We start from the raw sequence: 455,569 nt of genomic DNA, 5'->3' as shown, positions 1-455,569 counted from the left end.
CGGGCGCGGCCCCGGGTGCTGTCCTTCTCCTCGCGGGTGGCCGGCCACGACGGGCACATCACCCCGCCGCTGGACTGCAGGTCGGCGCGGCACTTACCGACACCGGTGCACCGGTGAACGGCGGCGGAGAGGTCGCCGCCGTCGTGCCGGTAGGCCAGCGCCAGCCCCTCCCGCTTCCGGGGCGCGGCGGTCGCGCGGATGTCCTCGTCGAGGGGCAGCGGCCGCACGAGGACGCCCGGGTTCAGCACGTCGTCGGGGTCGAACACCGCTTTGACCTGCGCGAAGAGCGACAGTGCGGCGGGGGAGTACATCAGCGGGAGCAGCTCGCTGCGGGCGCGGCCGTCGCCGTGCTCGCCCGACAGCGACCCGCCGTAGCCGGCGACCAGCCCGGCGGCGTCGCGGACGAACGCGCGGTACCGGCCGCGGCCGCCGTCGGCGGAGTCCGGGCCGAACGGGAAGTCGATGCGGCCGTGCACGCACCCGTCGCCGAAGTGGCCGTACGGGACGCACTGGAGGCCGTGCTGGTCCAGCAGCGCGTCGAAGTCGCGGAGGTAGCTGCCCAGCTCCTGGACGGGGACGGCGGCGTCCTCCCATCCGGCATGCGCCGGGTGCCCGTCGGACGTGCGACCGGCCAGCCCCGCGCCGTCCTCGCGGATCCGCCAGATCGCCGCCGCCTCGGCCGGATCGGTGACCACCGACGAGTCCAGGGCGCCGGCGTCGGCCAGCACCCCGTGCGCCTTGGCCACGACCTCGGCCTCGCTGTCCCCGGTCAGCTCCACGACCAGCCAGGCATCGCCGCGCGGCAGGTCCGGCACGACCGCGGCGGGGACGTCCCGCAGCCGCTGCACCATGCGCGAGTCCAGCCCCTCCACGGCGGTCGGCTCGTGGGGGAGCAGTGCCGGGGTGGCGTCCGCGGCCTCCGGCATCGTCGGGTAGCCGAGGACGACGAGACCCCGCACGGGGGCGTCGGCGACGAGCCGGACCGTGGCGCCGAGGACGACGGCCAGCGTCCCCTCGCTGCCCACGAGCGCCCGGGCGACGTCGAAGCCGCGCTCGGGGAGCAGGTGCTCCAGCGAGTAGCCCGACACCTGGCGGCCGAAGCGGCCGAACTCGGTGCGCAGCGTGGCCAGCCCACCGCTGACGACGTCCTGGAGCGCGCCGAGCACGGGGGAGCCCTCGGACCCACCACCGGGCCCGACGCGCAGGCGCTCGCCGGTTCCGGTGACGACGTCGAGCGCCACCACGTTGTCCGACGTCCGGCCGTAGCCCAGGGCCCGCGAGCCGCAGGCGTTGTTGCCGATCATCCCGCCGACCGTGCAGCGGTTGTGCGTGCTCGGGTCGGGCCCGAAGCGCAGCCCGTGCGGGCGGGCGGCCGTCTGGAGGGCGGCCTGGACTATCCCCGGGTCGATGGTGGCGGTGCGCGCCTCCGCGTCGATCGCGTGCACCCGGCACAGGTGGCGGCTGGTGTCCAGGACGACGCCGGTGCCGACCGCGTTGCCCGCGATCGAGGTGCCCGCTCCTCGCGGGGTGAGCGGCACACCGAGGCGCCGGCACACCTCGAGGGTGGCGACGATCTCGTCGGCGTGGCGCGGGCGCACCACGGCCTGGGGGAGGACGCGGTACAGCGAGCCGTCGGAGGAGTACAGGGCGCGTGCCAGGCCGGAGTCGTCGACCTCCAGGCCGGCGCGGCGCAGCTCCTCACCTACGGCGCGCCCGGCCTCGACCGCAGCGGTGGAGACGGGGGCCGAGGGTGCGCTCATGCCGCCGAGTGTGGTCTGCGTCGCCTGGGAGCTCGCGACCGGACCCCGGACCCGCGTGTGGCCGGGCACCGACGTGCCCGGCCACACCCGTCGATCTCAGCGCCTCACTCGGTCGGAGGCTCGTCCTTGCCCTCTTCCTCGAGGCGGTCGGCCTCCTCCTTGGTCTTGTGCACGGCGCCGTCGGCGTGCTCCGGCGGGCCGTAGACCGTGTAGAGGATCAGCGGGTTCTCACCGGTGTTGACGAAGTTGTGCTTCGAGCCGGCGGGCACGACGACGAGGTCGCCCTGGGCCACGTTCTTCTCCGAGCCGGAGACGATCGCCTTCCCGGTCCCGCTCACGAAGGTGAGGATCTGGTCGATGTCCTCGTGGACCTCTTCGCCGATCTCACCGCCGGCGGGGATGGTCATGATGACCAGCTGCGTCTTCTTGCCGGTCCAGAGCACCCGACGGAAGTCGGGGCTCTTCTCGGCTTCGGTGGCGATCGTGTAGTGGATGACGGACGCCATGGGCGGGCGCTCCTCTCGTCTCGGGGCCGAGGATGCCGCCCGGTCGCGCGGACGCGTGCCGGGCGGGCGACACGGTCCTCCTGCCCTCATCGCGCGCCGGCTACTCCTGCGTCACCCGCGTTGTTGATCACGGACCGGTCGCGGGCACGATCCCGTCGGCGGTCATCGCCGGCACGGACCGGACCCGGCGGGAGCGGACCAGCCCGCAGGCGACGAGCGCGGCCGCGCTCAGCAGCGCGGTGCAGGCGAGGGAGAGCAGGGACAGCCGGCCCGTGGCCGCCAGCACCTCGACCACGACGGCCTCCACGGCGGCGGCCGACCAGACCGCGGCGGTGGCCAGCCGGTCCGACGCCGCGATCCCGGAGAAGAGCAGCAGCTGGGCCAGGGCGAGCAGCGTGCCCAGGGCGGCGAAGACCCAGGTCGCCGAGCCCAGGGTGTCGCCGTACGCGGAACCGCCGACGAGCGGCAGCGCGGCCTCCCCGACCAGCGCCGTGCCGAGGGTCAGCACGCCGCCGAGTCCGCCCACGGCGGCCAGCGCCGCAGGCAGGGCCCGCTGCCGGCCCGCGGCGTCGGCGAGCTTCGGCAGCAGGACCACGCCGACACCCTGCGGCAGCCAGAAGGCCACCTTGGTGAGGATGGCCGCCACCGCGTACTCCCCGCTGACCGCGGCCGGCAGGTGGTGGCGGGCCAGCAGCACGTCGAGGTTGAGCAGCACGGTGAAGCCGAGCAGCGCGCCGGCGGCGTGCAGGGCCGCGACCGAGACCGACCTCGTCCCCCGGGCGAGGCCCGGCCGGCCGGCGGTGAGCCAGCCGGCTCCTGCGGCCACCACCGCCGCCAGCGTCATCCCGGCCAGCGCGGCCGTGGTGGTCCCCCCGAGGAGCAGGCCCGCGACGCCGCCCAGGAGCTTGCCCACGCCGAACACCACCGTCACGAACGCCAGCCGGCGGTAGCGGCCGGCGCCCTGGAGGAGCCCCTGGTAGCCCTGCACCATGGTCTGCGGCAGCAGCAGGACCGCGAGCCACACCGCGGCGGTGGCCGCCGGCAGGTGCAGCCCCTCGACCAGCAGGGGCACGAGGACCAGCCCGAGCAGGGCCACCGCCAGGCCCAGCTGCGCGGTAGCGGCGTGCAGCCGGGCGACCGTGCGCTCGTCGCCGGCTCGCCCGCCGAGGTGCAGCGCGGCGGCGGTCTGCGCGCCGGATGCCGGGACCGAGCCGACCAGCAGGACGCTCAGCAGAGCGGCGAGCTCGCCGTACGCGGCCGGCGCCAGCAACCGCGCCGCGGCCACCGTGAAGACGTAGGCCAGCGCGTTGGCGCCCAGGAAGGCCACCGAGACGACCGCGGTGGCGCCCAGCAACCGGGACGGGGCGCGGTCGGCCGGACGCGGTCCGCGTCGGGTGCTCGATCGCAGTGCCCTCACCCCCTTACTCTGCGCAGGTCGGCCGGGACTCCCGGCATCGGGGTGTCGCGACGGGAGAACCGCAGCAGGTGGACGAACGCTGGACCCGCGCCGACGCGCGGCCGTGGCCGGCGCGGGTCCTGGCCCTGGTCGTCGCCCTGCTGGTCACCGGACCCGCGCTGGCGCCCGGTTTCGTGCTGCTCCGGGACATGGTGTTCGTCCCGCGCCAGGACCTCGACCTCGACGCGCTGGGGCTGGGCGGATCGCTGCCGCGCGCCGTCCCCGTCGATGCCGTCATGGGACTGGTCACCGGCGTGCTGCCCGGGGACTGGCTGCAGAAGCTGGTGCTGGTCGCGACCGTGTACTGCGCGGTGCTCGGCGCCGCACGGCTGGTCCCGCCGGGGCCGGACGGTCGACGGGGCGCGGCGGGGCTGGTGGCCGGCCTGGTCTACGGCTGGAGCCCCTACGTCGCCGAGCGGCTGCTGATCGGCCACTGGACCCTGCTCGTGGCCTACGCCGCGCTGCCGTGGATCGCGCGGGCCGCGCTGCGCGTGCGCGCCGGCGCACCGGGAGCGCTCCCGCGGCTGCTCGTGGCCTGCGCCCCGGCGGCGCTGTCGCCGACGGGGTCGCTGCTGGCCGGGGGCCTGGTCCTGGTGCTCGTCGGCCGGTCCCGCCTCCTGCTCGCCGGCGGTGGCGTCCTGGTGCTGTCGCTGCCCTGGATCGTCGCCGGCGTCCTCCATCCGGGGGGTGGGACGTCGGACCCCGCAGGCGTGGCCGCCTTCGCCACCCGCGGCGAGAACTGGGCCGGGCCGGTGCTCTCGGTACTGGGAACCGGTGGACTCTGGAACTCCGGCGCAGTGCCCGGCAGCCGCGCCTCGGTGCTCGCCCCGGTGCTGACCCTGGTGCTGGTGGCGGTCGCCGTCGCCGGCTGGGCTCCCCGCGAGGTCCGCACCGCGCCCGCCCGGGGACTCCTCGCCCTGGGTGGGGCAGGGGTGCTGCTCGCCTGTGCCGGAGTGCTCCCGGGGGCGACCGAGCTGGTCGAGGCGGCCGTGCGGTGGGTACCCGGCGCCGGGCTGCTGCGCGACGGCCAGAAGTGGGCCGCCTGGTGGGCGCTGCCCCTGGCCGCGGGTGCCGGGCTCGGCGCCCGCCGCATCGCCGCGGTGGTCGCCGCGCGTGGGGGCGCCCGCGTGCTCGGCGGCGTGGTGCTCGCCGGACTCGTCGCGGTACCGGTCGTGGCGCTGCCCGACCTGGCCTGGGGCGTCGGCGGACGGCTCCGGCCGGTCGACTACCCGCAGGACTGGCAACGGGTGCGCGAGGCGCTCGCCGATCGGGACGGGGACGTCCTCGTCCTGCCGTTCGGCGCGTACCGGGCGTTCGGCTGGAACGACGACCGCCCGCAGCTGGACCCGGCGTCGCGCTGGCTGCCCCGCCCCGTGGTGACCGACGACGCGCTCTTCGTCGGCGGGGTCGCCGTCGAGGGGGAGGACCCCCGGGCCCGACGGGCGGCCGCGGCCGCCGACGACCCGGCCCAGCTGGCCCGCCTGGGCATCGGCTGGGTGCTGGTCGAGCGGGGAACGCCCGGCCGGGCGGTGCCGGACGCCGTGGACGACCTGCCGGTGGTCGTGGACGGGGAGGAGCTGCGGCTGCACCGGGTTCCGGGAGCGGCTCCCTCGCCCTCGCCCTCGCCCGTTCGGGTTACCGCCGTAGGAGGGGCTCACGCGCTCGCGCTGGGAGTTTGCGGGGTGGCGGTGTTGTGGATCACCGCAACGGCCTCTACCGTGACGGGCCGTCGTCCTCCCTCATGGAAGCGAGTTCCTCGATGAAGACCCTGATCGCCGTTCTGCTGACCCTCGGGGGCGGTTCCGGTCTCGCCGTGGCCGCCGTCGCCGGTGTCCAGTCCGCTGTGAACCCGGACAACTCGATCCAGGAGACCGGTCAGGGGACGCCGAACGTCCTCGACTACGGCAAGCGCTGATCCCTCGGCCGCGGCGCGCAGCACGACGGCGAAGGCGGAGACGCTCGCCGGCCAGCTGAACGACGCCGCGTGCCGGGCGGCGGCGCGCCCCATCGCGTGGCGCGTCGCCTCCTCGGCCACCAGCCGCTCGACCGCGGCGGCGAACTCCTCCAGGTCCTCGACGAGCAGCCCCGTGCTGCCGTCGAGGACCGACTCGCACAGACCCCCGGCGGAGCGGTAGCCCACCGTCGGGACCTCGTGGTGCCCGGCCTCGCTGACCACCAGCCCCCACCCCTCCTTCACAGAGGGGCACAGGTGCACCCAGGCGCGGGCCAGCTCCTCGTGCTTGGCCTGCTCGTCGAGGAAGCCCTGGAACTCGACCAGGTCGGTGACGCCGAGCCGGTCCACCTCGGCACGCAGCTCCTCGCCCCACCAGCCCTCGCCGACGATCGAGAGGCGGATGTCGGGCCAGCGGTGCCGCAGCCGGGCCACGACCTCGACGGCGTGCTCCACCCGCTTGTGCGGGACCAGCCGCCCGAGCACCACCAGCCGCGGCGTCGGCGAGCGCTGCGCGTGCACCGCAGGTGCCGGCTCGATGCCGTTCGGCACGATCGTGAGGCGGTCGGCGTCGACGCCGAGGCCGATCAGCTCGTCGGCCGTGGCACGCGAGACCGTGACGTACCGCGACCGCCGGTAGAGCCAGGGGGCGACGCGCGACTCCAGCCACCAGCCGATCGCCCCACCGAACCGGCCGAAGACGATCGGCCACTGCTCGCGGTGCACGTGGTGCACCAGGTCGACGACGGGGGTGCGGCTCACCAGCGGGCTCAGGAAGGGCAGGCCGTTCTGGACGTCGACGACCAACCGCGGGCGGTGGCGGCGGACGAAGGCGGCCGCCTGCAGGTACACGGTGAACCGCCCGCCGCGGCGGACCACCCGGACGCCGTTCACGTCCTCCTCGGCCGGCGCCCGGTCGTGCGCGGCGCACAGCAACGTGACACGCAGCCCCGCCGCCGAGAGCCCCTCGGCCATGCGGTGCACGTACCGTTCGGAGCCCCCGCCCTCCGGGTGGCTGGAGTCCCGCCAGTTCACGAACAGGACGTCGATCTCCGCTGATCCACTGGGCACCGCGGGAGAGTACCTACCGGTACCAGCAATTCATCAGCACATTCACCATCTGGAAGGAGTGCCCGGAAATGGCACGCACGGCCACGTTGGGGCGGTCGATCGCCCTGTTCCGGGTGTTCCTGAGCGAGCAGACCGACCCGGACCTCTTCTACGGGGCCCTGGCGGAGGACTCGGTGGCGCAGCTCTCCGAGCACGTGCCGCTGGCCGGGACGACGGTGCTCGACGTCGGCGGGGGCCCGGGCTACTTCGCCGAGGAGTTCCGCCGCGCGGGGGCGCGCTACGTCGGGCTCGAACCGGACGCCGGGGAGATGGTGGCCCGCGGCGCTCCGGAACCGGGCACGCTGCGGGGCAGTGGTGAGGCCCTCCCGGTCCGCACGGCGGCGGTCGACGTCTGCTACTCGTCCAACGTCCTCGAGCACGTGGGACGGCCGTGGGTGATGGCCGAGGAGATGGTGCGGGTGACCCGTCCGGGCGGGACGGTCTACCTCTCCTACACGCCCTGGTGGTCCCCCCACGGCGGGCACGAGACCGGCCCGTGGCACTACCTGGGCGGCCGCTACGCGCGCCGGCGCTACCGCCGGCGCACCGGGCACGAACCGAAGAACAAGTTCGGCGAGAGCCTCTTCGCGGTCTCCGTGGGGGCCGGCCTGCGGTGGGCGCGGCGGTGCCCCGACGTCGACGTCGTCGCCACCTATCCGCGCTACCACCCCTGGTGGGCCCGCTGGGTGATCGCCGTCCCGCTGCTGCGCGAGCTGGTCAGCTGGAACGTCGTCCTGGTGCTCCGGCGGCGCGGTGCCGCCGCCCCGTCGACGCCCGTCGCTCACCCGCACGGGTGACGTCGAGGGGCCGGTACCCCGCCGTATCAGGCGTAATCCGCCCCACTGGTACGCGTTCGTACCAACCGCTATTGGTGCCGCAGCTACCGGCCAGTAGTGTTGCCGCGCCGTGACGGCGATGGGGCCGTCACGCACGACTGGAGGAGCCAACCGCATGCGAGGACGCGCCATCGGGCTGGGCTTGCTGGGGCTGGGAGCGTTCCTGCTCGCCGGTGCCCTCGCGGTCCGGCTGATCCTGGTCCCCACCCTGGTCACGCTGCCGCTGGACCAGAAGGCCGAGCCGACCGCCGTCGGCACGGACGTGAGCTTCTTCGACCTCGGGGCCATGCGTCAGCTGCGCGGGCTCGAGGCGGAGGTGCGCCAGCGGGTCGAGGGTGACCCGTCGGCCGCCGAGGCCAGCGACGACGTCGCCGTCTGGAACTTCGGGTCCACGATCACCGCCACTGACGGGACCCTGCTGAACGCGGGCACCTACCGGGTCTGCATCGACCGGCACGAGGCCGTGGCCGTGTCCTGCGACGCCGACCACGTCGACTACGACCGCAAGGTGGACGTCGAGGGTCTGACCCTCACGTTCCCCTTCGGCACCGAGAAGCGTGACTACGACATCTTCAACTCCAACATCCGCAAGGCCGTGCCGGCCCGCTTCGAGGGCGTCGAGGAGCTCAAGGGCCTCGAGGTCTACAAGTTCGTGGTGGACGTCCCGGAGACCGTGATCCGGAAGACGACGGTCCCCGGCGCGCTGGCCGGTGCCCCCGACCAGGCGACGGTCGAGGCCGAGGCGGTCTACACGAACAAGCGGACCCTCTGGGTGGAGCCCACCAGCGGCGTCATCGTCACCGCGCAGGAGGAGCCCAACACGGTCCTCCGCGGGCCCGACGGCACCACCGGCGTGACCCTGCTGGCCGGTAAGTTCGCCGGTACCGACAAGACGATCTCCGACGGCGTGAAGCGGGCGGAGGACACCGCGGGCAAGATCACGACGATCAAGACCGTCGTGCCCCTGACCATGCTGGTGCTGGGGCTCCTGGCGATCGCCGGTGGCCTGTTCCTCGTGCTGCGCGCCCGGCGCACCAGCGCACCGGCGCACGCTGCGGCGAGCCCGCAGCTCCAGGACGCCACGCGCTGATTCGCGGCGGGGAGCACTCCCCGCAGTAGGGACCCATGGCAACGAGCATCACGGCGGAGCCCACCGGACCACGTCCGGTGGGCTCCGCGGTTCCTCAGGGGGGCTCCGCGCCCGTTCCCCCCGCCCCGGAGAGCCGGCTGCTCTGGCGGGCGCGGCTCGCCGTGGTGTGCGTGGGTCTGACCGCGCTGGCGCTCTCGCAGGCTCCCGGCCGGCTGGTCGCGGACACCAAGCTCGACCTCGCCGTGGACCCGCTGGCGTTCCTGGGCCGGGCGCTCGGGCTGTGGGACGCGGAGGGCTTCGCGGGCCAGGTGCAGAACCAGGCCTACGGATACCTGTTCCCCATGGGGCCGTTCTTCGCCCTGGGGCATGCCCTCGGGATGCCGATGTGGCTGGTCCAGCGGCTCTGGTGGGCCTTCCTCCTCTGCGCGGCGTTCCTCGGGGCCGTCCTCCTGGTGCGGCGGCTGCGGATCGGCACCCCGGCCGCGGCCGTCGTCGCGGGGCTCGCCTACGCGCTCGCTCCTCGGATGATCGGCGTCCTCGGGGCGGTGAGCATCGAGGTGCTGCCGATGGCGCTGGCACCCTGGGTTCTCCTGCCGCTCGTGGGGGCCGATCGGTCCGGCTCGGCACGGCGAGCTGCTCTGCTCTCGGGCGTCGCGGTGTTCTGCGTCGGCGGGGTCAACGCGGTCGCGACCGCTGCCGTCCTGCCGCTGCCCGCCCTCTACCTGCTGACCAGGTCGCCCGGGCCCGTCCGGCGGCGGCTGATCGCCTGGTGGGTCGCGGGCGTGGCGCTGGCGACCAGCTGGTGGGCGGTTCCCCTGCTGTTGCTCGCCCGGTACAGCCCGCCGTTCCTCGACTTCATCGAGACGGCCGGGACGACGACGACGCTGACCGACCTGACCACCGTGCTGAGGGGCGCCTCGCACTGGGTGACCTACCTGGCGACGCCGTCCGGTCCGCAGTGGCCCGCGGGCTGGTCGCTGGCGCGGGACACCCTCCCCGTCGCGGCGACGGTCGTCCTGGCCGTCGCCGGCCTCGTCGCCCTGACCAGACGCGGTCTGCCGGAGCGGACGTGGCTGGTCCTCGGGACGCTGACCGGCCTGGTGCTGGTCACGCTGGGCCACCTCGCCACCGTCCAGGGGCTGCTGGCCGCGCCGCTGCACGAGGCACTCGACGGGGTCCTGGCCCCGCTGCGCAACGTGCACAAGTTCGAGCCGGTGGTCCGTCTGCCGCTGGCGATCGGGCTCGCGCACCTCGTCTCGCTGCTGCTGCGCGATGCCCGGGGGGAGGCTCCGCGGCCCGCGCGTCGGCCGGCGTGGTGGGCGGACGCGGTCCGCGGGAGCTCGCGCGCCGTCCTGGTCCTGCTGGCGGTGGCCCTCGTGGCCACGGTGTCCCCGGCACTGCGCGGCCGGATGGTGCCGCCCAGCACCTTCGCCGACATCCCGGCCTACTGGCGGGAGGCGGCGGACTTCCTCTCCGGCGCCCAGCCGAGCGGTCGGGCGCTGCTGGTCCCGGCCTCCTCCTTCGCCACGTACGTGTGGGGGAGCACGAGCGACGAGCCGCTGCAGCCGCTGGCCGAGTCGCCGTGGGAGGTCCGCAATGCCATTCCGCTGACCCCGTCGGCCCACATCCGGGTGCTCGACGCCGTCGAGGAGCGGCTGGCCCGCGGCGAGGGGTCGGCCGGGCTCACCCGGTACCTCGCACGGGCCGGCATCTCGCACCTGGTGCTCCGCAACGACCTGAGCACGAGCGAGGCCGGTTCCACCCGGCCGCAGCTGGTCCGGCAGGCACTGCTGGGGTCCCCGGGCATCCGGCGGGCCGCCGGTTTCGGTCCCCTGTACCCGTCGCCGATCCCGACGGAGGGACTGCTGAACGACGCCGGGCTGGAGGAGCCGAGCGCGGCGGTGGAGGTCTTCGCGGTCGAGGACCCCGCCCCGCGGGCCTGGACGGCACCGCTCTCCCGGGCCGTGACGGTGCAGGGCGGCCCGGACGCGCTGCTCGACCTCGAGGACCGCGGTCTGCTCACCGACCGCCCCACGGTGCTCGCGGGGGACGCGGACATCGCCACCGGTTCGACGATGGTCAGCGACGCCCTCGTGCGGAGGGAGCGGAACTTCGGCCGGGTGGGGGCGGCCACCTCCGCGGGGCTGACCGCGGACGACCCGCTACGGTTGGCCGGAACGGTGCCGGACTACCCGGTCCCGGGCGGTGCGGCGGCCGAGAGCGTGGTGCGCTACATCGGCGGTACGCCCAGTGCGGCGAGCTCGGCCTCGGACCCCGACAGCATCGGAGGGGCCGACCCGGGGGCCTCGCCGTGGGCCGCAGTCGACGGCGACCCCACCACGGCCTGGCGCCCGGCGCTGCGGGCCGACGACGACGCGCCGGTCTGGTGGCGGCTCCAGACCCGGCGGGAGTTCCCTGCCTCCACGGTCACGGTGACGTTGGGCCGTACCGAGGAGGACCCTCCGCGGCGGGTGCGGGTCACCACCGACGCGGGGGCCTTCGACGTGGCGCTGGCCGACACCGATCAGCCCCAGCGGCTGCCGCTGCCGGCCGGCCGCACCCGCAGCGTCACCCTCGCGCCGGCGGCGACCCCCCAGGACGCCGACGGGCCGCCGTCGGTCCTCGCCCTCGCCGAGGTGCAGCTCCCCGGCGTCACCGTGAGCCGCACGGTGGTCACCCCCACGCCGGAGGGGGCCGTCGACGTCTACGCCTTCGACGCTGCCCGGCCGGGGAGCGCCGGCTGCCTGATCCGCGAGGGCGCCGCTCGCTGCGCGCGGACCCTCGTCACGGGTTCGGAGGAGCCGCAGGGCGTGGACCGCACGTTCACCGTCGACCGGCCGGCGGCCTACGACCTCGGGCTGACGGCGGTACCGCGCCCGGGACCGGCGCTCGACGCACTCCTCGCGCGGACCCGGGGCGACGCGGCCACGGTCACGGCCAGCAGCAGTGCCGTCGACGACCCGCGCGCCAGCGCGCAGGCGGTGCAGGACGGCGATCCCGCGACGTCCTGGCTCGCCGCCCCCGACGACGACGTCCCGACGCTGGAGCTGAGCTGGCCCGAGCCCCGCACCGTCGACTCCCTGCGGGTCGTGACCACCGCCGACGTCCCCGCAGCCATCCCCACGGCGGTGACCATCGAGATCGACGGGCTCCCGCAACTGCTGCAGCTGGACGACGACGGCGTCGTCCGGTTCCCGGCCGTCACGACCGACCGGCTGGTGGTCGGGCTGGCCATGCCCCTGCAGGTGCGGTCCTACGACCCGTACAGCTTCCGGACGCAGCAGCTCGGCGTGGGTGTGGCCGAGGTGGAGGTGGGCACCGAGAACCGCGCACCCGATCCCGCTGCGGAGGTCGTCCTGCCCTGCGGATCGGGGCCGTCCGTGACGATCGACGGCGAGCGGACCGACACCACGGTCCGGACGACGCTGGGCGCGCTGACCGCGCTCCAGCCGGTGCGGGTCGAGGCCTGCGGTTCCTCGGCCGCCCGACTCGCCGCCGGAGAGCACCGGCTCGTCGCAGCGAGCACCGACGTGCTGACCGTCGACTCCGCGACGCTGACCCGCCGGGGCAGCGGCGTGGAGGCAGCGGACGGCGGACGCCGTGCGGCCGACGTGCTGCGCTGGGACGACGAGCACCGCCGGGTGGAGGTGGCGGCGCGGGACGAGCCGACAGTGCTGGTGGTGCCCGAGAACACCAACGCCGGATGGACGGCGACGCTCGACGGCCGGCGGCTGGAGACGGTGGCCGTCGACGGCTGGCAGCAGGGCTACGTCCTGCCGCCCGGTCCGCGCGCCACGGTCGACCTGGACTTCGGACCCGGCAGCGCCTACCGAGCTGGGCTCGCCGCCGGCGCCGGCGCGGTGCTCGTGCTGCTCGTGCTCGCGGTGGCCCCGGCGCGGACCCCGCTGCCGACCCCCCGTCCCCGGACGGGGCGTCGCAGCCGGTTCGGTGCGGCCGCCGTGGTGCTCGCCGCCGCGGCCGGTGCCGCCCTCGTGGGCGGGGTGACGGCGCTGCTCGCACTGGCCGCCCTGTACGCGCTGGCCCGCCTCAGCGGCGGGCGCCGCACGGAACTGCTCGGCTGGACGGCCGGCCTGTCGCTGACGACGGCGGGGCTCCTGCTGCTGGTCGTGCCCTCCGGCACGGGCACGGCGCGTCAGGTGCTCGCGGTCGTCGCGGTGGCCGCGGTCGTCGCCGGCGTGCTGCCCGGGGTCGAGCGGCGCCTGCGGGTGCCGCGCCGGCGGACGAACGGCTGACGGGTCGAGGTCAGGCCGGGGCCGCGGTTCCGGACCCGGCGGGAACGCCTCCGGCGTGCCCGCCGGCGCCCGTGCCGCTGTCGACCGCGCCGGGGCGCTCGCGGACGACGTCGCGGAAGCGCAGCACCAGCGGTCGCTCGACCACCCGGTAGACCACGGCGGCGACGAGCACGGCCGCCGCCCAGGTGACCGGGAGGACGAGCAGCAGGGGGCGGGTGAACAGGTCCCACATGATGATCAGCAGGGGCATGTGGAACAGGAAGATCCCGTAGGACCGCTCGCCCAGCCAGTCCATCGGGCGGGAGGCGAGGAGGCGGCGTCCCCATCCGGCCGTCTGGTCCCCGAACACCAGCGGCCAGACGGCCAGGGCGGCGATCAGGGTGTAGAGCAGGTGCTTGGTGATGCCCTCTCCGGCGGTGAGCGCGCGGGAGAGGTCGTTGGCCCCGGTGTACGGACCGGATGCGGCCCAGAAGAGCACCGCCGCCCCGGCCCAGCAGGTGCCCGGGCTGGCGGCGAGCTCCCGGGCGCGGCGGACCGGCGCCCACCGTGGGTCGGCGACCGACAGCACGGCGATCGCCATGCCGGCACCGAACCAGGAGAGGTAGGCGGGCAGCCACAGCGTCAGGGAACCGAGCAGGAAGGGGTCCGAGGCGACCCAGGCGAACCAGCCGAAGCCGAGCAGGGAGGCGGCTCCCAGCGCGAGGAGGATCCGGCCCGGACGCCAGACGCCGCCGCAGAGCCGGAGCAGACCGGCGACGACGAGCGGGAGCAGGACGTAGAAGGAGACCTCGGTGCACAGGCTCCACGCGTGGACGAGCCCCTCGCCGTGCCAGTTCCGCGAGTAGATCTGGGTCAGGGTGAGGAAGCGCAGCCAGTCGCCGGTGCCCATCTCCCGGTTCTCCGGGAGGAACAGCATGGCGAAGACGACGCACAGCCAGTAGGCGGGCAGGATCCGCAGCGCTCGCCGCCACAGGAACGCGGCCGTCCGGGGTGCGGGCCTGCCCTCGGCCGCGGCGCGGAACAGGGGCTGGGAGAGCAGGAAGCCCGAGAGCGCGAAGAACACCGCCACGCCGACGTCCAGACGGGCGAAGGCGTAGCCCAGCGTGTCGTCGGAGTACGCGGCGGTCCAGAACGCCGCGTGGGTCGTGACGACGGCGGTCGCCGCCAGCGCGCGCAGACCGTTGAGGGCGGGGTACCTCACCGTGTCAGCTCCCGCCCAGGGGGGCGGCCTGGCCGACCGAGACCGCGGTGACGCACAAGGGCGACCCGGTGTCGGTGATCGCGAGCTCGACCTCGCGCACCTGCCCGCTCACCTGCACGAAGAGATTGTGGGCACCCTCCTCCGCCGCGCCGGCGCCCAGGGTGTCCCCGGCCGTCACCCGGACGCCGTTCCGGGCGCCGGAGAAGTAGGAGATCTGCACCAGCCAGCGACCGGCCCCGGTCGCGCGGGGGAGCCGGATCCGGGCCGGACCGTCCGCCGCGAGCCAGCCGCAGCCCGGGTCCGGCCCGGTCGCGGAGGAGGTCACCGGGTCGACGACGGCGAGCTGCGGGTTCCCCAGCCCGTCCAGGGTCACCAGTTCGCCGACGACCTGGCCCTCGACCAGGAACGGTGGCAGCCGTGGAAGGCCCGCGAGGACGACCGAGGTCCGGTTCGCCGGCTCCAGGGCCGACGGGACGACGTCCTCCGGGACGGGAGCGTCGGCCACGACGAGGTCGGTGCGGCCGACGAGCGCGGCGGCCGCGTTGTCGACGTACCGGTCGGCGGTGTTCACCGACCAGAACTCGCGGAACTCCGCGGCGGACAGGACCGAGCCGACGAGGAGCGCAGCCGCCACCGCGACCGCGCCACCGGTCCGGGGAAGACGGCCCACGAGCCGGGACCCGGCCCCGCGGACGGTCCAGGCACGGCGGCGCAGGACGGGCGGCGCGGACCGCACCGGCAGGTAGGCCAGCGCCAGCGCGAGGGCGGCGACGACGGCCACCGTGGCCGGCGGCACCAGCCCGGCCGGCACCTCGGCGGGGCCGGAGTCCGTCGCGGCAGCGCCCGCGAGCAGCAGGACCGCGCACGCGGCGACGGCCACCAGCCAGGCCCGCAGCGCCCCACGGCGCAGCGCCACGGCGGCGAGGACGACGACGGCGGCCACCACGCCGGCGCCCCAGACCAGCCCGGCGCGTGGATCGGCGGTCGCCAGCGGCGTGAGGGCGGGGGCCCAGTTCCACGGACCACCGACCAGGCCGGGCAGCACGGTCCTGGTGAGCGTCCCGGGCAGCTCACGGAGAGCCGGCGCCAGCGCGTCGGCGTCCAGGAGGGAGCCGCCGGCCAGGAGACGCAGGCCGACGCCGCCGACCGCCGCGGCGACCAGGGCCGCCCAGGCCGGCCACCACCGGGCGAGGGGCCGCACCCGGTCGCGGGCCGGCCCGGCCGTGGCCCACAGCGCCGTTCCGGCCAGCAGCAGCAGCGGGACGAGGGCGAACTCCACCGCGAACAGCACACCGACGGCGACGGCGACGGCGCTGGTGACCAGCTTCGCGCGGGCTCCGGTGCGCAGGTGCTGGACGTGCGCGTCGAGCGCCGTGAGCAGCGCCAGCTGCACCGGGATCTGGACGAGTGCGGCACTCCACCACACCCCGCCCACCAGGGTCAGCGAGCTGGCCACGTAGACGGTGAGCGGCAGGAGGACGGCGGGGCGACGGCCGAAGAGCCCGACCAGGAGCCGGTAGAGGGCGAGGTCCACCAGGAGCTGCCCGAGGAGCTCCAGGCCGATCAGCGCCGGCCAGGACAGCGGCGCGATGGCGGCCACGCCGTGGGCCAGCGCCGCTGCGCCCGGTGGCCCGGCGATGTCGACCCGTTGCCCGGCGGCGACCGCGGCCGCGAGGAAGTCCGGGCCGGTCAGCCACCCCCCGGCGGCGGTCCAGCCGCGGAGCACCAGGTGCACGACCACCAGGACCGTCGCGAGCGCGGGCAGGACGGTGTCCCGGTCGATGCGCACCTGCAGGACGGCCGCCCCGCTGCGCGACGGGGGCTGCGCGGGGACGTCGACGTCGACGTCCGAGGGTGCGCTCATGGGGCTCCGTTCCGCTTCCAGCCGGACCGGCTCAGCGTAGTGAGCCGGGTTACCCCGGGGTAGTACCGGCCGGTACCGACACCCGTCAGGGCGAGGGGCGTCGCTCCAGCAGGCCGACGACGGCCGCGGTCGCGGCGTCGACGTCGTCACCGATCCGCTCGGTCTGACCGCTCTCGACCCGCGCCAGCATCAGCTCGTTGACGCCGCCGACGGCGGCGAGCACCAGCTGCCGGTCGATGGGGCGCACCTCGTCGGGGTGCTCGGCCGCCAGGCCGTCGGCGACCTCGGCGATGAGGTCGACGTACCGGTCGAACACCTGGCGGCGCAGCGCCCGGGCGCGCGGGCCCGCCGCCTGGACCTCGATCAGCGCGGCCCACGCGACCGTGGGCCCGCTGGCAAGGGCGTGCAGGTAGGCGCCGATGCCCGCGCGGAGCCGGGCCCGCCACGGCAGGCCTTCGGCGTGCGCCTCCTCCTGGGCGCGGCGGACGGTGGCGAGCATCTTGTCGTTGGCCCGGGTGTAGAGCTCGAGGAGGCACTCCTCCTTGTCGCGGAAGTGCGCGTAGACGACGGTCTTCGACACGCGGCCCTCCCGGGCGATGTCGGAGATCGTGGTGGCCTGGTACCCCTTCTCGGCCATGCAGGTGGCCAGCGCCCAGAGGATGCGGCCGCGACGCTGCCCGTCGTCCACGGCGGGGTCGTCGGTGGGGTCGACAAGCTCGTCCATCGTCGGCGGAGTCTAGTGGTCACGCAGCGTCGGGTGACCCATCTCATGCCCGGCGCGGGAAGGGGGAGGCGGGGTGGAGCGTCGTCCCCAGGTGACCTCCGCCGCGCCCGTCCGTCCGCCGGCCCGCGCGTACGCGATGTGGTCGGTCGGCCTGCTGGCCTACGCCGTCGCCGTGTTCCACCGGTCCTCCCTCGGGGTGGCGGCGGTCGAGGCGCAGGAACGGTTCTCTGCCGGGGCCTCCGCGGTCTCCCTCTTCCTGGTGCTGCAGCTCGCCGTCTACGCGGGGCTGCAGGTGCCCGTCGGGGTGGCCCTGGACCGGTTCGGCTCCCGGCGCATGATCCTCGCGGGTGCCGTGACGATGGCGATCGGCCAGCTGGTGCTCGGTCTGGCCGGGAACGTGCCGACCGCGGTCGCGGCCCGGGTCCTCGTGGGCGCGGGCGACGCGATGACGTTCATCAGCGTGCTCCGGGTCGTCTCCGCGTGGTTCCCGGGGTCGGCGGCGCCGCTGATCACCCAGCTCACCGGGATCCTCGGCCAGATCGGCTCGATCGTGGCCGCCTACCCACTGGTCACGCTCCTGCACGCGACGTCCTGGACCTCGACGTTCCTCGGCGCCGCGGCGACCGGGGTGCTCGTCGGGGTGCTCGTCCTGGTGGCCCTGCGCGACGCGCCGGACGGGGCGCCCCGTCCGGTGCCGGCGGGCCTGGCCGAGCTGCGCCAGGGGCTTCGGGACACCTGGCGCGAGCCGGGAACGCGCATCGGGCTCTACACCCACCTGGTCACCCAGTTCTCCGGCACGGTCTTCGCGCTGCTGTGGGGGTACCCGTTCCTGGTGGTGGGGGAGGGGCTGACCTCCGGGACGGCGGCTGCGCTGCTGACGCTGCTGGTCCTCGTCGGCATGGGCGTGGGGCCGGCCCTGGGCCGGCTCTGCGCGCGGTGGCCGCTGCGCCGATCCGTGCTGGTGTTCGGCATCCTCGTCGCGACCGCCTCGACCTGGACCGTCGTGCTGCTCTGGCCGGGTCGGGCGCCGCTGTGGCTGCTGGTCGTGCTCGTCGTCGTCCTGGGCACCAACGGCCCGGGCTCGATGATCGGGTTCGACTACGCCCGCACCGAGAACCCCGCCGAGCGGCAGGGCAGCGCGAGCGGGGTGGTGAACGTCGGCGGGTTCGTGGCCTCGCTGCTCACGATCCTGGCCGTGGGCGCGGTCCTCGACGTCATGACGCCCGGAGCCTCCACCGACTACCGGCTCGACGCCTTCCGGGCGGCCTTCTCCGTGCAGTACCTGTTCTGGGCGGTCGGCCTGGCCGGGGTGCTGCGGCACCGCCGGCAGCTGCGCGCCCGGCTGGCGCGCGACGGCGTGGTGCTGGCACCGCTGCACGCGGCGGTGCGCGCCCGGCTGCGCGGGGGCTCCGCGTACCGGTGAATTCCGGCCCGACCGCGGGTTCGCCGGGACGCCGGCAGGTACGTTCCGCGCTCGACGGTCCACGACGAGCGACGAGGTGCGATGACTTTCGAACAGGTGCGCAAGGACTGGACCACGCTCGGGGCGGAGGACCCGCTGTGGGCGGTCCACGTCGCCGCGGACAAGCGTGGCGGCCGGTGGGAGACCGACGCCTTCCTCGACCTGGGGCGACGCGACGTCGAGGTGGCTCGCGCGCAGCTGCGCCGTCTCGGGCTGCCGACGTCGTGGGGGCGGGTGCTCGACTTCGGGTGCGGCGCGGGCCGGCTGAGCCAAGCGCTGGCCGAGCACGCGCAGGAGGTGGTGGGGGTCGACGTCTCCGCACCCATGCTGGAGACGGCGCGCGCGCTCGACCGCAGCGGTGGGCGGGTCTCGTTCGTGCTCAACGAGGCTCCCGACCTCCGCGCCTTCCCGGACTCCGCCTTCGACCTGGTCTACACCGAGCGGGTCCTGCAGCACCTTCCCAGGCCGCTGCTCGAGACGTACCTGACGGAGTTCGCGCGGGTGCTCCGACCGGGCGGTGTCGCGGTGGTGCACTGCACGACGCGTCCGGCGTGGACGGCGCGCGGCCTGGTGTGGCGGCTGGCGCCCCCGCCGGTCATCCGCTGGGCCCAGCGCCGGCTGCTGGGCTACCCGGCGCCGATGCGCATGACCGGGATCTCGGAGAAGCGCGTGGCCGAGCGGGTCGCGGTGCACGGGGCCGAGGTCCTGGACGCTGCCGTGGTCGACGAGCCGGAGACGCACTGGCAGGCCCGCCGCTACGTCATCCGGCGTCGCCCCGACGCGCTGGTCTGAGGCTCAGGCCCCGGGACCGCGCAGGAGGTCCTCGAAGGACGTCGTCGGGTCGGCGAACGGGTCGGCCGGGGCCGCCGGAGGCCGGCCGGCGACCAGGCCGGCCAGTTCCCCGGCGGCGCGGTGGATGCGCCCGGTGAGGGCCGGGGTGCCGGCGTCGCCACCGGCCCAGTCCTCGCTCGCGGCGAAGACGCCGGTCGGGGCGACGGTGGCCCGCAGGTAGGCGAACAGCGGTCGCAGCGCGTGCTCGAGCACCAGGGAGTGCCGGGCGGTGCCGGCCGTGGCACCCATGAGGACCGGCTTGCCGGTGAGGGCGTCCTTCTCCAGCACGTCGAAGAAGGTCTTGAACAGACCGCTGTAGGAGGCGGAGAACACCGGGGTGACGGCGATCAGGCCGTCCGCTCCGACGACGGTCTCCACCGCCCGGCGCAGCGCCTCGTTCGCGAACCCGGTGGTCAGGTTGTCGGCCAGGTCGCGGGCGTGCTGGCGGAGCTCCACGACCTCGACGGTGGCGGTGACGCCCCGCTCGCGCAGGGCGTCGACCGTCGCCGTCGTCAGGCGGTCGGCCAGCAGCCGGGTGGACGAGGGGACGCCCAGCCCGGCGCTGACCACTGCGAGGGTGCGCGTGCTCATCGGGTCGCCGCCTCCGCCGTCCGCCCGGTCACGTCGTCGCCGCCGGTGTAGACGGTCGCGTCCTTGGTGCCCCCGGCCGCCGCCACCCGCGAGGCGTGCGTCGGGGCGTCGGGCACGTGCGCCGGCTTGAGCGCGGCGAACTCCCGGCGCAGCACCGGCACGACCTCCTCGCCGAGGATGTCCAGCTGCTCCAGCACGGTCTTCAGCGGCAGCCCCGCGTGGTCGATGAGGAACAGCTGGCGCTGGTAGTCACCGACGTAGTCGCGGAAGCCCAGGGTGCGCTCGATGACCTGCTGCGGCGAGCCGACGGTCAGCGGGGTCTCGCGGCTGAAGTCCTCCAGGGACGGGCCGTGGCCGTAGACCGGGGCGTTGTCGAAGTAGGGCCGGAACTCGCTCACGGCGTCCTGGCTGTTCTTCCGCATGAACACCTGGCCGCCGAGGCCGACGATGGCCTGGTCGGCGGCGCCGTGGCCGTAGTGCTCGTAGCGGCGGCGGTAGAACTCCACCATCCGCTGGGTGTGCTCCTTCGGCCAGAAGATGTGGTTGTGGAAGAAGCCGTCGCCGTAGTAGGCGGCCTGCTCGGCGATCTGCGGGCTGCGGATCGAGCCGTGCCACACGAACGGCGGGACGCCGTCCAGCGGGCGGGGGGTCGAGGTGAAGCCCTGCAACGGGGTGCGGAACCTCCCCTGCCAGTCGACGACGTCCTCGGTCCACAGCCGGCGGAGCAGGGCGTAGTTCTCCACGGCCAGCTCGATGCCGTTGCGGATGTCCTGCCCGAACCACGGGTAGACCGGCCCGGTGTTCCCCCGGCCCATCATCAGGTCGACGCGGCCCTCGGCGAGGTGCTGCAGCATCGCGTAGTCCTCGGCGATCTTCACCGGGTCGTTGGTGGTGATCAGCGTCGTGGACGTCGAGAGCTGGAGCTTCTCGGTCCTCGCGGCGATCCAGGCGAGGGTCGTCGTGGGGGAGGAGGAGAAGAACGGCGGGTTGTGGTGCTCGCCGAGGGCGAAGACGTCGAGGCCGACCTCCTCGGCCTTCTGCGCGATGGCCAGCACCGCCTTGACGCGCTCGGCCTCCGTCGGCGTGCGGCCGGTGGTCGGGTCGGTCGTGATGTCGCTGACCGTGAAGATGCCGAACTGCATGTCCGCCTCCAGGCTAGTTGAGAGTGCAACTATCTCATCCGGGCCAACAATCGCACCCCCGGTCCTATGCCCGTCTCGTCCGACGGGGGTGGAACCCGGCCGGACGGAACGGCGTGTAACGGATCTTGCACGCCCCGCCGTGGCGCGGCCGGGCGGCGTCCGCCGGCGGTCACGGACTCGTCACGGCGCTCCGATCCCGACAGGGGCCTCTGGCACATTCCGGTGCATCTACTTCCCAGGGGGGCGCATGCGGTCGGTCCGGCGTGTCGAGTTCGTCGAGAACCGGGTGATGGACGGCGAGGCGGCGGCAGGCCTGCCGCCGGAGGCCGACGCACCCCGGCCGCCGCGGCTGACCGGCGACCTGGACACCCTGCTCGACCACCGTCCGGCGTTCCGGGGGTCGGTCCGGGGCTACGACCGTCTCGAGGTGGACAACTACGTCGCCTGGGCCGAGGGGGAGCTCGCCGCCGCCCAGCGCGAGCGCGAGCACCTGCTGGACCGCATCGTCGCCGGCGCGACCGAGCTGGAGATCTCCCGGCGGCTGCTCGCCGAGCGGCCCCAGGGTCGTGCGGTGGTGAGCGACCGGGTGGGGGAGGTGCTGCGGCTCGCCGAGGACCAGGCGGCCCAGGTGATGGCCGCGGCGGACGCCGACGCCGCCCGCGTGCTCGCCGACGCCCGGCTGGAGGCCGATGCCCGGCTGCGCAAGGCGCACGAGATCAAGGAGCTCGCCGCCGACGTCGCCGACCAGCTGCGGGCCGACGCGCAGCGCGACCGCGCCGAGGCCGCGGCCGTGCTCGCCCAGGCGCACCGGGGTGCCGAGGTGCTGCTGCAGGAGGCGGCCGAGGAGCGGGAGCGGCTGGCCGCGCAGGCGGTCGCCGACCGGGAACGGATCGCCGCCGAGGTGGCCGACCTGCACCGTCAGCGCGACGCCGCGCGCGCCGCGCTCCGGGAGCTCACCGACCGGATCGGTGAGGCGTTGCGGGCGGTCGGGGTGGCCGATCCCGACGAGCTGGTCCTCGCGGCCGGCCCCGGGGAGCCCGTGTCGGCCTGACCGCCGCTGATGAGAGTCTTGGTCCGCCGGTGGTCACCGGCGCGAGGATCAGGAGGTCAGCGGTGGACGAGGTCAACGAGGCCGTTCGGATCGACGGCGGCGTGGTCGTGGGGCACGACGGCTCCAAGTGCGCGCAGGAGGCGCTGCAGTGGGCCGGCCGGCTGGCGCAGCGGGCCGACGTCGACCTGCACGTCGTCCGCGGCTGGTCGATGACGACGGCACCGCAGCCCAGCACCTGGGAGCCCGGGTACGTGCCGCCGCTGGCCGACTGGGAGAAGGCGGTGCACGACCAGCTGACCGCCCACGTCGCCGCCGCCGGCCTGGACCCCTCCGTGCGCGTGACCTGCCACGTCGTCCACCGCTCCCCGGTGCAGGCGCTGCTCGGTGCCGCCGAGGGTGCCAGCCTCCTGGTCGTCGGCGCGCGCGGGCAGGGCGGGTTCGCCGGTCTGCTGCTCGGTTCGGTCAGCGACCAGCTGGTCCACCACGCGCCGTGCCCCGTGACCGTGGTGCGCAGCGGCCACGGTGGCCGCGAGTTCACCGCCGGCGAGGGCGAGCCGGCCACCGTCGAGGGATGACCCTGCCGACGTCCGCGTGGCGTGGGGCACACTGCCGCTGACCTGCGGACCTGCCGCGGGCCGGAGCGGAGGATCGGCGTGCGGGACTTCAGCGGTACCACGGTGGTGACGGTCGGCGACGGGCCGGAGGACGTCCTCGTCGATCCGCAGGGCCGGGTGTACACCGGGCTGGCCGACGGTCGCATCGTGCGGGTCGCGGGCCCGGAGGGCCCGGTCGAGACGGTCGCCCGGGTGCCCGGCCGTCCGCTCGGGGTGGAGTTCCTGGGCGCCGACGAGCTGCTGGTGTGCGCGTCGGAGGCGGGGCTGCTGGCGGTCTCGCTCGCCGACGGCGCGGTCCGGACCCTGGTCGACCGGGTCGGCGGGCGCTCGTTGGAGGCGGTCAACAACGCCGCCGTCGCCGCCGACGGCACCATCTACTTCACCGACTCCTCCCAGCGGTTCCGCATCCCGGAGTGGCGAGCCGACCTGGTCCGGCGCACCGCGACCGGCCGGCTGTTCCGGCGGTCGCCCGACGACGCGGTCACCGAGCTCCTCGGCGGCCTGGAGTTCGCCAACGGCGTCGCCCTCGCCCCGGACGAGTCCTGGGTCGCCGTCGCCGAGACCGGCTCGGCGCGGGTGCGCCGGGTCTGGCTGACCGGCGAGCGGGCCGGCCGGTCGGAGGTGTTCGTCGACGACCTCCCCGGTCACCCGGACAACATCGCCCTGGGCTCCGACGGCCTGGTCTGGATCACCCTGCCCAGCCCGCGCGTGGCGGCGCTCGCGGCGATCCACCGCCTCCCGGCGCCCCTGCGGGCGCTGCTCAGCAAGCTGCCGGAGAGCCTGCAGCCGAGCCCCGGCCGGACCCTCGGCGTTCTCGCCGTGGACCGCGACGGGCGGGTGGTGCACCGGCTGAGCGGGGAGATCCCCGGCTTCGAGATGCTCACCGGTGTCCGGGAGGCGCAGGGCCGCCTCTGGTTCGGCAGCCTCACCGGCAGCACGCTGGCCACCGTGCAGCTGTGAGTCAGACGCTGCCGACGGTGCCGTAGATCGCCGACAGCCAGATGCCGAGCAGCACCTCCACGACGTCGGCCTCGGCCACCGACGGTCCGTCGCCGCTGAAGGTCGCGTAGAGGACCCGCTCGTTCATCGAGGTCAGCGCGATCGCGAGGTCCCGCGCCGGCAGCCCTGCGGGGGCTGCGCCGCGGGACCTCTCGGCCTCGATGGCGTCGGCGCACTGCTGCACCCACCGTTCGAAGACCGCCGACCAGAGGCTGCGCACCTCGTCGTTGACCGACCGTGCCTCCGCCCACGCGACGGTGAGCGCCCGGTGGTCGCGGAAGGTCTCGTAGTAGGCGCCGATCGCCCGTGCCCAGCCCTCGCGGGCGGTGCGGGCCGGGCGGCCGAAGACCTCCTGCATCGCGGTGTCGGCCTCGGCGACCACCCGGTCGAGCAGCGAGAGCAGGACCGCGTCCTTGGAGGCGAAGTAGAAGTAGAAGGTCGGGCGGGAGATGCCGGCGCCGCGAGCCAGGTCGTCGACCGAGATGGCGCCCAGCGGGCGCTCGGCCAGCAGGCGCTCGGCGGTCGCCAGGATGGCCAGCTCGCGGTCGTCGCCGGAGGCCCGGGCGGGCCGACGGCCGCGCCCGGCGCTGGGAACCTCACCCGGAGCAGCCGACACAGCGCGAAGGATAGCCGCGCAGGCGCGTAACTCGACACCTCGTTGACTCGTTCGACAGTGCGTCGATAGCGTCGTCGGCGCAGAGTCCTGCGACAGGCGACGACCCAGCCCGGCGCCGCCGGACGAGCCAACCGTGGAGAGCGCACATGACGAGCGAGCACCTCGACGTCCTGGTGGTCGGAGCCGGCCTGTCCGGCATCGGAGCCGCCTGCCACCTCGAGACCGAGCGACCCGGCACCACGTACGCCGTGCTGGAGTCCCGGGCTGCGATGGGCGGCACGTGGGACCTGTTCCGCTACCCGGGCATCCGGTCGGACTCCGACATGTTCACGCTGGGCTACTCCTTCCGGCCGTGGAAGGAGTCGAAGTCCATCGCCGACGGCGCCGACATCCGCCGCTACATCGAGGACACCGCCCGCGAGTTCGGCGTCACCGACAAGATCCGCTACCACCGCCGCGTCGTGTCCGCGGACTGGTCGAGCGACGAGAGCCGGTGGACGGTCACCGTCGAGCGCACCGACACCGGCGGCACCGAGACGCTCACCTGCTCCTGGCTGCACACCTGCGCCGGCTACTACCGCTACGACGAGGGCTTCCGCCCGACCTTCGAGGGCGAGGAGCGCTTCGGCGGTCAGCTCATCCACCCGCAGCACTGGCCGGAGGACCTCGACCTCACGGGCAAGAAGGTGGTCGTCATCGGCAGCGGCGCCACCGCCGTCACGCTCGTGCCCAACCTGGCCGACCAGGCCGAGAAGGTCACGATGCTCCAGCGAACCCCCAGCTACATCCTGTCGCTGCCCGGTCGCGACCCCCTGGCCAAGGCGCTCAAGAAGCGGCTGCCGGACAAGGTCACCTATCCGATCGTGCGCTGGAAGAACGTGCTCACCTCCACGGCGCTCTACCAGCTCAGCCGGCGTCGTCCCGCCATGGTGCGGTCGCTGATCCGCCGGCTGACCGAGAAGCAGCTGCCCGGCTTCGACGTCGACACGCACTTCAACCCGCCGTACAACCCGTGGGACCAGCGGCTGTGCCTGGTGCCCGACGGCGACCTGTTCCGGACCCTGCGCAATGGCAAGGCCGACATCGTCACCGACCGGATCGCGTCGTTCACCGAGAACGGGATCCAGCTCGAGTCCGGTGCGCACCTCGACGCCGACGTGATCGTCACGGCGACCGGGCTGAACCTGCTGCCCGCCGGCGGGATGACGTTGTTCCTGGACGGCGAGCAGGTCGACCTGGCCGAGACCGTCTCCTACAAGGGCATGATGCTCTCCGGGGTTCCCAACTTCTCGATGGTCATCGGTTACACCAACGCCTCCTGGACGCTCAAGGCCGACCTGGTCAACCGGTACGTCTGCCGGCTCCTGGACCACCTCGACCGGAACGGCTACGTCTCCGCGACGCCGGTGGCCCCGCCGGAGGGCGCCGACGCGCCGTTCCTCGATCTCGCCTCGGGGTACGTCCAGCGCAGTCTGAGCGGTCTGCCCAAGCAGGGTGGGCGCACCCCGTGGCGGCTGCACCAGAACTACATCCTCGACGTGCGCATGATGAAGCGCGGATCGCTGGAGGACGAGGGCATGACCTTCCAGAAGCGGACCTCGGTCCCCGCCGGCGCCGGGGCGGTGGCCTGATGGAGGAGTACCGGTTCGCGGGCGGCACCGCCGTCGTCACCGGGGCGGCCAGCGGCATCGGGGAGGCGCTCGCGATCGACCTGGCCCGGCGGGGGAGCCACCTGGTGCTGGTCGACCGGGACGCCGAGCGGCTCGACGCCGTGGCGGGCCGGATCCGTGGTCAGCACCCGGCGCTGCGGGTCGCCACGCACGTCGTCGACCTCTCCGACGAGAAGGCCACCTCGGTGCTCGCCGAGACCCTGGTCGCCGAGCACCCGGAGACGACGCTGCTGGTGAACAACGCCGGCGTGGCGCTGGGCGGGCGCTTCGACCAGGTCACCCTCGAGGAGTTCGACTGGGTGATGGCGATCAACTTCTCCGCCGTCGTCCGGCTCACCCACGCGATGCTCCCGGTGCTCAAGAAGAACCGGGGCTCGCACGTCGTCAACGTCTCCAGCGTCTTCGGCATCTTCGCGCCGGCCGGGCAGGCGGCGTACTCGGCGAGCAAGTTCGCCGTCCGCGGGTTCAGCGAGTCGCTGCGGCACGAGCTCGCCCAGGACGGCGTCGGCGTCACCGTGGTCCACCCGGGCGGCATCCGCACCCGTATCGCCGAGACCGCACGCACCGGCTCCGGGGTGTCGGTCGAGGAGTACGAGGAGGGGCGCAAGCAGTTCGCCAAGCTGCTGCGGATGCCCCCGGCGGACGCCGCGGCGCAGATCGTCGAGGCGATCCAGAAGCGCCGGCCGCGCCTGCTCATCGGCTGGAGCGCCAAGGTGCCCGACGTGCTCGTGCGGCTGATGCCCGGCCGGTACTGGGGGCTGATCGCCCGGGGTGCCGGCGGCTCGGCGGCGGGTCGCCGCGCAGACTGACCGCGTGCCCGCCGTCCCCCCGGAGTTCATCCGCGCCCACACCCGCCCGGTCCGCCCGGAGCTGGTGCCCGAGGTGGAGCTGCTGATCGCGGCCGACGTCGTCGCCCTGTGGGAGGCGATGGAGACCGAGCAGGGGCGCACCTCGACCGATCCGCCGTTCTGGGCCGCGGCATGGCCGGGCGGGCAGGCGCTCGCCCGCTACCTGCTGGACAACCGGGAGCTGGTGGCGGGCAAGCAGGTGCTCGATCTCGGTGCCGGCAGCGGACTGGTCGCCGTGGCCGCGGTGCTCGCCGGGGCGTCCGGCGTGCTGGCCAGCGACATCGACCCGTTCGCGCTGACCGCGATCACGGTGAACGCCGAGCGCAACGGCGCCGAGGGGATCACGCCGGTCGGGGACGTCCTGGGCGGGGAACCGCCCGCGGTGGCGCTCGTCGTGGCCGGCGACGTCTGCTACGACCGGGAGATGACCGGGCGCGTGCTGCCCTTCCTCGAGGCCGCCCGCGCCCGCGGGGCGGAGGTGCTGATCGGGGACCCGGGGCGGGTCTACCTGCCCGAGGACCGGCTGCGGTCACTGGCCGCCTACGACGTGCGCGACACCGAGGGTCCCGACGTCCGGCGCACCACTGTCTGGACGCTGCCCTGAACCCGACGCGACTCGTCTCACAGTCCGGTAGTTCTGCCCGGGGGATTGTCACGAACGGATAACGGTGGTTACCGTGGCTGGGCCCGGCCGGTCCACCACTCCCCATCCCGGGGAGGTCCACCGGGCGCCGCCGAATCGCCCGCTGCCGTCGTGCCGCGGGGGAGCCGGGGACCCACCGCAGTACTGGGGTGAATCCTGTGCCGGGCGCCAGCCGGGCACGGGTAGGGCTACTTCTGAGCCCGAATCCGTCAGCTAACTCGGTAGGCGGCCGGACAGGAGAAACGGAGTACCGCCGCATGGCGAGCCTGCGGGCCCACCTTGCACGGAACCGCAGCCGGTACGGAGCCTCGCGCGCGCCTTCCCCGCGCTGAGCGCCCGGGCGCACCGCCGCCCGCCCCCGCTGCCACTCGACCACTTCGCAGCCGTCCCGCCGCATCGGCCGGACCGCCGCGCCTGCACCTGGAGCAGTTCCCCTCTCATGAACCTTCGTCACACCTCCCTGACCCGTGCCGTGCGCCCGACCACCGGCAACCGCCGGTCCCGGCTGCAGGCCCGCCGCCCGGCGCTCCTGCTCGCGGTCGCCGCGGCCGGCGGTCTCATGGTCAACGTCATCACGGCCAACGAGCCGGCCGCCCAGGCGGAGCCGCAGCTGGCCTCGGTCAGCGTCGCCGAGCAGCTGGGCATCACCGAGCAGGCCCCCGCCGCGGAGGACCCCGCGACCGCCGTCGACTCGCTGGGCCAGTTGGCCGCCAGCCGCAGCGAGCGGCAGGCCGACCAGGACGCCGCCGCTCAGGCGCAGGCCGCCGCCGACCAGGCCGAGCTGGACCGCCGCGCCGCCGAGGAGGCCGCCCGCAAGGCCGCCGAGGAGGAGGCCGCCCGAGCCGAGGCTGCGAAGGCCGCCGAGGCCGCCGAGGCCGCCGCCGCCGCCCGGCCGGGGCGCGGCACGAGCGCTCCGGTCGCCGCCGCCGGTTCCTACCAGGACTACGCGATGAGCAAGCTCGGCGGGAGCGGCTCGGAGTTCCGCTGCCTCGAGAACCTCTGGGGCAAGGAGAGCGGCTGGAACCCCAACGCGCAGAACCCGTCGAGCACCGCCTACGGCATCCCGCAGTTCCTCGACTCGACGTGGAAGAGCACCGGGATCGCCAAGACCTCCGACGGCTACCGGCAGATCGACGCCGGGCTGATCTACATCGACAGCCGCTACGGCTCCCCGTGCGGCGCGTGGTCGCACAGCCAGTCCACCGGCTGGTACTAGAAGGACCCCGTCCTCCTCACCCTTCGCACGCTCAGGGTGAGCCTCTGGACGGGGCCGTTCCATCTGGTCACCGGGGGCCGATTCCATCCGGTTACCGGCGGCCGTTCCATCCGGTTACCGGGGGCCGGTTCCGTCCCGTCACCAGGGGGCCGTTCCAGCATGTCGTCCGGGGTGCACGTCGGGACGTCGGGGTGGAGCTACGACCACTGGGACGGCGTGCTGTTCCCGGCCGGTACGCCGGCTCGGAACCGGCTCGAGCACTACGTGCGGCGCTTCGGCACCGTCGAGCTCAACGCGAGCTTCTACCGCTGGCCCCGGGACGCCTCGTTCGCGAGCTGGCGGCGGCGCCTGCCGCAGGGGTTCCAGCTGTCTGTGAAGGCGCCCCGCGGGCTCACGCACGCCAAGAAGCTGTACGCGCCGGAGGCGTGGATCGCCCGCATGGCCTCGGCCTGGCACGAGCTCGGTGACCGCCGCGCGGTCCTGCTCCTGCAACTGCACCCCGCGCACCAGCGGGACGACGTCCGGCTGGCCTACGTGCTGGACCGGCTGCCGTCCTGGATGCGGGTGGCGGTCGAGTTCCGCCATCCCAGCTGGCACCACGACGACGTCTTCGCCCTCCTCGAACGCCACGGTGCGGCGTACTGCGTCATGAGCGGCGCCGGCCTGCCGTGCGTGCTGCGCGCGACCGCACCGTTGGTCTACGTCCGCCTGCACGGGCCGGATGACCAGCACCTCTACGCCGGCTCCTACTCCGAGGACGACCTGCGCTGGTGGGCCGACCGGGTGGGGGAGTGGCGGGCGGACGGGCGCGAGGTCTTCGTGTACTTCAACAACGACGGCCACGGCCACGCCGTCCGCAACGCCGAGCGGCTGCGCGAGCTCACCGGCGGCTGAGTCAGTCGAGGAGGCCGGCCTCGGCCTTCGCCGTGAGGGTGGTCCGCACGGCGTCGTCGACGACGCCTGCGAAGGCCGGGTCCTGCTCGGCGCGGGTCGCCACCGCATCGATCATCTCCGGCACCGGCTCCCCGTCCACGGTGAGGACCAGCGTGCCCCCGGCCTCCAGGAAGCGGACGGCCCGCTCGCCCGGCGGGACGTCCTCGACGGCATCGGCGTTGGCCAGGTCGTCGGAGATGACGACACCGTCGAAGCCCAGCCGCTCCCGGAGCAGCCCGGTGACGACCGGACGGGAGAAGGCGGCCTGGTTGGCCGGGTCGAGCTGCGGATAGACCGCGCTGGACATCATGACGAACGGCTCGGCGGAACTGCGGCCCAACGCCCCGGCGAACGCACCGACCTGCTCGTCCTCCGGGCCGGTCACCGGGTCGACCACGGTCGTGCTGGTGTCGGTGTTGGCCTGCACGCGACCCAGCCCCGGGAAGTGCTTGAGGGTGGGGACGACGCCCCGGCTGGCCAGCCCGTCGGCGAGGGAGGTGACCGCGTCGGCGACGTCGGTCCCGGTGCTGCCGTACTGCCGGTCCACCGACCCGATCGGTTCGTTGCCCGACTCGGTGCCGGCCGGGACCACGTCGGCCACCGGTGCCAGGTTGACGTTGAGCCCTGCTGCATGCAGCTGCTCGCCGAGCCGCTCGCCCAGCGCCCGGAGTGCGGGGTCGGGCAGCCGGCCCTGCTCGACGGCGGTCGGCAGCCGTTCGAAGCCGGGGCCCTTGAAGGTCTGCACCAGACCGCCCTCCTGGTCGGCGGCGACCCAGAGCCCCGGCCCGGACGCGGCCTCCTGCCAGGCGGTCGTGCGGGCGGCCAGCTCGTCGGCCGGGGCGGTGGTCCGCCCGTGCAGGAAGACGCCGCCCACCCCCTCGCGGACGACGGCGTCGCCGCTGTCGAGGTCCTCCAGCGGAACGCCGGCGACGAACAGCTGCGCGACGCGCTCGCGCAACGCCATGCCGCGCAGGGCGGCGTCGACCCGGTCGCCGGACGTCGGCGTCGCCTGCGGGGACGACGGCTCCGAGGCCGCCGACGCCGTGGCCGAGGCGGTCCGGGTCTGCGTGGAACCGCATCCGGCGAGGGTGACGGCCAGCGTCAGGGACGCGAGGGCGGGCAGCAGCGGACCGCGGATGTGCACGGCTCTCCCAGGGGCAGGTCGGAGGGGGTCCGCTCCCGATGTTCCCGGCGTCCGGCGATGGCATGCGTGGGTCGCCCTGCCTAAGGTCGGGGCAGCGACGGACGAAGGGGGAAGCATGACCGAGGGCGACAACGGTGACCGCTCCGCCGCGCACGGTGGTCTGGTGGGCCGGTCCATCGACGAGTTCGTCAACCAGCTCCGCGGGTTCAGCGATCGCGCCCGGTCGCTGGCCGGGGCGGTCCCGCAGAAGCTGAACCTGCCGGCCCTGCCGAGCCCGCCAGGGGCCATGTCGGCGGCGCAGCTGCGGGCGGTGAAGGACATGGTGACGGCTCAGCGCAGCTCCATGGCCGCCGTGCGCGCCCAGCTGGACGCCTTCGACCAGCAGCTGGCGGTGTTCGAGCGGGTCCTCGACCCGCTGGTGGAGTGGAGCTCCACGTGGGCCCGGCTGGAGGAGGCGGTGGGCGACTTCGTGCGCACCGGCGAGCGGCGGCCCGACGGCGCGGGGGACCAGCCGCCCGCCTGAACGCGGCCGGTCGTCGCTGGGAGCGGTTCAGCTCGGGTCCCGGTGCACCACCTGCGCCGACACCTGGTCGCGGGCCAGCACCAGCATCGAGTCGACGTTCACGTGCGCCGGCATCGAGGCCACCCAGCGCACGCATTCGGCCACGTCGTCGGCGGTCAGCGGCGTCATCCCCCGGTAGACGGCGTCGGCGCGCTCGGCGTCGCCGTCGAAGCGCACCAGCGAGAACTCGGTGCGCACCAGGCCGGGATCGATCTCGGTGACGCGCACCGGCCGGCCGAGCAGCTCGATCCGCAGCACCCGGGTCAGCGCCGCCACCGCGTGCTTCGCGGCGTTGTAGCCGGCGCCACCGGCGTAGGGCTCGCGTGCGGCGATCGAGCCGACGTTGAGCACCAGCCCGTCGCCGGAGGCCACCAGCTTCGGCAGCAGCGCCTTGGTCACCCGCAGCGTGCCCAGCACGTTGGTCTCGTGCATCCAGCGCCAGGCGTCCTCGTCGGCGTCGGCGACCGGGTCGGCGCCCTTCGCTCCGCCCGCGTTGTTGACCAGGACGTCGCAGCGCGGCACCTGCGCCGCGAAGGCGGTGACCGACCGCGGATCGGTGACGTCCAGGGGCAGCGCCTCGCCGCCGCACGAGGCGGCCACCTCCTCCAGCGCGTCCAGCCGACGGGCACCGAGCACGACGCGGTACCCGTCGCCGGCGAGCGCTCGCGCCGTGGCCGCCCCGATCCCGCTGGACGCCCCGGTGACGACGGCGACGCGGCGGTCGGTCACGCCTGGCCGCCGTGCCGCCGCAGGATGCCGCGGGCGAGGCGGGCACCGGCGAAGTCCCCGGCCGCCACCCGCTGGGCGACCGTCCTCGTCACCATCCGGTCGGCCAGTGCCGGCGCGTGCCGGGCCACCGCCATCTCCAGACGCCCTCGCCGCGTCGTCGCGAGGTCGCGGGGAGCCTTCGCCGCGGTCAGCGCCCTCTCCACCGCGTCGACGACCCCGGCCAGGGGCTCGGGCCGCGAGACCTTGTCCAGCGAGAGCCCTGCCCGCCGGGTGCTGTCGTGGATGGGGCTGCGCACCATGCTCGGGTAGACCGTGGTGACGCCGACGTGCGTGCCCACCTCCAGCCGCAGCGCGTCCGCGTAGGCCGCCAGCGCCCGCTTCGAGACCCCGTAGGCGGCCGCCAGCGGGAGCGGCAGCACGGCCATGCGTGAGGCGATGAACACGACCCGGCCGCGGGCGGCCTCCAGGTGCGGCATGGCCGCGGCGGTCACCCGCCAGGCTCCGAGCAGGTTGAGCTCCAGCTGGGCGTGCACCTCCTCGTCCGGCGCGAACTCCGCCGGCGCCGGGCCACCACGGCCGGCGTTGTTCACCAGCGCGTCGATGCCGCCCAGCAGTTCCACGGCCTGCTCCACCGATGCCGCCACCGACCCGGCCGAGGTGAGGTCGCAGGCGAGGACCGGGAAGGGGAGGTCGTCCCGGGCCACCAGGTCCAGCCCCAGGACCGAGGCCCCGTGTGCGGTGAACCGCGCGCCCAGCGCGCGGCCGAACGTACCGGCACCTCCGGTGACGACGATCCGCCGTCCGGCCAGGGCCTCGCTGCCCGCCTCCTCCAGCTCCCTGCCGACCAGACGCAGGTAGGCGTCGATGTCCAGCCGCATGTGCGGGCGCCGGTCGCCCCAGCGCGCACGTACCGCGGCCAGCTCGGCCTCTGCGGCGACCCGCGCCTCGGCAGGCTCCGGCACCGGGTGGCGGCCGGTCAGGTGCGCGGCCAGGAGCCTGGACTGGGCCTCGACCACGGGCAGTGCCGAGCCGGTCGACTGCATGAGCCCGATGAAGCTGTGCGAGCGGTCCTCGATCGGGAAGACGTGCCGGTACAGCAGCAGGCAGGACGGGTCGCCGACGACGTCGTCGTCGAGGAAGGGGACGACGGCGCGGTAGCCGGTTGCCCAGATGATCACGTCGACCTCGTCGGAGGTGCCGTCGGAGAACTCCACCCGCTCGCCGGCGAACCGGCTGATCCCGGGCCGGGCGAGGATCTTCCCCTGGGCGACCAGCGCCGGCACCCGGTCGCTGAGCGTCGGGTGGTCCTGCAGCAGGCCCTGCGCGGGGGGCGGCAGCGACGGCCCGGCGGGCAGCGGGGCGGCGAACCGCAGCATCGTCTGCGACACGGCCTGCCGCACCTTCCACGGCAGCAGTGCGGCGAGCGCGCCGTTGAGCTGGTCCGAGGGCTTGCCCAGCAGCCGCTTCGGCACGATCCACACGCCCCGCCGGGCCGACAGGAGCACGCGGTCGGCGACGCCGACCAGCTCGGCGGAGATGTCCATCGCCGAGTTGCCGGTGCCGACCACGAGCACCCGCTTGCCCGCGTAGGGGGCGGGGGAGAGGTAGTCGTGCGCGTGCTCCTGCACCCCGGCGAACTGCCCCGGGTAGGGCGGCGAGGGCAGCTTCGGCTCGGTGTTGTGCCCGTTGGCGACGACGAGGTGGTCGAAGCGCTCCGTCGTCGTCCCGTCGGGGCCGGTGGCGGTGATCGTCCAGCCCGCGCCGTCGCGGCGGGCGGCGTCGACCGTCGTCCCGAAGCGGTAGGCGCCGGTCACGCCGAACCGGTCGGCGTAGCCCTGCAGGTAGGAGACCAGCTGAGCGCGGCTCGGGTAGTCCGGCCACTCCGCAGGCATGGGGAAGTCGGCGAACTGGGTGCGCGGCTTGCTGGTGTTGAGGGTCAGCCCCTCGTAGGCCGCGGTGCCCTCGTCGATCCGCCAGAGCCCGCCGAGCTCGGCCGCCCGCTCGAAGCCGACGACGGGGACGTCCGCCTCCAGCAGTGCCTTGACCGCGGCGATGCCCGCGGCGCCACCGCCGACGACGGCGGTGCGGGGGAGCGGGCGCTCGGGAACGGGACGGGCCATCGTTCGTCTCCTTCAATCCAACGGACGATGGATAAAACCACGTCGAGTCACGAAGGGGAAGCCGGTCGGTCCGGATACAGGCGGTCGATGAAGCGGTGCGCGAAGGCCCGGAACTCCCGGCGCTCGCGCCCTGCGGCGACCGGATCGCGGGCGATGGCCGACAGGCTGGTCACGTGACCGTGCGCGGCCCAGACCAGGCTGCGCACCGTGACGTGCGGGGTCGGCTCGACGATCAGCCCGCGGCCGGCCGCGGTCAGCAGCGCGTCCTCGATGCGGGAGTAGATCGGCAGCGCGTACGCCTCGTCCAGCGCCGTGGCCGCAGCCGGGTCCAGCCAGCGGCGCAGCCAGAGGAACGTGGTCTCGGGGTGCTCCTCGAGGAAGGTGGCGAAGGCGTCGATGAGGGCGTGCAGCGCACCGACGAACTGGTCGCGGTCCCCGGTGGCCAGCGCGGTGGCCAGGCGCTCGACCTCGGCGTCCAGCGCGTCCCGCTCGGCCGAGAACACCGCGGCGAAGCAGGCCTCGTAGAGCGCCGTCTTCGTCGGGAAGTGGTGGTGCACGCTCGAGACGTCGATGCCCACCCGCTCCGCGATGTCGCGGACGGCGACGCCCTCCACCCCCCGCTCGGCGAACAGCGCGGTCGCCGCCTCCAGCACGCGCTCGCGGGTCGGCCGGGCGCCGGCGTCGCGCCGCGGGCGGCCCGGGCCCCGGCGGGCCGGCGGGGTCTTCTCGCTCTCGGTCTTCCTCACGCCGTCCAGTGTGGCTACCATCACGCCCCACAATCAAGCGAGGAGAGGATTGATGAGCGTGCTCACCACCCCGGCCGGGGCAGGCGCGGCCGACGGGCCGGTCGCCCGGTCCACGCTGGTCCGGTACGCCCTGGGCTCGGCCGGCATGGGCGTCTACGTGACGGTGCCCGGGCTGCTGCTGCTCTACTTCCTCACCGACACCCTCGGCGTCTCCCCGTGGCTGGCCGGGCTCACCCTGCTGGTGCCCAAGATCGTCGACGTCGTACTGCACCCGTTCGTGGGCACCCTGTCCGACACCGACCGACGCCGGCGCGGCACCCGGGTGCGGCTGCTGCTCGTGGGCTGCCTGCTCGGTCCGGCGTTCCTCGCGACCTTCGCCGTGCCCGGGGCGGTCGCGGACTCCGAGTACCTCGCCGCGCTGTGGGTGGGCGGCTGGTTCGTCCTCGGCAACACGCTGTTCGCCGGCTACCAGGTGCCCTACCTGGCCACGCCCACGGACGTGGCGGTGGGCTACGACGAGCGCACCCGGATCATGAGCTTCCGGATGATCGTGCTGACCGTCGGCATCCTGGTCTCCGGTGCCCTCGCCCCGTTGCTGGCCGACGAGGACAGCGGCGTGGGCGGCTACGTGGTCATGGCCGCCGCGCTCGGCGCGTTCATGCTGGTCTTCCAGGTGGTCGGCGTCGGCGGCGTGCGCCGGCTCGCCCCCGCCACCGCGCCCGTGACCGCCCCGGAGGCGCACCGGCCCGCCCGCGCGGCGCTCACCGAGTCGGTCAGCGTGCTGAGGGCCAACCCGTCGTTCCGGATCCTCGTCACGAGCTACCTGCTGATGTCCACCACGACGCACCTCGTCCTGGCCGGGCTGCCGTACTTCGCCGAGTACGAGCTGGACCGGCCGGCCTTCACGACCGTGCTCATGGCCGCCTTCATGGCGCCTGCCCTGCTCACCACCCCGCTGTGGTTCCGGCTCTCCCGGTCCCGGGGCAAGCAGCGGTGCCTGCTCGCGGCGCAGGCGCTGTTCGTGGCCGGCTCGCTGGTGCTGCTGGTCGGCGCGCGGCTCGGGCTGGTCGTCGTGGTGCTGGCGACGCTCGCCCTCGGCGTCGCCTTCGCCGGGCTGCAGCTGTTCCCCTTCTCCATGGTGCCCGACACCGTGCGCGCGGGCGGCGAGACCGAGCTGGCCCGCGCCGGCGCCTACACCGGCGTCTGGACCGCCACCGAGGCGGTCGGGGCGGCGGCCGGGCCCTACCTCTACTCGGCAGCGCTCGCGCTCGGCGGCTTCGTCGCCAGCACCGCCGGCGAGGACGTCGTGCAGACCGAAGGAGCCCGGCTGGCCGTACTCCTGGGCTTCACCGTGATCTCCGCCGTCGTCATGGGGCTGGCTCTGCTCTCGCAGCGGCGCTACCGCCTCGACGGCGCGGCGCAGCGAGAGCCCGCCCCCGTGGCCTGACGGGGTCGGTCACCAGCCGTCGTCCTCCTCGCCGTCCCGGGGGCGGCGGCGGAGCAGGCCGGTCACGGAGCCGACCCGGGTCTGGGCCTGCCGCAGCCCGTGGATCAGCGGCATGAGGTCGTCGTGGATCCGGCGCAGCGTCTCCGGCACGGTGTCGACGGCGGGGTCGTCGAGCACCCGACCGACGCGCTCCAGGCCCGGCTTCAGGGCGCGCACCGGCTCCTCCAGCTCGTCGACCAGCGACTCCAGCCGCTCGGCCATGCGCTGGGCCGAGGTGATCGTCTCGCGTGCAGAGGTGACCGCCTCGGTGAGCTGCCGGACGGCGCCGTTGAGGTCCGAGAGCGTGCGCGGCAGCTGGGCGAGCGCCTCGGTCTGGGTCTGCAGGAGGGTAAGCAGCTCCCCGAACCCGGGGATGCGGGGCAGCCCGAGGCCGCGGAAGGGGTCCACGGAGCCACCGTCGGCCGCCGGGGTCCGGGACGCAACCCGGCGTACCCGTCGGGGCGATCCAGCGGCCGCTGCTTCGACCGCTGGATCTGGGTCCCCCGGACCGCCGGCGCTCCGGGGGCCGTGGCAGGGGGGGTGCCCACCGCCCGGTGGGTGCACGCCTCCCGGCCGGACCGGGTTCAGGTGAGGTCGAGGTCTCCGGTGTGGACGACCTGGGTGGCCACGTCGCGCAGCTTGACGTTGCGCTCCATCGACAGCCGGGCGAGCACCTGGAAGGCCTGGTCGGCCGTGACCTTGAAGCGCTCCATGAGGATGCCCTTGGCCTGGTCGATGACCGCGCGCGACCGGAGCGCCGCCTCCAGGTGGTCGGCGCGCTCCACGGCGGTCTCGTACAGGTACACGTTGGACACCGGGCCGACCGCGTAGGCGGCCAACCGGGACACGAGGCTGCGGGTGCGCTCGTCGGCGGCGCCCGCGTGCCGGGAGTAGACGTTCAACCCGCCGGACACGAGCTCCTGGGCGGGCAGGGGGTAGGAGAACACGCTCCCCACCCCGCGGCTCGCCGCCGCTGCCGCGAACTCCGGCCAGTCCGGGTCGGTGCCGGTGTCGGGGATGCCTGCCGGCCTCCCGGTGGAGGCAGCCTGGAGGCAGGGGCCCGCCCCCAGCCGGTACTGGAGCTCGTCCAGCTCGACGGCGAGCTGCTCGCTGCCGGCCACGGTGGCGGGCCGGCCCTCGGTCAGGATGGTGACCGAGGCCAGCGGCCGGCCGGGCAGCACCCGCGTGGCCAGCTCGGTCACCTTGCCCAGCACCGACTCCAGCGAGTGCTCGGCGAAGGAGAGCTGCCCGAGCTCGTCGAGAGCCGGGTGGACGACGTCGGATCCGTCGTCGGGCGGTGTCACGCGTCTTCTCCGTCTGGTCGTGCACCGGACAGCACTGCCGGCGGGAGCGGACGACCACGGTGGTTCCAGGGTCGCTCCGGTCGCGGGCCCGAGGGACCCGCCGCGCGCCGGCTGTGTGACGCGCTCGTCGTGGTCGAGCATAGTCACCCGGATCCGGTGGCTGTGTCGTGACCTGCGACGGCGTGCCGGTGCCGCGGAGCGGACCGCGCCCTGGCGTCGGCGCGCTACCGTGGCGGTAGCTCGCGTGGGCACACGTCACGAGGGACCGGTCGGACGCGCCGCCCGCTCGTGCCGGTCCGTCGGACACCACGACCTGAGCCGGGGGTGCCTCCGGGTCGCAACCGATCCCGGAGGCCGGCGTGGCCCACGACCCTTCCCCCCTGCTCCCCGGAGCCGCTCTCGACCAGCTCGGCCGGATGCGGCTCGGTGAGCACTCGATGAGCTCGGTCCTCGATGCCGTGGTCTCCCTGGTGCAGCAGAGCCTCCCGGGCGACACCGAGGCGTCGGTGACCCTGCTGCGGAACGGCACGGCGGTCACCGCCGCGTACAGCGGCGACCTGGCCCGCGGGCTGGACGAGAACCAGTACGAACGGGGCGAGGGGCCGTGCCTGCTCGCCGCGGCGGAGGGCCGTCCGGTCGAAGTCCCCGACACCGCCGCGGACGACCGCTGGCCGGACTACCTCGCGCTCGTCCGGGAGAGCGGCTGCCGAGGCCTGATGTCGCTGCCCTTCCCGGTGCACGAGCAGCTCGGCGGTGGGCTCAACGTCTACGCCCGCGAGGCCGGGGCGATCGACGAGGCGGCCCGCGGGTTCGCGGAGCGCTTCGCGGAGTACGCGGCCGTGGTGGCCGGCAACATGCTCGCCTACGAGCAGGCCCGCGACCACGCCAGGAACCTGGAGCTGGCGCTGGAGTCCCGCGCCGTCATCGACCAGGCCAAGGGGATCCTCATGGAGCGGTTCAGGCTGACCGCCGACCAGGCCTTCCAGGCGCTGGCACGGCTGTCGATGGAGACGAACACCAAGGTGCGGGCGGTGGCCCAGCGGGTCGTGGAGTCGGGCGAGCTGCCGCGACGCTGAGGCCGGCTCAGGCGGCGGCGGCGAACTGCACCGGAGCCCACGCGTCCAGGCCCATGGCCGGCCACATGCGCCGCAGGAGCGCGGTGGCGTTCCACAGCTGCACCCGACCGCCGTCCTGGGCGGCGGCACGGGCCCACGCGGCGAGCACGCGGCAGGCGGCGACGTCGGCGAAGTCCAGTTCCGAGAGGTCCAGGGAGCGGGTGCCCGCCGGGATCGGGGAGACGTCCAGGATGCGGGCCAGCCGGTCCGCGCCCAGCGTGTCGACGTCACCGGACAGCGCCAGCCGGCCGCGGTCGAAGAAGACGCGGAAGGGCACGGCCCCGTCGGGGGCGTGCACCGCGGGGTGCACGGCGGCGATGTCGGTCACGGCCGCCGGCGAGGCGTCCGCGCGGTAGGCGCACATGGCCGACATGCCGGCGTCGGAGCCGATGAACTGGTCGGCGTGGTGCTCCCAGCGGGCCAGCTCGCGAGCGTGCCCGGGGTCCCCGGCCAGCGAGCTCAGCTCGGCGAGGACCCGCAGCCCGGTGTACCCGTCGGTGCGGGCGCGGCGGCTGGCCGTGTCGTAGAACGCTCGCTGCTTCTCGGCGGTGAAGCCACCGGCCCCCACGTACGCCTCGTCGGGGGTGAGCACGACCAGCGTCCCGGCCGCGACCAGGCGGTCGACGTCGTCCAGACCGAGGTGCTCCACGAGATCCACGCCGACGCACAGCAGGCGCTCACCGCGGGCCAGACCGCCGGCGAGGAAGCGGGTGCCGACGGCATGCAGCTCGGCATCGTCCCGGTACACCCAGCACACGTGGTCGTGTGCCTCCGCTCCGGCAACCTCGCCCACCAGTCCGTGACCGCGCACGCACCGAGCGTAGCGTCTCCTGCCGTACCGGAACAGGGCCGTTCGGCCCGGATCCGGATCAGAGCGCGCGGAGGATGTCCTCCACCCGCTCGCGGGCGTCGCCGAAGAGCATCCGGCTGTTCTCGCGGAAGAACAGCGGGTTCTGGACCCCGGCGTACCCGGTGTTCATCGACCGCTTGAACACCACGACCCGCTCGGCCTCCCACACCCGCAGCACCGGCATCCCGGCGATCGGGCTGCCCGGGTCCTCGGCGGCCGCGGGGTTCACCGTGTCGTTCGCCCCGATGACCAGGACGACGGAGGTCTCGGCGAGGTCGTCGTTGATCTCGTCCATCTCGAGGACGACGTCGTAGGGCACCTTCGCCTCCGCCAGCAGCACGTTCATGTGCCCGGGGAGGCGCCCGGCGACCGGGTGGATGCCGAAGCGCACCTCCACCCCGCGCTCGGTGAGCCTGCGGGTGAGGTCGGCGACCGCGCCCTGCGCCTGGGCGACGGCCATGCCGTAGCCCGGGGTGATGACGACGGACTTCGCGTCGCGGAGCAGCTCGGCGGTCTCCTCCGCGCTGATCTCCGTGTGCTCGCCGTAGTCGACGTCGGAGGAGGCCGCGCTGCCCTCGTTGCCGAACCCTCCGGCGATGACCGACAGGAAGGAGCGGTTCATCGCCTTGCACATGATGTAGGAGAGGTAGGCACCCGAGGAGCCCACGAGGGCGCCGGTGATGATCAGCAGGTCGTTGCCCAGCAGGAAGCCCGAGGCGGCCGCCGCCCAGCCGGAGTAGCTGTTGAGCATCGAGACCACGACCGGCATGTCACCACCGCCGATGGAGGCGACCAGGTGCCAGCCCAGCGCCAGGGCCAGCACGGTCACCACCGAGAGCACCAGCAGGTTCGGCTCGACGACGAAGACGACGGTGAGGACGGCGAACAGCGCCAGCGCGCCCAGGTTCAGCCTGTTGCGCCCGGGCAGCATGAGCGGGTTGCTCTTGATCCGCGCCGACAGCTTCAGGAAGGCGACGATCGACCCGGTGAAGGTGACCGCGCCGATGAAGACGCCGATGACGACCTCGGCCGAGTGGATGCCGATCAGGTCCGAGGAGACCTCGGTCTGGGCGTCGAGGTCGGCCTCCACCGAGAGGTAGCCGTTCCAGCCGACCAGCACGGCGGCCAGGCCCACGAAGCTGTGCAGCAGGGCGATCAGCTCGGGCATTCCGGTCATCTCGACCACCCGTGCCCGCCAGATGCCGATCGCCGCGCCGATGACGACGGCGACCACCAGCAGGGCGGCTCCGGTCCCGGAGATGCCGTGGTCGGCGGCCAGGCCGATGGTGGCCAGCAGGGCGACGGCCATGCCGGCCATGCCGTAGGCGTTGCCCGTCTTCGCCGTCTCGTGCTTGGAGAGGCCGGCCAGGCTGAGGATGAACAGCAGCCCGGCGACGACGTAGGCCGCGGCGGCGGCGCTGGTGGCGGTCATCGGGCGGCACCCTTCTGGCCGGGGCCGCGGGTGAACATGGCGAGCATCCGCCGGGTCACCGCGAAGCCGCCGAAGACGTTGATGCTGGCCAGCAGGATCGCGACGAAGGCCAGCGCGGTCACCACGGCGTCGTCGTGACCGATCTGCAGCAGCGCGCCGACCACGATGATCCCGGAGATCGCGTTGGTGACGCTCATCAGCGGGGTGTGCAGTGCGTGGTGCACGTGCCCGATGACGTAGAAGCCGATGACGACGGCGAGCGCGAACACCGTGAGGTGCTGGATCAGCTCGTCGGGCGAGAGCGCCGTGACGAGGAACAGCACCGCCGCGCCCACCCCGACCAGGGCGAACCGGCGCCCGGGCCTGGGCGGCTCCGGTGGGGGAGCGGGCTCCTTCGCGGCCGGGGGAGCCGCGGCCGGAGCCGGCGCGGCCGAGACCTGCACCGGCGGCGGGGGCCAGGTCTTCTCGCCCTCGTGCACGACGGTGATCGACCGCTGGACGACGTCCTCGAGGTCGAGGACCAGCCGGCCGTCCTTCTCGGGGGTCAGCAGCTTCAGCAGGTTGACCAGGTTCGTGCCGTAGAGCTGGGAGGCCTGGGCCGGCAGCCGGGCGGGCAGGTCGGTGTACCCGATGATCGAGACGCCGTTGTCGGTCACCACGACCTCGTCGGGCACCGAGCCGGTCACGTTCCCGCCCTGTGCCGCCGCCATGTCGACGATCACGCTGCCCGACCGCATCGAGGCCACCATCTCCTCGGTGATCAGCCGCGGTGCCGGCTTCCCGGGGATGAGGGCAGTGGTGATGATGATGTCGACGTCACCCGCCTGCTCGGCGTACATCTCCGCCGCGCGCCGGTTGAAGTCCTCGCCCATCTCGCGCGCGTAGCCGTCGGCGCTGGCCTCCTGCTCGCCGGCCGGCACCGCGACGTACTCACCACCCAGGGAGCGCACCTGCTCGGCGACCTCGGGCCGGACGTCGGTGGCGCGCACGATCGCGCCCAGGCTGCTGGCCGCGCCGATGGCCGCGAGCCCTGCGACACCGGCGCCGGCGACGAGCACCTTCGCCGGGGGGACCTTGCCGGCGGCGGTCACCTGCCCGGTGAAGAAGCGGCCGAAGACGTGCGCGGCCTCCACGACGGCGCGGTAGCCGGCGATGTTGGCCATCGAGCTGAGCACGTCCATCGACTGGGCGCGGGAGATGCGGGGCACGGCGTCCATGGCCAGCGCGGTGATCGGCCGCTGGGCCAGTGCCTCGACCAGCTCCGGGTTGAACGCCGGGCTCAGCAGCCCGATGAGCGTGGCGCCGTCCCGGAGCCGTGGCAGCTCCTCGACCGCGGGTGCGTTCACCCGCAGCACGACGTCGGCCCCCCACGCCTCCTCGGCGGTACCGACCCGCGCGCCCGCAGCCGCGTACGCGTCGTCGGGGAAGCTGCTCGCCGCCCCCGCGCCGCTCTCCACCACGACGTCGTAGCCCAGACCGACCAGCTTCTCGACCGTGGCCGGCGTGGCCGCCACCCGTGTCTCGCGGGCGCGCGTCTCGCGCGGGACTCCGATGTGCATCGTGGCGCTCCATTCCTCGGCGGTCAGGCCTCGTCGCCTGCTGCCAGTGGTGGGGTCGTGCGCGGTGCTCGGTGGATCGATGGGATCTTGCCCCGTCGCGGGCCGTGACGACGGGTGTCGGGCCGAATGTGAGGGACCCCACGCCCCATGGGGTGTCCGCCGTTCGAGGGGTCACGGCTCGTGCTCCCGCCCTCCCCCCAAGGGGGGAACCGGCGCGCGCTCGGGTGAAAGGGGCGGGGAGACCCGGCCGAAGACACCCGTGCAGACGTCGAACAGCCGGCGTCGACCGAGCGAAGCGAGGGGAGGACCGTGAGCGTCACCATCAGCGTGCCCGACGGCGAGCGCGTGCCGCCGGAGATCGTCTCGTCGGTCTTCTACAGCGCCACCGTGAGCGACAGCCTCGCGCTGGTCGTGGCCGAGACCGTGGGCAGCCGCTCCCGCATCACGTGGGGCAACGTCGGCGCCGTCGAGCTGCTCGGCTACGGCCTGGACGACCTGCGCGCCCTGCCCGTGGACCACCTCTTCCCGACCCTCGGCGGCGGGGAGCTCAAGCTGCTGCTCCGGCGGGAGCGCGCCGCCCGGATGACCCTGCCGGTGCGCACCGCCAGCGGGGCGACGGTCGAGGCCCAGGTGACCACCACCCCCTCGCCGTCCGGCCGCATGTGGACCATCCGCATGGTCTCCACGACCAGCGAGCAGGAACGTGCCCTGCGGGCCACCGCCGACGCGCACGAGCGCCGCTTCTCCACCCTGACCGAGCGCTCGCCGGTGCCGACGCTCCTCTCCGAGCAGGGCATGCGCCTGGCGCACGTCAACGACGCCTTCTGCACCCTCGTGGGCCGGCGCGCCGAGCAGCTGCTCGGCACCGGCTGGATCGACACCGTCCACCCCGACGACCTCGACACGGTGATCGAGCAGGTCTCCGCGGCGCTGGACGGCGAGGAGGTCGAGACGCAGGCCCGCCTCATGCGCGAGGACGGGACGGTGCGGACGACGATCATCCGGTTCGCCCACCTGTTCACGCCCGGCGTCGGCGCCGGCTTCGTCGGCACGATCGAGGACATCACCGACCGGCTGGCCTTCGAGGCCAAGCTCGCCCACCAGGCCAACCACGACCCGCTGACCGGCCTGCCCAACCGCACCCTGCTGGCCCAGTACGTGGCCGGGCGGTTCACGCCCGGTTCCAGCGGGCTGGCCTGCCTCTTCCTCGACCTGGACAACTTCAAGGTCGTCAACGACTCCCTCGGGCACACCGCCGGCGACGAGCTGCTCACCGAGGTCGCCTACCGGCTGCGCGCCGTCGTGCGCCCCGGTGACCTCGTGGCCCGGTTCGGCGGCGACGAGTTCGTCGTGGTCTGCGAGAGCGTGGACCAGGGAGCGGCGGTCGCACTCGCCGAGCGCATCTCCGTCGAGCTCGCCCGCCCGGTGCGGCTGGGCGGGGTGGACGTGCGGCCCTACGCCAGCGTCGGCGTCACCGTCCAGACCGACGAGCACGCCAGCGCGGAGGAACTGATCCGCGACTGCGACATCGCCATGTACCAGGCCAAGGCCGGCGGCAAGGGGCGGATCACCGTCCTGGACCAGCGCGCCCGCGAGCAGGCGCGCGACAAGCTGCGGCTGGTGGCGGAGCTGCGCGACGCCATCGAGCGCCGCGACATCACGCTGATGTACCAGCCGATCTTCAGCACGGCCGACGGCAGCCCCGTCGCCGTCGAGTCGCTGGCCCGCTGGGAGCACGCCGAGCGCGGCATGATCAGCCCCGCCGTCTTCGTCCCGCTCGCGGAGGAGAGCGGCCTGATCGCCGGTCTCGGTCTGCTGGTCCTGGACGAGACCTGCCGGCAGCTCGCCGAGTGGGACCGGCTCATGGGCTGGGCCGCGCCGGCCCGGGCGAACGTCAACGTCTCGGCGCTCCAGCTCGACGCCAACCTGCCGCCCCAGGTCGGCGCGGCGCTCGAGCGGCACGGCCTGAGCCCGTCGCGGATCTCCATCGAGATCACCGAGTCGGCGCTGATGAAGGACCCCGACTCCGCGCGCGAGATCCTCCACCAGCTGCGCGAGATCGGCGTCGAGCTGGCGATCGACGACTTCGGCACCGGCTACTCGTCGCTGGCCTACCTGCGGCACCTCCCGGTGAACTGCCTCAAGGTGGACCGCTCCTTCGTGGCCGAGCTCGCCCACGGGCACACCGAGATCGCCTCCGCCGTCATCGCACTCGCCCGGAGCCTGAACCTCAGCACCGTGGCCGAGGGCGTCGAGACCCCCGAGCAGGCTGCGGAGCTCACCCGCATGGGAGTCACCTACCTGCAGGGCTTCAGCCTCAGCCAGCCCCTCACCGGGGGGCACGCCGCCGCCTGGTTCGCCGCCCATGGAGACCGCACCCGATGACCGTCACCCCGCTGCCGGCCCGCACCGAGCCGGCACCCGTGTTCGACCTGGAGAAGGTGCTCGCCAGCATCGACACCATGGCCGCCCAGCGGCCGGTCGCCGCGCAGATCGTCTCCGTGGCCAACCAGGACGACACCAGCGCCAAGGTGCTGTCGCGGATCCTCGCCTCCGACGTCGCCCTGGCCAGCCGGGTGATGAAGCTGGCCAACTCCGCCTACTTCGGCATGCGCGGCCGGGTCACCTCGCTGCAGTTCGCCGTCACCGTCGTCGGGTTCACCACGGTGCGCACGATGGCCACGGTGGCGCTCACCGAGCTGGACGACGAGTCGCGCCTGCCGGAGAACTTCTGGGACGTCACGACCAGCCTGGCGCTCGCTTCCTCCGCCCTGGCCCCGCGCTTCGGCGAGCGGCCCCAGGACGCGCTCTGCCTGGGACTGCTCGCGCAGATGGGCACGGCGCTGCTGCACCACAACGACCCCGAGGGCTACGCCGAGCTGAGCGCCGAGCACCCCGACCTCTCCGAGCGCCGGGTCGCCGAGCTGCGCCGCTACGGCATCAACAGCCTGCGGCTGACCGCCGTGGCGCTGGAGCAGTGGGGCTTCCCGCACAGCATGACCGGCCGGCTCAACCAGGTCGACGACCTCACCTCGATGGAGGGCGGTCTGCTCCGCTCGGCGTTCGAGGTCGCGGCCCGGCTCAACGTCGAGGACTACGACACCGTCCCGATCGTGCGGCTCAGCTGCGGCCAGCTGCGGGAGGACGACCTGGTGCCGGTGCTGGACCAGGTGCGGGCCGACGCCGACGAGCTGCGCCGCGCCATGCTCGGCGACTGAAGAAGGACCCCTTCCCGGGCGGTGTGTGCACTGTTCGCCCGGGTCTCCGGTAGAAGTTTCCCGGTGAACCCACGTCGACGGCGGAGCGGAAGCATCCTGGTGACCGGAGCGGGGCGGGGGATCGGCCGCGCGATCGCGGAGCGGTTCCTCGACGCCGGCTGGCGGGTCGGGCTGTTCGACGTCGACGCCGCCGCGGTCGCCGCTGTCGCGGGCGACCGGCCGAACGCGGTGCACGGGCCGCTCGACGTCCGGGACGCCGGGCAGTGGGGGAGTGCCCTCGAGCGGTTCTGCCCCGACGGCACGCTCGACGTCCTGGTGAACAACGCCGGCGTGCTCGCGTCCGGGCCGTTCGCCGGGATCGACGTCGGCACGCACCGCCGTCAGGTCGACGTCAACGTCATCGGCGTGGTGCTCGGTGCGCACAGCGGACACGACTACCTGCGGCGGGCGCGGCGCGGTCTGCTGCTCAACCTGTGCTCGGCCTCGGCCCTGTACGGCCAGCCGACACTGGCCACCTACGGCGCGACGAAGGCGGCGGTCAAGTCGCTGACCGAGGCACTGGACCTGGAGTGGCGCACCGACGGCGTGCGGGTGCGCAGCCTGGTGCCGCTGTTCGTCGACACCGAGATGGTCACCCGCGACGGGGTCGGGATGGCGCCGGTCGCAGCGCTCGGGGTGCGCCTGACGCCGGCCGACGTCGCGGCCGCGGCGTGGAAGGTCGTGCACGAGCGGGTGCGGCTGCCCCGGTCGCCGCACCGCACCGTCGGCCGGCAGACCCGCGTGCTGGCCGCCGCGTCCTCCATCAGCCCGGACTGGGTCAACCGCCTCGTCGTCGGCCGCATCGGCTCCTGACCCCAGCGGCGGATAGTGCACGAACCGCCCGGGCGGAAAGTGCACGAACCGCCCGGGCGGAAAGTGCACAAAACGCCCGGGAGCCCCGCCCCCCTCACGGGGGGACGGGGCTCCGTCGTGCGTCGGGTCAGCAGGGACCGTCGGCGATGTCCTCGCCCATGCCGTCGGGGGACGGCGTCAGGCAGACGGTCTCACCGCCCGTGCTCACCTGCACCTGCGCACCCACGGCGGTGATCACCAGGTCCGGCGTCGCGCCCTCGTAGTAGGACATGACCTCCGGCAGGTACTCGACGGAGGGCTCCCCGCCCTCGTCGGACGCCACGGTGGTGAGGTCCATGTCCACCCACGCGGCGATCGTGTAGGCGTCCAGCTCCTCCTCGGTGCCCGGCGGAACGGCCATCGCGCCCTCCATGAGCGCGGCGACGTCGACCGGCACCGCGTCCTTCGGGGCCTTCACCGGCTCGGCGTCCAGGGCGTCGGCGCGCAGCACCAGGTGCCCGGCGGGCTCGTCCAGGAACTGGGCGACGTCGAACTCGGCGCGGGTGAGCTCACCGTCGCGGACCCAGACCGACGCGTCGACGTCCTTGTCCGGGACCTCGGAGACCGGCGGGAGCTCCTCCAGGGTCGCCGGGTCCTCGGACTCGGGGAGGATGCCGGGCAGGCCCTCGCGGATCGTGGCGTAGCCCTTGCGCAGGTTCAGCTTCACGACCAGGTGGTCGCCCAGGTCGTCGTCCTCGCCCTTGCGCTCCACCGACACCACGGCGTCCTTGAGGGCCTTGCCGCCCAGCTCCTGCAGGTCCGACTGGAGCTTCTTGTCGTCCTCGGGGGTGCTCCCGCCGCCCATCGCCTCGATCTGCTCGAGCAGCTCCGTGGCGTCCAGGGACACCCAGTCGCCGTCGACGAGGGCGCGAGCGGGCGCGAGCAGGGCCTCCGGCACGTCGGTGGGCGCGCCGTCGAGCTCGGCGCGGAAGGAGTCGACGTCCTCGGCCATGTCGGGGAACTCCTCGACCAGGCCGTCCAGGTCGACCCGCGCGTACCCGGTCTCCCCGATCGCGCGCACCTCACCGGCGGTCAGGTCGCCGATGCGGACCTGGGCGCTGACCGCGTCGTCGGCCGGGTCGTCGGCCTTCTCGCCCTTGTCGTAGCCGTAGACGATGGACGAGGAGAGCAGGGTGTCGAGGTCCTCGTCGGCGATGTCCTCGCTCTCGACGGACTCGTCGGTCGCCTCGGCGAAGGCGCGCACGTCGTCCGCGGAGCTCGGGACCGACAGCCGCACGGCGACCGACTGCTGGTCGCCGAAGGCCTGGAGCGCGTCGCGCAGCTGGATCTTCGGTTCGATGGTCTGCAGGCCGCAGGCGGCGGTGCCGCTCAGCAGAGCGAGGACCGAACCTCCCACGAGCAGTCGGGTCAGGCGCACGGGGTCCTCCGGGGGCACGGCCCGGGCTCTCCGCCCGGGTCTCGATCACGAACGGCGGAAGCCTGACCGCCGGGCGACCCCGGGACCGGCAGGGCGACGGGTGCGTCGGTGCAGGTGGGGCGCGTGCGGCGATTGCGGTTCGACCGTTACCGGAGCGTGCCGGAAATGCGGCCGCGGCGCCATCCCCCTGATCGGGGGACGACGCCGCGGCCGGTGGAACCGAGGGTCAGGCCACGCCTGCCCCGGGGGCGTACGGCGCGCCCAGCGGGTCGACCGTCTCGTGCGCCGCGACGTCGGCGGCCAGCCGGTCGGCAGCCCAGTCGCCGTCGCCCAGCAGGTGGTCGATGGCGGTGAGCCGGCTGGTGTAGTGACCGACCTTGTACTCCGCGGTCACGCCGATACCACCGTGCAGCTGGATGGCCTCCTTGCCGATGTGCCGGCCGGCGCGGCTGGTCTGCAGCCGGGCGCGGTCCGCGGCGGCGACGACGTCGCCGCCGGCGTCGGTCACCATCGACGCCCACAGCGCGGTGCTGCGGGCCAGCTCCAGGGACACGTACATGTCCGCGGCGCGGAAGGTGAGCGCCTGGAACCGGTTGAGGGTCACGCCGAACTGCTTGCGGGTCTTCAGGTACTCCGCGGTGGTGCGCAGCGCGGTGTCCATCGCCCCGATCGACTCGTGGCTGTAGGCGATGCGCGCCTCGGCCAGGGCCCGCTCGATGGCGGCGGTCTGGTCGCCGCCGGCACCGAGCGCCACCGCGGGGGTGCCGTCGAAGGCGACGCGAGCGGCGCGGCCGCCGTCGTGGGTGCGGTAGCCGGTGCGGGTGAGCCCTGCGGCGTCGCCCTGCACGAGGAAGAGGCCCGTGCCGCCGTCGACGACGGCCGAGACGACGAGGACGTCGGCCCGCGCCCCGCCCGGCACCGGCTCCTTGACACCGCTCAGGGTCCAGCCGTCGCCGGACTGCGTGGCGGTGACCGCGGACGCCGACGGAACCCACCGGGTGCCGATCTCGGCGTGCGCGAACGCGGGGATGGTGGTGCCCTCGGCGATGGCACCGTGGAGCTCGCCCTTCTGCTCGTCGGTGCCGGCGGCGGCGATCAGGCCACCGGCGAGCACGACCGCCTCGATGAACGGCTCGGGCGCGATGACCCGGCCCATCTCCTCGGCCACGATCGCGACCTCGATGGGGCCGGCGCCCATGCCGCCGTGCTCCTCGGCGAAGGGCAGGCCCAGCAGGCCCATCTCGGCCAGGCGCGACCAGGTCTTCTCGTCGAAGCCCGGGTCGCTCGAGACGACCTTGCGGCGCACCTCGCTGTCCCCGTAGGCGCGCTCGAGGAGACCGCGGACGGCCTCGCGCAGGTCGTTCTGCTCGCTGTCGAAGGTGAAGTCCATCTAGATCACAGCCCCAGGATCGTGCCGGCGATGATGGTGCGCTGAACCTCGTTCGAGCCTCCGTAGATGGAGACCTTCCGGTAGTTCAGGTACGTCGGGGCGGAGACCCGTGCGAAGTCGGGCACGTCCGAGCCCTCCTCGGCGAAGGACGCCAGCGAGAGCGGGCCGGCGATGTCGACCAGCAGCTCCATGGCGGCCTGCTGCAGCTCCGAGCCGCGGAGCTTGAGCACCGAGGACGCCGGGTGCGGCTTGCCGTCGGCGGAGTTGGCGACGACGCGCAGCGCGGTGAGCTCCAGCGCGAGCAGCTCGTTCTCCAGCTCGGCGATGCGGGTGGCCATGCGCGGGGTCTCCAGCAGCGGGCGGCCGCCCTCGGAGATCTCCTGCGCGTACTCCTTGGCCTGGGCGATGAGCCGCTTGGTGGCCCCGACCCGGGCGATGCCGACGCGCTCGTTGCCGAGCAGGAACTTGGCGTAGTCCCAGCCGCGGTTCTCCTCGCCGATCAGGTTCTCGGCGGGGACGCGCACGTCCTCGAAGAAGACCTCGTTGACCTCGAAGCCACCGTCGATGAGCTCGATCGGGCGGAGGGTGACGCCGGGGGTGTCCATCGGGAAGACCAGCAGCGAGATGCCGCGCTGCTTCTTCTCCGCGGTCGGGTCGGTGCGGCACAGGCAGAAGATCCAGTCGGCGTACTGGCCGAGCGTGGTCCAGGTCTTCTGGCCGTTGACGACCCAGTCGTCGCCGTCGCGCACGGCGGTGGTGCGCAGCGACGCGAGGTCGGAGCCGGCGTCGGGCTCGGAGAAGCCCTGGCACCACCAGATGTCGAGGTTCGCCGTCTTGGCCAGGAAGCGCTCCTTCTGCTCCTGGTTGCCGAAGGCGGCCAGCACCGGGCCGATCATGCTGGCGTTGAACGCCAGGGGCTCGGGCACGTTGGCCAGCTGCATCTCCTCGCGCCAGATGTGGCGCTGCAGCGGCGTCCAGTCCTTGCCGCCCCACTCGACCGGCCAGTGCGGCACGGCCAGGCCGGCGGCGTTGAGCGCGCGCTGGGCCGAGACGTACTCGTCCTTGGTCAGGTGCCGGTGGGCCGCGACCTTGTCGCGGATCTCCTGCGGAACCTGGGTGGTGAAGAAGGTGCGCATCTCCTCCCGGAAGGCCTCGAGCTCCGGGGACAGCTGCAACCGCATCGGTCCTCTTTCCCGACGCCGCCTGCTGCGGCGTCTCGACGTGTATCTCGGACGATCCCACACGAGGTACTGGCGGGTAGCCGCGGGCCGGGTGTGGCGGCATTTCCGCGTCGTCCCGTTGCCGCGGGCCAGGAGTGGGCATGGTGGGCGGGTGACGCCTCTCGCCGCGCGGACCCTGCCGGACCTGGATGCCTCGGTCTCGACGCCGTCCTACGACCGGAGCCGGGTGCGCACCGGCATCGTGCACCTGGGCGTGGGCGGGTTCCACCGCTCCCACCAGGCGATGTACCTCGACCGGCTCATGGAGCAGGGGCAGGCGCTGGACTGGGGCATCTGCGGCGTCGGCGTGCTCCCGCACGACCGGCGCATGGCCGAGGTGATGGCAGCGCAGGACTGCCTCTACACCCTCCTCGTGCGCCATCCCGACGGCTCGGAGGAGGCGCGGGTCATCGGCTCGCTCGTGGAGTACCTCTTCGCTCCCGACGACCCGGACGCGGTCGTGGAGAAGATGGCCGACCCCGCCACCCGCGTCGTCACCCTCACGGTCACCGAGGGTGGCTACAACGCCTCCGCCGTCACCGGCGAGTTCGACGGCACGAACCCCGGCGTCGTCCACGACCTCCAGCCCGGCGCCGCGCTCCGGACGTCGTTCGGGCTCGTGGTGGAGGCGCTCGCGCGCCGGCGTGAGCGCGGCCTGCCGCCGTTCACCGTCGTCTCCTGCGACAACATCCCCGGCAACGGCCGGCTGGCGCGGGCCAGCTTCGGTGCCTTCGCCCGCCTGCGCGACGCCGAGCTGGGGGAGTGGGTGGAGCGCGAGGTGCCCTTCCCCGACTCGATGGTCGACCGGATCACGCCGGTGACCACGGATGCCGACCGGGCCGACCTGGCCGAGCGCTTCGGTGTCGAGGACCGGTGGCCGGTCGTGTGCGAGCCGTGGACGCAGTGGGTGCAGGAGGACTCCTTCTCCTGCGGCCGGCCGCCGCTGGAGGACGTCGGCGTCCAGCTGGTGGACGACGTCGCGCCCTACGAGCTCATGAAGCTGCGGCTGCTCAACGCCGGGCACCAGGTGCTCGCCCAGACCGGCCGGCTGGCCGGGCTCGAGTACGTGCACGAGGCCTGCGCCGACCCCGCGTTCCGCGGGCTGCTGCGCGGCTACCTCGACGAGGAGGCGAAGCCGACGCTGCGCCCGGTACCGGGCATCGACCTGGGCCGCTACGAGGACGGCCTGCTGGAGCGCTTCGGCAGCCCGGCGATCGCGGACACCCTGGACCGGATCGCCGCGGAGGCCTCCGACCGGATCCCGCAGTTCCTCCTGCCGGTGCTGCGGGGCAACCTGGCCTCCGGCGGGGAGATCAGCCGGGCGGTCCTGGTCCTCGCCGCGTGGGCGCGCTCGCTGGAGGGCGCCGACGACGACGGTCGTCCGCTGGAGGTGGTGGACTCCCGCCGCGACCGGCTCGTGGCCGCCGCCCGCGCCGAGGACCCGCTGGCGCTCGTCGCCGACCGGGAGCTCTTCGGCGACCTGGTCGACGTCGCACGGTTCACCGAGGCCTTCGCGGCGGCGCGGGCCTCGCTGCGCGAGCGGGGGGTTCGCGCGACGATCGCCGACCTCGGCTGACCCGCCCTCAGCGGGCGGGCGGTGTCCCGTCGATCATGCGGTCGATCACCCGCACCCAGGCGGTCCTGATCGCCGGCGACCGGTCCTCGACGAGGTCCAGCAGGCGCGCGGGTCCGACGCCGTCGGACACCACCGTCTCGAAGCACAACCGGGTCACGAGCGTCCGGATCTCGGCCGGGCGCAGCCCCGCCTCCACCAGGGGCTGCACCATCCACTCGGCCTGCGGGCGCGGGGCGGGAGAGTCCACGACCGTTGTTCGCGCCGGACCGCCGATCCGGATGCCCGGGCGCTCAGCCGTCGATCGGGAGACCGGTGTAGTTCTCCGCCAGCTCGCGGGCCGCCGCCTCCGACGAGCAGACCCGGCGCAGCTGGGAGAGCTGGAGCTGGGCGTCGAAGTCGTCCCCCGAGGTGTGCAGCATCGAGGTCATCCACCAGGAGAAGTGCGTGCAGCGCCAGACCCGGCGCAGCGCGGTGTCCGAGTAGGCGTCCACCAGGTCGGTGCGGCCCTCGTTGAGCAGCCGGTCGAGCGCGGTGGCCAGCAGGGTCACGTCGGCGACGGCGAGGTTGAGGCCCTTGGCGCCGGTGGGCGGCACGATGTGCGCGGCGTCGCCGGCCAGGAAGAGCCGGCCGCGGCGCATCGGTGCGCTGACGAAGGACCGCATGGGCAGGATCGACTTCTCGGTGATCGGCCCGGTGGAGACCTCCCAGCCGTCGATGCCCAGCCGTCGCGAGAGGTTCTCCCAGATGCGGTCGTCGGACCAGTTGTCGATGGAGTCGCCCGGGTCCACCTGCAGGTAGAGCCGCGAGACGCTGGGCGAGCGCATCGAGTACAGCGAGAAGCCCTCGGGGTGCCAGGCGTAGATGAGCTCGTCGGTGGAGGGTGCGGCGTCGGCCAGGATGCCCAGCCAGGCGTAGGGATAGGTCCGCTCCCACAGCCGGCCGGCGGTGCCTGCGGTGACCACCGGTCGGGAGACGCCGTGGAAGCCGTCGGTACCGGCGACGACGTCGCACTCCAGCACCTGCGGGGTGCCGTCGGCGTCGGTGAACCGGATGCGGGGGGAGTCGCCGTCGACGTCCTCGGGCGTGACGTCGGAGACCTCGAACAGCAGCGGCGGACCGCCGGCGAGCTGGGCCCTGATGAGGTCCTTGGTCACCTCGGTCTGCCCGTAGACCCACACGGTGCGGCCGCACAGCTCGGGGAAGTCCAGCGTGTGCCGGGTGCCCGGGTACTGGAGGTGGATGCCGCGGTGCTCCATCCCCTCGCGGCGGAGCCGGTCGCCCAGCCCGGCGTCGGTCAGCGTGTCGACGGTGTGCTGCTCGAGGATGCCGGCGCGGATGCGGGCCTCGACGTACTCCCGGCTGCGGTTCTCCAGCACGACGGAGTCGATGCCGCGCTGCGCCAGCAGGCGGGAGAGCAGGAGGCCGGCCGGGCCGGCGCCGATGATGCCTACCTGGGTGCGCACCCGGTCGAGTCTGGCCGCGGAGCGCCGTCGCCGGAACGGCGTCTTTCGCTCAGTGGAACTCGTGCGACCGGGCCAGCTCCCGGCCGATGCCCCGGGCGGCCATCTCCAGCACCGGGACCAGGCGGGCGAGGTCGCGCCGCTGCGGCGGGACGACGATGCCCAGGGCGGCCACGGCCAGCGGTCCGGACGGCCGCTCGACCTGCACCGGGACGGCGATCGAGGCCGCGCCCGGCGACATCTCCTCGCAGGTGCGGGCGTAGCGGCGACGTCGGATCTCGGTGAGCTCCTCGGTCAGCCGCCGGGGGTCGACGACGGTGTGCCGGGTGACCGGGTGGAGCGAGCGCATCACCTGCGCGACGACGTCGTCCGGGGCCGAAAACAGGAGCACCTTGCCGACGCCGGTCGCGTGCAGCGGCAGGCGACTGCCCACCTGGCTGACGATCGGCACCGACTCCCGGCCGGAGATCCGCTCGACGTAGAGCGCGTGCAGGCCCTCGCGGACGGCCAGGTGCACGGTGTCGCGGATGGTGGTGTGCAGGTCGAGCAGGAACGGAGCCGCGACCTGGCGCAGCTCCAGCTGCACCGGTGCCAGCAGGCCGAGGTCCCACAGCTTGCGGCCGATCTCGTACCGGCCGTCGGGCCGCCGGACGAGGGCCCCCCAGCCGGTGAGCTCGGCCAGCAGCCGGTGCGCCGTGGTCAGCGGTGTGCCGGACCGCTCGGCGATCTCGGAGAGGGACAGCCGGGGGCAGTCGCTGCCGAAGGCGTCGAGGATGCCCAGCGCGCGGGAGGTGACCGAGCGGCCGGGCGCGGCGCTGTGACCAGCCATGCGACCTCTCCTCTCCCGGCCAGTGGAAGCTGCGGCTTGGGCAGCCTAGCCGGACGGCCGTACCGTCCTGCCCTATGACCGGGACCACATCCGACAGCGGGCTGCACCTGCCGCGCTACCTGCGGGAGGACGCGGCCACGCGGACCCCCGTCGGCTTCCCCGACTACCGGAGCACGGGCCTGCGGGCCCCGCTGCGCACCCCGGTGGACCTCCCGCACCGGCTGACCGAGGTGACCGGTCCGGTGCTCGGCGAGGACCGCGTTCTCCCGCACGACGCCGACCTCACCTGGCGCAACGGCGGCGAGGCGCTGGGGCAGCGGATCCTCGTGCACGGTCGGGTGCTCGACAGCGACGGACGGCCCGTCCCGGGTGCGCTGGTCGAGGTGTGGCAGGCCAACTCCTCGGGTCGCTACCGCCACGTCGTGGACAACTGGCCCGCGCCCCTGGACCCGCACTTCGACGGGCTGGGCCGGGTGGTCACCGACAGCCTGGGCCGCTACGAGTTCCTGACGATCAAGCCGGGCGCCTACCCGTGGGGCAACCACCACAACGCGTGGCGCCCCGCGCACATCCACTTCAGCCTGTTCGGCCGGGCGTTCACCCAGCGGCTGGTGACCCAGATGTACTTCCCGGACGACCCGCTGTTCGGGCAGGACCCGATCTACAACGCCATCCCGGCCGCCGCGCGGCACCGGGCGGTCAGCCGGTACTCGCTCGAGCGCACCCAGGACAACTGGGCGCTGGCCTTCGAGTGGGACATCGTGCTGCGCGGTGTCGACCAGACCCCGTTCGAGACCGACGACGACGGAGACGTGGCGTGATGACAGCCGAGCGAGCATCGCAGCGAGGTACGAGCGAGGAGCGGAACGAGGCGCGGAATCGCGCTGGGGGTGTGGCGTGATGACAGCCGAGCGAGCATCGCAGCGAGGTACGAGCGAGGAGCGGAACGAGGCGCGGAATCGCGCTGGGGGTGTGGCGTGATGACTGTCGATCCCCTGGACGTGCCGCCGAACCCGAGCGAGCCCTTCCAGCCGCGCTCCGGCCAGCGGGGCAGCGGCTTCCTGACCGGTCCGCTCCGGCTCGGCACCACGCCGAGCGCGACGGTGGGCCCGTACCTGGCGATCGGCCTCACCTGGCCCGACGGCGTCTACGCAGCCGAGGAGGGCACCGCGGGCGGGTTCTGGATCCGTGGCCGGGTGACCGACGGCAACGGCGACGTCGTGCCCGACGCGTTGATCGAGACGTGGCAGGCCGACCCCGACGGGCGCTTCGCCTCGCCGGAGGACCCTCGCGGCGCCTCGACCTACCCGGGCTTCCGCGGCTACGCCCGCGCGCAGACGCTCTCCGGTGAGTTCGAGGTCTTCACCCTCAAGCCCGGCCGGGTGCCCGACGGCGAGGGCGGCCTGCAGGCGCCGCACATCGACGTCTCCGTCTTCGCCCGCGGCCTGCTCGACCGGGTCGTCACGCGGATCTACTTCGCCGACGAGGCCGACGCCAACGCCGAGGACGCCGTCCTGCGCGGGCTCTCGGAGGACCAGCGGGCCACGCTGCTCGCCACGCCGGGCGAGGACGGCTACCGCTTCGACGTCTCCCTCCAGGGTGAGCGCGAGACGGTCTTCTTCGCGGTATGAACGACCGCGTGACGGGAACTGCCGCGTGAGCGGACTCTTCAGCGGGACCTTCGCCCGGGGAGGTGCGGCGAGCGCCGTGTCCGACCCGGCCTGGTTCGACGCACTGCTCGACGTCGAGGCCGCCCTCGCCCGGGCGGCGGCGGCGACCGGCCTGGTGCCCACCACGGCGGCCGACGCCGTCACGCGGGCCTGCGCCGAGCCGGCCGCGCTGGACCTGGCGAGCGTCGTCGCGCACGCCGCCGACGCCGGCAACCCGGTACCTCCGCTGGTGCGGGTGCTGCGAGCGGCGGTGGGGGAGCGGGACGCCGTCGCCGTGCACGTCGGGGCGACCAGCCAGGACGTCGTCGACACCGCGCTGGTGCTGCTGGCCCGTCGGGCGATCGCCGCGATCGACCGGGACCTGGCGCTGGCCGCCGAGGCCGCGGCCGGGCTGGCCCGCACCCACCGCGACGACGTCGTCATGGGGCGCACGCTGATGCAGCAGGCGCTGCCGACGACGTTCGGCCTCAAGGCGGCCGGCTGGCTGAGCGGTCTGGACGGCGCCCGGTTGCGGCTGGCCGAGGTGGTGGCCTCGCTACCGGTGCAGTACGGCGGCGCGGTCGGCACGCTCGCGGCCAGCGAGGGCTCCGGCACGGCGCTGCGCGCGCGGCTCGCCGCCGAGCTCGGGCTCGTCGCCCCGGCGGCGCCCTGGTTCACGATGCGGCTGCCGATCGCCGACCTCGCCGGGGCGCTCGGTGCGACGGCCGGCGTGCTCGCCACCGTCGCCGTGGACGTCGTCCTCCTCGCGCAGACCGAGGTCGCCGAGGCGGCCGAGAGCGGCGCCGGTCGGGGTGGGTCCTCCGCGATGCCGCACAAGCGGAACCCGGTCGCGGCGATCTCCGCGCGGGCCTGTGCCCGTCGTGCCCCGGGGCTGGTGGCCACGCTGCTCGGCGCCATGGAGCAGGAGCACGAGCGGGCCGCGGGTGCCTGGCACAGCGAGTGGCCGGCCATGACCGATCTGCTCACCGCGGTCGGCTCGGCCGCGGCCTGGGTGGTGGAGAGCCTGGAGGGGCTGCGCCCGGACGTCGAGCGCATGGCCGACACGGTGGGTGCCGCGCGTGACCCCGAGCTCGCCGGTGCACTGGCCGACGCCCTCACCCCGCGGCTGGGCCGGGGCGCGGCGCACGACGAGGCGGCCGCCGCGGTGCGCGAGGCGGCGGCGACCGGGCGCCCGCTGGCCGACGTGATCGCCGGCCGTGACGACATCGACGTCACCGAGCTGCTCGCCGGCGGGCCCGACGTGGGCGAGGCAGCCGAGCAGGTCGACGCCGTCCTGGCCGAGCACGCCCGGCTGACCGAGGGGGAGCGATGAGCGCGGTCGAGGTCTCCTGCACGATCGACGGGGCGGCCGACGCGCCGGTCGTCGTCCTGTCCAACTCCCTCGGCGCCACCCGCGCCATGTGGGACCCGCAGGTGCCGGCGCTGGCCGAGCGCTACCGGGTGGTGACCTACGACGGTCGCGGGCACGGCGAGTCCCCCGCACCGGCCGGCCCGTACACGATCGACGACCTGGTCGACGACGTCCTGGCCGTGCTGGACCGGATCGGGGCCGAGCGGGCGCACGTCGCCGGGGTGTCCCTGGGCGGCATGGTCGGCCTGCGGATGGCGGCGCGCGAGCCGTCGCGCGTGCACCGGCTCGCGGTGATGTTCAGCTCGGCGAAGGTGGACCCGGCCGGCTTCCTCGACCGGGCGGCGCAGGCGCGATCCGGCGGCACCGCGCAGTTCGCCCCGACGGTGGTGCAGCGCTGGCTGACGCCTGCCTTCGCCGCGCAGCACCCGGACCTGGTGGCCCGGCTCGAGGCGATGATCGCCGGCGCCGACGACGAGGGGTACGCCGCCTGCTGCGAGGTCGTCGGCGGCATCGACCTGCGCGAGGACCTGGCCCGCATCACCGCGCCGACGCTCGTGGTGTCCGGCGCCCAGGACCCGGCGCTGCCGCCGCCGCACCAGGAGGCGATCGCCGCCGGTGTCCCGGGTGCCGCGCTGCTCACCGTGCCCGGGGCGCACCTGGCCAACCTGGAGCGGACGCTGGAGGTCACCGGCGCGCTGCTCGCCCACTTCGACCAGGACGGGAGCGCCCGATGAGCGAGCTGCCGAACACCGATGACGCCCGCCGCGAGGCAGGCATGCGCACCCGCCGCGAGGTGCTGGGCGACGCGCACGTCGACCGCGCCGTCGCGAACACCACCCCGTTCACCGAGGGGTTCCAGGACTTCATCACCCGGGTCGCGTGGGGCGACGTCTGGCAGCGGCCCGAGCTGTCCCGCCGGGACCGGAGCCTGATGACACTGTCGATCACCATCGCGCTGCGGCACTGGGACGAGTTCGCCCTGCACGTGCGCGCGGCGAAGAACAACGGGCTCACCGACGAGGAGATCGGCGCCGCCATCCAGCACGCGGCCGTCTACGCCGGCGTTCCCGCGGCCAACCACGCCTACAAGGTCGCCGGCCCGATCCTGGACGAGCTCCGCGGCGGCTGAGGCGACGGCGTCCCGAGTGTGGGGTCGTCGTCGGGCCGCGAGCCCTGAGGCGACCACCACGGCACACTCGACCGGCTCATCGCGGCGGGGTGGACCGTCGTCTTCGTGACCGGGTGGGACCTGCCCGGTCCCACCCGGTGATCGCGCGCATCGGCGCTGCGCTGAGCCGGAGTTCGTCGGGTCGCCGTCGTCCGGACGGGCTCGAGACGCCCACGACCCGGCACTCGGCCGGGGGGAGGGCTAGACGCCGGCGGGGAGCGCCATCTCGCGGACGTCGGTGACCGCCAGCGGCGCGCCGGTCGCGGCCACGACCTCGTCGACGCTCACGCCCGGGGCGGTCTCCCGCAGGACCAGACCCTCGGGCGTCACGTCGACGACGGCGAGGTCGGTGATGATCCGGTCGACGCACGCCTTGCCGGTCAGCGGGAGCGTGCACTCCTGGACGATCTTGGGCGACCCGTCGCGGGCGACGTGCTCCATCATCAGGATCACCCGCTTGGCGCCGTGGACGAGGTCCATCGCCCCGCCCATGCCGTTGACCATCTTGCCCGGGATCAGCCAGTTGGCCAGGTCGCCGCGGACGTTGACCTGCATCGCGCCCAGGACGGCGACGTCGAGGTGCTTGCCGCGGATCATCCCGAACGACAGCGCGGAGTCGAAGTAGCTCGCGCCGGCCAGGACGGTCACCGTCTCCTTGCCCGCGTTGATGAGGTCGGGGTCCTCCTCGCCCTCGAACGGGTAGGGCCCGACGCCGAGCACCCCGTTCTCCGAGTGCAGGACGACGTGCACGTCCTCGGGCACGTAGTTCGGGACCAGCGTCGGCATGCCGATGCCCAGGTTCACGTACTGGCCGTCCTCCAGCTCGAGCGCCACCCGGGCGGCGAGCTGCTCACGGTTCAGGGCCATCAAGCTGCTCCCTCGGTGGCTTCCTCGCCGGCCGCGGCAGGGACGCCGGCGGACGGGCGGGGGCGGCTGGTGCGCTTCTCGATCGGCTTGCGCTCGGACCCCACGACGACGACGCGGTCCACGTACACCCCGGGCAGGTGCACGTCCTCGGGGCGGAGGTCGCCGGGTTCGACGAGCTCCTCGACCTCGGCGACGGTGATCCGTCCGGCCATGCCCGCCAGCGGGTTGAAGTTGCGCGCCGACTCGTGGAAGTAGAGGTTCCCGTGCCGGTCGCCCTTGAGCGCGTGCACCAGCCCGAAGTCGGCGGTCAGCGCCGTCTCCAGCACGTACTGCTGGCCGTCGAACTCGCGCACCTCCTTGGGCCGGCTGGTCTGCACGACGTTCCCGTCCGCGTCGTAGCGGATCGGGATGCCGCCGTCGGCGACGAGCGTGCCGACGCCGGTGGGCGTGTAGAAGGCGGGGATCCCGGCGCCACCGGCGCGCAGCCGCTCGGCCAGCGTGCCCTGCGGGGTCAGCTCGACCTCCAGCTGCCCGGAGAGGTACAGCCGCGCGAGCTCCTTGTTGCCGCCGACGAAGGAGCTGATCGTCTTGCGGATCCGGCCGGCGTAGAGCAGGACGCCGAGCGCCTGGTCGTCGACCCCGCAGTTGTTGGAGATCGTCGTCAGCTCGTCGGTGCCCTGCTCGAGCAGTGCGTCGATGAGCGCGAAGGGGACGCCGCAGAGCCCGAAACCGCCGACGGCGAGGACGGAACCGGAGGCGACGTCCGCGACGGCCTCCTGGACCGAGGCCACGACCTTGTCCACGTCAGGCCTCCCGCTTCCGAGGAACGTGCGTACGCGTCCGGTCCACCAGGTGCTCCCATCGGTCAGGGTTGCTCAGGGGTCAGTATCGCCACGGCCACCGCCGTGCTCGACCCCCGCCCACCACTGGACGGAATGCGGCGTCGGCTCGCTCAGGGCAGGCGCACGGTGAGGCGGACGCTGATGCCGCCCTCGCCGGGATGGTGCGCGCCGCCGCGGATGTCGACGTGGTCGCACAGCTGGCGGGCCAGCCACAGCCCCATGCCACCGCGGGACAGGTCGTCGCCGTGAGCCGGGCCGTAGCCCGCGAACGGGTCGTCCCAGCCGGGGCCGCCGTCGGTGATGGAGCAGACGATGCGGTCGGGTGCGGTCCACAGCCGCAGCCCAACCGGAGGGAGCCCGTGCCGGAGCGCGTTGCTGGTCATCTCGTCGACGGCGAGCAGGAAGTCCTCGATCAGGTCGTCAGGTGCGGCCAGATCGGCCAGCTCGGAGGCGACGGCGTGCCGCAGCCCGATGAAGTCCGCGACGTCGCCGGCGGCGAAGCGCGGGGGAGTGCTCTCCAGCGGCTCGTCGGGCACCGGGAGGCCGCGGAGGTACTCGGCCGGATCGGTGAACTGCGGGTTGGGGGTGCGACTGGAGGGCGTCACCAGCTGCCGGTGGGTGCGGTGGGCTGCGTCGAGGACCGGGCCGGGGAGCCGGGCGGTGTCGAACAGGCACACCCCCCACAGGCCGAACCCCCGCAGTGCCTCGTTGATGACCGCCTCGTAGCGTTCCCACTCCAGCCAGTCCCGTGCGGTCCGGCCGAAGTCGATCTCGCCGACCACGCGCACCCGGTGCGCGCCCCCGGGAGCGTTCTCCTTCGCCAGCCTCCGGAAGGTCGTGATGGCGGCGGGCGTGCGGTGGCCGTACACGGCGTCCTCGTCGACGACGAGGACGCGCGGATCCCTGCCGAGGGCCTCGCGGAGCAGGGCGGCCGTGCGGGGCTGCACCGCGACCACGGCGGCGTCGCCCTCGGCCAGCCCGTCGTGCAGGAACGGCAGCACCGTGTCGATGAGCGCGTCGGTCGAGTCGTGGAAGAGGGCGTCGTGCGGAAAGCCCCCGGGCGCGGGGTACCCGACCCCGCCCGTTGCCGTCCAGTTCACCCGTGCCCCCGACGTCTCCGGTCCCGGCCCTGCGGAGCCGTCCCCCCACCGTAGGCGACGGTGCCGGGTCGGACAGCTCGGGCGACCGGCGGACCGGGGGGACGAGGAGCTGCCCCGGCCCTGCCCGGTTTCGGCGCGGCGCGTCCGGGCAGGTGAGGGGGCGTAGCAGCGGGAGGGAGAACACCATGGCCATCGCCACGATCAACCCGGCCACCGGGGAGACGCTCAAGACCTACGAGCCGCTCACCGACGACGCGCTGGAGGAGAAGCTCGCGCGCGCCGCGGCGGCATTCGAGAGCTACCGCCTGACCAGCCCCGAGCAGCGGGTCGGCTGGCTGCGGGCCGCCGCCGACGCCCTGGAGGCCGACACCGACTCCGTCGCCGAGCTGATGACCACCGAGATGGGCAAGACGCTGGCCTCGGCCAAGGCGGAGGCGACCAAGTGCGTCGCCGCCCTGCGCTGGTACGCCGACCACGGGCCGGCGCTCCTGGAGCCGGTCGAGAAGGACGCCGCCGCCGTCAAGGCCGAGCGCGCCTACGTCACCTACCAGCCGCTGGGCGTCGTGCTGGCGATCATGCCGTGGAACTTCCCGCTCTGGCAGGCGATGCGGTTCGCCGCGCCCGCCCTCATGGCAGGCAACGTCGGCCTGCTGAAGCACGCCAGCAACGTGCCGCAGACCGCGCTGTACATGGAGGAGCTGTTCCGCCGGGCCGGCTTCCCCGACGACGTGTTCCAGACCCTCCTGGTCGGCTCCTCGACGATCGAGAAGGTCCTGCGCGACGACCGGGTCATGGCCGCCACGCTGACCGGCAGCGGACCGGCCGGCCAGTCGGTCGCCGCGATCGCGGGTGACGCGCTGAAGAAGACCGTGCTCGAGCTGGGTGGCTCCGACCCGTTCATCGTCATGCCGTCGGCCCACCTGGACCGGGCCGCCGAGGTCGCCACCACCGCCCGCAACCAGAACAACGGGCAGAGCTGCATCGCGGCCAAGCGGTTCTTCGTGCACCGGGACGTCGCCGAGGAGTTCACCCGGTTGTTCGCCGAGAAGATCGGCGCGCTGACCGTGGGTGACCCGATGGATCCCGACACCCAGATCGGCCCGCTGGCGACCGAGTCCGGGCTGCAGGACGTCGAGGACTACGTGGAGGACGCACGGAGCAAGGGCGCGCGCATCGTCGTCGGCGGCGAGCGGGTCGACCGTCCCGGCTGGTTCTACGAGCCGACGCTGGTCGCCGACGTGACCCCCGACATGAAGATGCACTCCGAGGAGGTGTTCGGACCGGTCGCGGCGCTCTACGTCGTCGACAGCCTCGACGAGGCGATTCGGATCGCGAACTCCCACGACTACGGGCTCGGCTCGAACCTGTGGAGCGAGGACGAGGAGGAGCGCACCCGGTTCGTGCGCGACATCCAGTCGGGCATGGCCTTCATCAACGGCATGACCGCCAGCTACCCGGACCTGCCCTTCGGCGGGATCAAGCAGAGCGGTTACGGCCGGGAGCTCACCGAGCTCGGCATGCGCGAGTTCATGAACGCCAAGACCGTCTGGGTCGGCCCGCCGAGCAGCGAGCAGAGCGAGGGCAACACCGCCGGAGCCGCCGCCGAGTGACGGTTGCGGGGCACAGTGGAGCCGTGTTCGACATCGACTGGATGGGGCTGCTGACCCGCGAGGTGCTCCGCGAGCGCGGGGCCGCCCTGATCGCGGAGAGCTGCGCGTGGGCGGTCGGCCTGTCCGACCAGCCGCACTACGAGCGGCGGGCCGGGCGGCTGGTGCGGACCGGCCTCACGGTGGGGGAGCGGGCGGCGCACGGCCGCTCCCTCGCCGGCGAGGAGGACGGACGGCTGGAGCTCGGTGATGCGCGGCCGGGGACCTTCCAGGACGCGCTCAACATGGTCGACTCCGCCGGACGCGTGCAGGCCGAGCGGTTCGACGACGAGGTGCTGGTGCCCTTCGTGCGCGACACCTGCCTGCAGGCGGCCGAGCGCGCCCGCGCCACCCGCCGGGCCGACTGGGCCGAGCTGGCCGACGACCTCGGGGAGAGCCCGCGGGACCTGCTGGACGTGGTGCGCGCCGGGGGGTGGGAGGCGCCGCTGCGGATCGACGCCGAGCACCTGGTGCTGGCCGCGCTGGGCACCGTTCCGCTGATCGAGGTCGAGGCCGAGGGGCTGCCTCTGTCGCTGGTTCGGGCGGCCGAGGCGGTGACCCGCACGGCCGTCGTCGCCGAGCCGGCCCCGGTGCCCGACGACGGTCTGGCCGGCGCGCTGTTCCTCGCCCGAGCGGCGCTGGAGGGGTGCGGGTGCACCGTTCCGGTGCCGCCCGAGGAGGCGGACCTGCTGCTGGCGGCGTTGGGCGACCTCGGCCTGGAGCCCGACGAGGTGGCCTCGGTGCTGCCGCACCTGCCGGTCGAGGAGTCGACGATCGCCCGGATCGCGGCCACCCTGGCCGAGCGCTGAGGGTCAGACCTCGTCGACCTCGAAGGTGCGGCTGGGGGACACGAACTCCTCCTGCGCGCTGACCAGCAGGATCTCCCGCGACCCGGCATCCTCGGTGCGCTGGAGGAGCCCGAACACCGACGCCGCAGCCCGGCCCAGCGCCTCCGCGGCCGAGCGGGTGTCCAGCCAGTGGGCGAGGAACAGTGCGGCGATCGCGTCACCCGCGCCGTTGACCGAGACCCCCAGTCGCGGCGTGCGCACCCGGAAGTGCCGGCCGCCCTCGGAGGCGAGCAGGTCGATCGCGTCCTCGGGGGTGTCCTCGGCGACCAGCGACGTGGTGAGCACGACGCGCGGGCCCAGTGCCTGCACCGCGGCGACGGCGTCCTTCACCTCGGTCAGCGAGCGGGTCTGCGCGCCCGACAGGAGGTCGAGCTCGTAGTGGTTCGGGGTGACGAGGTCTGCTGCGGGAACGGCGACCTCGCGCATGAACTCCTCGATGCCGGGCCGGACGAAGACGCCGCGTCCGACGTCGCCGATCACCGGGTCGCAGCAGTAGACCGCCGCCGGGTTCGCCTCGCGGACGCGCGCCACAGCGCCCACCACCGCGTGGCCGATGTCGGCCGAGCCCAGGTACCCGGACAGGACGGCGTCGCAGCTGCCGAGCACGCCGCGGTCGGCCACACCCTGGACCAGCTCGTCGATCGACTGGCCGTCGTAGACCCGGCCGGTCCACTCCCCGTAGCCGGTGTGGTTGGAGAACTGCACCGTGTGCACGGGCCACACCTCGACGCCGAGGCGCTGCAGCGGGAACACCGCGGAGCTGTTGCCCACGTGGCCGTAGGTGACGTGCGACTGGATGGAGAGGACGGCGGTCACGCGCAGACCGTAGCCAGCAGGTCAGGGCGTGCCGCGGGTGGGCAGCCCGGCCGCCGCCCACGCCCGGAAGCCCCCGACGACGTCGGTGGCCCGGGCCAGGCCCAGGGATCGCAGCGCGTCGGCGGCGAGACTGGAGGTGTACCCCTCCGAGCAGAGGACGACGACCTCGACGTCGTAGCCGGTGGCCTCGGGCAGCCGGGCGTCGCTGGCCGGGTCGAACCGCCACTCCAGGACGTTGCGCTCCACGACGAGCGCGCCGGGGACCTCGCCCTCGCGTGCGCGCTGTGCGGCGGGCCGGATGTCGACCAGCAGCGCGCCGCGTGCCACCCGGACGGCGGCCTGCCGGGGGCCGAGCCGGTCGATGCGGGACCGGGCCTCGGCGAGCAGCTGGTCGACGCTGCGTGCGCCGGCGGGACGGGTGAGGGCGGGGGCGCTCACCAGTCCACCCCCGCGCGCTCGGTGCCGGTGCGCAGCAGCGTGCCGCCGTCGACGGCGTAGGTGTTCATCCAGGCCAGCCCGGGCGTGTAGACGTGCACGCTGACCGCCGGCTCGGTGTCGCGGTTGGTGACCTGGTGGACGTAGTGCGCGCCGAAGTGCCGGACCCGGCCGCTGGTGAGCTCGGCGGCGGACTCGCGGACGCCGTTCCGGCCTGCGGCGACCACCCGCTCGGTCAGGGTTCCCCGCACGACCGCGAAAGCGCCGGCGGACGTGCCGTGGTCGTGCAGCGGTGTGCCCTGCGCGGGCAGCCAGGAGAGCAGCCAGACCTGGGCGCCGGCGAGATCGGCGTGCAGGGAGGCGTCGAGGAGGTCGGCGGCCGCGTCGGGGGGCAGCAGGTGGGTCCACCGGCCCTCGGGCCGGTACTCGACCAGGTCGAGCCAGTGGGCGGCAGCAGCGGCGAGCGCGGCGGCCAGACCGGCGGCACCGGTGCGCCGGCTCACGGCGTCGTGGGCAGGAGGGGAGGACAGGACGGTGCTGAGGGTCATCGGGAGTCCAGGTGTGCGGGGCGGCTCGGCAACGGGAGGGCCCGGGGAGCGCGCGAGGTGTGGGGGGCGGGGCGGGCGCGTCAGCGCGCCGGACACAGCGCGCTGGCGGTGCGCAGCAGGTCCACGGCGCACCGGCGGTGGAGCTCGGTGTTTCCCACGCGGCTGATGTCACCAGACGACGCATTCCCGGTCAAGTCCATCGGTTTGATGGACAAACGTGTCGCTCGGTTCCCGGAGGGCGGCCGCGACCCGGTGCGGACGTCCTGGGAGGTCCCTTGGTCCCGGTGGGGAACAGCGTGCGGGGCTCCGTGTCCGACGTCGCCTGCGGCCGGCTCGTCGCGGTGCGCCGGGTTCGGACTCAGGCGGTGGCGGACCCGCTCCCCGGGAAGACCTCGACCTGCGGCCGGGACTGCCACAGCGCCCACTCGGCGCTCACCTCGCCGGCCGTGCGCAGCAGGTGCGGCAGGTGCTCGCCCAGCAGCGACTCGGTCGAGGTCTCCGCGGCGTGCACGGTGACGTTCATGGCTGCCCGCACCGTGCCCGTGCCGTCCCGCACGGGGACGGCGACCGAGCGGACACCGGGGGCGAGCTCCTCGTCGGCCAGCGCCCAGCCGCGGGCGCGCACCTCGGTGAGCTCCTCCCGCAGCTGTTCCGGCGTCCGGCGCAACGGGGTCGGCAGGCCCGAGCGGGTCGGCTGGGCCACGGTGCGGGCCAGCTCCTCGGGGGAGAGGGCGGCCAGCAGCACCTTGCCCTGGGAGGTCTGCACCGCCGGGAACCGTGTGCCGATGTCCACCCGCAGCGCGATCAGCTTCGGGACGGCGACGCGGGCCACGTAGACGATGTCGGCTCCGTCCAGCTGGGCCATCGACGACGACTCCCCGGTGCGCCCGACCAGTGCGGTCATGTGGGGACGGGCGATGTCCCACAGTCCCAGCGAGGCCACGTAGGCCGTGCCCAGCTCCAGGACCTTGGGGGTCAGGGAGAACGCCCCGTCGGCCGACCGCACGTAGCCCAGCTCCTCCAGCGTGAGGAGGAGCCGGCGGGCGGTCGGCCGGGCCAGGCCGGCCGCCGTCGCGACCTCGCTGAGCGACATGCTCCGTCGGCCGGCGTCGAAGCAGGTGAGGACGTCGAGTCCCCGGGCCAGGGCCTCGACGAAGTCCGGCCCCTCGCCACGTCCTGCCATGTCCGGTCCTCCTTCAGCGCCCGAGGACGCGGTCCTCGCCGCCGGCCCGCTTGGACTCGTCGACGAAGTCCGTGTACTGGTACGGGTTGTCGAGGACCGACGCCTCGGCCTCCGGCACCTCGGGGAACATGCCGGCCTGCCACGTCTCCTCGCCGATCTCGGCCTTGAGGTGGTCGATGGTGTTCTCGACCTCCGTGCGGAGCGCGGCGAGGTCCACGCCGACCAGCTCGCCGTCGAACTTCACCACCCGGCCGTCCACGATCACCGTGTGCACGTCGCCGCGCTGGGCCTGGAAGGCCACGTGGCCGATCGGGTTCAGCAGCGGGAAGGACACCGGCGAGCGGTCGTTCTTGATCAGCACGACGTCGGCCTTCTTGCCCACCTCGAGGCTGCCGAGGTCGGCGTCGCGGCCGATGGTGTGCGCGCCGCCCTTGGTGCACCACTCCACGACCTGCTTGGCGCGCAGGCGCAGGTGGGTGATCGTGTCGCCCTCCAGGTGGGCCGCGAGGTGCTCGGACATGCGGTCGGCGTTGAGCGTCGAGCGCATCGCGGAGAACATGTCGCCGCTCCACCAGACGCTGGTGTCCATCGACAGCGACACCGGGATGCCGTACTGCAGCACCTGCTCGGTGGGGGCGTGGCCCTGCCCGGCGCTGCACTCGGACTCCGTGGCGATGGAGATCGACCCGCCGGTGGCGGCGATCCGCTGGTAGCTGTCGCGGGTCAGGGTCGACGCGTGCACGTAGGTCGTCTCCGGCGTCATGAAGCCGCCGTCGTACATCTGCTGGATGCCGGTGTCGCTCGTCGCGCCCCACACCCCGGCGTGGGTGGTGACCGGGATGCCGAGCTCCCGGGCCACCTCGAAGGCGGCCTTCTCCGGGAAGGTGGGGTCACCGGTGACGTCGAAGGCGATCTGGACGCCCATCATGTCGTCGCGCTCGTCGCGCAGCCGCTCCAGGAAGGAGCGGACGGCCGGATCGGCGGTCCACTCCCACGGACCGGCCTGGATGTTGCCGTAGGCGAGGACGAACCGCCCCGGCACCGTGCGCAGCGCGTCCAGCGCCGCCTCGCCGTGGTCGACGGAGTGCAGGTTGTGCGACCAGTCGACGGTCGTGGTCACGCCGGCGTCGAGCGACTCGATCGCGGCCAGGCGGTTGCCCGCGGCGATGTCCTGCGGGCGGAACTTCTTGCCGTGCTCGAGGTAGTACCAGACGAAGTACTGGGTCAGCGTCCAGTCGGCGCCGTAGCCGCGCATCGCCGTCTGCCACATGTGCCGGTGCGTGTCGATCATCCCGGGCATCACGATCCCGCCCCGCGCATCGATCTCCTCGGTGCCCTCGGGCACCTCGAGGGCGGGGCCCACGCCGGCGATCCGGTCGTCGACGACCAGCACGTCCGCGTCGTCCAGGACGGTGCACGCGCCGTCCATCGTCAGGACGGTGCCGCCGCGCAGGACGAGGGGCCGGCCGGGCTGGGGAGCGGGTGCGGAGTGGGTCATCGTCGCCTCCTCGGACGTCGTGGTCGCGCACCCGGACACCTGTCCGCCAGACGGTCGATGGATGCGATGCAGGTCACCTTCTCGGTGGTCGAGCGGCGTGTCAAGGGGAGCCGCCGCGCAGGATCCAGCGGTTGACAGCCCGTGGCCGCGGTCACAACACTCTCGTCGAGTCGGGCGGACATGCGTCCGCGAACCAGGGGAGTTGGCGCGCAACGATGACCTCAGGACCCCGTCCGTCCGGGCCGCTGGCCGGCCTGCTCGTCGCGGACTTCTCCCGGATCCTGGCCGGTCCGTACAGCACCATGCTGCTGGCCGACCTCGGCGCCGAGGTGGTCAAGGTGGAGGGCCCCGGGGGCGACGACACGCGCACCTGGGCCCCGCCCGTGCGCGAGACCGACGGGCAGGGCGTCTCGACCTACTACCTCGGCGTCAACCGCAACAAGCGCTCGGTCGCCCTGGACCTCAAGGACCCGGACGACCTCGCCGCCGCGCGTGAACTGGCCCGCCGGGCGGACGTGCTGGTGGAGAACTTCAAGCCGGGCGGGCTGGGCCGGTTCGGGCTGGACTACGAGACCGTGTCCGCGACCAACCCCCGGATCGTCTACGCCTCGATCAGCGGGTTCGGCAGTGCCCCGGGTGGACGGTCGCTGCCCGGCTACGACCTGATCGTGCAGGCCATCTCCGGGCTGATGAGCCTCACCGGTGACCCCGACGGCGACCCGTACCGGGCCGGGGTGGCGGTCTTCGACGTCATGGCCGGGCTGCACGCCACCATCGGGGTGCTCTCCGCGCTCAACCACCGGCACGAGACCGGCCGCGGGCAGCACGTCGAGGTCAGCCTGCTGGCCTCGGCGATGTCGGGTCTGGTGAACCAGACCAGCGCGTTCGTCGCCGGCGGGGTGGTGCCCTTCCGCATGGGCAACAGCCACCCGAGCCTCTTCCCCTACGAGCCGCTGCCCTGCTCCGACGGTGACCTGATCATCACGGCCGGGAACGACGGGCAGTTCCGGAAGCTGTGCGAGGTGCTCGGGCTGCCGGAGCTGGTCGAGGACCCGCGGTTCCTCCGCAACGAGGACCGCACCGCCCACCGCGACGCGCTGCGCCCGCTGCTCGTCGCGCGGCTGGCGACGCGCACGAAGATGGAGTGGTTCCGCGAGATCATCGCCGCAGGCGTGCCCTGCGGGCCGATCAACACCGTGGACCAGGGCGTCGCCTTCGCCGAGGAGGTGGGCCTGGACCCGGTCGTGACCGTCGGGGACGGGGCCGCGGCGGTGCCGTCGGTGCGCCACCCCATCACCTTCTCCGAGACGGCGCCCTCCTACCGCCTCCCGCCGCCGGCGGTCGACCAGCACGGCGAGGAGATCCGGCGCTGGCTGGCCGCGCCGGCCGAGGGAGGTCCGCGATGACCGAGCAGCAGCCCGGCTACCCGACGGCGCTCGGCGCCTCGAGCCTCGAGCGGATCACGCTGCTCGGGCACGACCTCGCCGAGGACGTCATGGGCAGCGTCGGGTTCGGCGAGCTCGCCTTCTGGCTGGCCACCCAGCGCCGGCCGAGCAGGGGGGAGACCCGGGTCTTCGAGGCGGTGCTCGCCGCGCTCGCCGACCACGGGTTCACGCCGACGGCGATCGTCACCCGGCTGACCTACCTCTCGGCGCCGGACTCGATCCAGGGCGCGCTGGCCGCAGGCCTGCTCGGAGGGGGCTCGCGCTTCCTGGGGGTGACCGAGGACTGCGGGAAGTTCCTGCACTCGGTGCTCACCGCCCTCGAGGGCCCGTTGCCCACCGACGACGCCGGGTGGGACGCCCTCGCCCTGGAGACGGTGACCGCCCAGCGCGCCGCGGGCCGATTCGTCCCCGGCCTGGGGCACCACGTGCACAAGCAGGGCGACCCCCGCACCCCGCGGCTGTTCGCGATCGCGGGGGAGGAGGGGCTCCACGGCCCGCACCTTTCGCTGTTCGCCGCCATCGGCCGGGTGCACGCGCAGGTGCTGGGCAAGCAGCTGCCGCTCAACGGCGCCGGCGTCTGCGGCGCGGCGCTCGCCGACCTCGGCCTTCCGATGGAGCTGCTGCGCGGCTTCGCGCTGCTCGCCCGCACCGCGGGTCTCATCGGCCAGCTGGCGGAGGAGCTCCGCTCCCCGGTGGCCAACCAGGTCTTCCTCTCCGTCGACCTGAACAACCGGCCGGTCGATCCCGATCCGTTCGTCCCCGAACCGCTGCCGGGCGAGAGAGGCTGAGCCGGTGCGCGCCGTCGTCGTCCGGACGCCGGGGGAGCCCCCTGTCGTCACCGAGCACCCGTCGCCCGCCGCGGCGGGCAGCGTCGTCCGCGTGACCGCCGCGCCCGTCGTGCCGCTGGACCTGCTGTGCGCCTCGGGTACCTCCTACTTCGGGCGCCCCGAGGTGCCGTACGTGCCCGGGGTGCAGGGTGTCGGCGTGGTCGAGGAGTCAGCGGTCCTGCCCCCCGGGACGCGGGTCTGGTTCGCCACCTCCGCCGGGATGGCCTCCGGGGACGGGAGCCTGGCCGAGCTGTGCGCCGTGCGGGACGACGACCTCGTACCCGTGACCGCCGACGTCCCCGACGCGGCCCTGGCCGCCCTCGGGCTCTCGGCGGTGGCCGCATGGATGGCGCTCACCTGGCGCGGCGGCCTCACCGCAGGTGAGCACGTGCTGGTCCTCGGGGCCGGCGGCGCGGTCGGGCAGGCCGCCGTGGGCGCGGCGACGCTCCTGGGCGCCGGCCGCGTCGTGGCCGTCGCGCGGTCGGAGGTCGCGCGCGCGAGGGCGCTGGCGGCCGGTGCGGACGAGGCCCTCGCCCCCGATCCCGACGTCGACGCCTTCGCCGCCCGGCTCGCCGAGGCCACCGGGGGCCGGCTCGACGTCGTCGTCGATCCGGTGTTCGGCACCACCGCCACGGCTGCGTCCCGCGTGTTGTCGCCCGGCGGGCGGCTGGTCAACCTGGGTGGGGCGTCCGGGGACGTCGCCGAGTTCTCCTCGGCGGTGCTCCGGGGGCGCAGCGCCTCGGTGCTGGGCTACACGAACAACGCGCTCACGCCGGAGCAGCGCCGCACGGCACTGACCACCGTCGCGGAGCACGCCGCCGCGGGCGCGCTCGCGGTGGCCACCGAGCAGGTCGCCCTGGCCGACGCCGCGGACGCGTGGCGGCGGCAGGCGACCGGGGATCCCGGTGTGCGCCTGGTGGTCACGCCCTAGACGAGCAGCCCGGACGAGCGGGCCCCGGACGAGCGGGCCCCAGACGAGCAAGGCCTCCGCGGTCGGCGCGGAGGAGGCAGCGCGACCGGCCCCCGGCGCGCGGACGGCAGGAGGAAGCCGTGCAGCTGGTCACCGAGGAGAACATCACCGAGCTCGCCGTGGAGCGGTGGGCCACCGCCGGCGATCCGCGGCTGGCCGAGCTCATGACGGCGCTGGTCCGGCACCTGCACGACTTCGCCCGCGAGGTGCGGCTGACCGAGGACGAGTGGATGGCCGCGATGCAGTGGCTGACCCGGACCGGCCAGATCAGCGACGAGAAGCGCGAGGAGTTCATCCTCGCCTCCGACGTGCTGGGCCTGTCGATGCTGGTCGTGCAGATGAACCACCGGCTCGACCCGCGGGCGACGCCGGCGACCGTGCTCGGCCCCTTCCACATCGAGGGCTCGCCGGAGCTGGGGTACGCCGACGACATGTCCGACGGCCTGCCCGGCACGCCCCTGTACCTCCACGGCACGGTGCGCGACCTCGAGGGCAACCCGGTGCCGCACGCCGTCCTCGACGTCTGGCAGGCCGACACCGAGGGCGCCTACGAGTCGCAGATCCCGGACATCGACGAGGCGCGGCTGCGGGCCAAGTACACGACCCGCGAGGACGGCAGCTACTGCGTGCGCACGATCGCGCCGCTGGGGTACGCCATCCCGATGGACGGCCCGGTCGGTGACCTGATCAGCCGCACCGGGATCAGCTACTTCCGGCCCGCGCACATCCACTTCCTGATCAACGTGCCCGGTTACGAGCCGCTGATCACCCACCTTTTCCAGGAGGGCTCGGACTACCTCGACAGCGACGTCGTCTTCGGCACCAAGCAGGAGCTGGTGACCCCCTTCGAACCGCGTGCGGCCGGCCCGACCCCCGGCGGCGGGAGCAGCGACGTGCCGTGGCTGGAGTCCCGGTACGACTTCGTGCTGCAGCGACGGGACTGAGCGGCGCGCCCCTTCCGTCGGCTGCGGGGCGGGGGCGCCCTCCGCCGATAGGTTGACCGGCACCGTCGCTGTCGTGGGGCCCGAGCGATCCTCGGGCCTGGAGGAACTCCGTGTCGCGTCTCGCCGTCCTGTCCCTGCGCAACCGTGCCCTGGTGGCGCTGGCGACCATCGCCGTCCTGGTCTTCGGGCTGGTGTCGGCCGGGTCGCTCAAGCAGGAGCTCATCCCGTCGCTCCAGTTCCCCGCCGCGGTGGTCGTGGCCGCCCAGCCGGGGGCCTCACCCGACGTGGTGGAGCGGCAGGTGGTCGTGCCGCTGGAGCAGGCGATCGGGTCCGTCGACGGTGTCGTGTCGGTGACCTCGACGGCGAGCACGGGACTGGCCGCGATCACCGTGGAGCTGGAGTACGGCTCCGACCTCGACGACGTGACGAACTCGTTGCAGACGGCGGTCGGTCGGGTCCGGGCGCAGCTGCCCGACGACGTCGAGCCGCAGGTGCTGGCCGGATCGCTGGCGGACTTCCCCGTGGTGCAGCTCGCCGTCGCCGCTCCCGGGGACCCCGCCGCGCTCGCGGACCGGATCGACTCCGCCGTCGTCCCGCTGTTCGAGGACATCGACGGCGTGCGCGACGTGACGGTGACCGGGGCCGCTGAGCCCCGGGTCACGGTCACCGCGGACCCCGCGGCACTCGGCGCGGCCGGACTCACCGTGGCCGACCTGACCACCGTCCTCCAGGACAACGGGCTGGTGCTGCCCGCCGGGACGGTCGACCAGGGGGAGCAGACGCTGTCGGTGCAGGCCGGGAGCCGGCTCACGACGGTCGAGGACCTGCGCGCGGTGCCGCTGATCGGCGCGCGCGGCCAGGTGACCACGCTCGGCACCGTCGCACGGGTCGAGGCGGGCCAGGCGCCGGCGACCAGCTACTCGCGGGTGGACGGGCAGCCCGCCCTGGGCGTCGGGCTCACCCAGGCGCCCGACGGCAACACCGTCGACATCTCGCACGCGGTGCGGGACCTCCTGCCGCAGGTGCGCGAGGCGCTGGGCGAGGGCAGCACGGTCTCCGTCGTCTTCGACCAGGCGCCCTTCATCGAGGAGTCGATCAGCGGCCTGGCCACCGAGGGCGGCCTCGGCCTGCTCTTCGCGCTGGTCGTGATCCTGGTGTTCCTCGCCTCCGTCCGCTCCACGCTGGTCTCGGCGATCTCCATCCCGGTCTCGCTGTGCGTCACCTTCATCGGGCTGCAGGTGGCCGGCTTCTCGCTCAACATCCTCACGCTCGGGGCGATGACGGTGGCGATCGGCCGCGTGGTCGACGACTCGATCGTCGTGATCGAGAACATCAAGCGGCACCTGTCCTACGGGGAGCCGCGGACGGCGGCGATCGTCGGCGCCGTCCGCGAGGTCGCCGGCGCGGTCACCGCCTCCACGATCACCACGGTCGCGGTGTTCCTGCCCATCGCGCTGGTCGGTGGCCTCGTCGGCGAGCTGTTCCGGCCGTTCGCCCTCACCGTCGCGATCGCCATGCTGGCCTCGCTGGTGGTGTCGCTGACCATCGTCCCGGTCGTGGCCTCGGCGTTCCTCCGGGCGCCCGACGGCGAGCGCGATCCCGCCGAGCTGGCCGCCGAGCGCGAGCAGGCCGAGGCCGCCGAGCGCCGCACGTCGTTGCAGCGGCTGTACCTCCCGGCCCTGAACGGCGTGCTGGCGCACCGGCGCTGGACGGTCGCCGGGGCGATCGTGATCTTCATCGGGACGATCGCCCTCACCCCGCTGCTGAAGACCAACTTCATCGGCGACTCCGGGCAGAACACGCTGCAGGTCACCGCGACCTACCCGGCGGGCACGAGCCTGGCCGCCCAGGACGAGCGCGCCCGCACCCTCGAGGACGCGCTGGCCGACCTCGACGGGGTGGCGACCGTGCAGACCTCGGTCGGCACGGACAGCCTGCGGGCCGCCTTCACCGGCGCCGGCGGCACCCCGTCGGCCTCCTTCTCGCTCACCCTCGACGAGGACGCCGACGCCGAGGCGACCCGCGACCGGATCCGCCGGACCGCCGCGGACCTCGGCGACGTCGGGGCAGTGACCGTGGCCGCGGCCGGCTCCGGCTTCGGCAGCTCCAGCGTCGACGTGCTGGTCCAGGCCCGGGACGACGACAGCCTCGCCGAGGCCGCCCGCCAGGTGCAGGCCGCCGTCGAGGACGTGCCGGGTGCCACCGACGTCACCAACGACCTGTCGGCCGCACTCCCGCTGGTGCAGGTGACCGTCGACCCGGCCGCGGCCGCGGCGGCCGGGCTCACCGAGGCCGACGTGACCCGCACGCTGGCCGGCCTCTCCTCGGCGGTGCCGCTGGGCTCGGTGGACATCGACGAGGTCGCCACCCCGGTATACCTCGACCCGCTGCAGCGGCCGGCCACGGTCGACCAGCTGCGCGCCGTCGTGCTCCCCACGCCGACCGGGCTCGTGCCGCTGACCCGGGTGGCCGCCGTGGAGCAGGTGGAGACGCCCACGTCGGTGGGCCGGGTCGACGGCGAGCGCAGCGCCACGGTGTCGGCGACCCCGGAGGACGCCGACCTCGGCAGCTTCACCGCGCAGCTGACGACCGCCGTCGACGCGCTGGACCTGCCCGACGCGGTGGAGGTCTCCGTCGGCGGGGCGGCGCAGGACCAGAGCGACGCCTTCGCCGACCTCGGCCTGGCCCTGGCGATCGCCGTGGTCATCGTCTACCTGGTGATGGTGGCGACCTTCCGCAGCCTCGCCCAGCCGTTGATCCTGCTGGTGTCGGTGCCGTTCGCCGCCACGGGGGCGCTGCTGATGCTGCTGGCCACCGGCGTCCCGCTGGGTGTGCCGGCCCTCATCGGGGTGCTGATGCTGATCGGCATCGTCGTCACCAACGCCATCGTGCTCATCGACCTGGTCAACCAGTACCGCGAGCAGGGCCGCCCGCTGGCCGAGGCGGTCACCGAGGGTGCGCGCAAGCGGCTGCGACCGATCGTCATGACGGCGGCGGCGACCGTGCTGGCGCTCGTGCCGATGGCCTTCGGGCTCACCGGCGGCGGGGTGTTCATCTCCCAGCCCCTGGCGCTCGTGGTCATCGGCGGGCTGATCAGCTCGACGCTGCTCACCCTGCTGCTGGTCCCGGTGCTCTACACGGCCCTGGAGACCCGCCGCGAGCGACGCCGGGAGAAGCGCGCCGCCCGCCGGGCGGGCGGCGCGCCGGCCGCAGCCTGACCGCCGCGGTCAGACGACGGGCGTCGGCCCGCCGTCCGGCGGCGGCGCGTCCGGCAGGGGATCGGGCAGCGGCGAGGGCTCCGGAGCGCCCGGCGTGTCCGGGTCCGACGGCGCGGGGTCCGGGGACGGCGGCTGGGGATCGGTAGGGCTGGTCATGCCCCGACGCTAGCGCCGGGCGGCGGCCCCGGCTCCCCGGCGACGGGGTTTGCCCCGGCGCCGGCGAGGGGACCGGGGGCGCGTGGACGCCGAGATCTCGCTGACCGTGGACGGCGTGCCGCGCCGGCTCACCGTGGACACCCGCACGACGCTGCTGGACCTGCTGCGCGAGCGGCTGGGCAACACCAGCCCGAAGAAGGGCTGCGACCACGGTCAGTGCGGTGCCTGCACGGTGCTGCTCGACGGGGAGCGGGCGCTGAGCTGCCTGGCCCTCGCCGTCGCCCACGACGGCGCCGAGGTCACCACGGCCGATGGGCTGGCGACCGAGGGGGAGCTGCACCCGGTGCAGCAGGCGTTCCTCGACCGGGACGCCTTCCAGTGCGGCTACTGCACCCCGGGGCAGATCTGCTCCGCCGTCGGGCTGCTGCGAGAGGTGGACCGGGGGTGGCCCAGCCACGCGAGCGCCGACCTCACCGCCGACCCCCAGCTGACCGCCGCCGAGGTCGCCGAGCGGATGAGCGGGAACCTCTGCCGGTGCGCCGCCTACGCCCACATCGTTCCCGCGGTGCAGCAGGCCGGGGGAGTGCAGCCGTGAAGCCCTTCGCCTACACCCGCCCCGGCAGCGCCGCCGAGGCCGTCCGCGAGGTGGCCGTCGAGCCGGGCGCGGTCTTCCTGGCCGGGGGCACCAACCTGGTCGACCACCTCAAGCTGGGCGTGGCCCGGCCCGACCTCGTCGTGGACGTCCGCACCCTCACCTCCCGGGAGATCACCGACCTCCCCGACGGCGGGCTGCGGCTGGGCGCGGCGAGCACCAACAGCGAGGTGACCGCCGACCGCCGGGTGCGGGAGCGCTACCCGGTCCTCGCCCAGGCCCTGCTGGCCGGGGCGACCGGGCAGCTGCGCAACGCCGCGACCACGGGAGGCAACCCGTTGCAGCGCACCCGCTGCGTGTACTTCCAGGACGTCACCACCCGTTGCAACAAGCGCGAGCCCGGCAGCGGCTGCTCCGCCGTCGGTGGCTACACCCGGTACCACGCGGTGCTCGGCGTCGGGTCGGCGATGCCCGACCCGACGGCGCCGGAGACCTGCATCGCCACGCACCCGTCGGACATGGCGGTGGCGCTCACCGCGCTCGACGCGCAGGTGCAGGTCCTCGGCCCGGCGGGGGAGCGGACCATCCCGTTCGGCGAGCTGCACCGGCTCCCGGGCGACCACCCGTCGCGGGACACCGTGCTCGAGCACGGCGAGCTGATCACCGCCGTCGACCTGCCACCGCTGCCCTCCGGCGCCCGCTCGGCCTACCGCAAGGTGCGCGACCGGGCCTCCTACGCCTTCGCCCTGGTGTCCGTGGCCGCGGTGGTGGCCGGCGAGGACGTGCGCATCGCCCTCGGCGGGATGGCCCACAGGCCCTGGCGGGCCACCCGCGCCGAGGCGCTGCTGACGGGCGGGCCGCTGACCGAGCACGCCGTCGCGCACGCGATGGAGGTCGAGCTGACCGCAGCCCAGCCGCAGCCCGGCCTCGAGGGTGGCAACGGCTTCAAAATCCCGCTGGCCACGCGCACCGTCGTGGCCACCCTGCGCGACCTGACCGCGGAGGCCCTGAGATGACCGACCTGCTGCAGCCGCGCGCGATCGGCCAGGGCCTCGTGCGCCGGGACGGCGAGGCCAAGGTGCGGGGCACCGCCACCTACGCCTACGAGACACCGGTGGACCACCCCGCGTACGCGCATCCCGTGCAGGCCGCGATCGCCCGCGGGCGGGTCACCCGCATCGACACCTCGGCCGCCGAGGCGCTCGACGGCGTCCTCGCCGTGCTCACCCACGAGAACGCCGAGCGGCTGGCCTCCACCGAGGACCGCGAGCTCGCCGTCCTGCAGTCGCCCGAGGTCGCCTTCCGCGGACAGCTGGTCGGCGTCGTCCTCGCCGAGACCTCGGAACTGGCCCGCCAGGGTGCGGACCTCGTTCGCGTGAGCTTCGCCGAGGAAGAGCACGACAGCGAGCTGACCGTCGACCACCCGGCGCTGTACAAGCCGGACAAGGTCAACCCCTCGTTCGAGACCGACACCGCCGAGGGCGACGTCGCCGCCGCCATGGCCACGGCGCACGCGACGGTGGAGCAGACGTACTCGACGGCGATGGTCCACAACAACCCGCTGGAGCCGCACGCCTCGACCGCGCTGTGGGAGCCGGGCGCGCAGGTCCCCCTCACGCTGTGGGACTCCACCCAGGGCGTGCACCCCGACCGCGCCGCCGTCTGCGAGGTGTTCGGGCTGGATGAGGAGCAGGTCCGCGTGATCTGCCCGTACGTGGGCGGCGGCTTCGGATCGAAGGGCACCCCGCACGCCAACGTGATGCTCGTCGTCCTGGCCGCACGGGCACTGCCCGGCCGGCCGGTCAAGCTCGCCCTCACCCGGCAGCAGATGTTCTTCCTCGCCGGGTACCGCACACCGACCATCCAGAGGATGCAGGTCGCCGCCGACCGCACCGGCCGGCTCCAGGCCATCGCGATCGACGTCGTGGAGCAGACCTCGCGGATCAAGGAGTTCGCGGAGCAGACCGGCACGCCCACCCGGATGATGTACGCCGCGCCGAACCGGCGGACGACGCACCGGCTGGCCCCGCTCGACGTGCCGGTGCCGTCCTGGTTCCGGGCACCGGGGGAGTGCCCCGGCATGTTCGGCCCCGAGGTGGCCCTCGACGAGCTGGCCGAGGCGCTGGGGCTGGACCCGGTCGAGCTGCGGATCCGCAACGACCCCGAGGTCGACCCCGAGACCGGCAAGCCCTGGTCGAGCCGGCACCTGGTGGAGTGCCTGCGCGAGGGCGCGGAGCGGTTCGGCTGGGCCGACCGGCCGCCTGCCCGCCACCGCGACGGCGACTGGTTCGTGGGCACCGGCGTCGCCTCGTCGGTCTACCCGACGATGCGCCAGGCGACCTCGGACGCGCTGGTCCGATTCGAGGAGGGCCGCTACGTCGTCGAGATCGGCGCCGCCGACCTCGGCACGGGCGCCTGGACCGTGCTCCCGCAGATCGCCGCTGATGCCCTGGACGTGCCGGTGGACGACGTCGAGGTGCGGATCGGTGACACCCGGCTGCCGCAGGCCTCGGTGGCCGGCGGGTCGTCGGGCACCAACACCTGGGGATCGGCGATCACCGTGGCCGCCCGGGAGTTCCGCGGGAAGTTCGGCGCCGAGCCGCGGGACGGCGACGAGGTCACCGGCTCGGTCGACCAGGCCGCGAAGGACACCGAGCACGCCGCCTACGCCTTCGGCGCCCAGTTCGCCGAGGTGCGGGTGCACGCCGACACCGGGGAGCTGCGGGTGCCGCGCCTCTACGGGGTGTTCGCGGCCGGCCGGATCATCAACCCCCGCACCGCCCGTTCGCAGTTCATCGGTGGCATGACGATGGGCCTGTCGATGGCGCTGCACGAGAACAGCGTCTGGGACCCGCGCATCGGGCAGGTCGCCAACCACGACCTCGCCGAGTACCACATCACCGTCAACGCCGACGTCGGCGACGTGCAGGCGTACTGGCTCGACGAACACGACCCATACGTGAATGCGATGGGCAGCAAGGGGATCGGCGAGATCGGCATCACCGGCACCGCGGCGGCCGTCGTCAACGCCGTGCACCGGGCGACCGGCATCCGGGTCCGCGATCTGCCGGTGACCCTCGACAAGGTCCTCGGAGGTCTTCCGTGACGCAGCAGGTGGTGGCGGTGCTGGGCACCGGGACGATGGGTGCCGGGATGGTGGGCTCGCTGCGCCGGGCCGGCTTCCCGGTCCGGATGTGGAACCGCGACGGTGCCAAGGCGCAGGCCCTGGCCGGTACGGGCGCGGAGGCGTTCGACTCCCCGGACGAGGCCGTCCGCGGGGCCGACGTCGTCCTCACCATGCTGCTGGACGCCGACGCGGTGGCCGACGTGATCCGCCGCGCCGCACCCGGGGCCGGGACGGTGTGGCTGCAGACCGCCACGGTCGGCCTCGAGGGCTCCGACCGGCTGGTCGAGCTCGCGCGGGAGCTGGACCTGGTGCTGGTCGACTGCCCGGTGCTGGGCACCAAGAAGCCGGCGGAGCAGGGAAAGCTCGTCATGCTCGCGTCGGGTCCCGACGACGTGCGGGAGCGGATCACCCCGCTGCTGGACGCCCTGGGCGGCAGGACCCTCTGGCTCGGTGCCGCCGGTGCGGGCAGCCGGTTGAAGATGGCGGCCAACGCGTGGTTGTTCATGGTGACCGCCGGGGTGGCCCAGTCGATCGCGCTCGCCCGCGGCCTGGGGCTGGACCCGGAGCAGTTCCTCGCCGCCATCGAGGGCGGACCGTTGGACACGCCGTACGCGCACCTCAAGGGCGGGATGATGATCGCCGGCGACTTCCCGGTCAGCTTCGGCCTGACCGGGGCCGCCAAGGACGCCCGGCTGATCCGCGAGGCACTGCGGTCGGCCGGGCTCTCCGACCGGCTCGACGCCGCGGTGCTGGCGACCATGGACGCCGCGGCCGTGGCGCTCCCCGACCCGGCGGCGGCGGACCTCAGCGCGATCGTGCTCGGGCTGGCGGACGAGCCGGGCTGAGCACCGGCCCGGTTTGCTGCCGCGGACGCCCGGCGGGAGGGTGGCCGCAGCAGCAGTCCGGCACCGGGAGGCCACCATGACCGCACGCGAGCCGCAGGAGATGGCCGAGGTCGCGGCCGCCACCGGGGCGAAGAAGGTGCACCGGAGCTGGGACCGGGTGCTGGTGAGCTCCTTCCTCGCGGGGGCCTACATCGCCTTCGGCGGCCTGGTGGCCATCACCGTGTCCTCGGGGCTGGACCCGGAGACCTGGGGGACGCTGCCCACGCTGTTCATGGGTGCGGCGTTCACCCTCGGGCTGGTGCTCGTGCTCATCGCGGGCTCGGACCTGGCCACCGGCAACATGATGCTGGTCCCGCTGGGGGCGATGAACGGGAAGCTCGGCGTCCCCGACGTCGTGCGGAACCTGACGCTGGTGCTGCTGGGGAACCTGCTCGGCGCGGTGTTCGTGGCGTTCTTCCTGGCCGTGCAGACCGGCGTCATCGGCCACGCCGACTCCGCCGGCAGCTCGGGGCTCACCTACGAGCGGCTGGCGGCGATCGCCGAGGGCAAGGCGCTGGGGGAGTCGCCCTGGCAGACGTTCCTGCGCGGCGTCGGCTGCAACTGGCTGGTCTGCCTGGGCGTCTGGATGTCGCTGGCCGCGAAGAACGTGTCGGGCAAGGTGCTGGCCATCTTCTTCCCGATCATGGCCTTCGTCGCCATGGGCTTCGACCACGTGGTCGCCAACATGTTCTTCCTGCCCGCCGCGATCTTCGCCGGGGTGCCCGACCTCGGGTGGGACGACACGCTGCTGAACTGGCTGCTGGCGGGTGCGGGCAACCTCGTCGGCGCCGTCGTCTTCGTGGCGACCTCCTACTGGTACCTGTTCCTGCGGGACCGGCCCGACGTCCATCCGGCCGCGGACACCGCCGAGCCGGCCGAGCGCGGGTGACCGCTCAGCGGAACGCGCGCGCGGGCAGCCGGCCCTCCTCGTGGTCCAGCTCGCGGGTGAGCGAGCGCAGGCCCTCGTCGGGCAGCCGCCCGGCGTCCCGCCAGCGCAGCAGCTCCTCGCGCTGGGCGTCGAGGGCCGCCCGGCGGAACCGCAGCGCCGCCTCGTACTGCGGTGCCATCGGCACCTCGCCGGGCTCGGCGCCGGCCAGCATGTCCATCCGCTTGCGGTAGCCCGCCAGCCGGGTCCGCAGCTGGGAGCGGAGCACGTCGAGCGCCTCGCCGTCGACCTCGTCGCACTCCTCGGCGGCCAGCTCGTCGAGCCGGCCCAGCGCCGCCTCCACCGAGGCGATGCGGGCCTGGTTGCGCAGCCGCGCCTGGTCGCCCCGGTCGGCGCGCAGCCCGAGCGCGCGCACGAGCGGGGCGAAGGTGATGCCCTGGCCCACCAGCGTCGCCAGGACGGCCAGGAAGGCGCAGAACAGCAGCAGCGAGCGGTCGGGGAAGGGCTCGCCGTCGCCGGTCACCTCGGGCAGCGTGAAGATCGCGGCCAGGCTGATGACACCGCGCGTACCGGCCCAGCTGAGGACGACGATCTCGCGGCCGCTGAGCCGCCGGTGGGCCGGTCCGCCCTCGTCGTCGGCACCGCCGAGCCGGGCGTGCAGGGACTGCGGCAGCGACTCGGTGAGCAGCAGCCAGAGCGGCCGGACCAGCAGCATGCCCCCCACGGTGATCAGCGAGGCGGTGACCACGGTGCCCGTGGCGTAGTCGCCCAACCCTCGGATGACGGCGGGCAGCTGCTGGCCGATGAGCAGGAAGACGAACCCCTCGAGCAGGAAGTTGACCAGGCGCCACACCGCATTGGTCTGCAGCCGGCTCGCGCCCGAGGCCCAGCTGGGGTTGTTGTGCCCGATGACCAGCCCGGCGACCACGACGGCGAGCACTCCGGAGACGTGCAGGGTCTCGCCGAGCAGATAGGCCACGAACGGCGTGGCCAGGCTGATCGCGTTGGAGGTGAGCGGGTCGCGGCGCAGCCGGCGCAGCGGCCGGACCCCGAAGGCGACCAGCAGGCCCGCGAGGACCCCTCCGACGGCGGCGAGCAGGAACTGGCCGACGGCCGCCGGCGTGGAGAAGCCGTCGCCTTGGGCGGCGGAGACCGCCACGGTGAGGATGGTGAGCGCCGTGGCGTCGTTGAGCAGGCCCTCGCCCTGGATGAGGGTGATCAGCCGCGGGGGGAGGCCCACCTTGCGGCCGACCGCCAGCGCGGCGACGGGGTCCGGCGGGGCCACGGCCGCGCCCAGCGCGATCCCGGCGGCCAGCGTGGCGCCGGTGACGAACAGCGCGAAGCCGGTGCCGATCACCAGAGCGGTCACCAGGACCAGCAGCACCGAGAGGCTGACGACGGTGCGGAGGTTCCGCCGGATCGCCACCAGGGAGGACTCCAGCGCCGCGCTGTACAGCAGCGGTGGCAGCACGAGGGTGAGGACCAGCTCCGGGTCCAGCTCGATCTCCGCCGCCGGGAGCAAGGCGTAGCCGAGGCCGACGACGGTCAGCAGGGCGGCGGCCGGCAGACCCGACCGCTCGGCCAGGGCCTGCACGGCGACGATGACCGCGACGGAGGCCAGCACGAGCAGCAGCACGGTCTCCACACCCACCCCGGCATCCTCTCCCGCCCGATGCCGCACCGCCGGGCAGACTGTGTGCCGGCGCGCGGGCCCCGCACATGCGAGGTGCCGACCGGCGCACAGGGGGGATGGGCAGATGGACGTCGCGGAGAGCCGGCGGGAGGGGCCGCGCCGGGAGCTGGTCCCGGGAGTGACCCGGAGGGCGGCGCTGCTGGTCGTCGGCGTGCTGCTGCTGCAGCTGGGCTTCGTGGTCAGCTACGTCGGCGCGTTCCACGCCCCGCGTCCCCGGGAGGTCCCGCTGGCCGTCGTGGCCCCGCCGGGCGCGCCGCAGGGGACGGCCGAGCAGCAGGCCGGCCGGCTCGACGACCTCGACGGCGATCCCCTCGACGCCCGTGCCGTGGGGTCCGAGGCGGCGGGCCGGCGGCTGCTGGCCGATCGTGAGGTCGACGGCGTGCTGCTGCTCGGGGCCCAGGGACAGGACCGGCTGCTCACCGCGGGTGCCGCGGGTGGCGCGGTCAGCAGCGCGCTTCAGGCCGTGCTCGGGCGGGTGGTGGCCGCCCAGCAGCGCGCGCTCACGACCGAGGACGTGATCCCTGCGGCGGCTGGTGACGCGCGCGGTCTGTCGGCGTTCTACCTGGCCGTCGGCTGGGTCGTCGGCGGCTACCTGGTGGCGGCGATCATCGGGGTGACCAGCGGCCCCGTCCCGGGCAGCCGCGGCCGGGGCGTCACGCGGCTGGGAGCGCTGGCCCTGTACGCGGTCGTCTCCGGGGTCGGCGGAGCCGTCATCGCCGGACCGGTGCTGGGCGCGCTCTCCGGGCACCTGCTCGCGCTCTCGGCGTTCGGAGCCGTGCTGGTGTTCGCCGTCGGCGCCTTCACGATGGGGCTGCAGGTCTGGACCGGCCTGCTCGGCATCGGTCTGGCGATCCTGCTCTTCGTGATCCTCGGCAACCCCAGCGCAGGCGGGGCGTACCCCGCGCCGCTGCTGCCGCCGTTCTGGGCGGCCATCGGCCCGTGGCTGCCCCCGGGGGCCGGCACCGACGCGGTGCGGGGGATCGTCTACTTCGCGGGGGCCGGCGTGGGCCGCGACCTCCTGGTGCTGGCGGCCTACGCGCTGGTGGGCACGGTGGCCACGCTCCTCGGCAGCGGCCGGGGCGCGGCCCGCGGCGTCAGCGGCGGGAGCTGAGCGCGGCGATCTCGTGCGCCGACTCGACGGTGGGTGCCGCGGCGAAGGCGAGAGCGAGGGCGCGCTCCTGGCGGAGCTGCACGCGGGCGGCGTGCCGGCGGGCGAGAGTGGTGCGCAGGCTGGACATGCTGGTCCTCCATGGTGCGGATCGGGTCGCGACCCCGGCCGACGGATCCGCCAGCTCTGGGTTCGCTACCTGAACCATGCTCCTCCGAACCTGGTTCGTCAAGCGAACCCAGCATGGGGACGATCACACCCGTGATCCCGCCCACCGCGACGTCCTCCGCTCCGCGGGAACTGTCGGACGGGCTCGGCACACTGCGCCGCGCGGAACCGGCTGGCGGGTCGGGCCGCACCCGAGGACGCTGGCACGGCCGGCGTCACCGAGCCGAGGGGGAACCGTGATCGATCCGAGGCGCCCGGGCATCCCGGGCCAGATCCCGGGCCGAGGGGCACCGCAGCCGCGGACCACCGGCCGTCAGATCGTCGTCTTCGCCGGCACCGGCGACGACGCACGGGTGGACTGGGGCCGGGTGGGCGTCCACCAGGTGGCGGACTCCCGCGACTTCGCCGAGGGTGACGTGCCGCCCCAGGCGCTGGAGGACGCCGAGGCGACCGTGTTCAGCGCGCTGGGGATCGCCGTCGTGTCGGCCGACCCCGGTCAGGTGAGCATGCTGCAGAGCGCCGAGGCGGCCGGCGCGCCCGTGCTGTCGGTGTCTCCCGAGCTGGTGCACCACGTGCTCGCCGAGCCGAGCGGGTCCTACACCGCCGGGTACCGCGACGGCGTCGCCGACCTGGCCGGCCGGCTGCTGAGCGACGGCGGCCCGGGAACGGCCGCGACGCCGCCGGCGACGGTGCCGCCCCGGTTCCAGGACACCGCCCAGGCGACCTGGGGGGTGCAGGCCGTGCGCGCCGACGCCTCGGCGCGGTCCGGTCGCGGCATCCGGGTCGCGGTCCTCGACACCGGGTTCGACGCGGCCCACCCGGACTTCGCGGGCCGCTCGGTCACGGCCCGCTCCTTCGTGGCCGGCGAGGACGCCCAGGACGGGCACGGTCACGGCACGCACTGCATCGGCACGTCGTGCGGGCCGCGGACGCCCTCGACCGGGCCGCGGTACGGCATCGCCCACGAGGCCGAGATCTACGCCGGGAAGGTCCTCGGCTCCGACGGCAGCGGGACCGATGCCCAGATCCTGGCCGGCATCAACTGGGCGGTCACCAGTCGCTGCCCGGTCATCTCCATGTCCCTGGGTGCCGACGTGACACAGGCCCACCCGCCGTACTCGGCGGCCGGGCGGCGGGCGCTCCAGCAGGGCTCCCTGATCATCGCGGCCGCCGGCAACAACGCCGACCGGCGCGCGGGCGACTTCGGATTCGTCGGCGCGCCGGCCAACAGCGTGGAGATCGTGGCGGTCGGGGCGCTGGACCAGGCCCTGGAGATGGCCTGGTTCTCCGCCCGGAGCCTGCCCGCCCGGGGCGGTCAGGTCGACATCGCCGCCCCCGGCTTCCAGGTGTACTCGTCGTGGCCGATGCCCACCCGCTACAACACGATCAGCGGCACGAGCATGGCCACGCCGCACGTCGCCGGGGTGGCCGCGCTGTGGGCCGAGGCGACCGGCCGGCGCGGGCTGGAGCTGTGGGCGACCCTGGTGCAGGAGAGCGAGCGGATCCTGCAGCCCTCCGTCGACGCGGGCAGCGGGCTGGCGACGGCACCGCAGTGAGGCCGTGCCGCGTAGCCTGCGCGGCATGACCCACGTCAGCGTCACCGTCGACGACGGTCACCTGGCCGCCCTGGACGGCGTCGTCCAGGAGCTGCGTGCCCGCGGCATGCAGGTCGACCAGGTCCTCGACGGCCTCGGCATCATCACCGGCTCGGTCCCGCACGGCACCCTCGGCGCGCTCACCGGCGTCGACGGTGTCGTCTCCGTCGACGAGCAGCGCGGGTTCCAGTTGCCCCCGCCGGAGTCACCCGTCCAGTAGCGGCGGGACCGTCACTCCTCCGCCGGACCCGATGGCGCGGGCACTGCCTGGATCCGTCGGGGGGAGCGCAGCGCCCCTCCGTGCGGCAGTGGGCGCCGGCCCCCGGCCGCGGGGGGCGGTACCGGCTGGTCGGTCCGGACGGTGAGCACGGTGTCGAGACCGACCAGGCGGATGAGCCGGTGCACGCACCGGCTGGGCCGGTCCAGGACCAGTGCGCTGCCGTGCCGGCGGGCGAGGTGGTGGCCGGTCAGCAGCAGGCGGAGACCCGCCGCGTCGCAGAACGTCACCGCTCCGACGTCGATCGCCCACAGCCGGTGACCGGTGGCGGTGAGGGCGCTCAGCCCGTCGAGCACGTGGTGGGCCGTCTGCTGGTCGAGCTCCCCGGCGACGGTCACCGTGGCCGCGACGAGGTCGACCGACACTGGAAGGGGATCGGTCGGACATCGAGGGGCAGTTCGACCGGACTGCTCACTGGTAGTGCCATGGCATGTCTCCTGCCGTGGCCGAGGATCCTCGAGGATCCGCCCGGCCGGTCACGTCGTACGTGACGAGTGGCCGGGGGTTCGACCTGTCGGCAGGTTACTGCCGCGCGCGTCGATCCGGGGGAATCCGAGACCGGCCGGTCTGTCGTCCCGGCGGGGGCACCGGGGTGGCGGCACGGGCTGCGACGGCGCACTGACGGCCCGCCACCCTGCCGCGCGCCGCCGCGGCAGCGAGGGAGGCGGCGCGCTCCCGGACGGCTCGTGGTGGGATGAGCCCGATGAGCGAGAACCGACTCCGCGAGGTCCGCCCCGAGGACGCCTTCGACGTCGAGGCCGTGCACACCTGGCTCGCGCCGCGGGTGCCCGCCCTCGAGGGCCGTGGCGCACCGCAGGTCCGTCAGTTCTCCGGCGGCGCGAGCAACCTGACCTACCTGCTCGACTACGGCGATCTCGAGCTGGTGCTGCGCCGCCCGCCGCACGGGCACAAGGCCGCCTCCGCGCACGACATGGGTCGCGAGGTGCGCGTGCAGCAGCGGCTGCGCCCGCACCTCGACGTCGTCGCGGAGATCTTCGGCTTCTGCGAGGACCCGTCGGTCATCGGCAGCGACTTCTACGTGATGGAGCGGCTGCGCGGCGTCGTCCTGGGGCGGAAGCTGCCCGAGGACGTGGAGCTCTCGCCCGAGCAGGCTCGGGTCCTGGGGGAGACGGCCTACGACACGTTGGCCGACCTGCACTCGATCGACGTCGAGGCGGCCGGGCTGGGCGACCTGGGCAAGGGGCCGGGCTACGTGCGCCGCCAGGTCGAGGGCTGGTCGCGCCGCTTCCGCGACGCGCTCACCGACGACGTCCCCCCGGCCGAGGAGCTCATGGGCTGGCTGGCCGCCAACCAGCCGGCCGACGTGCGCGCCAGCCTGCTGCACGGCGACTGGAAGCTCGACAACCTCGTCCTGGACCTCTCCGGCACGCCGCGGATCACCGGTGTCCTCGACTGGGAGATGGCCACGGTCGGCGACCCGCTGATGGACCTCGGTGCGTCGCTGGCCTACTGGGTGACCGCCGACGACGACGAGGAGTTCGGCCTGGTCTCCACCCAGCCGAGCACGCTGCCGGGCATGCCGACCCGCGAGCAGCTCGTCGAGCGGTACCTCGCCCGCACCGGCCTCCGGGCGGAGAACTGGACCTTCTACGAGGTGTTCGGTCTCTTCCGGCTGGCCGTGATCATCCAGCAGATCTGGGCGCGGTTCCGTTCCGGGCACACGACCAACCCCCGCTTCGCCCACTTCGGGATCGCGGCCGCAGTCCTGCTTCAGCGCGCCGAGCGGCTGGCCGGATGCCGCTGATCTGCCTGGTCCGGCACGGGCAGGCCTCGTTCGGGGCCGAGGACTACGACGTGCTGAGCGATCTCGGCCGGGAGCAGGCGCGGTGCGTGGGGGAGGAGCTGCGCCGGCGCGAGCTGCGCGAGCCCCTGGTCGTCTCCGGCTCGCTGCTGCGTCAGCGGGACACCGCGACGCTGCTGGCCGAGGCCGCCGGCTTCTCGGCGCCGGCCCGGCCGGATCCCCGGCTGGACGAGTACGACCACGTCGATCTGCTGGAGCGCTACCCGGGTGGCGCCCCGGACGGGGAGCCGGGGACGAAGCATGTCCAGCAGCTGCTCGACGGCGCGCTGCGGTCCTGGATCGCCGCGGGCGACGCCGACGGGTGGCCGGCGTTCTCCTCCGGCGCGCTGGCGGCGGTGCGCGACCTGGCCGCGGGGCTGGGGCCGGGGCGTGACGCGGTCGTGGTGAGCTCCGGCGGGGTGATCGCCGCGGTCGCCGCCGCTCTGCTGGGTGCCGGAGCCGACGCCGTGGTGGCGCTGAACCGGGCGGCGGTGAACGTCGGGGTCACCTCCGTGCTGGCAGGGGGTGCCGGGTTGACCCTGCTCGCGTTCAACGACCACGCGCACGTCACCGGCCCGCGCCGGGAGCTGCTCAGCTACCGGTAGCCCCCGGACGGGCCCAGCGCGTCGCGCCGCAGGAACGCCGCCGTGGGTCACGATGACCCCGTGCCCCGGTCGTCCCTGCTGCTGTCGGCCGCTGTCCTGCTCCTGGTGGCCGGCTGTGTGCCCTCGGCCGCGCGTGACCTCGACCCCGCCCCGCAGCCGGCCGGGAACGCGCTGTCCCCGCAGTGCCCGACGGTGAGCGAGCGGCCGGTGGTCAGCGCCGACCTGGTCAACCAGGTGGTCGCCCGGGCCGACCTGCCGGGGTGGCAGGCCGCCGACATCGGGGCCAGCGCTCGCCTCGCGGACGGCCGGCTCGTGTGGGTCTTCGGCGACACCGTCCGGAGCGCCGGTACCGAGCCGCGCATCGTGGCCAACTCGATGCTGCTGTCCGCCGGTACCTGCATCACCCAGCTGGTCACCCCCGACGGCGGCCCGGTCGTGCCCGACGTCACCGAGGGGGAGGTCCGCTGGCCCATGTCGGTGGTCGTGCTGCCGCCTCGTCCCGAGCTGGCCCGCGCCGGAGTGCGCGACGTGGTCGTGGTCCTCTGCGGCCGGACCGACCGGGGGGACGGCGGCCCCTTCGACTTCGAGTTCCGGGGCACGTCGGCGGCGGTGTTCGTCGTCGGCGACAACGGGGTGCCGCAGCTGCGCGAGATCGTGGAGGTCACGCCGGACAGCGGCGACCTCACCCAGGTGAACTGGGGAGCGGCAGCCACGGTCCAGGACGACTGGTTCTACGTGTACGGCACCCGGCTCACCGGCCGGCCGGGGGAGTTCGGTCGTCAGCTCTTCGTGGCGCGCGTGCCGGTGGGAACCCCGAGCGACCGGAGCACCTGGCGCTTCTGGGACGGCCGGACCTGGCAGCCCGACCAGGCGCGGGCCACGCCGGTGCTCGGAGCGGTCGGCGGGGTCTCCCAGACCCTCTCGGTCGACCAGGTCGACGGGGAGTGGGTGGCGGTCTCCAAGCGCGACGGCGACATCAGCGACTTCGTCTACACCTGGACGGCGCCGGCCCCCACCGGTCCGTGGACCCCCAGGCGTGCCCTGGAGTCACCCGCGGGCTTCGACACCGGCGAGCTCACCTACGCCCCGCTGGCGCACCCCGAGGTCGCGCTCACCTCCGGCCGCCTCCTGGTGTCGGTGTCCCGCAACACCACCGACCTTGGCCGCCTGCTCGCCGACCCGGAGGTGGGACGCCCGCTGTTCGCCGAGATCGACCGCCCGTAGCCGGTCGGGGATCATGGCGGGGTGCCCGCCAAGCCCCTGCCCGACATCGTGGCGCCGGGGCTGGACGTGCTGTTCTGCGGGATCAACCCGTCGCTGATGTCGGCGGAGCGGGGGCACCACTTCGCGCGGCCGGGCAACCGGTTCTGGCCGGCGCTGCACCTGGCCGGCCTCACCCCGCGGCGGCTGCGGCCGGAGGAGGACCGCGAGCTGCTGGCCCACGGTCTGGGCGTGACTAACCTGGTGGACCGGCCCACCCGCGCCGCGGCCGAGCTGACCGCGGACGAGCTGATCGCAGGGGCCGCGGCGCTGGAGCGCCTGGTCAGCACCTACCGGCCCCGCGTGCTCGCCGTCCTCGGCATCACCGCGTGGCGGACGGCGTTCGGTCGCCCCCGGGCGACCGCCGGCCTGCAGGAGGAGCGGCTCGGGGGCGCGCAGACCTGGGTGGTGCCGAACCCGAGCGGGCTCAACGCGCACGCCCAGCTGCCCGACCTGGCCCGCAGCTACGCCCAGCTGCGGCCGGTCACCCGATGACCACGCTCCACGGGCGGATCGCCCACGAGGTCACGAGCCCCTCGCGCACGTAGGGGTCGGCGGCGACGAACCGCTCCACGACCTCGTGCGGCGCCGTCCAGACCAGCAGTGCCCGGTCGTAGGGGTCGGGCAGGGCGCCGGCGAGCAGCAGCTCACCGCGGTCGTGAGCCGCGCGCGCCAGCGCGAGGTGCTCCTCCCGCAGGGCGGCCCGCCGGGCCAGGTAGTCGTCGGCCAGCGCGTACTCGAGGACCAGGTGCATGCCCGCATGATCCGCGCCGCGCCGGCCGTGCGCGATGATGCGGGCGTGCCGCGCCTGCTCGTCGTCCACCACACGCCCTCGCCCGCGCCGCAGGCGGTGCTCGAGGCGGTCAAGGAGGGGGTGGCGATGGTGGAGGGCGTGGAGCTCGTCCTGCGCCCGGCGCTGTCCGCCGGCCCCGCCGACCTGCTGGCGGCCGACGGCGTGCTGCTCGGGACACCGGCGAACATCGGGTACATGTCGGGAGCGCTGAAGCACTTCTTCGACACGGTCTACTACCCGTGCCTGGACGCGACGCCGGGGTTGCCCTACGGCGTCTACGTGCACGGCAACGACGACACGGCGGGTGCCCTGACCGCGGTCGAGCGGATCACCGGGGCGCTGCGCTGGAAGCGGGTCGCCGCGCCGCTGAGCCTCACCGGCGCGCCGTCGGCGGCGGACCTGGAGGCGGTCCGCGAGCTGGCGGCCACGGTGGCCGTCGGCCTCTGACCCGGTCCGCCGGGCGGTGCGGCGCCGCCCCGGCTAGCGTCGGTCGGACCCCGGCGGAAGGACTGCTCGTGCCCATGACCTCGATCCCCGGTGCGGCGAGCGCGCCGGAACTCCGGGCGTACGTGAGCCGGCCGCCGGTCGGCGAGGGGCCGTGGCCGGGCGTCGTGGTGCTGCACGAGGCCTTCGGGCTCACCGACGACATCCGCCAGCAGGCCGATCGGCTGGCCGCGGCCGGATATCTCGCCGTGGCGCCGGACCTGTTCACCGCCGGGGGAGCGCTCCGCTGCCTGCAAGGGACCTTCCGCTCGTTGCTGCGCCGCTCGGGACCGGCCTTCGGCGACATCGACGCGGCCCGCCGCTGGACGGCGGACCTCCCCGACTGCACGGGACGCGTCGGCGTGGTCGGCTTCTGCATGGGTGGTGGGTTCGCGCTCCTGGCTGCGACCCGCGGCTTCGACGCGGCCTCGCCGAACTACGGCTTCGTACCCGCGGACGCCGAGCGGGTGCTCGAGGGCGCCTGCCCGGTGGTGGCCAGCTACGGCCGCCGGGACCCGGTGCTGCGCGGCGCCGCGGACCGGTTGCGGGGAGCGCTCGACGCGCTGGACGTGCCCCACGACGTCGTCGAGTACCCCGACGCCGGGCACTCCTTCCTCAACCGGCACAACAGCGGGCCGTTCGCCATCATCGAGCGGGTCACCGGCTTCAGCTACCACCAGCCCTCGGCCGAGGACGCCTGGGCGCGGATCCTGCGCTTCTTCGGCACCCACCTCCTGGCGGGCGGGGACCGCTAGGCGGTCACGCGGAGGACCAGCAGCGCGACGTCGTCGGTGAAGTCGGGCTCGAGCCGGTCGAGCAGCGCGTCGCAGGTCTCCTCCGCCGAGAGGGCGTGCAGGTCGGTGGCCGCGGCGAGCAGGCGCTCGAACCCGTCGTCGAGGGTGGCGTCGCGCCGTTCCACCAGGCCGTCGGTGTAGAGGACGACGGTCGACCCCGGCTCCAGCGGCAGCGCGTGGGCCTGCCGGCCGGTCCACGGGGCCACGCCGAGCAGCAGGTTGCGGGGCCGTTCGAGCAGCACGGCCTCACCCCGCGGCCCCACCACCAGCGGCGGTGGGTGGCCGGCGTTGGACCAGCGCAGGACGGGCGCGCCGCCGGGAGCCTCCGGCGGTTCGACGTGGGCGAGCGCCGCCGTGGCGAGGGTGGTCACGCCCAGGTCGACCACCGCGCGGTCGAGGGCGGTCAGCACCTGCGCCGGGTCCCCGGCCACCGCGTGGGCGACGCCGCGCAGCATGTTGCGCAGCTGACCCATCACCGCGGCGGCCGTGCGGTCGTGCCCGGTGACGTCGCCGACCACGAGGGTGGTCGCCCCGGAGGGTGCGGTGAAGGCGTCGTACCAGTCGCCCCCTACCTCGGCCTCACGTGCGGCGGGCCGGTAGCGGACGGCGATGCGCAGCCCGGGCGGCTGCGGCGGCTCGGTGAGCATCGAGCGCTGGAGCGCCTCGGCCAGGTTGCGGGTGGCGGCGGCCTGCCGGCGTTCGCGTTCCAGCCGCGCCACGCGGTCCAGGGCCTGCGCGCACTGCGCCGCGAACGCCTCGAGCACGCGGACGTCGTCGTCCTCGAGGGGGTGGGGTCCGTGCCAGCCGACGGCCAGCGAGCCCAGGACGCGGTCGCCGGTCCGCATGGGCAGGACCGCCCACGCGCGCAGCCCGGCCGCGGGGGCCGGGGCGGTCGAGTGGTGGTCGGCGTCCGGGACCAGGACCGGCCGGCCGCGGGCGGCGACCGCCAGGGGGGAGTCGGAACCGGCGGGGATGCGCCGGCCACTGCCGCGCCCGTCGACGACGCGCAGCTCGCTGCTGCCCGGCTGCGCGACGGCCACGGCGAGCAGGTCGGCGGAGAGGCCCGGGCCGCCGTGGTCGGCCAGCAGCCGGAAGAGGTCGGCGCGGCTCTCTGCCGCGGCCAGCGCCGAGACGGTGCGGGCCAGCCCGGCCAGCGCCCGGGCCGTGCGCCGCTCCCGCTCGGTGAGGGCCAGCAGGCGGGCGTTCAGCTGCTCCAGCTCCCGGGTGCGCGCGTACAGGTCGCCCTCGACCCGCGCGGCGCGGTCCCGCCACTCCTGACCCCGGGCTGCCTCGTCGCGGGCGTCGTCCCGGTCGCGGATGTACTCGGTGATGTCGTCGGAGCGGTGCAGGATCAGCGCCACCTCGCCGTCGTCGTGGAGGATCGGCACGTTGCGCGGACTCCAGAAGCGCTCCTCGAACCGGCCGTCGGGCATGGCGATGTCGTACTTCTGGATCGCCATGGTGTGCGGTCGGCGGGTGTCCCGGGCCCGCTCCAGGGAGGCCTTGAGGTTGACCAGGCCGTCGGCCGCCGGGTCGTCGGGGTTCATCGGGAAGACGTCGAACAGGTTCCGTCCGACGGTGTCCTCGAGCGTGGTGGCGGTGGCCCGGAGGCGCGCCTCGTTGGCGTGCACGATGTCGAAGTCGGGCGTGAGCAGGATGAACGGCGTCGGAGCCGCGTCGAAGACCCGTCGGTAGTCGGGCTCGGGCAGGCGGTCGGTCACGGGTCTCCGCTGTCGTTGCATCGTCGCTGGGGGACCGGCCCATTGTGACCGATCGTCACCACCGCAGCGGATGGGTGGAGCGGGAGTGCGCGGTGCGGCACGCGCGGCAGTTGCCCCAGGTGGCGATGGAGACCGGCGTGGTGGCCGCGCCGCACTCGGGGCACTCGACCGGTTCGGCAGCGGCCGCCCGCGCCTCGGCCAGGGCCCGCGAGCGGTCCTCGTGGATCGCGGCGTCCCCCCGGCAGGGGCAGCCCAGCGGCGCGTCCGCGCAGAGTCCGACGTGTTCGGCCATGGGTGCTCCTCGGGTGGGGGTGCCGGATACGACGACGGGGCCACGGCGCAGTGCGCCGTGACCCCGTCGAGTGCTCACATCAGAGCGGGCGGACGTTCTCCGCCTGCGGGCCCTTCTGGCCCTGCGTCACGTCGAACTCGACCTGCTGGCCCTCGTCGAGGGAGCGGTAGCCGTCGCTGACGATGGCGGAGTAGTGGCAGAAGACGTCGGCGCCGCCGCCGTCCTGGGCGATGAACCCGAAGCCCTTCTCCGCGTTGAACCACTTCACAGTGCCCTGAGCCATGTTCGTTCTTCTTCCGTGCTGGGAGGTGTCCACCGCCGGCACGCGCCGGTGGTGGGGCCGCCGCACCGACCGGCAGGACCGAGAGGAACGTCAGGCAGAGACGACTGCGGACGTCCAAGAACGAAAGCAGAGGCGCAACAGCGACCGGGACGGACTCTACCCGCACCCACCTGCGACGACGGCGCCGCGGTGGCGGCGAGTCCCTCGGGCGGGTGGCGCCGGCGGTCGTAGGGCAGCATCGCCGCCATGGCGAGCGGAGGCGCGGGCGGCCGCGTGAACGGACCGGAGTGGGTGCGGGACGCCGTCTGGTGGCACGTCTACCCACTGGGCTTCGTGGGGGCGGAGCGGAGCCGGGAGACCGACCGGCCGGTGGCCCACCGGCTGGACCACCTGGGCGCCTGGCTGGACCACGCGCTCGAGCTGGGCGCCTCCGGGCTGGCCCTCGGCCCGGTGTTCGACTCGGAGACCCACGGCTACGACACCGTCGACCACCTGCGCATCGACCCTCGGCTCGGCGACGACGCCGACTTCGACCGGCTGCTCGCCGCCTGCCGGGAGCGCGGCCTGCGGCTGCTGCTCGACGGCGTCTTCAACCACGTCGGCCGCGGGCACCCGGCGTTCCGTGCGGTGCTGGAGCAGGGGCCGTCGGCGCCGACCGCGTCGTGGTTCCGGCTGCGGTGGCCCGACGGCCCCTGGGCACCGGGCACCGAGCCGGGCTACGACGACTTCGAGGGCCATGCCGCCCTGGTGGCGCTGGACCACTCGGCGCCGGAGGTGGAGGACCTCGTCGTCGAGGCCATGACGCACTGGCTGGACCGCGGCGCCGACGGCTGGCGGCTGGACGCCGCCTACGCGGTGCCGACGACCTTCTGGTCGCGGGTGGCCGACCGTGTGCGGGCCCGCCACCCCCGGGCCTACCTGATGGGCGAGGTCATCCACGGGGACTACGCGCAGGTGGTCACCGAGGGGCACCTGGACTCGGTCACGCAGTACGAGCTGTGGAAGGCGGTCTGGAGTTCGCTCAACGACGGCAACTTCTACGAGCTCGACGCGGCGCTCACCCGGCACGGGCAGTTCCTCGACCGGTTCACCCCGTACACGTTCCTCGGCAACCACGACGTCACCCGCATCGCCAGCCGGCTGGACGACGAGCGGCACCTGGCGCACGCGCTGGTCGTCCTCCTCACCACCGGTGGCACGCCTGCGGTCTACGCGGGGGACGAGCACGCGTTCCGCGGCGTCAAGGAGGACCGGGCCGGTGGTGACGACGCCGTCCGCCCACCCTTCCCGGCCACGCCGGCGGAGCTCTCGGCGCTGGGACTGCCGACCTACCGGCTGCACCAGGAGCTGATCGGGCTGCGCCGCCGGCACCGGTGGCTGCACACCGCCCGCACCCGCACGCTCCACCTGGACAACCGGCAGCTGGCCTACGAGGTGGCCGGCGACGGTGAGCGGCTCGTCGTCGTCCTCAACCTGGACGACAGCGGTGCCGACGTCCCGGTCCGGGGGACCGGGGCGACGCTCGCCGGAGCGGCGCAGGTCAGCGGCGACCGGGTACGGCTGGCCGCCCACGGCTGGGCGGTGCTGGCCGGCTGACGGTCACCAGGGGATGGTCGCCTGCAGCACGGCCTCGCTGAGCGCGCGGGTGCGCAGCTCGGTGACCTGCTGGTACTCGGGGTCGGCGACCATCGCGCTGAACGCCGCGCGGGAGGGGTAGCGGACCAGCAGCACGGCGTCCCAGGCCTGACCGTCCTCGGCCACCAGCGAGGTCGACCCGTCGCCGGCGTAGAGGACCTCGCCGCCGTGACGCGCCAGGAAGGTGTCGCGCAGTGCCGCGGCGTACTGCGCGTAGAGCTCGCGGCCGCCCTCGGCGAAACGCAGCAGGTTCAGCATCACCACGGGCCCGCCCGGGTCCTCCTGCAGATAGCGCTTCAGGTCCGCGCCGCGGGGGTCGACAGCCATGGCGCGCACGCTATCGGGGTAGAGGGGGCGCATGCACGCAGGACCACGGGAAGGCAGCATCCGGCTGGGCGACGGCCGGACGCTGGCGTACGCCGAGTACGGCGACCCCGACGGCGAGCCGGTCCTCGGCTGCCACGGCTCGCCCAGCTCGCGGCTGGAGCGGCACGTCGAGGACCCGGAGGACTACCGGCGCTGGGGCGTGCGGCTGATCGTCCCCGACCGGCCCGGGTTCGGGCGGTCCGACCCGATGCCGGGCCGTCGCGTCGTGGACTGGCCCGACGACGTGCGGCAGCTGCTCCGCTCCCTCGCGGTGGACCGCTTCGCGGTGCTGAGCCTCTCCGGCGGAGCGGCGTACGCGCTGGCCTGCGCGCACGCGTTCGGGGACCGCGTGCGGACCGTCGGCATCCTGGGCGGGGCGCCGCCGCCCGACGTCCCGTGGCCCTGGCCACGCTGGATCCCGTCCCGGGTGCGGTCGGGGCTGCACCGGCCGGCGCAGCTGGCGACGGTGCTGCGGCCGGTCTTCGCGCCCCTGGGGCTGCGTCCGGCGCTGATCCCGCGCTACCTGCAGCTCCGCCTGAACGCCGCCGACCGGCGGGTCATCGGCCGGCCGGTGGTCCGGCAGGTGCTGGCCACCACCTTCACCGAGGGTCTGCGCGCCGGCACAGCCGCCCTGGCCGAGGACCGGGCACTGCTGTTCCGCCCCTGGGGGTTCCCGCTGGGCGAGGTGCGCCAGCGGGTGCACATCTGGCACGGGACGCAGGACTGGCAGGTGCCCGTCGTCCTCGGGCAGCTGCTCAGCACGATGCTCCCGAACTGCTCGGCGCACTGGATGGCCGGCGAGGGGCACTTCCTCGTCTTCGACCACGCCCGGGACGTCTACCGGACGCTGCTGCCCTGAGGATCAGGCCAGCTGCGCGGCGACCAGTGGCTCGAGCGTGATGGTCGAGTGCCGCTGCTGCAGCATCCGCAGCGCCCACTTGTCGGTGAACAGCGCCAGCAGCTCGCCGTTGGAGCGCTGGACCACCTCGGTGCCGCCCGAGGCGGCCACCAGGGGCACGGACTCCTCGTCGGTGCGCATCGCCAGGCTGTAGGGCAGCCGGTCCAGGTGCACCGCGGCGTTGAACTCGTGCTCCATCCGGTGGGTGGCCACCTCGAACTGCATCGGTCCGACGACGGCGAGCACGGGGGAGCCGTCGCCCCGGCGCTCGGAGCGCAGCACCTGCACCACGCCCTCGGAGTCCAACTGCTCGATGCCCTTGCGGAACTGCTTGTGCTTCGCGGTGTCCTTGCTGCGCACCACGGCGAAGTGCTCGGGTGCGAAGGTGGTCAGCGGGGGATAGGTGACCGGCTTGTCGCTGTAGAGGCTGTCGCCCACGCCGAGCGCGTTGGCGTTGACCAGGCCGACGACGTCACCGGGGTAGGCGAGGTCGACGACCTCGCGGTCGCGGCCGAACACCTGCTGGGCGTACTTGGTGGCGAACGGTCGCTTCGTGCGGCCGTGGGTGACGACCATGCCCCGCTCGAAGACGCCCGAGCAGATCCGGATGTAGGCCAGCCGGTCGCGGTGGGCGGCGTCCATGCCGGACTGCACCTTGAACACGAACGCGCTGAACGGGGCGGCCAGGTCCCGGACCGCGCCCTCGGCGTCGGGCCGCCCGACCGGGGCGGGGGCGAGGTCGACGAGGGTGTCCAGCAGGGCGCCGACGCCGAAGTTGGACACGGCCGAGGCGAACAGGACCGGCGTGCTGACCCCGCCGAGGAAGGACTCCTGGTCGTGGTTCTGGCCGGACTCGGTGAGCAGCTCGGCCTCCTCCTCGGCCGTCGTCCACACATCGCCCTCCTGGGCGGTGGCCTCGGCGGCGGAGAGCAGTTCCTCGGGGGCGATCGTGGCGCCGCCGGCGGTGCGGGTGAACCGGCGGAAGTCGCCGGTGCGCCGGTCGAGCACGCCGCGGAAGTCGCCGGCGATGCCCACCGGCCAGGTGAGCGGGGTCGGGGTCAGGCCGGTGCGCTCGGTGATCTCGTCCATGAGCTCGAGGGCGTCCTTGCCCGGCCGGTCCCACTTGTTGATCACGGTGACGATCGGGATGCCGCGGTGCTTGCAGACGGCGAAGAGCTTCATGGTCTGCGCTTCGAGGCCCTTGGCGGCGTCGACCAGCATCACCGCGGCGTCGACGGCGGTGAGGACCCGGTAGGTGTCCTCGGAGAAGTCGGCGTGGCCGGGGGTGTCGAGCAGGTTGATGACGGCGTCGCGGTAGCCGAACTGCAGGGCCGCGGAGGTGATGGAGATGCCGCGGTCGCGCTCCATCTCCATCCAGTCGCTCACCGTGCCGCGGCGGCCGGCCTTGCCGTGGACCGCGCCGGCCTGGCCGATCACGCGGGCGTGCAGCGCGAGGGCCTCGGTCAGGGTGGACTTGCCGGCGTCGGGGTGGCTGATGACGGCGAAGGTGCGCCGGCGGGCGGCCTCCTCGACCGCCGAGCGGGCAGCATCGGTGGGGGAGCTGACGGCACTCACGGGTGGTTCTCCTCGAGCGGGGGGACACCGCATCCGTGGCGTCGGCCTACCCGTCCGCCCGGGACGGCCGGGCGCGGGGCCGGGGGTGTCCGGTTCCTGCCAGGCTACAGAGGCGGGCGCCGGCGGCCGGAAATCGTTCGCCTCGCGGCAGGTCGTGCGGCAGCATCGCGCGGCGTACCGACGTACCACCCGAGGAGCACAGCACCGTGGAGATCCTGACCGAGCAGCGACTGCGCCGGTCGTTCGTGAACTGTTCCCGGGGTGAGGCCGCCGGTCTGGCGCTGCCCCGGGACTTCGCCGACCTGCCGTGGGCGGAGCTGGAGCTGCTGGGCTGGCGCGACCCGAAGGCGCCGTTGCGCGGATACCTCGTGGTCGAGCGCGACGGCGGGCCGGTGGGGATCGCTCTCCGGGCGGCCGACACCCGGATGTCGGCCCGCACCCCGGCCATGTGCCTGATGTGCCGCACCGCGCAGTCGGGGGACGCGATCTCGCTGTTCACCGCCCGCCGCACCGGTGAGGCCGGCCGGAACGGGAACACGGTGGGCACCTACATGTGCGCTGATCTCCGCTGCGCCGTGCGGGCCCGCACCGAGATCCCACCGTGGCTGCGCGACCGGGACCCCGAGGAGGTCGCCGACGAGCGCGCGGCGGAACTGCGGGAGCGGGTGGACGCCTTCCTCGACGCGGTCCAGCGGGGCTGAGGCCGCGGCGGGCGTCAGGCGGCCAGCGCGCCGGAGTCGTCGGGGGCGGCGGCCGCGCGGCCCCGGCGGCGGAGCCGGACACCGGCCACCGCCCCGGCCGCGAGCAGGACGAGCACCGCCGCGTAGATCTCGGTGACCGTCTCCAGGCCGACCGAGGCGGACACCGCGCCGGCGAGGATCGCCGGCAGGCTGAAGCTCAGGTAGCCGACCACGAAGATGCTCGACATCAGGCCGGCGCGCTCGGCCGGAGCCACGCCGGCACTCGCCGTGGCAACCGCGCCGAGGAAGGCAAGGCCGAAGCCGAGCCCCGAGACGACGGCCGAGACGAAGAGCACGGGCGTCTGCACGGTCACGAGGGCGGCGATCGTGCCGGAGACGCCGACCGCGAAGAGGATGGCGCCGAGGACCATGGCGCGCTCGTGCAGGAGGTCGCGGCCCAGCACCGCGCCGACCGCCGCCGAGCCCTGCATGGCCAGGACGAGCAGGCTGCCGACGAGGTGGTCGTCGATGCCGAACACCGAGGCGGCGAGCGAGGGCCCGAGGGACAGGTACAGCCCGCCCAGGGCCCACGCCGCGACGAGGACCGGGAGGACGGCGAGGAACGCGGGGCGCTGGGACCGGGGGACGCGCACGGTGGGCCGCAGCGAGCCGACCGCACCCGGCGCGCGGGGCGAGGTCTCCGGCAGGAGCGGGACCGCGAGGGCGCCGAGCACCAGCGCGAGGGCGAGGGCCGCGAACACCCAGCGGGTCGGGCTCGCCACGTACTCGACCACGAGGCCGGCGCCGACGACGCCGGTCGACAGCCCGAAACCGGGGGCTGCGCTGTTGACCAGGGCCCCGAGCGGGCGGTCGGTGCGCTGGGTGTCGAGCAGCACCGCGCCGAGGGTTCCGGTGAGCGCGCCCATGGACAGGCCCTGCAGCACGCGTGCGGCCAGCAGCCAGCCCACCCCGCCGGCGGCGAGGAAGACGACCATCGCGACGGCCTGCAGGAGCAGCCCGCCGATGAGGACCGGCCTGCGCCCCACGTGGTCGGACAGCCCGCCGACGACGAGCAGGGCCACGAGCAGCGCCATGGCGTAGATGCCGAAGACGGTGGTGAGCGTCGCCGGGCCGAAGTCGAACTGCTCCTGGTAGACGCGGTAGAGGGGAGTGGGCACACCCGAGGCGGCGAGCACCAGCAGCAGGAGCCCGGCCGTCGTCCAGAAAGCCGGGGTCCGGGTGAGCGTCGGGGCAGGCACGATGGTGAGCAAGGGCAACGAGCGGTGCGCCATTCCCGGCCCGGGCGTGTCCCCGCCCCAGCGGCCGGTTCAGCCGGCGCGGGTGGTGACCGGTTCGGTGGTGATGCGGGGCAGGACGTGGATCTCGGTGCCGTCGGGGCGGTGGGTGTGCCATCGGCCGGCGGGATCTCGTTCGATCCGGAACCCGTGGTGGACCTTGCCGTGGTGGCGTTCGCAGAGGAGTGCTGCGTTGCCGAGGCTGGTGTCGCCGCCGTCGGCCCAGTGGACGAGGTGGTGGACGTCGCACCAGTGGGCGGGGGCGTCGCAGCCGGCGAAGACGCAGCCACCGTCGCGGGCCTCCACGGCCCGCCGGAGGTGGTGGGTGAACAGCCGGTGGGAGCGACCGAGGTCCAGGGGCGCGCCGTCGGGGCCGATGACGATGCGTGCGACGGTGCCGTCGCAGGCCAGCCAGCGGGCCCGTGCTGCGGAGATGGTGGCCCCGAATCCCAGCCGTGCCGCCCCAGGGCCCGTCGACGGGTCGACCAGGTCGTCGAGGTCGACACGGACCACCACGTGCGGCTTGAAGGTGCGCAGCGTGGGCAGGGTGCCGGCGGCGAGCTGGTTGTCGCAGAGCTGGACGAGGGCGTCGGCGGACTGCTGGGCGCGGGTGCGAGTGTCTCCGGCGGGGCGGCTGGCCTGCAGGATCGACTCGATCGCTGCCTGGAACTTCTCCCCACCCACGGCGTCGAGCTCGAACCGGCCGCTGACCGACCCGTCGGCGTGCGTGGCCATCGTCAGCGATCGCTGCTCGGTGGGGTCCGGTTCGGTTCCGTCGGGGTCGAGGCGGTCCAGGTAGTGGGCGACGGCCTGGCGCAGCACCGGGTGGAACTGGGTGCGGGCGACCTCGGCCAGCGCCTCGTCGACCCCGGCCAGGTCCACACCGGCGTCCTGCGCGGCGGCCAGGTTCTTCGGTTCGGCGACCGGCGCGATCACCGACACCGCCTCGGCGGAGATGTCACCGGCGGCGAACGCCGCGGCCACCGCGGGCAGGTGCTCCACCGCTCGCCCGGTGCGCACCAGCGAGGACGCGGCACGGGCGGAGAACCGGGCGTGCCGACGCAGCCAGGACTGCATCGAGGCCTTGCCGTCGAACTCCGCGGCGTCGGCCAGCTCGCACTGGCGCACCGTGCGCGCGACCTCGGCGGCCAGCCGGTTCTGCAGGGTCAGCAGCTCCCCGAACCGCTCCAGCAGAGCCGGCCCGAACGACCCGTCCAGCCGCTCGGACGACAGCTCGTCGAGAGCCGCCTCCAGGGCCGCCGAACCATTCGAACACATGTACGAATACTAGCCGGTCCGACCAACGTCCGCACGATGAATCCCCAGGTCAGAAGCCTGTGCACAGACGGACCGGAGGTCTTGCGCGGAGGTGGCAGCGCGCTCGGCTGCGGTCTCAGGCGTAGGTCGCGGAGAGGCCTTCGAGCACCTCTCGGGAGAGGAAGGCCAGCTGTGCCTTCTTCTCGGGCAGGTCGATCAGCGGTCCCAGCTCGAACCCCAGCCGGGTGATGCGGGCGACCGCCGCCGCGTTGCCCGCGTCCGGCTCCGCGACGATGCGCTGCACCGCGGGGTCCCGCAGGAGCACCGGCCCCAGCGCGCCGAAGAGCCGGGGGGTGAAGTTCCGTTCCGGGGTGCCGGCCGGTGCGAGGAGCAGGTGGATGCCGAGGTCACCCGGCTGCACCGCGTAGGTCTCGCCGACCGGGTCCTCCGCCGGCTCGTAGGTCTGCAGCAGTGCGACGGGGACGCCCTCGACCGACAGGAGGTACGCGTGGTGGGTGTCCAGGGAGTCGACGAACCCGTAGATCTCCCGCACCTGCTCCTCGGTGTGGTCGGTCATGCCCCAGAACCGGGCGCGCTCCTCCCGCACCCAGGAGTGCACGAGCGGCGCGTCCCCCTCCGGGTCGAGCACGCGCACGGTCATCGTGCGATCGGACCCGAACGGAACGGGCCCCTCGACGAGGCGGGCATCGGTCACGGGAGCTCCTCCGGGGATGCGGGAACGGGGACGAGGTCGCCGCGGACCCACAGCGGGGTCTGGTCCTCGGCGTGCGGGCCGGGTGCGCCGTCGGCACCCAGCGGGACCACCCAGCGGCTGGCGCCGCGGTCGGCGAGGTCCCAGACGTAGCGGGCGACCGGCCCGCGGAAGGACAGGTCGGTCACCCCGGGCACGCTGGCGGTGGCCAGCACGCAGTCGGTGTCGCCCGACAGCGGGGTCCCGTCGGCGGGGCGGACGACGGCGTCCTCCCAGCCGGTGCCGTCCAGCGAGTGCACGGTGTGCAGGCGATGACTCCCGCCCCACTCCGCAGGCCCGGCCGCGGCGGCGTCGTCCAGTGCCTGGCGGGCCAGCTCCGCCACGTCCACCCCGACCTCGGGGAGCACGCCGAGCAGTCGCGAGAGCGAGGTCCCGATCCGCTCGACGGGGTCGAGCCACGGCGCCAGGACCTCCGGCAGCCCCGCCGGCACGTGCGCCGGAGCGAGCAGCGGCAGGGCAGCGATCCGCCGGACGAGAGCCGAGCGCCAGGCGGCGAGGGCGCCGGCTCCTTCGCTGCCGGCGTCCATCCGCCGGTCCCAGGTCCTGACCGCGGCGAGCAGGTGGGCCGCCGGCGTGCCCTCCGCCGGGAACGCCGAGTCCAGGAGCAGGTCGACCGCTCCGGTGGGCGGTGCGCTGGTGTCGACCAGCACGGCCGCGAGGTCGTCGACGGTCAGCCCGGTGCGGCCGGTCAGCAGGGCGCGCAGCCGGGCGGCCCGGTGCGGCGGGGCGAAGACGGTGCCGAACCGCGCGACGTCGGGCCGCGCGTCGTTGGCGGTCACCGCGACGCCGTCCCAGGGCGCGTGGTCGGTCACCCGCTGCCCGGCCGGCACGGGATGGGTGCCCCGCCACGCGGACGCCGCCTCCCACGCAGGAACCGGGTACCAGCCGTTGGCGGTCGCGCGGTCCGGCACCCGGCCGGCCACGAGCTGGCGGACGTCACCGGTGGTGTCGGCGACGAGGTAGGCGTTCACCGGCTCGATCCAGGAGGCGAGCGCCGCCTCGACGTCACCCGCGGTGCGCGCCCGCAGCAGCGCCGGCAGCGCCTCGAACCCGAGCGCGGCATCGACCCGGCTCGGCGTGCGCAGCGACAGGGCCTCGTCGGGCCCCCACGAGGGCACCACCACGGGGCCCCGTGCCGTCTCCACCGTCTCGACGTCCACCGGTTCGCCGTCGCGCACGGCCAGCCGCACCGTGCTGACCTCCGCCGGCTCCCAGCCCTCGGGCCCGTGCGCCTGCACCGAGTCGTCGTCGCGGCGCAGCCGTTCCCGGTAGAGGTCCTGGTAGTCGGCCATCGCGTTGGTCACCGCCCAGGCGACCGTGCCGGTGTGCCCGAAGTGAGCCACTCCGGGTACCCCGGGGAACGCCAGCCCGACGACGTCGACCTCGTCGCAGACCAGCCGCACCTGCTGGTAGACGCCGGGGCGCTCCAGGACCCGGTGCGGGTCGCCCGCCACCAGCGGCAGCCCCGATGCCGTGCGGGTGCCGGTGACCGCCACCGCGTTGCTGCCCTCCGGCGGCCCCAACCCCAGGGCGACGGCGAGCTCCGGGCCCAGCCCGGGCCCGAAGGAGCGCAGCAGGTGGCCGCGCCACAGCTTCGATCCGACCGTCCCGAACAGGACGTGCTGGACGAGGAAGATCCCGAGCGGCGTCCACGGCTGCCAGCGGCCGGCGCCGAGACCGAGGGCGCGCAGCTCCGGTGACCGCGCCGCCCCCTCGGCCAGCCCGTCCCGCACGCCCTCGACGTACGCCTCGACCCACGCCCGCGTGGCCGGGTCGAGCGCCGCGTGGCACCGGCGGGCGGTGTCGTCGAGCCGCGCCCGGGCGGCGAAGGTGTCCCACGGGAGCCCGGCCGCGCCGACGTGCGCCGCCAGTGTCGCCTCGCTGCGCCACCGCTCGACCTCGAGCTGCCAGGCACGGTCGACGGCGGTGACCCGTCCCTGTTCCCGGGCCAGCTCGTCGAACGATCCCGCGCGCACCGTCGGCACGCCCCAGGCGTCGCGCTCCACGCTCATCGGCGGGGGCCGAAGGGCGCGACCGGGTTGGCCAGCGTTCCGGCGTACTGCAGCGAGGAGGTCTGGTCGGCGAGGTCCACCATCTGCAGAGTGTTGCGCAGCTGCAGCCGGTTGAGGCACGAGTGCGCGAACTCCGGCGCGAACAGGTCGAACCGCTCGTGCAGCTCCGGGTGCGCCGCCCGGTGCGCCAGCAGGCACTCGGCCACGACCGGCCAGAACTCGTCCGCGGGCAGCAGACCGTCCCCGTCCAGCACGGCGGACAGGTAGCGGAGGAAGCCGTCGAAGACGTCGGTGAACACCGACAGCAGCCGGACGTCGTCGGGCTCGTCGACCCGGATGCGCTCGATCTCCGCCGGCAGGGGTCGGTCGCCGAAGACCGCGACCTCCTCGCCGACGTCCTTCATGAACACCCGCGCCGGCGTCGAGCCGCTCAGCACGACGATGACGTTCTCCCCGTGCGGCATGAACGCGAGGTCGTGGGCGAGCAGGCAGTGGACGACGGGCCGCAGGTAGGCGTCCAGGTAGCGGCGCACCCAGGCCCGCGCACCCAGGCCGGAGTCCGCGACCAGTCCGCCCACCAGAGAGCGCCCCTCGGCGTCGCGGTGCAGCAGTGCGGCCATGGTCATCGCCCGCTCGTCGGCAGCCAGCCGGGGCACCGGGCTCTCCCGCCACAGCGCGGCGATCATCCGCTGGTAGGGCGAGCGGATCCCGCGCGCCGCCATCCGGTGGTAGGCGTCGCCGGTGTAGCCGATCGCGGCCAGCTCGCGCAGCACGTCGAACCCGGCGCCGGCGAGCTCGGCGTCGGACCGGACCACCGAGGCCACCCAGTCGTTGATGGCGGGGGTGGGGCGCATGTAGGCCGGGGAGAGGCCCCGCAGGAACCCCATGTTCTGGATCGCGAGCGCCGTCTTCACGTAGTGCCGGTCGGGGCGGTCCAGGTCGAAGAAGGTCCGGATCGACTGCTGCGCCTGGTAGCGGTCCTCGCTCCGGCCCACCGGGACCAGGTCGCGCCGGCCGACGTCCGCCGCGAAGGTGACCGCCAGCCGGTGCTCCCACTGCCACGGGTGCACGGGGAGGTAGCGGTAGTCGGCCGGGTCCAGGCCGAGTTCCCGCAGCCGCCGCGCGAAGCGCTCGAGCTGCTCCTCGCCGAGCTGCCCGGAGTACAGCAGCCCCTCGTCGACGCCGTCCCCGCACGCCAGGTGGGTGTGCTCGCGGCGCGCCGCCACCCACACCAACCGGACGGGTTCCCCGGCCTCGGGCGCGTAGGCGGCGGTGTCGGCCAGTCCGAAGCCGATCCGCCCGTTGTTGGCCACGAACGCCGGATGGCCCTCGGTCATCGACCGCTCGACGGTCTGCAGGTCGGCGCGGGCCAGCTCTCGGGCGTCGGCACGGCGGTGGTGCAGCTTCCAGGCCACCCCGGCGAGGGTCGCGCTGACCTCCTCGAGGTAGGTGGCCAGCAGTGCGTCGGGGATGCCGAGGTCGGGCTGCAGCTCGTCGATCAGCGCGAGGGCGTCCAGGGGCGCCTCGGCACCGTCGACGGTCCGGGTCACCGAGGCGGGGTCGACGTCCCAGTGCTCCAGCGGCAGCACCCGGGCGGCGAACCGGTAGCACACGCCGTCGCCCGTCGGCAGCTTCCACCAGGTCCGCCCGGAGGCGCCGGCCGGCCCCTCGGCCGGACCGGGCGTCACCAGCCGCTCGTGCGCGAACTCCGACAGCGCCTTGGTGACGACGTGCCGGTGTGCCCGGGCCATCGCGGCCGGCTCGAGGTGTGCCGCCGCGGCGAACCTCTGCTCGGTCGGGGTCGCGGTCATCGCAGCATCGCCCCCAGCTCGCTGGCCGCGAAGGCCTCGGGCGTGCAGGTGCTCAGCATCGCCGTCTTGTGGCCGAGATCCAGCGGCCCGTGCTCGACGAACCCGGCCGCCCGGTTCTTCGCCCGGATCGCCTCGTTGCGCGCGTCGGGCTCGACCACGACCCGGCGGGCGCCGGGCCGGTCCAGGCAGAACTGCACGACCGCCGCCATGACCGCCGACGTCAGGCCCGGGACCCGGTCACCGGTCGGCGGCGCGACCAGCAGGTGCATGCCGACGTCGCCGGGGGAGGCCTCCCACACCCCGGCGAGCTCGCGGTGCTGCGGGTCGTAGGTCTCGGCGAGGAACGTCGGCACGCCCTCGACCCGGCCCAGCCACGCGTCGTGGTGCGGATCGGCGGCGATCGCCGCGTAGGCATCGTGCACCTCGTCGCGCCCGCACTCCTGCATCAGCCAGTAGGCCGACCGGGGGGAGGTGACCCAGGTGTGCAGCAGGTCGAGGTCGCGGTCGACGTCGAGCGGTTCGAGCGTGAGCAGCCCGACCGGCGTGCCGGCGTTCACCGGGCGGCCCCGAGGGCCACCAGCGGGTCGGCGCCCACCTCGGCGGCGTCCTCGACGCCGAAGGACTGGTAGGCGATGTGCTCCTCCACGACGTAGACCTCGCGGCCGCACATGGCGTTGATGATCACCGAGTTCCGGTAGGGCCCCATCCCGAGGTCCGGGCTGAGCAGGCTGTGGGTGTGCTCCTCGGCGTTCTGCACGTAGATCTCCCGCCCGTCGACGTCGATCGAGTGGTCGAAGGCGACGTCGTAGCGGCCGCGGGCGTCCCACCGGATGCGGTCGCGCACCGGGTCGAGGAACATCGGCACCTCCGCGCGGTAGCCGGTGGCCAGCACCAGGCCCCGCGTGGTGCGCGCGACCGTGCGGCCCTGCTCCTCGTGGTGCAGCTCCAGGACGTACTCGCGCCGCAGGGCGTCCCAGCGGGCACCGGTCACCTCGGCGCCGGTGAGCAGCGACGTCGGCACCTCGCCGCGCCGGCCCTTCCGGTACAGCGTGTCGTAGATGGCGTCGACCAGGTCGCCGCTGATGCCCTTGAACAGGTGCCGTTGCTCGCGGGCGAGGGCGTCGCGGCGCGCCATCGGCAGGGCGTGGTGGTAGCGCGCGTACTCCGGCGAGGTCATCTCCAGGGTCAGCTTGGTGACCTCCATGGGGAAGAACCGGGGGGCGCGGGTCACCCAGTCGACGCGGTAGCCGAACCGGTCGGCGTCCTCGAGCAGGTCGAGGTAGACCTCCGCCGCGCTCTGCCCGCTGCCCACGACGGTGACGTGCCCGAGGGTCTGCAGCTCCTCCTTGTGCTGGAGGTACTGCGCGGTGTGCCAGGCCGGGCCCGGCAGGTCGCGCAGCGGGGCGGGGACCGACGGCACCGTCCCGGCGCCGAGCACCAGTCGCCGCCCGAGGTGGACCTCCTCGGCACCGGTCGCGACGACGCGGGCGGTCACCCGGTACACGCCGTCGGCGTGCTCGACGCGCTCGACGCGGCGGCCCCAGCGCAGGCCGGGGACCCGCTCGGCGACCCAGCGGCAGTAGGCGTCGTACTCGGCCCGCAGCGGCTGGAAGTCCTCGCGGATGAAGAACGGGTACAGCCGGCCGGTCGCCTTGAGGTAGGCGAGGTAGGAGTACGGCGACGTCGGGTCGGCCATCGTGACCAGGTCGGCGAGGAACGGCACCTGGAGCGTCGTGCCCTCGATGAGCATCCCCGGGTGCCAGGAGAACTCCTCGGAGTCGTCCAGGAACACCCCGGAGAGGTCGGGCACGGGGGCGCAGAGCGCGGCGAGCCCCAGGTTGAACGGCCCGATCCCGACGGCGACGAAGTCGTGCACCTGCGCGTCGTTCACGCCGGCACCCCCTCGAGGACGCGGGCCCGCGCCAGCAGGTCGTCGCCGGCCTCGCGGACCAGGCCGACGACGGCACGCACGTCCGCCCGGGTGGTCCCGGGGTTGAGGAGGGTGAACTTCAGCCAGGGCCGGCCGTCGACGACGGTGCGGGCGACGACGGCCTCGCCCTCGTCGAACAGCCGCTCGCGGATGCCGGCGACGAGCCGGTCCGCCTCGACCGGGTCGAGGGCGCCGTCGGGTCCGGCCGGACGGTAGCGGAACAGCACGGTGCTGAGGGTCGGCGCGCTGTGCACCTCGAAGTCGGCGTCCCCGGCCAGCTCCGCGTGCACGCCCGCGGCGAGGTCGAGGCAGGCGTCGAACGCCTCGCCGATGGCGTCGGCGCCCATGGCGCGCAACGTCACCCACAGCTTGAGCGCGTCGAAGCGCCGCGTCGTCTGCAGGCTGCGGTCGACCTGGTTGGGTGCCCGCTCGCCACGGGGGTTGAGGTAGTCGGCGTGGTGCGTGCCGTGCCGCAGCGTCGCGCCGTCGCGCACCAGCACCGCCGAGGAGGCCACGGGCTGGAAGAAGGTCTTGTGGAAGTCGACGGTCACCGAGTCGGCGCGCTCGATCCCGTCGACGAGGTGCCGGTTGCGGCGCGAGACGAGCAGGCCCCCGCCGTAGGCGGCGTCGACGTGCAGCCAGACGCCGGCCTCGGCGCAGACGTCGGCGACGGCGGGCAGCGGGTCGATCCGGCCGAGGTCGGTCGTCCCGGCGGTGGTGGAGACCGCCATGACGACGTCGCCGGCGGCCCGGACCGCGGCCACCGTGCGGCGCAGCCCGGCCAGGTCCATCCGGTGGTGACCGTCTGTCGGGACGGTCACGACCGCGTCGCCGCCGAGGCCGAGCAGGCGGGCGGCCTTGACGACGCTGAAGTGCGCCTGGTCGGTGGCGAGGATGCGCAGGCGGGCGCCTCCGGGCAGCCGGCCGCCGGGGAGCGCGGCGAGCGTCTCGTCGCGGGCGAGCAGCAGGGCGTGCAGGTTGGACTGGGTGCCGCCGCTGGTGAACACCCCGTCGGCGAGCGGGCCGAGCCCGGCGCGGCCGGCGGCCCAGGCGATGAGGCGGCGCTCCATGAGCGTCGCGGTCGTCGACTGGTCGTAGGTGTCCACCGACGTGTTGACCGCCGAGGCCAGCAGGTCGGCCGCGAGGGCCGGGATGGCGACCGGGCAGTTGAGGTGGGCGACGTAGCCGGGCTCGTGGAACCACACGGCGTGCTCCAGGTAGAGGCGCGAGGTCTCCTTGAGCGCGGAGAACGTGTCGCCGAGCGGGGCGTCGAGGTCGATGCCGTCGACCAGCTCCGCGAGGTCCTCCTGGGGGGCGCCCGAGCGGGGCCGGCGGACCACGCGCACCCGGTCGGTCAGCGCGCCGAGCGCGGCGGTCACGACGGCGGCATAGTGGTCGACCGTCGCGCCCGAGAAGAGGTGGGTGGTCGGCTGGTGCTCTGTCACGGATGGCCCTCTCACGTAGGTTAGCCTCACCTAACCAGGCGGACACTACACACGTCCGGGCCGTCGTCTCCGGGGGTGTGCGAGAGGGATCGAGAGGATGCCGGCGGTGCGGCGAGGCCGCCCGACGGCACCCTCGGGATGCCCGTGGGCGGGTCAGCGACCGGCGGCGGCGCGGCGGCTGCGGGCGGCCAGCGCACCGCTCGCGACGACCATGACCACGCCGGCGGCGACCACGGTCAGCAGCCCCACGCGCAGGCCGCTGGCGTCGGCGACCACCCCGACCAGCGGCGGGGACGCGAGCAGCCCGACCCGCAGCAGCCAGTTGATCATCGACAGCCCCGCACCGGGCGGCAGCCCCGGCAGCCGGTCGGCCGCGGCATAGGCCGCCGGAACCACGGTCGCCGCCCCCAGCCCGGCCAGGGCGAAGCCGGCCAGGGTTCCCGGCACGGAGGGGAAGGCCAGGGCGGCCCCCATGCCCACGGCGATCAGGACGCCGCCGGACCGGGTCACGGCGCGCTGGCCGACGCGGTCCACCACCCGGTCGCCGGTCAGCCGGCCCAGCGTCATCGTCGTCTGGAGCGCGACCAGACCGAGCCCGGCCGTCGCCGGCGCGGCATCGAGGTCCTCGCGCAGGTAGAGCGCGCTCCACGATGCGCCGGCGTCCTCCACGAACACCCCGGCAGCGGCCAGCAGCCCCAGGGCGCCGAGCAGCAGTGCGGTGCGCGAGCGCGGGACCAGGGGCACGCCCGCGCCGGCGGACCCGGGCGCGCGATCGTCCTCGTCCGCCCCGGGCAGCATCGCCCGCGCCGCCAGCACGGCGGTGAGGGAGGCGAGCACGCCGACGGCGCCCAGGTGCCAGGGCAGCGGCACGGCCAGCCCGGCGGCAGCCGAGCCGACGAGCGCGCCGGCGACGGCGCCGAGGCTCCAGAGGCCGTGGAAGGCGTGGAAGATCGACCGCCCGTAGCGCCGCTCCACCCGCAGCCCGTGCGCGTTCTGCGCGACGTCGACCAGGGCGTCCACCGCGCCGGCCAGGAAGAGCACGCCGGCCAGGGCCGGCCACGTGGGCACCGCCGCCACCGCGGTCATGGCCGCGGCCAGCACCACCAGCCCGTAGGCGGCGACCCGCCCCGATCCGAGGCGCCGGATCAGCGGGGCGGACCAGAGCGCGGCGGTCAGCGCGCCGAGCGGACCGGCCGCCAGGGCCGTGCCGAGAGCGGCGTTGCTCAGCTGCAGGGCGTCCTTGAGCTCCGGCAGCCGCGGCAGCAGGTTCGTGTACAGCACCGCGTTGAGGAAGAACCAGGTGCCGACGGCGGTGCGGGCGGCCCGCGGCGGGGCCGGGAGCGGGGGAGCGGACGGCACGGGCCGATCCTCCCAAACGCGTGCGATGCCCGGTTCCGCCCGCAGCCGATGACGGAACGCAGTCACATCCTCGCAGTCCGCTCACGCTCCGTACTCCTTGCGAGCGATATCGACCCATTTCGCGACACAGGGTCACGACACGGGCCCACCATGGACGCTGCTTGGGGGAAGCGGTGGCTCTCGGTCATCGCTGAGCAACGGGGGAAACACGCATGATCGACAGCACGCGCACGGCCGTCCTGGACCGGCCCGCCGCAGGAGCGGCACCGGTTCCGACGGCGCCGCGGGCCGATGACCGCCGCGGTCCGGCCGACCGCCGGCCGCTCATCACGGTGCTGGTGCCCGCGCACGACGAGGGCGACCGCATCACCGCCACCCTCACTGGCCTCGCCGGCCAGACGCTGCCGCCGTCGCGCGTCGTCGTCGTCGCCGACAACTGCACCGACGACACCGTCGCCCGGGCGCTGGCCGCCGGCGCCGAGGTGCTGGAGACCGTCGGCAACCGGGACAAGAAGGCCGGCGCGCTGAACCAGGCGTGGCGGCTGCGGTTCCGCCGGCAGACCGTCGGTGACCGCCGGGACGCCGATCGTCGCCGCGCCGACCGTCGGTCCGCGGCACCCGCCGCCGTGGGTTCGGCCTACGCCGGCTCCGAACGGCGGAACCCCGCCGGTGGGCGCCGCGGTGCAGCGCTGCGCCGGACCCTGGCCGAGCGCCGTGCCGCGTCGAGCGGGCGACCGGACGCCGTCGACTCCGACCTGGTCCTCGTCCAGGACGCCGACTCGCAGCTCGACCCCGGCTTCCTCGCCGGCGCCGCCCGCCACGTGCTCGCCGACGACCGCATGGGCGCGGTCGGCGGCACGTTCCGCGGCGACGAGGGTGGCGGCTTCGTCGGGCACCTCCAGCGCAACGAGTACGCCCGCTACGCCCGCGACGTCCGGCGGCTGAAGGGCAAGTGCCTGGTCGTCACCGGCACCGCGGCGATGTTCCGGGCCGCGACGCTGCGCGAGATCTCCGCCGCCCGCCTCGAGGGCCGCCTCCCGGCCGGCGACGGCCAGGGCGGCATCTACGACACGACGGTGCTGACGGAGGACAACGAGCTCACCTTCGCGATCCTCCACCTGGGGTACCGCGTGCTCAGCCCGATGGAGTGCACGCTGGTGACCGAGGTCATGCCGACCTGGCGGGACCTGTGGAACCAGCGGCTGCGCTGGAAGCGCGGCGCCATCGAGAACTGCTTCCAGTACGGCCTGACGGGGATCACCTGGCGGTACTGGGGCCGGCAGCTGCTCACGCTGCTCGGGGTGCTCGTCACCTTCCTCTACCTGGGCTCCATCGGCATCTCGCTGGCCACCGAGGGCGCGCTGCACGTCCAGCCCTTCTGGCTGGCCGTCACCGGGCTCTTCGTCGTCGAGCGCGTGGTCACCGTCCGGTACCGCGGGTGGAAGCGGATGCTCGCCGCGGGGCTGATGTACGAGCTCCTCTACGACCTCTTCCTGCAGGCCGTCCACGCCAAGGCGTACCTGGACGCCGCCCTGAACCGCGAGAGGAGGTGGTAACGATGTACGACAACCCGTCCGCCCCTCTGGCAGCCGGTGGCACCGGTGGCGCTCTGGCCTACACGGGCTTCGGCAGCGTCTGGCTGGCGCTCGCGGCCTTCGCGATGCTCGCCGTCGGCACCGCGCTCATGCGCATCGTCCCTCGCAGCGAGGGCTGAACCACCCGGGGCGGGTGAGCCGTAGGGCTCACCCGCCCCGTTCGCGTCCGCCCGCGCCCGGTTCAGTCCTCGGCGATCCAGACCGCGGTGTCCGGCGGCAGCGCCAGCGTGCGCCGCGACGTGTGTGCCACCTGCGGCGCCGAGCACAGCAGCAGAGTCCCCGCGGTCCGCACGAGCACCGTGTGCTCGCCCATGTTGATCACGCACCGCACCGCGCGTCCCTCGGCGGTGCTCCGCACGGTGAGCAGGTCACCGCGGCGGCTGACGGTCGCCACGCCCGAGCCCAGCGCCGGGTGCTCCGCCCGCACGGCGAGCGCCTGCCGGTAGAGGTTCAGCATCGAGCGGTCGTCACGGGCCTGCCGGGAGACGGCGTACCGGCGCCACTCGGCGGGGATCGGCAGCCACGGCTGCGCCGAACCGCGGGGGGAGAAGCCCACACCGGGCGTGGCGTTCCACGGCATCGGGACGCGGCAGCCGTCTCGACCGCTGCGCTGCCCGCCGCTGCGGAAGAAGATCGGGTCGCGCTTGTGCTCGTCGGGCACGTGCGCCTGGGGCAGGCCGAGCTCGTCGCCGGCGTAGATGTAGGCCGAGCCCGGCAGGGCGAGCTTCAGCAGCGCGGCCGCGCGGGCCCGGGCGTCGCCGACCTCGCCACCACCGAAGCGGGTGACCTGCCGGTCCTTGTCGTGGTTGCCGAGCACCCACGAGACCGGCGCGCCGACCGTGCCGAACGCGTCCAGCGCGCTCTGCACACCGTCGGCGAACGCCTCGGCCGACCAGCCGGACTTCAGCAGCCGGAACGAGAAGGCCTGGTGCATCTCGTCGGGCCGCGAGTAGAGCGCGATCTCCCGCGGGTCGGCCAGGCAGACCTCGCCGACGAGCATCGTGTCCGGGTACTCGTCGCAGACGGAGCGCCAGCGGCGCCACACGTCGTGCACCTCGGGCTGGTTCCACGTCATGGCCTGCTCCGGGCCGTGGCCGAACAGGGTGGGGGAGTACTCGCCCGGGTTGTCGCGCAGCCCGGCGTCCTTGAACAGCCCGTAGGCGACGTCGACGCGGAAGCCGTCGACCCCACGGTCCAGCCAGAAGCGCAGCGTCCGCTCGAAGTCCTCGGCGACCGCCGGGTCGCGCCAGTTGAGGTCGGGCTGCTCGGGAGCGAACAGGTGCAGGTACCAGCGGCCGTCGGGCGTCCGCGACCAGGCCGGGCCGCCGAACAGCGAGCGCCAGTTGTTCGGTGGCTCCTCCGACGGCGGCGCGAAGTGGTAGCGAGCGGCCTCGGGGGAGTCCGGATCGGCCAGCGCGGCCTGGAACCACGGGTGCTGGTCGGAGGTGTGGTTCGGGACGATGTCCAGCAGCACCCGCAGGCCGAGGGAGCGGGCGTCCTGGACGAGCGCCTCGAGGTCGGCGACGTCCCCGTACTCGGGGTCCACCGCGCGGTAGTCGCTGATGTCGTAGCCGCCGTCGGCGCCGCCGGAGGGGTAGTGCGGGTTGATCCACAGCGCGTCGACGCCCAGCCAGTTCAGGTAGGGCAGGCGGGCGCGCAGGCCGGCCAGGTCACCGATGCCGTCGCCGTTCCCGTCGGCGAACGAGCGCAGGTAGACCTGGTAGACGACCGCGTCGCGCCACCAGGGGGACGTCTTCTGCTCGGTCGCGGCCTGACGTCGAGCCGAGGACCGCACCGTTGCGAGCCGAGCTGCCATGTGCCCTGAATCGGCAGTCCGACCCCCCGGCTTGTCCGTGGAAACCGACGAACAGTCGTTCCGCCATGGGCGAATCCCCACAAGGGGGGAGGTGGCGCCACTCAGCGCGGCAGCATCGAGCCGGTCTCCAGGAACCGGATGTGCCAGCTCAGCGCCTCGGTGAGCAGGTGCGGGGTGTGCCGGCCGTAGGCGCCCCGGTCGGCCCGCTCCAGGTAGTCCTCGAGCAGGGGTCGGTAGTCCGGGTGGGCGCAGGAGGCGATGACCGCGCGGGCCCGCCGGCGGGGCGAGAGCCCCCGCAGGTCGGCCAGCCCCTGCTCGGTCACCAGGACCTGGACGTCGTGCTCGGTGTGGTCGACGTGCGACACCATCGGCAGGATGCTCGAGATCGCCCCGCCCTTGGCCGTCGACGGGCTGAGGAAGAACGACAGGTAGGCGTTCCGCGCGAAGTCACCGGAGCCGCCGATGCCGTTCTGGATCCGGCTGCCCATCAGGTGCGTGGAGTTCACGTTGCCGTAGATGTCGGCCTCGATCATCCCGTTCATCGCGAGCACGCCCAGCCTCCGGATGAGTTCCGGGTGGTTGCTCATCTCCTGCGGGCGCAGCACGATCCGGTCGCGGTACTCCCGAGCGGTGCGCAGGAACTCCTCCTGCGCCTCCGGTCCGAGCGCGAACGCGGTGGCCGAGGCCACCGACATCGTGCCCGAGCGCAGCAGGTCCAGCATGCCGTCCTGGATGACCTCGGTGTAGGCCGACAGCCCCTCGAAGCGGGAGGTGCCCAGTCCCGCGAGGACGGCGTTGGCCACGTTCCCCACGCCGGACTGCAGCGGCAGCAGGGTCGCCGGCAGCCGCCCCCGCTCGACCTCGTGCTCCAGGAACTCGACCAGGTGCCCCGCGATGCGCCGGGACGTCTCGTCCGGCACGGCCAGCGGGCTGTTGCGGTCGGGAGCGGCGGTCTCGACGACGGCGACGATCTTCTCGGGGGCGCAGCGCAGGTAGGGGGTGCCGATGCGGTCGGCCGGGCGGGTGAGCGGGATGGGCAGCCGATCCGGCGGCAGCGCCGTGCCGTAGTAGATGTCGTGCATGCCCTCCAGGTCGGGGCTCTGCCACGAGTTGACCTCCAGGACCACGCGGTCCGCGCGGTCCAGCCAGGTCTTGTTGTTGCCGACCGAGGAGGAGGGGACCAGGTCGCCGTCGGCGGTGATCCCGCTGACCTCGACGACGGCGACGTCCAGCGGGCCGAGGAAGCCCTCCCAGGCCAGCTGGGCGACATGGGAGAGGTGGACGTCGAGGTAGTCCATCTCGCCGGCGTTGATCTTGGCGCGGGTGACCGGGTCGGACTGGTAGGGCAACCGCAGGTCGACGCCGTCGGCCGCGGCGAGGACGCCGTCGAGCTCGGGAGCTGTCGAGGCGCCGGTCCAGACGTTGACCCGGAACGGCTCGCCGGCCGCGTGCGCGCCGCTGATCCGGCGCGCCAGGGCCTCCGGAACGGCCTTGGGGTAGCCGGCGCCGGTGAACCCGCTCATGCCGACGGTGTCGCCCGGCTCGATCAGGGCTGCGGCGGCGTCCGCCGGGACGACCTTGCGGGCCAGGCCTGGGTGGTCGATCCGGGCCATGGCGCTGGTCCTCCTCGCGGGGGTCGGTGCGGTCCCCCCGATCCTGCCCTGCGTCGGCGGGTGCGGCCCCTCGGCGCCGGCTGATTGACTGGGCGCCATGCATCTGGGTGTCGACAGCTTCGTCTCGGCCGTGACCGACCCCGGTTCGGGCCGCCTGATCGGCCCCGAGGAGCGCATGGCCGACCTGCTGGAGGAGATCGAGCTCGCCGACCGCGTCGGTCTGCACTCCTTCGGCATCGGCGAGCACCACCGCCCCGAGTACTACGACTCCGCGCCGCCGGTGATCCTCGCGGCGGCCGCCGCCCGCACCTCGCGGATCAGGCTGGGCAGCGCCGTCGCCGTGCTGAGCGCCGCGGACCCGGTGCGGGTCTTCCAGCAGTTCGCCACCCTCGACCTCATCTCCCGGGGCCGGATCGACCTGGTCGTCGGCCGCGGGTCGTTCACCGAGGCCTTCCCGCTGTTCGGCCTGAGCCTCGCCGACTACGACGAGCTGTTCGCCGAGAAGCTCGACCTGCTGCTGCGCATCCGGGAGTCCGAGCACGTGACGTGGTCCGGGCGGCACCGCCCGCCGCTCACCGGTCAGGGCGTGTACCCGCGGCCCCTGCAGGACCCGCTGCCGATCTGGGTCGGCGTGGGCGGCACCCCGGAGTCCTTCGCCCGGGCCGGCCTGCTCGGCCTGCCGCTCATGGTGGCGATCATCGGCGGGCAGCCACGCCAGTTCGCGCCGCTGATCGACCTCTACCGCCGGGCCGGCGAGCACGCCGGGCACGCGAAGGAGTTGCTCCAGGTCGGCCTGCACGTGTTCGGCTTCGTCGCCGAGAGCACGCAGGCGGCCGCCGACACGATCTACCCCGGCTGGCACGAGATGTTCACCAAGGTCTCGCGCGAGCGCGGCTTCGCGGCCCCGGACCGGGCGCAGTTCGACGCCACCAGCGGCCCCGACGGCGCCTTCTTCATGGGCGACCCGGAGACCGTGGCGGAGAAGCTGGTGCGGATCTCCGACCAGCTGGGCGGGGTGGACCGGGTGTCGCTGCAGATGACCAACCCGCGGCTGGCGCACGCGGACCTGCTGCGCGGCATCGAGCTGCTGGGCACCGAGGTCGCGCCCCGGGTCGCCGCCGCCTGAACCGGTGCGGGGCCGGTCGGCGGCCGCCGCTCCCGCTGACCGGAAGGCCCGGCCCGCGAACGGCGGACCTCCGGGCACCGGGCGCCGAACCGGGCGAGGATGGGTCCGTGGCGAGAAGGAGAACGGTCGGGCCCGACGACGCCCGGTCCTGGTTGCTGGTCAACGGTGCGCGCACCGAGCTGTTCGACGTCGCGCACTCCTCGCGGGCCGACCAGGTCGTGCTGGACATCGAGGACGCCGTCGACCCGGCGCACAAGGACGAGGCCCGCGAGGGCGTCCTGCGCTGGCTGGCCGACGGCGAGAGGACGGCGTGGGTCCGGATCAACGACCACGCCAGCCCGTTCTGGGCCGACGACGTCGCCGGTCTGGCGGGATCGCCCGGGCTGCTCGGTGTGATGCTGGCCAAGACCGAGGCCGCCGAGCACGTGACCGAGACCTTCGACCGGCTCGGCGGGGCCACTCCGGTGCTGGCGCTGGTGGAGTCGGCCCTGGGCATCGAGGAGTCGGTCAACATCGCCCGCGCCCGCGGCGCCTTCCGGCTCGCCTTCGGCAGCGGCGACTACCGGCGGGACACCGGCACCAGCGCCGACGACCTGGCCATGGCCTACCCGCGGTCCCGGCTGGTCGTCGCCAGCCGGATCGGCGGTCTGCCCGGGCCGATCGACGGCCCGACGGTGAGCAGCAGCCACCCGGTGCTGCGCGAGCAGACCGCCGTCACCGTCTCCCTCGGGCTCACCGGGAAGCTGTGCCTGGACATGGACCAGCTGCCGGTGATCAACGAGGTGATCAGCCCGACGCCGTCCGACGTCGCCTGGGCACGGGACTTCCTCGCCGACTTCGACGCCCGCGGCCAGGTGATCCGCGACGGCAGCGACCTGCCCCGGCTGGGTCGCGCCCGGAAGATCGAGCGGCTCGCGACCGTCTTCGGCGTCGAGCCGGCCTGACCGCCGCCGACCGTCAGCCGGTCTCGCTGACCAGCCGGTCGCGCCCCTGGCGCTTGGCGGTGTAGAGCCGCGCGTCGGCCCGGGCGAGCATGTCGGAGGGAGTCGGTGCGAGCAGGCCGTCGGTGCTCGCGGAACCGATGCTGACCGTCACGGGCAGCCCGCCGGTCACCGCGTCCCACGGATGGGCGCTCACCGCCTGCCGCACCGCGTCGAGGTGGGCGGCGGCGGCCGCGACCGACAGCCCGACGAGCACCAGGAGGAACTCCTCGCCGCCCAGGCGGGCGACGAACGAGCCGCAGTCCTCGCCGACGCCGGTCCGCAGACCGACGTCCTCCAGCAGGTCGGCGACGGTCCGCAGCACGCGGTCGCCGGTCTCGTGCGAGCACTCGTCGTTGATCCGTTTGAAGTGGTCGAGGTCCAGCAGCCCGACGGTCACCGCGCCGTCGGCGGCGGCCGGCAGCGCCAGGACGCGGGGCAGCTCGTCGTCGACGAAGCGGCGGTTGTAGAGGCCGGTCAGCGGGTCGCGCAGCGACAGCTCGCGGTACCGGCGGCTCTGCTGCCGGGCCTCGGTGGTCTCGTACATGGCCTGCAGGGCGCGGGCGCGCGCGTCGCGTTCGGTGGACTGCAGCTCGGCCAGCTCGTCGGCGTAGAGCTTGTGCTCCTCGAACGCCTCCCGGTAGCGCTCGCCGGCCGCGTACAGCTCGGCCTGCTCGCGGCGGGCGCGGACCCGGATGGAGGTCAGGCCGTACCGCTCGCACCGGCGCACGCACTCGTCGAGGGTCTCCTGCGCCGCCGGGAGGTGGCCGCGCAGGCGGCGCAGCTCGGCCAGGGTGAGCAGGAAGTCCGCTCCGCCGTCGCCGTCCAGGGACGCCTCGAGCACCTCCGGGTGGAGGCCGGGCAGCATCGCCGCCTCCGCCTCCTCGAAGCGGCCGAGCTCCATGAGCACGCGGCCCAGGGTGTCCAGCCGGCCGACCCGGACGGGGACGTCGTGGCGGGCGGCGAGCTCCTGCAGACGGGTGATCCAGACGAGGGCCTCGTCGTAGTGGCCGCAGATCGTCTCGCAGTAGGCGCGGTTGTTGAGGATCAGCACCTGGCGGTCGACGTCGCCGAGCTCCTCGGCCAGGGCCAGCACGTGCTCGTACCGGTCGCGCGCCGTCATGTCGCCGTTGAGGCCGAGGCAGTCGGCCAGCCGCGCCTGGTGGTCGACCCGGAGCTCGGCAGGGGCGTCGTCGCCGAGCAGCTCGGCGGAGCGGACGGCGTGCTCCAGGGCGAGCGAGAGGTCGCCCAGCTCCTGGAGGGCACCGGCGAGCAGGAAGTGGGCGCGGGCCTGCAGGTGCCTGGCCTCGTTCTCGGTGGCCCAGCGGAGCACGTCCTGGGCGCGCCGGCCGGCCTCGGCGACGTGGCCGCGCTTGCGCTCCAGATCGGCCTGCACGAGGGTCGCGCGGAGCTCGAGCTCGACCAGCCCGAGGTCGCGCGCAGCGGCCGCGGCGTGCTCGGCGAGCGGCTCGACGTCGTCCCGCTCGAACCGGGAGAGGACCTCCAGCTCGACGACGGAGGCCGAGAGGTCGGCGACCGCGGTCCAGAGGTCCCCGGGAGCGGGGTCGCCGAGGGCGGACGGGGGAGTGGCGTACTCCTCGTCCGGTCGCTCGGACACACTGGTCACAGGACCTTCATCGGGCCGCCGGCGTCGGAGCTTGAGCACCCCGTAGGGGTGAGCCGAGCCGCGGCGGCTCCCTGACCTGGACTTCCGGGACGCTCGTGGCTGCTGCGCAGAGCGATCGGGTCCATACACGGAGTGCATCCCGCGGCCCGTGCGCGACACGCATCACGGCGCAGGTTTTCTCGCTCCGGATTGTCACGACTGCGTAACGGCGGCTACGGTGGCCCGGTCCGGTCGGTCGTGTCGTCCCCACCCGGGGAGTCCGCCCGGACGCCGCCGAGTCGCCGCCGGTCACGAGCCGGAGGCGAGCCGGGGACCCACCGCAGTACTGGGGTGAATCGCGCCGCGGGCAGCCGTCCGCGGCGGGTAGGGCACTTCTGAGCCCGAATCCGTCAGCTAACTCGGTAGGCGGCATCGGAAGAAACGGAGAGCCGCCGGATGGCGTGCCCCTGCACGGATGCCCGACCTCGCGTGACCCCGCGCCCGACCCGGGTGTGCGCCCGGACCTGATCCCGCGCGGCCGTCCCTGACGCCCCGTCGCAGCGATGCACCACCTCGAGCACCTCCGCTCGACCGGCTCCCCGCCGCTTCCCAGGTGCCCCGCTGCGGCCCGGCCCGGCCGCCGATGCCCGCACACCCGCTGCGCCTCCGCCCGTCGGGCGAGGAGCGCTCGCACACTCCGGAGCACCCGCACCCATGAACCCCCGCACCACCACGTCCGGCCGCGCGGCCCGCGCGCGCACCACCCCGCCCACCGCCGTCCGGCGACCGGGCCTGTACCTCGGCGTCGCCGCCGCGGGTGCCGTCCTGGTGAACGTCCTGATCGGCGTCGAGCCGGCCGCGCAGGCCGAGGCGGGCTCGTCCCCGTCGCTGAGCGTGGCGCAGGAGCTCGGCCTCACCGCCGACGCGGCACCGGTCGACGTCACCGACGACCTGGCGCCCCTCGAGCAGCTCGCCGCCAGCCGCAGCACCCGTCAGGCCGCCGAGACCCAGGCCCAGCAGGCCCAGGCCGCCGCCGACCAGGCCGAGCTCGACCGCCGCAAGGCGGAGGAGGAGGCGCGGATCCGGGCCGAGGAGGAGGCCAAGGCCGCCGCCGCCGCCCAGGCGACGGCCCGAGGCGCCGCCGTGGCCGCCGCCTCGACCGCGGTCGACGTCATCGCGAAGATCAGCAACAGCGCCGGACCGGTGTCCTCCCGGGTCCAGGCGGCCGCCAACGCCGTCGTCAGCAACGTCCCGGGCGCCGACGACATCACCCTCGGCGGGACGCGGGCCAGCGCCACCGACCCGCACGGGCACCCGTCGGGCAACGCCCTGGACTACATGGTGCTGACCGACGAGGCCCTCGGTGACGCCATCGTCGAGTACCACCGGGCGCACTGGTCGGAGCTCGGCGTCGAGTACCTCATCTGGCAGCAGCGGATGCTGTCCTCGCCGAACGGCTCGTGGACGCGGATGGAGGACCGTGGCGACGCGACGGCCAACCACTACGACCACGTGCACGTGAACTACCGCTGACCTCCGGCGCTCACAGCAGCCGGTCGAGGTCGTCGGGCCCCGGGCCGGTGCCTCCGGAGTCGCGCAGCGGAGAGGTCTCGGGCAGGTCGTCGTCCGGCGGCTCGGCGGCGACCGGCCCCTCCGCGTAGAGGGTGTCGGGGTCGGTGGGATCGAGCTCGCGGGTCACCGCACCGCCCTACCCCGCGCCGCGCACGGAGTAATCAGCCGCGCGCCGCGGCGACGACCTCGGCCAGGGTCTCCCCGTCACGGGCGACCCAGGCGCGCCCGTCGTCGCCGAGCACGATCGGGCGCTGGATCAGCCGCGGGTGCTCGAGCAGGAGGCGGATCCAGGTCGCCCGGTCCCGGGGCAGGTCGCGCAGGCCGAGCTCCCGGGCGACCGGTTCGGACATCCGGGTGATGTCCCACGGCTCCAGTCCCAGCGCCGCCAGCGCCGATCGCAGCTCCGCCTCGCTCGGCGGCGCATCCAGGTAGCGGCGCAGCGTGACCTCGACGCCCGCGCCGCTCAGCTCGTCGCGGGCGATCCGGCACTTCGAGCACGACGGGTTGAACCAGACCTCCACGGCGTCAGCCTAGGAGGGCCTGGCGGTCAGTGGCCGGCGGGGAGGACGTCGTCCTGCGGCTCGGGCAGCCGCCACGGCCGCACGGCGAGCAGGACGCCGACGGCGAGGGCCAGCGAGCCCACGATCGCCACGCCCATGGCGAGGGCGTCGTTGCTCAGCACCCCGACCAGTGGCGACACCGCGGCACCGACCCCGAACTGGACGGCGCCGAGCAGCGCCGCGGCCGACCCGGCCGAGTCGCCGTAACCGGAGAGGGCGAGGGCCGGGCCGTTGGGGAGGGCGAGACCGGTGGCGAACAGGACCAGCCACAGCGGTACCGCGACGCCCAACAGGCCGCCGAGGTCCGCTCCGGCGAGGACCAGCAGGCCCGCCCCGGCCAGGGTGCCGCACACGGTGGCGGTGACCAGGATCCGTGCGGGGGAGAACCACCGGAGCAGCACCGGGTTGAGCTGCGTGGCCGCGATCAGCCACACCGCCCCGGCGCCGAACAGGAGACCGAACTGCTGCTCGTCGAGGCCGAACTCGCGCTGGTAGACGAACGAGGAGCCGGACACGTAGGCGAACAGGGCCGCCATCGTGAGCCCCGAGGAGATGATCAGGCCGACGTAGATGCGGTCGCGCAGCAGCATCCGGTAGGTGCGCAGCGTCCCGCGGACGCCGCCGCTGCGCCGCCGCCCCGTCGGCAGGGTCTCGCGCAGCGCGAGCGCCCCGACCGCGAGGACCGCGATGCCGTAGCCGGCGAGGATCGCGAAGACCCCGCGCCAGGAGGTGAACCGCAGCACCTCCCCGCCGACGGTCGGGGCCAGCACCGGCGCGACGCCCATGACGAGGAACAGCCGGGAGAGCATCGTGGCCGCGGCCCGGCCCGCGTAGAGGTCCCGCACGATGGCGATCGCCACCACGCTGGCCGCCGCGCAGCCCACGCCCTGCAGGGTCCGCAGCGCACCCAGGGTGGCCACGTCCGGCGCGACCAGCACCAGCAGCGAGGCCAGCACGTGCAGGGCGGCGCCGGCCAGCAGCGGGCGCCGCCGCCCGAACGCATCCGACAGCGGGCCGATCACCAGCTGGCCGAGGGCGAGCCCGGCCAGGGTGCCGGTCAGGGTGAGCTGCACGGTGGCCGACGACGTCGCCAGCTCCCGGCGGATGTCGGGCAGCGCGGGCAGGTACATGTCGATGGTCAGCGGGCCGAGCGCGACGAAGGCGCCGAGCATCAGGGCCAGCGGCGCGGTGCGGGCCGGCTGCGGGGCGGCGTCGACGGACGCGGAACGCGGTGCGGTGGCTGTCACGGGGGCCCTTCGGGGAGGACGGCGGCGCGAGCGACCGCCGTGGGCCCTCTCACTGGTTGCCAATACCACCGAGGTGCCGGTTCATTCCGGCTCGCCCGCGTGCCGCGTCAGCCGAGGAGCGCCCAGGGGTCCTCGCGCCGCCACACGGTGGGCAGGTGGAGCCCCACGCCCTGCGCCGCGGCGAGCTCGCCGAGCACCCGCAGCGTCACGTCGAGGTCGTCGCCGGCGTAGGGGAGGGCGCGCAGCGGCCGGTCGAGCGGGCGGAAGAAGTCGTCCCAGTGGATCAGGACGACCTCGCGCGCGCCGACGGCCTGCACGGTCTCGGCCCAGTAGTCGCGGAGGTAGGTCTCCTCCTGGACGCCCAGCTGGCCCACGCCCAGGTAGGCGACGTCGGCCCGCCGGCCGGCCAGCGCCCCCGGTACGAAGCCGGCGCTGCCCTGCACGAGCGCGGTGCGACCGCCGCGGTGGGCGACCAGCAGCGACCAGGCCTCCCCGCAGCGGTAGGCACGCGCCCGCGCCGGTGGGACGACCGGCGCGGCGATCGTCCCCGGATAGCGGTCCGGCGGGCAGTGCTCGGACGCGAGGAAGGTGAGGGAGAACGAGCCGAGGGCCACCGGCGCGCCCGGTGCCACGACGTGGATGCGGTCCTCGGGCAGGCCTCCGCCTCGCCCGATCCGGGCGGCCGACTCCCCGCCGAGCAGGTCCGCGCCGGTGCGCAGGGCGACCGCGGCGGAGTCCAGGGCGTGGTCGAAGTGCGTGTGCACCGGCACGACGGCCCGCAGTCGCGAGCGCGGGTCGTCCAGCCCCCACCGGCCGAGCGCGGCGCCGATGCGCGCGGCGTCGGGGGTGATGCGGCCCAGCCCCACCCGCAGCAGCGACGGGCGGGAGAAGAAGCCGTCGGTCAGGACCGCGTGCTCGCCGTCGTCGAACAGCAGGCTGGAGACGCCGAGGAAGGTGACCGTCGGCCCGTCCGTGGCCGGGGGGACGTCGAACAGGCCCGCGCGGGCGGCGAGATCGGGACGGCCGGGCTTCATGCGCACCCGCGCACGCTAGCGGTCGGCGCGCTCCAGCAACCGTTCCACGGGCGGGGAGCGGCGTACGCGCACCGCACGGCCGGCGCGCTCGGCGGCGTCCAGGTGGTCGAGCACCAGGTCCAGCCCGGGCATCGAGAGGCCGGTCACCGACCCGGCGTCGATGCCCTCGACCGGCATCGGCTCGCGGCCGTAGCGGCGGAGGAAGGAGTCGACGGTCGCCGCGTCGACGTCACCGGCGAGGCAGAGCACCCGGCCGCCGGCGGTGTTGAGCAGGCGGACGACGCCGCGCGGTGCCGGGGTCACACCGCCCAGTGTGGACGCCCGTCCGTCGGTGGGCAGCGCGGGTGTCGGTGGCGTCGGCGAGACTGCGGAGGTGAACCGGATCGTCCTCGTGCGCCGGGGGGACGACGTCGAGGCGCACATGCCGGCCGGCGTGCTCCGCGTGCCCGCGACCACGCTCGCCGGGTTCGTCCGCCGGCACGAGGCCGGCCCGGTCCGCTGGATCTGGGACGACACCACCCGGTGGTACCCGCAACTCCTGGCGCAGGGGGTCCGCGTGGCCCGCTGCACCGACCTGCGGCTCGCCCACGCGATCCTGCGCCGCACCCCCTTCGCCGACCAGCGGCTGCTCACCGGCGAGGAGACGGCCGGCTGGGACGCCCTGCAGCCGGTCACCGGGACCGACCCCGCGCTCTTCCCCCTCGCCGATCCCGCCGACCTGCTCGACCCGGCAGCCGAGGACGCGCGCCAGCAGGCGGTGCTGGCCGCGTCCCCGGAACGGCGCCGGCTCGAGCTGCTGCTGGCGGCGGAGTCCTCCGGGGCGCTGGTCGCCGCGGAGATGACCCACGCCGGGCTGCCCTGGCGCACCGACGTGCACGAACGGCTGCTCACCGAACTCCTCGGCCCCCGGCCCGTGGCGGGGCACCGTCCGGCGCAGCTCGAGCGGCTGGCATCGCAGATCCGCGGCGCGCTCGGCGCACCCGCCCTGAACCCGGACTCGCCGGCCGACGTGCTCCGGGCGCTGCAGGCGGCCGGGCTGCCGGTGGAGGACACCCGCTCCTGGACGCTGGCCCAGCTGGAGCACCCCGTCGTCCCGCCGCTGCTGGAGTACAAGAAGCTCGCCCGGCTGCTCACCGCCAACGGCTGGTCGTGGCTGGACACCTGGGTGCGCGACGGCCGGTTCCGCTCCTGGTTCCTCCCCGGCGGGGTGGTCACCGGCCGGTGGGCGTCCAACGGCGGCGGGGCGCTGTCGGTGCCGGTGCAGATCCGGCCGGCCGCGGTCGCCGACGAGGGGTGGCGGCTGGTGGTCGCCGACGTCGCGCAGCTGGAGCCCCGCGTGCTCGCGGCCGTGAGCGGGGACCTGGCGATGGCCGAGGCCGCGCGGGCGCGCGACCTCTACCAGGGGATGGTCGACGCCGGCACGGTCGCCACCCGGGCCGAGGCGAAGGTCGGGATCCTCGGTGCGATGTACGGCGGCACCCGCGGGGAGAGCGGCCGGATGATGCCGCGACTGACCCGCCGGTACCCGCAGGCCATCGCGCTGGTCGAGGAGGCGGCGCGCGCGGGGGAGCGGGGCGAGGTGGTGCGCACGGTGCTGGGGCGGGGCTCCCCGGTGCCGGGTGGTGAGCGCCTCGTGGACCTCGGGGAGCCGCCGGAGCCGGGCGGATCGCGGCAGGAGGACGACCGGCGGCGCAGGGCGTGGGGCCGGTTCACCCGCAACTTCGTCGTCCAGGGCACCGCGGCGGAGTGGGCGCTGTGCTGGCTGGCCGACCTGCGCAACCGGCTCTGGCGCCTCGGCGAGGAGCAGCTCGGGGAGGGGCGGCTGGAGGAGAGGCCGCACCTGGTCTTCTTCCTGCACGACGAGGTGCTGGTGCACACCCCGGAGCACCTCGCCGACCGGGTCGCCGACGAGGTGCGGTCGGCCGCGGCCGCGGCCGGGCGGCTGCTGTTCGGGGGCTTCCCGGTCGACTTCCCGCTCGACGTCGCCGTCGTCCGGTCCTGGGCGGACGCCGCATGAGCGGGTGGGAGAGGATCGGTGGCGTGCCTGCCCTCGTCCGTCCCCCGTTCCGCGGATGACGGAGCTGCTCCCCGAGGGGCTGGCGACGGCGACGCTGCTGCTGGTCCTGCTCGCCGCCCTGACCGCCGGGTTCGTCGACGCCGTGGTCGGTGGTGGCGGGCTGATCCAGCTGCCGGCGCTGCTGCTCGTGCCCGGCATCAGCCCGGTCCAGGCGCTGGCGACGAACAAGCTCGGCTCGGTGTTCGGCACGAGCACCAGCGCGCTCACGTACCACCGGCGGGTGCGCCCGGACCTGCGCACCGCGCTGCCCATGGCGGCGGTCGCCCTGGCCAGCAGCTACGCCGGCGCCTCCGTGGCGGCGCTGCTGCCCGCGAGCGTCTTCAAACCGGTCATCGTGGTGGCGCTGGTCGGCATCGGCGCGTTCACCGTGCTGCGCCCGGCGCTGGGCGACGTGACGGCGCTGCGGCACACCGGCCGCCGGCACCACGGCACCGCGGCGGGGCTCGGCCTCGTCATCGGGTTCTACGACGGCGTCCTCGGTCCGGGCACCGGGTCGTTCCTGGTCTTCGCCATGGTGTCGCTGCTGGGCTACGACTTCCTCAACGCCAGCGCCAAGGCCAAGATCGTGAACTGCGCGACCAACCTCGGCGCGCTGCTGTTCTTCGTGCCGCACGGCTCGGTGTTCTGGGGCCTGGGGCTGATGCTGGGCGCGGCGAACATGCTCGGCGGGTACCTGGGTGCGCGGACGGCCACCAGCCGCGGCAGCCGGTTCATCCGGATCGCGTTCCTCGTCGTCGTGACGGCGCTGATCCTCCGGCTGGGGGCCGACGTCTGGACCGGGACCGTGCGCCCGCGGCTGGGCTGACCACCGGCGGCGCTCCGTTTCCGTACGTACGCTCGCAACCGTGAGCGTCGCACCCGGCCCGACCCTGGTCCTCGGGGACCGATTCGCCAGCGAGCTGCCCGAGCTGGCGATCCGCTGGCGGGCCGAGGACGCCCCCGAGCCGCGGCTGCTCGTGCTCAACGACGCCCTCGCCCTCGAGCTCGGGCTGGACCCGGCCGCGCTGCGCACCGACGAGGGCGTCCGGCTGCTGACCGGCAACGCCGTGCCGGACGGCGCGACGCCGGTGGCCCAGGTCTACTCCGGGCACCAGTTCGGCGGGTACAGCCCGCGGCTGGGCGACGGCCGGGCGCTGCTGCTCGGCGAGCTCACCGGCCCGGACGGGCGGCTGCGCGACCTGCACCTCAAGGGATCCGGGCGCACGCCGGTCGCGCGCGGCGGCGACGGGCTGGCCGCCGTCGGGCCGATGCTGCGCGAGTACGTCGTCAGCGAGGCGATGCACGCCCTCGGCATCCCCTCCACCCGCTCCCTCGCGGTGGTCGTGACCGGCCGCGGGGTGCGCCGCGAGACGGTGCTGCCTGGCGCGGTGCTGGCGCGGGTGGCGAGCAGCCACCTGCGGGTGGGGAGCTTCCAGTACGCCGCCTCGACCGGCGACCTCGACCTCCTCCGCCGGCTCGCCGACCACGCGATCGCCCGGCACCACCCCGCCGCGGCCGGGGCGGAGCAGCCCTACCTGGCGCTGTACGAGGCGGTGCTCCAGGTGCAGGCGGAGCTGGTGGCCCGCTGGATGCTGGTCGGCTTCGTGCACGGCGTCATGAACACCGACAACGTGACGATCTCCGGCGAGACCATCGACTACGGCCCGTGCGCGTTCCTCGACGTCTTCGACCCGACAACGGTCTACAGCTCCATCGACACCGGCGGTCGCTACGCCTACGGCAACCAGCCGGTGGTGGCCGAGTGGAACCTGGCGCGGCTGGCCGAGGCGATGCTGCCGCTGTTCGCCGAGGACTCCGACGCCGCCGTCGCGATGGCCACCGAGGCGCTCGGCACCTTCCGGCGCCGGTACAACACGGCGTGGACGGCGGGCATGCGGGCGAAGCTGGGCCTGCCCGAGGGGCTGGACGATGCGGTGGCCACGGCCCTGGTCGAGGACCTGCAGACCCTGATGCGCGACAACCGGGTCGACCTCACCACCTTCTTCCGCCGGCTCGGCGACGCGGCGCGGGGGGACGCCGAGCCCGCACGGCTGCTCGTGCTCGACCTCGCCGGGTTCGACGCCTGGCTGGAGCGCTGGCGCGCCGTCGGCCCGGACGCCTCGGGAATGGACCGGGTCAACCCGGTCTACATCCCGCGCAACCACCTCGTGGAGCAGGCCCTCACCGCCGCGACCGAGGACGACCTCGCGCCGCTGCAGCAGCTGCTCGAGGTGCTGGCCCGGCCGTTCGACGAGCGCCCCGGTCTGGAGCGGTACGCCCAGCCCGCGCCGGAGGCGTTCGGCAGCTACGTGACCTTCTGCGGGACCTGAGTCAGCCGAGCTCGGCCCGCAGCAGTTCCGCCGCCTGGGCCAGCGAGCGCATCTTGCCCGCGGCCGATGCCCGGGGGAGGTACTTCAGGCCGCAGTCGCTGGAGAGCACGAGCTTCTCCACGTCGACGTCGTCCAGCGCGCGGCGCACCCGGTCGGCGATGACCTCGGGCGTCTCCACCTCGGGGGTGGAGAGGTCGAGCACGCCCAGCGCGATCCCCTTGCCGCGCAGCGGCCGCAGCGACGCCGGGTCCAGGTGCGACTGCGCCGTCTCCACCGAGATCGCCGTCGCCGGGGTGTCGGCGAGCTCCGGCAGGAACGAGTAGCCCTCGGGGCGATCGGCGACCATGGCCGCGTAGCCGAAGCAGAGGTGCACGTGCACCGGCCCGGCCGCACCCTCGATGGCGCGGGTGAGCGCCTCGGCACCGTACTTCCGGGCGACCTCGGGGCGGGCCTGCAGCCACGGCTCGTCGACCTGCACGATGTCGGCGCCCGCGGCGAACAGGTCGGCGATCTCCTCCCGGACGACGTCGGCGTAGGCCAGCGCCAGGGCGCGGTCGTCGGGGTAGTGGTCGTTCTGCGCCTGCTGGGCCATCGTGAACGGGCCGGGCACGGTGATCTTCACGGCACGGTCGGTGTGCGCCCGCAGGAAGCGCACGTCGTCGACCTGGACGGGGTGGGGACGCCGGATCTCGCCGGTCACCCGGGGCACCGGGATGTCCAGTCCCGACCGGTTGCGCACGGTGCCCGGGTGGTCGAGGTCCAGCCCTTCGAGCGCGGTCGCGAAGTGGTTGGAGTAGGACTCGCGGCGGATCTCGCCGTCGGTGAGGACGTCGAGCCCGGCCTCCTCCTGGGCACGGATCGTGACCAGCGTGGCGTCGTCCTGCGCCTCGGCGAGCAGCTCCGCCGGGACCCGCCACAGCTCTGCCGCGCGCACGCGGGGCGGGAACTGGTGGCTCAGCCGGTCGCGGTCGATCAGCCAGTCCGGCTGCGGCAGGCTCCCGACGACCATCGTGGGCAGCGGCGGGAGCTGGACGGGCATCGGGGCCTCCGGGGATCGGACGGGAGTCGCGCCCGATCCTTCCCCACCCCCGGGCGCGGCGCGGCTCAGCCCCGGCGGCTGCGACCCCGGGGCCCGCCCTGGCGCCCGCCGAGCGCGCGGCCTGCGGCCCGGCCCGCGGTGCGGCGACCACCCGACGACGGACGACGGTCACGCTCGCCGCCACCGCGCCCGGCCGGGGCGCTGCACGGGCGGCAGGTGGTGAACCACGGGGCGATGGGACGGCCGCAGTCCGAGCACTTCCCGGACCGGCCCAGCGCGATGGCGTCGGGGAGCAGCTCGGTGATCATCTCGGCGCACTCCTCCTCGACCCACGCGGCGTCGTCGCCGGAGAGTCCGGCGACGCCCGGGAACTGGCGCAGCAGGGTCTGGGCGTCGCGAGCGGCCGCCGCGGCCTGCTCGTAGTCCTCCACGGTGCCGCCCCGCGGCACGTCGGGCAGCACGGTCTCCGGCGGCACGGGCAGCCCGACGGCGTGCTGCAGCGCGGCCTTGGCCAGCACCAGCCAGCGGGTGCGCCGGGGCGGGTTGTAGTCGATGGCCAGGTTGACCAGCCGCCAGATCGTGTCCAGGTCGCCGGCCGCGCCGAGCGGACCGCGGAGCAGCGGCAGCAGGGCGTGCACCCGCAGCACGAGGCTGGTCACGTCGTCGGCGGTCATCGCCTGGTCGCGGGTGGCGGCGCGCGCCCACGCCATCCATCGGATCAGCGCCTCGGGCAGGTCGACCGGCTCGAAGGCGCCGAGGTCCTCGAGCTCCGGGCGCAGCCGCGGGGCGCGCTTGGGCAGGTCGCTCATCTCGTCGCCGCGGGCGACGGCGGCACCGGCGGCGACGAGGGCCGAGATCGGCTTCAGCCCGCTAACGCCGATGAGGATGCCCGCCGTGCCGTGCCCGGTGAGGCCGTAGCGACCGGCGCGGCCGGCGATCTGGGCGGCCTCCCAGGTGCGCAGCGGGCGCATCTCCTGACCGTCGAACTTCGTCGTCTCGGCGAAGAGGACGGTGGTGGCCGGAACGTTGATGCCGTGGCCGATGACATCGGTGGTGACCAGGACGTCGAACTCGCCGCTGGTGAACTTCTCGATGACCTCGCGGCGGGTGGCCGGCGGCAGCGCACCGTAGAGGACGCCGACCTTGCCGGGGCGGTGCTGGTCGAGCTCGGCGGCCACGGCGTAGACGGCCTTGCGGGAGAAGGCGACCACCAGGGTCTGCGGCCGGACGCCCTCGGGCCGAACGGGCGCACGCAGCACGTCGAGGCGGGAGAGCCGCTTGTGGTTGACGACCTCCACGTGCTCGGCGTCGGAGACCAGCGGCTTGAGCACGAGGTAGGCCTCGGCGGCGGAGATCAGGTGCATCTCGCGGTACTCGCCGGTGAGCAGCAGGCGGGCCCAGTGGTGGCCGCGGTCGGGGTCGGTGACCCAGTGCGCCTCGTCCAGCACCAGCATCTCCCCGCGCGGCGGAGCCTTCTCGACCGTGCAGCAGACGATGGGTGCGAAGGGGTCGATCTCCTCCTCGCCCGTGGACAGGCCGACGGTGCCCTCGGGCAGCTGTGCCGAGAGCTTGGCGTAGGCCTCGTGGGCGAGCTGGCGCAGCGGCGCGGCGTAGACCCCGGAGCCGGTGGCGGCCAGCGCCTGCAACGACTCGTAGGTCTTGCCGGAGTTCGTGGGCCCGAGGTGGAAGACGACGTTCTCGGGGCGGGTGGTGCGGGCCGGGAGCTCGGGGGCGGCGCCCTCCACCCAGCTCTGCTGGGCCAGCTTCTCCTCGCGGGCGGCGGCGCGGTCGGCCTGCGAGGCCGCGGCCCGGCGGGAGGCGGAACGCTCCCGGCGTCGGGCGGTGGTGGGCTGGGGCTGGGTCTCGGGCAGGAGGGGTCCTTCGCTGGTTCCGGATGCGGGGGTCGACGCGCGCGGGAGCTCCCGGGCGGACCGTACGTCGCCCATGACAACACGGACCGTGGGCGTTCCATGCCGGCAGGGAGTGTGACGTGACCCGTCAGAGGTCCTCGGCGTAGGGCGGTGCGCTGTCGGCGACGACGGCACCGCGGTCGCCGAGGGGCTGCTCGGGGCCGACGGTCGAGTCCCGCGCGGTCTGCCGCTCGGCCTCGGCGTTGACCGCCGCGCCCACGATCACGAGGAAGACGGTGAGCCACAGCCAGAACATGCTGATCGCCACGCCGGCCAGGGAACCGTAGGTCGACCGGTAGCCACCGAGGTGCTGCACGTAGAAGAACAGCCCCGCCGTCGCGACGAGCCACAGCAGGGTGGCCAGGGTGGCGCCGCCGCTGATCCAGCGCCAGCGGGCGTCCCGGCGGTCCGGTGCGAACCGGTAGAGGACGCCGAGCGCGGTCGACACCAGCACGGCGAGCAGCGGCCACGCCAGCACCCGGGCGGCGCCCCGGACGACGGCCGGAGCGTGGGCGACCGGCTCGTCGAGCAGGCCGGCCGCGGTGAGGGTGCCGCCGACGAGGAGTGCTCCGCCGACGACCACGAGCAGCCCGATGCCGCTGCGACGCAGCCAGGAGCGGGTCTCCTCCTCGTGGTAGGCCACGGTGAGCGCGTCGACGAGGTAGGTCGCCGCCGTCGTCGCCGTCCAGAGCGACACGAGCAGCCCGACCAGGCTGCGCACGGTCACCACGTCGGCGGCCCGGGTGATCGTCTCCAGCTGGTCGCCGACGACGGGCTCGAGGTCGTCGGGCAGCAGTCCGGTCAGCTCTGAGAGCTGGCGCAGGGCGGCCTCGGGACTGTTCACCGCTCCGTACACGGAGAGGGCGGCGACCAGCATCGGGGCGAGGGAGAGCAGGGCGAAGAACGCGATCCCCGCACTGAGCACCTGCAGCCGGTCGCCGAGGACCTGGGCGGTGGCGCGGCGGACGATGCTCAGCCAGCCGCGCACCGGGATCCGGTGCGGTGAGGTCGCGTCGGCGCCGGCGTGGGACGAGCGGGCCCGTGATCCCTCCGGCATGCCCCGCTCCGTTCCCCGGGGAGGTCCCGGGGAAAAGCGGTCAGGCGCTGATCGAGTCGTTGCGCTGCACACGCAGGCGACGCCGCTCGCGCTCGGACAGGCCGCCCCAGATGCCGAAGCGCTCGTCGTTGGCCAGCGCGAACTCCAGGCACTGGGCGCGGACCGGGCAGCCGGTGCACACCTTCTTGGCGTCGCGGGTGGAGCCACCCTTCTCCGGGAAGAAGGCCTCCGGGTCGGTCTCGGCGCAGAGCGCGTCCAGGCGCCACTCCTCGGCCGAGACCGGCGTCGCCTCCGGCCACACCGTGTCGGCCTGCGGGGCGTCGTCCCACTCCTCGGCGGCGTCCCACTCGGCGGCCGGCTCCCACGCGGGAGCGGCGTCCCAGGCGCGGGTCTCCCAGGTGCGGGACTCCCAGGCGGGCGCGGCGTCCCAGCCGGTCTCGGCGTAGGCCAGCCGGGGGGTGGAGGAGTCGTGGACCAGGGTCAGTGCGGGGCGGGAGAAGGAAGGCATGGGAAGCTCCTCGGTCGACGGCTGAGAGTGACGGACCGGTACGGCCCGGCTGCTGTCAGTAACGTACGGAGCGGTTCCGCGGGTCCGCACTGGCAAGAAGCGGACGAAACCGGCGCGTCCAGTTGGAGACTTCTGTTGCCGCCCTGATCAGGGGCGCGCGCCCCGGGCGCGGAGGGCGTCGACGACCATCCGGTGGTCCGCCAGCTGCGGCAGCCCGGAGACCGCGACGACCCCGACCGGACCGACGTCCCGCACCAGGAGCGGGAACGCGCCGCCGTGGGCGGCGTAGCGAGCCGGGTCCAGGCCGAACTCCGCCTCGAACGACGTGCCGCGCTCCCGACTGGCCTGGCCCACCAGCAGGGAGCTGTGCCCGAAGCGGTGCACCACCCGCGACTTGCGCTCGATCCAGGAGACGTTGTCCGGGGTCGCCCCCGGCAGCGCTGCCGAGAACAACCGGTGCCCGTTGCGGGCGATCTCGATCTGGACCGGGGCGTTCTCCGCGCGTCCGGCCGCGACGAGGGCCGACCCCAGCTCCCAGGCGTCGTCGTTGGTGAAGGAGCCGAACTGCAGTTCGGATTCCTCGGCGGCGAGCTCGGCGACGGAGGGAAAGGGGTCGGCCACGTGGCCGACCCTAGGGCCGGTCACCCAGCTCGGCGAACGTGTCGGCCACCCAGTCGGCGACGAAGACGCTCACGTGCGGCAGGTGGTCCAGGCCGATGTGCTCGGTCGCGCCCTCCTCCGGGGTGAACACCCGAAGCTCGCGCTTGGGGGAGTTGACGGCCTGGTCGTAGGAGCGGTGCGCCATCTCCAGCGGGATCTGCCGGTCGTTGGCGCCGTGCGCGATCAGGAACGGCACGGTGATCTGCTCGACGACGCCGTTCAGGTGGATGCCGTCGGCGAAGTCGAGGAACGTGTCGAGGTGGTGCTCGTCGCCCGGTTGCCCCCACACCCACAGCACGTGCGACCAGTAGTGGGGAACCGGGCGCTCGCCCTCCCGCTCCTTGCGCCGCCGCTGCACCGAGCCCCAGTCGTGGTTGGCGCCCCAGGCGACGCAGAGCGCGAACCGCTTCTCGAAGGCTGCCGCCCGTGGCGCGTAGTAGCCCCCCAGCGACCAGCCGACGATCCCGATGCGCGAGGTGTCCACGTCGTCCCGCGTCTCCAGGTAGTCCACCGCCGCGCCGGCCCACACCTCGGCGTCGATGCGGGCGGTCAGCCCCTGCAGCCGGAGCGACTCGCCGGTGCCGGGCTGGTCGAGCATCAGGCAGGAGATCCCACGCGCGGCGAGCTCCTCCCAGTGGCCCGAGGAGTACATGTGCTCCTTGGTGGAGTCCAGGCCGTTGACCAGGACGACCACCGGCCGCGGCCCGTTCCCCGGTGCCTGGCTGAAGTACGCCGGCAGCGTCGTCCCCTCGTACGGGACGGTGAGCCGGCTGACCCGCGGGCTGTGGGTGTCGAACGCCTTCTGCGCGATCTCCAGCATCCGCCGGTAGGTGGGCACCCGGTCGGGGTTGGAGTGCGCCAGCATCCGCTCGGCCTGGGAGAGGTAGTTGCTCGCCCGGAAGTACAGCTGCCCCGCGGTGCGGACGTGCCCGGCCTTCTCGGCGTCCTCGGCCTGGGCGACCAGCTGGTCGGTCAGGGCCGTCCACGCGCGCAGGAAGTCCTCGGTGCCCGCGTCCTCGCCGGCGTTCGCGGCGTCCTTGATCGGCCGGCAGGCACGGTCCACCTCGTCGATGAGCCCACCGGAGTTCAGCGTCGCGACGACGCCGAGGTTCCAGGTGTAGGGGCCGGTGGGGAAGTACTCGAACACGGTGGTTCCTCTCTCAGGGGGTGCGCGTGCGGGTGCGCGGCCGGGGCCGTGCGGGGGCGACGGGTGGCAGCTCGAGGCCGGGGACGACGCGGTTGCGGATGGTCCCGATGCCCTCGACGGTCATCTCGACGACGTCGCCGGGCTGCAGCGGTGGGGGAGCGGCCCCGCCCCGGATGCCCCACAGCTCGGCGAGGCAGCCGCCGTTGCCGCAGGTGCCCGAGCCGAGCACGTCTCCGGCCCGCACCTCCGTGCCGCGGGAGGCGTAGGAGATGAGCTCCTCGAACGGCCAGCCCATGTTCGACAGCAGGTCGGAGCCGATCCCGTTGCCGTTGACCGACACCCGCAGCTCCAGGGCCAGGAACCCGTCCGCGTCCCGGTAGGGCTCCAGCTCGTCGGCGGTGACCAGCCAGGGGCCGAGCGTGGTGGCGGAGTCCTTGCCCTTGGCCGGCCCGAGCTTGACGGCCATCTCCCGGCCCTGAAGGTCGCGGGCGGACCAGTCGTTGAGGATCGTGTAGCCGAAGACGTGGTCCCGGGCCTGCTCGGGGGTGAGCGAGGCGCCGTCCCGGCCCACCACGACGGCCACCTCCAGCTCGAAGTCGAACCGCTGCGACCCCGGGGGGACCGCGACGTCGTCGTGCGCGCCGATCAGGGCGTAGGGGTTGGTGAAGTAGAAGGTCGGCGCCTCGTACCACTGCGGTGGCACCTTCTCCCCGCTCGGCGCGACCATCCCCTCGACGTGCTCCTCGAAGGCGACGAAGTCGCGCACGGTGGGGGCGGCCAGCGGCGGCAGCAGCCGGACCGACTCCACCGGCACCGCCGGCCCCTCGAGCGCGGCGGCGCCCGCCTCGAGGGCGGCGGGCAGCCCCGCCCGGACGAGGTCGAGGACGGTGCGGTCGTCCCGGAGTGCGTGCAGGCCGGCGGCTGATGCCACACCGGCCTGCACGCGGCCTCCGCTCTCCCAGGTCGCGAAGCGCATCAGACCGGGGGCGCCACGAACAGACCCTTGTCCGGGTCGTTGAACGACTTCTGCGCGACGAACTCGTTCATGGCGTTCGCCGTGCCCCACTGGTCGGAGACCTCGGGGTTGCTGATGTCGTAGAGGTGCGGGTGCCAGGTGTCCTCGTCGAGGATCTCCAGCTCGGTCGTGTACTCGACGGTGTTGCCCTGCGGGTCGAGGAAGTAGCTGAAGGTGTTGTTCCCGGCCAGGTGCCGGCCGGGGCCCCAGATCTTCTCGACGCCGGCGCGCAGCAGCCGCCCGGTACCGCGCATGTACTCGTCGAGCCCGCGCATCTCGAACGAGGCGTGGTGCAGCGAGGCGTGCGGGCCCTTCGCGATGGCCATGCTGTGGTGCCAGGCGTTGGTGCGCAGGAACCACATCATGTTGCCCATCCGGGGGTGCATGAGCGTGTCCGACAGCGAGAAGCCCAGGTGCTTGTCGTAGAACGCGACCGTGCCCTCGGGGTCGGCGGAGTTCAGCACCACGTGCGAGAGCCGGACGGGGATCGACTCGCCCTCCTCGATGGCGCGGTGCTGCCGCACGGCCACGTCGGAGCTGATCTCGATGGTGCGGCCCTCGTTGTCGAAGAACCGGAACCCGTAGCCGCCACCGGGGGTCTGGAGGGCGGCCGGCTCGCCGACGAGCTGGACGCCGTCCCGGGCGAGCTGCAGGGCGAGGGTGTCGACGTCGGCGGCGTTCGCGGCACCGAAGGAGATGAGGTCGATGCGCTTGTCGGTCGCCTGGCGCAGCCGGACGATGTACTGCTCCGGCGACCCCTCGGCGGCCAGGAAGGCCAGCCCGGAGTCGGTGTGCTCGGTCTTCAGGCCCCAGGTGCCGGAGTAGAAGTCGAGCTGGGTGGCGAAGTCGGGCACGGCGAGGTCGACGTGCCGCAGGTGGGTGATCAGGCGCTGCTGGGTCATGACGGTCTCTCCGGTCAAGCGGGCTGGGCGGTGAGCTGGGCGATCGAGCGCATGAGGCTCGGGATGTCGCCCTGGACGTGGTCCAGCTGCCACTGGGCGAGCTGGTTGGACGCGTCGACGACGGTCTTCGCGCGGCCGTAGCGGCGGGCGGTGAAGGCGTCCCACAGACCCTGGTCGAGGGCGTCGCGCCGGATGAGCAGCTCGGCCAGGACGACGGCGTCCTCCAGGGCCATGGCGCCGCCCTGGGCGATGGTCGGCGGACAGGTGTGCGCGGCGTCGCCGATGAGCACCACCCGGCCGCGGTTCCACGGCTCGTCGAGGACGTGGGTCTCGAACCAGGTGTAGTTCACCCGGGACGGGTCGGTGAGCGACTCGCGGATCTCGTCCCACGGGCCGTGGTAGGCCTGGGAGAGCTCCTTCATCGTGGCCAGCTGCTGCTCCGGGGAGAGGCCGCTGCGGTCCTGCGCGTCCTCGACGATGTAGGCGTAGAGCGAGTCCTCGCCGGTGGGGCAGTAGCCGGCGATGTAGGAGGGACCGCCGTAGTAGAGGTCCGTGCGGGTGACGCTGGCCGGCCGGGGGCCGAAGGCCCGCCAGATCCCCATGCCGACCGACGTCGTCTCCAGGTTCACGCCGAGGGCCCGGCGGGTCCACGAGCGGATCCCGTCGGCGCCGACCACGACGTCGTACCGGCCGGTGGAGCCGTCGGAGAAGGTGACGTCGACGCCCGCTCCGTCAGCGGAGCCGTCCTGGCGCAGGTCGTTGTGCGTGGTCCCGAAGCGGACCTTGACGCCGACCTCGGTCGCGCGGTCGACCAGGATGCGCGCCAGGTCGCGCCGGGGCATGCCCATGGCGGCGGGCAAGTCCGGGCCGCCGGTCTTGGCGTCCGGGACCTCGGCGACGACGGTGCCGAACGGGTCGGGGGCCCGGATGCCGGTGACGTCGAAGGGGTAGCCGGCCGCCTGCACCTGGTCCCACACGCCGAGGGAGCGCAGCTCGCGCAGCGCGTTGCCCTGGAGGGTGATCCCCGAGCCGAGGGCGGCGACGTCGGGGGAGATCTCCACCAGGTCGACCGACACCCCGGCCGACGCCAGGTGGATCGCGGTGGCGGTGCCGGCGAGACCGGCGCCCACCACGAGGGCGGTGTTCACAGCGGGCATCGATGCCTCCTACTTGACGGCGATGGGGTTGATCGGGGAGCCGACGGCGCCGGTGATCGGCAAGGGGGCGGCGGTGAGCCAGAAGTCGTAGACGCCGTCCTGGGCGCAGTCGGCGGCCAGCGCGTCGGGGTCCCACATCTCGCCGATGAACAGGCCCATGTTGGGGATGGCCACCTGGTGCAGCGGCTGGAAGGCGACGTCGAACTCGTTGGGGCGGACCTCGAAGCCCCAGGTGTCGGTGGCGACGGCGGCGATCTCGCTGGCGTGCAGCCAGTCCGCGGTGGTGAAGGAGAGGCCGGGGGCCGGGCCGCCGGCGTAGTCGCCCCAACCGCGCCCCTCGGCGATGTCGCGGCGGGCCCGGGTCAGCCGGCCGGTGCGCACCACCACGATGTCGCCGCGGCCGACGCGGGAGGACTCGCCCTGCGCCTCGATCGTCGCCTCGAGGTGCTCGGCGGTGATCGCGAAGCCGTCGGGCAGCTCGCCGTCGGTGCCGATCGCCCGGCCCACGTCGAGCAGGACTCCGCGGCCGGCGACCAGCGAGGCGACCGTCTGGATGCCGGTCACCTGGTCGCCGAAGCTGTTCACGACGTCGCCGGCGCGACGGCCGTTCCAGGCGTTCCCGCGGTCGAAGATGTGCCCGAGGCCGTCCCACTGGGTCGAGCACTGGAGCGGCATGACGATGTAGTCGTCGGCGCCGCCGATGCCGTGCGGGAAGCCCTGCACGCCGCGCTCGGCGTCGACCCCCGTGTCGGTCATCGTGTGCACCGGGTTGTTGCGCCGCCGCCAGCCCTTCTGCGGCCCGTCCTCGTCGAAGGACTGCGACAGCGAGAAGCTCAGGCCCCGGCGGACCAGGGCCGCGCCCTCCCGGCGCTTCTCCTCGTCGAGGAAGTTCATGGTGCCGAGGACGTCGTCGTCGCCCCAGCGGCCCCAGTTCGAGCAGCGCTCCGCCGCGGCGGCGATCGCGCCCTCGGGATCGGTGCGGTCGAGCGGGGCGGGCGTGGCGGACATGCCTCCGACAGTGGCCCGGCCCACAGGAGTGAGGGAAGACGCAATGTCTGATGACGGGCATAACCCCCGTCGATAGGGTGCCGCGCATGAACCTCGCGAGCCTGGACCTCAACCTCCTGGTGTCGCTCGATGCTCTCCTCCAGCAGCGGAGCGTCACGCGGGCCGCCGCGCAGATGGGCCTCAGCCAGCCCGCGCTGTCGGCGTCCCTGGCGCGCCTCCGCCGCCACTTCGACGACGAGCTGCTCACCCGGGTCGGCAACGAGTACCGCCTGACCCCGCTGGCCGTGCAGCTGCGCGAGCTCGCCCGGATCGCCCTCTCCGGCGTCGAGCGCGTCTTCACCTCGCAGCCGGAGTTCGACCCGGCCTCCTCGCAGCGGGAGTACACCCTGCTGACCAGCGACTACGTGGTCGCGATCCTCGGCGACACGGTGGCCGCACTGCTGGCCGAGGAGGCGCCGCACACCCGGCTGCGGCTCGCCACGCACTCGCCGGCGATCGTGGACCGCGCCGAGCAGGCGCTGCTCTCGGCCGACCTCATCTTCATGCCGCCGGGCTTCCTCACCGGGCTGTCCCGGCAGGACCTCTACCGCGACGAGTGGGTGTGCGTCGTGGCCGCCGACAGCCCGGTCGCCGGCGCCGGGGTGGGCGTGGAGGACCTGGAGTCGCTGCCCTGGGTGGTCACCTACCACGGGCCGACCGCCTCCACGCCGGCCATCCGCCACATGCGGATGCTGGGGATCGAGCCCCGCGTCCAGGTGGTCGTGGAGAACTTCCTGACCGTGCCGGGGCTGGTCGCCGGCAGCGACCGGATCGCGCTGCTCCAGCGCCGGCTGGTGGAGCTGCTGCCGCTCAACGTGGGGGTCCGCGCCCTGCCGTGCCCTTTCGACGCCGGGCCGCTCATCGAGGCGATGTGGTGGCACCCGGTCTACGACGGCGACCCCGAGCACGAGTACCTCCGGGACGTCGTCGCGCGGGCGGCGCAGCTGGCCGTCGGCGATGCGTCGGTCGGCATCGACGGTGGTGATACCCGCTAGCAGAAGAAGTGATTTCCGCTGGCGGGCGCGCGTCCCGACACTTCTGCGCCAGTGACGCCGATCACCGTGACCGGCCACCGTCCATCGGAGACGCCCATGTCGGAGAACGTCCTGAGCCCTGACCGGACGGCGAGGGAGCCCCTCGCCGGCGAGGTCGCCGTCGACCCCGCCACCGGCCGTCCTGCCGGCCGCCCCCAGGCGCTGGTCCTGCTGCTCTCCAGCTGCCTGGCGGTCCTGGGTGCGGTGCTCCTCGCACCGGTGCTCCCGACCATCGAGGACGCGTTCGCCGACACCGCGGGCGTCGAGGCGTTGGCCCCGATGGTGCTCACCGCGCCCGCCCTCGTCATCGGCCTCACGGCGATGGTCGCCGGCCGCATCGTCGACCGCGTCGGCCGCAAGCGCCTGCTGGTGTCGGCTCTGGTGGTCTACGGCGTCGTCGGGACCGCTCCGCTGTGGCTCCCGTCGCTGGAGCTGGTCGTGGCCAGCCGGGTGCTGCTCGGGCTGACCGAGGCCGCGATCATGACGTGCTGCACCACGCTGCTCGCCGACTACTTCCACGGCTCCACGCGGGAGCGGTACTTCGGGCTCCAGGTCGTCTTCACGACCGTCGCCGCGACGATCTTCTTCGCCGTCGGTGGCGCCCTCGGGTCCGCGGACTGGCGCACCCCGTTCTGGCTCTACGCGGTCAGCCTGCCCCTGGCGCTCGCCGCCGCGAAGGTGATCTGGCAGCCCGCGCCGCAGGCGCAGGCGGCCGCCCGGACCGGGAAGCTCGAGCCGCTGCCCTGGCGCCGGCTCGCCGCCCCGGTGGGGGTGTCGCTGCTCGGCGGTCTGATCTTCTACGTCCTGATCGTGCAGCTGTCCTTCAAGCTCGACAGCATCGGCGTGGAGTCCACCGCCACCATCGGCGCGGCCAGCGCCATCGCCTCGGTGGGCACGGCCGTCGGTGGCCTGCTCTTCGGCCGCATGGCGCAGCACGGTCCCGTGGTCCTGGTGCCGCTGGCGTTCGGGCTCTCCGGGGTGGGCATTCTCGGGCTGGGGCTGGCGAACTCCGTTCCCCTCGTCATCGCCGCCGCCGTGGTGACCGGGCTCGGCAACGGCCTCATCCTGCCGTCTCTGCTCACCTGGGCCCTGGGCTCGCTGGCGTTCGAGCAGCGCGGCCGCGGCACCGGCGTCTGGACCTCGGCGTTCTTCATCGGTCAGTTCTTCTGCCCGCTGGTCGTGCTCGCCCTCAGCGGCGCCATCGACGGTCTCGGCTCGGCGCTGGTGGTGCTGGGTGCGCTCTCCGTCGTCGCCGCGGTGGCCGTGCGGCTGGCCCGTCCGACGGCGGTGGCCGCCGGCTGACCGACCCGGTCCGGTACTGACGCCGGTCGTCCTCCGGGACGGCCGGCGTCAGGCGTTCCGCACCGCGGCGGCCGACTGCAGGCCGAGCTCCTCGACCGATCGCTGCCGCATCTCCACCTTGCGGACCTTGCCGGTCACCGTCATGGGGAACTCCTCGACGACCTTCACGTACCGGGGCACCTTGTAGCGGGCCAGCCGGCCGGCGCAGAACTCCCGCAGCGCCTCGGCCGTCAGCGGCTCGGCGCCCTCCCGGAGCCGCACCCACGCCATGAGCTCCTCGCCGTAGCGCTCGTCGGGGACGCCGATCACCTGGGCGTCGAGCACGTCGGGGTGGGTGTACAGGAACTCCTCGATCTCGCGGGGGTACACGTTCTCGCCGCCGCGGATGACCATGTCCTTGATCCGGCCGACGATGTTCAGGTAGCCCTCGTCGTCCATCACGGCCAGGTCGCCGGTGTGCATCCACCGCGCGGCGTCCACCACCTCCGCCGTCTTCTCCGGTTCGTCCCAGTAGCCCAGCATCACCGAGTAGCCGCGGGTGCAGAACTCCCCGGGCGTGCCACGCGGGACGGTGAGACCGGTGGCGGGGTCCACGACCTTGACCTCGAGGTGCGGGTGCACACGGCCGACGGTGGACGTGCGCCGGTCGAGGTCGTCGGCGGCGCCGGTCTGGGTGGACACCGGCGAGGTCTCGGTCATGCCGTAGCAGATGGTCACCTCCGTCATGCCCATCTCGTCGACCACCCGCTTCATCACCTCCACCGGGCACGGCGAGCCGGCCATGATGCCGGTGCGCAGCGTCGAGAGGTCGTAGTCGGCGAGGTCCGGCAGGGCCAGCTCGGCGATGAACATCGTCGGGACGCCGTAGAGCGACGTGCAACGCTCGTCCTGCACGGCCTGCAGCGTCAGCGCGGGGTCGAAGGCGGGCGCGGGGATCACCATCGTCGCGCCGTGCGAGGTGGCGCCCAGGTTGCCCATGCCCATGCCGAAGCAGTGGTAGTAGGGGACCGGGATGCAGATGCGGTCGGCCTCGGTGTAGCCGCAGCCCTCACCGACGAAGAAGCCGTTGTTGAGCAGGTTGTGGTGGGTGAGCGTGGCGCCCTTCGGGAAACCCGTCGTGCCGGAGGTGTACTGGATGTTGATCGGGTCGTCGGCCGACAGCTCCGCCTCGCGGCGCACCAGCAGCTCGCGGTCCCCGGCGCGTCCGCCGGCCATCAGGGAGTCCCACTCGGAGGAGCCGAGGAGGACGACGTCGCGCAGCGCCGGGCACTCGGCGCGGACCTCGGCGACCATCGCCCGGTAGTCGCTGGTGCGGAACTCGGGTGCGCTCACCAGCACCGAGATGCCGGCCTGCCGCAGCACGTAGGCCAGCTCGTGGGTGCGGTAGGCCGGGTTGATGGTCACCAGGATCGCGCCGAGCTTCGCCGTCGCGTACTGGACGAACACCCACTCCGCGCAGTTGGGCGACCAGATGCCGACCCGGTCACCCTTCCGCACGCCGAGGGTGTCCAGGCCCAGGGCGCAGGCGTCGACCTCGGCGACGAGCTCGGGGTAGCTCCACCGGCGGCCGCTCGCGCACTCGACGAGCGCCTCGCGGTGGCCCACCCGCGCCGCGGTCCGGTCCAGGTTGGCGCCGATCGTGTCGCCGAGGAGCGGCACGGTGGAGGGGCCGTTCGCGTACGACGGCAGCGTGGTCGCGGTCACACCCGCGAGCCTAGGGAGTCCGTGCCTCCCGCGGCAGCCCCCGGCTACGGTGCGACCGTGCCCGAGCTCGTCCCGCCCACCGTGGCCCTCGAGGCCGCGTGGCGGACCGCGTCCGAGGAGTGGTGGCCGGGTCGGCACGAGGACGGTTTCGGGCTGCTGCCGTCGGACGACGTGGCCTCGCCCCGGGGCTTCGCCGCGTGGGTCGCCCGGCTCCTCGCGGAGGAGGACCCGGCCGGCGCGGGGCCGCGCTGCACCTACCGGTGGGTGGTCGAGGGCGGCGAGGTGCTCGGCGGGATCGCGCTGCGGCACTCGCCACCCGCCGACCAGGACCACCTCGGGCACGTCGGCTACGGCATCCGCCCTTCTGCGCGCGGGCGCGGGCTGGCCGGCTGGGCGCTGGGCCGGATGCTGGGGGAGGCGCGCCGGCTGGGGCTGGAGCAGGTCCTCGTGGTCTGCTCGGAGGAGAACCTCGCCTCGGCCCGGACCGTGGAGCGGCTCGGCGGCCGGCTGCTCGAGGTGGTGGAGACGCCGCTGGGCCGGGCGCGGCGGTACTCCGTGGGGATCAGCTGACCCGGCGCCCCTTGTGGCGCAGGTCACTCCGCCCCTACGCTGCCGTCCGGCTACGCGGGGTCACGACGGAGTGGCCCGCACCGGCGTCCCGGCTCCGGCCGGGCGGTGAGGAGATCCATGTCGGTCGTCCCGCACTCGTCCGAGACCGTGACCGCCGTGGTGCCCGGCCCCCGGCTCAGCCCCGAGGGTCACGACCCCCAGAGCACGGTGCGCATCCGGGTCGACGGTCGCCTCCGGCGGCTCCTGGTCTGGTACGGCATCGCGAGCCTGGGGGTCTACCTCGCCCTCGGCGCGGTCAACAGCGTGCTGCTGCCGCTGCAGGTGGAGGACGTCGACCCGGCTCGCAAGGCGGCGAACCTGGCGATCGTCAGCGTGGTCGGTGCGGTCGGCGGGATGATCGCCCAGCCGATCGCCGGTCTGCTGTCGGACCGCACACGCAGCCGCTGGGGGCGCCGGGCGCCGTGGATCTTCGCCGGTGCGCTGACGGCGGCCGGGGCCATGGTGGTGCTCGGCGGCATGACCGGTCTGGTGGGGATCGGCGCCCTCTACCTGCTGGTCATGGTCGCGCTGAACGTGTACTTCGCCCCCAAGGCCGCGGTCATGCCCGACCGGGTGCCTCGCGGCGTGCGAGGCCTGTTCTCCGCCTCCGGCGGTCTCGGCGTCCTCGTCGGGATCACCGGCGGCATGGGTCTCGGCTCGGTCCTCGCCGACACCCCGGCGGTCGGGTACGCCGTGCTCGCCGTCGTCATCGTGGTGGCCGCCTGCGGGTTCGCGCTGTTCAACCCCGACCACGACAACCGCGAGGAGGCCCGCCCGCCGCTGCAGTGGACGGCGTTCCTCAGGTCCTTCTGGGTCAGCCCCAGGGCGCACCCGGACTTCGCGTTCGGCTTCCTCGGCCGGCTGCTCACCCTGACCGGCTACTACATCACGACGACGTTCCAGCTCTACGTGCTGCAGGACTACGTCGGGCTGGGGGACGACGCGGTCGACGCCGTCCTGCCGTTGTCCGGGGTCAGCCTGGTCGCCACGCTGGTCAGCACCCTGGTCGGTGGACCGCTCAGCGACCGGATGGGCCGCCGCAAGCCGGTCGCCGTCGCCGCCGGGCTGCTCATCGCCGCAGGCCTGGTCGCGCCATGGGTGGTGCCGACGATGACCGGCATGTACGCGTTCGCCGTCCTGGCCGGGCTGGGCTTCGGCTCCTACCTCGCCGTCGACCAGGCGCTGCTCACCGAGGTGCTGCCGACCACCGAGGACAACGGCCGCCACCTCGGCGTGCTGAACATCGCCGTCACGCTGCCCCAGGCGCTCGCGCCGGCGATCGCCGGCGCGATCGTCAGCGTGCTCGACTACAGCGCGCTCTTCCCGATCGGGATGGTCGTCGCCGTGGCCGGCGCGCTCGCGGTCCTGCCGATCAGGTCGGTGCGCTGACCGGTCAGGTCAGCTTCCGGACGACCGAGAGCGGCAGCGCCCGCATGGCGAACCCGATGGGCACCCACGGCCACGCGGGCACGTAGGCCCTGGTCCGGCGGGCCTCGATGGCCGCCACCATCGCGCGGACGCCGGTCGGGGTGTCGACCATGAAGCGGGTCTTCTGCGTGACGTGCTCGTTCATCTCCGAGCGGATGTAGCCGGGGTAGATCACCGAGACGTCGAGGCCCGGGATGCGCTCGGAGCGCAGGCCCTCGGCGATCGCGGCGACGCCGGCCTTCGTGGCGGCGTAGGTGGTCATCGACTTCCGCATGCCACGCAGCGCCGACATCGAGGAGATGAGCACCAGGTGCCCGCGCTGCTGCCGGCGGAAGATCTCCAGCGCCGCCTCGGTCTGCGCGAGCGCCCCGACGAAGTTGGTCATCGCCGTCTCCCGGTTGGCGTCGGCCCGGCCGGTGCCCAGCGGCGCGCCCTTGCCCAGCCCGGCGTTCACGACGACCCGGTCGATCGAGCCGAAGGCATCGGCGAACCGGGCGAAGACGGCGGGCACGGCCGCGGCGTCGGTGACGTCGAGGGCCGCGGTCTCGACCCGCCGTCCCGTGCTCGTGCGGATCTCCTCGGCGAGGGCGTCGAGCCGCTCCGTGCGGCGGGCGCACAGCGCCAGGTCGTGCCCGAGGGCGGCGAACTGCCGGGCCATCTCCGCGCCCAGCCCAGCGCTCGCCCCGGTGATGAGGACGGTGCTCACGAGGCCGCGCCGTCCTGCTCGGCCCGGTGGATGCGCGCACCCATGCCGAGCATCTGCCGGTCGTAGAGCGGGCGGGCCAGCCGCTTGCTCCAGAAGGCGATGCGGGCGTTCCGGTCGGGCACCACCAGGAACTTCCGGGCGTCGACGGCGCGGACGACCCGGGCCGCGATCTCCTCGGCCCCGAGCTTCGAGCGCTCGATCAGCCGGGTGGCCACGGAGTCCATCAGCGGGTCGTCGCCGCCCAGGGAGGCGGCCAGGTTGGTGCGGAAGAACGACGGGCAGACCACCGAGACGTCGATGCCCCAGGGGGCGAGCTCCCAGCGCAGGCTCTCCGACAGCGCGACCACGGCGGCCTTGCCGGCGTCGTAGGAGGTCATCGCCGGCGGGTGCACCAGGCCGGCGGCCGAGGCGACGTTCACCAGGTGGCCGGAGCCCTGCTCCTTGAGCAGCGGCACGAAGGTGCGGCAGCCGGTCACCGCCCCGAGCACGTTGACGTCGAGCACCCGGCGCCAGTGGTCGGCACCCAGCCGGTCGATCCGCCCGCCGGCGGCGATGCCCGCGTTGTTGACCAGCACGTCGAGGCCGCCGAACTCGGCGGACACGCGGTCGCGCGCGGCGGCCCAGTCGGCCTCGGCGGTGATGTCGAGCCGCTGGTAGACGGCCCCGGCGGGGACCTCGGCGGTCTCGGCGAGGTCGGTGACGAGCACGCGGTCGCCGCGGCCGGCGTACCGGGCGGCGAGTGCCGCGCCGAGGCCGGAGGCGCCACCGGTGACGAGCACGCGGCGGGGGGTGCCGGCCGGGGAGGGGCTGGAGGACATGCGGGCACGGTACGGAAGGCCGGCGCCGGTCACCGCAGGGGGAGGAAGGAGCAGGCCCCGGCGACGGCTGCGCGCACCGGGTGCGCGGTGGGTGCGTCCGGGGACGACTAGCGTCGGGGCCATGCCGACGAAGTCGTCCGGGACCGGATCTCCCCAGCACGTCAGCGAGCTCGGCCTGCCCACGCGAGCGGTGACGGCCCTGACCCGCGCGGGGATCAGCGCCGTGGACGAGCTGGCGACGATGACACGGGCCGACCTCGGTGCGATCCCGGGTCTGGGGGCCGGAACGGTCGCCGCGATCCGGGCCGTCGTCCCGGAGCCGGTCGCCACCCTCGGCAGGACCGCCCGCCCGCTCGACGAGGAGGAGTCCCCGGCGACGCCGTCGATCCCGTCGTTCGCCTCCCTGCGCGACACCCGGCGGCGCACCCCGATCGACCTGCTCGTGCCCGAGCAGCTCGAGCTGCCGCCGGAGCTGGAGCCCACGTCGGCGGCGGTGCAGCGACCCGCACAGCGACCCGCACAGCGACCCGCACAGCGGCCCGCGGAGTGGGCCGACCTCTGGCACCTCGGCGTGCGCGTCGTGCGGTGGTGGGTGGAGCAGCCCGCGCGGACGGTGCGCCGGCTGCTGGGCTGAGGTCCTCGGGTCCTCGGGTCCTCGGGACCTGGCGGCCTCAGGAAGGGACGCCGGACTCCTCGGCCTCGATGGCGGCGTTCCACTCCTTCTTCGTCGCCTGCCAGCGGTCCTCGGTGTCGCCCCGGCGCCAGTACCCGGAGATCGACGTCCACTCCGGGTCCAGCCCGCGGGTGGTCCGCAGGTGCCCCCGCAGCGCCCGGACGGCGAACGCCTCGCCGTGCACGAAGACGTGGCCGGCGCCGGAAGGCAGCTCCGTCGCGGTGACGGCGGCGACCAGGGCCTCGCCGGGAGCCGCGTCCCCGCGGTGCACCCAGTGCAGCTCGACGCCGGGCCCGCCGACGACCTCGGCCTGCTCCTCCTCGGGCCCGGCAACCTCGACGAAGACCAGTGCCCGGGCTCCGGCAGGCAGCTTCTCCAGGGTCACGGCGATGGCCGGGAGCGCCGCCTCGTCCCCGGCCAGCAGGTGCCAGTCGGCGTCCGGCCGGGGTGCGTAGCCGCCGCCGGGACCCATGAACTGGATGAGGTCACCGGGGCGCGCCGCGGCTGCCCAGGGGCCGGCCAGCCCCTGGTCGCCGTGGTGCACGAAGTCGATGGTGAGCTCGCCGGCGACCGGGTCCCACCCGCGGACGGTGTAGGTCCGGGTGACCGGCCACTGGTCGGGCGGGAGCTCGGCCCGGACCTGTTCCACGTCGTAGGGGGCCGCATAGGGCGCTCCCGCCGGCGGGCAGCAGCAGCTTCACGTAGCGGTCGGTCAGGTCGGCCGACGGGAAGCCGGCCAGGCCCTCGCCCCCCAGGACGACGCGGACCATGTGCGGCGTGATCCACGAGGTGCGGACCACCTCGCCCACCCGGGGGGTCCGCTTCCGTGGCGGTCGTCCGCTCTCGTCGCCGCGTGGCTCGCTCATGGCTGCTCCCGTCCCGTTGCCCGTGGTGAGGCAACCCTTACCTGCTCCGACGCTACAACCCCGGTCCGGGCGGACAGCCCCTAGGCTCCGGGTGTGACCGACCCCGCGGACCCGACCGCCGCCAAGCGCGTCCTCCGCGAGCGGCTGCTGGCCCGCAGGCTGGCCCGCCCGGCGGGTGAGCGCGCGGCCGCCGCCGACGCGGTCGCGGCGGCCCTGCTCACCGGCCTGGCCGGGGTGGGCACGCTCGCCGCCTTCGTGCCCGATCCCGAGGAGCCGGGGCACGGCCGCCTGCCCGACGCCTACGCGGAGCTCGGCGCGCGGGTCCTGCTCCCGGTCATCCCGCCCACGGGACGGGTCCTGGACTGGGGCGAGCACACCGGTGAGCTGGAGACCGGGCGCTACGGGCTGTCCCAGCCGGTCGGCCCCCGGCTGGGCGCCACCGCGCTCAGCAGCGCCGACGCGGTCGTGGTCCCGGCGCTGGCGGTGGACCGCGACGGCATCCGGCTCGGCCGCGGTGGCGGCTACTACGACCGGGCGCTGGCCTACGCCCGCCCCGACGCCGTGCTGGTCACGGTGGTCTTCGACGACGAGCGCCTGGATGCGGTGCCCCGGGAGGTGCACGACCGACCGGTCACCGCCGTCGTCACGCCCACGGGCGGCTGGGAGCCGCTCGCCCGCGCAGGCGGGTGACCCCCGGGGCCGGGCCGGCGGGATGCCCCCGCCGGCCCGGCTCCGTCGATCAGTGCGCGGAGGCCGCCAGCGCGGCGGCATCCAGGTGGGCGATGGAGCGGGTGTCCTGGAACGCCCGGATCCCCTCGATGCCCTGCTCGCGGCCCATCCCGGACTGCTTCATCCCGCCGAAGGGCGCCCGCAGGTCCAGCCGGGTCGCGCCGTGGTCGTTGACCCAGACGTAACCGCAGGCCAGCTGCCCGCCGATCCGGTTGGCCGCCTCGGTGTCCGCCGTCCACACCGAGCCGCACAGGCCGCCCCACGTGTCGTTGGCGAGACGCACTGCCTCGGCGTCGTCGTCGTAGGGCAGCACCGGGATCACCGGGCCGAACTGCTCCTGGGTCACCACCCGCAGCGACGGGTCGGGGTCGACCACGATGGCCGGGCGCAGGAAGTTGCCCTCGGCGAACTCCCCGCCCGGCAGCTCGCCGAACTCCAGCACCGTCGCGCCGGCGGCCTTCGCCTCCTCGACGATCTCGGAGACGAACGCCTTCTGGGCGCTCTGGTGCAGGGGGCCCATCGTGGTGCCCTCGGCCAGGCCGTGACCGAGCACGACCTTCTCCAGCCGCGCCGACAGCCCGGCGACCAGCTCGTCCATGCGCGACCGGTGCACGTAGAGCCGCTTGGCCGCCATGCAGATCTGGCCGGTGGTGTCGAAGATGCCGGCGAACAGACGGTCGAGGTGCTCGTCGTCGAGGATCGCGTCCTCGCGGATGATCGCCGCGTCGTTGCCGCCCAGCTCCAGGGTCACCCGGGTGAGGTTGCGCGAGGCCATCTCCATCATCCGCTTGCCGCCGTTGACGCTGCCGGTGAAGCAGATCTTGGCCACGTCCGGGTTGTCGATCAGGGCGGACATCTCGCTGTCCACGCCGGTCACGATGTTGAGGACGCCCGGCGGGAGCTTCTCGGCGACGCGCTGGACGAGCCGGGTGGTGGCCAGCGGGGTGGTCGGCGGCGGCTTGACGACGGCGGTGTTGCCGGCCAGCAGCGCGTGCGGCAGCGCCGCGCCGAGGATCGCGATGGGCCAGTTGAACGGCACGATCAGCGTGACGACGCCGAGCGGCTGGTGGGCGACGGTGGTCTCGACCGGGATGCCGGGGGCAGGCGGCAGGACCTTCGGCCGGTCCACCTCGTCGGCCAGGGAGAGCGCGAGCTGCCACCGGATGTCGAAGACCAGGGCGTCGACCCACGCCTCCATCCGGATCTTGCCGTTCTCCAGCGACAGGATCCGTGCGTCCTCGTCGCGGTCGTCGGCGATGCCCTCGATCGCGGCGGCCATCCGGGCCGCGCGCTCCGTCGCCGACAGCGCCGCCCAGGCCGGGAAGGCGCCCTTCGCCGCCGCCACCGCGTCCGCGACGTCCTGCTCGGTCGCCGCCGCCGCGTGCCCCACCACCACGCCGGGGCGGGCCGGGTCGATGACGTCGAGGACGCCCTCGGTGGAGCGCACCTCCCCACCGATGTAGAGGCCCGTCGTCACCGGTGCTGCCGTGCTGACCGTGCTGGTCATGCCGTTCGCCACCTCTCTGAGTGCTGTCGTTGCTGGCGGATGCCCATCGGCATCCCGTCCGGCGCCGCGGGCGCCGGAGTCCCAGTTCCGGGGCCGTCCCGGAACGCCCTGGTCCGGGGTGCCGGGCCCCCGGGATGCCTGCTCCCGTCAGTCACGGAGCGCCCGTCGCACGGCCGCCTCGACCGACTCCGCGCGCCGCGCGACGTCCGCGGCGGTGTCGGTCGCGGCCCGCAGCCCCTCCCGGGCGGCGTCGCCGTCCAGTCCGGCGAGGTTGGTCTCCACGGCGAGCAGCGCCGTGGTGGCTGCCGCGCGGGCCGCGGCGGTCGCGGCGGCGACGTCGCTGACGAGGTTGCGGTTGGCGACCGGCAGGATGCGCTCGGCCAGCGTCACGAGCGCGGCGGCGATGCCGAGGATGTCCTGCGGCGGCCCGGCGGCGCCCTCCTGCGCCTCCGCCATGGCCCGGCGTCGCCGTGCCCCCTGCTCCTCGGTGTCGCGCGGCAGCTTCATCGCCTCGGCGACGGCGGTGAACGCCGTCTCGTCGTCGGCGGCGGCGCGCAGTGCGGCGTCGCGTCGCTCGTCGGCCTCGGCGACGACCGACCCGACCAGCTCGGCGTGCTCCTCCTCCGGGGTGAACCGGCCGACCATGGCGACCAGGGAGGCGGCGAGCGCCGCCTCGATCGCGGCGACCGCGCCGGCGCCGGGGGCGGGCAGTCGGGCGGCGAGCTCGCCGAGGAAGTCGCCGAGGGTCTGGCGCGGCAGGTCGGGGTCGGGGTCCATGGCTCCGGTTCCGGTCGTGGGTGGGGTCATTCAGGCGGAGGGTTGCAACGCCGGCCCTGGCGGCGGGTGGACGACCAGCCCGGCCGGACGCCACCCGCGCAGCGAGCTGAGGACGGCGAGCTCCTCGGCGCCGAGCAGGTCGGTGGGGGTCAGCACCCGCTCGTGCAGCCGGCCGGCCTCGAGCAGCCGCCCGCGCTCGACGCCGGGCAGGCAGCCGGAGGAGAGCGGGGGAGTCCACCACCGGCCTCCGGTGCGCACCGCCAGGGTGGCGATCGTGGTCTCGGTGAGCTCCCCGCGCTCGTTGACCAGCACGACGTCGTCGGCCTCGGGGTGCCGCAGCGCGGCGGCCTCGTAGACGTCGCGGCGGGTGCTCTTGTGGCGCAGCCACGGATCGGCGGAGTCGACCGGCCGGTCGTCCAGGGCCAGGCGCACCGGGGCCCCCGTCGAGGGCGGCAGGGGCAGCAGCTCGACCTTGACCCCGCCGTCCCGCGCGAGCAGCACGCGCACCCGCGCCGGTCCGGAGCCGGCACCGGCAGCCCGGCGGACCGCTCGCTCGACCTCGGCGCGATCGCAGCGGAAGCCGGCCCACTCCGCGGAGTCGGCCAGCCGGGCCAGGTGCCGCTCCAGGTGGCGTGGTCCGGTTACCGGATCGCAGGCCAGGGTCTCCAGCAGCCGGTGCTCCGTGACGTCGTGCCCCAGGACCGCCGCCTTGGCGCGCAGCTCGGCGCGCTCCCGGCCGGCGTCGGAGTCCCAGGTGATGCCGCCGCCGGCCCCGTAGACCGCCCGTCCGGTCGTCCGGTCCAGCACGACCGTGCGGATGGCGACGGAGAAGCGGGCCCGCACGGCTGCCGTCGGAGGCCCGACGAGGCCCACGGCGCCGCAGTAGACGCCGCGCGGGCTCGGCTCGAGCGCCCCGATGATCTCCATGGTCCGCTGCTTGGGCGCCCCGGTCACCGAGCCGCAGGGGAACAGCGCGCCGAACAGCTCGACCAGGCCGGTGCCGGGGCGCAGCCGGGCCGAGATCTGCGAGGTCAGCTGCCACACGGTCGGATAGCGCTCCAGGGCGAACAGCTCCTCCACCCGCACGCTCCCGACCTCGGCGACCCGCCCCAGGTCGTTGCGCAGCAGGTCGACGATCATCAGGTTCTCGGCGCGCTCCTTGGGGCTGGCCAGCAGGTCGGCGGCTCGTCCCCGGTCCTCGCCGGTCGTGCGGCCGCGCGCGGCCGTCCCCTTCATCGGGCGGGTGCGCACCACGTCGCCGGCCCACTCGAGGAAGAGCTCCGGGCTGGCGCTGGCGACCACGTGCCGGCCCAGGTCGAGATAGGCGTTGTGCGCGCCCCGCTGGGCGAGTGCCAGCCGGGCGTAGAGGTCCTCCGGATCGTCGGTGACGGTCGCCCGCAGCCGGTCGGTGAGGTTGCACTGGTAGGTCTCGCCGGCCGCGATGTGCGCCCGGACCGTGGCCACGGCCGCGGCGTGCTCGCCGTCGGTCGCGTCCGGCAGCCAGGCGGTCGGCGCCGGGGGAGTGGCGGGGACGGACACCGGGGCGACCGGCGTCGGCTCGTCGCAGAGGGCGAACCAGATCAGCGGCAGGTCCCGGGGGCCGGCGTCGCGCCCCGGGAGGGCCGGGTCCAGGCCGCTCGCCGCCTCGTAGGCCACGTACCCGTACGCCCAGCTGCCGCGCTCGGTGGCCTGCTCGACCGCCTCGAGCACGGCGGCGACCTCGGCGGTGCGGCGGGTGCTCAGCACCTCGCGCGGCGGCGGGCACAGCAGCGCCGTCCCCGCCCGCAGGTCGTCGAACCGGGCCCAGGGCCGGTGCATCAGCCGTCGTGGCCCTGCTGGGTGCGCGCCGCGGCCAGTGTGTTGGCCAGCAGCATCGCGATCGTCATGGGCCCCACGCCGCCGGGCACCGGGGTGAGCAGTCCGGCGACCTCCGCCACCTCGTCGTACCGCACGTCGCCGTGGAGCCCGTCCTCCCCGCGGTGGATACCGACGTCGACCACCGTGGCGCCCGGCTTCACCGCGTCGGCCCCGATCAGGTTCGGGATGCCGGCGGCGACGACGAGCACATCGGCCCGGCGGCAGACCGCGGCGAGGTCCCGGGTGCGCGAGTGGGCGGTGGTGACCGTCGCGTGCTGCCCCAGCAGCAGCTGTGCCATCGGCTTGCCGACCAGCGGCGAGCGGCCGACCACCACGGCCTCGGCGCCGGCGAGGTCGACGTCGTGCTCGGCGAGCAGCCGCATCACGCCGGCCGGGGTGCACGGCCGCAGTCCGGGTCGGCCCTGGGCGAGCAGCCCGGCGTTGAGCGTGCTCAGCCCGTCGACGTCCTTCTCGGCCGGGATGCGCGCCACGAGGGCGTCGGAGTCCAGGTGCCGCGGCGTGGGCAGCTGCAGCAGGATGCCGGAGACCGCCGGGTCGGCGGCCAGGTCGTCCAGGAGCGCCTCGGCCTCGGCCTGCCCGACGTCGCCGGGCAGGTGGCGGTGGTGGTCGACCATCCCCGCCTCGGTGCTCAGCCGGCGCTTGTTGCGGACGTAGACCTCCGAGGCCGGGTCGTCGCCGACCAGCACCGTGGCCAGCCCCGGGGCGGTACCGCCGGCCGCCACCAGCTCGGCCACCCCCCGGGCGACGTCGTCGCGCACCCGCCGCGCGACGGCGGAGCCGTCGATCCGCCGCGCCGTCATCAGGCCAGGTTCCGCAACGTCCGGGTCCGCCATTCCTCGGTCGGTTCGAGGTCGTTGAAGGTGAACACGTGGAAGCCTGCCAGCCCGTTGTCCGGCTTGCCCAGGTGGGGGGCCAGCCCCCGGATGATCTTCGACGGGTCGTAGCCGCCGGGCACGAAGAACCGCCAGAGCAGGGTCTGCTGCTTCTTGAGGAACTTCGCCGACTCGCCGATGCCCAGCCCGCCGGAGACACGGAGCAGCTTCTGCCTGCTGACCGCGCCGGGTACGCCGACGTGCACCGGGAGGTCGATGCCGCGGCGCTTCAGCTCGCGGGCCCAGCGCAGGATGACCGCCGGGTCGAAGACGATCTGGGTGGTGATGTGGTGGGCGAGGGCGGCCTTGGCCTCGAGCGCCTGGAAGAGCACGTCCTCGCCGACGCTCGGGTGCCCCTCGGGGTGGCCGCCGATGCCGATGTCGGTGAAGCCGTGGTCCAGCTCGTGCAGGGCCACCAGGAGCGCGTGCGCGTCCTTGAACTCGGTCGGGGTCTCGGTGGGGTCACCGCCGATGACGAAGACGTCGGTCACGCCGGCCTCGCGGCAGCGGGCGACGATGTCGGCCAGGTGCGAGCGGTCGCGGACCTGTTGCGCCGACAGGTGCGGGGCGACCGTGTAGCCGTGCCCGGCCAGCGCGACGGTGAGGTCGATCGTGGCGTCCTGGCCCTTGGCCGGGGAGGCGGTCACGGTCAGCCGGACGTCGGTCGGCACGTGCTGGAGGACCTGCTCCTGGGTCTTCTTGAACGGGATGACCTCGTACCCGAGGGTCTGGAAGGTCTGCCGCAGCGAGGCGCGGGTGCTCGGGTCGCGGACGGTGAGAGCGCGGTTCACGGTGGCCTTCTCTCGTGCGGAGGGGGAGGAACGCGTGCGCCGGCGCTCAGCCGGGCCGGTTGTCGAGGAGCGCGATCCCGGCCGCGGTGTTCGACGCCGGGAGGAAGTAGTGCTTGTGCACCGTGCTGACCCGCGGGTTCATCGCGCCGCGCATGATCAGCCACATGATCAGCTCGATGCCCTCGGAGCCGGCCTGGCGGATGAGCTCCTCGCGGCTGAGCGAGGCGAGCGCCGACGGGTCGGTCTCGATCTTCTCCAGCCACATGGCGTCGAACTCGGGGTTGATGAACCCGGCGCGCGACCCCGCCAGCTGGTGGGACATCCCGCCGGTGCCGAGGATGCCGACGGTGACGTCCTCCCGGTAGGAGGCGATCGCCCGGCCCAGCGCCTGCCCCAGCGCGTAGCAGCGCGCCGCCGTGGGCTGCGGGTACTGGATGACGTTGACCAGGATCGGCACCACGGGGCAGGGCCAGGCGTCGCCGGGGTCCGGCGTCCAGACCGAGAGCGGCACGGTCAGGCCGTGGTCGACCTCCAGCTCCTGGAACACGGTGAGGTCGAAGCCCTCGTCGATCAGGCTCTCCAGCAGGTGCAGGGAGAGGTCGGGGTCCCCGATCACGTCGGGCACCTGGCGGGGGCCGTAGCCCTCGTCGGCCACGCGGTATGAGTCGGCGGTGCCGATGCCGAACGTCGGCACGATGTCGAGGTCCAGCCCGTTGGCGTGGTCGTTGTAGACGACGATCGCCACGTCCGGCCTGTGCTCCGCCAGCCACGCGCGCGCCGGGGCGTACCCGTCGAAGAGGTCCTTCCAGGCCGGGTCCTCGGTCTTGCCGCGGTCCATCGCCGCGCCGATCGAGGGCACGTGCGACGTCGCCAGTCCCCACAGCACCTCAGCCATGCCGGCGACCTCCCGCTCGCAGCTCCGCCTGGAACTCCTCCTCGGTCATGCCGGTGAACACGCCACCGAGGTACTGCATCGAGCGGCCGTCCATCATGGCCAGCTTGTAGACGTAGAAGATGCTGCCGCCGAGGTCGATCATCGCCGTCCAGTCCCGGTCGAGGACGGCCTGCGTCTGCTCGGGCGCCAGCCCGAACTCGGCGCAGTAGGCGGCCTCGTCGGCGGTGAAGCGCTCGCGGTTGTCCGCCGAGCGGAAGCTCATGAGCATCTTGTTCAGGCGCAGTCCGCGCCGGCTGGTCTGCCCGTCGAAGATCGGCGTGCCTGGCACGTCGATCCGGCCGCCGGCCTCGGAGCTGCTCATCGGGGTCCCCTCGGTCAGGGTGGGGGCGGCCGTCACGACGTCCGCTCCTGGTCGGAGATGGCTCGTTCCTGGGGGTGCAGAGCCAGCGCCTCGACGTGCACGTCGAGCCACGGGGCCATGGGCAGCGACATCAGCGCGTCGTGCAGCGCGGCCGGGTCCTCGGCCTCGTAGAGCCCGATGGTGGCGTTGCGGCCGGGCACCCGCCACAGCCGCTTGAGGACGCCCTCGGCGCGCAGCTCCATGGCGCGCGTGCGCTCACCGGCGCGCAGCTCCTCGCGGCGCTCGGCGGGGGTGTCGGCGGGCAGCCGGTTCTCCGACCGGACCAGGAACTCCATCTCAGGCACCCCACTCCTTCGTCAGGCGGTCCAGGAGCTCGGCGAGCTCCGGCGCCGCGGTGACCATGGCCTCGTGGCCGGTCTCCAGCTCGTGCACCGGCCATCCCCGCTCGCGGGCGCGGTCGGCCTGGCCCGCGAAGACCCGCATCCAGCTGACGCACTCGACGAACGCCGCGGGCACCCGGTCGGCCGCGCCGGTCAGCCGCAGGGGGTCGGTGTAGGTCTTCCACGGGTGCGGGGTGAGCTTCGGGGTCAGCCAGTCGACGTCGGCCTGGTCGGTCACGCCGAGGACCGACAGCTTGCGCACCGGTACCAGCCAGCCGAAGCCCTGCTCGGCGGCGGACTGGGCCCAGTGGTGCTCGACGGTCTCGGGCAGCAGGTCCCGGGCGGCCTCGCCGTCGTCGCCGACGAACGCGTCGAGGTGGACCCGCCGCGCCACCGCGTCGGGCCGGCGGTCGGCGACGGCGGTGACCACCTGGCCGGCGTAGCTGTGCCCGACGAGGACCACGTCGGTGAGCCCGAGGACGTCGACGAGCCGGACCACGTCCTCCACGTGGGTGTCCAGCCCGACCAGGGGCGTCAGCAGGTGCGCGCGCTCGGAGAGACCGGTCAGCGTGGGGGTGTGGACGTCGTGGCCGGCGGCCCGGAGGAGGGGGGCCACACGGTCCCAGCACCACCCGCCGTGCCACGCACCGTGCACGAGGACGAACGTGCTCATGCGCTCGGGGCCTCCCGGGGAAGAGTGTGCTGGCTCACGTCCACGCTAGAGAGAGGGGTGGGTCGGTGGAACGGACCGATGTCACCGCCGCCTCGCCGAACGCGCGCGGCCGGCCTACGTCATTCGTCGTGGCGTGCCGCGCCGCCGGGGGCGACCACGTCCTGGTCCGGGCTACAGGTCGAGCACCAGCCGGGTCGTGGCCCGAGAGACGCAGATGAGCATCGTCTCGCCGCTGGCCCGCTCCTCGGCGCTGAGCAGGGAGTCGCGGTGGTCGGGCCGGCCCTCGAGCACCCAGGTCTCGCAGGCCCCGCACAGACCGTCGGCGCAGGGGGCGGTGACGGCGAGACCGGCGGCCCGGACCGCGTCCAGGATCGAGGTGCCGGGGGGCACCACGAGCCGGGTGCCGGCGGTCTCGCAGACGATCTCGAGGCAGTCCGGCGCGAGCTCCTGCTCCGGGGCGCTCACGTGCTGCTCCCTCCGCCGACGGGGACGGCGGCCGGGGGGACGGCCCGTCTCCTGGCCGGAACGCTAGGAGCTGCCGGAGCCGCGAGGATCACGCGGTTGACCGTCCCCGGGGCGGTCGGATGCCGCAGCGGCGGCGCGACATCCGACGCGGGGTCCGCCGCGGCGGCGGGTCACCGGGGCTGGACGAGGCCCTCCTTGACGGCGAGCAGCGCAGCCTGGGTGCGCGAGGTGAGCCCCATCTTGGTGAGCAGGTGGCTCACGTGGGTGCGGGCCGTCCGCTCGCTGATCACCAGGTGCCGGGCGATGTCCTTGTTCGACCGGCCCTCGGCGATGAGGACGAGCACTTCCTTCTCGCGGGCGGTGAGCACGCCCAGGCCGGTCCGCGGTGCCCGGATCTCCTGGGTGAGCCGGCGGGTCACCGCGGCGTCGAGGAACACCTCGTCGCGCACGGCGGCCCGCAGCGCGGAGTGCACCTCGGCGGGGCCGGCATCCTTGAGCAGGTATCCGGAGGCGCCCCGCTCCAGTGCGGCGTGCACGCGCTCCACCTCGCCGAAGCTGGTGAGGATGACCACCCGCACCTCCGGGAAGCGGCGCACGATCTCCTGGGTCGCCGTGACGCCGTCCATCGTCGGCATCTGCAGGTCCATCAGGGCGACGTCGGGGAGCTCGCCCAGCGATGACGCGCGGGCGAGGAAGTCCACGGCGGCCTGCCCGTCGCCCGCCTCGCCGGCCACGTCGACGTCCTCCAGGGCCTCGAGGTAGGCCACCACCCCGCGCCGCACGACCGCGTGGTCGTCGACCACCAGGACGCGGATCGGGTGCGGAACGGTCACGGGCTGGTCTCCTCGGGGTCGGGCAGGGGATTGGTGGGCAGGGGATCGGTGGGCAGGGCAGTGGTGGGCAGGGGAGCGGTGGGCAGGGGAGCGGTGGGCAGGGGAGCGGTGGGCAGGGAGCCGGTGGGCAGGGACGGGAGCAGCGGGAGGGTGAGCTGCACCCTCGTGCCGCCCGGTTCGCGGTCCCGCACCCGGACGACGCCGCCCCAGCGGGCCGCACGCTCGCGCATCGCGGTCATGCCGAAGCCCCCGGCCGGGGGGCCGTCCCCGGGCGGCCCGGACCGGTGCCCGACACCGCATCCGTCGTCGGTGACCTCGGCGACGAGCCGGCGCCGGCTGCCGTGCGAGGTGACCGCCACCCGGACCCGCATCGTGCTGGCCCCCGCGTGCTTCACGCTGTTGTGCACCGCCTCGGCGATGATCCGGTACACGTCCTCGAGCAGGTCGGCGTCCAGCCCGGGCAGCTCGCCGGCCGGGTCGTCGACGTCGAGGCTGGTGTCCAGGCCGGTCCGCGCACCGGTCGTGTCCAGCAGGCTCCGCAGGGCCGAGGGGAGACCCCGGCCCGTGCCGGTCGCCGGCCGGAGCTCCACGACCATGCCGCGGAGGTCGGCGAGGACGTCCTCGGCGCTGGTGCTCAGGTCGTCGGCGACCTGCGCGAGCTTCTCCGGCGCCGGCGGCAACCCGCGTTCCACGAGGACCCCGAGCGACCGGGCCTGCATCATCATCGAGAAGACCTGCTGGACGACGGAGTCGTGCAGGTCGCGGGCCAGCCGCTGGCGCTCCTCGCGGCTGGCGACGTCCCGTTCCCGCTCGAGGAGCTCGGCGTGGTCCACGGCCATCGCGGCCTGCTCGGCCATCGCGAGCAGGAACTCCAGCTCGGCCTCGCCCACCGTCTGCCCCGGGGCGAAGTAGGCGTTGAGCACACCGACCGGCTCGCCGCGGGCCAGCAGCGGGACGCTGGCGAACCAGCCCCAGCGGGGCCGGCCCATGAGCTCGTGCAGCGGGGCCCAGGCCGGGTCGCCCATGACCGCCTCGTAGCGGTCGGGGACGACGACCGGCGTCCGGGTCTCGAGCGCCTCCAGCATGACCAGCCGTGCGTCGCGGGCGCGGCACTCCATGAGCTTGTCGAAGAAGTCCGGGGCCCGCACGAAACCGGCCGACCCCATGACGTGCAGCCGGTCGCCGGCGGAGTTGACGGTGAGCACCTGGACGGCGGCCAGGGAGTCGGCGCGCGCCACCTCGCGGGCGAGGGCCTCCAGGGTGCCGACCAGCGAGCGCTTGGTCGCCACGCTGGCGGCCGCGGTGGCGATCGCGGCCAGGCGGCGCTGCTGGCGGCGGCTGACCGTCACGTCGCGGAAGGAGACGACCCACTGCTCGCGCCCGGGCACGCGGTTGAGGAGGTAGGCGAACTCCCGCCGGCCGTCCGGTGCCCCGGTCCACTCGACCGAGGCCTCCACCGACGTGCCCGGGGAGGCAGGGGGTGGGAAGGGCGAGGCCGACCCGGCCACCGGGCCCGCCGGCAGGCCGCACAGGGCGCGGGCGGCGGGGTTCGCCTCGACGAAGCGAGCCGCGGCGTCGATGACGGCCAGGCCTTCCGGGGCGTGCTGGAACACGTCGTCCGGGAGGCCGCCGTCGGGCAGGGGAGCGGGAGGCCGCACGTCCAGCTGCACGGGCCGTCTCCTCTCATCCGGCGCGGGTCCGACCGGCGTCATTGTGACCCACGCCCCAGCGTCCGCGGCCCGGCGTCCCCCGGACGGAGGGGCCCGCACAGGACGAGACCGGGCCCGCGCGCGCAGGACTCCTGCGCGCGCGGGCCCGGCCCGGTGCTTCCTTGATCCCGTGCTGCCCGGGGTCAGGCCTTGCCGGCGGTGCGCCAGCCGCCCTGGTAGGTCTCCCGAGCCATCTTGGCGTAGGGGACCGGGCTGACGATGGCGCGGACCTCGAACTGCTCGTGCGGTTCCACGGTGGTCTTCTTGCTGCCGCCGTCGGGCTCGCCCCACACCACGCGCACCTCGGCGCCGTGCGGCACGTCGGGGCTGATGGTGGCCAGGGAGAGGCCCTTCTTCTCGTTCGCGGAGATGCCGGTGAACATCGAGACGCCGAGGACGGTGCCGTCGGCGTCGACGACGCTGTCGAAGTTCGACGAGCCGTAGTTGGAGTTCGGCAGGTCGAAGAACTGGTACTTCGCGCCCTCGACCGGCGAGGACAGCAGCGTCGCCAGGTCGTCGGAGTTCCACTCGAGGGTGACCTTGCGGCGCTGGGCGTCCTTGTCGATCGCCTCGAGGGCGTCGCGGCCGATGAAGTCGTGGTCGAACTTCACGAACGAGCCGTACCCCAGCTCCCAGGGGTTGGTGTAGTAGTCCTCGATGTCCCCGGACACGAAGCTGCCGGCGATGGCGTTGGTGGCCTCGTAGCTGTCGGCGCCGAGCCACTCGCGGTAGGGGCGCAGCTCCTCGCCGGTGTAGATGGCCGGCAGCGGCGAGGGGATCCAGCCGGACTCGAGGGTGTTGGTCGAGTAGGCGCGCGAGCCCACCGGCTCCATGCCGAACTCGCGGCCGGCCTCGAGGATGGCCTCGCGGATCCGGTCGTAGCTCTCGTACGGGCCCCAGATCTCCAGGCCCGGGGCGCCGGCCATGCCGTGCCGGAGGGTGCGGACCCGCTCGCCGGCGATGGTCATCTCGCCCATGCGGAAGAACTTCAGCTGCTCGACGGTGCCGCCGTTGAGCTTCTCGATGATCGGCCAGGCGTTCGGGCCCTGGATCTGGAAGCGCCACAGGTCGCGGGTGACCGGCTTGCCGTAGGGCCGCGACGGCGAACGGGGGTCGTTGCGGATCTCGACGTCGTAACCGCCGGTCTCGCCCTGGAACTGCAGCCAGTTCGCGCCGGGGGCGCGGCCGACGTAGACGAACTCGTCCTCGTCGAGGTGGAAGAGGATGCCGTCACCGATCACGTTGCCGGCGTGGGTCACCGGGACGAACTGCTTGGCCATGTTCACCGGGAAGTTGGCGACGCTGTTGATGCCGGTGTCGGAGATCAGCTTGAGGGCGTCGGGGCCCTTCATGAACAGGTTGAACATGTGGTGGGACTGGTCGAACAGGACGGCGGTCTCCTGCCAGGCCTTCTGCTCGCGCCGCCAGTTGGTGAACTCCGAGGGGACCACCGGGTAGATGTAGGCGCCCAGCTGGGAGTTGCGCAGCAGGCCGACCGTGTCGCCGCTCTGGTCGAGGAGCTCCTGCAGGTTCTTCGCGGTCATGTCCGTCCATTCGTCGGTGGAACGTGCGCGGACCGGCGATGCCGGCCCGTGGCCCGGTGGCCGGTGGTCGGCTCGCGGAGCTCGCCGCGAACGAGTGGGTGATCATCCGGTCGCCTGCAGCCTAGGACCGTCGATGTGGTCCGGCACACAGCCATCCGTCACCTCGTGGCGGCCGATCCGGCCGTCCCGCGTGCGTCGGTTGACCGCGTCCGCAGGTCATTTGACGTACTTCTCCGGGCGTCCCGGCCGCGCGGACGACGCCCGGGCGGGGATCGGCGACAGTGGCCCCGTGCGCACGAGCGAAGGAGCCGGCGAGCCCACGACGCCGTCGACGACCCGGACCGCCTGGACGGCGGTCGCCGCCCTCATGGGCGCGGGGGTGGTCGCTGCCGCGCAGATCGGCGGTGCCTCGGCCGCGCTGCCGGTGCTGCGGGAGGAGTTCGGGCTGAGCCCGGCCACGGCGGCCTGGTACCTGTCCACGGTGAGCGCCCTGGGCGCCGTCGGCGGTGTCCTGCTCGGCTGGCTGGGGCAGACCCTGGGCTTCGGTCGCCAGGTGCGCCTCGGCCTGCTCGCCATCGTCGCGGCCGACCTCGGCGGCGCGGCGGTGGACTCCCTGGCCGGTCTGCTCGTGGCGCGGGTCGGCGAGGGGCTCGGGCTGGTGATGGTCATCCTCGCCGCGCCACCGCTGCTCTCGGAGGTGGCCGCCCCGGTGCACCGGCGGCTCGTGGCCGGCGTCTGGGGCGCCTACCTGCCGGTGGGATCGGGGCTGGCGGCACTGCTGGTACCCCCCGCGATCGGGCTGTGGGGCTGGCGCGGTGCGTCGGTGGCCGATGCCTGCCTGGCCGCGCTCGTGTGCGCCGCGGTGCTCCGCTGGGTGCCGTCGGTCGGGGCAGGAGGCCGGGCGCCGGCGGGCGGGCTGGCCGCCGCCTTCCGCTCCCGCCCGGTGCTGCTGATCGCCGCGGCCTTCGGGCTGTACTCGGCCCAGTTCCTGGCCGTCGTCGGGCTGCTGCCCGCGTCCCTGGTCGCCGACGCGGGCCTCTCGGTGGCGACCGCCGGCCTGCTCGGCGCCGTCGTCTTCCTCGTCAGCGCGCCCGGGAACTTCCTGGGGGCCTACCTGCTGCACCGGGGGGTGGCCCTGCGGCGGGTGATCCCGGTCGGCTCCGCGGGGATGGTGGCCGGCGCCTGGGCCGTGCTCGACCCGGACCTCCCGGCGGGGGTGCGGGTCGCTGCCGCGATCACCTTCTCCTTCCTCGGGGGCCTGGTGCCCTCGAGCCTGTTCGCCGCACTGGCCGCCGTGTCGGCGGGCACCCGATCGGCCGGCGCGGCGATCGGCCTGCTGACCCAGGGGTCGGCGCTGGGCCAGCTGCTGGGACCCCCGCTGGTCGTCTCGGTGGGAACGGCGCTCGCGGCCGGGGTGACCGGCCAGGCGGTGCTGCTGGCGTGCTTCGCCGGTCTCGTCGCGATGGCCGCGGTGCTCCTGCGGCCGGGGGAGCGCATCGGGTGATCCGTGCCGGGGCGCCCGGGATCCGGTCCGGCCACGGCTCGGATGACGGCTCGACAACTTTCCCGCCAGGATTGTTGTCAATCTCACCGGCGGTCCGTAGGTTCCCTCCGCGAGCGGCGCCTGTGACGCGCACCACCCGGCAGCAGCACCGAAGCGAACACCCGACGGCGGGAGAGACGGTCCATGGCGGCTGAGCTGGCCCTGCAGGACATGAGTCTGCAGTTCGGCGGCATCAAGGTGCTGCAGGAGGTGAGCTTCACCGTCGAGCCGGGGCAGATCTTCGGCCTCGTCGGGCCCAACGGCGCAGGCAAGACCTCGTTGTTCAACTGCATCAGCGGGCACTACCGGCCCACCTCCGGCAGCGTGCGGATCGACGGCACGCAGGTGCAGGGAGCCCGCCCGGCGACCCTGGCCCGCCACGGCCTGGCCCGCACCTTCCAGCACCCCGCGCTGCAGCTGCACGAGACCGTGCTCGAGAACGTGCTGCTGGGTGCGCACTCCCGGCTCCCGGGCGGGCCGCTGGAGTGGTCGCTGCGGCTGCCCCGCACCCGGCGGGCCGAGAAGGAGCTGCGCGCCGAGGCGCTCGAGCTCCTGGAGCGCAACGGCCTCGGCTGGGCCGCGCACCTGCCGGCCGACGAGCTCTCGCACGGTCTGCACAAGGGCGTGGAGCTCTGCCGGGCGCTGCTGATGAAGCCGGAGCTGCTGCTCCTGGACGAACCGGCCGCCGGGCTGCCGCACAGCGAGGTGGAGCAGCTGATCGCCACGGTCCGGCGGTTGCGGGCCGACGACGGCATCACCGTCGTCGTCGTCGAGCACCACATGGGCCTCATCGCTGCCCTGACCGACCGGGTCGTGGTGCTCGACCACGGCGCCAAGCTCATGGAGGGCACCGCCGCCGAGGCGCAGTCCGACCCCCGGGTCATCGAGGCCTACATCGGGAAGGACGCCGCCGATGACGTTGCTTGAGCTCGAGGGCGTCACCGCGTCCTACGGACCCGTGCAGGTGCTGGACGGGGTGTCGCTGAGCGTCCCGGAGAACGGGGCCTTCGGCATCCTCGGTGCCAACGGCGCCGGCAAGACGACCACCCTGCGCGCGATCTCCGGCGCCGTCCGCACCGGGGGCCGCATCGTCTTCGACGGCAAGGACATCAGCGGGCTGCGCCCCGACCAGGTCGCCGCGCTGGGCATCGCGCACGTTCCCGAGGGGCGCGGCTCCTTCGGTGACCTGACCGTGCGGGAGAACCTGCGGGTCGGCGCCTACCTCCGCAAGGACCGCAAGGGCATCGACCAGGACATCGACTACTGCCTGGACCTCTTCCCGAACCTGCAGGACCGGATCAGGTCCAACGCCTCGGCGCTGTCGGGCGGCGAGCAGCAGATGCTCGCGGTGGCCCGGGCGATCATGTCCAAGCCGCGGATGCTGCTGCTGGACGAGGCCTCGCTCGGCCTGGCGCCGAGCACCGCGAAGAACGTGTACGAGGCGATCCGGCGGCTGCGGCTGGAGTCCGGCATCGCCATGGTCGTGGTCGAGCAGAACGCCAACCTCGCCTTCACGCTCGTCGACAGCGCGACGGTCCTGGAGACCGGGCGGAACGTGCTCACCGGCACCTCCGCCGAGCTCCGGGGCATGGACGAGATCCGTCGCGCCTACCTGGGAGGTTGAGATGGGAACCTTCGTCCAGCTCGTGGTCGACGGCCTGTCGACCGGTTCGGTCTACGCCGCGATCGCGCTCGCCATCGTCCTGGTCAACCAGGCCACCGGGCTGATCAACTTCGCGCAGGGCGGCATGGCCGTGCTCGCCGCCTACGTCGCGTGGGCGCTGACCAACCGGGGGGTGCCCCTGGTCCTGGCCATCCTGCTGTCGATCGTCTTCTCGTTCGTGCTCGGTGCCGTGGTGGAGCGCTACCTGATGCGCCGGTTCGAGCGGGGGGACCCCGACACCGCCGTGGTGGTCACCATTGGGCTGCTCACCCTGATCACCGGGGTCGCCGGCTGGCTGTGGACCTACAACAACCAGTCGTTCCCCTCGCTCTTCCCCCTCGACACCGTGTCGTTCCTGGGGGTGTCGGTCAGCATCCGCTCGATCGGGACCACGCTGGTGATCGTCGTGGTCATGGCACTGCTGCAGGCGCTCTTCGTCGGCACGAAGCTGGGGCTGGCCCTGCGGGCGGTGGCGATCAACCCGCAGTCGGCGTCCTACTCGGGGCTCCCCGTCGGGCGACTGCTCATGGTCGGCTGGGGTCTCGCTGCGGCGCTCGGCGCGGTCGCTGGGGCACTCGTCGCCCCGCAGCTCACGCTGACCCCGGGCATGCTCGACAACGCCCTCGTCTACGCGCTCGCCGCGGTCATCCTCGGCGGTCTCACCAGCCCGGTCGGCGTGGTCGTGGCCGCCTGGATCATCGGCGTGCTGGAGAACCTGGCCGCGGTGTACGTGCCGTTCATCGGCTACGACCTCAAGGTCGCGGTGCCCTTCATCCTCATCTTCGTCGTGCTCATCGTCCGACCCCAGGGCCTCTTCGGCCGGAAGACCGTGGTGCGTGTGTGATGGCCTCCGCCTCGGCCGTGCAGGCCACCCCGTCCCCGTCCGCAGCGTCCCCGGCGCCCTCCTTCACCGAGCGCCCGTGGGTGCGCCGGGCCGGCGCGCTGCTGCTCCTCGTCGTCCTCGTGGTCGCGCCACTGGTGCTGCCGCAGTTCGCCAACGAGACGCTCGCCCGCGTCGGCGTCTTCGCCGTCGCGGTGCTGGGCCTCAACGTGGTGATGGGCTACACCGGGCAGGTCTCGCTGGGCCAGATCTTCTTCCTCGGCCTGGGCGCCTACGTCACCGCGTACGGCGTCCAGCACGACTGGAACGTGGTCGTGGTCTTCCTGCTCGCCTGCGTCGTCCCCGCCGTCGCGGGGCTGGTCGTGGCGCTGGCCGCCGCGCGGCTGGGCGGGCTCGCGATCGCGATGGTGACGATCGCCCTGCCGATCGTCGGCGTCCCCCTCGCGAAACGGCTCGGCGACGTCACCGGCGGGTCGCAGGGCATCTCCGCCCGCATGGGGGGAGCCCCGGAGGGGAGCGGCCTCTACAACGACCAGTGGACGCTCTACGTGGTCCTGGTCATCGGGGGCATCGTCTTCCTGCTGACCCGTAGCCTCGTCCGCGGCAAGTTCGGCCGGGCGTTCGCCATCGTGAAGGGCAACGAGCACGTGGCGTCGTCCATGGGCATCTCGCCCTACCGGTACAAGGTGCTCGCCTTCACCATCGCCTCGCTGATCGGCGGGGTGAGCGGCTTCCTCTACATGTACGTCATCCAGTACACGTCGCCGGAGACGATGAGCTTCGGGCACTCGATCCAGCTGCTCGCCGCCATGGTGATCGGCGGCGCCGGGAGCATCGTCGGATCGATCCTGGGCGGCGCCTACTACGTGCTCGTCCCGCAGTTGACGAACGAGATCGACGCGAGCCTCACGGCCCTGCTGCAGGGCGCGATCCTGCTCGCCGTCCTGTTCGTCCTCCCCGGCGGCCTCGCGTCGCTGCTCCGCGCGGTGACCCGCGGCCGCCGGCGCTCCGGCGCCGGGAACGGCGCCGCCGCGCCATCGACCACTCCGCCGTCGACCGCTGGGTCGGCTCCCGCGGCGGGGGAACCAGAGACAGAGAGGCATGGTCACGCATGAACACGCATCTTCGATCGCGGAGGGCGCTCGGGCTCGCCGTCGCGTCCGCGCTCGCGCTCGCGCTCCCCGCCTGTGCCGAAGGGGGCGGGGGCGGCTCGCGCTCCAGCGGCGAGGCCAGCCCGGGCATCACGGACGACTCGGTCACCCTGGGCATCACCACCCCGCTCAGCGGGACCACCGCCGGCCCCGGCACCTGCACCGTCGCCGGCGTCAAGGCCTACTTCGGCAAGAAGAACGCCGACGGTGGCATCGAGTTCGGCGACGGGAAGACCCGCAAGGTCGAGATCGAGGCGCTGGACGACACGTACGACCCGCAGAAGGCCAAGGCCAACTACGACCAGCTGAAGAACGACGTCTTCGCGATGACCGCCGGACTCGGCACGCCGACCAACCGGGCCTGGCGCGAGGCCGCGATCGCCGACGAGGTGCCGCAGGCGCTGATCATGACCGGTGACCCGCTGTTCAGCGACACCGACGAGAGCCCCATGCAGCTGGGCTTCGTGCCCATCTACCAGAACGAGGGCGAGGCCTTCGGCAAGCTGCTGGCCGGCTCCAGCCAGGACCACAAGGTCGCGATCCTGTCGCAGAACGACGACTTCGGCGAGGGCTACGTCGAGGGCTTCAAGTCCGCCGTCGAGGACGCCGACAACATCGAGATCGTCAAGGAGCTCACCTACGAGGCGACCGACACCTCGGTCGACGCGCAGATCACCGAGCTCTCCTCCACCGGCGCCGATGTCATCTTCAACGCGATGTCGGTGACCCCGCTGACGATCGCCGCCCTGCAGAAGGCGCAGCAGCTGAACTGGAAGCCGAGCTGGTTCCTGCCCTCGAACACGTCGAGCCCGGGGGCGATCCTCCAGCCCGGCGGCGCGACGGCCTACCCCGGCGTCTACTCGGTGTCCTTCGCGAAGGCGCCGGCGAGCCCGGCGTTCGCCCAGGACGAGGACGTCGTCGAGTACCTGGCGGCGCTCAAGCAGTACGGGGACTACCCGGAGCCGCCGGCGTTCCCGCACTGCCAGTGGAGCTGGATGGTCGGCGCCACCCTCGAGCAGGTCTTCATGAAGATGGAGGAGCCGACCCGCGCGAGCTTCATGGAGGCCCTGCGCTCCGTGAAGGACTTCGAGGCGCCGCTCATGCTGCCCGACACCTCGGTGAACACGACCGAGGACGGTCAGCCCGCGGTCTCCACCGTGGTCGTGCAGAAGTACAACGGCAAGGGCTACGACACGGTCGAGTCCTTCCAGTGATCCGCGCGTGACCCTGCGGGGCGGCCCGTCCCCGGACCGGCCGCCCCGCAGGCGTCGCCCGCTGCCGTGCGCCGGTACGCCGTGGTGCCGGAACATGCCGAGATTGTCGTCAGGATTGTTGGCAATGTGCGCGGGCTGAGCTAGCGTTCGCCCATGCCATCCCCGGACCAGGCAACGGCGGAGCACGTGCTGCGGCAAGCCATCTCCCGTGGCGACATGCCGCCGGGATACCGGCTGGTCGAAGCCGAGATGGTCGAGCTGATCGGGGTCAGCCGCAGCGCGGTCCGGCTGGCCATCGACGCGCTCGTGGCCGAGGGGCTCGTCGAGCGGATCCGGAACAAGGGTGCCCGCGTCCGGGTGGTCTCCACCGAGGAGGCGATCGCCATCACCGAGTGCCGGGTGCCGCTGGAGGGCCTGCTGGCCCGCAAGGCGGCCGAGCGGATCACCGACGACGAGGCCGCGCGGCTGCGCACCCACGTGGACGCCATGGCCGCCGCCGTCGACTCCGGTGACCTGCAGAAGTACTCCGAGCTCATCCGCCAGCTCTACGGCCTGGTCGCCGAGGCGGCCCGCCACCCGATCGCGGCGGACCTGGTCGGGCGGCTCCAGGCGCAGCTCGTCCGCCACCAGTTCCAGCTCTCGCTGCGGCCCGGCCGTCCCCGGGTGAGCCTCGGCGGGCTGACCGACCTGGTGCACGCCATCGTCGATCGGGACCCCGAGCGGGCCGAGGCCGCGGCCAGCAACCACCTCCGCGGCGTCATCACCGCGTTGTCGGAGTCCAGCCCTTCCGGAGGAGCAGCATGAGGAACGTCGTCGTCACCGATCCGCCGCGCGCCGACGCCGCGGACGCCGAGAAGCTGGGTGGGTTCGGCGTCGCCACCGTGCACGAGGCGCTGGGGCGGGTCGGTTACCTCGGCCCGGAGCTCCGACCCGCGTGGCCGGGCGCGCGCATCGGCGGCACCGCGGTCACCGTTCTCTGCTGGCCCGGCGACAACCTGATGATCCACGTCGCGGTGGAGCAGTGCCGGCCCGGCGACGTGCTGGTGGTGGCCACGAACTCGCCCTCGACCGACGGCCTCTTCGGGGAACTGTTCGCCACCGCCCTGGCCCACCGCGGGGTCCGCGGCGTCGTCCTGGGCTGCGGCGTCCGCGACGTCGCGGAGCTCCAGGAGATGGGCTTCCCGGCCTGGTCGCGCGCCGTGAGCGCGCAGGGCTCGGTCAAGGCGACCGCCGGAGCCGTGAACGTGCCGGTCGTGCTCGGCGGGCAGACGATCCACCCCGGCGACGTCGTCCTGGCCGACGACGACGGCGTGATGGTGGTGCCGCGCGCCGACGTGTCCCGGGCGCTGACCGCGGGCCAGGCCCGGATCGACAAGGAGGCCGCCAGCCGCGCGGCCTTCCAGCGAGGAGAGCTGGGCCTGGACCGCTACGGCCTGCGGGACCGGCTGGCCGACTTCGGCATCGAGTACGTCACCTACGAGGAGCACGTCGGGGAGCAGTGATGGACTACGACGGCACCGGCGTCCGCGCCACGATGATGCGCGGCGGCACCTCGCGGGGGTTGTTCTTCGAGGCGCGCGACCTGCCGGCCGACCCGGCCGAGCGCGACGACCTGCTGCTGCGGCTGATGGGCACCCCCGACCCGCGGCAGATCGACGGGCTCGGCGGCTCCACCACGCTCACCAGCAAGGTCGCGATCGTCTCGCCGTCGCCGGACCCCGAGGTGGACGTCGACTACCTGTTCCTGCAGCTGGGCGTGGACGAGGCGACGGTCAGCGACCGGCAGAACTGCGGCAACATGCTCTCGGGCATCGGCCCCTTCGCCGTCGAGCGCGGACTGGTACCCGCCGGCGACGGCGAGACCAGCGTGCGCATCGGGATGGTCAACTCCGACAGCGTCGCCGTCGCCACGTTCCCGACGCCGGGCGGCCGGGTCGAGTACCGCGGGGACGTCGGGATCGCCGGCGTACCCGGCACGGCGGCCCCCGTGGTCCTCGCCTTCACCGACACCGAGGGTTCGGCGACCGGCGCCCTGCTGCCGACCGGCCACGTGCGCGACACGGTCGAGGGCATCGAGGTCACCTGCGTCGACAACGGCATGCCGGTCGTCCTGGCCGACGCCGCCTCCTTCGGCCTGACCGGGGACGAGCGGCACGAGGAGCTCGCCGCCGACGTGCCGCTGCTCGAGCGGATCGACGCCTTCCGCCGCAAGGCCGCCGAGCTCATGGGCATGGGCGACGTCTCGGGCGCCTCGGTGCCCAAGACCGTGCTCCTCTCCGCGCCGCGGGACGGCGGTCAGGTGTGCACCCGCTCGTTCATCCCCGTCCAGCCGCACAGCTCGATCGGCGTGCTGGGCGCGGTCAGCGTCGTCACCGGGATGCTGCTGCCGGGCGCCGTCGGGCACGAGCTCACCGCCGACTGGCCCACCGACACCTCGCGGGTCGACGTCGAGCACCCGACCGGCCACCTGATGGTCGACGTGGTGGTCGACGGCTCCGCCACCCCGCCGCGGGTGCTCCGCTCCGGGGTGGTCCGCACCGCCCGCAAGCTCTTCGACGGCCTCGCCTTCCCGCGGGCCTGAGCCCGCCCCGCCGACCCGACCAGAGGAGACCCCCGTGCCGCCGCTGCACGACATCGCGCACCTCGCCCACGTCGAGCTGCTGACCGACCAGCCCGAGGAGTGCCTCGACTTCTACGTCCGCTACCTCGGCATGACCGAGAACGGCCGCCAGGGTGACTCGGTCTTCCTGCGCGCGTGGGACGACTACGAGAACACCACGATCAAGCTGACCGCGGCGCCCCGCCCCGGGGTCGGACGCACGAACTTCCGGGCCAGCAGCCCCGAGGCGCTGCAGCGCCGGGTGGCGGCCATCGAGGCCACCGGTCTGGGCCGGGGATGGCAGGACGGCGATCCCGGGTACGGCCCGGTGTACGTCTTCACCGATCCCGACGGCCACGAGATGGGCGTCTACTACGAGTGCGAGTGGTACCGGCCCGAGGGCGACCTCAGGCCGGCGCTCAAGAACCAGGCGCAGGCCTATCCGGGCCGGGGCGTGAGCGTCCGCCGCATCGACCACATCAACTACCTGGCCGTGGACCCGGTCGCCAACCGCGACTTCGCCGTCGACGTGCTCGGCGGGATGATCACCGAGCAGATCGTGCTGGACGACGGCGTGGCCGGCAGCTGGACGACGTTCACCAACAAGGGCTACGACGCGGTGTGGACCCGGGACAACACCGGGACCGCCGGGCGGCTGCACCACCTGTCCTTCGCCGTCGACAGCCGCGACGACGTCATCCGCGCCGCCGACCTGGCGCTGGAGCACGGGATCCACATCGAGACCGGCCCGCACAAGCACACCATCCAGCAGAGCTTCTTCCTCTACGTCTGGGACCCGGCGGGCAACCGGATCGAGCTGGACAACCCGGGCGCCCGGCTGGTGTTCGCGCCGGACTGGCAGCCCATCGACTGGAACGCCGCCGAGCGGGCCAAGGGCCAGGCCTGGGGGCTGCAGACGATCTCGACGTTCCACACCCACGGCACGCCGCCGGTCGAGCAGCCGGGCGCTGCCGGGTGAGCGCCCGCATAGCCCTGCTGGGGCTCGGCGAGGCCGGTGCCCTGATCGCCGCCGACCTCGTCGCCGCCGGGGCCGACGTCCGCGGCTACGACCCGAAGGGCGTCGCCGTCGAGGGGGTGCAGGCGCGCGGCAGCGAGGCCGAGGCGGTCGCCGATGCCGAGCTCGTGCTCAGCGTGAACAGCTCGCACGACGCGCTGACCGCCCTGACCAACGCGCTCCCGGGGCTCCGCCCGGGCACGGTGTGGGGCGAGCTGAACACCGCCTCACCCGGCGTCAAGGCGGCCGTGGCGGAGGCGGCGGGGGAGGGGGTCGACGTCGTCGACGTCGCCCTGATGGCGCCCGTGCCGGGCAAGGGCCTGCGCACGCCGATGCTCGTCTCGGGTCCTGCGGCGCAGCGGTACGCCGACCTCCTGTCGCCGCTGGGAGCCGAGGTCACGGTGCAGCCCGGCCCGGTGGGGGAGGCGATCTCCCGCAAGCTCCTGCGCAGCGTGTTCTACAAGGGCCTGGCCGCCGCCGTGGTGGAGGCGCTGGCCGCCGGCGAGGCGGCGGGCTGCGCGGACTGGCTGCGCGGCAACATCAGCGCCGAGCTGGCCGGTTTCGACGACCGCACCATCGACCGGCTGGTCGAGGGGACCCACCGGCACGCCCGACGGCGGGCCGACGAGATGGCCGCGGCGACCGAGCAGCTGGGCGAGCTGGGGGTCACCCCGCGGGTGGCCGCCGCGGCCCGTGACCTGCTCGCCGAGCTGCGCGACGCCCAGGAGGGGACGGCGTGATCATCGACTGCCACGGCCACTACACCACCGCCCCGGCGGCGCACACCGCCTGGCGCGAGGAGCAGGTGTCGGCCTGGAAGGCGGGCACCACGCCGCCGGCCTATCCCTCGATCAGCGACGACGAGATCCGGGAGACCATCGAGGGCAGCCAGCTGCGCCTGATGGACGAGCGCGGCATCGACGTCACGCTGTTCTCCCCGCGCGCCTCGGCCATGGCGCACCACGTCGGCGACGAGGCCGTCAGCCTGGAGTGGGCCCGCCGCAGCAACGACCTGGTCCACCGGGTGACGACGCTCTACCCCGACCGGTTCATCGGCGTCTGCCAGCTGCCGCAGTCGCCCGGGGCGCCGATCGAGGGGGCGATCGCCGAGCTGCGGCGCTGCGTGGAGGAGCTCGGGTTCGTCGGCTGCAACCTCAACCCCGACCCCAGCGGCGGTCACTGGACCTCGCCGGCGCTGACCGACCGCAGCTGGTACCCGTTCTACGAGGCGATGGTGGAGCTCGACGTGCCGGCGATGGTGCACGTCTCGGGTTCGGCGACGCCGTTCTTCCACGCCACCGGTGCCTACTACATCAGCGCCGACACCACGGCGTTCATGCAGCTGATCCAGGGGGAGCTGTTCACCGACCTCCCCGAGCTGCGGCTGGTGATCCCGCACGGCGGGGGAGCGGTGCCCTACCACTGGGGCCGGTACCGCGGGCTGGCCGACATGCTCGGGCAGCCGCCGGTGGAGACCAACGTGATGGGCAACGTCTTCTTCGACACCTGCGTCTACCACCAGCCCGGGATCGACCTCCTGCTCGAGGTGATCGACACCCCGAACGTCCTGTTCGGCTCGGAGATGGTCGGCGCCGTGCGCGGCATCGACGAGCGCACCGGCCACCACTACGACGACACCCGCCGCTACATCGACGCCGCCTTCGACAAGGGCGCGCTGGACGAGCAGGCCCGCGCGGACGTGTTCGAGCACAACGTGCGGCGGGTCTACCCGCGGCTGGCCGCGCGGCTGGGCTGACCGGGCGGGTGCCCGGGACGGCTCAGATCGTCTCGGGCACCCGCAGGTGGGCGATGGCCACCTCGAAGTCGGCGGTGTCCACGGCCTCGATGCCCATCGTGGGCGCGAACTCCTCCCGGAACTCCCGGGCGCCCTCGGCAGCCTGCTCGAGGTCCGCGCGGGTGTCGTAGGAGACCGACGCGACGGCGAGGCCGTCGGCCCGGCGCGTCAGGACGCTGACGCCGCAGAACCCCGGCAGGTCGTCGAGCTTGGGCATGAGGGAGAGCCGGACGGCGTCGACGGCGCGGTCGACGCCGTCGGGGTCGGTGCGCAGCCAGGTCACCCGGCCGGCTGCCGCCGGGTGCGGCTCGTGCACGCGGTGCATGGCGGCCACCTCCCACTCCTCCAGCACAGGGGCGCCCCCGAGGGAGGCCACCGTCCGCTCGGCCAGGGACCGGACGCGCTCCTCGCTGGCCCGCAGCGCCGTCTCGTCGGCCCAGGAGGTGGTGACGATGCACCGCCCCGTGGCCCGGTCGGCGAGCATCGACAACCCCACGTAGCCGGCCACGGTGCCCAGTTCGCTCATCACCTCGTCGCGCACGTAGGCGATGCCGGCCTCCACCGCGCCGGGCTCACCGTAGATCGTCGTGGAGCGGGCGTGCATGCGGGCCATCGGTCCTCCGGGTGCGCGGCGTCGGTGCCCGGGCGGGCAGTGCGGCCAGGGTGCGCGCCCGCCGTCGGCCCGACAAGCGCCCGCGCGGCGCCCGCGCCTACGTCGATTGTCGCGGGCGGGGCGGCAGGACCCGCCGTCCACGAGACGTCATCTGCGGCATCCGTCACACTCGCCGCCCTGCATAGGTTCAGCGCAGACCCGGACGCGGCCGGTGGGCCGGCCGCGGCGGCCCGACCTGAGGGAGGCGCGATGACGCGGCTCGCCGGCGCCCAGCACGGTGTCCTGGTGCTCTCCTGCCAGGACTCGCCCGGCATCGTCTACGCGGTGTCGGGGTTCCTGATGGAGCAGCACTGCACGATCCTGGAGAGCCACCAGTTCGACAGCCCGACCAGCGGCATGTTCTACATGCGGGTCGAGTTCGCCCACCTCGAGGGCGGTCCGCTGGACTTCCCGGCGCTGTGCGCGGCCTTCGAGGAGACCGCCGCACGGTTCGCGATGAACTGGCGGCTGGCCGACGCCGCGGAGCGCCAGCGGGTGCTGATCATGGTGAGCAGGTACGCCCACTGCCTGATCGACCTGCTGTTCCGCAACTCCATCGGCGAGCTCAACCTCGACGTGGTCGCGGTCGTCTCCAACCACCCGGATCTGGCCAACATCGCGGACTTCTACGGCGTCCCCTTCCGGCACATCCCCGTGACCCGCGAGACCAAGGCCGAGGCCGAGGCGGCGCTGCTGGACATCGTCCGCGAGGAGGGCGTCCAGCTGGTGGTCCTGGCCCGGTACATGCAGATCCTCAGCGACGACCTGTGCCGCCACCTCGAGGGCCGGGCGATCAACATCCACCACTCGATGCTGCCGAGCTTCAAGGGCGCCCGGCCCTACCACCAGGCGCACGCCCGCGGGGTGAAGTTCATCGGGGCGACCGCGCACTACGTGACGGCCGACCTCGACGAGGGGCCGATCATCGAGCAGGAGATGCTGCGGGTCGACCACGCCCTGGACCCCGACGAGCTCGCCGCCCGGGGCCGGGAGGCCGAGACCCGGGCACTCGCGCACGCGGTGCGGTGGCACACCGAGAACCGGGTCGTGATCCACGGGAACCGGACCGTCGTCTTCGAGTGACGGCCGGGGCCGTCAGGCCGAGCGGGACCGCCACCGGAGGGCCGCCGAGGTCCACCAGCCACCGGTCGCGGCGGGCGTGGGGGAGCTGAGGGCCGCGGCCTCGGCGCGCAGGGCGACCAGCCGGGCCTCCAGAGCCTCGGTCTCGGCCAGGAGCGCGGACCGGCGCGCGGCTGCCGCGTCGTCCAGCCGGCGGCGCTCCCCGGCGGCCTCCTCGTCGGCGCGCCGGCGCTCCTCGCGGCCGACGGCGAGCATCCGCACGATCTCCTGCCTGGCCTGCTCGTGGGACGCCAGCGCGTGCTCGGCCGCGCGCTGCCGGAGCCGGTCGGCGTCCTCCTCGGCCAGCCGTCCGGTGAGCCGGGCCTCGGCCAGGTAGCGCTCGGCCTCGGCGCGGAGCTCGGCGCCGGTGCGCTCCGCATCCTCGACGGTGGCCCGGGCATCGGCGAGCAGACCTGCCGCCTGCTCGGCGGCCAGGGCCAGCCGGCGCGCCGCCTCGTCGTCGGCCGCGGCCAGCGCCTGCGCCGCCTCGGCGGAGAGGCGGGCGGCCGCCTCCGCAGCGGCGGCGCGCTCGGCCTGCGCGTCGGCCCGGATGCCGTCGGCCTCGTCGGCGGCCGCGGCCAGCAACGTGCCGATGCGCTGGGAGGTGCCGAGCAGCTCACGGCCACTGCTGGAGTGGTCGAGCAGCCGGCGGGCGTCGTCGAGCGCGGCGACGGTGTTCAGGTGGCGCACCATCAGGTGCTCGCGCTCGCGTTCGGCCGTGGCCAGCTCCTCCTCGGCCCAGCGGACGTAGGTGTCGACCTCGAAGCGGTCGTAGCCGGCGACGGCACGGCGGAACATCGGGGCCGAGCCCAGCACGTCGGCGAGATCGCCGGACACCTTCGGCCGGTCCCGCTCGACCGCGGTGGGCACCTCGTCGGTGGCGTCGGCCCCGACCGGCGCTGCCGTGTGGTCCACGACGTGGGTCTGCGTGCTCATCCTCTGCCTCCCGGCGTCGTGACGTAGATCGCCTCGGAACGCTACGGCGGGTCACGACGCCTGGCGTTCCGAGACCGGAGCGGGTCACCCGGACGGGGTGACCCGCCCTCCGGCCGAGCCTTGCGCCTGCCCCGTCGGGGTGAGCCGGGCGGCACAGCGGTTTCCCGTCCGCCGCGGTCGCGCACCCTGGTGCCATGGATCCCGCCACGACCACGCCGCCTCCGGGCAGCATGACGGTCCCGCCGCTGTTCGAGTGGCAGACCGTCGCGGTCGTCGTGGGGCTGGCCGCGGTGGTCGCACTCGTCGTCGCCGTGGCCCTGGTGGCCGGGCTGAGCCGCCGCGGACGCTCGGACTGGGAGTCCTGGCTGGCGTCGCGGTCGCCGCGCGGCGGCGACCGCAGCTCGTAGCCCGGCGCGCGCTCAGGCCGCGGCGACGGGCTCCGCGGCCCGCGGCTCGCCCTGCGCCCGGCCGCGGTCGCGGGGCATGAGCAGCACGGCGGCCAGCATGGCGACCGCGAGCACCGCCGTCGCCAGGAAGACCAGGTGCACCGCGGAGGTCAGCGCGTCGGGGGAGACCCCGCCGCCCTCGACGTCGGCTCCTCCGAGACGCGCGTTGACCAGCGCGCCGAACACCGCGACCCCGACGGCGCTGCCCGCGGAGCGGAAGAACATGTTCGCCCCGGTGACCACGCCCCGCTCCTGCCACTGTGCGGCGGACTGCGCGGCGATCAGCGTGGGGGCGGCCGTGAAGCCCATGCCGAGACCGATGACGAACGACGTGACGCCCACCTGCACCACGCTCGCCCCCTCGTCCAGCGCGAGGAGGAGCCCCGCGCCGGCGACGACGACGGCGCTGCCCAGGAGGGCGGTCGCCCGGATGCCGATGCGCAGGTACACCCGGCCGGCCAGCGACGCGGAGATGGGCCAGCCCATGGTGAGCGCGGCGAGCGCGAAGCCCGCGACCAGCGGCCCGGTCCCCAGCACCTCCTGCACGAAGGTCGGCACGTAGGAGGTGAGCCCCAGCAGGATCGCGCCGACGCAGGCGGCCACCAGGTTGGTGGCGACCAGCAGCCGGCGGCGCAGCAGGTGCAGCGGGACCACCGGGTCCGCCGCCCGCCGCTCGACGAGCACGAAGACCGCCAGCAGCGCCGCGCCGCCGGCCAGCACCGCGATGCTCGGGGCGGAGGACCACGCCCAGGCCTCGCCGCCCTCCAGCAGACCGAGGATCAGCAGGGTCAGCGCGGTGGTGAGCGTGGCGGCGCCGATGTAGTCGACGCGCGGGCGCCGCCGCTCGACCCGCTCGTCGAACCGCAGCCCGATCATGGCCGCGGCGACCAGGCACAGGGGCACGTTGACGAAGAAGATCCATCGCCAGCTCACGTACTCGGAGAAGACGCCGCCCAGCGTCGGGCCGACGACCGAGGAGATCGCCCAGACGCTGGCGATGTACCCCTGGACCTTCGCCCGCTCCTCCAGGGAGTAGAGGTCACCGACGATCGTCATCGACATCGGCTGGACCGCGCCGGCGCCGAGGCCCTGGACCGCCCGGAAGGCGATCAGCGCCGTCATGTTCCAGGCCAGGCCGCACAGGACGGAGCCGAGCAGGAACAGGCCGATGCCGAAGAGCATCACCGGCTTGCGGCCGAAGACGTCGGCCAGCTTGCCGTAGACGGGGACGGTCACCGCCTGGGCGAGCAGGTAGACCGAGAAGAGCCACGGGAACTCGGCGAAGCCGCCCAGGCTGTCGACGATCGACGGGACGGCGGTGGCGATGATCGTCGAGTCGATGGCCACCAGGCCGGTCGAGAGCATGACGCCGATGAGGACCGGGCCCCGTTCCGACCGGAACCCGACACCCGACGCCCCACCCTGACCACCGCTCACCCGACCGAGGTTAGAACGGCTAAGCAACTCGTCGGTGACCGGCCCGTCCGGTCAGCCAGGTCCGGGCGAGGTGACCGACCGGGGCAGGGACAGCGCGGCCAGGAGGCCCGCCCCGACCACGACCGCGGTGGCGGCGAAGGCCCACTGGAACGAGGCGACGTCGGCGAGCCAGCCGGCCACGAGCGGACCGGCGACGGCACCGAGGTCGGCCGACATCTGGAACACCGCGACGAGGCGCCCGCCCCGCGCGGGGCTGATGTCGGCGACCAGCGCCGCCGGTGCGCTCGACAACAGCGACGCCGCCAGGCCGAACAGGGCCATCGCGGCGAGGAAGACCAGCAGCTGCGGCGGGAGCACCAGCGCGCCCACGGAGGCGGTGGCCAGTGCCGAGCCCAGCACCAGGGAGGGCCGCCGCCCCCACTGGTCGACCAGCCGGCCGGAGCGGAGCAGCCCCAGCGCCTGGGCCAGGGAGCCGGCGAGCAGCCCCGCGCCCGCCCAGGCCACGGTGCGGCCGAGCTCCTCGGTGACGTACAGCGGGACCATCGAGTTGCGCACGCCGAAGAGGAACCACCCGGTGCCGAGGTTGGCGACCAGTGCGGCGACGTAGGCGCGCGAGCGCAGCGCCGTGGTCAGCCGCACCGGCCCGGGTTCCAGGTCCGGCCCGGGGGAGGGGGCACCGTCGCCCTGCTCGGGAGCCGCCCTGAGCAGGACCAGCGCGACGGCGCCGGCGACGAGCAGGAAGCCCGCGTAGAGGAAGAACGGCAGCCGCGGCGAGAGCTCGGCCAGCAGCCCGCCGGCCGCGGGCCCCGCGATGCCGCCGAGGATGAAGCCGCCCTGCCAGGTCGCCGCGGCGCGCCCGCGGTGGGTGGGGGGCGCGACCCGGAACAGCAGCGAGAGCGCGGACACCGTGAACATCGCGCTGCCGATCCCACCGGCCGCGCGCAGGGTGAGGAACAGCGGGAAGGAGCCGGCCAGCCCGGCCAGACCGGTCGTCACGGCGACCAGCCCGAGGCCGGTGGCGAGCACGATCCGTTCGCCGAACCGCTCGACCAGCGTGCCGCCGCCGAAGGCCGAGACGAATCGGAAGAACGCGAACGCGCTGACCGCGAGGCCCACCGCCGTGCGGCCGACGCCGAAGTCGCGCGCGAAGAGGGGGATCGCCGGTGCCACGATGCCGAAGCCGAGGGCGACGACGAAGGCGACGACGGCGAGGATCCGGACCTCACGGGGAAGGCCGTCCGGCCGCACTGAGCGCACGACGGTGGATCGTGCCCGTTCCTGCCCGCTGCCTCGTCGGCGGGTCGGCAGCCGCGCAGGAGGCTGCGGCGCCTGTGACGCGAGGGGCGCAGGGGGTTGGTCGGATCAACCCGGCGGCGGCCCCCGCCGATGGATGGATCGGGTCCAACCATGCGGCCCGGTCGAACCTGTCTGCTCCGAGGTGCCTCCATGCCGTCCAGCTCGTCCGCCACGCCCTCCGGGGAACTGTTCGAGCTCCGGAGCATCGTCGACGTCCTCCGGCGGGCCGTGGCGATCGCCGAGTACGCGCCGGACGGCACGCTGCTCACCGCCAACCAGGGCTTCCTGGGCCTGGTGGGCTATTCGCTCGGGGAGGTCGAGGGCAGGCACCACCGCATGTTCTGCGACCCGGCGACGACCGAGGATGCCGCCTACACCGAGTGCTGGGAGCGGCTGGCCGCCGGCACGCTCGAGCCCAGTGCGGTGAGCAAGCGGGTGGCCAAGGGTGGTCGCCAGCTGTGGCTGCGCTCGACCTACCTCCCGGTGACCGGCGGGGACGACGCGACGGTCAGGGTGCTCGAGATCGCCGACGACATCACCGAGGCCAAGCAGGCCGAGACCGACCACCGCGGCAAGGTCGCCGCGATCGACCGGGCGCAGGCGGTGATCGAGTTCCGGCTCGACGGCACCGTCATCACCGCCAACCAGAACTTCTGCGACGCCACGGGCTACGCCCTGCACGAGATCCAGGGCAAGCACCACCGCATGTTCTGTGAGCCGTCCCTGGCGTCGAGCCCGGGGTACGCCGACTTCTGGGCGCGGCTCGGTGCCGGAGCCTACGAGTCCGGTGAGTTCAAGCGGGTGGCCAAGGACGGGTCCGAGATCTGGCTGCAGGCGACCTACAACCCGGTCCTCGACGACACCGGCGTCCCGACCAAGATCGTGAAGTTCGCCAGTGACATCACCGAGGCCAAGCTCGCCGAGGCCGAGTTCCGCGGCAAGGTCGCGGCGATGGACCGGGCACAGGCGGTCATCGAGTTCGACCTGACCGGTCGGGTGCTGCACGCCAACCAGAACTTCTGCGACACGACGGGCTACAGCCTGGAGGAGGTCCGGGGGAGGCACCACCGGATGTTCTGCGAGCCCGGGTACGCGGCCTCGGAGGAGTACGCCCAGTTCTGGCAGCGCCTGGGCCAGGGCCAGTACGAGTCGGGAGAGTTCCGCCGCCGCCACAAGGACGGGTCCGAGATCTGGCTGCAGGCGACCTACAACCCGATCCTCGACGCCGCGGGCGAGCCCATCAAGATCGTGAAGTTCGCCAGCGACATCACCCTCGCCAAGCGGCAGACCAACGAGTTCACCGGCAAGGTCACCGCGATCGAGCGGGCGCAGGCGGTCATCGAGTTCGACCTCGAGGGGCGGGTGCTGTCGGCGAACGCCAACTTCCTCGACGTGATGGGCTACACGCTCGCCGAGGTCCAGGGCAAGCACCACCGCATCTTCTGCGACCCGGCCTACACGGCCACCGAGGAGTACCGGAAGTTCTGGGAGAAGCTCGCCTCCGGTGACTTCCACACCGGTGAGTACCGCCGCGTCGGCAAGGGCGACAAGGAGGTCTGGATCCAGGCCACCTACAACCCCATCCTCGACGAGGCGGGCCGGCCGTTCAAGGTCGTCAAGTTCGCCAGCGACGTCACCGAGGCCAAGCGCCGGGCCGCCGAGGTGGAGGCACGGATCGCCGCCCTGGACCGCGCGCAGGCGGTCATCGAGTTCGACCTCGAGGGCAACGTGCTCTCCGCCAACGAGAACTTCCTGCGGACCATGGGCTACTCGCTGCGCGAGATCGTCGGTCACCACCACAGCGAGTTCTGCGACGACGACTACATCCGCTCCCAGGAGTACCGCGACTTCTGGATCCGGCTGGGCAAGGGCGAGGTGCTCGCCGGCCGGTTCCACCGCAAGGGCAAGTTCGGGCGCGACGTGCACATCCAGGCCACCTACAACCCGATCCTCGACCTCTCCGGGCAGCCGTACAAGGTCGTCAAGTTCGCCTACGACGTGACCGCCGACGTCCAGCGGGAGAACCGCGTCTCCACCGGCACCCGCGCGATGGCCGCGTCGGTGCGGGAGCTGGCCGTCTCCATCGACGACATCGCCCGGAGCTCGCAGACCGCCACGAGCCTGGCCGGGGAGACCCAGGAGAACGCGCAGCAGGGTGTCGAGGCGCTGCGGGCCTCGCTGGAGGCGATCGCGCTGATCCAGAAGTCGTCCAACTCCATCACCGAGATCGTCCGGGTGATGGGGGAGATCGCCAACCAGACCAACCTGCTGGCCTTCAACGCCTCGATCGAGGCGGCCCGCGCCGGCGAGCACGGCATCGGCTTCTCGATCGTGGCCGGCGAGGTCCGCAAGCTCGCCGAGCGGTCCTTCGAGGCCTCGCAGCAGATCGGCAGGCTCATCGAGGAGTCCGCGGAACGGGTCGCCCAGGGGTCCGAGGTGTCCAAGCGGGCCGAGAGCGCCTTCGAGCGCATCGTCGACAGCGTCACCCGCACCAACGACACCATCCGCGGCATCTCCGCCTCGACCCAGCAGCAGCAGGCGGCCTCCCGGGAGGTCGACGAGCTCATCGCCCAGCTGGCCTCGGCCGAGCCGGCGTGACCGCCGCGGACGCCGAGGGGCCCGCGGAGGTCGTCTACGGGCTGCTCCGCATGGCCGGCTCGGAGGTCGCGCTGCCGTTGTCGGCCTTGCGGGAGGTGGTGCCCTGCCCCGCCGAGCTGGCCGCGATCCCGGCTGCCGCCCCCGGGCTCCTCGGCGCCCTCGAGCTGCGCCGGACGGTGCTGCCGGTGCTCGACCTCGGTGCCGTCCTCGGCCGGCCGGTCGAGCGTCGTCCCGACCAGGTGGTCGTGGTCGTCGCCTCGGGGGGCCAGGTGCTGGGGCTGCTCGCCGACGAGGTCCGCGGCATCTGCAAGGTTCCCGCCGGCGACCTGGTGGGCGCCCGGACCGAGGGCGGCGGGCTGCTGTTCTCCTCGACCTTCCGCCACCCCGAGACCGGGCAGGCGCACAGCATCCTGGATGCCGGGGCGATCCTGGCGCTGCCCGGCGTCCCCACGGTCACCGACGTGACCCGGGACGCCGCCTCCGTCGGCGCCGCCGGCCCCGGCGGGGCGCGCCGGATGCTCACCGTCCTGCGTTGCGGTCCGTACCGCCTCGCGGTCGACGCCGCCCACGTGCACACCACGCTGCCGACGCCGGAGATCCTGCCGTCGGTGCTGACCAGTGGGACCTGCCGCGGCATCGTGCACTTCTCCGACCGCGAGGTCCCGGTCGTGGACCCGCTGGTCCTGCTGGGACTGGGCGAGCTCGGCAGCGGGGACACCGGCGCCGGGCTCGTCCTCGACCTCGGGCCGGGATACGTCGTCCTGGGGCTCAGTGAGCTGCTGGAGCTCGCGGAGGTCGCGGACGAGGACGTGCTGCCGACCCCGCCGTACGCGCTCCCGCGGCCGGACCTGCTCGCCGGCATGGTCGACGTCGAGGGCCTCGGCGACTGCCTCGTCCTCGACGGCGCGGCGCTCCGGGCCGACGCCGAGCTCACCGGCTTCGCCTCGGTGAACACCGCCCTGGACACCGCGCCCGCCCGCGGCGACGACGTCGCCGCCGTGGCCGCCGCGGCGGCCACCGGCGCGCCGTCGTACCTGATCTTCTCCATCGGCGTGGACATCGCCACCCCGCTGGACCACGTCGCCGAGATCGTGCCCTTCCCCGCCAGCGTGACCAGCACCGCGGTGCCCGGGCTGCTGGGGTTGATCACCCACCGGCGTGCCGCCGTCCCGGTCCTCTGCCTCGCCACCCTGCTGGGCCGGCGGGAGCAGCCCGCGGGGGAGTCCGCGTGCCTGCCGCTGGTCGACGTCGACGGCAGTCCGGTGGCCTTCGCGGTGGACGCCCTGCGCACCATCGCCCCGCGTACCTGGGCCGATCCGGAGCAGACGGTGCGCGGTGCGGCGGCCGACCACGGCGCGACCCTCCGGTCGGCACCGCTGGTGCGGGTCGGCGAGGACAGCAGGCTGCTCCCGGACCTCGACCTGCGCGCGGTCGCCCGCCGGCTGCAGCACGGGGCGGAACCGCTCCGGCCGGCCGTGCCCGTGGAAGCCCGGCTGAGCCGCTAGCGTCGACGGCGTGATCGAGGACGTCGTCGCGCGCTGGCACCGGTACATGACGGGGGAGCTCCCCGGGGGTCTCGGCGAGCTGCTCGCCGACGACGTCGTCTTCTACTCACCGGTGGTCTTCACCCCGCAGCGCGGCAAGGAGATCACGACCGCGTACCTGGAGGCGGCCGCCGTCAGCCTGTCCGGGGACGCCGCGGGCGGGACCTTCCGCTACACGAAGGAGCTCCTCGCCGGCGACACCGCGGTGCTCGAGTTCGGGACCAGCGTGGACGGGAAGTACGTCAACGGCGTCGACATCGTCCGGTGCGACGCCGCGGGCCGGATCGTCGAGTTCCGGGTGATGATCCGCCCGCTGCAGGCGATCCAGGCCGTGCACGAGCAGATGGGCCGGCGGCTGGCCGCCCTCGCCGAGCAGGTCAGGCGCCCCGCGAACGGATGAGCTGATCGACGTGCGCCAGCGCCGTCGCCAGCTCCGCGAAGCTCGTGCTCAGCGGGGACAGCCCGATCCGCAGGCCGCGGGGGCGGCGGAAGTCGGGGATGACCCCGCGGCGCCAGAGCTCGGCGACGACCGCCTCCATCGCGTCGTGCTCCAGGAGGACGTGCCCCGCCCGGGAGGCGGGATCGCGGGGGGAGGCGACGGTCACGCCGAGCGGGGCGAGCACCGCGTCGGCGACCTCCAGGACGTACCCGGTCAGGAGCACGGACTTCTCCCGGACAGCAGGCATGCCGGCGCGGGCGACCAGGGTCAGCATGTCCTCGACCGGGATCATCGACAGGATCGGCGGGGTGCCGCTGAGGAAGCGCCGGATGCCGCTCGCCGGTGCGTAGTCCGGGCCCATCGCGAACGGTTCGGCGTGCCCCATCCACCCCGGGATGGGCTGCACCAGCTCGTCCTGGAGCCGCGCGGCCACGTAGCCGAACGCGGGCGCGCCCGGACCGCCGTTCAGGAACTTGTAGCTGCAGCCCACCGCGAGGTCGACGTCGGCCTCGTCCAGCCGCACGTCGACGACGCCGGCGGAGTGGCAGAGGTCCCACAGCACGAGTGCGCCGGCCCGGTGGGCGGCGGCGGTGATGCCGGGCAGGTCGGCGAGGTAGGCCGACTTGTAGGCGACGTGGCTCAGGAGGACCACCGCCGTCCGCTCGCCCACCACTCCCTCCACCTCGGTGAGCGACACTCCGGCCGCCGGATCCGGTGCGATCCACCGGACGGTGCGGCCGGTCTCGGCGGCCACCTGGGTGACGACGAAGCGGTCGGTCGGGAAGTTCTCGGTGTCCGCGACGATCTCGGTCCGGTCGGGACGGGCGTCCACCGCCGCGCGCAGCAGCTTGTAGAGGAGCACCGTCGTCGAGTCACCGACGACGGTCTGGCCGGCTGCGGCCCCGAGCACGGTGCGGCCGATCAGGTCGCCGACGACGGTGGGGCGCTCCAGCCACCGCTCGTCCCACGCGCGGATCAGCCGCTCGCCCCACTCCTCCTCGACGAAACGGGCCAGCCGTCCGGCGGTGACGGCGAGCGGGCGGCCCAGGGAGTTGCCGTCGAGGTAGGCCAGCACGCCCTCGGGCAGCACGAACTCCTCGCGGAAGCCGGCCAGCGGGTCACGCGCATCGAGCTCGGCGGCGCGCTCGAGCAGCTCACGGGGGAGCCGGGGGTCCTCGGTCACGGGGCTGGACGCTAGCGCTGCCGGGTCGGGCGGGTACTACTGGCGCCGAACACGTGGTGGATCGACGGAGGGTGACCGAGTGACCGAGGACCGTTCCGTGCTGGACCGCGAGGCGTCGCCGCCCGACGTCGTCCTCTCCTACGGGAGCGATCCCGACCAGGTGGCCGACGTCCGGTTCGCGGAGGGATCGCCGCCCGAGCGACCGGTCGTCGTCCTGCTGCACGGCGGGTTCTGGCGGCCGCAGTTCGACCGGCTGCACCTGCGGGCGACCACCGGAGCGCTCGCCGCGGCCGGATGGCCCTCGGCGGCGCCGGAGTACCGGCGGGTGCCCGGCAGCCCCGACCTGATGGTGGACGACGTCCTGACCGCGATCCGCGCGGTCGGAGGCGTGCCGGAGTTCTCCGGACGGCGGATCGTGCTGGCCGGGCACTCCGCCGGCGGCCACCTGGCCCTGCTGGCCGCGGCGGTGCTGGAGCCCGCGTCCGCCGCGGCGGGCGTCGTGGCACTGGCGCCGGTCGCCGACCTGGGGCTGGCCGAGGCGCTCGGGCTGGGCGGTGGCGCGGTCGCCGCCTTCCTCGGCGGGGCCGCCGCGGAGCGCCCCGACCTGGACCCGGTGCGGCTGCCGACCCCTCGGGGGGCCGTGCGGATCGTGCACGGGACGGCGGACGAGATCGTCCCGATCGAGGTGGCGGAGTCCTACGTGCGGGCGCACCCGGCGGCCGGGCTCGTCCGGGTCGACGGCGGGCACTTCGCGGTGATCGACCCGGCGAGCGGCGCGTGGTCCTCGGTGCTGGACGCCCTGGCGCGCGTCGGCTGACCCGCCTTCCCGGCTGACCCGCCTTCCCGGCTGACCCGCCTTCCCGGCTGACCCGCCTTCCCGGCTGACCCGCCTTCCCGGCTGACGCCGCCTGCCCGGCTGACGCCGGATCGGGTGCGTCCGGTCGGGTCGCGCACGACCGGTTGCACCCGGCAACGGCGGGTACGTGCGACCCCGTCTGTCAGCGGGAGGGGTGCGCGGTGTCGGGAACGCAGCAGGAGGCCGTGCGGCCGGGGTCGGGGGAGGAGCCGGACCCGCGGCGGTGGAAGGCGCTGGCGGTGTGCCTCGTGGGCGGCTTCATGGTGCTGCTCGACGTCTCGATCGTGAACGTGGCGCTGCCCTCGATCCGCGACGGGCTGCAGGCCTCGGAGAGCGAGCTGCAGTGGGTCGTCTCCGGCTACGCGCTGACCTTCGGCCTGCTGCTGGTCCCGGCCGGTCGGGTCGGCGACGTGCGCGGACGCCGGACCATGTTCTGCGTCGCCCTGGCGCTGTTCAGCCTGGCCTCGCTGGCCTGCGGACTCGCGCCCACCAGCCTGTTCCTGGTCATCGCCCGCCTCGTGCAGGGCCTGGCGGGCGGTCTGCTCACGCCCCAGATCAGCGCCCTCATCCAGCAGCTGTTCCGGGGGCGCGAGCGCGGCACGGCGTTCGGCCTCTTCGGCACCGTCATCGGCGTCTCCACCGCCGTGGGCCCGCTGCTGGGCGGCACCCTGATCGCCGCGTTCGGCGCCGACGCCGGCTGGCGCTGGGTGTTCTTCATCAACCTCCCCATCGGGCTCGCCGCGATCCCGCTGGCCTGGAAGCTGCTGCCCCCACCGGACGAGCGGCAGCGCACCCGGCACGACTACGACCCGGTCGGCGTCGGACTGCTGGGCTCGGGGATCGTCGTCCTGCTGCTGCCCCTGGTGCAGGAGCGGCAGTGGCAGGGCAGCGCGAAGTGGCTGCTGATCCCCGCGGCCCTGCTGCTCCTCGGGGCCTTCGTGCTCTGGGAGCGGCGGTACACCCGGCAGGGCCGCGAGCCGCTGGTGGACCTGGTGCTGTTCCGCCTGCGTTCCTGGTCCTTCGGTGCCGGGATGATCACGCTCTTCTTCGCCGGCTTCACGCCGCTGTTCTTCGTCTTCACGCTCTACCTGCAGACGGGGCTCGGCTACACCGCGCTGGAGGCCGGGCTGGCCATCACGCCGTTCGCCGTCGGATCCGCCGTCGCGGCCGCCGTGGGCGGGCGGGTCGTGCACCGCTTCGGCCGGCTGCTGATCGCCGTGGGGCTGGCGCTGACCGTCGTCGGCTTCCTCGGCGCGCTGCTCGCCGTGCACCTCGCGCCGACCGACGGCACCGGGTGGGCCACGCTGGCGCCGCTGCTGGTCAGCGGCCTCGGCGGAGGGCTGGTGATCTCGCCCAACCAGGCGGTGACGCTGTCGGAGGTGCCGGTGGAGCGGGCCGGGACCGCGGGCGGGCTGCTGCAGGTGGGTCAGCGGATCGGGGCCGCCGTGGGCATCGCGGCGGTCGGGTCGGTCTTCTTCGCACGGGTCGCCGCCACTCGCGGCGACTTCGCCGACGCGTTCACGCACGGCCTGCTGGTCGCGACCGCCTTCGTCGTCGCCGCGCTGGTGCTGGCGATCGTCGACGTGGTCGTCGACCGGCGGATCTCCCGCCGGTCGGCGGAGTCGCACCCGGCGGAGCCGGCTGCGGCGAGCTGACCCGTCGGCCGCCCTCCCGGAACTGTCGGAGGTCGAACGTATGTTCGCCCCATGGACCCGGCGGGCGGCACGTCACTCCTCGAGGAGTCGTTGCGCGATCTGCTGGCTGCTGCACCCGAGCGGGGCAGCCTCGCGCCGGCATCCCGGCTCGGCGCTGGCGAGGTCGCCGCCGAACTGGCCAGGATCCAGCGCAACCGCGCGCGCGAGGCCGCGCGCGAGGCGGAGCTGATCCTGCGGCTGGCCGAGCTGTGTCCCGACGCCGACGATCCTCGACCGGGAACGCCCGGAGCCCGGCGGACGTGGCGGCGGACGGAGCCGGAGTTCGCCGGGGTCAGCGAGTTCTTCCCCGACGAGCTGGCGCACGCGATCAACCTCGGCCGGGGCACGGCCGCCTTCCGTGCCCGCCGGGCCTTCACCTGGCGGGAGAACCTGCCGGCCACGTTCGCGGCGCTCCGCTCCGGGCGCCTCGACGAGCGGCGTGCCGGCGTCCTGGCCGACTCCCTCCAGCACGCCGACCCCGACCTCGCCCGGGCCGTCGAGGCCGCACTGCTCGACGAGGCATCGACGACCGCGCCGGCCGCGCTCCGCACCCGGGCGCTCGCCCTCCTGGCCGAGCTGGATGCCGCCGCCGTCGAGCGGCGCCACCGGGAGGCGAAGAAGGCCGCCGACGTGCGCACCTACGAGACGGGCGACGGGATGGCCGCCCTCACCACCGATCTGCCGGCGGACGAGGCGGCGGCCTGCTACGCGATGATCGACCAGCTGGCCCGCATGGCCAAGGCCGACGGGGACGAGCGGCCCATCGGCGAGATCCGGTCGTCCATCCACTCCCTGCTGATCCGCCGGCCGGCCGACTCGGGTCTGCCCGGGGTCGGCGTGCAGCTCGCCGTCACCGCCACGCTCGAGACCCTGGAGGGCTCCTCCGGGCGCCCCGGGGAGGTGAACGGTTCGGTGATCACCGCGGCGCAACTGCGCGACCTGCTGCGCCGGGTGGGAGCGCTGGCCCTGACCGCTCCCGACGGCGGAACCCTCACCTTCGCCCTCACCGACGAGCGCGGCCGCCTGCTCGCCGGCCTCACCGCGGCCGAGCTCGCCCGGCTGGCGGCGCGTGGCTGCCCCGACCACCCGGACGCGGGGGAGGCAGGCGCTGGGTGCGAGTGCCCGGTGAGCGGTCCACCGCCGGACACCGACGCCTACACACCCACGACCGCGCAGCACCGCTTCGTCGACACGCGCGACCGGCGCTGCCGCATGCCCAACTGCGGCCAGCGTGCGGGCTGGGCCGACCACGACCACGTCGTCCCGCACGCCCGGGGCGGCACGACGACCTGCTCGAACCTCTGCTGCCTGTGCCGCTCCCACCACCGGCTCAAGACCTTCGCCCCCGGCTGGGTCTTCCGCATGGACGACGACGGAACGCTGCACGTGACCAGCCCGTCCGGCGTCACCCGCACCACCCGGCCACCCGGTCTCCGACCACGCGCGCCGGACCCGGCGTCGGCGGACCAGGCGCACGTCGGAGCTGTCGATCCTCCGCCGTTCTGACCTATCGCGCCGGCCGTCGCGGGCACTTCTCAGCCGGCGGAGCCGCCCGAGGGGAGCAGGTGGTGACGCAGGAACGCGGCGACCGCGGCCAGCGAGGCCGGGGAGTCGAACGCCGGGTCCTCGTGGTTGGCGCCGTGCAGCAGCCACAGGGTCGCGTCCACGCCCTCGGCCCGCAGGGCGCGGTAGAGGTCACGGCTGTGCTCGGAGGGGATCAGCCCGTCGCGGTCGCCGTGCACGAGGAGGAACGGCGGGGCGTCGGGGTGCACCTGCGCCACCGGGCTGGCGGCGAGCGCCGCCGGGCGGTCGTCCCGCACGTCGTCGACGCCCAGCAGCCGCGCCTCGAACGAGGGCTCCGGCATTGGCCCGGTGAGGAAGGGCGGCGGCGGACCCTCGGGGAGGTCGGAGTCCCGCCGGAGGAGATCGGTGGGCGGGAACCAGGCGACGACGGCCTGCACCGAGGCGTCGCCGCGCTCGGCGTCGGCGCCGTCGTCGGTGAGACCCAGCAACGACGCGAGGTGGCCGCCCGCGGACGCTCCCCACACCCCGATGCGGGTGCCGTCGAGCCCGTGCTCGGCGGCGTGCGCCCGCAGCCAGCGCACGGCCGCCCGCGCATCGTCCAGCGGGGCCGGGAACGTGGCCTCCCCGCTCAGCCGGTACCGGACGGCGGCGACGGCCACGCCGTGGTCGGCCAGCGGCGCGAGTCGCTGCTCCGCGCCCACGCCGCGCGAACCGCGCAGCCAGCCGCCGCCGTGCAGCCAGACCACCAGCGGCGCCGGCCGGACGTCGGGCACGTACAGGTCCAGCTGCAGGTCGGTGCCGTCGACGCTCGCGTAGACGAGGTCGCGGTGCACCGTCGTGCCCATCAGCGCGCCACCGCGGACCGGACCGAGGGCACGACCTGGTCGCGGAAGAGCCGCACCGAACGAAGCACCGTCTCCACGTCCAGCGAGCCCCAGGCGAAGGCGCCGGCGAAGTAGTTGATCTCGCCGACCTCCCGCGCCCGGGCCACCTGCGCCGCGACCGTCTCCGGCGACCCGACGAACAGCTTGTGCCCCGCGACCAGGGCGTCGAAGTCGGCGGGCCCGGTGAAGCGGTCGCTGCCGTGCGCCCGCCACAGGTGGGTGAAGCTCTCGTAGTGCGCCCCGAACGCGGGGCGGGCCAGCGCCACCGCCTCCTCGTCGGTCTCCGCGACCAGGACGTGGCGCAGCATGCCGAACCGCGGCGGGGTGCCCGGGAGGCTGTAGCGCACGCCGCCCGCGGCGGCGGAGCGGTGGAAGTGCTCGAAGAAGATCCGGCTCTGCTCGCGCACGGCCTCCAGCGGGGGAGAGGCGAAGCCGAAGCCGAAGAGCACGTTGTAGCCCTCGTCGCCCAGCCGCGGGATCGAGGTGGCGTTCGACGTCGGGTACCACAGCGGCGGGTGCGGGCGCTGGTACACCGGAACGTGCAGCGGCACCTCCTCCGCCGTCCCTCCGCCGTCCGCCGGACGACGGAACCTGCCGGTCTCCAGCGCCTCGACGATCGCGGGGAAGGACGACTCGAAGCGCGCCGCGGTATCGGCCGGGCCGAGGCCGTACATGGCCGCCTCGATGGGGGAGGAGCCCTTGCCGACGCCGATGTCCAGCCGCCCGTGGCTGAGCTGGTCGAGCATGCAGATCTCCTGCACCAGCCGCAGCGGGTCGTAGAGCGGGACGATGAAGGTCGTCGGTGCCAGCCGGATGCGCTCGGTCACCCGCGCGGCCGCGGCGAGGAAGACGGCCGGCGACGGGGAGAGTCCCAGCGGCGTGCCGTGGTGCTCGGCCAGGTGGTAGGTGGTGAACCCGCCCCGGTCGGCCTCGGCGAGGACGCGCAGCCGGGCGTCGTACACCTCGGCCGGGGACAGCCCGGGAACGGCGTCCACCCAGTCGAACAGGCCGAACTCGAACTCGCCCCGCACGTCCTGCTGTGCTGACATCGCGTCCCCTCCGTCGGCCGCCCGAGAGCGCGGTGCACCGGAACCTACCCATCGGCGGCTGCGGTGGCGCCGCGCGGCCGGCGGGTGTGCGATCGGAGCCGGTCGGTCGCACCAGCGGAGGGGGACGGGCATGCGGATCACCGCCGCCGTCGTCGAGGAGCTGCACGGTCCCTTCGTCGTGCGCGAGGTCGAGCTCGACGAGCCCGGTCCCGGAGACGTGCTGGTGAAGGTGGCCGCGACCGGGTTCTGCCACACCGACGGCATCGCCCGCGACGGCGACCTGCCCTTCCCGCTCCCCGGCGTGCTCGGTCACGAGGGCGCGGGCACCGTGGTCGCGGTCGGCGACGGTGTCACGGGGGTCCGCGAGGGGCAGGACGTCGTCCTCGGCTGGCCGTCGTGCGGTGCCTGCCGGAACTGCCTGGCCGGGGAACCCCGCTACTGCCTCCGGCTGGGTGAGCTGGTCGGGGGAGGGCACCGGCTCGACGGCGCCTCGGCCCTTCACGGCACCGACGGGTCGCCGCTGGCCAGCCACTTCTTCGGGCAGTCCTCGTTCGGCACCCACGCGCTGACCACGGCGTCCTCGCTCGTGCCCGTGCCGGCCGGGCTGCCGGTGGAGCTGATGGGCCCGCTGGCCTGCGGGCTGGCCACCGGCGCCGGCGCCGTGTTCAACACGCTCAAGCCGGCACCCGGCAGTTCGATCGTCGTCTACGGCGCGGGCACCGTCGGCCTGGCGGCGGTCATGGCGGCCCGCAACTCCGCGGCCACGACGATCATCGCCGTCGACCGGCACGCCGGCCGGCTGCGGCTGGCCGAGGGGCTCGGCGCGACGCACGTCGTCGACACCACCGAGACCGATCCGGTGGCGGCGGTGCTGGACATCTGCGGCGGTCCGGCCGACGCGTCGCTGGACTGCACCGGCAATCTCGCGGTCATCCGGCAGGCGATCGACTCGGTGGGGATGCTCGGGACGGCGCTGCTCATCGGCGGGGCGCCCGCCGGGGCGGAGTTCACCGCCGATCACCTGACCACGCTGTGGGGCAAGACGATCCGCGGAACCCTCGGCGGCAGCGGTTCGGGCCAGCAGCTGATCGCGGCCCTCATGGACCTCCACGCCCAGGGACGCTTCCCGTTCGACCGGTTGGTGCAGTACTTCCCGCTGGACCGCATCGCGGACGCCGTCGAGGCGTCGTACAGCGGCGCCGTCGTGAAGCCGATCCTGACCATGCCGCACTGATGGTGGCGCCGGCCCCGGGTGGGGCAGCATGAACCTGGAGAAGGTGGTCTTCGGCTTCTTCGTCGTCCTGGCCGCCACCCTCAACTTCGGGTTCTTCATCGGTGACATCTCCGACCCCGACCTGCACAACCCCTACGAGCTGTTCGCGGCAGTCGTGGTCAACCTCGTCGCGACGGTGCTGAAGTTCGGCGACCGCACCCAGATCGGGGCGGTGCACCTCGCGACGAGCCTGGTGGCCGACCTGCAGCTGATCGGGGCGACGCTGCTGTTCGGCTACGCGACCCACGTGTCCTCGGCGGGGATGGACGAGTCGTGGACCGCGAGCGTCGTGTCGCTGTCCGGCGGTGCCCTCCTCGCCAACGTCGTCTCGGTCGTCCTGCTCGTCGTGGAGACGGTCTCCTTCCACCGCGACTGAGAGGGCCGATCCGGTGCGGGACCTCGTGAAGCAGCTCCTCGGCCGTCCCGACGACGACCGGCGGGTGCGCCGGGCGACCTTCCGCGTCGCTCGCGCCTCGGCCGCCCAGGCGTCGGCCACGATCTTCCTGATCCTGCGTCGGATGAGGGCGCCGCTGATCGTCCTCATCACCATCTTCGCCGTCGGCGTGCTCGGGCTGACCCTCATCCCCGGGCAGGACGCCGACGGCGGGCCCCTCCGGTTGAGCTTCTTCGACGCCTTCTACGTCATGAGCTACACCGCGACGACCATCGGTTTCGGGGAGATCCCGGTGCCCTTCACGTACAGCCAGCGGATGTGGGTGACGGTCTCCATCTACCTGAGCGTGGTCGGCTGGGCGTACGCGATCGGATCGCTGCTGGCGCTGCTCCAGGACCGCTCCTTCCGCTCGGCGCTGGCGCTGCAGCACTTCAGCAGGAAGGTGTCCCGGCTGCGGGAGCCCTTTCTGCTCATCGCCGGACACGGCCGCACCGGCGAGCTGGTCGGGAGGTCCTTCGACCGGCTGGGACGGCGCTGCGTCGTGCTGGACCTGGACCAGGAGCGGATCGACCGCCTGGAGCTGGGCTCCTACGTCTCCGACGTCCCGGGTCTGGCCGCGGACGCCCGCGACGCCGGGCACCTGGCGGTCGCGGGGTTGGGGCATCCCTGCTGCGAGGCGGTCGTCGCGTTGACGAACGACGAGGAGGCCAACCTGACGATCGTGATGGCGGCGGCGCTGCTGCGGCCGGAGCTGCCGGTCATCGCCCGGGTCACCTCCCGCACCATCGCCGAGCGGATGCAGGCCTTCGGGAGCCCGAGCACCGTCAACGCGTTCGACCGGTTCGGCGACCACCTGCGCCTCGCGCTGCGCGCGCCGGCCGCCTACCAGTTGAAGACCTGGCTGGAGAGCGGTCCGGGAGCCGAGCTGCCCGAGCGGGGGGCGCCGCCGGCCACGGGGCGCTGGGTGGTCTTCGGGTACGGGCGGCTGGGCCGGGAGCTGGTCACCGATCTGCGGGCCGAGGGCCTGGAGGTGACCGTGGTCGAGGTGCGGCCCACCGACGCCGACGGCGCCGACGTGCTGGTCGGTGACGGCTCGGACCCCTGGGTGCTGGCGCAGGCCGACCTCGACCGCGCGGTGGGAGTGGTGGCGGGCACGGACAACGACACCACCAACCTCTCCCTGGTCGCCGCCGCGCGCCGGAGCAACCCGACGGTGTTCGTCGCCGTCCGCCAGAACCGGCCCGCCAACGCGCCGCTGTTCGCCGCCATGGAGATCGACGCGCTGCTGGTGCCGACCGAGGTGGTCGCGCACGAGGTGTACGCGCAGCTGTCGACGCCGCTGCTGTGGCGGTTCCTGCGCGAGATGCCGGGGCTGGGGGAGGAGTGGGCCGAGCGCATGGTCCACCGCCTCACGGAGGTCTGCGGCACGCGGCTGCAGACGTTGTGGAAGGTGCGGCTGACAGCACGGGAGGCTCCGGCGCTGGGTACGTGGCTGGTGTCGGGCGGGGCCACGCTCGGCGCGCTGCTGCGCAGCCCCGAGGACCGCGACGAAGCACTGCACGCCGTGGCGCTGGTCGTGCTGCGGCAGGGGATCGCGACGCTGGCGCCGGACGAGGACTTCGCGCTCCGGCCAGGGGACGAGATCCTGTTCGCCGGCCGGGCGGCGACCCGCCGTGCGCTCTCGACGACCCTCGTCGTGCACGGTGCCCTGGAGTACGTGCTGACCGGCCGTCGGGTTCCGTCGAGCTGGGCCTGGCGGAAGCTGTCGCAGAACCGGCGGCCGTCCCCGGATGCTGCCGCCGGCGGCAGCAGCTGACCTGCGGCTCGTCCGCGAGGAGGACGCCTGACTGCCGCGGGAGCAGGTGAGGGGCGCGGCGCCGAGGCGAGCGGGGTCCGCCCGCCGCTGGCAGGGTGGGCGGCATGGCCGAGATCTCTCCCGTCGTCGTGGTGACCGGTGCGAACGGGCTGGTGGGCGCTGCGGTGTGCCGGGCCCTGGCCGAACGGGGGGCGACCGTGCGCGCCGTCGTCCGCCGCGGCGGGAGCGCGCCCGCGCTCGAGGGCGTCACCGAGCACGTGGGCGACTTCGCCGACGAGGTGTTCGCCCGGGAGGTCACCGAGGGCGCCGACGCCGCCGTCACCACGGTCCATCCGATGGGCTCGTCGAGGGAGGTCCAGCAGCGCGTGGGCGCCGAGGGCACGGCGACTTTCGCCCGCGCTGCCCGGGACTCCGGCGTCACCCGCCTCGTGCACGTGTCCACGGCCGGGGTCTACGACCGGTCGGCGGGTGTCGGCGACATCGCCGAGGACGGCGCGCTGCTCCCCGACGGCAGCGGCGACTACCCCGACACGAAGAACGCCGCGGACGTGGCGCTCGCGCAGGTCGGTGGGCTCACCCGGGTGCTGGTCCGCCCGCCGGCGATCCTGGGCGCGGGGGAGACGTCGGTCTGGAACACGCTGCGGCCGCGCAGCATCCGCGGCGGCGACCGGAGGTCCAACCCGGCGCAGACCTTCGCCTGGGTGCACGTCGAGGACCTGGCGGCCTTCCTCGCCGACGTCGCCACCGGCGCTGTCGCGACCTCCGACGACCCGGAGAGCGGACCTGTCCCCGGGGGCACCACGCCGGTTCTCGTCGCGGGCGAGCCGGCGACGCTGCGGGACTACGTCGGCACGGTGACCGGCGCGTTCGGCATCGAGCCGGAGTGGACCGACGAGCCGGTCTGGACCGGGCAGCTGCTCGGTGACCGTGCCCGCGGGTGGGGCTGGACGCCGCGGGTGACGCTCGCGCAGGCGATGGACGAGCTTCGGCACGGCCTGACCGCGGGGGCCTGACACCGCTGGTCACCGGTTCGGGTCGCCGGCCGGCGCGCGGTGTGGTCGGATCCGGATCGGGATCCGAGCGCCGAGGGGGCGCGGTGAGCGAAGAAGAGCGCAGCGTCGCGGTGATCGGCGCCGGCACGATCGGCCTGTCCTGGGCGGCGCTGTTCGCGGCGCACGGCATGTCCGTGCGGGTGCAGGACCCGCGCCCGGACGTCGGCCCGGAGGTCGAGCGGGCGGTGCGGCACCTGGCCGCCCTCCAGCCGCAGCTCGCCGGCGACGCCGAGCGCGTGCTGGCGGCCATCGAGGTGGTCGACGACGTCGAGACCGCGGTCGCCGACGTCGACGTCGTACAGGAGAACGCCCTGGAGCGGTTGCAGCTCAAGCAGGAGCTGTTCGCCCGCATCGAGGCGGCGGCTCCCGAGCAGGCCCTGATCGCGTCGTCGACGTCGGCGCTGATGCCCAGCGACCTGGCGCGGGAGATGCGGACGCCGGAGCGTCTGGTCGTCGGGCACCCGTTCAACCCGCCGGAGGTCCTGCCGCTGGTGGAGGTCGTGCCCGGCGAGCGGACCTCGCCGGAGACGGTCGAGCGCGCCGTCGCCTTCTACCGGTCGGTCGGCAAGAAGCCCGTGGTCCTGCACAAGGAGCTGAACGGGTTCGTCGCCAACCGGCTGCAGTCCACGCTCTTCCGCGAGTGCGTGTGGCTGGTCAGCCAGGGCGTGGTGAGCGCCGCCGAGCTCGACGAGATCGTCACCGGGTCGATCGGCGTCCGGTGGGCGACCGCCGGGCCGTTCGAGAGCTTCCACCTGGGCGGCGGACCGGGCGGCATGCGGCACTTCCTCGAGCACCTGGGCCCGGGGATGGCCCGGCGGTGGAAGAAGGTCGAGCAGCCGGAGCTGGACGAGGAGACCGTGGAGCTGATCAGCAGCCAGGTCGAGAGCCGGTTCGGTGACCGCGGGTACGACCAGCTCACCGAGGCCCGCGACCGTGCCCAGCTGGCCGTGATCGAGGCGCGCGACGCGGCCCGGGCGGAGGAGCCGCGGTGAACATCGAGGAGGTCCGGCGCCAGTCGACGACGCCGCTGGGCGCTCCTGCCTACCCGTCGGGGCGGTTCCGGTTCACCGACCGCGAGTACCTGAACATCCTCTACCGGACCGACGTCGAGGCGATGCGGCGCGTCGTCCCGGAACCGCTGCAGGTGACCGACCCCCTGGTGCGGTTCGAGGTGATGCGGATGCCCGACGTCACCGGCCTGGGCTCCTTCACCGAGTCCGGACAGGTGCTGCAGGTCGAGCACGACGGCGAGCCCGCCGACTACCTGCACGCCATGTACGTCGACAGCCTCGCCTCCATCGCCAGCGGGCGGGAGATCAGCGCCTTCCCGAAGAAGATGGGGGCGCCCCGGCTCTACGTGGACACCGACACCCTCGTCGGCACCCTGGACTACGGCACGCTGCGGGTGGCCACCGCGACCATGGGCTACAAGCACGCGCCGCTGTCGGAGGAGGAGGCGCGCGCGGAGATCGGGCGCCCCACCTACGGGCTCAAGATGCTGCCCGGCTACGACCGCCGTCCCCGTGTGCTGGAGCTGGCCCGCAGCCAGATCACCGACATGACGATCAAGGGCGCCTGGACCGGCCCGGCCCGGCTCCAGCTCTTCGAGCACGCGCTGGCGCCGCTGGCCGACCTGCCCGTCCGGGAGATCGTGTCGGCCAGCCACATCCTGGTCGACCTCACCCTCGGCCGGGCGAGCTGCGTCTTCGACTACCTGGCGGACTGACGAGGGGAGCGGGCCGTGGTCGCACCGCTGGACGGCGTCCGCGTCGTGGAGGTGGCCAACTGGATGGCCGCTCCGGGCGCTGCCGCGCTGATGGCCGACCTGGGCGCCGACGTCGTGAAGGTGGAACCGCTGCGCGGTGACGCGATGCGCGGGGCCACGCGGCAGCCGTCCGTGCCCGAGGGCGAGGCGCCCCTCGACGCGGCCTTCGCGATGGACAACCGGGGCAAGCGGAGCATCGCCGTCGCGCTCAACCGCCCCGAGGGCACCGACCTGGTGCGCCGGCTGGCCGGCGGCGCCGACGTCTTCCTGTGCAACCTGCTGCCCGCGCGCCAGGCGAAGTACGGGCTGGATGCCGCCACCCTGCTGGGTGCCAACCCGCGGTTGGTGCACGCCACGCTCACCGGCTACGGCACCGTCGGCCCGGACGTGGCACGGCCCGGGTACGACCTCACCGCGTTCTTCGGGCGCGGGGCGGTCCTCGACGCGATGAGCGAGCCGGTCAATCCCGCCCCGCCACGGCTCCGGCCGGCACAGGGCGACCACACCGCGGCGCTGGCGCTGTTCGGCTCGATCCTCGCCGCGCTCCGGCTGGTCGAGGCGACGGGGGAGGGGCAGGTGGTCGACGTCAGCCTGCTCGGCGCGGCCGCCTGGACGATGTCGAGCGACCTGTCCGCCACCCTGGTCGACGGGGTGACCCCGACGCCGCAGGGCCGGATCGCCCGGCCGCACGCCCTGCACGGCGGGTTCCGCTGCGCCGACTCCCGCTGGATCCTGCTGTTCATGCCGGAGCCGCACTGGTGGCCGGCGTTCTGCACCGCGGTGGGCCGGCCGGAGTGGGTCGAGGACGAGCGGTTCGCCGACCGGGCCGCACGCTCGGCGAACATGCCGGAGCTCACCCGGCTCCTGGACGAGCTGTTCGCGAGCCGGCCGCTCAAGGAGTGGTGCGCGCTGTTCGACCAGCACGGCTTCATCTGGGGCCCGGCGTCCACGGTGTCGGAGTTCGCGGACGACGAGCAGGCCGCCGCGGACGGGCTCTTCCCGGAGATCAACGAGCCGTCGGGGCGCCGTTACCGGACCGTGCGCGCCCCGTTCCGGGTGCAGGGCGCCGACATCGGCCCGCGCGGCCCCGCGCCGTCCGTCGGGGAGCACACGACCGCGGTGCTGACCGAACTCGGCGTGCCCGACGAGGAGCTCGGCCGGCTGGCCGAGGAGGGGATCATCGGCGGGTAGTCCGGCCCCGACGCAGCGCCATCCGTCGTCCTGGGGACGCCGGTGGGGAGGCGCGCCCGTGGGCGGTCGGGGGCTCCAGCTCGATCAGCGGTGGATCACCGGCCCGTGGTAGCAGGTCCGGCGAGTTCGGTGAGGCCGAGGGCGCGGTCGAGCAGACGGAACCGATAAGCGGTGGTCAGCACGAGGAACCACACGACGAGCGCGGGGAGCACCGTCGTGAACACCGGTTGCGCGGCTTCGGTGAGTCCGAAGTAGCTCGTGAACCAGGGCATGAGCAGCCCTGCGGTGAAGATCGCGACGAGCACGGCGACCAGCAGGGCTGGTCGCCGGTCGCCGTCCGGCCGGGTCCAGGAGGCGAAGAGCCGGGACGGTGGCTTGAGGAAGAGGATGAGGAGGAAGGCGGCGTAGGAGACGAAGGTCGACAAGGCCGTCTGCGCGCCGATGGTCGCGACCGCCTCGGAGAAGCCGGCATCGTCGGCCGACAGACCGGTCCAGTCCTCGAAACGGGCCACGAAGTCGGCCGGGACCTCACCGCCGGGCGGGCCGGCGAGCAGGGTCGTGTAGTGGTAGGCGTACACCGCGACGCCGGCAGCTGCCGTGACGAGCGCGGCGGGGACGACGAACCGCCCGAGGTTCGCGAGCAGGTGCGGATCGGGCGGTTCCGGGCGGGCCCACATGGTCAGGGACAGGGTGGGTACGCCGACCGTCAGCAGGGTCAGTCCCACTTGGGCGGGCGAGTACGGAAACCCCAGGCCGAGCATGGTGACGGCGAGGATGACCAGCCCCTGAGTGGCCACCCGGGCGAGGAAGACCTGCATGGAGGTCGCGATGCCGCTGATGATCCGGCGGCCTTCCTGGCGTGCGGGCACGAGAGCGGCCAGCGAGTCCTCGGTGAGCACGATGTCGGCGACGTCGCGGGTGACGGCGCGCCGCTGCGCATGGCGACGCCGACCTGCGCGGCCTTGAGCGCGCGGGCGTCGTTGACGCCGTCGCCGAGCATGGCGACGTAGCGGCCCTGCCGCCGCAGGGAGCCGACGAGGCGTTCCTTCTGCTCCGGTGCGATGCGGCCGAACACTGTGCTGCGCGCGACCACCGCGTCCAGCTCGGCGTCGGACAGCGCGTCGAGGGCGGTGCCGGGGATGGGGTCCGTGGTGTCCAGCCCCGCTTGCCGGGCCAGTGCGGCCACGGTCCGCGGGTCGTCGCCGGACACCACCTTCACGGTGACGCCGTCCGCGAGGAAGCGGCCGATGGTGTCGCGCACCTGCGGCCTCAGCTCGTCGGCCAGGGCTACCACGGCCAGCGGCTCGAGGGCAGGCAACCGCGGGCGGCCGCTCTCGCGCAGCAGGGCTGGCTCGTCGGCCGCGCGGGCGACGACCAGCACCCGCAACCCCCGTTCCGTCCGCTCGCCCACGGGGCCGTCGAGCGGTGCTCCGGACAGGTGCGGAGCGAGGGCGTCGGGGGCGCCGAGGACATAGACGCCGTCGTCGGTGCGCAGGGCGCTCCACCGGAGCGACGAGGAGAACGGGATCTCCTCGCGCACGGGAAAGGGGTCCCCGGGCAGCGCGGCGGCCAGCGCGCTGGTGGTGAGGTTCGCCGCGGTGCTGCTGCGTGCCATCGAGCCGACCAGCCGCTCGACGTCGGCGGCCGCCTGCCCTCCGAGCGGCACCACCTCGGCCAGGCTCAGCCGGCCGGTGGTGAGCGTGCCGGTCTTGTCGGTGCAGACGACGTCGACGTTGCTCATCGACTCCACCGCGTTCACCTGCTGCACCAGGGCGCCGCGACCGCCGCTCTTCGCCGCGCCCACGGTGTAGGCGACGGCGATGAGGAAGAACAGGCCGTAGGGCACCAGCCCGGAGAGCACCGCGGTGGTCTGCACGACCCGGACCAGCGTGAGGCCCTCGAGCGCCGCCTGGGCCAGGATGGCGCCGCTCATCAGCACGACCAGGCAGATGACGAGGCGGACGACGAAGGCGATGCGGCGCTGCAGCGGCGTGGTGTCGGTCGACACCCGGCGGGCGTCGGCGGTCAGCCGGCTGGCGTAGCTGTCCGCGCCCACGTCACGGGCCAGCTGACGCCCCTCGCCGCCGACGCAGAAACTGCCCGACAGCAGGTCGTCCCCCGGTCTCTTGACCTGGGCGTCGGACTCGCCGGTGAGCAGCGACTCGTCGGCCTCGATGCGGCCGCCGTCGAGCACCGGACCGTCGACGACGACCTGGTGCCCGGGGCGCAGGTGCAGCACGTCGCCGCGCACGACCTCCTCCGGAGGCACCTCGACGTCTCGTCCGTCGCGGACGACGGTCACGGTGCTCCGACCCAGGAGCTGGAGCCGGTCGAGCTTGCGCTTGGCGCGGATCTCCTGAACCGCGCTGATCGCCGCGTTGACCAGGCCCAGGCCCACGCTGACGACCGCGTCGTTGACCCGCCCCAGCGCGAGCAGCGCGACACCGATGCTGAAGAGGATGAGGTTGAAGGAGGAGAAGACGTTGGTGCGCAGGATCTGCGTGTAACTGCGTGCGGATCGGCTGTGCGCGGTGTTCCCCTCACCGGCCCGGCGTCGCGCGTCCGCCTCCCGCTGGGAGAGACCATGCGGTGCGGCCGCGATCGTGTCGCTGTTCTGCTGCTGCACGTCCATGCGCCCCGCTTCCCTCGCGCGCCCCCGTGCGCCGGAGCCGCGGAGACAGGTCGCGCGCGGTTCGCCGTTCCGTGGTCGCGGGACGCCCGACCGTCCCCGATGAGTGTCTCCCGCGGTCGCCGGCAACGCTCACCGGCGGCCCCGTGGACCGGGGGCTCCGGAGCGGGATCGAACGCGCCGGCGGTCCCCAGCAGACCGGCGCGCACCGCACGGCGCTCCACAGCCACGGAAGGGCCCGGTCACTGCCGTGACCGGGCCCTTCCGGGTGTGCTCGGGGTGATCCGCTCGGACCCCGTGGCTCAGGGGCCGGCGAAGACTCCTTCGCCGCGGGCCTCGGAGCGACCGGGGGCCGGCTCGTCGTAGCGACCGGCCTCGTGGCGGGCGACGACGAAGTGGTGCACCTCGTCGGGGCCGTCGGCCAGGCGGAGGGTGCGCTGGGCGGTGTACATGTCGGCCAGCGGGGTCCACTGCGAGACCCCGGTGGCGCCGTGGATCTGGATGGCCTGGTCGATGATCTGGCAGACCTTCTCCGGCACCATCGCCTTCACCGCCGAGACGTAGACCCGGGCCTGGGAGTTGCCGAGCACGTCCATCGCCTTGGCGGCCTTGAGCACCATGAGCCGGCAGGCGTCGAGCTCGATGCGCGCCCGTGACACCGTCTCCATGTTCTTGCCGAGGTTCAGGATCGGCTTGCCGAACGCCTCGCGGAACTTGCCGCGGCGGATCATGAGCTCGAGCGCCTTCTCGCCCTGGCCGATGGCGCGCATGCAGTGGTGGATGCGTCCGGGCCCCAGACGCACCTGGCTGATCTCGAAGCCACGGCCCTCGCCGAGGAGCATGTTGGCGGCGGGCACCCGCACGTCGGTGAACCGGATGTGCATGTGACCGTGGGGGGCGTCGTCGCGGCCGAACACGTGCATCGGGCCGAGCACGTCGACGCCGGGGGTGTCCATCGGCACGAGGATCTGCGACTGCTGGGCGTGCGCCGGTGCCTCAGGGTTCGTCTGGCACATGACGATCATGATCTTGCAGCGCGGGTCGCCGGCGCCCGAGATGTAGTACTTCTCGCCGTTGAGGACGTACTCGTCTCCCTCGCGCACCGCCCGGAGCCGGATGTTCTTGGCATCGGAGCTGCCGACGTCGGGCTCGGTCATCGCGTAGGCGGAGCGGATCTCGCCGTTGAGGAGCGGCTCGAGCCACTGCGCCTTCTGCTCGGGGGTCCCGACCCGCTCCAGCACCTCCATGTTCCCGGTGTCGGGGGCGGAGCAGTTGAGCGACTCGGAGCCGAGCGGGTACTTGCCGAGCTCGACGGCGATGTAGGCGTAGTCGAGGTTGGTCAGGCCGCCGACCTCGGAGTTGGGGAGGAAGAAGTTCCAGAGGCCGGCCTCCTTGGCCGTCGTCTTGGCTCCCTCGAGCGCCTCCAGCTGACCCGGCGCGTACGACCAGCGGTCGGCCCGGCCCTCGCCGAGCCGGAAGAACTCCTCCTGCATCGGCGCCACCACGTCCTCGAGGAACCGGACGACGCGGTCGTAGAGGGGCCGGGCTCCCTCGCTCATGCGCAGGTCGAACAGCTCCGGTGGCTCGGCGGTCTGCATCCGGTCTCCCTCTCAGCTGGCCCGTGCGGTGACGGTCGTCACCGCAGTCTGCACAGCGGACGTCGACGTGCTTCGACCGGGTCGGCCCTCGAGGGGGAGGCGGCAGGGGCGGCGGGACGACGGGAGCGCGACATCGACTCCTGGACGAGCGAACGGCCCCGCGGTCATCCACCGCGGAGCCTCCGTTCTGCGTCCGTCAGGCCCATCCGAGCCGGAACCCGCCTGCCGTGGCCACGGTCGTGGCAGGTCGCCCGTGGCGGAACGACCGCGCCAGGATCAGGTTGCGGCAAGCACCGCGAGGGACCCCGCCGCGGGCAGCATGAAGATCATCGGGAAGGGCAGGTGGGAGTAGGCCCGGGAGCGGGCCACGGTGCTGATCGCGCCGATGAAGTAGAGGACCAGCCCGATGCCGGCAGCCGCGCCGAGCGCCGGCACGACGAGGCCCGCGAGCAGGCCGACCGCTCCGGCGCCCTTCGCCGCTCCGAGCAGCGGCAGCCAGGACAGCGGCACCCCGTAGATCCGCAGGTTGTCGAGGATCCACTGCGGACGGGCGAAGTCGACGTAGGCGGCGTAGGCGTAGGTCAGCGCGGCAAGGACCAGGACGGCGGCGGGTGCGAACGGCATGTTCGGCTCCTCGATCGTGGTGGACGCTTCCGCGCATACGACGGCGCCCGGACGGCGGATGTGACGCCGACGGGGTCTGCCCGCGACGAGGGGACGCCGGCCCCGACCCGCGTACCGGCGACCTGCCCCGCCCGGCCCGGGTACCCGCCGACCCGGCGGAAGCCGCGTTCGACGACGGTGGCTGGGGCTTCGCGGGACCCGTGCCTCACCACGTGGAAGGCGCGGGAGACCGGGGACTGGCTCATCAACGTCGAAAGGGCGCCCACGATGTGGGCGCCCTGCACGTTCGTGCCTGACCTGAGCCAGTGACTGGTGTCCGAGGGGGGACTTGAACTCCTGTCCGTGGCTAGGTTTCTGGATGCTCTGAGGCGCCTTGAGCTGCGTCTTCGCAATCCGTCAGAGACGCCGACGGGCCTCGAATCACACCCAGATACCCCCGAATGCGTCGGCGGCAGTATCACGCGGAGTATCACGAGCCGGCTCCGCACGTGAGGGGGACTTGGGCGGGGACCACTCTGTTCAGGGCCTCCGGGCCGCCCAGAGGTCACGCGACCACGACGGGTCCTGCTGACGTGCTCGTTGTTGCCGCAGACGCTGGCCGGACGCGGCCGATCAGTCCCTTTGCGAGTCGCGCGCCTACCGGTCGTACCGGTCGTCAGAGCCGGCGTCGTGAGCTTCGGTAAGGGTGTCTTCGACCCTGACACCCAGGGCAGCCAGCAGGGGTAGCCGGGGGATCAACACCCGTCGACCGAGACGGAGGGCCGGCAACTCGCCGTTATCGATGGCGCGGGTCACTGTGCGCACGTCGACACCAAAGACTGAGGCGGCCTGGGCGACCGTCACGACGGCGGCGCGGCTGATTCGCAGCTCGTCGAGATCCACGCGAACTCCTGAGGTCTAGCGGCGAGCCCGCCAGTACGCGGCACGCTGTCTCCGCCGACGATGGGGGATAGGTCTCCAGGGCTCCTCCAGTCTGGCTGCGATCGACGGCCGACCTCCGGGCACAGCGCGGAGTGCCAACCTCCAGCGATCCTCCAGTCCTCCCTGGCGCTGACTAGGCCGCGGCAGCTGCGGTTGCGCCGGGGCGGCGGGCCCGAGGGCATAACCGATGAGGGCATCCGTTACCCGCTCGTGACAACTATGCAGCTTCGTACTACCGTCCCCTCCGGCCCGCCCGGCTGCAGTTCCTCGACTCGAGGTCTCCGGGTGGCCCGCTGAGCCGTCCACCTGCGGACGGACCGGGGACCCACCGATTCACCGGGTGAATCCGGGGCGCAGTTGAGTGCTCCCGGTAGGGCATCTTCCAGCCCGAACCCGTCAGCTAACCCGGTAGGCGTTCAGGAAGAACGGAGAGCCGCCGAGTTGGCGACCCCGCACTGCGCACACGTATCTGCCCGCCGGATGCGTAGACGATTTCGCCTCCCTGTGACATTGGCAGGCTCGGTGGCCTTGCTGCTTGTCGGAGTTACGGCCCCGGTCGCCTCGGCTGCGCCAGTCGGCACGAGCTCAACGGCCACGACAGACGGCGAACGCATCGACCAGCAGCTCGCCGCCGCCGAGGAGGCCATGGCGCGGGCGACCGGCTCGGCGCACTCGAGGAAGCAGAAGAGGAACAGGAGGCGGCCGACCGCGCGGCGTGGCTGACGGTTCGCGACCGGGAGGCGGCTGCCCGGGCCGCCGTCGAGGCCGAGGCTGCCGCACAGAACCAGCTGCAGGCATCCCGGGAGACCTACGATCGCGCCGCCGCCGATTTGGCCGAGCTGGAGCGGCAGCTGAGCACGGCCGGGGCCGCGACCCCCTCGCCGCAGCTGCGCACGACAGGCGAGGGTCTCGTGGCGGGGCGGGTGACGTCGTGCTACGGCAGCCGCTCCGGCGCCCAGCACAACGGCGTGGACATCGCCGCACCGATCGGCACGCCGATCTATGCCCCGGACGGCGGCGTGGTGCTGCACGCCGGCACCGCCAATGGCTTCGGCTACGCGATCTACCTGCAGCACCCCGACGGCACCATCACCGTCTACGGCCACATCAACCACTACTTCGTGTCGACAGGACAGGTCGTGAACGCCGGCGAGCAGATCGCCGAGGTCGGCAACCGTGGGCAGTCCACCGGGCCGCACCTGCACTTCGAGACGCACACCGGCGGTCTCTTCGCGAACCGGGTGAACCCGGTGCCGTGGCTCGCGGCGCGCGGGATCAGCCTCGGTTGCGGATGATCGCGCGTAGCCGAGATCAGGCGACGTCGAGTTGCTGCCGGTCACCGACTATCCCGCCCGGCCACCCGTCGGTCACCGCCGGCGTCAGGGTCCACGTTCACGGCTCCGGGCGCTGGTACGGAGCCTCCTGGGGTGGGCCCCGACTTGTTGCTCGGGTGGCCACGCGATGCTATCTCGGGCCTCAGCGCCTGCCCGCCTGTTCGCCAGCACGATCTGGCATTGCTCAGGGCGGCCACCTTCAGGCTGGGCATGAATCCGGCCGTGCTGTCCAGCGCGGCTTCACGCAGGACGCGGGCTATCGGGCGGCTCGGTCTCCGGGGACGTCGGCCCGCTGGCCACCCTCGAGGTGACCGGTGACGAAGCTGCCCCCGTGGCGCCCGTGCCGCCGTTGCGGAAGCCCCGTGACCTGCGCGGCGCCGAGGTGACCGAGCGACGTCGGCTCACGTTCGGCATGGGCACGGGCATGGGCGGCGGGCTGGGGGGTGGGATGGGGCCCGGCGGGATGACCTTCACCATCGACGGCCGCCCGTTCGATCCCGACCGGGTCGACCAGGCGGTGTCGCTCGGGGCGGTGGAGGAGTGGACGATCGCCAACACCTCCCCGATGGACCATCCGATGCACCTGCACGTGTGGCCGATGCAGATCGTCGCCGAGGGCGGCCGGCAACTGGACGACGTCCGCTGGCAGGACGTCGTCAACATCCCCGCTGGCGGCGAGGTCACCGTCCGGGTCGCCTTCGACGACTTCGGCGGCCGGACCGTCTACCACTGCCACATCCTCGACCACGAGGACAACGGCATGATGGGCATGTCCGAGGCCGGCTGACGTCGAGGCTGGTCGGCCGACCGGCCGGTCAGCCGGTCTGTCAGCGCAGTGCTTCGTGCTTCCACAGGCGGACCGGAGGTCCTCGCGCCGCTTGGAGCGCCGCCATGCGGGCGGCGGCCTCATCTGCAGATTCGTACGGCCATGGCACCCGGCCGGCCCATAGGCGGCGGCCGGGCGCGTGGTGGGCCGGTCCAATCGGGTCCGAGCCTCGGTAGGCAGGAAAGGATGCTTATGGACTGGCTTCTGACGGCCGCGGGCGCAGTACTAGTGCTGATCGTCCTGCGGGACATGTTCCACACCATCTGGCATCCCAGTGGGCAAGGCTCATTGAGCCGGCGGGTCATCCAACTGGTCTGGCGAGCTTCCCGCGTCGTCAGGAGCCGCAGGCAGCAGACCTCCGTGGTCGGTCCCGTAGCGGTCCTGTGCGTGATCCTGGCGTGGCTCGCCATCATCATCACCGGGTGGACCTTGATCTACTGGCCCCACATGTCGGACGGCTTCTCCTTCGGCTCGGGCCTGCAACCATCCGAACGCGTCGACCTCCTCGATTCGCTGTACCTGTCCCTGGTGACCGTGGCGACGCTCGGCTACGGCGACATCGTCCCGACCTATGCGTGGCTGCGACTGGCCTCGCCGCTGGAGGCCCTCATCGGCTTCTCGCTGGTGACCGCGGCGGTGACCTGGATCCTGCAGATCTATCCCACGCTGGCCCGCCGCCGGACGCTGGCGATCCGCCTGTCCCTGCTGAGGAAGGCCGACGCCGCTCAGGCACTGTCTGCGATGGACTCCGCGGCCGCGGCCACGCTGCTGGAGACGCTGGCCGGCGAACTGGTCCAGGTCCGGGTGGACCTCACCCAGTACGCCGAGACCTACTACTTCCGCGAGACCGACGAGGTCGCCTCCCTGCCCGCGCAGCTCCCGTACGCCCGAGAACTGGCCGCCCGTGCTGACTCTTCTCGCCGCGACGACGTCCGGCTGTCCGGACTCCTCCTGAGAGGAGCGGTCGAGGATTACGCGTATCTGCTCACCCAGCAGTTTCTGCCAGCGGGCGGGGGTCTCGGGACCACTCTCCAGCGCTACTCGGACGACCACGGCTACCGGACTTCCTGAAGCCACGCCGCATCTCCGATACCGGGAGAACCGAGCGCTCACCCACAAAGGGTGCATGATCACGCCCGCACCTGACGAAGCCGTCGTTCGTGGCCGCAGCGGCGGGAGCAAAGGTGAGCGCCATCCTCGCCCCGGAGCGACAGTGACCTGCGACGGCCGAGCAGGACTGGCCGATGGGCGGCCTGACTCCGGCCGGCGGCTCGCGCCGCGGCCGGGCCTCCGCCGCTGCGAGCTGCTCGTCAGCCGGTCGGACAGGTGAATCCGGCCGACACATCGAACCGGGGCGCGGATCGGGAGTCCGCCTCCTCGGGCGTCGACGCCTCGCCGTTCTGCTCGATGTCCTCGATCAGCCAGTCCATCTCGAGGATCTCCCGCCGCTGGGCCTCGCTGATCGAGCGGGCCAGCTCGCAGACGCGGACATCGGTGATCTCCGCGCGCTCGGACCGGGTGATGGCCAGCGAGTGGTGCGGGATCATGGCCTTCATCCAGGCGGAGTCCTGCACGGTGGTCTGGCTGCGGTCCAGGAACACCCCGACACCGAGCAGCAGCAGGCTCGCCACGACGATGCCGATGTTGGCCTTGACGTTCTTGTACATGTTCAGCATCCAGCCGAGCATGACCAGACCCATCGTCCCGCCCATGGTCAGCGCCATGAACACCCGGCTCTGACTGAAGCGGACATGGCTCCACTCCCAGGTGCCGGCGAACATGGCCCAGTACATGACGACCATCGCCGTCAGGATCATGGCGCCGAAGCGCAAGTACATCCCCCGGTTCATCTTGGCCTCGTGCGACTGCTCGGCGCCGTGACCCTGATGCGTCGACTCGTCCGTCTTCTTCATCGCCATGATGGAGTCCTTTCTCGCTGATCGCGGGGGAGTCTTTGGTCCTCACACGTGCTCATGCCTGATCCGGCACCTGCTTGGCCGGGAGCACTCGCTCGGCCGGGCGTCGTCTCGCCCCGTCTCGAGGTGCGCTTCGTCGGAGGCGCGGCGGCCGCGCGGCAGCCCTCCCGCAAGGGCGCGCATGCCCGGACAGTCGTACGGATAAACGGAGGATCCTGCCGCACTGTCCAGGGTCACAGTGCCCCGCATGCGCGTACAGAGCTCACTGCGCTGTCAATGGCGGCCCAAGCTGGCCCCCTCCCAACGAGCGGGTTCGACGGCGTGGCACAACGCTCCAGAGAGGAGAGCGGGACGACGGGGCCGGAAGCGTCAACATCATCCTGAGCCCAAGCACTGGAAGCAGCTGCAGTCCGAAGTCGGCACCGTCGCTGTCGGCAGGCTGCCTGGGCATCGGTCGCAGGCCGGTTATCGGCGGCGGGGCGAGACTGCATGCTCGGGCGCTGTACCTGCGGTCGCTGTGCCGGAGCGGGCAGGGACCGCGAGACCGCGCCGTGCGGGCGCCCACGTGGCCTCTGGCTCGTGGGCGCCCGGACGGTCGGCCTGCCGGGACCGGCCTCGGTCAGCCCAGCGAGGTGATGAGGTCGCGGCAGGCCTGCTCGCAGCGTCGGCAGGCGTCGGCGCAGATCCGGCAGTGCTCGTGCATCTCCGCGTGCTGCGCACACTCGTCGCCGCAGGCTTTGCAGGCGGCGGCGCAGGCCTCGAGCATCGCGCGGGTGAGGTTGGCGTCGTAGCCAGTGTCGGGACAGCACCCGTCCGGTGGTGTCGCACATGTCGGCGCAGTCGAGGTTGGTGCGGATGCACTTGGTCAGCTCCGCAACCATGTCCTCGCTGAGGCAGGCATCGGCGCAGGCGGTGCATGCCTGTGCGCACTCGACGCAGGCCTCGATGCAGGCGCGGAGTTTCTCCTTATCCACCCCGCCCAGGTCCTCGGGATAGGTGTCGAGCATCTGGGCTGCCACCGTCATGACTACCTCCTCGGGTTCCCGGCGCCGGAGGCTCGGATGCCGTCCGGGACTGTCGCCGACGGACCCCGCTTACCCGCGGATCCGTACGGGTATTAGGGATGCGGAGGTGCTTTCCGGATGCTCGACGCCAACCACTTGCACCCGGTCGATCCCGACCGCGTCGCTCGTGCTCGCGCCCGGCTGCCGAGCCGCGACGAGGCCGCTCAGCTGACCAGCGTGCTGAGCCTCATGGCCGACCCCACCCGTGCCCGCGTGCTCTTCGCACTCGACCTGGTCGAGGAGCTCTGCGTCGGCGATCTCGCCCTGGCGCTGGAGAGCAACGAGGACGCCGTCGGATATGCCCTGCGGTTGCTGCGGACGGCCGGCCTGGTCGTCAATCGCAAGCAGGGGCGGGTGGTCTACTACCGCCTGGCCGACGGCTTCCCCGAGCCGCTGCGGGAGCACTGCCTCCGCCAGCTCGTGGTGCTCTCCGAAGCGCCAGGTCCGGAGGACGGGTGACGCTGCGGGGCTCGTGAGCGGTCGATCGTCAGCTCGTTCTGCGAGCCCTCCCGTTCGCCCTTACAGTCGGCAACATCCGCACGATCGTCCGGATGTGACGGATCCGCCCGGCCCAGCCTCGGCCGTTCCAATCCAGACCTCGCAGTCGAGGAGGGGCGACATGGTTGCCGTGTTGTCGCTGCTGGCCCTCGTGGCGGCGGGCGTCATCGGGCTCTACGCCCTGTCGTCCGTGGTCCGCAGCACCCGCGGGGCCGCATCCGTCCTGCCGTACGAGTCGGGGTTACTCCCACAGCAGCACGCGGTCTCCCGCTACCACGCGCGCTGGTACGCGATCACGGTCCTCTTCCTGGCCTTCGACATGGAAATGATCTTCATGTACCCGTGGGCGGTCGTCGTCGCGGACATGGGCGCCACGGCCGTTCTCGAGATGTTCGGCTTCCTGACGGTCCTGCTCGTCGGGGTGACGTACGTCTGGCGTGAAGGTGCCCTGCGATGGACCTGATCTCCCGGCTCGGCGCGTGGGCCCTGGCTCGGCCGCGCGTCCTCGTGGCGGACGCCCCGGGGAGCGACGGACTCCGGTGGCGAGTGGAGGCAGAGCTGGACCGTCGCGGCTGGCCTCTCGCCGTGGGTCCTGCCGACACCGACCTGCTCCTCGTCCTGGGCGCGCCGGGGCCCGAGCTGGCTGCCGCGGTCGACGTGATCTGGAGCCAGATCCCCGCACCGCGAGGGCGCGTCGGCCTGTGCGCCGACGACGTCGCGGCAGCACTCGACGACGGGCGCACCGCACTGCGGGAGCGCACCCGCCCCGGGGCCGCCGATGACCGCCCGGACCCGAGCTCGCTGCTCGGCAAGGAGGACGAGCAGTCGCACGAGGGCATGGACCACGGGAGTGGTCACGAGGGCATGGACCACGGGGGTGGTCACGAGGGCATGGACCACGGGGGTGGTCACGAGGGCATGGACCACGGCGGTGGCTCCGAGGGCCACCACATGCACCACGGTGGGGAGGTCTCCGGCCTTCCCATGGCGTCGACCGGGCCGGACCGGGACGGGCTCGAACTCGACGTCCTGAAGGTGTCGCTGGGCCCTGTGCTGCCGGGCTGGCCGACCGGCCTCGTGCTCCGGGCCGAGCTGCAAGGGGATGTGCTCAGCAGGCCGGCGCTGTCATGGCTGGATGCCGAGTCCCTGCCGGCGTGCCGGCCCGATCTCGACCAACGGCAGGTCGCGCTGGATCACCTGGCCCGGGTGCTGGTCGTGGCCGGCTGGTCCACGGCCGCCCGCGACGCCCGGCGCGCCCGAGACGGGCTCCGGTCGGAGAACCGTGCTGATCGAAAGGCCTCCGAGGAGCTCGCCGAGCGGGTGACCAGGAGGGTCGGCCGCTCCCGGGCGCTGGCGTGGGCAGTCGCCGGAACGCCGGTCGTCGACCGGCTTCGGTACTGGTGCGACGTCGCGGGGGTCGTGACCGGCGACGACCTGCAGGTGCCGGCGCTGGAGGACGTCGCCGACATGGTCGACGGCGCCGAGATCGGCACCGCGAGGCTGATCGTATCGGCTCTTGGCCTCGAGCCAGTTCCCGCGCAGCGTTCGACGGAGTCCGCCCGTGCCTGACGCCGACACGCTGCCGGAGATGTGGGGGGTGGTGCCGGCCGCCCTGGCCGTCGCCCTGATCGGCGTCGCCCTGGGGCTGGTGGTGGCCGCCACCGACCGTGCCGTGCTTACCGGCCGGGCGGCCGGGGCGGCGGTCGAGCCGCTGCGGGCGAGCGCCCGCCTCCTGCTGGAGCAGCGGCGCACCACCTTGGCGCCGGACCGCCTGCTGTGGCGGCTGGGATGCGTGGCACTGCCGACGCTGGCCCTGCTGTCGCTGGCCGTCGTCCCGGTGGACGGGCGCACCCTGTTGTTGACCAGCGCGGACCTGGTGTGGTTCAACGCGATGGAGGCACTGCTGTGGGCGGCGCTGTGGCTGGTCGGGTGGGGTCCCAACTCGTTCCACGCGCTGACCGGCGGCTACCGGTTCCTCGCTCAGGGGCTGGCCTACGAGCTGCCGTTGATGTTCGCGCTGGTCACGGTTGGTGTGGGTGCCGGATCGCTGCGGACGACGGATGTCCTGGCCGCCCAGGAGGGCCTGTGGTTCGCCGTGACCATGCCGGTGGCGTTCGTCGTCTTCGTGGCCAGTGCCGCCGCCTTCGCCTTCTGGGGTCCGTTCGCCGCGCCCACCGCGGCCGACATCGCCGGCGGGGTGACCGCCGAGCTCTCGGGCGTGGACCGGCTGCTGGTCGAGGCCGGCCGGGCGATCTTCCTGGGGGCCACCGCCGCCATGGCCGCCGCCCTGTTCCTCGGCGGCGACTCCGGCCCGTGGCTCCCCGGGCCGGTGTGGCACCTGCTCAAGACCCTCGCCGTCGTCGCGGCTCTCGTGTGGATCGGCCGGCGGCTGCCGGTGCTGCGCCCCGACCGGACCGTCGAGATCGGCTGGATGGTGCTGGTGCCGCTGACCCTGCTGCAGGCGCTGGTCGTCGCGGTGCTCGTGCTGACCGGGTTCTACGCATGAGGAGGACACGCGTGAGGGGGGCCCGGTGCTGAGCGACCTATCCGGCTGGGCCATCGCCGCGGTCGCGGTGCTGGGCGTGCTGTCGGTGGCGTCGGGGATCGCGGTGTTCGTCGTGGACTCGATGGCCCGGGCGACGTTCGCGCTGCTCGGCTCGTTCCTGGCCGTCGCGGGGATCCTGCTCGCCCTCGACCTGGTCTACCTGGCCGTGGTGACGGCGCTGATGATGACGATCGAGATGGCGATCATGGCCGTCTTCATGATCATGTTCATGATGAACCCGGCCGGGCTCATGCCGATGACCATGGTGCACAACGCCAAGGGTTCGGCCGTCGTCGGCGCCGGCGCGTTCGCCGTCCTGGCCGTCGGCATCTGGACGATCGACTGGCCCACCCGCTCCGGCGAGCAGCCCCCGGACAGCACTCGGCAGCTCGGCGAGGCGATCATGGGCAGCCACATGCTGGTCATGCTGACCATCGGCATCGCGCTGTTCGCCACGATCCTGGCCGGCACGGTGCTGGCGACCGCCCGCGGGCGCTACGACCGGTTCGGTGCCGACCTGACCGCCCGGAGGCCCGACGACCCGGTGCCCGGGGGGCTGCCCCGGTGACCGCCGAACTCGTGCTCCAGATCCTGCTGACCGTGGCCGCCGGGCTGGTCGGCGTCGGGCTGTTCGGCGCGCTGTCCCAGCAGTCGATCGTCATGGTGATGATGGGCCTGGAGCTCGTGCTCAACGGCGTGCTGCTGGCCGGCGGAGCGGCCTGGTTCTTCCTCGCCCCGGAACTGCCCGACGCCCAGGTGCTGGTCGTCGTCGCCCTGGTCGTCATGGCGGTGGAGATGGCGATGGGCTTCGCCGTCACCGTCGCCATCTACCGTGCCCGCCAGGTGGACATGGTGGACATGGCCGCGGACCTGCGCGGATGAGCACCGCCCTGGCCGCCCTGGTCGCGCTGCCCGCCGCCGGCGGGGCGGGCCTGCTGGTCACCGGACGGCGGGCCGACCGCGTCGCAGGGTCGCTCGCTCTCGGGCTCACTGCGGCGGCGCTGGTGCTCGCCGCGGTCGTGGCCGCCGGCCGACCGCGACTGTCCCTACCCTTCCTCGGCATCGTCGACGGCGGCGACCTGCGGCTGGCCGTCGACGGGTTGTCCGCCGTCCTCGTGGTCCTCGTCGCCGGGATTGCGCTGCTGGTGACGGTGTTCGCCGTGGCGGACCTGCGCGCTGACGCCGCCCGGGCCCGTTTCTTCGGGTTCGTGCTGCTGTTCGTCGCGGCCATGCTGGCCACCGTCACGGCCGCGACCCTGCCGGCGCTGCTGCTGGCGTGGGAGGTGATGGGGGCGACCTCTTACGCGCTGATCGGCTTCCGCTGGGAGGAACCGGGCAAGCTCGCCGCCGGGACGCGGGCATTCGTCACCACCCGGGCCGGCGACCTCGGGCTGTACGTGGCGGCCGGCGCCGCCTTGGCGGCGACCGGCAGCCTGGTGCTCGCCGACCTGGACGCCGCCGAGGGGGGCTGGGCGGACCTCGCCGCGGCCGGGGTGCTGATCGCCGCGCTGGGCAAGTCGGCGCAGCTGCCCTTCTCGGCCTGGCTGTCGGCGGCCATGCAGGGCCCGAGTCCGGTGAGCGCCCTGCTGCACTCGGCGACCATGGTCGCGGCCGGCGGTTACCTGCTGATCCGCATGCAGCCGCTGCTGGCGGCAACCGGCTGGGCGGCGACGGCGGCGGCGTGGGTCGGGGCGCTGACCGCGCTGGTCCTCGGGGCGGTCGCCGTCGCGCAGTCCGACCTCAAGCAGCTGCTGGCCGCCAGCACCGCCGCGCAGATCGGTTTCGTGGTGCTCGCTGCCGGGGTGGGTGCGACCGCCGGCGGCACCGCCCAGCTGGTGGCCCACGCCGCGGTGAAGGCCGGGCTGTTCGTTGCCGCGGGCGCCTGGCTGACCGCGCTGGGCACCAAGCAGCTGGCCGGGCTCCGCGGCGCCGCCCGGCGGTATCCGGGGGTCGGAGCGGCGGCCACCGTGGCGGCGCTGGCCCTGGCCGGCGTGCCACCGCTGTCGCTGTGGGCGACCAAGGACGAGGTCCTGGCCGGGGTCGAGGGGACTGCGCTGACCGTCGTGGGGCTGGCCGCCGCGGTCGTCAGCGCCGTCTACGCCGGGCGCATCCTCGCCGTCGTCCTGGCCCGACCCACGGGCGAGGAGTCGTTCGACGTCGAGGAGCCGGGCACGCGCCGCGTCCCGCTGCCGTCCCTGGCGGTGGCCGGGAGCCTCGCGGCGTTCGCCGCGGGGCTGGGGATCCTCGCCCTGCCCGCGGTGGCCGAGGCGCTGAAGTCGGTGCTGGGCGCGGAGGGCGAGCCGTCCCCGGGGCTCGGCGATCTGCTGCTCTCCGGTGCGCTGGCCCTGGTCGCACTGGCGCTGACCGTCGCCGGGAGCCGGGCCCGGCCGGAGCTCGCCGCTGCGCTCGAGCGGAGTCCGCTGGCGTCCTGGGCGGGGCTGGGCCACCTGCTCTCGCCCCGCCCGGCGCTGGCGGTGGCCCGCGTGCTGGCCGCCGTCGACGACCGCGGGATCGACCGGGCCGTCCGGAGCGTCGGCCGAGCCGGACCCCGGGTCGCCGGGCTGGCCGCCCGGGCCGACGACGGCGCCATCGACCGCGCGATCACCGCCGTGGCCACCGGCACCCGCCGGACCGCGGCGGGCGCGGCCCGGACCGACGACAGCCTGGTCGACGGCGCCGTTCGTGGCCTGGCCGGGGCCGTCCGCCGCGCCGGTTCGGCCGCCCGGCGGCCGCAGACCGGGCTGCTGCACCAGTACTACGCCCAGGCCGTCGCCGGCCTCGGGGTCCTGCTCGTCCTCCTGCTCCTGGTGAGGTGACCGGTGCTGACCGTCGTGATCTTCCTGCCGCTCCTGGCGGCCGCCGTGCTGCTGGCCGCCCCCCGGCTGGGTGGGCGCGCGGCGATCGGGGTCTGGGTCGCCGCCTCGGCCGCGGACCTGGCGCTGATCGGCTGGATGTGGTGGCGGTTCGACCCCGGCGAGGGCGCCTCCGGAGTCGTCGACGGCCTGGCCTACGAGGTCGACCTGCAGTGGATCCCCACGGTTGACGCCGGCTACCACGTCGGCGTGGACGGGCTGTCGCTGCCGCTGCTGGCGCTGACCGGCGTCCTCTTCCTGGCCTGCGCGATCTACTCGCTGCGCGAGCCGGACCGGCCGCGGACCTACGCGGCCCTGTTCCTCTTCCTCCAGACGGCGTGCCTGGGCACGTTCGCCTCGCTGGACCTGATCCTGTTCTTCGTCTTCTTCGACCTGACCATCGTCGGGATGTACTTCGTCATCTCCGGGTGGGGGCACGGCAACGCCCGCGCCAGCGCGCTGAAGTTCTTCCTCTACACGTTCATCGGGTCGCTGGCCCTGCTGGTGGGATTCATCGGTCTGTTCCTCGGCAGCGACGAGCGAACCTTCGACATGGTGGCGCTGGCCGCGAACCCACCGCTCGCGGACTCGCCGGTCGCCCGCGGTCTGGTGCTGCTCGCGATCGGCCTCGGCTTGGCGGTCAAGACCCCGCTGTTCCCTTTCCACACCTGGCTGCCCGACGCGCACACCGACGCCCCGGCCGCCGGGTCCGCCGTCCTCGCCGGGATCCTGCTGAAGCTGGGCACCTACGGGTTCGTGCGGATCGCGATGCCGATCCTTCCGGAGGCGTGGCAGCGCTGGGCGATGGTCGCCGTCGTCGTCGGCGTGATCAGCGTGCTCTGGGGCGCGTTCGTCGCGTTGGCGCAGACCGACGTCAAGCGGATGATCGCCTACACCTCGGTCAACCACATGGGCTACGTGCTCCTCGGCCTGGGCGCGGCAGGCCTGGTGGCCTCCGCCGACGAGGGCGCCCGCACCGTGGCCACAGTCGGGGCGATGTACCAGATGGTCAGCCACGGCCTGCTCACCGGCGCGCTGTTCCTGCTCAGCGGCTGGCTGTGGTCGCGCGGGCACACCTACGCCTTCGACCGCTGGGGCGGCCTCGCCCGGCCCGCGCCGGTCTTCGCCGCCTGCCTCGCCGTCGCCGCGTTCGGCTCCCTGGGGCTGCCCGGCTTCTCCGGGTTCGTCGCCGAGTTCCAGGTCTTCACCGGCGCCCTGCAGGCCACGCCGGTCGCCACCCTGATCGCCGTGGTCGGGATCCTGGTGACCGCCGGGCTGTTCCTGCTCGCCCTGCAACGGTTGCTGACCGGAGACACGACCGTCCCGTCCCACGGGCCGGCCGACGGTGGCGAGCCGGTGGCCCCGGCCGGGGGGACGGTCACCGCCGTCCGCGCGGAGCCGATGACCGGGGTCCGGGATCTCCGGGGGCACGAGACGGCGTCGATCGTGCCGTTGCTCGTCCTGGCGCTGCTCCTCGGCATCTTGCCCGGCGTCCTGCTCGAGGTCATCGAACCCGCTGCCGCGGCCGTGGTGGAGCTGGTCGGCCGGTGACCGGCATGTCCGGCGGTGGGGAGGCGTGGCCGGCGCTCCTCCCGGAGGCACTGCTGCTGCTCGGCGCCGTCGGCGGGCTGCTGCTCGGCCTGTGGAGCCCGCAGCACCGGCAGTGGCGCGTCCGGCTCCTCGCCACCGTGGCCTGTCTGGGCAGCGCGGGCGCGGCCGCGGTGGCACTGCCGGATCCGGCGCAGCGGATCTTCGAGGGCACGTGGGTCGTCGACACCGCCACCGGGGTGGTGCGGATCGTTGTGGCCCTCGGCGTCGCCGTCCTTCTCTGGCTGGCCGCGCCGTCGCTGGCCGGCCACCCCCGGGAGACCGAGGCCTACGTCCTCATGCTGCTCGGCGGCCTCGGCGCGGTCGCGCTGGCGGCCAGTGGCGATCTGTTGCTCCTCGTCGCGGCGTACCTGCTGGCCAGCGTCCCGCTCTACGCCCTGGCCGGCTTCGCTAAGGAATCCACCGGCACCGAGGCGACGATGAAGTATTACCTCATGGGCGCCTTCGTCGGCGTCCTGCTGCTGGTGGGGGTCGCCGCCCTGGTGCTCGCCTCGGGCACGACCGGCTACTCCGAGCTCGCCGCGCTGCTCCCCGGGTCGTCACCGGCGCTGCTGGCCGTCGGGGCCGTGGGCGTGCTGGCCGGTGTCGCCTTCAAGGCCGGTTCCGTTCCCGTGCACTTCTGGGTTCCCGACGTGACGGCCGGGACGACGCCGCCGGTGGCCGCATACCTCACCACGATCCCCAAGATCGGCGCCGTCGCTGCCGCGTTCCGCCTGCTCGCCGAACCGTTCGCGGCGCTGCCCGTCGACGTCCCGCTGCTCGTCGCCGTCGTCGCCGCGGCCAGCATGACCCTGGGCAACCTGGCCGCGTTCGCCCAGACCGACGTGCTGCGCCTGCTGGCCTACTCGACCGTGAGCCAGGTGGGCTACCTGTTCATGGTCGTCGCCGTCGCGGCCCGCACCGATCTCGCCGTCCCTGCCCTCACCATCTACCTGGCCGGCTACGCGGTGACCAACATCGGGGCCTTCGCCGCCGTCGTCGCCGCACCGGCTGCTCGCACGATCACCGACTGGGCCACGGCCGCAGCGCGGCACAAGTGGCTGGTGGTCAGCCTCGTGGTCTGCCTGCTCGGTCTGGTCGGGACGCCGCCGACGGCGGTCTTCGTCGGCAAGCTCGCCGTCTTCGCCGCGACCTGGGACGGCGCCATGGTGTGGCTGGTCGTCGTGGCCGCGGTGAACACAGTCGCCAGCCTCTTCTACTACCTACGCTGGATCGCCCCGGCGTTCGTTGGCGTTCCTGCTGCGCCGGCGTCCGCGGAGGGCCCCGTCGGGACTGGTCCCCGCACCGCGGCCGGTACGGCGCAGGAGGTCCGCCGCGTGCCAGCCGTGGTCCTCCACGCCGCTGCGGTTGCATCGCTCGTACTGGGCGCGTGGGCGGGGGTGTGGATGGGTGTGACGTCCGGATCGGTCTGACCTGGTTGCGCCTCGGCCGAGAACGACGATGGCGTCATGTGCCTCGGGCAACGACAGAAGATCCGTCGGGCGAGGTCGTGCCTTTCGACCCCACCAGCGCTGCGCTCATGGCGGCGGCAAGGGCGGCATCACGTTCCTGTTCGGCGCGGGCAGCGCAGGGCCGCGGCCGGGAAGGCGTGTCCGAGCCGGTGCATCAGCTCCTCGGTCGTGGCTCCATGCCGGGCCGCCATGGTGGCCCCTCAGCCGCGCAGGTCATGCAGGCGAGAGCCAACCGGGGGGCCGGCGGCCTCCGTGCAGGTGCCCAGACTGGCGAGGCGAAGTTGTTTCGCCGGATCGGTCCGCCCTTCGGCCACTAGTCCGTTTCGGAGGCAACTGCGCAGTCTTTCGGAATCTCTGCAGAAGTCCTCCAGTTGGACGAGAGCCGCGTTGGACAACGGGAGGATCCGACGCCGGGTCTCCGACCGCGGCTGCTGCACATCCCGCTCCGGGTCTGGGTCGCACAGCGACGCACGGCCGCGCCGCGCCGGTGACGAGGCGCTTGTCGCATCGAGGCGAGCACCGGGCATTAGGGTTCGGCGCCACGGGGCGGGTGTCCACCGATCGGGTGATGGGGAGCTGCCGTGGCGCGGCCGCTGCTTCGAGGCGACCGCCTGCAGGCTGCCCGTGAGGCCGTCGGCCTCACCAGAGAAGAACTGGCCACGAAACTGGAGCTCTCCAGTCCGGTGCGCATCCGGGTCTGGGAGACGGGACTCGAGCGTCCGCGACCCCGCTTCGTACCGCGGCTGGCGGCCGCGCTGGGCGTCGACCCCTTGTATCTCCTCGACGTCGACCGCGACGACCCGCCGTTGGCGGCTCTGCGCTTGGCGGCCGGACTCGCCACGAACGAGGTGACTGGCCCCGGGTTGTCGGTCATGACATATGTACGTCTGGAGGACGGCCGCCCCGGGGCGGATCCCTCGACCAAAGTGGTCGCCGCCATCAGCCAGGTTCTGGGGGTGGATATCCCGCGTCTGGAGGCGGCCGTCCGCCGCTCTCGCAGAGACCACGCGGCCACGGCGACTTTCCAGGGCTGAACTGGAGAATTACTGGAGAAAGAGGCTGCCTCCACGGACGATCCCGGTGGTAATTTCCCGCGCACATTGCCCGGGGGAGGTGCCCATGGCCCGCACGACGAAGTCGAGCGCGGCTCTGGACGGCGTGCTCCGGAGCCGCGTCCCCCGACCGCTGGCAATCATCCTCGTGCCGAAGCGTGATCTGCCGATTCTGCGAGGACAGTCGCGATGACCAGGCGGCGATGGGCGGCTGGGGCTCTCCTTGCGCTGCTGCCCCTCGTCGGTTGCACGGCGGGCGAGGCCGGTTCCGAGGGCTCGACGCCGAGCGCGACGTCGTCCTCTTCTGCGCGCAATTCGACGACCGCTCCTGCCACGAGCAACGCACCGACGCCCGAAGACGAGGCGGCAACAGCTGCCACCGTGGTCGTCAACGAGATGCTGCGCGTCACGGACGCGGCCAAGAAGGACCCAGGCGCCAGGGACTGGGAGCCGGAGATCCGGCAGTTCTCGGGTGACCCCGCCGCGCTGCTCGCCGTCACGGCGGTACGGGACTACGCAGCCCTCGGACTCCGTCAGGAAGGCGACACCGCGGTCGACCTGGAGGTCACCGACGTCGACCTGACGGCTCCCGAGGGGCCCACCGTCAGGATCACCGGCTGCTACGACAGCGAGAGCACGCGCGTGGTGAGGGTCGAGACCGGGGAGGTCGTGCCGCCCGGAACTCCGCCGCGGTACGCGTGGGACATCACCGTCACGCGCTACGAGGCGGAACCGGGAGCCCCTTGGCTGGTCAACGAGTTGAATCCGCACACGGATCGACCATGCTGACGTCGCGCCGCGTGGTCCTGCTCGCGGTCGCGATCTTCACCGTCTGCGGCGGGCTGGACACTGCAATCGCAGCTCCACCCGTGGAGTGCGCGCAGAGGGACGCACAGACCGGTATCTGTCTGGTCCAGGTAACTGCCCCCGGACAAGGCGCGGGTGGGGACAACGACGTCAACGCCGGCGTGGAGCAGCCGGCAGTCGGAGAGGCGTCCCCGCCTCCGCCCACTTGCACGAGAGCCGTTGCCGATCCTCAGCCTTCGATCGGGCACCCGGTATGGGCCGGACATCGTCCGGAAGACGGGATGATCTGGGTCTTCACATGTCCGGACCCGGCGGGTTTGGGATCCGGCCTGTGGACCGGCCTGATCTTTCTGTCGAATGGTGCCGGAGCACCCGGCGCACCGACGGTGGACCCTCGCCTCCTCGCTCAGCAGGCGATCGCATCCATGGCCCTGAAAGCGCCGGACATCGGGATGGCACCACCGCCGGCGTCCCGCAGCGGACTGGTGGGGCTACCCGTGTGGATGTGGGTCGGACGCACAACAGAGACGACTGGCCCTGTCCAGGCCTCTGCCTCCGCTGGAGGCGTGACGGTGACCGCCGAGGCTCGGGTCAGCCAGGTCCTCTGGAACATGGGCGACGGGCACATCGTCACCTGCGGCCTCGGGACGCCGTACGTGCAGGGCACCGAAGGCGCGTCTCCGGACTGCGGCCATGTGTATGCGCAGGCGTCGAGCCGACACGTACCGGGCGGTGGCCCGTGGCCCATCACCGCGACGAGCACGTGGACGATCACCTGGTCCGGTGGTGGGCTGTCGGGCACCGAGACGCTGGAGTTGTCCTCTTCGGCGGAGTTGTTCGTCGGTGAGCTGCACGTCCTCAATCAGGACGGAAGCCGATGACCCGGACCCAGCCGGCGACGACCGGCGCAGCGCCCTCTCCGGCGGAGGTGCATGGCCTGCCTCGCGCGCCGGTGCTGCCGCCACCTCGTCGCCGGCGCCGTCCCGCCCTCCTCGCATTGGCCATGAGCATGGTGGTGCTCGGTGCCCTTGGGGCGACCTATCTGGCGACCTCGCTGGGCCAGACGACCGCCGTGATCGCGATCGCACGCGAGGTGCCCTGGGGGCAGGCCCTCACCGCTGCCGACCTCGTAGAAGCGAGGATCTCGGCCGATCCGGCGTTGGAGCCCATTCCGTACGTCGACCGTCACGAAGTGATCGGCCTGGTCGCGACGACCACCCTGAAGCCGGGTTCGTTGCTCACGCGCGACGCCCTGACCGATGAGCGCCTCCCGGCTCCCGGACAGCAGCTGATCGGGGTCGGTGTGTCTCTCGTGCAACTACCGACGACCCCGCTGCGGCCGGGCGACGACGTCCTCCTGGTGCCCGTGGCCGCGGGCAGCGCTCCAGCCCCGACCGAAGGAGCCCCCAGCGTGGTGCAAGCGACCGTGGTCAAGGCTGGCCCTCCGGGAACCGACGGGCTGCGGGTTGTCGACGTGCTGGTCGACGCAGCCGACGGGCCGGACGTCGCCGCCCGCGCCGCTGCCGGCCTCATCGCCATCGTCGTGGTGGCCGGCGAGTAGGCGGCCGCCGTGTTGATCGCGCTGTGCTCGGCCAAGGGTGCACCCGGGGTGACCACCAGCGGCCTGGCGCTGGCGTTGTCCTGGCCTCGTCCGGTGGTCCTGGCCGAGCTGGATCCGGCCGGCGGGGACGTGCTGGCGGGATACGGCCGAGGTGAGCCGTTCGCGGGCGGGCTCGCAGACTTGGAGCTCGCGGCGCGGCGGGGCGGGCTGGCCCGGCACCTGGACAGTCAGATGTTGCGGCTCGACTCCGAGGGGCGTGCGCGGCTCCTACCCGGCCTGGCCGACCCCGCCGGCGCCCGACACGTGGACTGGAACCGCCTGGCCGCCGTGCTGGCGGCGGTGGAGGACGGCGCCGTGGACGTGGTAGCGGACTGCGGGCGGCTGCGCGCTCAGCACTTCCCGGCCGCCGTGGTCCAGCGGGCTGCCGTCGTCGTGGTGGCCGCCGGCTCCACGCTTCGCGCCGTGCGTGCGGCGACGCAGGCGATCGCCGAACTGCGAGAGCCGGCAGCGTGCCCGGGCATGCTGGTCACCCTGGTGATCGGGCCGGGGGAGCCGTACGGCGAGCGAGAGATCAGTGAGGCACTCGGCGTTCCATCGGTCGGTTCGCTGCCGCGGGATCTGAAGGCGGCGGCAGTGCTCAGCGACGGCGCGCCGGCGGGCCGGCTGTTCGCCCAGTCGCCGCTGCTACGAGCCGCCCGGACGGTCGCGACCCGGTTGGTCGAGTTGGCCGCGGCGCACGAATCCAGGTTGACACCACCGTTCGCGCCCGTGCCTGCGCCCGCAACCATGTTCGGGGGCAGCCATGCCCGCTGACCACACCACCGACCTGCTCAGCGCTGGCACCGTGCCTCGACGAGCGGACGCATCACCGGTGGGGGTGGACTGGACGCTGGTGCGTCGGCTGCACGAGGCGACCGCGACGGCACTGGCCGAGGAGCTCAAGCGCCGCCCGACGCTCAGCACGGTGGCGCAACAGGAGCTGGCCCGCACGCTCGTCCAGGACGGCGTCGACGAGTTGGTCCGACAGCGGATGCGCGGCGGGCAGGTGGTTCCCACGCCGGCCGAGGAGAGGGTGATCGCCGAGGCGGTGTTCGCCGCCCAGTTCGGGCTCGGCCGGCTGCAGCCCTACGTGGACGACCCGCAGGTGGAGAACATCGAGGCACACGGGCACGACAACGTGTGGATCGGCTACGCCGACGGCCGGGACGTGCGCGTCGACCCGATCGCCGACTCCGACGAAGAGCTGGTGCGGCAGCTGCAGCACATCGCCGCTCGGCTGGGTCGCGCGGAGCGGACGCTGACCACGGCCAGCCCGCTGCTCACCATGCGCCTGCCCGACGGGTCCCGGTTGGCCGCAGTCATCGAGACGGTTCCGCGGCCGCAGCTGGTGATCCGCCGACACCGGATCCGCAACGTCGACCTCGACGACATGGTGGGTCTGCGGGCGATCGACCGGCCGCTGGCCGAGTTCCTGCGGGCGGCGGTGCGGGCGCGCAAGAACATCGTCGTCACCGGTGCCCAGGCTGCTGGCAAGACGCTGATGCTGCGGGCGCTGGCCAACGAGCTGCCGGTCGAGGAGCACCTGGCCACGATCGAGAAGCATTTCGAGCTGCTGCTGCACGAGCTGCCCGACCGGCATCCGAGGGTGGTGCCGTTCGAGGCCCGGGAGGGCACCGGCGAGCGCGGCCCCGACGGCCGCCGCCTCGGCGAGGTGACGCTGACCGAGCTGGTCGAGCAGGCGCTGGTCATGAACGTCAGTCGCGTGTGGCTCGGCGAGGTGCGCGGCGAGGAGGCGTGGCCGCTGATCGAGGTGATGGAGGCGGGGGAGGGCGGCTCGGCCTGCACCCTGCACGCCCGCTCAGCCCACCACGCCCTCGAGCGGCTGGCCAACCTGTGCATGCGGGGCCGCGCCGCGGTCACCCCGGAGCATGCCTACCGGTCCTGTGCGTCGGCGATCGACCTGATCGTGCACATCACCACGGTGGACGAACGGTGGGTCGGGGGCGAGCGGCACCGGTTCGTCAGCCAGGTCCTCGAGTGCAACGGCATCGGGGAGGGCGGGCGCCCGGCCGTCACCGACGTCTTCGCCCCGGGGCCCGACGGACGGGCAGTACCCGAGCACGATCCGGTGGACCTGGCCGACTACGTCCGGGTGGGCTTCGATCCCGACTGGCTCCGGCCAGGCCACGGTCGCTGGGCCGGCGCCGTCGGGGGACGACGATGAGCGGCACGGGGTTGCTTGCCGGCGTCTGCGGGGCGCTGCTCGTGGGCGGCCTGCTGCTGGCCGCCCACGCCCTCACCGCCCCCGAACCGCCGGCTCGGCCGCGGCGCCGCCAGCCGCGTCCGACGGCGCGGGCGGACCGCCCGGCGGTGCGGCGGCAGCGGGCGCTGTGGGTGGCCGCCGCCGCCGCGGCGGCGGTGGTGTGGCTGGCCTCGGGCTGGCCGGTCGCTGGCGTGCTGACCGGGTTGGCGGTGATCGGTGTGCCGTGGCTGCTGGCGCAGTTCTCCGGCGGTAACGCCACGGTGGAGCGGCTGGAGGCGCTGCAGGAGTGGGTGCGCCGCACCTCCGACGTACTGGCTGCGGGCGGCGGGCTGGAGCAGACGCTGATTCGTTCGGCCCGCACCGCCCCCGAGCCGATCGCGGCGGAGGTGGCGGCACTGGCCGCGCGGCTTCAGGCGCGCTGGCCGACGTCCCGGGCGCTGCTGGCCTTCGCCGACGAGCTCGACGACGCCGCCGGGGACCTGGTCGTCGCCGCCCTGTTGCTGGGTGCGGAGCTGCGCGGGCCGGGGCTGGCGCGGGTGCTGACCGAGCTGGCGGGAAGCCTTACCGAGGACGTAACCATGCGGCGCAAGGTCGAGGCCGACCGCGCCAAGCCCCGCGCGAACGCCCGGTGGCTGCTGCTGATCACCGTCGCCGCTTCCGGGCTGGCCGCGCTCAACGGCGACTACCTGGCTCCCTACGGCACGGGAGTCGGGCAACTGGTGCTGGCCGCTATCGCCGGGCTGATCGTCGCCTGCCTGCTGTGGATGCGCCGGCTCACCGCCCCTGCGCCGTCCCCACGCTTCCTGGTCGATCCCGACCGCAGCCTGCGGGTTCCCGGTCTCGAGCCGAACGAGCTGGCGGTCCCATGAGCGGCACCCAGGCGCTGCTGATCGGCTCCGGCGCGCTCGTCGGTCTCGGAGCGTTCCTGCTGCTGCGGGCCGTTCTCGTGGTCGAGCAGCCGCGGTTGGCCGACGCGCTGGCCCGCCTCGACGGGAGCGCGGCTCCGGTCCCGGTCGGGCCGATGCCGGAGGGAGGCGACCGGTGGGCACGGGCCACCGGCCGCGCCGGTGCCTGGGCCGCCGCCCGGCTGCCCGCCGCCGGGAGGAGTGCGCCGTCGCAGGCGCTGGCGTTGATCGGCTGGACGCCGGAGGGTTACGCCGCCCGCAAGGTCGGTCTGGCCGCCTTCGGCGCGGTGTTCGTTCCACTGGTGACCGCCGTGCTCGGCGTGACCGGCGTCCGGCTGCCGGTGGCGGTGCCGGTGGCCGGGTCGCTGGCGCTGGCTGGCGTGTTGTTCCTCGTCGTCGACCTGGTCGTACGCGACCAGGCCGCCGAGGCCCGCGGTCAGATGCGGCGGGCGCTGGCGTCCTATCTGGATCTGGTCAGCCTGCGCCGCGACGCCAGCGAAGGCCCCACCATCGCCTTGGAGCGGGCCGCCGGCGTGGGGGAGGGCTGGGTGTTCCGGCGGATCACCGACGCCCTGGTCGCCGCACGGCTGGCCGGCGATCCGCCGTGGGACGGCCTGCGCCGGATGGCCGCCGACACCGGTGTTGGCGAGCTGGCCGACGTGGCTGACATCGCCGAGGTCGCCGCCTCGGAGGGCGCGTCGATCGCGCCGACGCTGCGGGCCCGCGCGCAGTCGCTGCGGGTCCAGTTGCTGGCCGAGGAGGAGGCGGCGGCCAACACCGCCAGCGAGAAGCTCACCGCTCCCGTCGCCCTGCTGTCGATCGCCTTTCTGCTGCTCTTCCTCTATCCCGCACTGGCCCGCCTGATGGCCACCTGACCCGGTGACCCCGACCCGAGAGGAACCCCGATGACCTCGCTGCTCACTCACCTGACCGTCGTCGGCGCGCAGCTGCGTGACCGGCTGCGCGACCTCCGCGACGAGCCGGAGCGCGGCTCGCTGTCGGTCGAGCAGGTGATCATCACCGTGGCGCTGATCGGCATCGCCGTCGCCCTGGTGGCCGTGATCGCCAACGCCGTCACCTCTCGGTCGGCCCAGATCCAGTAGCCCGGCCCCATGGCTCACCCCGCCAGCCCGAAGGGCCCTGCGGCCCTGTCCCCCCGATGCCCTGCCGAGGGCAGCCGGGCCGGCGGCATGGTGCGCCGACGGATGTCGGGCGAGCGCGGTGCGGCGTCGGTGGAACTGGCGGTCGCCTTCCCCGTGGTGCTGCTGCTGGTGATGACGCTGATCCAGGCGGCCTTGTGGTTCTACGCCCGCTCCATCGCGTTGGGCGCCGCCCAGGAGGGCGCTCGCGAGGGCCGCGTGCAGCCCGCCTCGACTGCGCGCGCCCAGTCGGCCGCCGAGGGCTTCCTCGACCAGACCGCGCAGGACCTGCTCACCGGCCGGCACGTGACCGTGGCCGGCTCACCGAGCAGCATCGAGGTCACCGTCACCGGCACCTCCCTCAGCCTCTTTCCGGGGCTGTCTGGCTGGTCGGTCACCCAGACCGCCATCGGTCCAGTGGAACGGCCCACACCATGAAGGCCCAGGCCACGGAGCGAGGGTCGGTGTCGGTCGAGCTGGCGCTGCTGGCCCCGGCGCTTCTCCTGTTGCTGGCCTTCGCCGTCGTCGCCGGACGCACTCAGATCGCCGAGGGTGCCGTCCAAGAGGCCGCACGGGCCGCCGCCCGGGAGGCCTCGCTGGCCCGCGACGCTGCCACCGCCGCGACATTGGCCGGCGCCCAGGCGGAGCGCACGCTGACCGCTCAGGATCTGCGCTGCGAGGACACCACGGTCGACGTCGACACCGCCGGCTTCCAGGCCCCGCTCGGCCAGCCCGGCGACGTCTCGGTGTCGATCACCTGCGTGGTCGGCATGGCCGATTTGCTGGCCCCGGGCCTGCCCGGATCCGTCACCGTCGAGGCCTTGTTCATCAGCCCCATCGACGCCTACCGCGAACGATGACCGGCTACCAACGCCGCCGACGGCCGGACGGAGACCGCGGCGCCATCAGCGTCTTCCTCGCCGTTCTCGTTCCAGGGCTGCTGCTCATCATCGGGCTGGCCGTCGACGGCGGCGCCAAGGTGGCCGCCACTCAGCGCGCCAACGCCATAGCCGACGAGGCCGCCCGCGCGGGCGGACAGGCCCTCGACATCTCCGCGGCCCTCGCCGGACAGGTGCAGGTCGACCCGACCGCCGCGGTCGCCGCTGCGCAGGACTACCTCGACCGCAACGACGTGCAGGGCGCGGTGACGGTCGTCGACGGCGACACCCTGTACGTGACCACCACGATCACCCAGTCCACGACCTTCCTGGGCCTGATCGGCATCTCCACCCTCACGGTGGAGGGCTCGGGCACCGCCGACCTGATTACAGGCACCGGCCAGAACGGGGGAGCGGGCCCATGACCACGCCACCGCGGGCACTCAACCTGCTGCGCCGGCTGCTCGCTCTTCTGGTGTTGGCGGCCGCCGTCGTCGGCGTCCCGATTGCGCTATCGCAGCTCGGGGACGCTTACCTGCCCGACGAGCTGCCCTCCTGGGTGGAGGTGACCACTGCGCTGAGCGGACCGGACACCGGCGCCGTCTTTCTCGGACTGCTCGTGGTGATCGGCTGGAGTGCCTGGGCGTGCTTCGCCCTGTCGGTGGCCGTCGAGCTCGTCAGTCAGTTGCGTGGCCTGCCACCTCTGCGGCTGCCCGGCCTCGCGGTCCCACAGCAGCTCGCCGGCCTGCTGGTGGCCGCCGTCCTAGGTGTCGCCAGCGCACCGCTGTTGGCGGCTCCGGCCGCGGCCGGCCCGCCCGTCGTCGCCGAACAGCCGGTGGGCCACGAGGAGCCCCCGCCCGCACCCGCCTCGCCGGCGGACACTCCGCCCACCGCCCCCTCAGCGGCCGGTCCGACGTACACGGTGCAGCCACGCGACACCCTCGGCCGCATCGCCGCCCGTTACCTGGGCGACTGGACCCGGTTCGAGGAAATCCTCGATCTCAACCGCGGCCGGCCCCAGCCCGACGGCGCGATTCTCACCGACCCGGGGCTGATCCGTCCCGGCTGGGTATTGGCCCTTCCCCCCGACGCCAGCCTCCCCGTGGTCGACAGGACCGCCGGGGAGGTGACCGTGCGGCCCGGCGACACCCTCACCGACATCGCCGAGGAACACGGCCTGGACGGCTGGCAGCCGATCTACGCCCTCAATGCCGGCGAACCGCTTCCCGGCGGCGGCCGATTCACCGATCCCGACCTGATCCTTCCCGGGCAGGTCCTCGACCTCCCACCCGTAAATCCAGCAGCGCCTGGCTCTCATCCGCCGGCCACCCCCGAACCACCGACGGAGGAGGCGCCGCCGCCACGCCCGCCGCATGAGGACGGGCCAGCCGTGCCGGCGGAGCCCACATCGAGCCCCGCCGCCTCACCGACATCGCAGGGTGCACCCGAGGAACCGGTGCAGTCGGCAGCCGACGCTGATGCCCTCGACGCCGACGGGGACCAGTTCCCGGCGGAACTGGCAGCCGTTCTCGCCGGCAGCGGGGCACTGCTCGCCGCAGGTGTGGGCGCGGCGTGGCTGGCGCACCGCCGCCAGCGGCTGCGCCGCCGCCGCCCTGGCCGACGGCTGATCCCCCTCTCGAAGGGGCTTTCGGCCACCCAGACGGTCGTCACCTCGGCGGCCGACGCGGGTAGGGCCGACTACGCTGCGCTCGACCTGGCGCTGCGCGGACTCGCCGTCCGGATCTCCGAGCACCCCGACGGGACGCTGCCCGACGTCCACGCCGCCCGACTGCACGGCGGCCGGCTCGAGCTGCGGCTGCACGCCCCGGCCGACCGTCCGCCGCCGGAACCGTGGACCGCGGACGACACCGGCCTGTGGTGGTTCGTGCGGCTGGACCGGGACGCCGGCGTGGCCACCGAAGTGGCCCGGGCTCGCCTGGCGCCATATCCGACCCTGGTCACCATCGGCACCGACGGCGGCGACCGTTGGCTGCTCGACCTGGAACGCCTCGGCGCCGTGTACGTGACCGGACCGGCCGACCGTCGCACGGACTTCGCCCGGCACCTGGCCGCCGAGCTGGCCATCAACAGCTGGTCGGACCACCTCACCGTCACCACCGTCGGTTTCGGCGAGGAACTGCTCGACCTGGCACCGCACCGGGTCCACCCGACCGACACCGCCAACGACCCCGCTCTGCACGCCGCGCTGCGGGAAGCGGCCGAGCGCGACACCGACGACGTGCTGGACGGGCGGTTGCGGGCCGGAGCGGGGGACGGCTGGATGCCGCAGGTCGTCCTCAACCCACGCTCGCCGGATCAGGGCGGCGCGCTGGCCGAAGTCGCCGCTGCTCTGCTCGCCCGCGCGCGACGCGCCGCGGTCGCACTCGTGCTCGGCGTCGAGCCGGGGGAGGCTAGCGACGAATGGCTGCTGACGCTGACAGACGACGGGTCGCTGCTCGTTCCGGCACTGGGGCTGCGGCTACCGGCTCCACAGCTGACCGCCGAGCAGGCTCGCGACATCGCCACGCTGCTGGCCTTCGAACGTGACTCCGATGACGACCCGATCCCCGTCGCCGCCGGCGACCGCCCCTGGCAGGTGCACACCGACGCCGCCGGCGCCCTCCGCAACGACGCATCCGATTCGGGTACCACCGAGCCACCGGTCCAACTGCCTGCCCCGCAGACGGCCGGACGCCGGTCCACCACTGCCGCAGCAGGCGATGCGACGCCGCGCTCGCCGACTGACATTCCCGCCCGAACGACGTCGTCGGCGAGCGATGCCGCCGAGGCGCTGGGGCGTGCGGCGCCGGCCGACGTGCGCAGCCGGATCGAGGACGACCTCGCCCAACTCGACCGCGATCTCGCCGACTGGTGGTCGCCAGACTGCGCCCGGCCCCGGCTGACGCTGCTCGGACCGGTCACCCTGCGCGCGCACGGTGATGAGGCGGCCGTCGCCAGGTCCGGGCTGCGGCGCCGCTACGAGGAGACGGTCGCCTATCTCGTCACCCGCCCGCACGGCGCCACTGCCGACGAGGCCGCCACCGCGCTGCAGCCTGCCCGCGGCGGCAGGGCCGACCCGGTCAGCGCCCGCGCCTACGTGCACCGGGTCACCGCCGGCGCCCGCGCCTGGTTGGGCACCGACCCCGCCACTGGCCAGAAGCACCTCAGCTCCGGCCACCGCGGCCGCTACACGCTGACCGGCGTGCTCGTGGACGCCGACCTCTTCCGCCAACTGCGCGCCCGCGCCGCTGTCCCCGGGAACGCCGGCCTCCCCGACCTGCTGGCCGCCCTTCAGCTGGTGTCCGGGCCGCCGTTCGCGCAGCGTCCGGCCGGCTACGAGTGGCTGGACGGTCTCGACCTCACGCTTACCGCGGCCGTCTGCGACGTCGCCCACCAGGTCGTCACGGCCACCCTCGCCGACGGCGACCTGGCCGCCGCCGCGACCGCCTCGGCCGCCGCCCTTCTCGTTGCGTCGGACGACGAGCAAGTGCTGCTGGATGCGATGTGGGTGGCCTTCCACCAGGGCAACCGCGCCGAAGCCGAGACGTACGTCGCACGCATCGTGGCCATCCACGACGGTGAGGACGAGATGGACCTCCCCATGAGCACCGCGGAGACCATCAACCGCGCCCGCCGGCAGCGCCTCGACCGTGCCTCATGAGGGCCCGCCGCCCGCATCCGACAAGGAGGAGACGTGCCGGCCCGCACCGCCGCACGACTGGCGTTACTGCGGCGTCGGCCGTGCGGCTTTCTCGCTATTCCGGCGGGAAGATGCGAACTGCTAGCTGGTGAAGAAGGTGCAGTCCAGGGCGCACGCCGATATCTGGATCCACGGTTGGACAGGGCGTGGGTGTCAGGAAGGCGCCCCTTACCGATGCCAGCATCGCACTCTGGACGGGCGGGTGGCCCACAGGACAAACGCCTCCCGGAGGGAGGTGCGTCGATGCGTCCGGTGCTGTCAGGTGCTTCGGTCAGCGACAGCGCGCAGTGCCTCTTGGAGCCGGGCCTTGGCATCGGCGGCGATCGGTTCCAGTTCGGGCCGGCCGGGCACGGTCACCATCAGTTCCGGGTTGAGGGCGGAGACGAGTGTCTGTCCGTCGTCATCGGTGCGGACGACAACGTTGCAGGGCAGAAGCAGCCCGAGGTCCGGTTCGATTTGCAGGCCTTGTCGCGCGAGCGGGGCGTTGCAGGCACCGAGGATGATCTGCGGGGGGACATCGACGTCGAGCTTGGCTTTGAGGGTGGCGGCGACGTCGATTTCGCTGAGGATGCCGAAGCCCTGATCGGCGAGGGCCGCGCGGGTTCGTTCCAGAGCTTCGTCGAGCGGGGCGTTGACGTGCACGCTCATGCCGAAGTCGGCCAAGGGGTGCTCCTGGTGGAGTGGATGACGTGGTGGGTGGGTGGGTGCCCGCGGTGGCGGGCGGTTATCCGCTGAGTGGGTTGATCAGCGCCTGGACCACGACGAACGCCGCGACGGCGAACACGAGGTATGCGAACCAGCGGCGCAGCCGCTCGGCCCGCAGCCGGGAGGCCACCCTCGCCGAGGCCAGCGAGCCGACGACCGCGGCCGCGGTGAAGGCCAGCGCGATCCGGTAGTCCAGCGCGGCGTCCCCGGCGTGGGCGGCGAACCCGGCGACGGAGTTGAGCACGATGATGACCAGCGAGGTGCCGACCGCGACGGTCATGGGCAGCCCGAGCAGCAGAACCAGCGCGGGAATGATCAGGAAGCCGCCACCGACGCCGAAGAGGCCGGTGAGGAAGCCAACGACGACACCGGATCCGATGGCCTTGGGCAGGCAGCCACGCCAGTTCACCCCGCCGCCGGGGAGGGCGCAGTCCCCGCCGATCGGGAGCTGCTCGCGGAGCATCCGCACCCCAGCGGTGACCATGAGCGCGGCGAACCCGACCAGTACGACCCTCGGGTCGAGGAGCCGGTTGACCGCGGCCCCGGCGAACGCCGCCCCGGCGCCGGCAGCTCCGAACACCCCGGCGATCCGCCACGCCACCTGCCCCTGCCACAGCCGCGGGAGGACGGCGGTGGCCGAGGAGACGCCGACGACGAGCAGGGACGTCGGGACGGCGACGGCCAGCGGAGCGCCCACGCCGTAGACCAGCGCGGGGACGGCGAGAATCGACCCGCCCCCGCCGAGCAGCCCGAGCAGGATGCCGATGGCCAGGCCCAAGCCCAGCGCCGCGGCCATCACTCCGTCCGCGCTCGGGCGCAGAGCCGCTTCGCGTCGACGGTCACGCCGCCTGCCTGCGTTCGGGCAATTGGTCGATGACCTCTTCGACGCTCCGCTCGCGGGGACCGCGGTTGTGCGGCAGCGCGGCCAGGATCCGGCCCATCGTGTAGGTGTCGGTGAGCGCCGACAGGGTCAGCCCGGCGCCGACGCCACCGGCCAGGAGGGCCGCCTTGGGCATGCGTAGGCCCGCACCCACCCCGGCGACCACCAACGATCCGGCGACGAGGCGGACCCGCCGCTCCAGTGACCACCGCGCGGGGCCGCGGATCACCTGACTGCCGGCCGCCGCGTAGGTGGGAATCCTCCCGGCGAGCACGTGGAGGTTGGCCGCGCCAACACCGACGAGGCGCCGCTGGGCCTCGGCCGCCCGCGTCCCGGACTGGCAGACCAGGACGACGTTGCGGTCCAGCCGGGCGGCGAGCTGGGCGGTGTGTTCGCCGAGCAGGTTCAGCGGCACGTTGTAGGAGCCGGCGATGTGCGCCGTCTCGTACTCCGCCGGGCTGCGGACGTCGATGACGGTGACCGCGTCGGGGTCGCGCAGCCAGTCCATCACGGTGAGCGCGTCGATGCGGTCAGGGCTGAGGCTGTGCATGGATGTCCTTCTCGGATGGTCCGGCGTTTGCGGGTGTCGTGGGTCCAGCCGCCGGTCAGGCTGAGTCGGCGGGGTTGTCCCCTTCGGCCGGCCGTTCCTCCACGCCCGCCTTGCCGGCGTTGTCGTAGGAGTCGTTGATGAGCACGACTTCTCGTCCCGGGGTGTCCAGGACCGAGGCGGCGATGGAGGCGCGGTAGCCCGAGCCGCAGTAGACCCACACCTGCCCGGTGGGGACCTCCTCGAGGCGGTCGTGCAGCTCATGCAGGGGGATGTGCTGCGACCCGCGTACGTATCCCTGGGCGCGTTCGTCGTTGCGGCGGGCGTCGAGCACCTGCACCGGGGCCTGTTGCAGGGCGGCGGCGAGGCCGGCGAAGTTGGTGACTCGGTAGGAGCGCAGCGCCTGCCCGTCGGTGAGGGCGTCGATGTTCCCGACGGCGGCGCCGGCCAGGTCGTCGACGCCGATGCGGACCAGCTCGCGGCGGGCCTGGGCGACCTGCTCTTCGCTCTCCCCGATGAGCGTCAGGGGTTCGCCGTAGGTGTAGAGCCAGCCGAGGTAGGTGACAAAGTTGCTGCCGAGCTCGAAGTTCAGGCTGCGGGGCAGGTGCCCGGCGGCGAACGCGGTCCGCTGCCGCAGGTCCACCACCCACTCGCCGGCCTCCAGCCGCCGGCGCAGCTCGGCCGGGTCCACCGGCTCGGGCAGCGACAGGTCCACCGGGGCCGGGCCCGAGCGGTTGATCGGGCCCATGTGCGCGTAGTAGGCGGGGTAGGCGTCCAGCCCGGCGAGGAGGGTGTCGACGTACTGCTGCTCCTCCATGGTCAGCGCCGGGTTGGCCCGCAGCTGCTCCCCGACGGTGGAGGCGGTGCCGCTGGTCGGCGTCGCGGAGCAGAAGCTGCCGAACCCGTGGGTGGGGAACACCTCGGTCTGCGCGGGGAGCTCGCGGGCGATGCGGCGCACGGAGTGGAACTGCGCGTGGGTCAGCTCGTCGGTGTCTGCCGGGCTGACCAGGTCGGTGCGCCCGGTCGCGCCGTAGAGCATCGACCCGCCGGTGAAGACCGCGCGGATGACTCCTTCCCCGTCCCCCTGGGCAGCCTCGAGGACGTAGCTGACGTGGTGGTGGGTGTGGCCCGGGGTGTGCAGGACCCGCAGCCGGATCGCCCCGGCCTCCAGCACGTCCCCGTCTTCGACCGCGTGGTGCTCAAAGCGGGCGTCGCTTCCGGCGGGCAGGACGTAGGTGGCGCCGGTGCGCGCGGCCAACTCCAGCCCGCCGGTGACGTAGTCGTTGTGCACGTGGGTCTCGAGGACGTGGGTGAGGCTCAGGCCGCGCTGCTCGACGAGGTCGAGGACCCGGTCGATGTCGCGCTGCGGATCGACGACGACGGCGAGCTGCCCGTCGGTGGCCAGATAGCTGCGGTCACCCAGGCTGGAGGTCTCGATGGTCTCGATCTGGATCACGGATAGGTCTCCTGCGAAGTAGGCCCACGATCGCGGGCGGGTGTGGCCAGGTGTGGTCGGGTGGCGTTCAGGCGACGGTTCCGGGGCTGGCGCCGTCGGCGGCGCTGAAAGGCAGGCCCTCGCGCGCCCAGCGCTGCATCCCGCCGTCCATCACGACGGCCCGTCGGCCGGAGGAGGTCAGCAGGTCCGCGGCCCGTCCGGCGCGCCCGCCGCTGCGGCAGACCGTGATGACGGGACATTGCGGGCCGAGCTCGCCGATGCGCTGCGGGAGTTGGCCGAGGGGGATGTGCACCGCGCCGTCGATGTGGCCGGCCGCCCATTCCTCGTCCTCGCGGACGTCGAGGATCTGCAGCTCGCGGCGGCGGTCGTGCACCGTGCGGGGGTCCATGTCGTGCTCCTTGCTTGTCGACCTACGAGGCAGGTGCTTCCAGGTCACCGGACGGCCGGCGATTGGTAATCACCGCTGGTCCAGCCAGCCCTGCATCAGCAAGATCTCGTCGGTCTGGACGCGGACCATCTCCGCGGCCATGGCGGCGATCTCCTGATCACTGCCGGCTCGCTGGACCATCTGGGACATGTGCACGCCCATCCGGTGGTGCGGGATCATGGCCTCCAGGAATGCGCGGTCGAACTGGTTGTCCGGCACTCCGGCCAGGTCGGTCTCCGAGCCCATCCCGGCCATCCCTGAGCCCATGCCGCCGGTCGGCCCGTCCGCGGCGGTGCCCAGCCGCGTGGCCGCGGCGCGCAGCTGGGCAATCTCCGCGGTCTGGGTTCGCTCGATGTCCTGGGCCAACTGCCGGACCTCGGGCGCTGCGCCCGCTGCTCGGCCAGCTGGGCCATCTGCACCGCCGACTCGTGGTGCACCGCCATCTGCACCGCGAACATCGAATCGGCCGACCCAGCGATCCCCGGCATCGTGGAAGCCATGCCCATGCCCATGCCGGCGGTCGGCCGGTCGACCGCCGCCGCGCCGGGCAGCAGCTGCGCGCCGGTCACCACGCCACCGCCCACAAGCAGCAGCACTGCGGCGGTCCCCGCGATCAGTCGCCTACGTGTCGTCCGCATCAGAATGTGCCTCCCTCGTCTCACAGCTGTACAACCAAGCAGTTGTAAGTAGGATGCGGATGTGTCCATTCCCAGCCCGCTGCCCGACCCACTGGTGGAGCTGGTCGCCGAGCGCTTCCGCGTGCTGAGCGAACCGGCCCGCATCAAGCTGCTGGACGCGCTGCGCGCCGGGCCGGCCAGCGTGGGCGAACTGGCCGCCCGTGCCGGGCTCAGCCAGCAGAACGCCTCCAAGCACCTCGGCGTGCTGCACAGCGCCGGGCTGCTCGAACGCGCCCGCACGGGGAACACCGCTCAGTACGCCATCGCTGATCCCAGCGTCTTCACCCTGTGCGAGTTGGTCTGCGACGCCCTGCGGGACCGGTACAGCGCACTCCAGGCCGTCATTCCGCCGCCACAGGCACCAATCGGACGCTGAGACACCAGCCCGCGCCGTCCTGCAGCGGCCGGCCATGCAGTCCCTCGTGTGGATCTGCCGGCGGTCCCTTGGCGGTCGAAGACGGCTCGACGTGCCACCGACACACACGAGGGGCGTAGCCCTCCGGAACCGGAACAGCGCAGCATCGGCCTGCACGCGCGTTTGTTCTCCGGTGACCCTGTAGTAGTTCACCAGTGCGGGGGGTCCGTCTCCGGCCCTATGCCGGCACAGACCTGCCTCGGCAGGCGACGTGCGAGAAGAAGCCGACTGGAGGACTACCGGAGGTCGGGGCGTCACGGTCGGCGCATGCAGACCCCAGCCCGACCTGGGCGACCGCGGCGCGGTCGGATGAGCAGTGACGCGCCGCCGTCCGGATCGGTGGCGACCGCGAACCCCCTGACTTCCCGTCAGGCACGCCCGATGACAGTCGGCGCAATGCGCGCGGCCGTGATCGCGATCCGCGCGGGGATCTTCGACGACGTCGACGATCTCGGCGTCCTCTGGAGAGACCAGGCGTCGCGTGCTGCGGTTCCCGCCACTGCCTCCGGGCCGGAAGCCGATTCCGTCCCCTGGGCGGCATGTGACGTCGCTGCCCCTGTCGTCCTTGTCGTGGCCGCTCACGCCGGCGCCGGCGCTTCCATAGTTGCGTTGGCACTTGCCGAAGGGCTGGCGGAAACCCGGCGGGCGCAGTTGGTCGACTACGCCGATCCGGTCCGGTCGGGGCTCGCGGCGGCCCCCGCCATCGAGATGGGCGGTGACGGCGTCTGGCGCCGCGGTCGCCGCGGTCGACTCGACATCGTCCGCCTCACTCGGCATCCGGCCGACGGGGGTCTTCCGCCGCCACCCGAGACCGACGACGCGGAACCCCTGAGGGTGGTCGATGCCGGCTGGTCGCTCACCTGCGCGCTGCTCGACCCACCCGGTTCGGTCGTCCGCGGCGCGAGGGTCGTCGTCGTCACCCGGGCGACGGTGTCGGCGGTCCGGCAGACCGAGCGGATGCTGGCCGCCTTCGACGGCGAAGCGGCGGTCGCCGCGGTGGGTCCCGCTCGCTGGCCCCGGCTCGTGGAGGCCAGCTGCGGTCCGCGGCTTGGTGAATTGCGGTCGCGGGGACAGGTGGTTCCCGTGCCGATCGACCGGCGACTGCAGATCGCCGGGCTGACCGGCGACCGGCTCCCGAAGCCAGTGGCGGCCGCCGGCCGGTCGTTGGCCGCGCTCCTGGCCCCGGCGCGGGAGACCCCGTGACCACCGGACGCAGGAGCGCCGCCGGGGCTGTACGGGCAGCTTCGACCGTCGGGTTCGTTCTTGCCGGGTTCCTCCTGCTGGGTGCCGGGCCGGCAACTGCGACGCCGGCCGAGATCAGCGTGGCGGTCTGCCCTGCCGCACCGCCCGGAATGCAGGGCTTCGCCGACGACGTGACCGCCTGGGTGAAGTGGGGCGTGCTGGCGCTGATCGGCATCGGCGCGGTCGTGTCCCTCGGGTCGATCCTCGTCGGGCGGATCTTCTCCCATCCGCATGCCTCCCGGTACGGGGCCATGGGGGTCGCGGTGGTGGTGATGGTGGCCATCGCCTACACGGTCATCCTCGTCATCCTGGACTCGATCACCGGCAGCGGGTGCACGTGATGCACCGCCGCCGGGACGTCCGGGGAAGCGCTATCCCGGAGTGGGGATCTGGTCGACTTCTCACGCTGGTCGTGGTCGCGGCCCTCGTGGCGCTGGCGGTGTTGGCCGGCGTGGTTCTCGCGGTCGTCGGGGTGCTGAGCGAGGAGGAGCCGGGTTCAGCGGACGCTGCGCGACAGCGAGATGGGCTCTTCACGGATACGTCGTCCCGAGATGCCCTGGCCGCGACGCCGATGCCGACCGCCCATCCCGACGACGCCCTGCCAGGTCCGGTGTCGAGGCTGGCCGCGGCTGTGCTCGAGTTGCCGCGCGCAACGGCCGGCGGCCCGGCTGACGTGCCCACCGGCTTTCCCCGCACTGCCGAGGGTGCCCTGGCGCAGCTGGCTGCGATCGACGTGACGGCGATGCAGACCGGCTCGATGGACGGCGTGCGGCGTGTCATCACGGAGTGGGCCGCACCGGGCGGCCCCACCCCGCAGACGTGGTCCGGGGTGGCTGGCATGGCGAGCCTGTTGTCGGCGGCTGGGTTGCCCGGCGCCGGTTCGCCGCAGCTGGCCATCGTCGTCCGCCCAGTGATGGGGCTGATCAAGGGAACGGTGGGCCCGGAGTTCGCGGTGGTGTGCGTGAACCTCGAGTTCACCGTCACCGTGGAGCAGACCTCGCGGATCGCGATCGCCGATTGCCAGCGCATGGCGTGGGCGGGGGATCGGTGGGTGATCGGCGCCGGGCTTGAGCCGGCGCCGGCGCCGTCGGTCTGGCCGGGTACCGACGCCGCGATCGCAGCTGGTTGGCGGGATCTGCGCCATGTCTAGGCCGCAGCCGCGACGGCGGATTCGATCGGCCCGCTCGAGAGCTCTGGTCGTCCTGGTGCTGGTGGGGGTGGGTTGGCTGGCAAGCGCCGCTCCGGCCGTGGCCGACACGGCGGTGCTGGCGTTCCCCGCGGCTCCGGCCGCGGAGGACGGCTCGCTGCCGTGTCTGCCGACCAACCCGTTCTGCGTCATCGGCGAGGCGGCGGGGGCCGTGGTGGCAGACGTGTGGATCAGCGCCATGTTGTCGCTGTGGGAGGCCGGGCTGTGGCTGCTGGGCCTGGCCTTCTCGGTGATCGACGCCCTGGCCACCCCGGACCTGTCTGCCGGCGGCCCGCTGGTCGGGGTCTATCCGGTGACCTTCGGCATCGGCGCCACGGTCGCGGCGATGATGGCCATGGTCCAGCTCGGTGTCGCAGCGATGCGCCGGGACGGGCAGACCCTCGGCCGGCTACTCGTCGGCCTGGCGCAGTTCGGGCTGGTCTGGGTCAGCTACGTGGGCGTCGCGGCGCTGTTGGTGACCGGCGTCTCCGGGCTGACCACCGCCTTGCTGCGCAGCCTGCTCGACATCGACACCCTGGCCGCCTTCGACCCGTCGATCAGCGTGGGACGCGACGTGGTCGACGGGACGGTCGCCACGGTTCTCGGAGTCAGCTCCATCTTCCTCCTCGTGCCGGCCAGCGTCGGCTACCTGATGCTGATGCTGGTCCGCGAGGCCGCGCTGATCGTGCTGGCGGCAACCTCGGCCATCTCAGCCGGCGGCCTGCTGGCACAGTCCTCGAGCGCCTGGTTCTGGCGCAGCCTGCGCTGGTTCCTCGCCGCACTGCTGGTTTCGCCGGTCGCCGTCCTTGTTCTGGGTGTCGGCGTCACCATCACCGAGGGCATCGTGACCGGAGCCGAGGAGACGAGCACTGAGGCTGCGGTCGGCATGGCCGTGGTCGGCTGCCTGCTGATTCTGCTCGGTGCGATCTGCCCGCTGGCGCTTTTCCGGCTGCTGGCCTTCGTGGACCCAGGTACCTCCAGCGGCGCAGCTCTGCGTTCCTCCCTGGCCGCTTCCGGCGGAGTCATGGGCGCCCTGAGCGAGTTCGGCGGCGGAGGCGGTCGCGCTGCCGGAGCCGCCGCTGTTGCCGCCTCGGGTGGGGTGGCGGCCTCGGGCGCCGCGGCACAGCTGGCCGGGGACCGTGCGCAGGGCGAGTCGACGGCCGACGCCGCGACCAGCGGGCGCTTCGCGGGCGCGCTGCGCGCGCTGACAACCGGGACCTCCACGGCCGGCCGGCTGGCCGCTGGGGTGACTGCATCGGCCGCCGACGTGCTGTCCGGAGCCGGTATCGGACACACCGCCCCCTACTACGGGCAGTCGGTTCGGGGCCGGGCCCCCGCCGCAGAAAACGGACACGCTCGCGCAAGGTGGCTCTCGCGACAGGACAGCGGGTCGCCGCGTCTTCTCGGGGACGCCCCAGACGCTCTGACGCCTGATCCGCTGTGGTCGTCCGTCGTCGACGACACAGCAACTGTGGGCTGGCCCGCTGAGCGGGCCAACGGCGCCGCACGGGGCGGGTCTCCGCAATCCAACTCCTCCGCTCCGCAGGGGCGGGCCGGTTCGCCTGCCGACGACGGTGCTGCATGAGCGCGCACCGCTACGACGAGTACGCCAAGGACGTCTCCGGCTGGTTCCTCGGGATGACCGGCACTCAGTTGGCCCTGCTGACGCTCGCCGGGGTCCCGGCGCTGCTCGCCCTGAATGGTCAGGCCTGGGGACTGTTCGTCGGCTGGCTGCCGGTGTGGGCGCTGCTGGCCGCCGTGCTGCTGGCGCCCATCCGGGGACGTGCCGCCGGCCGCTGGTGCGGCGACCTCTGTCTGCACGCGATCGGGGGAGCGATGCGCTGGACGGTGTTCGGCTCACGAGCCGGAGCGGGAACGGCCGACGACCTGTCCGAGGCTGACCTGCCGGGGGTGCTCGCCGGCATCCGCACTCACGACGGGCCGCCCTTCGGGCAACTGTTCACCCGGCCGGTGATCGTGCAGAACTGCGCGGCGCGCACATGGGCGGCGGTGGCGTCGATTGCCCATCCCGGCATCGGGCTCGCCGAGGTGGGTGAGCGGGACCGGATGGGCGCCGGGCTGGCCGAGTTGTGCGAGCTCGCGGCCCGCACCGAGCTGGTCGACGTCCTCGTGCTGCAGGTGCGCACCGTGCCCGACGACGGCGCGGAGCGCGCCGCCTGGGAGCGCGCGCACGCCCACCCCGACGCGCCGACGATCGCCGCGCGGGTCAATGCGCTGCTGGGCGCGACGCTGACGCCGGCCGCGGTGCGCACCGAGGCCTTCCTGACCCTCGTCGTCGGTGAGGGACGGATCGCCCGGGCGGCGAGGGAGTCCGGCGGGGGCGTGGACGGCCGGGCTCGGGTCTTGCACTCGGTGATGGCCGAGGTCGAGGCCGCGCTGCGTGGACCGGTCGGCTGCACGATGGTGTCCTGGCTCGACTCCGCACAGTTGGCCGCCGCGGTGCGCACCAGCTTCGCCCCGGGTGACCGCGGGGAGCTGGTCGCCGCCGATCTAGCGGTCGCCTCGGGCCAGCAGTTGGCCACCGGGGTGCCGATGGCCGCCGCCGGCCCGACGGTGGCGCGCGCCGAGGTGCGGCACTACGTGCACGACGCGTGGGCGTCGGTGACCGACACGATCCTGCTGCCCGACTCCGGTGCGGTGCTCGGTGCGCTGTCCCCGGTGCTCGTGCCGACGGTGGCTGGGGAGCGGCGATGCCTGACCGTGTTCCTCGACCCGCTGCCGCTGATTCGGGCGACCCGGCTGGTCAGTCGCGAGCAGATGAGCGCCACCACCGGCAACGAGATGCGCGTCCGGATGGGTTTCCGGCAGCGGGCTCGGCAACGGCGGGACACCGAGCGGGTCGGCGCCGCCGAGGAGAAACTCACCGCGGGCCGCGCACTGGTGCGCGTCTCCGCTGCGGCCTGCGTCACCGTGCCGGCGACGTGGCCGGTGGTGGAGCACGGCCGGCGGCTGTCGGCGTCGGTCCGGGCCGCCGGCTTCGTGCCGCTGCGGTTGGACCTGGCGCAGGATTCCGCGTTCGCCGCCGCCGCGATTCCCCTCGGTGTTGGGCTGCCCGACCGCAGGGGCCGAAGGTGAGCCGCCGCCGTCCCTTCCGCCGTGGCCGGGACGTCGCCGTTCTGCTCGACGACTTCGGTCACCGGCTGCCCGCGGTCCCCGCGGTGGAGACGGCGGCACGGGAACGTGGGCCCTTTCCCGTGCTGGTTCCTCGCCGCGGCCCCCGCGGCCGCGGCCGAGGCTGGGCGGCCGCACTGCCGCCGCTGTCGGTGTGGCGGATGACCTCGGAGCAGACGCCGGTGGTGTGGCCGCTGATCGCCACCTCCGGCCTGCCGCCCACCGGCGCGCAGATGGGCCTCGACCTGCTGTCGGGCGGGGCGTTCTACTGCGACCCGGTCGGCTGGGTCACTGACGACGACATCCCGGTCACCAACCCGAACGTCGTCGTCTTCGGCAAGCCCGGCCGCGGCAAGTCCGCCACGGTCAAGGCCTTCGCGCTGCGGATGCTCGGCTACGGCTACCGCACCCTCGTCCTCGGGGACACCAAGGACGAGTACGAGCCCCTCTGCAGGGCGCTCGGCGTGGAGCCATTCGTCGTCGGCCACGGCCTGCCGACCCGGGTGAACCCACTCGCCTTCGGTCCGCTCGGGCATGGGTGGGACCGAATCGACGCCGCCGAGGCCCGCCGCCGCGAGGCGCTCCTGTTCGCCCGCTGGCTGGTGCTGCTGCGCGGCCTGGTCGGCTCGCAGGCGGTGCCGTTCGGTCCCGTGGAGGAGACCGCGGTCGGTGAGTCGCTGCGGCTGCTCACCGGCTACCGCTCGGGCGCCACCCGGCTGACCGAGCCCACCATCCCGCAGCTGTGGCGGACGCTGGACGAGCCTCCCGACGAGCTCGTTGCCGGCTGCCGCTACGCCGACCGGCGGCACTTCCTCGACGCCACCCGCACCCTCCGCGACGCCGTCGGCGCCCTGGTGAAGGGGTCCCTGGCCGGGCTGTTCGACGATCACACCACCATCGCGGTCGACTGGCGCGCCCCGATCCAGTCGTTGTCCCTGTCCCGGCTCGAGCCGCTCGGCGACCAGGCCGTCGGCATCGCGCTGACCTGTCTCAACTCGTGGGGCCAGGCGATGCGCGAGATCGCCGAGCCCGGTGACCTGCGCATCGTCATCCGCGACGAGACGTGGCGGCAGATGCGCCTGGGCGCTGAGGCGATGAAGAGCCTGGACGCCAACCTGCGGCTGTCCCGCCGCGACGCGGACGTGCAGATCCTGTTGGCGCACAAGCCCTCCGACATGCTCACCGCCGGGGACGCGACCTCGCAGGCGGTCGCCATCGCCCGCGACCTGCTGCACCTGTGCGACGTCAAGGTGCTGCACGGCCAGGACCAGGCCGTCGGCGACGAGCTCGGCAGCCTGCTCGGCCTGGCCCCGATCGCCCAGCGGGTGGTCACCGGCTGGGCGGTCGCGGGCAAGGGCCGCGCCCTGTGGCTGGTCGGGAACCGGGCGTTCAAGGTGCAGACCGTCCTGACCGAGCCCGAGCTGCGGCTGACCTACACCAATGAGGCCCTCACCGCCGGCGGCCCGCGATGAGCGGGACGGCGGAGCGCGCGGTGCGGGCGTGGCTGTGGAAGGCCGCCGCTCCCGTCACGCTCCCGGTGCTCGCCGCGCTCACCCTGCTGCTGATCCCACTCGGACTCATGGCCGCGTCGGACTCGCAACGGGTGACGTCCTCGGCGTGCTCGATCGGCGGCACCGGGGGCACCGTTGCCGGTATCGAGCTGGACGCCGTCCAGATGGGTCACGCGCAGACCATCGTCGCCGTCGCCGCGGCGCAGGGGCTGGATATCTACGCGGCCACCGTGGCGTTGGCCACCGCCTACCAGGAGTCTCGGATCCGGATGCTGGCCAACGACGGCAGCAGCCCCGAGCTCACCGCCGAGCAGGCCGCGGTGACCGCCACCAGCCTGCAGTACGCGCACGACGGCCTGGGCTCCGACCACGACAGCGTCAACACCTTCCAGCAGCGCTGGATCGCCGGCTGGGGCACCGTCGCCCAGCTCATGGACCCCGTCTACGCCGCTGCGGCCTTCTACGACCGGCTGGTCGAGGTGCCGAACTGGCGGACCATCCCGCTCACCGAGGCGGCCCAGGCAGTGCAGGTCTCGGCCGCCGGCGCCGCCTACGCCCGCTGGGGGCCGCTGGCCCGCGAGCTGGCCGGCATGCTGTGGCCGGTCGCCCAAGAGGCCGCGGCCAATCCCGCCGGCGCCGCGTCCGGCGTCTGCCCGAACCTGCCGGTGCCCGCCGGATCCTGGATCCGTCCCGCCGCCGGTCCGGTCACCTCCGGCTACGGGCTGCGCTGGGGCACCCTGCACGCCGGCGTGGACATCGCCGGCCCCCGCGACAGCCCCGTCTACGCGGCCGCCGCCGGCACCGTGATCACAGCCGCCTGCACCAGCTCCTACTGCGATCGGGACGGCGGCCTGGGGCTGGCCGGCTACGGCAACCTCGTCGAGCTCGACCACGGCGGCGGGGTGAGCACCCGCTACGGGCACCTCTCGGCCTACACGGTCAGCACGGGCCAGCACGTCAACGCCGGGACGCTGGTCGGCTTCCAGGGATCCACCGGCAACAGCACCGGTGTCCACCTGCACTTCGAGGTCCGCCAGGACGGCGCCCCGCTCGACCCGGTTCCGTGGCTGGCCGATCGCGGGGTCGACCTGAATGCGCCCGACCCGGGCTGACCTGCTCGTGCCCCCTTTCCGCCCCACAGGAGGAGCCATGCAAAGGACGACGTTCGGACGGCGGCGATGACGAGCGTCGGCTCCCGCGCTGACGTCGGCCCGGCGAGCTGGGAAGTCCCGGCCGCAGCCGCGCTCGCCTGGCTGGCCGTGCTCGCGCTGCTGCTTCCTGCGGGCCGTGGAGTGGCCGCCATGATCGCCGGCGGCGGCTGGGTGTGGCCGACCGACGGCGCCGCCCTGGCCGCCTCGGTCGGTGGCCTGCTGGTCGGCGATCCGGACACCGGCCTCGACGCGGCTCATGCGGCGGCGCTGCCCGGCACTCCCGCCGTCTACGCCGTCATCGCCGTCCTGCTCGTCGCCTTCCTCGTCGCCAGCGGAGCTGCCCTCTGGGCCGGACGGCGGGTGCTCGGGGCGCCGACCGGAATGGCCGACCGCAGCCAGGTCGAGCAGGTACTCGGCCGCTCCCGGCTGCGTCGCGCCGCTGCCGTGGTCCGGCCCGACCTGCCCGCTCGCGCTGGTCCAGCCGAGCGGTGGTCTGTGGAGCCGCACGCCGTGGGCTGGCAGCTGGGCGCCTGCGCCGTCCCCGCCGGGAGAGAGCTGTGGGTGCCGTTCGACCGGACCACCGGCGTCTACGGCCCGCAGGGCTCGGGCAAGACCCTGGACCTGCTCGCTCCGGCGCTACTGGACGCGCCGGGCGCGGCCCTCGTGACGCTGACCAAGGCCGAGGACCTGCTGCTCACCCTGGACGCCCGCGCCGACGGCGGGCGCCCGGTCGCCGTGTGCGACCCGTTCGGCTCGGTCCCGGGAGTGCCCGAGTTGCTGTGGGACCCGGTCGCCGGTTGCGGAGATCCGATGGTCGCCGAGCGACGGGCCAAGGCGTTCACCGCCGGCACCGTCGCCGGCGCGGTCACCGGGGGGATCTCCGACGGAGCGGCCCGCTTCTACGCCTTCGAGGCGGCCAAGGTCTTGCAGGCCTACTTCCACGCCGCCGCGCTGACCGGTGGCACGGTCGAGCAGGTCCTCGAGTGGGCGGCCCATCCGCAGGCCGCGACCGCACCGGCCGACATCCTGCGGGGCCACCCGCACGCCGCGCCGTTGTGGGACGGGCTGCTGCACGGCGCGCTGCAGGGCGACCCGCGCACCGCCGGGAACACCGCCACGACCGTGCAGCAGGCGCTGGCCCTGTTCTTCCAGGCCGACATCCGCCGCCGGTGCACCCCTGGGCCCGGCCGACCGGCCACCGAGGTCGCCGGGTTGCTGGCTTCCGGCGGCACCGTCTACCTGCTCGGCCGCGACGATCCCTACGCCTCGGCGTCCCCGCTGCTGACCGCGCTGGCCGAGCACGTGCTCGACACCGCCCTGCAACTCGCCGCCGGCTCGCGGACCGGCCGGCTGTGCCCGCCGCTGCTGGCCTGCCTGGACGAGCTGCCCTCCACCGCGCCGCTGCCCACGCTGCGCACCCGCATGGCCAACGACCGGGCCCTGGGCGTCAGCTACGTCTACGCCGCCCAGACCTGGCGGCAGCTGGTGCTGCTCTACGGCGAGGACGAGGCCCGGGCCCTGTTCGGCCTCACCAACGTCGTGATCGCCTTCGGCGGCGGCAAGGACGGCGGCTTCTACCGTGAGCTGTCCGACCTGATCGGCCGGACCCGCGTGCGCCGCACCTCCTACAGCTACCGGGGAGCCGGCTGGTCGCGGTCCACGCACGGCGAGGACACCGCGGTGCTGCGCCCGGAGGAGCTCCGCCTGTTGCCGCTCGGCCGGGCGCTGGTGCTCGCGGAGAACGCCCCGCCCCTGATCGCCCGTCTGACCCGGTGCCTCACCGGGCGCCGCGGCGCGGCGTTGTTGGCCGCGCAGACCGCCGCGCGCGACCGGGTCGCGGCCGCCCGCGACGTCGGCACCGGGGGAGGGGAGCGCACCCGCCGCGCATACGAGGCGACGGTCGGCGCCGCACCGACCGCGCCCGCGAGGTTGGAGTCGCCGTGACCGCCGTCCTCCTGGCGTCCCCGTTTCCGCGACCGCCGCGCTGGGTCCGACACGCCCTGGAGATGCTGCGGCAGGCCGAGCTGTCCGGACTTGAGCCGTCCGCCTACGGGCTGCTGGACCGGCCGTGGGACCCGGCGACCTGCTCTCCCCAGGTGCGCCGGGAGCTGTGGTCGTGGCTCGACGACGTCGCCGGCTGGCTCAACCGCACCTACGCCTGGCAGACAGCGCACGTCGTCCCCGCGTGCTGGCCGGCCCACCCGGCACTGGTCCGCGAGCTTGCCGTTCTCGCCTGCCTGCGCGTCGCGGCGGCCGACGCCACGGTTCCCCATCCGATGGAGGAGTGGCACCGCTACGCCCTGCCCGGCTTTCACGCCCGGATGACCGAGCGCCACGGCCTCGGCTGCCCGCCCGGTCGACATGTCGACTGGCCGGCCCGCTCCTGGGACGCCGACTACCGCACGCCGTCCGCCGTCGCGGAGCGGCGTCGCCGCTTCGACGCCGACACCGCGGATCAGTCGTCTGACAGCGCAGCGGGCGCAGTCACTCCGGACGGCCACGAAAGAGGTGTCCCGTGAGCGATGCTCCCCGCACTGGCCGGTCGGACCGTGACTGGGTCACGCTGCTCGGCGGTGTGCGGGTCAGCTGGCAGTGGATGACCCGACACACTCCCGAGCTGCTGGCCGCGTGGCTCGATGCCGCAACCGCGGCCCGGCGGCGGTCGATCGCGGCAGAGATCGTGCACATCGCGGCCGAACTCGAGAGCGAGCCGGTCGGTGCCGAGGTGCCCGGGAGCCCGGCGTGGGAGGCCGTCGCCGAACGGATCGACCCGCGCCTTCTGCTCGGTCCGGACTGGTGGCCGCTGTCCGCCGCCCTCGCCCGCGCCGCAGTCGCTGGCTACGACGTCTCCACCCGGCTGCCCGTACTCGGTGCAGCCGCGCCGCTGCCCGACCGGCACCCGGCGCGGGAGCTGCACTGGCGACTGCTCGACGACTGCCCGGCCGCACTGCCCGTTCCCGAGGCGGACGGCGGACCAGCCACGCCGCCGCCCAGATGACAGTCGTGCACAGCCAGGCCCGGATCCACAAGTTTGTCGCCATATCCACACTCACCGACCGCGGCGACCCAGCCTCGGCGCAGTCCATCAAGTGAAGGAGAGCCATCGTGACCGTCGACGCGAGCATCGACCCGCTCAGCTACGCCGCTTCACTGCTCGACGCCGTCGGCGCCGACCGAGAGCACATCCCTGCAGACATCGCCCTGGAGTGCTTGCAGGCCGCCGAGCTCCTCGAGCTGGCCGGCGGACAGGCCCAACCGATCCCGCTCGTCGAAGATGACCCCCGCGCCAGCATCCGCGCCGCCATGGGCGCTCTCGGCCTGCTCGACCAGGACACCTTCACCATCGGTTACGTCCTCGACGCGGCCCGCGCAGCCCGCCGCGCCCTGCGACGCCTGGGCTGACCGTGGCCACCAGCCTTCAGCAGCTGCTCGACGCGCTGGCCGAGCGCACCGCGGCGCCGACCGCCGTCGCCGCGATCGAGGACGTCGCCGGAGCGCTGGGCCACCTCGGCCGCGCCGTCGCTGGCTTGACCGACGACGGTCTCAGCCCCGGCCTCAGCGCTCGGCAGCAGACCGCCGCCCACCTGGCCGTGGCCTGCACGACCGTGGGCCGGCTGTGGCTGCCCACCGGCGGACCGCTGACCGACCTCGCCGGCGCCGCCGCCGACCTCACCGGCCGCACGCGCGCCGTCATGGGCCGGGCCCATCGGTGGGCGGTGACCGTCGAGCTTGCCGAAGCCGCCGACCACTGCGCCCGGCTGGCGCACCGACTGCTGCCGCGGGCTGCGGTCGCCGAATTGGCCGCCGTCCGGCGGCTGGCCGCAGCCGTCGAGCGTGACGCCCAAGCCGACCCGCCGACGGCCAGCGGCGCGGCCGTTCTGGATCGTCTGGTGGCGGTGTCCGGCCTCCCACGAGCCGGCGAAGAGCTGAGCGCCGGCGATGGCGCAGCTGCGCTCATCGGGGCGCTCGATCGAGCTCTGCGCACCGACGGCCTTGCCCTGCGCGATTTCCGTGCTGCCGTCGCCGCCGCCGAGATCGCCAGCGACTGCGCCTCATCCGTCTTCGCCACGGCGGTGGGCGACGAAGGTATGCGGCCCCTGCTGTCAGCGGTCGCCTGGGAACTCGTCGGCCGGGTCAGCATGACGTTTGACGACGGTCGCCGAGCGAGGCCCACTGACCCCCGGGGCGTCGTTCCTTGGGCACGCGCCCTCGCTGACGCACTTCGCAACGACCTCGGCTCCCACGCCGACCTCACCGCGCTCCGCGATGGGGACGACTTCGCGCGCCTGACCCGCACGGTCCAGCAGGTGACCAACCAGCTTCCGGTGCTCGCCGATCGACTCACCGCGGCTGTCGACCGCTGGTCGAGGAACGGGCAGATCTACGCCGCCGCGCGGGACCTGCCGCCCATGGACAACATGCCCGAAGACCGGATCCGGGAGGTCATCGCTGGCCGCCGCGTGCAGGCCCGTGGCGCCGACCTCGACCGTCTCCGGCGCGCCCTCACCTCGGCCTCTGCGCTGTCGAGCAGCCTGGCCGACGCGGTCAACCGCGCCGCGTCGCCGGCCGCTCCGAGTCAGCGCCACCTCGCTGGTCTCTACGCCGAGCGGGCTCGAGCGCCCGGCGCAGGCGAGCGATTGCTCAGCCATGCCGACAACGTGAACGAGGCCATCGCAGGATCCCGGTTTGCGCAGGGGATCAACAGCCCGGGGCTAGGTGCAGGCGGCCCTGCCCGCTAGTGACCGCCCGCCAGGGCGCCTCTAATGCGTTCCCAGAACTTCCTGCGGGGCGGCTCGGGTGTGGAGCGCCCGTCGATGTCCGGGCGCTGCGTCGCGGCGTTGTGGCTTGCTTCTTCACCCTGTGCCGCCGAGGGCAGGAGCGGCAGCCTGACCGCCAGGCGTGCTGCGCTCTCCTGACTCCGACGGTCAGGAGCAGGAGGCTCGACCACCTTGATGCCGGCGTTCGTCAGCATGCCGAGGTCGAGCCGCCACTCATGAGTCGACCGCCTCTCCCACAGTGCGAAGGCCCGCTCGATGTGGGCCTCAGCCTCGCCGGCTGACCAGCCGTTGACCGCCCGCAGGTGGGCGGTCGCCTCGGCTGAGGTGCCGGTGACCTCGGCGAAGCCGAAGTGCGTCGCCCGGTGGCAGGACCAGCACAGCGCGATCAGGCGCCGCAGCGTCTGGGTGTAGGTGGCCTCGTCGTACTCCCAGCGCTCATGGGCCTCCAGGCGCTGTCGGTCACGGCCCCGCGGAGCGCCGCAGGCCTCGCAGTGGTGACCGGCCCGCCGGTAGACCATGGACCGAAGCGCGTCCCACTGGCCTTCGTCGACGCAGCTGCGGACGTTGGTGAACCAGCAGGTCGACGGCACGAGGTCGACGAACAGGCCTTGGCCGAATCTACGGTCCTCTCCAGGCAGGAGCTCCGGTACGCGGGACTCCCATCGCGCGAGCTCCGGGAGCAGCGCCACCCGGGGCGCGTACCAGCGGCGAACGTCGGGATCCCATCGGGCGCCGGCCGACTTGGCGGCGTCCTTCTCGCCGAATGGCACGTCGAGCCACAAGCGCTCGGGCATCGGTACTCCGTACTACTCGGGAGCGATGACTATGCAGCGGGGCACCGACATCACGGTGCGCCGGCATGCGCGCGGTGGCGTCACCTCGGGGAGGGGCTCCGAGAGCTTGGCTTCCCGGATCGCGACGAGACGTTAGGCACCGCCTGTAGGCACAGTGGTCGCATGCCCGAACTCCGAGCTGAAGAGAAGGTAGCTGCGGCGACCATCGCGACGACGCTTGGCTTGAAGGTGAAGCAGTACGACGACGGCAAGCAGCCCGGTATGCATGACCTCAACATCATCACTGCCGACGGAGCTTTCGCTGCCGTGGAGGTCACGGCCGCTGCCGACCCCGACAGCATTCAGCTTTGGAAGCTTGTGAACGGGCGCGACGAGCGGTGGACCATGCCGGACCTTGACGGCGGCTGGCTGCTGCAATTGGAGCCCACTGCCCCAGCCAAGCGCCTCCTAAGGGAGCTGCCGGGCTTCCTTCGAGAGTTGGAGGGCCACGGGGTCACCCAGATTGGGCGGCACCGGCGACGGCAGGAGGTCCCGGGGTCCCTCGAAGAGGGAGCTCGCTCCCTCGGCATTGTCAGCGGTAACCAGTCCGGCACGGACTTCCCCGGCTCGATTTATCTGACCATCGAGCAACCACACGAGCGGACCGGTGGTGTGGTTGACAGCACCGGCAGCGCCGTACCGGGCTGGGTGGGCGATTTCCTCTCGAACCGAGCCAACGCGACGTCCTAGCCAAGCTTGCTCGGTCTGGGGCGAGCGAGCGGCACGCCTTCATCCTGGTGCCTGGGTTTACCACCGCGCCCTTCGGCGTTGTCGACATGCTTCGGAGGGAAAAGAACGACGTAGTACCTACGACCCCACCTGACCTGCCGGACGAGGTGACGCATATCTGGCTCATGGCGTTCTGGACCATAGGAAGTGGTCTGCGATGGTCCCCACGGAGCGGTTGGGAGCGCTTCGAGCGCCAGTTCGCCGTTGATGATTAGCGCCGAAGCTCCCTGTCGGGCGTCAACTCGCTCGCTCGCTGCGCAGGATCGCAGCGGATCCCGTCCTGGTCACTCTCCCTCTGACGTTCGACCGGTGATAAGCGGCCGACCTAACGTGGCCGTCATGGCCCTCGCGTACGACGACGTTCGGCACCTGCCGTTGCCCGACCTCGGCCTGCGGTTGCTCCAGTCGCTCGGTGCCGAGCCGAACTTCAACAACATCATCCAAGGGTTCAGACAACGGTAGGGGTACGGGAGCCCCCAACCCCCTGACATGAACGTCATGCTGGCCCGTCTCTCCGACGCTTGGGCGTGGTTGGAGTCGCACGCCCTCGTCGGTCCGTCGGCGCAGAATCCACCGGGCGGTTGGCATCGTGTCACCGCTGCGGGCGCAGAGGTTGTGAACGATCCCAATGCCGTCGCGAAGGTGTGGGCCGCCGACCGACTGGCTGGTGATTTGCATCCGGCGTTGTCCTCGGCTCGATCTAACTTCGCGCTCGGGGACTATGAGACGGCGTCGTTCGCGGCCATGAAGGCCGTTGAGGTCGAGGTACGGCGGGTCGCCGGGCTGCCGAACGAGTTGCTGGCGGTCAACCTGATGCGGAAGGCCTTCAGTCCCAAAGATGGCGCGCTCCGCGACCCGGAGGCAGAAGGCGGCGAACAGCAGGCAACCGCTGATCTTTTCGCCGGCGCCATCGGCGCCTACAAGAACCCCGCCAGCCACAGAGCCGTCCAATTCGATGACCCGGTCGAAGCCGGGGAAGTGATTCAGTTGGCCGATCTGCTGCTGCGCATCGTCCAAAGGGCCGAGGGCCGCCTTCAGCCGTAGTGCCCGAACCTCACCGCGAGCGGTCGCCTTCGTTGAGGTCTGCCTGTCGACCGTGGGGAGATCCTCCTAACACGAGTCCGTTCCTAGAAGGCGAAATGGCTGCCGGGCCCCCAGTCCACAGAGGAACGTCTACCGGGAGGGGTGGAGGTCAGGTGGGGTGCTACGCGACGGCCCTTCCGTTTGACCGGTTTGGTGACGATCCTGGTTTGAGGGAGTCGAGCGAATCGCCTGTCGCGGACTGGCCGTGGTCCTGCGAGCGGACGCAGTGATGGGTTCGGTGTCGAGCACGGCCCTGTGGACAGTGCCGGGCGGAAAATCGAAGGCCTCCGTGACGCGGTCAATGTGCGCCAGCCACCGGCTGGGCGGTAGGGCCACGATGATCGCGCCTACGTCCCGCAATGCCGCGCGGACGCCCGCGGGGCTCGTGTCGGACAGCGCGGCGGTGAGGCGACCGTCGAGAAGACTGTCAGCGAGGCTGCTCGCCGCGTCGATGGCCGTCCGCAGCGCGGTCGGTCCCTCGCGGTGGAAGACATCGGCGGGATCCAGCCCGTCGGGGAGGGCGAGCCGGCGCGGGTCATCGCCACGGGTCGTGAGTTGCCAGAAGACGCGCTCGGCGGCCTGCTGTCCGGCGGGGTCGTTGTCGGTGGCCACCAGGATGCCTGGACCGCCAAGACTGATGCACGCTCCTAAGAGGTCCGCTTGCCGGTCGGTGAGGGCCGTACCGAGGGTGGCGACGCCAACGGTTTGCCCGCCACCGGCCAGGGTGAGGGCGATCGCGTCCAGCGGTCCCTCGACGAGAGCTGGGGTGGCCCCCGCGGCCAGTGCGGCCCCCGCCTCGTGGAGCCCAAACAGGTGCTCGCCTTTGCGGTACAGGTCAGTGCCAGGAGTGTTTAGGTACTTCGGCCCGGCGGGTCCGTCGGCGGGTGCCGTGGGGTTGCGCCGGGCGACGAAGCCGACGATGGCGCCGTCGAGGTCGTGAATTGGGAAGGTGAGCCGGTCACGGAAACGGTCGATCAGCGCCCCGGTGCGAGCGCGCTGAGCCAGCCCGGCGGCGAGCAGTTCGTCCTCGGTGGCGCCGAGGCCGCGCAGGTGCCCGACGAGCGCGGTCCAGCCGCCTGGTGCGTAACCGGGGCTGAACCGCGGATCGACGAAGAGGTCGGTGCCCAGCCGGTCCTGCAGGTAGCCGCGAGCCCAGGAGTCGGGGTAGCGAGCGGTGAAGAAGGCGGCGGCTTGGGCGTTGAGCTCGATGAGTCGGGTTCGGCCAACGACGGCGGTGGCCCAGAAGTGCTGCTCGAGCAAGTAGTCGGCGTCGTCGGCTGTGTCCCTCACGTCGGTGACCGAAAACGGGTCCGGTGTGAACCACCGGGGCGAGGACGCCGGGGGAGGGGTGTCGTAGTCGGGGTTGAACGGCGCCTCCTCCTCGACGGGTAGCACGTCCGTCGCCAAGAAGGCAGCGGACACAGGGACGTCCATGGGGGGCAGGAGGTGCGCGTCGTCGGGCGGTTGCAGATCGGCCGGCAGCGGTTCGGGATCGTCGACGTGGGCCGGGGCGGGGTCGGTGAGGGCGGCGACCCGGAATACCAGTGCCTCCACCAGGCCAGTGCGGTCGCCGGTCACTGCGGGCGGGAGGCCGGCCACTGCGGCGCTGAGCAGGTCGGCGGGGGACCAGCCTGCCCTTATGCCGTTGGCGACCCCGGCGACCAGGGCCGGCCACGCTGGGTCGGCCAGTACACCCTGCGCCTCCTCGTGGGGCAGCAGGGCCGACAGGGTGGCGCACCAGTCCGGGCGTGGCGCGGCCGTGCCCGGGGCAGCGGCAACCGTCGCCGGAGCGAGATGGGGGGCCAGCCGCCACCACAGGGCCGCGGCAGGCACGTCATCGGGCAGCGGCCGCTGGGCAGCCACGGCGGCGAGCATGCCGGCCGCATCTAGACCGGCGCGAGTGGCGGCGGCCAGCCGGTCGGCAAGGACCGGCCAGTGTTCGTCTCGTCGGATGCGCGGATCGATGCCGTCGGCGAGTGCGACCCACACCGAGCTGTCGCGGGTGGGGCCGGTGGCAACCACCGCCTGTTCCAGTCGTGCCTGATGGCGGCGTTCCGTGGCTGGTTCTCGGGATGGCCCGGTGGGGCGCCGGTCGTTGTCAGGAACCGCGAGCGCGGCCCGCCAGATGGCGAGCTCCGCCCGGAGCGGAGCATGGTTCGGGCCTAGCAGGTACCGCGCCCAGGCGGGTGCGGTGGCCGCTGTCATCTCAGCTGTTGCCGCGGCTACCCGCGCCGCGCAGGCGGCGAGGTGACCCGCGCGGGCGGTGAGGTAGGGACCCCAATGCGGATCGGCGGCTAGCGCGGCCGGTATGCCGGGCAGCCAGGGGAGCGGGCCGACCGGCCCGGGAACGTGCAACCGCCAGTCGATGACGGCGGCGGGGTCGCCTGCCGTCTGCAATTCTCGGGCCTCGAGCGCGGTTCTCAGAACGGCGAGGGGGTTCGCGCCGGTGAGGGCGAGCAATGCCAGGTGACCGCGGAGCGCCGGCCACGCCGCGGCACTGGTCAGCCCTGCGCACAAGCGTTCGGCAGCGTTCTCCAGTATTTCTGCGGTCTCAGCACCGAGGCGGTAGCTAGCGGCGAAGCGCAGCGCGTCGACGTACCGGTTCACGGCGCAGTTCAGCTGCCCCGCGGGGTCGACCGACGTCCTATGTGCGCCGGTGGCCGAGATCTGCGCGCCGTCCCGGGCCAGGATGCCGACCAGCAGGTCGGTGGCGCAGGGCGGAGACACGGCGGCAGGGGTGACGATGCTGTGTGGATCGCCGTCGCCGACGGTGGCCAGGTACACGTGGTTGGCGTTGCGGCCGCGGGACAGCGCCACGTAAAGCAGCTGTCGGGACTCGGTGCCGCCCAGCACGGTGTGACAGGCCTCGGCGGTGACCCCCTGGGCGCCGTGCACCGTGGTGGCATAGCCGAGCTGCACGTGATCGCGCACGTAAGCCCCGGGCAGGGTGACCCGTCGACGGGTAGGGGTCTGGATGACAGCCAGGCTGCCGTCGGCGTGGACGGCGGCGACCGTCCAGCGGTCACCGTTCTTCACCCAGTCGCCTTCGGTGATCGGCAGAGCCCGGTCGTTCGCACGGGTGATGATCATGTCCCCGGCGCTGGCGCGGGTGCCGTCCGCGAGTATCACCTCCAGTCCCACCGGCTCCCGCAGCTGGGTGAGGCGGTCGGCCCGGGCCCGCTGGTTGAGCGCAAGGACGGTGTCACGGGTGGCGGCCAGCAGCAGGGCGTCGACCTCCCGTTCGCGATCGGCGGCCCAGGCCAGGTACGCCTGCTCGGCGCAGGTCGCCGGATCGCCGACGTGCACCCGGCCGGAGTCGAGATAGAAGCCAAGCCCGATCGTGTCCCCGTCCCGGATGGCGACGGTCGCGGCCGCCTCCGCCCCGTCGGTGAACCGCACCAGCTCGGTCAGCGTCACCGCGCCGTGCGTCGCGGCGATCTCCCGCAGGACACCGCCGGCGGCGACCGAGGCCAGCTGCCGGTCGTCGCCGACCAGCCGCACCGACCCGCCCCGGCCGAGCACGAACTCGACGATGCGAGAGAGCTCGAGCGTGCCGGCCATGCCGGCCTCGTCGACGATGACCAGGGTGCCCGGCCCGACGTCGGCAACCCAGTCGGGCAGCTGGTCGCCGTCGATGGCCCAGACGAGTTTCGCGACGGTGTCGCTGTAGGCGGCGACGGCTTCCCGCAGCCCGGCAGCCGCTACCGCCGACGGCGCTAGACCCAGCACGTGGCCGCCGCCCGCCGTCCAGGCTCGGGAGAGGACGGCCAGGGAGGTGGTCTTGCCGGTGCCCGCCGGGGCGACGGCCAGCTGCACCCGGGCGCCGCTGCCCGCCAGTTCCCGCACCATCTGGGCCTGGCCCGGATTGAGCTGTCCGCCGTTGGCGGCGGTCTCGAGCAGCGCCAGCTCGGCCACGATGGGATCCACCCGGCGCCCGTCGGTACGGCTCGCGGCTGTCAGCAATCGGGCCTCGGCGTCCAGCACCGCCCGGGACGTGTAGAGCTGGTCGCCGGCGACGCTGTACACGCTGCTCCCGTCGGATCGGTACAGCTCCGGCGGCTCGACCACCGAATCAGCGCCGCCTATCGGGATGGACAGAGCGGGGGATAACGCGGCCTCTGTCACCCGGTGCACGGCGGCGTCCACGTCGCCCGGCACGAGGGCTGCAGCGCGCACCACTCGTTCGGCCTCGGCACGGACGTGCCAGAACTGCCAGGTCGCCCGCTGATCCGCAACAGTGGCCAGCACCCGGCCAGCGGTCGACTGCACCCATCCATCGGTGACGTCCGGTGCCGGGGCCCTCTTGGGCCGCAGGACGTCGGCGAGCATGCGGGTCAGCCGCGCCGTTCCGCCGAGCACGCCGAGGGCCTCCTGTCGCCAGGCGGCCCGTTGCTCGGCGAGGGAGCGGGGTTCGTGCTTGGCCTCCCGCGTCTCCAGGGTGGCCTGCTGGGCCAAGGCGATCGCCTCAATCGCCGTCGGCGTCCGGCCGTGGTCTCGTTGGAAGGCGGCGGCGAGGTCACCGCGCCGGACATCGATGGCTCGCCGCCGCGACGACCAAGCGGCGAGCAGCCGTGGATCGATGCCGACGATCTCACGCACTGCTCGCTTTCCAGCTTTCCGGCCGGGGCGGTCGGCGAAGCGGACCCCGAGGCGCTCCACCAGTCCGGCTTCCAGGACGGTGTTGTACCTCTCCGACGCCGCGACGTTGGCCTTGTACAGGACTCGGCCGTCCAGCGCGCGCCACTGGCCGTCGGTCGTCTGCACCTTGTTGCTCACGGCAACGTGCGTGTGCAGATCTGGATCACCGGCTCGTGAGTCGCGGTGGGTGAACACTGCAGCGACCAGCCCAGTCGTCTCCACCTGGCGAACTCCGTCGTGGCCGAGCCGCGTGAAGCAGGCGTGCCGCTCCAGCCACCTCAGCGTGTCAGCGACTGCGGCGGCATGGGCGGCCTCTATCTGCTCGGCTACCGCTCGCGGCGCCAGAGCCCACAGCGTCGAGACAGACTTCACCGGCGAGAACGTCAGATCGAAGCCGGCCACCGCGGTCGTCGCCGGGCGGGACGCCCGGGCGATGAACCCGGACAGCTCCCGCGCATCGGACGGTGGCCGGCCATAAGTCTCGGCGAACATGGCCCGCGCCAGATCGCCGCGTATACGAGCTCGATCCTCTGCCGGAAGGGCGGCCCCAGTTGGCGAGCCGCGAGCCGCATTGACCGCGGCGTACTCCTGCGCGCAGCGTGCCTGAAGACCGTCCGCGGGCGCGGGGAAGGTGCGGAACGGTACGCCGAGGGCACCTACGGCGCGCGCCTCCTCCGAAGAGCGTCCTGCGGCCAGGCTCTCGCGCTCGAGACGCGTTGCATCCGGGTGGCGGCCCTGCCCGAACAGCGACTTCATCTGCTGCTCCTCGACCGGCTCCCCGGCGACCACCCCGACCAGTCCAGCCAGTCCTGCGCCGGCCCACATGCCCGGCGACTCACCGCGCTGTGAGTAGTAGTCGCCCAAGCCGACGTGGCCGCGTTCGGTGGCATCCAGCGCTGCCACCTGCCGGGTCAGATACGTGTAGCCGTCGCCGGCAGTCAGCTTGTGCAACGACATCACGGCCGGACCGTAGGAAGGAGATCTCCAGTTCAGCTGCAGTCGTTGCCTTTCGATCAGGGTGGGGATCCCAAGGAGCCGCGTTATACCCGGACCCGAGGGCGCGGGGTGGGTCGCACGCGATGACAGACCTGCCGCGGTTCACTCCACTGATGCGGACAAGAGGTTCGGCTGCCTGAGAAGAGACGGGGGACGCGGCACCTACGGCTCAAGCCACTTGAGGCCCCGGGGTCAAACCCCGCAACGCATCCATCGCGGGACGGTCCCAAGCGGGTACAGCTCTAGAGCACGGGACACGGGACGTGTCGGCTCTCCCGCAGGATGCCGCCAACTCCCGCCTGGATGCATGAGGTGTAACGGCTCGCGATCTTGAATCGCTGGCCCTGGGGATGAGAATTCTCCAGTCGTCCGGCGACGTCGGATCACATTGGTGCGGGCGAGCCCGTTGAGGTGTATGGCGCGGGGTTCTCGGGTGCCCCTGATTGCTGCTGCGAGCGCGTGGGTCTGTGTCCTGGCAGAGGGCCCTCCGGACGACGCCCTGAAGGTCGTCGACCGGAGGAGGGATCTCCATGGAGGTGCTGTTCGAGCGGGTCGCCGGGCTGGACATCGGCAAGGCATCCCTGAGCGTCTGCGTGCGCACGCCCGGCCCGGGTGGCCGGCGCAGCAGTCAGACGCGGACGTTCAAGTCCACGACCCGGGCGCTGCAGGTGATGCGCGATTGGCTGCTTGCGGAGGGCGTGACGATCGCGGCGATGGAGTCGACCTCGACGTACTGGAAGGGCGCGTTCTACTGCCTGGAGGAGGTGCTGGAGGTCTGGCTGCTCAACGCCGCGCACATGAAGGCCGTCCCGGGCCGCAAGACCGACGTCAAGGACGCCGAGTGGATCGCCCAGCTGCTCGAGCACGGGCTGCTGCGCCCGTCGTTCGTGCCACCGCCCGATATCCGCCGGCTGCGGATGCTGACCCGCTACCGGGTGCAGCTGATGGGCGACCGCACCCGGGAGGCGACCCGGCTGGAAGGCATGCTGGAGGACGCCTCGATCAAGCTCTCGGTCGTCGCCTCGAGCCTGACCACGGTCTCGGCGCGGGCGATGCTCGCCGCGCTGATCGACGGCGAGCGTGACGCGCGGGTGCTGGCGGAGCTGGCCAAGGGCAAGATGCGCGCCAAGATCCCGGAGCTGACCGAGGCGCTGATCGGGCACTTCGACGCCGGCCACGCCGAGCTGACCCGCTCCATCCTCGGGCGGCTGGACGCGGTCGAGGCCGACCTCGCCGACCTCGACGCCGTGATCGCCACCGCCTGCCGGCCGTGGGCGCACCAGATCCAGCTCCTGCAGACCATTCCCGGGGTGGGGGAGAAGGTCGCCCAGGTGATCCTCGCCGAGACCGGCGGGGACATGTCCCGCTTTCCCTCCGCGGCCCATCTGGCCGCGTGGGCCGGAGTGGCGCCGGCGGTCTACGAGTCGGCCGGCAAACGCAGCCCCACCGGCGCGCGGCACGGCAACAAGTGGCTGACCACGATGCTGGTCGAGGCGGCCGCGGCGACTGCCCGGATGAAGGGCGTCAACTACCTCTCCGCCCAGCACGCCCGGCTGACCGCCCGCCGTGGCACGGGCCGGGCGCAGGTCGCGGTTGCGCACTCGATCCTGGTCTCGGCCTGCTGGATGCTCACCCGCGACGAGCCCTTCCAGGAACTCGGCGCGGACTGGCTGGCCCGCCGCAACGAGAGGCGCACACTCGCCGGCTGGTCGCCCAGCTCGAACGCCTGGGGCACACCGTGGTCCTCGACCCCGCCGCCTGACCGGACTGGAGAAGAACTGGAGGACGGGCTCCGCCCGCCCCGCGCTGACGCGCGCCCGCAGCACCCCTATTCACGGGTCTGTGATGTCTCGTGATCTTGAGAACTCCGGTAGAGCCTGGAGGAGCTGCGAGAGCCGACGTCGGGGTTCACGGATGGACTCGGTAGTCCAGTAGCGAAGATGTCGGTCGTCGCCGTCAATATCGTGACGCCATCGCAGACCATCCTCGTGGGGCCGGTTTGCCGATGAAGGCGCCCGCGAGCGCAACCTCGAGGAGGTCGATGCCGCCGACTAAAGAGCTCCGTCTCTGTTGCCTGGTAGATAGGGCTCACGCGGCAGCTCATTGACTGCAGGCGCTGGCTGGTCGCCAGGGGGTCAGCTGACGTGCGCTTGGCCGATGGTTGGGAAGCGGGGAGACGATGAGTCGGTGGTGGAAGTGCGACCTGCAGGTCGCCACGCCGGGGGAGCCGCGGTTTCGCGGCCCCGATAGTGCCTGGCAGATTCAGACACCCGAACAGCGCATCGCCGCTGCGGACCGGTACATGGCCACGGCTGCCGCAGTCGGGCTCGAGGTCCTGGTACTCGCCGACCACAACAGCGTGGACTGGGTGGACACGATGCTCGCCGCCGGCCAGCGCCACGGGATCGTCGTCTTTCCCGGGCTCGAGATCACCACTGCCACCGGCTCCGACGGTGCGCACCTCATCTTGTTCATGGGCCCGGAGCGCTCGGCCGAGGACCTGAGGCCACTTCTCTACAGCGCCTGCGGCTTCGGGCCCGATCACCCACCGTTCAACCCGTCCCGGGCTGGGGAGCCGGCGCCAGCGCCGAACACGGTGCCGCAGATCCTCGACAAGCTGCCCGACGACGTTCTAGCAATTGCGCCGCACGCCTTCGGTGAGAACGGCCTCGTACGTCAAGACACCGTCACCAGCCAGCTGCGGTGGAAGGCGCTGCACCACGATCGCCTCGGGGCTATTGACATTGGTGACGGAGCCGAACACCAGCAGGCCGACACCTGGCGCGGCCGGTTCACCCGTCGGGAGCTGACCGACTTTCCCTGCCTGCCGCGGCTACCGTTCGTTTGGACCAGCGACGCCTACCGGCTGGAGGACCTGGGCTCCCGCTATACGTGGATTCGCATGCAGGAACCGAGCCTGGAGGGTATGCGGCAGGCGTTCCTTGATCACGAAGCTCGCATCATCTGCGGCTGGGATAGCCGCTACCGGGGCACCGCCCAGACCCCAAACGACGTCGGGCACGCCTACATCAGTGAGATCACCCTCGCCGGACTGGCCACAAGCGAGCAGCCGCTCAAGGTGACTTTCGATCCCCGGTTAACGGTTCTGGTTGGCGGGCGGGGAGCGGGCAAGTCCACCGTCGTCGCAGGACTGCGCTGTCTCTACGGCGAAACCGCCGGGTTGCCGACGCAGGCTAGGGACGAGGCCGAGCGGTTCCTCGAGGCGGTCTTCGGTGATGCGTCAATAACCGCGGTTCACCACCTTCCTCACACCGGTGAGCATCAACGGACGACTTGGACGCTCGCGGACGGCAGCCAAACGCTGCGGGCCGCCGATCACCTCACCTCGACAGACTTTAGGGTTCGGGTGATCGGCCAGAAGGAGCTCTTTGAGCGCTCGGCGGGGAGTTCCCATGACCCACACTCCACGTCTCGCAACTTGCTAGCCCTCGTCGACGATGCGCTGGCCGCAGGAGCGCCGGGAGCGGGTGGGGCCGCCGCGTTCGATCGAGCCCTGGACGAGGCCCGCACAACCTGGGTTGGCGCGATCCGCCGCCTCGAGACGGAGCAGACCGCCATCGCTGAGCGGGGCCTGGTCCGCGAGCGCGTCGATGAGCTCACCCGGCAGGTTGAGGCCTTCGACAATGAGGCCAGCAGGGCGCGGCGCGCCCGCAACGACCGGATCTTGTCGCAAGACCGGGAGCTGGATCGTCGGCTGGAGGAGACCGCGCAAGCTCTCACTGACCTGGCCGATGCCGCTCAGCGACGGCTTCCGCGACCCTCCGTCGAGGTTGTGGTGCCGGACCTGAGTGAAGCCGGTGAGGATGCAGAGGCACAGACCGAGTACACCGGCCTCCGCGGGGGCTCGACGTCATCACTGACCGTGCTCGAGGCGCCGTGCTCGACGCGATCACCCGCGCTCGACAGGAGATACACGGGCTGGGCGAGCGCCGCGATAGTGGGCCGTGGCCGCAAGCCGTGTCCGCGGCCAAAGAGGACAGCGCCGCGTACCTCGGCGAGCTCGCTGCTCTCGGCCTGGACCCAAAGGCCTACGAACAAGTCCGCGCTCAGTTGGAAGACCAAACCACGCACCTACACCAGCTTGAAGCGCGCGCTCAGAAACTGCCTGAGTTTGCTCAGGACGCCACCCGGGCCTGGCAAGCCATCCATGACCTCTACGAGGACCGCCGAGATCGACGTCGGGCACTGCTCGACCAGATCCAAGACCGCAGTGGCATGCTGCGCTTCACTTTCCAGGACAACGCCGACACCAGTGCTTGGGTTGCACGGGTCCGAGACCTGCTTAACCTTCGCGCCGACGGCTTCCTTACCGACCTACCTGCCCTAGCCAGTTGGCTGTGGGCTGACGCAGAGACAAGAGCAGCCCGAACCGCGCAATGGCGCCACGCCCTCATCGCCGGTGACCTCGACGCCTTGGCCCGAGACGCCTCGCTCCGCTCGGCCTTCGCCCGCAGACTCGCTGAACTCGACCCGCTGGTACGCACGCGACTGGCGGCAGAGATCGCCGAGGAGGTCATTGACATGGACTTCCTGCGCGACGGCGGCGACCCCGCCCGCCACCGGGACTGGCAACCGCTCACGGCCGGCAGTCCCGGCCAGCGAAGCGCCGCGATGCTTAGCTTCGTTCTTCACCACGGCAACGATCCGCTGGTCCTGGATCAACCCGAAGACGACCTCGATACCGAGTGGATCACCCAACTCGTGGTCCGCCAACTACGGGCCAGCCGATGGAACCGACAGGTCATCGTCATCACCCACAACGCCAACATCCCCGTCAACGCCGACGCGGAGCGCGTCGTAGTCCTAGAGAACACCGGTCGCGGCATCACCGTTCGTCACGACGTCGATGAGGCGACCGGCACTTGCGTGGAGCACTGTGGACCGCTGGAGGACCAGCGCGTACGAGCCGACATCCAACAGATACTCGAAGGTGGTGTCGAAGCATTCATCCGCCGCGAACGCCGCTACAACAATGAACTCAGCAGTTACCGTGCTGCCCTGCGGCAGGCCAGCGTCGAGATGCGGCCGGCCGACAAATGACGGCCCCCGACCTTTGGCAAAAGAGTATGCCGAATGCTAGGGGGTGGATTGAAGTGTTGAAAGGTGTGAGGACGTCGCCGCCGGCCCGCGAACTGCCCCCGAGTGTCGGTGCGCGTCGTTAGGCTGCCGGTGTATCAAGCTTGTGGTTCAAGAGAAGGGAAGCAGCGTGCGGGGGATCGCAACCATCGACAGGCAGCCCGACACCGACGCCATCGCCGTGTGGATCACCAACAGATTGGCGACGGAGGTCTCGAACACCAACGCGGTCGTGATCGACGCTGCTAACGATCCGGACGCCATGGATAAGGTTCGCTCTTTGACGCATTCCTGCGTGGTCCTGGTCACCGATGGCTCCGTGCTCGATGGGCTACCGGTCAAAGGCGAACCGCTGACGCGTGCCGACATAGAGCTCCTCGTGGCGTCGACGCACGAGCACCAACAAGCGATCCTCGACGCCATCGCCGCCTTCAAGCGGCGGGGCGGTTCGAAGGCCCACAAGGAACCGACGTTCCCCGTCGCCCCCGACCCCGCCGACTTCGTGCCTGCTGAGGACACGCCCAGTCAGCGAGCGTTGACGACCGCGAACCATTTCGGCCACGCATGGCGGATGTGGCTCAGGACCGACGAGGAACGCCGACGCCGCACCGCTCGACCGGGGACAGGCCAGACGCCGTGGATCATGCCGACCGACCTAAACGCCCCTGAGCTCGCGGAGTTCCCCGAGGCGTTTGCCGCACGGGTCCACGAGCAAGCGTTGGTGTGACCGATGCTCGACTTCACCGCCATCGACTTCGAGACCGCCAACTCCTACCGAGGATCGCCCTGCGCCGTCGGGCTCGTTCGGGTGCGCGACGGCCACCCCGTTGATGAGCGCCGCTGGCTCATCAGGCCACCGGCCAGGGCGGACTTCTTCGAACCGTTCCACACGATGCTCCACGGCATCGACGCCGACCAGGTGCGCGACGCCCCGCGTTGGGACGTCGTCTTGCCCGCCATCGTGGACTACATCGGGGGCGACGTGGTGGTCACCCACAACGCAGGCTTCGACATCGGCGTAATCCGCTACGCCTGCGCGGTGGACAACATCGAGTGGCCCGAGATGCGCTTCCTGTGCTCGATGGTCATGTCCCGCAGAGCCATCAGCCTGCCGTCGTACCGGTTGCCCTTCGTCGCGGAGTCCTTGGGGTGCGCGATGGGAGAGCATCACGACCCTCTGGCCGATGCGCACGGCGTCGTCGGTGTTGTGAGGGCGCTGGCAGCCGAAGCGGGAGTCACCGACCTCGCGGGCCTCGCAGCTGCTCACCACATGTCCATCGGGCGCATGAGCAGCGGGCTCTACGCGGGCAGCGTGGCGGTCGGTACGGGCAGCCGAAACTTCACTCCCATCGAGGTCAACGCTGACGCCGACCCGGACGGCTACCTCTACGGCCGAGTTGTGGTGTTTACCGGAACCCTGATGTCCATGACTCGTGACGTCGCCCGGCAGGAGTGTGCCCGCGTCGGAGCCACGCCCGAGCAGAACACGACAAAGCGCACCAACGTCCTCGTAGTGGGCGATATCAATCCTGCGGTTCTGCGCCCGGGGTCCAACGTCACCGGGAAGGCCCGCAAGGCTTTCGAACTGCAGGACAACGGTCAGGCGATCGAGGTCATGACCGAGGATGACTTTCTGAGATGCCTCGACGGCAAGGCGCTCACCGTGGTCGAAGATCTCATCAGCGAGGACGCCGTTCCAAGCAAACCCCCGAGGCGAGACCCCTACAGGTCGGTCCTGCTAGACCAGCGGCCCGTCCCAAAGCCGCCCAAGCCACCGAGACCGCTGCGCCGCGAGCCCGTGAGCACCGATCAGGTCTGCTCGGTCCAGTTCTGCACGACCGCCGCGGCCTTCAGGACGCGAAGCAAGCCGGCCTACTGTCACGACCACATCGCAGTGATCCTGCGCCAAGGCGGCTTAGAGGCGTTGGAGTCCTTCACGCGGCCCGACGACTGGCTGCTCACCCGCTGCCTGCAGTGCGGGAACGTGGCGCACTACCGATTCGTGTACGTACAGGACAAGAACGCCGAGGGTGAAGCGACTTGCCGCGCTTGCTTTTGGCGGGACTGGGGAGCGCGCCAGCGCGCGCTGCTCGGCGCATACGGCGCCAACGAGCCAGTGTCGTACGAGCAGGCCCAGGCCACCGCCGAGGAGCACGGCTACATCTACCTCGGGCCCGTCACGGACCCATCGCTGCCGCACGACCCGCACCGTGTCGAGTGCCGTCGCTGCGGAAAGGTCAGCGCAGAGCGGCTGGGCGATATCGCCTTCGGCTGCACCTGCCAGCCTCGCTGATGGTGCGAAGTTAGGTGGATGAATAGGTATTCGCCAAGGTCAGCAGGTCTCGCAGCTGCTCTGACTCTAGGCCGATTCCGAGGCAGCTAGGTGCTGGGAGAGAGACAGCAAGTCAAGCCCTGCCGTCGCCGCCGACGTGGTTGCAGTTGCTGGCGTTCACGGCCATTCGTAGACGTGTGCGGCCGTATTTCTCCGCTGGTCACACCGCTTGTGGACTGTGGCGAACCGCCTAGAACGCGATCATGACGGCCTGGCAGTGCGAGAGCCCCGCGTTCGAGCGTGGGCCGGTCGTCCGGGCGGGCCCCGGTGGCCGCGTTTGTCGCCTGGCCGCCGATCGGGTCGCTCTCCTGCCCCCGCGCCGCTCAACTGGGCTTGCGGGCGGCGAACCGGACGACTTGATACCAGCCGTCGTAGCGCACGCTGGTTGTCTCGAGCCCGGCGTCCGCCAGTGCTCCCTCGAGCTGTCCGCGTCGCATCAAGCGGTGCGGCGACCCGTCGGCCCAGTGCAACCACTCCGTAAGACGTGTTTCCACCAGGTCGTAGCCAACGAGCAGGCCCCCAGGCCGCAGCACGCGGCCGGCCTCCGCGACCGCCGCTTCCCAGTCTATGACGTGGTGCAGCATCAGGTAGCTGGTTACGACGTCGAACGAGCCGTCCACGAACGGAAGTGCTGTGGCGTCGGCGGTCACGAGCGGCGCTCCCTGCACGCGCCCGAGTCGTCGAGAGAGGGCGGCGAGCATGGCGGGGTCGACGTCCGTCAGGGTCAGCCGCGCAGCCGGGAATTGTCGCATCGTCTCCTTGGCCATCGCGCCGCCGCCGGCGCCGAGCTCGAGGACATCCCCTCGCAGCGGGCGTCCCTGCAAGGCCCAGCGGAGGACGAGCCGTCCCGCGAACCAACCCCAGGCGGAACTCTGGCAGAACAGCCGCTCGACGGCGGACATCGCCGGCATCCGGGCACCTCCAACGGTCGACGCTGCCGGAATCCACCGACGATCCTGCTCGACCACCTGGCCCTCCGGGGACTCTCACCCCGTTCGGCGGTCAGAGCAGCACGAGGCGCTGATCTCCGCCCCCGCTACAGCGGGCAGACGCTCAAGCCCGTCCCCCCAAGACGGGGCTCTGTCCATCCGGGCGCGAGCCAGTCTCTCGAGCGAGCTGAGAGGGCTGAGTGTCTGGTTGCAGTCGTGGCTGCAGGAGACGTTGGCGGCCTGTCGGCACAGAGGTCGCCCCAGGTGACACCTATGCCGTCACGGTCGCGGACTGGTTCCGCTGTCGCCGTTGTTCCTGCTGCTTCCGCCACCCGTATCGGGTAAGCCCTCGGGGCTTGTAGACGGACAGGATGACGATGAGCAGCAGGACCACCAGGCCGCCGATGGAATGGGGCAGGGAGCCGGGCAGGTGCCGTGGGTCGGCAGCGGCCGCCGCCGCGTCGGCCAGGGAACGGATCGTTCGTGCCTCCACCAACAGGACCCCGGTCGCCACGAGCGTCAGCAGCAGCTTCACCAGGACCCAGTAGTGCTGGAGCAGTCCCCAGGACGTGCCCAGCGCGTTGACGATTCCGACGACCACCGAGGCCAGGGCCAGCGGCACGATCGTGTACCCGACGATCAATTCCATGGCCACGTAGGCAGCCCGAACCAGCTCGATGTCACGGCTGGTTACGGCGGTGACGTCGAGCGCGATGTAGGCGACCACGGCACCGAGCCAGCCCACCGATGTGGCCACATGCGTCGTCAGGACCGCCTTGCGAAGGCGTGGCGGCATGGTCATTTGTTGATGGGCACGGCTGCGATCGAGGCCCCCGCGACGCCAACCGGTGACGGACCCAGTCCCGAGAAGTGACGCCCGGGGCCGTGCTGGCCGGCGACGCCCGTGATCTGGAGCACGAGGAACACGAGGAGGAGGACGCCGACGACGATCGCAGCGATCTTGACCCACCGGGGCATGCGGGGCGGGGTCTCCGGAGCAGCGTCGGAACGAGGGCCCGGCTCGGCCATAGGAGGTCCTTTCTGAAGGGGCGCGCGTGTCGCAGGTCCGACTGGGACGTTATCGATACACGATGTCTTGGGCGAACCCATGGTGTATCGACTAGGACGACCCGTAGACTTCCCGCGTGCCGAAGCTGTGGACCGACACGATCGAGGCGCATCGGCGCACCGTTCACGACGCGATCCTGGACGCCGCGTGGCATCTGGTCGCCGAACATGGACTGCTCGCGGTGACCATGTCGATGATCGCCGAGAAGGCCGGGATCGGGCGCGCGACCCTGTACAAGTACTTCCCGGATGTCGAAGCCGTCCTATTCGCCGCTCACCAGCGTCATGTCGCTGGCCACCTCCACCACCTGGCCCAACTCCGCGACGGAGGGGGCGACCCGGTCGAGCGGCTCGAGGCGGTGCTGCAGGCGTACGCGATGATCGCGTACCGCCGGGAACAGCACGGCACCGAGGAGTTGGCCGCACTCCTTCATCGGGGAGATCACGTCAGTCGAGCGCAGCAGCAGTTGGTCGATCTGATTGAGGACGTGCTGCGCGAGGTGGCCGCGGTGGGACATCTACGTGACGATGTCGCGCCTGACGAGCTCGCGAGCTACTGCCTGCACGCGTTGGGGGCCGCGGGAAGCCTCCCGTCCGAGGCTGCGGTCCAGCGGCTCGTCACCGTCACCCTGGCCGGCCTGCATCCGGGCTGATTGCACTCCGCGTGCATGGCTCGGCGTCGCCAGTGCCCGAAGTTCCCCTCGCAGTGCGACTAGTTGGATCGCTGTGCACAGGGTCGCGTACCGCGTCGCGGTGACGGCGCCGCCAGGCCAACGTCACTCCGGCAACAATCACGGCGACGACGACCACGAATGCGCTCGTGACCGATGGCGTCGACCAGTCGACCAGCGCGGTGGATGAGCCGATCGCCACGTAGAGGATCGATCCCGGCAGTAGACCCACCACGGTCCCGGCCGTGTACGGGGCCAGCCGAACACCGGTCAGACCGGCGGCGAAACTGACCGCCATGAACGGCATCATCGGCATGACCCTGGCGGTGACCACGGCCAGGAATCCCCGGCGTCGCAGGAGCTCCTCCATGGGCCCGAGCCGCCTGCCGGCCACCTGAACGAGCGCAGCCCGCCCAAGGCAACGGCTCGCGGCATAGCCCACCAAGCCGCCGAGCGCGCTGCCGACGACGACGATCGCGAGGCCGAGCGGGAAGCCGGCCACCGCGCCGACCAGCACCGAGAGCACAGACCGGGGGAGGGGCGTCGCGAGGGCCAGCCCAAGCCCGACGATCATCAACAACCACGCGGCGGGGCCGGTGGCGTCCAGCCACGTTCGCACTGCGCTGATGTCCGGCACGGAGGTCGTCGCGGCGAAGGCACCGCCGAGACCGATCAGCGCTACGAGGGCACCCGCTCGCACCCAGATGTCGCGCCGTCCAGCGCTCACCGGCTGGTCCTCCGGCGCGAGCGGCCGCGCGCGCGGAGACCCAGCGCGACGACCACCCCGGCGAGCCCCAGAGCACTGAGGGACCACTCCGGCAGCGAGCCCAGCCGGGTGGCCACCGTGAGCTCCCCTCGTTGGGCGATGTCGCGAACGAACGTGTCCGCCGTGAAGAGTGCTGAGCGGTCGACGAGCCGGCCGTCCGGTCCGATGATCGCGCTGATCCCGCTCGTGGCCGCCACGACGACGGACCGCCCGTGCTCGACGGCGCGCAGGCGCCCCATGGCGAGCTGCTGCTCGCTCTCGGCGGTGTAACCGAACGTCGCATTGTTGGTCTGGACGACGAGCATGCCGGCGCCGCCCCGGACGACGTCGGTGACGAGTTCGTCGTACGCGACCTCGAAGCAGATGAGGTCTCCGAGCGTGGCGCCGCCGAGGGTCAGCACACCGGGTTCCGCGCCGGCGATGAAGTCCCGGCGGACCAGGTCCACCTTGTCGCTGAACAGCCGGAAGAAGCTGCGGGCGGGGATGTACTCCCCGAACGGGACCGGGTGTCGTTTGACGTACGAGTCGCCCGGCCCCTCCTTCGGGTCCCACACGATTCCGGCATTCCGTACGTTGTCTCCGGGGCCCTCGAGGACCGCGCCCACGAGGATCGGCGCGTCGATCGCTCGCGCCGCCTCCGTGATCGCCCGGTCGGCATCACGGTTCACCAAGGGGTCGATGTCGGAGGCGTTCTCCGGCCAGATGACCAGATCCGGCGCCGGTTGCTCGCCGGTGTCGACGCTGTCGGCGAGGGCCAGCGTCTCTTGGACGTGGTTGTCCAGCACCGCGCGCCGCTGGGCGTTGAAGTCCAACCCCGCGCGGGGGACGTTCCCCTGGATCACTGCCACGGTCACCCGGCGCCCCCCGTCGTCGACGTCACCGGATGGCGCAGCTGCCTGTGCCAACGTGCCGATGAGGGGAATGCTCACTGCCGCGAGAGCCGCCAGGGTCGAAGCCCGGGCCCGACCGCCCGTGGACGGACCAGACCCCGCCCCGTCGATCAGCAGCAGCAGGGCACGCGCCAGGAGGCAGCCGGTCAGGGCGACCGCGAAGGACACCAGGGCAACGCCGCCGAAGGCCGCCAGAGCCGTGAAGGGTCCTTCCGGCTGGCTGAAGCCGAGCCGGGCCCACGGAAAGCCGCCGAAGAGCCATCGACTGCGAACCGCCTCCATGGCCACCCATAGGGAGGCCGACCACAGCGGCCACAGTGGGAGCCGGCTGACCAGTGCCGTGGCGGCGCCCAGGGCGCCGTAGTGCAGCGCCTGGTAGACGGCGAGCGCGAGCCAGGGGCCGGAGCCGACGTACTCGCCGGTCCACGACAGCAGGGGCACGAGGAACGCCAGGCCGAGGAGCAATCCGTACAGCGCCCCGGTCCGCGCCTGCCGCCGATGAGCCGCCAGAGCGAGCGCGGCAGGCCCCGCGATGACCAGCGCTCGGAGGTCGTGGGGCGGGAAGGCCAGCCACAGCGCGAGTCCGCCGGCCACCGAGAGCGCGACACCGCGTGAAAACCGGCCGACTCGTCCGGACCGGTACGCCGTGACGCCGTGGTGCTGCGGAGCCTTCTCGCGTGACAGGACTGTGGTGCTGGGGCGCGCCATGGTGATTGGTGGTGACCCGTCTGGTGTGTGCTTCGAAGGGAGGTCTGGCTCGCCCGGCCGTCCGCGGTGGGCCGGATCGCCCGCGGAGCCCAGGGCTCCCGCCGAGCAATCAACTACTGGGCATCGTAGCGGCGTTGCCGCCGCCGCCTTCGGAGGCTGGACTCAAGGCCGGCGTAGCCAGCGTCATGAGCTGGGACTGTCACTCGCCCGGAACCGCGGCGGCAGCAGTGCTTCCACGCGCGGGATCTGGGACGGAGCGCACGCCCGCAGTTCCTCCTGGAGAACCAGCAGGAGCGAGAGGGACGTCGCGTCCTCGTCGTCGATCCGGAATCCCCCGGCCGGGTGCCGGCGGACGAACTCCAGGAGGACGTCGAGGTGCCCGTCGATGGCGTCGGCGGAGCGAGACGAAGCCTCGGGCGCGCAGGCATCGCCAAGGCCGTGCAGAGCGCGGTGCACCTCGTCGACGTCGGCCTGAGGGACAGATGTGTACGTCCGGGAGGGGGGCGCGGTCAGCAGGGTGGCGGGAGGCCCGCTTTCGTTCGCGGAGCGCTCCTCCCGTGTCCTGGAGATCCAGGCGTACGAGGCCACGATGACGACGGCGAGGGCTGTCGCCACGATCGCGAGCCCCGTGCGCCGCCGGGCTGGCGCCCGGTCAGCCCGTCTGCGCACCGAACTCGATCGCCATCACGGCGACGAGGACAAGCGCGGCGGCGATGAGCGTCGTCACCCGTCCCCAGGTGGTCAGCCGCGGCAGTCCGCGCAACGGGAAGAGGAACTGGCGGCCGAGGATGTAGGCGGCCAGTCCCGCCACCAGGAGGAGCCCGTCGATGGGGACGTCGACGGTGAGCGCCGCGAACAGCGTTGCCGTGGCGACCGTGGCCGCCATGCCGGACTCCATCAGCTGGACGGGGATCCGCCGGACCCCCACGCGCCTGTCCGACGACCACACCCCCCAACGCGAGGCGGTGGGACGGCCCGCGCAGCAGCCGCCGAGGAGGCAGCCCAGCCGCCCGATGGCCATGCCGAACAGCAGCCCCGGACCCGTGACGTCCAGCATCGGACCGACGGATATCCCGGTCAGCCAGGCGCCCGAGAGGAGGGTCGCGAGAGCTGCGATCACGAAGCCCTGCACGGACATCCCAGCCCTCAGCAGAGGGCTTTTCTCGGTGCGGTGGGTCAGCAGGTAGTAGACCTTCGCCCCGACCACGCCGATCAGCGACGCGAGCACGGAGACGAGGAAGAGGCGTCCGACCGGCAGGTCGCGTTGGTCGGCGAGCAGCCCTTGGAGGATGAACGCCACGAGTGCACCGGCGCCCACCAGCGACGGCCAGGCTGTCAGCCGAACTCCTGGCCCGAGAGCACCGAGGGCCGGGAAGTACGTGGTCGCGCCCGTGCTCGTCGCCGTCGGCAGGAGGGCCGGGCGCGTGGCTCGCGTTCCCGTCGTGCGGGGCGGTTCGGGGCCGCGCACGGGTTCTGCGGCGACCTTCCACTCCCCGCGAGAGACACCCGGGATGCGGGCGGTCAGGGCGATCCGGCCGCTGCCGGGGATCACCCGGTCCACGGTGTGCACGACGTCGAAGGCATCGCCCATGCCTGGGTCGTCCGAGGAGATGCGCCGCCCCGTGAAGCGGACGGCGATCGAATAGGGCTCGCCGGAGGGTGCTGCGTCGAACCAGTAGGTCAGTCCCAGCCCCTGAGGTTCGAGGTCCCGGGCCGGCTCGCAACCCATTGCCACCACCTCGAGCGGACCGCGGGGCGTCGTGCTGACCAGCGCCGGTCGGACGGGCGTCTGCTGCGCCGCCGGATGGGCCGCCGCGTCCGCGGCCGAAGTGCCCGTCGGGCGGGCAACGGCCTTCCTGACCGTCGCCGAGGGGAGTGAGGTGGTCGTGCCCATCGCCGGGCCGCGGGGCTCCGTAAGGCTCGGCTGCCGGAATGCGCCCAGTGGTGGGCCGGGGGAGGAGGGTGCTGTCTGTCTGGGCGAAGGGATTGGATCAGGCAGCGAAGCCGGAGAGGGACGTTCCCGGTGCGGGGCCCGCTGTGCTCGCCGCGCAGCCGCTGGTTTCGGCTGGCGAGTGGACTTCTTGGAAATTGGACTCACCCCATGGCGGCTGGTGTCTGAGGGCGGTGACGCCCGGATGAGGCGGCATCCGCGAGACTACTATGTCCTTTAGTAGATACCGGCGCGCGTCCTCGCCGCCATTGCCACCGCTGGGAGTGCTCGTGTCGTCTGCCGCCTTGTCTTCGCTCTCCGACGCGTTGTTCTCGGTGGGCATCGCGGTGTACTCGCTGGCCCTCGTCGGCTTCTGTGCCGAGCTCGCCTTCAACCATGGCCATCAATCGCCCGCGCTCGTCGGGACCGAGGGGAGCGTGGACCGGTGGGGGGTCGCTGGGTCGCCCGAAGGTGATGCCTCGGCACCTCGCGGCGTCGAGCGCGCTTCAGGCCGCGCGGCGCTTCTGGGGCGTGTCGGTGTTGCGCTGACCGTCCTCGCGGCGGTCGCCCAGGCGGGCGTCCTCGTCACGCGGGGGATGGCCACTGGGCGTCTGCCCTGGGGGAATGTCTACGAGTTCGGTACCGCGGTGGTCCTCGTGGCGGTCCTCGCGTTCCTGGTCACGGTGCATCGGGTGCCGGAGGCTCGGCGCCTCGGGATCTTCGTCGTCGGACCCGCCGCCCTGGCGCTGGTGCTCATCGGTCTCTTCCTCTACACCCAGGCGGGCCCATTGGTCGCCGCGCTCCGATCCGCGTGGCTCGCGGTTCATGTGACAGCAGCGGTCGTGGGCTTCGGCACGTTCATGGTCAGCGGTATTGCGAACGTCCTCTATCTCGTCCGGCTCCGTCGCGACTCGGCGCGCGGAAGCGACAGTTGCGGGGAGGGCGGGCGGTCATCCCGCCTTCCCAGTGCCGCGACGCTGGATGTCGTCGGCCACCGGACGGCCGTCTTCGGCTTCCCGATCTGGACCTTCGCCGTGATCGCCGGGGCAATCTGGGCGGAAAGCGCATGGGGTCGCTTCTGGGGCTGGGATCCGAAGGAGACCTGGGCTTTCATCGCCTGGGTCATCTACGCGGCCTATCTGCACGCGCGATCCACCGCCGGCTGGCGCGGTCGGCCCGCGGCGTGGATCAACGTCCTTGGCCTCGCCGCCATGGTGTTCAACCTGCTGTACGTGAACTACGTCTCTACCGGCCTGCACTCATACGCGGGCTGAGCAATGGCGGCGGTGCACCGCGATCGCGGTAGCGGTAGCCCGATCGATAGGTGCGATGTCCGGGCGGTGCGCAAGAGCAAGTGTCAACTAGGCAGCATCGTAGTAGTGTCGACTGCTGTCCGCCGGGCCCTGCTCCTCGACCGAGGACCTCGGCTGGACACCGCCGAACCGGTCACGGTGCACCCGTGGCCGGACCGGGGACCCATGGTTCCTCTGGGGTGAATCCTGCGCGCTCATGGGCGCGAGGTAGGGCGACTTCCGGCCCGAACCCGTCAGCTAACTCGGTAGGCGGAGAGGAAGAATGGAGAGCCGCCCGCCGTGGCGACCCTGAACCAATCCACACCCTCCAACGCTCGCTCCTCCCAACCAGCGCGTCGCAGCCCTTTCCGAGTCGGTCCGGAGCGGGAGCGCGGCAGCGACCGGCCACGTAGACGGGCAGAAACACCGTCCAGGCCAGCGGTTCTGTTGGCCGGCGCGACGGCCGGGGCGCTGGTCATGACTGTGCTGATTGCTGGCGAGCCGCCCGCGGCGGCGCAGGGCACGACCCCGTCGTCCCAATCGACGAGCGTTGCCGCTGCCCTCGGTCTCGAGTCGCAGGCGAGTATCGCGACCAGTGCGACACACGCCCGTTCATTGCTCGAGCAGCTGAGCGCCAGCCGTGCGCAGCGTGACGCGGACCAGGCGGCCGCGGCGCAGGCGCAGGCGCAGGCCGAGCAAGCTGCGATCGCTGCCAGAGCTGAGGCGGAAGCTCGAGCGGCCGAGGAGGCCGCTCGGGCGGTCGCCGAAGCGGAGGCGGCGAGGCTCGCGGCCGAGCGGGCCGCCGCTGCAGATGCGGTCATGCCCATCGAGGGAGCACGTCTGACCAGTCCCTTCGGGCCACGCTGGGGCACCCTGCATGCGGGGGTCGATCTTGCGGCGCCGATGCGGACACCCGAGTACGCCGCGATGGACGGTGTCGTGATCGAAGCAGGCCCAGCCTCAGGTTTCGGTCTGGCGGTCTACATCCAGCATGACAACGGTGATGTGTCGGTCTACGGCCACATGGACGAAATCCTCGTCTCGGCCGGACAGGTCGTTCAGGCGGGGGAGACGATCGCGCTCGTCGGCAACCGCGGCCAGTCGACAGGGCCGCATCTCCACTTCGAGATTCGCATCGGGGGCGCTAGCGGCCAGCCGGTCGATCCCCTGGCTTACCTGCGCCAGCGGGGGGTTGACGCATGACTGCTCACTGCAGCAATCAGAGGCTGATTCCCTGCTCGGCAAGCCACTCGAGCGGATCCACCCGCTCTCCGTCCAAGCCGCCTGCCCAGACCTCGAAGTGCAGGTGAGGACCGGTTGAGAACCCGCGTGAGCCGACCCGCGCGATCAACTCCCCGCTCGCAACTTCCTGCCCGGCGACCACGAGAACCTGCTCCATGTGCCCGTAAACGGTGACGTCGCCGTTGAGATGCTGGATGTAGATGACATTGCCGTAGCCGCTGGCAGGTCCTGCGCGGAGAACCGTTCCTGCGGCAGCGGCGAATTCCGGGGTCATCATCGGGGCAGCGATGTCGATACCCCAGTGCATCTCCCCCCAGCGCCTGGTGAACGCCGTCGTGAGTCTGCCCTGCAGTGGCAGGCTGCGTCGCTGCGCCGCCTGCTCTTCTCGTGCCGCTCTGCTGCTGCGCACGGACTCCAGCCGCGCGGCGGCCTCCATCAGGGCCAGGTCTCGCCGCGGATCCGTCTCCTCCGCGAAGCCGGCACTTCCTAGACCGAGAGCCGTCTCGGCGGCGATGACGGACTCCGTAGCTTGCGGGGAAGGGATCCCCCCGATGACGCCCATGAGGAGGGCGCCGACGACGGCGGCCGTCAGGAGCGCGGGGCTCTTGTGGACGGGCGGGGACGAAAGCCGGCCACCGTTGCGTCGGGGAGCCGACGTGCGCCATCGCACGCGCCAACGCGCCACACCCACCCCTATCTACTATCGGACCTCGTAGAGGTTAGACGTGCGCAGCGATGACGATGGAGAGGCGCGCTGATCAAGGGGCGGCGGATGTTGCCGGCGTCCCCCGGCCGGCCATCTCTGCAGCATCGAGGAGTTCCGCAGCACGCACCGGCCCGTTCGGGCCACCGCGGGTGAGAACCGCGAGGGAAACGATCGACCCCTTTTGGCCTTCCAGGCTTGCCTCGCCGGGTGCCGCCGTCACGCGGACGAAGACGCGGTGTTGGCGCACGAGGAAATTGGCGAGCAATCCCGTCAGCATGACGATCGCACTGATCAGTACAGCGAGCTGGGCTGGGTCGTGTGAGACCTGCATGGCCGCGAACTCGCGGTAACCGTCGAACCGGACGGTCGTCCCGTCGTCCAGCACGACGCTCTCGCCCTGCGCGAGATTTGCAGTGCCGATGCGCTCAAGGGCTCCGACGTCGACCTGGCGCTGGTCGAGCCTGAACACCGACTGAGGGACTCCGCTGTCGAGCCCCAGGTACCCGCGGTAGGCGATCACGGCCACCATCGGGTTCATCGGCCGTGCGTCGGCGGACATGAGGACGCCGTCCGTGACCACGCCGGTGGGGGCGAAGAATCCCTCGATGGCGAAGCCGTCACCTGACCCGTCTCCAAGGTCCCCAACCTTCACGACGCCCTGGCTGCCGAACGTCCGGTTGTCCTCTGGAAGGAACGGGGCGGACAGCTGATCGAAGGTGCGGCCGTCCGGCAGTCTGATGCTGAAGACCGGGCTGAAGCCATGGCCCGTGACGTAGACGCGGTCCCCGGCGAGCCGGAGGGGATCGTTGACGCCGATCGTCGTGCGACGCGTTGGGGCGCCCGGCTCCTCCTGGTATGAGATGTCGGCGGTGTAGGAAGCCGCCGTCCCGTTGGGCTCGTACCTGGCCTGGAAGTCCTCGACGTCAACGCAGAGCGGATTGAGGGACTCCTGGTCGACCAGGGGTCCGGCGCCGTAGCGGTCGTACTGCTGGAACGAGTTGCAGAAGCCGCCGCCCTCCGTGACGAGGATGTTGCCCTCGTATCCCCACATCTTGCCGGCCGCCAGGGCGAGCAGCAGGGCCAGCAGGGAGAGGTGGAAGACGAGGTTGCCGGTCTCCTTCAGTCGTCCTCGATCGGCGGAGATCGTGTACCCGCCGTCTGTCCGATCTTGGCGCAGACGGAACCGCCGGCGCCGCAACTCGCGCGACAAATGCTCGGTCGCCGCGGAGAGGTCGGCCTGGATTGCTCGACTTTCGTGGTCCGGCAGGCGGTGCAGATGTCTCGGTGTGGGGGGTGGGCCTTTTCGGAGGCGCCCCACGTGCTCGACGGTGCGGGGCAGGAGGCAGCCGACGAGTGAGCTGAACAGAAGTAGATAGACCGCGGCGAACCAGGGGCTGGAGAAGACCTCGAACATGCCGAGGCGATCGAGGAAGGGTCCAGCTGCGGATGGTCGCGGTAGTACGTCGAGACCGCGCTCGGCGTGAGGGATCGCTGAGGCAGCAGTGACCCGGGTACGGCGGCCAGGGCCAGGAGGAAGAGGAGGACGATCGCCGTGCGCATGCTGGTGAGCGCCCGCCACCAGCGCCGAGCGCGCCGACCGAGACGCGTCGGAAGAGCTGCTGGGGTGCGGGAGGCGGCCGAACTGCGTGGCTCCAGCAGATCGGTCACCGAGCGAGGCTCGCAGCGCCACCGCAGCACCGGGTCGCCCTTCGGCGGTCGGGAATGGGTGGCCTTCTGCTCCGAATCTGCCAACCCGTCGGTTCTGCCGGCCGTGCCACGAGCGGGGACTTGTGAACCACAGGGCCACCCTACTAGGGGACTTAGTAGAGGACCTCTGCAGTGGCGCAGCACGCCGTCATCGGCAGCGGCCTCCCATGTCGACGCCGCGCGCCGCCAGCCAAGGAATCGGGTTGGTTCGGCCCTGGTACATGCCGTCGGTGTGCACCTCGAAGTGCAGGTGGGGGCCCGTGGACTGCCCCGTGTTGCCGACCTCGGCAATGACCTCGCCGGCCGACACCCGCTGTCCGGCCCGAACGAAGTAGTCGTTGATGTGGCCGTAGACGGTGACCGACCCGTCGTCGTGCTGGACATAGACGGCCAGGCCGAAGCCGGTCGCGGGACCAGCGCGGAGAACCCGGCCGGCGAGCGGTGAGTAGATCGGGGTGCCGATGGGGGCGGCGATGTCGACCCCGTAGTGCATCGTTCCCCATCGCATCTCGTAGCAGGTGGTGAATCGTCCGCTCGTCGGCGCGACAGCCGTGCCTGTGCCCGTGTTCGGGCGGGGGGTGGGGTTGCCGGTGTCCTGCTCCGCCCGGGCGCGAGCGGCAGCATCGGCAGCAGCACGAGCCGCCGCTTCGGCGCCGGCTGCCTCCGCTGCGGCGCGCGCCGCCTGCTCCTGGCGCCAGGCCTCGTAGGCGTCGCGGGCGCCCTGTAGGCCGAGCAGGGTCACCTGCGCCTGCTGAAGTTGCTGGTCGTACGTCGTCTTCTGAGCCGCGGCCGCGTCGAAGGCCGACTGTGATGACGCCATGCGCCTCTCGGCGGTCGCCCGCGCTTCGGAGGCCGCCTGCTCAGCATGATCGCGGGCGGTCACGCTCTCTCGCGCGGCCGAGTCCGCATTGGCCTGACGAACCTGAGCCACCTCGAGACCCTGGAGGGTCTCGGTGCGCTGATCTCCCAGGAGCTCGAGCGTCGCTGCCTGCTGGAGCATCTGGGCGGGTCCCTCGGCGCTCACCATCGCGGCCACTGCGGTCAGGGTGGACCCGCGCATGTAGCTCTCGCGTCCGAGCGTCGCGACGTCCGAGCGGGCTTGGCCGACGGCGACCCGAGCGGCCTCGAGCTCGGCGGCCGCGGAGGCGGCCACCGCCTGCGCACGCTCGAGCTCCGCCTCGGCTACCAGCTCCGCATCGGCCGCGGCTCGCGCCTCCAGGGCGACCCGCTCCAGGTCGGCTTGGGCGGCTGCGACGAGCCCGGCGATTCGACCCACCTCCGCCGCAGTCGCCTCCTGTGCGGACTGCGCGGCGGCCAGCTCTGCGTCGCTCGGATTCCGCGGCGCCGCGACCGCGGGCTGCCCGACGAGCGTGACGAGTGCGGCCGTGACGGCACCGAGAGTGGCCAGCCTCGCGGAGAGCGGCCGACGGAGAAGAGGGCCAGTGCGTGCCGGACGCATCGCCGGTCGGGGGAGCGCACGGTGCTGAACGCCGGTGACGAGGAGCCTCGCCTGCATGGTGACGCGAGAGCTGTTTCCGGTCCGTGGCCGCACAGCACGCTCCGAGACGTCGAGGAGCGCTTGAACACTCCAGCTACTAGGTTCGCTAGTAGCTTCGGCGCGAGCGGGGTGGGACTTGAGTGGAAACTGGGGTGAGCGGGATTCGTGTGAATGCGATCCTCGCCGGTGAGCTCGGTGCTCAGTCGGTCCGCAACGCGTCGTGCGCGTGAGAACCCACCGCGTGCGACGCCTCCGGGGCCCAGGCGGCAATGGGCGCGTTCGAGGCAGCCGAGCGCGGGGCGCCCTCGGAAGGCGCTTTGTCGCGTTGCCGTGCGCCGGCCACCGAGCAGGCGTACTCGTTCCTCAGTCGTCGGCGCAGTACCCACAGGAGTCCGCCGACCGACAGGATCGCGAGAACCGGTTGGAGAGGCGCCCAGATCGTCATGGCGCCCGACACGCCCAGCGTGGCCACCACCAGCTTGTTGCACACAGGGCACCCGACCGCGAACGCCGTCAGCAGGCCGCCACCTGAGGCGGCAGCGGCGCCGTTCCGGGGCACTGTGTCGCCCGGTCGGCGGATGTACGTGGCCGCCACCAGGCCGCCCAGGAGTGACGTCGCGGCCCAGGCCGGGTAGTTCCACCACAGCACCGGCGTCATGCGGGTATAGAGCGGCGTCGCCACTACTCCGGTGGGGATGCCGACGGCCAGGGCGAAGACCGTTGCCGCCAGAAGGGCGACACCGACTCGGCGCCACGGCCACTGGTCGCGGTATGCGGCGGCGAGCCCGGGGCGCCCGAGCGGAGTCGTGCTGGCCTTGCTGGTCATCCGTCCGCTCCCCTCGCGACGCGCTCGCCGGGTCGGGAGGGCGGACCGATCTGGACCGCGCCTGGGCGACAGACTGCCGGGGCACTACCGGCCATAGTAGATCGCGACCCCTTGGCTTGACGAGGCCACCCACGACGCGCTCCGCGCAATGGGGGCCGGTGGGCCAGCGGGGCCACGTGCTGCCGGCGCAGCACTACTAAGGTGCTTAGTGCATACCGGCGCATCTGGGCCGTCTGACGTGAAGGAACGGGATGGCGACTGCCACGGGCTCACGCGAGATCCCCTACGGTCGGCAGCTCGTGTGGCGCTCGCTCACCGATGTGACCAGCTACTGCCCGGTGTGCGACGTCTCCTACGTGTTCGACGATGACACGACCGCTGGTGCGCGCGCGATTGGACCGGGGAGCCGGTTCGTCTGTGTTGCCGGCCGGCTGGAGGGCGGAGAGCCGCCCCCGAACGCAGTGGCCGGGGAAGTCGCCGAATGGGCCGAAGAGCGATGCCTCGGAACCCGACTGACTCTGGCGTCGGAGACCTGGCAGACCCATATCGAGCTGGACGACGGGCAGCCGGGCTCCACCCGCGTCACCGTCACGGTCGCCTGCGAGCCCAAGGGTGGCAGTCGTCTTCGGCGCAGTCTGCGGAGAAGAGCGTTGCAGCGGCTGGCCCAGCACACGGTCGACTCGGAGCTGGCCAAGCTGCCGGCGCACATGGGCCTGGCTCCCGTCGAGGAGGCGGTCGAGGCTCCGGGCGAAGCCATCGTCATGCAGCAGGAGGCGGACGGCTGGGTGCTGCACCTGCGAGGCGAGGTGGACGCGCCGGCGGTCCGCCGGCTCAACCTCCAGCAACGGCTGGAAGGGGTGACGGTCGTAGCTGTCGACGTCTCGGGGCTGACCTACCTGGACGCTGTTGCGCTACCGCCGCTCTTGCGATGGGCGCGGGCGGCCTCGCGTGCAGGTCGCCCGGCTCGTGTTCGTGGTGCCAATCCGGAATTCGACCGGGTGATCGGCGTCATGGGGATGAGCTCGGTCTTCCTACGGGAGAGGTGAGCCCCCGCGACACGCGACCGGGTCGGGCAGAGAGCGCAACTGGGCGCCTCTCGCGCGACAGGCTGCCGGGGGCAACTAACGGCCGTACCAGGTCGCGACGCGTCAGGTGACGACGCAGCCAACGACGTTCAAGGCCAGCCACGCGGCGGCCGTGGGCAGCAGGAGGGCGCTGGCAGCCACCGCGATGCACCCGGCGGTGCGGGCGGTGCGCCGTCCGCGGACGTTCTCCTCCGCGAGCCGGGACAAGCGGGTGTGAGTCAGCCTGCCTGCCATACCGAGTCCGAATGACGGCGCGGGCTGCTCGGTCAGCCGAGACAGCGCCTCGCGCACGGCCGAGGATCCGCAGCGACGGGCTGCCTCGGCGTCCGCCGCCAGTTCGACCAGGTCCCTGATGGCAGCGGGCGCGACCCGCAGCAGGGTGCAGAACGGCAGTGCCGCGGCCAGCACCTCGACGACCGCGATCAGGGCGTGATGACGCCCTCGTAGATGCGCCCGCTCGTGTTCCAGCGCAGCGTTCACGGCCACCGGTGGCAGCTGTTGACGAAGCGCGTCACTCATGACGATGAGGCCAGGCCGGCCGCCGATGGAGAGCGCTAGGGGTCGGTTGTCCCGGACCCAGAGGGGCTCGTGCGGGCTGGAGCCCGCAGCCAGCAGGCGGAGCTGGGCCACGTGTGGCGCCCGCCGTTGGCGATGACGGAGCCGCTGATGGACGGCCCACCCCAGCCGCACGAGGATCCCCATGGTCCCGAGGACGCTGACTGCCCCGATCCACTCCCGCCATTCGGGTACGGAACCCGACGAGATCGCCGTCCAACAGCCGCCGGCCAGCCGGAAGAGGCCCGAGGCGGGATGGTCGTCGGCCGGCAGTGCGATGACAACGGTCGTTGCGAGGAGCGAGACAACGAGGCCCACCGTGCTGAGAAGCCACCCGGTCAGCAGGACTGTCGGGTCCACGCGTCGATCCGCGAGCCACATCAGGGGCCGGTGCCCATGCAGGCTCAGCGCCAGGGCGCCGGTCAGCAGCGCCAAGAGGCCGGTCACGAGCGGGCGTCTCGCCGTGCCAGTGCGTCGCGGAGGACCGTCGACTCCTCTTCGGAAGCGGTCTCAGCGAAGTGCAGCAGAACCGACCGCGGGTCCTCCGACGCATCGAGGATCTCGCGAAGGGACGCGGCTGCGGCGCCCTCCCGAGTGAGGGTCGGTCGGTAGCTGTATGCCCGGCCTGACGGCTCCCGGTCGACCATGCCCTTTCGGTGAAGGTTGCTCAGGACCGTCATGACCGTCGTGTAGGCGAGGTTGCGCTGGGCGGGCATTTTGTCGAGGACCTCGCGGACGGTGAGAGGGCCATCGGACGACCAGAGGACCTCCATCACGGCTGCCTCGAGCGTGCCCAACCGTGGCATGACTGCTCCTTCTTGTTCGGCCGGGACCCGGCCCTCGTGGCTACCAGCGCCGGGCTAGCACCCTACTTCCCTCTACGTGCGGCGCCCCGTGTCCTCGCTTAGGGACCTTGTCGTCGCCGGCGGAGTGTCCGTTCAGCCTCCGGCGACGGAGCGCTGCAATTCGGCAATGAGTGACGAGAGTTCGCTCTCGTCCATCTGGCCCACCTGTCGAGCGACGACACGCCCCGTGGGATCGATGCCAAGGGTCACGGGGAGGCCCGGAACACCTACGGAGTCGAGCAGGGTGCCCTCTGCGTCCACCGCGTGGGGATAGGCCGCCCCGATGGCGGAGGCGAAATCCGCGGCGACAGCCGGGTCATCCCGCGTCACGACACCAAGGAACCGGATCTCGTCTCCGTATTCTTTGGAGGCGTTCTCGATCAACGGCATCTCTTCGCGGCAAGGCCCGCACCAGCTCGCCCAGAGATTCACAAGCGTTGGGGGCCCGGTGAGCCGGGAAAGGTCGACGTCAGGCCCTTCGCCCAAGCACGGCAGCAGCAGGGCTGGAAGTCCACCCTCGTCCGGGGCGGCGCCCTCCGAGGCCAGGGGTTGACAAGGACCGACTTCAGGCGTGGCCTCCGCTGTCGCTTGCGAGCCCTCAGGGCTTGATCGGCCGTTCGAGCCACAGCTCGTGGACGCGACCGTGATCAGCACCAGGACCGCCGGCAGGCGTCGTCCCGCCTTGAGGCTGTGACCCAACCGGAGCTCCTTCCCTGGAAGCCTCGCAAATGTACTATGCGACATAGGAGGTCCGTGCTGAGCCTTGGGTCTCCATCCGCGCACTGCGCAGCGCGGAGGTGGCCACCGAGAGGCGGCCGCCGAGCTCCGCGGGCCCGGGCCGCTCGGACGGATGGGTGGGTGACGAGCGGCCCGGGGTTCCCGCCCCGAGGAACTCGGCTCGAGAGGGCCGCGTAGTCGACGAGCTCTGCATCGGCGATCTCGCCCTTGCGCTGGACGTCCGCGAGAACTCGGTCAGCCACGCCCTCCGCCTCCGGCGGACGGCAGGCTTCGTCGAGAGTCGCAAGGACGGTCGCGTCGTCTTCTATCGCTTGGCTGAGGGCTTTCCCGAGCCTCCCGACAGCACTGCCTCAAGCATCAGATCGAGCTCTCGCGACACCTCAGCGAGGGGGACTAGCGCCAGGTCTGCCGGCTGCCGCGGCTCGTGGCCGCTGCTCGCCTCGGCAGGTAGCGTGCGCCGCGATATCATCAACTATGCGACACGCCTAGCACTCATTGTCACGGAACGGTTACACGGCTATGTTCGGTGAGCCCGGGCGGGCAACTGGTCCCTGACAGGGACCGCCGGCCGGGCGCCGCCGAGCCATGGACGCATCACGTCCTGGGCCGGGGACCCACCGCAACACTGGGGTGAATCGTGCACGCCGGCTCTCCGGCGCGCAGGTAGGGCGACTTCCCGCCCGAACCCGTCAGCTAACTCGGTAGGCGGCTTCAGGAAGACAGGAGAGCCGCCTCCGTGGCGACTGTGCACCCGAAGACATCCGTCCACCAGCCGCTCTTCCGGCCGTCTCGACGACCCGAACGCCTCGTGCTGCTCGGCCTCGCCGGCATGCTGAGCCTCGCCGTTCTGCCGAGTACCGCCGCTGCCGCGCCGGGTGACCCGACGACCACGGACGAGGCGGCCTCGCTCGTCGCCGAGCGAGGACACCAGCTCGAGGTCCTCACCGAGTCCTACAACGAGGCCCGGGAGATCTTGTCCACCCAACAGGCCGCTGTCGTCGCTGCCGAAGCCGAGGTTGCTGCCGCCGACGCGCAGCTGACGTCTCTCAGCGAGCAGCTCGCGGGTATCGCCCAGACCGCCTACACCGGCGACGGGATGTCCTCTCTCCAGGCCTTCATGACCAGCAGCTCCCCGGAGGAGTTCCTGGACCGCGTGACGATCCTGGAGAGCGTGGCCGACCACCACAACGACCTGCTCGAGCGCGTGACGGCCGCGCGGGCCGCAGCCAGCGACGCACGCGAGGCCGCCGACCGTGCCGCCGCGGACGCGCAACAGCAGGTGAACGCCGTCGCATCACAGCAGGGTGAACTCGAGGCCGAGATCGCCGGCTTCAGGGCGCAGTACGAGACGCTCAGCGCCCAGGAGCAACAGGCGGCGGACGCAGCGCACGGCGGGCCGTCGCTCCAGGCTCCTGCACCGGCCGCAGTGGTCGCCAACAGCGAGGCGGCTCAGATCGCGGTGGACACCGCCATGGCACAGCTCGGTGATCCCTATGTCTGGGCGGCTGCGGGTCCCGATTCTTTCGACTGCTCCGGTCTGACGCAGTACGCGTTCGCCGCCGCCGGCATCAACCTGCCGCATTCCAGCAAGATCCAGTCGTCGATGGGCAAGCCAGTGGCACGAGCGGACCTGCAGCCGGGCGATCTCGTCTACTTCTACAACCCCGTGAGCCACATCGGGATCTACATCGGCGGCGGAAAGATGGTGCACGCGTCCACGTTCGGCGAGCCCGTCAAGGTGGGCAGCGTCGACATGGCGGGCTATGTCGGAGCGCGACGGGTCGTCTAGGAAGGGGTCGGGACCGCGTACTACAGGGGGTAGTACCGTGATTCACGTGAGGGGGATTGGGACGCGGGGACTGTGCGCGCTGCTACTCATCGCAGGCGTCCTGTCCATGCACGGGATCCCGTCCACGGGTACGGCCCATGCCGGTGAGAGCGATAGCTCCGCGCCGATGTTGCATGGGGTGACAGCCATCTCGCTGGACGAATCCGTCGGCCTGCTCTCGGGGGTTGCCGTGGCCTCGGCGGTCGCCCTGGAGCCCTTCGCCGCGGGGCGCCCCTCGGACCTGCCCCATGAAGGGACGTCTCACCTCTGGGCTGCGTGCCTCGCGGTCCTCCTCGCCGGCATGCTGCTGATCGGAGCGGCGGTGCTCGTCCGGCGCCGAGTGCGAGAACGCGAGGCAGCCGCAATATGGCCGGTGGTGGGGTGGGGTCTGACTCGGTATCGCCTTCCCAGACCCCCTGATCTCTTCGCGCTCTGCGTGATGCGGACGTAAGCCGAACGACCAGCAATCGAGGCCCGCACGGGCCCGACGTCGTATCGGCACGCCCCAATTCGCATTGACAGGAGATTTTTCGATGACTCGCACCACCACTCGTCTCGGCCGCCTGACCGTCGGCTTGGTCGCCGGCGCCCTGGTGCTTACCGGCTGCTCCGGCGGAAGCGACAGCTCCGACACCGCGAGCAGCGCATCCAGTGCCTCGGCGACCGACTCGGCGGAACCCAACGAGGCCTTCAACAATGCCGACGTGACGTTCGTGCAGGGCATGATCCCTCACCACCGCGGCGCCCTCGCGATGGCCCAGCTCGCCGACGGGCGCGCCGAGGACCCGCGCGTGATCGATCTGGCAGGCCGCATCGAGGCCGCCCAGGAGCCGGAGATCGAAACCATGACCAGCTGGCTGGAGGAGTGGGGAGAGCCGGTTCCCGAGGAGTCCGACAGCTCCATGGGCGGAATGGACCACGGCGACATGGGCGGCGGAATGGACATGGGGGGCATGTCCGAGGAGGACATGGCCGCCTTGGAGGCCGCTTCCGGAGCGGAGTTCGACCGCATGTTCCTCGAGATGATGATCGAGCACCACCGCGGCGCGGTCGAGATGGCCGAGACCGAGGTCGCGGACGGGGCCTACCCAGATGCGGTGGCCATGGCTCAGGAGATCGCCGAGTCGCAGACGGCGGAGATCCAGGAGATGGAGACGCTGCTGAGCGAGCTGGGCGGCTGATTCGTGGGGTGGCGCTGTCGCTTGGTCGGCAGCGCCACCCCCCTTCCGTCCGGATTTTCTCGCCGGCGGTTGGAAGGCTCCTTGTTGTTCTCACGCAGGACGAAAGGCAACCCATGCACGCTCACGTGCCGTGCGCTGCTCGTCGTTCCGGATCGTCGCGGCTCACGGTCATGCTGGCGGTCTCGCTGCTCACGGCGCTTCTCGCCGGGTGCTCGTCGAGCGATGGCGACCGTGCGACCTCCGGCGGTCAGTACGAGTTCGACGAGGCGAACCGGCCCGGCGAGCTCATCCCGTCGTCGAACCGGGCGGACGCCCCGGACTTCTCCGGTGAGCTGCTCGACGGCAGCCCATTCCATTCCGCCGAGCTCGCTGGCGACATCGCGGTCATCAACTTCTGGGGCGCGTGGTGCGCTCCCTGCCGGGTCGAGACTCCCGACTTCCAATCGGTCTACGCCGAGCTGCGGGACCAGGGGGTTCAGTTCCTGGGCGTCGACGTCAAGGACGAGCGCCAGCTCGGGTCCGCGTTCTTCGAGCAGGTCGGCGTCGAGTACCCGTCCCTGTTCGATCCTCGCGGGGAAGTCGCTCTCGCGTTCCGGGGCTTCCCGGCCAACGCCGTTCCGTCCACGATCCTCCTCGATCGCGACGGCCGGGTCGCGGCTGTCTACACCGGCGCGGTCGCGCGTGATGATCTGCGCACCTCCTTGACCACGCTGCTCGAGGAGGGTGGGTCGTGAGCGGTCTTGCGGAGACCTTCGCCGGGATCATCACCGACGGCTCGCTCCTGGTCGCCATGGCCGTCGCGGCCCTGGTGGGGCTGATCAGCTTCGCGTCGCCGTGCTGCCTTCCACTCGTGCCGGGCTACGTCAGTTACATCGCGGGGCTGGCGGGATCCGAGGCCGAAACGGACAACCCACGGCCGCGGCAGCCGGTCGGCGCGTCAGCGGCCGCCGGGGAGGCTGCCTCTGCGGCCGTTCCGAACTCCAATGTCGAACGGTCGCCGGCGAAGGTTGCCGGCAGAACCCGCTTGCTGCTCGGAGCTCTGCTCTTCGTCGCGGGCTTCAGTGCGGTGTTCGTCTCGTTCGGCGCCCTGTTCGGAGGGCTGGGACGACTCCTGCTGGAGTGGTCCCCGGTTCTCACCCGCGTGGCAGGCGTAGTCACCGTCGTCATGGGACTGGCGTTCCTCGGATGGCTGCCCTGGCTCCAGCGCGAGAAGCGGCTGCACCACCGCCCCGCAGGAGGCCTCGCCGGCGCACCCGTCCTCGGGGTCGTCTTCGGGCTGGGCTGGACCCCCTGCCTGGGGCCCACGCTGGCCGCCGTCAACACGCTCGCCTACACCGAGGCGTCGGCCGCGCGCGGGGCGGCCCTCGGCCTGGCCTACTGCCTGGGACTCGGCATCCCGTTCGTCGCCATGGCGCTCGGCGCTCGCCGGGCGATCGGGATGTCCGCGTGGGCCCGGCGCCACGCGCGAACCGTCATGCGCGTCGGGGGTGCTCTGCTCGTCATCCTCGGCCTGCTACTGCTCACCGGCCTCTGGGACAGCCTCATGATCTGGCTGCGCGCCTGGCTCGCTGCGACAGGATTCGGAAGCTTCTACCTATGACTCGACCAGTGACCGGAATGTCGGTCCGAGGCGTCAGTTCGGCTGCCGTACTTGCCCTCTTGCTGGCCGGCTGCGGCTCGCAAGCGGAGGTGGCCGCCCCGTCGGCGACCGTGCCGTCCGGTTCTCTTCCGGCGGCCCACATACACGGTGTCGCAGTGGATCCCCAGGACGGTGCGCGTCTGCTGGCCACGCACGACGGGCTCTTCCGCATCGGGTCGGACGGCGCGTCCACCCGCGTCGGCCCCGTGATCGACCTGATGGGCTTTGCCGTCGCAGGGCCGGGGCACTTCCTCGCCTCGGGACATCCAGGGGCCGAGGTGGACCTGCCGCAGCCGGTCGGACTCATCGAGAGCACCGACGGTGGTCAGACGTGGGAAGCCCTGTCCCGCCAGGGGACATCGGATTTCCACGCGCTGACCACGAGCGAATCCGGCGTGCTCGCCTACGACGGCGGATTGATGCGCAGTACCGACGGGCAGACCTGGGAGCCCCTCGAGATCCCGGCCCCACCAGCCACCCTGGCCGCGTCTCCGGACGGCAGTCAAGTGCTGGCCACGACACCTCAGGGCCTTCTCCGCTCGACCGACGCAGGAACGTCGTGGTCCCCGGTGGAGGGTGCCCCACTCCTGCAGGTGGTCGACTGGACGGACCGCGGCAGCGATGTCGTCGGGGTCGACCCGGCCGGTCAGGTGTGGCGGAGCGCCGATAGCGGCGCCACCTGGGAGCAGGGCATGGCTCTGGACTCTGCCCCGCAGGCGGTGAGCGTCACGGCGACGGATGAGGGTGGGCAGGTCCTGGTGGTGACCACGGCGGCCCTCCTCGAGTCCCGAGACGGCGGACGGACCTTCGACGTCGTGCTCGAACACTGAGCCGTCGCAGCGCCGCCCCGCATGACGGTGGTTGTCCGGGTGACCCAGTCAGGCCGGCGTAACCCGGCCCGTCGTCCGTGGGCTCATGGCCGCGAGAAGCGCGAGGAGCGAGCCAAAGACCGTCGAGAGAACAACCACGCCGACGACCAGCTCCGGAGGCCACTCCACTCCCGTCGTCAGGCCGAGTGAAGCCAGCTGTGCCACCCACAGAAGCAACGGGACGACCGCGCCCAGAAGGGTCAGCTGGACAGGTTGCGCAAGGCTCCGACCAGCCACCACGACGAGGTCCGCGATCAGGCCGGCGACGAGCGCGGCTACCGGTGCCAGCGGCTGCTCGAACTGGTTCACCGCCGACGACAGCGTCGCCACGACGGTCACGAGCACAGTGACACCACCGAAAGGCAGCAGCCCGCGGATTCGGAGGATAAGCAGCGGGATCACGACGACGGCAGTGGTGATGAGGTATCCGGCGAGGCCGGCCACCGCTGGAAGCTCAGCCGCCTCGTGCCCCGGTGCGCCCTCGGGGATCTTGGTCAGCGCCATGGACGGTGCGTCGCTCGTGTACGGCGATGCGTACAGGAGGAAGAAGGCGCTGAGTGCCGCCGCCAGGGCCAGTGAAGCAAGGACAGGCAGCGCTGCCTTGAAGCCCTCCAGCCGCTGATCGCGGCTTTCACGGAGTGGCGCGGTCAATCCGATCAAGCCACCCATCATCAGCAGGAGGTGCGTCGGGCTGACCAGCGCATCGACTCCGGTCTCCACCCCGAAGAACTCGTGCCACAGCAGATCCCCGGCGCCTCCCACCGCGAAGGCGGCCGCGGCGGCGATTACCCACGGCCGATCCGGTGAACGGGCCTCGCGCGTCCGAAGAATCAGCCAACCGAAGAGTGCCGCGGCGCCGCTGTAGAGGATCGCGTGCCAGGGCGTGAAGAAGGTTTCAAGTCCCGGGCGATTGAGGTGCGCCCATCCGTCGACGAAGACGCCGAGCACCACCCACGTACCGGCGGCGACCGTGATGGCCTGCTGCCGACCGGAGTAATACCGTTCCATCTCCTTGCCCGTGGTGTGGACGGCCATGACAACCTCCTCTTCGAGATTGCATCGTTGTACCCCTGGGGGGTATGACCGTCAAGTCCGCGGTGTCGCTGATCGTTAGCCGGATCCTTCCGGAACGACGCGCCGGATGACTGTCGGTTGGCCGGCGGACTGCACCTTGACGACGTCGCCGGGCTGTGGCGCGGCGATCATCTTCCCGTTGCCGACGTATATGCCGACGTGATCGATCCCCGGTCGAGTGGGGGAGTAGTCGAAGAACAGGAGGTCGCCCGGGCGCGCTTCGTTCAGCGACGCGACAGCTCGGCCCGCGGTTGCCTGCTGGGCGGACACGCGGGGGAGGTCAATGCCCTGGCTCTTGTAGACCAGCTGGGTGAAGCCCGAGCAATCGAGCCCCTTCGTCGGGTCCGTCCCACCCCACAGATAGGGCACGCCGAGGTACTCAGCGGCCTTTGCGGCCGCTGCCCGGCCTGCCGGGGAGCCGTCGGTAGCGGCACCCAGCCCGCTGAGGGGGTCCGTCGCCAGGGATGGTGCCGACGCTCCGTTCGCTTGCCCGTCGGTGGTCGTCAGGCCCGCGTCCGCGGCTGCGGACGACCAGGCGGAAGCGGACCTGGTAGCGGTCGGCTGAACTGTTGCAGGGAACTGCGCGCGAATCTCCGCGATCCGCGAGAGGACCTGGGTCATCCCCTCCATCGGACCGTCCTCCGAGTCGCGTGGGGCGTCGGGTGCTGGTATTCGCCCGCGTCTTGGTGACGCTGGTTCACCTGGCTCAGTCGCACGACTAAGCACGCTAGTAGCTATGGTGCGTCAACCGGGAAAGGCGCGCGGGCCTCACCTGTGGCGATGTCGGCCCGCGTCGCGGCCGTCTTCGACCGTGCCGCAGTGCGGTGAAAGGAAGACCTCATGGGTGTGGTGGGGCGCCAATTCGGCTCTCCGACCGGGTCGCTCGGGCGCCTTCCCGGCCTCGTCATGGCCCGCAGGAACGCTGCCTTGAACCGGCTGCTCGTCGCGCAGGTCGCACATCGCGTCGGTTCGCCGCGGGTGCTCGCGGAACTCGGCTTCGGCCCTGGCGTCGGACTGGCCGCGCTGCTGGCGACGTTTCCCGACGCCGAGGTCTTGGGAGCGGACCCGTCCGCGGCGCTGGTTGGTCAGGCTGCTGCGCGCAACCGCATGGCAGTCCACGCAGGTCGACTACGGCTCATGCAGGGTGACGTCACGGTCCTCGCGCCGTTTGCCCCGATCGACTTGATCCTGGCCGTCCACGTTCTGTACTTCTGGAGCCACCCGGTGGCAGAGCTGATGGCGATCGCATCCCTGTTGCGTTCCGGAGGCCATCTGGCCCTCGGCTATCAGCTGCGACAGCACATGCCGCCGGTCGCCCAACAGGACTTCCCGAGAGAGGGGCACCGGCTGTACGAATCCGACCGGGAGGTCATCGCCCTGCTCGAGGCGGCCGGACTGGCCGTCCGGCATCAGGCAGTACTCGGCCGGACTGACTCTCCCGCCAGCCGCCTGTTGCTGGCGACCGGGGCCTGACCGAGTCGCGGGCCTGCCGGCGCCGGGCTGCGAGCAGCGTCGGGCGCCAGGTTCAGCCGAGGGAGCCGATGAGCTCCCGGCAGGCCGCCTCGCAGCGGCGGCACGACTCCGCGCAGACCCGGCAGTGCTCGTGCATCTCGGCGTGCCGCTCGCACTCGTCACCGCAGGCCTTGCAGGCGGCGGCGCAGGCCTCGAGCACCGCCCGCGTGAGATTGGCGTCGTAGCCGGTGTGTCGGGAAAGCACCCGTCCCGTGGCGTCGCAGACGTCGGCGCAGTCCAGGTTGGTGCGGATGCACTTGGTCAGCTCGGCCACCATGTCCTCGCTCAAACAGGCGTCCGCGCAAGCGGTGCATGCCTGAGAGCACTCGAGGCAGGCCTCGATGCAGTCCTGGAGCTTCTGGCGGTCGACTCCTCCGAGGTCCTTGGGGTAGGTCTGCAGCATCTGCCCGGCAACGGTCACGACTGCTCCTCTCGGCGCTGACGCGGCGCCGCCTGCGCCCGGGACGTCAGCTGTGAGCCCGTTACCCGCGCATCCGTACGGATAACTTCGAACAGGTTCCGCGCGGCTTGACGAAATACCACACGGGGGTATGGTGCTAAGGAGATCGAGCGAACGCGGGAGGGTCGACATGGACAGCGCGGAACACAACGGCGGCCACGGCTACATCCACCGCAAGGACGACTACCTCAAGCGCCTGCGCCGCATCGAGGGCCAGATCCGCGGCCTGCAGCGGATGGTCGAGGACGAGAAGTACTGCATCGACATCCTCACGCAGGTGTCTGCCAGCACCAAGGCGCTGCAGTCGGTGGCCCTGGGGCTGCTCGAAGAACACATGAGCCACTGTGTCGTCCAGGCGGCCGCCGCCGGCGGTCGCGAAGCAGACGACAAGGTGCGCGAGGCGTCCGAAGCGATCGCCCGCCTGGTCCGCTCCTGATCGACCGAGTCGCGTCAGGAGCAGCGAGCCACCGGGGCCCGACCCCCGGTAGATCCGAACACCGGAATTCCCAACCGAAGATCCGAGAGGACAACCTGATGAGCACCGCCACCTACACCGTCGTCGGCATGACCTGCGGCCACTGCGTCAACTCCGTCACCGAGGAGGTCACCCAGGTGCCCGGTGTCTCCCATGTGGACGTGGACCTTGCCAGCGGCGGCCTCACGGTCACCGGTGAGGGCGACATCGACGACGCGGCCGTGCGTGCCGCCGTCGAAGAGGCCGGCTACCAGGTCGCCTGACGACAACCGTCCGGGTGTCGCGCGCATCGTGCGTGGCACCCGGACGACCGGCAGTCACCACAGGAAGGACGCGTTCGTGAGCACCGCGCAAAAGCTCGCCGCCTACATGGGCGCCCTCGCCGTCGTCTTCGCCGTCGCGGCGGGCGTGGGCAACGTCGTGGGACCTGTCGGCCCAGCAGCCGATCAGAGCCCCGCCGTGCAGACCGAGAACGGGCACGGCGGCATGGACATGGACGGCGACAGCTGAGCGGTCCGCCGAGCGGTCCCGCAACACCCGAGCAGCCGACAGGAGAACCGATGAGCTCCGCAACGAACGCCACGACACCGGCCCACGGTGGCGACCAGGTCGAACTCGCCATCACCGGCATGACCTGCGCGTCGTGCGCTGCGCGGATCGAGAAGCGGCTCAACAAGCTCGACGGCGTCACGGCCACGGTCAACTACGCCACCGAGAAGGCGAAGGTCACCTACGGCGGTGACGTCACGCCCGACGACCTGGTGGCTGCCGTCGAGAAGGCCGGCTACTCCGCACGTCTGCCCGAGCCGCCCCGTCCCCAGACCGCCGATGTCTCCGACGCCGAGGACGACCGCGAACCCGTCCGGGCGCTACGCCAGCGTCTGCTCGTCTCGACGGCCCTCACCGTGCCGGTGATCGCGCTCGCGATGATCCCCGCCCTGCAGTTCACCTACTGGCAGTGGCTGTCCCTGACCCTCGCTGCGCCCGTCGTCGTGTGGGGCGCCCTGCCGTTCCACCGCGCGGCCTGGACGAACCTCCGGCACGGCAGTTCCACCATGGACACCCTCGTGTCGATGGGCACCCTCGCCGCCTTCGGCTGGTCCCTGTACGCGCTCTTCCTCGGCACCGCCGGGGAGCCGGGCATGACGCACCCCTTCGAGCTCACCATCGGGGCGAGCGACGGCGCGGCCAACATCTATCTCGAGGTGGGGGCCGGCGTCACCACGGCCATCCTGGCCGGGCGGTACTTCGAGGCGCGGTCGAAGAGGCGGGCCGGGGCGGCGCTGCGTGCGCTGCTTGAGATGGGCGCCAAGGAGGTGTCCGTCCTCCGCGGCGGCCGGGAGGAACGGATCAGTGTCGACCAGTTGGCGGTCGACGACGTGTTCGTCGTCCGGCCGGGGGAGAAGATCGCCACGGACGGGGTCATCGTCGAGGGGTCCTCCGCTGTCGACGCCTCGATGCTCACCGGGGAGAGCGTTCCGGTCGAGGTCGGCCCGGGCGACGCCGTCGTCGGCGCGACCGTGAACGCCGGTGGGCGCCTCGTCGTGCGGGCCACCCGCATCGGGTCGGACACGCAGCTGGCTCAGATGGCGCGGCTGGTCGAGGACGCGCAGAACGGCAAGGCCGAGGTCCAGCGCCTCGCTGACCGCGTCTCGGGGATCTTCGTCCCGATCGTCATCGCCCTGGCGGTGGCCACGCTCGGATTCTGGATCGGTACCGGAGCCGGAGTCTCGCTGGCGTTCACCGCCACCGTCGCCGTCCTGATCATCGCCTGCCCCTGCGCGCTCGGATTGGCAACTCCGACCGCGCTCATGGTCGGCACCGGACGTGGCGCCCAGCTGGGCATCCTGATCAAGGGCCCGGAGGTCCTCGAGTCCACGCGCAAGGTCGACACGGTCGTCCTCGACAAGACCGGCACCGTCACCACCGGTCGGATGACGCTGCTCGACGTCGTCCCCGCCGCCGGGGAGGACGACGAGGAGCTGCTGCGGCTGGCAGGAGCGCTGGAGGACGCGTCCGAGCACCCGATCGCCCAGGCGATCGCCAGGGGAGCCACGGAGCGCGTCGGCACGCTGCCGCCGGTAGAGGGCTTCACCAATGTGGAGGGTCTCGGTGTCCAGGGCGTCGTCGACGGCCGGTCCGTGATCGTCGGGCGGACGCGACTGCTGGCCGACTGGTCGCTGCAGCTGCCGGCCGAGCTCGAGCGTGTCAAGTCGGCGGCCGAGGCCGAGGGCAGGACTGCGGTCGTCGCGGCCTGGGACGGCGCGGCGCGGGGCGTGCTCGTGGTGGCCGACGCGATCAAGCCGACCTCCGCGGAGGCTATCCGGCAGCTGCGCGACCTCGGGCTCACCCCGGTCCTGCTGACCGGTGACAACGAGACGGTCGCCCGCTCGGTGGCCGCGCAGGTGGGGATCGACGAGGTCGTCGCCGAGGTGCTGCCGCAGGACAAGGTCGACGTCGTCAAGCGCCTGCAGGCCGACGGGAAGGTCGTCGCCATGGTCGGCGACGGCGTCAACGACGCCGCTGCGCTGGCGCAGGCGGACCTGGGGCTCGCCATGGGCACCGGGACCGACGTCGCGATCGAGGCCAGCGACCTGACCCTGGTGCGCGGCGATCTCCGTGCCGCCGCGGACGCCATCCGGCTGTCCCGGAAGACGCTGAGCACGATCAAGGGCAACCTGTTCTGGGCGTTCGCCTACAACATCGCGGCACTGCCCCTGGCCGCTGCGGGCCTGCTCAACCCGCTGCTCGCGGGCGCGGCCATGGCGTTCTCCTCCGTGTTCGTCGTCTCCAACAGCCTGCGCCTCCGGCGGTTCAAGGCGCTGGCCTCGGCACAGGCGGACGGCGGCGTCGCCGCCGTTCATGGACCGGAAAGTGGCCGCCCGATGGACGGAGCAGTGACAGCGAACCAGCGGTGAGACGCGTCGGCACTGCTATGCCGGGTAGTAGCGTCGCCGGAGCCCGTGGCCGTACGGGCCGACGCCTCGCGCGACAGATAGGCCGTTCACACGCACAGGAGGGAAGGCGTCATGCCCAGTCACCCAGGACATGCCCACGCGACCGGAGCGACCGCCGTCATCGAGGTCTCCGGCGTGCTGAGGGGATCGTCCAAGGCGGTGGCCGAGTCCGCGCTGTCGCGGCGGCCCGGAGTCCTCGCGGTGGAGGTCAACCCGGTCGCGCAGACCGCCAACGTCACCTACGACCCCGCCCGGACCTCGGTCGCCCAGCTATCCGACTGGGTGCGGGACTGCGGCTACCACTGCGCCGGGCAGTCGGTGCCCACGCACGTCTGCGACCCGATGAGGGAACCGGCCGGCGGTGACGGCGACCACGCCGCGCACGACGGTCACGCTCCGCAACCTCCGTCGCCGGCGATGCACGACGGTCACGACGCGCACGCGGGCCACGCGACGTCGGAGGGGCGTACTCCGCAGGACGTGATGGGCCATGGAGGTCACCACGCCGGCATGTCCATGGACGACATGACCCGCGACATGCGCAACCGTTTCCTGGTCGCGGCGCTGCTGTCCATCCCCATCCTGCTGTGGTCGCCGATCGGCCGGGAGGTGCTCGGCTTTGAGGTCGCGGCTCCGTTCGGTCTCCGGGACGACGTCTTCTCGCTGATCCTCTCGCTGCCGGTGATCTTCTACTCGGCCTGGATCTTCTTCGACGGCGCCTACCGAGCCCTGCGGAACCGGACGCTGGACATGATGGTCCTGGTCGCGGTGGGCGTCGGGACGGGCTGGCTGTACAGCCTCGGCGTCACCCTCACCGGCGGGGGAGAGGTCTTCTACGAGGCCGCGACGGTGCTGACGGCCTTCGTGCTGCTGGGGCACTGGTTCGAGATGCGGGCCCGTGGCGGCGCGAACGACGCCGTCCGGACCCTGCTGGAGCTTGCTCCGGCGATGGCCGTGGTCCTGCGCGACGGTGAGCCGGTCGAGGTGCCCACCGCCGAGGTCCAGGTGGGCGACCTGCTGCTGGTCCGCCCCGGTGCGCGCGTCCCCGTCGACGGCAAGGTGGAGGAGGGCGAGTCCGAGGTCGACGAGTCCATGGTCACCGGCGAGAGCCTGCCGGTGGCCAAGACGCCCGGCTCGGAGGTCATCGGCGCCTCGATCAACACCACCGGGACACTGCGGGTGCGGGCCACGAAGGTCGGAGCCGACACCGCGCTGGCCCAGATCGTCGCGATGGTGCAAGAGGCGCAGAACTCGAAGGCCCCCGGCCAGCGGCTCGCCGACCGGGCGGCGTTCTGGCTGGTCCTCGTCGCCCTCATCGGTGGGGCCGCGACCTTCCTCGCCTGGATGCTCGCCGGGGCAAGCGTGCAGGAGGCGATGCTGTTTGCCATCACGGTCGTGGTCATCACGTGCCCCGACGCTCTGGGTCTCGCTACGCCGACGGCGATCATGGTGGGCACCGGTCTGGGGGCGCAGCGGGGCGTGCTGTTCAAGAACGCGACGGCACTGGAGACCTCCGCGCGGATCGACACCGTGGTCATGGACAAGACCGGCACGCTCACGAAGGGCGAGCCCGAGGTCACCGACGTCGTCGCCCGCGGCATGGCCGAGGACGAGATGCTGGCGCTCGCCGCGGCCGTCGAGCACGAATCGGAGCACCCGCTGGCCCAGGCGGTCGCCCAGCATGCGGCAGCTAGGGGCATCCAGCGCCTGGTTGCGACGGACTTCCGCAACGTTCCCGGCCACGGCGCCACCGCCGTCGTGGAGGGGCGCCGGGTCCTGGTCGGCAACCGCCGATTGATGGACGCGGAGGGCGTCGATCTCGGAGACCTCGGCGACCGCCGGAACGAGCTGGCCGCTGCGGGGCGCACGGCCGTGCTGGTCGCCGTGGACGGGCGGGGTGTCGGCGTGATCGCCCTCGCCGACGCCGCGCGGGAGACCGCTGCGGCGGCCGTGGCCGCGCTGCACGAGGCCGGGATCGAGGTCGTCATGCTCAGCGGCGACAACCAGGCCACGGCGGAGCGCATCGCGGGTCAGCTTGGCATCGACACCGTCATCGCAGAGGTGCTGCCGGGCGACAAGGCCGACAAGATCGCCGAGTTGCAGTCGTCGGGCAAGAGGGTCGCCATGGTCGGCGACGGGGTCAACGACGCGCCGGCGCTCGCGAAGGCCGACCTGGGCATCGCCATCGGCGCGGGGACCGACGTGGCCATCGAGACCGCTGATGTCGTCCTCATGCGGTCGGACCCGCTGGACGTGCCGGTGGCGCTGCGCATCGGCAAGGGAACGCTGAACAAGATGCGGCAGAACCTGGCCTGGGCGATCGGCTACAACGCGATCGCGCTGCCCATCGCCGCCGGTGTTTTCGAGCCGGCCTTCGGGCTGGTCCTCCGGCCCGAGATCGCGGCGCTCTCCATGTCCGGTTCGTCGCTCATCGTCGCGGTGAACGCCCTCCTGCTCAAGCGGCTCACGCTCCCTGCGCCGGCCGCTCCCGTGGGTAGGCGGACACCGCAGCCGGAGCCGACGCCCGTCAGCGGCCGATGACGGGCAGGGGTTGACCAGCGAGCAACGTGCCCGCCAGCCGAGGGAGAAGCCGACATGTGCGACCGCACCCGTGGTGGCCGGCGTCCGGCAAGGCGCCCCAATCTCCTGTTGGGGCTGAACGGCCTCGCTGCACGGGACCTCTGGACGCTTTCGCGGGTGTTCATCGGCCGTGAGGGTGTGTGCACGCGGGCGCCACGGAGCTCAGCGTGACGAAGGACGGGGATGCCGATGATGTTCTCGACCGACCACGACCGGTTCGGCGGGGGCTGGGTGGCGATGGCCGCCGACCTGGTCCTGACGGCGGCAGGGCGATCGGTCGACAGGCCATGACCCGCTCTCTGCAGCGCCGCGAGCAAAGCGAGCCCGAGCCCCCGGCCACTCCAGCGGCTCCCAGCGGGCCGCGTTCAGCAGGGGACGCGCCGCTCCTCGAGGCGGTCGGCATCGAGAAGGCCTACCGGCGAGGGCTCTGGCCGGCGCGCCGGCAGACGCCGGTACTACGCGGCGCGGACCTCACCTTGCACCCGGGCGAGGTGGTCGGGCTGGTGGGGGAGAACGGATCGGGCAAGAGCACGCTGATGAAGATCCTCGTCGGGACCCTGAGCGCCGACGCGGGCACCGTCACCATCGACGGGCGACTGGGCTATTGCCCGCAGGAGCCGATCGTCTACGACCGGCTGACCTGCGATGAGCACTTCGAGCTGTTCGGCCACGCTTACGGGCTGCCTACTGGGGTTGAGCAGCGGGCGCGCCGGGAGATCTACGCCGGGCTGGGCTTCGAGCGCTTCGCGGGTGCCCGGGCCGACCGGCTCTCCGGTGGAACGCTGTCGAAGCTGAACCTGGGGCTGGCGCTGCTCGCCGATCCGGACGTCCTGCTGCTCGACGAGCCCTACGCCGGCTTCGACTTCGACACCTACCTCCGCTTCTGGGACCTCGTCGCCGACCGCCGTCGAGCGGGCCGGTCGGTGCTGGTGATCAGCCACTTCGTGACCGACGAGGAGCGTTTCGACCGCGTGGTGGAGCTCAAGGACGGGCTGGCGGTCCCGCGATGAGCGCACTGCCGTTCGCACGGCGGTTCCTGTTCGAGGCGGCTCGGACGCCGGTCAATTTCCTGGTGCTGGTCGTGGTGCCCGTGACGTTCGTCGTCGTCGCGGCCGCACCTCTGGCGGACGCCGCGAAGCTGCTCGGCGGCCCGGGCGGCCCGGCGGTGCAGACGGCGACCGCCGGCTGGGCGGCGGGGTTCATCGCGGCGATCGCCATGTACTTCCAGATCCGCGGTGCCCGTGCCCCCGACCGTCGCCTGGTCCTGGCGGGCCTGTCCCCGGCCCGCCTGCTCGTCGCACGGGGGCTCACCGGCCTGGCGCTGGCACTGGTCGCGGCCGCCGGAGCACTGGTGGCCCTGGCCGTACGGACCGGGCTGGGCGACGAGCCCGCCCGCGTGATCGCGGGCACGCTCATGTTCGCGGTCGTCTACCTCGCGATCGGGGCTCTCGTCGGCGCGCTGGTGAGCGACCCGGTCAACGGCACCGTGCTGGTGCTGTTCGTGTGGATCCTCGACGTCTTCTTCGGCCCCGTGCTGGGCGCCGCAGACCTGGCCCTGACTCGAGGTCTCCCCACTCACTTCGTCACCCTGTGGGCGGTGGACCTCCCCTCTCGCCACGGTGGGCAGCTCGGCGACCTCGGCTGGGCGCTCGCCTGGGTCGCTGCGGCCCTCGCAGTCGGTTCCGCGGTCATCGTGAGGACCAGTCGCCTCGTCCGGCCACGGCCCACGGCGCGCAATTCCATGCCGGGGCAACTGGTGGCCGGGATCGGCATGGGCCTACGGGAGGCTGCCCGCAACCGCGTGCTCTGGCCCCTGCTCGTGGCCGTGCCCATGGTGTTCGTCCTCCTCGCGGTGGCCACCACCCCCGGCGAGTTCGCGATCATGAAGGCGTGGGAGGGAGGCAGGCTCATCGACATCCGCGTGTGGCTTCCGGATGTGCACGGCGGCACGATGGCGCCGATCGCGATCGGCTCGCTGGCTGCGCTCACCGGGCTCTTCACCGTTCTCGATTCCCGCCGGCCGGACCAGCGTCTGGCGCTGGCCGGATTCCGTCCGGCCAGCCTGCTCGGCGCTCGATTGGTCGTCGTGGCGGCCGGTGCGCTGCTGGCGACCGCGGCCTCCCTGGCGGTCACCGCGCTGGTCTTCGACCCGGCTCGATGGGACGTCTATGTCCTCGGGAACGTCCTGATCGCGCTGACCTATGCCATGATCGGTGCGCTGCTCGGCCCGGTGTTCGGCCGGGTCGGCGGAGTCCTGATCGCATTCCTTCTGCCCTTCATCGACCTGGGCATCGAGCAGAGCGCGATGCTGCATCCCGTTCCACCGGACTGGGCGCGGACCCTGCCCGGGTACGGAGCCAGTCGGCTCCTCATCGACGGTGCACTGACCCCGTCGTTCGACGAGATGTGGCCGCTGGCGCTGGCCCTGGGCTGGCTCGTCGGCCTTCTCGCCGCCGTGGGGTGGGTCTTCGGCCGGGCCACACGCACCAGCCGGCAGGCGGCGCCTTACCCCGCCGGCGGAGCCGGTCCGTCGGGACCGTGGGGGCGCCGGCGCGTCCAGTGGCGTGACGGCTTACCAGCTCAGGCGGACGGCGCGGTCCGACGGGGGACGTCAGCGGGTTCGTCTGCCGCCGCCCTGTGAACACCGGCAAGGATCACCACGGCAGCCGGGCAGCCAGGGCCGTCAGCCCACCGCCGGCACGTGAGACTTCGGACCGATTAGCCGCTGAAGAGATCAGGAGGCCCGCACGCATGGACGTCGTCACCGAAGCACCGGAGGAGACCGCTGCCGAACCGCTGACGGAGGAGGAGCTGGCCGCGATCCACGCCTGGTGGCGGGCGGCGAACTACCTGTCCGTCGGCCAGATCTACCTCATGGGCAACCCATTGCTCCGAGAGCCGCTACGACCGGAGCACGTCAAGCCGCGGTTGCTGGGGCACTGGGGGACCACGCCCGGCCTTAACTTCATCTACGCGCACCTCAACCGCGTCATCGCCGGCCGCGACCTGAACGCCATGTACGTGATGGGGCCGGGGCACGGCGGCCCCGGGCCGGTCGCCTCGGCATGGCTCGAGGGGACCTACTCCGAGGTCTACCCGGAGGTGTCGCGGGACGAGGCGGGGATGCAGCGGCTCTTCACCCAGTTCTCCTTCCCCGGCGGCATTCCGTCGCACGTGGCGCCGGAGACGCCCGGGTCGATCCACGAGGGCGGGGAGCTGGGCTACGCGCTGTTCCACGCGTATGGCGCCGCGTTCGACAACCCGGACCTGATCGTGACGGCGGTGGTGGGCGACGGGGAGGCCGAGACCGGCCCCCTGGCCACCAGTTGGCACGGCAACAAGTTCCTCGACCCGGCCCGGGACGGCGCGGTGTTGCCGATCCTGCACCTGAATGGCTACAAGATCGCTAGCCCCACCGTGCTGGCCCGCATCCCGCGGGAGGAACTGCTGGAGCTGCTGCGTGGGTACGGGTACGACCCGCATGTCGTGGAGGGCGCGGAGCCGGCGCGGATGCATCAGCAGTTCGCCGCCACCCTCGACCGGTGCCTCGACGAGATTGCGGCGATCCACCGGCGGGCTCGCGAGGACGGCGACGTCAGCCGGCCGCGCTGGCCGATGATCGTGCTGGTCTCCCCGAAGGGCTGGACCGGGCCGAAGGAGGTCGACGGCCTGCCGGTGGAGGGGTCGTTCCGGTCTCACCAGGTCCCGTTCGCCAACGCCCGTGGCGACGATAGGCACCGTCAGGTGCTGGAGGAGTGGCTGCGCAGCTACCGCCCGGAGGAGCTGTTCGACGAGGACGGCGCGCCGGTCGCGTTGATCCGGGACCTCCATCCCGTCGGCACGCGACGGATGAGCGCCAGTCCGCACGCGAACGGCGGACTGCTGCTGCGTCCGCTGCGGATGCCGGACTTCCGCGACTACGCCGTCCCGGTCGAACACCCCGGGACCGGGGCCGTGGAGGCCACCCGGGTCCTGGGCACCTTCCTGCGCGACGTCATGCGGAACAACATGACGAGCTTCCGGGTCTTCGCCCCCGACGAGAACAACTCCAACAGGCTGAGCGCGATCCTGGATGCCACCGACCGCACCTGGGCCGCGGAGCGGCGGTCCACCGACGATCATCTGGCCCCGGACGGGCGGGTGATGGAGGTCCTCTCCGAGCACAGCTGTCAGGGGTGGCTGGAGGGCTACCTGCTGACCGGCCGCCACGGGTTCTTCTCCTGCTACGAGGCGTTCATCCACATCGTCGACTCGATGGTCAACCAGCACGCCAAGTGGCTGAAGGTCACGAACGGCATCCCGTGGCGGCGGCCGATCGCCTCGCTGAACTACCTGCTGACGTCGCACGTGTGGCGGCAGGACCACAACGGCTTCTCGCACCAGGACCCGAGCTTCATCGATCACGTCGTGAACAAGAAGGCCGACGTCATCCGGGTCTACCTGCCCCCGGACGCCAACACGCTGCTGTCGGTGGCCGACCACTGTCTGCGCAGCCGGCAGTACGTCAACGTGATCGTGGCGGGCAAGCAGCCGGCCCTGCAGTACCTCGACATGGACGCCGCGATCAGGCACTGCACCAAGGGGATCGGCATCTGGCAATGGGCGAGCAGCGACGACGGCAAGGAACCGGACGTCGTCCTGGGCTGCGCCGGTGATGTGCCGACCATGGAGACCCTGGCGGCGGTGGAGATCCTCCGGGGGCTGTTCCCGGAGCTGCGGGTGCGCGTGGTCAACGTGGTCGACCTGATGCGGCTGCAGGACGACCGGGAGCACCCGCACGGGCTGTCGGATGCCGAGTTCGATTCGCTGTTCACCACCGACAAGCCTGTCGTGTTCGCCTATCACGGGTATCCGTGGCTGATCCACCGGCTGACCTACCGGCGGACGAACCACAAGAACTTCGCCGTGCGCGGCTACGTGGAGGAGGGCACCACCACCACGCCGTTCGACATGTGCGTGCTGAACCGAATCGACCGGTTCAACCTGGCCATCGACGTCATCGACAGGGTCCCGCGGCTGGGGAACGTCGCCGCGCACGCCCGGGACCGGTTACGCGACAGGATCATCGAGCACCGGCAGTACATCCGGACCCACGGCGAGGACCTGCCGGACATCCGGGACTGGTCGTGGTCCGGGCACCCCGGTCCGGTCACCGAGGCTCCCGGGCCGCTGGTGGAGCCGCAGTCGGCATGAGGGTCCTGGTGGTCAACGCCGGCTCCAGCAGCCTCAAGCTCGCCCGGCTGGACGGCGGCGGCGCCGTCACGGCCGCGGTCAGCATCGAGCGCTGGCAGGGTGAGGGAGATCTCGAGCCGCTGGCGGACTTCCTCGTGACCTGCGGGCCGGTCGACGCGGTGGGCCACCGGGTGGTGCACGGCGGCCCCCACCACACTGGCCCGGCGCGGATCGATCCGAGGCTGGTCGCGGGACTGCAGTCGATCAACTCCCTGGCGCCGCTGCACAACCCGCGGGCGCTGGCAGGCATCCGGGCAGTGGAGGAGCTGCTGCCCGACGTCCCGGCGGTGGCCTGCTTCGACACCACGTTCCACACCACCCTGCCGCCGGCCGCGCACACCTATGCGCTGCCGCGGGAGTGGAACCAGCGGTGGGGGCTGCGTCGCTACGGCTTCCATGGGCTCTCGCACGCATACGCGGTGCGCCGGGCGGCCGAGATCGTCGGCAGTCCGCCCGACGCGCTGCGGATCGTGTCGGCCCACCTCGGCGCGGGGGCGTCGCTGGCCGCTGTCCGAAACGGCGTCTCGGTGGATACGACGATGGGCTTCACCCCGCTGGCCGGGCTCGTGATGAACACCCGGCCGGGCACAGTGGACCCGGGGCTGCTGCTGTGGCTGCTGGAGCACGGGGACGTTCCGGTGCCCGAACTGGCCGACGTCTTGGAGCACGACTCCGGGCTGCGTGGGCTCACCGGCACGTCCGGCGACCTGCGGGACGTGCTGACAGGGCGGGATGCCGGGGACGCCGACTGCGCGCTCGCTCTCGACGTCTACCTGCACCGGCTGTGCCGGGAGATCGCGGCCATGACCTCAGCGACCGGTGGGCTGGACCTGCTCGTGTTCACCGGCGGCGTGGGCGAGCACGCTTGGTCCGTGCGGGAGGCCGCCGCCGAGCGGCTGACCCACCTCGGCCTCGCCGTCGATCCGGACGTCAATCGGGTGGCCGCCGGGGACGCTGACATCACCGCGCCCGGCGCGGCCGCCGGCAGCGTCGTCGTCACCGCCCGCGAGGACCTCGAGATCCGCCGCCAGGTCACCGAGGTGCTCGGCGAGCAGAGGCCGTCGGCGGCCCCGGCGGGCTACCCGTGAGGCTGCCGACCCGGTCGCGCACACCCGGGCCGGCAGCCGCCGGAACGCTACCTGTACGACCGGCCGGCGCTGCGCCTCCGTTCGACGCCGTCGTCTTCGCTATGGACACGATTCTGGCGAACGCGCCGGGGCAGCTACGGTTCTCGGCCTCTGCCGCCGACCTCCTCACCAGACTCCGGACCGGAGGGGTGCCGGTCGCCCTGATGATCGCCGGCAGCCCGGGTTCTCCGTCGGAGGAGGCCGCGCTGGCACAGGACTTCGAGGTAGTGGTGCGCAGTTCCCGCGGATCGGAAGGCCCCGCTGCGACCGCTCTGCGGGCTGCCGCCTCGAAGTTGGACGCCTCGGCGGCGCGGATCGCCGTCGTGGACACCGCACCGTTCGGCGTGGCCGCCGCCCGGGAGGGCGGGTTCGGCCTGGTCGTGGGCATCACGCGGGCGAGTACCCGGGCTGACCTCGAGGCCGCCGGCGCTGACCTGGTTCTGGACGACGTCGGCGAACTCGACCTCGGGGTGCTGCGAACCGACCCGTGGGTGTTGGCCTACGAGGGGTTCGACGCGGCGCACGAGGGCCACCGGGAGGCGCTCACCACCCTCGGCAACGGCTATCAAGGCACCCGCGGCGCGGCGCCGGAACGCGCCGCCGACGGCGTGCACTACCCGGGCACGTACCTGGCGGGCGTCTACAACCGGCTCACCAGCACTGTGCAGGGCCGGGAGGTCGAGGACGAGCACCTGGTCAACGCCCCCAACTGGCTGCCGGTGGACCTGCGCACCGATGCGGGGGCGTGGTGGTCGGAAGGCGGGCTGACCCCGGTGCGCGAGCGGCGCGAGCTGGATCTGCGCCGCGGCCTGCTCACCCGGCAGGTGGAGCTCACCGACTCCGCCGGCCGCGGGCTGCAGATCACACAGCGGCGGCTGGTGTCGATGCAGCACCAGCACCTCGCCGCCCTGGAGACCACGGTCGTCCCCCTCGGCTGGAACGGCCGGATGGAGGTTCGATCCGGCATCGACGCGACGGTGCGCAATAGGAACGTCGCCGAGTACGCCGGCCTGGCCGACCGGCACCTCGGCGAGGTCACCGGCCGGCAGGTGGAGCCCGACGTGCTGCTCGTCGAGGCGGTCACCACCACCAGCCGGATCACCATCGCCACCGCGGCGCGGACGACCGTCACCGGCGTGGGGAGGTCGAAGGAACACCGGCTGGAATCAGTCGTCGAGGGTAGATATGCGCACCGACTCGAGGTCGACGTCCGAAGCGGAGTGCCGCTCCGTATCGACAAGACCGTCGCCGTCGTGTCCTCACGGGACCCGGCCGTGGCCACGGCGGGCTCCGGTGCGCTGGCCGAGCTCGCTCGCGCCCCCGCCGGTGTCAGCGGCCTACTGCCAGGCCACGCCGCGGCGTGGGAGCGGCTGTGGCAGCAGTTCCACGTCACGCTCGACGCAGACCGAGAGACCCACCTGGTGTTGAACCTGCACCAGTTCCACCTGCTGCAGTCGGTCTCCCCGCACACCGCGGAGCTCGACGCCGGAGTCCCAGCGCGCGGGCTGCACGGCGAGGGCTACCGCGGGCACGTCTTCTGGGACGAGCTCTTCGTCCTCCCAGTGATCACGATGCACCTCCCCGACGTCACTCGAGCGCTGCTGGACTACCGGTGGCACCGGCTCGGCGCAGCCCGCCAGGCGGCCGCCGACGCGGGCCTGGCTGGGGCGCTGTTCCCCTGGCAGAGCGGAAGCGACGGTCGGGAGGAGACCCCCGCCCAGCTGTTCAACCTGCGCTCGGGCCGCTGGATGCCCGACAACTCTCGCCGCCAGCGGCACGTCGGCCTCGCCGTGGCCTACAACGCCTGGCTGTACTACCAGGCCACCGGGGATACCGCCTGGCTTGCCGAGCGGGGCGCCGAGCTCATCATCGAGGTGACGCGGCTGTTCGCCGCCATGGCCACGCACGACTCGGTCGACGACCGGTTCCACCTCAGCGGGGTCATGGGTCCCGACGAGTACCACGACGGCTACCCCGGCACGCCCGGCAGCGGCCTGCGCGACAACGCCTACACCAACGTGCTGACCGCCTGGATCTGCGCACGCGCCGGTGACGCCCTCGAGATCCTCGGCGGCCACGACTGCGACGACCTTCGCGAAAGGCTCGGGGTCGGTCCCGCCGAGGAACACCGGTGGGAGCACATGAGCCGCCGGATGGCCGTTCCCTTCCACATCGACGGCGTCATCAGCCAGTTCGACGGCTACGAGCAGTTGGCCGAGCTGGACTGGAACCGGTACCGGGACACCTACGGAAACATCGGGCGGCTCGACCTGATCCTCGAGGCGGAGGGGGACAGCACCAACCGCTACCAGCTCGCCAAGCAGGCCGACGTTCTCATGCTGGTCTACCTGCTCGGTGGCGACCAGCTGCGTGACCTGCTCGGGCGGTTGGGCTATGCGATGGAGCCGACGGCGCTCGTGCGCACGGTGGACTTCTACCTCGCCCGCACGGCCCACGGCTCCACCCTCAGCCGGGTGGTCCACGCCTCCGTGCTGGCCGGGATAGATCCGAAACGTGCCTGGGGAACCTTTCGAGACGCCCTGGTCGCCGACCTGGACGACACCCAGGGTGGCACCACCAAGGAGGGTGTGCACCTGGGTGCCATGGCCGGGACCGTGGATATCGTTATGCGGTCCTTCGCCGGCCTGCACATCCGCGGCGACGTCCTTGCGTTCGACCCGTGCCCACCCCCAGAGCTGCGCCGGGTGCGGTTCCAGGCCCGCTTCCGCGGCCAGCGGATCGACGTGGATCTCGACCACGGGCAACTACGGGTATCGGCGCATCCCTGCGCTTCGGCCCCGCCGGTGCGCATACGGGTGGGCGGTGCCGAGTTGAGCCTGCGCGGGGGAGAGACCATCGACGTCGACCTCCCCGCGCGCGCCGACTCGACTCGTGCGGCGATCCCCGGGGGCGCCGCCACGACGATCACAGGGTAGGGACCATGGGAACCGACATCGAGGCGCTGCTGGGCGAAGAGGCCGAATCGCTGCTCCGGTATCGCTCGCTGACTGGCGTGGGGGACGTGCTGACCCGGCGCGGGCCGGGCTACGTCGACGAGGTCCTGGCCAGCAGCGACCGACCGCCGCGGGTGCTCGTCAACTTTCAGCGGATGCTCGGCGCCGGGCGCCTGGGCGGCACCGGCTACGTGTCCATTCTGCCGGTCGACCAGGGGGTAGAGCACTCGGCGGCGGCCTCGTTCGCACCCACCCTCGCTACTTCGATCCGCTGGAGATCGTCCGCCTCGCCGTCGAGGGCGGCTGCAACGCCGTCGCCACCACACTGGGCGTGCTCGGCCTCGCCTCCCGCCGCTACGCCCACCACATCCCTTTCATCGTCAAGCTGAACCACAACGAACTGCTGACGTACCCCCCCACTACGACCAGATCCGGTTCGCCTCCGTCCGCCAAGCCCTCGACCTGGGGGCTGCGGGGGTAGGCGCAACCATCTACTTCGGCTCGGCGGAGTGGGATCGGCAGATCCAGGAGGTCGGTGAGGCCTTCGCCGAGGCCCACCGGCACGGCATGTTCACCGTGCTGTGGTGCTACCTGCGTAACGCGGCCTTTGCACCCGAGGGCGGTCCGGATTACGGCCTGGCCGCCGACCTGACCGGCCAGGCCAACCACATCGGCGTGACCCTGGAGGCAGATCTGATCAAGCAGAAGCTGGCGGAGAACAACGGCGGCTACCCGGCACTCGGCGTCGGCCAGACCAGCCCCCGCGTCTACGCCGAGCTCACGACTGACCATCCCGTCGACCTGTGCCGGTGGCAGGTTCTCAACTGCTTCGCCGGACGAATCGGACTGGTCAACTCCGGGGGCGGATCGGCTGGCGTCGGTGACCTCGCCGTCGCCGTCCGCACCGCGGTGATCAACAAGCGCGCCGGTGGCATGGGGCTCATCACCGGGCGCAAGGCTTTCTCCCGGCCCTTCGACGAAGGGGTCGCGCTGCTGAACGCTGTCCAGGACGTCTATCTGGACGAGCGGGTCACCCTCGCCTGAACGCGCCGGCCTGGTTCATCCGCGGTCGCGGAGCAGTGTCTCGAGTTGCCGGAGGAGCCCGACGGTCATCCGACCGAATCGGCCGCTGTCGGCAGCCGTTACGCCGTCCGGGGACGCGTCCCCCAAGGGGACTTCGGCGAGCGTGTCGACCTCCGCCAGGTTCGTCCCGCGAGGGAAAGCCGGATCGGCCGACCATGCCAGGACGGGGGTCACGAGGAATCCGCTCTCGACGAGTGCCTGTCGCGGCAGCATCCCGAGAACCTGCACGCTGGACGGATTCAGGCCGGTCTCCTCAGTCGCCTCGCGCAGCGCGGTGCCCACGGGACCGTCGTCGCCGGAGTCGGCCGCACCGCCGGGAAAGACCATCTCTCCCGGATAGTCGACGAGGTCCCGCGTCCGCCGGGTCATCAGCACGCGGAGCCCGTCGGGGCGGTCGATGACGAGCACGAGGACCGCGGCGTTACGCAGGTGCACCGTCGGGGACCACTGCTCGTCGAACGGAACCCGCGCCACCTGCCGGGCGATGACGTGCGCCCAGGCGGGTGTGGCGCGTGCCCGCAGCTCGTCGCCAGGTAGTTGGAGATCGCCGTGCTCGGTTGCCGACGCCTCGACGGGCAGCCACCGCAGATCCCCGGAGTGCACCTGCAGAACCACCACTCCGGACTTGGAGTCGTCGGCGGACACGGACCGGGTCAGCTGGCCGTACCCCGGGTGGCCGAAGAGCGCCCGCGCGGGCCGGTGAACGACCGGATGTCCTGGCCACGGCCACTGGGCCGGGTTGTTTGCCACCACGACGAGTGCCTGATCGTCACCGACCAACTGTCCGACTGGCCCGCCGAAGGGAACGAGGGTCTCGCTCATCGCGGGGACGAGGACCAGGTTGGCACCCGCTTCGGTCAGCGCCTGCAGCGCGTGTGGGTTGAGCAAGTCGCGGCAGATGGCCAGGGCGAGATGCCATCCATCCGCCGTGACGTGGATGCGCAGCTCCGGCCAGCCGTCGGGTTGTAGGTCCTCGTCCACCGGCTGATCGGCGGGGGAGTGCTTGTCGTGCAGGAGCGGACGGTCGAGGCCACGCACCCACGCCACCGCCGTGTTGCGGCGCCGTGCCGGTTGGGCGCTCGCCCCCGGGGGTGGGTCCTCGTGGTGGTAGCTGCCGGCTACGAGCACCCGCGGTCCGTCAGCCCTCCGGACCCACCCGGACAGTTCCCATGCCAGAGCCTCGGTGACGCACAGCTCCGGGAGGACGACGATCGACGCCCCCGCTGCGACCGCCGCGGAGATGACCGAGTCGATCCGGCTCCGTTGCGCGTCAAGATCTGCTGGTCCGACGGGGAAGGAGCGCCCTCGCTGATCCTGCGGGAGTCGGATTTCGTCCATTCGTACGTTGGGATGGCAGGTGGCCACCACGGTGTCAGTGGTGACCAGGTCGTTCAGAAGATGCATCGCTGAGTAGTCGAAAATCACGCGGAACTGGGTCGCCCATTCTCCGGCGAGCCGCAGTCGTCTGGTTCCGTCGAGTCGGTTGGCCAGCCGCCAGGGTGGGGGCGTGGGTGGCAACGCGGTCACGACGCGGAGGTCAGGGCTGTCGAGCGGCAGGGGGTCACCGACACGCGGCTGGTAGGGGCTACGTCGGGCGAAGGAAGCCGAGAACGTGTGGCCGTATCGCTCGTCGATCATCTCCGCCAGCGCGCGGGCCACGACCACCACCGGGGTGTCGTCGACCGGCTCGAGTGCATCGGCCAAGGCTGCTCGGACTTCCGGTGCGAGGTCTGCTGCCATGCCCGGCGCCGGCAGCACTCTGGACAACTCGGTCAGCAGGTGGTCGACGCGTGCGCAGCAGACGGGATCATCGGTCCTCGACCACAGCACGGAATGCTCGTCGCGGCACAGCCGCAGTAGGTGGGTGACGGTGACCAGAGGTTCCGTCTCGTCGGCGACGGCCTGGCGCAACGTGGCCAGTCGGTCTTCCGGCGTGGTCAAGTCGGCGACACAGGCGGAACGGGGATGGATGGGGCAATTCGGTCGGGCTCCGGCCACAACGGTCTCGCCGACGGCGCAGGCACACGATGCCCGAGCCGCAGGCTCAGCGTTGGCCTGGCGACCGCCGAGGTCGTCCATCACGACCCGGACATCGCACTGGCGCCCTGGCCCCGGTCCGGTCCCGTACCAGGATTGATCGGATCCGTCCCAGGGCGCAGCACGAACCACAACGCGATCAGCACCATGGCGAGCCCGGCGAGGGTCCAGCCGCTCGGCCGCTCACCGAGCAGCAGCACGCCGAACCCGATGCCGAACACGGGGGTCAGGAACGTCCAGGCGGAGAGCAGACTCAGCCGGTACCGCTGCGCCTCTCGGAACCAGACAAGGAAGGTCCATGCGGTACCGGCCAGCGACAACAGACCAAGCACGGCCACGAAGCGCGGGGTCCAGGTGATCTGCGGGCTGCCTTCCACGGCGGCCGCGGCCACGCTCAGACCCATCCCTCCAAGCAAGAAGTGCCAGCCGCTGACCATCACCACGTCCAGGTGGCCGGTGAGCCGAACGAGCAGCGTGCCCGTGGTGATGGCGGCGGCGGCTAGCAACGACAACGCCGCCCCGGTGCCTCCTCCGCCCGGACCGGCCACCACGACCAGACCGACGAAGCCGGCAGCGAGCGCTACCACGGTGCGGGGGGAAACCGGCTCCCTGTACAGCCACCAGGCCGGCAGCAGGATGAGCAGCGGCTGGGCGTTGGCCAGTACCGCGGCCGCCCCGGTAGTCAGCCCGGCCACGCCAGCGAACATCGCCGCGAAGGCGAGCCCCGCGTTGGTCGCAGCCAGAGCGCCGACCAACCCCCAGTCACCCCGGGACCGGGGAGTGGGTCGTCGTTTCCAGCTCCCGTAGGCCAAGAGAGCCACCCCGGCCACGCCGGATCGTAGCGCGGCGAACCACAGCACGGGCGCGTCGCGCAACCCCCAGGAGATCAGGACGAAGCACAAGCCCCACGTGGCTGTAACCGCCACCATCCGCATCGCCGACGGGTGCCCGTCGATGGCCGCTCCTGAGGACATCAGCCGGCGCTAACCGACGCGACGACTGGGACCTCCATGACGTTCTTCTCTCACAATCCGTGGAAGGCGGCGTCGGCGGTCGTCTCCCTCACGGGCTGCTTCCGTGCAGGGTGTAGCTGTCATGGGTCCGTCGCGCGTGCCGGTCTAGAGCGGGGCCGTGGGCAACCGGTGATGGCGCAAGGTCTCAAGCCGCTGTCGGTACTCGGGCTCGTCGATCTCGCCTCGGGCGAACCTCTCGGCCAGCAGGTCTTCTGGTGTCGGCTTCCGCGCCTCCGGTGCGTCATCTCGACCGCTATAGCGCAAGAGCCAGACAACCCCGTAGATGATGAGGCCCCAGAACAGGATCATGCTGAGGGTCATCAACGCATAGGTCCAGCCGCTGGGCGAGCCCTCGCCGTACCACCACATCACCGGGCGTCACCGCCCGAGCGGTCGCCGGACGGGCCAACGTTGTCATGCCGATGCACACCGTCGTCGTCGCCGCCGTGGCCCATGCTGCCGCCGCGCATGCCGCCCATCATGAAGATCATCATGGCGGGACACAGGACGAGGAAAGCGAGAGCGAAGAGCGTGCCTGGTGCGACACCGAACGCCGCCGCGCCGATGACCAGGACCGCCGCAGCGGCCCCGTAGAGCACCAGATGCTGTCGTTTCATCGTTGGTCCCTTCGTAGTCGTTACGGCGATCAGCATGCGCGGCGGCTTGAGACCCGGAGAACCATCCTAAGTCGGATAGTAGAGAGCCTAAGGTCCCACGCATCGGTGCTGTCCGACAAGGCACCGGACGGCGAAAGTGGCCAACCGACGTCGACCTCGGCGACCTGCGCGACCGCCGCGAAGTTTGCGCCGACTGATGTGACCGAGGCCCCGCCTCATCGTCTCCTCAGGGCTTGCCCACCGACGCCCCTCGGGTCACCGCCAACGAGACCGGCCTACACCGGTCGGGGAAGTCCCCGAGCAGCCGTGAGGCCGGCTCCGCGGAGCGGAACCGGCCTCACGGACTCAGGTCAGGGCGCGTACTTCAGGATGTAGAGCCCGTAATCCCGGTCGGACAGGGCCACGTACTCGACGCCGTCCTGGACGAAGGTCTCCACCCCCCAGAAGTTGTTGCCTCCCTGGTCGATGAAGGCTCCGACCTCCTCGATCTCCCCGCTGCTCACGTCGATGACCCGGAGGCCGCCGGCGTAGTACGACAGGTAGGCGAGGTTCGGGTCGAGCTTCGAGGTGGCGACCTCGTGAACGGACAGGTCACCGAAGCCGGTCGCGAAGGCGGGGTCGTGTGCCTCCGGGATGGCGTAGGTGTCCAGCTCGCTCATGGACGTGGAGTCGAACAGGTGCACGTAGCCCCAGCCGTCGAAGTAGGACGAGAAGGCCAGCGTGTCCCCGGTCGTCCCCACCGGGATGGGCGCGAGCTGGGTGCCGTCCCCGGCCAGGCAGGCCGCGTCGTCGTACTGGTTCTCCACGTCGAAGATCGCGAAGCCCTGTTCACGCGGCGCGACGCCGAACGTGGGGATCCCGCCCTCGACGGTCATGCCCAGGGAGCCGTTGCAGCCGTCCGATGCGGTCCGGTTGAACACGAGGATCGCGGAGTAGCCGCCGGCCGCCTCCACTGCGGCCACCTTCACGGTGAAGTCGCAGACGCCACGCTCGACGACCGCGATCTGCGTGCCGTCACCAGCAGGGACGGCAGGATCGCCCGGGCACGCACGACCGACGAACACGGATTCACCGGTGATCGTGTCGCCCTCCTCGAGCGGAGTGGTCCCGCTGCCCTGGCTGGCCTCGATGTCCGTGCCGTCGTCGACGTTCCGCGCCGTGAGTGCGTAGGGGCCGAAGTCCTCGTCCGCGCCGATGACGTACCGGTTGTCCAGCGTGAACTCGCCCTGGTGACCGTTGCCCTCCGGCGGAACCGTGAGGCCGCTCTCAGCGGCCTCCGGGTCCGGGTTGGTGAAGTCGCTGTCGGACAGGTAGATCGGGTGCAGGGGGTCTGTCACGTCCAGTTGCACGTAGCCGGCGTCCCAGTAGGAGGCCAGCATGATGAACCGGCCGTTGATCTCCTTGACGATCATGTCGTGCAGGAAGACCTCGTCGAGGCCTTGCTCCGGCTGCAGGATCTGCGGGAACTGAGTCGCCAGGTCGTACTCAGCGATGAGGACCGGCTTCTTGGGGTTCGTGATGTCGACGATGTCGACATCGGCGGCCTCTTCGTTGTCGACCATGACCGCATAGGCCTTGTTGCCCGCGTCCCAGGCGAAGACGCTGTGGATCTCGTTGGCGGTCTTCTTCTGGTTGTTGCCACCGGCACTGGTGTCACCGAATCCCACGGCAAGCGGCTTCGGACGCGCCGGGTTGGTGACGTCGTAGATGTTCATGCCGCCGAAGCCGGCCGTGTCCTTGCAGATCTCGTTGTTGGTCACCAGCACATCGCCGGTGAACGACGGGGTGCTGATGTGCGTGACCTGCATGCCCTCGCCGGGGTAGCTGCCCTCCTTGGAGGGGACGAACGCGACCTCCCGCGGGTTGGTCACGTCGGAGATGTCCACGACGTGGATGCCGTTGGCCTTGCAGGTCTCCCCGCCCCAGGCGGCCAGGTAGGCGTAGTCCCCGTAAACCGCGACGTCGGCGATTCCTCCGGGTTCGACCGATTCCTCCGGGTTCGACATTGCTCAGCTGCAGCTTGCTGATCAGCTCGACGTTCTCCGATACGGGCGCCAAGTGGCCGTCGGTGCCGCCGTGCTGGTCGTGCAGGTCGTGGCCATGGGTGGCCTGCGCATTGTCGATGGCTCCGTCATCGCTGTGCGCGAAGGCGGGTCCCGCCGTCGCGAGCAATCCGACGGCGGCCAACGCCGTCACCTTGCCGATTCGTGTGAGCAAGTGTGCGCTCCATTAAGGCAGGCGCCGGACGATCTGCCGACGCGTCCATCGACTCCCTGTGGGGCGCCGAGTGGCGCAACCCAACCGTGACTCACAGCAACCGTCAAGGTTTCGAGATGAGTCAGTCCGAGCGTCCCGCGCCGTGGCCCTGTGGAGTTGGGGAGAGGCGCGCTCGAGGCGGGCCCGGAACCTCGCCCTCCAGTGGTCTACCGGAGAAGAACTGGAGAATCAGCGTCATGCTCCGGTGACGGGTGTCTGCGGTGCCGCTCGAGGCTAGACACCCGAATCCACAGGCCGCGTGCTGTCCACGGATGGGCGATTCGTCACCTGGAGGTCTCCTTTCGGGAGTACGCCGGACGTGCCCTACTCGCGACAGCGGGAGTCCAGGGCGGCGACCTAACCGGTCTCCGGTGGACCCGTGCGTCGTGACGTCGGATCACTCGACGGGACCGGAGACAGGAGGTCGGTGTGGCCAAGCCACGGCGGCGACAGGCAGGTGAGGGCGGAATCAGCGAGTACCAGACCAAGGCGGGTCCGCGTTTCCTCATCAAGTTCACGGCCCAGCGCGAGGACGGGTCGAAGCGCGTAGTTCTCAAACGGGGGTTCACGACTCGCAAGGAGGCAGCGAGGGCGCTGCGGACAGAGATCCGCAAGGCTGAAGTGGGGGAGTGGGTCGAGCCGTCGAAGCAGCGACTCGACGCCTACCTCGCCGAGTGGATCCAGGGGCAACGGCTGAGCCCCTCGACGCTGTCGTCCTACCGGAAGAACATCAGACTGCACATAGACCCATACCTCGGTGAGCACATGGTTGCCCGTCTCACCGGCTCGGCGGTCGACGCCTGGATGCGGAAGCTCGAGGAGTCCGGTCGAGCTGACGGCCAGGGTGGACTGTCGGCCCGCACCGTGCGCTACGTCTACACGATCCTGCGGTCAGCCCTGAGCGATGCGGTCAGACAGGGGCGGCTCGCGGTCAACCCGACTGACCGTGCGACACCACCCAGTCCGTCAGAGGCTCGGCCCCCGGAGATGCAGGCCTGGACCGCGGCCGAGCTCAACCGCTTCCTGGCCTGGGCCGAGGCCGATGACCGGGACCTGGCGATGGGCTGGCGACTGCTCGCGGCCACCGGCATGCGCCGCGGTGAGGCGCTGGCCCTCCGGTGGCGGGACGTCGACCTGGACGCCGGCAGGCTTGCGGTGCGTCGCAGCGTCGGCGTGGTGAAGGTCAAGAGCGCCGGCGAGCAGCTGGTCGAGGGCCCGACCAAGACCGGACAGTCCCGGGTCGTCGACCTCGACGCGGGCACGGTGGCCGCGCTTCGCAACTACCGGGCGGCCCGCGGCCTGTTAACCCTCGAGCTGGTCCGGGATTCCGCGCTCGTGCTGAGCGGGCTCGACGGCAGCCACCGGCATCCGGAGCGGTTCTCCCGCCGCTTCGCCGGTCAGCTGGCACGTGCGCGCAAGGCGCTGGGCGAGGACCACCTGCCGGCGATCCGGCTGCACGATCTGCGCCACACCCACGCCACGCTGCTGCTCGCCGACGGCGTTCCCGTGAAGGTCGTCTCCGAGCGCCTCGGTCACGCGAGCGCCATGATCACGCTCACCGTCTACCAGCACGTACACCCCGGGATGGGCCGCGAGGCGGCCGAGCGGTTCGCCGCGCTGCTCGACGGCTGACGGAAAGTGCACGAAGTATCAAAGCGGTATCACGAGGGCCTCGCAGGCCCGGACATGGAAACGCCCCGGGCTCCTGACCTGCAGGAACGCCGGGGCGGTCGAGTGTCCGAGGGGGGACTTGAACCCCCACGCCCGATAAAGGGCACTAGCACCTCAAGCTAGCGCGTCTGCCATTCCGCCACCCGGACAAGGTGCGGCGCCCCAGAGGGCGTCAGGGAGAAGCATAACGGAGGCGTCCCCGGCGTTCACGCACCCCCGGTGGCACGATCACCGGCATGTCCGAGCCGACCGTGCAGCCCCCCGTCGAACCCCTCGTCGGGGCGCAGGCCGAGGTGGCCGAGCTGCTCTCCGAACTGATCCGGATCGACAGCACCAACACCGGGGAGACGGCCACCAGCGCAGGCGAGCGGAAGGCCGCCGAGTGGGTGGCGGCCAAGCTCGACGAGGTCGGCATCGACTCGCAGATCTTCGAGTCCGAGCGCGGTCGGGCGAGCCTGGTGGCCCGCATCCCGGGGCGGGACCGGTCGAGGCCCGCGCTGCTGGTGCACGGGCACCTCGACGTCGTCCCCGCCGATCCGGCCGAGTGGAGCGTGCACCCGTTCTCCGGCGAGGAGCGGGACGGCTACATCTGGGGCCGCGGCGCGGTCGACATGAAGGACATGGACTGCATGGTCCTGGCACTGGTCCGGGACTGGGCCCGCACCGGCGTGCAGCCCGAGCGGGACATCGTGCTGGCCTTCCTCGCCGACGAGGAGGCCGGCGGCGGGCTCGGCGCGCACTTCATGGTCGACGAGCACCCCGACCTGTTCGCCGACTGCACCGAGGCGATCAGCGAGGTCGGCGGCTTCAGCATCACCGTCCGCGACGACCTGCGCCTCTACCTCGTGCAGACCGCGGAGAAGGGCATGGGCTGGATGCGGCTGACCGTCGGCGGCAAGCCCGGTCACGGCTCCTTCGTGCACGACGACAACGCCGTCACCCGGTTGGCCGAGGCCGTCGCGCGCGTCGGCAACCACCGGTTCCCGCTCACCCTCACACCGCCAATGCGCGAGTTCATCGCCGCGGTCGAGGACGCCTACGGCATCGAGATCGACCCCGCCGAGCCGGAGGTCGCCCTGGCCCGCCTCGGCAGCCTCAGCCGGATGATCGGCGCGGCGCTGCGCAACACCGCCAACCCCACGATGCTCCAGGCCGGCTACAAGGCCAACGTCGTCCCCGGCACCGCGAGCGCGACCGTCGACGGCCGCTTCCTCTACGGCCAGGAGGAGGAGTACGAGCGGCAGCTCGACGCCCTGCTGGGCGAGGGCGTGCGGCGCGAGTGGCTGGTGCACAACCCCGCGGTGGAGACGACGTTCGACGGCCCGCTGGTCGACCAGATGGTCGCCGCGCTCAAGGAGGAGGACGCCGGCGCACGTCCGGTGCCGTTCACGATGAGCGGCGGCACCGACGCCAAGAGCTTCCAGCGCCTGGGCATGCGGTGCTTCGGGTTCTCGCCGCTGCGCCTGCCACCGGACCTGGACTTCGCCGCGCTGTTCCACGGCATCGACGAACGGGTGCCGGTCGAGTCGCTGACGTTCGGCATCCGGGTGCTCGACCGCTTCCTGCGCTCGGCATGATGGCGGGGTGACCCAGAACACTCCCGGCCCCGGTTCCGTCGCGCTGATCACCGGAGGGTGCGGTGGCTTCGGCCGCGCCCTGGCCAAGAAGCTGCGCGAGCGCGAGGTCACCGTCGTCCTCGCCGACCTCGACAGCGAACGCAACCGTCAGGTCGCCGCCGACCTGGGCTGCGAGTTCGCCGTCCTCGACGTCACCGACCGCGCCGCGAACGAGGCACTCGTGGCGCGGATCGAGGCCGATCACGGCCGGCTCGACGCCGCCTACCTCAACGCCGGTATCTCTGCCGCGAAGAGCGACGACGTCCTCGACCTCGAGGAGTTCATGCGCGTGGTCGAGATCGACCTGTTCGGCGTGGTCTACGGCGTGGCGGCGGCCCGCCCGGCGATCCAGCGGGCCGGGGGAGGGGCCATCGTGGTGACGGCGTCGCTCGCCGGGCTCTCGCCGATGGCGACCGACCCCGGCTACAGCGTCGCCAAGGGCGGCGCCATCGCGTTCGTGCGGTCCATGGCGCCTCGCCTGACCGCCGAGGGGACGACGATCACCGCGATCTGCCCCGGGTTCGCCGACACGGCGATCATCGACCGGATCCGCGACCAGTTCACCGCCGCTGGCTTCCCGGTGCTCACCGCCGAGGAGGTCGCCGACGCGATGATCATGGCCTGGGAGTCCGGTGAGCCCGGTGCGGCCTACGTGATCCAGCCCGGCGTGGGCACCGTGCCGTACAAGTTCAAGGGCGTGCCCGCCGCGCGCACCGAGGCCGGCGAGACCGCCGTCGTCCCGGAGGCGCTGCGCCCGCCGTCGATGCGCTGACGCGGCTCAGCCGGAGATCGGCCCGCGGCAGGCGAAGAGGAAGGCCGGCGGCACGTTCCACGGGGTGACCCGCCAGTGCACCGCGCGGAACCGCTTGCGGAAGTCGGCGAGCATCAGCGGCGAGTACTGGATGACGACGACGGTGCCGTCCGGTGCCAGCGCCCCGGGCAGCACGTCGAGGATCCGTTGCCGCAGCCGCTGGTCCAGCGAGGTGTAGGGGAGCGCGGAGACGATCACGTCCGCCGCAGCCCCGCCCAGGTGGTCGGCGAGGTTCTCCGCGGAGTCGCACACGACCTGCACCCGCGGGTCGTGGAAGCGCTCGGTGAGCAGCTGGGCCAGGCGCGGGTCGATCTCGAAGCCCACCAGGCGGGCGCCCGGCTTCATGCGCGCGAGGATCTCCTGCGTCTGCGCGCCGGTCCCCGCACCCAGCTCCACGACCAGCTCCGCGCCGGACACGTCGGCCGGGTCGAGCATGGCGCGGACCGCCGTCGCCGACGTCGGCAGGACGGCGCCCACCTGCCGCGGGTGGGCGAGGAACGCACCGAGGAAGCGCAGCCGGTCGGTCAGGTGGTCGAGCATCGGGTCCCCTCCCCGGGGTCACCGCGCGGGGGGCGACCGTCCGCTGCGCACCCTGACACGTCCCGCGCCCCACGGCGAGGCGAGCGGGCAACCCCGGTGACGGCGGTCACGGCACGTCTGGCAAGGTCGCGGGCATGCGCGCATGGCGGGTCCACGAGCTCGGCGACCCCTCCCAGGTCATGTCCTTCGACGAGGTCGACCGGCCCACGCCCGGCGAGGGGCAGGTGCTGGTCAAGGTGCGGGCGGCCGCCCTGAACTTCCCCGACGTGCTCATGGCGATGGGCATGTACCAGGAGAAGCCGCCGCTGCCCTACACCCCGGGTGTCGAGCTGTGCGGCGAGATCGTGGAGACCGGCCAGCGGGTCATCGGCTCGCCTGCCGGCGGCCCGGGAGCGTTCGCCGAGTACGCGCTCATGGACGCGGCGGCCGCCTTCCCGGTGCCCGACTCGATGTCCGACGAGAAGGCCGCCTCGCTGTACCTCACCTACCAGACCGGCTACGTCGGCCTGCACCGTCGCGCGCACCTGCAGGCGGGGGAGACCCTGCTGGTCCACGCCGGTGCCGGGGGCGTGGGAACGGCGGCGATCCAGCTGGGCAAGGCCGCCGGCGCCACCGTCATCGCCACGGCGGGCGGGTCGCGCAAGACCGAGGTGTGCACGCAGCTCGGCGCCGACCACGTCATCGACTACACGACCGAGGACTTCGTCCCGATCGTCAAGGAGGTGACCGGCGGCCGCGGCGCCGACGTCGTCTACGACCCGGTCGGCGGGGACGTCTTCGACAAGTCGCGCAAGTGCATCGCGTTCGAGGGCCGCCTCGTCGTCGTCGGATTCACCAGCGGCCGCATCCCCGAGGCGCCGGCCAACCACCTGCTGGTCAAGAACTACAGCGTCGTGGGCCTGCACTGGGGTCTGTACCGCAAGTACGACCCGTCGGTGTTCACCGAGACCCACGAGCGGCTCGTCGAGCTGGTCGAGCAGGGGAAGGTCGACCCGCTCGTCGGCGAGGTGCTGCCGCTGGGCCAGGCCCCGCAGGCGCTGCTCAAGCTGGCCTCGCGCGACACGGTCGGCAAGGTCGTCCTCGTTCCCTGAGCCGGACGGCGGGGGCCGGCGCCTAACCTGGTCCCCGCCATGCCGTCCGATCCGCTGCCGTTGCTCGACGACCGCGCCCATCTGCGGGCGGACTGCTCGCGCTGCGCGGGGCTGTGCTGCGTGGCCCCGGCCTTCGCCGCGTCCGCCGACTTCGCGATCGACAAGCCGGCCGGCACGGCGTGCGTCCACCTGGCCGGCGACTTCCGGTGCGGCATCCACGCGGAACTCCGCGAGCGGGGATTCCCCGGGTGCACCGTCTTCGACTGCTTCGGCGCCGGCCAGCACATCACCCAGACCACCTCCGGCGGGCGGAGCTGGCGGGAGTCCCCGGTGCTGGCCCGGCAGCAGTTCGCCGTCCTGCCGGTCGTGCGGCAGCTGCACGAGGCGCTGTGGTACCTGGCCGAGGTGCTGGCGCTTCCGGACGCGGCGCCGCTGCACGCTGAGGCCGCGACCCACCGCCGCGTGATCGAGGAGCTGACCGGGTGCGGGGCCGACGAGCTGGCCGCCCTCGACGTCGGTGCCCACCGGGCTCCGGTGGGGGAGTTGCTGGGCCGGGTGAGCCGGCTCGTGCGCGGCCGCGGAGCCCCCGATCGCCGCGGTGCCGATCTGATGGGCCGGGACCTCCGCCGGACCGCACTGCGCGACGCCGACCTGCGGGGCGCCTACCTGATCGGCGTGGACCTGCGGGGCGTCGACCTGGGGTCGGCCGACCTGCTCGGCGCCGACCTGCGAGCGGCCGACGTCCGGGGCGCGGACCTGAGCCGCTGCCTCTTCCTCACCCGGCCGCAGGTGACCGCCGCCCGGGGGGACGTGGGCACGCGCCTCCCGGCCGTCCTGGAGCGGCCACCGCACTGGCGGTGAGCGGTCCGCCTCGCGGCTAGACGACCGGCTTGGGCAGGTAGGAGAGGCGGGCGCGGCGGCGCAGGATCACCTTGCGCGTGCCGTCGGCGTGCAGCTGCAGGCGGGCGAGTTCCCAGCCGCCGATGTCGGACTGCAGGCTCAGCATGGTCGCGGCCGCGGACCGGGACGTACCCGGAGGGATCCGCAGCGGCGCGAACTCGTAGTCCCCGGGCGTGTCCATCACCGTCGATTGTGCCCGGATTTCGCCGGGTGGTCACGGGATCGTCGCCTCGGTCACACGATCCCGTCCTGCCGGCCGGCCGGGGGACCGGCACGATGGAGACGACCTGACCTGCACTCCGAGGGGAGACGACGTGACCGACCCCGGCATCTCCAGCGACGTGCCCGACGCCGACCGTGCGGAGCAGGAGGCACTCCTGGACCCACCGGCGGTGACCAGCGCCGCCGAGGCCAGCGCTCCCGCCGCGGGCGTACCCGAGGCCGACGCGCTGGAGCAGCAGCTGTCCGCGCGCCCCGGGGAGGCCGGCACCCCGCCCGGCCCGGTGGGGGACCGGGAGGCGGACGACGCCGACGTGCTCGAGCAGGCGGCCGATGTCCCGGTGGACGAGGACGACGTCCGGGCCTGAGCGCCCAGCCGGGTGAATCTCCCGCTCCGAGCTGCCCCCGTGCTCACTCTCGGTCATCGTGGGGCCGGTGAGATCCGGGACGACGCCGCCGACCGCGGCCGACGCCGCCGTCGCCCGCTGGGCCGCGGCCGCCGGGGTGCCTGCGTCCGTCGTCGAGGGGTACGAGTCCCGCGCGCCGGCATGGCTGCGGCTCCTGCGGGGCCTGCTCCTGGGCCTGGTCGCCGGCGCTCCGGTGCTGGCCCTCGCCTGGGTGGCGCGGCACGGGGGCGGGCTCACCGTGCTGCTCGTCGGTGCGGGACTGGTCGTGGCGCTGCGGATCGTCGTCCACCGGAGGGCGTCCGCACCCTGACCCCGCCGGCCGGGGGTCAGGGCCGGATCGTCTGGAGCTCCCCGGTCGTCCGGCCGGCCACGAACACCCGGCCGTCGCGAGGATCGACCGCCACGCTGTTGGGCTGCCGAACGGTGGGGAAGCGGGCGACCTCCCGGAGCCGCGGCCCGTCGGTCGCGAGGCCGACGACCTCGTTGCGGGCGGTCAGGCTCACCCAGAGCACGTGTCGGACCGGATCGAAGGCCAGCCCGTAGGGCGTACCGGGCAGCCGGTGGGCGTCCACCTTCTCGAGGGGGTCGGCGGCGAACACCAGCACGCCGTCGCCCCGGGTGTCGGCGACCAGGAGGCGGTCCCGGTCGTCGGCGACCACGTGCGTGGGACCGGCTCCGGCGTCGACCGACGACAGCCGCTCGGCCTCCGGGACGTCGTAGGTGGTGAGGGTGAAGGCGCCGACGTCGACCACTCCGGCGAGATCCCCGACGGCGGCGATGCCACCGGGCTGGGTCTGGTCGGTCAGCGTGGCGAGGACCTCGCCGTCCCGGACGACGGAGAGCGTGCCACCCAGCTCGTCGGCCACCAGCGTCTCGCCCGACGCCACGCGAGCCGCGTCGTGCGGGTACTCGCCGACCTGGGTGCAGCGCACCTCGCCGCCGGGCAGCGCCACCTCCAGGTAGCTGTCGGAGTCCTCCGCCGGCACCAGCACCGGGCCACCGGGAGCGGCGAGCTGCAGGTGCCGGGCGTGCCCGGGCAAGGGCACCTCGCGGACGACGGCCTGCGTCGCGGCGTCGACCAGCAGCAGCCGGTTCGGCTCGCGCACGGCGACCGCGAGCAGGCCGGTGGCCGCGTCGAGCACCATGCCCTCGGGCCCGGGCGCCAGCTCGCTGACCGTGCCCGCGGGGGAGCGGTCGGGGACGGGCGAGTCGCCCGGCTCGGCGGCGCCGGGACGCGCGCCCTCCTCCGGCGAGGTGCCGGCCGAGCACCCCGCGACCAGGAGGACGGCGAGCGCCGCGAGCGCGGCGCGGCGAGAGGGCACCCGCCGATCCTGGCGCGCTGGGCGGCGACCGGCGATCCGGCGTCAGCCGGCGATCTCGCGCAGCAGCTCCGCCAGTCGTGTGCGGCGTGGGCGGGCCTGGACGTCGCGCACCGCGCGCGCCAGGGCGGCACCGCTGGCCGGCACGATCGACAGGTGCTTCTGCGCCCGCGTCAGCGCGGTGTAGACCAGCGGACGGGACAGCATGCCGCCGGCCTCCGGGGGCAGCACGACGACGACGCCGGGCCACTCCGAGCCCTGCGCGCGGTGCACCGTGATCGCCCAGCCGTGCCGCAGGTCGAACAGCGCCTGCCCGGTGCAGGTGACCGGGCCGGAGCTGAAGTCCACCGTCAGCGAGCCGTCGCCGGTGCCGGTGACCACGCCGACCTCGCCGTTGGCGAAGCCGATCGGGTCCAGGTCGAGGTGGTTGGCGGTGGCCACCACGCGGTCGCCCGGGTCGAAGCCGAAGACGGCGCCCTCGCCCGGGTTGAGCTTCTCCTTGAGCGCCTTGTTGAGCTCGATCGTGCCGGCCGGACCACGGTGCACCGGCGTGACCACCTGCACCGAGCCGGGGTCGATGCCGAGTGCCCGAGGGATGGAGTCGGTGACCAGCTGGACCACCCGGCGGGCGGCCTCGGCACTGCCCGCGGCCGGCACCACGACGACCTCGCGGTCGGGGGAGTCCACCGGGGGCAGCTCGCCCTGCCGCACGGCCGAGGCGAGCCGGGCGATCGCCCCGCCCTCGGCCTGGCGGTACAGGGTCCTCAGCTCGGTCACCGGGACCGCGCCGGAGTCGATGAGGTCACCGAGGACGTGTCCCGGGCCGATCGAGGGCAGCTGGGCCGGATCGCCGACCAGCAGCAGGTGGGTGCCGTCGGGGCAGGCCTCCAGCAGCGCGGCGGTCAGCTCCACGTCGAGCATCGACGCCTCGTCGACGACGATCACGTCGGCGTCCAGCGGCCACTCCTCGTTGCGGGAGAAGCCGCCGGAGGCGCCCTGCGCGCCGAGCAGCCGGTGCACCGTGGTCGCCGGGTGGTCGGTGAGCTCCTCCAGGCGCTTGGCGGCCCGGCCCGTGGGCGCGGCCAGCGCGATGTCGGTGCCCTTGGCGCGCAGCAGCTTCACGATGGCCGCCACCGTGCGGCTCTTGCCCGTACCCGGACCGCCGGTGAGGAGGCTGACCCCGGCGGAGAGCACCTGGGCCACGGCTTGCTTCTGCGCCTCGTCCAGGCCCTTCGCCACCGAGCGCACCGAGGCGGGGTCCGCGATCCGCTCCGCCGCCGCGGCCAGCCGGGCGACGTTCTCCGCCACGGCCTCCTCGGCCATGCCGAACCGGGCCAGCGAGAGCGTCCTCAGCGCGGGGTCGGGCTCCGGGGGCTCCTCGTCGGAGTCCTCGTCGAAGTCCGGCTCCGGCGGCTCGTGCTCGAGCACCTCGCCGCCGTCGACCGCCGCCACGATCGCGGCCACCGGATCGCTGATGCCCTCGGCCTGCAGCGCGGCGACCACCAGGTCCGCCGGCAGCACGGTGTGCCCGTCGCGGGTCGCCGTCCGCAGGGTGAGGACGACGATCGCGCGGCCGCGCCGCGAGTCCTGCCGGTCGGCGCCCTTGAGGACGGCGATGGCCAGCCGGTCGGCGTCGCCCAGCGTGACGCCCGGCAGACCGAGCAGGGCCCAGGGGTCGTCGCGCAGCCGCCGGGCGGCGTCCGGTCCGAGCCCGTCGGCGACACCCGCCGCCAGCTTGGCCGGCAGGCCGGCGCCGACCAGCAGCTCCACCACCTCGTAGGTCGAGGCGGCGGACAGGAAGCTGGAGAAGAGCCGCTCGGCGCGCTGGCGGCCCACGCGCGGCAGCTTCATCAACCGGTCGGCGGTGACGTCGTCAGGGCTGGTGATGCCCACGCCGGGGAGCTCCGCGGCCGCGCGCTTGCCCAGGCCGGGCCAGAGACCGGCGGCGCAGAACGCGGCGAAGACCTGGCCGGCGCCGGGGGAGGGGAGTGCCGCGGTCACCGGTCCGACCGGCGCTCGGGATAGCTGAACGGCGGGGCGGAGACGTCCTCCAGCGCGGTGCGGATCGCCGCGGGCAGCCGGACCGCGTCGGCGTCCAGCGACGCCTGCAGCTGCTGCGCGGTCCGGGCGCCGACCACCGGGGCGACCACGCCCGGCCGGTCGCGCACCCACGCCAGGGCCACCGCCAGCGGCGTGGTGCCCAGCCCCTGGGCCGCGGTGATCACGGCCTCGACGATGCGGTCGGACTTCTCCGAGCGGAGGCCGTCGATGAACGCCGCCCACTGCTGCGACGCACCGCGGGACTCCGACGGCGTGCTGTGCCGGTACTTGCCGGTGAGCAGGCCGCGGCCCAGCGGGGACCAGGCGAGCACGCCGAGCCCCAGTGCCTCCGCGGCGGGCACGACCTCCCGTTCGACCCCGCGCTGGAGCAGCGAGTACTCGACCTGGGTGCTGACCACCGGCGTCCGTCCCGGCCAGGCCTTCTGCCAGGTGGCGGCCTGTGCGGTCTGCCAGCCGGTGAAGTTGCTGATGCCGATGTAGCGCGCCCGGCCCGAGGAGACGGCCAGGTCGCAGGCGGCGAGCGTCTCCTCCAGCGGCGTCGTGTCGTCCCAGGCGTGCAGCTGCCACAGGTCGACGTGGTCCAGGCCCAGCCGCTCCAGCGACGCGTCGAGGGCGGAGATCAGGTGGCCGCGCGAGGCGCCCCGCCCCATCGGCCCCTTGCCGGTGCGGCCCACAGCCTTGGTGGCGACCAGCACGTCGTCGCGAGGGACCACGTCGGCCAGCAGGTGCCCGAGGGTCCGCTCGCTCTCGCCGTCGCAGTACACGTCGGCGGTGTCGACGAGCGTGCCTCCGGCGTCGACGAAGGCCGTCAGCTGCATGGCGGCCTCGTCCTCGTCGGTGTCGCCGCCCCACGTCATCGTGCCCAGCGCGAGCCGGGAGACGACCAGTCCGCTGCGACCCAGCGCCCGTTGCTCCACGACCGGCCAACCTACCGTCGCCGGCGGACACGAGGCCGCAGGCACCGGACCGCCCGGGGCGCCGCGCCGCGGCTGCACGCGCGGCCGCCTAGGGTTCCCAGACGTGCCCGAGCGATCCCTCTGCCCTCCGGCCGCCGCGACCTCTCTCGGGAGGCGATGACATGGGGTGGCTGGAAGCCGTCGTCCTGGGGATCGTGCAGGGGCTCACGGAGTTCCTGCCGGTCTCCTCCAGCGCCCACCTGCGCGTCGTCGGCGAGGCCTTCGGCTGGGACGACCCGGGCGCGGCCTTCACCGCCATCACCCAGATCGGCACGGAGGCCGCCGTCCTGCTGTACTTCCGGCACGACATCTGGCGGATCATCACCGCCTGGGTGGCCTCGCTGGGCGGCCGGCGGACGGGCGACCCCGACGCCCGGATGGGCTGGCTGATCATCATCGGCAGCCTGCCCATCGTCGTCCTCGGCCTGCTGTTCCAGGACGACATCGAGACGACGTTCCGCGACCTGCGGATCGTGGCCACCGCCCTGATCGTGTTCTCGCTGATCCTCTTCGCCGCCGACCGGATCGGTGCCAAGCGGCGGGAGCTGGACCAGCTGACCGTGCCGCACGGCATCGGCTACGGGCTGGCGCAGGCCATGGCGCTGATCCCCGGTGTCTCGCGTTCCGGCGGCACGATCACCGCCGGGCTCTTCCTCGGCTACTCCCGCGCCGCAGCCGCCCGCTACTCGTTCCTGCTCGCCGTCCCCGCCGTGCTGGGGTCGGGGTTCTTCCAGACGGCCGAGGCCCTCGGTGGCGACGTCGCCGGACCGGGGATCTCGTGGGGCCCGACGATCCTGGCCACGGTGCTGGCGTTCGGGGTGGGGCTGAGCGTGATCGCCTGGCTGCTGCGCTACCTCGACCGCGGCAGCTTCACGCCGTTCGTCGTCTACCGGATCCTGCTCGGCCTGCTGATCCTCGGCCTGGTGTTCGGCGGCGTCCTGGACCCGGCCGCCGGGGCCTGACGCCGGTTCGCCCGCATAGGCTGCGCCGCGTGACGACGGTCATCCTCCTGCGGCACGGCCGCACCACCGCCAACGCCGGCGGCGTGCTCGCCGGATGGACGCCGGGTGTGCAGCTCGACGAGACCGGTGAGGCACAGGTGCAGGCGGTGGGCGAACGCCTCGCGAAGGTGCCGCTCGCCGCCGTCGTGAGCAGCCCGCTGGAGCGCTGCCGGCAGACCGCGGCCGCGGTCGTCGCCGGCCGGGACGTGGAGCTGCAGTCCGACGACCGGCTCGGCGAAGCGCGCTACGGCGACTGGACGGGGCGCGCGATCAAGGAGCTGGCCAAGGAGCCGCTCTGGAAGGTCGTGCAGCAGCACCCCTCGGCCGCGGTCTTCCCCGGCCCCGAGGGCGAGGGGCTGGCCCAGACGCAGGCGCGGGCGGTGGCTGCGGTGCGGGAGTGGAACGCCCGCCTGGGCCCGGACGCCGTGTGGCTGGCGTGCAGCCACGGCGACGTCATCAAGGCGATCCTGGCCGACGCGCTGGGCCTGCACCTGGACCAGTTCCAGCGGATCGTCGTCGACCCGGCGTCCATCTCGGTGGTCACCTACACCGACACCCGGCCCTTCGTCGCGCGGATCAACGACACCGGCGGCGACGTGTCCGCGCTGATCCCGCCGCCGCGCAAGGGGCGGCGGCGCAAGCCGTCGTCGGACGCCGTCGTGGGTGGCGGCGCCGGGGCGCCTGCCTGACCCGCTGACGTCGGCTTTCGGACGGCGTCGCGGACGGCGGGGCGTCGCGGTCGCCGCGTAACCTGGGCGCGTGCCCCGCCAGGTCCATCTCTTCGATCGCCCCACCCGGTTCGTCGCCGGGACGGTGGGCCAGCCAGGGGACCGGACGTTCTACCTGCAGGCCACCGACGACACCGGTCGGACCGTGAGCGTGGCGCTGGAGAAGACGCAGGTGCAGGTCCTCGCCGACCGGATGAACGAGCTGCTCGACGAGGTCAGCAGCCGGGCGAACGCGGTCATCCCGCCCGACGCCGACGTCGACGACCTCGAGCCGCTCACCGCGCCGGTCGACGAGGAGTTCCGGGTCGCGGCCATGGGGCTGGCCTGGGACTCGGCCGCCGAGGCCGTGGTGGTCGAGGCGGTCGCGGCCGGGGACGAGCCGATCGAGGAGGACGCGATCCTCTCCGACAGCGACGAGGGCCCCGACGCGCTGCGGGTGACGATCAGCCCCATGGCCGCCCGCGCCTTCATCGCCCGCGCCCGCCGCGTGGTCGCCGCCGGCCGGCCCTCCTGCCCGCTGTGCTCGCTGCCGCTGGACCCGGTCGGTCACGTGTGCCCCCGGCAGAACGGCTACCGCCGCTGAGCGGCGGCCCCTCGATGAGCGAGCAGCCGGTCGAACCCGACCTGCGGCCACCGGCCGACGACGCCGAGGCGCTGGAGCTGCTGCGCACCGGGGAGATCGACCTCGAGGGCCGGATGCTCGACGCCTCCAACGTGACGCTGGTGGGGACGATCCGCACCGGGTCGCTGGCCGCGGAGTGCGTGTACAAGCCGGTGGCCGGTGAACGGCCGCTGTGGGACTTCCCCGACGGCACCCTCGCGGGCCGCGAGATCTCCGCGTACCTGGTCTCGGAGGCCACGGGCTGGCGGGTCGTGCCGCCGACGGTGCTGCGCGAGGGGCCGTTCGGCCCCGGCATGGTGCAGCTGTGGATGGACGGCGACGGGTCGGTGGACCTGGCGGAGTTCGTGCGCCGCGACGACCCGGCGCTGCGCCGGATGGCGGTCTTCGACGCGGTGGTGAACAACGCCGACCGCAAGGGCGGGCACATCATCCCGATGCCCGACGGCCACGTGTACGGCGTGGACCACGGCATCTGCTTCTCGGTGGACCCGAAGCTGCGCACGCTCCTGTGGCGCTGGGCGGGCCGGCCGCTGCCCCTGGCCGCGCTCGAGGTGCTGGAGCGGATCGCCGACGAGCTGCGGGGCGATCTGGGTGATCAGCTGCACGAGCACCTGACCCGGACCGAGGTGCGCTGCACCCAGCGGCGGGTGGCCGACCTGCTGCGCACCAAGCTGCACCCCGAGCCCAGTGGGGAGTGGCCGGCCCTGCCCTGGCCGCCCTTCTGAAGCGGCCAGATCGCCGATCTCGTCGGTGGTGTGGGCCAGGATGATCTCCGTGCCGCATCGGAGCCGTCTGTCGATCCTGCTGCTCGACCTGCCACCGGAGCACCACGCCGCCGGAAGCACCTTCTGGGCCGGTGCCACCGGTCGACCCGCCGCGCCCGACGCCGACGACGAGAACTGGGCCTCTCTCGGCTCCTTCGCCGACGGCTGGCACGTGGAGATCCAGCGGACCGGAGACGGGACGCCGCCGCGCTGGCACGTGGACATCGAGACCGATGACGTCGAGGCGGAGGTGACCCGGCTCGAGGCGCTCGGCGCGACCCGCCACCGGTTCATGGCCGGCCGCTTCTGGCAGATGCTCGACCCGGCCGGGCTGGTCTTCTGCGTCGTTGGCGTCCAGACGGGTGAGGAGTTCGACCGCCATGCGGTGAGCTGGCCGTGAGCGTTGTAGCTTGCCGCCCATGCCTCGGGTCACGACGTGGAAGGTCCCGGTGGGCCTGTGGTTGTCCGGGCTCGTCGCGAAGATCGTCCTGAGTCTCGCCGTGAGCGAGACCGTCGGGAGCTGGGTCGGGGGCACGCTGGGTCTCCTGGCGCTGGTGAGCGGGCTGCTGCTGGCCCGCGAGCGGTCGCGGAAGTACGGCACGGAGCGCGAGTAGCTACTCCAGGTCGACCAGGGCGAGCATCGCCGCGGCCTGGAGACCGTCGCCGTCGACGGTGAGCGCCGTCAGGGGCACCCGCCGCCACACCGCGAGCAGCAGGTCGCCGGCGGTACCGGTCAGCGTGGCGGCGGGGAAGGGGCGGGACCCCGGGAAAAGGGTCCGCTCGGCGTCGGCGTCCACCGCGTGGAGGACGACGGGGTGCGCGTCCTCGGGCGGGCCGGCGGGCAGCGAGCCCGGGACCATGACCTCCAGCCACTCGTCGAGGCCGTCCAGCCCGACGTCGGCGGGGACCGGCCGGACGTCGCCGAGCACCTGCTCGACGTCGGCGGTGTGCACCGTCGCCTCCTGCAGCTGCCGGCGCAGGACGAACCCGACGTCCTTCCGGTCGGCCCACGTCCACACGCGCTCGGCGGCGTCGGTCCCGCTCAGCGCCGTCTCCAGCTCGGCGCTCCGTGCCGTCGCGTACCCGAGCAGCTCGTCGTCGGGGTGCCGCGCCGGCGCTTGGTAGGCCGACGGGTCCTGCGCGCGGGTGCGCACCACCCACGCCCAGAAGTGCTGCACCTCGGCGAGGTGCCACACCAGATCGGCCAGCGACCAGTCCGGGCAACCGGGCACCGGAGCCGCCCATCCGCGGGCGAGCACCGCCTCGGACGCCGCGTCGGCGAACCGCGCGTTCGTCCGCCGGAGGGCGGGCAGGTAGTCGTCGATGTCCATGGTGCCCCCTCCGACCGGATGACCCGCACGGACGTGCGGCCAGACGGCGTCGGACCTCGCCTCTAGGCTCGTGCCGTGCTCTCCTGGCCCGCTCCGCTGCTGCCGACCCTGCCCGGGACCGGCCCCGTCCTCAAGGTCTACGACACCGCCCGCGGCGAGGTCGTCGCGACGACGCCCGACCGGACGGCGCGCATGTACGTCTGCGGCATCACCCCGTACGACGCGACGCACCTGGGGCACGCCGCTACCTACCTGGCCTTCGACCTGGTCAACCGCATGTGGCGCGACGCCGGCCACGCGGTGCACTACGTGCAGAACGTCACCGACATCGACGACCCGCTCCTGGAGCGCGCCGAGCGGGATGGCGAGGAATGGGTGGTCCTCGCCATGCGGGAGACGGCGCTGTTCCGCGAGGACATGACGGCGCTGCGCGTCCTGCCGCCGGAGGACTACGTCGGGGCGGTCGAGGCGATCCCCGGGATCGTGGCGCAGATCGAGAAGCTGCTCGAGGCGGGCCTGGCCTACGTGCTGGACGACGGCACCGGCGACGTCTACCACGACGTCGCGCAGGCGCCCGGCTTCGGCGGCGAGTCCCGGTACGACGAGGAGACGATGCTGCGCTTCTTCGCCGAGCGCGGGGGAGACCCCGACCGCGCGGGCAAGCGCAACCGCCTGGACCCGCTGCTGTGGCGCGGCCGCCGCGAGGGCGAGCCCTCCTGGCCCGGCCCGCGCGGGGCCGAGGGCCGCCCCGGCTGGCACATCGAGTGCGCCTGCATCGCGCTGGACACGATCGGCATGGGCTTCGACGTGCAGGGCGGCGGGAGCGACCTGGTCTTCCCGCACCACGAGTTCTCCGCCGTGCACGCCGAGGCGCTGACCGCCACCAAGCCCTTCGCGCGGGCCTACGTGCACGCGGCGATGATCGGGCTCGACGGCGAGAAGATGAGCAAGAGCCGCGGCAACCTGGTCTTCGTCTCCAAGCTGCGCGGCGAGGGCGTGGACCCGATGGCCATCCGCCTAGCGCTGCTGTCGGGCCACTACCGCACCGACCGGGCATGGACGCCCGCCCTGCTGACCGCGGCCGAGGAGCGGCTGGCCACCTGGCGGCGGGCCGTGGCCCTGGACGCCGGCGCACCGGCGGGCCCGGTCCTGCACGGGCTGCGCGAGCGGCTGGCCGACGACCTGGACAGCCCGGGGGCGATCGCACTGGTCGACGAGTGGGCGCAGCGCACCCTGGCCGGGGGGGCGGAGCTGGAAGAGGAGGCGCCGCGGGTCATCTGCGACGCCGTCGACGCGCTCCTCGGCGTGGACCTGGGCGACTGCGGATGACCGGTGCGCCCACCGGTCCGTTCCGGTTGACCGACCGCGCCGCCCGGGAGCGGGCGGAGGCGGAGCTGGCGCCTGCCGCCACCCGAGCGGCCGACTCGCGCGGCCGGGCACGACCGGAGACCGAGGACCCGCTGCGCACCGCGTTCGAGCGCGACCGCGACCGCATCCTGCACGCCAAGGCCTTCCGGCGGCTCAAGCACAAGACCCAGGTCTTCCTGAACCCCGACGGCGACCACTTCGTCACCCGGCTGACCCACACGCTGCAGGTCACCCAGGTGGCCCGGTCGCTGGCCCGCGCCCTGGGCCTCAACGAGTCGCTGGCCGAGGCCATCGCCCTGGGGCACGACGTCGGGCACTCACCGTTCGGGCACATCGGCGAGGAGGCGTTCGACCCCTACGTCGAGGGCGGCTGGCACCACGCCGCGCAGGGAGTGCGGATCGTCGAGGTGCTCGAGGACCTCAACCTCACGTGGGAGGTCCGCGACGGCATCCGCGCGCACAGCTGGAAGATCGATCCGCCGCCGGCCACCCGCGAGGCCGAGTGCGTGCGGTACGCCGACCGGATCGGCTACCTCTCCCACGACGCGCTGGACGCCGCCCGCGCCGGAGTCATCCGCGCCGCCGACCTGCCCCGCCGGGCCGTCGCCGTCTTCGGGCAGCCCGGCAGCGAGATGGTCGGTCGCATGATCGACGCCGTGGTCGAGGGGTCGCTGGCCGGCCCCGGTGCGGTGGTGATGGAGCCCGAGGCGCTGGAGGCCATGCACGAGCTGCGCGACTTCATGTTCGCCCGCGTCTACGCCTCCGACGTCGCGGCCGGGCAGAAGCACGTGGCGGTCGACGTCATCCGCCGGCTGGTCGACCACCACCTCGCGCACCCGGAGCTGATCCCCGCGACCTACCGCGACACCGAGGCCGACCTGCTCACCCAGGTCGTCGACCACGTGTCCGGCATGACCGACCGCTTCGCGCTGGCCACCCACGACCGGCTCTTCGACGCCGACGCCTCCGCGCAGATGCGACCGCTGCTCCGGTAGGCCGCGCTCACGCTCCGCCGGCGGAGCCGCCGCGGCGGCGCAGATACCTCTCGAACTCGCGGGCGATGGTGTCGCCGTTGGCCTGGGAGAGGTCGACCTCGGTCGCGCGCTCCTCCAGCGAGCGCACGTACTCGACGACCTCGGCGTCCTCGTTGGCCATCTCGTCGACGGTCTTCACCCAGTCGTCGGCCTGCTGGGGGAGGGCGCCGAGCGGCACGGTGGTCTCCAGGACCTCCTCGAGCCGCTGCAGGAGCGCGACCGTGGCCCGCGGCGACGGAGGCTGCGACACGTAGTGCGGCACGGCCGCCCAGAAGCTGATCGCCGGCAGCCCGGCCTGGACGCAGGCGTCCTGGAAGACGCCGAGGATGCCGGTGGGGCCCTCGTAGCGGCTGGCCTCCAGGCCGTAGGTGCGGGCGGACTCGCTGTCGTAGGCCGACCCTGTCACCGGCGTGGGGCGGGTGTGCGGGGTGTCGGCGAGCAGGGCGCCGAGCGCGACGACGATGCTCGCGTCGAGCTCCTCGATGATCTCGATGAGCTCCTCGCAGAAGCCGCGCCAGCGCATGTTCGGCTCGATGCCACGGATGAGGACGACGTCCCGGCCGAGCCCCTCGGGGCGGGCGACGGAGATGCGGGTGGTCGGCCACTCGATCCGCCGGCTCACCCCGCCGACCAGCGACACCGTGGGGCGGTTGACCTGGAAGTCGTAGTAGTCCTCCGGGTCCAGCGCGGCCAGCGGCTTGGCGTCCCAGATCAGCTCGAGGTGCTCCACCGCGCCCGTCGCGGCGTCGCCCGCGTCGTTCCAGCCCTCGAAGGCGACGACCACCACCGGGTCGGTGAGCTGCGGCAGGTCATCAGCACTGGACATCGGGTCGGTCACCCCTGCCAGCCTACGTCGATCCGGTGGTCGGCCCCCGCTGACGGCCGTGGCTGCTGCGCTCGGGCGCGCCGAGGTGAGACCATGGCCGGGACATCGGGAACGCCCAGGCCTGGGCCAGCCCGCCGGGGTGACGGAGCGCCCGCTTCCGGGGACACCGCCCGCACGCCCACCTGATCAGTCACTGGGGAACCGACGTGTCCGATTCACCCGACCTCCGGCCCGACGCCACCGCCGAGCTCACGGCCGCCCTGCAGCAGCGCATCCTCGTCCTCGACGGCGCGATGGGGACGGCGATCCAGCGGGACCGTCCGGACGAGGCCGGCTACCGCGGCGAGCGGTTCGCCGACTGGCCGACCGACGTCCAGGGCAACAACGACCTGCTCAGCCTCACCCAGCCGCAGATCATCGCCGGCATCCACCGCGAGTACCTCGAGGCCGGCGCCGACCTGATCGAGACCAACACCTTCAACGCGACGACGATCTCGCTGTCGGACTACGGCATGCAGGAGCTCGCCTACGAGCTGAACGTCGCCTCGGCCCGGCTGGCCCGCGCCGAGGCCGACGCCATGACCGCCCGGACCCCGGACAAGCCGCGCTACGTGGTCGGCGCCCTCGGCCCCACCAGCCGGACGGCGTCCATCTCGCCCGACGTCAACGACCCGGGCGCCCGCAACATCTCCTTCGACGAGCTCGTCGCGGCCTACCTCGAGCAGGCCAACGGCCTGGTCGACGGCGGCTCCGACGCGCTGCTCGTCGAGACGATCTTCGACACGCTCAACGCCAAGGCGGCGATCTTCGCGCTGGAGACCCTGTTCGAGGAGCGCGGGCGCCGCTGGCCGGTGCTGATCTCCGGCACGATCACCGACGCCTCCGGCCGCACCCTCTCCGGCCAGGTGACCGAGGCCTTCTGGCACTCGGTCCGGCACGTGAAGCCGCTGCTGGTGGGGCTGAACTGCGCGCTGGGCGCCAAGGAGATGCGGCCCTACATCGCCGAGATGTCCCGCGTCGCCGACACGTTCGTCTCCTGCTACCCGAACGCCGGTCTGCCCAACGCCTTCGGCGAGTACGACGAGTCGCCCGAGGAGACCGCCGCGATCGTCGCGGAGTTCGCCCGGAGCGGCTTCGTGAACCTGGTCGGCGGCTGCTGCGGCACCACCCCGGCGCACATCGCGGCGATCGCCGGCGCCGTGGAGGGCACCGCGCCGCGCACGCCGCCGGTGGTCCGGCCGGCGCTGCGGCTCTCCGGCCTGGAGCCCCTGACGGTCACCGAGGAGTCGCTGTTCGTCAACGTCGGCGAGCGCACCAACATCACCGGCTCGGCCCGCTTCCGGAACCTGATCAAGGCCGGCGACTACCCGGCCGCGCTCGCCGTCGCCCGCCAGCAGGTCGAGGCCGGCGCGCAGGTCATCGACATCAACATGGACGAGGGGATGATCGACGGCGTCGAGGCGATGGACCGCTTCACGAAGCTGATCGCCGCCGAGCCCGACATCTCGCGCGTGCCGGTGATGGTCGACTCCTCCAAGTGGGAGGTGATGGAGGCCGGGCTCAAGAACATCCAGGGCAAGGCGATCGTCAACTCCATCTCGATGAAGAACGGCGAGGAGGAGTTCGTCGAGCACGCCCGGCTCTGCGCCAAGTACGGCGCGGCCGTGGTCGTCATGGCCTTCGACGAGAACGGGCAGGCCGACGACCTGCAGCGGCGCATCGACGTCTGCCGCCGGGCCTACGAGGTCCTGACGGAGAAGGTCGGCTTCCCGGCCGAGGACATCATCTTCGACCCGAACATCTTCGCCGTCGCCACCGGCATCGAGGAGCACGCCAACTACGGGCTGGACTTCATCGAGGCCACCCGCTGGATCAAGCAGAACCTGCCCGGCGCGCTGGTGTCCGGCGGCGTCTCGAACGTCTCGTTCTCCTTCCGCGGCAACAACCCGGTCCGCGAGGCGATCCACGCCGTCTTCCTCTACCACGCGATCCAGGCCGGTCTGGACATGGCGATCGTCAACGCCGGCGCCATCGAGGTCTACGACGAGGTGCCCACGGAGCTGCGCGAGCGGATCGAGGACGTCGTCCTCAACCGCCGCCCCGACAGCACCGAACGGCTGCTGGAGATCGCCGGTGACTACGCCGGGGACGGCGCGGCCAAGGAGGTCGCCACCGAGGAGTGGCGCGCGCTGCCGGTGGGGGAGCGGATCACCCACGCCCTGGTGAAGGGCATCGACGCGCACGTCGAGGACGACACCGAGGAGCTGCGCCAGGAGATCGCCGCCCGCGGGGGCCGGCCGATCGAGGTCATCGAGGGCCCGCTGATGGACGGCATGAACGTCGTCGGCGACCTGTTCGGGGCCGGGAAGATGTTCCTGCCGCAGGTGGTGAAGTCCGCCCGCGTGATGAAGAAGGCCGTCGCCTACCTCATCCCGTTCATCGAGGCGGAGAAGCAGCCCGGCGACGCGGAGCGCAGCAACGGCAAGGTCGTCATGGCCACGGTCAAGGGCGATGTCCACGACATCGGCAAGAACATCGTCGGCGTCGTCCTGCAGTGCAACAACTACGACGTCGTCGACCTCGGCGTCATGGTCCCCGCGCAGAAGATCCTGGACGCCGCCAAGGAGGAGGGCGCCGACATCATCGGCGTCTCCGGCCTGATCACCCCGTCGCTGGACGAGATGGTCAACCTGGCCTCGGAGATGGAGCGGCAGGGCTTCGAGATCCCGCTGCTCATCGGCGGGGCGACGACGTCACGGGCGCACACCGCCGTGAAGGTGGCGCAGAAGTACTCCGGCCCGGTGATCTGGGTGAAGGACGCCTCGCGGTCGGTGCCGGTGGTCGCCGCGCTGCTGTCGGACGAGCAGCGCCCCAAGCTGCTGGCGCAGACCGACCAGGAGTACGCCGAGCTGCGCGAGCGGCACGCCGCTCGCCAGGACAGCCGGAAGCTCCTGCCGCTCGAGGCGGCCCGCGCCGCGGCCACCCCCGTCGACTGGGAGGGCTACACCCCGCCGCGGCCGCGGATGCTCCTGCAGCAGGCCAAGGACGTCTGCTCCGGGCCCGACTGCGGCGTGGCGCAGGGCGGCGCTCCCCAGTTCGTGCGGCACTTCCACGACTACCCGCTGGAGGAGCTGCGCGGCTACATCGACTGGCAGCCGTTCTTCAACGCGTGGGAGATGCGTGGCCGGTTCCCCGACATCCTGCACAACCCGACCACCGGCGAGGCGGCGCGGCGGCTCTACGAGGACGCCAACGAGATGCTCGACCGGATCGTCGCCGAGAAGTGGCTGCGGGCCAGCGGGGTGTTCGGGCTCTTCCCGGCCAACCGCGTCGACGGCGAGGACATCGAGGTCTACACCGACGAGTCGCGCGCCGAGGTCCGCACCGTGCTGCACCAGCTGCGGCAGCAGACCGAGGGCCGCGACGGCTCGCCCCGCAAGTCGCTGGCCGACTTCGTGGCACCCAAGGAGACCGGCCTGGCCGACTACGTCGGTGCCTTCGCCGTCACCGCGGGCCTCGGGTCCACCGAGCGCGTGATGGCGTTCAAGAAGGACAACGACGACTACAGCGCGATCATGCTGGAGGCGCTGGCCGACCGGTTGGCCGAGGCGTTCGCCGAGCGGTTGCACGAGCGGGTGCGCAAGGAGTTCTGGGGCTACGCGCCGGACGAGACCCACGACAACGAGGCGCTGATCGCGGAGAAGTACCGCGGCATCCGGCCGGCGCCGGGCTACCCGGCCTGCCCGGAGCACACCGAGAAGCGCACGATCTGGGACCTGCTCGACGTCGAGGCCACCACCGGGATCGAGCTGACCGAGAGCCTGGCCATGTGGCCGGGTGCGGCGGTCAGCGGCTTCTACTTCTCCCACCCGGAGTCGCGGTACTTCGTGCTGGGCCGGGTCGGCCGCGACCAGGTCGAGGACTATGCCCGGCGCAAGGGCTGGACCCTCGACGAGGCGGAGAAGTGGCTCTCGCCGAACCTCGGCTACCGCACCGAGAACGAATAAAGGACCCCGGTGCCCCCCACCACTCGCAAGCTCGCGGCGGGCCCCTGCACCGGGGCCGCCCGTCCCCCTCACCCTTCGCAGGCTCAGGGCGAGCCTCTGGACGGGGGCCGGACGCTCGTGACTGGCAGTGCCGGGCACCTGGGGGAGGCGCTGGTCCGCACGCTGCGGGAGGCCGGTCGGGCCGTCGTGGGTCTGGACCGGCTGGCCTCGCCGCACACCGACGTCGTCGCGACGGTCAGCGACCGCGCCGCGGTCCGGCGTGCGATGGACGGTGTCACGGCGGTCCTCCACACCGCGACGCTGCACAAGCCGCACGTGGGCACGCACACCCGGCAGGACTTCGTGGACACCAACGTGACCGGGACGCTGGCATTGCTGGAGGAGGCGGTCGCGGCCGGCGTCGCGGCGTTCGTGTTCACCAGCACCACGAGCGCCTTCGGTCGCGCGCTCACGCCGGCCGAGGACGCCCCGGCGGCGTGGATCACCGAGGAGGTCGTGCCCCGGCCCAAGAACGTCTACGGGGCGACCAAGGTCGCCGCCGAGGACCTGTGCGAGCTGGTGGCCCGGGACTCCGGGCTGCCGGTCCTGGTTCTGCGGACCTCACGGTTCTTCCCCGAGGCCGACGACAGCGAGCTGGTGCGCAGCGGCTACGACGACGCCAATGCCAAGGTCAACGAGCTGCTCTACCGCCGCGTCGACCTGTCCGACGTCGTGACCGCGCACCTGGCCGCGCTGGAGCGGGCGCCTGCCCTCGGGTTCGGGCGGTACGTGGTCAGTGCGACGACGCCGTTCCGGGCGGGCGACCTCGCCGACTTGCACCGGGACGCGCCGGCGGTCGTGGAGCGGCTGTTCCCCGGGTACCGGGACGTCTACGACCGGCTGGGCTGGCGGATGTTCCCGCGGATCGACCGGGTCTACGTCAACGACCGCGCGCGCAGGGAGCTGCGCTGGGAGCCGCGGTACGACTTCGCGCACGCGCTGCGGCTGCTCGCCGAGGGGCGACCGGCACGCAGTGCGCTGGCGACGGCGGTCGGTGCCAAGGGCTACCACGAGGTGAGCACCGGTCCCTACACCGTCCGGTGAGGTCTCAGACGACGGCGTCGCTGTGCAGTGCTGCCGCACCGCGGCCGTCGGACTTGACGCGGTAGAGCGCCAGGTCGGCCCGGCGCATCAGCTGGGCCGCGGTGTCGCCGGCCCGACGCTCGGCCACACCGGCCGACACCCCGACCTCGGGCACCAGGGCGCAGAGGTGCTCGACCACCACCAGCGTCTCCGGGCCGGACAGCCCCGGCGCCAGCAGCGCGAACTCGTCGCCGCCGTGCCGGGCGAGCAGTGCTCCGACCGGCAGCGCCGCCGCCCAGGCGCCGGCCACCCGACGGAGCAGACGGTCACCGGCCTCGTGGCCCGCGGTGTCGTTCATGAGCTTGAAGTGGTCCAGGTCCAGCAGCGCGGCCGACAGCAGCACGTCCGCCCTGCGGGTGTGCTCGTCGAGCGCCTCGTCGAACCCGCGGCGGTTGGCCAGGCCGGTGAGGGAGTCGGCCCCGGCGTCCGAGGCGCGCAGGACCAGCGTGCGGGTCACCACGGCGAGCGTGACCACGACGACGGCCAGGGCGGCGGCGCTGCTCGCCGAGGCGTCACCGCGCACGAGCAGTGCGGCGGTCGTGCCCCCGACGGCCGTCGAGATGTGGGCGACCGCGATCCGGCGGTCGGCGAAGAAGCAGGCGATGACGCCGACGAAGGCGCTGATCGATCCGCAGAGGACCGCCGTCGTGGAGTCGGGGCTCACCAGGACGACGGTGGCGATCAGGGTGCAGCCGAGGGTGACCAGCCCGCCGAGCACGGCGCGCGGCTGGCCGGCGCCCCAGCGGAACACCGCTGCGCCGACGGCCAGGGCCAGGAGCCCTGCCCCGGCCACGATCCAGCGACGGGTGGGGTGGTCGCTGCCTCCGGTGGCTGCGAGCACGGCGGCACACCCGCCGGCGGCGAAGAAGAGCGCCAGCGTGCGAGCCATCGCCCGCGGCGACGCGACGTCCCGCACCGCCGGCGCGCCCGTGGATGTCCTCACCCGTCCGTCATCGTCCCGCGGAGCCCGGTGCTCGAGTGCTGAGCTGGCCTTTCTCGCCGTGTGTCCCCCCGACGGGGGGAGCGGCGGCCGGGGCCCGACCCGGCGCTGGGACACTCGGTGCGCGGAGAGAACTCCGCACCGCTCGTCCGATCTGAGAGAAGTCTTCCTCGCTCATGCCGAACGACCTCGCCGCCGTCCTGTTCGACATGGACGGCACGCTCGTGCAGACCGAGGAGTACTGGGGCGAGGCGATGTTCGAGCTCGCCGCTTCCCTGGGTGGCCGGATGTCCCCGGAGGCGCGCGCGGCAACGGTCGGCACGACCATGCGCCGGTCGATGGAGGTGCTCCACGCGGACCTCGGCGTCGAGCGCACCGAGGAGCAGCTCCAGGCCGACGCCCGGTGGGTGGAGGACCGCGCCGGGGAGCTCATGTCGGCGGGCGTGGTCTGGCAGCCCGGTGCCCGGGAGCTGCTGGAGTCGGTCCGGGCGGCCGGCGTGCTCACTGCCCTGGTGACGACGACGCCCCGCCGCCTGGCCGACATCGTGCTGGACAGCATCTCGCGCGACCTCGGCGGTGACCCGTTCCATCTCACCGTGTGCGGCGACGAGGTGCCGGCCCGGAAGCCGGACCCGGCGCCGTACCTCCAGGCCGCTGCCGCGCTGGGTGTGGCGCCCTCGGCCTGCGTCGTGGTGGAGGACTCGCTGGTGGGGGTGACGTCGGGGCTGGCCGCCGGCATGGCGGTGCTCGGTGTGCCGGGGCTGCAGCCGGTGCCGGCCGCCCCAGGACTCACCCTGACCGGGACCTTGGCCGGTACCGACGTCGGCGCCCTGGTCGATGTGCTGGCGGGTGGGCCGGCCATGGAGCCCGCCGGCCGCTGAGCACCCGTCCGGGTGCAGCGACCGCCGAGGCGCTCCGGGACGACCCTCCCGCCGCTACGGTGCGGCGCCATGGACGTGGTGCTCGTGGTCGTCGGGATCGGCGCGGTGGTGCTCGGCGGGGCCGGCGTGCTGGGGTTCATGGACCGGACCAGGTTCTCGCTCTACCAGCGGCACGGCGTCGGCGACGTACCGCCGGAGAAGCATCGGCAGTTGCAGCGCCTCGGCGGCGCCTTCATGGTCGTTGCCGGCGTCGTGTTCGTCGTCATGGGCCTCACCCGCTGACGACGGCCTCGAGCCGTGCCGTGGTCAGACGGCGGTGACCGGGATCGTCGTCCGCCATCCCGCGGCGGCCGCCGCCTCGGCGGGGAACGGTGGGGGAGTGCCGCCCCAAGCGGGGCAGAGCGCCTGGTGGTCGCACCAGCCGCACAGCCGGGTCTTGTTCGGCCGGAACTCGCCGGTCTCCACGGCCCGCTCGATCGCCGACCAGATGGCGAGCAGCGTGCGCTCGAACCGCACGAGCTCGGCCTCGTCCGGGGCGTAGGTGAGCGCGTCGCCGTCGCCCAGGTAGAGCAGCTTGAGCTGGGCGGCGACCACTCCGCGGGTGCGCCACAGCACCAGTGCGTAGAACTTCATCTGGAACAGCGCCTTGGACTCGAACGCCTCGCGGGGCATCGAGCCGGTCTTGTAGTCGACCACCCGCAGCGCGCCGTTCGGGGCGACGTCGAGCCGGTCGACGTAGCCGCGCAGGAGCAGCCCGTCGGGCAGGGTGACCTCGACGAGCTCCTCGCGGGCCTCGGGCTGGAGCCGGCGCGGGTCCTCCAGCGTGAAGTACTTCTCGACGAGCTTCCCCGCCGAGGCCAGCCATGCCTCGACCGACTCGGGCGCATTGACGTCGGTCTCCGCGCCCGAGTCGCCCGAGGTCTCGAAGAGCTCCGCGATGCCCGGCTCCTCGCGCAGCTCGCTCCACGCCGGCTCGACGAGGTCCAGGGCGTTCTCCGGCGTCCGCTGGGCGGCCGGCAGGTCGTACAGCTTCTCCAGCACCGAGTGCACGAGCGTGCCGCGGACGGCGGCAAGACTCTTCTTCTCCGGCAGCCGGTCGATGGTGCGGAACCGGTAGAGCAGCGGGCAGGTCTTGAAGTCGGCCGCGCGGCTGGGGGAGAGGGACGGTCGACGGGGGGCCGCCGCAGCCTCGACCGCCTCCGCGGGGCCACTGGTCTGCGGGTCGGTCTCCACCATCGCCGTCATGGGTCCGAGGCTAGGTCGCCCCTCTGACACTTCCGAGTGTCCGCGCCGCATCGGCGTTCCGGGTCACACCGGCAGCGTCCGTACCCTGACCGCCTGTGGACACACAGCCCGAGGCCGACATCGACGTCAGCGGATCGCCCGATGGCCCTTCTGCAGGGGCCCGACGCGAGCCTGCGAGCGGTGGGGGGCAGGAGGGTCCTTCCACCGCCCGGCGGGCCGAGCCCGTGGAGGGCGCGTTCGTCGCCGGCGACCGGGTGCAGCTGACCGACCCCAAGGGGCGCCACCACACCGTCGTTCTCACCCCGGGCAAGCAGTTCCACACCCACCGCGGCGCGATCGAGCACGACGACCTCATCGGCGCCCCTGAGGGTTCCGTCGTCCACTCGACGGCCAACACCGGCTACCTGGCGCTGCGCCCGCTGCTCGCGGACTACGTGCTCTCGATGCCGCGCGGCGCCCAGGTCATCTACCCCAAGGACGCCGCGCAGATCGTCGGCTTCGGCGACGTCGGCCCCGGGATGCGCGTGCTGGAGGCCGGTGCCGGGTCCGGAGCACTGAGCTGCTCGCTGCTGCGCGCCGTCGGCTCGACGGGCTCGCTGACCAGCTACGAGCGCCGCGAGGACTTCCTCGACGTCGCCCGCGCCAACGTGGGTGCCTTCTTCGGCGAGGTGCCGGACAACTGGGACCTGCGCCTGGGCGACCTGGCCGACCACCCCGCCGAGGAGGTCGTCGACCGCGTCGTCCTCGACATGCTCGAGCCCTGGGCGGTGCTGCCGACCGTGGCGGCCGCGCTGCGGCCCGGGGGGGTGCTCGTCGGGTACGTCGCCACCACGACGCAGCTCTCCACGTACGTCGAGGCGCTCCGGGAGCAGGGTGTCTGGACCGAGCCGCACGCCTGGGAGTCGCTGCTGCGGCCGTGGCACGCCGTGGGGCTCGCGGTGCGTCCCGAGCACCGGATGGTCGCCCACACCGCCTTCCTCGTCACCTGCCGTCGGCTCGCCGCGGGAACGGTGGCGCCGATCCGTCAGCGGCGCGCGCAGAAGTACTGAGCGGCACGCTCTAGCACCCCGGAGGGGCCTGCGCGAGGCGACGGCGAAGTGTCGTCGCGCGTGTATAGATTTGCGTCCTGGCTCCCCCGACGGTGCGGAGGTGCGCGATGGGCCCAGGTGCTGGCAACGGTCCCGACGAGACGAATGCGCGGCGCGAGCGTGACGCCGCCGCCCTGATCACTCAGATCTCCTACCTCGAGGAGGAGATCGGTCTGCTCCGCCGCAAGGTGGCCGACAGCCCGCGCCAGGTGCGCGTGCTGGAGGAGCGGATCGCCGAGGCGGAGGGCCGCGCCGCCTTCCTCTCCGAGCGCAACGACAAGCTCGCGACCACCCTGCGGGACGCCCGCGAGCAGCTGGTCACGCTCAAGGAGGAGGTCGACCGGCTCGGCCAGCCGCCGTCGGGGTACGGCGTCTTCCTGAGCCGCTACGAGGACGGGACCGTCGACGTCTTCACCAGTGGCCGCAAGCTGCGGGTCTCGGTCTCGCCGAACGTCGAGGTCGCCGAGCTGCGCCCCGGCCAGGAGGTCATGCTCAACGAGGCGATGAACGTCGTCGAGGCGCGGGCCTTCGAGCGCCAGGGCGACGTCGTCATGCTCAAGGAGCTGCTCGAGCCGGTCGACGGCGTCACCCCGCGTGCCCTGGTCATCGGGCACACCGACGAGGAGCGGGTGGTGTACCTCGCCGACTCGCTCACCGGGCAGCCGCTGCGCGCCGGCGACTCGCTGCTGCTGGAGAGCCGCTCGGGCTACGTCTACGAGCGGATCCCCAAGAGCGAGGTCGAGGAGCTCGTCCTCGAAGAGGTGCCCGACATCGACTACGCCGACATCGGCGGTCTGTCGCGGCAGATCGAGCAGATCCGCGACGCCGTCGAGCTGCCGTTCCTGCACGCGGACCTCTTCCGCGAGTACCAGCTGCGGCCGCCGAAGGGCATCCTGCTGTACGGGCCGCCCGGGTGCGGCAAGACGCTCATCGCCAAGGCGGTGGCGAACTCGCTGGCCAAGAAGGTGGCCGCCGTCCGCGGTGACGGCGACACCAGCCAGGGGAAGTCCTACTTCCTCAACATCAAGGGCCCCGAGCTGCTGAACAAGTACGTCGGCGAGACCGAGCGGCACATCCGGCTGGTCTTCCAGCGGGCGCGGGAGAAGGCCAGCGAGGGCACGCCGGTCATCGTGTTCTTCGACGAGATGGACTCGATCTTCCGCACCCGTGGGTCCGGCGTCTCCTCCGACGTCGAGTCGACGATCGTCCCCCAGCTGCTCAGCGAGATCGACGGCGTCGAGGGCCTGGAGAACGTCATCGTCATCGGCGCCTCCAACCGGGAGGACATGATCGACCCGGCGATCCTGCGGCCCGGCCGGCTCGACGTGAAGATCAAGATCGAGCGCCCGGACGCCGAGGCCGCACGGGACATCTTCAGCAAGTACCTCGTGCCGACACTGCCGCTGCACCCCGACGACCTCGCCGAGCACGGCGGCAACCGCGAGGCGACGATCGCCGGGATGATCCAGCGCACCGTCGAGCGGATGTACACCGAGAGCGAGGAGAACCGCTTCCTCGAGGTCACCTACGCCAACGGGGACAAGGAGGTCCTGTACTTCAAGGACTTCAACTCCGGCGCGATGCTGCAGAACATCGTCGACCGCGCGAAGAAGATGGCCATCAAGGAGAGCCTGGAGACCGGTTCCTCCGGGCTGCGGGTCGGCCACCTGATGCAGGCGTGCGTGGACGAGTTCAAGGAGAACGAGGACCTGCCCAACACGACCAACCCCGACGACTGGGCGCGGATCTCGGGCAAGAAGGGCGAGCGGATCGTCTACATCCGCACGCTCATCAGCGGCAAGGGCAACGAGGCCGGCCGCGCGATCGACACGGCCACGAACACCGGCCAGTACCTGTAGGTCGTCTCCGGCGGCCGGGTCGCGATGTCGGACCCGGCCGCCAGGTTGCGCGCATGGTCGAGTTCTCCGGGCAGGAGCTCCGCGGTCGGATCTCCGGGCGGTGGGCCTGCGGGGCCGCCGGGCCGTCGGCGTCGGCGACGTGTCATGCCGGTATGCGGAGCTCCGCTAGACCGACATCACCGGCGAGGTCGTGGACCTGAGGACCAACGGGGTCGACGTCGAGCCGTTCATCGAGGCCGAGTCGGACCGCCGCGCAGCTTCCCGGGGCGGGACCACCTGCTCGTCGCCCTGACGAGAGTGGGAGCACCGGCTCTACGCCGCACGTGGCCTCACCGTCCTGGTGGTTCCGAACTCCTGACGCTCACTGCAGGAGCGTCGTCGTGACCTCGCCTCCTGCCGTCGGGGTGAGCACGCACGCAACGAGCGGGAACGCGTCCCACGAGTCCTCGGTGCCGACGAAGACGTCGACCTGCGTGCCGTCCGGCAGACCCGGCACGCTCAACTCGTACGGCAGGGCTCCCGCACACGTCTCCCTCAGTTCCTGGCGGGCCGGGGTGTCGCCGGGCCAGGGCGTGAGCGGCGGCAGCTGGTACGGCTCCCCGAGTGCTTCGGCGGAGTGGGGCGCTGCGCAACTGGTGGGCTCGAAGTCATCGGACGTACCGGTGAAGCACAGGTGGTAGGCAGCGCCCTGCGGACCCACGAGGCCGCCGGCCATGCGGCCGGGCGCGGAGTCACCCGACTCCATCCCGTAGACGATGTCGCAGCGTATCCAGCGAGCTCCCGCCGCCCATTCCTCCTTGTTCGGCAGGCGCGCGGCGGTGGTGACGTAGAGCGCGTACGGAGGCAGTTCGGTCTGGACGTCCAGACCCAGGTAGCCGACGACCAGGGGAGGGCTGCAGATGTCGTGGAGCGTCTGCCTGTTCGCCGGGTCGCTCCCGAGATCTCTCAAGGTCGGGTAGGCCATTCCGGCTGCGAAGACGTCCTCGTTCGCCACCACGGTCTCCGCGTGGTGCGGTTGGCCGCAGGCGACCGGGACGGTCTCGTCCAGCGGCAGGCCGGAACCCGGCGTGGTGTCCTCCCAGCAGGTGCCGGCCGCTGGAGCCGCCGCGAGGGTTTCGGGTGCAGGGCCTGCGTGGCCCACGACAGAGGACGAACAGGCGGTGGACCCGGCAATCGAGGCCAGCGAGACGAGCAGAAGGGCTGTGCTGCGCTGCACCGACGTCCTCCGAGGGGTTGCGTGCACCGGGTCCGCACGGTCGCGCGGGGAACGTGATCATCGCAGTCTCGATGCCGCTGGTCAGTCACCCACGCGGGTGTCCGTGCCTGGGGCTTTGCCTCGCGAACGGCGGCCTAGGGTTGGCCCATGAGCGTGCGGAGGGTCATGGGCACCGAGGTCGAGTACGGCATCTCGGTGCCGGGGCAGCCGGGAGCGAACCCGACGACGCTGTCGAGCCTGGTGGTGAACGCCTGGGCGGTGGCCGAGGCGCCCACGCCGCGGCGGCCCCGCTGGGACTTCGAGGAGGAGTCGCCGCTGCGCGACGCCCGCGGCTTCGACCTGACTCCCGCGCAGGCGCTGGACCACAACGACCTGGACGAGGACCACGGGATGGCCAACGTCATCCTGACCAACGGCGCCCGGCTGTACGTGGACCACGCGCACCCCGAGTACTCGACGCCGGAGGTCACCTCTCCGTGCGACATCGTGCTGTGGGACAAGGCGGGGGAGCAGGTGATGGCCGAGGCGGCCCGGCGCGCCGCGGCGATCCCCGGCACGCAACCCATCCAGCTGTACAAGAACAACACCGACGGCAAGGGCGCGTCCTACGGCGCCCACGAGAACTACCTGATGGACAGGCGGACGCCGTTCATCGACATCATCCGCGGGCTGGTGCCGTTCTTCGTGACCCGCCAGGTGTTCGCCGGGTCCGGCAAGGTCGGCATCGGCACCGAGAGCCGGATCGCGGGCTTCCAGCTCTCCCAGCGGGCCGACTTCTTCGAGGTCGAGGTGGGCCTGGAGACGACCCTGAAGCGGCCGATCATCAACACCCGCGACGAGCCGCACGCCGACGCCGACAAGTACCGCCGGCTGCACGTGATCATCGGCGACGCGAACCTCGCCGAGCTCTCGACCTACCTCAAGGTCGGGACGACGTCGCTCGTGCTGGCGATGATCGAGGCGCGCGCCGTGCCCCAGGACCTCGCGCTGGAGGAGCCGGTGGCCGAGCTGCAGGCGGTCAGCCACGACCCCTCGCTGGCCCACCGGGTGCGGCTGCGCGACGGACGGCGGCTGACGGCGATCGAGCTGCAGCGCGTGTACCTGGAGGCCGCCGCCCGGTTCGTGGAGCGGCAGGGCGACGGCGACGAGCAGACCGCCGACGTGCTGGCGAAGTGGGCGAGCGTTCTCGACGACCTGGAGGCCGACCCCATGCGGCTGGCCGACCGGCTGGACTGGCCGGCAAAGCTGCGGCTGCTGGAGGGGTACCGCTCGCGTGACGGTCTGGAGTGGGGCGACTCGCGGCTGCGCCTGGTCGACCTGCAGTACTCCGACGTGCGACCGGAGAAGGGCCTCTACAACCGCCTGGTCGCCCGCGGCGCCATGCAGCGCCTGCTGACCGAGGAGGAGGTGACCGCGGCGATGACCTCGCCCCCGGAGGACACCCGCGCCTTCTTCCGCGGCGAGTGCCTGCGCCGATTCCCCGCGCAGGTGGCTGCCGCGTCGTGGGACTCGGTGGTCTTCGACCTCGGCGGCGAGAGCCTGGTGCGGATCCCGACGCTGGAACCGCTGCGCGGTACGCGGGAGCACGTGGGCGCGCTGTTCGAGGCCTCGGCCACCGCGCAGGACCTCGTGGACACGATCACCGGACCCTGAGCCGGTTCTCCACAGCCGCGGGCACCGTCCACGGCACCCGGTCGGCGGACGCCGGATGTCGGTGTCTGCGAGTAGTTTCCTGACCAGCAGCAGTTCCACGGACCGAAGGGCAGGCCATGGCCACCAGGGACACCGGCGGGCAGCAGAAGGCGACGCGGTCGCGCGAGGAGAACGAGGAGATCGAGGCCTCGGTCGACTCCGACGTCGCCGAGCGCCACGAGAAGATGACCGAGGACGTCGACTCGCTTCTCGATGAGATCGACGACGTGCTCGAGGAGAACGCAGAAGACTTCGTTCGCGCGTACGTCCAAAAAGGGGGTCAGTGAACGATCCCGTTCCGTAATCGCCGCCGATGGATACGAAGTTCTGTCGCGATTGCGGAGAAGACCGCCCGCTGACCGAGTTCACGCGTAACCGAAACTCACGAGACGGTTACGCGTTCTATTGCGGGGCGCATGCTCGCCGCCGGCACAATGCCGCCAAGGATCGGCGTGACGGCAAGCCGAAGCGGCGACACCCAAGGGATGCAGTCGTTCCCGAGGGCCACAAATGGTGTCCCGACTGCGAGCAGATCCTGCCGTTCGCTTCGTTCGGTCGCAACGCAGCGTCCAAGACGGGTCGGACCTCTTATTGCAAGCCGTGCCACAACGCGCGTGGCAGGCGCTCGAAGGACGCAGTGGGTGGCGAGCGGACTTATCACCTCCGTCGCCGGTACGGGATCACCGCCGCCGAGGCGGACGCCATGCTGGCGACGCAGGGCGGCGTCTGCGCCATCTGCCGGGCTGCGCCCGCCGCGCACGTGGATCACGACCACGACTCCGGGGCCGTCCGGGCCTTGCTGTGCTTCAACTGCAACGGTGGGCTGGGCCAGTTCCGCGACGATCCGTGGTTGCTGCGCAGGGCGGCCTTCTACGTTGAGCACCACATGAACGAGCAGGGGATCGCGAGGCTGCGCGCCGCCGGCACCGACGACCCGGACGGGCCAGCCGACGCCAGCGGCTGCCAGTAGGGTCGCAGCGACGTCCGGGACCGCACCTGCGCAGCGCGCGCGGCGCCCGGCAGGCAGTGGTGCACGCCGGCGCGAGCGGGCGGGAGAGGCGGATGAGTGAACGAGTCGTCAGCTGGCCGGAGCGGGTTCCCGCCCGCGTACCTGGACCGGGTGGGTTCCTCGTTCACCGACTTCCTCGGCGCCACCGCGCCCGACCTGCTGCCCGGTCGGCGGCCGGTGCCGTCGGTGCCGATGGCTGACATCGCGCCGCACGGCACGACGATCGTCGCCGTCACGTTCGAGGGCGGCGTCCTCATGGGCGGCGACCGGCGCGCCACGATGGGCAACCTGATCTCCAGCCGCGACATCGAGAAGGTCTACCCGGCCGACTCCTACAGCGTCATCGGCATCGCGGGTGCGGCAGGCATCGCCATCGAGATGGTGAAGCTCTACCAGGTGGAGCTCGAGCACTACGAGAAGATCGAGGGGCTCACCATGAGCCTCGACGGCAAGGCCAACCGCCTCGCCCAGATGATCCGCGGCAACCTGGGCGCCGCGATGCAGGGCCTGGCCGTCGTCCCGCTCTTCGCCGGATTCGACCTCGACGCCGCACCGGGCACCGCACCGGGCCGAATCTTCAGCTACGACGTCACCGGCGGGAACTACGAGGAGCGGGGCTACGCCGCCGTCGGTTCCGGCTCGCTGTTCGCCAAGAACTCGCTGAAGAAGACCTGGCGCAGCGGACTGCCCGCCGATGCCGCCACCCGCACCGTCGTCGAGGCGCTCTACGACGCCGCCGACGACGACTCCGCCACCGGCGGACCCGACCCGGTGCGCAGGCTCTACCCGATCGTCTACCGGGTCGACGCCGAGGGCGCTGTCCGGCTCACCGACGCCGAGGTGGCCGCCGTCGCCGACACGATCGTCACGGAGCGGGCCGACGCCGACCGCCGGACCATGGACCGGGAGGCCTGAGCGCCATGACCATGCCGTACTACGCCTCCGCCGAGCAGGTCATGCGCGACCGCTCGGAGTACGCCCGCAAGGGCATCTCCCGCGGTCGCAGCGTCGCCGTCCTCACCTACGCCGACGGCGTCCTGCTGATCGCCGAGAACCCCAGCTCCACGCTGCACAAGATCGGCGAGATCTACGACCGGATCGGCTTCGCCGCCGTCGGTCGCTACAGCGAGTTCGAGAGCCTGCGCGTCGCCGGGGTCCGCCTGGCCGACGTCCGTGGCTACTCCTACAACCGACGCGACGTCACCGGCCGGGTCATCGCCAACGCCTACGCCCAGACCCTCGGCGCCATCTTCACCGAGCAGATGAAGCCCTACGAGGTCGAGCTGTGCGTCGCGGAGGTGGGGGAGACCCCCGACCGCGACCAGCTGTACCGGCTCACCTTCGACGGGTCGGTCGTCGACGAGCCCGACTTCGTCGTCATGGGTGGTCAGGCCGAGGCGGTCACCGGCCACCTCCGGGAGAACTTCCACGCCGGCATGGGCCTGGCCGACGCCCTCAAGGTCGGGGTCGACGCGCTGTCGGCGGTCAGCCCGGCCACCGCGGGCTCCGGGCACGGCAGCCACGCGCGGCTGACCGCCGAGCAGCTCGAGGTCGCCGTGCTGGACCGGCGGCGGCCCAAGCGGGCGTTCCGCCGCGTCGTCGGCGCCGCGCTGCACACGCTGCTCGGCGACGGCCAGGCCACCCCCGAGCCCGCTGCAGGCACCACCGCGCACACCCCCAGCCACCCCGCGCCGGGCACGCCTGCCGGCCTCGGTGACCCGGCGGCTCCCGACACCGCCGGTGGTCAGGGCGGCGAGGACTCCTCGGGCTGAGCGGTCCCGGACGCGGCCCGGTCGCGACCGGACCGCGCGTCGTCCCGGCGTGTCACGGGCGCGTGACCGGTGCGGTGCGCCGGCGCTGGGCCGGTGTCGCTCCCGGCGCCTAGTCTCGGGTCGTGGACCGACGGATCTTCGGCATCGAGACCGAGTACGGCGTCACGTGCACCTTCAAGGGGCAGCGCCGGCTCTCCCCGGACGAGGTCGCCCGCTACCTGTTCCGCCGCGTGGTGTCGTGGGGCCGCAGCTCCAACGTCTTCCTCCGCAACGGGTCCCGGCTCTACCTCGACGTCGGCAGCCACCCCGAGTACGCCACCGCCGAGTGCGACGACCTGAGCGAGCTGGTCGTCCACGACAAGGCCGGCGAGCGGATCCTCGAGGGCCTGGTGGTCGACGCCGAGCAGCGCCTGGCCGAGGAGGGGGTGGTCGGCGACATCTACCTGTTCAAGAACAACACCGACTCCGCCGGCAACAGCTACGGCTGCCACGAGAACTACCTGGTGGGCAGGCACGGCGAGTTCGGAAGGCTCGCCGACGTCCTGATCCCGTTCCTGGTGAGCCGGCAGATCGTCGTCGGTGCCGGCAAGGTGCTGCAGACCCCGCGCGGGGCGATCTACTGCGTCAGCCAGCGCGCCGAGCACATCTGGGAGGGCGTCTCCAGCGCCACGACCCGCAGCCGGCCGATCATCAACACCCGCGACGAGCCGCACGCCGATGCGGAGAAGTACCGGCGGCTGCACGTCATCGTCGGCGACTCGAACATGAACGAGACGACGACGCTGCTCAAGGTCACCATGACCGACCTGGTGCTGCGCATGATCGAGGCCGGCGTCCCGATCCGCGACATGACGCTGGAGAACCCGATCCGGGCGATCCGCGAGATCAGCCACGACATGACCGGACGGCGCAAGGTGCGGCTGTCCAACGGCAAGGAGATGTCGGCGCTGGAGATCCAGGCCGAGTACCACGCCCGGGCCGCCGAGTTCGTCGACCGCGAGGGCTTCGGCGACGTGCACCGCCGGATGCTGGAGCTCTGGGGCCGGGTGCTGAAGGCCGTCGACACCGAGGACATCTCGCTCATCGACCGTGAGATCGACTGGGCCACCAAGTACAGCCTCATCGAGCGCTACCGGGCCAAGCGCGACCTCCCGCTGAGCTCGCCCCGGATCGCGCAGATGGACCTCGCCTACCACGACATCAGCCGCACCCGCGGGCTCTACTACCTGCTGGAGCGCAACGGGCAGGTCGACCGGGTCGCCCACGAGCCGCGGATCTTCGAGGCCAAGAACGTGCCGCCGCAGACCACCCGCGCCAAGCTGCGCGGCGAGTTCATCCGCCGGGCCCAGGAGAAGCGGCGGGACTTCACCGTCGACTGGGTGCACCTCAAGCTCAACGACCAGGCCCAGCGCACCGTGCTGTGCAAGGACCCGTTCAAGGCCGTCGACGAGCGGGTGGAGAAACTGATCGCCAGCATGTGAGCCGGGCGGCCACACTGCCTTCGTGGACGACGACCGCGCCCGTCGCCTGCTCTCCGGCCCGCGTGGCCGGCGTTTCGTGGCCGAGCTGCTCGACGACCCGCTGTTCGTCCACCCCGGGCGCGCGGTCGACTGGCCGGCCGACGTGCGCCGCCGGGTGGCCGAGACCGATCCTGTGCCGGCGGTCCAGGAGGACCGGCTGGTCGCCGCCGTGACCGCGTCGGTCGTCGACGCCACGTACTGGCAGGAGCCGTACGACGTCGACGTCGTGCTCGCCGACGACGAGGTGGCCGCCGAGCTCCTCCCGCTGGCCAGGGCCGCGGCCGCCGCGCCCGCGACCGGGTGGTGGGCCGAGCCGTTCGTCCCGCGCGACCACCACGTGGTCGCCTGGCCGGGCGACGACGGCCGGGTCGAGCTCCCGCGCGGGGGCGCCGACCCCGGGGCGTGGCGGGAGGCGACGATCGCCGAGGAAGTGCGCGCGCAGCGGGAACGGCCCACGGATCCGCGGGCGAGCTGGTCCGGGGAGTGGTGGGCCCTCCCGCACCTCGCTGGCTGCACGGTGACCCGGCCGGTCCCGGCGGCGCTGAGCTGGGTGGAGGATGCCCGGGGAGAGACGACCGGCCGCTCCTGGCCGGTGACGCCGCCGCCCGGCGCCCGGGTGCTGGAGGTCGCCGGACCGGCGGACTGGGTGGGCCTGGTCGAGCGTTTCCCGCTGGTGGTCACCGCGTCGCGGCGGCACGACTGGTGGCGGGTCACCGGCGAGGACGAGGGCTGGGTGATCCCCGACTGGTCGGTGGTCGCGGACGAGTACGACGCGGTGCACCTGACGGTGGACGGCTACCTCGCCACCGCCGGGCGAGCCCTTCCCGTGCACACGCCGGACGGCCCGGCGGGCACGGTGCTCGCCGGCTGGGACCCCGGCACGACCTGGTGGCTCACCGCCGTGGCTGCCGACCTCGAGGCAGCCACCGACTGGGGCTGGAGCGGCGGCAGCTGGGCACGGGTGGGCTGAGCGGTCAGGCGGACGGCTCGTCCGGCGCCGCGTCGGCCGATGAGTCCTCGGCGGCGGTCTCTGCCGCGTCCCCGGACAGCGGCACCTGGAGAGCGGCGTACCGGCCGGCGGCCGCGGCGGCCAGGAAGTAGGCACGCTCCTCGGGATAACCGCGCCCCATCGTGCGCAGGGGAACGGGGGACAGGCCGAGCGCGGCGTCCAGCCCGTCGGTGTCCACCCACACGACGACATTGCGCTCCGGCTGACCGGCGAGGTCCTCGCCGACCTGCCCGCCCAGCTCCGAGGAGAGGCCGCGCGGCGCGATGAGCGTGACGCCGCCCAGGGCCACCCGCCCGAACGCCGTCAGCGAATGGTGCGACACCCCTCGGTGACGCGGCCGCGGGTCGGCATCGGAGATGCGCAGCGCACCGACGGGCAGGCCACCCAGGACCGACACCGCGTTGCACGCCTCGCCGGCCGCGACCCCGGAGAAGCCCCACGGGGTTCCGGTGCCCAGGTTGCCCGGCCCCTGGGTGACGATCGCCAGGTCGGCGCGGAGCACGTGCTTGGCGGCCAGCAGCCCGGTGTGCAGGGTGACCGCCTCGACGTCGCCGCCGTAGGCCTGCCCGACCGTGACCACGCCGGCCAGCGACGACTTCAGCGCCGTGACCGTGCGGGAGAACGCTGCCGGCAGCGCACCTCCGTCGGTCATCACGTAGGCGACCTTGAGATCGGGGTCGGTGGCGAGCATCCCGATGAGGACCGCCGGCAGCGCCGAGTGCAGGTCGGCGACGACGACCGGCATGCCGGCCAGGTCGTCGGCCGCGGCGATCACCTCGTGGTGCTCGGTGTCCTGCTCGTCGACGCCCTGCACCATGACCTGCATGGGCGTGTACCGCGCCTTCACCAGGTGCCCCGGCCCCTCGGGGTCCGGCGGCAGCCGGTCGGGGACGGCGACGACGAGCGCGTAGCCCCCGGTGCCCAGGCCCTGCGCGAGGGCCGTGGTGTTCAGCAGCACCGCGTCGCCGGTCTCGGGAAGACCGACCAGGGAGGGATAGGCCAGCGCGGAGAGCTCGCCCTCGCCCTCGACCTCCACCGTCAGTTCCAGCGCGTCGCGCCAGGAACGCCCGGTGGCGGTGACCGTTCCACGCCGCCAGCGGATGCGGGACGACGGCGCGGCGGCAGAGCTGCTCATACCGGCAGGCTATCGAGGGTCGCGCCGCGCGGCCGGGCGGCAGGGGGTGCTTCCTCTAGCCTGTGGGGCATGGCGGCCAAGCGGGCGGAACGACTGGTCAACCTGGTCATCGCGCTGCTCAGCACCCGGCAGTACGTGACCGCCGCCCGGATCCGCGCGACCGTGCCCGGCTACGAGGCGGATGACGGCAGCGATCGCGCGGACGAGGCCTTCAAGCGGATGTTCGAGCGGGACAAGGCCGACCTGCGCGAGATGGGCGTGCCGCTGGAGACCGGGCGCACGAGCGTCTTCGACACCGAGGACGGCTACCGCATCGCGCGAGCGGACTACGAGCTGCCCGAGATCCACCTGACCGGCGAGGAGGCCGCCGCCGTCGGCCTCGCGCTGCGGCTGTGGGAGTCCGCTCGCCTGGCCGGCGCGGCGCAGAGCGCGCTGGTCAAGCTCAGAGCCGCCGGGGTCGACGTCGACACCACCCGCTCGCTGCCCATCCAGCCGCGGCTCGACCGCGGGGAGGCCGCGTTCGAGCCCTGCTACGCCGCCGCCCGGGACCGTCGGGCGCTGGAGTTCGACTACCGCCGCCCCGACGAGGACACCGCGGTCCGGCGGCACGTGCAGCCGTGGGGCGTCGTCGCCTGGCACGGCCGCTGGTACCTCGTGGGCTTCGACCTGGACCGCCGGGCCGACCGGGTCTTCCGGCTCTCCCGGGTGGCGGGCACGCCGAAGGCGACGGGACCGGCCGACGCCTTCGACCCCCCGGCCGACCTCGACCTGACCTCGGTCGTGGCCCGCCAGGTCGGCGGGGAGGAGCACCTGGTGGTGGTCCGCGCGCGTCCCGGCACCGCCGTCGGGCTGCGCCGCCGGGCCACCTCGCTCGACCCGGCCGACGACGGGGACGACCGGCTGGAACTGCGCACCACCGAGCCCTGGGCCCTCGCCGACGAGCTGACCGCCTACGGTGCCGACGTCGTCGTCGAGGCCCCCACCGAGATGCGCGACGCGGTCGTCGAGCGGCTCACGCGACTGGCCGCCATGGGGGAGAGCGCGTGACCGCGACCGGCACCACCGACCGCATGACGCGGCTGCTGGCCCTCGTCCCGTACCTCTCCGCGCGGCCGGACGGGGTGGCGCTGACCGAGGCCGCCCGCGACTTCGGGGTGAGCGAGCGCCAGGTCCGCGCCGACCTCGAGCTCCTCTGGATGTGCGGTCTGCCGGGCTACGGCCCCGGGGACCTCATCGACGTCTCCTTCGAGGGTGACCGGGTGAAGGTCACCTTCAGCGCCGGCATGGTGCGGCCGCTGCGGCTGACCACCGACGAGGCGGTCGCGCTCGTGGTCGCCCTGCGCACCCTGCTGGAGCTGCCGGGGCTGGCCGAGCGGGACGCCGTCAGCCGGGCGCTGGCGAAGGTGTCCGCCGCCGCGGGCGACGCCGCCGAGCGGGTGACCCCCGTCGCGGTCAGCGTGGACGCCCGTGAGGAGACGCTCGCGGTCGTCCGGTCCGCGCTGGAGGGCGGGCGCGCCCTGCACCTGCACTACTACGTGCCCACCCGCGACGAGCGCACCGAGCGGACCGTCGACCCCATGCAGCTGCTGCTGGTCGACGGTCGCTGGTACCTGGAAGCCTGGTGCCGGCGCGCCGAGGGCGTGCGGTTGTTCCGGCTGGACCGGGTCGACGACGTCGTCGTGCTCGACGAGCCCGCCGCGCCGCCGCCGCAGGCGACCAGCCGCACCGTCGACGGCGGCGTCTACCGGCCGGAGCAGGACTCGCCCGCCGTCCGGCTGCGGCTCGCCCGTGCCGGGCGATGGGTCGCCGACTACTACCCGGTGGAGGACGTCGCCCCGGTCGACGACCCGCCCGGCGGGCTGGCGGTCACCGTGCGCACCGCCGACCTCGCCTGGGCCCGGCGCCTGGTCGCCACGCTCGGCGGGAACGCCCTGGTGGACGAGCCCGCCGAACTCGGGATGCAGGTCGCGGCGGAGGCGCGGGAGGCGCTGCGCCGGTACGGGATCGAGCACCGGCCGGCCGGCGGCTAGGGTCGCGGTCGTGGTGCTCTGGATCTCCCTCGCCGTGGCCGTGCTGGCGCTGATCGTCCTGGCGGTGCTGCTCCACGGCGTGCTGGGTGGGGTCGCGCGGCTGCGTCGCGAGCTCGACGCCGGTGCCCGGGAGCTGCGGCCGGTGCTCGAGCAGGTGCAGGCGACGGTCGCCGCTGCGGAGCGGGCACGCGGCCGGGCGGACGAGAGCTGAAGCCCGCCCGCCGAACTGCGCGAGCCCGGGGGAGAAGGCCCCCGGGGCGTAGTATCCCGAGCGAATCGACCTGTGGAGGGACCCCTCATGGCCGGACTCGGCGTACCGGAGCTGCTGATCATCCTCGTGGTGGCGCTCCTGCTGTTCGGCGGCTACAAGAAGCTGCCGGACGCCTCCCGCTCCCTCGGCCGTTCGCTGCGCATCTTCAAGGGCGAGATGAAGGGCATGAAGGACGACGACTCGGCGGCCGCGGACGTCCGCACGCGCGAGGCGGCCCGGACGAGCACCCCGGTCCGTGGCGAGGTGCTCCCGGCCGGCACGACGACGTCGGCGTCCGGCGACCTGACCGCGAAGCTGCACGAGGAGGCCCGCCAGGCGGAGCTGCGTGCCGCCGAGCTGCGTGCCCGCGCCGAGCAGGCGCGCACGACCGACGGTTCACGCTGACCCACCCGCACCCGGCAGGACGGCGGTGAGCGAGGCCACCAGGAGCGTGCGGCGTCGCCGTCCGCCGCGTGATGCGCAGGCGACGATGACCCTCGTCGCCCACCTGACCGAGCTGCGCAACCGGGTCGGCAAGGCACTGCTGTTCCTCGCGATCGGCACCGCCGTCGCCTTCTGGTGGTACGAGCACGGTCTGGGCGACTTCATCCGCGCGCCCTACTGCAACCTGGACCCCGACCTGCGCTACGGCGACGGCAGCACCGGCTGCGGCCTGCTGATCCTCGACGTCTTCGGTGGCGTCTTCATCCGGCTCAAGGTCTCGCTGCTGGCCGGGGCGGTGCTGTCGGCGCCCTTCTGGCTCTACCAGCTGTGGGCCTTCATCACCCCGGGTCTCAAGCGCAACGAGAAGCGGTACGGCATCGGGTTCGTGCTGATCTCCACCACGCTGTTCGCCGCGGGCGCGGTGCTCGCCTACGTGTCCCTGTCCAAGGGGCTGGAACTCCTGCTGTCGCTGGCCGGCGACGGCGTCGTCGTCGCCCTGACCGCGCCGGACTACATCGGCTTCCTGCTCTCCCTGCTGGTCGCCTTCGGCGTGAGCTTCGAGCTGCCGCTGATCGCCGTCGCGCTGAACCTGGTCGGCGCGCTGAGCCACGAGGTGCTCAGCCGGAGCCGGCGGTGGATCTTCTTCCTCACCATCGTGTTCGCGGCGTTCGTGACGCCGACGCAGGACCCGTTCACCATGCTGCTCATGGCCGGGCCGATGATCGTGCTGTTCGAGCTGGCCATCCAGGTCACCCGGATCGTCGACCGCCGCCGCGCCCGGCGGGACGCCGCGGAGCACTTCCACGAGCTCGACGACGACGAGGCCTCGCCGCTGGACGCGCGTCCCTCGGTGCTCGAGCCGACGTCCTCGGTCGACACCTCGACCCCGCCCCGCCTCTGATCCGGTGGACGTCGCCGTCCTCGTCAGCCCTGCCGCCGGGCGGGGCCGCGCCCGCGAGCGCGCCGGAGCCGTCCTGACCGCCCTGCGCGAGGCGGGCCTCACCCCGCAGGTGCTTCCCGCGAGGACGGGCGCGGAGGCCGAGCGCCAGGCCGCCGAGGCCGTGGCGGCGGGGACCGGTGCCGTGGTCGCGGTGGGGGGTGACGGCAGCGCCCACGCGGCGCTCCAGGCGGTCGCCGGCACGCCCGTCCCGCTCGCCGTGGTGCCGGCCGGTACGGGCAACGACCTCGCCCTGGCCCTGGAGGTCCCCGCCGATCCCGTGGCGGCCGCGCGGGCCGCTGCGGCCGACCTGCTCGCCGTGCGCAGCCGCTCCGTCGACGCCGGGCGCACCGACGGCCGGTGGTGGGCCACGGTGCTCTGCTGCGGGTTCGATTCCGCCGTCACCGACCGCGCCAACCGGCTGCGCTGGCCGCGCGGCCGCCGCCGGTACGACGTCGCCGTCCTGCTGGAGCTGGCGCGGCTGCGCGCCTACGAGGTGACGCTGACGCTGGACGGGGTGGAGCGGACGCTGGCCGCCACGATGGTCGCCGTCGGCAACACCCCCTGGTACGGCGGTGGCATGAAGATCTGCCCGGACGCAGACCCCACCGACGGCCTGCTCGACGTCACCGTCGTGGGCGCGAGCTCGCGGCTGGAGCTGGTGCGCACCAAGCCCCGGCTCGCCGACGGCACGCACGTCGACCACCCCGCCGTCTCGGTGCACCGGGCGGCGAGGGTCGAGCTCCGGTGCGCCGGGGTGAGCACCTACGCCGACGGCGAGCCGGTGGCCCCGCTGCCCGCGGTGGCCGAGTGCGTCCCAGGCGCCGTGCGCGTCGTCGGCTCCCGCCCGGTCGGCGGTGCACCGACCGCCTAACGTGGGGGCATGTCCAGCCCCGCTGAGCGGTACGCCGCCGCCCGGAGGCGGACCTCCCACCCGACGCTGGCCGACTTCACCGCCGAGCTCGGTTTCTCCCTGGACCCGTTCCAGGTCGAGGCCTGCGAGGCGCTGGAGAGCGGCTCCGGTGTGCTGGTCTGCGCGCCCACCGGTGCCGGCAAGACCGTGGTGGGCGAGTTTGCCGTGCACAAGGCGCTCGCCGAGGGGCGCAAGGCGTTCTACACGACGCCGATCAAGGCGTTGTCCAACCAGAAGTACAACGACCTGGTGGAGCGCTACGGCGCCGACCGGGTCGGGCTGCTGACCGGCGACAACGCGGTCAACGGGGACGCGCCCGTGGTCGTGATGACCACCGAGGTGCTGCGCAACATGCTCTACGCCGAGTCCCCGGCGATCGACGGCCTCGGCTACGTGGTGATGGACGAGGTGCACTACCTCGCCGACCGCTTCCGCGGCGCCGTCTGGGAGGAGGTGATCATCCACCTCCCCGCCTCGGTCACGCTGGTGTCGCTGTCGGCGACGGTGAGCAACGCCGAGGAGTTCGGCGACTGGCTGGTCACCGTGCGCGGGGACACGGAGGTGGTGGTCAGCGAGATCCGGCCGATCCCGCTGTGGCAGCACATGCTCGTCGGCAACCGCGTCTTCGACATGTTCTCCCTGCGGCCCGCCGCGCACGCCGGTGAGCACGAGGAGTCCCCGCGCGGGCGCTCCACCCGCGAGCGCGGCGCCTCGGTGGTCGACCCCGAGCTGGTCCGGTACGTCCGCGAGTACGAGCGGCGCATCGAGGGGTGGGGGAGCGGCCGCCGGGACAGCTTCCACAAGCCCCGGTTCCGGCCCCCTGCCCGCTCCGACGTGATCGAGCGGCTGGACAAGGCCGGACTGCTCCCGGCGATCACCTTCGTGTTCAGCCGCAACGGCTGCGACGCCGCCGTCTCCCAGTGCCTGATGAGCGGGCTGCGGCTCACCGACGAGGCCGAGCGCGCCGAGATCGCGCGGATCATCGACGAGCGCACCGGGTCGCTGCCCGAGGAGGACCTGCACGTCCTCGGGTTCTGGGAGTGGCGAGAAGGGCTGCTCGCCGGCATCGCCGCCCACCACGCGGGTCTGGTCCCCGCGTTCAAGGAGACCGTCGAGGAGTGCTTCGTCCGCGGTCTGGTCAAGGCCGTGTTCGCCACCGAGACCCTCGCGCTGGGCATCAACATGCCGGCGCGCACCGTCGTCCTCGAGCGCCTGGTCAAGTGGAACGGCGAGGCGCACGTCGACGTCACGCCGGGGGAGTACACCCAGCTCACCGGCCGGGCCGGGCGCCGCGGCATCGACGTCGAGGGGCACGCCGTCGTCGTCTGGGCACCGGGCATGGACCCCTCGGTGGTGGCCGGGCTGGCCAGCACCCGGACCTATCCGCTGCGGTCGTCGTTCCGGCCCAGCTACAACATGGCGGTCAACCTCGTCGGCTCGTTCGGCCGCGACCGCGCCCGCGAGCTGCTGGCCAGCTCGTTCGCCCAGTTCCAGGCCGACCGCTCCGTCGTCGGCCTCGCGCGGTCCGCGGCCCAGCACGAGCGCGAGGCCGAGCAGCTCGCAGCCGAGATGCGCTCGGACCGTGGCGACGTCGGCGCGTACGCGCGGATCCGCCGGGAGATCTCCGACCGGGAGAAGGAGCTGTCCCGCGACTCGCAGGCCAAACGCCGCATGGAGGCCGCCGACGCGCTCGCGGCGCTGCGCCCGGGCGACGTCATCCGCGTGCCCACGGGCCGTCGTCAGGGGCTGGCCGTCGTCCTCGACCCCGGCATCACCGACCTGGCCGACCCGCGGCCGCTGGTCCTCACCGAGGACAAGTGGGCCGGCCGCTTGGGCTCGGTGGACTTCCCGACGCCGGTGGAGTCGCTGGCCCGGGTGCGTGTCCCGAAGAACTTCAACCACCGCAGCCCGCACGCCCGGCGCGACCTCGCCGCCACGCTGCGCAACGCCCGGGTGGAGAACGACCTCGGCGCCCGCCGGATCAACAAGGGCCGGTCCGCGGCCGCCGACGACCCGGTGCTCGCCGACCTCCGCCAGGCGCTGCGCAACCACCCGGTGCACCAGCTGCCCGACCGCGAGGAGCGGGTCCGGGTCGCCGAGCGCTGGCTGCGGGCCCTGCACGAGGCGGAGTCCCTGCAGCGTCGGATGGCCCAGCGCACCGGCTCCCTCACCCGGCAGTTCGACCGGACCTGCGACGTCCTCGAGGAGCTCGGCTACCTCGTCCCCGAGGTCGCCCTGCCCGCCACCGCGGCCGGGGGGACGGCGGCGGACGACACGGCCAAGGTGACCGACGACGGGCGCCGACTGGCCCGGGTGTGGTCCGAGGCGGACCTGCTCGTGGCCGAGTGCCTCCGCGCCGGCGTCTGGCGGGGGCTCACTCCGGCGGAGCTCGCCGCGGCCGTGTCGACGCTGGTGTACGAGGCCCGGCGCGACCTGCCTGCCCTGCCCGCCGTGCCGGCCGGGAAGGTGGCCGCCGCGATCGGTGCCATGCGCGGGATCCGCTCCCGCCTGCAGGACGTCGAGCTCGACCACGGCGTGCCGGCCACGCGCGACCTGGACCTCGGGTTCGCCTGGGCGGCGTTCCGGTGGGTCGACGGGCAGAGCCTGGACCGCGTGCTGGCCGGCGCGGAACAGGCCGGGACCGAGCTCTCCGGGGGCGACTTCGTCCGGTGGACCCGGCAGCTCATCGACCTGCTCGACCAGCTGGCCAAGGTGGCCGACGAGCCGGTGGCCCGCACCGCGCGGGCGGCCGTGGAACGGGTCCGGCGGGGCGTGGTGGCGGTCGCCGTCGGCGGCTGACCGGCGATTCGTTGCCCTCCGCCCGCTGCCCGGGTGCGGCAGAATTCCACGCGCCCGGCTGCTGCCGGGGCAGGCCACGGCTCCGGGAGCGACCATGACGAACCCGCCGCACGACGACGACCCGACCACGGCTCGTCCCGAGGGCGAGAGCGCCGGCACCGAGCGACCCGGCACCGAACGTCCCGCACCCCCGTCGTGGGGACCGCCCTCCGGGCCGTCGGGACAGCCCTGGGGTGGCTACCCGCACCCGGGCCAGCAGCAGCCCCATGCGCCGCCGCAGTACGGCCAGCAGCCGGGTGGGCCGCAGTACGGCCAGCCGCCCCAGTACCCGCAGCAGGTCCAGTACCCGCAGCAGGCCCAGTACCCGCAGCAGGCCCAGTACCCGCAGCAGACCCAGTACCCGCAGCAGACCGCGCAGGGGACGCCCTCGCACGGGGTGCCGGGATACGGCATGCCGCAGCACGGCGTGCCCGGCTACGGCTTTCCCGGGTACGGCCAGCCGCCGTACGGGGTGCCGACGCAGCCCGCGCGGAAGAAGCGGCGCGGCCTGCTGCTCGGTCTGCTCGTGCTCGCGCTCGTCGTGGTCGGAGGCGTGGTCGCGCTCGCCCTGACCACCGGCCCGACGGTCCTCTCCCGGAGCGCGGTCGAGCGGGACGTGGCCGAGCAGTTCGAGCAGCGCGAGGGCGTGGCGGTCGATCTCGAGTGCGCCGAGGAGATGGAGGTGGAGGAGGGGGCCACCTACGAGTGCACCGGCGTCACCGCCGACGACGAGGAGGTCACCCTCCAGATCCGGATCACCGACGTCGACGGGGCGCAGTACACCTGGGGGGAGCCCTGACCGCCCGTCCGGTCAGCCCCGCCAGCCCAGCACCGCGCCCAGGCGGCTGACCGACGACTGCAGGCCGTGCTGCTCGGCGAGCGCGGCCAGGGCGTCCGGATCGGCGGGGGAGCGGGGGAGCGTCCCCTCGACCGCGGGCAGGTCGATGTCGCGGGCGACGGCCACGACGACGGGCGCGGCGTCGAGGTAGTCGGCGGCGGCGTGCAGCTTCTTCAGCACGGCGGCGGTCAGCGGCGGCTTCGGGACGACGGTGCGGGCCACCGCCGCCCGGATGCCGGCCAGGTCGCCGAACTCGTTGATCAGCGCCGCCGCCGTCTTCGCGCCGACCCCGGCCACTCCGGGCAGCCCGTCGCTGGGGTCGCCGCGGAGGACGGCGAAGTCGGCGTAGGAGCGGCCAGGGATGCCGTACTTCTCGGTGACGGCGGCCTCGTCGACGAAGTCGAGGTCGGAGATGCCCCGCGCGGTGTACAGGACCCGCACGCCACGGGCGTCGTCGACCAGCTGGAACAGGTCGCGGTCACCGGTGACGACGTCGACCGGACCGCGGGCCCGGGTCGCGAGGGTGCCGATGACGTCGTCGGCCTCGTAGCCGGGGGCGCCGACGCGGGCGATCCCCGCCGCGGCGAGCACGTCGACCAGGATCGGCACCTGCGGGCCCAGCTCGTCGGGGACCTCCTCGCCGCCCTCGTCCGCCACCCGGTGGGCCTTGTAGGACGGCAGCGCCTCGACGCGGAACGCCGGGCGCCAGTCGTCGTCCCAGCAGGCGACGAACCGGTCGGGCCCGTGGGTGGCGATCAGCCGGGCGGACATGTCGAGGAACCCGCGGACGGCGTTGATCGGGCGGCCGTCCGGCGTCGTGACGCTGGTGGGCACGCCGTAGAAGGCCCGGAAGTAGAGGCTGGCCGCGTCCAGGAGCATCGTCGTCACGACGGCGGACGGTAGCCGCCCGGGAACTCGTGCGGGGAACGGCGCCCTCCCTGGCTAGTCTGCCGCTGTGACGAACCCGAGCGCGTCGGCCTCCCCGCTGGTCACCATCGAGCGCGTGCACGCCGCACGGGCCATCGCCGCGGAGACCGGTGTCGACCTCCTCGTCCTCACGCCCGGCGCCGACCTGCGCTACCTCTGCGGCTACGACGCGCACGCCATGGAGCGCCTGACCGCCCTCGCGGTGCCGCGCACCGGCGAGCCGTTCCTCGTGGTCCCGCGGCTCGAGGCCCCGATGGTCGACGCCAGCCCTGCCGGCGCGCTGGGCCTGGAGCTGCTGGCCTGGGACGAGACCGACGACGCCTTCGCCGTGCTCGCCGCCGCCGCGACCGCCCGCCTCGGGTCCGCACCGGCACGCGTGGGCGTGGGCTCGCGCACGTGGGCCGAGCACGCCCTCGGTGTGCAGCGGGCGCTGCCCGGCTCGGCGCTGGAGGTCGCGAGCCCGGTCATCGACCGTCTGCGCATGGTCAAGACGCCGGCCGAGGTCGAGGAGCTCGCGCTGGCCGGCGCGGCCATCGACCGGGTCCACGCCCGCATGGGGGAGTGGCTGCGGGTCGGCCGCACCGAGGCCGAGGTCGGCGCGGACATCGCCGCCGCGATCCTCGCCGAGGGCCACGTGGGCGTCGACTTCACGATCGTGGGCTCCGGCCCCAACGGCGCCAGCCCGCACCACGAGCTGTCCGGCCGCACGGTGGAGGCCGGCGACGTCGTCGTCGTCGACATCGGTGGCGAGACCGCCACCGGGTACCGCTCCGACTGCACGCGCACCTACGTCGTCGGCGGGAGCGCCCCGGCCGAGGTCGCCGAGTGGTACGAGGTGCTGCACGCCGCCCAGCTGGCCGGCACCGCCGCCGTGCGCCCCGGGGCGACCGCCGAGCAGATCGACGCCGCCGCCCGCGCGGTCATCGACGACGCCGGCTGGGGCGAGTACTTCATCCACCGCACCGGGCACGGCATCGGCCTGGACACCCACGAGGCGCCCTACATCGTCGCCGGCAACGACCTGCCCCTGGAACCGGGCATGGCGTTCTCCGTCGAGCCGGGGATCTACCTGCCCGGCCGGGTGGGCGCCCGCATCGAGGACATCGTCGTCTGCACCGACGACGGCGTCCGCGTCCTCAACAACGGTCCCCGTGAACTCGTCGAGCTCCCCGGCTGAGGCGAACGGCGCCGCGGTCGACGTCGACCGCGCGCTGATGGCCGTGCTCGCGCGGGACGGCCGGGCCAGCTTCACCGAGCTCGCGGAGCGGGTCGGCCTCTCGGTCTCCGCGGTGCACCAGCGGGTGCGCCGGCTGGAGCAGCGCGGGCTGATCACCGGGTACCGCGCGACGCTGGACGCCAAGCAGCTCGGCCTGCCGTTGACGGCCTTCGTCTCGATCACCCCGGCGGACGCGCAGACCGACGACGCACCGGCCCTGCTGGCCCACCTCGACGCCATCGAGGAGTGCCACGCGGTGGCCGGGCTGGAGAGCTACATCCTCAAGGTGCGCGTTGCCTCGCCCGACGCCCTCGAGGCGCTGCTCAAGGACATCCGCGCCGCCGCCAACGTGACGACCCGCACGACGGTCGTCCTCTCCACGTCGTTCGAGGCGCGGCCGCCCCTCTGAGAACTGGACAACGGTTCGAACGTGTGTTCGGATCGGTGCCATGCGCTGGGACGCCCAACGGCTCGATGTCGAGGACCCCTCCGCCCTGCCCGGGATGCCCAGCATCCGGGGGTTGCTGCGCAGCGTGCAGGTCCCGGAGTTCCCGGGCCTGACCTTCCACGAGGTGCGGGCGCGCAGCGCGCTCAACGCGGTGCCGGGCGACTCGTCGATGCCCTTCCCGTACACGATCAACCCGTACCGGGGCTGCAGTCATTCGTGCGTCTACTGCCTCTCCGGTGACACGCGCGTCCTCATGGCGGACGGAACTCAGCGCCCCATCTCGGAGCTCCGCGTCGGGGACCGCATCATCGGCACCGAGAAGCGCGAGAGCCGTCGCCACTACGTGACCACCGAGGTGCTCGCCCACTGGTCCACCGTGAAGCCGGCGTTCCGGGTGGAGCTCGCGGACGGTACGGAGATCGTGGCCAGCGGAGATCACCGGTTCCTCACCGCACGGGGCTGGAAGCACGTCACCGGTTCGATGGGCGGCGCCGACCAGCGGCCGAATCTCACCACCGACGACACGATGCTCGGCTTCGGCCGGACGGTGACCTCCTTGGATGTCCGCGCCGACCACCGGCGGGGCTACCTGGCGGGCCTGGACCGCACCGCCGACCACCTCCGGCACGAGGGGATCCACACGACTCGGTTCGAGTCCTCCCGTGCCACGGGGTACCGCAAGCCGCTGTCGGCCATCGGCGTGCAGACGAGATCGGCGGGCGAGGCGAGCAACCGTGACGAGGAGATCCTGAGTCGCACCCAGGAGGCCCTGAGCGGCTCCGGTGTCGACTCCGTCCTCGAGGACCCTGGTCCGGCTTCCCACGTCAGGACGGTGCGCGTCCGAGGAGGTCTGCGCGAGCAGCTCCGCTTCCCCCATCTCGTCGATCCCGCCATCCGGCGGAAGTGCTCGGTCGAGGGTGCCGCGGTGAGGAGCGATGCCGATCTCCGTGTCGTCTCCGTCCGATCGCTGGGCGTGGAGATGCCCATGTTCGACATCACCACGGGTACGGGCGACTTCGTCGCGAACGGCGTGGTCAGCCACAACTGCTTCGCCCGACGGACCCACGAATGGCTCGAGTTCGACTCGGGCCGCGACTTCGACACCCAGGTCGTGGTCAAGACCAACCTGGTCGAGGTGCTGCGCAAGGAGCTCGCGCGTCCGTCCTGGCAACGGGAGCACGTCGCCCTGGGCACGAACACCGACCCGTACCAGCGCGCAGAGGGCCGCTACAGGCTGATGCCCGGGGTGATCCGCGCGCTCGCCGACTCCGGCACGCCGTTCTCGATCCTGACCAAGGGCACGCTGCTGCGCCGTGACGTCCCGTTGCTCACCGAGGCCGCCGGGAAGGTCCCGCTGGGGCTGGGCATCTCCATGGCCATCTGGGACGACGAGCTGCACCAGGCACTGGAACCGGGCGTGCCCTCACCCCGCGCCCGGCTGGACCTCGTCCGCGCACTCACCGATGCCGGCCTGCCCTGCGGGGTCTTCCTCGCACCCGTCCTGCCCGGGCTCACCGACGACGAGGAGAGCCTGGACGCGGCCATCGGGGCGATCGCAGCCGCCGGGGCCACCGGGATCACGGTCATCCCGCTGCACCTGAGGCCCGGCGCCCGCGAGTGGTTCATGGCGTGGCTCGCGCGCACCCACCCCGACCTGGTGCCGCGCTACGAGCGCATGTACGCCCGTCGCGCCTACGTCTCGGCCGAGTACCGATCCTGGCTCTCGGCCCGCGTCGCACCGCTGCTGACGCGGCACGGGCTGGACCGGCAGTCCGGCGGTGCCGCCCGCCAGGTGGACGGACCCCTGGCGACGGGTGTGCCCGGCGACGAGGAGGTCGGTTTCCCGGAAGGGAGCCTGCCGACCGGCGGTCTGCCCGGCGTGCGACCGCCGTGGCAGCAGCCCGCGCCGTCGGTGGAGGAGCCGGCGGCGGAGCAGCTGACGCTGCTGTGACCGGGGGAGGTCAGCCCGCCAGGCGTGCGGCGCGGGCGGTCGAGCGGTGCACCGACCGCGCGGCCCGGACCACGCCCCGGGACGAGACCGGGGGAGCGCCCGCGGCCAACGCCAGCCGCCGGTAGGAGTCGTAGGAGAGATCGCGGTACGCGGCGGCGAGCTGCTCGACTGCCTCCCGCCGCGACGGTGCCACCTCCGCGCGGAGGTGGCGGACGGTGTTGCGCGCGTGCTTGGTGAAGGTGGTCTGCAGCGCCTGGGTGGAGAGCCGTCCGCCGATCCGGGAATCCAGCCCCGGCCCGCGGCGCAAGGCCGGCAGCACCCAGGGGCTCGCCGCCAGTGCCGGGAACCGGTCGCGCGTGGCCTCCCAGGCGTGCCAGGCGGTCAGCTCCCCCTGTATCGCCCACTCGCCGTCGTCGGTCGAGACGAGCAACCGCCGGCCCGTCGACCGCACCTGGTCGCGGCGCAGCGAGCGGAAGGCGGAGACCGGGGCCGGCCAGCCCAGCGCGAGGGCGCACCACGCCACCGAGCGCCGGTGCTCCGGGTCCTCGCTGCGCACCTGGGCCAGCGGACGGAGGTCCAGCTCCTGCGGATCCGGCTCGGGCGTGGGGGCGAGGGGGAGTGCGAGGCCGCCGTACCGGGCCACCTTGCTGTACAGGGCCACGGTCGCCGGCTTCCAGTCCCGCGCGGTGGCCAGCACGTCCAGCCCCTCGGAGGCCAGGTCGTCGGGGCCCAGCCCCAGCTCGAGCGCGGCATCGACCAGGCGGCGCCACTGGGGCTCGTACCCGGGCGGCGGCGCGATCCGCCCCCAGGCCGTCGGAGGGGGAGGAGCCGGCATGTCGGGCAGCGGCTGCTGCCACGCACGGGACATGGCCGAATTCTACCGTTATCCCCAACAACATCGCGACTTCTGGTTGTCGTCACCTGCCGAGAGGAGCACCACGGCGCCCTCCGGGCGCCGGAGCCGGTGACAGGACGGGACGAGCTCGTCGAGCCCCACCATCGCCACCGTCACAGTGCTCGTCGGGGTGAGTCCACCCTCCGGGCGCCTGCGCCCGGAGGGTGGACTCCGGATCATGGACGCGTGCGAACCGTGGGCGTCGAGGAAGAGCTGCTGGTCGTCGACGCGACCGGTCACCCGGTACCGAAGGGACCGGACGCGCTGGCCGTGGCGTCGCGTCGCGGTGAGGGCGAGGACGTCCAGGAGCACCAACAGGTCGAGGACGGCGAGGCGGAGACGCCGGAGACGGCTCACCTGATGCCCGAGCTCAAGGCCCAGCAGCTCGAGCTCGGCACTCCGGTCTGCCAGTCCCTCGAGGACGTCCACCGGGAACTCCGGTACTGGCGCGACCGCGCCGACGCGGTCGCGACGGCCGTCGGCGCCCGTGTCGCCGCGCTGGCCACCTCGCCGGTCGACGTCGTCCCCATCCCCACGGAGGGGGAACGGTACGGCCGGCTGAACGAGGCATTCGGGCAGACGGCGTGGGACGTCCTCACCTGCGGATGCCACGTGCACGTGTCGGTCGAGGACGACGACGAGGGCGTCGCCGTCCTCAACCGCATCCGGATCTGGCTGCCCGTGCTCACCGCCATGACCGCCAACTCGCCGTTCTGGCAGGGGCGGGACACCGCCTACGCCAGCTTCCGGTCCCAGGTGTGGCACCGCTGGCCATCGGCGGGCCCGAACGGCCCGTTCGCCGACGCCGCCGACTACCACCAGCTCGTCGAGGAGGTGCTCGCGACCGAGACGGTCCTGGACACCGGGATGGTCTACTTCGACGCCCGGCTCTCCGCGAAGTGGCCCACCGTCGAGGTGCGTACCGCGGACGTGGCGCTGCGCGTCGAGGACGCCGTCACCCTCGCCGGCGTCGTCCGGGGACTGGTGGAGACCGCCGCTCGGGACGCCCGCGTCGGGGGAGAGGTCCCGCACATGCGGCCCGAGGTGCTCCGGCTCGCCGCGTGGCGGGCCGGCCGTTCGGGCCTGTCCGGCGACCTCGTGCACCCGTCGTCCGGCCGGCCCGTGCCGGCCGCCGACGTCCTCGGCGACCTGCTCGACCACATCCGCCCGGCGCTGGCCGACGCCGGCGACGAGCGGACCGTCGCCGGCGGTCTCCAGGCGCTCCTGACCCGGGGAACCGGCGCGGACCTCCAGCGTCGCGTCCACCGCGAGACCGGCGATCTCACCGCGGTCGTCCGGGCCGCGGTCGCCGCGACCGGCGGCACGGAGGCCTGAGCACGACTCCGGGCCGACGGCTCAGACCGACCCCGGGCTGCCACCGGCCCTGGCGAGCGCGCCCAGGGCGTCTCCCGCCACGACCTCCAGCCCGGCGGTGAACCGCGGCACGAAGGAGGGCGGCATCCGGACGCTCAGCGGACCGAAGTCCACCGACGTCATCGACAGCTCGCTCCCGGGCGGGGCCCCGGGGTCCGGCTGGGTGATCGGGCCGAGGATCAGCCGCGCACCGGCCGCGGTGAGCAGTCCGGCGCCCACCGCCGGCGCCCACGCCGGGGCGCTGACTATCAGCGCGACGGCCAGCCCTGCCACCGCGACGACGACGACCAGGGCCACCAGGTGCTCGCTGATCCAGGCAGCGACCTCCCCGAGCACCCCCGCGAGCGCCTCGAGGAGCGCGCGGGCCGCCGCGACCGCCTGCTCCAGCCGGCGCTTCACCTCGCGCTCGATGAGCTGCAGCATCAGGGCGACGAGGACGGCCAGGTCGACCATCGTCGGACCGCTGACGACGGCGTACAGGACCATCGCCGGCAGTGCCGCGGTGGAGAACGGGACCGCGACGGCCGGCTGGCCGCCCTGCGGTGGCACGGAGATCGACCGCAGGAGCGAGGGCTCCCACGTCGGGCCCGTCCGCAGCCACGGGAAGAGGCCGGTCCACGCGGGGTTGCTCGCCTGGAGGTTCTCGGCCGTCCAGTTGTAGGCGCAGCGGTACCAGGCCTCCTGGAGCACTCCCGCGGGCGCCTGCAGGAGAGGCTTGATCTCCCAGTTGGCCGCCCGGTCGAGGTCGGTCACGTCGGCCCGCCGCGTGGAGGTCCACGAGGCGGAGAGCCAGGCGAGGTACATCGCGGCCAGGGCGGGTGGCCCGGTCACTGCCGCCTCCGACAGGGGCAGTCCCGAGTACGCCGGCGGCGGCAGCTGCCGCCACACCGCGCGGTCGGTCACGACGAGGTTGCCGGTGGCGTAGGAGGCGCGATAGCGCTGCTGCAGCTCCGAGTGCACCCGGGTGCCGACCCATGCGGTCGACCGGACACCGGGGAGCGCGACCGCCGTCCCGGACATCGCCGTCGCCACCGCCATGCGCGCGGGCAGCGTGGCGACTTCCTGCGCGCCGATCCGACCGAGGGACAGCAGCGCGCGCAGGACCGAGCGCTCGTCCCACCGCGCGGGTGGGGTGTAGCCCGGCAGCGAGGGGACCGGCCCGAGGCCGGGCGGTCGGCCCGGGGTCCCCGGCAGACCCGCCACGGCCGACATGGCCGAGGCGGGTCCGACCGCGTCGAGCAGCTGGATCAGCCGGTCGGCGGCCCAGCGTCCGAGCGCGTCGCCGGGCAGGCCCTGCGGTGCCCCGCCCAGGGCGGTGGCCAGCCAGCGGTCGATCGGCAGTGGCCGGCGGACGAGCGCGCTCACCGACCGGTGGACCTCCCGCAGGCTCCGTTCGAGGACCGCGGCCACGGGAGCCGCCACCAGCCGACCGCCGGCCCAGCGGCCGAGCAGGTGCTCGGCCACCGGAACGGCCACGTCGGGGAGGATGTCGACCGGGGGTGCGGCCAGCGCCACCTCAGGCCACCGGCTCGAGGTTGCCGCTGGGCTGCAGCCACACCAGGGACGTCGGCAGGCGCACGGGGTCCAGCGGGGTTCGCGCCGGGACGGCGGCGGCGCTCCGGGTGCCCAGCGACTCGGCGATCTCGTCGGCGATCGCCAGGTAGGCCGGATCGCCCACCGTGGGCACCTGGCCGCCGGCCCAGATGATCCCGGTCGCGAGGTAGAGGGCCACCGCGGACTCGAATCCGGGGCGGACCGGCAGGACCACCCGGCTGGCGCCGGCGGTGAGGAAGGCCGTCCAGGCGGGGTCGGGGCCACTGGCACGGGCGTCCTCCGCCCAGCGTTCGCGGGCCTGCCAGTAGTACGGGCAGTGGACCCAGGTCATGTTCGGCCACTCGAAGGACTGCTCCACGAAGGCGAGGAGGTCGCGCTCCGCGGCCGCCACCGCCAGGTCGAGGCGCGGTGGGCCGCCGGCGTCGTCCGGCACCACCGCCTGCCCGCTGAACGGGCCCGTGTCGGGGGAGTGGCCCAGCAGCATGTGGATGATGCTTCGGCGCAGCTCGCGGCGCTCGACGACCCGGTTCTCGGCCTGGTTGCTGCCGTCCAGCCCGGCGGGAGCATCGAAGGCCTGGGCCGCCTCGGCCCTGGCCTTGCGCGCCTCGAACGCCTCCAGCTGCTCCCGGTAGGCGGCCATCACCGCCTCGTACACCGACAGCTGCCAGCGCTCCCGGCCGGCCTGGGTGAGCCGGCAGTGCACGCGGAGACCCGTCGCCAGGTTGATCAGGCCGCGGCCGAGCATGACGACGGGCACCAGCGAGTCCTCCGCCGCGTCGAGCTCACCCGAGAGGTGCTTCTTCAGCGCGTCGCTGTTGTCCTCGCCGATACCTCCGGTCGCACCGACGCCGGCCATCCAGACGGCCCCGTCCGGACTCTTCTTCCCCCATGTCACGCACTGGGCCTCCCAGTAGTTCGCGTGGTAGCCCTTGGGGACCTTCAGGGAGGACGACGCGCTGAACAGGTGCAGGTCCTGGTCCTGCTCGCCCTTCCAGTCGAGGGCGAGCTCCACGGACTCGGCCGGGGGAGGCGTCACCCCTGCGGCCCCGTGGCGCGCCACCAGTCCGAGGTAGTTGCCGCTGTCGATGTGGCCCGGCTCCAGGGGTACGTCGGGCTGGCCCGGGCGGTGCGGGGCAGTCGGCGGTTCGCCCACGTCCGAGAGCGGCCGGGCGCCTCCCGCGGCCCAGCGGAGGAAGGCCGCCGGCTCGGGGACCACGTACTCGAGCATCAGCCGCTTGCCGTAGTCCTCGATCCACGCCTCCTGCACCGACTCGACCCAGCGGTAGACGCCCCGGATGTGGTCGGCTCCGCCGCTGTTGTCGAAGGCGTGCGTGTTCGACTCCTTGATCTCCAGCAGGCGCCGCACCGTCCGGGTCTGGCGGGTGCGGTCCACGATCCTTTCCCGCGCCCGCTTGGTCACGGAGTTGGTGAACGTGGCCGCCGCCCGGGTCACCTCCTCGGCGGACGTGTGCCGCGCGACCCGCGTGTCGGCCTCCACCTGCACGGTGGGCCCGTAGGCGGCGCTCACCGCGACTCCCGCCTCCAGGTCGGTCGCCTCGCGCAGGGCGTGCCCGGTCTCCTGCAGCAGCTCCGACCGCTCGGCCGTCTCCAGCTCCGACTCGCTCTCGACCGTGCGCTCGGTCTCGAGCACGGTGGTGGTCTCGGTCTGCTCGGTCGTCTCGTGCACCCGTTGGCGGCGCTCCCGGCCCATGACGTTCTCGACGTGGGCGATGGCCCCGGGCACGTACCGGGACGGCCCGAGGCGCACGACCTTCAGGTCCGCGATCGCCGGGGGGCGGGCCAGGTTGTCGGCCGGTCGGGGGACGTCGGCGGGGAGCACGACGACCGCGTGGTGGAGGAAGGTGCGCACGGCTGCCGCGTCGGCCAGCGCGGGGGCCGTGGCCGGGTCGGCGAGGACGTCGAGCAGCCCGAGCACCCGGACGGCTCGCAGCGCGGTCTCGCGGGCCTGACCCACGGCAGCGGCCGCCGCCAGGTCGACCGAGAGGGTGGGAGCCGTACCGAGCGCGTCCAGCAGCGACTGGTGGGCCTGACGGCGCTGGGCCCGGTACTCCTCCGTGGTGACGATCGTCTCCAGCTTCTGCCCGGTCGCGCTCTTCACCCAGTCCGCGACCGCGCGGGGAGCCATCGCGTCCTCGGCGGCGAGGAGGGCGGCGTCGAGCCGGTCGAGCGCCAACGGTGTGGTCGGAACCGGCTGGCCGCCGCCGGTTCCGCCACCGGTTCCGCCTCCGGTGCCGCCGCCGGTTCCGCCTGCGGGCCTCCGTGGGCCGTCGCCGGCGGTCAGGCCGGCCCCGCCTTGCTTGACGAGGATCCTCGGCAGGGGCGCAGCGGCACGCTGCGGGGCGCGCAGCGCCGCCAGCCTGAAGAGCTCCACCGCGGCGTCGGCCGACTCGGGCATCAGCTGTCTCCTCCGGTTCCGGTCGTTCTCGATAGGGCGCCGAACCTGGCCCGGAGCGCTGGTGCGGTCAACCGCTTCCCGCACGACCGTCCTCGACACGCCGCGACACGCCGCCGACCCGCGCAGCGGACGTCGCGCCGTTCCGGGACCGGACGCGGTGGTCGCCGGCCGCCTGCCGGGGGAAGCCACTCGGGCACCACCGCCGATCACCGGCTAGATTTCCGCCATGTACACGGCGAGCTGGCGCGACGTGGTCCGTCCGAACCTGTTCGGTGCCGCACCCGACCCCAGGGACAAGCCGTACCGGTTCGTCATCCGGGTCGCGCTCGTCGTCTTCCGGTTGTTCCGCTTCCGCTTCGACGTCCGCGGGTCCGAGCACGTGCCCGCCACCGGGGGCGCGATCATCTGCAGCAACCACGTGAGCTTCTTCGACTTCACCTTCCTCGGGCTCGGGGCGCTGCCCCGGCACCGGCTGGTGCGGTTCATGGCGAAGAAGGCGGTCTTCGACAACCGCTTCTCCGGGCCGTTCATGCGCGCGATGCGGCACATCCCTGTCGACCGCAAGGCCGGCTCGGCAGCCTTCGAGGCGGCAGTGCGCGCCCTCAAGGACGGTGAGGTCGTCGGCGTCTTCCCGGAGGCGACGATCAGCACCAGCTTCACGGTCAAGGATCTCAAGGCCGGCGCTGCCCGCATGGCCGTCGACTCCGGCGTGCCGATCATCCCGGCCGCCGTCTGGGGCGGGCACCGGGTGGCGACCAAGGGGCACAAGGTCGAGCTCCGCCGGGGGGTTCCGGTCACCGTGATCCTGGGGGAGCCGATCGTGGCCGGCCCCGGCGAGCAGATCCAGGCCCTCATGCAGCGCACCCGCGTGGCCATGGAGGAACTGCTCGACCAGGCCCAGCGCAGCTATCCCGATCAGCCGGCCGGCGACGACGACCGCTGGTGGCTGCCCGCCCACCTCGGGGGCAGCGCGCCCACCCCGGCCGAGGCGGCCTCCGCCGACGCCCTCCGGGCCGCCGGCAAGGAGGTCAGGGCGCCGAAGAAGTCGCCGCTGGCCCGGCTCACCGGTCGCGTGCGCCGCCGCTGACTCACTCCACGACGACCGGCGCCATCAGCCGGAACGCCTCCAGCTCCACGGCGTACCAGCGCCGCATCCGGCCCAGCGGGGACATCCCGAGCCGGCGGCACACCGCCATCGACGGTTCGTTGCCCGGACGGACGACCGCGTAGACCTCCGGCAGGCCCAGCCCGAACGCGCGGTCGATCACCGCCCTGGCGGCCTCGGTGGCGTAGCCCCGGCCCCACGAGTCCGGGTGCAGGTGCCAGCCCACCTCCACCTCGCCGACCCCGTCGGGCAACGGCTTGAGCAGCAGCGTTCCGGCCGCGACGCCGTCCGGACGCTGGACGGCCCAGCAGCCGAACCGCCCGTCGGTCTCGTGCACGTGGTGCCACCGGTGCACGAGCTCGTCCAGCGGCACCCGCGGGGGTCCGCCGAGCCACCGCGTGACCTCTTCCCGGCCGTAGAGGTCGGCGAGACGCGCGAGGTCGGCCGGAGAGGTCGTCCAGCAGCGCAGGCGGAGCCGCTCGGTGCACAGCACCTCGCCTCCGGCTCCCATCGCCGATGGCTACCGCTGGGTCCGCGTGACAAACATCAGCCGCGTCCGTGCCGGACCAGCACGACGCCGTTGCCGAAGGCTCGTGACTCCAGCAGCCGCAACGACGTGCGCCGGTCCACCGCCGGGAACGCCGGTCGCCCGCGGCCGATGAGGACCGGGGCGACGAAGGTGCGGTACTCGTCCACGAGGTCGTGCTCCGCGAACGCCGCGGCGAGCACCGCCCCGCCGACGACCACGGGCCCGCCGGCCTGCGCCACGCGGGCCCGCACGTCGTCCGGGACGACGTTCCGCACCAGCTCCGCGTTCGGGCCCACCTCCTGCAGCGTCCGGGAGAAGACGACCTTCGGCACGGCCCGCCAGATCGCGGCGAAGTCGCGCTCGGCCGGCGAGGCGTCGGGCTGCTAGTCCGCCGTCGGCCAGTAACCCTCCATGAGCTCGTACGTCCGACGTCCCTCGAAGAAGGCGGCCGACCGCCGCAGCTCGTCGTTGAAGTAGGTGTGCAGCTCCTCGTCGACCAGGTGCCAGTCGAGCTCGTCGTCGGGCCCCGACATGAAGCCGTCCAGCGACACGGTCATCTGCACCACGACGTTCCCCATGGGCGCGAAGGATGCCGGTCACCGGGCCGCGGGGGAACCCGTGGGGGTGTCGTGATCTGCTTCCAGCGGTCGCGCACACCGGCAGGAGAGGACCCGGCATGAGCCTGCTCGTCACCGACGTCACCGTGGGGGACCGCCCCGGTCGGGCGGTGCACGTCGTCGAGGGGCGCATCGCCTGGCTCGGCGATGCCGCCGACGCGCCGGGCGCGCACCGCGTGATCGCGGGGGAGGGGGCGCTGCTCACCCCCGCGTTCGTCGACGCGCACGTGCACGCCACCTCCACCGGGTTGGCGCTGACCGGCCTCAACCTCGACTCGAGCTCGAACCTTGCTGGAGCACTGGCCGCGCTGCGCGCCCACGCGGAGCGGTCGGCGGCCGGCATCGTGCTCGGCACCGGCTGGGACGAGACCGCCTGGCCCGAGCGGCGAGGGCTCACGCGCCACGACCTCGACACCGTCGTCGGCGACCGCCCGACGTACCTGGCACGGGTCGACGTGCACTCGGCGACGGTCTCCACCGCGCTGCTCGACCGTATCCCCGGCATCGCCGAGCTGCCCGGCTTCTCGCCGGACGGTCGGCTCCGTCTGGACGCCCACCACGCAGCCCGGCAGGCCGCCTACGGCGCGGTCGACGCCGCCCAGCGCCGGGCGGCCCAGCGGGCGACGCTCGACACTGCGGCCACCCTGGGCATCGGCACCCTGCACGAGATGGCCGGGCCCGAGGTCTCCTCGGCCGACGACCTGCGAGAGCTGCTGGCCCTCGCACGGTCCGGTCCGGCGCCCCGGGTGGTGGGGTACTGGGGGGAGCTCTCCGAGCGCGGCGGGCTCGACCTGGTGCGCGAGCTGGGCCTCGCCGGGGCCGGGGGAGACCTCTTCTGCGACGGCGCGCTCGGCTCGCACACGGCCGCCCTCGGCAGTCCTTACAGCGACCGACCCGACACCTCCGGGGAGCTCCGGTTCGCGACGGAGGCGCTCGTCGAGCACGTGCGTGCCTGCACGCTGGCCGGCGTCCAGGCCGGGTTCCACTGCATCGGCGATGCCGCCGTGAGCCAGGTGCTGGAGGCGATCGGCCGCGTCGTCGAGGAGGTCGGGGTCGCCCCCGTCCGCGCCTGCCGGCACCGGCTGGAGCACCTGGAGATGCCGACGGCCGACGTGCTGGAGCGGATGCGCGCCTGGGACGTCGTCGCCAGCGTGCAGCCCGCCTTCGACGCGACCTGGGGCGGCGACGGCAGCATGTACGCCGAACGGCTCGGGGTGGCCCGGGCGCTGGCCTGCAACCCGTTCGCCGACCTGGCCGACGCGGGCGTCGCCCTGGCACTGGGCAGCGATGCGCCGGTGACCCCGCTGGACCCGTGGGGCGGTGTGCACGCGGCGGTCGACCACCGGACACCGGGCTCCGGGCTGCGCCCGTACGACGCGTTCGACGCCGCCACCCACGGGGGCTGGTATGCCGCCCGCGCCGAGCACGCCACCGGACCGCTGGGCGTCGGTGCGCCCGCGGACCTGGCGCTGTGGGCGACGACGGACGGGCTCTCCCGCGTGCTCGCCGACCGCCTCCGGCCGGACTGCCGGCTGCTCGTCGTCGACGGGGCGCCGATCCACGGCGGTAGCGATCAGTAACGATCGGGTCACACTGCGACGCGCAGCTCTCCGGGGTCTCGATTCCGCGGCGCGAACTTCTTACAGTCCCTGGAGTTCCTGACCGAGAGCACCGCACCGTGCTCCTCCGGCGGGCGCGTCGGTCCTCCCGGTCGACGCGGCACGGCTCCGGCCGCGCCGCGCGCAGCCGGACCGGGGAGGAGCGGAGCGCACCCGGACGAGACGGCGCCGGGCACCCGGCGGAGCCCACGTGGACCCGCGCCATCAGACAACGGTCGCGCCGCTCGCACCCGGCGAGCGGCCGTCCGGCCCGAAGGCGCGCCGACCACCTGGAGCCCCCGCCGGCGCCGACGACCGGGAGAGCCGCAGCCCGTGCGGGTGATCTGGGCGTATGCCCGTCGACCGCGCCGGACGGAATGGGATGCTGGGTCGGGACCGCCGCTCCACCGGCGGTCCGGACCCCGCCCGAGCGGCGCGGGGACGATCCGCTCCACGTGGGCGGCCGCATCCGGGAGGCAGCGCGTGCCGGCAGGCGAGGGGGGCCCGTGACGGGCACGCTGCCGCGCTCGGCGGCTCCCCGCGTCCGTGCCATCCCGGGCACCCGGACGGCCGACCGGCTCCCGTGGCGCACCTCGCTCGCGCTCGTGGGCGGCCTCGCCCTCTTCCTCGCCTTCCCCGGCCACGACCTGCCGGCGCTCGCCGTGCTCGCACCGGCCGCGCTCTCCCTCGCCGTGCGCGGGCAGCGTGCCCGCTCGGGGCTGTGGCTCGGCCTCGTCCTCGGGCTGGCCTTCTTCGTGCCGCTGCTCTCGTGGACCGGCATCTACGTGGGCCCGTTCCCGTGGCTGGCGCTGGCCGGCTTCGAGGCCCTGCACACGGCGCTCCTGGGCGCCGCGCTCGCCGTCACCTCCCGGCTGCCGCTGTGGCCCCTGTGGGCTGCCGCGCTCTGGGTCGCCGACGAGGCGCTGCGCAGCCGCTTCGTGCTCGGCGGGTTCCCGTGGGGCCGGCTCGGGTTCAGCCAGACCGAGGGTCCGCTGCTCTCGCTGGCCGCCTACGGCGGGGTCCCGCTGGTCGGCTTCGCCGTCGCGCTCATGGGCACGCTGCTCGCCGCCGCGGTGCCCGCGCTGTACCGGGCCTGGCGCAGCGCCGATCGCGACCGCCCGGCGGGGGAGCGTGCCCCCGCGCTGCGCACCGCAGCGCTCGCCGTCGCCGCGGTGCTCGCCGTGCCGCTCGTGGGCGCGCTGGCAGGGCTGCCGCTGGCGGGTTCGTCCCTGACCGCCGGAGGCCCGACCGCGGCGGTCGCGGTCGTCCAGGGGAACGTGCCGCGCGCCGGGCTGGACTTCAACGCGCAGCGGCGGGCCGTGCTCGACAACCACGTCGAGCAGACGCTCCAGCTCGCCGACGACGTGGCCGCCGGCCGGGAGCAGCAGCCCGACGTCGTCCTCTGGCCGGAGAACAGCTCCGACATCGACCCCTACCGCAACGACGACGCAGCGCGCCGCATCCAGCAGGCCGCAGACGCCGTCGGAGCACCCGTCCTCGTGGGCGCGGTGGTGGAAGGACCGGGTCGCTTCGTGAGCAACACCGCCATCGTCTGGTCCCCGGAGACCGGCCCGGGCGAGACCTACGTCAAGCGCCACCCCGTCCCGCTGGCCGAGTACGTGCCCGCGCGCGCCTTCTTCCGCTTCTTCAGCGAGAAGGTCGACCTGGTCCGCCGGGACTTCGCCAAGGGCACGGAGGTCGGCGTCCTCGATCTGGGCGGTGTCCGGCTGGGCGACCTCATCTGCTTCGAGGTGGTCTACGACGACCTCGTGCGCGACGTCGTCGACGGCGGAGCCGGGATGCTCGTCGTCCAGACCAACAACGCCACGTTCGGCTACACCGACGAGAGCGCCCAGCAGCTGGCGATGAGCCGGTTGCGCGCCGTCGAGTTCGGGCGCACGGTCGCGGTCGCGGCCACCAGCGGGATCTCCGCCGTCGTGGCCCCCGACGGCACGGTCGTGCGCCGGTCGGAGCTGTTCACGCCCGCGGTCTTCGTGGAGGAGATCGCCCAGCGCGACGACGTCACCGTCGCGCAGCGGCTCGGCTCCGGGCCCGAGTGGGTGCTGACCACCCTCGGTGTGGGCGCGGTGCTGGCCGTCCTCCGGTCGGCGTGGACGCGACGGGGGAGCGCGCATGGGTGATCGGGTGCTGGTCATCATCCCGACCTACAACGAGGCGGAGAACGTCGAGCGGATCCTGGGCCGCCTGCACGCCAGCGTCCCGGAGGCGCACGCACTGGTGGTCGACGACGGGTCGCCCGACGGCACGGGTGCGCTCGCCGATGCCGTCGCCGCCCGCGACCCCCGGGTGCACGTGCTGCACCGCACCGCCAAGGCCGGACTGGGCAAGGCCTACGTGGCCGGCTTCCGCTGGGCCCGCGAGCGCGGCTACGACGTGCTCGTCGAGATGGACGCCGACGGCTCGCACCCGCCCGAGCAGCTGCCCGACCTGCTCGCCGCCCTGGGCGACGCCGACCTCGTGCTCGGCTCCCGGTACGTCGACGGCGGCCGGGTCGAGGACTGGCCCGCGCACCGCCTGCTGCTGTCCCGCGCCGGCAACAGCTACACCCGGTGGGCGCTGCGGCTGCCCCTGCGCGATGCGACCGGCGGGTTCCGGGCGGCCCGGGCGGAGCTCATCGACCGGCTGCCCTTCGACGAGGTCGCCAGCGAGGGCTACTGCTTCCAGGTGGACTGGGCCTGGCGGGCACTGCGCGCCGGTGCCCGCGTGGTCGAGGTGCCGATCACGTTCACCGAACGGGAGTACGGCCGGAGCAAGATGAGCGGCTCGATCGTTAGGGAGGCGTGGGCTCGCGTGACCGTCTGGGGTGTCCAGGACCGGCTCGCGGACCTGCTGCCCGGCCGCGTGCGGCCGCCGGTGCCCGGATCGGGCAGCGACTCGCGTCGCTGAACGGCCGTCCCCCGGCGCAGGGCGGAGCGACGGGAGAGGAAGGTCCACGTGGCTGATCTGGTGCGCCGGCGGCTCAAGCTGGTCGTAGGGGTGACGGCGCTCGCCGAGCTCGTCGTCTTCGCGCTCGTGGCGGCCTGGATCGGCGTGGGGTGGACGGTCCTCGCGACCCTGGCCACGAGCGCCCTGGGCTGCTCCCTGCTGGCCCGGCAGGGCACCCGGGCCCTCGCCGACCTGCGGGAGCGCGCACGGACCCGTCGCTCGCCCGGCGCGGAGCTCGGCAATGCCGGGCTGGTCGCTGCCGGCGGCCTGCTCATGGTGCTGCCCGGCTTCATCGGCGACCTCGTGGGCCTGCTGTGCCTCCTGCCCGGGACCCGCGGGCTCGTCCGCCGCGCGCTCGGTGGGCTGGTGCTCTCCCGGCTGCCCGACCGGATGCGCGGGCCGGTGCGCGTCACCAGCACACGGGCCCCCGGCGTGGGGGAGTGGCACGGTCCGGCCGGTGCGCCGCTGGTGATCGAGGGTGAGGTCCTGCGAGACGCCGACGGGCGCCCGGCGACCTGACCCGGAACGCAGATCGGCCCCGGTGGTCTCCCACCGGGGCCGATCTGGAGAGCTCAGCTCTCGTCAGCTGGCGCGGGTCCGCCGACCGCGGAGCACCTCGAGGCGCTCGGCCAGGACCTCCTCGAGGTCCTCGACGCTGCGACGCTCGAGCAGCATGTCCCAGTGGGTGCGCGGGGGCTTCACCTTCTTGGGTGCCGGCTCGGAGCCACCGACGAGCTTGGCCGCGGAGCCGTCGAACTTGCACTCCCACGTGTCGGGCAGCTCCGCGTCGTCCGCGAACGGCACCGTGAACAGGTGGCCGGAAGCGCACTTGTACTCGGCGTACTGCCGCTCGATCGGCGCAGTGTTGCGCTCGGTCTCGTAGCTGACGCTGCCCAGTCGGCTGCCGCGCAAGGAACGCTCACCCATGGCACACCGTCCTCTCGTCTTGTGTCGGTCGGGACTCGACGTCCGGTCGACAGGGCCATACCCAGGCGATCGGGGAGTCAGAGAGATAAACGACGAAAAAGGCGGAGAGATTCCGCCGAATCGGCCCCTCATCATCGCATGGGGTCAGATCTGGGCCGTCACCGCCCCCCGCACGGGTGACTCCGGAGCGTCAGGGCAAGGCGAGCTGGCCCGGTCCCGCGGCCGTGGGACCCAGTTCGCCGCGCACGTGATGGCGCCGGCAGAGCACCTGGTAGCGGACGGCGGGGGAGTCGCCGCCCTCTCCGGGCAGCTCCGGTGGGGCGGTGTCGGCGACGACGACGGTCTCCCCGGAGCGGACCATCACGCCGTCCACCACACGGGCGTTGAGCAGCCCTGGCAGCCCGCACCAGCACAGCACCTCGACCTGGATCCGCTGCACGTCGTCGGCGACCTCCAGCAGCCGTTGGGTGCCCGGGAAGAGCTGCGCCCGGAAGTCGGTGGTGAGCCCGAAGGCGTAGACGTCGACGTGCGACTCGTCGACCAGCTCGGCCAGCTGGTCGACCTGCTCGGGAGCCAGGAACTGCGCCTCGTCGACGATGAGGTAGTCCACCCGGTGCCCCTCGGCCCATCGGTCCCGGACCAGCAGCCGCAGGTCGGTGGCGGAGTCGATCTCGACGGCCTCCCGGCACAGTCCCACCCGCGAGCTGATCTGCGGCGCTGCGGAGCGGTCGCCCTGGGTCACGAGCAGGCCGTGGCGGCCCTGGCGGCTCTGGTTGTGGTCGACCTGCAGCGCGAGCGTGGACTTCCCGCAGTCCATCGGACCGTGGAAGAACCGCAGGTGGGCCGGCGCCGGGTGCCGCCGTCGGTCACCGGCGGCGGGAACGACGGAAGGCATCTCGGCCGCCTTGGTGTGCAGAGGGAGGGGCGCGGCGTGCTGGGGGAGGGGAGTGGCCCGGCCTGCGCCGGCGAGGGCGGTCACAGCTTCTCCGGAGGGGTGTTGCCGGCGGCGGCGACCGCCCGGCGCATCGGCAGCGTCGCGAGCGCGACGAACCCGGCAACGAAGAAGAACACCAGGCTGAAGATAGCCAGGCGGTAGGAGCCGGTGAGCTGGTAGGTCAGGCCGAACGCCAGGGGACCCAGCCAGCTGGTCCCGCGGTCGCTGATCTCGTAGAAGCCGTAGTACTCCGCCTCCTTGCCGTTCGGGATCAGCTGGCTGAACAGCGAGCGGGACAGCGCCTGGGTGCCGCCCTGCACGAGCCCGATGACGGCGGCGAGCGCGTAGAACTGCGTCGCCGCGCCCTCCTGCAGGAAGAAGGCGGCGCCGATGACGCCGATCCAGGCCACCAGGGCGCCCAGGACCACCCGGCGGGCTCCGTAGGTGGCGGCGAGCCGGCCCAGCCCGAGGGCGCCGGCGATCGCGACCACCTGCACCATGAGGATCGCGCCGGTCAGCACCGACTGCTGCAGGCCCAGCTCCTCGGTGGCGTACACCGCCGACAGGGAGATGACGGTCTGCACGCCGTCGTTGAACAGCAGGTAGGCACCGAGGAACCAGAGGGTCAGCGGAAAGGTCCGCATCTCGCGGAACGTCGCCGCCAGGTGCCGGAAGCTGCTGCCCGAGCGTGCCTCCGACGCCGCGACGGGCCGGTTGCGCAGCCGGGAGACCGTGAACACGGTGAAGGCGCCCCACCACAGGCCGGCCGTCGCCAGGCAGATGCGCACGGCCTCGCCGGTGGTCAGGCCGAGGGATTCGGCGCTGAGCACCAGTCCCAGGTGCACGGCGAGGAGCAGCGCGCCGCCGACGTAGCCGAACGCCCATCCCCGGCTGGACACCAGGTCCCGCTCGTCCGGTCCGGCCAGGTCCGGGAGCCAGGAGTAGTACACGACCGTCGCGGCCCCGAAGCAGATGTTGGCGACGACGAACAGCAGCGCGCCCAGCAGCCACCGGCCGTCACCGGCGAAGTAGAGGGCGGTCGTCGCCAGCGCGCCCACGGCCGCGAAGCCGGCGAGCATCTCCCGCTTGCGCCCCGTGCGGTCGGCGATCGCACCGGTGATCGGCAGCACCAGCACCTGCAGGACCACCGACGCCGACAGGACGTAGGAGAACCAGCTGCCCGACGCGATCGACAGTCCCAGGAACGACAGCCGGTCGTCGGGACCGGCGGCGTCCTCGGCCACCGCGGTGAGGTACGGGCCCAGGAAGACCGTCGTCACCGAGGTGTTGAAGACCGACATGGCCCAGTCGTAGGAGTACCAGCCGAACCGCTCGCGCTTCAGCGCACGGTCGACGGGGGGCACCGACGGGGCGGTGGACGCGGCGGAGGTCACCGCGGCAGGCTTCCAGCCCGCTCGCGCGCGGTCCAGCACCACACGGGCGCGGTCACGGGATGTCCTCGGGCACCACGCCTCCGGGGAACGCGGCGACGGCGGTCGTCGGACGGGTCGCGTCGCGGAACGCCGGCTCGTCGAGCTCGCCCGCCCGCAGCGGGCGCAGCCCCCGGGTGAGGGCGGCGGCGATGCGCATGCGCGCCCGGTTCGCGTCGCCCACGCGGCCCATCTCGAGGTCGTCGAAGTGCACCGGTGGACCGATGTGCACCCGCAGCGCCGGCCGGCGGACCAGCGCGCGGGCGAGGGTGCGCAGCTTCCCCCAGTCGTTGCCGTACTGGAGCACCTCGTGCGCACCCCACTGGCTGACCGGGATCACGGGCACGCGCAGTCCCAGCGCCAGCCGTGCCATGCCCGTCCGCCCCCGCTCGGGCCAGAAGTCGGGAGCCAGGCCGACGCGCCCCTCGGGATAGGCGACGACGTGGCCGCCGTGCACCAGCGCGACCTCGGTGACGCGGACGGCGTGCCGGGCGAGCTCGGTGCCCCGCTCGACGCGGATGGCGCCCGTGCGCTCCAGGAGGGGCCCGGCCACGGGCGCGGACATGATGCCCCCGGTGGCCATGATGCGGGGCATCACCCCGGCCCGGTGGAGGGCCACGGCGATGACGAACGGGTCGAAGTCGCCGATGTGGTTGGCGGCGAGCAGCAACGGTCCGCGACGCAGTTCCTCGGGGACGCCGCCGGTCACCTCGACCCGCCCGAAGATGCTGACCAGCCAGGAGAAGCGGCGGAGCATGAAGCGCCAGAACCACCAGGGCGGGGCGACGGCGATGGCCAGTTCCCGTGCGAACCACTCGGGATCGCCGGGCTTCACCAGCTGTGCCAGGTCCTGGGGCAGCGGAGGGGTGCTCGGACGCCAGGAGCGCAACCGGTCGGCCAGGCTCACCGGCCCGTCCACTGACCGCGCTTCACCAGCAGCTCGCGGAGCATGCCCGGCCGGTCGGTCATGATCCCGTCGACGCCGAGATCGAGCATGGCCTCCGCCTCCACCGGGTCGTCCACCGTCCAGACGTGCACCTGGAGGCCGCGCGCGTGGGCGGCGGCGATGAACCGCTCGTCGACCAGCGCCCGGCCGCCGAGCTGGAGGGGGACCTGGGCGCAGCCGGCCTGGATCCGCACCAGGCCGGCGGCACGCGGGGAGTAGGAGGACAGCCGCAGGGCGGCGACGCCACGGGGGCCGAGCGAGGTGCACACAGCGGGCCCGAACAGTCGCCGTGCCGCGGCGATCCGCGCGTCGGAGAAGGAGCCGAGGCAGATGCGGTCGGCGACCTGCATCCTCCGGACCAGCCGCACCAGCGGAGCCAGCACGCCGGCGGCCTTGATGTCGAGGTTGAAGCGCACATCGGGCCAGGCGGCGAGGAGGTCCTCCAGCCGCACGATGGGCTCCCGGCCCCCGATGCGGGCCTCGCTCACCTGCGCCCAGGGCAGCGCGTCGATCCGGCCGGACTGCCCGGTCACCCGCTCGAGGCCGGCGTCGTGGAAGGCGACGAGGACGCCGTCCGCCGTCACCTGGACGTCGGTCTCCAGGTACTGGTAACCCATGTCCACGCAGGCCTGGAAGGCGGGCATGGTGTTCTCGAGGTGCTCGATCGCCCCGCCGCGGTGTGCCATGGCCAGCGGCGTCGGTGCGTCGAGGTAGGCGAACCGCGCGGGGAGCACGCGTCCACGCTAGTGGAGGCCGGAGGGGCGCCGGTGCCCCGGTCGGGGCGCGCGCCGCACTGCCTTCCGGGTTCGGTCAGGGCGTGTCACCGGGCGCTGTCAGCCCCGGCGTCTACCGTGCCCAGACGTGGCACAGCAGCACGCGTCCGGCAGCACGAGCGTCCTCCCCGTCGCGCCCCTCCCCAACCGGGGGAGCGGTGAGCAGCGCCGCTGCGGGTGGTGCCGGCGGGTGCTGCCCGAGCAGGGCTCGGTGGGCCGCCCCCGGCTCTACTGCGGCCAGGCCTGCCGTCAGCGGGCCTACGAGCAGCGCTCGGCGACGCAGAAGGCGGGGCTGCCCGGCGACGTGGTGCTGGTGTCGCGGGCGGACCTCGACGGTCTCCAGGACCGGCTGTACCAGCTGCGCTGCGCGCTGGAGGACGTGCAGACCATGCTGTCGGAGAAGCCCACGAAGGCCGAGCTCGAGCGCTCGCTGGCCGATCTCGTCCGGTCCACCGGCCGGCTCGACCGGCTGTGGGTCACCGAGCGCTCGAGCTGAGCCCCCGCCGGATCAGTCCGGGTCCTGCGAGTCGTCGTTCTGGTCCTCGGTACCGGGCTCCTGGTTGCTGTTGTCCGGCACGTTGCCCTGCTCGTCACTGCTCGGGTCGTTGCCGTCGGTGTTCTTCGTGTCGTCGTCGGTCGTTCCGTCGTTCTGGTCCTGCCCGGCTGCTTCACAGGCGGTCATCGTGACGCCACCTCCGAAGAGCGCCAGGGCGGCGAACAATGCGGCGATCGGGCGTCGGATCTGCATGGCTCGACCCTACGAACACCTGCGCCGCGCCGCCCGTCGAACAGCCGACACCCTGGTAATTACGTCACCGTTACGTAATTACCAGGGTGTCGGTGGATGGGGGGAGGGGGGCATCTCGACGACTCATGGCCGCCGGGTGGCGTGCGAGCACTCGAGATCGGCGTTGAGTGCCGAGCAAGATCATCTGGGAGCAAGATCGAGATGCGGGGGAGTCGCGCACCGGCGTCCGGGTGGGTCGACATGCACCGCCGGCCGTCCGGTTCCGCACACCCGGGGGCCTTCGCACAGCGCGCGCCGCCGCGCGGACCGGATCGTGCGGAGGCGCCGGTCGCGAGACCTCAGGCTTCCCATGGGGTCGCGAGCCGATGAGCGCCGGTGAGCGGCCGCCGACCAAGATCACCGACCCCTTCTCGGGCTCGTCGATGCAACGCCGATAATCGACGTTATGTCAACTGCTCCGAGACGGTCTGCGAACGGGGCCTCCTGCCGCTCCGCCACGCCGCTCGACGACCGAGGAGACTGACCGCATGCCTGTCGCCTGGACGCACGTCGGCCGCTTCTGGACCAACGGTGAGCCCTTCCTGGCCGTCGACGAGGAACTCCTCCCGCACTGGCGTGGCATGTCCGACGAGGCCTACGAGGCACTCGTGCCCGACCTGGACTACGAGCTCACCAGCATCCCCGTGGGCGCCGGCCGGGCCGCTGTGGTGCTCACCGACCCGGAGATCGGCGACGAGGGCTGGCTGGAGGTCTTCCGGGGCGACGACGGCAGCATCGCCGTCGTCCAGGCGAACGCGGGCGACTACCGCGGGACGCTCGATCTGGCCCTGCGGTTCTCCGCCGCCGATGAGCAGCTCGCCGACGGCGTCGCCGTGCCCAGCGGCCGGCTGGCGTTCGTGAGTGCGGCACTGGACGGCACCGGCGAGAACGGTGCGCTGCTGATGCCGGAGTCCCCCGGCCCGACGCCGACGACGGACGACGCGGATCCGGACGACGGGAGCCCGCTGCTCGTCGTCCCGCCGGGCTCGTTCCGGCTCTCCGTCCGGTGGCGGACCGAGCTCGAGGACGACGCCGCCTTCGCCCGGTGGCTCTTCACCCGGGCCGACCGCTGAGTTTTGTCACTCCTCCCCCCCGCGTCGAGACCGCCGACGGCGATCGCTTCCACCTGACGCAGTGACTGTGCGCAGTTCGCCGGTTCCACCGCGGGTCCGCGGGTAGCGGGCATACGACGAAGCGATGATCGAGGAGGACCGATGACGGAGCAGCGCCCCGACACCGACGAGAGGGACGAGCCGGGCGGCACGCCCTCCCCCGGTCCCGACGACCTGACCGACCGCCCTCACTCCCCCGGCGACGACGGCTCCGCCCAGGCGATCCCTGGCGCGTACGAGGCCGACGAGGCTGACCAGCAGCGCGGCAAAGCGGTCAAGCCAGGCAACTGATCCGCCTCATGCTCGCGCTGGGATCTCCTCGTTCGCCGGGGAGTCCCAGCCGGTGTTGCCGAAGATGTCCGCAGGCAGGGAGACGGCTTCCAGGAGCGCCGTGCCGCTGACGGACGCGGGTTTCCACTCGACGAGCTCCGCGTCCCAGAGGCGACGGTCGATGATCGCGGCGCCGGCGACCTGCCAGCCCGTCGCGGTGACCGGAGCCGTGTGGACGGCGCGCTGTTGCGGCTCGGCCACGCAGTAGATCCGCGCCGTGGCGGCCGCTCCGACGATCACGTCGTTGCACGTCACCGGCACCGCTCCGTCCGCATCGTCGGTTCGCTCGGCCACGCCCAAGGAGAAGTTCCCTTCTGCGTCCACCGTCGCAGCCCATGCGACGACCTGCGCGGGGACAGCCACCCGAGCGAAGCTCCAGTGACCCTCCCGCCCGATCGAGACCAGCGACAGCTTGAGCGCACCGTCGAGCACGCGGACGCGGTGCGCCGCGAAGTACTCGAACCGGGCACGCGTGAAGTTGGCGCCGTGACGGAAGCTGGCGTCGGTGAGCGTGCACGCCCCCCGGAAGTGCGTGCCCACGAACCGCGGTTCGGAGTGGAAGTGCGCACCTGTCAGATCGAGGTCGTCGAGTGTCGCGCCACTGAAGTCGAACCGCAGCGCCGACCACGACGAGTGCGGATCGATGTCGGGCTGCAGGTGCTCACGGATGGCCTGGAACACCGAGTGCCGAACTTCGTGCTCCGCCGCCCTTCCCCCCTCGTCGCCGGCCGCATCGCCGTTGGGCGGGGAAGGCATGCGCACATAGGCGCACAGGACGTCGACGCAGGTCTGGCGCTGGTCGCTCCAGGAGTCCGCCAGCCGGCTCATGGCGTGGACGCCGGCCAACCGGACGGCCGCGTTCGCGTGACCGAGCTGCGCGGCCGCCTCCTGGTAGCGCTCGGCCAGCGCCTGGTCCCGCTCGCGCACGTTCTCCTCGTCGGCCCGCCGCCCGGCCGCCTCCTCGAAACGCTGCTTCCGGTAGGCGTAGACGATCGCGAACAACCCGCCCAGCAGGGCCACCAGGGTCGCGGTGCTGCGCGTGAGGTCGAAGAGCTCCTCGTCCCGCAGGTCGCCGGGCTCGGCCCACCACCACTCGATGTGCGCGCCCTTGAGGCGGGCGAGACCGACGAAGACCAGCCACACGACGACCGTTCCGCCGACAGCTACGACACCGAGGAGCGGGAGCATCCGCGGCATCGACGGCGCGTGCCGTCCGGACGAGACCTCGTCGGCGTCCTCGTAGAACCAGCGACGGACGCGACTGCGGACGCGATCGATCATGTCACTGAGGGTAAAGGGACGGGATCACAGTGTCGCGGCACTCGGCACGGTGTGGAGCGCGGCCGTCAGCGCTCCCGCCAGGACCGGCCCTGCAGCCACCACTGCAGCCGCGCGGTGATCCACGGCAGCATCACGTAGGCCATGACTGGCGTGAGCACCGCGGTCATCACGAGCACGCGCAGGACGACGTGCAGGTCGCTGAGCAGGGCTCCGAGGGTGACGGTGGCCAGCAGGTTCACCGGGAAGAACACCAGCCAGATCGTCATCGCCTGCTTCCAGCGCGGCGGGGCGGCCGCCGCCGGCGCGGTCTCGACCTCCTCCGCGACCGGGGAGTCGAACCACCCCTCGATGCCGGTGCGGCGCTCGCTGCGGGTGACCTCGGCCAGCCCCTGGGCCGACCGCAGCCACCACTGGCGCTCCGCCGACGCCTCCCAGCCGGCCAGCGCCGTCTGGTCGGCGAAACGGGCCAGCATGTGCCACTCGTCGGCGTCGCGACGCGAACGGACCCAGCCACCCCCGAGGAAGCCGGGGAAGCTTTCCGCCATGCTGAGACCGGCCCGGATCCAGGCCGTCATCTCGCGCGTGTGCGCCGGGTCGGCGCGACGCGTGAAGGACACCGTCACCGGGAGGTCGTCCCGGGTGAGGGTGGAGGACGTCGTCATGGCACCAGCATCCGGTCTGTTCGGCGTTCGCGCGTCACCCCGACCGGTGTGAGCCGCCTCTCCCCGGGCGACACGGGCGCCGCTCCCCCGGGCCTTCCGGGTCGGTGCGGTTGACTGCCGGGCGTGGAGGCCGTCGACGCGTTCTGGGCCCGCGTCACGGCAACCGTGCCCGACCCCTCGCCGACCGTCCTCCTCGGCGCCGCCGCGGTGGCCGCGGTGCTGGTCCTCTCCCCCACCCTCTGGCGGCCGGCGCGCAACGTCGTCACCATCGCCCACGAGGGCGCGCACGGCCTGGTGGCGCTCGCCGCCGGGCGGCGGCTGGCCGGCATCCGGCTGCACTCCGACACCTCGGGACTGACCGTCTCCGCCGGACGCCCGACGGGCCCGGGAATGGTGCTCACCTGCGCGGCCGGCTACACCGGGCCGGCTCTCTTCGGCCTGGGTGCCGCGGCCCTCCTGGCCGCCGGCCACGCGGCCGGCCTGCTCTGGGCGCTGCTGGTGCTCCTGGCGCTGCTCCTGGTGCAGATCCGCAACTGGTTCGGCCTGTGGTCGGTGCTCGTCACCGGCGGCATCGTCTTCGCCGCGACCTGGTGGCTGCCCCCGGGCGGCCAGGTCGCCTTCGCCGCTCTCGCGACCTGGTTCCTCCTGCTCGCCGCTCCGCGTGCCGTGCTGGAGCTGCAGACCGCCCGGCGACGTCGGTCGGCGCCGGACTCCGACGCCGACCAGTTGGCCCGCCTGACCCCGCTTCCCGCCGTCGTCTGGGTCGGGGTCTTCCTGGTCGTCGACGTCGGCGCGCTTGTTCTGGGCGCGACCTGGCTGCTCGACCGGACCGCCGGCTGACGCCGGCTCGGTGTTGGGGATAACGGTCGAACCGAGGGCGTGACCGCCCGCCGCGGCAGGAGCGAACTAGCGGATCCGGGAGCGGCGACACGGTTCGCGACCCACCGGCTGGGTCACCGGCGCCACCTCGGGAGCCGGCGGTAGCTCCAGCACGAGGTCGGCGTGGTCGACGGTCACCTGCCGGCCGTGGTGACGGATGGCCAGCGGCTCGCCGTCGACCAGCCGGTAGGTCGCTCGGTCCGGCTCGACGGTGACGGTCAGCTTGCGCCCCCGGTAGACGACGCGGAAGCGGAGCCTGGTGATCCGGTCGGGCAGCCGCGGTGCGAAGGAGAGCTCGCCACCGTGGTCCCGCAGGCCCCCGAAGCCGGCGACGGCCACGGTCCACCCGCCGGCCAGCGAGGCGATGTGCAGCCCGTGCCCCGAGTTGTGGTGCAGGTTCTGGATGTCGGTCAGCGCTGCCTCGGCCCAGTACTGGTGCGCCAGTTCCAGGTGCCCGGTCTCCGCGGCGACGACCGCCTGCTGCGTCGCCGACAGCGAGGAGTCCCGCGTGGTGCGGGGCTCGTAGTAGGCGAAGTCGGCGATCTTCTCCTCGAGGGTGAAGGCGTCGCCACGGAGGTGCAGCGCCATCACCAGGTCCGCCTGCTTCACCACCTGCTTCCGGTAGATGTCGAAGTAGGGGTAGTGCAGCAGCAGCGGGTACTTCGAGCGCGGCGTGGTGGCGAAGTCCCACTCCTCGTGGTGCGTGAAGCCGTCGGACTGCATGTGCACACCGCGCTGGGTGTCGTAGGGCACCGCCATCAGCGAGGCGGCCCGGAGCCACGCCTCGACCTCGTCGTCGGTGACCTCCAGGCGGGCGGCGACGTCCGGCTGCCGGCCCACCGCCGCGGCCGCCTCGCGCAGGTTCCGCTGCGCCATGAGGTTGGTGTAGACGTTGTTGTCGACGACGGCGGTGTACTCGTCCGGCCCGGTGACGCCGTCGATGCGGAACCCGTGCTCGGTGTCGAAGTGCCCCAGCGAGGCCCACAGGCGGGCGGTCTCGATCAGCAGCTCGGCGCCGTAGTCCCGGTCGAAGGCCTCGTCGAGCGTCGCGGAGTGGTAGCGGACGACGGCGTCGGCGATGTCGGCGTTGATGTGGAAGGCCGCCGTGCCGGCCGGCCAGTACCCGGAGGTCTCCTCGCCGCGGATGGTCCGCCACGGGAACGCGGCTCCGCGCAGCCCCAGGACGACCGCGCGCTCCCGGGCCAGGCCCAGCGTGGAGTGCCGCCAGATCAGCGCGTCGCGCGCGGCGTTCGGAGCGGTGTAGGTCAGGACCGGGAGCACGTAGGTCTCGGTGTCCCAGAAGGTGTGCCCGTCGTAGCCGGGACCGGTCAGGCCCTTGGCCGGGATGGCCTGCCGCTCACCACGCAGCCCCGCCTGCAGGACGTGGAACATGCCCACGCGCACGGCCTGCTGCAGCTCGTCGTCACCCTCGATCTCGACGTCGGCCTCGTCCCAGTGCTGGGCCAGCAGCTCCCGCTGCTCGCGCAGCAGCCGCTCGAAGCCGGCCAGGCGCGCGGTGGCCAGCGCGGCCTCCACCTGGTCGCGCAGCGCCGGTGCCGAGCGCCGGGAGGACCAGCCGTAGGCGAGAAACTTCACCAGCGTGAGCGAGCCGCCGGGCGGGATGCGCGCCGCCAGCGTGTAGCGGGCCAGGTCACCGACGGCCTCGACGTCCTCGGTACAGCTGTCCGGGATCTCGATGACGTGCTCCATACCGGCGGCCACCCGCAGCTTGCTCTGCTTGGTGTGGTGCACCAGCACCGCACGCCGGCCCCGGGCGGCGGCGAGCTCGCACTGCAGCGGTGAGGCGAGCGCCGCGGCGGCCCGGGGGTCGTCGTCCTCGGAGGCCTGGCCGTCCTCGTTGGCCAGCAGGTCCGACTGCAGCGCCACGTACAGGTCGCCGAGGTCGTCGACGAGCTCGACCCTGTACTCGATCGCGGCGATCGAGCGCCGCACGAGCGAGACCAGGCGGGTGCTGCTCACCCGCACGGTCCGGCCACCGGGTGAGCGCCATTCCGTCGAGCGGCGGAGCACGCCGGCCTTGAGGTCCAGCGTCCGCTGGTGGTCGATGATCTCCCCGTAGGTGAGGTCCAGCGGTGAGTCGTTGACCAACAGGCGGATGAGCTTGCCGTCGGTGACGTTGACGACCGTCTGGCCCATCTCGGGGAAGCCGAAGCCGACCTCGGCGTAGGGCAGGGGGCGTTCCTCGAAGAAGCCGTTGAGGTAGGTGCCCGGCACCGCGACGGGCTCCCCCTCCTCGAAGGAGCCGCGCATGCCGATGTGCCCGTTGGCGAGCGCGAAGACCGACTCGTGCGCACCGAGCGCCCCGCGGTCCAGCCCCACCTCGGTCAGCGCCCAGGGCTCGATCGGGAAGACCGCGCGCCCCTCGCTCACGAGGCGCTCAGCAGCTGGTCGAGCTCGGTGACGACGACGTCGGCCCCCGCCTCCCGGAGCGCGTCCGCCTGGTCGACCCGGTCCACGCCCACGACGAAGGCGAAGCCGCCCGCCCGCCCCGCCGCCACGCCGGCCTGGGCGTCCTCGAAGACCACGGCCTCCTGCGGTGGCACTCCGAGCGCCTGCGCGCCGGCCAGGAAGGTGTCCGGCGCCGGCTTTCCGCGCAGACCCTCCCGGGCGGCGACCACGCCGTCGACCCGGGTGTCGATCAGGTCGGCGAAACCGCCCGCAGCGACCACCTGCTCCCCGTTGGCCGACGCCGTCACCACCGCGGTGGCCAGGCCCGCCTCCCTGACGGCCCGCAGGTAGCTCATCGAGTGCTCGTAGACCTCCACGCCGTGCTCGTCGAGCTCGCGCAGGACGAGCTCGTTCTTGCGGGAGGCCACGCCCTGCACCGTCGCCGCGTCGGGGGCGTCGCCCGCTGAGCCCTCCGGCAGCACGATCCCCCGCGAGGCGAGGAAGTCGCGCACCCCGTCGGCCCGCGGCTTGCCGTCCACGTAGCGGTTGTAGTCCTGCTGCGTGAACTCGGCGGCCGCCGGGTCGCGGGAGCGGAGGAACTCGTCGAAGGTGCGCTTCCAGGCCGCCATGTGCACGGTCGCGGTCCGGGTCAGCACGCCGTCGAGGTCGAACAGGCAGGCGCGGACCCCTTCCGGCAGACCGACCGCTCGGGGTGTGGGCACGGCCGCGACGCTACCGCCGGAGAGTGACGAGCACGTGTCGGAGTCCCCGCTCCCGACGCCGACGGGCGACTCCCCCGCGTGCTGCCTAGGGTCGCTCGGGGGACGGCCGCAACCGACGCGCCGTCCAGCGACCAGCGAGGGAGAGGACCACCCATGGCCGACCGGCCCACCCCACCGAACCCGTACGACTTCCTGCCCCAGGTGCCCGGGTTCACCCTCACGAGCACCGATGTCGCCGACGGGCAGGTCATGCCGGCGCCGCACGTCAGCGGTGTCATGGGTGCCGGCGGCGAGGACCGCTCCCCGCAGCTGTCGTGGTCGGGCTTCCCCGAGGGCACGAAGAGCTTCGCCGTCACCGTGTACGACCCCGACGCCCCCACCGCCAGCGGTTTCTGGCACTGGGCGGTCGCCAACATCCCCGCCTCGGTGACCGAGCTCCCCTCCGGCGCCGGCGACAAGGACTCCCCCTCGCTCCCCGCAGGAGCCGTGCAGCTGCGCAACGACGGGGGCTTCGCCGGCTACGTGGGTGCCGCTCCCCCGTCCGGGCACGGCCCGCACCGGTACTTCGTGGTGGTCCACGCGGTGGACACCGAGGCGCTCGACGTCGACGCCGACACCACCCCGGCCGTCCTCGGCTTCAACCTGTTCTTCCACACCCTCGCCCGGGCGACCCTGGTCCTCACCTACGAGGAGGGCTGAGCCGCACCGTCCTCCTCGGGACCTCCGGGGAGGACGGTCAGTCCGGCAGTTCGGCCACGCAGGTGGTGGCCAGCCGCGCGAAGCCCACCCGCTCGTAGACCCGGGCCACGTCGTCGTCACCGGCGGCGAGGAACACCAGATCCGCTGTCTCCCGGGCGTGCGCGACCAGGGCCGAGGCGATGCCTGCCCCGAGTCCCCGGGCACGGAGCCGGGGCAGCGTGGCCACACCGACGATCTCGCTGACGACGGTCCCACCGAGGTCCACCGGCTGGTGGGAGCCGACGGCCACGGGGCGGCCGTTCTCGATCGCGACCATCATGACCGTGCGGCCGTCGGCGATGCGCTCCTGCAGGGCCGCGGTGCGTGCCTGCGCCTCCGGCGAGGTGTCCAGCGGCGCCTCGCGGACGTCGGCCCGGCCACCGGGGTGGGCGAAGGCGACATCGGCGACCCGCTGGAACTCGGGCAGCTCCGGGTCGTCGGCGCCCACGAGGAACAACCGCACCCCGGCCGGCAGGACGAGGTCCACCGGGTCGTCCGCGACGAGGAGCGGCAGCTCCTCCACCGGCATGCCGGCAGCGCGCGCGGCGGCGAACACCTCCGGGGAGCACTCGGGGATCCACTCCAGTGCAGCGGGCAGCCCGGCCGCCCGCTGCAGGGCGATCGCCGTCCGCACGTCCTCGGTGGTGACCGGCTCCCCGGCGCCGTCGCGGCGCGGCCGCGCCGGGTAGGGCCAGGCCGGGGCGGCGAGCGGGACGTCGAGGGCGCCCGCGCGCTCGATCCGCGCGTCCTGCAGCGGCGCGGCGGCGAAGTAGCTCTCGATGCACTCGAGCAGCCCCGGGCGGGAAGGCACGCCAGAACCCTAGACGCGTCCGGGGACACCGGGCCCGCCGACGCCCGGATGCGGCCCCTCCCCCACCCGCCCGGGTGACCCGCGCGCACGGCGCCGACCAGCAGGACGGCACGATGGTCGGCGTGACGGCAGGGACGCGCGGCTCCATCTCGCCCTACGCGGTGTTCGACCGGGCCTCGTGGCGAGCGCTCGCCGCGGGCGACCGGCTCCCGCTGGACGCTGCCGACCTGGAGGCGCTGGCCTCGCTCGGCGACCGGATCGACCTGGACGAGGTCGCGACCGTCTACCTCCCGCTGGCCCGCCTGCTGGACCTCCACGTGGCCGCCAGCCGCCGGCTCTGGGCGGCGCAGAGCGAGTTCCTGGGCGACTCGACGGCCAAGGTGCCGTTCGTCATCGCCGTCGCGGGCAGCGTGGCCGTCGGGAAGAGCACGACCTCCCGCCTGCTGCAGACGCTGCTGGCCGCAGGCCCCGGCAGCCCGCGGGTGGACCTGGTGACCACCGACGGCTTCCTGCTGCCCAACGCCGTCCTGGAGGAGCGCGGGCTGCTCGGCCGCAAGGGCTTCCCGGAGAGCTACGACCGGCGCGCGCTGCTGCGCTTCCTGGCCGACGTGAAGTCCGGCCGCGAGGAGGTCGTGGCGCCGGTGTACGACCACCAGTCCTACGACATCGTCCCCGGCCAGGTGCAGGCCGTGGACCGGCCGGACATCCTCGTCGTCGAGGGGCTCAACGTCCTCCAGGCAGGGCGCCGCACCGACGGCGCGGCGCCGGAGGTGTTCCTGTCGGACTTCTTCGACTTCTCCGTCTACGTGGACGCGGCGGAGGCCGACATCCAGCGCTGGTACGTCGAGCGGTTCCAGGCGCTGCGGCGCACCGCCTTCCAGGACACGTCGGCCTACTTCCACCGCTTCGCCGCACTCACCGACGAGGAGGCGCGGGAGACGGCACTGAGCATCTGGTCGGCCGTCAACGGCCCGAACCTGCGGGACAACATCGCCCCGACCCGGTCCCGCGCGCGGCTGGTCCTGCAGAAGGCGTCCGACCACTCGGTACGCCGGGTGCTGCTGCGCAAGCTCTGAACGCCCTCCTCCCCCGACACGCCGCTCCCGACCGCGTGACCCACGCCTGCGCGGTCCCCGCCATGGCAGGACCTGACGACTCCTTCGGGTGATTAGGTGATGCGGATCACGTGACGTGCGGCACGGAACGTGCCGACACTAGGTGGGACGCGTAAGCGTTCAGATACGCCCAGTGACTGCCGGCTTCCCCCCGGCCGAATGGAAGTGACCGCCATGTGCGCCCACCCCAACGCCTGCCCCGACGCCACGAGCGAAGCCCGCGACCTCGCCGCCGTGGTCAGCAGCCACCCGGAGCAGGGCTGGAGCCTGCTGTGCAACGGCGTCGTCCTGTTCGACGACGACGGCGAGCTGCTCCCCGACGGCCGCGCGGTCGGCGACCACCACGAGTGGGTCGTACGCCCGGAGCTCGTCAGCGCCTGACCGTCCCCTCCCCGCCGCCCGCCTGGCGGGCGGCGTCCTCGACCCGGTCGCGGTAGGCCCGCCACCAGGCCTCGTCGTGCTCGGGCAGGTCGTCGCCGACCGACTGGTTGCCGACGGACCCGTCGATGAGCTCGCGGACGATGTCGATCTGGCCGGCGTGGCGGTGGGTCTCCGCGATGACGTGCACGAGCACCCGGTGCAGGGTGACCTCGGTGCCCCCCTCGGCGCCCCACCACGGAACGCGCCCCACGGCGTCCACCGGCAGCTCCGCGAGCGCGGCATCGGTGGCCGCCCAGGCGCGCCGGTAGCCGTCGAGGACCTGCTGCCGCGACTCCTCGGGCCTGGCCCACATGTCGACGTTGTCCTCGGCCTCGGGGTCGAACCACGGGTGGGCCGGACCGACCGGCCGGCCGAACGGGACGCTGGTGTAGCCCACCTCGACCAGGGCCAGGTGCTTGATCACGCCCAGCACGTTCGTGCCCGTCGGCGTCAGGGGCCGCCGGACGTCGTACTCCGACAGCCCCTCGGCCTTGAGGACCAGGACGTCGCGGCCCTCCTGCAGGTAGGTCCGGAGATCGGCCTTGATCGCGTCCTCGACGGTCATGGTCGGCACCATGCCATGCGGCGCCGACGGGAGGGGCGCTACCGGGCGGCTCCCACGACGTCGGCGGCAGTGCCGAGATCGTCCGGTGCGCCCTGTTCCCGGCCCGGCACCGTGCTCGGGACCTCGTGCGGCCCGACGGAGTCCTCGAGCTCGGCGAACGCTTCCGGGGGCGGGCAGGAGCAGACCAGGTTGCGGTCGCCGAAGGCCTGGTCGATCCGCCGGACCGGGCTGAGGTACCCACGGCCCTTCAACGCCGGCACCGGGTACACCGCCTCGCTGCGCGGATAGGGCCGGCCCCACTCCCCCGCCACCATCGCCAGCGTGTGCGGGGCGTTGCGCAGCGGGTTGTCCTCGGCGTCGTACTCCCCCGTGGCCACCTTCTCGATCTCGCCGCGGATGTGCACCATCGCCTCGACGAACCGGTCGAGCTCGGCCTTGTCCTCGCTCTCGGTCGGCTCGACCATCAGGGTCCCGGCGACCGGGAAGCTCATCGTGGGCGCGTGGAAGCCGAAGTCGATCAGCCGCTTGGCGATGTCGTCGTTGGTGACGCCGGTGGCCTTGGTCAGCGGGCGGATGTCGAGGATGCACTCGTGGGCCACCAGGCCGTTCGCCCCGCTGTAGAGGACCGGGTAGTGCTCCCGCAGCCGGGTGGCCAGGTAGTTCGCCCCCAGGATGGCGTGCTGGGTGGCGCGGGTGAGCCCGTCGGGCCCCATCAGCCGCAGGTAGGCCCAGGAGATGGGCAGGATGTCGGCCGACCCCCAGGGCGCGCCGGAGACCACCGGGCCCTCGGTGCCCGTGTCCACGACCGGGTGGCCGGGCAGGAACGGCACCAGGTGCTCGCGGACGCCGATCGGGCCGACGCCGGGACCGCCCCCGCCGTGCGGGATGCAGAACGTCTTGTGCAGGTTGAGGTGGCTGACGTCGGAGCCGAACCGGCCCGGCCGGGCGAGGCCGACCATCGCGTTGAGGTTCGCGCCGTCGACGTACACCTGCCCGCCGGCGTCGTGCACGGCCGCGCAGATGTCCTGCACCTCGGTCTCGAAGACCCCGTGGGTGGAGGGGTAGGTCAGCATGATCGCGGCGAGCCGCTCGGCGTGCTGCCCCACCTTCGCGCGCAGGTCGGCGAGATCGACGTTGCCGGCCTCGTCGCAGGCCACGACGACGACCCGCATACCCGCCATGACCGCGCTGGCGGCGTTGGTGCCGTGCGCCGAGCTCGGGATGAGGCACACGTCGCGCTGGTCGTCCCCCCGGGACCGGTGGTAGCCGCGGATGGCCAGCAGCCCGGCGAACTCACCCTGCGACCCGGCGTTGGGTTGCACGCTCACCGCCGCGTAGCCGGTGATCTCGGCCAGGTCCGCGCAGAGCTCCTCGATCAGCTGGCGGTACCCGCGGGCCTGCTCCGCCGGGACGAACGGGTGCAGGTTCGCGAACTCCGGCCAGGTGATGGCGGCCATCTCGGTCGCGGCGTTGAGCTTCATCGTGCAGGAGCCGAGCGGGATCATCGTGCGGTCCAGCGCCAGGTCCTTGTCGCTCAGCGAGCGCAGGTAGCGCAGCATCGCCGTCTCCGACCGGTGCGCGGAGAACACCGGGTGGGTGAGGAACGGCGTGCGGCGGCGGAGCGCGGCCGGAAGGGCGTCGGTACCGGCGGCGTCGAGCGCCTCGTCGTCCCCCGCCACCCCGAAGGACTCCGCGACCGCCCGCAGGACGGCCGGGGTCGTGGTCTCGTCGCAGGCCACCGCCACGGTGTCGGCGTCGACCTGCCGCAGGTTGATCCGACGCTCCGCTGCGGCGGCGACCACCTCGGCGGCGCGGCCGGGCACGGACACCTCGAGCGTGTCGAAGAAGTGCTCGTGCACGACGTCCAGCCCACCGGCGCGCAGCCAGCCGGCCAGCACCGTGGCGCTGCGGTGCACCCGGGCCGCGATCGCGGTCAGCCCCTCCGGCCCGTGGTAGACGGCGTAGGCGCCGGCGATGACGGCCAGCAGCACCTGCGCGGTGCAGATGTTGCTCGTCGCCTTCTCCCGGCGGATGTGCTGCTCGCGGGTCTGCAGTGCCAGCCGGTAGGCGACGTCGCCGTCGGCATCCACCGAGACGCCGACGAGGCGCCCCGGGAGCTGCCGGGCGAGCCCCTCGCGGACCGACAGGTAGCCGGCGTGCGGGCCCCCGTACCCCATGGGGACGCCGAAGCGCTGGGTGGTGCCGCAGGCGACGTCGGCGCCCCACTCCCCCGGCGCCTCGAGCAGGGTGAGCGCCAGGAGGTCCGCGGCGACGACGACGGAGGCACCCGCCTCGTGCGCCGCCGCCGTCAGGGCGCGGTGGTCGCGGACGGCGCCACTCGCGCCCGGGTAGGACAGCAGCACGCCGAACGCGCCGGCTCCGGGCAGGTCGGTGGGCCAGCCCCGCGACAGATCCGCGACGTGCAGCCGGATGCCCAGCGGCTCCGCCCGCGTCCGCAGCACCCCGAGGGTCTGCGGGAGCGTGTCGGCGTCGACCACGAAGACCGCGTCGGCCTTCGCACGTCCGGCGCGACGGACCAGGGTCATGGCCTCGGCGGCCGCGGTCGCCTCGTCGAGCATGGAGGCGCCGGCGACGTCGAGCCCCGTCAGGTCGGCGACCATGGTCTGGAAGTTGATCAGCGCCTCGAGCCGGCCCTGGCTGATCTCCGGCTGGTACGGCGTGTAGGCCGTGTACCAGGCCGGGTTCTCCAGCACCGTGCGCTGGATGACCGGCGGCGTGAAGGTGCCGTGGTAGCCCAGTCCGATCATCGAGGTGAACACCTCGTTGGCGTCGGCCCGCTCGCGCAGCAGTGCCAGCACCGCGGCCTCGTCGGCAGCCGCGGGGAGGGCGAGCGGACTCCGGTCGCGGACGCCCTCGGGCACGCAGGCGTCGACCAGCGATCCCAGCGACTCGTGCCCCACCACCGCGAGCATCTCGGCGGTCTCGTCCGGTCGTGGCCCGATGTGCCGGCCGATGAAGGAGCCGGCGGGGTGCAGGGAGTTCAGCGAGGGCAGCGGCCCGTCGACGGCGGTCACCGGCGCGACGGTACCAGCGGCCGAGCCGCCCCCCGGAACGGCACGAGGCCCTCCCCGCGGTGCGGGAAGGGCCCGTCGGCGGTGCCGGTCAGGCAGTCGCGGCCCGACGGCGCCGGCGCAGGGAGAGCTCGTCGTCCGTGGGCACGACCTGACCGCCGTCGAGGCGCTCGGCCGGCAGCTCGGCGAGCTCACCGGAGAGCTCGCGCAGCGCACCGGAGACGGCGATGCCGAAGACGCCCTGACCGCCGGCGAGCAGGTCGACGACCTCCTCCGCGGAGGTGCACTCGTAGACCGTGGCGCCGTCGGAGAAGAGCGTGACGTTGGCCAGCTCCTTCACCCCGCGCTGGCGGAGGTGGTCGACGGCCTTGCGGATGTTCTGCAGGGAGACGCCGGTGTCCAGCAGTCGCTTGACGACCTTGAGCACGAGGATGTCGCGGAAGGAGTACAGGCGCTGGGTGCCGGAACCGGTGGCGCTGCGCACCGAGGGGGCGACCAGGCCGGTGCGGGCCCAGTAGTCCAGCTGGCGGTAGGTGATCCCGGCGGCGGCGCACGCGGTGGGGCCGCGGTAGCCGACGAGGTCGGTGTCGACCTCGTCGTACGACGGCGCCCCGACGGCGGCGTCGCTGAACAGCTGACCCTGGGAGCCGTTGTCCTGGTCGCTCACGTCCAGCGTCCTCCTCTGTCCCGCCACGAACCGCGACGGGTCGACGGCCCACACCTCGTGACCACAGGTGTCACACCGTTGTTGTCCGCCGACGGTAAGCCGGGCCAGGGAGCCGGTCAACTGAGCGGGACGGCGTGTCGGCCCGCTCACTCATTTCGAGTGATGATCCGTCGCGTCCTGCCGATAGGGACCGATTGGGCCGGAGGTACGAGGCGGGGCCTGCCCCGGGGCCGGTCGCGGGCGGTGGGGGCAGCGCGGTCCGGTCGTCAGGCCGGTCCTCCGCCGGAGCCGGAACCCGCCCCGAAGTCCTCCGGCGAGATCTGGTCGAGGAACTCGCGGAACTTCTCCACCTCGTCCTCCTGCTCGTCGGGGATCTCGATGCCGACCTCGTCGAGCAGGTCCTCGGCGCCGAAGATGGGCGCCCCGGTGCGGACGGCGAGGGCGACGGCGTCCGACGGTCGGGCACTGACGACGCGGTCGTCGCCGAACACCAGCTCGGCGATGTAGATGCCGTCGCGCATCTCGGTGATGTTGACCGCCTCGAGCTCCGCGCCCAGCGTGCGGACCACCTCGCGGAGGAGGTCGTGGGTCATCGGCCGGGCGGGCCGGACACCCTGCTGCTCGAAGGCGATGGCGGCGGCCTCGACCGCGCCGATCCAGATGGGCAGGTAGCGCTCCCCCTGCGTCTCCTTGAGCAGCAGGATGGGCTGGTTGCCCGGCAGTTCGACGCGGACGCCGACGACTCGAAGCTCCTGCACGGTGCGGCTCCTCGGCTGCGGCCCGGAATCGGGCGGAACGGTCTGGTCAGGCGGCCGGTGACGGGTCGGGACGTCGGTCGGTCTCGGACGGCGACGGCTCCACGGTACGCCCGCTCAGGGGCGCAGGAGGTCCCGCAGGCGCGTCTCGAGCAGCGCCGTGTGGAGCTGCGCGGAGAGGGCCGCCAGTTCTGCGAGCTTCTCGGTGGCGCGGGTCCGCGCCTCCTCCGAGCGGGCCCTCAGCACCGGGGCGACGAGCTGCTCGACCAGGCCGGCCTCCCGTTCCACGGCACTGCGGTAGACCCGGAGGTGCCGTGGCTCGATGCCGTGCCGGGCCAGCCCCGCGGCGGCCCGGGCGATCGGCAGGTCGCCCGCCGGGTGCCGGCCGTCGGCGTCGGTGGAGAGCAGACCGAACTGGACGCAGTCGGCCAGCTGGTCGGGCTCCAATCCCGCAGCACGCGCGAACTGCTCGGAGCTCAGTGGTGCCTCCCCGCCCTCGGCCGGCGTGGCCGGGGGCAGGGGTGCCGATCCGCCCCCGGCACCGGGCAGCGGCTCACCCCGGTCCAGCGCCTCGAGCTGGTCCTTGATGACCCGGAGCGGCAGGTAGTGGTCCCGCTGCGCGGTGAGCACGTACCGCAGCCGGCTCACGTCGGCCTGCGAGAACTTCCGGTACCCCGACGGCGTGCGCTGCGGGTGGACCAGGTCCTCGGACTCCAGGTAGCGGATCTTGCTGATCGTCACGTCGGGGAAGTCGTCGCGAAGAACAGCCAGCACCTCACCGATGGTCAGGCGAGGCGTGTGCTGGTCTGCGGCGTCCCCGAGCGCACGTTCGCGCTCGGGCACGCCCATCAGCGAGCGGCCGGCTCGCCGGTCCGGGGGCCGGTCAGGTACACGAGGCGGAACTTGCCGATCTGCACCTCGTCACCCCCGGCGAGGTTGGCGACGTCGACCGGCTCCCGGTTGACGTAGGTGCCGTTCAGGCTGCCGACGTCGTGGACGGAGAAGCCGCCGCCCTCGCGGTGGAACTCGACGTGCCGGCGGCTGACGGTGACGTCGTCGAGGAAGATGTCGCTGTCGGGGTGCCGGCCAGCCGTGGTGACGTCCTGGTCGAGCAGGAAGCGGCTGCCCGCGTTCGGGCCGCGCTTCACGACCAGCAGGGCCGAGCCCGCCGGCAGCGACTCGACGGCGTTGGCGTGCGCGTCGGCCGCCTCGGTCGCCTCCGGCTGGTCGCCGGAGTCCTCACCGCCGACCTTGGGGATCACGCTGGTGGCCTCGCCGATGCGCTCGGGGGCCAGCGCCGCACCGCACTGCGCGCAGAAGCGACTGCCCTCGGGGTTCTCGTGGCCACATCGAGTGCAGTGCACGTTGCTTCTCCTCCGGTGCGAGGGGCCCGCCGCGGGCCTCGGGACGGGCCGCGGGCGGCCGGCGGACGGCGAGCCGGTCAGCCCGTCGTAGGTCGGCCGCCGCAGGGGGCGGCGGACCGTTGGTCATGGAACCAGCCGGTCGGCCCGAGGGTCAACCGGACGAGCAAGGTGGGACGGGCGGGACTCCCGGAGGCGTCCCGCGACCTGCCCTCCCAGCGCGATCATAGTGATCGATGCCGGGAGTCAGCCTCCCGGCGACCCCGTCACGAGGCGTCGACCAGCGCCTGGTAGGCGTCGGCGTCCAGCAGCTGGCCCACCGGGTCGCCGCCCTCGCCCGGCACGGCGATGTCGACCAGCCACCCGTCGCCGTAGGGATCGCCGTTGAGGGTCTCGGGCGCGTCGGCCAGGCGCTCGTTCACGGCGGCCACGACGCCGGTCACGGGGGCGTAGACGTCCGACACCGACTTGGTGGACTCCACCTCGCCGATCGGCGTCCCCGGAGCCACCTCCGCCCCCACCTCGGGCAGCTGGACGAAGACGATGTCCCCCAGCGCGTCCTGGGCGTGATCGGTGATGCCGACGCGGACGACCGTGGACGTGCCGTCGGTGCCCTGCACCTGCGCCCATTCGTGCTGGTCGGTGTAGCGGCGGTCGTCGGGCGTGCTCATGCGGGGAGTCTCCTCGAGGTGCAGTGGCGGTGTCGGCCTCGGTGCAGGGGGCCGCCCCGGGCCCAGCGAGGGGTGGGGGGCACCGAGGTCCTTCCTCAGTCGCCGTCGTCGGGCGAAGCGTATTGAGGCCGGTCGAGCGGGCGCAACGCGTCCACCACGAGCAGCGGCGACTGCGTGATGGACACGCTGCCCCCGCGGCTGCCGATCGTCTGGACCACGCCACCCGGGATGTTCATGGCGGTCTCGATCCCCTGCGGATCGCCGATGACGACGAACTCGTAGGGCGCGGTGATCGCGGTTCCGTCGACCCGCAGGTCGCCCGCCGACCCGGTCACGGCGGTGGACAGCCCGATCCGCACGCCGTCGACCTGCATCGTCTCCGCGCCGGCCGCGCGCAGCTCCTGGACGACGTCGAGGAGGTCGCGGACACGGACGCCGGCGGACGGGTCGCGGACGGTCAGCGTGAGCCCGGCCCCCTCCGCCGGGAGCGTCCCGTTGAGGATGCCGAGCGTCTCGGCCCGGCGGCGGGCCTCCTGGAGGGCCTTGCCGGTGCGGCTCCCGGAGCCGGACAGCTCCTCGAGCGCCGAGCGCTGCTCGGCGATCTGCGCGCGCAGGCGGTCCTCCCGCGAGGTGAGCTCGTCCAGGATGCGGACCAGGTCCTCCTCGCGGGCCCCGGCGAGCACCTGGGCCTCGTCGGCGTTGCGCACCTGCACGGCGAGGGCGAAGCCGAGGAGCAGGGTGAGCACCCCGATCAGCCCGGCGGCCACGAGGTCCCGTCGTCGCCGGGCCGACCGTCCCTGCGGTGCCACGACGCCCTCTCCCCCGCCGGGGGGCGCGCCGTCGACGTCGGCGGGCTCCCCCGCCTCCGCCGGCCCCGCCGCCCCGGTCATGCGCGGAACACGTGCCGCCGGATGGCCGCGGCGTTGCCGAAGATGCGGATGCCCAGGACGACCACGACCGCCGTGGAGAGCTGCGCCCCGACCCCGAGCTGGTCGCCCAGGAAGACGATCAGCGCGGCGACGACGACGTTGGAGACGAAGGAGATCACGAAGACCTTCGCGTCGAAGATGCCGTCGAGCCGGGCGCGGAAGCCGCCGAAGACCGCGTCCAGGGCGGCGACGACGGCGATCGGCAGGTACGGCTGCAACCACAACGGGACGGTCGGGTCGAAGACCAGCCCGAGGAGGATGCCCGCCGCGAGTCCGAGGATCGGGATCACGCGGTCAGCCTCCGGGTGAGGGGTCGGCGCCGGCGTCGCGGCGGGGGTCCAGTGGCCGGGCGGAGCGCAGCTCGGGGGGGCTCGCGGCCGGGAGCGACAACTCGTCCTCCTTGGCGAAGTCGAACTGCAGCCCGTAGTTCTTGGAGACCCATGCCAGGGCGCGGACCTCGGGGTCGAGCAGGAAGGCGGCCGACAACGCGTCCGGGTCGCCGACGGCACTGATCTCGTAGGGGTTGGTGACCGGCCGGAAGTCCACCAGGACCGCCTCACCGGCGAACCGGATGGCGCTCGTGGGACCCAGCCGCTGGCCGTTGATGCTGATCGCCTCGGCGCCGCTGGCCCACAGCGCGTTGACGACCTGCTGCAGGTCGCCGTCGCGGACCCGCCCGGCGCCGTTGTCCGCACCTGCGACCGGGTCGTCGTCGGCGTCGGCCTCGGCGTTGGCCAGGGTGACGAGGAGCCCCGGGCCGGTGACCGGCACCGCTCCGGTGCCCTGCTCGGCCCGGCCGAGCGCGTCCAGCGCGCGCTGCCCGACCGCCGTGGCCGCCAGCAGGTCGTCGCTGGTGCGACCGACCTCGGCGCGCAGGTCCTCGAGCTGCACGGCCAGCTGGTCGCTCACCTCGGACTCGTCCTGGATGTCGCGCACCAGGGCCGCACGGATCTCCTGCCGCCCCTGTTCCTTGGCCGCGGCCTGGTCGTAGGTGACCGCGACGAGCACGCCGGCGAGGGCCATGGTGCCGGCGACCGCGACCCGGCCCCATCGGCGGGGCGGCGTGGTCCCACCGCGAGCCGCCCGGGCCGCGGCCGCCTGCGCGTAGGCCGGGTCCAGGGTCTCGGCCAGCACGTCGTCGAGCAGGGAGGCCCCCAGCGACCGGACCCCACCCGGCCGGGGCGCGGACGTCACGACCGGCCGGCCGCCCGGTCGCGGGCGACCAGCCCGACGACCTGGACGACGTAGAAGGCACCGGCCACGAGGTACAGGGCCGTTCCCCAGATGGTGAGCGCCCAGGCGAACGGTGCGGCGACATCGGCCAGCGCGCCCTCGCCGTCGGCGAGCAACAGCACCGGGAAGGCGTAGAGCAGCAGCAGCGTGGCGGCCTTGCCGAGGTAGTGCACCTGCAGCGGTGGGTAGCCGTGGGCGCGCAGCACCAGCAGCATGACGCCCAGGACGAGTTCGCGGCCGACGAGCACGGCCACGAGCCAGACCGGGACGACCTCCCGCAGCGCCAGGGCGACCAGCGTGGAGACGATGTACAGGCGGTCGGCGGCGGGGTCCAGCAGCGCGCCCAGACGGCTCCCCTGGTCCAGCCAGCGGGCGAGCTTGCCGTCGGCCCAGTCGGTGAAGCCGGAGACCATGAGGACGACGAGCGCCCAGCCGTCCTCCTCCGGGCCCAGGAGCAGCCACAGGAACAGCGGGACACCGAGCAGGCGCAGGACCGACAGCGCATTGGGCACCGTCCAGATCCGGTCGGGGAGGTCCTCCCGGTCACCGACCGCCGGGGTGCTCGTCCGTCCCCGGGGCACGGCTGTGGGCACCGACGGCCCGCTCGACGACGTCACGTTCCCTCCAGCCCCAGCACCAGCGGAACCGAGGCTAGTGGAAGGACCCCCGGCCCCCCACCACTCGCATGCTCGTGGCGGGTCCCTGCCGGGGGCCGACCGGGTCAGGCGGGGGTCAGGGCCGCCGGGGAGGGCTCGTAGCGCAGGGGGCGGCGGTCGAAACTGCCGGTGCCGTGCGTGACCGAGCGCAGCACGCCGGGGTAGCCGAGGAGCTCGGCCTCGGGAACCTCCGCGCGCACGGTGGCCCGGCCGCGCTCGGGATCGGCCTCGGTGCCGGTCACCCGGGCCCGTCGGGCGGCCAGGTCCCCCATCACGGCCCCGACGTACTCCTCCGGCAGGCGCACCTGGATCTCGCACCACGGCTCGAGCACCCGGGCGCCCGCTGCCGCGATGAGCTCGCGCAGCGCCAGCGCTCCGGCGGCCTGGAACGCGGCGTCGGAGGAGTCGACCGAGTGGGCCTTGCCGTCGACCAGTGTCACCCGGACGTCGACGATCGGGCGGTCCCCGTGCACGCCGCGCTGCGCCTGCGCGCGGATGCCCTTCTCCACGCTGGAGTGGTACTGGCCCGGCACGGTGCCGCCCACGATCCGCTGCTCGAACACGACGCCCGACCCCGGGGGCCCGGGCTCGCCCTCGACGACGACGACGGCGTACTGACCGTGACCGCCGGACTGCTTGACGTGCCGGCCGGTGACACGCGCCGGGCCGCAGAGCGTCTCCACCAGCGGGACCCGGACCGGCACGGGGACGACGGCCACGCCGTGCCGGGCGCGGAGCCGGTCCAGCAGCACCTCGGCGTGCCCCTCCCCCACGCACCACAGGAGGAGCTGACCGGTGTCCGCGCGCCGCTCCAGCCGGACCGTCGGGTCCTCGGCGACCAGGCGGGAGAGGGCGGTGGCCATCCGGTCCTCGTCCGCGCGTGACGCTGCCTCGACGGCGACGGGCAGCTGCGGCACTGGCAGCTCCCACGGCGGCACGAGTCGCGGGTCCTCGGGGCCGCTGAGGGTGTCGCCGGTCTCGGCGGTGGTGAGCCTGGCGACTGCGCAGATGTCACCGGCCGGGCAGTGGCTCACCGGCCGCAGCACCGCACCCAACGGCGAGGAGAGCACGCCGACCCGCTCGTCGGCGTCGTGGTCGGGGTGGCCGCGATCGGCGAGGCCGTGACCGGACACGTGCACCGCGACGTCGGGCCGCAAGGTGCCGGAGAAGACGCGGACGAGGGAGACCCGGCCGACGTAGGGGTCGGTCGTCGTCTTGACCACCTCGGCGACCAGGGGCCCGTCGGCGTCGCATCCGGCCGGCGGCGCCGGCGAGCCGTCGGGGCGCGTGACCGGTGGGCAGCCGTGCTCCATGGGGCAGGGGAACGCCGAGACCAGGAGGTCCAGCAGCTCCGCGACCCCGACGCCGGTGGGCGAGGAGACGCAGAGGACCGGGTGGAAGTGCCCACGGGCGACGGCGGTCTCCAGGTCGGCGACGAGGTCGGCCACCGCCAGCTCGTCACCGGCGAGGTACCGCTCCATGAGCGTCTCGTCCTCGCTCTCGCCGATGATCCCCTCGATGAGCTCCCCGCGGAGCCGGTCGGCCTCCTGCCCGCCCGCCGCGTCGCCAGGGGGGTCGAGCAGGGAGACCAGCCCGCGGGCCGAACCATCGGCGCCGCGCTGGACGAGGTGCATCGGGTAGACACCCTCCCCCAGCATCAGCTGCGCCAGCCGCACCGCCTCGTCGACGTCGGCACGAGCGCGGTCGATCTGGGTGATGACGACGGCGCGCGGCAGGCCCACCGCTGCGCACTCCTCCCAGAGCTGCACCGTGGCGGCGTCCATCCCGTTGACCGCCGAGACCACGAAGAGCGCGGAGTCCGCGGCACGCAGGCCGGCCCGGAGCTCGCCCACGAAGTCCGGCGACCCGGGGGTGTCCAGGAGCGTGATGCGGTGCCCGGAGTGCTCGACGGTGGCCACCCCCAGGGACACCGAGCGCTGCTGCCGGGTCTCGATGTCCTCGGTGTCCAGGCACGTCGTCCCGTCCTCGACGCGTCCGGCACGCGGCAGCGCGCCGGCCGCCACCAGGAGCGCCTCGGCCAGGGTCGTCTTACCCGACCCCGCGTGCCCGACGAGGACGACGTTGCGCACCCGGTCGGCCGCGCGCGGTGCCGGAGCCGGGGGGAGATCCCTGCCCACGGCCGTCAGCCCCGGCCGCTGCGGGGCGTACGCGGCCGCGGCCGGTCGGGGCGGGGGACGGAGAGAGTTCGCATGGTGCCTCCCGGGCGCTGGCTGTGTCCTGGGTCACAGCCTGCCGCGAGCGGTCCGAGCGATCAAGGGGCTCGGTCCCCGGCGGCCCGGTCGGCCGTCCGAGCGCCCATCTCCCGCAGCCCGCGGCGGTGGACGAGCGCGCCGGCGGCGATCAGCAGCACCCCGGAGGCGAGGAAGGCCAGGTCCCAGGAGAGCGGGCCACCCAGGTCGTCGCGGACGTGGTGGACGCCGAGCAGCTGGTGGTCGACGAGCCCCTCCCCCAGGTTGAACAGACCCCAGCCCGCGACCACGAGGCCGAGGTGGAAGGCCCAGCTGGGCGCGATGCGGCCCTGGCGCCAGGCGGCCAGTGCGGTGAGGGTGCCGGCGAAGGAGAGCAGCCACGTGGCGAGGTGGAACAGGCCGTCGGCGGTCGTGTTGATCTCCAGCCCGGCCAGCGTCGTCGGCGCCTCGACCCCGCTGACCATGTGGTGCCACTGCAGGATTTGGTGCAGCACGATCCCGTCGACGAAGCCGCCGAAGCCCAGCCCGTAGAGCAGCCCGGTGGCCCGCGAGGGCAGCCGCTCCCCCGCCGTCGTCGTGCCCGCGGTCGCCATACCGGGCCGCTACCCCCTCGCCGCGCGCCACACCCGTCCGCGCATCCTGGAGGCATGAGCACCAGCGATCACGCGGCCGGCCGGGAGCAGTCGACGGGCACGGCGCACGCCGTGCTGCGCGCCACGGCGGACCTCCCCGCACCGTGGGCGGCGATCTGCGGCGCCTCGGTGGACGTGGTGCAGGGACGGTGGGACGGCCCCCGAGGTCTGGGCTCGGAGCAGCCCTGCCCCGAGTGCCGCCGCCTCGCGGAGGGCTGAGCCCAACTGCCCGAGCTCAGCGGCCCGAGCTCATCGGCGCAGTGCCCGGACCACCCGCCGGGCACCCAGGACGGCGGCGCCGGCGGCGACCAGCCAGGGCCCGCCGACGACGAACGGGTCCAGCACGTGGTGGCGGGCGTCGACCCGTCCCCGGCGCGAGCCCAGCCCACCGTGGGTGAGCTCGGCCCGGAGGCCCGTGGCCGGGACGTCGGGCCGCAGGCCGGCGATGGAGGCCAGGTGGCCCTCGACCGCGTCCACCCGGTCGCCGACGACGAGCAGCATCCAGTGCGCCAGCCGGCCCTCGCTGAACCGGTCGTAGGCGAGCCGCCGGATCGCGCCCGACACGCCCTTCAGCGGCTGCGCGGTACCGAAGACCGGCGTCACGAAGGCGTGCTCGATCGACCGCTCGCGGCCCGCGCTCCCCGGCTGCCGCTCGGGGAAGTCCCAGTGCGCCCCCGTGTCGGGCCCGGGGAGCAGCTTGGGGTTCGACGGGCGGTCTGCCGGGTCGAGGTCGACGCCCCAGCCCGGGATCCGGGCGCGGAGCTCCTCACGGCTGGGGGCCGGGGTGCGCTTCTCGCCGATGTAGGCGCTCGGGATGTCACTGCTGGTCATGTCCGGTTCCTCTCAGGCCGCGCCGGGCACGATCAGCGGCTTGATGCAGCCGTCGAGCTTGCCGGAGAACACGTGGTAGGCCTCGGCGATCTCCTCCAGCGGGAACCGGTGGGTCACCATGTCACTCGGCGTGAGGTAGCCGTTGCGCACGTGCTCGAACAACCGCGGCCACTGGCGCTTCACCGGCGCCTGGTTCATGCGCAGGGTCAGCCCCTTGTTCAGGGCGTCGCCGAACTTCACCGCGTTGGGGATCGGCCCGTAGGCGCCCATCACCGAGATCGTGGCGCCCTTGCGCACGCCGTCGATCGCCCAGTTGAGCGCGACCGGTGAGCCACCCTGCATCTTGAGCTTCGCCCCCGCCACGTGCTGGAGCAGGTTCCCGTCGGCCTCCGCACCCACGCACTCGATGGCGACGTCGGCCCCGAGGAAGTCGGTCTGCTTCTTGAGCTCCACGACGATGTCGTCGTACTCGGTGAAGTTCAGCGTCTCGGCGTGCGCGAAGGACCGGGCCTTCTCCAGCCGGTAGTCGAGGTGGTCCACGACGATGACCCGACCGGCGCCCATGAGCCACGAGGACTGCGCGGCGACCAGGCCCACCGGGCCGGCGCCGAGCACGACCACGGTGTCGCCCTCGGCGATGTCGCCGAGCTGGGCGCCGAAGTAGCCGGTGGCGGTGGCGTCGGTGAGCAGGACGGCGTCCTCGTCGCTCATCCAGTCGGGGATCTTGGTGGGGCCGACGTCGGCGAACGGCACCCGCACGTACTCGGCCTGCCCGCCGTCGTAGCCGCCGGTCGTGTGGGAGTACCCGTAGATGCCGCCCACGGCCGTGGCGTTGGCGTTCACGTTGTGGCAGTTGGAGTACAGACCGCGGGCGCAGAACCAGCACGACCCGCAGTAGATGTTGAACGGCACCATCACACGGTCCCCGACCTGCAGGTTCTGCACCGACGGGCCGACCTTCTCCACGATGCCGATGAACTCGTGACCGAAGGTGTGGCCGACCCGCGTGTCCGGCATCAGCCCGTGGTAGAGGTGCAGGTCCGAGCCGCAGATGGCCGCGAGGGTCACCCGGACGACGGCGTCGTTCGGGTGCTCGATCGCCGGTAGGTCCTTCTCCTCCACCCTGATCTTGTACGGCCCGCGGTAGGTCATCGCTCGCATGCGTGTCGCTCTCGTACGGGGAGCCGCCGCCGGGACGGGTGGCTCGGACGGGCACGCCGGCGCTGCTGACCGGCCTCTCGACCCTGCGCCATCAGCGCGTCCCCGGCCACCCGACGCCTTGACAGGCAAGCTGCCACTTGCGTACTACTACGGACGTGGATGCGGCCCCGGAGCTGTTCAGGGCCCTCGGTGACGCGACCCGCCGCGTCATCCTCGACGAGCTCGCCGACCGTGACGGTCAGACGCTGTTCGAGATCTGCGGCCGGCTGGCCATGAAGCACGGCCTCGGCTCCTCGCGGCAGGCCATCTCCCAGCACCTCGCGGTCCTGGAGCAGGCGGGGCTGGTCCACACCCGGCGGCAGGGCCGGTACAAGTTCCACCACCTCGACACCGGCCCCTTGCGGGCGATCGTCGAACGGTGGCCCATCGACCGACAGGAGCCACTCCCGTGATCCGGATCAACCTCACCAGCGTCTACGTCGACGACCAGGCGACAGCACTGGCCTTCTACACCGAGAAGCTCGGCTTCCGGACGAAGACCGACGTCCCGGCCGGCGGCGCGCGCTGGCTCACCGTGGTGTCCCCCGGCGACCCGGACGGCGTCGAGCTGCTGCTCGAACCGACCGGTCACCCCGCCGCCAGGGCCTACAAGGAGGCCCTGGCGGCCGATGGGATCCCGTTCACGTCCTTCGCCGTCGACGACGTGCACGCCGAGGTCGAGCGGCTCAAGGCACTGGACGTCGTCTTCACCCAGGACCCGGTCGACCTGGGGCCGGTCGTCACCGCCGTCCTGGACGACACGTGCGGCAACCTCATCCAGCTGGCCGCCGTGAAGTAGACCGGTCCGACGAATTCCCGGATCCATGTGAGTGACGCGGATCACAGGGTATTCGAACCGTCACACGGGGGCGCCGCTGGGTCACGGCGGTGACGGCTCATCCCCTCAGGAGATCCCCCATGCGCGTGCGCACCCTGTCCACCCTCACCGTCCTCGCCACGGCCGGCGCGGTCGCCGTCGCGGCCCCCGCCTCCGCGGCGCCCACGCAGGAGGGCCTGGTCAACGTCAACATCACCGACCTGACCGTCCAGGCCCCCATCGCCGTCGTGGCGAACATCTGCGACGTCTCGGTCAACGTCCTGGCCGGCCTGCTCGCCGACGGGGCCGCACCGTGCGACGCGGCCGGCGACTCGGACGCCCGGGTGACCCGGGACCGGGACGGCAACACCCGTCAGCGCGGCCTGGTCAACGTGAATCTCGAGGACACGACCGTGCAGGTGCCGATCACCGTCGCGGCCAACGTGTGCGACGTGTCGGTGGCGGTCCTCACCAGCCTGCTGCTCGACGGCGCCGCACCGTGCACGTCCGACGCCGACGGCAACGCGGTCGTCACCCCGCTCTGACGGCGGGCGCCCCGGAGGTGGCGTCACCCCGGCGGTGACGCCACCTCCGCTCCGCGGGGACGTCGCCGTGGCCGTGCGGTCAGGCCCAGGAACCGGCCAGTCGGCCGGCCGCGGACCGGCCCCGCGCGTACCCGGCCCGTGCTGCGACCGGCCGCAGGGACAGGTCCATGGCACGGGAGCCGAACAGGTGCTCCGAGGAGCTGTCCGGGACGACGGTCACGACGTCGGTTCCGCCTGCCCGCAGCTCCTCCGCCTGCGTCGCCAGGTCCATGCCCCACTCCGACGGGCAGCGCGACCCGCCGGACAACGGCGACAGCACCACGACGCGTGCGCACCCGGCAGCGAGATCCGCGTTCTCGCCGCTGCGCCGGTACGCGCCGTCGACGTAGCGGTCCCGGCCGATGGCGTACGCGACGCCGTTGGACGTGCTCGCCGCCACCGCATCGACCAGGTCCACCCCGCTCGACCGGTCGAACACCACCGGTTCCCCGGACCGGGCATCGACCGCCACGATCCACACCGGTTGCCGCGGCCAGTGCGGGCCCGGCAGCCGGGCGGCGACCGTGGCCCGCCACCGTGCTGACCGCGAGCCGTCGGAGGCCGCCTCCGCCTCGAGTGCCGCGGCGCCCATCCGGCGGCGCATGTCGGCCGGGTCCGTGGCGGCGGCGATGATCTCGGCCGTGGCCCGCATGGCCCGGGCAGCCGGCGTCGTCCCGGTCGCCGTCGCCGTCGGGTGGACCTCGGCCACGATGCCCGCGAACAGGTCCGCCGGCGACGCGCCGTCGGCGACCTGGGCCGCGACCGTCGCGCCGGACGACGTGCCGATGAGGAGGTCGGCCCCGGCCACGTGCACGCCGGCGTCGGAGAGGCCGGCGAGCACGCCCACTGCCCAGGCGTGGCCGGTGGAGCCCCCGCCGCCGACGACGAGTGCCCGGCCGCCGGGAACCGCGACCTGCGTCCGGGCGGCGGATGGTCCCGGCGCGGCGGGGGCGACGCGACGGGTCGAGAACGGATCTGGAGTCATGGGAGTCGCCCTTCGAGGGTTGCCTGGAGGCGCTCCCCGTGACGACTACCGGAGCCGTGCGGTGCGGGATGTCGAGGGAGCACCCGGTGCGGACCCTGCGGTCACGGGTCTCACCTCCTCACGACGCTTCCGGTCGCGGGGACCGTCGCACACCGGCCGCGGAGGCCGCAACCGGATTCCAGGACCCGGAAACGCCAGGGGCCGCTCCGGATGTCTCCGGAGCGGCCCCTCACCGACTCTGTCGGGCTGACAGGATTTGAACCTGCGACCCCTTGACCCCCAGTCAAGTGCGCTACCAAGCTGCGCTACAGCCCGCGTGCCACCGGCCTGCCGGGAGTTCCCGGTGGCGCGACGACCGCCCAGGAAGATTACCGCACGGCTCCTGCGGCCCCGACCGGTGGTTCTCTCCCGCCGGTCAGCCGCGCTTGTCCTTGTCCCGGCCCTCACGCACCTTGACCGAGATCTCGATGGGCGTCCCGTGGAAGCCCCAGGTCTCGCGCAGCTTGCGCTGCAGGAACCGCCGGTAGCCGGCCTCCAGGAAGCCGGTGGAGAAGACCACGAACCGCGGCGGTCGGACGTCGGCCTGCGTGACGTACTTGATCTTCGGTGCACGCCCACCCCGGGCCGGCGGGGGCGTCTCCTGCACCAGGGCGCGGACGAACGTGTTGAGCTCGGCCGTCGGCACCCGGGTCTCCCACGAGGCCAGCGCGGCGCGCAGGTGGTCGGCCAGCTTGCCGACGCCGCGGCCGGTGGAGGCGGAGATGTTCACCCGGGTCGCCCACTTCACGTGGGCCAGGTCGCGCTCGATCTCGCGCTCCAGCTGGGCGTGCCGGTCCTCGTCGAGGGTGTCCCACTTGTTGAAGGCCAGGACCAGGGCGCGGCCTGCCTCGACGACCTGGGTGATGACCCGCTGGTCCTGCTCGCTGATGACCTCGTCGGCCGCCAGCAGGACCACGCACACCTCGGCGGCCTGGATCGCGGCCTCGGTGCGCAGGCTGGCGTAGTACTCCATGCCGCTGGCCGTGTTCACCTTCCGCCGGAGGCCCGCGGTGTCGACGAAGCGCCAGTCCTCGCCGCCCAGCGTGACGATCGAGTCGACGGGGTCGACGGTGGTGCCGGCCACGGAGTCGACGACCGAGCGCTCCTCCTTGGCCAACCGGTTGATCAGGCTGGACTTGCCCACGTTCGGCCGGCCGACCAGGGCCACCCGTCGCGGGCCGGTCTCCTCCTCCTGCTCCCGCGGCGCCTCCGGCATGGCGTCGAGGACGAGGTCCAGGAGGTCGCCACTGGCCCGGCCGTGCAGGGCGCTGACCGGGTGCGGCTCGCCCATGCCCAGGCTCCACAGCTCGGCGGCGTTGGCCTCGCTGCGCTCGTCGTCGACCTTGTTGGCCACGAGGATCACCGGGCGGTCGCTGCGCCGCAGCACCCGCGCGGCCGCGAGGTCGGTGTCGGTGGCCCCCACCTGGCTGTCGACGACGAAGACGATGACGTCGGCGGTCTTCATCGCGTACTCGGCCTGGCGGGTGATCGAGGCCCCGATGCCGGTGGCCTTCGGGTCCCACCCGCCGGTGTCGACGACGGTGAAGCGCTTGCCGTTCCAGAGCGCCTCGTAGGAGATCCGGTCGCGGGTGACGCCCGGGGTGTCCTGGACGACGGCGGCGCGGCGGCCGAGGAACCGGTTCACCAGCGTCGACTTGCCCACGTTGGGCCGGCCGACGATCGCGACGACCGGCAGCGGGCCGGTGCTCTCCTCGGTCATGCCCGCTCCCCCGCGGGGACCGCGGACTCGGCGAGCGCGACGACGCGGTCGATCACGCCCTGCTGGTCCAGCTCGGTGCTGTCGACGACGACGGCGTCGGCCGCCGGGCGCAGTGGGCTGTCGGCGCGGCTGCTGTCGAACTCGTCGCGCCGGCGCAGGTCGGCGGCCAGGAGATCGATCTCGGCGGGCTCGGTGATGCCCAGCTGGCCCGCCCGCCGCTGCGCGCGGGCCTCGGGCGCGGCGGTCAGGTAGATCTTGAGCGTCGCGTCGGGCAGCACGACCGTGCCGATGTCCCGCCCCTCGACGACGACCCCGTCGGCGGACGCGACGAGCGCACGCTGCTGGTCGACCAGCTGCCGGCGGACGGCGGGCACCGCCGACACGGCGGACACCGCGCGGGTGACCTCCGCGCCGCGGATGCGTGCGGCGACGTCCACCCCGTCGACCTGCACCAGCTCGGTGGCGGCGTCGGTGCCGACCTCGATCCGGGCAGCGGCCACCGCGCGGGCCACGGCCTCGGCGTCCTCGGGATCGACCCCGGCGTCCAGGACCGCCACCGTGGCGGCCCGGTACATGGCCCCGGTGTCGAGGTAGGCCGCGCCCAGCCGGGCGGCGACGCCGCGGGCCACGCTGGACTTGCCGGTGCCCGACGGTCCGTCGAGGGTCACCTGGCCTCGGAAGCTCATCTGCTCACTCACTGCTCTCTCCGCCCGGTCGGTCACTGGGCGATGTCCCTGCGCAGCGCCACGGCGCCGCGCAGGTAGACGTGCTGGATGTCGGCGCGGGCCGTCGGCGTCTCCGCGTGCGCCATGAGCCGCAGCACCCGTGGGAGGGCGTGCGGCACCGCGATCTCGGTGGCGCACATCAGCGGGACGTCGCCGAGGCCCAGCTCGCGCGCGGCCAGCGCCGGGAACTCCGACACGAGGTCGGGAGTCGCGGTGAAGAGGATGCTGATGAGGTCCTCGGACCGCAGGGCGTTGCGGTCCATGACGGTCTGCACCAGCTCGCGGGTCGCCTCGAGCAGCTGCTCCCGGTCGTCGGCGTCGACCTGGGTCGCGCCCCGGATGGCTCGGACGGCCATGCACTCTCCTCGTTCGATCGCGGTGCCCGGATCGCCGGGCACCGCGGACGAGTCTAGGGAAGCCGCGCCACCGGCCTCCCTCGTGCGGGTCAGTCGCCCAGGCGGGCACCCGTGGTGACGTCGAAGAGGTGGACGTGCCCGCGGCGCGGGACGACGTGCAGCACCTCGCCCTTGGCCGGCGGTCGGCGGCCGTCCACGCGCGCGGTGATGACGTGCTCGCCGTCGCCCTGGGAGGTCCGGCCGTACACGTAGGCGTCGGCCCCGAGCTCCTCCACGACGTCGACCTCGACGGCCAGCCCGGACTCGGCGACCTCGAGGTCCTCCGGCCGCACCCCGAGGGTGACCGAGGAGTCGCTGGCCTGCCCCAGCACCTCGCGGGCGACCGGGTAGGTCTCATCGCCGAAGCGCACCCCGCCGTCGACCTGGGGCAGCGTGAAGAGGTTCATCGACGGCGAACCGATGAAGCCGGCGACGAAGGCGTTGCGCGGGCGGTCGTAGAGCTCTCGCGGGGTGCCGACCTGCATGAGCAGGCCGTCCTTGAGCACCGCGACCCGGTCGCCCATCGTCATGGCCTCGACCTGGTCGTGGGTGACGTAGACGGTCGTGATGCCGAGGCGCCGCTGCAGCTGGGCGATCTGGGTGCGGGTCTGGACGCGCAGCTTGGCGTCGAGGTTGGACAGCGGCTCGTCCATGAGGAACACCTGGGGCTGGCGCACGATCGCCCGCCCCATCGCCACCCGCTGGCGCTGGCCGCCGGAGAGCGCCTTGGGCTTGCGGTCGAGGTACTCCTCGAGGTCCAGCAGCTTCGCCGCGCCCCGCACTCGCTCGGCGATCTCGGTCCTGCCCATCCCGGCGATCTTCAGCGCGAAGCCCATGTTGTCGGCCACGCTCATGTGCGGGTACAGCGCGTAGTTCTGGAACACCATCGCGATGTCCCGGTCCTTGGGCGGCACGTCGGTGACGTCGCGGTCGCCGATCAGGATGCGGCCGTCGGTGACGTCCTCGAGGCCGGCCAGCATCCGCAGCGACGTCGACTTGCCGCACCCCGACGGGCCCACCAGGACCAGGAACTCGCCGTCCTCGACCGTGAGGTCCAGGGCGTCGACCGCCGGCCGCTGCGCGCCGTCGTACACCCGCGTCGCGTGGTCGTAGGTGACCGATGCCATGTCGTGCTCCTGATCTGTCCCCCCGGCGTCGTCGCCGGGGCTGGGCGGTGGATGGTGCTGGGCTGGGCTGGGCTGGGGTCAGTGCAGGGCGAGCGCGGTCCACGAGACGGGCGGCAGGACCACGCGCAGCGTGCACCCGTCCACCTCGGCGTGGGTGGTCGGCCGGAGTCCGACCCGGTCCGGGCGGTCGGTGGTGTTCGCCGCGTGGGGATCGGCGTCGGAGAGCGTCACCGCCTCCTGCACGGTGCCGACGCCGAGCGCGGTGAGGTCCAGGGAGACCTCGACGTCCTCGTCCTGCGCGCGGTTGACGAGGAACAGGGCCACCCGGCCGCCCTCGGTCGTGGCGGCGGCGTCCACGACCGGGACCTCTCCGTACTGCGCGGTGACGTAGCCGGGCCCGTCGACACCGACCCGGAGGGAGACCCCCCGGGCCAGGCGCGAGGTGACGGCGAACGGGAAGAACGTGGACTTCCGCCACGCCGGGCCCTGCGGCTCGGCCGCGATCGGAGCGATGACGTTGACCAGCTGCGCCATCGCCGCGCTCGTCACCCGGTCCGCGTGCCGGAGCAGGGACATGAGCAGGCTGCCGACGACCACGCCGTCGGCCACGGTGTAGGCGTCCTCGCTGATCGGTGGGGCGACCGGCCAGTCGTCGATGTTCCTCGCCAGGTCCGTCGGCACCCGGGAGAAGTACCAGACGTTCCACTCGTCGAAGGAGATGTCGATGCTCCGCGGGCTGCGCCGCACCGCCTTCACGTGGTCGGCGGTGGCGACGACGCTCTCGATGAACCGGTCCATGTCCGTGCCCGAGGCGAGGAAGGAGCCGAGGTCGCCGTCCTTCTCCTCGTAGTACGCGTGGCAGGAGATCAGGTCCTCGTCGTCGTAGGCGTGCGTGAGCACGGTCCGTTCCCACTCGCCGAAGGTGGGCATACCCGCGCCCGAGGAACCGCAGGCCACCAGTTCCAGCGTCGGGTCGACCTGGCGCATCGCCTTGGCGGTGCGGGCGGCGAGCTTGCCGTAGTCCTCCGCCGACCGCTGCCCGAGCTGCCACGGGCCGTCCATCTCGTTGCCCAGGCACCACGTGCGCACGTCGAAGGGCTGCGGTCTCCCGTTCGCGATCCGCTGGTCGGCCAGCGTGGTGCCGGCGGGCACGTTCGCGTACTCGAGGAGGTCCAGCGCCTCGAGGGTGCTGCGGGTGCCCAGGTTGAGGGCCAGCACGAGCTCGGCGCCCACCTGGTCCAGCCACGACGCGAACTCGTGCAGCCCGACCTCGTTGGTCTCGGTGCTGTGCCACGCCAGGTTGAGGCGGACCGGCCGCTGGTCGCGCGGCCCGACGCTGTCCTCCCAGCGGAACCCGGAGACGAAGTTGCCGCCGGGGTAGCGGACCGCGGTCACGCCCATCTCGCGGACCAGGTCGATCACGTCCCGGCGGAAGCCGTCCTCGCCCGCCGTGGGGTGCCCCGGGTCGTGGATCCCCCCGTACACCCCGCGGCCCATGTGCTCGACGAACGCACCGAAGAGACGGCGCGAGACCGCCCCCACGGCCTGCGTGGGGTCGAGGGTGAGGCGGGCCTCCAGCATCAGCGGGCCTGCCCACGGGGCGCGGACCGGTCGGCCGGCACCCCGAACAGGTCGCGCAGCCAGGCGAGCTGCTCGCGCTGCTGGTGGGCCTCCCCGCCCTCGTGGTCGTTGAACGGGTAGACCGTGATCTCCTTCGGCCCGGCATAGGCGTTGTACGCAGCGAAGACCGTCGACGGCGGGCAGACCTGGTCCATGAGGGCGACCGAGAACAGCGCCGGCGCCGACGCTGTGCGGGCGAGGACCGCGGCGTCGAAGTAGCTGAGGGTGCGGAACACCGTCCTGACCCGGTCGCGGTGGGCCTTGAGGTAGCGCACGACCTCCCCGTACGGGTCGCCCGGAGCGATCCGGGCGGCTCGCGGGAAGTCGCAGAGGAACGGCACGTCGGGCAGCACGGCCGCGATGCCGGGAACCAGCGCCCCGACGGCCAGGGCGATCCCGCCGCCCTGGCTGATGCCGGCCGCCGCGATGCGGTCGGCGTCGACCTCCGGCCGGCCGCGCAGGACCTCGACCGCCCGCACCGCGTCGGTGTAGACGCGCCGGTAGTAGTAGTCGTGCGGGTCGAGCACGCCACGGGTCAGGAACCCGGGCTGCGCGGCTGCGGCGCCGGCCGGGTCACCGGTGTCGCCCACGGTCCAGCCGCTGCCCTGACCCCGGGTGTCGACGACGAGGTGCGCGAAGCCGGCTGCGGCCCAGAAGACGTGCTCGTGGGCCAGGCCGCGTCCGCCGTTGTAGCCCTGGAACTGGACCACCGCGGGCAACGGCCCCTCGGCGCGCAGGACGCGAGCGGGCAGGTGCAGCCAGGCCTTCACCGGCGAGCCACCCGCGCCGGCGTACGTGACGTCGTGCGTCTCGACGCCCACCAGCCCCGAGTCGACCGACGCCGCGGACACCTCGAGCGGCAGCCCGGCCGCCTCGTCGAGGGTGGCGGCCCAGAACTCCGCCAGGTCCTCGGGGGCCGGGAGCTGCGGGTCGTATGCCCGCAGCTCCTCCAGCGACAGGTCGGTCTGGGGCATCAGGCGCGGGTCTCGCCGTGCCGGACGGCGCTCTCCGGGTGCAGCCGGCGGTCGACGCCGACCGTGCGCCGGCTGCCGGTGAGGGTCAGCGGCAGCGCCTCGCGCACGTCGGCGCTGGAGGCGCCCACGCGCAGCTCCACCGCCCCGGGCTCGACGATCCGCTCGCCGTCGCGGCCGGTGAACGACGTGAGATCGGCGTGCAGCGTGAACCGCACGGTCGCCGAGCCCCCCGGGGCCAGGTCCACCCGCTGCGCGGCGATCAGCGCCTGCACCGGGCGGACCACCTCGGCGACCGGGTCGTGCAGGTAGACCTGCACGACCTCGGTCACCTCGCGGTCGCCGTCGTTGCGCAGCTCGACCTCCACGTCGGTGGTCCCGTCGGTGGACCACTCCTGACCGCCGACGCTCCGGACGCCGGCCCACACCGCCGAGCCGTAGCCCAGCCCGTGGCCGAAGGGGAACAACGGCGTCGGGTCCACCGAGCTCACGTCGGACCTCCGCCCCAGCGGCGAGGCGAGGTACGTGCTCGGCTGGCTGGCGCCGGCGTCCGGGAAGCTGACCGGCAGCCGGCCCGAGGGGCCCACGCGACCACTGAGGACGTCGGCGATCGCCGCACCGCCCTCCTCCCCCGGGAAGAACCCGCACAGCACCGCGGCCAGCCGGTCGACCTGGCGGGAGAGTTCGTAGGGGCGTCCGGAGAGCAGCACGAGCACGACCGGCTTGCCCGTGCCGAGCAGGGCCTCCAGCAGCTCCTCCTGTCGACCGGGCAGCCGCAGGTCCACGGCGTCGCAGCCCTCCCCCGAGGTGCCGTTGCCGAACAGCCCGGCCTGGTCCCCGAGCACCGCGACGACGACGTCGGCCTCGGCGGCGGCCCGCACGGCGTCCGCGATGCCCTCGTCGTCACCACCGAGCACCGGGCACCCCTCGGCGACGACGACGTCGAACCCGTGGGGTGCCGCCTTCAGGGCACCGGCGACGGTCGGGATGTCGACGCCGACGGCCACCTCGGGGTGGTGGACGCCGACGTGCATCGGGAAGGAGTAGCAGCCGAGCATCGCCTGGGCGGTGTCGGCGCGCGGTCCGACCACCGCCAGGCGCAGACCACGCGCCAGCGGCAGCGTCCCGTCGTTGGCGAGCAGCACGACCGAGCGCCTCGCCAGCTCCCCGGCCAGGGCGCGCGACTCCGCCGGGTCCAGGTCGACCGTGCCGTCGGTGACGGCCGGGGAGTCGGGCGACCAGTCGGGGTCCAGCAGCCCCAGCTCGCACTTCTGCAGGAGCACCCGCCGCAGCGCCCGGTCCACGAGCGCCTCCTCCACGGCGCCGCTGCCGACCGCCTCGACCAGCGGCTCGCCGTAGCAGGCCACGGTGGGCAGTTCGACGTCGATGCCGGCCTCGAGGGCACGCGCCGCGGCCTCCGCCGGCGAGCCGGCGACGCCGTGCAGCGTCTGGAGGAAGGCGATCGAGAAGTAGTCGGCCACCACGGTGCCGGTGAAGCCGTACGTCTCGCGCAGCAGGGACGTGAGCAGCGCCGGGTCGGCCGCGGCCGGCACCCCGTCGGTGTCGGTGTAGGTGTTCATCACCGAGCGGGCGCCCGCACGCAGTGCCATCTCGAACGGCGGCAGGAACACGTCGGCGATCTCGCGGGAGCCGGCCGACACCGGGGCGAGGTTGCGCCCCGCGCGGGAGGCCGAGTAGCCGACGAAGTGCTTGAGGGTCGCCACGATGCCGCTGGACTCCAGCCCGCGGACGTAGGCGCTGCCGATCGTGCCGACCAGGTGCGGGTCCTCGCCCATGGTCTCCTCGACGCGGCCCCAGCGCATGTCCCGGGCGACGTCGAGCACCGGGGAGAGCCCCTGGTGGACCCCGAGCCGGCGCATGCCCCGCCCGATCTGCGCCCCCATGCGCTCGACGAGCTCGGGGTCGAAGCTGGCCGCCCAGCACAGCGGCGAGGGGAAGACCGTCGCCGTCCACGCCGCCAGACCGGTGAGGCACTCCTCGTGGACCAGCGCCGGGATGCCGAAGCGGCCGGCGGCCACGATCTGGCGCTGGCTCTCCGCCAGGCCCTTCGCCCCGACGAGCGGATCGACCGGCGCCGTCCCGAAGGGGCGGGTCAGCTGTCCCAGGCCACTGCGGATCAGCTCGTCGAAGTCCACCGGGGCCGCGGCCATGTCGTGCTGGTGCGGGGCCACCTCGCCCTCGGTCGCGTCGATGCCCACCCACACGCCGTACAGCTGGGCGACCTTCTCCTCGAGCGTCATGCGGCCGAGGAGGTCGGCGACCCGTTCCTCGGCGGGGAGCGTCGTGTCCCGCCAGATCGGGGAGCCGGTGTCGGCGGTGGTGACCATGCCTGGGTTGTCCGTCCTGTCGTGGTTCTCGGTGTTCGGCGGCCGGAGCCGCCCGTGTCGGGGACGGGCTGCGCGGGGCTGCTCCCCCCGCACCGGGCCCCGCCCGGAGACGTGCTCCGGTCAGCTCAGGGTGACCTCCGCGGACGGGGTGTCCGGTCGCAGCCGCCAGGACGCGGAGTGCTCGCCGACCCGCGCGGAGTACTCCCCTGCCCAGCCCTGCACGGTGACGCGGCCCTCGCCGTCGGTCCGCAGCGACGTCGGCGCCAGCCACCAGTCCTTCTTGACCAGCCCGCGCAACGCGTCGTAGGCGGGCTTGGGCGTCCCGTCGGCCCGGACGAGACCGGCGGGCGCGTTCAGCCAGGCCCCCCGGTCGGTGATGCCCCAGTACGTCACGGCTCCGACGGCGGGGTGCGCCAGCAACGTGCGGTAGTGGCGGACGACGTCGTCGGCCTGGCGCTGCTCACCCTCGGGCGTCGAGGGCCACTCGGCGACCTGGTGGTCGTTGAGGTCGACGATCGCCGGCGGCATGAGGTCCCCGGAGACCAGCGTCGTCTCGGTCCAGTGCAGCGGGAGGCCGTAGCGGGCGAAGCGCTCGAGCACCTCCTGCGTCCGCTCCTCGCCCCAGTAGCCCTGGTGCATGTGGCTCTGCAGGCCGATGGCGTCGACCTGCACGCCGGCCTCGAGCACGCCCTCGATCAGGCACTCGTAGGCGGTCGACAGGTTGAAGTCGTTGAGGACCAGCGTGGCCGCGGGGTTCGCCGCACGAGCCTCCTCGAAGGCCAGGCGGATGGTGGGGATGCGCCCGATCGAGCGGCAGAGCCCGGTGATCGCGTTCTGCCGCTCCTCGTTGGCGAAGACCGGCATGATCACGACCTCGTTGATCGCGTCCCAGGTGTCGATGAGCCCCGCGAACGAGGAGGCCTCCCGCCGCACGCGGGCGCGTACGACACGCTCCACCTCGTCGAGGGGGCGGCCCCGCAGCCAGTCGGGCGCCAGCGTGTGCCAGACCAGCGGATGACCCTTCACGGTCACGCCACGGTCGCCGAACCACCTCGCCGCTGCCCGGAGCCGCCCGGTGTCCGGCTCCCCCTCGACCGCCTCGAAACCGCCCCAGTAGAAGGGCAGGGTGGCGGTGTTGAAGAGGTCGAGCCAGAGGTCCTCGAGCGTCGCGGCCGCCTCGGGGTCGGCCCCGCCGAACACGTTCTCCCGGTCGCCGTCGCGCTCCTCGTTGGCCAGACCGACGAAGTCGAAGCCGATGTTCCCGAAGGCGAACTCGTGCCGGACCTGCGCGATCTCGACCTCCGTGTCGGCACACGGGGAACCGTCGGGGCGGCGCACGGTCAGCGACACGTCGATCCGCCGGACGGCGTCCACGGCCGCTGCTGGGGTCATGGCGCGAAATCGTTATCGACAACGATTGACAGCGCAAGCCCTTGCTGCGACCTTCTCCGCACGTGTTCCACGCCATAGCGGCGTGCGGAGTGACAAAGGGGTCAACATGCGGCGTTCGGGGCGAGCAGCTCTCTCGGTGCTGTGCAGCAGCGCGGTGCTGCTGACGGCCACTGCCTGTGGCAGTGGTGACGACAGCAGCGCATCGGGAGGCGACGACAAGACGATCACCTGGTGGCACAACTCGAACAACGAGCCCGGCAAGGGCTACTACGAGCAGGTCGCCGAGGACTTCGAGAAAGACCACCCGGGAATCGACGTCGAGGTCGTCGCCATGGCCCACGAGGACATGGTCGACAAGCTCGAGGCGGCCTTCCAGAGCGGTGACCTGCCCGACGTGTACATGGAGCGTGGTGGCGGCGAGCTCGCCGACCACGTGGAGGCCGGCCTGGTCCGCGACCTGAGCGAGGACGCCTCCGAGGAGATCGGCAAGATCAACAGCGGCACGCTGGCCGGGTGGCAGGTCGACGGCAAGACCTACGCCCTGCCGTACTCGGTCGGCGTCGTGGGCTTCTGGTACAACAAGGACCTCTTCGCCAAGGCCGGCATCGACCAGCCCCCGGCGACGATGGAGGAGCTCTCCGCCGACGTCGAGAAGCTCAAGGGCGCGGGGATCACCCCGGTGTCCGTGGGTGCCGGTGACAAGTGGCCGGCCGCGCACTACTGGTACTACACGGCTCTCCGCTCCTGCGAGCAGGACGTGCTCGAGGACGCCGTGACCAGCCTCGACTTCTCCGACCCGTGCTTCGTCAAGGCCGGCGAGGCGCTCGAGGGCTTCGTCGAGGACCAGCCCTTCAACCCCGGCTTCCTCACCACCCCGGCCCAGGAGGGCGCCACCTCCGCGTCCGGCCTGCTCGCCACTGGTCAGGTGGCCATGGAGCTCCAGGGCCACTGGGAGCCCGGCGTCATGCAGGGCCTCACCGAGGACGAGAAGGGCCTGGGCGACAAGACCGGCTGGTTCCCGTTCCCGGCGGTCGAGGGCGGCAAGGGCGACCCGGAGGCCGCGCTCGGCGGCGGTGACGCCTGGGCCGTCGCGGAGACCGCGCCCGACGCGGCGACCGACCTGGTCAAGTACCTGCTGTCCGACGAGGTGCAGCAGGGCTTCGCGAAGAACGACATGGGTCTGCCGACCAACCCCGCCGCGACGGACTCCGTGTCCGACCCGGCACTGGCCGGCCTGATCCAGGTCCGCGACTCCGCCCCGTTCGTCCAGCTGTACTTCGACACGGCGTTCGGGACCTCCGTCGGCAATGCCATGAACGACGCCGTCGCGCTCCTGTTCGCCGGCGAGGCCACGCCGCAGGAGATCGTGGACGAGACCCAAGAGGCAGCGGACCAGGAGAAGTGATCCGTCGATGACCTCCCCGGTGACCGCTGCGCCGGCCGACATCGAGGCCGGCGCAGCGGTCACCCGGCGCGTGGATGCGCGCCGGGTGACCCGCCGCTCAGGGCGCGACAAGCGCCGGAAGCGCCTGGAGATCCTCTTCTTCGTCGCCCCGGCCCTCGCCCTCATGGCGATCTTCGTCGTCTACCCGGTCTTCTCCGCGGCCCGGATGTCGTTCTACCGCTGGAAGGGCTTCGGCCCGATGGTGGACTTCGTCGGGCTGCAGAACTACTCGCGCGTGCTGACCGACGACGTCTTCGGTCAGGCCGTCGTGCACAACTTCGTCATCGTCTTCGCCTCGATCCTGGTGCAGCTCCCGCTGGGGCTGGCGCTGGCACTGCTGCTCAACCGCCGCATCCGCGGGCGGGGGCTGCTGCGCACCATCATCTTCGTGCCCTACGTGCTGGCCGAGGTGATCGCCGGCGTCGTGTGGTTCCAGCTCCTCCAGCCGCGCACCGGCCTCATCGAGACGGTCCTGACCTCGGTGGGCATCCCGGTTCCCGAGCAGGGCTTCCTCGGCACCCCGGACCTCGCGCTGACCACGGTCTTCGTCGTCCTGACCTGGAAGTACCTGGGCCTGGCGGTGCTGCTCTTCCTGGCCGGCCTGCAGGGCGTGCCCGACGAGCTGCACGAGGCCGCGCAGCTCGACGGCGCCTCCTGGTGGCAGGTCCAGCGGCGCATCACGATCCCGCTGATCGCCCCGACCATCCGCACCTGGTGCTTCCTGTCGATGATCGGGTCGCTGCAGCTGTTCGACATGGTCTGGATCCTCACCGGCGGCGGACCCGCGAACGCGACGACCACCATGGCGACGTACCTCATCAGCCAGGGCAGCCAGCGCAGCAACTTCGGCATCGCCGGAGCCGCCTCGGTGGTGCTGTTCCTGATCGGCTTCGCGATGGCGGTCGCCTACCAGTTCCTCGTGCTGCGCCGCGACACCCGGGCCGACGCGTGAGCCCGGCCGACGCACGCGACAGGAGGGACCACCGATGAAGCGACGGGCGACGACCTACGGCCGGGGCGGGCCGTTCGTCTACCTCGTGGCGCTGGCCGTGGTGGTCGTGACCCTGGGTCCGGTCCTCTACGGGGCGCTGGGCGGGTTCCGCAGCAACGAGCAGCTGGCGCGGGACCCTGCTGCGCTGCCCGACCCCTGGCTCGGCCGCAACTACGTAGGCGTGCTGGGCAACGACGGCTTTTGGCGCTACGCGCTGAACTCCACGGTGATCGCCCTGATCACCACCGCCGTCGCGGTGCTCGCCGGTGTCATGGCCGCCTATCCCCTGGCGCGGTACCAGTTCCGGTTCCGGGAACCGCTCTTCCTCGTCTTCGTGCTGGGGCTGCTGTTCCCGGCGGCCGTGGCGATCGTTCCGCTGTTCATCCTGGTCACCCGCGACCTGGGGCTGGGGAACACCTGGTGGGGGGTCGCGCTGCCGCAGGCGGCGTTCGCCCTGCCGACGACGGTGGTGATCCTCCGACCGTTCCTGATGGCGCTGCCCAAGGAGCTCGAGGAGGCGGCGATGCTCGACGGCGCCTCGCGGATCGGCATCTTCTGGCGGATCGCCCTGCCCTTGTCGATGCCGGGCCTGGTGACCGTGGGCGTGCTCGCGTTCGTCGCCTCCTGGAACGCCTATCTGCTCCCGCTGCTGCTGCTCCAGGGCGACATGCGCACGCTGCCCCTGGGCGTCGCGGACTACTCGACCGAGCACTCGGCCGACACCGCGGGTGTGCTGGCGTTCACCACGATCGCGATGATCCCGGCGCTCATCCTGTTCCTCGCCCTGCAGCGCCGCATCGTCAGCGGACTGCAGGGTGCGGTGAAGGGCTGAGCCGCTCACCCCGACGGGGGAGCCGCATCCGGACGCCGGTGTGGTTCAGTCCGGGCCAGGATCAGTGTCAGGGCCAGGGTCAGTGCCAGGGCCAGGGTCTGGGCCCGGGTTCCGGTGATACCGACGGGAGCTCCGGCCGGCAGGCGACCCTGCCGGCCGGGGCCCCGACGACGAGAGGGTGCTGATGACGCTCGAAACCTCCGTGGGGAGGCCGCCCGCGGCGACCCGCGCCCCCGCGATCGTCCCCGAGCCCTCGCTGCGCGGCCGGGTGACGATGCAGCAGGTGGCCGCCGAGGCGGGGGTGTCGATCTCCACCGTGTCGAAGGTGATCAACGGCCGCTACGGGGTGTCGGCCGAGACCATCGACCACGTCACCCGCGTCATCGAGCGGCTGGGCTACGAGGCGAGCCTGGTCGCGCGCAGCCTCCGCAACCGCCGCACCAACGTCATCGGCGTCCTGGTGATGGACTTCGAGCCGTTCAGCACCGAGGTCCTCAAGGGGGTCGCCGAGGCGATCCACGGATCCGGCTACGAGTTGATCGCCTACTCGGCCGGTGGGCACGTGGGCGCCCAGGTGGGATGGGAGCGCCGCTCGCTGAGCCGGCTCATGGGCAGCCTCGTCGACGGCGCGGTGCTGGTGACCCCGACCGTGACCGACGTGCAGACCGACGGACCGGTGGTGGCGGTCGACCCGCACACCGGGCCGGCCGGGCTCCCCTCGGTCGCCGCCGACAACCTCCAGGGCGCCCGGCACGGGGTGGAGCACCTCATCGGGCTGGGCCACCGGCGCATCGCCATGATCACCGGCCGCTCGGACCTGCTCTCCGCGCAACAGCGTGAGCAGGGGTACCGCGAGGCGCTGGCCGCCGCCGGCCTGCCCGTCGACGAGACGCTGATCCGGACCGGCGACTTCGAGGCGGACCTCGCGCGCGAGGCCGCCCGCGACCTGCTCTCCCGCGCTCAGCGCCCGACGGCGGTCTTCGCCGCCAACGACCTCTCCGCGCTCGTCACCCTGCAGGTCGCCGCCGAGCTCGGGATCGAGGTGCCGGGCCAGCTGTCGGTGGTGGGCTTCGACAACATCCCGGAGTCCGCCCTCGCCGCACCGCCGCTCACCACGGTGCAGCAGCCCATCCGCCGCATGGGCGTCGAGGCCGCGGCCATGCTCCTGGGACTCATCGGTGGGGAGCAGCTGGTCGGCCCGCACCGCACGCTGACGACCTCCGTCGTCGTCCGGTCCTCCACCGCTCCCCCGCCCGTGGACTGACCGGAGAGCCGCTCAGAGACCGACGAGCTCCTCGAGGGAGCCGACCTCCTGGCGGGACAGCTTGCGGATCGAGCCGCTGCGCATGCGCTGCAGCTGCACCGGCCCGATCGCGGTCCGGGTGAGCCGGGAGACCGGCAGGCCCACGTGGGCCAGGAGGCGGCGCACGATGTGCTTGCGCCCCTCGTGCAGGACGACCTCCACCACCGACTGCCCGGCGTGGGTGTCGACGACGCGGAAGGAGTCGACCTTCACCGGGCCGTCCTCCAGGTCCACGCCCGAGCGCAGCGTGCGGGCGAGGTCACGCGGCACCGAGCCGGACACCTGCGCGAGGTAGGTCTTGCGGACACCGTAGGAGGGGTGGGCCAGGCGGTGCGCCAGCTCGCCGTCGTTGGTGACGAGAAGGAGCCCCTCGGTGTCCTGGTCGAGCCGGCCGACGTGCACCAGGCCGGGAGCGAGGTCGCCGACCATGTCGCCGATCGTGGGCCGGGCCCGGTCGTCGCTCATGGCGGTGATGACGCCGCTGGGCTTGTTGATGGCGTAGGTGACCCGGTCGTCGCGGATCTCCAGGCGGACGCCGTCGACGGCGATCTTGTCGGTGCGCGGGTCCACGCGCATGCCCTGCACCTGCACCAGGGCGCCGTTCACGCTGATCCGGCCCTCGTCGATCATCTCCTCGACCACGCGGCGGGAGGCGACGCCCGCACGGGCGAGGACCTTCTGCAACCGCTCCCCCTGCCGGTCGTCGCCGGCGTCGGCGGGTGCCCGGTCACCGGGGTGGGCCGGGGCGAGCTCCATGTCTTCCGACCAGCCCTCGCCGGCCGCGGTGGTGCTCTCGTCGTTCGGGGTCGCGGTGCTCATCGCCGTCCAGTGTCCCACCGTTCGTGCGCACCTCCCGCGCCCCTCCCCCGGAGCAGGTCCTTCCTCAGGCGTCCGGGTGCTCGTCCAGCACCGCCGCCGTCTCGGGCAGCAGCGGCGCGAGTTCGGGCAGCTCGTCCAGGCCGGTGAGGCCGAGCCGCTCCAGGAACAGCGGCGTGGTGCCGTACAGCCCGCCGCCGGTGTCGGGGGCCGACCCCACCTCGTGCACCAGCCCTCGGGTGATCAGCGTGCGCATGACGCCGTCGACTCCGACACCGCGGATGGCCGAGACGCGGGCGCGCGTCACCGGCTGCCGGTAGGCGATGACGGCCAGGGTCTCCAGCGCGGCCTGGGTGAGGCGGCTGCGCTGGCCCTCCCCGAGATACCGCTCGACGACGGCGGCGTGGTCCTCGCGGGTGTAGAGCCGCCATCCCTCCCCCACCCGCCGCAGCGTGATGCCCGCCGAGCGCTCGTCGTAGCCGGCGGCCAGCGCGGCCAGGCCCTCGCGCACCTGGTCCTCGGGGCAGCGCAGCGCCGCCGCGAGGGTCTCCTCGTCGACCGGGTCGTCGACGACGAACAGCAGCGCCTCCAGGCCACCGAGCAGCTCGGCCGGGTCCAGGAGCACCAGCGGTTCCGGCTCCGGTGCCGGTTCCGGCTGCGGCTGGGGGTCGGGTTCCGGGCGGGGCGGCGGCGACAGGGGGAGCTCGTCGTCGCCCGGGACGGCCGCGACCGGTTGCTCGTCGACCGGCCGCTCCCCCACCCGGCTCGCCAGCTCGGCGGCGATCGCGTCCCAGGTCTCGGGGTCGGCCTCGCCGCGCTCCTCGGCTGCGCGCCGTCCGGCCTCGAGCTCGGCGGCCAGGGCGTCCCACGAGATGGGCACCGGCTCCTTCTCGGGTCGTTGCTCGGTCACCGGTACTCCTCGTCGGCGTCAGGGGCTGCCTCGTCCGCGGCGCGCGGCGCCGCCTCACCGGTCCACCGCACGTGCAGCTCCCCCAGCGGGGTCAGCTGCTCGAAGACCACCCGTTGCTGGCGGTAGAGCTCCAGGAGGGCGAGGAAGCGGGCCACCACCTCCAGGGTGTGCGTGCAGTCGGCCGACAGCGCCCGGAAGCTCGCCGTCCCGGCCCGCACCAGGTGGTCGCGCACGAGCAGCATCTGCTCGGAGACGCTGACCGGCGGCGCGTGCAGGTGCGAGACGCTGACGGTCTCGGGGACCTTGGGCGCCAGCGCCCGGGCGGCGAGCGCCGCGAACTGCTGGGGCGTGAGGTCCAGGAGCACCTCCGGCACCAGGTCGGCGAACCGGGGCTCCAAGGCCGCCTGCCGCGGGAACCTGAGCGCGGCGGCGGCCTCGTGCTCGCGGAGGAAGGTCGCGGCCTGCTTGTAGGCCTTGTACTGCAGGAGGCGGGCGAACAGGAGGTCGCGGGCCTCCAGGAGCTCGAGGTCCTCCTCGTCGTCGACCTCCGCGGCGGGCAGCAGCCGGGCGGCCTTGAGGTCGAGCAGCGTGGACGCCACCACCAGGAACTCGCTGGCCTGGTCGAGGTCCAGCTCGTCACCGAGCGCGCGCAGGTGGGCGATGAACTCGTCGGTCACCTGGGAGAGCGCGATCTCGGTGACGTCGAGCTTGTGCTTGCCGATCAGCTGCAGCAGGAGGTCGAACGGGCCCTCGAAATTGGTGAGCCGCACCCTGAAACGCGCGGGAGCGGCCTCGGTGGCCGGGTCGGCCACCGGAGCCGCTCCGGCGTCATCGCTCACAGGTGTCCACACTAGGCGGCCCCCCGGCAGGGGGCCGTCGGTCAGCGGCGCAGGCGCTGGACCAGGACCGAGTCCTCACCGCGCTCGGTCAGGTCGGCCAGCAGGACCGATACCGCCTCGCGGACGATCCGCCCGCGGTCGGCCGCGAGCCCGTGCTGGGCGCGCAGCGTCAGCCGCGCCGACTCCAGCGCGAGCAGCTCGTCGGCGGAGATGTAGACGGTGATCTTCTCGTCGTGCTTGGTGCGCTCGGCCTTGCGCGCCGGGCGGCCACGGGTGGCGACGCGGGGCTGCAGGACCGCGGTCGGAGCGGGCTCGGCCTGCCCGCGGAAGGACGCGAGCGCGTCGTCGGCCGTGACCTCGGCACCACCGGGCACCAGCGTGAGCGGCGCCTGCTCGACCGGCGCGTCCGCGGAGCGGCGCGCGGCGCTGCGCAGCGCCGGCGAGCTCACCGTGGTCGACAGGCTGGGCAGCTCCGTGACCTCCGGTTCGGTGGTCGTGTCGGTGCGGCGGAAGAGCTCCGAGGCACCGGGGAGAACGGGACGCCGCGTCACAGCGCGAGCACCTCCTTGGCGAGGTCGCGGTACGCCGAGGCGCCCGACGAGGTGGGGGCCCACGTGGTGATCGGCTGACCGGCGACGGTGGTCTCCGGGAACCGCACGGTGCGCTGGATGACGGTCTGGAACACGGTGTCGCCGAACGCCTCGACGACGCGGCTGAACACCTCGCGGCAGTGCACGGTCCGCGAGTCGTACATCGTCGCGAGGATGCCGTTGATCTCCAGGTCGGGGTTCAGCCGCTCCTTGACCTTGTCGATCGTGTCCACCAGGAGGGCGACGCCGCGCAGCGAGAAGAACTCGCACTCCAGCGGGATGACGACGCCCTGGGCGGCAGTCAGCGCGTTGACGGTGAGCAGGCCGAGCGAGGGCTGGCAGTCGATGAGGATGTAGTCGTACTCGTCGCGGACGTCGGCGAGGACGCGCAGCAGGGTCTGCTCGCGAGCGACCTCGCTGACCAGCTGGACCTCCGCCGCGGACAGGTCGATGTTGCTGGGGACCAGGTCCAGCCCGGGGATGTCGGTGTGCACCAGCACGTCGCGCAGGCCGGTGCGCCGCTCCATCAGGGCGTTGTAGATGGTCCGGTCCAGGTTCTGCGCCGGGACACCGAGCCCCACCGACAGCGCACCCTGGGGGTCGAGGTCGATGAGCAGCACCTTGCGTCCGAACTCCACCAGCGCGGCACCCAGGTTGATGGTCGACGTCGTCTTGCCGACCCCACCCTTCTGGTTGCACATCGCGATGACGTGCGCGGGTCCGTGCTGGGTCAGCGGCTTCGGGTCCGGCAGCCGGCGCTGGCGCGCCTTCGCCGGGTCCAGCCGCAGCGCAGCCGCCCCCATCTCGGGGTCGGTGTCGTGCGGGCGCGCGACGGCGTGTGCCGCGTCCGCTCGGTTCGCCATGGGTCCGTTGCCTCCACCTCGTCCCCGATCCGGACCATCCGGGTGCGGTCAGCCGTCTGCGTCCGCTCGGGTGACTGCAAAGGTAGGGAGACGGAAAGACCTTCCCAAGGCGGCACGCCGTCGACGTGTCGACATGGCGACGAATGCCAACGAGTGTGACCACTCAAGCCGAACCAGACCCAACAACTGCCGAACAGCCGCCGAACCCTCTGTCAGGTCAGCGCGCGAGGATGGCTCGTCGCGTAGACCTCGCGGAGCCTCTCGACGGTGACCAGCGTGTAGACCTGCGTGGTGGTCACCGAGGCGTGTCCGAGGAGCTCCTGGACCACGCGGACGTCGGCGCCGCCGTCGAGCAGGTGGGTGGCGAAGCAGTGCCGCAGCGTGTGCGGAGAGATCGCGGACGGGGCGAGACCGGCCCGCTCGGCCGCCGTCCGGAGGATCGACCAGGCGCTCTGCCGGGAGAGCGGCCCGCCGCGCACGTTGAGGAAGAGCGCGCCGCCGCGCACGCCACCCCGGCTGTTCGCCGCGAGCTCGGGACGCGCGCGCACCAGGTACTCCTCCACGGCGCGGAGGGCGTAGCTCCCGACCGGCACCACCCGCTCCTTGCCGCCCTTGCCCGACAGGCGCACCGTAGACTGCCCGCGGTCCAGGTCGTCGACCGCCAGCCCCACCGCCTCGGAGATGCGCGCCCCGGTGCCGTAGAGCACCTCCAGCAGCGCCCGGTCGCGCAGCCCGCGCGGCCCCTCGAGCGATCCGGCCGCCTCGATGAGGGCGACCACGGACTCCACGGGCACCGCCTTGGGCAGGCGGCGCGCGGGAGCCGGCGGCCGGACCTCGTGGGCGACGTCGTCGGGGACGAGCCCGTCCAGGAGGGCGAACCGGTGCAGCCCCCGGACGGCGACGACGGCACGCGCGGCGGAGGTGGCCGACAGTGGCGGGTGGTCCTCGTCCCCCGTCCGGAGCGCCGCGAGGAAGCCCGAGACGTCGGACTCGGCGACCTCCCCGAGGCCGCGCACGCCGGCGCCGGCGAGGTACTCGGTGTACCGCCGGAGATCCCGCCGGTAGGAGGCGATGGTGTTGGTCGCCAACCCGCGCTCGACGGTCAGGTGGTCGAGGTAACCGGTGACCACCCGCTCGACCGAGGGGCCCGCCGTCGTCGCAGACGTCAGGACAGCACCTCCTCCAGCGGGACCGCGGTCATGCCGTGGGCGTCGGCGACCTCCGGCAGGACCACCGTGCCATCAACGACGTTCACGCCGTGCGCCAGGGGGCGGCTGCGCCGGACCGCCGCGGGCGTGCCCTCGTTCGCCAGCGCCATGACGTAGGGCAGCGTGACGTTGGTGAGGGCGTGCGTGGAGGTGTTCGGCACCGCACCCGGCATGTTGGCCACGCAGTAGAAGACCGACTCGTGCACCCGGAAGGTCGGGTCGTCGTGGGTCGTGGGACGGGTGTCCTCGAAGCAGCCGCCCTGGTCGACGGCGATGTCGACGAGCACCGAACCGGGCTTCATGCGCGACACCAGCTCGTTGCTGACCAGCGTGGGGGCCTTGGCCCCGGGCACCAGCACCGCACCGATGACCAGGTCGGCGTCGAGCACGGCCCGCTCCACCTCGTAGGCGTTGGAGGCGACGGTCTGCAGGTGGCCCTGGTAGATGCGGTCGGCGGCGCGGAGCCGGTCGATGTCCCGGTCGAGCACGACGACCTCGGCCTGCATCCCGAGCGCGATCGCGGCGGCGTTCATGCCGGAGACCCCGGCACCGATGACGACGACCTTGGCCGCGTAGACACCGGAGACGCCACCGAGCAGCACCCCGCGCCCGCCGTGTGCCCGCTCGAGGCTGTGCGCGCCGACCTGCGGGGCCATGCGCCCGGCCACCTCGGACATCGGGGCCAGCAGCGGCAGGGCGCCGTCGGCGGTCTGGACCGTCTCGTAGGCGATGGCGGTCGTGCCGGAGGCGACGAGGGCGTCGGTGCACTCGCGCGAGGCGGCCAGGTGCAGGTAGGTGAACAGGGTCTGGTCGGCCCGCAGCCGTCGGTACTCCTCGGCGATCGGCTCCTTCACCTTGAGCAGCAGGTCGGCGTCGGCCCAGACGTCGTCGGCCGAGTCCACGATCCGCGCGCCGGCGGCGGTGAAGTCCTCGTCCGGGATCGAGGACCCCTCCCCCGCGCCGCGCTCGACCAGCACCGTGTGCCCGTCCCGCGTCAGCTCCGTCACCCCGGCTGGGGTGAGCGCCACCCGGTACTCCCGGTTCTTGACCTCTCGGGGAACCCCGACCCGCATCGCTCGTCTCCTGGTCCCGGTGGGCCCACCCCGAGGGTGACGGGGCTCCCACCGCGTCGTGGGCGGCCCGGTCGGGGCGCGCCTCGGGCGGAGTGTAGGCACGAGGGGGCCGCGAGACCCGGCATGCGGGCCGATCCGCGACGGTCGTCCTGCCGGGGACGGCGCGCTGGCCGACGATGGCGGGAGATCCCGACCGCCGCTCCGGAGGACCGTCCGTGCGCTTCTACGCCCAGCACCCTGCCCTGCGCGCCCGCCAGCTGGCGGCCGACCTGGGCATGCTGCTCTGGACCGTGCTGTGGGTCCTCGTCGCCCGGGCGGTGCACGGCGCCGTGCTGGCGCTGGCCGAGCCGGGGCGGGCGGTCGAGGACCTCGGCCGGTCGGTGGCCGGCTCCATGGGCTCGGCCGCGTCCGCGGCGGAGGACGTGCCGGTCGTCGGCGACGAGCTGGCGACGCCGTTCGACAAGCTGGCCGGCGCCGCCGGTGCGGTCCGCGGGTCGGGTCAGTCGGCACAGGACGCCGTCGGAACGCTGGCGACGGTGCTCGCCGTCGTCCTCGTGGTGCTGCCCGTGGGCTGGCTGCTGCTCCGCTGGCTCCCGGCGCGGCTGGGCTGGGCCCGGGAGGCCGGCGCCGCGCAGCGCCTGCTCGCCGGCACGCCCGACGTCGAGCTGCTGGCGGCGCGGGCCGTGGCGACGGCGCCGCTCTCCCGGCTGGCCGCGCTGCCGGCCGGGACCGGGGCCGCCTGGCGGGCCGGGGACCCCGCCGCCACCCGGACGCTGGCGCAGCTGGAGCTCGCCCGCCTGGGCCTACGGCTCACCCATTCCGGCCCCGACCCCGCACTCCCCCCGCGATCATGAAGTCCGGGAGCCGACGCACCGGGTCGCACCGGCGTGCCGCTTCCCGGACTTCGTGATCACGCGGGAAGAAGGCGCTCGATCACGTGGCGTCGACCGGCCGGAGCCGCGGCCCGACCGCGCGCGCCTGGGCCGCGGCGAGCAGCCCGACCACCGCGGCCGCGTTGCGGATGTCGCCGTCGAACACCCGCTGCACAGCCGCGGCCAGCGGCACCCGCTCGACGGTCATGTCGAGCTCCTCGTGCTCCACCTCGAAGCCCTCGGGCCGCCCGACGGGAGAGAGCCCCTCGGCGAGGTAGACCAGCACCATCTCGTCGGTGAAGCCCGGGCTGCTGTAGTGCGTGGTCAGCAGCGACCACCGCTCCGCGGCGAGCTCGACCTCCTCGGCGAGCTCCCGCTTCGCCGTCTCCAGCGGCGGTTCGCCGTCGGCGTCGCGCAGCCCGGCCGGGAGCTCCCACAGGTAGGCGCCGACCGGGTGCCGGTACTGGCGCAGCAGGACGACGCGGTCCTGGTCGTCCAGCGCGACGACGGCGACGGCCCCGGGGTGGCGGACGACCTCGCGGACGCTGTCGCCTCCCCCGGGCATCGCCACCGTGTCACGGCGAAGGCTGATGACCCGGCCCTCGTGGATCGGCTCGCTGGCGAGCACGCGGTACTCGTGCGGGGCCGGGCCATCGCTCATCGTCAGATACCGACCTTCTCCGCCTCGTCCACCGGCACCGGGATCCGGGTGGCCTCGGAGTAGTCGACCGCCGCCTGCACGAATCCGGCGAACAGCGGGTGCGGGCGGGTGGGCCGGCTCTTCAGCTCCGGGTGCGCCTGGGTGCCGACGAAGAAGGGGTGGGTGCCCTTCGGCAGCTCGGCGAACTCGACCAGCGTGCCGTCGGGCGAGGTGCCGGAGAAGACCAGACCCGCCTCGGTGAGCCGGTCGCGGTAGGCGTTGGCCACCTCGTAGCGGTGCCGGTGCCGCTCGGTGATCTCGGTCGAGCCGTAGACGCCGGCCACCACCGATCCCTTCTGCAGGGCCGCCGGGTAGCTGCCCAGGCGCATCGTGCCGCCCATGTCCCCGCGGCCGGCGACCACGTCGACCTGGGTGGCCATGGTGGCGATGACGGCGTCGGGGGTCTCGGGGTCGAACTCCGCGGAGTTCGCCTTCTCCAGGCCGGCGACGTTGCGCGCGTACTCGATGACCATGCACTGCAGGCCCAGGCACAGGCCCAGCGTCGGGATGCCGTTGGTGCGGGTGTAGCGGATCGCGCCGAGCTTGCCCTCGATCCCGCGCACCCCGAAACCGCCCGGGATGCAGACGCCGTCGACGCCCGCGAGAGCCTTCTCGGCACCCTCGGGGGTCTGGCAGTCGTCCGACGGGACCCAGCGGATCTGGACCCGGCTGCGGTGGGCGAAGCCACCGGCGCGCAGCGCCTCGGTGACCGAGAGGTAGGCGTCGGGCAGGTCGATGTACTTGCCCACCAGCGCGATCGTGACGGTCTGCTTCGGGGCGTGGACCCGCTCGAGCAGGTCGCCCCACACGGTCCAGTCGACGTCGCGGAACGGCAGGCCGAGACGGCGGACGACGTAGGCGTCCAGGGCCTCGCGGTGCAGCACCTTGGGGATGTCGTAGATCGACGGCGCGTCGGGGCAGGAGATGACCCCTTCGGCGTCGACGTCGCACATCAGGCCGATCTTGCGCTTGATGCCCTCGTTGAGGTCGCGGTCCGAGCGGCAGACGACGGCGTCGGGCTGGATGCCGATGCTGCGCAGCTGGGCGACCGAGTGCTGGGTCGGCTTGGTCTTCAGCTCACCCGACGGCGCGATGTAGGGCACCAGCGAGATGTGCAGGAAGAAGCAGTTGTCACGGCCGATCTCGTGCCGGACCTGGCGGGCGGCCTCGAGGAAGGGCAGCGACTCGATGTCGCCGACCGTGCCGCCGATCTCGGTGATGACGACGTCGACCCGCTCCGCGCTGTCGGCGCCGGCCAGGATGCGGGCCTTGATCTCGTTGGTGATGTGCGGGATCACCTGCACGGTGTCGCCCAGGTACTCCCCGCGCCGCTCCTTGGCGATCACGTCGGAGTAGACCTGACCGGTCGTCACGTTCGCCCGGCCGGAGAGGTCGGTGTCGAGGAACCGCTCGTAGTGGCCGATGTCGAGGTCGGTCTCGGCGCCGTCCTCGGTGACGAAGACCTCGCCGTGCTGGAACGGGTTCATCGTCCCGGGGTCGACGTTGAGGTAGGGGTCCAGCTTCTGCATCGTGACCCGCAGTCCCCGACTGGCGAGGAGCGCGCCCAGCGAACTGGCGGTCAACCCCTTGCCGAGGGAGGAGACAACCCCGCCGGTGACGAAGACGAACTTCGTCGGCTGGGAGTTGTGCAGGAGGCCCCGGGTCGAGAGGGACTGGGACGAGAGGGATTCAGGCGTTCCCGACGGTCGATCCACGGGAGACGACCGTAACACGGTCGGGGCCGGCGGCCGGGCCGGAGTGGGGAGCGCCACCCGTGGTCTCCCTCGTTCCGGTAGAGCCGCCCTCGGGGCCGGTGACCAGCCACACCAGCAGGGGCACCAGGAGGGCCGCGGCGGTGGCGGGCAGAGCCACACCCGAGTCGTTGACCGCCGCGCCGATGGCCAGGCTCAGCGCCGTGGCCAGCAGGGTGGCGCGCAGCACCGCCGCGTCGGCGGGCGGCAGCCCGGCGGGGACGCCGCGCAGCGCACCGCCGCGGCGCAGCAGCCAGACCGCCGCGACGACGGCCACCGGCAGCATCCACGCCAGCGGGCTGTTGAGCAGGATGCCGACGTTCGCCTCGGCCTTGCGGGTGACGACCGTCCAGGCCTCGCCGGTGATCACCTGCTCCACGAAGCGGCCCAGGTGGGTCCGCTCCCCCGCCGGCCGCGTCCAGTCCAGGACCGCCACGGTGCCGACGGCGACCACGGCGGCCGCCAGGATCGCTCCCAGCCGCACGACGGTCACCCGGATGCCGGTCAGGAGCATGGCCAGGAGCAGGAAGCCCGGCAGCGCGGCCAGGACGCCGCCGAAGTCCCGCCCCAGCGGTGGCGCACCGATCACGGCCACCGCGAGCAGGCCGAGGGCGACCACGACCACGCCGGTCGCCGTCCGCCTCCTGCGGGCACCGACCCGGCGGCCGGCCCCGGTGGCCACGGCCGCCGTCACGGCCAGCGCGCTGACCGACAGCAGGCCGAAGGTGAGGTTCCCGTAGCCGGTGAAGCGACCGGCGACGACCGCGTCGTAGCCCAGCGGCCCGTCCAGCTCCAGCGAGGAGCCGGTCAGCACGTCGGCCACGAGGGTCAGCAGGGTGACGGCGAGGACCGCCAGCGGCGGGCCCAGCCGCCGGCGGCGCCACGGGCCGGCGACGGCCGCCGCGACGACGAGCAGATCGGCTCCGACGACGGCACCCACGAGCGCGCCGAGCGGCGATCCCGCGCGCTGCCACGGCCAGACGCCGGCCAGGTAGGTGGCGACGGGAAGCGCCGCGACCACGAGGCAGAGCAGCCGCACCGACCGGCGCGCCCCGGGCCGCCCCGTGACGCGGGCGAGCAGCATCCCCAGCCCCACGACGAGTGCGCCCGCGACGACGAACGCCCAGAAGAACGCCCCCGTGTTCCGGTAGTGGGTGACGGCGGAGGTGTTGACCTCCTCCAGCTGGTCGACCGCCGCCGCCAGGTCCGGGCGGTCACCGGCCTGCCGCAGCGGCTGACCGTTCATCGACGCCGGCACGTCCAGCCCCAGGGCCTTCAGAGCCGTGGGCGCCAGGTCGATCAGCTGCACGAAGGGCGCCCGGCCGGTGCTGGCCGACACCAGCCAGCCCCCGTCGAACCCCGGGCCGTGGGCCATCCCGACATGCAGCTGGGCGCGACCGTCGTTGACCTCGGAGATGCCGGCCAGCAGCACCAGGGTCTCGCCGGGGAGCTCCGCGACTGCGGTGCGCAGCCGTCCCAGGGAGTCGTCGATGCGTCCCAGCGCGGCCGCCCGGGGAAAGGGTTCGGTGCCGGTGTCGGTCTGCTCCTCCCCCGGCCGGCCGGCGTCGGTCAGCTGGTCCAGCGAGATCAGCGTCAGGGGGCACGCGGTCAGCGCGTCCGTCACCTCGGCCGGCTCCGTCGGGAGCGCCGGCACCGGGGTCAGGGCGACGCCGGGTGCGGCCGCGGCCAGGGCCGCCGCCCGACCGACCACGGAAGCGCAGCCGACCTCGGCGCCGAGGGCTCCGGGCTCGGCGCCGAACCGCACCGTGCCGGGGTCCTCGGCGATGCGGGCCACGGTCGCGCCGGGGTCCCCCAGCGCGACGGCGGCCACGCGCTCCTGGAGCCCGCAGTGGGTCAGCGAGGTGTCCAGCGGAGGATCGGCGGGCGGATCCGGCTGCTCCCCGTCGGAGCCGGGTGCGACCGGTGGCGTGGGGAGCGGCACCGGTGGCAGCCCCTCGTCGGTGCCGGGGAACCGTGCCCTGTTCCCCGCGCCGAGGGTCGCCCAGCCGTCCAGCAGGCAGCTGGTCGAGCGGGCGGCCCGCACCGAGAGCGCCCCGATGGCGGACTCCTCGGCCATCGCCCACAGCTGCGGCGTGGTCCCCGGGTCGACGTCGGCCCACGTGAGCCCCGGCACGCCGACCACGACCACCCGGTCAGCGGTGGCCTGCTCCTCGGCCCCCGCGGCGACCGGCAACCCGGCGACCGGCAACCCGGCGACCAGCGACCCGGCGACCAGGGCGGTCAGCAGGAACAGGAGGGCGAGGACGCGGAGGGCCGGCCGGCTCATGATCGCGACCGGGGCGGCGCAGCGAGGAGCTCGCGGTACAGCGCGACGAGCTGCGCGGCGGTGGCCTCCTCGTCGGGCCACCCGGCGGCCTGCGCCCGCCCGCGCACGGCGAGGTCCGCGGCCAGGGCGCTGTCGCAGAGCACCCGGACGACCGCCTCGGCGAGGGCAGCCGCGTCGCCGACGGGCACCAGCTCGGCCGCGTCGCCCAGCAGCTCCGGCAGCCCCCCGGTGCGGGTGGCGACCAGCGGCGTGCCCGAGCGGAGCGCCTCCTGGGCGGTGAGCGAGCGGGCCTCCCACCGCGAGGGCAGCACGCACAGGTCGGCGGCGGCGAGCAGGTCCGCCACGTCGGCGCGCCGGCCCAGCAGCCGCACGGGCAGGGCGTCGTCCCGGACCCTCGCCGCGAGCTCGTCCTGCAGGGGTCCGTCGCCGGCCACGACGACCAGGGGCGCCGGTCGCAGGCGCTGGTCGGCCGACCACCGGGCCACCGCGTCGAGGAGGACGTCGTAGCCCTTCTGCGGGTGCAGTCGCCCCACCGCGACGACGAGGGCGCGGTCGTCGACCAGGCCGAGTTCCTCGCGCACCTCGTCGCGGGTGCGGGACGCGGGTGGCAGGGGCGGGGCGGAGACCGGTGCGAGGCGGACGTCGCGCGCCCCGAGGGCGCGGGCGTTGTCGGCCAGGTCGGAGGAGGCGGCGAGGACGACGTCGGCGGCGCGGACGGTGGCCCGTTCCGCGCGCTCGAGCACCCGACGGCGCAGCCCTCCGCCGTCGGGCAGCGCGTTGTGCAGGGTCAGCACCAGGGCTCCCGGGCCGCCTGCCAGGCGTCGGGCGGTCGCCGCGACGAGGCCGGCGCGCAGGCCGTGGGCGTGCACGATCTCGGTGCCGGCCAGGGCCCGGCGCAGGGCCGCCACCGCGCGGGCGTCGGAGATCGGATCGAGCCCGGCCGAGATCTCCACGGCGTCGAAGTCCGCGCCGCGGGCGGAGAAGCCGAAGAGCTCGTCGGTGGCCCGGGGCCCGCAGACCTGGGTGCGCGCCCCGGCGGCGACGAGCGCCGGCACCAGGGAGCGGACGTGGGTGCCGACCCCGCCGGTGCTGGTGGCCAGCACCTCGGTCACCCGGCGGTCGAGCAGGGGCTGCTCAGCCACCGCGCACCTCCTGCTCGCCCGACGACCGGAGCTGACCGACCGCGCGGGTCAGCGGGCCGCGCGCCGTTCCCATCATGACGGCCGCGGCGACCAGCAGCACGGTGCCCCCGACCAGGATCCCGGCGAGCAGCGTGATCAGCAGGCCCCCCTCGGGAACCGGGTCGGTTCCCAGTGCGCGGGAGACGACGAGCCCTGCAGCCGCACCGAGGCCGGCTGCGAGGAGGGCCGCCGGGCCGACCCGGCCCAGCCCGTGCAGGGCGGCACGCCCCGACGAACGGGCCACGACGACCAGCAGGCTCGCGCCGGCGACCGTGACGCCGAGGGAGTGACCGGCGGCCAGCGCCAGCGCGCGGTCCTCCGCGGGAAGGGCCCCGGCCAGCAGCACGTCGACCGCCACGGCGAGCAGCCAGCCCCCCAGCACGCAGCCGGTCGGCGCCTTCCAGAGCCCGCGCGCGTAGAGGGCACGGGTGAGCAGCGCGACGAGCCCGTAGCCCACCAGCCCGGGCATGAAGGCGACGATCGCGTCGCGGAGCGTCGCCACGGCCTCGTCCGTGCCCGTGGCGAGGAAGACGCGGGCCAGCGGACCGGCAGCGGCCAGCAGCGCCGCCGCGGCGACCGCGGTGGCCGCCACGGTCAGGACGGCGACCGGCGCGAGCGCGCGCCGGTAGCCCACCTCGTCGCCGCTCTCGGCCCGCTCGGCGAGCCCGGGGTAGGCGGAGGTGGCCAGCGGGACGGCGAGCGCCGCCCACGGCAGCAGGAAGACGGTCAGGCCCGCGGTGTAGGCCACCTGGGTGCCGTCCGGCGCACCGTCGTTGGCCAGCCGGATGGCGACCGCGGCCACGAGCTGCTGCCCGGCGAGGGTGAGCACACCGGCGACGGCGAGCCGGCGCACCCGGGGTGCGGCGCCCACCGGGAAACGCAGCGTGGGGCGCAGGCCCAGCCGGAGTCCGCGCAGGGGCAGCAGGAGGCTCAGGCTGAGCGCCACCACGCCGAGCGTCGTCCCCACCCCGAGCACCAGCTCGGCCGGCCGGTCGAGCCCGGCCACGTCGCGGTCGCCACCGATGCCGGCGAAGACCAGGTAGGCGCCGGCGACGACCACGCTCGACAGCAGCGGGGCGAGCGCCGGTCCGGCGAACCGACGGTGGGCCTGCAGGACGCCGGTGAGCACGATCCCGATGCCGTAGAGCACGACCTGCGGCGCGAACACCAGCAGGAACCGGGCGGCGAGCGCGACCTCTCCGTCGGTACCGCCGCCGAGGAGGAGCCTGGCCACCGGTTCGGCGAACAGCGCCAGCAGCACCGCCAGGGGCGTGAGCACCAGCAGCGTCCAGCCCAGGAGGGCCGAGGCGGTGCGGCGGACCTGCTCCCGGTCCCCGGCAGCGATACCGCCGGCCAGCATGGGGACGACGAGGCTGGCGAGAGCTCCTCCCGCGACGACCTCGAAGACGATGTTCGGGACGTTGTTCGCCGCCAGGTAGGTGTCACCGGTGCTTCCGGCGCCGACGGCATTGGTGAAGACCAGGGTGCGACCGAACCCGGCGAGGCGGGCCAGCACGGTCAGCACCGCGATCAGCGCTGCCGCCCCGGCCACGCCACGGGCCACCTGGCGGGTGCTCACGAGCCCAGGCGGCCGAGCCGGTCCAGTTCCCGGAGACCCGGTGTGGCCTCGATGACCCGCGTGAAGCTGACCTTCTCGCTGGCGAGCGTGAGAGCGGTGACGACGGCGAGGGCACCGGCGCGGGCCCGCCGGTCCGGCACGCCGGCGAGCCGCAGCCCGAGCAGGGCGCCCAGCGCGTTGGCTCCGGCGTCGCCGAGCATCACGCGCTCGCCGAGGTCGGCGGGCAGCACGCCCAGGGTCGCACCGAGCGGCCCCGCCACCAGCCCTCCCGCCGGCCCGGCGAGTCCGACGGCGGCGGTCAGGGCCCCGGCCTTCGCCGCCCGGCCTGGCCGCAGGTCCAGCAGGTTCAGCAGGTTGGCGGTCCCGGCGACGAGCCCGGTGGTGAGAACCCCGTCGACCAGGCCGCGCGCGTCCCCCGACCGCGGCCGGGTCAGCAGCGCGGCCACGGCCGCGGCCGCACCGATGCCGGCCACCTTGACCGCACCGGCGGACACCCGGCCCTCGCGCAGCGCCCGCAGGTGCCCGGCCAGGCCCTTGTCCCGCGCCTGTTCGGGGCGGGCGCCGGCGAGGTCGTCGTAACCCCCGACGACGCCGGAGACGGCACCGACGACGGCTGCGGCAGCCCGGCTTCCGGCGGGGGCGCCGAGGACGGCCGTCGTGGTCGCCGCGACCGCCAGCGCGGGGCCGCCCAGGAGGGTCACCGGACGTCCGGCGTAGTTGGTGCGCCGCCACGCGGCACCGGCGGGGCGGGCGGAGAGCGCTTCGGCGCCGGCGAGCACGGCGCGGGCGGCCGCGGCGCCGGCCACCACCAGCGGCAGTCGCGCGCGGCCGGAACCGGCTGTTCGCCCGCTCACTGGGCGGCGGCGGGCACCGGCGGGACCGGCTGGGTGTCCTCGCCCGTCCCGTACTTGCCCGACGTGCCCTCCGCCTCGCGGCCCAGCGCGAGCACGGTGCTGATCCGGCCGACCGCGCTGCCGACGTTGTCCACCGTGGAGACCGCCGTGGCCAGGGTCGGGTCGGAGCGGACGACGCCCACCAGACCGTTCTCGCGCGCCGACGCGGCATCGCCGGAGACCACGGCACCGGACCCGGCGGAGTCCAGTGCCCGGACCAGCTCGACCAGTGCGGCGTTGCGGCTCTCGGCGTCACCGCCCTCGGTCTCCCCGGAGGTCAGCACGACGGCGTAGTCGGCCGGGTTGACCGAGGAGCTCTCCTGGCGCAGCACGTCCAGCGAGCTGAGCCCCGAGACGACCGAGGAGATGGCGGCGGTGTCGGGAGCCGGGCCGCCGGGAGGCGTCATGAGGACCTGGGAGAGCAGCGAGGCCACGAGCACGTCCGCGTCGCCGTCCTCCGGCAGCGCCACGCCCGCGGGGCGGCCGGAGCCGTTCACGTAGTTCTGCAGGCTGGACGCGCTCGAGGGGTCGCTGTACTCCGGGCGCAGCCGCAGCACACCGCTGACCGACCCGCCGGCGTCCTGCACCAGGGTGCTCACCTGCTCGACGGTGTCGCTGCTGACCTCCTCGTCGGCGGCCAGGACCAGGACCGAGCGGCCGGCGAGCGAGCCACCGACGAGCGAGGGGGCGACGGCCTCCTCGAAGGCCTCCGCGGCGTCGACCTGACGCTGCAGGTCCTGGGTGCGGTCCTCCAGGGCGCGCTTGTCCTGCTCGAGGTCGGTGACCTGGTTCTCGATGTCGTTGAGGATCGGCTGGTTGAGCTGCGTGGTGCCGATCACGATGCCCAGGGCCACCGCCAGGAAGACGGCGATCAGCGAGACCAGGTGATAGCGGAAGTCGATCACGAGAAGAGGTTCTCCAGCCAGAACATGAAGCTGTTCCATTGGTCGAGCAGCAGGTCCAGGTAGACGCGCCCGGCCGCGGAGACGGCCAGCGCCGACCCGATCGCGACGAACGCGGCGAGGACAAGGACGACGAGTGCGGCGGTCGAGATGCGGCTGCGGTAGAGCCGGCTGACGCCCTTGGCGTCGACGAGCTTGCCGCCCAGGCGCAGCCGGGTGAGGAAGGTCGAGGCCATGCCACCGCGGCCCTTGTCGAGGAACTCGACCAGGGTGGCGTGGGTACCGACGGCGACGATGAGCTTGGCGCCCTTCTCGTCGGCCAGGAGCATCGCGATGTCCTCGCTGGTCGCTGCCGCCGGGAAGGTGATGGCCTCGACCCCGAGGTCCTGGACGCGGGCCAGCCCGGGGGCCCGGCCGTCGGCGTAGGCGTGCACGACGACCTCCGCGCCGGAGCGCAGCACGTCGTCGCTGACCGAGTCCATGTCGCCGATGATCATGTCGGGCGAGTAGCCGGCCTCGACGAGGGCGTCCGCGCCGCCGTCGACGCCGATGAGCACCGGCCGGTAGTCACGGATGTAGGGGCGGAGGGCGTGCAGGTCCTCCTTGTAGTCGTAGCCACGCACCACGACCAGGACGTGCCGGCCCTCGATGGAGGTCGCGACGTCGGGGACGCCGACGCCGTCGAGCAGGAGCGCGCGCTCCCGCTTCATGTACTCCATGGTGTTCGCGGCGAACGCCTCGAGCTGGACCGACAGCCCCGCCTTGGCCTCGGTCATGGCCGCGGCCACGGTCTCGCCGGTGTGGGCGGTGCCCTCGGCGACGACGGTGCCCTCCTCGTCGACCAGCCGGTTGCCGTCGAGGCGGACGTGCACGCCTTCCTTGAGCTTGCCGAAGACGTCCTTGCCGACGTCGTCGAGCAGCGGGATACCGGCGTCGATCAGGATCTCCGGGCCCAGGTTGGGATAGCGGCCGGAGATGCTGGGCGCGGCGTTGACCACCGCGGCGACCTTGCAGCCGACGAGGGCGTCGGCACTGACCCGGTCGATGTCGACGTGGTCGATGACGGCGATGTCGCCGGGGCGCAGTCGCTTCGTCAGGTTCTTGGTGCGGCGGTCCAGGCGGGCGGTGCCGGCGACGCCGGGTTCCGCCTCCTGTGCCCGGCCGCGGCGAACGGTGCCGATGCGCATGGAACCGCATGCTGCCACGCACGGGTCCCGGGTCCACCCTCCGACGCGCGTCAGCGATCTCTCAGTCACGCACCGTGCGCGACACCACGGCGGGACCGACACGCCGGCTGCGGGCGCGTCACGGGTCCAGCGGGACCGTTACCGAGTCGTGACTAGCGTTGCTCGCGTGACTGGTGTGGCAGGTGCCCTGACGACGGCGATGACCCCTCTGCAGGACGAGGAGGTCACCGATCCGCTCGGTGCGCCCGTCATCCGGGCGGTTCCCCGCCCGGACCAGGACGCCGGCCCGCGGAACGCCGGCCCCCCGGCCGTCGAGGCGCCTGCTGCCCCATCGGCACCCGCCCTGGACGAGTCGCTCCCTGCACCGCACGGCCCCGACCCCGACCCGACCGGTCCGCGGCGGGCACGGCGGACCCGTGGCAGCGGTATCCGCGAGCGTCGCCGGCAGCAGACCCGGGTCCGCATCGTGGACGCCGCCACCGAGCTGTTCGCCGAGCGCGGGTTCGACGCGGTGAGCGTGGTGGAGATCGCGCAGCGGGCGGGCGTGGTCGAGAAGACGGTGTTCAACCACTTCCCGGTCAAGGAGGGGCTGGTCTTCGACGCCGACCCGCCGATGCGCGCCGCCCTGCTGGACGCCGTGCGCCGTCGCCCGGCCGGGGAGTCCGTCGCCGCGGCCGCCGGCAGCTTCGTGGTCGCGGCCGTGAGCCTGCTCGGCACGCCCGAGGCCGCCGAGGGCGTGGCCCAGATGGCGCGGGTGATCCGCGGCAGCCGCACGCTGCTCACGCGTGAGCGGGAGATCCTCGGCGAGCTGACCGACTCCCTCGCCGCCCTGATCGCCAAGGAGACGGGGGCGCGGCCGGGACAGATCGAGCCCTGGCTGGCCGCCCACGCCGTGCTCGGGCTGTACGCCTCGCTGCTGGAGCTGGCTCGCGACCGGGTGCTCGACGGGGTCAGCGGACCGGAGCTGGCGGCGGAGCTGCGCCGTCAGGGACGCCGGGGCCTGGCGCTGCTGCAGTTCGGTCTCGCGGGCTACGCGAAGCGGCGGTGAGCGCGCCGCTCCGGGTCAGACGTCGATCTGGAGCGAGCGGAGCAGCTGGTCGCCGCGGTTGCCCGGAAGGTCTCCGTCACGGGTGAAGAGGGCGACGGCGACCATGTAGCCGTCCTCCCCGGCCCAGCCGTGGCCCTCGGCGCAGAGCCGGCGGATGTGCTCGCGCACCTTGGGCTCGTTGCTGTAGGGCCCGAAGTCCAGGGCCATGGCGAGGAAGTTGACCACCCGGTAGCCGAGATCCTCGGCCGTGCGGACGGTCCCCTCGGGGTCGGAGTAGCTGGCCACCGCGGCCACCACGTTGTCGTAGCCGGTCTTGAGCAGCTGCAGCAACAGGTCGTTGCCGCGCACCCCGCCCCACAGCTCCGGCATGAGGATGTCGCGGTCCGGCGCGGGGATGTAGGGCGGGTTGGAGATGACGGTCCGGGCCTGGACCCCGCCGGCGGAGTCGGTCTGGTCGAAGAAGTCCCCCAGCTCCACGGTGTAGCGGTCCGCCACGCCCCGTTCGGCGATGTTGGACCGCGCCTTCTCCACCGAGGGCGCGCTGATGTCGTAGCTGTGCACCCGCAGACCCGGCAGCGACCGGACGACGTCGGCGATCGCCGTGGCGTCCCCGGTGCCGAGCTCGTCGACCCCGCCGTCCTCCCAGCGCAGCTGGTCCCGGTAGTGGTCCAGCAGCATGCAGACCGAGAAGCCGTAGTGCGCCGACTCGTCGGCGGAGGAGAAGCAGGTCACGAACGGCCCCTACCCCGGGCCCGACCCCGGCACGCCCCGGTCACCCGACCGGGGCGGGCGTGGCCGGGGGTGCTCAGCGGGCCGACGCCGCGACGGCCAGCAGCTCCTGGGCGTGCGCCCGACCGGTGTCGCTGTCGGCCAGACCGGAGAGCATCCGGGCCAGTTCACGCACCCGGTCCTCCCCCGTGACCGAGCGGATGTCGGTGGCGGTGACCCCCGCCCCCGTGTCCGGGGACTTGTCCACGACCAGGTGCGTGTCGGCGAAGGCGGCCACCTGCGCCAGGTGGGTGACGACGACGACCTGGTGGTCGCGGGCCAATCGCGCCAGCCGCCGGCCGATCTCCCCGGCGGCCTGGCCGCCGACCCCGGCGTCCACCTCGTCGAAGACCATCACCGGCACCGGATCGGCACCGGCGAACACCACCTCGATGGCCAGCATGACCCGGGAGAGCTCACCACCCGAGGCCCCCTTGTGGACCGGCCGAGCCGGTGCGCCGGGATGCGCGGCGAGCAGCAGGGCGACGTCGTCGATGCCGTCGGGGCCCGGCTCGTCGGGGTGGCTGTCGATCGCGAAGGAGACCCGAGCGCTCTTCATGGCGAGGCCGGCGAGCTCGGCCCCCACCTCGGCGGCGAACCCCTCGGCGGCGGCGCGGCGCCCGGTCGAGAGCTCCGCGCCCAGGCGGTCGACCTCGGCCCGGGCGGCGTCGCGCTCGGCGGCGAGGGCGTCCAGCGCCTCGTCGGAGACGTCGAGCTGGGCGAGCTTCTGCGAGGCCTCCTCGGCCCAGGCGAGCACTCCCGAGGCTCCCTGCCCGACCTCGGCGTACTTGCGCACCAGCGCGGTGATCGCCGCCCGGCGGTCGAGCACCTCGGCCAGGCGGGCCGGGTCGGCGTCCAGGTCCGCGACGTAGCCCGACAGCTGGCCGGCCACGTCGGACACGACGGCGACCGCGTCGGCGAGGTCCTGGGCGAGCATGACCAGCGTCGGGTCGTCGGAGGACGCCAGCGCCCGTTCCGCGATGGCGAGCGCGGCCGCCGCGTCCTGCGGGGCCTCGGTTCCGCCGAGGTCGCCGGTCACGTCGCCGATCAGCGCCAGGCGCGCCTCGTCGGCGGCGGCGCGCAGGGCGTCGGCGTCGCTGAGCCGTTTGGCCTGGGTGTCGAGCGCCTCGTCCTCCCCCGGCTCCGGGGCGACGGCGGCGATCTCCTCGAGTCCGTGCCTGAGCACGTCGGCGGCCTGGGCGAGCTCGCGGGCCTGCCCGCGCCGTCGTTCGAGGTCGGCGGCCAGCTCGCGCCACCGCTGGTAGGCCTGCCGGTACCCCTCGAGCAGGGCGAGGTGGTCGCCACCGGCGTAGCGGTCGAGCGCCCGGCGCTGCTCGGCGGGCCGGGAGAGGCGCAGCTGGTCGGTCTGCCCGTGCACGGCCAGCAGGCTCTCGGCCAGCTCGGCGACCACCCCGACCGGGACGCTGCGGCCCCCCAGGTAGGCCCGCGAGCGCCCCTCGGCGCTGACCGTGCGGGCGAGGATCAGGCTGCCGTCGTCATCGGGGTCGGCACCGGCGTCGGCCGCCCGCTCCCACACCGGCGACGCGGGCGGCAGTTCGAGCCGCCCCTCCACACCTGCCCGCCCGTTGGCCCGCACGCGTCCCGGGTCGGCGCGGCCGCCGAAGAGCAGCGTCAGGCCGGTGACCACCATGGTCTTGCCGGCGCCGGTCTCCCCCGTGACGACGGTGAGGCCTGGACCGAGCTCCAGGGTGACGTCGTCGATCGCGCCGAGGCCCCGGATGCGCAGCTCGGACAGCCGACCGGGCGCCGAGCGGTGGCCGGTGGCGGCTGGACGACGATCAGGCGCCGTGCGGGTCGCCATCGCTCACCTCCGCCCCGGCGGTCCCGTCGGCCGACACGACGTCGCGGGCCAGCACGTTGCGGCTGGTGAACAGCTCGTGGCCGGGGCCGGCGTGCCGGGCGTCCCGGAACCCGCGCACGGGCAGCCCGAACTTGGCGACCAGCCGGTCTCCGAAGGTGGCGGCGTGCACCCGGGCGATGCGGACCGGGCGGTTGGCGCGGCGGACGTCGACCCGGCCGCCGTCGGGGATGTCCAGCAGACGGCGGCCGTCGGCCGACACCCGGGCCCGGTTGCCGTCGGCGGGGATGGCAACGGTGAGCACCGAGTTCGGCGAGGTGACCAGGGGCCGGGCGAACAGGGCGTGGGCGTTGGTCGGCACGAGCAGCAGCGCCTCGACGTCGGGCCAGACGACCGGGCCGCCGGCGGAGAAGGCGTAGGCCGTGGAGCCGGTCGGGGTCGCGCAGAGAACGCCGTCGCAGCCGAAGCTGGTCAGGGGACGGCCGTCGATGGCGATGACGACGTCGAGCACCCGGGAGCGTTCCGCCTTCTCCACCGAGACCTCGTTGAGCGCCCAGGTGCTGCCGACGACGGTGCCCTCGCCGTCGAGGACGTCGACCCGGATCGCCAGGCGCTCCTCCACGGAGTACTCGCAGTCCTCGATCGCGGTCAGGGTCTCCTCGACGGCCTCGGGCTCGGTCTCGGCGAGGAAGCCGACCCGGCCGAGGTTGACGCCCATGAGCGCGGCGTCGGTGTACCGGGCGAGCTCGGCAGCACGGAGGAAGGTGCCGTCCCCGCCGAAGACCATGACGATCTCGGCCCCCTCGGCCGCCGCCTCGTCTGCGGGCACGACCTCCGCGCCGGGGATGTCGAGCGCGTCGGCCTCGTCGTCCAGGAGGCGCACGCCGATGCCGCCCTGCAGCAGGCGCGCCGCCGAGGTGCGGGCCAGGTCGACGATGTCCCGCCGGCCGGTGTGCACGGTCAGCAGGACGCGACGCTCCTGCTGCCCGGCCGTGCTCGAGTCGCTCACTGCGGTCCCTCCTGGACTGCTCGACGGACGGCGCTCTCCTCGATCGGCCCGGCGTCGGACCGGAGCCAGAGGAAGAACTCGACGTTCCCGGCCGGTCCCGGGAGCGGGCTCGCCACCACTCCCGCGGTGCCCCAGCCGAGCTCGGACGCGGCTCGACCGACCTCGAGGACGGCCTGCACCCGGTGCTCCGGGTCGCGCACCACTCCCCCGGCCCCCAGCCGCTCCCGCCCCACCTCGAACTGCGGCTTGACCATCGGGAGCAGGTCCGCCCCGGGCCGAGCGCAGGCGATGAGAGCGGGCAGGACCAGCCGCAGGGAGATGAACGACAGGTCGGCGACGACGAGGTCGACCGGCCCGTCGATGGCGTCGGGGGTGAGGGTGCGGACGTTGGTGCGCTCCAGCACGTGCACCCGCTCGTCGGTGCGCAGGGACCAGGCCAGCTCCCCGTAGCCGACGTCGACGGCGACCACCTCGGCCGCGCCGCCGCGCAGCAGCACCTCGGTGAACCCGCCGGTCGACGCGCCGGCGTCCAGCGCCCGCCGCCCGGCGACCTCGACCGGGAAGGCCTCCAGCGCGCCGAGCAGCTTGTGCGCGCCGCGGGAGACCCAGGTCGGCTCGTCGGGGTCGGTGCGCACCAGCACAGGGGTGGCGGCGTCCACGCCGGTGGCCGGCTTGGACGCCGTCGTGCCGGCGACCGCGACGCGTCCCTCCGCGATGAGGGTGACGGCGTGCTCGCGCGAACGGGCCAGGCCGCGGCGGACGAGTTCGGCGTCGAGCCGGTTGCGTCGGGGCATCAGCGGGGGTCGATCGTGCCGAGCTCGCGCTGCAGGCGCTCGTGCTCGGCCTCGAAGACCGCGACGTGCTCGGCGACGGGCAGCTGGTCCAGACCCTCCAGTCGCTCGCCGAGCTCCTCGCTCGCGGCGGGCGTCGGCGACGGACCGGGCCGCGGCGGACCCGGCACGGGTCGCTGCTCGCTCGGCTCGGTCATCGTGCGCCTCTCGGGTGGTGGCTGGTCCCGCCGTCTCGCTCGCAGGGCCGCGGGTACGTCGTCGCCCTCGGAGGTTACCGGCCGGGCACGACGGCGCGGGTCCGGCGGCGGGCCGATAGCGTTCGGCGAACCGCTGTCGACGTCGACCTTGGGGAGACCCGCCTCCGTGGCCACCATGGACCAGTGCATGACCGCCCTCACCGGGATCCTCGGTGACCTCGCCGCCAACCCGGCGGCAGCGGGCCTGGACCGCAGCCTCTCGTGCCGGATCACCGACCTGGAGCAGGTCGTCCTCGGACGCCTGGGCTCGGGCGCGGTGCGTGACCTGCGCACCGTCCCCGACGGGCCGCAGGTGCCCAAGGCCGACATCCGGCTGACCATGACCAGCGACGACCTGGTGGCCCTCACCGACGGCAGTCTCGGCTTCGGATCGGCGTGGGCCGCCGGGCGGGTCAAGCTCGAGGCGGGGCTCCGCGACCTGCTGCGGCTGCGCAAGCTGCTCTGACACCGCCGGCCGGGCGGTCAGTCCCGGCGCCCTCCGAGTCCCCATGCGGTGAGGACTGCGTCGGAGTGCGGGTCGCCGGCGAGCACCTGCGCCGGCGCCCCGTCCTGCGGGTGACGGCTCCAGTGCGCCACGCAGGCCACACGGAGGCCGTCCAACCCGTCGCCGTCCTCGCCGTCCGACGCAGCGGGCCCCGACAGCTCGACCGCGCCCCCCTCCCGGAGCCGTGCCGTCCACGCCCCGCACCGCCAGGTCCGTCCGTCGCCGAGGACCGGCGGGTGCGGGAGGAGGAGGCCCGCCGCATCGGGGGCGAGCAGGTCGGGGCGTCGCTGCGGTGGCGCCTCGAGCAGCAGGGCCGGGTCGGTGACGCCCGTCAGCACCAGGAGACTGTCCGCCCCGGCGCGTCGCGCTCCCTCGATGTCGGTGTCCAAGCGGTCCCCCACGACCAGCGGACGACGGGCTCCGGTCCGCCGGACGCACTCTGCGTGCATCGCCGGATCCGGCTTCCCCGTGACCAGGGGCGGGACGCCGGTGACCCCGCGGACCACGGCCACCATCGAGCCGTTGCCCGGTAGGGGTCCGCGCGGTGAGGGGATCGTCGCATCGGCGTTCGTGGCGACGTGCCGCGCTCCGTTGCGCACGGCGACCACCGCCTCGGCCAGCTGCGACCAGCCCACCTCGCGTCCGTAGCCCTGGACGACAGCGTCCGGCTTGTCGTCCGCGGACCCCACCACGGTCAGCCCCGCCGCCCGGAGCGCCACGGCCACCCCCGGCCCGCCCACCGGGAGAACCCGCGCACTGGGGCCGAGCAGCTCCGCGACGACGGTCGCAGCCGCCTGCGAGCTGGTGATCACGTCCTCGGGCGCGGCCGGGACCCCCAGCTCGGTCAGGTGCGCGGCCACCTCCTCCGGCGTCCGCGAGGCATTGTTCGTGACGTAGCCCAGGCGCATGCCGTCGCGACGTGCCGCGGCGAGTGCGACCGGGACCCCCGGCACGGCGTCCGGCCCCACGTAGACGACCCCGTCGAGATCCAGGAGCGCCACGTCGAAACGCCGGCTCGGTGGGAGCTCCGACCCGGCCGAGAGCGGCGTCGTCCCCGGAGTGGTCACGCCGACTCCCGCTCGAGCCGCGCCCGGACAGCGCGCAGGGCTCGGCCGTAGTGGGCGAGATCCGGGCGCATCGCGACCGCCAGCGCCAGGTGCTCCGCGGCGAGCCCGAGCTCTCCCGCGCGGCTGGCGGCCAGCCCCAGGCCGAACTGGGCGTAGTCGTCGGTGGGGTGGACGGCGATGAGTCCGGTGAAGCTCTCGATGGCCTCCCGGTACCGCCCGGCGTCGTACTGCGCCCGCGCGAGCGCCTCGCGGATGCTGCGGGAGCCCGGTTCCGCTGTCGCCGCGCGGGCCAGCAGCGTCGCCGCGGCGTCCGGGTGCCGGTCGGCGAGCAGCTGCAGCCCACGCTGGAGCCATTCGTAGACGTCGCCGTCGGGAGTGGGACCTGACGCTTCCTCCGAGGGGTAGGCCTCCGGCACCGCGCTCCCCCTCCGTCGGTCCACCCGGGCCGCGCCGGCTCCGCGTCGCGCCCGGTCCCGGCCGGTGCCCGGCGGTCGTCGCACCCGGCGCTCCTACGATTCTGGTCGTGCACCCCTCGCCGGCAGGTCCTCCGTCGTACCGGCCGGGACCGGGTCTGGAGATCCGCCCCTTCCGGGCGCTGACCTACCGACGACGGGATCCGGACCACCTCGCCCGTGTCAGCTCGCCAGCCTACGACCTGGTGACCCCCACCGGACGGGAACGACTGGCGGCTGCCGATCCGCACAACGTCGTCCGGCTGATCCTGCCCGGCGCGGGCGGTCGGGGGGCGTCGAGCCCGGAGCTCGCCGCACGGACCCTCGCCGACTGGCGAAGGGACGGCGTCCTGGCCCGCGACGAGGACGAGGCGCTGTGGCTGTACGACCTCACGCCGGTCGACGGGGGCCCGGCGACCAGCGGCTGGCTCGGCGCCGTCTCCTTGCCGGCAGCGGACTCGACCGCCGTCCTTCCGCACGAGGACACCTTCCCGGAGGCAGTCGAGGGCCGGCGGGCGCTGCTGGCGGCGACCGGCACGGATCTGGAGCCGATCATCCTCGCCCACGACCCGGCGCCGGACGTGGCCGGGCTGGCCGCCGCGGCGCGCCGTGCGCAGGCCGCGATGGACCTCATCGATGCCGACGGAGTGCGACACCGGCTCTGGCGCGTCGGCGACCCCTCCCTCATCGCGGCCGTCCGCGACGCCCTGGGTCGGACAGAGGCGGTGATCGCCGACGGACACCACCGCTTCGCCGCGGCCCGCGCCAACGCCCGGGCTCGCCACGGCGCCGGGGGCAGTGACAGCGTGCTCGCCCTGGTGACGCCGATGGGCCCGGGCGGCCTGCGGGTCGACCCCATCCATCGGGTCGTTCCGGGGTTGACGCTCGAGGCTGCGCTCGCCGGCGCCGCACGTGGTTTCGTCACGGCGGACGTGCCGGTCGGCCCGGGGTCGGCCGTGGGCGGTGTGGTGGCCACGGCGCGGCGGTGGCTCGACGACCCGGCCGAACGCGGGTTCCTGATCAGCGACGGACGGCGTCTCGTGCGACTCACCGCGCCCTCTCCGGAGGTGCGGGCCGCGGTCCCCGCCGAGGCCCCGCCGGCCTGGCGGGACCTCGACGTCGTCCTCGCCCACCACGGCCTCATCGGTCATCTGTGGAGACGGCCGGACACCGTCGACTCGATCGTGATCGCGCACGGACTCGAGGAGGCGCTGACCGCGGCGGCGGAGGGTTCCGGAGTCGCCCTGCTGCTGCGTGCCCCCTCCCCCACCGACGTCGCGGCGGTGGCGCGGGCGGGGGCACGGATGCCTCGCAAGTCCACGCTCTTCGTGCCGAAGCCGCGAACGGGCCTGGTCCTGCGGCCGCTGGAAGACTGATCCGACCGCATCACGCCGTCTCCTCGGCGCTCCGAGCGGCCGACCGCGGGACCTTCCGCCCCCGGCGGCAGTTCACCTCGCAGACCGACGCGGTGCCCGACCCGGTCCGCCAGAAGCGGCGCTGCAGCGCGCCTTCGACCTCGACGACGTCGCCGGGCTGCCAGGCGGCGAAACGGCGCTGCAGCGCCCGGTCGTAGGTGATGCAGGTGCGCACGTCCACGGACTGCCCTCGAACCCTCGGCGCTGGTCGGCGGACGATCAGGCGGAAGGTCAGGAGGGCGTCACCACTGGGCAGTGTGCGCAGTTCCGCGGGAGCGGACACCCGCCCCCGGAGCACCACGTCGTTGCGGTCGATCACAGCCACGGTCATGACCGAAGCGTGATCGGGCGGGGGCCCGGCCGGACCCGCTCGCGGAGATCTGTGGACGCCGCGCCGGCATGTGGACGGCGCGGCGCCCGTTCAGCGTCAGTCGGCGTCGGTCTCCGAGTCCGTCTCGCCGAGCAGCTCGGCGACCTCGGCCTCGACCTCCTCCTGGAAGGTCAGGGCAGGTACGGGCCTGGCGACTGGGACAGCGGCCGGGGACTTCCCGTCGGAGGGCAGGTCCGGCTCCTCGACCGGGTCCTCGTCCGTCTCCTCGACCGCGTCCTCGTCCGTGTCCTCGCCCGAGTGGTCGTCGGACAGCTCGAGGTCGTCCAGCTCGGTGAACTCGACACCCAGGTCCTCCCCCGCGAGCTCGGGGTCGACCGCGGCGACGGCGCCCAGCCACTGGTCCGCTCGCTCCTCGTCGCCCTGGGCGCGCAGGAGGTCGGCGTAGGCGGCGGCGATGCGCAGCTGCCCTTCATCGGCGATGTCCAGGCGCGCCGGGTCGGGGCGGCCCCCGAGGGCGGTCTCGAGCACGATCCGCGCGGCCGCGTCCTCTCCGAGATCGCGGCGCGCGCCGGCCTCGACGAGTCGCAGCTCGACGGTCTCCTCGGCGTCCGGTTCCTCGGCGAGCGCTTCGGCGACCAGCCGCAGGGCGACCTCCGGCCGTCCCAGGGCCCGCTCGCAGTCAGCGAGCACGGCCCGGTAGCCGTCGTCGCCGCTCATCCGTCGGTAGGCACGAAGCTCACGAGCCGCCTCGGCGTAGTCCTCCGCGTGGTAGGCGGCGACACCCACCGCCTCCCGCACGACTGCCAGGCGGGAAGCTCGGTCTCGGGCCGCCCGTGCGTGTGCGAGCGCGGTCTCCGGGTCCTCGTCCACGAGTGAGCCGGCCACGACCAGGTGGCCGGCCACCTTGGCAGCGTTGCGGGGGTCCAGGCCGCGCAGCGCGGACCTGATGCCGGCGTCGAGCTCACGCGGATCGGCCCAGTCAGGGATCTCCGGTCCGGCCGGCACCGGGGGACGGCGGTCGGACGCGCCGGCCGGCCGGCCCGTGGCCCCACGACGGTCGTCGGAAGGCCGGCGATCGCGCCAGTCCCCGCGGGGGCGGTCGCCCTGCGGGCGGCTCGGCCGGTCACCCTGGGGACGGCGGTCCTGCCAATCACCACGCGGACGGTCACCCTGCGGCCGGCGGTCCTGCCAGTCACCACGCGGACGATCACCCTGCGGACGGCTCGGCCGGTCACCCTGGGGACGGCGGTCCTGCCAATCACCACGCGGACGATCACCCTGCGGACGACTCGGCCGGTCACCCTGCGGACGACGGTCCTGCCAATCACCACGCGGACGATCACCCTGCGGACGACTCGGCCGGTCACCCTGCGGACGACGGTCCTGCCAATCACCACGCGGACGATCACCCTGCGGACGACTCGGCCGGTCACCCTGCG

430 protein-coding genes, 2 tRNA genes, 2 pseudogenes and 5 riboswitches (1 of these 439 cut by a window edge) are annotated in these 455,569 nt (G+C 73.2%); of the genes and pseudogenes, 224 read left to right on the top strand and 210 right to left on the bottom strand.

What is annotated here, in order from left to right; genetic code table 11:
* The 3 genes from DQ237_RS02135 to DQ237_RS02125 all read right to left on the bottom strand — a co-directional run.
* Positions 1–1,760, bottom strand: the 5' portion of a protein-coding gene (locus tag DQ237_RS02135; RefSeq protein WP_113797425.1) for an FAD-binding and (Fe-S)-binding domain-containing protein. 1,096 nt of this gene lie to the left of the window's left edge; 1,760 of the gene's 2,856 nt are visible here — the first part of the coding sequence; its start codon is at positions 1,758–1,760; its stop codon lies off the left edge, out of view.
* Between the two features lie 104 nt (positions 1,761–1,864).
* On the bottom strand, positions 1,865–2,266 hold the full coding sequence (locus tag DQ237_RS02130) for a cupin domain-containing protein (RefSeq protein WP_113796626.1): 402 nt from the start codon (positions 2,264–2,266) through the stop codon (positions 1,865–1,867).
* A 127-nt stretch (positions 2,267–2,393) separates the two neighbouring features.
* Positions 2,394–3,683 (bottom strand): polysaccharide biosynthesis protein, encoded by a 1,290-nt coding sequence (locus tag DQ237_RS02125; protein WP_147251720.1) that lies wholly within the window; start codon positions 3,681–3,683, stop codon positions 2,394–2,396.
* Between the two features lie 68 nt (positions 3,684–3,751).
* Between DQ237_RS02125 and DQ237_RS19385 the strand changes: the two genes are divergently transcribed.
* Positions 3,752–5,485: a hypothetical protein gene (locus tag DQ237_RS19385; protein WP_147251719.1), complete on the top strand. Its 1,734-nt coding sequence runs from the start codon at positions 3,752–3,754 to the stop codon at positions 5,483–5,485.
* Here the strand turns inward: DQ237_RS19385 and DQ237_RS02115 are convergent.
* Positions 5,377–6,744, bottom strand: coding sequence for a glycosyltransferase family 4 protein (locus tag DQ237_RS02115; RefSeq protein ID WP_205730034.1), 1,368 nt, complete (start codon positions 6,742–6,744; stop codon positions 5,377–5,379). The genes DQ237_RS19385 and DQ237_RS02115 overlap by 109 nt on opposite strands.
* 68 nt (positions 6,745–6,812) lie before the next feature.
* Between DQ237_RS02115 and DQ237_RS02110 the strand changes: the two genes are divergently transcribed.
* From DQ237_RS02110 to DQ237_RS02100, 3 genes are all read left to right on the top strand, one after another.
* Positions 6,813–7,580 (top strand): bifunctional 2-polyprenyl-6-hydroxyphenol methylase/3-demethylubiquinol 3-O-methyltransferase UbiG, encoded by a 768-nt coding sequence (locus DQ237_RS02110; RefSeq protein WP_205730033.1) that lies wholly within the window; start codon positions 6,813–6,815, stop codon positions 7,578–7,580.
* A gap of 154 nt (positions 7,581–7,734) precedes the next feature.
* A complete protein-coding gene (locus DQ237_RS02105; protein WP_166509455.1) occupies positions 7,735–8,709 on the top strand; it encodes a DUF3068 domain-containing protein in 975 nt (324 codons plus the stop codon).
* Positions 8,710–8,744: 35 nt separating this feature from the next.
* Positions 8,745–12,962 carry an alpha-(1->3)-arabinofuranosyltransferase gene (locus tag DQ237_RS02100; RefSeq protein WP_113796618.1) on the top strand — a complete coding sequence of 1,406 codons (4,218 nt, stop codon included), beginning with the start codon at positions 8,745–8,747 and terminating at the stop codon, positions 12,960–12,962.
* 10 nt (positions 12,963–12,972) lie between these two features.
* Here the strand turns inward: DQ237_RS02100 and DQ237_RS02095 are convergent, their stop codons facing one another.
* From DQ237_RS02095 to DQ237_RS02085, 3 genes are all read right to left on the bottom strand, one after another.
* Positions 12,973–14,163 carry an acyltransferase gene (locus tag DQ237_RS02095; protein ID WP_113796616.1) on the bottom strand — a complete coding sequence of 397 codons (1,191 nt, stop codon included), beginning with the start codon at positions 14,161–14,163 and terminating at the stop codon, positions 12,973–12,975.
* 4 nt (positions 14,164–14,167) lie between these two features.
* Complete coding sequence (locus tag DQ237_RS02090; RefSeq protein ID WP_113796615.1) at positions 14,168–16,027, bottom strand: hypothetical protein; 1,860 nt, start codon at positions 16,025–16,027, stop codon at positions 14,168–14,170.
* A gap of 85 nt (positions 16,028–16,112) precedes the next feature.
* Positions 16,113–16,751, bottom strand: coding sequence for a TetR/AcrR family transcriptional regulator (locus DQ237_RS02085; protein ID WP_113796613.1), 639 nt, complete (start codon positions 16,749–16,751; stop codon positions 16,113–16,115).
* Positions 16,752–16,824: 73 nt separating this feature from the next.
* Here DQ237_RS02085 and DQ237_RS02080 point away from each other — a divergent pair, with 73 nt between their 5' ends.
* Entirely contained in the window at positions 16,825–18,174 is a 1,350-nt protein-coding gene (locus DQ237_RS02080; protein ID WP_240619336.1) for a nitrate/nitrite transporter, read from the top strand.
* Positions 18,175–18,255: 81 nt separating this feature from the next.
* On the top strand, positions 18,256–19,005 hold the full coding sequence (locus DQ237_RS02075) for a class I SAM-dependent methyltransferase (RefSeq protein ID WP_113796611.1): 750 nt from the start codon (positions 18,256–18,258) through the stop codon (positions 19,003–19,005).
* 3 nt (positions 19,006–19,008) lie between these two features.
* Here the strand turns inward: DQ237_RS02075 and DQ237_RS02070 are convergent, their stop codons facing one another.
* Together DQ237_RS02070 and DQ237_RS02065 are read right to left on the bottom strand one after the other, a co-directional pair.
* On the bottom strand, positions 19,009–19,635 hold the full coding sequence (locus tag DQ237_RS02070; protein ID WP_113796609.1) for an FMN reductase: 627 nt from the start codon (positions 19,633–19,635) through the stop codon (positions 19,009–19,011).
* Entirely contained in the window at positions 19,632–20,777 is a 1,146-nt protein-coding gene (locus DQ237_RS02065; RefSeq protein WP_113796607.1) for an LLM class flavin-dependent oxidoreductase, read from the bottom strand. Before DQ237_RS02065 ends, DQ237_RS02070 begins: the two co-directional genes overlap by 4 nt.
* Before the next feature lie 247 nt (positions 20,778–21,024).
* Between DQ237_RS02065 and DQ237_RS02060 the strand changes: the two genes are divergently transcribed.
* The 3 genes from DQ237_RS02060 (at position 21,025) to DQ237_RS02050 (ending at position 23,402) form a co-directional block, all read left to right on the top strand.
* Positions 21,025–21,828, top strand: coding sequence for a DivIVA domain-containing protein (locus DQ237_RS02060; RefSeq protein ID WP_166509454.1), 804 nt, complete (start codon positions 21,025–21,027; stop codon positions 21,826–21,828).
* A 62-nt stretch (positions 21,829–21,890) separates the two neighbouring features.
* The gene (locus DQ237_RS02055) at positions 21,891–22,403 is read left to right on the top strand and encodes a universal stress protein (RefSeq protein WP_113796605.1); all 513 of its coding nucleotides are present in this window, start codon (positions 21,891–21,893) and stop codon (positions 22,401–22,403) included.
* Positions 22,404–22,481: 78 nt separating this feature from the next.
* Complete coding sequence (locus tag DQ237_RS02050) at positions 22,482–23,402, top strand: SMP-30/gluconolactonase/LRE family protein (protein ID WP_113796603.1); 921 nt, start codon at positions 22,482–22,484, stop codon at positions 23,400–23,402.
* A 1-nt stretch (position 23,403) separates the two neighbouring features.
* Here DQ237_RS02050 and DQ237_RS02045 read toward each other — a convergent pair whose 3' ends face one another.
* Positions 23,404–24,057 carry a TetR/AcrR family transcriptional regulator gene (locus DQ237_RS02045; protein WP_113796601.1) on the bottom strand — a complete coding sequence of 218 codons (654 nt, stop codon included), beginning with the start codon at positions 24,055–24,057 and terminating at the stop codon, positions 23,404–23,406.
* A gap of 146 nt (positions 24,058–24,203) precedes the next feature.
* Between DQ237_RS02045 and DQ237_RS02040 the strand changes: the two genes are divergently transcribed.
* The 5 genes from DQ237_RS02040 (at position 24,204) to DQ237_RS02020 (ending at position 29,328) form a co-directional block, all read left to right on the top strand.
* Entirely contained in the window at positions 24,204–25,688 is a 1,485-nt protein-coding gene (locus tag DQ237_RS02040; RefSeq protein WP_113796599.1) for an NAD(P)/FAD-dependent oxidoreductase, read from the top strand.
* Positions 25,688–26,536: an SDR family oxidoreductase gene (locus DQ237_RS02035; RefSeq protein ID WP_113796596.1), complete on the top strand. Its 849-nt coding sequence runs from the start codon at positions 25,688–25,690 to the stop codon at positions 26,534–26,536. The genes DQ237_RS02040 and DQ237_RS02035 overlap by 1 nt, the downstream gene beginning before the upstream one ends.
* A gap of 4 nt (positions 26,537–26,540) precedes the next feature.
* Positions 26,541–27,179 carry a methyltransferase gene (locus DQ237_RS02030; protein WP_113797414.1) on the top strand — a complete coding sequence of 213 codons (639 nt, stop codon included), beginning with the start codon at positions 26,541–26,543 and terminating at the stop codon, positions 27,177–27,179.
* Between the two features lie 133 nt (positions 27,180–27,312).
* Positions 27,313–27,460, top strand: a riboswitch (cyclic di-AMP (ydaO/yuaA leader).
* Positions 27,461–27,657: 197 nt separating this feature from the next.
* Positions 27,658–28,434 (top strand): transglycosylase SLT domain-containing protein, encoded by a 777-nt coding sequence (locus DQ237_RS02025; RefSeq protein ID WP_113796594.1) that lies wholly within the window; start codon positions 27,658–27,660, stop codon positions 28,432–28,434.
* A gap of 159 nt (positions 28,435–28,593) precedes the next feature.
* A complete protein-coding gene (locus tag DQ237_RS02020) occupies positions 28,594–29,328 on the top strand; it encodes a DUF72 domain-containing protein (protein WP_113796592.1) in 735 nt (244 codons plus the stop codon).
* Between the two features lies 1 nt (position 29,329).
* Here the strand turns inward: DQ237_RS02020 and DQ237_RS02015 are convergent, their stop codons facing one another.
* Positions 29,330–30,511: a glycoside hydrolase family 3 protein gene (locus DQ237_RS02015; RefSeq protein WP_166509453.1), complete on the bottom strand. Its 1,182-nt coding sequence runs from the start codon at positions 30,509–30,511 to the stop codon at positions 29,330–29,332.
* A 115-nt stretch (positions 30,512–30,626) separates the two neighbouring features.
* Between DQ237_RS02015 and DQ237_RS02010 the strand changes: the two genes are divergently transcribed.
* Positions 30,627–31,034, top strand: a complete 408-nt coding sequence (locus tag DQ237_RS02010) for a hypothetical protein (RefSeq protein ID WP_113797412.1) — start codon at positions 30,627–30,629, stop codon at positions 31,032–31,034.
* A 27-nt stretch (positions 31,035–31,061) separates the two neighbouring features.
* Here DQ237_RS02010 and DQ237_RS02005 read toward each other — a convergent pair whose 3' ends face one another.
* Genes DQ237_RS02005 through DQ237_RS01995 form a run of 3 tightly spaced genes read right to left on the bottom strand, consistent with a single transcriptional unit; the run spans position 31,062 to position 34,668 of the window.
* Positions 31,062–31,802 (bottom strand): SDR family NAD(P)-dependent oxidoreductase, encoded by a 741-nt coding sequence (locus DQ237_RS02005; protein ID WP_113796588.1) that lies wholly within the window; start codon positions 31,800–31,802, stop codon positions 31,062–31,064.
* Complete coding sequence (locus DQ237_RS02000) at positions 31,799–33,922, bottom strand: SDR family NAD(P)-dependent oxidoreductase (protein ID WP_113796586.1); 2,124 nt, start codon at positions 33,920–33,922, stop codon at positions 31,799–31,801. Before DQ237_RS02000 ends, DQ237_RS02005 begins: the two co-directional genes overlap by 4 nt.
* 47 nt (positions 33,923–33,969) lie before the next feature.
* Positions 33,970–34,668 carry a TetR/AcrR family transcriptional regulator gene (locus DQ237_RS01995; RefSeq protein WP_205730032.1) on the bottom strand — a complete coding sequence of 233 codons (699 nt, stop codon included), beginning with the start codon at positions 34,666–34,668 and terminating at the stop codon, positions 33,970–33,972.
* 52 nt (positions 34,669–34,720) lie between these two features.
* On the opposite strand from DQ237_RS01995, the gene DQ237_RS01990 reads away from it, so the two are divergent.
* Positions 34,721–36,115 (top strand): MFS transporter, encoded by a 1,395-nt coding sequence (locus tag DQ237_RS01990; protein ID WP_113796584.1) that lies wholly within the window; start codon positions 34,721–34,723, stop codon positions 36,113–36,115.
* Between the two features lie 9 nt (positions 36,116–36,124).
* Here DQ237_RS01990 and DQ237_RS01985 read toward each other — a convergent pair whose 3' ends face one another.
* Both DQ237_RS01985 and DQ237_RS01980 read right to left on the bottom strand, forming a co-directional pair.
* Positions 36,125–36,562 (bottom strand): hypothetical protein, encoded by a 438-nt coding sequence (locus tag DQ237_RS01985; RefSeq protein ID WP_113796582.1) that lies wholly within the window; start codon positions 36,560–36,562, stop codon positions 36,125–36,127.
* 176 nt (positions 36,563–36,738) lie between these two features.
* Positions 36,739–37,458: a GAF and ANTAR domain-containing protein gene (locus DQ237_RS01980; protein ID WP_240619335.1), complete on the bottom strand. Its 720-nt coding sequence runs from the start codon at positions 37,456–37,458 to the stop codon at positions 36,739–36,741.
* A 359-nt stretch (positions 37,459–37,817) separates the two neighbouring features.
* Between DQ237_RS01980 and DQ237_RS01975 the strand changes: the two genes are divergently transcribed.
* Positions 37,818–38,534 (top strand): GAF and ANTAR domain-containing protein, encoded by a 717-nt coding sequence (locus DQ237_RS01975; protein WP_240619334.1) that lies wholly within the window; start codon positions 37,818–37,820, stop codon positions 38,532–38,534.
* Positions 38,535–38,541: 7 nt separating this feature from the next.
* Here the strand turns inward: DQ237_RS01975 and DQ237_RS01970 are convergent, their stop codons facing one another.
* The 3 genes from DQ237_RS01970 to DQ237_RS01960 are packed head-to-tail and all read right to left on the bottom strand — an operon-like array spanning position 38,542 to position 42,414.
* Positions 38,542–39,384: an MEDS domain-containing protein gene (locus tag DQ237_RS01970; protein ID WP_113796578.1), complete on the bottom strand. Its 843-nt coding sequence runs from the start codon at positions 39,382–39,384 to the stop codon at positions 38,542–38,544.
* A gap of 58 nt (positions 39,385–39,442) precedes the next feature.
* Positions 39,443–40,855 (bottom strand): Re/Si-specific NAD(P)(+) transhydrogenase subunit beta, encoded by a 1,413-nt coding sequence (gene pntB, locus DQ237_RS01965; protein WP_113796576.1) that lies wholly within the window; start codon positions 40,853–40,855, stop codon positions 39,443–39,445.
* On the bottom strand, positions 40,852–42,414 hold the full coding sequence (locus tag DQ237_RS01960) for a Re/Si-specific NAD(P)(+) transhydrogenase subunit alpha (RefSeq protein ID WP_113796574.1): 1,563 nt from the start codon (positions 42,412–42,414) through the stop codon (positions 40,852–40,854). The genes pntB and DQ237_RS01960 overlap by 4 nt, the downstream gene beginning before the upstream one ends.
* Positions 42,415–42,723: 309 nt before the next feature.
* Between DQ237_RS01960 and DQ237_RS01955 the strand changes: the two genes are divergently transcribed.
* The 3 genes from DQ237_RS01955 (at position 42,724) to DQ237_RS01945 (ending at position 46,484) form a co-directional block, all read left to right on the top strand.
* Positions 42,724–44,799, top strand: coding sequence for a bifunctional diguanylate cyclase/phosphodiesterase (locus tag DQ237_RS01955; RefSeq protein ID WP_240619333.1), 2,076 nt, complete (start codon positions 42,724–42,726; stop codon positions 44,797–44,799).
* Positions 44,796–45,632, top strand: coding sequence for an HDOD domain-containing protein (locus tag DQ237_RS01950; RefSeq protein WP_240619332.1), 837 nt, complete (start codon positions 44,796–44,798; stop codon positions 45,630–45,632). The genes DQ237_RS01955 and DQ237_RS01950 overlap by 4 nt, the downstream gene beginning before the upstream one ends.
* A 99-nt stretch (positions 45,633–45,731) precedes the next feature.
* Positions 45,732–46,484, top strand: coding sequence for an SDR family oxidoreductase (locus tag DQ237_RS01945; protein WP_205730031.1), 753 nt, complete (start codon positions 45,732–45,734; stop codon positions 46,482–46,484).
* 127 nt (positions 46,485–46,611) lie between these two features.
* Here the strand turns inward: DQ237_RS01945 and DQ237_RS01940 are convergent, their stop codons facing one another.
* The 3 genes from DQ237_RS01940 to DQ237_RS01930 form a co-directional block, all read right to left on the bottom strand.
* The gene (locus DQ237_RS01940) at positions 46,612–47,901 is read right to left on the bottom strand and encodes a hypothetical protein (protein WP_147251717.1); all 1,290 of its coding nucleotides are present in this window, start codon (positions 47,899–47,901) and stop codon (positions 46,612–46,614) included.
* 226 nt (positions 47,902–48,127) lie between these two features.
* Complete coding sequence (locus tag DQ237_RS01935) at positions 48,128–49,291, bottom strand: acyl-CoA dehydrogenase family protein (RefSeq protein WP_113796570.1); 1,164 nt, start codon at positions 49,289–49,291, stop codon at positions 48,128–48,130.
* A 5-nt stretch (positions 49,292–49,296) separates the two neighbouring features.
* The gene (locus DQ237_RS01930; protein WP_113796568.1) at positions 49,297–50,472 is read right to left on the bottom strand and encodes an acyl-CoA dehydrogenase family protein; all 1,176 of its coding nucleotides are present in this window, start codon (positions 50,470–50,472) and stop codon (positions 49,297–49,299) included.
* A 151-nt stretch (positions 50,473–50,623) separates the two neighbouring features.
* Here DQ237_RS01930 and DQ237_RS01925 point away from each other — a divergent pair, with 151 nt between their 5' ends.
* Positions 50,624–52,087, top strand: coding sequence for a mannitol dehydrogenase family protein (locus DQ237_RS01925; protein ID WP_113796566.1), 1,464 nt, complete (start codon positions 50,624–50,626; stop codon positions 52,085–52,087).
* 7 nt (positions 52,088–52,094) lie between these two features.
* On the opposite strand, the gene DQ237_RS01920 is transcribed toward DQ237_RS01925, so the two are convergent.
* The 3 genes from DQ237_RS01920 to DQ237_RS01910 are packed head-to-tail and all read right to left on the bottom strand — an operon-like array spanning position 52,095 to position 54,376.
* On the bottom strand, positions 52,095–52,334 hold the full coding sequence (locus DQ237_RS01920) for a hypothetical protein (RefSeq protein ID WP_113796564.1): 240 nt from the start codon (positions 52,332–52,334) through the stop codon (positions 52,095–52,097).
* A gap of 43 nt (positions 52,335–52,377) precedes the next feature.
* On the bottom strand, positions 52,378–53,550 hold the full coding sequence (locus DQ237_RS01915; RefSeq protein WP_113796562.1) for a 4-hydroxybenzoate 3-monooxygenase: 1,173 nt from the start codon (positions 53,548–53,550) through the stop codon (positions 52,378–52,380).
* 49 nt (positions 53,551–53,599) lie between these two features.
* Positions 53,600–54,376 (bottom strand): IclR family transcriptional regulator, encoded by a 777-nt coding sequence (locus tag DQ237_RS01910; RefSeq protein WP_113796560.1) that lies wholly within the window; start codon positions 54,374–54,376, stop codon positions 53,600–53,602.
* 74 nt (positions 54,377–54,450) lie between these two features.
* On the opposite strand from DQ237_RS01910, the gene pcaH reads away from it, so the two are divergent.
* The 5 genes from pcaH (at position 54,451) to pcaC (ending at position 58,526) form a co-directional block, all read left to right on the top strand.
* Entirely contained in the window at positions 54,451–55,197 is a 747-nt protein-coding gene (pcaH, locus tag DQ237_RS01905) for a protocatechuate 3,4-dioxygenase subunit beta (protein ID WP_113796559.1), read from the top strand.
* A gap of 159 nt (positions 55,198–55,356) precedes the next feature.
* Positions 55,357–56,007 carry a protocatechuate 3,4-dioxygenase subunit alpha gene (gene pcaG / locus DQ237_RS01900; RefSeq protein WP_113796557.1) on the top strand — a complete coding sequence of 217 codons (651 nt, stop codon included), beginning with the start codon at positions 55,357–55,359 and terminating at the stop codon, positions 56,005–56,007.
* Between the two features lie 25 nt (positions 56,008–56,032).
* Entirely contained in the window at positions 56,033–57,358 is a 1,326-nt protein-coding gene (gene pcaB, locus DQ237_RS01895; protein WP_113796555.1) for a 3-carboxy-cis,cis-muconate cycloisomerase, read from the top strand.
* Positions 57,355–58,131 carry a 3-oxoadipate enol-lactonase gene (pcaD, locus tag DQ237_RS01890; RefSeq protein ID WP_113796553.1) on the top strand — a complete coding sequence of 259 codons (777 nt, stop codon included), beginning with the start codon at positions 57,355–57,357 and terminating at the stop codon, positions 58,129–58,131. The genes pcaB and pcaD overlap by 4 nt, the downstream gene beginning before the upstream one ends.
* Positions 58,128–58,526, top strand: a complete 399-nt coding sequence (gene pcaC, locus DQ237_RS01885) for a 4-carboxymuconolactone decarboxylase (protein ID WP_113796551.1) — start codon at positions 58,128–58,130, stop codon at positions 58,524–58,526. Before pcaD ends, pcaC begins: the two co-directional genes overlap by 4 nt.
* 240 nt (positions 58,527–58,766) lie before the next feature.
* On the opposite strand, the gene DQ237_RS01880 is transcribed toward pcaC, so the two are convergent.
* From DQ237_RS01880 to DQ237_RS01870, 3 genes are all read right to left on the bottom strand, one after another.
* Positions 58,767–59,432 carry a CoA transferase subunit B gene (locus tag DQ237_RS01880; RefSeq protein ID WP_113796549.1) on the bottom strand — a complete coding sequence of 222 codons (666 nt, stop codon included), beginning with the start codon at positions 59,430–59,432 and terminating at the stop codon, positions 58,767–58,769.
* Entirely contained in the window at positions 59,432–60,235 is an 804-nt protein-coding gene (locus DQ237_RS01875) for a CoA transferase subunit A (protein ID WP_113796547.1), read from the bottom strand. Before DQ237_RS01875 ends, DQ237_RS01880 begins: the two co-directional genes overlap by 1 nt.
* A gap of 149 nt (positions 60,236–60,384) precedes the next feature.
* Positions 60,385–61,374: a sensor histidine kinase gene (locus tag DQ237_RS01870; RefSeq protein ID WP_113796545.1), complete on the bottom strand. Its 990-nt coding sequence runs from the start codon at positions 61,372–61,374 to the stop codon at positions 60,385–60,387.
* Positions 61,375–61,559: 185 nt separating this feature from the next.
* On the opposite strand from DQ237_RS01870, the gene DQ237_RS01865 reads away from it, so the two are divergent.
* Both DQ237_RS01865 and DQ237_RS01860 read left to right on the top strand, forming a co-directional pair.
* Entirely contained in the window at positions 61,560–62,984 is a 1,425-nt protein-coding gene (locus tag DQ237_RS01865) for an NADP-dependent succinic semialdehyde dehydrogenase (RefSeq protein WP_113796543.1), read from the top strand.
* A gap of 23 nt (positions 62,985–63,007) precedes the next feature.
* On the top strand, positions 63,008–63,829 hold the full coding sequence (locus DQ237_RS01860) for a hypothetical protein (protein WP_113796541.1): 822 nt from the start codon (positions 63,008–63,010) through the stop codon (positions 63,827–63,829).
* Positions 63,830–63,832: 3 nt separating this feature from the next.
* Here the strand turns inward: DQ237_RS01860 and pdxY are convergent, their stop codons facing one another.
* The 5 genes from pdxY to DQ237_RS01835 form a co-directional block, all read right to left on the bottom strand.
* Positions 63,833–64,684 (bottom strand): pyridoxal kinase PdxY, encoded by an 852-nt coding sequence (gene pdxY / locus DQ237_RS01855; protein WP_113796539.1) that lies wholly within the window; start codon positions 64,682–64,684, stop codon positions 63,833–63,835.
* 21 nt (positions 64,685–64,705) lie between these two features.
* The gene (locus DQ237_RS01850; RefSeq protein WP_113796537.1) at positions 64,706–65,122 is read right to left on the bottom strand and encodes a rhodanese-like domain-containing protein; all 417 of its coding nucleotides are present in this window, start codon (positions 65,120–65,122) and stop codon (positions 64,706–64,708) included.
* The gene (locus DQ237_RS01845) at positions 65,119–65,667 is read right to left on the bottom strand and encodes a cysteine dioxygenase family protein (protein WP_113796535.1); all 549 of its coding nucleotides are present in this window, start codon (positions 65,665–65,667) and stop codon (positions 65,119–65,121) included. The genes DQ237_RS01850 and DQ237_RS01845 overlap by 4 nt, the downstream gene beginning before the upstream one ends.
* A gap of 358 nt (positions 65,668–66,025) precedes the next feature.
* On the bottom strand, positions 66,026–66,850 hold the full coding sequence (locus DQ237_RS01840; RefSeq protein ID WP_113796533.1) for an IclR family transcriptional regulator C-terminal domain-containing protein: 825 nt from the start codon (positions 66,848–66,850) through the stop codon (positions 66,026–66,028).
* 13 nt (positions 66,851–66,863) lie between these two features.
* Complete coding sequence (locus DQ237_RS01835; RefSeq protein WP_113797400.1) at positions 66,864–68,348, bottom strand: amidohydrolase family protein; 1,485 nt, start codon at positions 68,346–68,348, stop codon at positions 66,864–66,866.
* 215 nt (positions 68,349–68,563) lie between these two features.
* Here DQ237_RS01835 and DQ237_RS01830 point away from each other — a divergent pair, with 215 nt between their 5' ends.
* The 5 genes from DQ237_RS01830 (at position 68,564) to DQ237_RS01810 (ending at position 75,752) form a co-directional block, all read left to right on the top strand.
* A complete protein-coding gene (locus DQ237_RS01830; protein ID WP_113796531.1) occupies positions 68,564–69,754 on the top strand; it encodes a CaiB/BaiF CoA-transferase family protein in 1,191 nt (396 codons plus the stop codon).
* Positions 69,751–70,581: a citryl-CoA lyase gene (locus DQ237_RS01825; protein ID WP_113796529.1), complete on the top strand. Its 831-nt coding sequence runs from the start codon at positions 69,751–69,753 to the stop codon at positions 70,579–70,581. Before DQ237_RS01830 ends, DQ237_RS01825 begins: the two co-directional genes overlap by 4 nt.
* A 4-nt stretch (positions 70,582–70,585) precedes the next feature.
* Positions 70,586–71,551: a zinc-binding dehydrogenase gene (locus DQ237_RS01820; protein WP_113796527.1), complete on the top strand. Its 966-nt coding sequence runs from the start codon at positions 70,586–70,588 to the stop codon at positions 71,549–71,551.
* A 119-nt stretch (positions 71,552–71,670) separates the two neighbouring features.
* Positions 71,671–72,534, top strand: coding sequence for a dioxygenase (locus DQ237_RS01815; RefSeq protein ID WP_113796525.1), 864 nt, complete (start codon positions 71,671–71,673; stop codon positions 72,532–72,534).
* 110 nt (positions 72,535–72,644) lie between these two features.
* Positions 72,645–75,752, top strand: coding sequence for an efflux RND transporter permease subunit (locus DQ237_RS01810; RefSeq protein WP_113796523.1), 3,108 nt, complete (start codon positions 72,645–72,647; stop codon positions 75,750–75,752).
* A gap of 9 nt (positions 75,753–75,761) precedes the next feature.
* On the opposite strand, the gene DQ237_RS19555 is transcribed toward DQ237_RS01810, so the two are convergent.
* Entirely contained in the window at positions 75,762–75,908 is a 147-nt protein-coding gene (locus DQ237_RS19555; protein ID WP_166509452.1) for a hypothetical protein, read from the bottom strand.
* A gap of 82 nt (positions 75,909–75,990) precedes the next feature.
* Between DQ237_RS19555 and DQ237_RS01805 the strand changes: the two genes are divergently transcribed.
* The 5 genes from DQ237_RS01805 to DQ237_RS01785 all read left to right on the top strand — a co-directional run bounded on the left by DQ237_RS01805 (position 75,991) and on the right by DQ237_RS01785 (position 81,400).
* The gene (locus tag DQ237_RS01805) at positions 75,991–76,503 is read left to right on the top strand and encodes a 2Fe-2S iron-sulfur cluster-binding protein (protein WP_113796521.1); all 513 of its coding nucleotides are present in this window, start codon (positions 75,991–75,993) and stop codon (positions 76,501–76,503) included.
* Positions 76,500–77,516 (top strand): xanthine dehydrogenase family protein subunit M, encoded by a 1,017-nt coding sequence (locus DQ237_RS01800; RefSeq protein ID WP_113796519.1) that lies wholly within the window; start codon positions 76,500–76,502, stop codon positions 77,514–77,516. Before DQ237_RS01805 ends, DQ237_RS01800 begins: the two co-directional genes overlap by 4 nt.
* The gene (locus DQ237_RS01795) at positions 77,513–79,606 is read left to right on the top strand and encodes a xanthine dehydrogenase family protein molybdopterin-binding subunit (RefSeq protein WP_113796517.1); all 2,094 of its coding nucleotides are present in this window, start codon (positions 77,513–77,515) and stop codon (positions 79,604–79,606) included. Before DQ237_RS01800 ends, DQ237_RS01795 begins: the two co-directional genes overlap by 4 nt.
* Positions 79,603–80,472, top strand: a complete 870-nt coding sequence (locus DQ237_RS01790; protein ID WP_113796515.1) for an NAD(P)-dependent oxidoreductase — start codon at positions 79,603–79,605, stop codon at positions 80,470–80,472. The genes DQ237_RS01795 and DQ237_RS01790 overlap by 4 nt, the downstream gene beginning before the upstream one ends.
* Before the next feature lie 76 nt (positions 80,473–80,548).
* Positions 80,549–81,400 carry a formate/nitrite transporter family protein gene (locus DQ237_RS01785; protein ID WP_113796513.1) on the top strand — a complete coding sequence of 284 codons (852 nt, stop codon included), beginning with the start codon at positions 80,549–80,551 and terminating at the stop codon, positions 81,398–81,400.
* Between the two features lie 4 nt (positions 81,401–81,404).
* Here the strand turns inward: DQ237_RS01785 and DQ237_RS01780 are convergent, their stop codons facing one another.
* Entirely contained in the window at positions 81,405–83,048 is a 1,644-nt protein-coding gene (locus DQ237_RS01780) for a Na+/H+ antiporter (RefSeq protein WP_113796511.1), read from the bottom strand.
* Between the two features lie 106 nt (positions 83,049–83,154).
* Here DQ237_RS01780 and DQ237_RS01775 point away from each other — a divergent pair, with 106 nt between their 5' ends.
* On the top strand, positions 83,155–84,201 hold the full coding sequence (locus tag DQ237_RS01775) for a DUF3533 domain-containing protein (RefSeq protein WP_113796509.1): 1,047 nt from the start codon (positions 83,155–83,157) through the stop codon (positions 84,199–84,201).
* On the opposite strand, the gene DQ237_RS19550 is transcribed toward DQ237_RS01775, so the two are convergent.
* Positions 84,185–84,328 (bottom strand): hypothetical protein, encoded by a 144-nt coding sequence (locus DQ237_RS19550; protein ID WP_166509451.1) that lies wholly within the window; start codon positions 84,326–84,328, stop codon positions 84,185–84,187. The genes DQ237_RS01775 and DQ237_RS19550 overlap by 17 nt on opposite strands.
* A gap of 274 nt (positions 84,329–84,602) precedes the next feature.
* On the opposite strand from DQ237_RS19550, the gene DQ237_RS01770 reads away from it, so the two are divergent.
* Positions 84,603–85,922: a S8 family serine peptidase gene (locus DQ237_RS01770; protein ID WP_205730030.1), complete on the top strand. Its 1,320-nt coding sequence runs from the start codon at positions 84,603–84,605 to the stop codon at positions 85,920–85,922.
* Positions 85,923–85,947: 25 nt separating this feature from the next.
* Entirely contained in the window at positions 85,948–86,181 is a 234-nt protein-coding gene (locus DQ237_RS01765) for a hypothetical protein (protein WP_113796505.1), read from the top strand.
* 11 nt (positions 86,182–86,192) lie between these two features.
* On the opposite strand, the gene DQ237_RS01760 is transcribed toward DQ237_RS01765, so the two are convergent.
* On the bottom strand, positions 86,193–86,603 hold the full coding sequence (locus tag DQ237_RS01760; RefSeq protein WP_166509450.1) for an STAS domain-containing protein: 411 nt from the start codon (positions 86,601–86,603) through the stop codon (positions 86,193–86,195).
* Between the two features lie 338 nt (positions 86,604–86,941).
* Between DQ237_RS01760 and DQ237_RS01755 the strand changes: the two genes are divergently transcribed.
* From DQ237_RS01755 to mug, 4 genes are read left to right on the top strand one after another with little or no spacing between them, the layout of a single operon-like run.
* Positions 86,942–88,003, top strand: coding sequence for a phosphotransferase family protein (locus DQ237_RS01755; protein WP_113796501.1), 1,062 nt, complete (start codon positions 86,942–86,944; stop codon positions 88,001–88,003).
* On the top strand, positions 87,994–88,644 hold the full coding sequence (locus DQ237_RS01750; protein ID WP_113796499.1) for a histidine phosphatase family protein: 651 nt from the start codon (positions 87,994–87,996) through the stop codon (positions 88,642–88,644). Before DQ237_RS01755 ends, DQ237_RS01750 begins: the two co-directional genes overlap by 10 nt.
* Before the next feature lie 60 nt (positions 88,645–88,704).
* Positions 88,705–89,868 (top strand): DUF4185 domain-containing protein, encoded by a 1,164-nt coding sequence (locus tag DQ237_RS01745; protein ID WP_113796497.1) that lies wholly within the window; start codon positions 88,705–88,707, stop codon positions 89,866–89,868.
* Positions 89,869–89,889: 21 nt separating this feature from the next.
* On the top strand, positions 89,890–90,399 hold the full coding sequence (mug, locus tag DQ237_RS01740; RefSeq protein WP_113796495.1) for a G/U mismatch-specific DNA glycosylase: 510 nt from the start codon (positions 89,890–89,892) through the stop codon (positions 90,397–90,399).
* On the opposite strand, the gene DQ237_RS01735 is transcribed toward mug, so the two are convergent.
* Complete coding sequence (locus tag DQ237_RS01735) at positions 90,389–90,727, bottom strand: YciI-like protein (protein ID WP_240619331.1); 339 nt, start codon at positions 90,725–90,727, stop codon at positions 90,389–90,391. The two genes, mug and DQ237_RS01735, sit on opposite strands and share 11 nt — an antisense overlap.
* Here DQ237_RS01735 and DQ237_RS01730 point away from each other — a divergent pair.
* Both DQ237_RS01730 and DQ237_RS01725 read left to right on the top strand, forming a co-directional pair.
* Positions 90,704–91,144: a flavodoxin family protein gene (locus tag DQ237_RS01730; protein ID WP_113796493.1), complete on the top strand. Its 441-nt coding sequence runs from the start codon at positions 90,704–90,706 to the stop codon at positions 91,142–91,144. The genes DQ237_RS01735 and DQ237_RS01730 overlap by 24 nt on opposite strands.
* 74 nt (positions 91,145–91,218) lie before the next feature.
* Complete coding sequence (locus DQ237_RS01725) at positions 91,219–91,935, top strand: dienelactone hydrolase family protein (RefSeq protein WP_113796491.1); 717 nt, start codon at positions 91,219–91,221, stop codon at positions 91,933–91,935.
* Here DQ237_RS01725 and DQ237_RS01720 read toward each other — a convergent pair.
* The 3 genes from DQ237_RS01720 to DQ237_RS01710 form a co-directional block, all read right to left on the bottom strand.
* A complete protein-coding gene (locus tag DQ237_RS01720) occupies positions 91,932–93,695 on the bottom strand; it encodes a SpoIIE family protein phosphatase (RefSeq protein WP_205730029.1) in 1,764 nt (587 codons plus the stop codon). The genes DQ237_RS01725 and DQ237_RS01720 overlap by 4 nt on opposite strands.
* Positions 93,696–93,750: 55 nt before the next feature.
* Positions 93,751–93,987 carry a hypothetical protein gene (locus DQ237_RS01715; RefSeq protein WP_113796487.1) on the bottom strand — a complete coding sequence of 79 codons (237 nt, stop codon included), beginning with the start codon at positions 93,985–93,987 and terminating at the stop codon, positions 93,751–93,753.
* 79 nt (positions 93,988–94,066) lie between these two features.
* Entirely contained in the window at positions 94,067–94,270 is a 204-nt protein-coding gene (locus tag DQ237_RS01710; RefSeq protein ID WP_104524457.1) for a cold-shock protein, read from the bottom strand.
* Positions 94,271–94,516: 246 nt separating this feature from the next.
* On the opposite strand from DQ237_RS01710, the gene DQ237_RS01705 reads away from it, so the two are divergent.
* Positions 94,517–95,866, top strand: a complete 1,350-nt coding sequence (locus DQ237_RS01705; RefSeq protein ID WP_113796485.1) for an alpha-amylase family glycosyl hydrolase — start codon at positions 94,517–94,519, stop codon at positions 95,864–95,866.
* Positions 95,867–95,869: 3 nt separating this feature from the next.
* Here the strand turns inward: DQ237_RS01705 and DQ237_RS01700 are convergent, their stop codons facing one another.
* Positions 95,870–96,232 (bottom strand): DUF1330 domain-containing protein, encoded by a 363-nt coding sequence (locus DQ237_RS01700; protein WP_113796483.1) that lies wholly within the window; start codon positions 96,230–96,232, stop codon positions 95,870–95,872.
* A gap of 31 nt (positions 96,233–96,263) precedes the next feature.
* Between DQ237_RS01700 and DQ237_RS01695 the strand changes: the two genes are divergently transcribed.
* Complete coding sequence (locus DQ237_RS01695; protein ID WP_113796481.1) at positions 96,264–97,130, top strand: alpha/beta fold hydrolase; 867 nt, start codon at positions 96,264–96,266, stop codon at positions 97,128–97,130.
* Positions 97,131–97,133: 3 nt separating this feature from the next.
* On the opposite strand, the gene DQ237_RS01690 is transcribed toward DQ237_RS01695, so the two are convergent.
* Positions 97,134–98,744, bottom strand: a complete 1,611-nt coding sequence (locus DQ237_RS01690; protein ID WP_240619330.1) for a peptide chain release factor 3 — start codon at positions 98,742–98,744, stop codon at positions 97,134–97,136.
* Positions 98,745–98,950: 206 nt separating this feature from the next.
* Between DQ237_RS01690 and DQ237_RS01685 the strand changes: the two genes are divergently transcribed.
* The gene (locus tag DQ237_RS01685; RefSeq protein ID WP_113796477.1) at positions 98,951–99,445 is read left to right on the top strand and encodes an FBP domain-containing protein; all 495 of its coding nucleotides are present in this window, start codon (positions 98,951–98,953) and stop codon (positions 99,443–99,445) included.
* Positions 99,446–99,459: 14 nt separating this feature from the next.
* On the opposite strand, the gene DQ237_RS01680 is transcribed toward DQ237_RS01685, so the two are convergent.
* The 9 genes from DQ237_RS01680 to DQ237_RS01645 all read right to left on the bottom strand — a co-directional run bounded on the left by DQ237_RS01680 (position 99,460) and on the right by DQ237_RS01645 (position 111,305).
* Positions 99,460–100,683 (bottom strand): MFS transporter, encoded by a 1,224-nt coding sequence (locus DQ237_RS01680; protein ID WP_240619329.1) that lies wholly within the window; start codon positions 100,681–100,683, stop codon positions 99,460–99,462.
* A 69-nt stretch (positions 100,684–100,752) separates the two neighbouring features.
* Entirely contained in the window at positions 100,753–101,997 is a 1,245-nt protein-coding gene (locus DQ237_RS01675) for an HNH endonuclease signature motif containing protein (RefSeq protein WP_113796473.1), read from the bottom strand.
* Between the two features lie 115 nt (positions 101,998–102,112).
* Positions 102,113–102,691 carry a GNAT family N-acetyltransferase gene (locus tag DQ237_RS01670; RefSeq protein WP_205730028.1) on the bottom strand — a complete coding sequence of 193 codons (579 nt, stop codon included), beginning with the start codon at positions 102,689–102,691 and terminating at the stop codon, positions 102,113–102,115.
* Entirely contained in the window at positions 102,688–104,760 is a 2,073-nt protein-coding gene (locus DQ237_RS01665) for a penicillin acylase family protein (protein WP_113796472.1), read from the bottom strand. Before DQ237_RS01665 ends, DQ237_RS01670 begins: the two co-directional genes overlap by 4 nt.
* Positions 104,757–106,571 (bottom strand): IucA/IucC family siderophore biosynthesis protein, encoded by a 1,815-nt coding sequence (locus tag DQ237_RS01660; RefSeq protein ID WP_240619328.1) that lies wholly within the window; start codon positions 106,569–106,571, stop codon positions 104,757–104,759. The genes DQ237_RS01665 and DQ237_RS01660 overlap by 4 nt, the downstream gene beginning before the upstream one ends.
* On the bottom strand, positions 106,568–107,128 hold the full coding sequence (locus tag DQ237_RS19545) for a GNAT family N-acetyltransferase (protein WP_166509449.1): 561 nt from the start codon (positions 107,126–107,128) through the stop codon (positions 106,568–106,570). The genes DQ237_RS01660 and DQ237_RS19545 overlap by 4 nt, the downstream gene beginning before the upstream one ends.
* Complete coding sequence (locus DQ237_RS01655) at positions 107,125–108,462, bottom strand: lysine N(6)-hydroxylase/L-ornithine N(5)-oxygenase family protein (protein ID WP_113796470.1); 1,338 nt, start codon at positions 108,460–108,462, stop codon at positions 107,125–107,127. The genes DQ237_RS19545 and DQ237_RS01655 overlap by 4 nt, the downstream gene beginning before the upstream one ends.
* Complete coding sequence (locus DQ237_RS01650) at positions 108,459–109,946, bottom strand: aspartate aminotransferase family protein (protein WP_113796468.1); 1,488 nt, start codon at positions 109,944–109,946, stop codon at positions 108,459–108,461. Before DQ237_RS01650 ends, DQ237_RS01655 begins: the two co-directional genes overlap by 4 nt.
* A 153-nt stretch (positions 109,947–110,099) precedes the next feature.
* Positions 110,100–111,305: an MFS transporter gene (locus DQ237_RS01645; RefSeq protein ID WP_113796466.1), complete on the bottom strand. Its 1,206-nt coding sequence runs from the start codon at positions 111,303–111,305 to the stop codon at positions 110,100–110,102.
* Positions 111,306–111,517: 212 nt separating this feature from the next.
* On the opposite strand from DQ237_RS01645, the gene DQ237_RS01640 reads away from it, so the two are divergent.
* Positions 111,518–112,861: a glycosyltransferase gene (locus DQ237_RS01640; RefSeq protein WP_113796464.1), complete on the top strand. Its 1,344-nt coding sequence runs from the start codon at positions 111,518–111,520 to the stop codon at positions 112,859–112,861.
* Between the two features lie 2 nt (positions 112,862–112,863).
* Positions 112,864–113,019, top strand: a complete 156-nt coding sequence (locus DQ237_RS19540) for a hypothetical protein (RefSeq protein ID WP_166509448.1) — start codon at positions 112,864–112,866, stop codon at positions 113,017–113,019.
* 62 nt (positions 113,020–113,081) lie between these two features.
* On the opposite strand, the gene DQ237_RS01635 is transcribed toward DQ237_RS19540, so the two are convergent.
* Complete coding sequence (locus DQ237_RS01635; RefSeq protein ID WP_240619327.1) at positions 113,082–114,695, bottom strand: glycoside hydrolase family 13 protein; 1,614 nt, start codon at positions 114,693–114,695, stop codon at positions 113,082–113,084.
* Between the two features lie 122 nt (positions 114,696–114,817).
* Complete coding sequence (locus tag DQ237_RS01630) at positions 114,818–116,329, bottom strand: acetyl-CoA hydrolase/transferase family protein (RefSeq protein ID WP_113796460.1); 1,512 nt, start codon at positions 116,327–116,329, stop codon at positions 114,818–114,820.
* 97 nt (positions 116,330–116,426) lie between these two features.
* Here DQ237_RS01630 and DQ237_RS01625 point away from each other — a divergent pair, with 97 nt between their 5' ends.
* The gene (locus DQ237_RS01625; RefSeq protein WP_113796458.1) at positions 116,427–117,455 is read left to right on the top strand and encodes an LLM class flavin-dependent oxidoreductase; all 1,029 of its coding nucleotides are present in this window, start codon (positions 116,427–116,429) and stop codon (positions 117,453–117,455) included.
* A 107-nt stretch (positions 117,456–117,562) separates the two neighbouring features.
* Positions 117,563–118,399 carry a CoA ester lyase gene (locus DQ237_RS01620; protein ID WP_113796456.1) on the top strand — a complete coding sequence of 279 codons (837 nt, stop codon included), beginning with the start codon at positions 117,563–117,565 and terminating at the stop codon, positions 118,397–118,399.
* Between the two features lie 13 nt (positions 118,400–118,412).
* Here DQ237_RS01620 and DQ237_RS01615 read toward each other — a convergent pair whose 3' ends face one another.
* Complete coding sequence (locus tag DQ237_RS01615) at positions 118,413–120,053, bottom strand: GGDEF domain-containing protein (protein ID WP_240619326.1); 1,641 nt, start codon at positions 120,051–120,053, stop codon at positions 118,413–118,415.
* 270 nt (positions 120,054–120,323) lie between these two features.
* Positions 120,324–120,485, top strand: a riboswitch (cyclic di-AMP (ydaO/yuaA leader).
* 270 nt (positions 120,486–120,755) lie between these two features.
* Here DQ237_RS01615 and DQ237_RS01610 point away from each other — a divergent pair.
* Entirely contained in the window at positions 120,756–121,574 is an 819-nt protein-coding gene (locus DQ237_RS01610; RefSeq protein WP_113796454.1) for a hypothetical protein, read from the top strand.
* Between the two features lie 10 nt (positions 121,575–121,584).
* Here DQ237_RS01610 and DQ237_RS19535 read toward each other — a convergent pair whose 3' ends face one another.
* The 5 genes from DQ237_RS19535 to DQ237_RS01590 form a co-directional block, all read right to left on the bottom strand.
* The gene (locus tag DQ237_RS19535; RefSeq protein WP_166509447.1) at positions 121,585–121,740 is read right to left on the bottom strand and encodes a hypothetical protein; all 156 of its coding nucleotides are present in this window, start codon (positions 121,738–121,740) and stop codon (positions 121,585–121,587) included.
* A gap of 34 nt (positions 121,741–121,774) precedes the next feature.
* Positions 121,775–122,134 (bottom strand): ArsC/Spx/MgsR family protein, encoded by a 360-nt coding sequence (locus tag DQ237_RS01605; protein ID WP_113796453.1) that lies wholly within the window; start codon positions 122,132–122,134, stop codon positions 121,775–121,777.
* Positions 122,135–122,160: 26 nt separating this feature from the next.
* Positions 122,161–123,420, bottom strand: a complete 1,260-nt coding sequence (locus tag DQ237_RS01600) for a multidrug effflux MFS transporter (protein ID WP_240619325.1) — start codon at positions 123,418–123,420, stop codon at positions 122,161–122,163.
* A gap of 107 nt (positions 123,421–123,527) precedes the next feature.
* A complete protein-coding gene (locus DQ237_RS01595; RefSeq protein ID WP_113796451.1) occupies positions 123,528–124,460 on the bottom strand; it encodes an MBL fold metallo-hydrolase in 933 nt (310 codons plus the stop codon).
* A gap of 9 nt (positions 124,461–124,469) precedes the next feature.
* Positions 124,470–124,757: a hypothetical protein gene (locus DQ237_RS01590; protein WP_240619324.1), complete on the bottom strand. Its 288-nt coding sequence runs from the start codon at positions 124,755–124,757 to the stop codon at positions 124,470–124,472.
* A 70-nt stretch (positions 124,758–124,827) separates the two neighbouring features.
* On the opposite strand from DQ237_RS01590, the gene DQ237_RS01585 reads away from it, so the two are divergent.
* From DQ237_RS01585 to DQ237_RS01575, 3 genes are read left to right on the top strand one after another with little or no spacing between them, the layout of a single operon-like run.
* Positions 124,828–126,471: a bifunctional 3'-5' exonuclease/DNA polymerase gene (locus tag DQ237_RS01585; protein ID WP_205730027.1), complete on the top strand. Its 1,644-nt coding sequence runs from the start codon at positions 124,828–124,830 to the stop codon at positions 126,469–126,471.
* A 55-nt stretch (positions 126,472–126,526) separates the two neighbouring features.
* The gene (locus DQ237_RS01580; RefSeq protein WP_113796447.1) at positions 126,527–127,336 is read left to right on the top strand and encodes a TSUP family transporter; all 810 of its coding nucleotides are present in this window, start codon (positions 126,527–126,529) and stop codon (positions 127,334–127,336) included.
* A gap of 40 nt (positions 127,337–127,376) precedes the next feature.
* Positions 127,377–128,840 carry a YdiU family protein gene (locus DQ237_RS01575; protein WP_113796445.1) on the top strand — a complete coding sequence of 488 codons (1,464 nt, stop codon included), beginning with the start codon at positions 127,377–127,379 and terminating at the stop codon, positions 128,838–128,840.
* Between the two features lies 1 nt (position 128,841).
* Here the strand turns inward: DQ237_RS01575 and DQ237_RS01570 are convergent, their stop codons facing one another.
* From DQ237_RS01570 to DQ237_RS01525, 10 genes are all read right to left on the bottom strand, one after another.
* The gene (locus DQ237_RS01570) at positions 128,842–129,879 is read right to left on the bottom strand and encodes a uroporphyrinogen decarboxylase family protein (RefSeq protein ID WP_113796443.1); all 1,038 of its coding nucleotides are present in this window, start codon (positions 129,877–129,879) and stop codon (positions 128,842–128,844) included.
* Positions 129,880–129,944: 65 nt separating this feature from the next.
* Positions 129,945–131,825: a helicase-related protein gene (locus DQ237_RS01565; protein WP_240619323.1), complete on the bottom strand. Its 1,881-nt coding sequence runs from the start codon at positions 131,823–131,825 to the stop codon at positions 129,945–129,947.
* A 52-nt stretch (positions 131,826–131,877) separates the two neighbouring features.
* Positions 131,878–132,846 carry a YihY/virulence factor BrkB family protein gene (locus tag DQ237_RS01560; protein WP_113796441.1) on the bottom strand — a complete coding sequence of 323 codons (969 nt, stop codon included), beginning with the start codon at positions 132,844–132,846 and terminating at the stop codon, positions 131,878–131,880.
* A gap of 40 nt (positions 132,847–132,886) precedes the next feature.
* A complete protein-coding gene (locus tag DQ237_RS01555) occupies positions 132,887–133,147 on the bottom strand; it encodes a WhiB family transcriptional regulator (protein ID WP_166509480.1) in 261 nt (86 codons plus the stop codon).
* A 354-nt stretch (positions 133,148–133,501) separates the two neighbouring features.
* Positions 133,502–133,975 (bottom strand): heme-degrading domain-containing protein, encoded by a 474-nt coding sequence (locus DQ237_RS01550; protein ID WP_113796439.1) that lies wholly within the window; start codon positions 133,973–133,975, stop codon positions 133,502–133,504.
* Positions 133,976–133,985: 10 nt separating this feature from the next.
* A complete protein-coding gene (locus DQ237_RS01545) occupies positions 133,986–135,161 on the bottom strand; it encodes a S9 family peptidase (RefSeq protein ID WP_113796437.1) in 1,176 nt (391 codons plus the stop codon).
* A gap of 13 nt (positions 135,162–135,174) precedes the next feature.
* Entirely contained in the window at positions 135,175–136,104 is a 930-nt protein-coding gene (locus DQ237_RS01540; RefSeq protein ID WP_240619322.1) for a fumarylacetoacetate hydrolase family protein, read from the bottom strand.
* 32 nt (positions 136,105–136,136) lie between these two features.
* On the bottom strand, positions 136,137–137,078 hold the full coding sequence (locus tag DQ237_RS01535; RefSeq protein ID WP_113796433.1) for a VOC family protein: 942 nt from the start codon (positions 137,076–137,078) through the stop codon (positions 136,137–136,139).
* A 14-nt stretch (positions 137,079–137,092) separates the two neighbouring features.
* Complete coding sequence (locus DQ237_RS01530) at positions 137,093–138,235, bottom strand: FAD-dependent oxidoreductase (protein WP_113796431.1); 1,143 nt, start codon at positions 138,233–138,235, stop codon at positions 137,093–137,095.
* Positions 138,236–138,244: 9 nt separating this feature from the next.
* On the bottom strand, positions 138,245–139,243 hold the full coding sequence (locus DQ237_RS01525; protein ID WP_113796429.1) for a cyclase family protein: 999 nt from the start codon (positions 139,241–139,243) through the stop codon (positions 138,245–138,247).
* An 86-nt stretch (positions 139,244–139,329) separates the two neighbouring features.
* Between DQ237_RS01525 and DQ237_RS01520 the strand changes: the two genes are divergently transcribed.
* On the top strand, positions 139,330–140,277 hold the full coding sequence (locus tag DQ237_RS01520; protein ID WP_113796427.1) for a LysR family transcriptional regulator: 948 nt from the start codon (positions 139,330–139,332) through the stop codon (positions 140,275–140,277).
* A gap of 96 nt (positions 140,278–140,373) precedes the next feature.
* Positions 140,374–141,618 carry an MFS transporter gene (locus DQ237_RS01515; protein WP_113797386.1) on the top strand — a complete coding sequence of 415 codons (1,245 nt, stop codon included), beginning with the start codon at positions 140,374–140,376 and terminating at the stop codon, positions 141,616–141,618.
* Positions 141,619–141,666: 48 nt separating this feature from the next.
* On the opposite strand, the gene DQ237_RS01510 is transcribed toward DQ237_RS01515, so the two are convergent.
* Complete coding sequence (locus DQ237_RS01510; RefSeq protein ID WP_113796425.1) at positions 141,667–143,322, bottom strand: AMP-binding protein; 1,656 nt, start codon at positions 143,320–143,322, stop codon at positions 141,667–141,669.
* 57 nt (positions 143,323–143,379) lie between these two features.
* Here DQ237_RS01510 and DQ237_RS01505 point away from each other — a divergent pair, with 57 nt between their 5' ends.
* Positions 143,380–143,892 (top strand): GNAT family N-acetyltransferase, encoded by a 513-nt coding sequence (locus DQ237_RS01505; RefSeq protein WP_113797384.1) that lies wholly within the window; start codon positions 143,380–143,382, stop codon positions 143,890–143,892.
* A 117-nt stretch (positions 143,893–144,009) separates the two neighbouring features.
* Positions 144,010–145,320, top strand: coding sequence for an MFS transporter (locus tag DQ237_RS01500; protein ID WP_113796423.1), 1,311 nt, complete (start codon positions 144,010–144,012; stop codon positions 145,318–145,320).
* A gap of 4 nt (positions 145,321–145,324) precedes the next feature.
* On the opposite strand, the gene DQ237_RS01495 is transcribed toward DQ237_RS01500, so the two are convergent.
* The gene (locus tag DQ237_RS01495) at positions 145,325–146,065 is read right to left on the bottom strand and encodes an SDR family oxidoreductase (protein WP_240619321.1); all 741 of its coding nucleotides are present in this window, start codon (positions 146,063–146,065) and stop codon (positions 145,325–145,327) included.
* Positions 146,062–146,883, bottom strand: coding sequence for an SDR family NAD(P)-dependent oxidoreductase (locus DQ237_RS01490; RefSeq protein ID WP_113796421.1), 822 nt, complete (start codon positions 146,881–146,883; stop codon positions 146,062–146,064). Before DQ237_RS01490 ends, DQ237_RS01495 begins: the two co-directional genes overlap by 4 nt.
* Before the next feature lie 121 nt (positions 146,884–147,004).
* On the opposite strand from DQ237_RS01490, the gene DQ237_RS01485 reads away from it, so the two are divergent.
* Entirely contained in the window at positions 147,005–147,517 is a 513-nt protein-coding gene (locus DQ237_RS01485; RefSeq protein ID WP_166509446.1) for a DNA-directed RNA polymerase subunit alpha C-terminal domain-containing protein, read from the top strand.
* A gap of 37 nt (positions 147,518–147,554) precedes the next feature.
* On the opposite strand, the gene DQ237_RS20045 is transcribed toward DQ237_RS01485, so the two are convergent.
* Positions 147,555–148,205, bottom strand: coding sequence for a siderophore-interacting protein (locus DQ237_RS20045; RefSeq protein ID WP_255411508.1), 651 nt, complete (start codon positions 148,203–148,205; stop codon positions 147,555–147,557).
* 310 nt (positions 148,206–148,515) lie between these two features.
* Between DQ237_RS20045 and DQ237_RS01475 the strand changes: the two genes are divergently transcribed.
* A complete protein-coding gene (locus DQ237_RS01475) occupies positions 148,516–149,112 on the top strand; it encodes a 5-formyltetrahydrofolate cyclo-ligase (RefSeq protein WP_113796417.1) in 597 nt (198 codons plus the stop codon).
* Positions 149,113–149,161: 49 nt separating this feature from the next.
* On the opposite strand, the gene DQ237_RS01470 is transcribed toward DQ237_RS01475, so the two are convergent.
* The 13 genes from DQ237_RS01470 to DQ237_RS01410 form a co-directional block, all read right to left on the bottom strand.
* Positions 149,162–150,658 carry an aldehyde dehydrogenase family protein gene (locus DQ237_RS01470; RefSeq protein ID WP_113797380.1) on the bottom strand — a complete coding sequence of 499 codons (1,497 nt, stop codon included), beginning with the start codon at positions 150,656–150,658 and terminating at the stop codon, positions 149,162–149,164.
* 147 nt (positions 150,659–150,805) lie between these two features.
* Entirely contained in the window at positions 150,806–151,465 is a 660-nt protein-coding gene (locus DQ237_RS01465; RefSeq protein ID WP_240619320.1) for a cyclodeaminase/cyclohydrolase family protein, read from the bottom strand.
* Complete coding sequence (gene pabB / locus DQ237_RS01460; RefSeq protein ID WP_113796413.1) at positions 151,466–153,253, bottom strand: aminodeoxychorismate synthase component I; 1,788 nt, start codon at positions 153,251–153,253, stop codon at positions 151,466–151,468.
* Positions 153,253–154,113: a bifunctional methylenetetrahydrofolate dehydrogenase/methenyltetrahydrofolate cyclohydrolase FolD gene (gene folD, locus DQ237_RS01455; RefSeq protein WP_113796411.1), complete on the bottom strand. Its 861-nt coding sequence runs from the start codon at positions 154,111–154,113 to the stop codon at positions 153,253–153,255. Before folD ends, pabB begins: the two co-directional genes overlap by 1 nt.
* A complete protein-coding gene (locus DQ237_RS01450) occupies positions 154,113–154,976 on the bottom strand; it encodes a methylenetetrahydrofolate reductase (RefSeq protein ID WP_113796409.1) in 864 nt (287 codons plus the stop codon). Before DQ237_RS01450 ends, folD begins: the two co-directional genes overlap by 1 nt.
* 46 nt (positions 154,977–155,022) lie before the next feature.
* On the bottom strand, positions 155,023–155,871 hold the full coding sequence (locus DQ237_RS01445) for a class III extradiol dioxygenase subunit beta (protein WP_113796407.1): 849 nt from the start codon (positions 155,869–155,871) through the stop codon (positions 155,023–155,025).
* Entirely contained in the window at positions 155,864–156,268 is a 405-nt protein-coding gene (gene ligA, locus DQ237_RS01440; RefSeq protein WP_240619319.1) for a protocatechuate 4,5-dioxygenase subunit alpha, read from the bottom strand. Before ligA ends, DQ237_RS01445 begins: the two co-directional genes overlap by 8 nt.
* The gene (locus tag DQ237_RS01435) at positions 156,265–156,567 is read right to left on the bottom strand and encodes a muconolactone Delta-isomerase family protein (RefSeq protein WP_113796405.1); all 303 of its coding nucleotides are present in this window, start codon (positions 156,565–156,567) and stop codon (positions 156,265–156,267) included. The genes ligA and DQ237_RS01435 overlap by 4 nt, the downstream gene beginning before the upstream one ends.
* A gap of 1 nt (position 156,568) precedes the next feature.
* A complete protein-coding gene (locus tag DQ237_RS01430) occupies positions 156,569–157,285 on the bottom strand; it encodes an alpha/beta fold hydrolase (protein ID WP_113796403.1) in 717 nt (238 codons plus the stop codon).
* A 171-nt stretch (positions 157,286–157,456) separates the two neighbouring features.
* Entirely contained in the window at positions 157,457–157,750 is a 294-nt protein-coding gene (locus DQ237_RS01425) for a 2Fe-2S iron-sulfur cluster binding domain-containing protein (protein WP_113796402.1), read from the bottom strand.
* Between the two features lie 170 nt (positions 157,751–157,920).
* Positions 157,921–158,583, bottom strand: coding sequence for a response regulator transcription factor (locus DQ237_RS01420; protein ID WP_113796400.1), 663 nt, complete (start codon positions 158,581–158,583; stop codon positions 157,921–157,923).
* A complete protein-coding gene (locus DQ237_RS01415; RefSeq protein ID WP_240619318.1) occupies positions 158,580–160,253 on the bottom strand; it encodes a histidine kinase in 1,674 nt (557 codons plus the stop codon). Before DQ237_RS01415 ends, DQ237_RS01420 begins: the two co-directional genes overlap by 4 nt.
* 182 nt (positions 160,254–160,435) lie before the next feature.
* Positions 160,436–161,836, bottom strand: coding sequence for an aminomethyltransferase family protein (locus DQ237_RS01410; protein ID WP_113796396.1), 1,401 nt, complete (start codon positions 161,834–161,836; stop codon positions 160,436–160,438).
* Positions 161,837–162,125: 289 nt separating this feature from the next.
* Here DQ237_RS01410 and DQ237_RS01405 point away from each other — a divergent pair, with 289 nt between their 5' ends.
* From DQ237_RS01405 to DQ237_RS01350, 12 genes are all read left to right on the top strand, one after another.
* Positions 162,126–163,340: a CynX/NimT family MFS transporter gene (locus DQ237_RS01405; RefSeq protein WP_166509445.1), complete on the top strand. Its 1,215-nt coding sequence runs from the start codon at positions 162,126–162,128 to the stop codon at positions 163,338–163,340.
* A 183-nt stretch (positions 163,341–163,523) separates the two neighbouring features.
* Complete coding sequence (locus DQ237_RS01400) at positions 163,524–164,306, top strand: ABC transporter ATP-binding protein (RefSeq protein WP_113796392.1); 783 nt, start codon at positions 163,524–163,526, stop codon at positions 164,304–164,306.
* Positions 164,293–165,003: an ABC transporter ATP-binding protein gene (locus DQ237_RS01395; RefSeq protein ID WP_113796390.1), complete on the top strand. Its 711-nt coding sequence runs from the start codon at positions 164,293–164,295 to the stop codon at positions 165,001–165,003. The genes DQ237_RS01400 and DQ237_RS01395 overlap by 14 nt, the downstream gene beginning before the upstream one ends.
* A 1-nt stretch (position 165,004) precedes the next feature.
* A complete protein-coding gene (locus DQ237_RS01390; RefSeq protein WP_113796388.1) occupies positions 165,005–165,886 on the top strand; it encodes a branched-chain amino acid ABC transporter permease in 882 nt (293 codons plus the stop codon).
* Positions 165,886–166,998 (top strand): branched-chain amino acid ABC transporter permease, encoded by a 1,113-nt coding sequence (locus tag DQ237_RS01385; RefSeq protein ID WP_113797376.1) that lies wholly within the window; start codon positions 165,886–165,888, stop codon positions 166,996–166,998. Before DQ237_RS01390 ends, DQ237_RS01385 begins: the two co-directional genes overlap by 1 nt.
* A complete protein-coding gene (locus DQ237_RS01380) occupies positions 166,995–168,248 on the top strand; it encodes an ABC transporter substrate-binding protein (protein WP_113796386.1) in 1,254 nt (417 codons plus the stop codon). The genes DQ237_RS01385 and DQ237_RS01380 overlap by 4 nt, the downstream gene beginning before the upstream one ends.
* 153 nt (positions 168,249–168,401) lie before the next feature.
* Positions 168,402–169,052 (top strand): GntR family transcriptional regulator, encoded by a 651-nt coding sequence (locus DQ237_RS01375; RefSeq protein ID WP_113796344.1) that lies wholly within the window; start codon positions 168,402–168,404, stop codon positions 169,050–169,052.
* Complete coding sequence (locus tag DQ237_RS01370; RefSeq protein WP_113796342.1) at positions 169,049–169,750, top strand: 4-carboxy-4-hydroxy-2-oxoadipate aldolase/oxaloacetate decarboxylase; 702 nt, start codon at positions 169,049–169,051, stop codon at positions 169,748–169,750. The genes DQ237_RS01375 and DQ237_RS01370 overlap by 4 nt, the downstream gene beginning before the upstream one ends.
* Positions 169,750–170,829, top strand: a complete 1,080-nt coding sequence (locus DQ237_RS01365; protein ID WP_113796340.1) for a 4-oxalomesaconate tautomerase — start codon at positions 169,750–169,752, stop codon at positions 170,827–170,829. Before DQ237_RS01370 ends, DQ237_RS01365 begins: the two co-directional genes overlap by 1 nt.
* A gap of 34 nt (positions 170,830–170,863) precedes the next feature.
* The gene (locus DQ237_RS01360; RefSeq protein ID WP_113796338.1) at positions 170,864–171,826 is read left to right on the top strand and encodes a VOC family protein; all 963 of its coding nucleotides are present in this window, start codon (positions 170,864–170,866) and stop codon (positions 171,824–171,826) included.
* Complete coding sequence (locus tag DQ237_RS01355) at positions 171,823–172,602, top strand: NAD(P)-dependent oxidoreductase (RefSeq protein ID WP_113796336.1); 780 nt, start codon at positions 171,823–171,825, stop codon at positions 172,600–172,602. The genes DQ237_RS01360 and DQ237_RS01355 overlap by 4 nt, the downstream gene beginning before the upstream one ends.
* A complete protein-coding gene (locus DQ237_RS01350; protein WP_113796334.1) occupies positions 172,599–173,618 on the top strand; it encodes an amidohydrolase family protein in 1,020 nt (339 codons plus the stop codon). The genes DQ237_RS01355 and DQ237_RS01350 overlap by 4 nt, the downstream gene beginning before the upstream one ends.
* Before the next feature lie 22 nt (positions 173,619–173,640).
* Here the strand turns inward: DQ237_RS01350 and DQ237_RS01345 are convergent, their stop codons facing one another.
* Positions 173,641–174,270: a hypothetical protein gene (locus tag DQ237_RS01345; protein ID WP_240619317.1), complete on the bottom strand. Its 630-nt coding sequence runs from the start codon at positions 174,268–174,270 to the stop codon at positions 173,641–173,643.
* Between the two features lie 249 nt (positions 174,271–174,519).
* Between DQ237_RS01345 and purU the strand changes: the two genes are divergently transcribed.
* Positions 174,520–175,392: a formyltetrahydrofolate deformylase gene (gene purU / locus DQ237_RS01340; RefSeq protein WP_113796331.1), complete on the top strand. Its 873-nt coding sequence runs from the start codon at positions 174,520–174,522 to the stop codon at positions 175,390–175,392.
* 12 nt (positions 175,393–175,404) lie between these two features.
* Here the strand turns inward: purU and DQ237_RS01335 are convergent, their stop codons facing one another.
* A complete protein-coding gene (locus DQ237_RS01335) occupies positions 175,405–176,364 on the bottom strand; it encodes a hypothetical protein (protein ID WP_113796329.1) in 960 nt (319 codons plus the stop codon).
* 194 nt (positions 176,365–176,558) lie between these two features.
* Here DQ237_RS01335 and DQ237_RS19380 point away from each other — a divergent pair, with 194 nt between their 5' ends.
* The gene (locus DQ237_RS19380; protein WP_147251715.1) at positions 176,559–176,771 is read left to right on the top strand and encodes a hypothetical protein; all 213 of its coding nucleotides are present in this window, start codon (positions 176,559–176,561) and stop codon (positions 176,769–176,771) included.
* Between the two features lie 12 nt (positions 176,772–176,783).
* Here DQ237_RS19380 and DQ237_RS01330 read toward each other — a convergent pair whose 3' ends face one another.
* Positions 176,784–178,247, bottom strand: a complete 1,464-nt coding sequence (locus tag DQ237_RS01330; protein ID WP_240619316.1) for an MDR family MFS transporter — start codon at positions 178,245–178,247, stop codon at positions 176,784–176,786.
* Positions 178,248–178,298: 51 nt separating this feature from the next.
* On the bottom strand, positions 178,299–179,504 hold the full coding sequence (locus DQ237_RS01325) for an MFS transporter (RefSeq protein ID WP_113796327.1): 1,206 nt from the start codon (positions 179,502–179,504) through the stop codon (positions 178,299–178,301).
* Between the two features lie 189 nt (positions 179,505–179,693).
* Here DQ237_RS01325 and DQ237_RS01320 point away from each other — a divergent pair, with 189 nt between their 5' ends.
* Genes DQ237_RS01320 through DQ237_RS01310 form a run of 3 tightly spaced genes read left to right on the top strand, consistent with a single transcriptional unit; the run spans position 179,694 to position 184,085 of the window.
* Positions 179,694–182,141, top strand: coding sequence for a PAS domain-containing methyl-accepting chemotaxis protein (locus tag DQ237_RS01320; RefSeq protein WP_240619315.1), 2,448 nt, complete (start codon positions 179,694–179,696; stop codon positions 182,139–182,141).
* Entirely contained in the window at positions 182,138–183,646 is a 1,509-nt protein-coding gene (locus tag DQ237_RS01315) for a chemotaxis protein CheW (RefSeq protein WP_240619314.1), read from the top strand. The genes DQ237_RS01320 and DQ237_RS01315 overlap by 4 nt, the downstream gene beginning before the upstream one ends.
* 10 nt (positions 183,647–183,656) lie before the next feature.
* Positions 183,657–184,085, top strand: a complete 429-nt coding sequence (locus tag DQ237_RS01310) for a nuclear transport factor 2 family protein (RefSeq protein ID WP_113796324.1) — start codon at positions 183,657–183,659, stop codon at positions 184,083–184,085.
* On the opposite strand, the gene DQ237_RS20485 is transcribed toward DQ237_RS01310, so the two are convergent.
* Complete coding sequence (locus tag DQ237_RS20485; RefSeq protein ID WP_113796322.1) at positions 184,063–185,307, bottom strand: kynureninase; 1,245 nt, start codon at positions 185,305–185,307, stop codon at positions 184,063–184,065. The genes DQ237_RS01310 and DQ237_RS20485 overlap by 23 nt on opposite strands.
* Positions 185,308–185,386: 79 nt before the next feature.
* On the opposite strand from DQ237_RS20485, the gene DQ237_RS01300 reads away from it, so the two are divergent.
* From DQ237_RS01300 to DQ237_RS01290, 3 genes are all read left to right on the top strand, one after another.
* Positions 185,387–186,124: an alpha/beta fold hydrolase gene (locus DQ237_RS01300; protein WP_113796320.1), complete on the top strand. Its 738-nt coding sequence runs from the start codon at positions 185,387–185,389 to the stop codon at positions 186,122–186,124.
* Positions 186,125–186,324: 200 nt separating this feature from the next.
* A complete protein-coding gene (locus DQ237_RS01295) occupies positions 186,325–187,818 on the top strand; it encodes an MFS transporter (protein ID WP_240619313.1) in 1,494 nt (497 codons plus the stop codon).
* Positions 187,819–187,869: 51 nt separating this feature from the next.
* On the top strand, positions 187,870–189,363 hold the full coding sequence (locus DQ237_RS01290; protein WP_113796318.1) for an HNH endonuclease signature motif containing protein: 1,494 nt from the start codon (positions 187,870–187,872) through the stop codon (positions 189,361–189,363).
* Positions 189,364–189,392: 29 nt separating this feature from the next.
* On the opposite strand, the gene DQ237_RS01285 is transcribed toward DQ237_RS01290, so the two are convergent.
* Positions 189,393–190,226 carry an alpha/beta hydrolase gene (locus DQ237_RS01285; protein ID WP_113796316.1) on the bottom strand — a complete coding sequence of 278 codons (834 nt, stop codon included), beginning with the start codon at positions 190,224–190,226 and terminating at the stop codon, positions 189,393–189,395.
* Positions 190,226–191,314 carry an LLM class flavin-dependent oxidoreductase gene (locus tag DQ237_RS01280; RefSeq protein ID WP_166509444.1) on the bottom strand — a complete coding sequence of 363 codons (1,089 nt, stop codon included), beginning with the start codon at positions 191,312–191,314 and terminating at the stop codon, positions 190,226–190,228. Before DQ237_RS01280 ends, DQ237_RS01285 begins: the two co-directional genes overlap by 1 nt.
* Positions 191,315–191,444: 130 nt before the next feature.
* Between DQ237_RS01280 and DQ237_RS01275 the strand changes: the two genes are divergently transcribed.
* From DQ237_RS01275 to DQ237_RS01245, 7 genes are all read left to right on the top strand, one after another.
* Positions 191,445–192,548, top strand: coding sequence for an NAD(P)-dependent alcohol dehydrogenase (locus DQ237_RS01275; protein ID WP_113796312.1), 1,104 nt, complete (start codon positions 191,445–191,447; stop codon positions 192,546–192,548).
* Positions 192,549–192,576: 28 nt separating this feature from the next.
* A complete protein-coding gene (locus tag DQ237_RS01270) occupies positions 192,577–192,963 on the top strand; it encodes a DUF6394 family protein (RefSeq protein WP_113796310.1) in 387 nt (128 codons plus the stop codon).
* A gap of 25 nt (positions 192,964–192,988) precedes the next feature.
* Positions 192,989–194,797, top strand: coding sequence for an NAD-binding protein (locus DQ237_RS01265; protein ID WP_240619312.1), 1,809 nt, complete (start codon positions 192,989–192,991; stop codon positions 194,795–194,797).
* Positions 194,798–194,901: 104 nt separating this feature from the next.
* Positions 194,902–195,810: an NAD(P)-dependent oxidoreductase gene (locus DQ237_RS01260; protein ID WP_113797364.1), complete on the top strand. Its 909-nt coding sequence runs from the start codon at positions 194,902–194,904 to the stop codon at positions 195,808–195,810.
* 83 nt (positions 195,811–195,893) lie between these two features.
* On the top strand, positions 195,894–196,841 hold the full coding sequence (locus DQ237_RS01255) for a 3-hydroxyacyl-CoA dehydrogenase NAD-binding domain-containing protein (RefSeq protein WP_113796308.1): 948 nt from the start codon (positions 195,894–195,896) through the stop codon (positions 196,839–196,841).
* A complete protein-coding gene (locus tag DQ237_RS01250) occupies positions 196,838–197,575 on the top strand; it encodes an acetoacetate decarboxylase (RefSeq protein ID WP_113796305.1) in 738 nt (245 codons plus the stop codon). Before DQ237_RS01255 ends, DQ237_RS01250 begins: the two co-directional genes overlap by 4 nt.
* A gap of 15 nt (positions 197,576–197,590) precedes the next feature.
* Positions 197,591–198,805, top strand: coding sequence for a CaiB/BaiF CoA-transferase family protein (locus tag DQ237_RS01245; protein ID WP_113796303.1), 1,215 nt, complete (start codon positions 197,591–197,593; stop codon positions 198,803–198,805).
* Between the two features lie 95 nt (positions 198,806–198,900).
* Here the strand turns inward: DQ237_RS01245 and DQ237_RS20030 are convergent, their stop codons facing one another.
* The 5 genes from DQ237_RS20030 to DQ237_RS01225 form a co-directional block, all read right to left on the bottom strand.
* Positions 198,901–199,623, bottom strand: coding sequence for a hypothetical protein (locus DQ237_RS20030; protein WP_240619311.1), 723 nt, complete (start codon positions 199,621–199,623; stop codon positions 198,901–198,903).
* On the bottom strand, positions 199,521–201,437 hold the full coding sequence (locus DQ237_RS01240) for an HAD-IC family P-type ATPase (RefSeq protein WP_240619310.1): 1,917 nt from the start codon (positions 201,435–201,437) through the stop codon (positions 199,521–199,523). The genes DQ237_RS20030 and DQ237_RS01240 overlap by 103 nt, the downstream gene beginning before the upstream one ends.
* A 299-nt stretch (positions 201,438–201,736) precedes the next feature.
* Positions 201,737–203,032, bottom strand: coding sequence for an acyl-CoA dehydrogenase family protein (locus tag DQ237_RS01235; RefSeq protein ID WP_113796301.1), 1,296 nt, complete (start codon positions 203,030–203,032; stop codon positions 201,737–201,739).
* Positions 203,033–203,308: 276 nt separating this feature from the next.
* A complete protein-coding gene (locus DQ237_RS01230; protein ID WP_113796299.1) occupies positions 203,309–203,656 on the bottom strand; it encodes a DoxX family protein in 348 nt (115 codons plus the stop codon).
* Between the two features lie 636 nt (positions 203,657–204,292).
* Positions 204,293–204,538: an excisionase family DNA-binding protein gene (locus tag DQ237_RS01225; protein ID WP_113796297.1), complete on the bottom strand. Its 246-nt coding sequence runs from the start codon at positions 204,536–204,538 to the stop codon at positions 204,293–204,295.
* A gap of 320 nt (positions 204,539–204,858) precedes the next feature.
* A riboswitch (cyclic di-AMP (ydaO/yuaA leader) is annotated at positions 204,859–205,006 on the top strand.
* A gap of 482 nt (positions 205,007–205,488) precedes the next feature.
* Between DQ237_RS01225 and DQ237_RS20025 the strand changes: the two genes are divergently transcribed.
* From DQ237_RS20025 to DQ237_RS01210, 3 genes are all read left to right on the top strand, one after another.
* The gene (locus DQ237_RS20025) at positions 205,489–205,872 is read left to right on the top strand and encodes a M23 family metallopeptidase (protein WP_240619309.1); all 384 of its coding nucleotides are present in this window, start codon (positions 205,489–205,491) and stop codon (positions 205,870–205,872) included.
* A 370-nt stretch (positions 205,873–206,242) separates the two neighbouring features.
* Positions 206,243–206,698, top strand: a complete 456-nt coding sequence (locus DQ237_RS01215; RefSeq protein ID WP_240619308.1) for a multicopper oxidase domain-containing protein — start codon at positions 206,243–206,245, stop codon at positions 206,696–206,698.
* A 231-nt stretch (positions 206,699–206,929) separates the two neighbouring features.
* Positions 206,930–207,808 (top strand): potassium channel family protein, encoded by an 879-nt coding sequence (locus DQ237_RS01210; protein WP_113797363.1) that lies wholly within the window; start codon positions 206,930–206,932, stop codon positions 207,806–207,808.
* A gap of 239 nt (positions 207,809–208,047) precedes the next feature.
* Here DQ237_RS01210 and DQ237_RS01205 read toward each other — a convergent pair whose 3' ends face one another.
* Together DQ237_RS01205 and DQ237_RS20020 are read right to left on the bottom strand one after the other, a co-directional pair.
* Positions 208,048–208,656, bottom strand: coding sequence for a DUF305 domain-containing protein (locus DQ237_RS01205; protein ID WP_113796291.1), 609 nt, complete (start codon positions 208,654–208,656; stop codon positions 208,048–208,050).
* Positions 208,657–209,272: 616 nt separating this feature from the next.
* A complete protein-coding gene (locus DQ237_RS20020) occupies positions 209,273–209,419 on the bottom strand; it encodes a four-helix bundle copper-binding protein (protein ID WP_240619307.1) in 147 nt (48 codons plus the stop codon).
* A 376-nt stretch (positions 209,420–209,795) separates the two neighbouring features.
* Between DQ237_RS20020 and DQ237_RS01195 the strand changes: the two genes are divergently transcribed.
* The 22 genes from DQ237_RS01195 (at position 209,796) to DQ237_RS01085 (ending at position 230,937) form a co-directional block, all read left to right on the top strand.
* Positions 209,796–210,176 (top strand): helix-turn-helix transcriptional regulator, encoded by a 381-nt coding sequence (locus tag DQ237_RS01195; RefSeq protein ID WP_113796289.1) that lies wholly within the window; start codon positions 209,796–209,798, stop codon positions 210,174–210,176.
* Between the two features lie 160 nt (positions 210,177–210,336).
* Complete coding sequence (locus DQ237_RS01190) at positions 210,337–210,678, top strand: NADH-quinone oxidoreductase subunit A (RefSeq protein WP_113796287.1); 342 nt, start codon at positions 210,337–210,339, stop codon at positions 210,676–210,678.
* Positions 210,669–211,784, top strand: a complete 1,116-nt coding sequence (locus DQ237_RS01185; RefSeq protein ID WP_113796286.1) for a hypothetical protein — start codon at positions 210,669–210,671, stop codon at positions 211,782–211,784. Before DQ237_RS01190 ends, DQ237_RS01185 begins: the two co-directional genes overlap by 10 nt.
* Positions 211,777–212,721, top strand: coding sequence for an NADH-quinone oxidoreductase subunit H (locus DQ237_RS01180; protein ID WP_240619306.1), 945 nt, complete (start codon positions 211,777–211,779; stop codon positions 212,719–212,721). The genes DQ237_RS01185 and DQ237_RS01180 overlap by 8 nt, the downstream gene beginning before the upstream one ends.
* A gap of 25 nt (positions 212,722–212,746) precedes the next feature.
* Positions 212,747–213,328, top strand: a complete 582-nt coding sequence (locus DQ237_RS01175; protein ID WP_113796285.1) for an NADH-quinone oxidoreductase subunit J — start codon at positions 212,747–212,749, stop codon at positions 213,326–213,328.
* On the top strand, positions 213,325–213,642 hold the full coding sequence (locus DQ237_RS01170) for an NADH-quinone oxidoreductase subunit K (RefSeq protein WP_113796284.1): 318 nt from the start codon (positions 213,325–213,327) through the stop codon (positions 213,640–213,642). The genes DQ237_RS01175 and DQ237_RS01170 overlap by 4 nt, the downstream gene beginning before the upstream one ends.
* Positions 213,639–215,576, top strand: coding sequence for a proton-conducting transporter membrane subunit (locus tag DQ237_RS01165; RefSeq protein ID WP_113796283.1), 1,938 nt, complete (start codon positions 213,639–213,641; stop codon positions 215,574–215,576). The genes DQ237_RS01170 and DQ237_RS01165 overlap by 4 nt, the downstream gene beginning before the upstream one ends.
* A 3-nt stretch (positions 215,577–215,579) precedes the next feature.
* Positions 215,580–217,163, top strand: coding sequence for a NuoM family protein (locus DQ237_RS01160; protein ID WP_113796282.1), 1,584 nt, complete (start codon positions 215,580–215,582; stop codon positions 217,161–217,163).
* A gap of 5 nt (positions 217,164–217,168) precedes the next feature.
* Complete coding sequence (locus DQ237_RS01155; protein WP_113797359.1) at positions 217,169–218,632, top strand: NADH-quinone oxidoreductase subunit N; 1,464 nt, start codon at positions 217,169–217,171, stop codon at positions 218,630–218,632.
* A 620-nt stretch (positions 218,633–219,252) separates the two neighbouring features.
* Positions 219,253–219,705, top strand: a complete 453-nt coding sequence (locus DQ237_RS01145; RefSeq protein WP_113796281.1) for a helix-turn-helix domain-containing protein — start codon at positions 219,253–219,255, stop codon at positions 219,703–219,705.
* 207 nt (positions 219,706–219,912) lie between these two features.
* Complete coding sequence (locus tag DQ237_RS01140) at positions 219,913–220,512, top strand: hypothetical protein (protein WP_113796280.1); 600 nt, start codon at positions 219,913–219,915, stop codon at positions 220,510–220,512.
* Between the two features lie 584 nt (positions 220,513–221,096).
* A complete protein-coding gene (locus DQ237_RS20015; protein ID WP_240619305.1) occupies positions 221,097–221,411 on the top strand; it encodes a hypothetical protein in 315 nt (104 codons plus the stop codon).
* Entirely contained in the window at positions 221,408–222,091 is a 684-nt protein-coding gene (locus tag DQ237_RS01130; protein ID WP_113796278.1) for an SAF domain-containing protein, read from the top strand. The genes DQ237_RS20015 and DQ237_RS01130 overlap by 4 nt, the downstream gene beginning before the upstream one ends.
* 48 nt (positions 222,092–222,139) lie before the next feature.
* Positions 222,140–222,904: a hypothetical protein gene (locus tag DQ237_RS01125; RefSeq protein ID WP_240619304.1), complete on the top strand. Its 765-nt coding sequence runs from the start codon at positions 222,140–222,142 to the stop codon at positions 222,902–222,904.
* Positions 222,894–224,315, top strand: a complete 1,422-nt coding sequence (locus DQ237_RS01120; protein WP_113796276.1) for a CpaF family protein — start codon at positions 222,894–222,896, stop codon at positions 224,313–224,315. The genes DQ237_RS01125 and DQ237_RS01120 overlap by 11 nt, the downstream gene beginning before the upstream one ends.
* Positions 224,312–225,223, top strand: a complete 912-nt coding sequence (locus tag DQ237_RS01115) for a type II secretion system F family protein (RefSeq protein WP_113796275.1) — start codon at positions 224,312–224,314, stop codon at positions 225,221–225,223. Before DQ237_RS01120 ends, DQ237_RS01115 begins: the two co-directional genes overlap by 4 nt.
* The gene (locus DQ237_RS01110) at positions 225,220–226,134 is read left to right on the top strand and encodes a type II secretion system F family protein (RefSeq protein ID WP_113796274.1); all 915 of its coding nucleotides are present in this window, start codon (positions 225,220–225,222) and stop codon (positions 226,132–226,134) included. The genes DQ237_RS01115 and DQ237_RS01110 overlap by 4 nt, the downstream gene beginning before the upstream one ends.
* Positions 226,135–226,164: 30 nt before the next feature.
* On the top strand, positions 226,165–226,362 hold the full coding sequence (locus tag DQ237_RS01105) for a hypothetical protein (RefSeq protein ID WP_113796273.1): 198 nt from the start codon (positions 226,165–226,167) through the stop codon (positions 226,360–226,362).
* Positions 226,363–226,464: 102 nt separating this feature from the next.
* Positions 226,465–226,836, top strand: coding sequence for a TadE family protein (locus tag DQ237_RS01100; protein WP_240619303.1), 372 nt, complete (start codon positions 226,465–226,467; stop codon positions 226,834–226,836).
* A 26-nt stretch (positions 226,837–226,862) separates the two neighbouring features.
* Positions 226,863–227,258, top strand: coding sequence for a TadE/TadG family type IV pilus assembly protein (locus DQ237_RS01095; RefSeq protein WP_240619302.1), 396 nt, complete (start codon positions 226,863–226,865; stop codon positions 227,256–227,258).
* Positions 227,255–227,701 (top strand): pilus assembly protein TadG-related protein, encoded by a 447-nt coding sequence (locus DQ237_RS01090; RefSeq protein ID WP_113796271.1) that lies wholly within the window; start codon positions 227,255–227,257, stop codon positions 227,699–227,701. Before DQ237_RS01095 ends, DQ237_RS01090 begins: the two co-directional genes overlap by 4 nt.
* Positions 227,698–230,937 carry a LysM domain-containing protein gene (locus DQ237_RS01085; protein WP_113796270.1) on the top strand — a complete coding sequence of 1,080 codons (3,240 nt, stop codon included), beginning with the start codon at positions 227,698–227,700 and terminating at the stop codon, positions 230,935–230,937. Before DQ237_RS01090 ends, DQ237_RS01085 begins: the two co-directional genes overlap by 4 nt.
* A gap of 297 nt (positions 230,938–231,234) precedes the next feature.
* Here DQ237_RS01085 and DQ237_RS01080 read toward each other — a convergent pair whose 3' ends face one another.
* The 6 genes and pseudogenes from DQ237_RS01080 to DQ237_RS20010 form a co-directional block, all read right to left on the bottom strand.
* Positions 231,235–231,639: a DUF302 domain-containing protein gene (locus DQ237_RS01080; protein WP_205730024.1), complete on the bottom strand. Its 405-nt coding sequence runs from the start codon at positions 231,637–231,639 to the stop codon at positions 231,235–231,237.
* A gap of 61 nt (positions 231,640–231,700) precedes the next feature.
* The gene (locus DQ237_RS01075) at positions 231,701–232,477 is read right to left on the bottom strand and encodes a sulfite exporter TauE/SafE family protein (RefSeq protein WP_113796269.1); all 777 of its coding nucleotides are present in this window, start codon (positions 232,475–232,477) and stop codon (positions 231,701–231,703) included.
* A 43-nt stretch (positions 232,478–232,520) separates the two neighbouring features.
* Positions 232,521–233,111: a rhodanese-like domain-containing protein gene (locus DQ237_RS01070; protein WP_113796268.1), complete on the bottom strand. Its 591-nt coding sequence runs from the start codon at positions 233,109–233,111 to the stop codon at positions 232,521–232,523.
* 55 nt (positions 233,112–233,166) lie between these two features.
* A complete protein-coding gene (locus DQ237_RS01065; protein ID WP_205730023.1) occupies positions 233,167–234,564 on the bottom strand; it encodes a rhodanese-like domain-containing protein in 1,398 nt (465 codons plus the stop codon).
* A 67-nt stretch (positions 234,565–234,631) separates the two neighbouring features.
* Positions 234,632–234,952 (bottom strand): rhodanese-like domain-containing protein, encoded by a 321-nt coding sequence (locus DQ237_RS01060; protein ID WP_113796267.1) that lies wholly within the window; start codon positions 234,950–234,952, stop codon positions 234,632–234,634.
* A 69-nt stretch (positions 234,953–235,021) separates the two neighbouring features.
* Positions 235,022–235,372: pseudogene (locus tag DQ237_RS20010) on the bottom strand (DUF305 domain-containing protein); the annotation flags it as partial.
* A gap of 318 nt (positions 235,373–235,690) precedes the next feature.
* On the opposite strand from DQ237_RS20010, the gene DQ237_RS01045 reads away from it, so the two are divergent.
* The 13 genes from DQ237_RS01045 (at position 235,691) to DQ237_RS00985 (ending at position 249,044) form a co-directional block, all read left to right on the top strand.
* On the top strand, positions 235,691–236,044 hold the full coding sequence (locus DQ237_RS01045) for a helix-turn-helix transcriptional regulator (RefSeq protein ID WP_113796265.1): 354 nt from the start codon (positions 235,691–235,693) through the stop codon (positions 236,042–236,044).
* A 648-nt stretch (positions 236,045–236,692) separates the two neighbouring features.
* On the top strand, positions 236,693–237,286 hold the full coding sequence (locus DQ237_RS01040; RefSeq protein WP_240619301.1) for a hypothetical protein: 594 nt from the start codon (positions 236,693–236,695) through the stop codon (positions 237,284–237,286).
* Positions 237,283–237,666 carry a hypothetical protein gene (locus tag DQ237_RS01035; RefSeq protein ID WP_113796263.1) on the top strand — a complete coding sequence of 128 codons (384 nt, stop codon included), beginning with the start codon at positions 237,283–237,285 and terminating at the stop codon, positions 237,664–237,666. Before DQ237_RS01040 ends, DQ237_RS01035 begins: the two co-directional genes overlap by 4 nt.
* A gap of 71 nt (positions 237,667–237,737) precedes the next feature.
* The gene (locus DQ237_RS01030; RefSeq protein ID WP_369832179.1) at positions 237,738–238,475 is read left to right on the top strand and encodes a hypothetical protein; all 738 of its coding nucleotides are present in this window, start codon (positions 237,738–237,740) and stop codon (positions 238,473–238,475) included.
* Between the two features lie 67 nt (positions 238,476–238,542).
* Positions 238,543–240,096 carry a hypothetical protein gene (locus DQ237_RS01025; RefSeq protein ID WP_240619300.1) on the top strand — a complete coding sequence of 518 codons (1,554 nt, stop codon included), beginning with the start codon at positions 238,543–238,545 and terminating at the stop codon, positions 240,094–240,096.
* On the top strand, positions 240,093–241,607 hold the full coding sequence (locus tag DQ237_RS01020) for an SCO6880 family protein (protein ID WP_113796261.1): 1,515 nt from the start codon (positions 240,093–240,095) through the stop codon (positions 241,605–241,607). The genes DQ237_RS01025 and DQ237_RS01020 overlap by 4 nt, the downstream gene beginning before the upstream one ends.
* Positions 241,604–243,115 carry an ATP-binding protein gene (locus DQ237_RS01015; RefSeq protein WP_113796260.1) on the top strand — a complete coding sequence of 504 codons (1,512 nt, stop codon included), beginning with the start codon at positions 241,604–241,606 and terminating at the stop codon, positions 243,113–243,115. The genes DQ237_RS01020 and DQ237_RS01015 overlap by 4 nt, the downstream gene beginning before the upstream one ends.
* A gap of 20 nt (positions 243,116–243,135) precedes the next feature.
* Positions 243,136–244,266, top strand: coding sequence for a M23 family metallopeptidase (locus DQ237_RS01010; RefSeq protein WP_240619299.1), 1,131 nt, complete (start codon positions 243,136–243,138; stop codon positions 244,264–244,266).
* A 66-nt stretch (positions 244,267–244,332) separates the two neighbouring features.
* On the top strand, positions 244,333–246,249 hold the full coding sequence (locus DQ237_RS01005; protein WP_113796258.1) for a type IV secretory system conjugative DNA transfer family protein: 1,917 nt from the start codon (positions 244,333–244,335) through the stop codon (positions 246,247–246,249).
* A complete protein-coding gene (locus DQ237_RS01000; RefSeq protein WP_113796257.1) occupies positions 246,246–246,824 on the top strand; it encodes a hypothetical protein in 579 nt (192 codons plus the stop codon). Before DQ237_RS01005 ends, DQ237_RS01000 begins: the two co-directional genes overlap by 4 nt.
* Positions 246,821–247,303 (top strand): hypothetical protein, encoded by a 483-nt coding sequence (locus tag DQ237_RS00995; RefSeq protein ID WP_113796256.1) that lies wholly within the window; start codon positions 246,821–246,823, stop codon positions 247,301–247,303. The genes DQ237_RS01000 and DQ237_RS00995 overlap by 4 nt, the downstream gene beginning before the upstream one ends.
* Before the next feature lie 107 nt (positions 247,304–247,410).
* Positions 247,411–247,707 carry a hypothetical protein gene (locus tag DQ237_RS00990; protein WP_113796255.1) on the top strand — a complete coding sequence of 99 codons (297 nt, stop codon included), beginning with the start codon at positions 247,411–247,413 and terminating at the stop codon, positions 247,705–247,707.
* Between the two features lie 125 nt (positions 247,708–247,832).
* Positions 247,833–249,044: a hypothetical protein gene (locus tag DQ237_RS00985; protein WP_240619298.1), complete on the top strand. Its 1,212-nt coding sequence runs from the start codon at positions 247,833–247,835 to the stop codon at positions 249,042–249,044.
* Here the strand turns inward: DQ237_RS00985 and DQ237_RS00980 are convergent.
* Entirely contained in the window at positions 249,041–249,877 is an 837-nt protein-coding gene (locus DQ237_RS00980; RefSeq protein ID WP_113796253.1) for a DUF5710 domain-containing protein, read from the bottom strand. The genes DQ237_RS00985 and DQ237_RS00980 overlap by 4 nt on opposite strands.
* Before the next feature lie 162 nt (positions 249,878–250,039).
* Between DQ237_RS00980 and DQ237_RS00975 the strand changes: the two genes are divergently transcribed.
* The 3 genes from DQ237_RS00975 (at position 250,040) to DQ237_RS00970 (ending at position 251,689) form a co-directional block, all read left to right on the top strand.
* Positions 250,040–250,606, top strand: a complete 567-nt coding sequence (locus DQ237_RS00975) for a hypothetical protein (RefSeq protein WP_113796252.1) — start codon at positions 250,040–250,042, stop codon at positions 250,604–250,606.
* A 378-nt stretch (positions 250,607–250,984) separates the two neighbouring features.
* Positions 250,985–251,107 carry a hypothetical protein gene (locus tag DQ237_RS20385; protein ID WP_255411507.1) on the top strand — a complete coding sequence of 41 codons (123 nt, stop codon included), beginning with the start codon at positions 250,985–250,987 and terminating at the stop codon, positions 251,105–251,107.
* Positions 251,108–251,134: 27 nt separating this feature from the next.
* The gene (locus DQ237_RS00970; protein ID WP_166509442.1) at positions 251,135–251,689 is read left to right on the top strand and encodes a TIGR02391 family protein; all 555 of its coding nucleotides are present in this window, start codon (positions 251,135–251,137) and stop codon (positions 251,687–251,689) included.
* A 129-nt stretch (positions 251,690–251,818) separates the two neighbouring features.
* On the opposite strand, the gene mobF is transcribed toward DQ237_RS00970, so the two are convergent.
* Entirely contained in the window at positions 251,819–257,323 is a 5,505-nt protein-coding gene (gene mobF / locus DQ237_RS00965) for a MobF family relaxase (protein WP_113797349.1), read from the bottom strand.
* Positions 257,324–257,892: 569 nt separating this feature from the next.
* Here mobF and DQ237_RS00960 point away from each other — a divergent pair.
* The 5 genes from DQ237_RS00960 (at position 257,893) to DQ237_RS00940 (ending at position 264,752) form a co-directional block, all read left to right on the top strand.
* Positions 257,893–259,218 (top strand): IS110 family transposase, encoded by a 1,326-nt coding sequence (locus tag DQ237_RS00960; protein WP_205730022.1) that lies wholly within the window; start codon positions 257,893–257,895, stop codon positions 259,216–259,218.
* A 446-nt stretch (positions 259,219–259,664) separates the two neighbouring features.
* Positions 259,665–261,710, top strand: a complete 2,046-nt coding sequence (locus tag DQ237_RS20565; RefSeq protein WP_369832178.1) for a hypothetical protein — start codon at positions 259,665–259,667, stop codon at positions 261,708–261,710.
* 194 nt (positions 261,711–261,904) lie between these two features.
* Positions 261,905–262,423: a hypothetical protein gene (locus DQ237_RS20560; protein ID WP_369832177.1), complete on the top strand. Its 519-nt coding sequence runs from the start codon at positions 261,905–261,907 to the stop codon at positions 262,421–262,423.
* Positions 262,424–262,589: 166 nt separating this feature from the next.
* Positions 262,590–263,186 carry a hypothetical protein gene (locus DQ237_RS00945; protein WP_113796249.1) on the top strand — a complete coding sequence of 199 codons (597 nt, stop codon included), beginning with the start codon at positions 262,590–262,592 and terminating at the stop codon, positions 263,184–263,186.
* Positions 263,187–263,189: 3 nt separating this feature from the next.
* Positions 263,190–264,752: an exonuclease domain-containing protein gene (locus DQ237_RS00940; protein WP_113796248.1), complete on the top strand. Its 1,563-nt coding sequence runs from the start codon at positions 263,190–263,192 to the stop codon at positions 264,750–264,752.
* Between the two features lie 362 nt (positions 264,753–265,114).
* Here DQ237_RS00940 and DQ237_RS00935 read toward each other — a convergent pair whose 3' ends face one another.
* The 3 genes from DQ237_RS00935 to DQ237_RS00925 form a co-directional block, all read right to left on the bottom strand.
* A complete protein-coding gene (locus DQ237_RS00935) occupies positions 265,115–265,702 on the bottom strand; it encodes a class I SAM-dependent methyltransferase (protein ID WP_113796247.1) in 588 nt (195 codons plus the stop codon).
* Positions 265,703–265,991: 289 nt separating this feature from the next.
* Entirely contained in the window at positions 265,992–266,516 is a 525-nt protein-coding gene (locus DQ237_RS00930; protein WP_205730021.1) for a hypothetical protein, read from the bottom strand.
* Positions 266,517–266,518: 2 nt separating this feature from the next.
* Entirely contained in the window at positions 266,519–266,749 is a 231-nt protein-coding gene (locus DQ237_RS00925) for a hypothetical protein (RefSeq protein ID WP_113796245.1), read from the bottom strand.
* Between the two features lie 116 nt (positions 266,750–266,865).
* Here DQ237_RS00925 and DQ237_RS00920 point away from each other — a divergent pair, with 116 nt between their 5' ends.
* On the top strand, positions 266,866–267,441 hold the full coding sequence (locus tag DQ237_RS00920; protein WP_113796244.1) for a TetR/AcrR family transcriptional regulator: 576 nt from the start codon (positions 266,866–266,868) through the stop codon (positions 267,439–267,441).
* Here DQ237_RS00920 and DQ237_RS00915 read toward each other — a convergent pair.
* The 4 genes from DQ237_RS00915 to DQ237_RS00900 form a co-directional block, all read right to left on the bottom strand.
* A complete protein-coding gene (locus DQ237_RS00915) occupies positions 267,413–268,186 on the bottom strand; it encodes a TVP38/TMEM64 family protein (protein WP_113796243.1) in 774 nt (257 codons plus the stop codon). The genes DQ237_RS00920 and DQ237_RS00915 overlap by 29 nt on opposite strands.
* On the bottom strand, positions 268,183–269,709 hold the full coding sequence (lnt, locus tag DQ237_RS00910) for an apolipoprotein N-acyltransferase (RefSeq protein WP_240619297.1): 1,527 nt from the start codon (positions 269,707–269,709) through the stop codon (positions 268,183–268,185). Before lnt (DQ237_RS00910) ends, DQ237_RS00915 begins: the two co-directional genes overlap by 4 nt.
* Before the next feature lie 297 nt (positions 269,710–270,006).
* The gene (locus tag DQ237_RS00905) at positions 270,007–270,438 is read right to left on the bottom strand and encodes a hypothetical protein (protein ID WP_147251713.1); all 432 of its coding nucleotides are present in this window, start codon (positions 270,436–270,438) and stop codon (positions 270,007–270,009) included.
* Between the two features lie 37 nt (positions 270,439–270,475).
* Positions 270,476–271,552 (bottom strand): prolipoprotein diacylglyceryl transferase, encoded by a 1,077-nt coding sequence (locus DQ237_RS00900; RefSeq protein ID WP_240619296.1) that lies wholly within the window; start codon positions 271,550–271,552, stop codon positions 270,476–270,478.
* 491 nt (positions 271,553–272,043) lie between these two features.
* Between DQ237_RS00900 and ccsB the strand changes: the two genes are divergently transcribed.
* Complete coding sequence (gene ccsB, locus DQ237_RS00895; RefSeq protein ID WP_205730020.1) at positions 272,044–273,027, top strand: c-type cytochrome biogenesis protein CcsB; 984 nt, start codon at positions 272,044–272,046, stop codon at positions 273,025–273,027.
* Between the two features lie 151 nt (positions 273,028–273,178).
* A riboswitch (cyclic di-AMP (ydaO/yuaA leader) is annotated at positions 273,179–273,332 on the top strand.
* Between the two features lie 190 nt (positions 273,333–273,522).
* Positions 273,523–274,248: a M23 family metallopeptidase gene (locus DQ237_RS00890; protein WP_113797347.1), complete on the top strand. Its 726-nt coding sequence runs from the start codon at positions 273,523–273,525 to the stop codon at positions 274,246–274,248.
* A 16-nt stretch (positions 274,249–274,264) separates the two neighbouring features.
* Here DQ237_RS00890 and DQ237_RS00885 read toward each other — a convergent pair whose 3' ends face one another.
* The 4 genes and pseudogenes from DQ237_RS00885 to DQ237_RS19870 form a co-directional block, all read right to left on the bottom strand.
* Positions 274,265–274,723 (bottom strand): M23 family metallopeptidase, encoded by a 459-nt coding sequence (locus DQ237_RS00885; RefSeq protein ID WP_240619295.1) that lies wholly within the window; start codon positions 274,721–274,723, stop codon positions 274,265–274,267.
* A 322-nt stretch (positions 274,724–275,045) separates the two neighbouring features.
* A pseudogene (locus tag DQ237_RS00880) lies at positions 275,046–276,553 on the bottom strand (cytochrome c biogenesis protein ResB).
* A 295-nt stretch (positions 276,554–276,848) separates the two neighbouring features.
* Complete coding sequence (locus tag DQ237_RS00875) at positions 276,849–277,976, bottom strand: M23 family metallopeptidase (protein ID WP_240619294.1); 1,128 nt, start codon at positions 277,974–277,976, stop codon at positions 276,849–276,851.
* Between the two features lie 421 nt (positions 277,977–278,397).
* Positions 278,398–279,024 (bottom strand): hypothetical protein, encoded by a 627-nt coding sequence (locus tag DQ237_RS19870; RefSeq protein ID WP_205730019.1) that lies wholly within the window; start codon positions 279,022–279,024, stop codon positions 278,398–278,400.
* 299 nt (positions 279,025–279,323) lie between these two features.
* Between DQ237_RS19870 and DQ237_RS00865 the strand changes: the two genes are divergently transcribed.
* Positions 279,324–280,070 carry an STAS domain-containing protein gene (locus tag DQ237_RS00865; protein ID WP_205730018.1) on the top strand — a complete coding sequence of 249 codons (747 nt, stop codon included), beginning with the start codon at positions 279,324–279,326 and terminating at the stop codon, positions 280,068–280,070.
* A gap of 102 nt (positions 280,071–280,172) precedes the next feature.
* On the opposite strand, the gene DQ237_RS00860 is transcribed toward DQ237_RS00865, so the two are convergent.
* The 3 genes from DQ237_RS00860 to DQ237_RS00850 form a co-directional block, all read right to left on the bottom strand.
* Positions 280,173–281,111, bottom strand: coding sequence for a M56 family metallopeptidase (locus DQ237_RS00860; RefSeq protein ID WP_113796237.1), 939 nt, complete (start codon positions 281,109–281,111; stop codon positions 280,173–280,175).
* Positions 281,108–281,470, bottom strand: coding sequence for a BlaI/MecI/CopY family transcriptional regulator (locus DQ237_RS00855; protein WP_113796236.1), 363 nt, complete (start codon positions 281,468–281,470; stop codon positions 281,108–281,110). Before DQ237_RS00855 ends, DQ237_RS00860 begins: the two co-directional genes overlap by 4 nt.
* 132 nt (positions 281,471–281,602) lie before the next feature.
* On the bottom strand, positions 281,603–282,253 hold the full coding sequence (locus DQ237_RS00850; protein ID WP_113796235.1) for a TlpA disulfide reductase family protein: 651 nt from the start codon (positions 282,251–282,253) through the stop codon (positions 281,603–281,605).
* Between the two features lie 560 nt (positions 282,254–282,813).
* Positions 282,814–282,970, top strand: a riboswitch (cyclic di-AMP (ydaO/yuaA leader).
* Between the two features lie 13 nt (positions 282,971–282,983).
* Here DQ237_RS00850 and DQ237_RS00845 point away from each other — a divergent pair.
* The 6 genes from DQ237_RS00845 to DQ237_RS00820 all read left to right on the top strand — a co-directional run bounded on the left by DQ237_RS00845 (position 282,984) and on the right by DQ237_RS00820 (position 287,725).
* Positions 282,984–284,036 carry a C40 family peptidase gene (locus DQ237_RS00845; protein WP_240619293.1) on the top strand — a complete coding sequence of 351 codons (1,053 nt, stop codon included), beginning with the start codon at positions 282,984–282,986 and terminating at the stop codon, positions 284,034–284,036.
* The gene (locus tag DQ237_RS20555) at positions 284,011–284,526 is read left to right on the top strand and encodes a DUF6153 family protein (RefSeq protein WP_369832176.1); all 516 of its coding nucleotides are present in this window, start codon (positions 284,011–284,013) and stop codon (positions 284,524–284,526) included. Before DQ237_RS00845 ends, DQ237_RS20555 begins: the two co-directional genes overlap by 26 nt.
* Before the next feature lie 82 nt (positions 284,527–284,608).
* The gene (locus DQ237_RS00835) at positions 284,609–285,256 is read left to right on the top strand and encodes a DUF305 domain-containing protein (protein WP_113796233.1); all 648 of its coding nucleotides are present in this window, start codon (positions 284,609–284,611) and stop codon (positions 285,254–285,256) included.
* A gap of 8 nt (positions 285,257–285,264) precedes the next feature.
* Positions 285,265–285,990 (top strand): TlpA disulfide reductase family protein, encoded by a 726-nt coding sequence (locus DQ237_RS00830; protein WP_240619292.1) that lies wholly within the window; start codon positions 285,265–285,267, stop codon positions 285,988–285,990.
* Positions 285,987–286,856 (top strand): cytochrome c biogenesis CcdA family protein, encoded by an 870-nt coding sequence (locus DQ237_RS00825; protein WP_240619291.1) that lies wholly within the window; start codon positions 285,987–285,989, stop codon positions 286,854–286,856. Before DQ237_RS00830 ends, DQ237_RS00825 begins: the two co-directional genes overlap by 4 nt.
* Before the next feature lie 17 nt (positions 286,857–286,873).
* Positions 286,874–287,725: a F510_1955 family glycosylhydrolase gene (locus DQ237_RS00820; RefSeq protein ID WP_113797339.1), complete on the top strand. Its 852-nt coding sequence runs from the start codon at positions 286,874–286,876 to the stop codon at positions 287,723–287,725.
* Between the two features lie 48 nt (positions 287,726–287,773).
* Here the strand turns inward: DQ237_RS00820 and DQ237_RS00815 are convergent, their stop codons facing one another.
* Entirely contained in the window at positions 287,774–288,799 is a 1,026-nt protein-coding gene (locus DQ237_RS00815; protein ID WP_113796231.1) for a hypothetical protein, read from the bottom strand.
* 75 nt (positions 288,800–288,874) lie between these two features.
* A complete protein-coding gene (locus DQ237_RS00810) occupies positions 288,875–289,468 on the bottom strand; it encodes a C40 family peptidase (RefSeq protein WP_113796230.1) in 594 nt (197 codons plus the stop codon).
* Between the two features lie 210 nt (positions 289,469–289,678).
* Between DQ237_RS00810 and DQ237_RS00805 the strand changes: the two genes are divergently transcribed.
* A complete protein-coding gene (locus DQ237_RS00805; protein WP_113796229.1) occupies positions 289,679–290,311 on the top strand; it encodes a trans-aconitate 2-methyltransferase in 633 nt (210 codons plus the stop codon).
* A 52-nt stretch (positions 290,312–290,363) separates the two neighbouring features.
* On the opposite strand, the gene DQ237_RS00800 is transcribed toward DQ237_RS00805, so the two are convergent.
* Positions 290,364–290,771 (bottom strand): four-helix bundle copper-binding protein, encoded by a 408-nt coding sequence (locus tag DQ237_RS00800; RefSeq protein ID WP_113796228.1) that lies wholly within the window; start codon positions 290,769–290,771, stop codon positions 290,364–290,366.
* A 169-nt stretch (positions 290,772–290,940) separates the two neighbouring features.
* Between DQ237_RS00800 and DQ237_RS00795 the strand changes: the two genes are divergently transcribed.
* From DQ237_RS00795 to DQ237_RS00745, 12 genes are all read left to right on the top strand, one after another.
* The gene (locus DQ237_RS00795; RefSeq protein WP_113796227.1) at positions 290,941–291,246 is read left to right on the top strand and encodes a metal-sensitive transcriptional regulator; all 306 of its coding nucleotides are present in this window, start codon (positions 290,941–290,943) and stop codon (positions 291,244–291,246) included.
* Positions 291,247–291,344: 98 nt separating this feature from the next.
* The gene (locus DQ237_RS00790; RefSeq protein ID WP_205730017.1) at positions 291,345–291,548 is read left to right on the top strand and encodes a heavy-metal-associated domain-containing protein; all 204 of its coding nucleotides are present in this window, start codon (positions 291,345–291,347) and stop codon (positions 291,546–291,548) included.
* A gap of 76 nt (positions 291,549–291,624) precedes the next feature.
* Entirely contained in the window at positions 291,625–291,795 is a 171-nt protein-coding gene (locus DQ237_RS19520; protein ID WP_166509438.1) for a hypothetical protein, read from the top strand.
* A gap of 50 nt (positions 291,796–291,845) precedes the next feature.
* Positions 291,846–294,203 (top strand): cation-translocating P-type ATPase, encoded by a 2,358-nt coding sequence (locus DQ237_RS00780; RefSeq protein WP_113796224.1) that lies wholly within the window; start codon positions 291,846–291,848, stop codon positions 294,201–294,203.
* Between the two features lie 111 nt (positions 294,204–294,314).
* Entirely contained in the window at positions 294,315–296,783 is a 2,469-nt protein-coding gene (locus DQ237_RS00775; protein WP_113796223.1) for a cation-translocating P-type ATPase, read from the top strand.
* Positions 296,784–297,109: 326 nt separating this feature from the next.
* Positions 297,110–297,832: an ABC transporter ATP-binding protein gene (locus DQ237_RS00770; protein WP_113796222.1), complete on the top strand. Its 723-nt coding sequence runs from the start codon at positions 297,110–297,112 to the stop codon at positions 297,830–297,832.
* Positions 297,829–299,463, top strand: a complete 1,635-nt coding sequence (locus DQ237_RS00765) for an ABC transporter permease (RefSeq protein ID WP_113796221.1) — start codon at positions 297,829–297,831, stop codon at positions 299,461–299,463. The genes DQ237_RS00770 and DQ237_RS00765 overlap by 4 nt, the downstream gene beginning before the upstream one ends.
* 110 nt (positions 299,464–299,573) lie before the next feature.
* Complete coding sequence (locus DQ237_RS00760) at positions 299,574–302,015, top strand: phosphoketolase (RefSeq protein ID WP_113796220.1); 2,442 nt, start codon at positions 299,574–299,576, stop codon at positions 302,013–302,015.
* Positions 302,012–303,142 (top strand): acetate/propionate family kinase, encoded by a 1,131-nt coding sequence (locus DQ237_RS00755; RefSeq protein ID WP_113796218.1) that lies wholly within the window; start codon positions 302,012–302,014, stop codon positions 303,140–303,142. Before DQ237_RS00760 ends, DQ237_RS00755 begins: the two co-directional genes overlap by 4 nt.
* 188 nt (positions 303,143–303,330) lie before the next feature.
* On the top strand, positions 303,331–306,117 hold the full coding sequence (locus DQ237_RS00750; protein WP_205730015.1) for a glycosyl hydrolase family 65 protein: 2,787 nt from the start codon (positions 303,331–303,333) through the stop codon (positions 306,115–306,117).
* The gene (locus tag DQ237_RS19865; protein WP_369832175.1) at positions 306,074–306,616 is read left to right on the top strand and encodes a hypothetical protein; all 543 of its coding nucleotides are present in this window, start codon (positions 306,074–306,076) and stop codon (positions 306,614–306,616) included. The genes DQ237_RS00750 and DQ237_RS19865 overlap by 44 nt, the downstream gene beginning before the upstream one ends.
* Positions 306,565–307,179, top strand: coding sequence for a hypothetical protein (locus DQ237_RS00745; RefSeq protein ID WP_240619381.1), 615 nt, complete (start codon positions 306,565–306,567; stop codon positions 307,177–307,179). The genes DQ237_RS19865 and DQ237_RS00745 overlap by 52 nt, the downstream gene beginning before the upstream one ends.
* A gap of 15 nt (positions 307,180–307,194) precedes the next feature.
* Here the strand turns inward: DQ237_RS00745 and DQ237_RS19860 are convergent, their stop codons facing one another.
* The 5 genes from DQ237_RS19860 to DQ237_RS00720 form a co-directional block, all read right to left on the bottom strand.
* Positions 307,195–309,159 (bottom strand): NUDIX domain-containing protein, encoded by a 1,965-nt coding sequence (locus tag DQ237_RS19860; RefSeq protein ID WP_205730013.1) that lies wholly within the window; start codon positions 309,157–309,159, stop codon positions 307,195–307,197.
* A gap of 137 nt (positions 309,160–309,296) precedes the next feature.
* Positions 309,297–310,184 carry a DMT family transporter gene (locus DQ237_RS00735; protein ID WP_240619380.1) on the bottom strand — a complete coding sequence of 296 codons (888 nt, stop codon included), beginning with the start codon at positions 310,182–310,184 and terminating at the stop codon, positions 309,297–309,299.
* Positions 310,185–310,373: 189 nt separating this feature from the next.
* On the bottom strand, positions 310,374–310,637 hold the full coding sequence (locus tag DQ237_RS00730) for an SHOCT domain-containing protein (protein WP_240619379.1): 264 nt from the start codon (positions 310,635–310,637) through the stop codon (positions 310,374–310,376).
* Positions 310,637–310,885, bottom strand: a complete 249-nt coding sequence (locus DQ237_RS00725; protein ID WP_113796208.1) for a DUF2933 domain-containing protein — start codon at positions 310,883–310,885, stop codon at positions 310,637–310,639. The genes DQ237_RS00730 and DQ237_RS00725 overlap by 1 nt, the downstream gene beginning before the upstream one ends.
* 350 nt (positions 310,886–311,235) lie before the next feature.
* Entirely contained in the window at positions 311,236–312,891 is a 1,656-nt protein-coding gene (locus DQ237_RS00720; RefSeq protein ID WP_113796206.1) for a PA domain-containing protein, read from the bottom strand.
* A gap of 679 nt (positions 312,892–313,570) precedes the next feature.
* Here DQ237_RS00720 and DQ237_RS00715 point away from each other — a divergent pair.
* Entirely contained in the window at positions 313,571–314,773 is a 1,203-nt protein-coding gene (locus DQ237_RS00715) for a tyrosine-type recombinase/integrase (RefSeq protein WP_113796204.1), read from the top strand.
* A gap of 103 nt (positions 314,774–314,876) precedes the next feature.
* On the opposite strand, the gene DQ237_RS00710 is transcribed toward DQ237_RS00715, so the two are convergent.
* Positions 314,877–314,961 (bottom strand) — tRNA-Leu (locus DQ237_RS00710).
* A gap of 87 nt (positions 314,962–315,048) precedes the next feature.
* Between DQ237_RS00710 and DQ237_RS00705 the strand changes: the two genes are divergently transcribed.
* Both DQ237_RS00705 and DQ237_RS00700 read left to right on the top strand, forming a co-directional pair.
* On the top strand, positions 315,049–316,389 hold the full coding sequence (locus tag DQ237_RS00705) for a M20/M25/M40 family metallo-hydrolase (RefSeq protein ID WP_113796201.1): 1,341 nt from the start codon (positions 315,049–315,051) through the stop codon (positions 316,387–316,389).
* Positions 316,390–316,396: 7 nt separating this feature from the next.
* Positions 316,397–317,200, top strand: a complete 804-nt coding sequence (locus tag DQ237_RS00700; protein WP_113796199.1) for an SDR family oxidoreductase — start codon at positions 316,397–316,399, stop codon at positions 317,198–317,200.
* Positions 317,201–317,206: 6 nt separating this feature from the next.
* Here the strand turns inward: DQ237_RS00700 and DQ237_RS00695 are convergent, their stop codons facing one another.
* On the bottom strand, positions 317,207–317,779 hold the full coding sequence (locus DQ237_RS00695) for a class I SAM-dependent methyltransferase (protein ID WP_113796197.1): 573 nt from the start codon (positions 317,777–317,779) through the stop codon (positions 317,207–317,209).
* 134 nt (positions 317,780–317,913) lie between these two features.
* On the opposite strand from DQ237_RS00695, the gene DQ237_RS00690 reads away from it, so the two are divergent.
* Together DQ237_RS00690 and DQ237_RS00685 are read left to right on the top strand one after the other, a co-directional pair.
* Entirely contained in the window at positions 317,914–318,870 is a 957-nt protein-coding gene (locus DQ237_RS00690; RefSeq protein WP_113796195.1) for an NADPH:quinone oxidoreductase family protein, read from the top strand.
* Positions 318,871–318,909: 39 nt separating this feature from the next.
* Positions 318,910–319,731, top strand: a complete 822-nt coding sequence (locus DQ237_RS00685; protein WP_113796193.1) for a pentapeptide repeat-containing protein — start codon at positions 318,910–318,912, stop codon at positions 319,729–319,731.
* Positions 319,732–319,747: 16 nt separating this feature from the next.
* Here DQ237_RS00685 and DQ237_RS00680 read toward each other — a convergent pair whose 3' ends face one another.
* Positions 319,748–319,951, bottom strand: a complete 204-nt coding sequence (locus DQ237_RS00680; RefSeq protein ID WP_113796191.1) for a DUF5703 family protein — start codon at positions 319,949–319,951, stop codon at positions 319,748–319,750.
* A gap of 133 nt (positions 319,952–320,084) precedes the next feature.
* Between DQ237_RS00680 and DQ237_RS00675 the strand changes: the two genes are divergently transcribed.
* Positions 320,085–320,357 carry a hypothetical protein gene (locus DQ237_RS00675; protein ID WP_113796189.1) on the top strand — a complete coding sequence of 91 codons (273 nt, stop codon included), beginning with the start codon at positions 320,085–320,087 and terminating at the stop codon, positions 320,355–320,357.
* A gap of 67 nt (positions 320,358–320,424) precedes the next feature.
* The gene (locus DQ237_RS00670; protein ID WP_113796187.1) at positions 320,425–320,706 is read left to right on the top strand and encodes a hypothetical protein; all 282 of its coding nucleotides are present in this window, start codon (positions 320,425–320,427) and stop codon (positions 320,704–320,706) included.
* Between the two features lie 16 nt (positions 320,707–320,722).
* On the opposite strand, the gene DQ237_RS00665 is transcribed toward DQ237_RS00670, so the two are convergent.
* Genes DQ237_RS00665 through DQ237_RS00655 form a run of 3 tightly spaced genes read right to left on the bottom strand, consistent with a single transcriptional unit; the run spans position 320,723 to position 324,693 of the window.
* Positions 320,723–321,718, bottom strand: coding sequence for a YncE family protein (locus DQ237_RS00665; RefSeq protein WP_113796185.1), 996 nt, complete (start codon positions 321,716–321,718; stop codon positions 320,723–320,725).
* Between the two features lie 42 nt (positions 321,719–321,760).
* Positions 321,761–323,716 carry an AAA family ATPase gene (locus DQ237_RS00660; protein ID WP_113796183.1) on the bottom strand — a complete coding sequence of 652 codons (1,956 nt, stop codon included), beginning with the start codon at positions 323,714–323,716 and terminating at the stop codon, positions 321,761–321,763.
* Positions 323,713–324,693, bottom strand: coding sequence for an aldo/keto reductase (locus tag DQ237_RS00655; RefSeq protein WP_113796181.1), 981 nt, complete (start codon positions 324,691–324,693; stop codon positions 323,713–323,715). The genes DQ237_RS00660 and DQ237_RS00655 overlap by 4 nt, the downstream gene beginning before the upstream one ends.
* A gap of 161 nt (positions 324,694–324,854) precedes the next feature.
* Between DQ237_RS00655 and DQ237_RS00650 the strand changes: the two genes are divergently transcribed.
* From DQ237_RS00650 to DQ237_RS19375, 6 genes are all read left to right on the top strand, one after another.
* Positions 324,855–325,694 (top strand): undecaprenyl-diphosphate phosphatase, encoded by an 840-nt coding sequence (locus DQ237_RS00650; RefSeq protein ID WP_113796179.1) that lies wholly within the window; start codon positions 324,855–324,857, stop codon positions 325,692–325,694.
* A gap of 29 nt (positions 325,695–325,723) precedes the next feature.
* A complete protein-coding gene (locus tag DQ237_RS00645; protein ID WP_113796177.1) occupies positions 325,724–326,422 on the top strand; it encodes a histidine phosphatase family protein in 699 nt (232 codons plus the stop codon).
* Positions 326,423–326,492: 70 nt separating this feature from the next.
* Complete coding sequence (locus DQ237_RS00640; RefSeq protein ID WP_113796175.1) at positions 326,493–327,044, top strand: DUF3090 family protein; 552 nt, start codon at positions 326,493–326,495, stop codon at positions 327,042–327,044.
* 14 nt (positions 327,045–327,058) lie between these two features.
* Positions 327,059–327,808 (top strand): SCO1664 family protein, encoded by a 750-nt coding sequence (locus DQ237_RS00635; RefSeq protein WP_113796173.1) that lies wholly within the window; start codon positions 327,059–327,061, stop codon positions 327,806–327,808.
* A gap of 49 nt (positions 327,809–327,857) precedes the next feature.
* Positions 327,858–328,247, top strand: coding sequence for a VOC family protein (locus tag DQ237_RS00630; RefSeq protein WP_113797335.1), 390 nt, complete (start codon positions 327,858–327,860; stop codon positions 328,245–328,247).
* A 19-nt stretch (positions 328,248–328,266) separates the two neighbouring features.
* Positions 328,267–328,461, top strand: coding sequence for a hypothetical protein (locus DQ237_RS19375; protein ID WP_147251712.1), 195 nt, complete (start codon positions 328,267–328,269; stop codon positions 328,459–328,461).
* Here DQ237_RS19375 and DQ237_RS00625 read toward each other — a convergent pair whose 3' ends face one another.
* Positions 328,462–329,178, bottom strand: coding sequence for a maleylpyruvate isomerase N-terminal domain-containing protein (locus DQ237_RS00625; RefSeq protein ID WP_113796171.1), 717 nt, complete (start codon positions 329,176–329,178; stop codon positions 328,462–328,464).
* Between the two features lie 75 nt (positions 329,179–329,253).
* Between DQ237_RS00625 and mshC the strand changes: the two genes are divergently transcribed.
* Together mshC and DQ237_RS00615 are read left to right on the top strand one after the other, a co-directional pair.
* Positions 329,254–330,507, top strand: a complete 1,254-nt coding sequence (gene mshC, locus DQ237_RS00620; protein ID WP_113796169.1) for a cysteine--1-D-myo-inosityl 2-amino-2-deoxy-alpha-D-glucopyranoside ligase — start codon at positions 329,254–329,256, stop codon at positions 330,505–330,507.
* On the top strand, positions 330,504–331,541 hold the full coding sequence (locus DQ237_RS00615) for an HD domain-containing protein (protein WP_113796167.1): 1,038 nt from the start codon (positions 330,504–330,506) through the stop codon (positions 331,539–331,541). Before mshC ends, DQ237_RS00615 begins: the two co-directional genes overlap by 4 nt.
* Before the next feature lie 7 nt (positions 331,542–331,548).
* Here DQ237_RS00615 and DQ237_RS00610 read toward each other — a convergent pair whose 3' ends face one another.
* Positions 331,549–332,418, bottom strand: coding sequence for a PAC2 family protein (locus DQ237_RS00610; protein ID WP_205730011.1), 870 nt, complete (start codon positions 332,416–332,418; stop codon positions 331,549–331,551).
* Between the two features lie 194 nt (positions 332,419–332,612).
* Here DQ237_RS00610 and metH point away from each other — a divergent pair, with 194 nt between their 5' ends.
* Together metH and DQ237_RS00595 are read left to right on the top strand one after the other, a co-directional pair.
* Positions 332,613–336,413 (top strand): methionine synthase, encoded by a 3,801-nt coding sequence (gene metH, locus DQ237_RS00605; RefSeq protein ID WP_113796165.1) that lies wholly within the window; start codon positions 332,613–332,615, stop codon positions 336,411–336,413.
* Positions 336,414–336,530: 117 nt separating this feature from the next.
* Positions 336,531–337,496 carry an NAD(P)-dependent oxidoreductase gene (locus DQ237_RS00595; protein ID WP_205730010.1) on the top strand — a complete coding sequence of 322 codons (966 nt, stop codon included), beginning with the start codon at positions 336,531–336,533 and terminating at the stop codon, positions 337,494–337,496.
* A 4-nt stretch (positions 337,497–337,500) separates the two neighbouring features.
* On the opposite strand, the gene DQ237_RS00590 is transcribed toward DQ237_RS00595, so the two are convergent.
* Positions 337,501–338,424, bottom strand: a complete 924-nt coding sequence (locus DQ237_RS00590; protein WP_147251711.1) for a GGDEF domain-containing protein — start codon at positions 338,422–338,424, stop codon at positions 337,501–337,503.
* Positions 338,425–338,651: 227 nt separating this feature from the next.
* Between DQ237_RS00590 and DQ237_RS00585 the strand changes: the two genes are divergently transcribed.
* Both DQ237_RS00585 and DQ237_RS00580 read left to right on the top strand, forming a co-directional pair.
* On the top strand, positions 338,652–339,356 hold the full coding sequence (locus tag DQ237_RS00585; protein ID WP_113796159.1) for an HAD family phosphatase: 705 nt from the start codon (positions 338,652–338,654) through the stop codon (positions 339,354–339,356).
* A 69-nt stretch (positions 339,357–339,425) separates the two neighbouring features.
* Positions 339,426–339,638, top strand: a complete 213-nt coding sequence (locus DQ237_RS00580) for a hypothetical protein (protein WP_113796157.1) — start codon at positions 339,426–339,428, stop codon at positions 339,636–339,638.
* Between the two features lie 24 nt (positions 339,639–339,662).
* Here the strand turns inward: DQ237_RS00580 and DQ237_RS00575 are convergent, their stop codons facing one another.
* A complete protein-coding gene (locus tag DQ237_RS00575; RefSeq protein ID WP_240619290.1) occupies positions 339,663–340,601 on the bottom strand; it encodes a PD-(D/E)XK nuclease family protein in 939 nt (312 codons plus the stop codon).
* Positions 340,602–340,696: 95 nt separating this feature from the next.
* On the opposite strand from DQ237_RS00575, the gene DQ237_RS00570 reads away from it, so the two are divergent.
* Together DQ237_RS00570 and arc are read left to right on the top strand one after the other, a co-directional pair.
* Positions 340,697–341,650, top strand: coding sequence for a tRNA (adenine-N1)-methyltransferase (locus DQ237_RS00570; RefSeq protein ID WP_255411505.1), 954 nt, complete (start codon positions 340,697–340,699; stop codon positions 341,648–341,650).
* A gap of 107 nt (positions 341,651–341,757) precedes the next feature.
* Positions 341,758–343,548, top strand: a complete 1,791-nt coding sequence (gene arc / locus DQ237_RS00565) for a proteasome ATPase (RefSeq protein ID WP_113796153.1) — start codon at positions 341,758–341,760, stop codon at positions 343,546–343,548.
* Between the two features lie 361 nt (positions 343,549–343,909).
* On the opposite strand, the gene DQ237_RS00560 is transcribed toward arc, so the two are convergent.
* Positions 343,910–344,689 carry a septum formation family protein gene (locus DQ237_RS00560; RefSeq protein WP_240619378.1) on the bottom strand — a complete coding sequence of 260 codons (780 nt, stop codon included), beginning with the start codon at positions 344,687–344,689 and terminating at the stop codon, positions 343,910–343,912.
* Between the two features lie 222 nt (positions 344,690–344,911).
* Here DQ237_RS00560 and dop point away from each other — a divergent pair, with 222 nt between their 5' ends.
* The 7 genes from dop to DQ237_RS00525 all read left to right on the top strand — a co-directional run bounded on the left by dop (position 344,912) and on the right by DQ237_RS00525 (position 351,727).
* Complete coding sequence (dop, locus tag DQ237_RS00555) at positions 344,912–346,417, top strand: depupylase/deamidase Dop (RefSeq protein ID WP_113796149.1); 1,506 nt, start codon at positions 344,912–344,914, stop codon at positions 346,415–346,417.
* Between the two features lie 116 nt (positions 346,418–346,533).
* Entirely contained in the window at positions 346,534–346,743 is a 210-nt protein-coding gene (locus DQ237_RS00550; protein ID WP_113796147.1) for a ubiquitin-like protein Pup, read from the top strand.
* A 26-nt stretch (positions 346,744–346,769) separates the two neighbouring features.
* Positions 346,770–347,426: an endonuclease VII domain-containing protein gene (locus DQ237_RS00545; protein ID WP_113796145.1), complete on the top strand. Its 657-nt coding sequence runs from the start codon at positions 346,770–346,772 to the stop codon at positions 347,424–347,426.
* A 150-nt stretch (positions 347,427–347,576) separates the two neighbouring features.
* Positions 347,577–348,380 (top strand): proteasome subunit beta, encoded by an 804-nt coding sequence (gene prcB, locus DQ237_RS00540; protein ID WP_240619289.1) that lies wholly within the window; start codon positions 347,577–347,579, stop codon positions 348,378–348,380.
* A 5-nt stretch (positions 348,381–348,385) separates the two neighbouring features.
* Positions 348,386–349,237, top strand: coding sequence for a proteasome subunit alpha (gene prcA, locus DQ237_RS00535; protein ID WP_113796143.1), 852 nt, complete (start codon positions 348,386–348,388; stop codon positions 349,235–349,237).
* Positions 349,238–349,359: 122 nt separating this feature from the next.
* Complete coding sequence (gene pafA, locus DQ237_RS00530; RefSeq protein ID WP_113796141.1) at positions 349,360–350,718, top strand: Pup--protein ligase; 1,359 nt, start codon at positions 349,360–349,362, stop codon at positions 350,716–350,718.
* Positions 350,719–350,740: 22 nt separating this feature from the next.
* A complete protein-coding gene (locus DQ237_RS00525; protein ID WP_113796139.1) occupies positions 350,741–351,727 on the top strand; it encodes a hypothetical protein in 987 nt (328 codons plus the stop codon).
* Positions 351,728–351,731: 4 nt separating this feature from the next.
* Here the strand turns inward: DQ237_RS00525 and DQ237_RS00520 are convergent, their stop codons facing one another.
* The gene (locus DQ237_RS00520) at positions 351,732–352,901 is read right to left on the bottom strand and encodes a DUF3866 family protein (protein ID WP_240619288.1); all 1,170 of its coding nucleotides are present in this window, start codon (positions 352,899–352,901) and stop codon (positions 351,732–351,734) included.
* 69 nt (positions 352,902–352,970) lie between these two features.
* Here DQ237_RS00520 and DQ237_RS00515 point away from each other — a divergent pair, with 69 nt between their 5' ends.
* The 8 genes from DQ237_RS00515 to DQ237_RS00480 all read left to right on the top strand — a co-directional run bounded on the left by DQ237_RS00515 (position 352,971) and on the right by DQ237_RS00480 (position 361,112).
* On the top strand, positions 352,971–353,948 hold the full coding sequence (locus DQ237_RS00515; protein ID WP_113796137.1) for a YafY family protein: 978 nt from the start codon (positions 352,971–352,973) through the stop codon (positions 353,946–353,948).
* Positions 353,945–354,931, top strand: coding sequence for a YafY family protein (locus DQ237_RS00510; RefSeq protein ID WP_205730008.1), 987 nt, complete (start codon positions 353,945–353,947; stop codon positions 354,929–354,931). The genes DQ237_RS00515 and DQ237_RS00510 overlap by 4 nt, the downstream gene beginning before the upstream one ends.
* A gap of 10 nt (positions 354,932–354,941) precedes the next feature.
* Positions 354,942–355,142: a hypothetical protein gene (locus DQ237_RS00505; protein ID WP_113796135.1), complete on the top strand. Its 201-nt coding sequence runs from the start codon at positions 354,942–354,944 to the stop codon at positions 355,140–355,142.
* 87 nt (positions 355,143–355,229) lie between these two features.
* Positions 355,230–355,586 (top strand): Sec-independent protein translocase subunit TatA, encoded by a 357-nt coding sequence (tatA, locus tag DQ237_RS00500; RefSeq protein ID WP_113796133.1) that lies wholly within the window; start codon positions 355,230–355,232, stop codon positions 355,584–355,586.
* Positions 355,587–355,671: 85 nt separating this feature from the next.
* Positions 355,672–356,526, top strand: a complete 855-nt coding sequence (gene tatC / locus DQ237_RS00495) for a twin-arginine translocase subunit TatC (protein ID WP_113796131.1) — start codon at positions 355,672–355,674, stop codon at positions 356,524–356,526.
* 4 nt (positions 356,527–356,530) lie between these two features.
* A complete protein-coding gene (locus DQ237_RS00490) occupies positions 356,531–357,436 on the top strand; it encodes a diacylglycerol kinase family protein (protein WP_113796129.1) in 906 nt (301 codons plus the stop codon).
* A 9-nt stretch (positions 357,437–357,445) separates the two neighbouring features.
* Positions 357,446–360,274: an RNA helicase gene (locus tag DQ237_RS00485; protein ID WP_113796127.1), complete on the top strand. Its 2,829-nt coding sequence runs from the start codon at positions 357,446–357,448 to the stop codon at positions 360,272–360,274.
* A 94-nt stretch (positions 360,275–360,368) separates the two neighbouring features.
* A complete protein-coding gene (locus DQ237_RS00480) occupies positions 360,369–361,112 on the top strand; it encodes a DUF4333 domain-containing protein (protein ID WP_113796125.1) in 744 nt (247 codons plus the stop codon).
* Between the two features lie 12 nt (positions 361,113–361,124).
* On the opposite strand, the gene DQ237_RS00475 is transcribed toward DQ237_RS00480, so the two are convergent.
* Positions 361,125–362,030, bottom strand: a complete 906-nt coding sequence (locus DQ237_RS00475) for a 5'-3' exonuclease (RefSeq protein WP_113797323.1) — start codon at positions 362,028–362,030, stop codon at positions 361,125–361,127.
* 76 nt (positions 362,031–362,106) lie between these two features.
* Here DQ237_RS00475 and DQ237_RS00470 point away from each other — a divergent pair, with 76 nt between their 5' ends.
* The 3 genes from DQ237_RS00470 to DQ237_RS00460 are packed head-to-tail and all read left to right on the top strand — an operon-like array spanning position 362,107 to position 365,693.
* A complete protein-coding gene (locus DQ237_RS00470; RefSeq protein ID WP_240619287.1) occupies positions 362,107–363,255 on the top strand; it encodes a Xaa-Pro peptidase family protein in 1,149 nt (382 codons plus the stop codon).
* A complete protein-coding gene (locus DQ237_RS00465) occupies positions 363,230–363,703 on the top strand; it encodes an Lrp/AsnC family transcriptional regulator (protein WP_113796123.1) in 474 nt (157 codons plus the stop codon). The genes DQ237_RS00470 and DQ237_RS00465 overlap by 26 nt, the downstream gene beginning before the upstream one ends.
* A 40-nt stretch (positions 363,704–363,743) precedes the next feature.
* Entirely contained in the window at positions 363,744–365,693 is a 1,950-nt protein-coding gene (locus DQ237_RS00460) for an intein-containing Rv2578c family radical SAM protein (RefSeq protein WP_205730007.1), read from the top strand.
* A 10-nt stretch (positions 365,694–365,703) separates the two neighbouring features.
* Here the strand turns inward: DQ237_RS00460 and DQ237_RS00455 are convergent, their stop codons facing one another.
* Entirely contained in the window at positions 365,704–366,561 is an 858-nt protein-coding gene (locus tag DQ237_RS00455; RefSeq protein WP_113796121.1) for a hypothetical protein, read from the bottom strand.
* Positions 366,562–366,774: 213 nt separating this feature from the next.
* Here DQ237_RS00455 and DQ237_RS00450 point away from each other — a divergent pair, with 213 nt between their 5' ends.
* Positions 366,775–367,923, top strand: a complete 1,149-nt coding sequence (locus DQ237_RS00450; RefSeq protein ID WP_113796119.1) for a glutamate--cysteine ligase — start codon at positions 366,775–366,777, stop codon at positions 367,921–367,923.
* Positions 367,924–367,944: 21 nt separating this feature from the next.
* Here the strand turns inward: DQ237_RS00450 and DQ237_RS00445 are convergent, their stop codons facing one another.
* Complete coding sequence (locus tag DQ237_RS00445) at positions 367,945–369,477, bottom strand: hypothetical protein (RefSeq protein WP_113796117.1); 1,533 nt, start codon at positions 369,475–369,477, stop codon at positions 367,945–367,947.
* A gap of 1 nt (position 369,478) precedes the next feature.
* Positions 369,479–371,932 carry a hypothetical protein gene (locus tag DQ237_RS00440; protein WP_113796115.1) on the bottom strand — a complete coding sequence of 818 codons (2,454 nt, stop codon included), beginning with the start codon at positions 371,930–371,932 and terminating at the stop codon, positions 369,479–369,481.
* Between the two features lie 226 nt (positions 371,933–372,158).
* Between DQ237_RS00440 and DQ237_RS00435 the strand changes: the two genes are divergently transcribed.
* Positions 372,159–373,019 (top strand): 1-acyl-sn-glycerol-3-phosphate acyltransferase, encoded by an 861-nt coding sequence (locus DQ237_RS00435; RefSeq protein WP_113796113.1) that lies wholly within the window; start codon positions 372,159–372,161, stop codon positions 373,017–373,019.
* 1 nt (position 373,020) lies between these two features.
* On the opposite strand, the gene DQ237_RS00430 is transcribed toward DQ237_RS00435, so the two are convergent.
* Genes DQ237_RS00430 through DQ237_RS20545 form a run of 3 tightly spaced genes read right to left on the bottom strand, consistent with a single transcriptional unit; the run spans position 373,021 to position 374,144 of the window.
* Positions 373,021–373,548 carry a GNAT family N-acetyltransferase gene (locus tag DQ237_RS00430; RefSeq protein WP_113796111.1) on the bottom strand — a complete coding sequence of 176 codons (528 nt, stop codon included), beginning with the start codon at positions 373,546–373,548 and terminating at the stop codon, positions 373,021–373,023.
* Positions 373,549–373,583: 35 nt separating this feature from the next.
* A complete protein-coding gene (locus tag DQ237_RS20550) occupies positions 373,584–373,898 on the bottom strand; it encodes a dihydrofolate reductase family protein (RefSeq protein WP_205730006.1) in 315 nt (104 codons plus the stop codon).
* Between the two features lie 51 nt (positions 373,899–373,949).
* Positions 373,950–374,144, bottom strand: a complete 195-nt coding sequence (locus DQ237_RS20545) for a dihydrofolate reductase family protein (protein WP_205730005.1) — start codon at positions 374,142–374,144, stop codon at positions 373,950–373,952.
* A gap of 98 nt (positions 374,145–374,242) precedes the next feature.
* On the opposite strand from DQ237_RS20545, the gene DQ237_RS00420 reads away from it, so the two are divergent.
* From DQ237_RS00420 to DQ237_RS00405, 4 genes are all read left to right on the top strand, one after another.
* Positions 374,243–375,763, top strand: a complete 1,521-nt coding sequence (locus DQ237_RS00420; protein ID WP_113796109.1) for an amidohydrolase — start codon at positions 374,243–374,245, stop codon at positions 375,761–375,763.
* Positions 375,764–376,287: 524 nt separating this feature from the next.
* Positions 376,288–377,922: an apolipoprotein N-acyltransferase gene (gene lnt / locus DQ237_RS00415; protein ID WP_113796107.1), complete on the top strand. Its 1,635-nt coding sequence runs from the start codon at positions 376,288–376,290 to the stop codon at positions 377,920–377,922.
* Positions 377,915–378,688 carry a polyprenol monophosphomannose synthase gene (locus tag DQ237_RS00410; protein ID WP_113796105.1) on the top strand — a complete coding sequence of 258 codons (774 nt, stop codon included), beginning with the start codon at positions 377,915–377,917 and terminating at the stop codon, positions 378,686–378,688. The genes lnt (DQ237_RS00415) and DQ237_RS00410 overlap by 8 nt, the downstream gene beginning before the upstream one ends.
* Before the next feature lie 48 nt (positions 378,689–378,736).
* Positions 378,737–379,246: an FxsA family protein gene (locus DQ237_RS00405; protein WP_113796103.1), complete on the top strand. Its 510-nt coding sequence runs from the start codon at positions 378,737–378,739 to the stop codon at positions 379,244–379,246.
* 63 nt (positions 379,247–379,309) lie between these two features.
* Here DQ237_RS00405 and DQ237_RS00400 read toward each other — a convergent pair whose 3' ends face one another.
* From DQ237_RS00400 to DQ237_RS00380, 5 genes are all read right to left on the bottom strand, one after another.
* Complete coding sequence (locus DQ237_RS00400) at positions 379,310–379,654, bottom strand: RNA polymerase-binding protein RbpA (protein ID WP_113796100.1); 345 nt, start codon at positions 379,652–379,654, stop codon at positions 379,310–379,312.
* 190 nt (positions 379,655–379,844) lie between these two features.
* Positions 379,845–380,549, bottom strand: coding sequence for a thymidine kinase (locus DQ237_RS00395; RefSeq protein WP_113797317.1), 705 nt, complete (start codon positions 380,547–380,549; stop codon positions 379,845–379,847).
* A gap of 80 nt (positions 380,550–380,629) precedes the next feature.
* A complete protein-coding gene (locus tag DQ237_RS00390) occupies positions 380,630–381,982 on the bottom strand; it encodes an MFS transporter (protein ID WP_113797315.1) in 1,353 nt (450 codons plus the stop codon).
* A gap of 52 nt (positions 381,983–382,034) precedes the next feature.
* A complete protein-coding gene (locus DQ237_RS00385) occupies positions 382,035–382,925 on the bottom strand; it encodes a 1-acyl-sn-glycerol-3-phosphate acyltransferase (RefSeq protein WP_113797313.1) in 891 nt (296 codons plus the stop codon).
* Positions 382,922–383,698 carry a glycerophosphodiester phosphodiesterase gene (locus DQ237_RS00380; protein ID WP_205730004.1) on the bottom strand — a complete coding sequence of 259 codons (777 nt, stop codon included), beginning with the start codon at positions 383,696–383,698 and terminating at the stop codon, positions 382,922–382,924. The genes DQ237_RS00385 and DQ237_RS00380 overlap by 4 nt, the downstream gene beginning before the upstream one ends.
* A 127-nt stretch (positions 383,699–383,825) precedes the next feature.
* Here DQ237_RS00380 and DQ237_RS00375 point away from each other — a divergent pair, with 127 nt between their 5' ends.
* Positions 383,826–384,233, top strand: coding sequence for a hypothetical protein (locus DQ237_RS00375; protein ID WP_240619286.1), 408 nt, complete (start codon positions 383,826–383,828; stop codon positions 384,231–384,233).
* 12 nt (positions 384,234–384,245) lie between these two features.
* Here the strand turns inward: DQ237_RS00375 and DQ237_RS00370 are convergent, their stop codons facing one another.
* On the bottom strand, positions 384,246–384,485 hold the full coding sequence (locus DQ237_RS00370) for a hypothetical protein (protein ID WP_113796098.1): 240 nt from the start codon (positions 384,483–384,485) through the stop codon (positions 384,246–384,248).
* A 527-nt stretch (positions 384,486–385,012) separates the two neighbouring features.
* Here DQ237_RS00370 and DQ237_RS00365 point away from each other — a divergent pair.
* Both DQ237_RS00365 and DQ237_RS00360 read left to right on the top strand, forming a co-directional pair.
* Positions 385,013–385,597, top strand: coding sequence for a hypothetical protein (locus DQ237_RS00365; protein ID WP_113796096.1), 585 nt, complete (start codon positions 385,013–385,015; stop codon positions 385,595–385,597).
* A 141-nt stretch (positions 385,598–385,738) separates the two neighbouring features.
* Positions 385,739–385,927, top strand: coding sequence for a hypothetical protein (locus DQ237_RS00360; RefSeq protein WP_113796094.1), 189 nt, complete (start codon positions 385,739–385,741; stop codon positions 385,925–385,927).
* Between the two features lie 6 nt (positions 385,928–385,933).
* Here DQ237_RS00360 and DQ237_RS00355 read toward each other — a convergent pair whose 3' ends face one another.
* Both DQ237_RS00355 and DQ237_RS00350 read right to left on the bottom strand, forming a co-directional pair.
* A complete protein-coding gene (locus DQ237_RS00355) occupies positions 385,934–387,247 on the bottom strand; it encodes a pentapeptide repeat-containing protein (protein WP_113796092.1) in 1,314 nt (437 codons plus the stop codon).
* Positions 387,248–387,312: 65 nt separating this feature from the next.
* A complete protein-coding gene (locus DQ237_RS00350) occupies positions 387,313–387,909 on the bottom strand; it encodes an antibiotic biosynthesis monooxygenase (protein WP_113796090.1) in 597 nt (198 codons plus the stop codon).
* Positions 387,910–388,032: 123 nt separating this feature from the next.
* Here DQ237_RS00350 and DQ237_RS00345 point away from each other — a divergent pair, with 123 nt between their 5' ends.
* Positions 388,033–388,749: a M50 family metallopeptidase gene (locus DQ237_RS00345; protein ID WP_113796088.1), complete on the top strand. Its 717-nt coding sequence runs from the start codon at positions 388,033–388,035 to the stop codon at positions 388,747–388,749.
* Positions 388,750–388,815: 66 nt separating this feature from the next.
* Here DQ237_RS00345 and DQ237_RS00340 read toward each other — a convergent pair whose 3' ends face one another.
* Entirely contained in the window at positions 388,816–391,179 is a 2,364-nt protein-coding gene (locus tag DQ237_RS00340; RefSeq protein ID WP_113796087.1) for a glycoside hydrolase family 65 protein, read from the bottom strand.
* Entirely contained in the window at positions 391,176–391,919 is a 744-nt protein-coding gene (locus DQ237_RS00335) for a beta-phosphoglucomutase family hydrolase (RefSeq protein ID WP_113796086.1), read from the bottom strand. Before DQ237_RS00335 ends, DQ237_RS00340 begins: the two co-directional genes overlap by 4 nt.
* 153 nt (positions 391,920–392,072) lie before the next feature.
* On the opposite strand from DQ237_RS00335, the gene DQ237_RS00330 reads away from it, so the two are divergent.
* Positions 392,073–392,618: a YbhB/YbcL family Raf kinase inhibitor-like protein gene (locus DQ237_RS00330; RefSeq protein ID WP_113796084.1), complete on the top strand. Its 546-nt coding sequence runs from the start codon at positions 392,073–392,075 to the stop codon at positions 392,616–392,618.
* A gap of 37 nt (positions 392,619–392,655) precedes the next feature.
* Here DQ237_RS00330 and DQ237_RS00325 read toward each other — a convergent pair whose 3' ends face one another.
* The gene (locus tag DQ237_RS00325; protein WP_113796082.1) at positions 392,656–393,468 is read right to left on the bottom strand and encodes a GNAT family N-acetyltransferase; all 813 of its coding nucleotides are present in this window, start codon (positions 393,466–393,468) and stop codon (positions 392,656–392,658) included.
* 113 nt (positions 393,469–393,581) lie between these two features.
* On the opposite strand from DQ237_RS00325, the gene coaA reads away from it, so the two are divergent.
* Both coaA and DQ237_RS00315 read left to right on the top strand, forming a co-directional pair.
* A complete protein-coding gene (coaA, locus tag DQ237_RS00320) occupies positions 393,582–394,544 on the top strand; it encodes a type I pantothenate kinase (RefSeq protein WP_113797307.1) in 963 nt (320 codons plus the stop codon).
* 213 nt (positions 394,545–394,757) lie between these two features.
* A complete protein-coding gene (locus tag DQ237_RS00315) occupies positions 394,758–394,964 on the top strand; it encodes a DUF5999 family protein (RefSeq protein WP_113797305.1) in 207 nt (68 codons plus the stop codon).
* On the opposite strand, the gene DQ237_RS00310 is transcribed toward DQ237_RS00315, so the two are convergent.
* The 13 genes from DQ237_RS00310 to DQ237_RS00250 form a co-directional block, all read right to left on the bottom strand.
* Entirely contained in the window at positions 394,954–395,568 is a 615-nt protein-coding gene (locus DQ237_RS00310) for a DinB family protein (RefSeq protein ID WP_113797303.1), read from the bottom strand. The genes DQ237_RS00315 and DQ237_RS00310 overlap by 11 nt on opposite strands.
* A gap of 38 nt (positions 395,569–395,606) precedes the next feature.
* The gene (gene gcvP, locus DQ237_RS00305) at positions 395,607–398,603 is read right to left on the bottom strand and encodes an aminomethyl-transferring glycine dehydrogenase (protein ID WP_205730003.1); all 2,997 of its coding nucleotides are present in this window, start codon (positions 398,601–398,603) and stop codon (positions 395,607–395,609) included.
* An 88-nt stretch (positions 398,604–398,691) separates the two neighbouring features.
* Positions 398,692–399,234, bottom strand: a complete 543-nt coding sequence (locus tag DQ237_RS00300; protein WP_240619376.1) for a MerR family transcriptional regulator — start codon at positions 399,232–399,234, stop codon at positions 398,692–398,694.
* A gap of 299 nt (positions 399,235–399,533) precedes the next feature.
* The gene (locus DQ237_RS00295) at positions 399,534–400,025 is read right to left on the bottom strand and encodes a bifunctional nuclease family protein (RefSeq protein WP_113796078.1); all 492 of its coding nucleotides are present in this window, start codon (positions 400,023–400,025) and stop codon (positions 399,534–399,536) included.
* 114 nt (positions 400,026–400,139) lie between these two features.
* Complete coding sequence (locus tag DQ237_RS00290) at positions 400,140–400,871, bottom strand: MerR family transcriptional regulator (RefSeq protein WP_113796076.1); 732 nt, start codon at positions 400,869–400,871, stop codon at positions 400,140–400,142.
* Entirely contained in the window at positions 400,871–401,386 is a 516-nt protein-coding gene (locus DQ237_RS00285) for an FHA domain-containing protein (RefSeq protein ID WP_113796074.1), read from the bottom strand. The genes DQ237_RS00290 and DQ237_RS00285 overlap by 1 nt, the downstream gene beginning before the upstream one ends.
* Positions 401,387–401,649: 263 nt before the next feature.
* A complete protein-coding gene (gene gcvH / locus DQ237_RS00280) occupies positions 401,650–402,054 on the bottom strand; it encodes a glycine cleavage system protein GcvH (protein WP_113796072.1) in 405 nt (134 codons plus the stop codon).
* A gap of 95 nt (positions 402,055–402,149) precedes the next feature.
* Positions 402,150–402,944, bottom strand: a complete 795-nt coding sequence (locus DQ237_RS00275; RefSeq protein ID WP_113796070.1) for a DUF881 domain-containing protein — start codon at positions 402,942–402,944, stop codon at positions 402,150–402,152.
* Positions 402,941–403,273, bottom strand: coding sequence for a small basic family protein (locus tag DQ237_RS00270; protein WP_113796068.1), 333 nt, complete (start codon positions 403,271–403,273; stop codon positions 402,941–402,943). Before DQ237_RS00270 ends, DQ237_RS00275 begins: the two co-directional genes overlap by 4 nt.
* A 4-nt stretch (positions 403,274–403,277) precedes the next feature.
* On the bottom strand, positions 403,278–404,177 hold the full coding sequence (locus tag DQ237_RS00265) for a DUF881 domain-containing protein (protein WP_113796065.1): 900 nt from the start codon (positions 404,175–404,177) through the stop codon (positions 403,278–403,280).
* Positions 404,174–404,833: a CDP-alcohol phosphatidyltransferase family protein gene (locus DQ237_RS00260; RefSeq protein ID WP_240619284.1), complete on the bottom strand. Its 660-nt coding sequence runs from the start codon at positions 404,831–404,833 to the stop codon at positions 404,174–404,176. Before DQ237_RS00260 ends, DQ237_RS00265 begins: the two co-directional genes overlap by 4 nt.
* A 104-nt stretch (positions 404,834–404,937) precedes the next feature.
* Positions 404,938–407,010 carry an elongation factor G-like protein EF-G2 gene (locus DQ237_RS00255; protein ID WP_113796063.1) on the bottom strand — a complete coding sequence of 691 codons (2,073 nt, stop codon included), beginning with the start codon at positions 407,008–407,010 and terminating at the stop codon, positions 404,938–404,940.
* A gap of 134 nt (positions 407,011–407,144) precedes the next feature.
* Entirely contained in the window at positions 407,145–407,675 is a 531-nt protein-coding gene (locus DQ237_RS00250) for a DUF2243 domain-containing protein (protein WP_113796061.1), read from the bottom strand.
* A gap of 54 nt (positions 407,676–407,729) precedes the next feature.
* Between DQ237_RS00250 and DQ237_RS00245 the strand changes: the two genes are divergently transcribed.
* On the top strand, positions 407,730–407,933 hold the full coding sequence (locus tag DQ237_RS00245) for a hypothetical protein (RefSeq protein WP_113796059.1): 204 nt from the start codon (positions 407,730–407,732) through the stop codon (positions 407,931–407,933).
* Positions 407,934–407,963: 30 nt separating this feature from the next.
* On the opposite strand, the gene DQ237_RS00240 is transcribed toward DQ237_RS00245, so the two are convergent.
* Positions 407,964–408,545, bottom strand: coding sequence for a hypothetical protein (locus DQ237_RS00240; protein ID WP_113796057.1), 582 nt, complete (start codon positions 408,543–408,545; stop codon positions 407,964–407,966).
* A gap of 12 nt (positions 408,546–408,557) precedes the next feature.
* Positions 408,558–409,706 carry a zinc-dependent alcohol dehydrogenase gene (locus tag DQ237_RS00235; RefSeq protein WP_113796055.1) on the bottom strand — a complete coding sequence of 383 codons (1,149 nt, stop codon included), beginning with the start codon at positions 409,704–409,706 and terminating at the stop codon, positions 408,558–408,560.
* Between the two features lie 155 nt (positions 409,707–409,861).
* Between DQ237_RS00235 and DQ237_RS00230 the strand changes: the two genes are divergently transcribed.
* The 3 genes from DQ237_RS00230 (at position 409,862) to DQ237_RS00220 (ending at position 411,107) form a co-directional block, all read left to right on the top strand.
* Complete coding sequence (locus tag DQ237_RS00230) at positions 409,862–410,158, top strand: helix-turn-helix transcriptional regulator (protein WP_113796053.1); 297 nt, start codon at positions 409,862–409,864, stop codon at positions 410,156–410,158.
* A complete protein-coding gene (locus DQ237_RS00225) occupies positions 410,155–410,544 on the top strand; it encodes a VOC family protein (protein ID WP_113796051.1) in 390 nt (129 codons plus the stop codon). The genes DQ237_RS00230 and DQ237_RS00225 overlap by 4 nt, the downstream gene beginning before the upstream one ends.
* A 119-nt stretch (positions 410,545–410,663) precedes the next feature.
* Positions 410,664–411,107 (top strand): hypothetical protein, encoded by a 444-nt coding sequence (locus DQ237_RS00220; protein ID WP_113796049.1) that lies wholly within the window; start codon positions 410,664–410,666, stop codon positions 411,105–411,107.
* A gap of 79 nt (positions 411,108–411,186) precedes the next feature.
* Here the strand turns inward: DQ237_RS00220 and DQ237_RS00215 are convergent, their stop codons facing one another.
* From DQ237_RS00215 to DQ237_RS00170, 10 genes are all read right to left on the bottom strand, one after another.
* A complete protein-coding gene (locus DQ237_RS00215) occupies positions 411,187–412,131 on the bottom strand; it encodes a patatin-like phospholipase family protein (protein ID WP_205730002.1) in 945 nt (314 codons plus the stop codon).
* 241 nt (positions 412,132–412,372) lie between these two features.
* Positions 412,373–412,446, bottom strand: a tRNA-Pro gene (locus tag DQ237_RS00210).
* A gap of 100 nt (positions 412,447–412,546) precedes the next feature.
* Complete coding sequence (der, locus tag DQ237_RS00205) at positions 412,547–413,890, bottom strand: ribosome biogenesis GTPase Der (RefSeq protein ID WP_113796047.1); 1,344 nt, start codon at positions 413,888–413,890, stop codon at positions 412,547–412,549.
* Positions 413,887–414,588: a (d)CMP kinase gene (cmk, locus tag DQ237_RS00200; protein ID WP_240619283.1), complete on the bottom strand. Its 702-nt coding sequence runs from the start codon at positions 414,586–414,588 to the stop codon at positions 413,887–413,889. The genes der and cmk overlap by 4 nt, the downstream gene beginning before the upstream one ends.
* A 20-nt stretch (positions 414,589–414,608) precedes the next feature.
* The gene (gene aroH / locus DQ237_RS00195) at positions 414,609–414,971 is read right to left on the bottom strand and encodes a chorismate mutase (RefSeq protein WP_113796045.1); all 363 of its coding nucleotides are present in this window, start codon (positions 414,969–414,971) and stop codon (positions 414,609–414,611) included.
* Positions 414,972–415,060: 89 nt separating this feature from the next.
* Complete coding sequence (locus tag DQ237_RS00190; RefSeq protein ID WP_113796043.1) at positions 415,061–416,137, bottom strand: ABC transporter ATP-binding protein; 1,077 nt, start codon at positions 416,135–416,137, stop codon at positions 415,061–415,063.
* Positions 416,138–416,215: 78 nt separating this feature from the next.
* Positions 416,216–417,718: an alpha-N-arabinofuranosidase gene (locus tag DQ237_RS00185; protein ID WP_113796041.1), complete on the bottom strand. Its 1,503-nt coding sequence runs from the start codon at positions 417,716–417,718 to the stop codon at positions 416,216–416,218.
* Positions 417,718–418,731, bottom strand: coding sequence for an acetylxylan esterase (locus DQ237_RS00180; protein ID WP_113796039.1), 1,014 nt, complete (start codon positions 418,729–418,731; stop codon positions 417,718–417,720). The genes DQ237_RS00185 and DQ237_RS00180 overlap by 1 nt, the downstream gene beginning before the upstream one ends.
* The gene (locus DQ237_RS00175; protein WP_113796036.1) at positions 418,731–421,076 is read right to left on the bottom strand and encodes a glycoside hydrolase family 3 N-terminal domain-containing protein; all 2,346 of its coding nucleotides are present in this window, start codon (positions 421,074–421,076) and stop codon (positions 418,731–418,733) included. The genes DQ237_RS00180 and DQ237_RS00175 overlap by 1 nt, the downstream gene beginning before the upstream one ends.
* Before the next feature lie 120 nt (positions 421,077–421,196).
* Positions 421,197–422,468, bottom strand: coding sequence for an endo-1,4-beta-xylanase (locus DQ237_RS00170; RefSeq protein ID WP_113796034.1), 1,272 nt, complete (start codon positions 422,466–422,468; stop codon positions 421,197–421,199).
* Between the two features lie 136 nt (positions 422,469–422,604).
* Between DQ237_RS00170 and DQ237_RS00165 the strand changes: the two genes are divergently transcribed.
* The 4 genes from DQ237_RS00165 to DQ237_RS00150 all read left to right on the top strand — a co-directional run bounded on the left by DQ237_RS00165 (position 422,605) and on the right by DQ237_RS00150 (position 426,999).
* Positions 422,605–423,873 (top strand): ABC transporter substrate-binding protein, encoded by a 1,269-nt coding sequence (locus DQ237_RS00165; RefSeq protein ID WP_205730001.1) that lies wholly within the window; start codon positions 422,605–422,607, stop codon positions 423,871–423,873.
* 7 nt (positions 423,874–423,880) lie between these two features.
* The gene (locus DQ237_RS00160) at positions 423,881–424,864 is read left to right on the top strand and encodes a carbohydrate ABC transporter permease (protein WP_113796030.1); all 984 of its coding nucleotides are present in this window, start codon (positions 423,881–423,883) and stop codon (positions 424,862–424,864) included.
* A gap of 34 nt (positions 424,865–424,898) precedes the next feature.
* Positions 424,899–425,735 carry a carbohydrate ABC transporter permease gene (locus tag DQ237_RS00155; RefSeq protein WP_113796027.1) on the top strand — a complete coding sequence of 279 codons (837 nt, stop codon included), beginning with the start codon at positions 424,899–424,901 and terminating at the stop codon, positions 425,733–425,735.
* A gap of 184 nt (positions 425,736–425,919) precedes the next feature.
* On the top strand, positions 425,920–426,999 hold the full coding sequence (locus DQ237_RS00150) for a LacI family DNA-binding transcriptional regulator (protein ID WP_205730000.1): 1,080 nt from the start codon (positions 425,920–425,922) through the stop codon (positions 426,997–426,999).
* 12 nt (positions 427,000–427,011) lie between these two features.
* Here the strand turns inward: DQ237_RS00150 and DQ237_RS00145 are convergent, their stop codons facing one another.
* The 7 genes from DQ237_RS00145 to ald all read right to left on the bottom strand — a co-directional run bounded on the left by DQ237_RS00145 (position 427,012) and on the right by ald (position 433,337).
* Positions 427,012–427,857 carry a pseudouridine synthase gene (locus tag DQ237_RS00145; protein ID WP_113796025.1) on the bottom strand — a complete coding sequence of 282 codons (846 nt, stop codon included), beginning with the start codon at positions 427,855–427,857 and terminating at the stop codon, positions 427,012–427,014.
* A gap of 64 nt (positions 427,858–427,921) precedes the next feature.
* The gene (gene scpB / locus DQ237_RS00140) at positions 427,922–428,764 is read right to left on the bottom strand and encodes an SMC-Scp complex subunit ScpB (protein ID WP_113796023.1); all 843 of its coding nucleotides are present in this window, start codon (positions 428,762–428,764) and stop codon (positions 427,922–427,924) included.
* Positions 428,761–429,603: a ScpA family protein gene (locus tag DQ237_RS00135; protein WP_205729999.1), complete on the bottom strand. Its 843-nt coding sequence runs from the start codon at positions 429,601–429,603 to the stop codon at positions 428,761–428,763. Before DQ237_RS00135 ends, scpB begins: the two co-directional genes overlap by 4 nt.
* 41 nt (positions 429,604–429,644) lie before the next feature.
* The gene (locus DQ237_RS00130) at positions 429,645–430,154 is read right to left on the bottom strand and encodes a hypothetical protein (RefSeq protein ID WP_113796019.1); all 510 of its coding nucleotides are present in this window, start codon (positions 430,152–430,154) and stop codon (positions 429,645–429,647) included.
* Complete coding sequence (locus DQ237_RS00125) at positions 430,151–431,056, bottom strand: ParA family protein (protein WP_113796017.1); 906 nt, start codon at positions 431,054–431,056, stop codon at positions 430,151–430,153. Before DQ237_RS00125 ends, DQ237_RS00130 begins: the two co-directional genes overlap by 4 nt.
* A 212-nt stretch (positions 431,057–431,268) precedes the next feature.
* Positions 431,269–432,186, bottom strand: coding sequence for a site-specific tyrosine recombinase XerD (locus DQ237_RS00120; RefSeq protein WP_205729998.1), 918 nt, complete (start codon positions 432,184–432,186; stop codon positions 431,269–431,271).
* Positions 432,187–432,221: 35 nt separating this feature from the next.
* Positions 432,222–433,337, bottom strand: coding sequence for an alanine dehydrogenase (gene ald, locus DQ237_RS00115; protein WP_113796013.1), 1,116 nt, complete (start codon positions 433,335–433,337; stop codon positions 432,222–432,224).
* A 215-nt stretch (positions 433,338–433,552) separates the two neighbouring features.
* Here ald and DQ237_RS00110 point away from each other — a divergent pair, with 215 nt between their 5' ends.
* The gene (locus DQ237_RS00110) at positions 433,553–434,191 is read left to right on the top strand and encodes a hypothetical protein (RefSeq protein WP_240619282.1); all 639 of its coding nucleotides are present in this window, start codon (positions 433,553–433,555) and stop codon (positions 434,189–434,191) included.
* Between the two features lie 79 nt (positions 434,192–434,270).
* On the opposite strand, the gene DQ237_RS00105 is transcribed toward DQ237_RS00110, so the two are convergent.
* From DQ237_RS00105 to steA, 8 genes are read right to left on the bottom strand one after another with little or no spacing between them, the layout of a single operon-like run.
* On the bottom strand, positions 434,271–434,870 hold the full coding sequence (locus DQ237_RS00105; protein WP_113796009.1) for an NUDIX hydrolase: 600 nt from the start codon (positions 434,868–434,870) through the stop codon (positions 434,271–434,273).
* Positions 434,871–434,872: 2 nt separating this feature from the next.
* Entirely contained in the window at positions 434,873–436,561 is a 1,689-nt protein-coding gene (locus tag DQ237_RS00100; RefSeq protein ID WP_113797291.1) for a CTP synthase, read from the bottom strand.
* 37 nt (positions 436,562–436,598) lie between these two features.
* Positions 436,599–438,947 (bottom strand): hypothetical protein, encoded by a 2,349-nt coding sequence (locus DQ237_RS00095; RefSeq protein WP_113796007.1) that lies wholly within the window; start codon positions 438,945–438,947, stop codon positions 436,599–436,601.
* On the bottom strand, positions 438,944–440,089 hold the full coding sequence (locus DQ237_RS00090; protein WP_113796005.1) for a glycosyltransferase family 4 protein: 1,146 nt from the start codon (positions 440,087–440,089) through the stop codon (positions 438,944–438,946). The genes DQ237_RS00095 and DQ237_RS00090 overlap by 4 nt, the downstream gene beginning before the upstream one ends.
* Positions 440,082–441,707 (bottom strand): murein biosynthesis integral membrane protein MurJ, encoded by a 1,626-nt coding sequence (murJ, locus tag DQ237_RS00085; protein ID WP_113796003.1) that lies wholly within the window; start codon positions 441,705–441,707, stop codon positions 440,082–440,084. The genes DQ237_RS00090 and murJ overlap by 8 nt, the downstream gene beginning before the upstream one ends.
* Positions 441,704–442,561 carry a hypothetical protein gene (locus DQ237_RS00080; protein ID WP_240619280.1) on the bottom strand — a complete coding sequence of 286 codons (858 nt, stop codon included), beginning with the start codon at positions 442,559–442,561 and terminating at the stop codon, positions 441,704–441,706. The genes murJ and DQ237_RS00080 overlap by 4 nt, the downstream gene beginning before the upstream one ends.
* Positions 442,558–443,505: a copper transporter gene (locus tag DQ237_RS00075; RefSeq protein WP_113796001.1), complete on the bottom strand. Its 948-nt coding sequence runs from the start codon at positions 443,503–443,505 to the stop codon at positions 442,558–442,560. Before DQ237_RS00075 ends, DQ237_RS00080 begins: the two co-directional genes overlap by 4 nt.
* Positions 443,502–444,689: a putative cytokinetic ring protein SteA gene (steA, locus tag DQ237_RS00070; RefSeq protein WP_113795999.1), complete on the bottom strand. Its 1,188-nt coding sequence runs from the start codon at positions 444,687–444,689 to the stop codon at positions 443,502–443,504. The genes DQ237_RS00075 and steA overlap by 4 nt, the downstream gene beginning before the upstream one ends.
* Positions 444,690–444,855: 166 nt before the next feature.
* Between steA and DQ237_RS00065 the strand changes: the two genes are divergently transcribed.
* Positions 444,856–445,737, top strand: coding sequence for a TetR/AcrR family transcriptional regulator (locus DQ237_RS00065; RefSeq protein WP_113795998.1), 882 nt, complete (start codon positions 444,856–444,858; stop codon positions 445,735–445,737).
* Positions 445,738–445,752: 15 nt separating this feature from the next.
* Here DQ237_RS00065 and DQ237_RS00060 read toward each other — a convergent pair whose 3' ends face one another.
* The 5 genes from DQ237_RS00060 to DQ237_RS00040 all read right to left on the bottom strand — a co-directional run bounded on the left by DQ237_RS00060 (position 445,753) and on the right by DQ237_RS00040 (position 450,321).
* Positions 445,753–446,469 (bottom strand): methylase, encoded by a 717-nt coding sequence (locus DQ237_RS00060; protein WP_113795993.1) that lies wholly within the window; start codon positions 446,467–446,469, stop codon positions 445,753–445,755.
* Between the two features lie 73 nt (positions 446,470–446,542).
* Positions 446,543–448,327: a DNA repair protein RecN gene (recN, locus tag DQ237_RS00055; RefSeq protein ID WP_205729997.1), complete on the bottom strand. Its 1,785-nt coding sequence runs from the start codon at positions 448,325–448,327 to the stop codon at positions 446,543–446,545.
* Entirely contained in the window at positions 448,305–449,333 is a 1,029-nt protein-coding gene (locus tag DQ237_RS00050) for an NAD kinase (protein WP_113795991.1), read from the bottom strand. Before DQ237_RS00050 ends, recN begins: the two co-directional genes overlap by 23 nt.
* Positions 449,330–450,127, bottom strand: a complete 798-nt coding sequence (locus DQ237_RS00045) for a TlyA family RNA methyltransferase (RefSeq protein ID WP_113795989.1) — start codon at positions 450,125–450,127, stop codon at positions 449,330–449,332. Before DQ237_RS00045 ends, DQ237_RS00050 begins: the two co-directional genes overlap by 4 nt.
* Positions 450,127–450,321 carry a hypothetical protein gene (locus DQ237_RS00040; RefSeq protein ID WP_113795987.1) on the bottom strand — a complete coding sequence of 65 codons (195 nt, stop codon included), beginning with the start codon at positions 450,319–450,321 and terminating at the stop codon, positions 450,127–450,129. Before DQ237_RS00040 ends, DQ237_RS00045 begins: the two co-directional genes overlap by 1 nt.
* A 187-nt stretch (positions 450,322–450,508) precedes the next feature.
* On the opposite strand from DQ237_RS00040, the gene DQ237_RS00035 reads away from it, so the two are divergent.
* A complete protein-coding gene (locus DQ237_RS00035; RefSeq protein ID WP_240619279.1) occupies positions 450,509–450,826 on the top strand; it encodes an alkyl sulfatase C-terminal domain-containing protein in 318 nt (105 codons plus the stop codon).
* A 17-nt stretch (positions 450,827–450,843) separates the two neighbouring features.
* Here the strand turns inward: DQ237_RS00035 and DQ237_RS00030 are convergent, their stop codons facing one another.
* Positions 450,844–451,932 (bottom strand): HAD-IIA family hydrolase, encoded by a 1,089-nt coding sequence (locus DQ237_RS00030; protein WP_113795983.1) that lies wholly within the window; start codon positions 451,930–451,932, stop codon positions 450,844–450,846.
* The gene (locus tag DQ237_RS00025) at positions 451,929–452,348 is read right to left on the bottom strand and encodes a M48 family metallopeptidase (protein ID WP_113795981.1); all 420 of its coding nucleotides are present in this window, start codon (positions 452,346–452,348) and stop codon (positions 451,929–451,931) included. The genes DQ237_RS00030 and DQ237_RS00025 overlap by 4 nt, the downstream gene beginning before the upstream one ends.
* A gap of 107 nt (positions 452,349–452,455) precedes the next feature.
* Here DQ237_RS00025 and DQ237_RS00020 point away from each other — a divergent pair, with 107 nt between their 5' ends.
* The gene (locus DQ237_RS00020; protein ID WP_113795979.1) at positions 452,456–453,760 is read left to right on the top strand and encodes a DUF1015 family protein; all 1,305 of its coding nucleotides are present in this window, start codon (positions 452,456–452,458) and stop codon (positions 453,758–453,760) included.
* Between the two features lie 10 nt (positions 453,761–453,770).
* Here the strand turns inward: DQ237_RS00020 and DQ237_RS00015 are convergent, their stop codons facing one another.
* Together DQ237_RS00015 and DQ237_RS00010 are read right to left on the bottom strand one after the other, a co-directional pair.
* Positions 453,771–454,130: a single-stranded DNA-binding protein gene (locus tag DQ237_RS00015; RefSeq protein WP_113795977.1), complete on the bottom strand. Its 360-nt coding sequence runs from the start codon at positions 454,128–454,130 to the stop codon at positions 453,771–453,773.
* 96 nt (positions 454,131–454,226) lie between these two features.
* The gene (locus DQ237_RS00010; protein ID WP_147251710.1) at positions 454,227–455,135 is read right to left on the bottom strand and encodes a lipopolysaccharide assembly protein LapB; all 909 of its coding nucleotides are present in this window, start codon (positions 455,133–455,135) and stop codon (positions 454,227–454,229) included.
* Between the last annotated feature and the right edge of the window lie 434 nt (positions 455,136–455,569).

The sequence above is a fragment of the Blastococcus sp. TF02-8 genome (assembly GCF_003319175.1).
Lineage (GTDB): Bacteria > Actinomycetota > Actinomycetes > Mycobacteriales > Geodermatophilaceae > Blastococcus.
This window is presented reverse-complemented; position numbering and strand designations above follow the sequence as displayed.

Bases quoted from the DNA above. Each gene is read 5' to 3' on its own strand.
- DQ237_RS02130 (WP_113796626.1), bottom strand. From the start codon at position 2,266: ATGGCGTCCGTCATCCACTACACGATCGCCACCGAAGCCGAGAAGAGC.
- DQ237_RS02110 (WP_205730033.1), top strand. From the start codon at position 6,813: ATGGCACGCACGGCCACGTTGGGGCGGTCGATCGCCCTGTTCCGGGTG.
- DQ237_RS02105 (WP_166509455.1), top strand. From the start codon at position 7,735: ATGCGAGGACGCGCCATCGGGCTGGGCTTGCTGGGGCTGGGAGCGTTC.
- DQ237_RS02100 (WP_113796618.1), top strand. From the start codon at position 8,745: ATGGCAACGAGCATCACGGCGGAGCCCACCGGACCACGTCCGGTGGGC.
- DQ237_RS02090 (WP_113796615.1), bottom strand. From the start codon at position 16,027: ATGAGCGCACCCTCGGACGTCGACGTCGACGTCCCCGCGCAGCCCCCG.
- DQ237_RS02085 (WP_113796613.1), bottom strand. From the start codon at position 16,751: ATGGACGAGCTTGTCGACCCCACCGACGACCCCGCCGTGGACGACGGG.
- DQ237_RS02075 (WP_113796611.1), top strand. From the start codon at position 18,256: ATGACTTTCGAACAGGTGCGCAAGGACTGGACCACGCTCGGGGCGGAG.
- DQ237_RS02070 (WP_113796609.1), bottom strand. From the start codon at position 19,635: ATGAGCACGCGCACCCTCGCAGTGGTCAGCGCCGGGCTGGGCGTCCCC.
- DQ237_RS02065 (WP_113796607.1), bottom strand. From the start codon at position 20,777: ATGCAGTTCGGCATCTTCACGGTCAGCGACATCACGACCGACCCGACC.
- DQ237_RS02060 (WP_166509454.1), top strand. From the start codon at position 21,025: ATGCGGTCGGTCCGGCGTGTCGAGTTCGTCGAGAACCGGGTGATGGAC.
- DQ237_RS02040 (WP_113796599.1), top strand. From the start codon at position 24,204: ATGACGAGCGAGCACCTCGACGTCCTGGTGGTCGGAGCCGGCCTGTCC.
- DQ237_RS02035 (WP_113796596.1), top strand. From the start codon at position 25,688: ATGGAGGAGTACCGGTTCGCGGGCGGCACCGCCGTCGTCACCGGGGCG.
- DQ237_RS02025 (WP_113796594.1), top strand. From the start codon at position 27,658: ATGAACCTTCGTCACACCTCCCTGACCCGTGCCGTGCGCCCGACCACC.
- DQ237_RS02020 (WP_113796592.1), top strand. From the start codon at position 28,594: ATGTCGTCCGGGGTGCACGTCGGGACGTCGGGGTGGAGCTACGACCAC.
- DQ237_RS02010 (WP_113797412.1), top strand. From the start codon at position 30,627: ATGACCGAGGGCGACAACGGTGACCGCTCCGCCGCGCACGGTGGTCTG.
- DQ237_RS02000 (WP_113796586.1), bottom strand. From the start codon at position 33,922: ATGGCCCGTCCCGTTCCCGAGCGCCCGCTCCCCCGCACCGCCGTCGTC.
- DQ237_RS01990 (WP_113796584.1), top strand. From the start codon at position 34,721: ATGAGCGTGCTCACCACCCCGGCCGGGGCAGGCGCGGCCGACGGGCCG.
- pntB (WP_113796576.1), bottom strand. From the start codon at position 40,855: ATGACCGCCACCAGCGCCGCCGCCGCGGCCTACGTCGTCGCCGGGCTG.
- DQ237_RS01960 (WP_113796574.1), bottom strand. From the start codon at position 42,414: ATGCACATCGGAGTCCCGCGCGAGACGCGCGCCCGCGAGACACGGGTG.
- DQ237_RS01950 (WP_240619332.1), top strand. From the start codon at position 44,796: ATGACCGTCACCCCGCTGCCGGCCCGCACCGAGCCGGCACCCGTGTTC.
- DQ237_RS01935 (WP_113796570.1), bottom strand. From the start codon at position 49,291: ATGGACTTCACCTTCGACAGCGAGCAGAACGACCTGCGCGAGGCCGTC.
- DQ237_RS01930 (WP_113796568.1), bottom strand. From the start codon at position 50,472: ATGCGGTTGCAGCTGTCCCCGGAGCTCGAGGCCTTCCGGGAGGAGATG.
- DQ237_RS01910 (WP_113796560.1), bottom strand. From the start codon at position 54,376: ATGGCTGGTCACAGCGCCGCGCCCGGCCGCTCGGTCACCTCCCGCGCG.
- pcaH (WP_113796559.1), top strand. From the start codon at position 54,451: ATGACCGGGACCACATCCGACAGCGGGCTGCACCTGCCGCGCTACCTG.
- pcaG (WP_113796557.1), top strand. From the start codon at position 55,357: ATGACTGTCGATCCCCTGGACGTGCCGCCGAACCCGAGCGAGCCCTTC.
- pcaD (WP_113796553.1), top strand. From the start codon at position 57,355: ATGAGCGCGGTCGAGGTCTCCTGCACGATCGACGGGGCGGCCGACGCG.
- pcaC (WP_113796551.1), top strand. From the start codon at position 58,128: ATGAGCGAGCTGCCGAACACCGATGACGCCCGCCGCGAGGCAGGCATG.
- DQ237_RS01880 (WP_113796549.1), bottom strand. From the start codon at position 59,432: ATGGCCCTGAACCGTGAGCAGCTCGCCGCCCGGGTGGCGCTCGAGCTG.
- DQ237_RS01865 (WP_113796543.1), top strand. From the start codon at position 61,560: ATGGCCATCGCCACGATCAACCCGGCCACCGGGGAGACGCTCAAGACC.
- DQ237_RS01845 (WP_113796535.1), bottom strand. From the start codon at position 65,667: ATGACCCTCAGCACCGTCCTGTCCTCCCCTCCTGCCCACGACGCCGTG.
- DQ237_RS01840 (WP_113796533.1), bottom strand. From the start codon at position 66,850: ATGGCAGGACGTGGCGAGGGGCCGGACTTCGTCGAGGCCCTGGCCCGG.
- DQ237_RS01835 (WP_113797400.1), bottom strand. From the start codon at position 68,348: ATGACCCACTCCGCACCCGCTCCCCAGCCCGGCCGGCCCCTCGTCCTG.
- DQ237_RS01830 (WP_113796531.1), top strand. From the start codon at position 68,564: ATGACCTCAGGACCCCGTCCGTCCGGGCCGCTGGCCGGCCTGCTCGTC.
- DQ237_RS01825 (WP_113796529.1), top strand. From the start codon at position 69,751: ATGACCGAGCAGCAGCCCGGCTACCCGACGGCGCTCGGCGCCTCGAGC.
- DQ237_RS19555 (WP_166509452.1), bottom strand. From the start codon at position 75,908: ATGACCAGCCCTACCGATCCCCAGCCGCCGTCCCCGGACCCCGCGCCG.
- DQ237_RS01795 (WP_113796517.1), top strand. From the start codon at position 77,513: ATGACCGACCTGCTGCAGCCGCGCGCGATCGGCCAGGGCCTCGTGCGC.
- DQ237_RS01785 (WP_113796513.1), top strand. From the start codon at position 80,549: ATGACCGCACGCGAGCCGCAGGAGATGGCCGAGGTCGCGGCCGCCACC.
- DQ237_RS01775 (WP_113796509.1), top strand. From the start codon at position 83,155: ATGGACGTCGCGGAGAGCCGGCGGGAGGGGCCGCGCCGGGAGCTGGTC.
- DQ237_RS19550 (WP_166509451.1), bottom strand. From the start codon at position 84,328: ATGTCCAGCCTGCGCACCACTCTCGCCCGCCGGCACGCCGCCCGCGTG.
- DQ237_RS01765 (WP_113796505.1), top strand. From the start codon at position 85,948: ATGACCCACGTCAGCGTCACCGTCGACGACGGTCACCTGGCCGCCCTG.
- DQ237_RS01755 (WP_113796501.1), top strand. From the start codon at position 86,942: ATGAGCGAGAACCGACTCCGCGAGGTCCGCCCCGAGGACGCCTTCGAC.
- DQ237_RS01750 (WP_113796499.1), top strand. From the start codon at position 87,994: ATGCCGCTGATCTGCCTGGTCCGGCACGGGCAGGCCTCGTTCGGGGCC.
- DQ237_RS01725 (WP_113796491.1), top strand. From the start codon at position 91,219: ATGACCTCGATCCCCGGTGCGGCGAGCGCGCCGGAACTCCGGGCGTAC.
- DQ237_RS01715 (WP_113796487.1), bottom strand. From the start codon at position 93,987: ATGGCCGAACACGTCGGACTCTGCGCGGACGCGCCGCTGGGCTGCCCC.
- DQ237_RS01710 (WP_104524457.1), bottom strand. From the start codon at position 94,270: ATGGCTCAGGGCACTGTGAAGTGGTTCAACGCGGAGAAGGGCTTCGGG.
- DQ237_RS01705 (WP_113796485.1), top strand. From the start codon at position 94,517: ATGGCGAGCGGAGGCGCGGGCGGCCGCGTGAACGGACCGGAGTGGGTG.
- DQ237_RS01700 (WP_113796483.1), bottom strand. From the start codon at position 96,232: ATGGCTGTCGACCCCCGCGGCGCGGACCTGAAGCGCTATCTGCAGGAG.
- DQ237_RS01695 (WP_113796481.1), top strand. From the start codon at position 96,264: ATGCACGCAGGACCACGGGAAGGCAGCATCCGGCTGGGCGACGGCCGG.
- DQ237_RS01675 (WP_113796473.1), bottom strand. From the start codon at position 101,997: ATGTGTTCGAATGGTTCGGCGGCCCTGGAGGCGGCTCTCGACGAGCTG.
- DQ237_RS01665 (WP_113796472.1), bottom strand. From the start codon at position 104,760: ATGAGCGTGGAGCGCGACGCCTGGGGCGTGCCGACGGTGCGCGCGGGA.
- DQ237_RS01660 (WP_240619328.1), bottom strand. From the start codon at position 106,571: ATGACCGCGACCCCGACCGAGCAGAGGTTCGCCGCGGCGGCACACCTC.
- DQ237_RS01640 (WP_113796464.1), top strand. From the start codon at position 111,518: ATGATCGACAGCACGCGCACGGCCGTCCTGGACCGGCCCGCCGCAGGA.
- DQ237_RS19540 (WP_166509448.1), top strand. From the start codon at position 112,864: ATGTACGACAACCCGTCCGCCCCTCTGGCAGCCGGTGGCACCGGTGGC.
- DQ237_RS01630 (WP_113796460.1), bottom strand. From the start codon at position 116,329: ATGGCCCGGATCGACCACCCAGGCCTGGCCCGCAAGGTCGTCCCGGCG.
- DQ237_RS01625 (WP_113796458.1), top strand. From the start codon at position 116,427: ATGCATCTGGGTGTCGACAGCTTCGTCTCGGCCGTGACCGACCCCGGT.
- DQ237_RS01610 (WP_113796454.1), top strand. From the start codon at position 120,756: ATGAACCCCCGCACCACCACGTCCGGCCGCGCGGCCCGCGCGCGCACC.
- DQ237_RS01580 (WP_113796447.1), top strand. From the start codon at position 126,527: ATGACGGAGCTGCTCCCCGAGGGGCTGGCGACGGCGACGCTGCTGCTG.
- DQ237_RS01570 (WP_113796443.1), bottom strand. From the start codon at position 129,879: ATGCCCGTCCAGCTCCCGCCGCTGCCCACGATGGTCGTCGGGAGCCTG.
- DQ237_RS01565 (WP_240619323.1), bottom strand. From the start codon at position 131,825: ATGGGCGACGTACGGTCCGCCCGGGAGCTCCCGCGCGCGTCGACCCCC.
- DQ237_RS01560 (WP_113796441.1), bottom strand. From the start codon at position 132,846: ATGCCGGAGGGATCACGGGCCCGCTCGTCCCACGCCGGCGCCGACGCG.
- DQ237_RS01535 (WP_113796433.1), bottom strand. From the start codon at position 137,078: ATGACCCAGCAGCGCCTGATCACCCACCTGCGGCACGTCGACCTCGCC.
- DQ237_RS01530 (WP_113796431.1), bottom strand. From the start codon at position 138,235: ATGCCCGCTGTGAACACCGCCCTCGTGGTGGGCGCCGGTCTCGCCGGC.
- DQ237_RS01525 (WP_113796429.1), bottom strand. From the start codon at position 139,243: ATGTCCGCCACGCCCGCCCCGCTCGACCGCACCGATCCCGAGGGCGCG.
- DQ237_RS01520 (WP_113796427.1), top strand. From the start codon at position 139,330: ATGAACCTCGCGAGCCTGGACCTCAACCTCCTGGTGTCGCTCGATGCT.
- DQ237_RS01515 (WP_113797386.1), top strand. From the start codon at position 140,374: ATGTCGGAGAACGTCCTGAGCCCTGACCGGACGGCGAGGGAGCCCCTC.
- DQ237_RS01500 (WP_113796423.1), top strand. From the start codon at position 144,010: ATGTCGGTCGTCCCGCACTCGTCCGAGACCGTGACCGCCGTGGTGCCC.
- DQ237_RS01490 (WP_113796421.1), bottom strand. From the start codon at position 146,883: ATGTCCTCCAGCCCCTCCCCGGCCGGCACCCCCCGCCGCGTGCTCGTC.
- DQ237_RS01485 (WP_166509446.1), top strand. From the start codon at position 147,005: ATGCCGACGAAGTCGTCCGGGACCGGATCTCCCCAGCACGTCAGCGAG.
- DQ237_RS01470 (WP_113797380.1), bottom strand. From the start codon at position 150,658: ATGACCAGCACGGTCAGCACGGCAGCACCGGTGACGACGGGCCTCTAC.
- DQ237_RS01465 (WP_240619320.1), bottom strand. From the start codon at position 151,465: ATGACCCCACCCACGACCGGAACCGGAGCCATGGACCCCGACCCCGAC.
- pabB (WP_113796413.1), bottom strand. From the start codon at position 153,253: ATGCACCGGCCCTGGGCCCGGTTCGACGACCTGCGGGCGGGGACGGCG.
- folD (WP_113796411.1), bottom strand. From the start codon at position 154,113: ATGACGGCGCGGCGGATCGACGGCTCCGCCGTCGCGCGGCGGGTGCGC.
- DQ237_RS01445 (WP_113796407.1), bottom strand. From the start codon at position 155,871: ATGGCTGAGGTGCTGTGGGGACTGGCGACGTCGCACGTGCCCTCGATC.
- DQ237_RS01435 (WP_113796405.1), bottom strand. From the start codon at position 156,567: ATGGAGTTCCTGGTCCGGTCGGAGAACCGGCTGCCCGCCGACACCCCC.
- DQ237_RS01430 (WP_113796403.1), bottom strand. From the start codon at position 157,285: ATGAGCACGTTCGTCCTCGTGCACGGTGCGTGGCACGGCGGGTGGTGC.
- DQ237_RS01410 (WP_113796396.1), bottom strand. From the start codon at position 161,836: ATGACCGCGAAGAACCTGCAGGAGCTCCTCGACCAGAGCGGCGACACG.
- DQ237_RS01400 (WP_113796392.1), top strand. From the start codon at position 163,524: ATGGCGGCTGAGCTGGCCCTGCAGGACATGAGTCTGCAGTTCGGCGGC.
- DQ237_RS01395 (WP_113796390.1), top strand. From the start codon at position 164,293: ATGACGTTGCTTGAGCTCGAGGGCGTCACCGCGTCCTACGGACCCGTG.
- DQ237_RS01390 (WP_113796388.1), top strand. From the start codon at position 165,005: ATGGGAACCTTCGTCCAGCTCGTGGTCGACGGCCTGTCGACCGGTTCG.
- DQ237_RS01385 (WP_113797376.1), top strand. From the start codon at position 165,886: ATGGCCTCCGCCTCGGCCGTGCAGGCCACCCCGTCCCCGTCCGCAGCG.
- DQ237_RS01380 (WP_113796386.1), top strand. From the start codon at position 166,995: ATGAACACGCATCTTCGATCGCGGAGGGCGCTCGGGCTCGCCGTCGCG.
- DQ237_RS01375 (WP_113796344.1), top strand. From the start codon at position 168,402: ATGCCATCCCCGGACCAGGCAACGGCGGAGCACGTGCTGCGGCAAGCC.
- DQ237_RS01370 (WP_113796342.1), top strand. From the start codon at position 169,049: ATGAGGAACGTCGTCGTCACCGATCCGCCGCGCGCCGACGCCGCGGAC.
- DQ237_RS01365 (WP_113796340.1), top strand. From the start codon at position 169,750: ATGGACTACGACGGCACCGGCGTCCGCGCCACGATGATGCGCGGCGGC.
- DQ237_RS01345 (WP_240619317.1), bottom strand. From the start codon at position 174,270: ATGGCCCGCATGCACGCCCGCTCCACGACGATCTACGGTGAGCCCGGC.
- purU (WP_113796331.1), top strand. From the start codon at position 174,520: ATGACGCGGCTCGCCGGCGCCCAGCACGGTGTCCTGGTGCTCTCCTGC.
- DQ237_RS01335 (WP_113796329.1), bottom strand. From the start codon at position 176,364: ATGAGCACGCAGACCCACGTCGTGGACCACACGGCAGCGCCGGTCGGG.
- DQ237_RS19380 (WP_147251715.1), top strand. From the start codon at position 176,559: ATGGATCCCGCCACGACCACGCCGCCTCCGGGCAGCATGACGGTCCCG.
- DQ237_RS01320 (WP_240619315.1), top strand. From the start codon at position 179,694: ATGCCGTCCAGCTCGTCCGCCACGCCCTCCGGGGAACTGTTCGAGCTC.
- DQ237_RS01290 (WP_113796318.1), top strand. From the start codon at position 187,870: ATGGACCCGGCGGGCGGCACGTCACTCCTCGAGGAGTCGTTGCGCGAT.
- DQ237_RS01285 (WP_113796316.1), bottom strand. From the start codon at position 190,226: ATGGGCACGACGGTGCACCGCGACCTCGTCTACGCGAGCGTCGACGGC.
- DQ237_RS01280 (WP_166509444.1), bottom strand. From the start codon at position 191,314: ATGTCAGCACAGCAGGACGTGCGGGGCGAGTTCGAGTTCGGCCTGTTC.
- DQ237_RS01275 (WP_113796312.1), top strand. From the start codon at position 191,445: ATGCGGATCACCGCCGCCGTCGTCGAGGAGCTGCACGGTCCCTTCGTC.
- DQ237_RS01270 (WP_113796310.1), top strand. From the start codon at position 192,577: ATGAACCTGGAGAAGGTGGTCTTCGGCTTCTTCGTCGTCCTGGCCGCC.
- DQ237_RS01260 (WP_113797364.1), top strand. From the start codon at position 194,902: ATGGCCGAGATCTCTCCCGTCGTCGTGGTGACCGGTGCGAACGGGCTG.
- DQ237_RS20030 (WP_240619311.1), bottom strand. From the start codon at position 199,623: ATGCAGGTCTTCCTCGCCCGGGTGGCCACTCAGGGGCTGGTCATCCTC.
- DQ237_RS01240 (WP_240619310.1), bottom strand. From the start codon at position 201,437: ATGGACGTGCAGCAGCAGAACAGCGACACGATCGCGGCCGCACCGCAT.
- DQ237_RS01235 (WP_113796301.1), bottom strand. From the start codon at position 203,032: ATGCAGACCGCCGAGCCACCGGAGCTGTTCGACCTGCGCATGAGCGAG.
- DQ237_RS01230 (WP_113796299.1), bottom strand. From the start codon at position 203,656: ATGCCGTTCGCACCCGCCGCCGTCCTGGTCCTTGCCGCGCTGACCTAC.
- DQ237_RS01210 (WP_113797363.1), top strand. From the start codon at position 206,930: ATGGACTGGCTTCTGACGGCCGCGGGCGCAGTACTAGTGCTGATCGTC.
- DQ237_RS01205 (WP_113796291.1), bottom strand. From the start codon at position 208,656: ATGGCGATGAAGAAGACGGACGAGTCGACGCATCAGGGTCACGGCGCC.
- DQ237_RS20020 (WP_240619307.1), bottom strand. From the start codon at position 209,419: ATGCTCGAGGCCTGCGCCGCCGCCTGCAAAGCCTGCGGCGACGAGTGT.
- DQ237_RS01195 (WP_113796289.1), top strand. From the start codon at position 209,796: ATGCTCGACGCCAACCACTTGCACCCGGTCGATCCCGACCGCGTCGCT.
- DQ237_RS01190 (WP_113796287.1), top strand. From the start codon at position 210,337: ATGGTTGCCGTGTTGTCGCTGCTGGCCCTCGTGGCGGCGGGCGTCATC.
- DQ237_RS01185 (WP_113796286.1), top strand. From the start codon at position 210,669: ATGGACCTGATCTCCCGGCTCGGCGCGTGGGCCCTGGCTCGGCCGCGC.
- DQ237_RS01165 (WP_113796283.1), top strand. From the start codon at position 213,639: ATGAGCACCGCCCTGGCCGCCCTGGTCGCGCTGCCCGCCGCCGGCGGG.
- DQ237_RS01155 (WP_113797359.1), top strand. From the start codon at position 217,169: ATGTCCGGCGGTGGGGAGGCGTGGCCGGCGCTCCTCCCGGAGGCACTG.
- DQ237_RS01140 (WP_113796280.1), top strand. From the start codon at position 219,913: ATGACCAGGCGGCGATGGGCGGCTGGGGCTCTCCTTGCGCTGCTGCCC.
- DQ237_RS01130 (WP_113796278.1), top strand. From the start codon at position 221,408: ATGACCCGGACCCAGCCGGCGACGACCGGCGCAGCGCCCTCTCCGGCG.
- DQ237_RS01120 (WP_113796276.1), top strand. From the start codon at position 222,894: ATGCCCGCTGACCACACCACCGACCTGCTCAGCGCTGGCACCGTGCCT.
- DQ237_RS01115 (WP_113796275.1), top strand. From the start codon at position 224,312: ATGAGCGGCACGGGGTTGCTTGCCGGCGTCTGCGGGGCGCTGCTCGTG.
- DQ237_RS01110 (WP_113796274.1), top strand. From the start codon at position 225,220: ATGAGCGGCACCCAGGCGCTGCTGATCGGCTCCGGCGCGCTCGTCGGT.
- DQ237_RS01105 (WP_113796273.1), top strand. From the start codon at position 226,165: ATGACCTCGCTGCTCACTCACCTGACCGTCGTCGGCGCGCAGCTGCGT.
- DQ237_RS01100 (WP_240619303.1), top strand. From the start codon at position 226,465: ATGTCGGGCGAGCGCGGTGCGGCGTCGGTGGAACTGGCGGTCGCCTTC.
- DQ237_RS01090 (WP_113796271.1), top strand. From the start codon at position 227,255: ATGACCGGCTACCAACGCCGCCGACGGCCGGACGGAGACCGCGGCGCC.
- DQ237_RS01085 (WP_113796270.1), top strand. From the start codon at position 227,698: ATGACCACGCCACCGCGGGCACTCAACCTGCTGCGCCGGCTGCTCGCT.
- DQ237_RS01075 (WP_113796269.1), bottom strand. From the start codon at position 232,477: ATGGCCGCGGCGCTGGGCTTGGGCCTGGCCATCGGCATCCTGCTCGGG.
- DQ237_RS01070 (WP_113796268.1), bottom strand. From the start codon at position 233,111: ATGCACAGCCTCAGCCCTGACCGCATCGACGCGCTCACCGTGATGGAC.
- DQ237_RS01060 (WP_113796267.1), bottom strand. From the start codon at position 234,952: ATGGACCCCCGCACGGTGCACGACCGCCGCCGCGAGCTGCAGATCCTC.
- DQ237_RS01020 (WP_113796261.1), top strand. From the start codon at position 240,093: ATGAGCGCGCACCGCTACGACGAGTACGCCAAGGACGTCTCCGGCTGG.
- DQ237_RS01005 (WP_113796258.1), top strand. From the start codon at position 244,333: ATGACGAGCGTCGGCTCCCGCGCTGACGTCGGCCCGGCGAGCTGGGAA.
- DQ237_RS00980 (WP_113796253.1), bottom strand. From the start codon at position 249,877: ATGCCCGAGCGCTTGTGGCTCGACGTGCCATTCGGCGAGAAGGACGCC.
- DQ237_RS00975 (WP_113796252.1), top strand. From the start codon at position 250,040: ATGCCCGAACTCCGAGCTGAAGAGAAGGTAGCTGCGGCGACCATCGCG.
- DQ237_RS20385 (WP_255411507.1), top strand. From the start codon at position 250,985: ATGGCCCTCGCGTACGACGACGTTCGGCACCTGCCGTTGCCCGACCTC.
- DQ237_RS00970 (WP_166509442.1), top strand. From the start codon at position 251,135: ATGAACGTCATGCTGGCCCGTCTCTCCGACGCTTGGGCGTGGTTGGAG.
- mobF (WP_113797349.1), bottom strand. From the start codon at position 257,323: ATGTCGTTGCACAAGCTGACTGCCGGCGACGGCTACACGTATCTGACC.
- DQ237_RS00960 (WP_205730022.1), top strand. From the start codon at position 257,893: ATGGAGGTGCTGTTCGAGCGGGTCGCCGGGCTGGACATCGGCAAGGCA.
- DQ237_RS20565 (WP_369832178.1), top strand. From the start codon at position 259,665: ATGGCCACGGCTGCCGCAGTCGGGCTCGAGGTCCTGGTACTCGCCGAC.
- DQ237_RS20560 (WP_369832177.1), top strand. From the start codon at position 261,905: ATGGACTTCCTGCGCGACGGCGGCGACCCCGCCCGCCACCGGGACTGG.
- DQ237_RS00940 (WP_113796248.1), top strand. From the start codon at position 263,190: ATGCTCGACTTCACCGCCATCGACTTCGAGACCGCCAACTCCTACCGA.
- DQ237_RS00935 (WP_113796247.1), bottom strand. From the start codon at position 265,702: ATGCCGGCGATGTCCGCCGTCGAGCGGCTGTTCTGCCAGAGTTCCGCC.
- DQ237_RS00930 (WP_205730021.1), bottom strand. From the start codon at position 266,516: ATGCCGCCACGCCTTCGCAAGGCGGTCCTGACGACGCATGTGGCCACA.
- DQ237_RS00925 (WP_113796245.1), bottom strand. From the start codon at position 266,749: ATGGCCGAGCCGGGCCCTCGTTCCGACGCTGCTCCGGAGACCCCGCCC.
- DQ237_RS00900 (WP_240619296.1), bottom strand. From the start codon at position 271,552: ATGGGTTGCGAGCCGGCCCGGGACCTCGAACCTCAGGGGCTGGGACTG.
- DQ237_RS00890 (WP_113797347.1), top strand. From the start codon at position 273,523: ATGACTGTGCTGATTGCTGGCGAGCCGCCCGCGGCGGCGCAGGGCACG.
- DQ237_RS00885 (WP_240619295.1), bottom strand. From the start codon at position 274,723: ATGGAGGCCGCCGCGCGGCTGGAGTCCGTGCGCAGCAGCAGAGCGGCA.
- DQ237_RS19870 (WP_205730019.1), bottom strand. From the start codon at position 279,024: ATGACCAGCAAGGCCAGCACGACTCCGCTCGGGCGCCCCGGGCTCGCC.
- DQ237_RS00855 (WP_113796236.1), bottom strand. From the start codon at position 281,470: ATGCCACGGTTGGGCACGCTCGAGGCAGCCGTGATGGAGGTCCTCTGG.
- DQ237_RS00850 (WP_113796235.1), bottom strand. From the start codon at position 282,253: ATGTCGCATAGTACATTTGCGAGGCTTCCAGGGAAGGAGCTCCGGTTG.
- DQ237_RS20555 (WP_369832176.1), top strand. From the start codon at position 284,011: ATGTCGGAGCGCGACGGGTCGTCTAGGAAGGGGTCGGGACCGCGTACT.
- DQ237_RS00835 (WP_113796233.1), top strand. From the start codon at position 284,609: ATGACTCGCACCACCACTCGTCTCGGCCGCCTGACCGTCGGCTTGGTC.
- DQ237_RS00820 (WP_113797339.1), top strand. From the start codon at position 286,874: ATGTCGGTCCGAGGCGTCAGTTCGGCTGCCGTACTTGCCCTCTTGCTG.
- DQ237_RS00815 (WP_113796231.1), bottom strand. From the start codon at position 288,799: ATGGCCGTCCACACCACGGGCAAGGAGATGGAACGGTATTACTCCGGT.
- DQ237_RS00810 (WP_113796230.1), bottom strand. From the start codon at position 289,468: ATGGAGGGGATGACCCAGGTCCTCTCGCGGATCGCGGAGATTCGCGCG.
- DQ237_RS00805 (WP_113796229.1), top strand. From the start codon at position 289,679: ATGGGTGTGGTGGGGCGCCAATTCGGCTCTCCGACCGGGTCGCTCGGG.
- DQ237_RS00795 (WP_113796227.1), top strand. From the start codon at position 290,941: ATGGACAGCGCGGAACACAACGGCGGCCACGGCTACATCCACCGCAAG.
- DQ237_RS00790 (WP_205730017.1), top strand. From the start codon at position 291,345: ATGAGCACCGCCACCTACACCGTCGTCGGCATGACCTGCGGCCACTGC.
- DQ237_RS00780 (WP_113796224.1), top strand. From the start codon at position 291,846: ATGAGCTCCGCAACGAACGCCACGACACCGGCCCACGGTGGCGACCAG.
- DQ237_RS00775 (WP_113796223.1), top strand. From the start codon at position 294,315: ATGCCCAGTCACCCAGGACATGCCCACGCGACCGGAGCGACCGCCGTC.
- DQ237_RS00770 (WP_113796222.1), top strand. From the start codon at position 297,110: ATGACCCGCTCTCTGCAGCGCCGCGAGCAAAGCGAGCCCGAGCCCCCG.
- DQ237_RS00765 (WP_113796221.1), top strand. From the start codon at position 297,829: ATGAGCGCACTGCCGTTCGCACGGCGGTTCCTGTTCGAGGCGGCTCGG.
- DQ237_RS00760 (WP_113796220.1), top strand. From the start codon at position 299,574: ATGGACGTCGTCACCGAAGCACCGGAGGAGACCGCTGCCGAACCGCTG.
- DQ237_RS00755 (WP_113796218.1), top strand. From the start codon at position 302,012: ATGAGGGTCCTGGTGGTCAACGCCGGCTCCAGCAGCCTCAAGCTCGCC.
- DQ237_RS00735 (WP_240619380.1), bottom strand. From the start codon at position 310,184: ATGGTGGCGGTTACAGCCACGTGGGGCTTGTGCTTCGTCCTGATCTCC.
- DQ237_RS00730 (WP_240619379.1), bottom strand. From the start codon at position 310,637: ATGTGGTGGTACGGCGAGGGCTCGCCCAGCGGCTGGACCTATGCGTTG.
- DQ237_RS00725 (WP_113796208.1), bottom strand. From the start codon at position 310,885: ATGAAACGACAGCATCTGGTGCTCTACGGGGCCGCTGCGGCGGTCCTG.
- DQ237_RS00720 (WP_113796206.1), bottom strand. From the start codon at position 312,891: ATGTCGAACCCGGAGGAATCGGTCGAACCCGGAGGAATCGCCGACGTC.
- DQ237_RS00705 (WP_113796201.1), top strand. From the start codon at position 315,049: ATGTCCGAGCCGACCGTGCAGCCCCCCGTCGAACCCCTCGTCGGGGCG.
- DQ237_RS00695 (WP_113796197.1), bottom strand. From the start codon at position 317,779: ATGCTCGACCACCTGACCGACCGGCTGCGCTTCCTCGGTGCGTTCCTC.
- DQ237_RS00690 (WP_113796195.1), top strand. From the start codon at position 317,914: ATGCGCGCATGGCGGGTCCACGAGCTCGGCGACCCCTCCCAGGTCATG.
- DQ237_RS00685 (WP_113796193.1), top strand. From the start codon at position 318,910: ATGCCGTCCGATCCGCTGCCGTTGCTCGACGACCGCGCCCATCTGCGG.
- DQ237_RS00680 (WP_113796191.1), bottom strand. From the start codon at position 319,951: ATGGACACGCCCGGGGACTACGAGTTCGCGCCGCTGCGGATCCCTCCG.
- DQ237_RS00650 (WP_113796179.1), top strand. From the start codon at position 324,855: ATGGGGTGGCTGGAAGCCGTCGTCCTGGGGATCGTGCAGGGGCTCACG.
- DQ237_RS00635 (WP_113796173.1), top strand. From the start codon at position 327,059: ATGAGCGAGCAGCCGGTCGAACCCGACCTGCGGCCACCGGCCGACGAC.
- DQ237_RS19375 (WP_147251712.1), top strand. From the start codon at position 328,267: ATGCCTCGGGTCACGACGTGGAAGGTCCCGGTGGGCCTGTGGTTGTCC.
- DQ237_RS00625 (WP_113796171.1), bottom strand. From the start codon at position 329,178: ATGGACATCGACGACTACCTGCCCGCCCTCCGGCGGACGAACGCGCGG.
- DQ237_RS00615 (WP_113796167.1), top strand. From the start codon at position 330,504: ATGACCGGTGCGCCCACCGGTCCGTTCCGGTTGACCGACCGCGCCGCC.
- DQ237_RS00590 (WP_147251711.1), bottom strand. From the start codon at position 338,424: ATGGCTCGCACGCTGGCGCTCTTCTTCGCCGCCGGCGGGTGTGCCGCC.
- DQ237_RS00585 (WP_113796159.1), top strand. From the start codon at position 338,652: ATGCCGAACGACCTCGCCGCCGTCCTGTTCGACATGGACGGCACGCTC.
- DQ237_RS00580 (WP_113796157.1), top strand. From the start codon at position 339,426: ATGGACGTGGTGCTCGTGGTCGTCGGGATCGGCGCGGTGGTGCTCGGC.
- DQ237_RS00575 (WP_240619290.1), bottom strand. From the start codon at position 340,601: ATGACGGCGATGGTGGAGACCGACCCGCAGACCAGTGGCCCCGCGGAG.
- arc (WP_113796153.1), top strand. From the start codon at position 341,758: ATGGGCCCAGGTGCTGGCAACGGTCCCGACGAGACGAATGCGCGGCGC.
- dop (WP_113796149.1), top strand. From the start codon at position 344,912: ATGAGCGTGCGGAGGGTCATGGGCACCGAGGTCGAGTACGGCATCTCG.
- DQ237_RS00550 (WP_113796147.1), top strand. From the start codon at position 346,534: ATGGCCACCAGGGACACCGGCGGGCAGCAGAAGGCGACGCGGTCGCGC.
- DQ237_RS00545 (WP_113796145.1), top strand. From the start codon at position 346,770: ATGGATACGAAGTTCTGTCGCGATTGCGGAGAAGACCGCCCGCTGACC.
- prcA (WP_113796143.1), top strand. From the start codon at position 348,386: ATGACCATGCCGTACTACGCCTCCGCCGAGCAGGTCATGCGCGACCGC.
- DQ237_RS00520 (WP_240619288.1), bottom strand. From the start codon at position 352,901: ATGAGCAGCTCTGCCGCCGCGCCGTCGTCCCGCATCCGCTGGCGGCGT.
- DQ237_RS00515 (WP_113796137.1), top strand. From the start codon at position 352,971: ATGGCGGCCAAGCGGGCGGAACGACTGGTCAACCTGGTCATCGCGCTG.
- tatA (WP_113796133.1), top strand. From the start codon at position 355,230: ATGGCCGGACTCGGCGTACCGGAGCTGCTGATCATCCTCGTGGTGGCG.
- tatC (WP_113796131.1), top strand. From the start codon at position 355,672: ATGACCCTCGTCGCCCACCTGACCGAGCTGCGCAACCGGGTCGGCAAG.
- DQ237_RS00485 (WP_113796127.1), top strand. From the start codon at position 357,446: ATGTCCAGCCCCGCTGAGCGGTACGCCGCCGCCCGGAGGCGGACCTCC.
- DQ237_RS00480 (WP_113796125.1), top strand. From the start codon at position 360,369: ATGACGAACCCGCCGCACGACGACGACCCGACCACGGCTCGTCCCGAG.
- DQ237_RS00475 (WP_113797323.1), bottom strand. From the start codon at position 362,030: ATGCTCCTGGACGCGGCCAGCCTCTACTTCCGGGCCTTCTACGGCGTG.
- DQ237_RS00460 (WP_205730007.1), top strand. From the start codon at position 363,744: ATGCGCTGGGACGCCCAACGGCTCGATGTCGAGGACCCCTCCGCCCTG.
- DQ237_RS00455 (WP_113796121.1), bottom strand. From the start codon at position 366,561: ATGTCCCGTGCGTGGCAGCAGCCGCTGCCCGACATGCCGGCTCCTCCC.
- DQ237_RS00440 (WP_113796115.1), bottom strand. From the start codon at position 371,932: ATGCCCGAGTCGGCCGACGCCGCGGTGGAGCTCTTCAGGCTGGCGGCG.
- DQ237_RS00435 (WP_113796113.1), top strand. From the start codon at position 372,159: ATGTACACGGCGAGCTGGCGCGACGTGGTCCGTCCGAACCTGTTCGGT.
- DQ237_RS00430 (WP_113796111.1), bottom strand. From the start codon at position 373,548: ATGGGAGCCGGAGGCGAGGTGCTGTGCACCGAGCGGCTCCGCCTGCGC.
- DQ237_RS20545 (WP_205730005.1), bottom strand. From the start codon at position 374,144: ATGGGGAACGTCGTGGTGCAGATGACCGTGTCGCTGGACGGCTTCATG.
- DQ237_RS00420 (WP_113796109.1), top strand. From the start codon at position 374,243: ATGAGCCTGCTCGTCACCGACGTCACCGTGGGGGACCGCCCCGGTCGG.
- DQ237_RS00410 (WP_113796105.1), top strand. From the start codon at position 377,915: ATGGGTGATCGGGTGCTGGTCATCATCCCGACCTACAACGAGGCGGAG.
- DQ237_RS00400 (WP_113796100.1), bottom strand. From the start codon at position 379,654: ATGGGTGAGCGTTCCTTGCGCGGCAGCCGACTGGGCAGCGTCAGCTAC.
- DQ237_RS00395 (WP_113797317.1), bottom strand. From the start codon at position 380,549: ATGCCTTCCGTCGTTCCCGCCGCCGGTGACCGACGGCGGCACCCGGCG.
- DQ237_RS00370 (WP_113796098.1), bottom strand. From the start codon at position 384,485: ATGCAGATCCGACGCCCGATCGCCGCATTGTTCGCCGCCCTGGCGCTC.
- DQ237_RS00365 (WP_113796096.1), top strand. From the start codon at position 385,013: ATGCCTGTCGCCTGGACGCACGTCGGCCGCTTCTGGACCAACGGTGAG.
- DQ237_RS00360 (WP_113796094.1), top strand. From the start codon at position 385,739: ATGACGGAGCAGCGCCCCGACACCGACGAGAGGGACGAGCCGGGCGGC.
- DQ237_RS00355 (WP_113796092.1), bottom strand. From the start codon at position 387,247: ATGATCGATCGCGTCCGCAGTCGCGTCCGTCGCTGGTTCTACGAGGAC.
- DQ237_RS00350 (WP_113796090.1), bottom strand. From the start codon at position 387,909: ATGACGACGTCCTCCACCCTCACCCGGGACGACCTCCCGGTGACGGTG.
- DQ237_RS00330 (WP_113796084.1), top strand. From the start codon at position 392,073: ATGGCCGACCGGCCCACCCCACCGAACCCGTACGACTTCCTGCCCCAG.
- coaA (WP_113797307.1), top strand. From the start codon at position 393,582: ATGGTCGGCGTGACGGCAGGGACGCGCGGCTCCATCTCGCCCTACGCG.
- DQ237_RS00315 (WP_113797305.1), top strand. From the start codon at position 394,758: ATGTGCGCCCACCCCAACGCCTGCCCCGACGCCACGAGCGAAGCCCGC.
- DQ237_RS00310 (WP_113797303.1), bottom strand. From the start codon at position 395,568: ATGACCGTCGAGGACGCGATCAAGGCCGATCTCCGGACCTACCTGCAG.
- DQ237_RS00290 (WP_113796076.1), bottom strand. From the start codon at position 400,871: ATGGGCGTGCCCGAGCGCGAACGTGCGCTCGGGGACGCCGCAGACCAG.
- gcvH (WP_113796072.1), bottom strand. From the start codon at position 402,054: ATGAGCACGCCCGACGACCGCCGCTACACCGACCAGCACGAATGGGCG.
- DQ237_RS00275 (WP_113796070.1), bottom strand. From the start codon at position 402,944: ATGACCGGGGCGGCGGGGCCGGCGGAGGCGGGGGAGCCCGCCGACGTC.
- DQ237_RS00250 (WP_113796061.1), bottom strand. From the start codon at position 407,675: ATGGCGACCGCGGGCACGACGACGGCGGGGGAGCGGCTGCCCTCGCGG.
- DQ237_RS00245 (WP_113796059.1), top strand. From the start codon at position 407,730: ATGAGCACCAGCGATCACGCGGCCGGCCGGGAGCAGTCGACGGGCACG.
- DQ237_RS00240 (WP_113796057.1), bottom strand. From the start codon at position 408,545: ATGACCAGCAGTGACATCCCGAGCGCCTACATCGGCGAGAAGCGCACC.
- DQ237_RS00235 (WP_113796055.1), bottom strand. From the start codon at position 409,706: ATGCGAGCGATGACCTACCGCGGGCCGTACAAGATCAGGGTGGAGGAG.
- DQ237_RS00220 (WP_113796049.1), top strand. From the start codon at position 410,664: ATGCGCGTGCGCACCCTGTCCACCCTCACCGTCCTCGCCACGGCCGGC.
- DQ237_RS00215 (WP_205730002.1), bottom strand. From the start codon at position 412,131: ATGACTCCAGATCCGTTCTCGACCCGTCGCGTCGCCCCCGCCGCGCCG.
- der (WP_113796047.1), bottom strand. From the start codon at position 413,890: ATGACCGAGGAGAGCACCGGCCCGCTGCCGGTCGTCGCGATCGTCGGC.
- aroH (WP_113796045.1), bottom strand. From the start codon at position 414,971: ATGGCCGTCCGAGCCATCCGGGGCGCGACCCAGGTCGACGCCGACGAC.
- DQ237_RS00190 (WP_113796043.1), bottom strand. From the start codon at position 416,137: ATGGCATCGGTCACCTACGACCACGCGACGCGGGTGTACGACGGCGCG.
- DQ237_RS00185 (WP_113796041.1), bottom strand. From the start codon at position 417,718: ATGCTGGAGGCCCGCCTCACCCTCGACCCCACGCAGGCCGTGGGGGCG.
- DQ237_RS00180 (WP_113796039.1), bottom strand. From the start codon at position 418,731: ATGCCCCAGACCGACCTGTCGCTGGAGGAGCTGCGGGCATACGACCCG.
- DQ237_RS00175 (WP_113796036.1), bottom strand. From the start codon at position 421,076: ATGGTCACCACCGCCGACACCGGCTCCCCGATCTGGCGGGACACGACG.
- DQ237_RS00170 (WP_113796034.1), bottom strand. From the start codon at position 422,468: ATGACCCCAGCAGCGGCCGTGGACGCCGTCCGGCGGATCGACGTGTCG.
- DQ237_RS00160 (WP_113796030.1), top strand. From the start codon at position 423,881: ATGACCTCCCCGGTGACCGCTGCGCCGGCCGACATCGAGGCCGGCGCA.
- DQ237_RS00155 (WP_113796027.1), top strand. From the start codon at position 424,899: ATGAAGCGACGGGCGACGACCTACGGCCGGGGCGGGCCGTTCGTCTAC.
- DQ237_RS00150 (WP_205730000.1), top strand. From the start codon at position 425,920: ATGACGCTCGAAACCTCCGTGGGGAGGCCGCCCGCGGCGACCCGCGCC.
- DQ237_RS00145 (WP_113796025.1), bottom strand. From the start codon at position 427,857: ATGAGCACCGCGACCCCGAACGACGAGAGCACCACCGCGGCCGGCGAG.
- DQ237_RS00125 (WP_113796017.1), bottom strand. From the start codon at position 431,056: ATGGCGAACCGAGCGGACGCGGCACACGCCGTCGCGCGCCCGCACGAC.
- ald (WP_113796013.1), bottom strand. From the start codon at position 433,337: ATGCGGGTCGGGGTTCCCCGAGAGGTCAAGAACCGGGAGTACCGGGTG.
- DQ237_RS00105 (WP_113796009.1), bottom strand. From the start codon at position 434,870: ATGAGCGATGGCCCGGCCCCGCACGAGTACCGCGTGCTCGCCAGCGAG.
- DQ237_RS00095 (WP_113796007.1), bottom strand. From the start codon at position 438,947: ATGAGCCGGCCGGCCCTCCGCGTCCTCGCCCTCCTGTTCCTGCTGACC.
- steA (WP_113795999.1), bottom strand. From the start codon at position 444,689: ATGCGCATCGGCACCGTTCGCCGCGGCCGGGCACAGGAGGCGGAACCC.
- recN (WP_205729997.1), bottom strand. From the start codon at position 448,327: ATGGCGACCCGCACGGCGCCTGATCGTCGTCCAGCCGCCACCGGCCAC.
- DQ237_RS00045 (WP_113795989.1), bottom strand. From the start codon at position 450,127: ATGCCCCGACGCAACCGGCTCGACGCCGAACTCGTCCGCCGCGGCCTG.
- DQ237_RS00040 (WP_113795987.1), bottom strand. From the start codon at position 450,321: ATGACCGAGCCGAGCGAGCAGCGACCCGTGCCGGGTCCGCCGCGGCCC.
- DQ237_RS00035 (WP_240619279.1), top strand. From the start codon at position 450,509: ATGACCGCCCTCACCGGGATCCTCGGTGACCTCGCCGCCAACCCGGCG.
- DQ237_RS00015 (WP_113795977.1), bottom strand. From the start codon at position 454,130: ATGACCGTGGCTGTGATCGACCGCAACGACGTGGTGCTCCGGGGGCGG.